The sequence below is a fragment of the Mesorhizobium atlanticum genome, assembly GCF_003289965.1.
In the GTDB taxonomy this organism is placed as follows: Bacteria; Pseudomonadota; Alphaproteobacteria; order Rhizobiales; family Rhizobiaceae; genus Mesorhizobium; species Mesorhizobium atlanticum.
Genome location: NZ_QMBQ01000003.1, coordinates 1 through 461,373, shown reverse-complemented (window position 1 = coordinate 461,373; position 461,373 = coordinate 1). Strand labels below are relative to the sequence as shown.

Sequence of the window (461,373 nt, the reverse complement as noted above, 5' to 3'; positions counted from 1 at the left end):
GTTCGGAGGCTAAGGGATGAAAAGCTCGACGACACCGCTTCGCCTCTTGACCTCGGCGCTGGCGACGCCGCTCTGCCTGGCGCCGGCGTGGACCCAGTCCGCGCCGGCCGCTGCCTCAGCTCCGGCTCTCAGTCTCGAGCTCAATGCCGCGCAGCCTTCGGAGAAAGGCTGCCGGCTGACCTTCGTCGTCAACAACGCGCTCGGCGCCGACCTGTCGAAGGTCGCGTTCGAGATCGCGTTGTTCAATGAGGCCGGCGTCGTCGACCGGCTCACCATGCTAGATTTCAAGGACCTGCCCGACGGCAAGACGAGGGTCACCCGCTTCGACCTTGCCGGCGCCGACTGCAGCAAGCTCGGCCGCGTGCTGATCAACAGCACGACCGCATGCGCCGGCAGTGGCGTCGAGCCCGCGGCCTGCATGCGCGCGTTGAAGATCTCGACCAGGACCGCCATCGCTTTCGGGACCTGACAAGCTGTGGGCTTCGAACTGGCACGCAACGCGTTTGCACAAGTCCCGGCCGGCATAGGCTTGGTGCTGCTTGCGGCAACCGATCTTGATTTGACAATGCCGGGTCGCTTGCCGCAGGTCTCCTCGCGAGCCATGCAGGACATCGACACCCTCCCCCACGCCGACAGCGAACCGGCGATCCCGCCGGCCGAGCCGCTCGCGCAGGATCGGCGGTCGGCGCAAGACCGCAAATGGCCGGTGGCGATTGTCGTCTCCGGCCTGCTCCATGCCGCCGCCGCGGCAGCGTTTTTCATCGCGCCCGCCGGAACCTTCGACTCCATGGACGCGATCCAGGCCGAGGGCAGTGACCAGTCAGGCGCCGAGGCCCAGGGCAGCGCCCTGAATGACGCGACGTCCGGCGCGGTGGATGTAACCTTGGTGGCGGATCCGAAGCCTGTGAAACGCCAGGCAGTCCGGCCCACTCCGCCGACCGAAGCGCCACAATCGGCCAGCCAACCTGTAACGCCCCGGCCTCCGGCTGAGGCCGCCCAGGAGCCCGCCTCCACGCCCGACATCCTGACGGCCGCCACGGCGCGCCAAGACGATCAGAGTGTGCCCATGGCCGGCGAATCGGCGCCTGCGATCGAGCCGCAAAGCGCCGAAGCGCCTCCCGCGGAGCCCGAGCAGACGTCAGCCCCGGCCGCCGCGTCGAGCACAGCAGCCGGATCGGCCGGGTCAGGCCAACCCATTGAAACGCGCGGCACTGAAACAGCAGATGGCGATGCACGCGACGCGCCGGCCGTCGCCAGCAAGGGCAAGGTTAAGGCCGCCGCCGGCAATGCCCTGGAATCCCGCTACAGCGGCGAAATTCAAAAGAAGCTTGCCCGCGCCAACCGCCGCGTTTCGAAATCGGTCCAGGCGAAGGCCCGCAACAACGCCAGGGTGGTGTTCGTGGTCATGGCCGACGGTAGCATCGGCGACCTGCAGCTCGCCGAAAGTTCAGGCTCCGACGAGCTCGATCAATTCGCCTTGAAGCTGGTTCGCCAGCAAGCTCCATTCCCTCCCATCCCGCCAGAGACCGGAAGGTCAAGTTGGGTGTTCAGAGCGCGGGTCGGCCCGTTCTGAAAATGATCCCGAACCGAAGGTCAGCGTAGCAAAAAGTGGAATCCGGTTTTCGGAAAAGATCATTTTCAAAAAAACATAGAGGCCTTCGCCAGGCATTAGAACCATCGTCTGACCTCAGAATTCATCCGTTTCGAAAGGAAGCCAATGTACATCGCCATGAACCGCTTCAAGGTCCAGAACGGCTCCGAGCAGGCATTCGAGGACGTCTGGAAGAACCGCGATTCCAGCCTCTCGGAAATGAAAGGCTTCAAGGAATTCCATTTGCTGCGCGGCCCGGTCAACGAGACCGAGGGCTATACGCTGTTTGCCTCGCACACGGTCTGGGCAAGCCAGGAGGATTTCGTCGCCTGGACGAAGTCCGAGAATTTCCGTGCCGCCCACCGCAACGCGGGCGGCTCTAAGGTGCACTATCTCGGCCATCCGCAGTTCGAGGGTTTTTCGGTCGTCGAAGGCGCCTGATACGCGCCTTCGAGTAGATCGTTTTTACCCTGCGCCTAAGCGGCTGCCAGCAAGCTGGCATTACCGCCTGCTGCCGTCGTATCGACGCACACCGCGCGCTCATGCGCGTAAGCAGCCGGGTTCAGCACCTCGCTGACCAGCGGCACGATGGGTCCGGCGCGGTCGGCGATCACCTTGCGCACGATGCGTGCCGCTTCCGGCGTGCCGGAGAAGGCGACGACATCGACGCGCAGCGAACGCGCCTCGACGGGGTCGGGCCGGCCGTCGATCGCGGCCAGCGGCAGGCCCTTGCCGGTCAGCGCCGACAGCGCCGCCGGCGCCCCTGGCGCCACCGCCAGCACCGCATTGCCAGCCGCGAGGGCCTGGATCGTCTGGGCAAGCAGCGTCTCGGTATCCGGACCGAGGCAAAGCACCCGGCCGCGCGGAGCCAGCGACAAAGTGTTGGCCTCGCCGGTCGGCCCGGGCAGGTCGACCTGGCCGAAATCGAGGCTGGCAGCCGCGGCGATTGCCGCGGCACCCTTGCCGCGCAGATGCTTGCGCAGGATCGCCACGCGATCCGGCCGCGTCGACCAGCCGCCCAGCGTCGGATCCGGCAGATTGTCGGCAAGCTCGGTCGCGGTCACCTTGTGGCCGTCGGCAACTTCCGTGCCGGCCTCCGGCCCCTTGCGGAAACGCCGCAGGTAATGCGGTCCGCCTGCCTTCGGGCCGGTGCCCGACAGCCCCTCGCCGCCGAAGGGCTGTGAGCCGACCACGGCGCCGATCTGGTTGCGGTTGACATAGATGTTGCCGGCATGGATGCCATCGACGAAATGCTGGACGCGGCCCTCGATACGCGTGTGCAGGCCGAAGGTGAGGCCGTAGCCCTTGCGGTTGATGGCGGCGATCACCTGGTCGATCTCGTCGGCATCGAAGCTCGCGACGTGCAGCACCGGGCCGAACACCTCGCGCTCCATCTCCTCGATGCCTTTGACGCGGAAGACATGCGGCGCGACGAAACGGCCGGTGGCCGGCGCTTCCAATTTCGCGATCAGCCGGCCTTCCAGCCCCTTCTTCTTGCAATAGTCACTGATCGAAGCCTGCGCCTCGTCGTCGATGACAGGCCCGACATCGGTCGAGATGGCCCAGGGATTGCCGATGTTGAGCGCTTCCATCGCGCCCTTCAGCATCTCCAGCATCTTCTTCTCGACATCCTTTTGGACGTAGAGCACGCGCAATGCCGAGCAGCGCTGTCCGGCGCTCTGGAAGGCGGAAGCGAGGATGTCGCGCACCGCCTGCTCCGGCAGCGCGGTCGAGTCGACGATCATCGCATTCAAGCCGCCGGTCTCGGCGATCAGCATCGCGTCGGGCGCGGCGGTCTCGGCCAGTTGCTTCTCGATCAGTTTTGCCACCTCGGTCGAGCCGGTGAAGCACACACCCGCGATGCGCGGATCGGCGGTGAGCGGCGCGCCGACCGAGGGCCCGTCGCCCGGCAGAAGCTGGATGACATCCTCCGGCACGCCGGCCTCACGCAGCATCTCGACGGCGCGGAAGGCGATCAGCGGCGTCTGCTCAGCGGGCTTGGCGATCACCGAATTGCCGGTGACCAGCGCCGCGGCGATCTGGCCGGTGAAGATCGCCAGCGGGAAGTTCCACGGCGAGATGCAGACGATCGCGCCGCGCGCTTCGGTGCCTGCCTCGGCATTGGCCGCCTCGGCCGCGTAATAGCGCAGGAAGTCGACGGCCTCGCGCACTTCCGCAACGCCGTCGGCCAGCGATTTGCCGGCCTCGCGGGTGGCGAGAGCGAAGAACTCGGCCGCATTGGCCTCGTAGAGGTCGGCGGCGCGGTTGAGGATCGCGGCGCGCTCGGCAACCGGGCGCTTCGCCCAGGCGGGCTGCGCGTCGACGGCGATGCGCACCGCGGTCGCCACCTGCTTGGCCGCCGCCTCATGCACGGTGCCGACCACCTCGTCCGGCTTGGCCGGATTGACGATCTGGCGCTGCTTGCCGTAGCCGGCGGCGCGCGTGACCGGCTTGGCGTGCCAGCGATCCGGCCCGGCAAATTCCGCCCTCGCCTTGTCGACGGCCGCGAGCGTCACCGGATCGGTGATGTCGAAGCCTTTCGAGTTGCGGCGTCCGGCGCCGAAGATCGCGGCTGGGCGCGCGATCGCCGGATTGGCCGCCGGCCCTTGCGTCTCGACCACCGCGAGCGGGTCGCGTGCGATCTCCTCGGGCTCGACTTCCTCGTCGGTCAACTGATGGACGAAGGAGGAGTTGGCGCCGTTTTCCAGCAGACGCCGGACCAGATAGGCAAGCAGGTCGGAATGCGCGCCGACGGGCGCATAGATGCGGCAGCGCGTGCCTTCGGCCTGCCGCACGGTTTCATGCAGCGCCTCGCCCATGCCGTGCAGGCGCTGGAACTCGAAGCTGTCGCGGTCCTTCGCCATCGACAGGATCGCCGCAACCGTGTGCGCGTTGTGCGTGGCAAACTGCGGATAGATGCGGTCGGTCATCGACAAAAGCTTCTTCGCGCAGGCCAGATAGGAAACGTCGGTGTTGGCCTTGCGGGTAAAGACCGGATAGCCGGACAGCCCAAGCGCCTGCGCCCGCTTGATCTCCGTGTCCCAGTAGGCGCCCTTGACCAGCCGCACCATGATCCGGCGGTCGTATTTCTTCGCCAGCGCGTAGAGCCAGTCGATGGCGAAGGCCGCGCGCGGGCCATAGGCTTGTACGACAACGCCGAAACCGTCCCAGCCGGCAAGCTCCGGTTCCGCCAGCACGCGTTCGATAACGTCGAGCGACAGGTCGAGGCGGTCGGCCTCCTCGGCATCGATGTTGAGGCCCATGCGCGAATGCCGGGCGGCAAGCGCCAGCGACAGAAGCCGCTCGGCCATGACCGGCAGCATGGTCTCGCGCTGCGCCACCTCGTAGCGCGGATGCAGCGCCGAGAGCTTGACCGAAATGCCGTGATTGTAGCGGATGTCGGGGCCGTTCGACCCGGCATCCAGCGACGAGATCGCATCCGCATAGGCGCGGTGGTAACGCAGCGCATCGGCCTCGGTGCGGGCCGCCTCGCCCAGCATGTCGAAGGAATAGAGGTAGCCTTTCTGCGTCATCGGCCGGCCGCGCTTGACGGCCTCGGCGATGGTGCGGCCGAGCACGAACTGTTCGCCCATCTCGCGCATCGCCGCGGCGACCGCCTTGCGGATCACCGGCTCGCCCAGCCTGCGCACCATGGCGCGCAGCGTGCCTTCGATGCCGCCCTCGCCTTCGTCGAGCACGCGGCCGGTCAGCATCAGCGCCCAGGTCGAGGCGTTGACGAAGATCGAGCTGGAACCGCCCGAATGCGCCGACCAGTCATGCGGCGCGATCTTGTCGGCGATGAGATCGTCCATCGTCTCGGTGTCGGGCACGCGCAGCAGCGCCTCGGCCAGGCACATCAACGCCACGCCTTCCTTGGTCGACAGGCCGTAGGCCGAGAGGAAAACCTCCATCAGCCTGGGATCGGTCGAGCCGCGCACCGCGCGCACCAGATCGGCGGCGCGGACCGAGATCGCCTTGCGCTCCTCGGCTGACAAGCCCGCCGCCGCCGACAGGCGCTTCACCGCCTCGTCTTCGTCGGGCAAATAATTGGCGCGGATCTGCTGGCGGATGGCGTCGAGCGACATATCGGGTCCATGAAAGCGAGCGTGAGCGAACAGTCCGGCGGCCACCGGACCGAATGGCGCAAGCTAGCACAGCTCCATATTTCTGTCGGTCCAAAGAAATCGACAAAATAGGTCAAATGAACTATCATAAGGGCCAAACCCCCATCATTATGACTGCCAAACCGATGATCGAAGACCAATTGGACCGCATCGACCGTAACATCCTCTCCGCGCTTGGGCGCGATGGCCGGCTTTCGATGTCGGAGCTGGCCGGCAAGGTCGGCCTGTCGAAGACGCCGGTGCAGGCGCGCGTGAAGCGGCTTGAGAAGGACGGCTACATAAGAGGCTACCGCGCCATCATCGATCGCGAGCGCATGGGCGAAGGCCATGTCGCCTTCGTCCAGGTGAAGCTGTCGGACACGCGCTCGGCGGCGCTCGACGCCTTCAACCGCGCGGTGCAGGGAGTGCCGGAGATCGAGCAATGCCACATGATGGCATCGAGCTTCGACTATCTGCTGAAGGTTCGCACCACCGACATCGCCGCCTATCGCCGTGTGCTCGGCGAGCGCATCTCGGCCCTGCCTCATGTCGCCCAGACGTCCACCTTTGTGGCGATGGAGACGGTGAAGGACAGATAGCTAGTCGGATAGCGTCTTGACGAACGCCACCAAGGCCGCCCGCTCGCGTTCGGACAGGTCGAGGGGGTGCACTTCCGATCCGCCTTCAACGCTGGGCGGCGCCTTCGAATAATGCGCCATCACTTCATCGAGCGTCGCGAACTGCCCGGCATGCATGTAAGGCGGGCGGTCCGCCGCGCCCCTGAGCGACGGCGTCTTGTAGGCGCGCATGATTTGCGGACCGTCCTTGACCATGAAGCGCAGCTCGCGGCAGGCGCTTTCGTCGCCGTCGCGGAACTTGCCGAAGCAGTTGAACGGGTCGGCCTGGACCTGCGCCACCGCATCGACCCGCCCGCGGTCCGGCGGCAGGCCGTCGGCGGGCGGCACACCGGTGTTGTGGAAGGCGTTGTCGGTGAAGCGCGGACCGTTGTGGCAGGACACGCAATTGGCCTTGCCGATGAACAGTTTCAGCCCGAGGATCTCTTCCGGCGAGAAAGCCGCGTCCCCTTCGGGTTTGGCGCCGGTCGCGAGATCGATGGCGAAGCGGTCGAAGCGCGTCTGCTGAGGTTCGATCGAGCGCTCGAAGGCGGCGATCGCCTTGCCGATATTGGCATAGACGCGGTTGACGTCATCTTGCTGAGCGGCGGACATCGCGTTCCACGCCGCCTTCTCGGCGTCGGTGCCGAGCGGGCTGGCATTGGCCGGCACGGTGGAAAGGTCGGGCAGCGGCCCAAAAATGCGCTCATAGCGCTCGCCGAACCGCTTCTCGATGTAATGCGCGAAAGCAGCCCGGTTTCCGGCCTGCTCCAGCGGGTTTTCCAGCGGCGTCAGCGCCTGCGCCCACAGGCTGTCGCGTCGCCCGTCCCAGAAGAACCACGGATTGCGCGCCACGCCCGCCAGCGGCATGGTGCGGCGGTTGGTGCGGCCGACGCCGACCGCCTGCGGCAGGTCGTCCTGGAACTGCCGGTCGATCTTGTGGCAGGTCGAGCAGGACACCGTGCCGTCACGGCTCATGCCGACATCGAAGAACAGTGTCGAGCCGAGCGCGGCGGCCGCCGGCGCATCCGCATACTGGTTCGTGGTGTCGGGTTTCAATGACGGCAGCGTGTTCAGCGCCAGTGATGCGATGGTCTTCTTCTCGGCGTCGTTGAACTGCGGCTCGCCGCAGCCGCCCAGCAAGGCGAGAGCAGCCAAAGCCAAGAGGCATGCAACGCTCGTCAGACGCCTCATCGCCCGCTCACAACACGATATTGAAGACGACGGAATCGGAACCCACCGCCGCCGAGATGGCGAAGCGCAATTGCCACCAGCCGCTCATGGTGAATTTTATACCGTCGATGCGGTAGCGCCCATCGCCCAGATAATCTGTCGCCTGCGGGCTGGTCGGCAGGCCGTGATCGTGCTGCGGCATGCCGCCGGAAACAGTGATGGCCGCGCCCTCCACCGGCGCGCCGGCGGCGGTCTTGAGCGTCAGCAGCCAGGACTGCAGCTCGCCCTGCCGGATGACGCCGCGCTCCGGCTCGAAGCTCGCCACGAACAGACCGTTCGCCGTGCTTTTCGAGCGCGAAATGTCTGGAGCAGGCGCCGGTTGCGGCAGCATCAGGTAGACGGCGGCCACGATGCCGACCAGCAACGCGGCCAGACCGAGACCCGCAAGGATGTAACGCCATATCGATGCCAAACCCGTTCCTCTTCGGCTGCTAACGTCGCGGGCCGCGCATCGCGTCCCGCCCTGCCTGTGGGAAATCGCTTCTGGCGCAAAATTCAGCCTTCGCCAAGCATGGCGCTGCCGGCCGCAAAAAGCTACAGCAACAAGACCTTAAGAAGGATAAGCTCCCATGGCCGCCAACGGAATCGCGTCGATCGGCGAGTGCATGATCGAACTGTCGGGACAGGCCGGCGCCAATTGGCGCATGGGCTTTGCCGGCGATACCTTCAACACGCTCTGGGCGTTGCATGCGCTGAGCCCGGATCGGCCGGCGATCTATGTCTCGGCCTTTGGCGACGACCCCTTCTCGCGCGACCAGATCGCCTTCTTCGGCCGGAACGGCATCGGCATCGGCAACAGTCCGGTCATTACCGGCGCGCGCCCCGGCCTTTACGCCATCACGCTCACCGGAGCCGAACGCGCCTTCACCTACTGGCGAAGCGATGCGGCCGCGCGCCAGCTCGCCTCCGATCCGGAAGCATTGGCGAAAAGCCTTGAAAACCAGGCGCTTGTCTATTTTTCCGGAATCACCCTGGCAATTCTGGACGAGGCCGCACGGAAGACCTTGCTGACGGCTATCGCGGCAGCCCGCGCGGCGGGTTCGCTCGTCGCCTTCGATCCGAACTACCGCCCGCGCCTGTGGCCAAGCCGCGAGGCAGCCCAGACCGCGATCCTGGATGCGCTTGCCGTGGCCGACATCGCGCTGCCGACCTTCCCGGACGAGCAGATGCTGTTCGGCGACGAGACACCGGAGATCACAGCCAAGCGTCTCGGTAAACTGACCGGCGAGGTGATCGTCAAGAATGGCGAGCAGCCGGCCTTGATTGCCGTGAGCGGCGCTTCACAAACCATCGACGCGGTTCCCGTCGCCACGCCGGTCGACACCACCGGCGCCGGGGACTCTTTCAACGGCGGCTATCTTGCCGCCCGGCTTGCCGGCCATGCACCCGCCAACGCGGCTCGCCGCGCGCACAAAGTCGCCGCCGCGGTTGTCCAGGTTCGCGGCGCGCTTGCTCCATTCGAGACGTTGAAAGCTGCCTTCGACAGTTGAGCGCCGTCGAAGCTTTAGCACACATTACTTCAATACCGAAAAACCTTAAGGCAACCGGAACCGGTATTCAGTCACCTGATGATAGATCTGCCCGGGCCACAGGGTGGCTTGCGGGAAATAGGGCCGGTTCGGCGCGTCCGGCCAGGTCTGCGCTTCCAGGCAGAGACCCGAAAACGCCTTGTAGCGGCGGCCGCCGAGGCCCGGCGACGTCGGCGCGACATACTGGCCGCTATAAAGTTGCAGGCCGGGCTCGGTGGTCCAGACTTCCATCTCGACGCCGGAACTGGCGCCTTGCACCCATGCCGCCTGGTGCAGCGGCCCGCGGCTGGAGGCGAGGCAGTAATTCAGGTCGTAGCGAAGCTGCTCGCCTTCCATTTCCATGCGCAGCGCCCGCGCCTGCCGGAAATCGAAAGGCGTGCCGTCGACCGGCTTCACCACGCCGGTCGGGATCATCTCGTCATCGACGGGCGTGTAGGCGCCGGCGTTGAGCATCAGCCGGTGGTCGAGGATGTCGCCGGCGCCGCCATCGTCGAGATTGAAATAGGAGTGCTGCGCCAGATTGCAGAGCGTCGGCTCCTCGCAAGTCGCGGTCAGCTCCATGCTGAGCGTGCCGGGGATCTTCAGCCGGTACGTGCAGGTGACGTCGAGCGCGCCTGGAAAACCCATCGCGCCGTCCGGATCGTGCAGCGTCAGCGTCACGAAATCACGGCCATGCAGCGAGACAGTCCATGGCCGGTGGAAATAGCCTTCCGAGCCGCCATGCAGGGTGTGCTTGCCGAGAAAATTCCGCTCCGTCTGGTAGCGGTTGCCGGCGATCGTGAAGCGGCCGCCGCCAATGCGGTTGGCGAAGCGGCCGACGACTGCACCGAAGAAGGCGCCGTCGGTCTCGTAAGGTTCGAAGCGGTCGTAGCCCAGCACCAGCGGCGCGTCGTGGCCGGAAAGACGCAGGTCCTGGACGATCGCCCCGAGCCCTATGATGTTGGCGGTGAGCCCGCCTCCCCGGATCGTGAACCGGCGCACGGCCTCGCCCGCCTGCGTCGTGCCGAAGACCTCGCCGTCTTTCATCGCCATGCCCGAAACATCATTGCCCGATCCCTGGATTTAGGCCGGCCACGCATCATCCGGCAAGGGCAGGCATAAGCAATTCCAGGAAAAGTGCGCGGCGGTCAGGCTCGGCGACTTTGCCGTAGCCCTCCGTCCGAATTGCGTCAAAACAAAGCGCTGGAGCAGTTCACCGCTTCCTGAAACGGTGAACTGCTCTAAGCGCCTGCCCTGTCCAGGGATCGATATCAGAGCCCGAGGCCGCCGAAGCAGGCATATTTGGTGTCGAGATAGTCCTCGATACCCTGATGCCCGCCTTCGCGGCCGAGACCCGATTCCTTGACGCCGCCGAACGGCGCCTCGGGTGTGGTGATCAGGCCTTCGTTGACGCCGACCATGCCGTATTTCAGGCCTTCCATGACCCGGAAGGCGCGGCCGAGATTGCCGGTGTAGAAATAAGCGGCGAGGCCGAACTCGGTGTCATTGGCCAAGGCCACCGCCTCTTCCTCGGTCTCGAACTTGAACACGGGCGCGATCGGCCCAAAGATCTCTTCCTTCATGAAGCGCATGTTCGGCGTGGCGCCGGAGATCACCGTCGGCTGGAAGAACGAGCCGCCCAGCGCATGGCGCTTGCCGCCGGCGACGACCTTGCCGCCCTTGGACGTCGCGTCGGCGATGAATTCCTCGACCTTTTCGACCGCCCTCTCGTCGATCAGCGGTCCCTGCTGCACGCCTTCCTCGAGGCCCGAGCCGACCTTGAGGTTGTTGCTGGCGGCGGCGAGCTTCTCGACGAACTGGTCATAGATGCCTGCCTGGACGAGGAAGCGGTTGGTGCACACGCAGGTCTGGCCGGAATTGCGGTACTTCGCAGTGATGGCGCCGGCCACCGCGCGGTCGACATCGGCGTCGTCGAAGACCAGGAACGGCGCGTTGCCGCCGAGTTCCATCGACACCTTCTTGACCGTCGTGGCGGACTTCTGGATCAGCAGCTTGCCGATTTCGGTCGAACCGGTGAAAGTGATCTTCTTGACCAGCGGATTGGTGCAGAGTTCGTCGCCAATCTCGCCTGCCGAACCGGTAACGACGTTGACGACGCCCTTCGGGAACCCGACTTCCTCGACGAGCGCACCCCAGGCGAGGCCCGAATAAGGGGTCTGCGAGGCAGGCTTCACCACCGCGGTGCAGCCGGCGGCCAAGGCCGGGCCGATCTTGCGGGCGAGCATCGAGGACGGGAAGTTCCACGGCGTGATGGCGGCGATGACGCCGACCGGCTCCTTGGTCACCAGGATGCGGCGGTCGCCCCATGGCGACGGTACGATGTCGCCATAGACGCGGCGGCCTTCCTCGGCGAACCACAGGATGTAGCTCGCGGCCGAGCCGATCTCGCCCTTGGATTCGGCGAGCGACTTGCCCTGCTCGATGGTCAGCAGCTCGGCCAGCACGTCCTGATTGTCCATCATCGCGTCATGCAGCTTGCGCAGCAGCTTCGAGCGCTCGAGCGCGGTGGTCTTGCGCCAGCTCTTGAAGGCCTCCTCGGCGGCCTCGATGGCGCGGCGGGTCTCGGCCTTGCCGGCCTTCGGCACGGTGCCGATCTTCAAACCCGTCGCCGGATTGTTGACGTCGATGGTCTGGCCGCTGTCGGCCTGAACCCATTCGCCATTGATGAGATTGGCCTGGCGCATGAAATGGCTGGTTTTCTGAAGCATGGTCTGGCCTCCGTTCGGCGCGCTGATCGCGCCGCTTTTTCTGAATATCCGTTGAAGCGTGCTTCAAGAGCCGCACGCCGGCGCATTGCTCTTACCGAGGGAAAGGCGGGCAAGCAATCACAAGATGGCATATAGGGGTTGGGCCAGGGAAAGCGAGCCGCGTATCAGCTTTCTGACGCCTATCCGAAAATATGCACGACCACCGTCAGCCAGAACGCCGTGGTTACCACCGCGCTTGCGGTGGCAAGCGTCATCTGGTTCGAGGCCAGCGCCTGGCCGGTGTTGAACTGGACGGCGATCAGGTAGGAATTGATACCCGAAGGGAGTGCTGCAACAACCACCGCGACCTTTGCCGTCAGCGGCGGCAGGCCAAGCAACCAGACGAAGGCCAGCACCAGCGCCGGCATCAGGAACAGCTTCAGCCCCGACAGTGCCAGCGCCGGCCGGATATTGCCGGAGATGCCGAAGCGGCGCAGGCTGAGCCCCATGGCGAAGAGAGCCACCGGGCCGGCCGTGGCGGCGAGCGTGTCGACGAGTCGTTCGACAAGGTCCGGCAGCGGCGCGCCGGTGATGCGCGAGGCCAGCCCCGCCAGGATGCCGATGATCAGCGGGTTGATGAACAGCCGCCTGAGAAAGCTTTTGATCACACGCAGCGGGTGGACCGTCTCGCCGCTGCCGCGTCCGAACATCTCGAACAGCACGATCGAGGCCATCATCATGATCGGCAGGTGGACCGACACCAGCAGCGACAGTACCTCGAAGCCGCTGGCGCCGAACACGCCGAGGATGAAAGGCGCGCCGAGCAGCACGACATTGGAATAGGCCGAAGACACGCCGCCGACGATGCCCGCGCGGGCATCCCGTCCGAACAGCCTTGTCGTCACCAGATGGCCCGCGGCCCAGGTGATGGCGACGGCGGCGAAATAAGCGCCCCACAGCGGCCACGGCGTGACGCCGTGGAAATCCGACTTGACCATGGTTTGGAACAGAAGCAGCGGCATCGCCACGTTGACCGCGAATTCGGAGATGCCCTCTCCGCTCGCCGGCCTCAGATAACCGGTCAGCCCGGCCAGATAGCCGAGCGCCACGAGGCTGAAGACGAAGAGGACGGTTTCGGTGAGCGGAGTCATTTTACGGGCGAAAACATTTTTCCCGTGATAGGCGAGCCCCGACCGCGGTGCAATCGGCGCGACGCTCCTGTCTCCGGCGCCTCTGCTTGTTTTCCGGACGGCTTTGCGGTCCCTATATGCCAATCACGGCCGTGGCCCGCCCGGGTCGCCATAAGGGACTTTCGATGCTGCGACTTGTTCTGGCGCTTTTTCTCCTGGCTGTTCCGAACCTTGCCCATGCGACCGACGCCGGCTGGGCGCTGCTGCGCGACGGCGGCCATGTCGTGCTGCTTCGCCACGCCTTCGTCACCGGTGCAACCGACCCGGCGAATTTCGACATTGGCAATTGCGCGACCCAGCTTAACCTGTCGGAGCGCGGCAAGCAGGAGGCGAGCCGCATCGGCGCGCTGTTCGCGGCGCGCGCAGCACCCATCGATCACGTACTTTCCAGCCGCTACTGCCGCTGCCTCGACACTGCCCGCATCGCCTTCGAATCCGAGCCGCAACCTTTCGCGCCGCTCGATCTGCTGAAAACCGACCCTGGCGAGAAAGCCGCGCAGATCGCCGCAATCATGAAGGAGATCCGCGGCTATTCAGGCTCCGACAATCTGGTGCTGGTCACGCATCTCGAAAACATCGAAGCGCTTACCGGCGTGGCGCCGCGCGAGGGCGAGGCCGTGGTCGTGGCGCCGGACGGCGACGGCCTCAAGGTGCTGGGACGCGTGACTTTCTGACGGCCGGTTATCCATTTTCAAGGGGCATTTGTTGCAGAAATGCAACCGGCGGCGACCGCGAACGCGATTCAGGAAGACCGGCGTATTGCTTTTGAATTGCGTTCCCAAAGCCGGCGCCCCATCTGCCCCCAGCGCATCAGGCCTTTTCCTGCCGGGAAAAACCGATTAGACAGCGCCCAAACAAGATGCGGACAGATTCCGCCCGCAACCCGAAGGAAGAGCCCTTGTCCACCACGTTCGAGAAAGTCGCCAAGATCATTGCCGACACCAGCGAGATCGATATCGACACCATCACGCCCGAGAGCCACACGATCGACGATCTCGGCATCGACAGCCTCGATTTCCTCGACATCGTCTTTGCCATCGACAAGGAATTCGGCATCAAAGTGCCGCTGGAGAAGTGGACGCAGGAGGTCAACGACGGCAAGGCTTCGACCGACGACTACTTCGTCATGAAGAACCTCTGCGCCAAGATCGACGCGCTGGTCGCGGCCAAGAACGCCTGAGGCGCTCGGGCGCGGTCTTGACGCGCCCAGCCTGCTGACCCAAAACAGCCGCCCATGAGCAGCCCGCACGACGTCGTTATCACCGGCATAGGCCTTGTCTCCTCGCTGGGAGAGGGTCCGGACGCGCATTGGCAAAAGCTTACGCAGCCTGGTTTCCAGCCGGTGCTCGATGCAGAGCGTTTCGCCCCCTATACCATTCATCCCCTGCCCGAGATCGACTGGAACCTGCAAATCGCCAAGCGCGGCGACCAGCGCCAGATGGAAACATGGCAGCGGCTCGGCACCTATGCCGCCGGGCTTGCGCTGGACGATGCCGGCATCAAGGGCAATGACGAGCTTTCCACGACCATGGACATGGTGGTGGCCGCCGGCGGTGGCGAGCGCGACGAAGCCGTCGACGCCGCGATCCTCGCCGCCTCCGAGAGCCGCAACGACCGCGACGTGCTGCTCAACGAGAAGCTGACGACGGAATTGCGGCCGACTTTATTTCTCGCCCAGCTTTCCAACCTCCTCGCCGGCAACATCTCGATCGTCCACAAGGTCACCGGTTCCTCCCGCACCTTCATGGGCGAGGAAGGCGCGGGTGTCTCGGCCGTCGAGACGGCTGCCGCGCGCATCCGCTCCGGGCAATCGACCCATGTTTTGGTCGGCGGCGCCTTCCAGACCGAGCATTCCGACATGCTGCTCGGCTATGAGCTTGCCGGCTACCTGCATCGCGGCCCGTGGAAGCCGGTCTGGCAACGCCAGGGTTCCGAAGGCGGCGGCGTGGTGACGGGCTCGGGTGGCGCTTTCCTGGTGCTGGAGCAGCGCGAGCACGCGAAAAGCCGCGGCCGAAGGATCTACGCCGAGCTCGGCCCCATCGTGTCCGGCCGTGCCAGACGCCGGCGCGGCGAGTTGAATTCAGAAATTGCCGCCCTGTTGGAGCAGGCCCACCTTCCCGATGGCGACCTGTTGACGATTTCCGCCGCCTCCGGCGCCCATGCCGCAACGGCCGCCGAAAAAACGGTGCTTGACGCCAACCCGGCTTTGGCCGTGCGCGCCTTCTCGACGCTGACCGGTCATATGAAGGAAGCGCAGTTCCCCTTCGCCGTGGCGCTCGCGGCCATGGCGATCGACCGCAAGGCCGGTTACCCCGTTTTCGACGCCACGGCCGAGAAGCCGTTTGACGGTGCGCCGGGGACAGTCCTTGCAACTGCGATCGGCTATCACCAATTCGAGGGCATGGGGCTGATCAAAGCGGCCTGAGGTACCATCGAGGCTGTCAGGACAAAACATGGCCAATCTCAAAGACCATATGGGCAGGCCGGTCGTGGCCGTCACCGGCATCGGCGTCGTGACGTCACTGGGCGTCGGCAAGACCGACAACTGGGCGGCGCTGACGTCCGGCAAATCCGGCATCCATCCGATCAGCCGTTTTCCGGTCGACCACCTCAACACCCGCATTTCCGGCATGGTCGACTTCCTGCCGTCGAGCTCGAAGGGCGCAAGCCACCTCACTTACGAACTGGCCGAGACCGTTGCCCAGGAAGCCGTGTCGGAAGCAGGCCTCGATTCCGGCGATTTCGGCGGCCCGCTGTTCCTGGCCTCGCCGCCGGTCGAGCTCGACTGGGCCGACCGTTTCTCGCTCTACAATTCCGACAAGAAGGATGGCGGTTCCGAGAGATTGCTGCGCGTCGCCCGCGCGTTGAAGGAGCTCGACATCTTCGAAACCACCCAGTTCGGCTCGATCGCCGACCGCCTGGCCGACCGCTTCGGCACGCGCGGCCTGCCGATCACGCTCTCGACCGCATGCGCTTCGGGAGCCACCGCCATCCAGCTCGGCGTCGAGGCGATCCGTCGCGGCGAATGCGACAAGGCGCTGTCGATCGGCGCCGACGGCTCGGCGACAGCCGAGGCGCTGATCCGCTTCTCGCTGCTCTCGGCGCTCTCCACTCACAACGACATCCCGGAAAAGGCCTCAAAGCCCTTCTCCAAGGACCGCGACGGCTTCGTGCTGGCCGAGGGGTCGGGGGCGCTGGTGCTGGAATCGCTGGAAGCCGCGCTGGCCCGCGGCGCGACGATCCTCGGCATCATGCGCGGCTGCGGCGAGAAGGCCGACGACTTCCACCGCACCCGCTCCAAGCCTGATGCGTCACCGGCGATCGCGGCGGTGCGCGCCGCCCTTGCCGATGCGGGCATGAGCGAGGACGAGATCGAGTATGTCAACGCGCACGGCACTTCGACGCCGGAAAACGACAAGATGGAGCATCTGTCGCTATCCACTGTCTTCGGCGAGCGTATCGGCTCGATGCCGGTCTCGTCGAACAAGTCGATGATCGGCCACACGCTGTCGGCCGCCGGTGCGGTCGAGGCCGCCTTCTCGCTGATGACCATGCGCGAAAGCGTCATCCCGCCGACCATCAATTACGACAATCCGGATCCGGCTATTGTCCTCGACGTCGTCCCGAACAAGAAGCGCAACGCCGAGGTCGGCACGGTCTTGTCGAACTCCTTTGGCTTCGGTGGTCAGAACACCTGCCTTGTCATGGCGCGGGAACCGGTCTAAGCGGACATTTTTCCGCTTTTGACGAACTGACAGGCTCAATGCGCGCATTGCAACTTATCGAGGACCGCCGTCTCGAAACGGTGGACCTGCCGCCTCCCCCGCCGCCTTCCTTGGGCGAAGTGACGCTCCGCATCAAGGCGGTGGCGCTCAACCATATCGATGTCTGGGGCTGGCGCGGCATGGCCTTTGCCAAGCGCAAGCTGCCGCTGGTCGTCGGCGCCGAAGCCGCCGGCGAGGTCGAAGCGGTCGGCCCTGGCGTCTCCAACCTCCAGCCCGGACAATTGGTCTCGATCTACGGCGCGCGCACCTGCGGCCTCTGTCGCGCCTGCCGCGAAGGCCGCGACAATCTCTGCGAGCATGTTTCCGGCGTCCACGGCTTCCATCTTGACGGCTTCGCCCAGGAAAAGATCAATCTGCCGGCGCGCCTGCTGGTACCCGCTCCTCCCGGCGTCACCGAGATCGGCGCGGCGGTCGCGCCCGTAACCTTCGGCACGGTCGAGCACATGCTGTTCGACAACGCGAAGCTGGAACCCGGCGAGACCATTCTCGTCCATGCCGGCGGCTCCGGTATCGGCACCGCCGCCATCCAGTTGGCCAAGAAGATGGGCTGCACGGTCATCACCACGGTCGGCTCGAACGACAAGATCGACAAGGCCAAGGCACTCGGCGCCGACCACGTCATCAACTACCGCGAGGACCGCTTCGAAGGCGTCGTGCGCAAGCTGACGAAGAAGAAGGGCGTCGACGTGGTGTTCGAACATGTCGGCGCGGATACATTTGCCGGCTCGATGCTCTCCTTGAAGCGCGGCGGGCGCCTCGTCACCTGCGGCTCGACCTCCGGCGTGTCGACGCAGGTCAATTTGATGCAGCTCTTCCAGCAGCAGCTGAAGCTGCTCGGCTCCTTCGGCTGCCGCATGGAGAACATGGCCAACGCCATGCAGAAGATGGCCGCCGGTCTTGTCGCCCCTGTCATCGATACCGAGGTGGGTTTCGACGACATCGATGCGGCGCTGAAGCGCATGGAAGGCCGCGACGTCTTCGGCAAGATCATCCTGCGCGTTTCCTAAAGCAGTTCCAGGAAAGGCGGATGGTCGGCAACGCGCTCAGGAAAGCCCGCCGGGACTTCATGTTCCGCTACGGCCGGCGGCTGCGCCAGATGGAGCACTGGCTGGTCGCCAGGCTCGCCATGGTGTTGCTCTCGCTGCTGCGCCTGTTGCCTCCGGACAACGCGCTCAACTTCGCCGACCGCGCCGCCCGCCGGGTCGGCCCGCTTGTCGGGCGCCATCGCGTCGCGGTCAACAATCTGCGCCTTGCCTATCCGCAGAAGAGCGACGCCGAAATCGAGGCCATCGCGCGCGACATGTGGGGCAACATGGCCCGCCTCGCGGCGGAATACATCTTCCTCGACGCGCTGTTCGACTTCGACCCGGACGCTGCGAAGCCTGGCCGGGTCGAGGTTCGCGGCATCGAGCATTTCGTCGAGATCGCCGGCGAGAAGAAACCTCACATCCTCTTCACCGGCCATCTCGGCAATTTCGAGCTGCTGCCGGTGGCCGCGGCCACGTTCGGCATGAACATCACGGCGCTGTTTCGCCCGCCGAACAACCCCTACCTCGCCGACTACATCCATTCGACGCGCCGCTCCTCTATGGGCGCGCTGCTGCCCTCCTCCACCGGCGCATCGTTCGCCCTCGCCGCCATTCTCGAGAAAGGCGGCAACATCGGCGTGCTGGTCGATCAGAAATTCTCGGGCGGCGTGGAGACGACCTTCTTCGGCCGCCTGTGCCAGACCAATCCGATGCTCGGCATGCTGGCCCGGCACTACGACTGCGATGTCTATCCCGCCCGCTGCGTCAGGCTGCCGGGCAACCGCTTTCGTCTTGAGATCGAGGACAAGCTGGACTTGCCGCGCACCGAGGACGGCAGCGTCGACGTCGACGCCACCACCCAGCTGCTCACCGATGTGGTCGAGCGCTGGGTGCGCGAGGATCCAGGACAGTGGATGTGGTTCCACAAGCGATGGGAAATCAGCGGCCGCCGCCGCAAGCGCAGACAGGCAAAACAAGCCAGCCTGGACGCTCAGTAGTCGAGACCTGGCGGAGCACGCCTGGACAATACCCGGCGCTTGCTGCCCAAAAGAAAGGCCGCGAAGATTGATCCTCGCGGCCTCGATATTGGCTTAACTGTCAGGCCTGCGCGGCAATTTCAGAAGAGCGGCAATGTGAAGTTCGGCCGATAAGTATCCATGGTAGCGCCGTTGCGGTCTTCGGAAAGCAAGGTATCTGCGCCAAAGCTTGCCCTGAGGCCGACGACATATTTGTGCACGTTCACGCTGCCCGAAGACCCGCTTGCCGTCAGGTGATCCAGTTGGTAGCGCCCGAACACCGACCAAGGCGTACCGGAAAACCGGTAGGTGGCCTGTAAGGCACCCGTGACAGTATCTAGATGTCCGCCATCGGCCGAAAGTCGCGAAAAGCCGAGCTCGCCATCGAACCGAAGGTTGTCTTGGGCGAAGAAGCGCACTACGCCGCGACCGCCCCAATTGTCGAAATGTTCGGATTCGCCGCTGGCTCGCAACTGACCATAATAAACCTGACCATAGACGGTCACATTGCCGAAATAGGCTTGAGCTTCAGGGCCGAAGCTGAAGCTATAGAGGTTCGCGTCACTGATGCCTTCGTCGCCGCCGTATCCCGTGATTGTGGCAAACCCGCCGAGCGCATAAGAGCTTGGGTCGCGCCAGTAGCCGTGGACCGCGCCGCCGTAGCTGTAGATATTCACGCCCTGGATCCAGATCGAGTCCACCACCGCGTCCGTCTGAATGTTCCAGCGGGCGTCGATCGGGAAGTTGACCCTAGCCGCGCCACCTGCAGCGGTGCCCGTGGCGTGGTCACCAGGGACCGACACATAGAGACCACCCACATAGAGTTCGCCGTAACCGGAAATGTGCGGCTGGGCGAGTTCCTGATCCAGAACAACCGGCGCATCTGCAGCGAAAGCAGCCGTTGCAGTAGCCGCGATCGCGGTGCCCAAAAGAAATCGATACATTACAGCCCCCCAGCAGCAGAACTAACACGTCGTACTTACCACTGTCGCCTCATGCAAACCAGCTTCGGCAATGCTACTGAATGCATAAGCCGTTGTTTTTCGGAGCATGTGAGGCATCGCTGCAACGCCGCGCTGACGAGCAGGCAGCAATGCTGCCCGCGACTGTCAGAGAAGCATTGTCATCCGGTTCAGTTGGTGACGACGATCCGCGTGTTGCCGAACCCGACTTCCTTGACCATCGAATAGAAGGTCGCGGCATTGGCCGGATGCAGGCGCACGCAGCCATGCGACGCCGGGCGTCCGAGATTTCTGACCGCCCCGGTGCCGTGAATGGCGAAGCCGCCGTGGAAGAACACCGAATAAGGCATCGGCGAGTTGTCATACTTGCGCGAATACCACATCCGGGCGGTCCATTGCGGCTGGTAGCTGCCGCGCGGCGTGAAATATCCAGGACGCGCCGTCGACACGCTCCAGCGGTAGAGCACTTGGCCATATTTGCTGACGGTCATGGTCTGCGACGACACGTCGATATTGGCGACCAGCGTGGCCGCCCGACTTGCGATAGACATGCCGAACAACGCGGTCGCCAGCACGGTTGCCATGAGAACGAAGTTTTTCATGCGATCAAACCCCTTTGATTGCCCCCTGCCATTGACGCGGTTTTTCCATCTTTTTGCCGGCAGATGCGTTAAGTACCACACACTCCTTGACGATTCCGCCAATCCAATGCGGTGAATTTGAACGATTTTCCCGGCATAGTTGCCGCTGCGACACGCACCCTCTTGAGTTTAAACACGGGCATTGGGCCATGCCCGGATCGTCGTGTGGCAATGAGCAACTGGTTGCTTGCAAAAGCGCTGCGTTCCTTCTTCAATCCGCCGGATGAATGAACGACTTCGCATGAATGAGCGACTTTTCGGGGCGGTCGAGGACCGGACAGACGAACTCGTTGCGCTGACCGCGGATCTGATCCGCTTCCCGACGGTCAATCCGCCAGGCGAGGCCTATCGGCCATGCGCCGAGTTCCTTGGCGCGCGTCTGAAGAAACTCGGCTTCGAAACCGAATTCATCCGTGCCGAGGGCGCGCCAGGCGACAGCGACCGCTATCCGCGAGTCAACGTGGTCGCGCGCTTCGACGGCCGCTCGCCCGGCCCCTGCGTGCATTTCAACTCGCATATCGACGTGGTCGAGGCGGGCGACGGCTGGACCGTCGATCCCTTTGCCGGCGTGGTGAAGGACGGCAGGGTCTATGGCCGCGGCGCTTGCGATATGAAGGGCGGCCTGGCGGCCTCCGTCATCGCCGCCGAAGCCTTCATGGCGACCTATCCCGACTTTCCAGGCGCGATCGAGATATCGGGCACGGCGGACGAGGAATCTGGCGGCTTCGGCGGCGTCGCCCATCTGGCGAGGCTCGGCTATTTCTCGAAGCCGAAGGTCGACCACGTCATCATCCCGGAGCCGCTGAACAAGGATCGCATCTGCCTTGGCCATCGCGGCGTCTGGTGGGCCGAGATCGAGACCAAGGGCGAGATCGCGCATGGCTCGATGCCGTTCCTCGGGGACAACGCGGTGCGCCATATGGGCGCCGTGCTGCAGGCTTTCGAGGAGGACTTGTTCCCGGCGCTCGACCGCAAGATGACGCGCATGCCGGTGGTGCCCGAGGGCGCCCGGCGCTCGACCATGAACATCAATTCCATCCATGGCGGCCAGACCGAGGATTTCCGGCCCGGACTTCCCTCGCCCAACGTGCCTGATTGGTGCCGGCTCACCATCGACCGGCGCTTCCTGCTCGAAGAGGACATCGCCACTGTGAAGGGCGAAGTCACCGGCATCCTCGAGCGGCTGAAGCGCGAGCGCAAGAAATTCGACTACGAGATCCGCGACCTGATGGAGGTGCTGCCGCTGATGACGGAGCGTGACGCGCCGGTGGTGAAGGCCGTCGCGAAAGGCATCATGGAGGTGTTCGATCGCGAACCCGACTATGTGATCTCGCCCGGCACCTACGACCAGAAGCACGTCGCGCGCCTCGGCCATCTCTATGACTGCATCGCCTACGGCCCGGGTATTCTCGACCTTGCGCATAGGCCGGACGAATGGGTCGGCATCGCCGACATGGTGGAATCGGCCAAGGTGATGGCGATCGGCCTCAATGTGCTCTTGCGCGGCACGACCGGATGACAGGTAAAAACATTCCACCTGGCGCCGCCCGGCAGCACGAAACGCAATTTACTCGCGCGCCAAATCACGCTTCTATCCGCCGGCTTGAGCAGGTTTGAGCAATGGGAGTTCAGCGATGAAACTGTGGAAGACCATTCTGGCCGCGGCTACCCTGTCGCTTGCCGCCGCCACGTCGGCCTTTGCCGCGCGCACCGACCTCACGCTCGGCATCGTGCTCGAGCCGCCGCATCTCGATCCGACCGCCGGCGCGGCCGCGGCCATCGGCGAAGTCACCTATGCCAATGTCTTTGAAGGGCTGACGCGCATCGACGACAATGGTCAGGTTCAACCCGCCCTCGCCGAGAGCTGGGCAGTCTCCGACGACGGCAAGGTCTACACGTTCAAGATGCATTCCGGCGTGAAGTTCCACGATGGCTCGGCCTTCAGCGCCGACGACGTGAAATTCTCGCTGGACCGGGCGCGTGCCAAGGATTCGCTCAATCCGCAAAAGCAGCTCTTTGCCCACATCACCGATGTCACGGCGGTCGATCCGGCGACCGTCAAGGTCACTCTCGACGGGCCGCAGGGCAGTTTCCTTTATGACATGGGCCAGGTTGCAGCGGTGATCGTGGCGAAGGGGTCGGCCGACGGCAACAAGGACAAGCCGATCGGCACCGGGCCGTTCAAGCTCGATCACTGGGCCAAGGGTTCCGAGATCACGCTCGTCAAGAACCCGGACTATTGGGGTACGCCCGCTGCGCTCGACAAGGCGACATTCCGTATCGTGCCCGACGCGGCCGCGGCCGTCCCCGCCTTGCTCTCGGGCGACATCCAGGCTTTCGCCAACATGCCCGCACAGGACGCGCTCGGGCAGGTCCAGTCCGATCCGCGCTTCAGCGTCGTGATCGGCTCGACCGAGGGCGAGACGATCCTGTCCATCAACAACAAGAAGCCACCCTTCGACAAGCTCGCGGTGCGGCAGGCGCTCGCCTCCGCGATCGATCGCAGCGCCATCATCGCAGCCGCCTCGAACGGTCTTGGAAAGCCGATCGGCTCTCATTTCTCGCCAGGCGACGCGGGCTATGTCGATCTCACCGGCGTCTATCCGCACGACATCGCCAAGGCCAAGGCGTATCTGAAGGAAGCGGGGCTGGAGAACGGCTTCTCGGCCACGATCAAGCTGCCACCCGTACCTTACGCACGCGACGGCGGCCAGGTGATTCAGTCCCAGCTGAAGGAGATCGGGGTCGATCTGCAGATCATCCCGGTCGAATGGGCGGAGTGGCTGAGCCAGGTCTTCACTAACAAGGATTACGACCTCACGATCGTTTCCCATGTCGAGCCTAACGACATCGATATCTATTCGCGGCCCGGCTACTATTTCCAGTATGACAACCCGAAGTTCAACGATGTCATCAAGCAGCTCGGCACCACGGTCGACAAGGACAAGAGGCTGGAACTGCTGGGTGAGGCGCAGAAGATTCTCGCCCACGACGTGCCCGCCGTCTATCTGTTCGAGCTGCCCAAGATTGGCGTTTGGGATGCCAAGCTGCAGGGCATGTGGACGAACTGGCCGATCGAGGCGGATGATCTGACCAAGGTGAAGTGGACGGATTGAGCCCGGCGCGATCGCCCGATCGCCTCCCATGACCGCCTATCTCCTCAAACGCCTCATCATCGCGGCCCTCACCCTGGTACTGGCCTCGATGGTGGTGTTCGCGGTCATGGAGGTCCTGCCCGGCGATCCGGCGCGCCTGATGCTGGGCCTCAACGCCAGCGCCGAGCAGGTCGAGGCGCTGCGCAACCAGATGGGGCTGAACGCCCCTCTGATGCTGCGCTACCTGCACTGGGTCGGCGGCCTGCTCAACCTCGATTTCGGCCGCTCCTACACCTATTCGGTTCCCGTCATCGACCTGGTGCGCGAACGCATCGCCGTTTCCCTGCCGCTGGCGCTGATCGCGCTAGCGCTTTCGACCATCATCGCTATTCCGGTCGGCGTGTTCTCGGCCAGCCGCCAGGGCCGCGCGGGCGATACGCTCGCCATGGGTGCCGCCCAACTCGGCGTCGCCGTGCCGAATTTCTGGTTCGCGCTGATGCTGATCTACCTGTTTGCCGTCTGGCTGCGGCTGGTGCCGGCCGGCGGCTTTCCGGGCTGGGGCGCCGGTATCTGGCCGGCACTGAAATCGCTGATCCTGCCGGCCATCGCGCTGGCGCTGCCGCAGGCGGCGATCCTGGGCCGCGTCGCCCGCTCGGCGCTGATCGAGGTGCTCAACGAGGATTATATCCGCACCGCGCGCGCCAAGGGCCTGCCCTACCGCGCCGTGCTCTGGCGCCATGCGCTGCGCAACGCCATGATCCCCGTGCTCACCATCCTCGGCCTGCAATTTGCCTTCCTGCTCGCCGGCACCATCATCATCGAGAATGTCTTCTACCTGCCTGGGCTGGGCCGGCTGATCTTCCAGGCCATCACCCAGCGCGACCTGATCGTGGTCGAAAGCATCGTCATGCTTCTGGTCGCCGCCGTGATCCTGATCAACCTCCTCGTCGATTTCTCCTACGCTATCGTCGACCCGCGCCTCAGAGGCCGGCAATGACCATGCGCATCGACCTGCCCGAGGAAACCATCGCCGGCGTGCTGGCCAAGGCCCTCGGCAACCGCTCCTTCCTGGTCGGGCTCATCATCACGCTGCTGATCGTTGCCGTCGCGCTCGTCTCCTTCGTCTGGACGCCTTACGACGTCACAAAGCTTGTAATCGCCGACAAGACTCAGCCGCCCTCTTGGGCACACTGGTTCGGCACCGACCATTTCGGCCGCGACATCCTGTCGATGATCATGGTCGGCGCCCGCAATTCGATCGCCGTGGCGCTGGTCGCGGTCGGCATCGGCATGGGCATCGGCGTGCCGCTCGGCGCCTTCGCCGCTGCGCGCGGCGGTCTGGCCGACGAGGCGCTGATGCGCGTCAACGACCTCGTCTTCGCCTTCCCGGCATTGCTCTCGGCAATCATGATCACCGCGATCTTCGGCCCGGGCGCCGTCAACGCCATCATTGCCATCGGCATCTTCAACATACCGGTTTTCGCGCGCGTCGCCCGCGCCGGCGCGCTGGCGATCTGGCCGCGCGAATTCATCCTCGCCGCGCGCGCCGCCGGCAAGGGCATGACGCGGATCACCGTCGAGCACATCCTGCCCAACATCGCGACGCTGCTTTTGGTCCAGGGCACGATCCAGTTCGCGCTGGGCATCCTCGCCGAAGCCGGGCTTTCCTATGTCGGCCTGGGCGCCCAGCCGCCGATGCCGAGCTGGGGCCGCATGCTGTTCGACGCGCAGACGCGCATGGTGACCGCGCCCTGGATGGCGATCTTCCCCGGCATGGCGATCGTCGTCACTGTGCTTGGGCTGAACCTGCTCGGCGACGGTCTCGCCGATATCCTCGATCCGAAATCGCGGCGGCGCCGATGAGCCTGCTCGAGATCGAAAACCTGTCGCTGACGATCGGCGCCACGCCGATCCTGAAAGGCGTCGAGCTGACGATCGCGCCTGGCGAGGTCGTCGGCCTGGTCGGTGAATCCGGCTCCGGAAAGTCGATGACGGCGCTGACCATCATGCAGCTCCTCCCCCACCTGGCGCGTGCCGAAGGCCGCGTCGCCTTCGACGGCATCGACATCCTCGGAGCCACCGAGGACCAGATGTGCGCCTTGCGCGGCGACGATATCGGCATGGTTTTCCAGGAGCCTATGACGGCGCTGAACCCGGTCAAGACGATCGGCGAACAGGTGGCCGAAGGCATTCGCTGGCACACCAAGGCGGGCCGCGCCGAGGCCGAAGAGCGCGCGCGAAAAATCCTCGACCGCGTCGGGCTGCCGGAAGCCAAATTCCCGCTGTCGCGCTATCCGCACGAACTGTCCGGCGGCCAGCGCCAGCGCGTCGTCATTGCCATTGCCTGCGCGCTGAAACCGAAGCTCCTGATCGCCGACGAGCCGACGACGGCGCTCGACGTGGTGCTGCAGGCGCAGATCCTCGACCTGTTGCGCGATCTGGTCCGCGAGAACCGCATGGGCCTGCTGCTGATCTCGCACGACCTCGCGGTGGTAACCGAGATGGCCGATCGCCTGACCATCCTGCGCCGTGGCGAGGTGACGGAAGCCGGCGACACGGCGCGCACGCTGTCGGAACAACAGCATCCCTACACACGCGAGTTGGCGCTGGCGTCGATGCATGTGCCGGCGCGGCCGAAACAGCACCTTGCCGGCTCGGCAATGCCCTTGCTCGAAGTCGAAGGCGTCGTCCGGGATTATCCGGGCCGGCGCAAATCCCTATTCCGGCCGGCGCAGCCGATCCGTGCCGTCGACGATGTCTCGCTCACCATCGAGCCGGCGCAGTCGGTGGCGCTGGTCGGCCGCTCGGGCTGCGGCAAGTCCACGCTTGCCCGCATGATCCTGGCATTGGACAAACCGACGGCGGGCACGATCCGCTTTCGCGGCGAGGCCATCATCGGAAAAGCGGAGGCCGAGCTGAAGCCGGCCAGGCGCGACATGCAGGTCGTTTTCCAGGATCCCTACGGCTCCTTCGACCCGCGCCAGAAGGTGGAGAAGCTGGTGGCCGAGCCGCTGCATCTTCTGGAAAAACAGCCGGCAAACGCCGAGCGCCGCGAGATGGTCGCGCATGCGCTCGATGAAGTCGGGCTTGGGCCACGCGACATGGACAAATACCCGCATGAATTCTCGGGCGGCCAGCGCCAACGCCTGTCGATCGCCCGCGCCATCATCACGCGCCCGAAGCTGGTGGTCGCCGACGAGCCGGTCTCAGCGCTCGATGTCTCGATCCGCGCCCAGATCCTCGACCTCTTCGCCGAGCTAAACCAGAAGCTCGGCATCGCCTATCTCTTCATCACCCATGACCTGACGGTCGCCCGCGCCATGGCGGACGAGGTGCTGGTCATGCATGAAGGCAAGATCGTCGAGCGCGGCAAGACCGGCGATGTGCTCGACCATCCGCGCTCCGAAGCCGCGCGAGCGCTGGTCGCGGCCGCCCCCGACCTTCACCGCGCCATCGCGCGACGCATGCAGGAACAGGGCTAAGCAGCCGGTATGGCCGGGCCGGCTATTCCTCCGGCTTCACCAAATCGACAGGGCTGATATCGAGCAGGTCGAGCGTGCGGCGCAGAAGCTTCACCTCGCTCTCCGCCAGCTTGGAATCGGCCTTGGCGATCTCGGCCATGTGGCGCGCGAGCAGTTTCCGGCGCTCGACATCGAGGTCGCGGAACAGCGCGATCGCCTGCGAGCCGTTGGTCTCGTAGCCATAGTCGTTGAGATATTCGATAACGCTGTCGATCGAGGTTTCGGGGATACCGAAGGCTTCCTTGCAGATGTGGCGGAAGACGACCATCTCGCTCTCCGAAACCGAACCGTCGGCCAGGATCATCCGAAACAGCATCAAAAGCTCCGCCGACAGCACCGGATCGTCCGCCACCTTGCGCACACCCGGGTCACCGTCGAAGATCGAACGTATCTGGTCGAGCAGCGCCATCGCCACCAAGCTCCCTTTCCGATTCCGTGAGATTGTTAGCTTGGAATCGCTCTTGCGCAAACGGGGCGAGCATGGTGGAAGCTGCGGTTTCCTTCCAGGCATCCCTCCCCGATGATCGATCTTACCCTGCAGACCGTCCTCATCCTGATTGCCGCGGCCTTTGCGGCCGGCTTCGTCGACTCGATCGCCGGCGGCGGCGGGCTGATCACGATCCCGGCGCTGCTGCTTGCCGGCTTTTCGCCGGTCGCAGCCCTCGGCACGAACAAACTGCAAGGCATGTTCGGTTCCGGCTCGGCCACCATTCATTACGCGGCGAACGGCCAGGTCGACCTGCGCCGTCAGTTGCCGTCGGCGCTGCTGGCGCTTGCCGGCGGCGCGGTCGGGGCGCTTTTGGCGACAGTCGTGCCCGGCGATTTCCTGCGCGCCCTGCTCCCGCTTCTCCTGGTCGCCATCGCGCTCTATTTCGCGCTGAAGCCGAACATGGACGACGTCGACCGTGCCGAACGGCTGTCGCCCTTCCTGTTCGGACTGATCATCCCGCCGCTGGTCGGCTTCTATGACGGTGTCTTCGGCCCCGGCGCCGGCTCCTTCTACATGCTCGCCTTCGTCACGCTCGCCGGCTATGGCGTGCTCAAGGCGACGGCGCACACCAAGCTGCTCAACTTCGCCTCCAACATCGGCGGCTTCATCGTCTTCGCCGCCGTCGGCGTCATCGACTGGAAGATCGGCCTGATGATGGGCGTGGCGCAGTTCATTGGCGCCCGTGTCGGCGCGAGCCTTGCCATCCGCATCGGCGCCAGGCTGATCAAGCCGCTGCTGGTGGTCGTCTGCCTGGCGCTCGCCGCGAAGCTGCTGGCCGACCCGGCCAATCCCTTGCGCCAGCTAATTGGTATGTGACCGCATCGCTGGTAGAATAAGCGCGCGCGAATCATGTTGGAGGGACGAGACATGAATCTCAGTGCGCCTACCCAAATCGTGTTCATTATCTCATTGGTCATCGCCATCATCGGCCTTCTCGCCGCGCTTGGCGTTCTTGCATTCATTCCGCTTGCTTCCGTTTGGATCATGCTCATCGCCTATATCGTGCTCGCCGCCGGCTGTTTGATGCGCGGCGCTTGAAATTCGCAGATCTCAGGCAACTCGGAGCGCCCGGCCCTGCCGGGCGCTTTTGATTCTTGCGAGCATGTTCTGATAGGCTCGCGCCATGTCCGACGAGACAGAGCGCCATCGACAGGACAACCGCTCTCCCGCCCTCCATTTCGAGATGGTCCGGCGCAAGCCGGCCGTGTCGCTCGCGGGCACCGTCACCGATATCTGCGGCTATCGCGAGACAAGGCCCGGCCATTTCCGCATCGTCGAATATGCCTCGCTGACCGTGCCGCTGGTGATCAGCTTTGCCGAAGCCTTCGCCATCGGGCTCGGCCACACGCCTGGCGACAACGACCGCTACGCCAGCTTCGCCGCCGGACTCTATGCCGGACCCGTGATGATCGAATCCTTCGGCGGCGCCTGCTGCATCCAGGTCAATTTCACGCCGCTCGGCGCCAGGCAATTCTTCGGCCTGCCGATGAGCGAACTGCGCGACCGCATGATCGGGTTGGACGACGCGCTGGGCTTCGACGGCATCGCGTTGCGCGAACAACTCGGCGAGGCATCGGACTGGGACACACGCTTCGACGTAGCAGAGAGCTTTATTACCCGCCGCCTCGCGGAGGCAAATGGGCTGTCGCCCGAAATCGCCTGGGCGTACAGGACGGTCGTCGCGTCGGGCGGCCGCACTCGCATTGCGGCGCTCGCCGGCGAGATCGGCTGGAGCCGCAAGCATCTGGCGGCGAAATTCACCGATGCGATCGGCATCGGCCCGAAGACATTGTCGCGCATCGTGCGCTTCAACCGCGCGCTTTCCCAGTCGAAGCGGCAGGGCGATGACTGGGCCGGCATCGCCGCTGATTGCGGCTATGCCGACCAGGCGCATCTGGTGCGCGAGTTCCGCCAGCTTGCCGGCGAGACGCCGACCGGGCTCGCAGCGCTGATGTAGCCTTAAGCCGAGGTAACATTTCTTCAAGACGCCGACCCGGCCATGATGGACATTGGCTCGATCGACGCGAACAAGGAGATCGTCATGCCCTCGTCAACCGAAGCACCCCGTATCTATCCCGCCCTGCGCTACAGGAACGCCGCCAAGATGATCGACTGGCTGGGCGAAGCCTTCGGCTTCGAGGTCCGCGCCCGCTATGGCGAAGGCGACGTCGTCCACCACGCCGAGCTGACCTTCGGCTCCTCGATGATCATGCTGGGCACGGCGCGCGACGACGATTACGGCAAGATTGTCGGTGATCCAAGCGGTGGCGGCGGCAAGTCGATCTACATCGCCGTGGATGACGCCGATGCCGCCTATGCGCGAGCCAAGAAGGCCGGCGCAAAAATCATCCAGGAACTGGTCGACCGCGACTATGGCAGCCGCGAGTTCATCTGCCTCGACCCGGAAGGCAATGTCTGGTCCTTCGGCACCTATTGGCCGAAGACCGGGGAGAAGGCGTAGGAAGTTCACCGACGTCACGGATCGGCGACAGCATTCCAACTTCGTCATCCACGGGCGAAGCGGGAGCCGAAGCGGACGCACAGACCCGAGAATGACGATGGGACGGGCGTTGCGGCCAAACGCCATGGCAGCGACTCCATCGATGCAGCAAAGTCGCCGTCAAGCCTTCAGCATCGGGCAGTCAGCGCGCCAGCCCAATGATCGTGTCGCAGTCGAGATGTCGCTCCAGCTCAGCCGCGACCTCGTCCAGCGCCTTCTCGACCTCGGCGCGATAATCGATGCCGCCGCCTTTGACACCGAGGCTCTCCAGATAGGCGGCGCGAAAAGCGTCGGCGGAAAACAGCCCGTGCAGGTAGGTGCCAATCACCTTGCCATCGGCCGAAACGGCGCCGTCCTCGGCGCCGTTGAGGATCGTCGACGGCCGCGCCGTATCCGGACCAGTGGTGCGGCCGAGATGGATCTCATAGCCTTCGAGCGGCAGGCCGAATTGTACCGATCGCGCGCTCGAATTGCGCACGGTCTTTTCCGGCTCCATCACCGTCTCGATGTCGAGCAGGCCGAGGCCCTCGGCCTCTCTCACACTGCCTTCGATGCCGTCGGGATCGCGCACCATGCGGCCGAGCATCTGGTAACCGCCGCAGATGCCAACGACATGGCCGCCGCGCTTGCGGTGGGCGAGAAGATCGCGATCCCAGCCGTTCTCGCGCAATTTGATGAGATCGCCGATCGTCGACTTCGAGCCGGGAATGACCACCAGCCCGGCATCCTCCGGCAACCTCTTGCCCGGCGGCACGAACACCACCTCGACCTGCGGCTCGGCTTTCAGCGGATCGAGGTCATCGAAATTGGCGATGCGCGCCAGCATTGGCACCGCCACCTTCAGCGCCCGTTTCCGGCCGGAAGCGAGGCGTTCGAGCACCACGGAATCCTCGGAGGGCAATCGGCCGGCTGCCTTCAGCCAAGGCACGACGCCGAAGCAGGGCCAGCCGGTGAATTTTTCGATTGCCTTGATGCCGTCGTCGAACAACGAGACATCGCCGCGGAACTTGTTGATGAGGTAGCCAACGATCATGCGCCGATCCTCCTCCGGGAGGATGAGATGCGTGCCAGCGACCGAAGCAATGACGCCGCCGCGATCGATGTCGCCGACCAGGATCACCGGCACATTGGCGCGCGTGGCGAAACCCATATTGGCGATGTCGCGGCTGCGTAGATTGATCTCGGCCGGCGAGCCCGCGCCCTCGACGATGACCAGATCGGCCCGCTTGCCGATCTTCGCCCAGGAATCGAGCACAGCGTCCATCAGTCCGGCTTTCATTGCCTGATAGTCGCGCGCCCGCGCCTCGCCATAGACCCTGCCCTGCACCACCACCTGCGAGCCGATATCGCTCTGCGGCTTGAGCAGCACCGGGTTCATGTGCACGGTCGGGCGAACCCCACAGGCCAGCGCCTGCAGCCATTGCCCACGGCCGATCTCGCCTTCGCCGGCCTCGCCGGGAATGTCTGCGACGGCGGCGTTGTTCGACATGTTCTGCGGCTTGAACGGCCGGACCTTCAGACCGCGATTCTTCGCGGCGCGGCAAAGCCCGGCCACCAGCACGGTCTTGCCGACATCGGAGCCCGTGCCCTGCAGCATGATCGCTTTTGCCATCAGGTCCTGCCTCTCAAGTCGATCATCGGGCCGATGGTCGATTTCTGCGCCAGCGGCCCACCGCGCCAGAGATAGAGCGCCATCAGCGGCTCCGTGCCCGTGCGCATGGCATGGCTGACGCTGGAGGCGTGGTGAATGACCTCGCCGGCATCGCGGGCATGAAAACGCCCCTCGCCCATCCGCCACTCCGTGCCGCCGGTCAGGGGGATATAGATCTCCTCGGCGATGTGGTGGTGGTCGGGATAGACGATGTCCGGTCCAAGGATCAGCAGGCCGCCCGCGACCTCGTCGTTGACGAAATGCCCGCGGGTGCCGAACACTTCCAGCCAGCCGTAATTGTCGATGAAGCTCGGCCCGAAATCGGCGGCCGTATAGGTCTGCCCCCAGCGCAGCTCGTCCCGATGGTCGGCAACGAAGCACGTCAGCGGCCTGGCGTCGGCCGGCGCAAGCTTGGCGATGCGATCGAGACGGCCAAGGCAGGCAAGGGCGCGCGGTTCGAGAGAACGGACAGGCATATCCCAGCCGATGCGCGCGACTTCGTCCGCGACCAGATCGTTGTCGACGCTGGCGAGATAGGCATGGAAGCGCTCCAGCAAATCATCGAAAATTGTCGGCACGCAAGAACTCCGTTAGTCATTCCATGCACAGCCGGTTCTCAACGGCCCGGGTTGCGCGGCGGCATCATTGGTCTAGATTGAACGGCGCGCAAAGCCAAAAACGACAGGCCAGAAGGCCTGAAACGACAGGGAGCACGCCATGGACGCGGCAGTCGATGCGGGCACTGGCCAATTCGAACTCAACGAGGAGCAGCGCGCCATCCAGGAGATGGCCCAGGCCTTCGCGGCGGACCGCGTGGCGCCCAACGCGCTCGACTGGGACAAAGCAAAGCACTTCCCCGCCGGCGTGATCCGCGAGACCGGCCCGCTCGGCCTGGGCGGCATCTATGTGCGCGACGATGTCGGCGGCTCGGCGCTTGGCCGGCTGGACGCGGTGCTGATCTTCGAGGCGCTTGCCCACGCCGATCCGGCCTTCTCCTCCTTCATCTCGATCCACAACATGGCGGCCTCGATGATCGACCGCTTCGGCTCGGACGAGCAGCGCCAGCGCTTCCTGCCGAAACTGACGTCGATGGAGTGGCTGGCAAGCTATTGCCTGACCGAGCCCGGCTCCGGCTCCGACGCCGCCGCGCTGAAGACGCGCGCCGTGAAGAGCGGCGACGATTATGTCCTCAACGGCGCCAAGCAGTTCATTTCCGGCGCCGGCGACAGCGATCTCTATGTCGTGATGGCGCGCACCGGCGGCGATGGCCCGAAGGGCATTTCCACCTTCGTCGTGCCCAAGGATGCGCCGGGCCTCTCCTTCGGCGCCAACGAGCACAAGATGGGCTGGCACATGCAATCGACCCGCCAGGTCATCTTCGAGGACTGCAAGGTGCCGGTCGAAAACCTGCTCGCCGCGGAAGGCGCCGGCTTCGGCATCGCCATGGCCGGGCTCGACGGCGGAAGGCTGAACATCGCCGCCTGTTCGCTGGGCGGCGCGCAGTCGGCGCTCGACAAGGCGCTCGCCTATACGGGCGAGCGCAAGGCCTTCGGCTCCAAGATCAACCAGTTCCAGGCGTTGCAGTTCAGGCTGGCCGACATGGAGACGGAGCTGCAGGCGGCCCGCATCTTCCTCTACGCCGCCGCTTCCAAGCTCGACCGCAAGGCGCCCGACGCCGGCAAATGGTCGGCGATGGCCAAGCGCTTCGTCACCGATATCGGCTTCGACATCGCCAACCAGGCGCTGCAGCTGCATGGCGGCTACGGCTATCTGCACGATTACGGCATCGAGAAGCTGGTGCGGGATCTGCGCGTCCACCAGATCCTCGAAGGCACCAACGAGATCATGCGCGTCATCATCGCGCGCTCGCTGATTGGTCGCTGACAGAAAATACGGGAGAAAAACGATGGCAACCATCGCCTTCATCGGCCTCGGCAACATGGGGAATCCCATGGCTGCCAATCTCGTAAAAGCTGGCCACGCTGTGCTGGGCTTCGACCTCATGCCCGAGAACCTTACAGTCGCGAAAGAGCATGGCGTGACAGTCATGGCGAACGCAGCCGCCGCGGTGAAGGACGCCGACGTGGTCATCACCATGTTGCCTGCCGGCAAGCATGTGCTGTCGGTTTACGAAGACATCGCGCCCAAGGCAAAGAAAGCCGCGCTGTTCATCGACTCCTCGACCATCGATGTCGAATCGGCGCGCAAGGCGCATGCGATTGCCGCCAAGCACGGCCTGCCCTCGATCGACGCCCCGGTCTCTGGCGGCACCGGTGGGGCCGCGGCCGGCACCCTGACCTTCATGGCCGGCGGTTCCGACGAGGCCTTCGCCATCGCCGAGCCGATCCTGAAGCCGATGGCCGGGCGCATCGTTCATTGCGGCGGCGACGGCGCCGGCCAGGCGGCCAAGATCTGCAACAACATGATTCTCGGCATCTCGATGATCGGCGTCGCTGAGGCCTTTGTGCTCGCCGAAAAGCTCGGCCTGTCGCACCAGGCGCTGTTCGACGTCGCCTCTACCTCTTCCGGCCAATGCTGGTCGCTGACCACCTATTGCCCGGTGCCCGGCCCGGTGCCGGCCTCGCCGGCCAACCGTGACTACAAGCCGGGCTTTGCCGCCGCGCTCATGCTGAAGGACTTGAAACTGTCGCAGGAAGCCGCGCAGAGCGCGGGCGCCGTGACCCCGCTCGGCGCCGAAGCCACGCAGCTTTATGCGCTGTTCAACGCGCAGGGGCATGCCGGTGTCGATTTTTCCGGCATCATAAATTTCCTGCGCGGCGATAAAAGCTAAGCGGCTGCTTTAGAACGGTTATTAGCGTATTTTTTCGACCAAAAGCCGGCAAATTTAGATTTGCTTAAGGTCTCGCTAACGCACCGGTAACGATGTGCCTTTAAAACGGATTGCGAGGCGGACATCGCGTCCGCCCGGCGCTCCGGATCAGGTCTCGCGTACCGGAGCCCGTAAGTTTCGCAAGTATTCTTGTCGCGAAACGCCATGCGTATCTGGCAGAGCCGCGTTCCCGTTGGGACGCGGTTTTTGCGTTTTGGAGACATCAGCAGCGTAGTCCCAGGGCGGACCAGGAGCGAAGCTCCGTCGCGGAGACCCTGGGATCCATTCCGTTGCCCCGGACGCTAGGCGCAGCGGGGCGAATTCTGCACTCCTGGCGGGGTGTCGATGTAACGGAATGGATCCTCGGGTCTGCGCTGCGTCGCTTCGCTCCTTGCTTCGCCCGTGGATGACGATGGAGCTTGGATGCCCGCTCAGCGCTTCCGCAAATCCGCATCCGCGAGATCGAGCGCCTTGGCGATCCGCTCACAGGCCATGTCGATGGTGTCGCGCGTCCAGATCAGCGGCGGCGAGAGAATCATCGTGTCGCCGGTGGCCCGCAGCATCATGCCGTTTCCGATCGCATGGTCGCGCACCACGACCGCCGCACTTCCCGACGGCAGATAACGCTCCTTGGTCGCCTTGTCCTTGACGATCTCGATCGCGCCCATCAGGCCGATCGAACGCACCTCGCCGACCAGCCTGTGCCCGGCGATCCGCTCCTGCAGCGCCTGCGCGAAATACGGCCCGGTGTCGTTCTTGACGCGCTCCACCAGCCCTTCCTTCTCGATGATCTCGAGGTTCTTGAGCGCCACCGCGCAGGCCACCGGATGACCGGAATAGGTATAGCCGTGATAGAACTCGCCGCCCTTCTCCACCAGCGTCCTGGCGATGCGGTCGCCGACCAGCAGCGCCGACAGCGGCTGGTAACCGGAGGTCAGCGCCTTGGCGGTCGTGATGGTGTCGGGCTCGATGCCGAAAGTCTGCGCCGCGAACCATTCGCCGGTGCGGCCATAGCCGGTGATGACCTCGTCCAGCATCAACAGCACATCGTATTTGCGGCAGATGCGCTCGACTTCCGGCCAGTAGCTCATCGGCGGGATTTTTACCCCGCCGGCGCCCATCACCGGTTCGCCGATGAAGGCGGCGACCTTATCGGCGCCGGCTTCCAGGATCGCGTCCTCGACCGCCTTGGCCGCACGGATGCCGAAATCATGGTCGCTCTCGCCGGGCAGCGCCAGCTCATAGGCATAAGGCATCATCACATGGACGATGTTGGGCACCGCGCCGCCGAGTTGCTTGTGCATCGGCTCCATGCCGCCGAGCGACGTGCCGGCGATCGTCGAGCCGTGATAGGCCGACTTGCGTGAGATGACGCGGTTCTTCTCGGGCTTGCCTTCGAGCGCCCAGTAGTGGCGCACGAGCCTGAGCGCCGTGTCGTTGGCTTCCGAGCCGGACGAGCCGTAAAAAACCTGGCTGACATGCTTGGGCGCCAGCTCGGCCAGCTTCTTCGACAACAGCACCGGTGTCGGCGTCGAGCATTTGAAGAAGGAATTGTAGTAGGGCAGCTCCTTCATCTGCGCGTAGGCCGCCTCGGCCAGCTCGTCGCGGCCGTAGCCGACATTGACGCACCAAAGGCCCGCCATGCCGTCGAGGATTTCGGTGCCGTCGGCGTCGTAGATGAACGGTCCCTTGGCATGGGTGATGATGCGGGAGCCGATCTCGCGCAGCTCCTTGTGGTCGGTGAACGGATGAAGGTGGTGCGCGGCGTCGATCTGCTGAAGCTGCTTCAGCGAATAGTTCTGATAGGTCATGGATTTGATCTTTCCTCTTGAATCAATCCGGCAACGGCCGGGGCGGATTCAGAGGAAGGCAGGCGGCGAATAGCCGATGCGGGCGCAAAGCCGCAACAGCTCGGCGCGAAGGGTCCGCGGTGACGGCGTCACCGCGACCCCGAAGGCGCCTGATGTACTGAAGCGGATCATGGCGGCAGCTTATGCCGCCTGAGGCCCAAAATTCAAGCCACCCCTGTCATGCAGGCTTACGGAGCGACCGCTGCAGAAAGATGTAGCGCATCGCCGTCTGCGCGGCCTGCGGCCGGCGGTCGCCGCGCCCGCCATGGCCGCCTTCGGTCTCCTCGAAGAACAGCGTCCTGTCGTGGCCGGCCTCCTTAAGCCGCGCCGCCATCTTGCGCGCATGTCCGGGGTGCACGCGGTCGTCGGCGGTCGAGGTCATTAGCAGCACCGGCGGATAGGCGACATTCGCCTCGACGTGCTGGTAGGGCGAATAGGCGGCGAGCCAAGCCGCCTCTTCCGGCTTCGACGGATCGCCATATTCGGCAATCCACGAAGCGCCGGGCGGCAATTCGGTGTAGCGCAGCATGTCGAGAAGCGGCACGTCGATGATAACGGCACCGAACAATTCCGGCCGCTGCGTCAGCGACGTGCCGGTAAGCAGGCCGCCATTGGAGCCGCCCTGGATGCCGAGCTGCGCCGCCGTCGTGATGCCGCGCCTCACCACATCCTCGGCTACCGCCGCGAAGTCGTCGAAGGCGTTCTGGCGCTTGCCCTTGAGCGCCGCCTGATGCCAGGCCGGACCGAATTCGCCGCCGCCGCGGATGTTGGCCTGGACATAGGCGTTGCCCTTGTCCAGCCAGAGCTTGCCTCGAATGCCCGCATAACCGGGTAGCAACGGCACCTCGAAGCCGCCATATCCATAGAGCAGCGCCGGCACCGGCCCGTTCTGGTCGCGTCGCCTGACCACGAAATAGGGGATCATCGTGCCGTCCTTCGAGCGGGCCTCGAACTGCTCCGAAACATAGGGCGAGGCATCGAAGCGGGCCGGCTGCGATTTGACTGTCTCAAGCGTCTCGCCATTGTCGTCCGACCAGATGATCGAGCTCGGCGTCAGGAAATCGGTGAAGGAGAAAGAGACGCTGGAGCCGAAATGCTCGGCATGGCTGATGCCGACATTGCCGTTGTCGGGTAGAGCCACCGGCTGGAGCGACCAGCCATTTGCCGCGCGGTCGCAGGCGATGACCTTGCCGCGCACATTGTCCATCAGGTTGATGAACAGTCGGTCCTGTGTCCTGGCCAGCCCAGCGATCGAAACGCGATGGGCCGGCGCGAGCACCGTCTCGAACGGACCGAACTCGCCCGTGTCGATCCAGCGATCGAAATCGAAGGAGTAAAGCCCGTCGGGCAGGCATTGCGTGCCGTCCGGCGCCGTCCACGGGCTGCGCACGCCGAAGATCAGCTGACCCTTGAAGATCGCCGTGTCGGTGGCGTCGTCGGGCAGCGGGATGCGCCTGTTTTCGCCCGAAGCCAGTCGCAGGAAACTGTGCGAGGTGAAGAAATCGAGCGTCTTACCGAGCAGCACATGCCGCCTTTCGCCGTCATATTCGACACCGCCGCCGACCGCGAGATGCTGTTTCTCGCCTTCGAAGATCGACGTTGCGTCCTCGAGCTTGGTGCCGCGCCGCCAAAGTTTTATGACGCGCGGATAGCCGGACTGTGTCTTGTCTTCCTCCTCGAACGCCGCCGAGACGAGCACCGTGTCCTTGTCCAGCCAGGAAAAGCCCGACTTGGACGCCGGAGCGCGAAACCCGTCCTCGACGAAGGATTTGGTCGCGATATCGAACTCGCGCATCTCGCTGGCGTCACCGCCGTCTGGCGACATGTAGAGCAGGCAGCGGTTGAAATCGGGATAGAGCCGGCTGGCGCCGCCGAACACCCATTTCACGCCTTCCTTCGCCGAGAGTTCATCGAAATCGATGATCGTCTCCCAATCCGGCTTCTCGGTCTTGTAGGAAGCGACGGGCGCGCGCCGCCACAGGCCCAGCGCATTGGTCTTGTCCTGCCAGAAATTATAGACGTGGCCGGCAAGTGCAGCCCCGACCGGCATATTGTCCTCGGCCGTCATCAGATCGAGCGCGGTCTCGAAGGTCGCCTGATAGGAAGGATCGCCCTGCAATTCGGCCACCGTCAGCGCATTCTGGCGATGAACCCAGTCCAGAGCTTCCTTGCCGTTGCGATCCTCCAGCCAGAGGAAGGAATCGTCGGTGCTATCGGCCGAAGCTGGCTGCGTCTGTGCGATGGACTGGCTCATGTGGTCTCCAAAATTCGTCACGCTCGGTGCCACAAACATCGGCATGGCGCTACCGACATTCAATTGCAGCCGGTAAAAAGGACGATCCGAAATCGTGCCATCGAGCGGGACACCTCGTGCAGCGGCTCTACATAGCGACGGAGAAGTTTGGCCCATCCGACGGTCCTCGTTGGGAGAGCTACGTCGCTTGGTCAGGTCTGACGCAACTGAGCGAGGTCGTCACACTCGACGGAATGCTCTGCCCGGCAGCGCTTGCAGAGATAAAGGACAGCTACTGGCCTCACGTCGTCAACGAAGACTTCATGCTTGGCTTCTTCATTGACCTCGATTTCCTCCTCTCGGAACTGCCGGATACGCGAGGCCTGAACATCCTTGGGGTGATCCGAAAACCATCGATCGATGTGCGCTCGCTCGAGTGGGACGGGTTTGCATTCCTCGGTTACGACCTGATGGACAAGAACGTTGGCAACAGCGCGTTGAGCAATTGCGGCGGCTTTCCCGACGTTTTCGCGGACACAGAACTCTCCGGTGTCGGGTTGTTGGAGAACTTCGACCGCGCGGTCGAAATTCGCGATCTGCTGCAGAGAACACATCCGGAAGAGCGGCACGCCGACTGCGATCTGTGGGCAATCTTCCGACGGCAAGAGCGCTGAGCCGCCTAGACGACCCGCCGGCGAAAAATGGTCGCCGCCGCCAGGGCCGCGCAGATCGCACCGAGCGTGATTGGAAGCCCGGCGGCGCCGACCACATCCATCACGCTGCCGGTGAGCGGCGGCACGACTATGCCGCCGAGGCCCCACATCAGCGAGAAGGCGGCATTGCCGGCAACCAGCGCCGAGCCGGTGAACCGTTCGCCGAGCTCGATGATCGACATCGTGTAGATGCCGTAGGACACCGCGCCCCACACGAAGACGCAAACCCAGATCAGCGGCGTCTCGATCAGCGCCGGCAAGAGCACGCAGCCGAGGATCGTCACCACGACGCAGCCGAAGCGAACCAGGCGCGCCGTCAGCCTTTCGGCGAGCAGGCCGAGCGGCACCTGCATGGCGATGTTGCCGGCGATCATCACCGACAGCAGCGCCGACATGCGCGCTTCGGGAATAGCGTAATGCGTTCCATAGACCGGTAGCAGCGCCAGGATCGCCTGCTCGAAACCGGCTGCGACGACAACCGACGACAAAAGCAGCCAGGCCAATGGTATGAAGCCCAGCACCGAAACCTTGTTCTCGGCCTCATCGACCTTGGGCAGGCGGCGCACCACCGCGGCCAGGCAGCCGCCGCAGAAGAGAAAGGCGCCGATGCCAACCAGAAAAGGCGGCCAACCTTCGGTGCCGACGGCGAGAAGACAGAGCGGCCCGGCCGCGAAGCCGGCCGAAATGATGGTAGAATAAATGCCCATGACGCGGCCGCGGCGCGCCGGCGGCGCCAGCGCGATCACCCAGATTTCGCTGAGCACATAAAGCGGGTTGGTCACCACGCCGATCAGGAAGCGCAGCGGAAACCACAGATAGACATTCTGCGTCCAGCCGACCAGCGCCAGCACCAGCGCCGAGAGCGCGGCGCAGGTGAGCGCGGTACGCCCTGCCCCGAACCGGCGCGCCAATGCCGGGATCAGCGGCGAGGACAGGACAAAGCCGACCGGCGTCATTGCCGCCGACAGCCCGATCATCGCCGGCGAGACGCCCTGCCGCTGCAGGATGAAGCTGAGCAGCGGATAGGAAAGCCCTTGCGCGATGGCGAACACCGAAACGGTCGCGATCACGCCTGCGATCGCGGCCCACTGCACGTTCTCGCCGGTCTCTGATTTCGCCAGAGCCATCATTCCTGCTCCAATCGTTCGGAGGCTTAGCCGTTGCGGCCGGTCGCCGTAAGGCCCACTGCCGGCGAAAGCGGATGCTCCAGCCAAACCCTGCCAGGAGCGCCGGCGCTGCAGGGAACGCTCGCGCAAGCTCCCCTTCCGGCATGTCGCTTCCCTCGCCCTAGGGGTCGCCGCCTCCTCACCGGCTGCATTGTCGCCGGTCCATTATGCCGGCCAATTTCGCATCCTCACGAGGCTTCTCATGACCGCCGCCCTTCATCCCGCCGAGCCGGCACCGGCTACCGATCGCGCCCGCCGTGGCGGCCGCGCGGGCAAGCGCGCCGGCGGCGCGGCCGCTTTCGAGCAGCCCGCCTTCCGGCAGTTGAAGAACCCGCTGATGCCGACCAAGTTCGTCTCCGACGACGAGTTGGAATCGATCCATCTCGCTTCGCTGCGGGTGCTGAAGGAGATCGGCGTCGATGTTCTGCATGAGGAAGCCCGCCGCATCATGAAGGCGCATGGCGCTGATGTGCGCGAAGGCTCGGAGCGCGTGCGCTTCGACAGCGACATGATCCTCGAGCTCGTCTCGCACTGCCCGTCGGAATTCACGTTGCACGCCCGCAACCCGGCGCACAATCTGCGCTTCGGCGGCAACAACGTCATTCTGTCGATGATGGCCTCGGCGCCGAACTGCTCCGACCTCGACCGCGGCCGCCGGCCCGGCAACCAGGCCGACTACCGCAACTTCCTGCGCCTGGCGCAGATGCACAACATCCTGAACTGCACCGGCGGCTATCCGGTCGAGCCGATCGATATCCATCCCTCGGTCCGGCACCTGGAATGCATCCGCGACCTCGCCATGCTGACCGACAAGGTCTTCCACATCTATTCGCTCGGCAAGGAGCGCAATGTCGACGGCATCGAGATCACCCGCATCGCCCGCGGCATCAGCCGCGAGCAGCTGATGCAGGAGCCCTCGGTCTTCACCATCATCAACACCAATTCGCCTCTCAAGCTCGACGTGCCGATGATGGAAGGCATCATCCAGATGTCGAGCATGGGCCAGGTCGTCATCGTCACGCCGTTCACGCTCTCGGGCGCCATGGCGCCCGTCACCGTGGCCGGCGCGCTGGTGCAGCAGAACGCCGAGGCGCTTTCCGGTATCGCCTTCGCGCAGATGGTGAAGAAGGGCGCGCCGGTCGGCTATGGCGGCTTCACCTCCAATGTCGACATGAAGTCCGGCGCGCCGGCCTTTGGCACGCCCGAATACATGAAGGCGCAGCTCGTCGGCGGCCAGCTCGCCCGCCGCTACAACATCCCCTATCGCACCTCCAACACCTGCGCCGCCAACACGGTCGACGCGCAGGCCGCCTATGAAAGCGTGTTCTCGCTGTGGGGCGCGATCCAGGGCGGCGGCAATCTGATGATGCACGGCGCCGGCTGGCTGGAAGGCGGCCTGCGCTGCTCCTACGAAAAGACCATCCTCGACATCGACCTTTTGCAGATGGTGGCCGAGTTCCTCACCCCGCTCGACCTCTCCGAGGATGCGCTCGGCTTCGATGCCATCCAGTCGGTCGGCCCGGGCGGCCATTTCTTCGGCACCCAGCATACGCAGGAACGCTACAAGACCGCCTTCTATTCGCCGATCGTCTCCGACTGGCGCAACTTCGAGACCTGGACCGAGGCCGGCTCACCGACGGCGATGGAGCGCACCAACAAGGTCTGGAAGGAGCGCCTCGCCTCCTATGAGGAGCCCTATATGGACCCGGCCATCCGCGAGGAACTCAACGACTTCGTCGAGAAGCGCCGCGCCGAAGGCGGCGCGCCGACGGATTTCTGATCTGCGGTCGGCCGAGCAACTGCCCGCCGCTCGCCTTCATTTCTGACTCCACATTGCGCAAAACGGACCTATCTACATGAAATCCCACGTAAAAGCGGTTGTCATCGGCGGCGGCGTCGTCGGCTGCTCGGTGCTCTATCATCTCGCCAAGGCCGGCTGGACCGACATCATGCTGATCGAGCGCTCGGAGCTGACCTCCGGCTCGTCATGGCATGCGGCGGGCGGCTTCCACACACTGAACGGCGACCCGAACGTCGCTAAGCTGCAGGCCTACACCGTCCAGCTCTACAAGGAGATCGAAGAACTCTCCGGCCAGTCCTGCTCGCTGCATTTGACCGGCGGCGTGATGATGGCCGATACGCCCGAGCGCATGGACTTCCTGCGGCTGGCCCACGCCAAGGGCCGTTATCTCGGCATGGACACCGAGTTGATCACGCCTTCGGAAGCCAAGGCGATGTTCCCGCTGATGGACGAGAAGAACTTCGTCGGAGCCATGTGGGATCCGGTCGAAGGCCATCTCGACCCATCCGGTACCACCATCGCCTATTCCAAGGCGGCGAAAAAGCTCGGCGCCGAGATCGTGCTGCGCAACCGCGTCGTCGATCTCACGCAGCAGCCGGACGGCACCTGGAACGTCGTCACCGAACAGGGCACGGTCCATGCCGAGCATGTCGTCAACTGCGGCGGCCTGTGGGCGCGCGAGATCGGCCGCATGGTCGGCATCGAGCTGCCGGTGCTGGCGATGGAGCATATGTACCTGCTCACTGAGCCGATGCCGGAGGTCGAGGAATTCAACAAGTCGACCGGCCGCGAGATGATCGGCGTGCTCGACTTCAAGGGCGAGATCTACACCCGCCAGGAGCGCAACGGCATCCTGCTCGGCACCTATGAGAAGGCCTGCAAGCCGTGGTCGCCGGTCAACACGCCCTGGGATTTCGGCCACGAGCTTCTGCAGCCCGACATCGACCGCATCGCGCCATCGCTGGAGATCGGCTTCAAGCATTTCCCCGGCATCGAGAAGGCCGGCATCAAGCAGATCATCAACGGCCCCTTCACCTTCGCGCTCGACGGCAATCCGCTGGTCGGCCCTGTGCAGGGCCTGACCAATTTCTGGTGCGCCTGCGCCGTCATGGCCGGCTTCAGCCAGGGCGGCGGCGTCGGCCTGGCGCTGTCCAACTGGATGGTGCATGGCGATCCTGGCTTCGACGTCTGGGGCATGGACGTCGCCCGCTTCGGTGAATGGGCGACGCTGCGCTACACCAACGCCAAGGTGCGCGAGAACTATTCGCGCCGCTTCTCGATCCGCTTCCCGAACGAGGAACTGCCGGCAGCCCGTCCGGCGCAGACCACGCCGCTCTACGACACTATGCTCGCCAACAACGCCGTCATGGGCGATAGCTGGGGCCTGGAAACGCCGCTCTGGTTCGCGCCGAAGGGCACGGAACCGAAGGACATCGTGTCCTTCCACCGCTCCAACGATTTCGGCCCGATTGGCGAGGAAGTGCGCGCCACGCGCGAGAAGGTCGGCGTCACCGAGATCGCCAACTTCGCCAAATACGAGGTCTCGGGATCGGGCGCCGAGGATTTCCTCAACCGGCTGATGACCAATCGCATGCCGAAGACCGGCCGCATCGTGCTGACCCCGATGGTCAACGAATTCGGTAAGCTGATCGGCGACTTCACCATCGCCAAGACCGGCGAGGACCGTTTCATGATCTGGGGCTCGTCGGCCGCGCAGAAATATCACATGCGCTGGTTCGAGAAGCACCTGCCGAAGGACAGATCGGTGCGCATCCACCGCTTCGACCAGACGCTGGTAGGCCTCTCGATCGCCGGGCCGAAATCGCGCGACCTGCTGCAGAAGCTGGTCGATGTCGACGTGTCGACCAAGGCCTTCCGTTTCATGGACTTCCGCGAGATGGCCGTCGGCGGCGCGCCTTGCATGGTCAACCGCATCACCTATACCGGCGACCTCGGCTACGAGATCTGGATGGCTCCGGCCTATCAGCGCCTCGTCTATAAGGCGATCAAGGAGGCGGGCGAGGAATTCGGCATTGTCGATTTCGGCATGCGCGCGCTGCTCTCCATGCGCCTGGAAAAGAACTTCCCGACCTGGTTCCGCGAGCTGCGGCCGATCTACGGCCCGTTCGAGGGCTCGATGGACCGCTTCATCAAGCTCGAGAAGAACGACTTCATCGGCCGTGAAGCGTCCGCCAAGGAGCATACCGAAGGGCCGAAGCTGCGCCGTGTTTCCTTCATTGTCGATGCCATCGATGCCGATGTGATGGGCGACGAACCGATCTGGGCCAAGGTCAGCAAGGACTTCGGCACGGTCGAGAAGCCGCATGGCTACGGCGCGCCGCGCTTCGACGAGGCGGGCAAGGAAGTGCGCGGCTCGAAAGCCGCCGAAGGCGCTTCCGCCGTGCGCGGCATCGTCGATGGCGAGTGGCGCGTCGTCGGCTGGGTGACATCGGGCGGCTATGCGCATTACGTCCAGAAGTCGATGGCGCAGGGCTATGTCCCGGCTGCCCTTGCCGAGGACGAAAGCGCCGGCTTGTTCGAGATCGAGATCCTCGGCCACCGCCGTCCGGCCCGCATCAATATCGAGCCGCCCTTCGATCCGAGCGGCGAAAAAATGCGGACCTGACGGGCGGCCCATGGACAGCGCGGCGCCAAAGAGAGGCTTCGGCCGCCACCGCAAGATCATGCCGTTCGAGCCCGGCTCGGTCGATGCGCTGCGCGAGGCCTCGCGCGAGAAGGCGGCCTCGTTCAACCAGCATGTGCTGGGCTACGGCGCGCAGGCCGAAGCCGAATGGGCGGCTGCAGGCGTTGCCGCTCCAAACCTGGTTGCCATGCGGAGCTACCGGCTCGAGCGCATCCGTGCCGAGCTGAAGCGCCGCGACTATGCCGGCGCCCTGCTCTACGACCCGGTCAACATCCGCTATGCGACGGACTCGACCAACATGCAGCTCTGGGTCGCGCACAACCCGACGCGCCACTGTTTCGTCGCCACCGAAGGCCCGGTGGTGCTGTTCGACTATTTCTCATGCGAGCACCTGTCCGACCATTCGGGCGTCGTCGACGAGGTGCGGCCGGCGGTATCGTGGATGTATCTCTACAGCGGCGAGTTGACCGATGAGAAGGTCCGCCGCTGGGGCGCCGGCATCGCTGAACTCGTTGCCGAGCATGGCGGCGGCAACCGGCGCATCGCCGTCGACCACATCAACCCGGAAGGCGTCGAGGAACTCGGCCGCCGCGGCATTTCTGTCGGCAATGGCGAGGCGGTGATGGAAAACGCGCGCCTCATCAAATCGCCGGACGAGATCCTCGCCATGCGGCGCTCGATCGTCGCCTGCGAGGCGGCGATGAGCGAGATGGAAGCAGCTTTGAAACCCGGCATCTCCGAGAACGAGCTATGGGCGGAACTGCATCGCGGCAACATTGCGCGCGGCGGCGAATGGATCGAGACGCGGCTGCTGTCGTCCGGCCCGCGCACCAATCCCTGGTTCCAGGAATGTTCCTCGCGCGTCATCGAGAATGGCGATCTCGTCGCCTTCGACACCGACCTCATCGGCCCCTACGGCTTCTGTGCCGATCTTTCGCGCACATGGCTCTGCGGCGACAGGCAACCGTCGAACGAGCAGCGCGATCTGTTCCGCATCGCTGCTGACCAGATCGCCCACAACACCGATCTGATGCGGCCGGGCATCACCTTCCGTGACCTTGTCGAGCGCTCGGCCGTGCCTCCGGGCGACTGTTTCCCGACCCGCTACGGCGTCCTCTACCATGGCGTCGGCCTGGCGGACGAATATCCGACACTGCCACACGCAAGCGACTGGACCGCCGACACGCCGGACGGCCTGCTTGAACCCGGCATGGTGCTTTGCGTCGAAAGTTATATCGGCAGGCTTGGCGGGCACGAAGGCGTCAAGATCGAGGAGCAGATCCTGATCACCGGGACCGGCAACGAGAAGCTGTCAGCCTACAAGCTGGACGAGCGGCTGCTCTGACGCGCCGCCTTCGACCGCCGCGACGGCCTCGCGCATCGCGGCAACGACCGAGGCCGGCGTGGTCCTCGCGGTGATATAGGGCAAGCCCTTGCGCCGCGCCGTCCAGCCGACGACTTTGACGCCCCGCGCAGCCGATTCGAAACGCTGCGCCAGCGCCCAGCTTTCGCAATCGATCGCCGCGATATCGGCCCTGCCCTCTGCGATGGCAACGATCGACAACCGGTGGCCTCCGCTCTCGCCGCGTGAGGCGAAGATGTCCAGGCTTTCGCCCATCGCCTCCAGGTCGCGCGTCAGCCCGATCAGCCCGGACATCGAATCGGGATTGTTGAAGATGAAGCGCTTGCCGCGCAGAAGATCGAGCGGGATGACGGCCTTGCCGTCCTGCGGCGAGGCAACCGGCGAACCGCCATCCGCGGCCATCACCAGCGCGCTGGAATAAAGTTCGCCCTGCCCGCCCTCGAATGCGTCGTAGTTCGGCTGCGCGATCACCTGGACATGCCGGGCAAGGCCGAGTTCCATCGGCCCCCAGCAGGTTTGCCCGAACAGAAGCGCCGGGCTCAGCCAGAGCTGGTGGAAATCAAGCTCGTCCGGGGGCAGTGTCGCCGGATCCGGCGCGATCACCTCGCCGGCGGCGTCAAGGATGCCGCCGGGCACCGGCGGCAGTTCGCGGTTGCTGCGCAGGACGGCCTCCGGCGCATCGATGCCTCTTTGCCGGAAGGCGTCGCGGAGAAGTGTCCATTGCGCGTCGACCTCGCCACGCGCTTCGGGCCAGTCATACATCGGCAGGGCCGCAACAAACTTGCTCATGTCGAATAGCTTTCAAAGGCAGGCGAGCTTCGGCGCCTGCGTTCCGCCGCGAAAAAGCGGTCGCGGAAAGCCGAGATTACTCCTTCGGCGGCTCCGCCGGAACCGGCGCTGTTCCAAGCCCGTTGACATTGCGCGCCCTGACGCGAGGCTTGAAGGCGCGGCCAGGTTCGGGCGAGCGGCGCAATACCGGATGGATGACCGGTTCCTTGGCCTTGAAGGCGAAGGATTTGATCAGGGCCAGATAGTTCGGATAGACATAGCCGTTGTTCATCCGCAGCCATTCCTCGCGGCGCTCGCGGAACAGCTTCGGCAATCTGTACCACGCAACCGTCGGGCTCTTGTGATGCACGAAATGCAGGTTGTTGTTGAGGAACAGGAACGACAGCGGCGAGCGTTCAACGATGATGGTGCGCCCTTCCGGATGTTCGGACCACTGGTGCTCGGCATAGGTGCGCACCGAAATCAGCGACTGTCCGAGCCAGACCGGCACCAGTACATAGAGCCAGAGCGGAATGCCGAAGCCGAAGGTGACGATCGGCGCAACCACGGCAATGCCGATGACATGCAGCAGCCATGCCTTGCGGATTGCCTTGTCGCCCGCTGCGATCTGCTTGACGTCATCGATGAAGAAGCCGACCGAGGACAGCCACGGGCCGAGGATCAAGCGGCCGACCATGGTGTTGTTGACCTTGAGCAGCAACTTCATCGTTGGAGGCAGTTCCTCGTGCATCCAGAGCGCCTGGTAGTAGCTCTCCGGGTCGTCGAGCGGATCGGTCAGCCGCTCGTCGGCATGGTGGCGAAGATGGATGGTCTTGAAACGCCGGAACGGCCAGACAAGTCCGATCGGCAGGAAGACGAAGGCTTCGTTGATGCGGGCGCTGCGGGTCGGGTGGCCGTGCAGCACTTCATGCATCAGCGAGGATTGCAGCGCCAGGATCAGCGCCAGGGCGATCAGTGCGATCAGCGGATGGGATGGCCAGAGGAGCAAGCCGGCGGCGAGCCATGCGCCGTAGCAGAAGAGTGCGAGAAATACAGTCGGCCATTCGATTGCCGGTGTGCTGCTGCGTCTCTTGTTCATGCCGGTATTCATGCCTGCCATGCTATCGACCACTGCCTTTCAGTCGCCGGAACCCCCTCGATTCCTGACAGCATTGTGTCAGGAGCCTACCGTGACATCAACGCGACAATGCGCACAAACTGTTGCGAGTGCGCATTTTCAGCCGCATATGTTATACATTGTAAACAAATATGGGGATTCATTTCCGCCTGAGCCACGTTCAATACGGTCCCGGCGCAAATTTTTCCTCTCCAAAGCGGGAGCAGCGTGATGGACAAGCGCGACCTGTCGACCCTCTTCCGGGAACGGTTGAAAATGCTCTTGACACGATCCGATCTTAACCAGTCGGCCTTCGCAGCCACCGTCGGCATCGATCGCTCGGCGTTGTCGCAGCTCCTGTCAGGCGCCTCGACCCGCCTGCCCCGTGCCGAGACGCTTCTCAACATCGCGGCCGAGTTCAAAGTGTCGCTCGACTGGCTGCTGGGCCTCTCCCAGGACGAGGGGGTCACCGGCGAAATCAGAGAGAGCCTCGAGATCGAGGAGGCGCCGGACGGTTTCGACCGCACGTTGCTCGCCAAGTGGCATGCCGAGGCGGCAGGCACGAAAATCCGTTACGTGCCGGCAGGCATCCCTGACCTTTTGCGCACCGAGGCGCTGGTCGAATATGAGGCCGGAATAACCAACAAGAGCCGTGAGGCGCAGGCCGGCGAAACGCAGTACCGCATCGACTACAACCGGCGGCCGGAGACCGACATGGAGGTCTGCATGCCGCGCCACACGCTGGAGATCTTCGCGCGCGGCCTCGGCGTCTGGGATCGCTTTCCCGAAGCCGACCGCCGCGCCCAGTTGCTGCACATGGCAGCACTCCTCGACGACCTTTACCCGACCTTCCGCCTGTTCCTCTATGACGGACGCATGCGCTATTCGATCCCTTATACGATCTTCGGCCCCTACCGCGCTGCCATCTATGTCGGTGACATGTATCTGGTGTTGAACGCGACCCAGCCGATCCGCACGCTCACCAGCCATTTCGACAATCTGATCCGTGCCGCCGACATCAACGCGCATGAGGCGGCGAGCTTCGCGCAGAAGCTGGCTTCAATGTCCTTCCCGTCAGGCTCTGGCTGAGCGCAGGCATCAATATCATTCTGGCCGCGGCTCACCGCTTCAGGGAAACCCATGCAACAACTGCGTCATATCGTTGTTCCTCCTCAATCGGGCCGTTCCATACGCGTCAGGCGCGGCGATCTGATCCGCATCATCGATCCCAAGGGCAAGCAGGTGTCCGACCTCTGGGCCTTCTCGACCGAAGGCCGGCTCGACTGGCTGAGCACGTCGCAGACCCGCGACATTACCGAGCGGCTGTTCCCGAAACCTGGCGACCATTTCTACAGCGCCGCCGGCAAGATCATGCTGACGCTGGTCGAGGACGCCTCGCCCGGGCCGCATGACATGCTCTACCCGGCCTGCGACAGCGCGCTCTACGAACGCGCCGGCCTGCCGAACCACCCGAACTGCCGCGACAATCTGATGAAGGCGCTCGGCGCGGAAGGCATCGACCTCCCCTTCGCGCCCGATCCGGTCGACCTGTTCCAGAACTCCTTGCCGCAGCCGGACGGAACCTTGGTGGTCGAGGCTTCCGTCAATCCGCCGGGCGGTTACGTGAGGTTGCGCGCCGAACAGGACCTCCTGCTTGTCGTCACCGCCTGCTCGGTCGATCACCACCCGACCAATGGCGATGCCTGCACCGAGATCGAGGTCGAGATCACCTCGGCCGCGTAAGGCCTTTGCGGCCGCAAGCTCGTTGACTGGACATAAAGACTTCTTTATATCGTTATTTGAATTCCAAATACGAAAGTTATGGCCATGACCGCGACCAACCCCATTCACGCACTGCTGGCCGAAAAGGGTGTGCTTCTGGCCGACGGCGCCACCGGCACCAATCTGTTCGCCATGGGCCTGCCAGCCGGCGAGGCGCCCGAACTCCTCAACGAGACGGCGCCCGAAACCATTGCCAGCCTGCATCAGAACTTCGTCGATGCCGGCGCCGACATCATCCTGACCAACTCTTTCGGCGGTACCCGCCACCGGCTCAAGCTGCATCATGCGCAGGAGCGCGTGCACGAGCTGAACAAACGCGCCGCCGAGATCGCCCGTTCCGTCGCCGACAAGGCCGGCCGCAAGGTGATCGTCGCCGGCTCCGTCGGCCCGACCGGCGAGCTGCTGGTGCCGCTCGGCGCCCTGACCTATGACGACGCCGTCGATGCCTTTGCCGAGCAGATTGAAGGCCTCAAGGCCGGCGGCGCCGAAGTCGCCTGGATCGAGACCATGTCGGCGCCCGACGAGATCCGCGCCGCGGCCGAAGCCGCCATCCGCGTCGGCCTGCCCTATACCTATACCGGTTCCTTCGACACCGCAGGCCGCACCATGATGGGCCTGCTGCCGAAGGACATCCACGCCGTCGCCGACGGGCTGTCGCAGGCTCCGCTCGGTGTCGGCGCCAATTGCGGCGTCGGCGCTTCCGATATCCTCGCTTCGCTGCTCGACATGACCGAGGCGAAGCCGGAGGCGACGGTGATCGTCAAGGGCAATTGCGGCATTCCGGAATTCCGCGGCAGCGAGATCCATTATTCCGGCACGCCGGAGCTGATGTCCGATTATGTGCGGCTGGCGGTCGATGCCGGCGCGAAGATCGTGGGCGGCTGCTGCGGCACCTCCTTCGCCCACCTCACCGCCATGCGCAAGGCGCTCGACGCGCACACCAAGGCGGAGCGCCCGACCGTGGCGACGATCATCGAGCGCATCGGCCCGATGCGCAACAAGATGGCAAGCGCTGGTGAAGCCGGCGAAGGCAGGCGGGAACGCAGGCGCAGCCGCGCCTGACGGGCCTGCTTATTTGCTGTTTTCGGCGTAGCGCGACAGCGCCGTATTGAAATCGACGACGTTCTCGGAATTCATCGTCGCCAGCGCACCCGACGCGCCTGGATCGGTGATCTGCTCCAGCATCACGCGAAACCGGTCGTTGTTGAGTGCCGAGAGCGCTGTGTTGCGGGCGGCATCGACATCGTTTCGGATGCGCGCCGATTCAGCCGAAGCCTCCGACGATCCCCGCACCGGCGCATTGGCCGCCGTGGTGTTCGCATTGCCGATTGTCGTGATATGCACTGCTGGTCCCCCAAAATTCCATGAGCACGAACTAACAAAAGTTAATTGCGACGAGGTTCCGGAAAAGCCGCGCAATTTAATGATCGACAAAAGGCCGGCGGGACAATGCATGTCGCCCAGAAGTGTGCAGCGGTTCTGGGGTAACGACATGCATCAAAAAAGGACTAAGCGCGTCGCACCGCGACGCGCCTCGTCCCGCCGGCGTTTCTTCAATTCGCAGTGCCCTATTTGTTGCCGTCCAGCGACGAGGCCAGGCGCACCAGCGACAGGAACTCCGCCCTGTAGCCGAACGGATCGGCGCCGCGCGCGGCATTGGCGATCTCGGCGATCCGGTCATAGCCGAAATTCGCCGTCTGATCCTCGTCGCGCAGCTTCTGCCCGAAGGCCGCGACGGCTACCGAGAAACGCTGGTCGGCGCCGGCTGTATCGAAGGACGAGACCTCGTTGGCGGCGGTCACCGGCGTGGTGATGAGCTTCGAGACATTCTCGTTCGGCAGCTTGTAGCGGATCTTGACGAACGCATATTCGTCGGCATTGGCGACGCCGCCATTGTCGACCTTGGCCTGACCGTAGCGCAGCGGGTCGACCTGCTCGCCGCCGCTGCCTTTCGGCGTGATTTCGTAGACCGCGGTCACGGAGTGACCGGAGCCGATATCACCGGCATCGACGCGATCATTGTTGAAATCCTCGCGTTTCAGGGCCCGGGTCTCATAACCGACGAGACGGTATTCGGAGACCTTGGCCGGATTGAACTCGACCTGGATTTTGACGTCCTTGGCGATGGTGAACAGCGTCGAGGAGGCATCCTCCACCAGCACCTTCTCGGCTTCGGCCAAAGTGTCGATATAGGCGGCCGTGCCGTTGCCGTTCTGGGCGATGGTCTGCATCATCTGGTCGTTCAGATTGCCGCGGCCGAAGCCGAATACCGACAGAAACACGCCGGTCTTGCGCTCGCTCTCGATCAGCCGCTTGAGATCCTCGTCATCGGTCTGGCCGACATTGAAGTCGCCGTCGGTGGCAAGCATCACGCGGTTGACGCCGTCCTTGACGAAGGATTGCTGCGCAAGCTTGTAGGCTTCACGAATGCCCTCCTCGCCCGCCGTCGATCCGCCGGGCTCGAGATTGTCGATGGCCGCAAGGATCTTCTGCTTTTCCGCCGCCTTGGTCGGCATCAGTACCGTGCCTGCATTGCCGGCATAGGTGACGATCGAGACGGTGTCGTCGGCCTTGAGCTTGCTGACCAGCAGGCGGAACGCGGATTTGAGCAGCGGCAGCTTGTCCGGTTCGTCCATCGAGCCCGACACATCGATCAGGAAGACGAGGTTGGCTTTGGGCTGCTCGGCCGGCTTCACGTCGAAACCCTTGATCGCGACATGCATGAGCTTGGTGTGCTCGTTCCACGGCGTCGGCATGACAGTGACGGTCGAGTTGAACGGCGTCGACGCCGAATCCGGCCCCTTCCAGTCATAGGGGAAGTAGTTGATCATCTCCTCGACGCGGACCGTGTCCGGATCAGGCAAGCTGCCTTCCTTCAGCGAGCGCCGCACGAAGGAATAGGAGGCAGTGTCGACATCGATCGAGAAGGTCGAGACAGGGTCCTGCGCGGTCTCATGGACCGGGTTGGTCTTGAAGGTCTCGATGCGGTCGCGGTTTTCCTCCCGCGGCTGCATCTGGTCGGACGGCATGGGCGCTGGCTGCACCATCAGCTTGGAAGCGGCGACCGCGCCAGCCGGCATCTGGGCAGACTGCATCGCGGTTGCCGGCGCCTGGGTATTCGCGCGCCCACCGGCAGCGAGTTGGTCAACCTCTGCCGGTGCCGGCGGCGTCGCAGGCACTGCCTTTGGCGCCAGTTCCTGCTTGGCGTAATCTTTCAACGTCCCGTCTTCGCGCCTTGCCAAGTCGTTTGATTGGCTCAGTTCAGCGGTCGGCTGCGCTGTCGGCGCAACCTTCGCCTCATCTTCAACGCGTCTTTCGCTGTCGGCGTCGGTCTTCTTCTCCTTGGCGGGCGCTCCTGCCAGCGGCTCGTTGATCGCTGGTTGTTCCTGCACAGGCTTTTGCGCAACCGGCTTGTCGGCCACCGTCTCGGTGACCGTGCCTTTGCCGCCGATGACCGGCGGCTGCTCCTTCAGCATCTCGAAAGCGGCATAGCCGGCGATAGGCAGCGCAACCAGCGCGGTGATGGCCGGCGTGGCAATGAGTTTCCGTTGCATGATGTCTCTCCAGAGCTTCTGTGCTCGCTCCGTGAGACGAAGGCCTGCGGGCGTTCCTTGGGGGGCCGTCGAATTTTTTTCATCGAGGTCGAACGCCTGCATTGCGGCGGCCAGCGCGCGCGCCTTCGCTTCCACGTCCGGTGCCGGTACCGCGATGTCGCGCAGCCTTTCGAGTTCGTTGTCGTCGACCATGGTCACACTTCCCCGGCTGAACGCATCAGCACCTTCAGCCGTTTCTTCGCTTCATGGATGTGCCAGGAAACCGTCGTCTCCGAGATCGCCATCACCGCCGCCGCCGCCGCATGGTTGAGACCTTCGCCATAGACGAGCAGCACAGCGTCGCGCTGCTTGTCGGGCAGCATCCGTACCGCGGCCCACAATACTTCGGCGGGATCGTCACTCTCCGCCTGCGCTTCGCCCGCGATCGACGCATAGGCGCCGTAGGCATCGGACTTGGCAGTGTCGCGGGCACGCTTGCGCATCATGTCGCGCGAAGCATTCAGCGTCATGGAATAGAGCCATGTCGTGAACGCGCCGCTGCCCTGATAGTCGCGGATCGCGCGGCCGAGCCGCACACAGACGTCCTGGGCGATGTCCTCGGCATCGGCCTTCCTGCCGCACCAGCGATAGGCGGCGCGATAGACGAAGCCATAGTGCCTTTCGACCAGTTTGCCGAAAGCCCCCCTGTCTCCGCCCCTCGCCCGCACGATCAAGTCGGCATCGGAGGCTTCGCTGTCGTCCAGCATCATCGCCGTCATTTGCCTGTTGGACGAAGGCTAATGACCAATCCTTGGGGCGATGAAAAGATTTTTCTGCGGCACCCGTTCCTTGTCCCCGTTCTACGGGGAGGTGAGAAGTGGTCCGCGTAGCGGACGAAAGCCAATTGCTTGGCTTTTCGAACGACGAACGCCCGAAGGGCGGATGAGGGGGCGGCGCTGCCGCCGCGATGACGGCTCAGCCCAGTGTTTCAGCAAAAAACGTCGTCAGCCGTTTCCAGTGCCTCTCAGCCCCCGCCTCGTCATACACGCTATGATCCGGCACGCACCAGCCGTGGCCGACCCCGACATAGTTCTCGATCGTATGGTCAACCTCGGCCACCCTCAACGCCTCCGCCAGCCGGGCCGACTGCTCAGGCGGGAAGCTGCGGTCGATGCCGGCGACGCCGACATAGACGCGGGCCTCGATCGAGGCCGCCTTGCGGTGCGGACTGTCGGGCGCGTCGCTGGCCAGGTTGCCGCCGTGGAAGCTTGCCGCGGCAGCAATGCGGTCGGGATAGGCCGCGGCCGCGTTGAGCGCCCGCGCGCCGCCCATGCAATAGCCGACGACGCCGATCGGCCCATCCACACCTTCGGCGGCGAGCGCGTCGAGGAAAGCCTCGCCGTCGCGGATGGTCATGCCCTGCGTCGTGCCGCCGCTCAACATCAACAGCAGGGCCTTGGTCTTTTCATCGGCGAAGGCGGTTTTGGGATCGAACGGACCATAGGGCGCATAGCGGTAGAAGAGATCGGGCACCAGCACGGCGTAGCCAAGCCCGGCGATGCGCTCTGCCATCTGGTCGAGCGCCGGACGCGGACCGAAAATATCCATGTACAGGATGATTCCGACCTTGGCCGGCGCGGCTGGACGAAACAGCCGAGCCTTCGCCTTGCCGTCCTGGGTCCTGATCTCAATATCCTGCTTCGTCATTGCGCGCTCCGCTTGTTGCCACGCGATAGATATCCGCGCCGCCCGCCGGGGCAAGCCACGACATCTCAATGGTGGTCAAGTTTCCGTGCGGCTCAGAAGAATGCCTACAGGCCGGCGAACGCCGCCATATGGAAAGCCTGCACGTCAGCCGGATAGCGATAGTTCGTGCCGTACGGACAGGCATTGCGGTCGAGGCAGCCGGCTGTTCTGCAGGTCGCCCCGTGCGGGCCGCGCACATGCCCGAGACAGATCTCATGGGCAAAGCCCTGCCCGGAATAGGCGTCGACCGGACAGGATTTCAGGCAGGGTTTTGCGACACATGTGTCGCAAAGATGAATCGCCGCGTGAGGTTCGGCGAGCCCAAGCCCGTTCTCGAACAGCAGCGCCCCGCGATAGGCATGCCAGAGTCCGTAGGTCGGATGCATGAGGATGCCGAGCGGCGACGGCTTCAGCCCTTCCGCCCGCATCGCCCATTGCTGGAACGGCAGATAGGGCCGATCCGAAGGCGACACGGCGCGGGCGCCGAATTCCTTCGCCACCGCGCCGATCACCTCGCGCGACCAGCTGTCGAGCGGATTGGCGATGTCCCTCGCCTGCCGTTCCCGCCAGCGCTGGAAATGCGGCCAGGGCGCCGGGCCGGCCTGCCCGATGAGCAGTATCGATCTTGCCGGAGCGCCGGAAAGTCCGGCTGGCGCCGCCTCATCCTCGCCCAAGCTGAAACCGCCGCGAAGCAAAAGGCCACTGGCCGCGAGCGCTCTCGCGACCTCCTCGACCGGATCGTGAGAAAAAGTCATCCCTTTCGGTCCGGGTCGGAGAACGCGCTCCGCCAGACTTCCTTGTGGATGATGTTGGCGACTTTAGCCCGGCCTGACTCGGGCTCCTTTCAAGTGAAGGCGTCGGGCATCGAGCCCTTCTTCTTGGCGATGAACTCCTTCAGCGCCTCGTCGATCGCCGGATCGAGATGCGGCGCTTCGTAGCTTTCCAGCCAGCGGCGGGCGAGCTCGTTGGCGCGCTGCGGCGCGGTCTTCTCGCCTTCGGCCAGCCACTGCTCGTAGGAATTGTTGTCGGCGATGTTTGAGCGGTAGAAGGCCGTCTGGAAATTCGCTTGGGTGTGATCGCAACCGAGATAATGGCTGCCCGGACCGACCTGGCGGATGGCGTCCATCGCCTGGCCGTTTTCCGACAGGTCGACGCCCTCGGCAAACTTCTGCTGCATGCCGAGCTGGTCGATATCCATCATGAACTTTTCGTAGCAGGAGGCGAGGCCGCCCTCGAGCCAGCCGGCCGAATGCAGCACGAAATTGGTGCCGGCGAGGATCGTCGAGTTGAGCGTGTTGGCACTCTCATAGGCCGCCTGCGCATCCGGGATCTTCGAGGCGCAGAGCGAGCCGCCGGTGCGGAATGGCAGGCCGAGCCGGCGCGCCAGCTGAGCAGCGCCATAGGAGACCAGCGACGGTTCCGGCGTGCCGAAGGTCGGGGCGCCCGACTGCATCGAAATCGACGAAGCGAAGGTGCCGAACAGCACCGGCGCGCCGGGCTTGATCAGCTGCGTGAACGAGGCGCCGGCGAGCACTTCTGCCAGCACCTGCGTCAGCGTGCCGGCAACCGTCACCGGGCTCATCGCGCCGGCCAGGATGAACGGCGTGACGATGCAGGCCTGGTTGTGCCGCGAATAGACTTTCAGGGCGCCGAGCATGGTCTCGTCGAACACCATAGGCGAGTTGGCGTTGATCAGGCTGGTCAGCACCGTGTTGTTCTCGACGAAGTCGTCGCCGAACACGAGCTTGGCCATCGCCACCGTGTCCTCGGCCCGCTCCGGCGCCGTCACCGAACCCATGAACGGCTTGTCCGAATAGCGGATGTGGCTGTAGACCATATCGAGATGGCGCTTGTTGACCGGCACGTCGACCGGCTCGCAGACCGTGCCGCCCGAATGGTGGATCGACGGCGCCATATAGGCGAGCTTCACGAAATTCTGGAAATCCTCAATCGTCGCGTAGCGGCGATTGCCGTCGAGGTCTCGCACGAAGGGTGGGCCGTAGACCGGCGCGAACACGGTCGCATTGCCGCCGATCTGCACCGAACGCTCCGGGTTGCGCGCATGCTGGGTGTAGATCGAAGGCGCGGTCTTCAAGAGCGAACGGCAAAGGCCCTTGGGGAAGTGCACGCGCTCGCCCTTGACGTCGGCCCCCGCTTCTTTCCACAGCGCCAGCGCCTCGGCGTCATCGCGGAAAATGATGCCGATCTCTTCCAGAACCGTGTCGGTGTTCTTCTCGATCAGCGCCAGGCCTTCCTCGTTGAGGACCTCGTAGACGTTGATCTTGCGCTTGATGTAGGTGAGCTGGGTGCCTGGACCGCCGCCCGAACGGGCTGCTCGGCGTGCCGCCGCGCCGCCACTGGCGCCGCGACCGCGCCGTCCGCTCGACGCTTCCTGCTCGACTGCCGCGTTATCGCTCATGATCGTTCTTCCTATAACTTGGCCTGAATTGGCTGGGGCGGCCCATCGTCGCCGCTTCTTGCCGGATCGTAGCCATGCACCCTATTGGAAACGGCCAGCCAGCGCCAACGCCTGTCGCAAAATCGACAAGAAAAGCGCCAACTTTTCAGTCGCTTTCCTTTTGCGGGAAGTCGCAAATCAGCTATGGCTAGCTTGCCCTCGCGGGTTAGGTATTGGCGCATCGATTTTTAGGCTGCCGCAGTCATTCCGAGCAGCAAGGAGCCCGAGAAAAAATGTCCGACGACGAGATCATCCTTTCCGAGCTTTCCGACGAGGAGCTTGTGCAGCAGATGCACGACGACCTCTATGACGGGCTGAAGGAAGAAATCGAGGAAGGCACGAACATCCTTCTGGAGCGCGGCTGGCAGCCCTATACGGTGCTGACCGAGGCGCTGGTCGAGGGCATGCGCATCGTCGGCGAAGATTTTCGCGACGGCATCCTCTTCGTGCCGGAAGTGCTGCTGTCGGCCAACGCCATGAAGGCCGGCATGGCGATCCTGCGTCCGCTGCTCGCCGCCACCGGCGCGCCGAAGCAGGGCAAGATGGTGATCGGCACCGTCAAGGGCGACATCCACGACATCGGCAAGAACCTCGTCGGCATGATGATGGAAGGCGCCGGCTTCGACGTCATCGACCTCGGCATCAACAACGCGGTCGAGAAATATCTGGACGCCATCGAGCAGCACCAGCCCGACATCATCGGCATGTCGGCGCTGCTCACCACCACCATGCCCTATATGAAGGTTGTCATCGACACGATGAAGGAAAAGGGCATCCGCGACGACTATGTCGTGCTGGTCGGCGGCGCGCCGCTCAATGAGGAATTCGGCAAGGCCGTCGGCGCCGATGCCTATTGCCGCGACGCGGCTGTGGCGGTCGAGACCGCCAAGGACTTCATGAAGCGCAAGCACAACGTTCGCGCTTCCGCCTGACCCAAGGCATCAGGATGGATCAAAAAAAGCCGCGCCTTGCAGCGCGGCTTTTTTGTCCCCAGATGATGGGAGAAGATCAGTTGACAGTGTCTTTGACCGCCCTTGCCGTCGATTTGACGTCCTTGCCGACGCCCCGGATGGTGTTGGCGCAGGCGGTGAGTGCAAGCGCGCAGGCCAGGATGGCGATCGGCGCGATGCGTAGCAGTTTCATGGACGGTGTCTCCCTCGACAAATATTAAGCCCCAGCGAAAGCCGGCCCGACTTGGTCAAGACGCAAAAAACGGAACCGAATCAAACAGACAGGCTGCTCGTCATCGCCTGCGGAATGATTGCGCGCGAAGTTTTGGCCGTCAAGCAACAGCTAAAGCTCGACCATCTCGAACTGACCTGCCTGCCGGCCGAGTTCCATTTCTATCCGGACCGCATCGCGCCGGCGATGGATAAGGCGATCGAGAAGGCCAAGGCGGAAGGCTACGATCACATCTTCGTCGGCTATGCCGATTGCGGCACGGGCGGCCTGCTCGACAATGTTATCGAGAAACACGGCGTCGAGCGCATGGCCGGACCGCATTGCTTTGCCTTCTACCAGGGCATGGACGCCTATGCGAAGGTGGCCGACGGCGACATGATGTCGTTCTACATGACCGACTTCCTCTGCCGTCAGTTCGAGGCCTTCTTCATCAAGCCGCTCGGCCTCGACCGGCATCCCGAGCTGATCAAGGACTATTTCGGCAACTACGAGAAGCTCATCTATCTCGCGCAGACCGACGATCCGGAGCTCGACAAGGTCGCCGAGAAAGCCGCAATTATGCTCGGGCTTACTTATGAGCGCCGATCGACCGGCTATGGTGATCTGACCAGCGAACTGGCGCGGGCGGCACGGGGCGCCGCCTGAGAAGGCCGATCTTCACGCCTCTGCCGCCAGCGCCGCAAGCACATCGGCGAAGCTGGTCTTACAGACGAAACCCAGCCGCTGCCTTGCCCGCGACGGATCGTAAACGCGGTCGATCGACGAGAACATTGTCCAACCCCTTTTGGCGTAGAGTCGCGCATAGTCGGGGAAATAGCGCGCGACGACCGACGGCGCGTCGGCGATCAGTTCCGCGCAATCCTGCGGCCTGAACGGCGTCGGCGCCGAGACGATGAAGACGTCGAAGCCGAGTTCCGGCGCCTTCTCCAGCGCCGCGACATGGGCCTCGGCCGCATCCTCCACCGTCAGCCGCCGAAACAGCAATTCGTTCGCCTTGGTGTTGGCATCCGATTGCTCGATGGCATGCGCCATGTCGTCCGCTTCGGGGAAGAAGCGCGCCGTGCGCAGCACCACCACCGGCAGCCCGTGCTCGATATGATAGAGACGGCACAGATGTTCGGCCGAAAGCTTCGTCACGCCATAGATGTTGCGCGGCTCCGGCGACATCTCCTCGGTCAGCCAGGCCGCCTTGCGCGCGTCGCCCTGGAAGCCTGCGCGGATCGCCTGCGAGATCATCAGCGACGTCGTCGAGGTGAAGACGAAGCGCTTCACACCATAGGCCACGGCCGCGTCGAGCAGGTTGAGCGTGCCTTGCACATTCGTCGCGACGAAGGCGCTGTTCTCATAGTGTTCGATGTTTGGCTTATGCAGCGCGCCGCTGTGCATGATCGCCTCTATGCGATTCTCGCGAACGGTCTTCAGGACAAGCTCGCGATCCGCGATCGAGCCAACTACCTGCGTAAGCGCCGACGTAACCGGATCAAGGCCGATGACGTGATGGCCGAGCGCCTCGAGCCGAGGCCCCAGCGCGCTGCCCAGCCAGCCGGACGATCCCGTGAGCAAGATCCGCATCGATCAACCGCCATTTTTCGAGCCCACGCTGTTAAGCACGGATGACAGGCGAGCGCGAACCGGTAAGTTGTGCGCCAGTGACGAAAAGAACTGTTCCAGCCATCGATTTGAGGAAACGATTTGATGACCCCTCGCCTGCTTTTTGCCGCTCTCGGCCTCATCGCCCTCACCTTGCCTGCCCGTGCCGACGGCGAGGTGCAGAAGCTGATCACCGCCGCGGACAAGACGCGACTGGAGAAATACGGCGAGACGCGCAAGGCGGCCCTCGAGGAGGCAAAGGCCGGCAATCCGTCGGAGGTCAAGCAACTGGATGACCTGCTCGCCAGGCCTCTCGTCGCCTTCTCCGACAAGGATCTCACCGGCAACTGGAAGTGCCGCACCATCAAGGCAGGAGGTATCAGCCCGCTCGTCATCTATGGCTGGTTCAAGTGCAAGGTGACAGACGACGGCTCCGGCTGGCGGCTTACGAAGATCACCGGCTCGCAACGCTCAACCGGCCGTTTCTTCGACGACAACGACAAGCGCGCCATCTATCTCGGCTCGTTCTCGGTCAATGACGACAAGCCCAAACCCTATGGCAGCGGCCCCGAAAGCGATCAGGTCGGCTACGCCTTCCGCAACAGCGCCAGCGAATGGCGGATCGAATTCCCCGCGCCCTATTACGAATCGAAGCTCGACATCATGGAATTCAAGCGCTGAGCCGGACCTTCCATGCCGGCTGAGACGCCTCCGGCACACCAAGGATTAACCCGCCCCGCATAGCATGCGCCCGGTCTTTGGAGCGGGTGTTTGCCGTGGCAGCGTCGGAATCGAGTACGCGACCGATCGTGGTCGTCACGGAAGGTGGCCCGCATATCTGGGCCATCGTCAACGCGATTACCGATCGGCTCGGTCCCGTCAGCGTCATCCTCGAAGCCCCTGAATCCAAAAAGCGCTTGCTCTTGGGCCGTGCACGGCGCCAGGGCTGGGTTTCAGCCATCGGCCAGCTGGGCACGATGGTGCTGACCAGGCTCGGCAAGCGCTTCCTTGCCGGTCACGCCGAGCGGCTGATTGCCGAGGAAAAGCTCGCGACCGAGCCGCGGCAGGGCCAAGCGATCATCCATGTGCCTTCGGCCAACGGGCCGGAATGCCTGAAGGAAATCGTCGGCATCAAGCCGGGCGTTGTCCTGCTCGCCGGCTGCAGGATGCTATCGAAGGACACGCTGGCGAAGATGCCTTGCCCAGTGCTCAACTATCACGCTGGCATCGCGCCAAAATATCGCGGCATGAATGGCGGCTACTGGGCGCTAGCCTCCGGCGATCAAGGGAATTTCGGCACCACGGTGCATCTGGTCGATGCCGGCGTCGACACCGGCGGTGTGCTGAAGCAGGTGCGCGGCAAGCCCGAGACGGGCGACACGATCGCCAGCTATGCGCTGCGCCAAGCCGCCTTTTCGCGCGATATCTGTGTCGAAGCTGTCGGCAACGCGTTGGCCGGCAGACTGGAAACTATCGATCCCGACCTGCCGTCGAAGCAGTGGTATCACCCGACGATCTGGTTCTATCTCTGGACCGGCCTGACCAAGCGCGTCTGGTGATCGGCAGGTAACGGATTCCAGCATTCGCTTTGCGCCATCGCCAGCGTCGCTTTTGAAGGGGCGCGCGTCGTCCCATAACAAGCGGCCCAACAGCGCATGCGGCAATGCTCCAGGGACTTCGAGGAGTTGAGAATTCATGGCCGATCTGATCGTCGTCTATTGGCGCGACATCCCCGCCCAGGTGATCGTCAGGAAGGGCCGGCAGAACGCCAAGCGCGAGCTGCCGCTGCGCTTCACCGAGGCGATCGACATGTGCGCCATGCGCACCGGCGCCGGCGGCACCGACGACTATCTGGCGGAATGGCGCAAGGCCGACCCGGTTCCGGTCGGCGACGACATCGAGGCCGAGGTCGAGAAGGCCTATCAGGAACTCGACGCGAAATATGACCGCGAGCGGCTGGTCGCTCTGGTCAAGGGTGGCGGGAAAGAAAATGTCTGAGAAGCAGCCGGCGGTTACCCAGGCCACATTGGTCAAGAAGGCGGCGCCGAAATCCGACTACAAGCCTGCCGACGTGTCGCCGCAGCGCCGCGTCCAGCGCACCTTCGCCGTGCGGCTGTGGTCGATCAGGCATTCGCGCTTGCTCGAATGGTTCTACAGCCGGTTCGCCGACGTCTTCCTGCTCCTGCATCCTCTGTGGAAAGGCATCGGCTACAGCCGCGTCGAGGCTCCGGTGAAATTCGTCGAGAAGCGCGTCAAGGGCTTCATGTTCGACTGCCGCATGTGCGGCCAGTGCGTGCTCTCTTCCACCGGCATGTCGTGCCCGATGAACTGCCCCAAGCAGCTGCGCAACGGCCCATGCGGTGGCGTGCGCGCCAACGGCAATTGCGAGGTCGAGCCGGACATGCCCTGCGTCTGGGTCAAGGCCTGGGAAGGCTCCCGCAACATGGTGCATGGCGACAAGATCCTGACCGTGCAGAAGCCGGTCGACCAGTCGCTGCGCGAAACCTCGGCATGGCTGCGGGTCACCGCGCAGGCCGCCGCCGCGCGTGAGACGAACCAGAATCCCGGAGCTTCGGCATGAACGCCCGCCAGCGCGACGAGAATCCGGCCGGCATCCATCTGCCGCTCGACCCCCTGCCCGGCCACACTTCGCGCGGCCGGCTGGAGCGCGTGCTGCGCCGCGGCGAGTTCGCGGTGACGACCGAGCTCAACCCGCCCGACAGCGCCGATCCGGAAGACGTCTACAACCGCGCCAAGATCTTTGACGGCTGGGTCGACGCCATCAACGCCGTCGACGCCTCGGGTGCCAACTGCCACATGTCCTCGGTCGGCATCTGCGCGCTGCTTACCCGCATGGGCTATGCGCCGATCATGCAGATCGCCTGCCGCGACAAGAACCGCATCGCCATCCAGGGCGACGTGCTGGGTGGCGCCGCCATGGGCGTCGCCAACATGCTGTGCCTCACCGGCGACGGGGTGCAGGCCGGCGACCAGCCGGGCGCCAAGCCGGTGTTCGACCTCGATTCCATGTCGCTGCTCGAAACCATCCGCATCATGCGCGACAACGGCAAGTTCCTGTCCGGCCGCAAGCTGACGACGCCGCCGCAGGTTTTCCTCGGTTGCGCAGTCAATCCTTTCGCGCCGCCTTACGACTTCCGCCCGATCCATCTCGGCAAGAAGATCGCCGCCGGCGCGCAGTTCGCGCAGACGCAGTACTGCTTCGACGTGCCGATGTTCAAAACCTTCATGCAGAAGGCGCGCGATCTCGGCCATACTGAAAAGCTCTTCCTGCTCTGCGGCGTGGGTCCGCTGGCTTCCGCCAAGACGGCGAAATGGATCCGCTCCAACGTGCCGGGCATCCACATCCCCGATGCGGTGATCAAGCGGCTGGAAGGCGCGCAGGATCAGAAGAAGGAAGGCAAGCAGCTCTGTATCGACATCATCAACGAGGTGAAGGAAATCCCCGGCGTCGCGGGCATCCATGTGATGGCCTACCGCCAGGAGGAATATGTCGCCGAGATCGTCGATGAATCGGGCGTGCTGAAAGGCCGCCAGCCCTGGAAGCGCGAGATCCGCCGCGATGACCAGCTGGTCGCTGAGCGGCTCGACCACATACTGCACGACGAGATTACCGAAACCCAGGTGGACATGGTGAAGACCGCGCATTGATGTATGTCGCCCAAAAGCGGGAACCGGTTTTGGGACAACGACATACATGAACTTAGAGTCCAAGGCGCTGCCGGCACCATTCACTTGAACCAAATCAGATAACGATATAAAGAACTCTTTATATCCCGACGGAGAGATCGCATGACCCGCACCATCGTCGCCTCGGCGACCCGAGAAATCGTCATCGGCTTCGATCAGCCCTTCTGCGTGATCGGCGAACGCATCAACCCGACCGGCCGCAAGAAGCTCGCGGCCGAGATGGTGGCCGGCAATTTCGAAACCGTCATCAAGGACGCGCTGGAACAGGCCGCCTGCGGCGCCACCATGCTTGACGTCAATGCCGGCGTCACCGCCGTCGACCCCAACGCGACTGAGCCGGCGCTGCTGGTGCAGACGCTGGAGATCGTGCAGGGGCTGGTCGATCTGCCGCTGTCGATCGACTCTTCGGTGACCGCCGCGATCGAGGCTGCGCTGAAGGTCGCCAAGGGCCGCCCGCTGGTCAACTCCGTCACGGGCGAGGAAGAAAAGCTCGAGGCCATCCTGCCGCTGGTCAAGAAATACAACGTCCCGGTCGTCGCCATCTCCAATGACGAGACCGGCATCTCGATGGACCCGGACGTCCGCTTCGCCGTCGCCAAGAAGATCGTCGAGCGCTGCGCCGACCACGGCATTCCTTCGCATGACGTCGTCGTCGACCCGCTGGTGATGCCGATCGGCGCGCTGGGCGATGCTGGCCGCCAGGTGTTCGCGCTGCTGCGCCGCCTGCGTGAGGAGCTCAAGGTCAACACCACCTGCGGCCTCTCCAACATCTCCTTCGGCCTGCCGCACCGACACGGCATCAACGCCGCCTTCATTCCGATGGTGATCGGCGCCGGCATGACCTCCGCAATCATGAACCCGGTCCGTCCGCAGGAAATGGAAGCCGTGCGCGGCGCCAATGTGCTCAACGGCACCGACGAGAACTGCACCAACTGGATCCGCACCTACAAGGACTATAAGCCGGCCGAAGGCGGCCATGCCGTTGCCGCTCCGGTCGCGGTCACCGCTCCCGGTGACGGCGCTGCCGCCGGCGGCCGCCGCCGCGGCGGCCGCGAAGCCCGCATGGCCAGGGGATAAGCGCGCAATCGTGAGCCGCACCGCAAACAAGGCTGGTCCGATCGCATCGTGGATGCGGTCGGACAGCTCTGCTTTGCGTTCAGGCCATACCCACTATGGCGTCGAACAGCGCCATGCCCGCCCACGATCCGAAAATGCCCGTGACGCCGCCGACGATGAAGTCATCGTCATAGGCGGGCCAGTAGGCGTGCAGCAGCAGCGCGCCGACGACCGCGCCGAGAATTCCGGTGGCAAGATATTGCGGATTGCGCAGCCAAGAGCCCTTGATCACGCGCACCATGGTGAAGGCGGTGAGGACGGCGGAGAGCAGCAGATCCGACATGGTTGGCCCCTGGACCAGCAGACTCTCCACCCAACAGTAAAACGATCCGTTAAACGGCATCGGCTATTGCCATCGAGACGCGTGCCAGCATGAATCCTCCGCCCAACATCACCGATCCGCTCGTGCTGTTCATGCCGTCAGGCAAGCGCGGCCGGTTCCCGGTCGGAACCCCGGTGCTCGATGCCGCGCGCCAGCTCGGCGTCTATGTCGAAAGCGTGTGCGGCGGCCGCGCCACCTGCGGGCGCTGCCAGATCGAGGTGCAGGAAGGCAATTTCGCCAAGCACAAGATCGTCTCGTCCAACGACCACATCTCGCCCAAGGGCGCCAAGGAAGAGCGCTACGAGCGCGTGCGCGGCCTGCCCGAGCGGCGCCGCCTGTCCTGCTCGGCGCAGATTCTCGGCGACCTCGTCATCGACGTGCCGCAGGACACGGTCATCAACGCCCAGACCATCCGCAAGGACGCCGACACCAGGGTGATCGCCCGCGATACGGCGATCCGCATGTGCTATGTCGAGATCGAAGAGCCCGACATGCACAAGCCGCTCGGCGACCTTGACCGGCTCAAGATCGCCCTGATGAAAGACTGGGGCCTCAAGAACCTCGAATTCGACTTCTACCTCATGCCGCAGGTGCAGGGCATCCTGCGCAAGGGCAACTGGACCGCGACCGCCGCCATCCACAAGGATGCCGATAGCGACATCGCGCGCGTCATCGCGCTGTGGCCCGGCCTGAAGAACGAAGCCTATGGCCTTGCCTGCGACATCGGCTCGACCACCATCGCCATGCATCTGGTGTCGCTGCTGTCGGGCCGCGTCGCCGCATCCTCGGGCACGTCCAACCCGCAGATCCGCTTCGGCGAGGATCTGATGAGCCGCGTCTCCTATGTGATGATGAATCCGGATGGACGCGAAGGCATGACAGTCGCCGTGCGCGAGGCCATCTCCAGCCTGGTCGACAAGGTCTGCGCGGAGGGCAACGTCCACCGTGCCGACATCCTGGATTCCGTCTTCGTCGGCAATCCGATCATGCATCATTTGTTCCTCGGCATCGATCCGACTGAGCTCGGCGGCGCGCCCTTCGCGCTCGCCGTCTCGGGCGCGGTGCGCATCAAGGCCTCCGACATCGGCTTGAAGCTCAACCAGGGCGCCCGCCTTTACATGCTGCCTTGCATTGCCGGCCATGTCGGCGCCGACGCTGCCGCCGTTACCTTGTCGGAAGGTCCGCACCGGCAGGACGAGATGATGCTGATCGTCGACGTCGGGACCAACGCCGAGATCGTGCTCGGCAACTCCACGCGCGTCGTCGCGGCTTCCTCGCCCACCGGCCCGGCCTTCGAGGGCGCGGAAATCTCCGGCGGCCAGCGCGCGGCACCCGGCGCCATCGAGCGCGTGCGCATCGATCCCGACACGCTCGAGCCGCGCTACCGCGTCATCGGCTCGGAACTGTGGTCCGATCAACCTGGCTTCGCCGAAAGCGTGCAGGCGACGGGCGTCACCGGTATCTGCGGCTCCGGCATCATCGAAGTGATCGCCGAGATGTACCTGTCGGGCATCATTTCCGAGGACGGCGTCGTCGACGGATCGCTCAGCATGCGTTCGCCGCGCATCGTGCCCAACGGCCGCACCTTCTCCTATGTGCTGAAGGAAGGCGAGCCGAAGATCACCATCACCCAGAACGACGTGCGCGCCATCCAGCTTGCCAAGGCGGCGCTCTATGCCGGCACCAAGTTGTTGATGGAAAAGCAGCACACCGATCATGTCGACCGCATCCATTTCGCCGGCGCCTTCGGCTCCTTCATCGATCCGAAATACGCCATGGTGCTCGGCCTGATCCCGGACTGCGATCTCGACAAGGTCTCGGCCGTCGGCAATGCCGCGGGCGCCGGCGCGCGCATGGCGCTGCTCAACCGCGGGTACCGGCGTGAGATCGAGGAGACGGTGAGCAGGATCGAGAAGATCGAGACCGCGCTGGAGCCCAAGTTCCAGGAGCACTTCGTCTACGCCATGGCGCTGCCGAACAAGGTCGACCCCTTCCCCAAGCTGGCCGCCGCGGTGAAGCTGCCGCCGCGCAAGGCGATGAGCGAGGACGGCGGCGCCGGCGACGCCACCCCGCGCCGGCGCTCACGCGAGGAGCGCGCCGCACGCCGCGGCCGCGATTAGAACAAGGCTTTAGCCGGCCTTGCCGCGGCTCCTGCGGCCGCGGCATTGCTTGCCTTGGCGGCGCCCTTGGGACCTTGCGGGTGCAGCAGCCCGATCAACGGCTTTTCGACAATCAGATAGAGCATCGCCGAGAGTGCAAGCGTGGCGACCAGGATCGTCGCCGGCTGCAAAGCCGCGGGAATTCCGATCCTCAGCACGACACCCGTCGCCAGCACGCCAACCGCGACGTGCCACAGATAGATCGAATAGGACGCGTCGCCGAGAAAAGTGGGCAAGGCAGTCGGCTTGAACGGCCTCACCCGCTCGGCAAAAGCCGCGCCTGCCACGATCAATGCGGCCGGAAGCCCCCAGAGCAAGGCGCGAGGCAAATCGGCATCGAACGGCGTGCCAGCCGCAAGCAGAAGGAGTCCCGCGCCAGACACCGCCAGCGCGGCCCCGAGCGACAGCCTGGCGCCCTGGAGCCACAAACGCCCCACGACGACGCCGGCCGCGAACTCGATCACGACAGGATCGGTGAAGGCATGCGCATATCCCGCGGGAAGGACGAAATGCAGCGCGACGATGGCGACAAGTGCGCCTACGAGAACGACGAACCGCCAGCGCTCGCCAACGAACAGGACCAGGGTGAAGACGAGATAGAACATCATCTCATAGCAAAGCGTCCAACCCTGTATGACGATGGGATGCAGCGCATCGTCCTGCAGGACCGGCAGGAAGAATAGCGAGCCAACGAAATTCGCCACACTGAGGAAATGGTCGTAGAAGAACTGCGGCTTGAGCAGGATGCCCGTCGCGGTCAAGAGCGTGACGATCCAGTAGAGAGGCACGATGCGGGTGATGCGGCGGCTCATGAAGCGCCAGGGATCAGCTGGTCTGCCCGCCGTCGTCACCCACATGATGAAGCCGCTGATGACGAAGAAGACGTCGACGCCGGCCGCTCCGACGTTGAACGGACCGCCGAACTGCTCGCTGACATGGAAGCAAACGACCGCGCACGCGGCAAGGCCGCGCAGATATTGGATGCTATGTATGCTTGTCACGATGCCCTGACCCGTCTCGCATCATGCTGCGGTGCACACACCCCACGCCGCATTGCACAATAACTAGGCAGCCACTCTTCTGTGTCAACCACCATTGGCGGCTATTCGGACAGGAACCGGCATGCCGGTCCGCCTGATTCATTTGCATGCAAATGTTTCCGAATCCGCGCGATCCCGAAACCGAAACGCTGTTCTCGCGAAATCGACCCGATACATGCGTGACGCATTTAGCGGCCATCGCATGGCGGCAGCGACAATTGTCGGCCGCCATCGCTCTTCAAGGGAGATGAAAATGTCGATGTTCGGAAATCTCAGCCGCTTCGGTGTCACCATCAGGCAGGCGCATGCCAGGAACAAGGCGATCCGCGCGCTCAACGATCTGCCGGCGCATGTCCGGAAGGATATCGGTTGGCCGGCCTCGCCGCCGAGCGACCCGCAGGCAGCACTGCACAAGCTGCTTCTGGGCACGCCGCGCTGATGACCTTCGCCGACAAATGCAAGCTGCTTGGCAAGCGCCGGGGTCGCAATGCGGCTCCGGCGACCGGCGACAACAAACTGCGCGCCGCGCTGCTGCCGAAGCGGCGCTAAGCAATTCCAGGAAAAGTGTGCGGCGGTCAGGCCTGGCCACTCGCCGTAGCCTTCTGGAATTGCCCAAACAAAGAACCGGCACCACGAGATCACGCCGATGTGCCGGGGCGAATCCTTGACATTTTTAACGGCGGTACGATCTTCAAAAAGCGGGGGGAATTCTCTTAGTCGGCTCTGCCGAGATCCGTTTATCCGCATGCCCAGTTTGAAAAGCCATCTCGTTTCGTTCGTTCTGCGGCACAGCCGCAAGAAGGCCTTTTCCAGTCCCGAGAACCTGCAGCGCTGGATCGCCTACGCCCGCAAGACGGAGGATCATCATCCGCCTGCCTTGCTCAAGGCGCGGTTGGACATCGCCGAGACCGAGATCGACGGCTTTCCCGTCTATGAGATCGCCCCGAAAGCGGGCGAGCGCCGGCGCATCCTTTACATGCATGGCGGCGCCTATGTCTTTCAGATCACGTCCTACCACTGGGGGCTGATCGCCGAGATGGCCGAGCGTCTCGGTTTCGGCATCACAGTGCCGATCTACCCCATCGCGCCCGAGCACGATTTCCACGACATGTTCGGCATGGTCGGCGACGTCTACCGGCGCATGCTCGAAGAGACGGAGGCCGAGGACATCACCTTCATGGGCGATTCCGCCGGCGGCAACATGGCGGTCGTGCTCACCATGATGGCGGCCGAGGAGGGCCTGCCTTCGCCATCGCGTCACGTGCTGATCTCGCCCGGCCTCGACGTTTCGCTTGCAAATCCTGAAGTCTTCGAGGCCGAACGGCAGGATCCGTGGCTGGGTATTCCGGGTGGGCTGGAAGCGGTGCGGCTCTACAGCGCCGGTTTCGACCGCAAGGACTGGCACATCAGCCCGCTTTACGGCGACTTGTCCGTGCTGCCGAAGACGCTGCTGCTGACGGGCTCACGCGACATGCTGACCCCAGATAATCTCATCTTCGCTGAAAGGGCGCGGGCTGCCGGCGTCGAGGTCGACGTGGTCTATGAAGAAGGCATGTTCCATGTCTGGCCGCTGATCGAAATGCCGGAAGCGCGCCGCGCGCGCGACAGCATCGTCGCATTCCTCAACGGCGCTCCAGCAGTGAGCCGGGCGCAGGTACGCAACAGGACGAAAGCCGCTTTCGCAGAGCGCCCCGCGCCGGCGGCCGAATAGCTCAGAACTTGCCGGTTTCGCGGAACAATTCGAACGTCGCGCGGATATGGTCGGCAACAGCCTTCACCGGCGCGCTGGCGTCGGGCGCCACCACCATGGCGAGATTGTAGGTGCCGATCTCCGGCATGCCGTCCTTGGCCCCCAGCGAGACCATCTCGTCGCCGAGGAAGGACTTCGGCAGCGGCGCGACCGCGAGGTCGGCCATGATCGCGGCGCGCTGGCCGGCCGTGTGGGCGCTCATATAGGCGATGCGGTAATTGCGGCCTTCGCGTCCAAGCGCTTCCAACGCCCCTGCCCGCCATGCGCAGCCTTCCTCCCATAGCGACACCGGCAACGGCTCGCGCAGATGCGCACAGCCGCCCTTGGCTCCGGCCCACACGATCGGTTCGGTCAAAAGCACCTCGGCGCCGATCGCGCTGGTCTTGTAGGAATTGGTGAGCAGCGTGATGTCGAGCGCGCGGTCATCCATGCGCCGGCGCAGATTGATGCTCTGGTCGATGGTGACGTCGACGGCAATCGAGGGATGCGACTGCGCGAAGCGCTTCAGCACATGCGGCAGCACGCGCTCGCCATAGTCGTCCGGGGAACCAAGCCGCACCACGCCGACAATGTCGGGGATGATGAACTTCGACACCACCTCGCGGTTGATCGACAGAAGCCGGCGCGCATAGCCGAGCAGCATCTCGCCATCCGTGGTCAGCGTCACGGAACGCGCGTCACGCGCGAAGACGGAACGGCCGAGGATATCCTCCAGCTTCTTGATCTGCATGGATACGGCCGACGGCGTGCGGAACACCGCGTTGGCGGCGGTGGTGAATGAGCCGGTCTCCGCGATCGCCACGAAGGTGCGCAGCACATCGAGGTCAAGCAGCGGCAAGGGATGATTGAGCGGGGCATTCATGGGAGCGTGCCTTCAATTTTTCTGATGCAATCCATCATTCCATTTCGTTTGATTGAACATCACTCCAGGCGCATAGTCAACTCGATCGATGCAGGATGCCTGCCAAAAGCAGCCATAAAACGACCCTGACACAGTCCTGCAATCGACATGAAGTGAAGCTGAAACAGACCTGAATTAACGCAATGACGGGCGCCTCCCTGCCCGCATAGAGGAGAAGGAAATGTCTATCCTGTCGTCTATCGGTCGACTTGCGACCGAATTCAGCGCTGCCCGCGCCCGCTATCAGACCGAGCGCGCCATCCATGCGCTGCCGATCGAACTGCAGAAGGATATCGGCTGGCCTGAAGCGGCCGACGTCAAGACCGGCTTGCGCCACGGTGTCGGAAGCTGGGCCGGAGCGAAGTAATCACGTGTGTATGGAGTTCTGAAGGCCTGCCGCGTCAGCTCGGCAGGCCTTTTGTTTTTTATGCCTTTTTGTTTGCATTCAAACGACTTTTCCAGCCATGCGACTGCTGCATGACGCATATGAACCACCCGCATAGCGGGTTAACGGATCAGCTAAAGCGCTGTAAACAATAGGAAATTATGGGCACATTGCCCAAAAATGTCGCAAATCATGTCGCTTTTCATATCAAGCGCTTCGCTTTTGCGATTTAGTTTTTGCCGAAGCGAGCCTATATCAGCGCCAGCAAAAACGAGCTGCCCCACTCCATCAAGCGAAGGCGACCCGTCTGAGCAACCAAATGGAGATGATGATGAAGCTTTTTGCCCGCCTTTTCGCCCGCCGCGAAACGAACCTGACGACCGCTCTGGAGCGTCAGCGCCTTGCCAACACCATGCCCGGCCAGACCGGCGCAGTGGCTGCTGCCCGTCTCGGCTTTGTTGCCTGAGACGATCCAGCACCGATAAGCTGAATTCAACGCCGCCCGGCTTGCCGAGGCGGCGTTTTCATTTGGGCCCGGCGGCTGTCGACCGCGCAATGACGTCCTGCGGTTGCACCTATTGCCCATTTGCGACCCGTGTCGCAAATTTAATCTTCACTTAGCCGCCTACCCGATTGACAGGAATGGTTTTTCCTGTTGTCGCTATGCTGTTCGCGACATCCTGTTCGCGCCATGGCTGCGTGAGGTTTTCCTGTGAATGCCGTAAAGCACCCGATCAAGAGATCGTTTGTATTCTTCCTCATTCCCGATTTCACGATGATCGCCTTCGCGACAGCGCTCGATCCGCTGCGCTCGGCCAACCGCATGCTCGGCTACGAGGCCTACAGCTGGCGCCTGGCAAGCATCGACGGCAAGCCGGTTCGCGCCTCGAACGGCGTCGAGTGTGCCGTCAACACCTCGCTCGAGGAGGAGCGCAGGAAGATGGCCGGGCCGGACCGGCCAAACATGGCGATCGTCTGCAGCGGCATCAATGTCGAGCGCTACCACAACAAATCGGCCTTCGCCTGGCTGCGCGAGGAGTATAATCGCGGGGTCGCCGTGGGCGGCCTGTGCACCGGCGCGCATATCCTGGCCGCCGCGGGGCTGCTGTCCAACAAGCGCTGCGCCATTCATTGGGAGAACCTGCCGGGCTTCTCCGAGGCCTTCCCGAAAGCCAATGTCTTTGCCGACCTTTTTGAAGTCGACCAGAACGTCTACACCTGCGCCGGCGGCACAGCCGCGCTCGACATGATGCTGAAGCTGATCGGCGATGATTTCGACGAGAGCCTCGTCAACCGGGTCTGCGAGCAGGTGCTGACCGACCGCGTGCGCAGCCCGACGGACCGCCAGCGCCTGCCTCTGCGCGCCCGCCTCGGCGTCCAGAATTCCAAGGTGCTCACCATCATCGAGCTGATGGAGGCGAACCTCTCCGAGCCGCTGTCGCTGATCGAAATCGCCGACCATGTCGATCTTTCCCGCCGGCAGATCGAGCGCCTGTTCCGCACCGAGATGGGCCGCTCCCCTGCCCGCTACTATCTGGAGATCCGGCTCGACCGGGCCAGGCACCTGCTCATCCAGTCGTCGATGCCGGTGGTCGAAGTGGCGGTGGCCTGCGGCTTCGTCTCCGCCTCGCATTTCTCCAAATGCTACCGCGAGCTCTACGCCCGCTCGCCACAGCAGGAACGCGTCGACCGCAAGCAGCTCTTGGCGGCGTAATCTGGGATAAACGCAGCCGACTAGGCGGACTGCGTCTGCGCCGTCCGCATCGCCTCGATGCGGATGTCTTCGGTGAGCTGTGCCTTGAGCGCGGAGAATTCCGGGCTGGTCTTCAGCGTGTAGTGGCGCGGATGCGGCAGGTCGACCGGCACGTCCGATTTGATGCGGCCGGGCCGGGCGCTCATCACGATCACCCGCGACGCCATGAAGATCGCCTCTTCGATGTCGTGGGTGACGAACAGCACCGTCTTCTTGCGCCGCTCCCATATGCCGAGCAGCAATTCCTGCATCAGACCGCGCGTCTGGTTGTCCAGCGCGCCGAACGGCTCGTCGAGCAGAAGGATTTCGGGATCGTTGGCCAGCGCCCGCGCGATCGCCGTGCGCTGCTGCATGCCGCCCGACAACTGCTTCGGCCAATGGTTCTCGAAACCCTTGAGCCCGACCAGATCGACATAGGAGGCGACGATCTCGTTGCGCTCGCGCTCGGGCTTGCCTTGCTCGCGCAGGCCAAAGCCGATGTTTTCGGCGACCGTCAGCCAGGGAAACAGCGTGTAGGACTGGAACACCATGCCGCGGTCCGGTCCCGGCCTTGTGACCGCCTTGCCGTCGAGCAGCACGCGGCCCGTGCTCGGCGCTTCCAGTCCGGCGACGATCCTGAGCAAAGTCGACTTGCCGCAGCCGGACGGCCCGAGGATGGTGATGAAGTCATTTGCCGCGACCGCGAGGTCTACCGGCTGCAGCGCCCGCACGGGCTGCCCACCCCCGACCCCGGCAAATATCCGTGAAACGCCTTCGATCAGAAGCTTGCTCACGCCAGGCTCCATGGAAAGAGCCAGCGGTTGAGCGCCTTGAAGGCGAAGTCGGACAGAAGTCCGATCAGCCCGATGACGATGATGCCGAAAATGATCTGTCCGGTCGCCAGCCGCGACTGGCTGTTGATGATCATGTAGCCGATGCCTGACGATGAGCCGATCAATTCGGCGACGATGACATAGGTCCACGCCCAGCCGAGCACCAGCCGCAGCGTTTCGGCGATCTCCGGCGCATTGGCCGGCATGATCACGCGCTTGACGATGCCGTTGTCGGTCGCCCCCAACGTATAGGCGGCTTCGACCAGGTCGCGGCGCGTAGCGCCGACCTTGACCGCGACGATCAGGATGATCTGGAACACCGAGCCGACGAAGATCACCAGGAGCTTTTCAAATTCACCAATGCCGGCCCACAGGATGAGCAGCGGGATGAAGGCCGATGCCGGCAGGTAACGCGCAAAGGACACGAACGGCTCGAGGAAGGCTTCAACCGGCTTCCAGGCGCCCATGGCGATGCCGATCGGCACCGCCACGATCGACGCCAGAACGAAGCCGCCGAAGACGCGCCAGATGGTGATCAGGATGTCGAGCCAGAACCGGTCTTCGACGAGCAGCCGCCAGCCGTCCTTGAGCATCGACAGCGGGTCGGCGAGGAAGATCCGGTTCACATGGCCGCCGAGCGTGATCCATGCCCAGAACCCGACGAACAGCACGAAGAAGGCGATGCCGAGCACGGTTCGCGTGCCCGGCTGAACGGGGTGCAAGGGACGCAGCATCAGGCCCTGTCCTTAAAGCATGGCTCCCGAAAGTGGAAACCGGTTTCGGGTAAGACATACGTAAAATCAAAGAGCTAAAGCGCGAGGAGCGTATCTGAAGGATCGCGACGCGCTTTAGCGGGAAGGGATCGGCGGCCTTGCGCCGCCGATCGCCTGATGCGCGATCAGTTGGCCACTGCGCTGGTATCGGCAAGCGTCGTCACATCCGGGACTTCCTTGATCAGCCCCATCTGCAGCAAAAGCTCGGCCGCCGTCTTGGAGAAATCCTGGAATTCCTTGGTGAAGAACTGCTTGTTCTCTTCCCTGTCGGCCCATTTCAGGTACTTGGCCGAATCCTCGAACTCCTTGGCCGACTGCTTCACATCGGCGCCCATGATCTCGTAGGATTTCTGTGGATCCTTCTTGATCAGGTCGAGCGCGTCGAAATAGCTGTCGGCGAGCGCCTTGGCGACGTCGGGATTGGCTTTGAGGAAGTCCGGCGTGCAGCCGACGGTGTCCAGGACCATCGGGTAGTCGAGCGTGGTCGCCAGGATGTGGCCCTGGTCGGCCTTGTCGCGGACCGCCGAGATGAACGGCTCATAGGTGACGGCGGCATCGTTCTGGCCGGCCAGGAAGGCCTGCGCCGCCGCGTCCGGCTCCAGATTGACGACGGTGACGTCCTTGGTCGACATGCCGTTCTTGTTGAGCACCCAGGCGAGCAGGAAATAGGGCGACGTGCCGGGTGCGGACGAGGCGACATTCTTGCCCTTGAGGTCGGCGACGGTCTTGATGTCGTTGCGCACGACGATGCCGTCGGCGCCATAGGATTTGTCGAGCTGGAATATCTGCTTGGTTGTGACGCCGCTGGCGTTCCACACCATCCAGGTCTCAACCGTGGTCGCCGCGCATTGCAGGTCGCCGCTGGCAATCGCCAACGGGCGGCTCGCCTGCGGCACCTTCTTCAACGTCACGTCCAGCCCGTGCTTTTCGAAAAGCCCGGCCTGCTTGGCCAAGGTCAGCGGCGCGAAGCCGGTCCAGCCGCTGATGCCGATGGTGAGCGAGGTGGCGGCCATCGCCGGTGCGCCGAGCACGGCCGCCGCCGCCAGCGCCGCCGCGAAAATGGTGGTCCTGTTCATTGTGGTTCCCCTTTTTGTGGTGAGCCCGAATTGTCTCACAGACGCCAAAAGGCTTGTCAATGAAGCGACGTTTCAACGAAACGTCATCCTAATCGGGTGTAGGCTCAAGTCAGCTTCTCCAACGCTCACGGCATGCCCCAGCCGCGGTTGCGCCACATCTTCTCGCCGACTTGGCAGTCGGCGGCCGGCCTGTCGTCGGCGAGCACGACCGGCGGGTGAGCGGCCTCGTCCGCCGCCCATTGCGGCGAAGCGGGACCGGCAAGCTCGAGCACCAGCTTGCGGCGGATCGCTTCGGGAAACTGGGTCCAGTCATTGACCGGGATCATGAAGGCGCCAGGCCCGCCGATGACGCAGTCGCTGTAATAGCGGTCGAGATTGCCGACGTCGAAGGCGCCGCTGAAGCCGCCACGCGTCATCAGCGGCAGGCCGTTGATGGTGATGCCTTGCCTGACCACCTCGTCGCGGGTGAGGTCGACCGGCGCGCCCTGGTTATTGGGCCCATCGCCGGAAACGTCGATGACACGCTTCGTCCCTTGGAATCCGCTCTCGGCGAACAGATCGCTGCCGAAGCTCAGTGCTCCGGAGATGGAGGTACGCCGGGCGCTGTCCGGCGGCTTGGCGTCGAGCTGCGCGACGAACCCCTCTGCGTCGGCGCGATTGGCGATCACCGTCCACGGCACGATGACGCGCTGCCAGGTCGTGCCGGCCCATTCGACATAGGTCACGGCGATCTTGCCATAGGCGCCGTCGGCGATGGCCTTAAGGACATTGTCATGCGTGAGCGCCGCGGCGTAGCCGTGACGCTGGATTTCCAGCTCGGCCGGCGACATGGAGAGCGAGACATCGACCGCCAGCACCAGCTCGACATCGACGGGTTCGGCGGGAGAAGCCGCTTGCGTCAGCCAAAGCGCCAGCGCCAGCGCGGCGCCGCCTGGAAAGACATGCCTTGCGCGGGCATAAGCAGACATGACGGAAGGTTAGGCGAAAATCGCCGCGCGCAAAAGCCGGGAATCCGGAGCATCGGATCCCGCCGGCCTGAATCTCTTAGAAATACCGCGAGAGGTTCGAACGGATACGCTCCAGCACCGTATTGCCCGAAAGGTCGGGCACGAATTTCGCGCCAGTGATCGCTTCATAGGCCTGGATATAGACCGCCGAGGCCTGGTTGATGATCTCGTCGGGAATTGGGGGGATCGGGTCCTTGTAGGGATCGCACCGCGCCGACACCCAGGACCGGACGAAATCCTTGTCGAAGCTCTGCGGCCGCCCGCCGCTCGCGAACGCCTCGTCATAGCTCGCAGCGATCCAATAACGGCTGCTGTCGGGCGTGTGGATTTCGTCCGCCAGCACGATGGTGCCGTCCGGCGCGGTGCCGAATTCATATTTGGTGTCGGCCAGGATCAGGCCGCGTTCGGCGGCGCGCTGCTGGCCGCGGGCGAACAGCTGCAGCGCATAGCGCGATACGGTATCCCACTGTTCCTGCGTGAGCAGCCGCTGGCCGATGATCTCGGCTTCCGACAGCGGCTCGTCATGGCCGCCATGGGCGGCCTTGCTGGTCGGCGTGATGATCGCTTGCGGCAGCTTTTCATTGTCGCGCAGCCCGTCGGGAAAGCTGTGACCGTAGAAGCTCCGCTCGCCTTTCCGGTACTTGGTCAGGATCGAGGTGCTGGTCGTCCCTGCCAGATAGCCACGCACGACCATCTCGACCGGCAGCATGTCGAGCCGTGTTCCGACGACGACGTTGGGGTCGGGATATTCCAGCACGTGGTTGGGACAGATGTCGGCGGTCTCCTCGAACCAGTAGCGCGCCGTCTGGGTGAGGACTTCGCCCTTGAACGGGATCGAGGCCAGGATGATGTCGAACGCGCTCAAACGGTCGGTGGCGATGATGATGCGGCGCCCGTCCGGCAGATCGTAATTTTCGCGCACCTTGCCGTGATAGTGATTGGGAAGTTCGCGAATGAAGGCGTCGGACAGGATGCGCATGGGGCGTAGGCTTTCGCAGGCTTCTGATCTGGCCACATAAGCCGCTGGCCTCCTGCACATCAAGCCGGATGCTGCGGAACGGGCTTCTTATTGCCGGCAGCGCGAAACGCCCGCCAGTTCGGCCTGAAGGAAGGCGGAAACCACAACAGAATTCCGGCCATGGCGGCTGGCACGATGATCGCGAAGCGCAGGATCGAAAGCAGGACGCCGCAGAAGCCGACGATCCGCACGGCGGTGTCCGCGCCGAAACGCGGCGCAAGCAGGTGCCGGGCGATCGCCCCGCCATCGAGCGGAAAGGCCGGGAGCAGGTTGAGAACGGCCAAAACCGCATTCACCAGGGCGCCAAACCAAAGTGTCCACTCCAAAAGTGTGTCGGGTCTCGGCGGCGGCGAACTGAAAAGACCGTCCGGATCGACTGCCAACAAGGGCCGGGCAAAAAGATAGTAGGCAGCCGCAAAGCCCGCCGCCAGAACGATGTTCACCAGCGGCCCGGCGAAGGCGATCCACGCCCAGCCAGAGGGCGAAGCTACGCCCGGCTTGAACCAGGCAATTCCGCCGAACAGGTACAGGTCTATCCGTTGGGTGCCGATGCCGCGCCGTCGCGCTGCCCAGACATGGGCAAGTTCATGCAGAAACACCGACAGGAACAGGAGCGCGGCGAATATGGCGGTGTGGATCAGGGCGACCTGGGGATGCCTCGACCACTCATGCAGGAACGGCAAGGCGGCGGGAATGGCAAAGGTCCAACTGACATGAACGGGAATATTCCCCTTCATCGTGAAGACGAATGCGTCGTTCTTCCTGTCCCAGCCGAACCGTTGCAAACCTGCTTGCTCCGCCCGGCGTAACGCTAGAGTAATTCTAGGAAAAGTGTGAGCGGTTTTCCGTCCGGAATTGCGTCAAAACAGAGAGCTGGAGCGGTTCGCCGTTTCCTTCAACGGTGAACCGCTCCAGGTGAGAATCACGGCTCGCACAAAAGCAAAAGCCCGACCGGAGCCGGGCTTTGCATGTTTCTGCCTCCGATCCTCAGCTCCTCGGCTTGAGGTTCTCCGGGTCGTAGAGCGGCTTATAACCCACTCCCGCAACCTCGACCGGATAGGTCTCGCCGAAATACTCGACCTGCAGCTTGCGGCCTTCTTGGGCATAGGCCCAGGGGAGATAGGCGAGCGCGATGTTCTTGCCGATCGTCGGACCGTAGGCGACCGAGGTGGTGAAGGAACGCCGGCCGAGTTCGTCGACCAGCGTCTCGCCCCTCGCCGGATCCATCACCGGCATGGTGCCGACCGGATAGCGCGCGACACCCTTGGAATCGATGTTATCGGTCATCACCAGCGTGCACAGCATCGCGGGCTGGTGCTCGCGGGCGCGGTACTCCAGGTGCTTGGCCTTGCCACAGAAGTCGTTCTCCTTGACCTTCGGACGGGCAAGGTCGGCTTCGAGCAGATTGTATTCGGTCAAAAGGTCGGCGTTCTGGAGGCGCAGGCTCTTTTCCATGCGGCGCGTGTTGGCATAGGTCTCGACGCCGAACGGCATGACCCCGGTGGAGCGCAGCGCGTCCCAGACGGCTAGGCCGTCCTCGTAGCGCATATGCAGTTCCCAGCCCTGCTCGCCGACATAGGAGATGCGGAAGGCCGTCACATCCTTGCCGCCGATCTTGATCGGCTTGATTGCCGCGAAGGGGAAATTCTCCGGCGTCAGGCCCTCGGGGTTCTCGACCACCTTCTGCAAGGTCGTGCGGGCATTCGGCCCCCAGATACCGATGGTGACATATTTCTCGGTCACGTCGGTGACGGTGACATCGAAGCCTTTGTCCTGCGCCGTGCGCTGCATGTAACGGAAGTCGCGCGGGCCGGCGTCGGCGCCGTCGATCACCCGACAGCGGTCGGCCATGCGGATGACGGTGAAGTCGGCGCGCACCATGCCTTCCTCGTCGAGGAAGTGCGTATAGATGCCCTTGCCGATATTGTTGTCGCCGCCGATCTTGGCCGCGCACAGCCATTCGAGCAGCGCGACATGGTCTGGACCTTCGACGTCATACATCGAGAAGTGCGACAGGTTGACGATGCCGCAATCCTCGCTCATCGCCAGATGCTCGGCATTGGAGACGCGCCAGAAATGGCGGTTGTCCCATTCGTTCTCGCGTACCGGCACCCGGTTGCCGTATTTTTCAAGCAGATGCTCGTTGGCGGCATAGCCGTGGGCGCGCTCCCAGCCGCCGAGTTCCATGAAATAGCCGCCGAGTTCCTTCTCGCGCTCCCAGAAGGGCGAGCGGCGGATGTTGCGGCCTTTGGAGAAGGGCTCGCGCGGATGCACCGCCGGATTGTAGACCTTCATCGCCGTCTCGGTGCAGCGATCCCAGATGAACTGCTCCTGCGTCTGGTGCGGATAGAAGCGCGAATAGTCGATCTGGTGATGGTCGATCGCGGTGCGGCCGTCGGTCATCCAGTCGGCGATGAGCTTGCCCATGCCCGGGCCGTCCTTGACCCAGATGGCGACGGCATACCACAGCCCCCTCACCTTCTGGCTCTCGCCCATCGACGGGCCGCCGTCGGTGGTCACCTGCAGCAGGCCATTGAAGGAATGGCCCTCATTGTAGCCGAGCTCGCCCAGGATCGGCGTCAGTTCCATGGCGCGCTCCAGCGGCGCCAGGATCTGCTCCATGTCGAGGTCGCGCTGAGATGGCGACAGCCGCGCCTCATGCTTTTCGAGCAGATCGCGCGGGTGGCAGAGACGCGGATTGGTCTCCTCGTAATAGCCCCATTCGATCTGCCCGCCCTCGGCGGTCTTCGGATCGCCTGTGTCGCGCATATAGGCCGAATTGCCCTGGTCGCGCAGCAGCGGCCAGCCGATCTCCTTGCCGGTGCCGGCGAACTCGTTATAGGGGCCGAAGAAGGTCAGCGGATGGTCGATCGGCATGACCGGCAGGTCCTCGCCGACCAGCGCTGCGGTCAACCGCCCCCAGATGCCGGTGCAGACCACGACATAGTCGGCCTCGATCGTGCCGCGCTCGGTCACCACGCCCTTGATGCGGCCGTTTTCGACGATCAGTTCCTTGGCCGAGGTGTTGGCGAAAGCCTGCAGCTTGCCGGAAGCAACGCCCTGGTCGACCAGCTTGCCGGCCACCGTCTGCGAGCGCGGAATGACGAGACCGGCATCCGGGTCCCACAGGCCGCCCTGCACCAGATGTTCCTCGATCAGCGGGAATTTTTCCTTGATCTCTGCCGGCTCGATCAGCCGCGCACGGGTGCCGAACGCCTTGGCGGAGGCGATCTTGCGCTTGATCTCGTCCATGCGGGCATCGTCGCCAACGCGGGCAACCTCGAGGCCACCGACGCGCGCGTAGTGGCCCATCTTCTCGTAGAAATCGATGGAATAGAGCGTCGTCCAGCAAGACAGGAAATCGTGGCTGGTCGTGTAGCAGAAGTCCGAGGCATGCGCGGTCGACCCGATATCGGTCGGGATGCCCGACTTGTCGATGCCGACGATGTCGTCCCAGCCCCGCTCGATCAGATGATGCGCGACCGACGCGCCGACGATACCGCCCAGACCGACGATGACGACCTTCGCCTTTTTCGGAAACTCTGCCATTGCCCGCGACTCCAAAGGGATAGACGGGCGCGTTTGCGCGCCCTTCGAATGGCGCACAATATGCAGAGGACGGGGATCGGGCTACCGCCTGTTTGCGACACGTCGCAGGTGCGCCGCGACCCCGCGTCCGGACTCGGTCCGGAATGGAATTCCGCTCAGGCGAAGGCCCAAATGTCCTCAGCCTGGAAGCCGACATGGTAGCCGGCCGTCTTCAGCTTGACCACGACCTGGCCGACCTCGGCGGCAGGCAGCGCGCCGACCTCGATCTTGATCATGCCGGGGCGATAGCGATCCAGGTCAAGCTGGTCGAACACCATCCAATCCGCGCCTTCGCAATCGACGAGGAATGCGTCGATGTGGGTGATGCCGTTGCGGTCGAGCAGCGTCCGCAAGGTTTCCGACGGCACCTCGATGTCCTTCAGATGCGGCGCGAACTTGTTGAAGTTGGCGTCCGCCTCGCCCCAGGCGTTCTTGCCCGACATCAGATTGGTGTCGGTGACCGAAGAGCAGCCGATGAACTCGATCGGCAGCGTACCGGCTTCAAGCGCGGCGGCATCGAAGGTGTGGACGGTGATCGTGCCCTTGCTCCTGGTAACGGCCACCGGCTCGATGACGAAGCGCGTCGCATCCGGATAATTGGCCCGCAGCCGCTTTTGATTGTAGGGAATCGGTTCGACCAGCATGGCGCGCGCGCCGGGGATCCGGTGCAGCCAGGGCGTCACGTCGTCGAACAGCGCGCCGTCGCAGGCGCCGACATTCACCATCTGGAACGGCCGGCCACCGCCGAAACGGGCCTTCAAGGCAGCTTTGGCGAGGAATTTCGTGCCGTGCAGCGCCGGGCCGCGATCGAGCAGGCCTGCCGGGAGAACGAGCGACAGCAGGATGCGCGCGAGGCTGGACAGCGAGCTCATGACTTGTCTCCGGAAATGACCTGCAGCGCCGCGCGGCCCCCGCCTTGGCTTGCGGCCGCCCAAAGGGCCATCAACGGCGAGGCCAGCAGCAGGAAGGGCGGCAGGAGATTGGGGAAATAGATGCGGGTGTCGTGGATCGGGAAGACGGCGAACTTCGCCAGCACGCCGAGCACCAGCGCCGCAAGCAGGATGCCGGCGCGACGTTCCAGCCGGAAGCCCGCGCGCTGAAGCCCATACGAGCCGGCCAAAGCCAGGACGGACACACCGACCCAGCTGTTGATGGCAACGGCGCGAACCACCGAGGCAGCGAATGCCTTCAGATAGGCGGCTATCGAGAACGGCGGCTCGAACCCGTCCATGTTGTAATGCTGTTCGATGCTTGAAAACCAAAGATGCGGCCACCAGCCGGGATGTTGCGCCCAGTGCGAAATGGCGAAATAGGCGACAAAGGAAGCAACGAAACCGGCCAGCACGCCCCATGCCTTCTCACGGAAAGCGACGAGCAGCACAGCGAAGATTGCGAGGAAGACGATGTTGTCGGGCCTGGCCATGAAAGCGAGGAAAAGCAGGATCGCCGTCGCCGCCTCGCGCCTGCGCATATGGGCGAAGAGCCCGCCGAGGAACAGCGCCGAGCACAGTAGGTCTGGCGTCGAAGCGCGCGCCGCATCGCCGAAATCGGCCATGATCAGGATCGCGCCGACGACCGGCGCCAGCGGCAACGCGCCTTCCGCACGCAGCCAGGCGAGCGTGATGGCGCCGAACAGCAGCACCGAAACCACCTGCACCAGCCGCATGGCCTCGACCGGCGAGACGACATGGCTCAGACTCGACAGGATCTCCGCATAGAGGAACTTGATCCGGTACATGCCGAGCAGCGAATGGAAGTCGGTGGCATTCTGCGCCATGTGGCTCCGGAACCCGCCGCCGTCATCGGTCAATGTCTTGTAGTCGCCGGCGGACACGCCGGCCTTGACCGTGCCGTAGGTATAATCATGCAGCGCCTGCGGATCGGGATAGGCGCCCTCCTCGGCGATCGCCAGATAAGGCAGCATGTCCCAGTTGGCGTCGGGCATGAACCACGCAGTCGCCGCAGTCAGCAGGATGTAAAGCGAAAACGCTATCGCACCGATCGATGCCGCCCATTTCGCGTAAGTCCCCTCGCCCAACGCCAGGCCGGCGCCGGTCAGCCGTTCCAGCGGATTGGTCGGAGCGGAGGGCCTGGTCAGCATGCTCGGCGGCCTCTTATTTACCGACCTGGCTTTTCACGAAATCCTTCACGATCGCCACGATGCCGCGCGACAACAGGCTGTCGAAGGCGTCGACGAAGCGGTCGACATGCTCGGGCCCGCAGATCAGCGGCGGCTCGAGCCGGATGACGTTGCGGTTGTATTCGGTGAAGGCGACGAGCACGTCGTAGTCGCGCAGCAAAAGCGAGCCGACGAAGCCGGACAGCGAGCCCTTCAGCTTGTCGTCGAGCACGCTCACCACCGGGCGCAGCACCATCGGCAGGGTCTGCGAGAAATCGTGGAACTCGAGCCCGATCATGAAGCCCTTGCCGCGCACGTCCTTGATGATCTTGGGGTATTTTTCCTTCAGCACCTGCAGGCGCTGCAGAAGGTACTCGCCGGTCGAGGCGGCGTTGTCGATCAACCCTTCGTCATACAGGACATTGATGCCCTCGATCGCGGTGACGCAAGCCTCGCCCATGCCGCCGAAGGTCGCCATGGCGTGGATCATCGCCGTCTTCGGCGTGCCATAGGCCTTCATGTAGACATCGCGCCTGGCGATCATGGCGCCGACCGCCGCTTTGCCGGCGCCCAGCGATTTTGCCAGCGCGGTCACATCCGGCACCACGCCGTAATGCTCGAAGGCGTAGAAGCGGCCGGAGCGGCCGTAACCGCATTGCACCTCGTCGGCCACCCACAGAACGCCGTAGCGGTCGCACAGCGCGCGCAGCTTCTGCCAGTATTCGGCGGGCGCCTGGATGATGCCGCCGCCGCCCTGGATGGTTTCCAGCACGATGACACCGATCTCGGGATTGCTCTTGAACAGCCGCTCGACGGCATCGATGTCGCCGAAAGGAACCCGCACGACATTGTCGGCGACCTTGAAGTCGGCGCGGTAGAGCTGGCCGTCGGTGATCGCCAGCACGCCCTTGGTCTTGCCGTGGAAGGAATTCTCCGCATAGACGATCTTCGGCCGCTTCGGGCCTGCCGCGCGCTCGGCGAGCTTCACCGCCGCTTCCATGGCTTCAGAGCCCGACGAGCCTAGGAACACCATGTCGAGGTCGCCCGGCGAACAATTGGCGATGTTATGCGCGAGCGCCGCCGCATATTGCGACATGAAGGCGATCGCGATCTCCTGGCGCTTTTCCTCCTGGAATTTTCTCCGCGCTTCCAGGATGCGCGGATGGTTGTGACCGAAGGCCAGCGAGCCGAAGCCGCCGAAGAAGTCGAGGATCTTGCGGCCGTTCTGGTCGATGTAGAACATGCCCTCGGCGCGCTCGATCTTGACCTTGTGGAAGCCGAGCAGCTTCATGAAATGCAGCTGTCCGGGATTGAGATGCGCCTTGAACAGGTCGGTGATGCGGGCGACGTCCATCGCCTTGGCCTCTTCGACGCTGATCAGGTCGGGCTTGGGGATCGAAGTGGGCGAAAGCGCCGGCGCCTCGACCAGCGTGCGCGTGCCTGTCTGTTCCGGCTTGGCCATGACGGTCATCTCGAAATTCTCCCCTCGTCGCCTTACTCGGCAGGCACATGTCTGGTGGCGACGGCGTGGCCGTCCTTCTTGGCGCGGTATTCGCTGTAGGCGGCGATCAACATGTCCTCGTCACGATATTGCGGCACCCAGCCGAGCTGGCGCTCGGCCTTGGACACGTCGAGCACGCATTCCTCGTCGGCGATCAGATACTGTTCCGGGTCCATGATCGGCATGTTGAGCAAATCGAGCAGGTCGAGCGTGCGCTTGACCGCCCAGCCGGGCGTCGGCAGCAGGATCGACTTCGAGCCGGCATGGCGGATGAGATCGCCGAGCAATTTTTTGACCGGCGGCGGATTGAGCGAGCCGAGATTGTAGGCCTCGTTCGGCACGCCGGCCTTCCAGGCCGCGCGGGCGGCTTCGGCGCAGTCGAACACCGAGATGAACTGGTAGGGATTCCTGCCCGAGCCGATCATCGGCACCGGCAAATTCCAGTCGATCAGCTTGAACAGTTTTTCGAGGATGCCGAGCCGGCCGGGACCGATGATGAGGCGCGGCCTGAACAGCGAGATCGACATGCCGCGCTTGCGCCATTCGGCAGCCAATTCCTCGGTCTTGAGCTTCGACAGACCATATTCGCCGAGCGGCGCGACCGGGTGGTCCTCGGTCATCGGCAGCACCACCGTGTGGCCGTAGATCATGTCGGTCGTGTAGTGGACGAGCTTCGAGGCGCCGGCCTTGTCCATCGCCTGGATGATATTCTCGGTGCCGTGGAAATTCACCGGAAAGAAGAAATCATGCCGCTTGGCGCGCACCTGGATCGGCGAGAGCATCTTGGCCGACAGATTGTAGACCATGTCGTCCGCCCTGAGCCCGACCGCCGCGACCGAGGCCGGATCGGTGACATCGCATGTGATGAAGCGCATCGAGCGGTAATGCGGTAAGTCGCTCTTGACGATGTCGGCGACAACGACAGCCTCGCCGTCGGCCACGAGCTTGGGGGCAAGGTGACGGCCGACGAAGCCGTCGCCGCCGAAAATCACATGTCTCATCGAACGATCTCGCTTGTGCCGATCTTGTCGGGATTGATGGATGCGGTCTGCTCCTCGTGTCCGCGCCCACCCATTTCACTGCCACTTTGGGCGATCAGGATCGTGCCGACGCAGATGCAGGCGATGCCGGCGATGCGCCAGCCATTGAGATCCTCGCGGAAGACGAAATAGGCAAAGATCGCCACCGCGACATAAGCCAGGCTGAGGAACGGATAGGCGAAGCTGAGCTCGACCTTGGACAGCACATAGAGATGCGATGCCATCGAGATGACGAAGGTGCACAGGCCAAGGAACACCCAGGGGCTGAACACGATCTGCAGCAGCTTGACGAGCGGATTGACGCCGTCGAAGGAAATCGGCCCCATCGACATCATGCCCTGCTTCAGCATCAGCTGTGCCGCGGCATTAGTCATGACCGTGAAGAGAATAAAGATTATGTATTTCATTGTTGCCACCCCGCCCCTCGGGCGGTCCTATTACAAACCTGCAAATATTTCGTGAAGTCGCGACCTTATTTTGATTAAAGCATGGCGTAACACTTTATTTACCATGATCTATTCGATTTTTATCTATTCCGCCGCTTCAGCTACCCCTTGTCCGATCTCCAATCTCATGGCGGTACGCGCCCAGAAGCTTGATAGGAAAGCCGGGTCGCGAAGCGCCTCCAGCCGCTGCCATTGCAGGAACGACGCAGCGAATGTCTCAGGCCCCATCCTGGCGTCCTTGTAGGGGTTGACCGCCCCGCCCGCCTCGACCGTGATGCGATCGAGCTGGGCGAGCAGCCGCAACGTCCTTTCGCCCCTGTTGGGGAAATCGAGCGTCAGCGTGTAGCCAGGGCGCGGGAACGACAGCAGCGCCGGCGAGCGGACATCGCCGAAGCGCTTGAGCACCGTCAGGAACGATCCCTGCCCTGCCCGCCGAGCCGCCTCGAGCAGCGCAGGCACGATGCGGCGCGCGTTGGCCTGCGGCACCACGCTCTGATGCTGAAAAAGCCCGCGCGGCCCGTAGAGCCGGTTCCAGTCGCGGACGCCGTCGAGCGGAAAGAAGAAGCCCTGATACCCCGTTTGGCGCGGAACCAGGGACTTGCCCTTTCTCCAACGGTAGGCCGCGTTGAAGATAGTGAGGAACGGCCGATTGAGGACATTGAACGGCGGCTGCACCGGCACCGAAAGCCGGCTGCCGGCATTCGCGGCGGCGTGCGAGCCGTGCTCGGCATGATTGCCGGTGAACAAGAGGCCGCGCCCGCGCCCGTGCCCGCCGGCAAGCTGGTCGATCCACGCGACGGCATATTCGTTGACCTGGTCGGCCGCCTCGGCGAGATCGAAGAATTCGCCGAGATCGCGAAACCGCGTGGCGCTCTCCATGATGTCGAGCGACGGCACCCGCATCAGCTTGATGGACGCCGACAGGATCAGCCCGGTCAGCCCCATGCCGCCGATCGTCGCCCCGAACAGGCCGACATTGTCGGTTTGCGAGCAGCGATAGGTCCGGCCGTCCGACCGAAGCAGCGTCAAGGCCTCGACATGGCTGCCGAAGGTGCCGCGCCGATGATGGTTCTTGCCATGGACGTCGTTGGCGATCGCGCCGCCCAGCGTCACGAACTGCGTGCCTGGAACAACGGCCGGAAAGAAGCCGTAGGGCGCGACATAGGCGATGATGTCGCAAAGCAGCGTGCCGGCATCGGCTTCGAGCACACCGGTCTCGGCGTTGAAGGAGCGGATGCGGTTGAGCGGCCGCATATCGACCACCATGCCGGCATCGTTCTGGCAGCTGTCGCCATAGGAGCGGCCATTGCCGTAGCCGAGCAGCGATCCGGCTTTCCCCTCGCCGCGCTTCAGCAAGGCGATCGCCTCGTCCGCCGGGATCGCCTTGCGCGTCGGCGGCGTCGCCAGTCCGAAGCTGCCGAAGCGACTGTCCCCCATCACCAGCCTCCCGCGACGAGAAAGACCGCGCCGATGGCGACGACGATCTGGCTGCGCCAGTCGCGGATGATGAAGACGACCGGATCGTCATGCATCTCATCGCGCCGGGCGAGGATCCAGACGCGCATCGTCAGGTAGAGCACGATCGGCGCCAGCGGCCATATCAGCCAGGGGTGCGGGTAAAGCTCGCGCACCGCCGGGCTGTCCATATAAAGCGCCAGGACCAGCGCCGAGGAGAAGGCCGACGCCATGCCGGCCTGGGCGACGATCTCCTGGTCCTCGGTGCGGTAGCCGCGGCCGGCGATGCGCTCGCCCGGCGGAATGGCGGTGGTGCGCAATTCGACGAAGCGCTTCACCAGCGCCAGCGACAGGAAGAAGAAGATCGAGAAGGCAAGCAGCCAGAAGGAAACGTCCACGCCGGTGGCGGCCGCGCCGGCAAGCACGCGGATCGTGTAGAGACCCGCAAGCGTCAGCACGTCGATCAGAAGCATGCGCTTGAATGACAGCGAATAGGCGGTGGTGACGACCAGATAGCCTAAAAGCACGCCGAGGAATTCGATCGGAAGGAAGAGGCCCGCCGCGATGCCGATCGCAAGCAGCGCCGCGATCGCGCCCATGCCGAACGGAATGGATAATGCGCCGCTGGCGAAAGGCCGGTTGCGCTTGGTCGGATGCTTGCGGTCGAGGGCCAGGTCGAAGAAATCATTGAGGATGTAGATGGCGGATGCCACGGCGCTGAAGGACACGAACGCCAGCAGGCATTCCCAGATCATGTTCGGGTTGAAATACTCGTGCGACAGCACCATCGGCACGGCGATCAGCGCGTTCTTCAGCCACTGATGCATGCGCAGCATCTTGACGTAGGTCCTGAGCATCGGCTTCGGCGCCGGCATCGCCTCGGCCCGATGCGCTGCCTGCCAGCGCCGGGCGCTGCGGTCGGGCGCCACCACGAGCGCGTTGCGCGCGGCGTCGAAGACATCGAGGTCGTGGCGGCTGTTGCCGGCATAATCGAAGCCCGCGTCGCCGTAGGCGGCGACCAGAGCGGCGCACTTGCGGCCCGAGGTCATGTTATGCGGGCCGTCGGTCGCCAGCACGCGATCGAAAATGCCGAGATGCGCCGCGATCGCCTCGGCGAATTTGCGCGGCGTTCCCGTCGCGAGCACGATCTTGCGGCCCTCCCGATGCTCGGCGCGCAAACGGTCGATCAATTCCTGTCGGTAAGGCAGCGAGGCCGGGTCGATGTCGACGCGCCGGGATATTTCCTGCTTGAGCCGCGCCGGACCGCCGGTCAGCCAGAGCGGCAGCAGAAGGAGATAGAGCGGGTTCTTCTTGAGGAGGATGAACAGGCCTTCCCACAGGAGGTCCGTTGCAACCAGCGTACCGTCGAGATCGACCGCAAGCGGAATTGCGTTCCTGTCCGACCTCGCGTCCATTGTCCTGCCCCGATCGAGCGCAGGATCCCGGAACTCCGCTCCCGGAAGGGATCACGCGCCAATTCAACCCACGCCGTGTGCCGGCGTCCTCGGGGTCAGATATAGCCGGGGATGACGCAGCGAACGTTAAAACGTCCGGTTGCAGGGCATGGTCATGCCGGTTTTTCGGCCGTCATCGTTAAGCGTCGGCTACCGGGAACGATAAAAGGCCGGACATCGGTCCGGCCTTTGCCAACCTACCGCGCCGATCCGTGACGCGTTACTTGATACGGGCGGTCCCGCCCGAAATTTCCACCGTCTCCGAACCGGTCAGCGCTTCGAGGTCACCATTGGGGAGGGTGACGAAGCAGCCGTTCGAGCAGAACTCCACCGTCTCGCCGGCACCGAGCGTCAGCTCGCTCTTGGCGCCGCCTTCGGTCACGACCAGGGTCCGCGTCTGAGCGTCCCTGTTGATCGCGCTGGCGGCGAAAGCCGAACCGCCCAAGGCCAAGAAAGCGATGGCGGCAACGACAGACTTCCACATTGCAATTCCGGTGTTTCACACACCGCCTCTGTTCAAATCTGCAAGGCATTCTCGCCCTTTGCATCGGAGCTTATATGAGATGTTACCTGAACCGCAACTGAATGCCGCATTCATGCCACAATCGGTTTCGGTTGCGCAGGGAACACCCACCGACGGTCAGGCCCTGCCGAAAATGGTGATCTCTGAGAATCGGCCTACGACGACCTAGCTTTCCTAGGGCGGAAACATCTATGAGGCTTCGGCCGGCGAAGGCCGGAAGCGCAGGAAACCGTCATTTGCAGGCCGGCCTCACCCGAATATCGATGCACCTTAGCCCGGATCTGGCTTGCGGCCCCTGCGCTTCATCTTGGCCAGCCGCTCCCGCTCGGCCGCGGCTTCGGCCTCCAGCCGCTGGCGCTCGGCGAATTCGGCCTCGATCTTGTCGTCGTCGATCGGCCACGCTTCGTGCTTGTTCGTCTCGACGACGGCGCGCGGCGTCGACGGGATTTCGATCCTCTCCTCCTCGAAGATATCGAAGATGGCGAAACGGATATCGTTCTGCACGACGCTGCTGTTCATGATGTCGGCAATGAAGACGCGAATTTCGAACTCGAGCGCGGCAGCGCCGAAATTGGCGAAGAGGACGAACGGCTCCGGATTCTTCAGCACCATCGGATGGGCGCGGGCAATATCCGTCAGGATCGCATGGACACGCTTGACGTCGCTGCCATAGGCGACGCCGACCTTGATTTCGACCCGCCCCAGCTTGTTGCGATGCGTCCAGTTGCCGACCGCGTTGTTGATGAGGTTCGAATTGGGCAGGATCACCGACTGCCGCTGGAAGGTCTCGATCTCGGTGGCGCGCACGCTGATCTTGCGCACCGTGCCGCTGACATCGCCGGCGACGATCCAGTCGCCGACCTTGAACGGCCGCTCGGCAAGCAGGATAAGGCCCGAAACGAAATTCGACACGACATTCTGCAGGCCGAAGCCGATACCCAGCGAAAGGGCGCCGGCAACCAGCGCCAGATTGGAAAGATCGATGCCGGCCGCCGAGATGCCGACCAGGCCGGCAATCGCCACGCCGGCATAGCCGACACCGAGCCGGATCGAGTTGCGCACGCCGGCATCGACCTTGCCGCGCGCCATCACCGAGCCGTCCAGCCAGCCCTGGAACCAGCGCGTCAGGAAATAGCCGATGATGAAGACGACGATACCGCTGAGGATGCCGAGGAAAGAGATGGTCACCGAACCGATCGAGACGCCGGTTGCCAGCTTGTAGGCCCAGGCCTCGATATCGCCGGGCTGGAATCCCCACATCAAAAGGATCAGCGGCAGGAACACCACGACGATCATCAGGTTGATGGCGATGCTGACGACCAGCCCGAGCTGGTCGAGGGCGGTATCCTCGTAGCTGGAATTGGCTGACAGCCAGCGCCCGACCGAAGTATCGGCGAAGCCGCCCTCCTCGCCGATCGCGCGCGCCGAAAGGAAGCCGATATAGGCCGTCACCAGGACGGTGCCGGTCACCACGACCTGGAACGAGACGAAAAGCGCAAGACCAATATAGCCGAGCAGTGCCGCGGCAATGGTGAACAGGCCGAGGGCGATGGCAAGGAAACGAAGCCAGGCCGGCCAGGGACGCCATGAGCCATCCTCCGCCTTGAACGGCTTCAACCACCCCATCAGGATCAGGATGACGCCGATGATGATGGTGGCGATAAAGCTCCTGGCGATCGTCAGCGAAAGCGGCGAGCCCATCTTCTCGTTGACGACCGACAGGAAGTAATTCAAGCCGAGCACCAGGGCCATCGCGGTCGCCAGCCCGACGAGCCAGCGCGCCCGCCCCGTCGCGACCGGGATCAGGCGCCAGTTGGGCAGGCGTGGCTCGAGCGCAGCATTGGTCAGCCGGTTGACGCAGAAAACCATGCCGATCACCGTCAGCAGGGCATTGAGGAACGTGCCGATGTCGCCGCGCAGCACATTGTAATAGTTGAAGAAGAACACGGCCGACGCGAAGAAGACGCCGAGCGCCAGGGTCGGCAGCAAGGTCGACCAGAAGGCGACCGACAGCCGGCTGAGATAGGACGGCTCCTCGACGGTTGGGTCGGCTTCGAAGATGCGGCCGAAGAGCCGCCTGCCGCCGATCAAGAGCACGGCCGCCAGCGCCAGCGCCATCAGCGTCGCGGCAAGGATCGCCTGGAACTTGAATTTGAGGGCGAAGCTCAGCCAGGACGACACGGCCTTGTAGAGGCCCGAGAACTGCTCATGCGCGTCGGAAAAGGCCTGCGGGCTCAGCGCGTCGTTAAGATCATAATGCTTGGTGATGACGCTGCGAAAAAGTTCGCTGCGCATGACGGCGATCTTGTCGACCAGCCCGTTGACGCGGATCGACAGATTCTGCGCGCTGGCGACGACCGCGTTGATCTCGGCCTTCTCCGAGGCGAGCGCACTGCGTTCATTGCTGACGATCGCCGGCTCGGGTGGCTGCCCCTGTGCCGGAGGCGGTCCAAGCACTTCGACACGGGCGTTGATGTCGTTGAGGCGCTGGCGGAATGCCAGCGCGCTGGTCAGCGCCGCCCGCGAAATATCCTCGAGTTGCAGGCGGATATCGACAAGCCCCGCATCGTCCTCGTCGGAATCGCTCAGTTTCTTTTCGAGCCCGTCCGTCCTGGTCGTAAGGTCCTGGATGACCTTCGTCTGGTCGGCGATGAGCTGCGACGAGCCGTGGCCGATCGCCTGCGCCGACGCCTCGAACGCCGGCTGACCGAAGACAGCAGCGATGACGACCAAGATCAGGCGTAGCAGTCGGAAAAACATGGCGTTGTGGCGACTCGCGGCCGAAAAATCCTCGAAATTTCCGCCCTTGATAAAGACCGGCCTATCGGGCGGCAAGCCATCCCGGTCGTGCCGGGCGGAGTCGGCCTGTCGAAAAGCGATGGCGCAATCTTGGCTTTGCGCTTCCCGCCTGCTCTATAGTCTCCCGCCTCGCATCATAAGGACGATAGGAAGAATGGCGGAATATTCAGCCTTTTCGCTGCTCAAGAATGCGCTGGCCGGCAACAAGGATTGGAAGCCCGCCTGGCGCAAGCCCGACCCCAAGGCTTCCTACGATGTGATCGTCATCGGCGGTGGCGGCCACGGCCTATCAACCGCCTATTACCTTGCCAAGGAACACGGCATCACCAATGTCGCGGTGCTGGAAAAAGGCTGGCTGGGCTCCGGCAATGTCGGCCGCAACACGACCGCCGTGCGCTCCAACTATCTTTTGCCGCAGAACACCCGCTTCTACGAACATTCGATGAAGCTGTGGGAGAACCTTTCGCACGACCTCAACTACAATGTCATGTTCTCGCAGCGCGGCTGCCTGAATCTCGCGCATACGCCTGCCCAGCTCGACGATTATGCGAGGCGCGGCAACGCCATGCGCCATCTCGGCGTCGACGCCGAACTGATGAGCGTCGACCAGATCAAGCGGCTCGTGCCGGCGCTGGACGTCTCGGGTTCGGCGCGCTTTCCCGTCCTTGGCGGGCTGATGCAGCCGCGGGCCGGCACGGCCCGCCACGACGCGGTCGCCTGGGGCTATGCGCGCGGCGCGGACCGGCGCGGCGTCGACATCATCGAGAATTGCGAGGTCACGGGCTTCCTGCGCGACGGCGGCCGCATCACCGGCGTTTCGACGACGCGCGGCGAAATCCGCGCCAAGAAGGTCGCGCTTGCTGTTGCCGGCAGTACCGGCCACGTCATGCAGCTTGCCGGCATTTCGCACATGCCGATCGAAAGCCATGTGCTGCAGGCCTTCGTCTCGGAATCGCTGAAGCCCATCGTCGACACCGTTCTCACTTTCGGCATGGGTCATTTCTACATCTCGCAGTCCGACAAGGGCGGCCTCGTCTATGGCGGCGACCTCGACGGCTACAACAGCTACGCCCAGCGCGGCAGCCTGCCGATCGTCGATGAGGTGATGAGCGAGATGCTGGCGCTGTTCCCGGGTCTCGCTCGGGTGCGCATGCTGCGCTCCTGGGGCGGGCTGTGCGACATGACGATGGACGGCTCGCCGATCGTCACCACCGGCCCGCTGCCGGGCATGTATCTCAATTGCGGCTGGTGCTACGGCGGCTTCAAGGCGACGCCCGCCTCCGGCTGGTGCTTTGCCTACACCATCGCCAAGGACGAGCCGCACGAGTTCAACGCGCCCTTCACGCTCGACCGCTTCTATCGTGGCCTCATCATCGACGACAAAGGCCAGGGCGCGAACCCGCGGCTGCATTAGGGAACCATGATCCCAAAAGTGGGAACCGGGTTTTGGAACAGATCATGGTCGAACAAGAAGATACAAGACAATGCTGATCACCTGTCCCTATTGCGGGCCGCGCGACGTCATCGAATTCACCTATCAGGGAGACGGCAACCGCGAACGGCCGCAGCCGGCCTCGCAGGATCTCGACGCCTGGAACGCCTATGTCTACGACCGGCTGAATCCGGCCGGCGACCACAACGAGATCTGGCAGCATTCCGGCGGTTGCCGCGCGCATCTGAGGGTCGTGCGCAACACCATCACGCACGAGATCCTGAGCACGGCCTTCGCCCGTGGCGGCCACAAATCTGCCGACAACAAGGCGGAGAGCCGCTCGTGAGCCCGCGTCGCACCGAGACCGGCGGCCGCATCGACCGGCTGCGCACCATCCGTTTCACTTTCGACGGCGCGGCTTACACCGGCCATGCCGGCGACACGCTGGCCTCGGCCCTGCTCGCCAGCGGCGTGACGTTGTTCGGCCGCTCCTTCAAATACCATCGCCCGCGCGGCCTGCTTTCCGCCGGCGTCGAGGAGCCCAACGCGCTGGTGACGGTGCTGCGCGGCGAAGTGCGCGAGCCGAACATTCCGGCCACCATGGTCGAGATCTATGACGGGCTCGTCGCCGTCAGCCAGAACCGCACGCCTTCGCTCGCCTGGGACATCGGCGCCATCAACCAGCTTGGCGGCAAGATCCTGTCGGCCGGCTTCTACTACAAGACCTTCATGGGACCGGTGATCGGTCCGCTGAAGGGCACGCGCTTCTGGATGTTCTGCGAGCATTTCATCCGCCGCGCCGCCGGTCTCGGCAAGGCGGGCGCCGCCCCCGACCCGGCGCGCTACGAGCGCATGAACGCGTTTTGCGACGTGCTGGTGGTCGGCTCCGGCCCGGCCGGCCTGATGGCGGCAAAGGCCGCCGCCGACCAGGGCGCCCGCGTCATCCTCGCCGATCTCGAAGCCCATTTCGGCGGCTCCGCCAACTGGTCGGGCGAAACCATCGACGGCATGCCCGCCGCCGACTGGGCCCAGCGTATGGCTGTGCAGCTTGCAGGCAACGACAATGTGCGGCTTTTGCCGCGCACCACGGTTTGGGGCTATTACGACGGCAACACGCTTGCCGCGCTGGAACGGGTGACCGACCACAAGGAAGCGGCCGCCAAGGGCGAGCCGCGCCAGCGCTACTGGGCGATCCGCGCAGGCACGGTGATTCTTGCCACCGGCTCCTTCGAGAGGCCGCTGGTATTCCCGGGCAACGACCGTCCCGGCGTCATGCTGGCGCATGCGGCGGAGCGCTACGCGGTTGAATATGGCGTGCTGCCTGGACAGCGCATCGCCCTCTTCACCAACAACGACAGCGCCTACCGCTCGGCCGTCGCCTTGAAGAAGGCAGGCGCCGCCATCGTTGCCATCATCGATGTCCGCGGCGACATCTCGAACGAGATGCGCCGGCTGGCGAGCGATGCGGAGGCCGAACTGCTTGCCAGTCACGCCGTGATTGCCACTGAAGGCGGCAAGGCCGTCACCGGCCTCAAGGTGCAGCGCTTCGACGCCATGAGCGGGGCGCTGACCGGCGACGAGCGCAGCATCCATGCCGACAGCCTTCTGATGTCGGGCGGCTGGTCGCCGACCATCCACCTCGCCAGCCAGGCCGGCGCGAAAGCCGGATGGGATCCGGCCAGGCAGGCGTTCCTGCCGCCGAAGCCGACGCAGCGCTGGATCGGCGCCGGCGCCTTCACCGGCAGTTTTTCAACAGCCGAAGCGATTGCCGAAGGCCGCGCTGCCGGTCTTCAGGCTGCCGGCGGCGCAGCATCATCCGCGCCGCTGCCGGTCGTCGAAACCCTCCCGGGCGATCCCGATCCCGCGCCGGTCTTCGAGATCAAGGCCAAGGGCAAGAGCTTCGTCGACTTCCAGCACGACGTGACCGCCGAGGACGTGCGGCTGGCGCATCGCGAAGGCTTCGTCTCGGTCGAGCATCTGAAGCGCTACACCACGCTCGGCATGGCGACGGACCAAGGCAAGAACTCCAACGTGCCGGGCCTCGCCATCATGGCCGAGGCGCTCGGCAAGCCGATCCCCGAAGTCGGCACGACGCGCTTCCGCCCGCCCTACACGGCGGTGTCGATCGGCTCGCTGGCGGCCGAGCGCTTCGGCGATCTCAAGCCCGAGCGGCTGACCCCGATGCATGACTGGCACATCGCGAATGGCGCAAGGATGTATTCGGCAGGCCTCTGGTACCGGCCGATGATCTACGGCCTCCCCGGCGAGACGGTCGAGCAGGCCTACGTCCGGGAAGCCAGGGCGACGCGCGAAAGCGCCGGCATCGTCGACGTCTCGACGCTGGGCAAAATAGCGGTGCAGGGACCGGACGCGGCCGAATTCCTCGATCGCGTCTACACCAACATGTTTTCCACTTTGGCCGTCGGCAAGGCCCGTTACGGCCTGATGCTGCGCGAGGATGGCCTTGCCTTCGATGACGGCACCACCTGGCGGCTTGGCGAGCAGGAATTCCTGATGACCACCACCACCGCCAATGCCGGCAAGGTGATGCAGCATCTGGAATATTTCCTCGATGTCATCTGGCCGGAGTTGAAGGTCACCGTCACTTCGGTCACCGACGAATGGGCGGGTGCCGCGATCGGCGGCCCGAACGCGCGGGCAATCCTTGCTTCCTGCGTCACAGGCACCGCCGTCGACAACGCCACCCTGCCCTTCATGGGCATCGTTCATGGCCGGATCGCCGGCGTGCCGGTGATGATCTGCCGCCTGTCCTTCTCCGGCGAGATGGCGTTCGAGGTCTATTCCGGCGCCGGCTACGGCACCCGCGTCTGGGAAGCGTTGATCGAGGCCGGTAAACCTTTCGGCCTTGTCACCTACGGGCTGGAGGCGCTGGGCACGATGCGCATCGAGAAGGGCCATGTTACCGGCGCCGAGATCGACGGCCGCACCACGGCGCGCGACCTCCATCTCGACTGGATGCTGTCGAAGAAGAAGCCCTTCATCGGCTCGGCCATGATGGATCGGGAAGGCCTGATCGCCCCCGACCGGCTCGAGCTGGTCGGGCTGATCGCCCTCGACAACCGGGCGCTCAATGGCGGCGGCCATATTGTCGAGGAGTTGGACGAGGCCAATCCGCACGACTCGCTCGGACACATCACCGCCTGCTGCTATTCGCCCGCGCTCGGCAAATATATCGCGCTGGCCTTGGTCAAGGGTGGCAAGGCGCGCCACGGAACCCGCGCCTTCGTCTCGGATCCGCTGCGCAACCGGTTCGGGCCGGTCGAGATCGTCTCCAACCATTTCTACGATCCGGACGGGAGCCGCATGCATGGCTGAGCCGCATTTGCCCGAACGCCAGTCGCCGCTCGAGCCGGAGTACAACCCGGGCTCGCACGGCAATTTCGAACATGGCGTCGATGTCATCCTGTCCGAGACGCGGCTGGGCTCGATCCTGCAGCTTGCCGCCTGGCCGGGCGAGGAGAAGCGGCTGATCGAGGTTATCCGCAAGGTCACCGGCCTGGCCCTGCCTGATGGCGCCGGCGGCGGCGTGAACAACGGCGCCCGCGCCGTTTTCGGCTTCGCGCCGGGGAAATTCACCGTGGTGGATGAGGCTGAAGGCCTGGCTCAAGCCTTTGCCGGATTGATCACGCCGGCCATCGGCACTCTCACCGACCTGTCGCATGGCCGTACCGCGATCCGCATCGCCGGCCCGAAGGCCGAATGGGTGATGGCGAAGTTCTTCGCCATCGACTTCGCCCTGCCGGCCTTCCCGCTCGGCGCCGGCCGCTCGACCAATCATCACGACATCTTCGCCCAGATCCAGCGCAGCGGCGCCGACCAGTTCGACATCTACGTGTTCCGTTCTTTCGCGCGCTCGTTCTGGAAGGCGCTGTGCCACGCCAGCGAGGAAGTCGGCTACGAGGTCCAGTAGAGCATTTAAGGTGTGTTGACTCCAGGTCAGGCCAACGCCGGCCCCACCTGAAAATCAACGCATCTTTGGTCCAGCCGCTATCTGGCACTATGGACGACCACAACTGCTGCTTGAGGCTTGGGCCAGCAGGCGCGATAGGTAAGGAATCACGGGCGTTTGCCAAGGCAAACGTCCGCACAGGTAACCAGTTCGACCATACCCTTCCATGACTGTTGAGACTTCGGCGACGGCCACGACCCGCTTTGCTCCGGCGGAAGGTCCGTCGATGCTGTTGCCGGCAACCGTCGCTTGCGGCGTTTTCATGACCAGCCTGGACCAGAACGTCGTGGTCACGGCTCTGCCCGGCATCGGCGAGAGCCTGGATCGTCCGCCAAGCCAGCTTGGCCTTTTGATCACCGTCTATGTCGCGAGCCTCATTGTCACCATGCCGCTCGGCGGCTGGCTCGCCGACCGCTTCGGCCTGCGCAACGTCTATTGCTTCGCGCTGCTCGTCTTCGCCAGCGCCTCGGCCTTGTGCGGCCTTTCGGAAAACTTCTGGATGCTGGTCGGCTCGCGCGCCTTGCAGGGTTGCGGCGGCGCGCTGATGGGCACGCTCGGCCAGGTCGTGATCCTGTCGAGCTTCCCGCGCGACCGCACGCTCAAGATCAACATGTATATCTCGCTCGCCGGGCAATCGGGACCGCTGGTTGGGCCGCTCGTCGGCGGCGCGCTTACCACTTACGTCTCGTGGCGCTGGATCTTCTATATCAACATTCCGATCGCGCTGACCGCGGCGCTGCTGGCCGCCTCGCTCTTTCCGTCAACGACCAAGCCGGTGCGCACGCCATTCGACTTTCCGGGCTTCCTGCTCGTCGGCAGCGGCATGGCCCTGCTGGTCTTCGGCATGGATTCGCTCGCCGCAAAGGGCGCCGCGGGCAGCCTGATCGGCATCGAACTTGGCCTCGCGATCGTCATCCTAGCGGTTGCCTCCTTCTACTGCCTGCGCGCCCGCAACCCGCTGCTCGACCTCAACCTGCTGCGCATCCGCACCTTTCGCATCTCCTTCCTCACCGGCGGTAGCCTCGACACGATCGGCCTCAGCTCCGTGGTCTTCCTCCTGCCGCTGATGTTCCAGCTCGGCTTCGGCATGAGCGCCGTGCAGGCCGGCTCGCTAACCTTCGTCGCCGCGATCGGGTCCCTGATCATGCGCTTCTTCATGCCGCGGCTTCTGAACCGCTTCGGTTTCAGGCGCGTGCTGGTCACCAACACGCCGATCGTGGCTTCTCTGGTCGCCGGCTTTGCCCTGATGCAGGCGAGCACGCCAGCCTGGATCGTTCTGGCCTACATCTTCACTTTCGGCATCTTCCGCTCGGTGCAATGGGCCTCGACCGGCAATCTTTCCTATTCGGACATCGCGCCGGAGCAGCTCGCCCGCTTCAGCGCGCTTTATTACATCCTGTGGCAGCTTGCGGTGGCGATCAGTGTTGGCCTCGCGGCCGCGCTGCTGTCGCTGCTTGCCGGCGGCGGCAAGGCCAGCGTCGACGACTATCGCATCCTGTTCGTCGTCGAGGGGCTGATCACGCTTTGCGCGCTGTCGGCATATCTGCGGCTGACGCCGCGCGACGGCGCCCATGTCAGCGGCCACGGCGCGCAAATGAGCACCGACTGAAAGGCCGAGCTGTGGCCTGCACCGGCATTATTCCGCAAAGGTAACCCAGTCCTCGATTGGCGCGCGGTCGGTGCGGAACTCATTTTCGGGCTTGGACGTGTCCTCGTAGCCGAGCGCCATGCCGCACACCACGATCTCTTCGTCCGGAATGCTGAGCACCGGCCTGATCTGCCGGTGATAAGGCGCGAAGGCGGCCTGCGGGCAAGTATGCAGCCCCCTGCCCCGTGCCGCGACCATGATGTTCTGCAGGAACATGCCGTAGTCGATCCACGAGCCCTGGTTCAGCCGCCGGTCGATGGTGAAGATCATGCCGACCGGCGCATCGAAGAAGACGAAGTTGCGGTCGTGCTGCGCGCGCATCTTGTCGACCTCGCGCCGGCCGATGCCCAGCGCGCCGTAAAGGCCGAAGCCATTGGCGCGCCGGCGCGTCAGATATGGCTCGAAGAACTGGTCGGGATAATAGCGGTACTCGTCCCACTCCGCCTTTTCGGCGCGGATGCCGGAGTTGAGGATCGCGTCACTGATGCGCTGCTTGACCTCGCCCTTGGTCACGTAGACGCGCCAGGGCTGCATATTGGTGCCGGACGGCGCACGCGAGGCGACCGCCAGGATCGCCCGGATCGTGTCGTCATCGACCATATCCGGCAGGAAAGCGCGCACCGACCGGCGCGAGGTGATCGCCTCATCGACGATCTCCGCATCCGACGCGATCCGGATGTTCTTCTCAAGCATGGGTCGTCCCTTTCGGCATGGCCAGAAACCCGCAACCCGGTTTCCTTGACGACCATCCGCAGACTATAAACTAGAACTGGTCTCCGACCGGGCGCCCCACTCGCCGCTCGTGCGCGAGCCTTTGCATCAACAGCCGAAAACGCGCAAGCAAATCTTGTGGCCTATGAAAATCTCCTTGATTTTTTCATGGTTTTACCCTCTCATGAAATTTATCCGGATTTTTTCACGAGAAGCCTTTGAGCTCGACCACGGCCAGATCGGAGCAGGACAATGGCGACCGGCTGCTGGCCGGCGACATCCGCGCGCTACGAAAGGCACGCGGCCTCACGCTGAGTGAAATTGCGCTCAAGTTGGGCCGTTCGGTCGGCTGGGTCAGTCAGGTCGAGCGCGGCCTCTCGGTGCCTTCGGTCGGGGACTTGCGGGCCTTCGCCGACCTCTTCGATGTACCGATCAGCCTGTTCTTCAGTCATGACGTGCCGGCCGAGGAAGAGCGTGGCGTGATCGTGCGCGCCGGCCGCCGCCGCGTGCTTGGCACAAGCGAATCGGGTCTGGTGGAAGAGCTTCTGTCGCCCGATCTCGGCGGTAGTTTCGAGGTGGTGCGCTCGGTGTTCGCGCCCGGCGCAGAGATGAAGGTCGCGGCACTTCGGCCGACCGAGGAGGCCGGATACATCGTCTCCGGACTGTTCGACATCGAGATAGCGGGCGTCTGGCATCGGCTTGGCGAAGGCGACTCATTTCGCTTCGAGGGCAAGCCCTATCGCTGGCGCAATCCGGGCGCCGAGCCGGCGGTCGTCATCTGGGTGGTTTCACCGCCGGTATATTGATTTATTTTGGAGGGAAAAATGGCCGGTTTACCGACCACGGCACGCGTGGTGATCATTGGAGGCGGTGTCGTCGGCTGCTCATCGCTCTATCATCTCTGCAAGGCGGGCTGGACCGACTGCGTGCTTCTGGAAAAGAACGAGCTGACCTCCGGCTCGACCTGGCATGCCGCCGGCAATGTGCCGACCTTCTCATCGTCCTGGTCGCTGATGAACATGCAGCGCTATTCCACCGAGCTTTACCGGGGTCTGGCCGAAGCGGTCGACTATCCGATGAACTACCATGTCACCGGCTCGCTCCGGCTCGCCCATACGAAGGAGCGCATGCAGGAATTCCAGCGCGCCAAGGGCATGGGCCGCTACCAGGGCATGGATATCGACGTCGTCGGCCTCGACGAGATCAAGCGCCGTTACCCTTTCATCGAGACGCATGATCTGAAGGGCGCGCTCTACGATCCGAGCGACGGCGACATCGACCCGGCGCAGCTGACACAGGCCTTAGCCAAGGGCGCGCGCGACATGGGCGCGAAAATCATCCGCTTCTGCCCGGTCACCGGCGTTCGCCGCGAGAATGGCGAATGGGTGGTCGCTACCCCGCAGGGCGAAATTCGCTGTGAGATCGTCGTCAACGCCGCCGGCTACCGCGCCGCCGAGGTTGGAAAAATGTTCGGCCGCGACGTGCCGATGATGGTGATGAGCCATCAGTACATATTGTTCGAGGAGATTCCCGAGCTCGCCGCCTGGACGAAGGAGCAGGGCCATAAGCTGCCGCTGCTGCGCGACGTCGATACGTCCTATTACCTGCGCCAGGAAAAGAGCGGCATGAATCTCGGCCCCTATGAGCGCAATTGCCGCGCGCATTGGGCGACCCACAACGATCCGATGCCGGAGGATTTTTCCTTCCAGCTTTTCCCCGACGATCTCGACCGTCTCGAGCACTATCTCGCCGACGCCGTTGCCCGCGTGCCGATCCTCGGCACCGCCGGCCTGTCCAAGGTGATCAACGGTCCGATCCCCTACGCGCCCGACGGCAACCCGCTGATCGGGCCGATGCCCGGCGTGCCGAACGCCTTCGAGGCCTGCGTCTTCACCTTCGGCATTGCCCAGGGCGGCGGCGCCGGCAAGGTGCTGGCCGAATGGGTGACCGAAGGCCAGACCGAATGGGACATGTGGTCTTGCGATCCGCGCCGTTTCACCAGCTTCGCCTCGGCGCCCGATTATTGCGTCGCCAAGGGCATGGAGATCTACGGCAACGAATACGCCATCCAGTTCCCGCGCCATGCCTGGCCGGAGGGGCGCAATCGCAAGCTGTCGCCGCTGCATGAGCGCATCAAGGCGCTAGGCGGCCAGTTCGACGCCTATAATGGCTGGGAACGCGCCACCTGGTATGCGAGGCCGGGCGACGATACCTCCGAAGAAGCGACGCTCACTTTCCGACGCGAAGGGCCGTGGCACCCGGCCGTGCGGGAGGAATGCCTCGCCGTACGCGATGCCGCCGGCATCCTTGACCTGCCCGGCTTCTCACGCTTCAACCTCGAAGGCCCGGGCGCCGCCGAATGGCTGGCCTTACAGGTCACCGGCCTCGTGCCGAAGCCCGGCCGCATCGGCCTCGTCTATTTCTCGGACGACAAGGGCCGCATCGTCACCGAAATGTCGGTGGTGCGCCATGGCGAGGACCAGATGACGCTGATCACCGCGGCGGTGGCACAGTGGCACGATTTCGAATGGCTGAAGTCGCGCATGCCCGCCGACGCCGCCTTCACGCTGACCGATCGGACGGAGGAGTACTCGACGCAAATCCTCGCCGGCCCGAATTCGCGAAAAATCCTGGCCGAGGTTTGTGACGCCGACTTGACCCTGCCCTGGCTGACGCATCAGGAAACGACCATCGCAGGACGCTGGGCAAAGCTGGTGCGCGTCTCCTTCGCCGGCGAGCTCGGCTGGGAAATCCACACTAAGGTTGCCGACACGACGGCTGTCTTCGACACCGTCTGGGCAGCCGGCCAGAAGCACGGCCTGAAACCCTTCGGCATGTATGCGCTGGATTCGCTGCGGCTCGAAAAAGGCTACCGCGCCTGGAAGGGCGATCTGTCGACCGACTATTCGATCCTGCAGGGCGGGCTGGAGCGCTTCGTCAAATGGGACAAGCCCGATTTCCGCGGCAAGGCGGCTTTGCTCAACGAGAAGCAGCAGGGCGTGAAGAAGCGCTTTGTCACTCTGGTCGTCGAGAACCCAGACGACTGCGACGCGCCCTACATGTCGACGCTCTGGCATGACGGCAAGATAGTCGGCGAGACGACGTCTGGTGGCTGGGGCCACCGTGTCGACAAGTCGATCGCGCTCGGCATGCTGCGCGCCGATCTCACGGAGCCGGGCACGGCGGTCGAGGTCGAGATTTTTGGCGATCGCTTCAAGGCGGTCGTGCAAAATGACGAGCCGCTTTGGGATCCGAAGAATGAGAGGTTGAGAGCCTGATGCCGAAACCGTCGAAGCGCATTACCGGCATCGTGCCTTCCGGCAAGGACGGCTGGGAAGTCCACTCGGCCGCCTGGGCGCGCCAGCAGGCCGGCGAGGACATCATCATGCTGTCGGTGGGCGACCACGACTTCGACACGCCTTCGGAAACGATCGAAGCCTGCGTCAATGCCGTGCGCGGCAGCAACCATCATTATACGCCGCTGCCCGGCCTGCCGCGCCTGCGCAAGGCGATGGCGGCGGCGTCCACCGCTTGCACCGGCATCGAGACGGAACCTGACGAGATCATCGCCACGCAAGGCGGCCAGGCTGCGCTCTATGCCGCCGTGCAGACCGTGCTCGATCCGGGCGACCACGCCATCGTGGTTGCGCCCTACTACGCCACCTATCCCAACACCTTCAGCGCTGCGGGGGCGACATTCACTGTGGTCGAGACGCCTGCGGAAAACGGTTTTCAACCCCGCGCCGACATGATCCGCGCCGCGCTGAAGCCCCACACCCGCGCTATCCTGATCAACACGCCGAACAACCCGACCGGTGCGGTCTATTCGCGCGAGCGGCTCGAGGAATTGGCCGATATCTGCAAGGAGCACGATCTCTGGCTGCTGTCCGACGAGGTCTACTGGACGCTCGGCGGCGGCGAGCACATCTCGCCGCGCTCGCTGCCGGGCATGGCCGAGCGTACGCTGGTCATCAACTCAATGTCGAAAAGCCATGGCATGACCGGATGGCGCATGGGCTGGCTGACCGGCCCGACAGAGATGATCCGGCTGCTCACCGACCTCAACCTGGTGACGACCTACGGCCTGCCCGCCTTCATCTCGATCGCCTGCGCCGAAGCGCTCGAGAACCACTATGGCGTCAAGGAAATCGCCGAGCGTTATGCGGCGCGCCGCGCCCTGATGCTGGAGGCCGTGCGCGGCATGAACGATGTCACCGTGCACGGCTCGCAAGGCGGCATGTATGTCATGCTGGACATTTCCGCCATCGAGCCCGACGATGAGAAATTCGCCTGGGGCCTGCTCGATAAAGAGAAGGTTGGCGTCATGCCGGGGTCGAGCTTCGGCGAGGCCGCCGCCGGCCATATCCGCATCAGTCTCTGCCAGCCCGAGCCCGTTCTCAAGGAAGCAGCACTTCGCCTGCGCCGCTTTGCTTCCAACTACCGCCGCGAGGCCGCATGACCAAGACTGTTCCCACCAAAGCCCGTGCCGTGATCATCGGCGGCGGCGTCTCCGGCTGCTCGGTTGCCTATCACCTGGCCAAGCTCGGCTGGACCGACATCGTGCTGCTCGAACGCAAGCAACTCACCTCCGGCACCACCTGGCATGCGGCCGGCCTGATCGGCCAATTGCGCGGCTCGCAGAACATGACGCGGCTGGCAAAATACTCGGCCGACCTCTACGTCAAGCTCGAGGCCGAGACCGATGTCGGCACCGGCATGCGCCAGGTCGGCTCGATCACCGTCGCGCTGACCGAGGAGCGCAAGCACGAGATCTACCGGCAGGCATCGCTCGCCCGCGCCTTCGATGTCGACGTGCGCGAGATTTCGCCGGGCGAGGTCAAGGAGATGTATCCGCATCTCAATGTCTCGGATGTGGTCGGCGCCGTGCATCTGCCGCTCGACGGCCAGTGCGATCCGGCCAACATCGCCATGGCGCTGGCCAAGGGCGCGCGCCAGCGCGGCGCGACCATCATCGAGAACGTCAAGGTCACCAAGGTCCACACCAGGAACGGTCGCGTCTCCGGCGTCTCCTGGGCGCAGGACGAGGAAGAAGGCACGATCGAGACCGACATCGTCGTCAACTGCGCCGGCATGTGGGCGCGCGAGCTTGGGCGGCAGAATGGCGTCACCATCCCACTGCACGCCTGCGAGCATTTCTATCTCGTCACCGAACCGATCCCGGGCCTCTCTCGTCTACCGGTGCTGCGCGTCCCGGACGAATGCGCCTACTACAAGGAGGACGCCGGCAAGATGATGCTGGGGGCCTTCGAGCCGGTCGCAAAACCCTGGGGCATGGACGGCATCCGCGAGGATTTTTGCTTCGACCAGTTGCCCGAGGACATGGACCATTTCGAGCCGATCCTCGAAATGGGTGTCAACCGCATGCCGATGCTGGGCACCGCCGGCATCCATACCTTCTTCAATGGCCCCGAAAGCTTTACCCCCGACGACCGCTACTATCTCGGCGAGGCGCCGGAACTCGCCGGCTACTGGATGGCGACCGGCTACAATTCGATCGGCATCGTCTCCTCTGGAGGCGCCGGCATGGCGCTGGCGCAGTGGATCAATGACGGCGAGGCGCCCTTCGACCTCTGGGAAGTCGACATCCGCCGCGCCCAGCCTTTCCAGAAGAACCGCCGCTACCTCAAGGAGCGCGTCTCGGAAACGCTCGGCCTGCTCTATGCCGACCATTTCCCCTACCGCCAGATGGCGACCTCACGCGGCGTGCGCCGCTCGCCCTTGCACGAGCATCTCAAGGCACGCGGCGCCGTCTTCGGCGAGGTGGCGGGCTGGGAGCGCGCCAACTGGTTCGCCCGCGAAGGCCAGGAGCGCGAATACCGCTATTCCTGGAAGCGGCAGAACTGGTTCGACAACCAGCGCGACGAGCATCTCGCCGTGCGCAACGGCGTCGGCCTGTTCGACATGACCTCCTTCGGCAAGATCCGCGTCGAGGGCCGCGATGCCTGCGCCTTCCTGCAGCGGCTCTGCGCCAACGACATGGACGTCGCGCCAGGCAAGATCGTCTACACCCAGATGCTCAACCAGCGCGGCGGCATCGAGAGTGACCTCACCGTGACGCGGCTTTCGGAGACGGCCTATTTCCTCGTCGTGCCGGGCGCCACGCTGCAGCGCGATCTCGCCTGGCTGAGAAAGCATGTCGCGGACGAGTTCGTCGTCATCACCGACGTGACCGCGGCCGAAGCCGTCATCTGCCTGATGGGACCGGAAGCGCGAAAACTGATCCAGAAGGTCAGCCCGAACGATTTTTCCAACGAGGCCAATCCGTTCGGCACGTTTCAGGAGATCGAGATCGGCATGGGGCTGGCCCGCGCCCATCGCGTCACCTATGTCGGCGAGCTTGGCTGGGAACTCTATGTCTCGACCGAGCAGGCGGCCCATGTCTTCGAAGCGATCATGGAAGCCGGCGCCGATGTCGGCCTGAAGCTCTGCGGCCTGCATACGCTGGATTCCTGCCGCATCGAAAAGGCTTTCCGCCATTTCGGCCACGACATCACCGACGAGGACAATGTGCTGGAGGCCGGCCTGGGCTTCGCGGTGAAAACGAGCAAGGCCGGTTTCATCGGACGGGACGCGGTGCTCAGGAAAAAGGAAGCCGGCCTGTCGCGCCGGCTGGTGCAGTTCCGCCTGAAAGACCCCCAGCCCCTGCTCTTCCACAACGAAGCGATCCTGCGCGACGACCGGATTGTCGGCCCGATCACATCAGGCAATTACGGCCACCACCTCGGTGGCGCGATCGGGCTTGGCTATGTCCCCTGCCAGGGCGAGAGCGAGGCGGATGTGCTTGGCTCATCCTACGAGGTGGAGATCGCCGGCGAACGGTTTGCCGCGGAGGCTTCGCTGAAGCCGATGTATGATCCCAAGGCGGAGAGGGTGAGGATGTGATCTCTTCCTTCTCCCCGTTCCGCGGGGAGAAGGTGCCCGAAGGGCGGATGAGGGGCAGCGCCAGCCTCTCGTAAGTTCGCGCCGCCCCTCATCTGGCTGCCGCCATCTTCTCCCCGTAGAACGGGGAGAAGAAAGCTAACCTCAAAACCGCTCCAGCTTCGCCCTCACCTTCCCCAAAAACGCCGCTCTCGTCTTCGGCGTGGACGAATCCATCAGATAGTGCGCCAGGAAGAACGTCTTGCAGCGCGTGGCGCACAGCGCACGCATGCCGCGCAGGATCGTCTTGCGGCCCGGCTGGCCGACGACGACGCTCCACCAGGTCGGAGCGCCGCAGGTGGTGATGACGCCGACCTTGGTCACATGCCGCATCAGCGACGTGATACGCCCCTTCCCGGCCGGCAGCTTAAACGCGATGTCGGTCGCCCAGACCCGGTCGAACCAGCCCTTCAGCATCGCCGGCAATCCGTACCACCAGGTCGGATAGATGAAGAGGATCGCCTCGGCCCACATAAGAAGGTCGAAGTGCGGCTTGAGCGCCGGATCCTCAGGCGCGCGGTCGTTGTAGAAACGCCGTTCCTCGCAGCTCATCACCGGATCGAAATTCTCTGCATAGAGGTCCAGCAAACGCACATCCCAGCCTCTTCGCGTCAGCACCTCGATCGCCGTGTCGCGGATCGCCGCGCAGTAGCTTTCCGGCACCGGATGGCAATAGACCACCAGCACGCGCATCAGAAGGCGTCCATTGTCGCCGCGACCTTTGCCATGAAGGCCTTGCGCGTCTCATCGGTCGAAAGATTCATCGAATAGTGCGCGAGATAGGAAACGGGAGCGCCGGGCCTGATGGTCGCTCGCAGCATGCGCTTGACGATCTTGCGTGGCGGGTCGCCCATCAGCATGGCGCGGAAGCGGCTGCCGCCGTAGGTGGTGATGGCCGCCATCTTGCGGATATTGTGCAGTGTCGGCCGCACCTTGCCGTCGACCAGCTTGAACGACACGCCGGGCAGGAAGACGCGATCGAAGAAGCCTTTCAGGATCGCCGGATAGCCGTAGTTCCAGACCGGGAAGGACAGCACCAGCGCTTCGGCATTGCGCAGCCTTCCGACATAGCCGGCGACAGCATCGGCAGGACTGCGCTGGTCGTGATAGCCAAGCCGCTCAGTCCGCGTCAGCCGCGGATCGAAATTCTCGGCATAGAGATCGCAGTCATCAATCGTATGACCCGCCGCGGTCAGGCGCTCGACGATCGTCCGGTGCAGGCCGGCGTTGAAGCTGGTCTCCACCGGATGCGCGTAGAGCACGAGGATGTTCATCAGCCCGCCTTTTGCAGGCCCTTGAACAGGAAGGGCTTGCCCGAGCGATAATCGTAGGCGGGGTTTTCCCAGGCTATCATCTTGCCGGGGTTGAGCAGCCCTTGTGGATCGGTCTGGCGCTTGAAGGCAAGCTGCACATCGTCCGTTCGCTTCATGCCTCCCTCCTCCAGCGTGTAGCGATGCGGGTTGAAGATCCAGCAGCCATTGTCCTCGTGGATGCGAATGATCTCGTTGAGCCGCTCTTCCGTGGTGTAGCGCACCAGCGGCAGGCCGGCGGCGCCGATCGCGCCGTCGAAGCGGATGAACTCGAGATGCGCCGGCACCTCGTCACCAAACCGCTCGACCATCGCCTTGACATGGGCGAGATGATCCGGCGACGGGTAGCGTGCCTGCAGATAGGTGATCGTCGGATCGACCCGGATAGCGCGCAGCGTCGTGTGGTTCCAGGTGAGCTCATAGGCCGGCGGGAGCCCTTTGAGGTCGGTCTCCCGGTCGGCCCGGAACACGATCTCGCCCCTGGTGCTGCGCACGAAGGCGATAAAGGCGTCCATCGCATGCGGCGCGATCATGCACACGACGATGCTCTGCTCGCGCCGGAAGAATTTCTGGTGCCGCTTGAAATAGTCGTAAGGGATAGGCGCGGCGATCGGCGTGATCAGCTTGGCCAAGATGCCGTCCTGCACGGCGAGATCGTTGCCGAACCCGGCCGCGTCCATGAAATCGTCGAAACCGACAATGACGTCGATCCAGTCATAGGAGGCCGTCAGCGGCATTTCGACCTCGGTGATGATGCCGTTGGTGCCGTAGGCGTGCATCACCTTGAGCACCTCTTCGCCGGTGAGCTCCATGACGCGCGGCTCGGCTTCCATGGTCACGGTCCGCAGGCGAATGACATTGCCGAGGTCGCGCAACCCGCCCCAGCGGATCGAGCCAACGCCGCCCGAGCCGCCGGCGACGAAGCCGCCGATCGAGGCGGTGTTGTAGGTCGAGGGAGACATGCGCAGTTCCTGGCTGGAATGCGCCCGCGTCGCCTTGTCGATCTCGGCGAGCACCGCGCCCGGTCCGGTCACCACGCGCCCAGGCGCGATCGACTTGATCGCGTTCATCTCGGCGAGGTTGAGCACCACGCCTCCCGACAACGGCATCGCCTGCCCGTAATTGCCGGTGCCGCTGCCGCGCGGCGTCACCGGCACGCCGTGCTTGTGACAGGCGGCAAGCACGCGGATGACCTCGTCCTCGTCCTTCGGTGTTACTATGAGATCGCCTTTCACATGATCGAGCTGTGCCTTCAGCACCGGGCTGTACCAGTAGAAGTCGCGGCTCTTCTGCTGGACGATGGCCGGGTGGTCGTCGATCTTGATCCCGTCGAGGTCGCGCTTCAGCGCTGCGATATCCATCATCCCACCATCAATTCGTCGAGTTCGGCATAGTCGGGCAGTTGGCGTTCGATCGCCCTGCCCTCGCGCACGACGATGCGATCCGATTCGGGCCGCGACAGCAATTCGGTCCAGCTGCGTCCCTTGAAGACGATGAAGTCGGCGCTGCCGCCGGCAGCAAGCTTCCCGGCATCGTCGAGCCGCATCACCTCGGCCGGCGTCGCCGCCACCGCCTTCGGCCAGTCGCCGACCGGATGGTCGAAGTGCAGGATGCGTGTCGCCATGCGATAGACTTCCAGCATGTCGAGATCGCCATAGGCGTAGAATGGATCGCGCGTGTTGTCGGAGGCGACCGCCACCTTGATGCCGCGCGCCTTCATCTCGTGCAGCAGCGTCACGCCGCGCCAGCGCGGGGTGGTGTGATTGTTGCGCCGGTCCTGCAGATAGAGATTGCACATCGGCAGCGACACCACGGCGAGCCGGGCCTTCGCCACCTTGTCCAGCGTGTCGAGAACCTCGAGGTCCGGTTGCCGCGCCAGCGAGCAGCAATGGCCGACCAGGATGTTGCCCTCAAAGCCGCTCCACAGCGACGCCTCGGCGATCTTCTTCAGCGAGATCGCCGCGACGTCGTCGGTCTCGTCGGCATGGAAGTCGAGATCGAGCCCATGCCTGATCGCTTCAGCGAAAACCTGGTCGAGCAGTTCCTCGAGATCGGACACCATATAGGTGACGACGCCGAGCACACCCTTGGCCGCCGCGACGCGTTTGGCCAGCTTGTCGAACCAGCCCTTGTCGCGCACGCCTTCGATGCCGAGCAGGCAGGCGGCTTGCAGATCGATCCTGCCGCGCCATTTTTCCCGCATCATCTCGAACACCGGCCAGGAGATCTCTTCTTGCGGTCGCACGCTGTCGAGGTGGGTGCGCAAGGCCTTGGTGCCATGCGCGTAGGCCGAGCGCAGCGAGAAATCCATGCGCCGCGCGACATCTTCCGCGCTCCACCGCGCGGTGCGGTCGGCACCTGTGGCGTTGAGCGCGCCCATGAAGGTGCCGTCGGGATTGGGCTTTCGCGGCCAGATATGGCCCTTGTCGATATGGGTATGACAGTCGACGAAACACGGCAGCACGATCCGGCCGGCAAGATCGATTGCGTCGGCTGGCGTCTTCGATCTCCCACGCGCCGCAATGCTCGAAATCTTGCCGCCGGTAACGGCCATGTCGGCAAGCGCGAAACCATCAGCGTCGTAACTTGCGGCAAGCCCGGGCGTCAGCGAACGGTGAACGCGAGCATTGGCAAGCAGGTACGAACCAGAGGCAGGTATCAAGATCTGGTCCTCTTCGCGATTTCCTCTGGGGCTCCCACCACTCTAGCGCTCCTGCTTGAGCGCACTCTCGTGCCAGCGGCGCAGGATCAGATGCGACACCAGCGACAGCACCAGGAAAATCAGGATGCCGGTGAGCGAGATCAGGATCAGCGCCGCGAACAGGCGTGGCGCGTTGAGCCGGTAGCCGGCCTCGATGATACGCGAGGCAAGCCCCGACGACTGCCCCTGCGCGCCGGCGACGAATTCGGCGACCACGGCGCCGATCAGCGACAGGCCGCCAGCGATTTTCAGTCCGCCGAGGAAATAGGGCATCGCCGCCGGCAGGCGCAGATAGCGCAATTGCTGCCAGCGTGTCGCGCCGTTGAGCTTGAACAGGTCGCGCAGGTTCCTGTCGACGGAGTTCAGCCCGAGCGTGGTGTTGGAGAGGATCGGGAAGAAGGCGACGATCCAGGCGCAGAGCAGCAGTTTGACGGTCTGGTTGTTCACATAGATGTTGATCAGCGGGAAGATGGCCACGATCGGCGTCACCTGCAGCACGATGGCGAAAGGGAAGAACGACATCTCCACCCATTTCGACTGCGCGAACAGCACCGCCAGCCCGACGCCGCCGATGACCGCGAGCAACAGGCTGAGGAAGGTGATCCTGAGCGTCACCAGCAGCGAGGAGAACAACAGCCGGGCATCATTGTGCAGCGTCTGCAGCACCACGCCCGGCCGCGGCAGGATATATTGCGGGATCTCGTTCCAGACGCAGATCCGATCCCACAGCCAGATCGCCAGCACCATGATCGCCAGCGGCAGCACCCATTTGCCGATACGTTCCAGCCGCTCCTGGCGCACGCGCCGCGCCTCTTCGGGATCCAGCTTCAACGTGGCGTCTTCAATGGCCGTCATGGTGTGGTCCGGCGGTTGAGTTGATGGCGTCGACCAGCACGTCCGAAGCCTGGCGGCAAAGCGCGGCGTAGTCCGGTGAGGTCCGGAATACCTCGTCGCGCGGATAAGGCGCGCTGATGGGGAGCTCGCCGAAAACGCGGCCGGGCCGCGCGGCCATGACGACGACGCGGCTGGACAGGAACACGCTTTCGAAGACGCTGTGGGTGACGAAGACCACAGTGAAACGCTCGTCCTGCCACAGTTCCAGAAGGTCGTTGTTGAGCTTGAAGCGGGTGATCTCATCCAGCGCCGCGAACGGCTCGTCCATCAGGAGGATGCGCGGCTTGGTCACCATGGCCCGTGCGATCGAAACGCGCATCTTCATGCCGCCGGAAAGCTCGCGCGGCACGGAATTCTCGAAACCGTTGAGGTGGACGCGCGCCAGCATCTCCATGACGGCGGGTTCGGCCTTTGCCCGCGACACGCCCTTGAGCCGCAGCGGCAGCCAGACATTGTCGAAGACGCTCGCCCAAGGCAGCAGCGTCGGCTCCTGGAAGACGAAGCCGATGTTCGAGCGGTCGATCGAGCCGCGCCAGTCGAGCTGCCCGGAGGTCGGCGTCGACAGGCCGGCGATCAACCTGAGCGCCGTCGACTTGCCGCAGCCGGACGGGCCGAGCAGGCTGAGGAAATCGCCCTCGCGGATGGCGAGGTCGACCTTGCTCAGCGCCGTCACGCCGTTGGAAAAGATCTTGCCGACATTGCGCAGCGACAACAGCATCGGGCCCTCGCCCGATGCTGTTTTCTGCGCCACTTTCTCCTGGATCATCTCAGGCAGGCCGCCTTACTTCTTCAACTCCAGCCCGACCCCCTTGTTGACGAAGGCCAGCGTGTAGGCCTTCTTGATGTCGATACCCGGCTGCGCGACCTTGGCCTTGACCATCTTGTCGTAGAAGCTCTGGATGCGGGCGTCGGTCATGGCGCCGATGCCAAGCTTCTCCGAATCGCCGGAATCGACCACGCCGAACTTCTTCAGCTGCTCGATCGAGAAGGCGATCTGCTCATCCGTCATGTCCGGATTGTCCTTCTTGATCATGTCGTTGGCGGCTTTGTTGTCGCCGTAGAGATAATTATACCAGCCCTTGGCCGAGCCATCGACGAAGCACTGTACGACCTCCGGCCGCTTGTCGATCGTGTCCTGCATCACCTCGACGGTCGTCGCATAGGTATCCCAGCCATAGTCGGCGAGCAGGAACTGGTTCGGCACGAAGCCGCCGGCCTTCTGCACCGCGAACGGCTCGGACGTGACATAGCCCTGCTGGATCGACTTCTTGTTGGCGATGAAGGGCGCCGGATTGAAGGTGTAGGGCACGCGCTTGGCGGGATCGAAGCCGAGCTCGGTCACCATCCACTGGAAGAAGGTCTGCGCGCCCTCGTCCCCGAGGATGTACTGGTCGGCGTTCTTGAGGTCTTCCCATTTGTCCAGCCCCTGCCCCGGCTGGGACATGATGACCTGCGGGTCCTTCTGGAAGTCGGCGGCGACGACGCGCATCGGGATGCCCTGCTGCACGGCGTCGAAGGCCGACAGCAGATTGCCGCCCATGTAGAAATCGATCTTGCCGGCAAGCAGCATCGGCCGGCCGCTGACCTGCGGGCCACCCTGCATGATGGTGACGTCGAGGCCGCAGGCGGCATAGGTGCCGTCGGCAACGGCCTGGTAGTAGCCGCCATGCTCCGGCTCGGCCAGCCAGTTGGTGCCGAACGTCACCTTCTCGTTCGCGGCAGCAGCCAGCGTGCCCGCCACCAGCAAGGCGATCGAGCCCGCCAGGATCTTACCATTTCCGATCATAAACTCACCCTCTCTTGGCTCCGGCGCGCAGCGCGCTGGGCTCGACACCATTGGTTCAAGAAGCAAGACACATGCCACCGCCCGGGCCGCCCGCTTGCGCGGCAGTCATTGCCGAGACCGGAAGGGTCATGCTGTGCGCGAGGCATCGTGCCTATTTTTTGGACGCCTGTCCATAATCGCTCGGGCGGCATGCACCGCATCTTGAAGGTTTCATGAATCGAGCCTTAGTCTGCAGGCGCACAGGAGAATGCCATGCTGAAATACCTCGCCCCCAAGACCATCAAGCCGCCCTTCGCCCGTTACAGCCACGGCGTTGAAATACCTGCCGGAAAGCGGCTTGTGCTGTGCTCCGGTCAACTGGGCATCGGCGCTGACGACCATGTTCCCGAGGACGCAGGCGCGCAGGCCGAGCTTTGCTTCAAGAATATCGCCGCGATCCTGAGCGAGGCCGGGCTGACCTTGAACGACACCGTGCGCATCAACGCCTTCGTCACCGATCGTGCCCATCTGCAGCCTTATATGGACGTTCGCAACCGGCTCTTTTCCGATCCCGCGCCGGCATCGACACTGATGATCGTTTCCGGCTTCGCCCGTCCGGAGTTCAAGGTCGAGGTGGAGGTCTTGGCGGCGGGATAGCGTTGCCCGTAGCCAACAAGCGCATTACACCGAACGGAGCGGACGGCAGAGCAATCGGAGACCAGAGTGGCCAAAAAACGTGTGTGGTGGGGCGACTACCGGACGACAGAATATGCCTCGATCGACGCCGAAGCGACCATTGCCGTGCTTCCGGTGGCGGCGATCGAGCAGCATGGCCCGCATCTGCCGGTCTCGACCGACACCTCGATCATGACGGGCATGCTGGAGACGGTGATCGCGCGCCTGCCCGACGACCTCGACATCCGCATCCTGCCGGTACAGGCGGTCGGCAAGTCGAACGAGCACCTGCATGCACCCGGCACCCTCACCCTGCCGGCGACCACGCTGGTGGATGCCTGGACCGAGCTTGGCCTGTCGATTGCGCGCGCCGGGGTCAGAAAGCTGATCATCGTCAATTCGCATGGCGGCAATGAAGAGATCATGGGCATCGTTTCGCGCGAATTGCGTGTGCGCGCCAAAATGCTGTCGGTGAAGACGAGCTGGCAGCGTTTCGGCCGCCCGGCCGGCATGTATACCGAGCTCGAAGACCGTCACGGCATCCATGGCGGTGATGTCGAGACCTCGCTGATGCTGCATTTCCGGCCCGATCTCGTCGACATGGGCAAGGCGGACAATTTTGTCTCCAATGTCGGCCGCGCCGAAAAGGAATTCGCCCTGCTGCGCCACACCGGAACGCACGCCTTCGCCTGGATCGCCAGCGACCTAAACCCCAACGGCGTGGTCGGCGATGCCTCGATCGCCACGCCCGAGAAGGGCCGGCTCACCGCCGAGCATCAGGCAGACGGATTTATCAATCTGGTCAAGGATGTGCGTAAGGCGAAGCTGACCGACTGGCTGTCGTAGCGCTGCGTCCGCTGTGATCTAAGCTTCGATCCCCAATTCGAAGGGGACTCCTTCGAACGCGTCGGCACCGCGCCCGATCGCCTCGATCGCCGTAATCATGCGGCCATCGCGCTGAAGCAGCATGTCGGCGACGGCGATCAATCGTGGATTGGGCGTTGCGGTCGGCGAGAGAAAACGCAGCGTCTTGGCGAGTTCCATCTCGTCACGCTTCGGCGCCAGCGCCGCCGCAATGATATAGGCCGAGGCGGTCGAGCGGCTCACGCCGGCATAGCAATGCACGACCAGCGGCTTCACGCGATCCCAACGGTAGGCGAAATCGAGCAAGGCGCGGACGTGCTCCTCACCTGGCATCGTCATGCCTTCCTGCGCCACAGCGATATCGTGCATGACGAGGTGCAGATGGTTTTCCGCCAGGATCGAGGCCGGGCGCGTCACTTCCGTGCCCGCGGCAAGCAGCGAAAGCAGCCGCTGCGCACCGGTCCTTGCCACGGTCTCGTCGACCTTCGACAGCGAACAGACATGGATCATTGTGCGAACTCCTTCGGCGCATCCTTGCGCCTAGAGCATGATGCCGAAAAGTGTGAAGCGGTTTCGGGCGACATCATGCTCTTTCTCTTTGATTTTGGGCCCAGGCGGCAAGCGCGCCTTCAAGGCGCAGCCATTCCGCCTCGCTGCCCGGCAGGCCGACACGCAGCACTCCAGGCCGCTCGGCGAAATGGCGGACGAGCACGCCACTTGAACCAAGCGCCGAAAACAGGCTCTGTGCCTCGGGAAACGACAAATAGCGGAATAGGCTGGTGCCGCCGGCGACCGGCACATCGAATCGGCCAAGCAGGACGTCGAGCCGCCCGGCATCTTGCGCCAGGCGTTGCCGCATATCGGCCTGCCATCCCGCATCCGACAGGGCGCGGATGCCATATTCGAGCGCCGGACCAGCCACCGCCCAGGGCCCGAGCTGCGCATCCAGCCGTTCGGCCGTCAACGGATCCGCCAACGCGAAGCCGAGCCGAACACCCGCCAGGCCGAAGAACTTGCCGAACGAGCGCAGCACGACAATGCCGCCCTCCTCGACATCGCCGGCCAGGCTTTGCTCGACCGGTCCGACATCCATGAAGGCCTCGTCGACGACGAGCAGCCCGCCCTTGGCGCGAAGCAGCGCCGCGAGTTCAAGCAGGCGCGGCTTTTCGATCACCCGACCGTCCGGATTGTTGGGATTGACCAGCACCGCAAGATCCGCGTCCGCCAGCGCGTCGAAATCGCTGACCTCCGCAACCGCATGGCCGGCTATCGCAGCAGCCCGGGCGTGTTCGGCATAGGTCGGGCCGAGCACCAGCGCCTTGCCGGGCCGCAGCAGCGAAGCCACACGCGGCAGCAGAATCTGCGTGCCGGGCGCCGCCGCCACATGCGCCACAGATGGCGCGCCATAGGCCGCAGCCGCAATTTCGGCCAATTCGCGCAGTTGTCCTGCCTCCGGCAATCGGGTCAGGGCGGTGGCGGGCAGTTCGAAAAGCGGATAGGAGTGCGGGTTGATACCTGTCGAGAGGTCCACGAAAGGTTGTGGCGCATGAGGAAAAAGCGCGCTTGCCCGGCCAAGGCTGCCGCCATGATCAACCGCCGCGATCGCGCCGCTTAGAAGCTTCATGTCTGTCCTGATCGCTTTCCTGTCACTCGCCGTCGAACGGGTCCTCGGCTATCCGGACTGGCTGTTCAACGCTATCGGCCATCCGGTCACCTGGATCGGCAGGCTGATATCCTTTCTCGATCGCCGGCTCAACCGCGCCACAGATTCCGACGAAATCCGTCGCCGCCAGGGTGTGCGGGCGTTGCTCATTATTTTGCTGGTGCCTGGCCTCATCGGCCTTGCGCTGCATGTCCTGCTCTGGCTGATGTTCCCGACAGGTCTGATCATTGCCGCCATCCTCGGTTCCTCGCTGCTGTCGCAGAAAAGCCTCGCGGAGCATGTCGAGGAGGTTGCCGACGCGCTGGAGACCGGCGGCCTGACGCTTGGCCGCATCGCCGTCTCACGCATCGTCGGCCGCGATCCTGAAAAGTTGGACAAGGCAGGTGTCGCCCGCGCGGCGATCGAAAGCCTGGCCGAGAATTTTTCGGATGGCATCGTCGCACCGGCCTTCTGGACCGGGATCGGCGGCCTTGCCGGAGGTGCCGCCTACAAGGCAGCCAACACTGCCGATTCGATGATCGGCCACCGCACGCCGAAACACGAAGCCTTTGGCCGTGCAGCCGCCCGCTTCGACGATCTGATAAACCTGCCGGCATCCAGGCTCACCGGCCTGCTCATCGTGCTGGCGGCCTTTCTGGTCCCGGGCGCCGATCCACGCGCCGCCTGGCACGTCATGCGCCGCGATGCCAGGAAACACCGCTCGCCCAATGCAGGCTGGCCGGAAGCCGCGATGGCCGGCGCGCTGGGGCTGTCGCTCGCCGGACCGCGCAGCTATGGCGGCGAGGTCGTCGAGGACGCCTTCATGGGCGAAGGCGGTCGCCGCGAGGCCGAAAGCACCGACATCCGCCAGGCGCTGAAACTTTATCGCGTCGCGGATTGGCTGCTGCTCGGCCTATTCGCGGTGCTGTCGGCGATCGTGATCTATCTGACCATCCAAATCAGCGGCCAAGGCGCCAACGCGCTTTAGAACTCAATTCCTTGCTGCGCTTTCACGCCGGCGGAGAAATGGTGCTTCGTCAGGCCCATCTCAGTGACCAGATCGGCCGCCTCGACAAGCAGCGGCTTGGCGTTTCGGCCGGTGACGATCACATGCAGATCGTCCCGGCGCGCCTTCAATGCCGCGACCACCTTTTCCAGGTCGAGATAATCGTAGCGCAGCGCGATGTTGAGCTCGTCGAGCACCACGAGGCTGATCGACGGATCGGCCATTAGTTCCAGCGCCTTGACCCAGGCCGCTTCAGCGGCGGCGATGTCGCGTTTGAGATCCTGGGTCTCCCACGTGAACCCCTCGCCCATCGCATGCCAGACGACGCGGTCGCCGAAGGCGGCAAAGGCGTCCTTTTCGCCGGTATGCCATTTGCCCTTGATGAATTGGACGACGCCGACGCGCTTGCCGTAGCCCAGCATCCTCAGCGCCAGGCCGAACGCGGCCGTGGTCTTGCCCTTGCCTGGACCGGTGTTGACGATCAGGAGGCCTTTCTCGATCGTCTTGCCGGCGACCTCGGCATCCTGCACCGCCTTGCGCTTCGCCATCTTGGCGCGATGGCGCTCGGCGTCCTTTTCCTCGATTTCGGCCATGTCACTTCACCTTGAGCGGCAGCCCCGCCACCATCATCAGCACATTGTCGGCAGTGGCCGCGACCTGCTGGTTGAGTCGGCCCGCTGCATCGCGGAACCGGCGCGCCAGCGCATTGTCGGGCACGATGCCGAGCCCGACCTCGTTCGAAACCACGAACCACGGCCCGCGCGGCCGCGACAGCACATTCGCCAGTTGCCGGCATTCGGCCTCGACATCATGCTCGGCCAACATATGGTTGGTGAGCCACAGCGTCAGGCAATCGATCAGCACAGGTTCGTGATTCGGCAAAGCCTCGATTGCGCCAACCAGGTCGAGCGGCGCGTCGACGGTGACCCAGCCTTCGCCGCGCCGCGACCGATGCAGCGCAATGCGCTCGCGCATCTCCTCGTCATAGGCCTGTGCCGTGGCGATGTAGGTCCAGGGCGACGGGTTAGCGGTCGTCAGCTTCTCGGCATAAGAGCTCTTGCCCGAGCGCGCCCCGCCCAGGATGAATGTCAGTTTCCGACTGGAAGCTCTATTGCCGCTCGCGGCTGTCGCGCCGGTCATTCCTGCCTTGGTCCTCGGATGAATTCTTGCGGCAGCCAATGGGCTGACAGGGCGCGACTTTAGGCAGAAGCGCTCAGACCGGCAAACCAAATTCCGCCACCGCTCGGCGCGATTGCGGCACGGCTTACGACTGCTTCGAGCCGGCGATCCGAGTAGCGACGAGCTGCTGCAACCGCCACAGATGCGTATCGTGGATTCCGCGCTGCTCCAGGTTCTTCACCGTGTTGTAGAGATAATCGGCGCCCGAGCCCCAATGGCCGCAGGAGGTCGCCAGCCTTTCGACAACCGCCTCCTCGCTCAACGGACCGGCATAGGTGGTACCGTGGCGATTGATGACGAAGGCCAGCGCCCGCAACGGACCGGCATCGCTCGTCATGTTGATCAGGCGCGGATGATAGCTGGTCGGCTTCAGCGTCACCTCGCGCCGCAGGATCTTGTCGAGTTGCTCGCGCCGGTCGCCATCGCCAAGTCGAAAGGCGACGCCCTTGCACTGTCCGCCCCGGTCCAGCGCCATCATCAGGCCCGGGCTTTCCTTGGTGCCGCGCCAACGCGTCATCTTCATGCAGAAGGATCTGTGCCAGCCGCGCAGCAGGGCCACCCGCTCCTCGACATGCTCGATCTCGGGCTTCCAGATCAGGGAGCCGTAGCCAAACAGCCAAAGCGGTTCGTTGGCGGGAAGCTGAGCCTCCAGCTTGCGCGTCATCGCGTCATAGTCCGCGTCATCCAGATGCGCAGCATCAGGATCGGGCCCGCTATCCTCGACAACGCGAAAGCAGCGCGCGACCAGCTCCTCGGTAAGCGACATGGTTCTTGGCAGCATGCGCGCGACCATAAGGTTCCTGCGCGACTGAAACAATGCGTCCGCCTCGCGATTGACAACTCCTTGGCCCGGGTGTCGGCTGTCGTCACCCGGGAGAAGCCGATGCAGCCCAATGCGAGCGAACGCGATCCTTACAACGGCCTGACCAGCCTCCACCCGACCTTGCCGCCGGCGGCCTATTGGGATGCCGAAGCATACCGGCGCGATCTGGACGCCATCTGGTATCGAAGCTGGCTGATGGTCTGCCGCGAGTCCGACATCGCCGAGCCGCTTGCCTTCCGAACGGTGCGCATCGCCAGCCAGGAGATCGTCGTGCTGCGCGACGAGACCGGCGCCTTGCGCGCCTTCCACAACACCTGCCGGCATCGCGGCTCGCAGCTTTTCCAGGAAAGTGCCGGGCGCCTGAAGGCCAGGCTGCTCACCTGCCCCTACCACGCATGGTCCTATTCGCTGCGCGGCGATCTCGTGCGCGTGCCGTCGAAATCGCTGCCCGAAGGCTTCGACAAGGCCGATTATCCGCTCTACCGCGTCGCGCTCTCGCTCTGGCGCGGCTTCGTCTTCATCAACCTCGCCGAGGAACCCGAGGACTCGGCGGAAAGCTCGTTCGATCGCGGCTCCGGCGACCTTTCCAACTGGCCGCTGGAAACGCTCGTCACCGGCCATCGGCTCACCAAGGTGATGAACTGCAACTGGAAGATTTTCTGGGAAAACTTCAACGAGTGCCTGCACTGCCCGGGCGTGCACAAGGATCTGTCGCGGCTGGTGCCGATCTACGGCCGCGGGCTAATGGCAAGGCATGACGATCCCGAATGGGCGCGCCACGCCGACAATGACGCTCCGGAATTTTCCGGCCGCCTGCGCGTCGGCGCAGAGACGTGGTCGAAGGACGGCCACGTCCACGGCCCAGTCTTTCCAGGCTTGACCCCCGCCGAGCGCGCCGCCGGCCAGACCTATGCCACGTCGCTGCCCTCGATGTTCATCGTCGGCCATGTCGACTACATGCGCACGGTGCGGCTCGCCCCGCTCGGCCCCGAGCAGACCGAGCTCACCGCCGAATGGCTGTTCGCTCCCGATGCATTGGGAAAGACCGATATCGACAACATCGTCGCCTTCGGCACCCAGGTGCTTGAGGAAGACGCCGCGATCTGCGAGGTCAACCAGAAGGGCCTGCGCTCGATGCGCCATGAGGCCGGCGTGCTGATGCCCGAGGAATACGACCTGCGCCGCTTTCACGATTGGGTGCGCGAGCGCCACGCGGCGCTCAAAACGCCTTCGGCAGATAGCGCCAGGTGACGAAGCCGCAGAAGGCGGCCAGCATGCCGAGCGTGACGAACACCGATCCCAGGCCGAAGAAGGTGAGCACAACCGAACAGACCAGCGGCGGCGTCAGCTCGGAGAAATCGAGATAGGTGCGGTAGACCGCCGCCATCTGCGCCTTCTCGTAGGAACGGACCGAGCGCATGAAGGCGGTCGAGCCGAGCGCGTCGAGGGCGATGGTGAAGAGTGCGCCGCAGAGCAGCAGCGCGGCCGTGAGCAGCGGCGCGGCCTCGCCGATGCCGCCCGCAGCGAACAGCATGGCAGCCATGGCGAAATAGGCGAAGGTCATGACCCGCCTTCCGCCGAAGCGCTTGCCGGCCCTGCCCCAGAAGATCGCCACGAACAGAAGCGCGTTGCCGGCCGAGACAAGCAGGCCGCCGGCAAGCTTGCCCTCGCCGGTGATCACCATGAACAGCGGGCCATAGACGAAGAACGTCGTCCAGAAGCAGGAGCGGCCGAAGGCGATCAGCCAGGCAAGTCTCAGCCTCGGCTGCTTCACGAAGCGGCCGATATTGGCGAGCGGATTGGCCGGACGCGACTTGCCGGGCCGGATCGACTGGTTGTCGCTCAACCGGTAGAACCAGAACAGGCAAAGCAGCGCGAACGCAAAGACCACGACCGCGCCATGCGCGGCATAGATGCCGAAATGTGTGTAGAGGAAGATGCCGAGCGTCGGCCCGCCGGTCCAGGCGAACATCGACCAGGCCATGCGCAGCGACTCCGCCTGCATGAAGTCGGTCTTGCGGATGTGGTCCATGATGTAGAGGTTGAGCGTGATCGACAGCGCGCTCGCCCCCATGACGCGGCACAGCATGCCTGCAATCTGTCCGGGCAGCGTGTGGGTGACGAAGAAGGCCGAGCCGATCGCCAGCAGCACGCAGCCGGCCGTGTAGACCCAGCGCCGTGCGAAACGGCGGATGAGCATCGGCATGAACAGCGTGACCGAAAGGCCCATCAGCGACACGATGGTGTAGAGGATCGAGACGATCCGCTCATTGTGCAGGATCTCGTAGGCCTGGATCGGGATCACGCTGGAGATCGTCGCGCGGGCGAAGGATTCCACGGCATAGAGCGAGGCGAAGGTGCGCGCGTCCGCCGGCCGCAGGGCCGGAAGCCAGATCGGATGGCGCACATGGGTGGACATCGGCCCTCCGGGACGTGAATCGCTTTGCCAAAATCTGGCCGGACCGGCCGCCGGCCAGTAGCAGGAAACCGACCCCCGGGGGCCGAAAAGCGAAGCCTGTCAAAGGCTTTCCGCCGCTGGCCTAAAGCGAAATTTCATGGCTGCCATGAAACGCATTGATGGCCGCCGGCTTCTGTCGCCCGCTTGAACCGTGATAGTCGTTTGGCACGACTGAATCGGATTGCCAGACGATGAGCCTTCAAACGACGAGCGAACCCGTTCAGGACGCGCCCAAGCAGGGCCGCATCGCCGCCTTCGACATCCTGCGCGGCGTCGCGCTGATCGCTATGGCGAGCTACCATTTCACCTGGGATCTCGAGAATTTCGGCTATACCGCTCCCGGCCTCACCGCCTTCGGCTGGTGGAAGTTCTATGCGCGCTGCATCGCCTCGACTTTCCTGTTCCTGGTCGGCGTCAGCCTGTTCCTCGCCCATGGCCGCCAGATCCGCTGGCCAGGCTTCTGGAAGCGCTTCGCCATGGTCGCGGCGGCGGCGATCGCCATTTCGGCGGTGACTTATCTTGTCACGCCGGACGGTTTCATCTTCTTCGGCATCCTGCACGAGATCGCGCTGGCCAGCCTGCTCGGCCTCGCCTTTCTCACGCTGCCTTGGCTGCTGACGGCAGTCATTGCCGCTGCCGTCACCGCAGCCCCCTACTATCTGCGGTCGGAATTCTTCGATCATCCGGCGCTGTGGTGGGTCGGCCTTTCCGCCATCAACCCGCGTTCCAACGACTATGTGCCGCTCTTTCCCTGGTTCGGCGCCGTGCTTGCGGGCATAGCCGCGGTCAAGCTGGCTTCCGCCACGGGCCTGCTTGCCCGGCTGGGAACGTGGGCGCCCGGCCGCTGGTCGAAGCCGCTGACCTTCATCGGCCGCCACAGCCTCGCCTTCTACCTCATCCACCAGCCGCTTCTGTTCGGCTCGGTCTGGATGTTCTCGCAGGTCATGCCCGCTGCCCCCCAGGACAAGGAAGCCGGCTTCCTGCCGGCCTGCCAGGCGCAGTGCGAACAGCAGCGCGACAGCAAGTTCTGTACAAGCTATTGTGGCTGCATGCTGGACACGCTGAAGGGCGAAGGGTCTTTCGACAAGCTCTACGCCAACGACCAGTCCAGCGTCTGGAAATCGCATCTGGCCGACCTTGCGGAAACCTGCACCGCAGCGACCGAAGACCAGATGGAGGGAGGGCAGCAATGACGGGCATCGCAAAGCCCAGACACGGGATCATTCCCTGGCCGCCGGTTATCTATGTGGTGGCGATCGCGGCGAGCATCGTGCTCGGCATGCTCTACCCGCTGCCCTGGATCGGCGACATTTTTGGCGACCTCATGTTCGGCGTCGGCTGGGTGGCGCTGTTCGGCGTAGCCATGCTCTGGATCACCGCCATTCGCGCCATGTTCAAGGCCAGGACGACGCTCGACCCCAATGCCGAGCCCGACCACCTGGTGACGTCAGGTCCCTTCGGCATCACCCGCAACCCGATGTATCTCGCCAACACGCTGCTTTTGATCGGCGTCGCCTTCATCACCGGCATCGCCTGGTTCCTGATCTTCGCCTTCCTCGCCGCCTTCGCCACGCAGAAGCTTGCGATCGAGAAGGAGGAAAAGATCCTGACGGCGAAGTTCGGCAAGAAATATCGCGACTATGCCAAAAGGGTTCGGCGCTGGATCTGAGCGGGTTTAGGTATTCACGCCGAGTTCAGCCAGCCGCTCCACGCAGGACTCCTCGGCCTGGTCGAGCTCGGCCAGTGTCTCCTCCAGGTCGCGCCGCTTCTGGCGCAGGTCCTCGCGCTTTTCCTCGATGCGCCGAATCATCAGCTTGAGCTGGCCGACCTCGCCGGGCGGCTCCTTGTACATCTGGATGATCTCGCGGATCTCGTTGATCGAGAAGCCGAGCCTTTTTCCCCGCATGATCTGACGGATGAGATGCCGGTCGGATGGGCGAAACAGCCGCGTGCGGCCGCGTCTCACCGGCTGCACGAGCCCTTCGTCCTCATAAAAACGTAACGTCCGCGTCGACACGTCGAACTCGCGTGTCAGCTCGGTGATCGTATAATATTCCCGCATTCCCACTCCCAAGCCCGAGCGTCGCCGCCGTAAGCGTCGCCCTTCCCTCAGATGATACCCATCCAGCGCCGGAATCGGCACATGACCCCGCGGCAGCCTCGCACGGCATTTACGTAAAAGTCAATTAACGCCACCGTGTTGATTTAGGGCACTCTAAACCACCACGTCGCGAGCCCAAGGAAGGCGAAGAAGCCGACACAGTCGGTGACGGTGGTGACGAAAACGGCGGAAGCCACCGCCGGATCGATGTTGAAACGGTCGAGCACGAGCGGGATGAGGATTCCGGCAAGTGCCGCGGCAAACATGTTGATGATCATCGCCGCCGCGATGATGCCGCCCAGATTGGGGTCGCGGAACCAGAAGCCGGCGACCATCCCGATCAGCACCGCAAAGACCACGCCGTTGACGAAGCCGACGCCGAGCTCGCGGCGGATGATGCGAGCGGCGTTGTAGATGTCGAGGTCCCTGGTCGCCAGCGCGCGTACGGTGACCGTCATGGTCTGCGAGCCGGCATTGCCGCCCATGCCGGCCACGATTGGCATCAGCACCGCCAGCGCCACGATATGCTCGATCGTGCGGTCGAACAGGCCTATCACCGAAGCGGCAAGGAAGGCGGTCCCAAGATTGACCAACAGCCAGGGCACGCGCGAGCGCGAGGTGGCGAGCACGCTGTCGGACAATTCCTCATCGCCGACGCCGCCCATGCGCAGAAGGTCCTCTTCCGCCTCTTCCTGGATGACGTCGACCACGTCGTCGATAGTCAGCACGCCGACCAGTCGCCCGTTCTCGTCGACCACCGCGGCGGAGAGCAGATTGTACTGCTCGAACTCGCGGGCCGCCTCTTCCTGGTCCATAGTGGCCGGGATTGCATGCAGTGTCTCATGCATGATCTCCTCAACCTTGACCGCGCGCTTGGTGCGCAGGATTTGGTCGAGGTCGATGGCGCCGAGCAGCTTGAAGCTCGGGTCGATGACGAAGATCTGGCTGAAGCGATCGGGAAGGTTCTTGTCCTCGCGCATGTAGTCGATGGTCTGGCCGATCGTCCAGAATGGCGGCACGGCGACGAACTCGGTCTGCATGCGCCGGCCGGCGGTCTCTTCCGGATAGTCCAGCGCGCGCCGCAGCCTGATGCGCTCGGTGAACGGCAGCTGCGACAGGATCTCGTCCTGGTCTTCCTTCTCGAGGTCCTCGAGAATGTAGACGGCGTCGTCGGAATCGAGCTCCTGCACCGCCTGCGCGATCTGCGCGTTGGGCAAATTGTCGACGATGTCGAGACGGATCGCCTCGTCGACTTCGGTCAGCGAGGAGAAGTCGAAATCGGAGCCGAGCAACTCCACCAGCGCGCGGCGCTGTTCGGGATGGAGCGCCTCCAGCACGTCGCCGAGTTCCGACTGGTGCAGGTCGTCGACTTCGCGCTTGAGGGTGATCGTGTCGCGGTCGGCGATCGCCGCGCCGATCTGGGCAAGGAAGGAGGCACGCACGGCGCCGTCCTCGCCATAGATGTCGGCGTGGTGCTCCTCGGCGGGCGCGACGTCGATCGTCTGTCTGTCCTGGCCTTCCACCAGCGCCTCCGCCAACAGGAATCCCGAAGAGTGTCAAATCAGGTCTAAAGCAATTCCAGGAAAAGTGTGAAACGGTTTTCCGTCCCGGAATTGCGTCAAAACAAAGAGATGGAGCGGTTCGCCGTTTCGGTGAAACGGCGAACCGCTCCGGCGCATGGCCCCGCAAACCGGAAACCGCTTTCGGAGAAATCCCAGACCTTTGCGACAGATAGCGCGGCATCAGGATTCGTCTTGGGAAGATGTCACGCTAGAGCCCGGAATAGCCGAAGAAATATCGCGGCGATCTTGTCCACGGAGTCGTTGACTTACTCCATGTCGCGGCTGTGACAATCCCTCCAGCCGACGCGACAGCGCATGTCGCTGGGGAAAGAGCACCCCTTCCCCATTGAGGCAGAATTGTCATGATGTGCACGATCCGGCAGGATCTGCGTATCCCCTAACCGATCGAGGACAAGCGCTGCCCTTGAACATCAAGTCCGCAAAGACGAACGAGGCAAATACCGAGCGGCGCGTTCGGGTGGTCGTTGCCGAACGCAATCCTTTCGTCATATCGGCGCTCCGCGAAATGCTGGAATGCGACGGCCGTTTCGATTTGCTCAGCGCGGTGCATAGCGGCGCGCAATTTCTGGAACTGGCCGCCGCCACGAAGTTCGATGTCGGCGTCATCGGCTGGAAGCTCGCCGACATGGATGGCGCCGATGTGCTCACGGAAGTTCAGAGCCGCGAGCTTGGCGTGCGCATCACGATCTTTTCCAACGACCACGACATCGGCATTCTGAAGCAATGCGTGCGCCTCGGCGCTCAAGGGTATTGCTTTCAGTTCGACGATCCGCCGGTGATCTTCGAGACGATCCTGGCGGTCGCGCATGGCCGCATCTGCATCCCCTATATCGACATCAACAAGGTCAACGACACGCCTTTGTCCCGGCTTACCGTGCGCGAGCGCGAATTGCTGGCGGTGCTGTCAGACGGCTGGACCAATCTGCAGATCGCCACGCGTACAGGGATTTCCGAGAACACGGTGAAGTATCACCTGAAGAACCTCTACGATAAGCTCGACGTGCGCAACCGCGCGATGGCCGTGGCGCTCTATTCCAGCGAGAAGCGCCGCACATCCAAGTCGCCTATCGGGTAGGCCGCCCCGGTCGCCAAACGGGTAGGATCACCCCACCCGCAAGGGCCAACAACTTACCCGGCAAGGTGTTGTTGGCGAGCCTCGCCAATACGAAACTTCCTCCACACCAAAAACGATCGGAGGAGTTTCGCGCATGGCTGGGTTCACGCATCTTTTCATCCCGGGGCCCACCAACATTCCCGAGCAGGTCCGGCAGGCCATGAACCTGCCGATGGAGGATATGCGCGCCGCCTCCTTCCCCAACCTGACGCTGCCGCTGTTCGAGGACATCAAGAAGGTCTTCAAGAACGAGACCGGCCGCGTCTTCATCTATCCCTCTTCCGGCACGGGCGCCTGGGAAGCGGCAATGACCAATGTGCTCAGCCCCGGCGACAAGGTGCTGATGTCGCGCTTCGGCCAGTTCTCGCACCTGTGGGTCGACATGGCCGAGCGGCTCGGATTCGAGGTCGACGTCATTGACTGCGAGTGGGGCACCGGCGTTCCGCTCGACCTCTATGCCGAGAAACTTCGCGCCGACAAGGCGCACCGTATCAAGGCCGTCTTCTGCACCCAGAACGAGACCGCGACCGGCGTCACCAGCGATGTCGCCGGCTGCCGCGCCGCTCTCGATGCCGCGAACCACCCGGCCCTCCTCTTCGTCGACGGTGTCTCCTCGATCGGCTCCATCGACTTCCGTCAGGAGGAATGGGGCGTCGACTGCGCCGTCAGCGGTTCGCAGAAGGGCTTCATGCTGCCGGCAGGTCTCGGCTTCCTGTCGGTCAGCCAGAAGGCGCTTGCCGCTTCGCGGGTCGCGACGCACCGGCATTGCTACTTCTCCTTCGAGGACATGATCCGCACCAACGACACCGGCTATTTCCCCTACACCCCGGCGACGCAGCTGCTGCGCGGCCTGCGCGCTTCGCTCGACCTCATCGCTGAGGAAGGGTTGGAAAACATCTTCGCCCGCCACCATCGCCTCGCCGAAGGCGTGCGCAAGGCAGTTGACGCCTGGGGCCTGAAGCTTTGTGCCAAGACGCCGCAATGGCACTCCGACACGGTCAGCGCCATCCTGGTGCCGGAAGGCATCGACAGCGCAACTGTCGTCAAGCGCGCCTACAGCGCCTACCAGACTTCGCTTGGCGGCGGCCTCAACAAGGTAGCCGGCAAGGTCTTCCGCATCGGCCATCTCGGCTGGCTGAACGAGGTGATGGTGCTGGCCTCGCTGTCTGCAGCCGAAATGACGTTGCTCGATTGCGGCGTGCGCCTGGCGCCGGGCTCAGGCGTCGCGGCGGCGATCGAGCATTTCCGCCGCACGGCCGACGTGCCTGTCGCCAAGGCGGCGTGAGGAGCGGACCATGAGTCACACCATCAACCACCTGAAGAAACTGCGGCTCCAGCGCAGCGAACTGGCCGTTCCAGGCTCCAGCCCGGAGATGATCGACAAGGCGGCGAACAGCGCCGCCGACTTCGTCTTCCTCGACATCGAGGATGCGGTCGCGCCGCCCGACAAGGAGCGCGCCCGCAAGAACATCATCCAGGCGCTGAACGACATCGACTGGCGCGCCAAGGGCAAGACCGTCTCGGTGCGCATCAACGGCCTCGACACGCATTACATGTACCGCGACGTCGTCGACGTCATGGAACAGGCCGGCGACAAGCTGGACACGTTCCTGGTGCCGAAGGTCGGGGTGCCGGCCGACCTCTACATGGTCGAAGCCATGGTCAACCAGATCGAGATGGCCAAGGGTTTCAAGACCCGCGTCGGCCTGGAAGCGCTGATCGAGACGGCGCTCGGCATGGCCAATGTCGAGGCGATCGCGGCCACGCCCGGCCGGCTGGAGGCGATGCATTTCGGCGTCGCCGATTATGCCGCCAGCAACAAGGCGCGTACGGTCAACATCGGCGGGTTGAACCCCGATTATCCCGGCGATCAGTGGCATTTCGCGCTGTCGCGCATGACGGTCGCCTGCCGCGCCTATGGCCTGCGCGCCATCGACGGGCCGTTCGGCGATTTCTCCGATCCGGAGGGCTACAAGGCGGCCGCAAGGCGCGCCGCGGCGCTCGGCATCGAAGGCAAATGGGCGATCCATCCCTCGCAGATCGCGTTGGCCAACGACGTGTTCTCGCCGCCGGAAAAGGAGGTCACCCGCGCCCGCCGCATCCTCGAAGTGCTGAAGGAAGCGGAAGCGGCCGGCAAGGGCGCCGCGGCGCTCGACGGCAAGATGATCGACGCCGCGTCGGAACGCATGGCGCGCAACGTGCTGGTGGTGAACGAGGCGATCGAGCGCGCCAGCCAGGCTCACGCCGCCGCGCAGTAAAAGAAAATACGGGAGGACAAGATGGACATCCACGAATACCAGGCCAAGGAACTGCTTGCTCGCCACGGCGTGCATGTGCCGCGCGGCGGCCTCGCCTACAGTCCCGAACAGGCGACCTACCGTGCCCGCGAGATCGGCGGCTCGAAATGGGTGCTGAAGGCGCAGGTCCATTCCGGCGCGCGCGGCAAGGCCGGCGGCATCAAGCTCTGCTCGAACGACGAGGAGATTTCCAACGCGGCGGAAGCCATGCTCGGCCGCAAGCTGGTGACCCACCAGACCGGCCCGCGCGGCAAGCTGATCTCGCGCCTCTATCTCGAGGAAGCCGTCGACATCGCGCAGGAGCTCTATCTCGGCTTCGTGCTCGACCGTAAGGAAGAGCGCGTCATGATCGTGGCGTCGGCCGCCGGCGGCATGGAGATCGAGGATATCTCCGAGAAGCAACCGGATTCGATCATCCGCGCCACCGTCGACCCCGGCGTCGGTATGCAGGGTTTTCAGGCCCGCGAGATCGCCTTCGGCCTGGGCCTTGAAAGCAACCTGATCGGCAAGGCCACCGAAACCATCCTCGGCTGCTACCAGGTGTTCCGCGACTACGACGCCTCGATGCTGGAGATCAATCCGCTGGTTGTCACCCGCGACGGCAGCCTGGTCGCGCTCGACGCGAAGATGTCGTTCGACGAGAACGCGCTGTTCCGCCGCCCGGAAATCTCCGAGCTGCGCGACAAGAGCCAGGAAGACCCGCGCGAGACCTTCGCCAGCGACCGTGGCCTCTCCTATGTCGGGCTGGATGGCAATATCGGCTGCATCATCAATGGCGCCGGCCTCGCCATGGCGACGATGGACATGATCAAGATCGCCGGCGGCGAGCCGGCCAACTTCCTCGACATCGGCGGCGGCGCCTCGCCCGAGCGCGTGGCGAAGTCCTTCCGCGCCGTGCTCGGCGACAAGAATGTCGAGACGATCCTGGTCAACATCTTCGCCGGCATCAACCGCTGCGACTGGGTGGCCGAAGGCGTCATCAAGGCGATCCGCGAGGTCGGCGTCGACGTGCCGCTGGTGGTGCGTCTTTCCGGCACCAAGGTCGAGGAAGGACGCAAGATCCTCGCCGATTCCGGCGAGGCGGTGATCGTCGCCGACACGCTGGCCGAAGCCGCCGAAAAGGCCGTCGCCGCCTGGCGCGAAGCCACCAAGAACAAAAAAGCAGCCTGAGGGAGGTCGAGAAAATGGCAATCCTGCTCAACCGCAGCACGCGCGTTATCGTGCAAGGCTTCACCGGCAAGATCGGCAGCTTCCATGCCGAGGACATGAAACGCTACGGCACCAAGTTGGTCGGCGGCGTCACCCCCGGCAAGGGCGGCCAGACGCATCTCGGCCTGCCGGTCTTCAACACCGTCAAGGGCGCGGTGCGCGAGACCCGCGCCGAGGCAAGCATCGTCTTCGTGCCGCCGCCCTTCGCTGCCGATTCGATCATGGAGGCGGCGGATGCCGGCATCAAGCTGTGCGTCTGCATCACAGACGGCATCCCCTCGCAGGACATGATGCAGGTCAAGCGCTACATGCGCCGCTACCGCTTCGAGGACCGCATGCGCCTGGTCGGCCCGAACTGCGCCGGCGTCATCACGCCCGGACAGGCGCTGATGGGCATCATGCCGGGCAGCATCTATCTGCCGGGACGCGTCGGCATTGTCGGCCGCTCCGGCACGCTGGGCTATGAAGCCGCCTCGCAGATGAAGGCGCTGGGCATAGGTGTGTCGACCAGCGTCGGTATCGGCGGCGATCCGATCAACGGCTCGTCCTTCAAGGACATACTGCAGCTCTTCGAGCGCGACGACGACACCGACGCCGTGGTGATGATCGGCGAGATCGGCGGCCCGCAGGAAGCCGAAGCCGCGATCTGGGCGCGCGACAACATGCGCAAGCCCCTGATCGCTTACATTGCCGGCCTTTCCGCCCCGAAAGGCCGTCGCATGGGCCATGCCGGCGCCATCATCTCCGCCTTCGGCGAGTCGGCTCAGGAAAAGGTAGAGATCCTCAAGGAAGCCGGCGTCGTCATCGTGCCGACCCCCGCCTCCTTCGGCGAAGTTGTGGCGGATACGCTGGCGCGGACGAAGCAGGCGGCGTGACGGCCGGCCAGGCGAAGGTTGCGGAAAGCGGAATGTGAAGCCGGCCGGCGATCTTCGCGATCGCCGGCACCCGATCGGCTCGCCTTGCGGCAATTCAAGGCAAGGCGAGCAGCAATTTCTATCCGGACAGCGGCTTTGGAACAGAGCAAGCGCATAAAATTTCGTGAGGACGAGCGCAGCCTGCTGTTGCGCCTGCTGCTCCAGGTCGCAAGCGCGCGCGAGCCCGAGATCGCCGCGGTCCTGAGCGGACGCAGGTCGCTTGTCTCCCTTGCCCCCGAGCAGCGCATCCCGGCGCTTCAGGCGAGCGGCGTCTGGTTCCAGTTGCTGACGATTGCCGATGAACTGACGGCCATGCGGGCGCGGCGCGAACTCGAACAGGGCGCGGGTGCCGACGACCTACCCGGGTCCTTCGCCAGCGTCGTCGCTGAGATGGCTGCCAACGGCCACTCGGCGGCGGAGGCCCAGGCGGCGCTCGACCAGCTTTGCATCGGCCCGACCATGACCGCGCATCCGACCGAGGCCAAGCGCGTCACCGTGCTGGAGATCCATCGCCGCATCTATCGCAAGCTGACCGAGCTCGACCAGCCGCGCTGGGCGCCGCGCGAACGCGACCTTCTGGTCGCCGATCTGGAGAGCGAGATCGAGCTTCTATGGATGACCGGCGAGCTGCGGCTGGAGCGCCCGACGGTCGAGCGCGAGATCGCCTGGGGCCTGCATTTCTTCCGCGAAGTCATCTTCGAGGCGACCCCGCAGCTCTATGGCAAGCTCCAGGGCGCCTTCGAACGCCACTATCCGGGCGAGCCGATCAAGATTCCCTCCTTCATGCGCTATGCGTCGTGGATCGGCGGCGACCGCGACGGCAACCCCAATGTGACGGCCGAGGTCACCGGTCACGCCATGGCCGAATACCGCGACACCGCCATCGGCTGGTACCTGGCGCAGGTGCAGCGGCTGGTGTCGGTGCTCAGCGCCAGCTCGAACGTCATCGAGCTGCCGGCGAGCTTCAAGCCGGTGCTGCAAACCGCGCTTGAGAAGAGCGGCGAGGCGCAAGCGATTGCCACGCGCAACCCCGACGAACCGCTGCGCCAGTTCGCCTCGGCCCTGCTTGCCCGGCTGGTCGCCACGCGCGACGGCGGCAAGGCGGCGTACCTCTCGGCGGAGGCGTTTCGGGCCGATCTGAGCGCCCTGTCCTCGGTTCTTGAAGCGATCGGCGGACGCGCGGTGGCCAGGCGCTTCGTCCAGCCGCTGCTTTGGCAGGTCGGAAGTTTTGGTTTCCGCACTGTATCGCTCGACATCCGGCAGAACTCCACGGTCGTCAACCGGGTGCTGGCCGAGCTGTTCGCGCTGATGGACCCGGCCGAGCCCGTCGCCCCCGGCACGCTGCAATGGTCGGCGAGCATTCGTGCTGCGCTCACTCAGGGTGAGCGGCTGGAGATCGACGAAGGGCGGCTCTCGCCGGAAGCAGCCGAACTGCTGTCGACATTTTCGGTTATCGCCAGGCAGATCTCGGGCTCCGATCCCGACGCGATCGGCTCCTTCGTGCTCAGCATGACCCGTTCGGCCGACGATCTGCTCGCGGTCTACCTGCTGGCGCAGTATTGCGGCCTATCGACCGCGCCCGGCAGTGGCGGCACGATCAGGCTGCGGATCGTGCCGTTGTTCGAGACCATCGCCGACCTGCAGGCCGCCCCTGCCATCCTGAGCGAACTGCTCGGCGTTTCGCTGGTGCGGCGCACGGTGCGCGATTTCGGCGCGCGCCAGGAAATCATGCTTGGCTATTCCGATTCCAACAAGGATGGCGGCTTCCTGGCCTCCAATTGGGAACTGGCAAAGGCGCAGAAGCGCCTCGCCGCCATCGGCCGCAAGCACAACACCAGGATCAGTTTCTTCCACGGCCGCGGCGGCTCCGTCAGCCGTGGCGGCGCGCCGACCGGCCGCGCGATCGCGGCGCAGCCGCAAGGCACCGTAGCCGGGACCATGCGGGTGACCGAGCAGGGCGAGGTCGTGTCTTCGAAATTCGCCAATCGCGGCACCGGCCTCAACCAGCTCGAGGTTCTCGCGGCAGCAGTGCTGGCGCACGGTGTCCGATCGGCCGGCGACGCCGGGGCGAAGGAATCGCCGGAGTTCGACGAGGCGCTGGAAGCGCTGGCCGGCATGTCGCAGGCATCCTATGCCGGATTGATGGCCGAGCCCGGCTTCCTCGATTATTTCAACCAGGCGAGCCCGGTCGCCGAACTGGCGCTCTTGAAAATGGGTTCGCGGCCGGACCGACGTTTCGGCGCCGGCGGCATTGCCGACCTGCGCGCCATTCCATGGGTTTTCGCCTGGAGCCAGAACCGTCACCTGCTGACCGGTTGGTACGGTATCGGCAGCGCGCTGAGCGCCTTCGTCACGGTGCGCGGCGAGGCCGGACGCGAGCTTCTCGCCCGCATGTTCGAGCACTCGCGCTTCTTCCGCCTCATCGTCGACGAGGCCGAAAAGATGCTCTATCAGTCCGACATGGAGATCGCCGGGCTCTATGCCGGCCTGGTATCCGACAAAGATGCGGCCAGCCGAATCCACGCCCGCATCACCGCCGAATATGAGCTGACGCGCCGCCTTATCGGCGACCTCACGGGCGGCGACCTTTCCGCGCGCTTCCCGATGTTCAAGCGGCGTTTCGACAATCTGCGCCGGCAGATGGACGATATCCACCGCCTGCAGGTCGACCTGCTGGGTGAGGTCCGGGCAAACACTGGCCCGACCGATCGGAAGCGGGCGACCGACGCCTTGCTCGTCTCGATCAACTGCATCTCGGCAGGACTGGGGTGGACGGGCTAGGGCTCGGCCTTTTTGCTCAGTGACTGACTGGAAAACTCTAAGCAGCGGCGCGGTCCTCAGGGCTTGGCGCCGCTTCTGTTTTGGTCCGCAGGACACAGTCGACGCGCCAACCGCCCGCCCGCGTGCGAGGTCATCCAAGTAACATCTTTGGAGGAGAATGGTGCGGTCGAGAAGACTCGAACTTCCACGGGTTGCCCCACAGCGACCTCAACGCTGCGCGTCTACCAATTCCGCCACGACCGCACGTGGTAGGAGCCGGAACCGTCCGGCCCGGGGCCTGTAGCAAATCGTTTCCGGCGAAACAAGTGCGCTGAGCGGAATATTCGTCGCTCATTTGCACAACCTTCTGCGGCCTGGCTTCATACCGGTGAAACTGGACGTTTTGGCCGATTGCCGCCATATGAGAGGAACATAGAGAAAGTTCCATGACAGAACGCAGCCAGATCGCCACGTCGTTCCTGCCCCTCCCCGGTTCGGCGCCGGTGGAATGGGTGATCGAACCCGGCCTCACCTCCTATCCGGACGCGCTTGCCTTCATGGAAGCGCGGGCCGAGGCGATCCGCAGCGGTGCTGCCGGCGAGATGGTCTGGCTGGTCGAGCATCCGCCGCTCTACACCGCCGGAACCAGCGCGCGAATCGAAGACCTGATCGATCCCGACCGCTTTCCCGTCTTTGCCGCGGGCCGCGGCGGCGAATACACCTATCACGGTCCGGGACAGCGCGTGGCCTACGTCATGCTCGACCTGAAGCGGCGGCGCGAGGACGTGCGCGCCTTCGTCGCGGCGCTGGAGCAATGGATCATCGCCACGCTCGCCGCCTTCAATGTGCGCGGCGAGCGGCGCGAGGACCGCGTCGGCGTCTGGGTGGTGCGGCCGGATCGCCCTGCCCTGCCGGATGGCACGCCGGCCGAGGACAAGGTCGCGGCGATAGGCATCCGGCTGCGCCGCTGGGTGAGCTTTCATGGCATCGCCATCAATGTCGAGCCGGACCTCGGCCATTTCAGCGGCATCGTGCCCTGCGGCGTCTCGGACCACGGCGTGACCAGCCTTGTCGATCTCGGCCTGCCCGTCACCATGGCCGATCTCGACCTGGCGCTGAAAGCCGCTTTCGAGGATGTATTTGGTCCGGCAGCGGTGCCTGCCGCCGAGCCTGCTCGAAAGGTCGGCTGAACTGTCTCCGGCCCAGGGTGTGTTGAGATTCAGGTCAGGCCGAGTCGAAAACCCTGGGTTCCGAGAACCGGAGCGCAGCGTACTTAAGTACGTGAGCACCGGAAGCGCAGGAAGCCAGTGTTTGCAGGCCGGCCTCACCTGAATATCGACACACCCTTACATCAGCTGCGCAGCGGCCCACAGCATGCCGTAGCCGTGGATGGCAAAGACGGCGAGAAGCGCGCCGGCCATGGCGAGCCGGTCGAAGGTCTTGATCGGCTTCAGCTCGTGACGCGGCTTCACGCCGCTGCCCATGGTGATGAGGCTGAGGATAGAGAACACCGCGCCGGCGATCAGCAGGAAGCCAGGCGAGAAACCGGCGCGCCAGCCGAGCGCGAGAAGCGCCGACAAGAGCAGGAAGGACGCCAGCGCGAGTGCCGCCGGGCCGGGGCAGATCTGGCGCAGCACCTGCCCGCCGTCGAATTTCCACACCGGCACCAGATTGGCGATGTTGAACAGCGATGCGCAGCCGGCAAGCGTGGCCAAAAGCGTCGCGGCCAGACGATGTCCTTCGCTGCCGGCGAGGCCGCTGGCGGCGATCAGCACCGGCACCAGGAAGGCTGAGAAGCCGGCGCCCATCAACGCGACGAACGCCACCTCGAAGCGGCTGTCATAGGGCCTGCCGCCGACGGCAACGCCGCCAAGCAGCGGAATGAAGATCATCCGCGCCCGGCGATGCCCCGTCAGCCGGAAGGCGGCCATATGGCCAAGCTCGTGCAGGGCGACCACCGAGGTCAGGATCGCGGCCAGGGCCAGGCCGCCGATATTGAGGCCGAAGAACGGCCACAGGATCAGGGCCGAGAGCACGGCGAAGCCGATCTGGCTCAGCGGATGCTCGAACCAGCCGCCCTTGCGGTAGGTGCCGGTCGCCGCCCAGACGTCGAGCTTGCGCAATTCGCGGCGCATGGCGAAGAAGCGGAAGACCAGGAAGGCAACCCCGCGATAGCGATCGGTCTGGGTAAGCGTCACCCGCGTTGCGTCGCCCTCGGGCACGAGCGCGACGGTCTCGCGATAGTTCGCCCAGAACGACGGGTCGAGCGCCGTGTCCTCGATGACGGTCATCGAGAAGCGGCTGCCCTCGCCGACGTCCTCGAACCGCGCCTTGCGTTCGATCGGCCGGCCGTCCCGGCCGTCCCAGGACAATCTGATCAGCGCCGCTCCCTCTTGGTCCAGCGGCTCGGCGGAAATGATTTCGCCGGACCATCCGGCGTCGCTGCCGAACGGACACAGCGCCTGCCAGAGGCGGTTGCGGTCGGCCTTGATCACGCGGCTGACCGTCACCGTGCGCAGCCCGAGCGGCACGGTCATCAAAAGAAAGATCAGTCCGAGATTGCAGGCCACGAGGGTGACCGTGACGATGACCGACACTGAAGCCGCTCCCTAACTTGAGGGAGGAGCCTAACGGTGCGTGGCCAAAAAAGATTTAACAGTAATGGGCGGGCTCTTGCCCGTCCCAGGCGGGCTCTTGCCCGTCACAGCAGGCCTTTGCCGGTCTCAAACGGGCGGGTCTTCCCCGGCCCGCAAAGGGCGGGCCCTTGCCCGCCAGAACAGCGACAGCGCCTGATCACATGGCGCCAATCCAGATCGCCATCGAAACGAGAAAGGTGCTCATGCAAACCAGCGAGACGACATCCTGAACCAGATCAGACATAACTCTCTCCGTTGTTAGTATGTTCGTAATTTGTTCTAATTTTGTTCGAATGTCAACGACCGTCGGAGCGTAGCGGCGGCGAGAGAATTCTGCACAGTAAATGAAAGGTTAACTGCCTGGGAGGCGGGGCCTGAGGGTGCGGCGGCGACTGGAAGCCGTGGATGACTTCAGCTTAAAAAATGCGATTGGCTACCGGGCGGGCCATTGTCTTCGCCAGAGGAGAACCGCGAACCTATGATTGCGGGCAGCCACATGTTTCTCGATTGAAGCCTTGGACGCACCGGTACGACCCGCCGTGCGGACAACCGAAAAGCAGGGAGTAGATGGTCGACAAGGCGACCACCAGGAACAACAGCGCGACAATCCCGAGAATGACCTTTTTCACGACGGCCTCCGACCGGCGGGCGGTCGCATCTTATCACATCCGCAGCCGATGCATGATCGGCTGCCATGACATCGTCATCGGCTGCGGGGCCTGGCTCGTGTCCCGTTTAAGTTGATTGTCGGCCAGCCTCAGAGAGGCACGACTTTCCCTTCGGCCAGCGTCACCCGCCGGTCCATGCGCGAGGCCAGCTCGTGGTTGTGCGTGACGATCAGCGCCGCCAGCCCCGATTGCCGGACCAGCGCTTCGAGTGCGTCGAAGACATAGGAGGCGGTCGTCGGATCGAGGTTGCCGGTCGGCTCGTCGGCCAGGAGCACCAGCGGTGCATTGGCGACCGCGCGGGCGATGGCGACACGCTGCTGCTCGCCGCCGGAAAGCTCGGCCGGCCGGTGCTGCGCGCGCTTGCCGATCTGCATGTAGTCGAGAAGCTGTGCCGCCCGCTCCGACGCCTCCTTGGGAGGAAGTCCCTTGATCAGCTGCGGCATCATGATGTTCTCGAGCGCCGAAAACTCCGGCAGCAGATGGTGGAACTGGTAGACGAAGCCGATATCGTTGCGCCGGATCGCGGTCCGCTCTTCGTCGGAGAGCCGGCCACAGGCGCGGCCGCCAAGGATCACGTCGCCCGCGTCGGGCCGCTCCAGCAGTCCCGCCGTGTGCAGCAAGGTCGACTTGCCGGTGCCCGATGGCGCCACCAGCGCCACCATCTCGCCGCGCCTGAGCGAAAAGTCGGCGCCGTTCAGAATGGTGAGCTTGCGCGGCCCCTGGATATAGTGCCGCTCGACGCCCTTCAGCTCGATAATGGCTTCGGCCATCACTCGTACCTCAAGGCTTCGACCGGATCGAGCCGGGCGGCTCGCCACGCTGGAAACACGGTCGCGAGGAACGACAGGGCCAGCGCCATGATCACCACATAGGTCGTCTCGCGCGGGTCCATCTTCGCCGGCAGCTGGCTGAGGAAATAGAGCTCCGGGTTGAACAGGATCCGGCCGGTCATCCAGGAGAAGAACTGGCGGATCGATTCGATGTTGATGCAGATGACGACGCCGAGCAGCACGCCGGCGATCGTGCCGGTGACGCCGATCGCCGCCCCCGTCATCAGGAAGATGCGCAGGATCGCGCCGCGCGAGGCGCCCATCGTGCGCAGGATGGCGATGTCGTGGCCCTTGTCCTTCACCAGCATGATGAGGCCGGAAATGATGTTGAGCGCCGCCACCAGCACGATCAGCGTGAGAATCATGAACATGACGTTGCGCTCAACCTGCAGCGCCGAGAAGAAGGTCTCGTTGCGCTGGCGCCAGTCGACGAGGTCGACCGGCCGCTGCGCCGCCTGCTCGACCAGCGGCTTCAGCGCGTCGACATTGTCGGGATTGTCGACATAGATCTCGATAGTCTGCGCGCGGCCGTCCATGTTGAAATAGAGCTGCGCTTCCGAGAACGGCATATAGACGATCGAGCTGTCATATTCCGACATGCCGACCTCGAAGATCGCCGCCACCTTGTAACCCTTCATGCGCGGCGTCGTGCCAAGCGGCGTCACGTCGCCGTCCGGCGAGATCAGCGTGATGGTGTCGCCGAGCACCAGCCCGAGGCTTTCCGCCATGCGCTTGCCGATCGCCACGCCCTCGCCGGCGTCGAAACCGTCGAGCGTGCCCTGCTTGATGTTGCTGGCGACGATCTGGATCTTGCCAAGGTCCTCGCCGCGGATGCCGCGCACCAGGGCGCCCGTGCCGCCGCCGACATTGCCTTGCGCCAGCACCTGGCCGTCGATCAGCGGGATCGCGTATTTGACACCCGCGACGCCGTTGATGCGGCTCGCCACCTGGGCGTAATCCTCCAGCGGCGAATCAAGCGGCTGCACGATGAGATGGCCGTTGACGCCGAGGATCCGCGTCAGCAGCTCGGCGCGGAAACCGTTCATCACCGCCATGACGACGATCAGCGTTGCGACGCCGAGCATGATGCCAAGGAAGGAGATCGAGGCGATGACGGAAATCACCGTTTCCTTGCGCCGCGAGCGCAGATAGCGCCAAGCCACCATGCGCTCGAAGCCGGAAAAGGCGCCCGCCCCTGACCTGGCCGCTGTCGCCGCCTCGCTCATGCGGCGATACCCAGGCGCTTCTTGGCCTCGGCGATCGGCAGCGTCTCGCGCTCGCCCGACTTGCGGTTCTTGATCTCGACCTCGCCCGCCGCCACGCCGCGCGGGCCGACGATCACCTGCCACGGCAGGCCGATCAGGTCGGCGGTGGCGAACTTGCCGCCCGGCCGCTGGTCGGTATCGTCATAAAGCACGTCCTTGCCGGCCGAAGTCAACGCAGCATAGAGATCGTCGCAGACGCGGTCGCATTCACCGTCGCCGACCTTCATGTTGATCAGGCCGATGTCGAAAGGCGCCACCGCTTCCGGCCAGACGATGCCGTTCTCGTCATGGCTCGCCTCGATGATCGCCGCGACCAGGCGCGACGGGCCGATGCCGTAGGAACCGCCGGAGGCATAATGGTCCTTGCCGTCGGGACCGGTCACCTTGGCGTTCATCGGCTTGGAGTACTTCTCACCGAAATGGAAGATGTGGCCGACCTCGATGCCGCGCGCCGAGAGCCGATCGCCTTCGGCGACTTTCTCCCAGGCTGCCTCATCATGCATTTCGTCGGTGGCCGCGTAAGGCGTCGTCCATTTCTGCACGATGCCGCCGATTTCGGCATCGTCGGAGAAGTTGGTGTTCGCGCCAGGCACGTCGAGCGAGAGATAGGCGCGGTCGCAGAACACCTGGCTCTCGCCGGTCTCGGCCAGGATGATGAACTCGTGGCTGAGGTCGCCGCCGATCGGGCCGGTGTCGGCGCGCATCGGGATGGCCTGCAGGCCCATGCGCGTGAAGGTCCTGAGATAGGAGACGAACATGCGGTTGTAGGCGGCCCTGGCGCCCTCGAAATCGAGGTCGAAGGAATAGGCGTCCTTCATCAGGAACTCTCTGCTGCGCATGACGCCGAAGCGCGGGCGCACCTCGTCGCGGAACTTCCACTGGATGTGGTAGAGGTTGAGCGGTAGGTCCTTGTAGGACTTGACGTAAGCGCGGAAAATCTCGGTGACCATCTCTTCGTTGGTCGGGCCGTAGAGCATGTCGCGATCTTGGCGATCCTTGATGCGCAGCATCTCCTTGCCGTAGTCGTTGTAGCGGCCGCTTTCGCGCCACAGATCCGCCGACTGGATGGTCGGCATCAGGATTTCCAGCGCGCCGGCGCGGTTCTGCTCCTCGCGGATGATCTGGCAGACCTTGTCCAGCACGCGCTTGCCCAATGGCAGCCACGAAAAGCTGCCCTGCCCCTGCTGGCGGATCATGCCCGCGCGCAGCATCAGCCGGTGCGAGACGATCTCGGCCTCGCGGGGATTTTCTTTGAGAATGGGCAGGAAGTAGCGCGACAAACGCATGGACTGGTCCGTGAATGAAAAATGACGCGCCGGAATCGGTGCGAAGGGGCTGCTTGCCCCGGCTTCATAGCCATTTCATGGCGGAATGGGAACCCGAGCGCCCCAAAGTATCGGGGCCTTCTGGACCTTACCAAAAAGCCGATTTTGGCGGCAAAGTGCCTCAAATGGCTATTTGATCGATTCACAAGCAAGCCCTGCCGCAGTATTGTGCAGTGCAGCACGATATTGCCCGTTTCCGGGCAAAATTCTTCGTGACATTTTCACCTGCCTTGGTCTAGTGTGCGCCGATAACCGAGAGGGCGGAGAAAAATCTGCCCTCCTACGCGGTCAAAGTCTTGGGAGGATGCGATCTAGGCGCGGTAACTCGCTGCCGCCGGACACCGGAAACGGATCGGACGCGTTTAAATTGCAAGGCCTCGTGCCTTGCATTTTTTTTGTGCAATCATCTGCTTAGCCCAGCCCTCTGCCAAACAGCTTGACCATCCTGCGCTCGCGAAAATCGGAAGCCGGCTTCCGATTTCAACCCTTGCGCGCGGATGCTTCGCAATACTTGCGGAAACTGTATCTTCAGCGTCAGTGACTGGCGTCCGGCGTGAAGTCCGGCATGATCCGCATGATGTCGTCGAAGCTGAACCCCAGCCCCGCCGTCAGGCCGTAGAAAGTGCCCATCACGACCACCGTCACGACCGTCGCGCGCAGGAAGGCGCGCCGCATATGCGGCCCGCGCGGCGCGCTGGAAACCGTGCCAAGCGTGACATCCTTGTCGTCGTCCTGCGTGCGCAGGCTGAACGGCAGAACGATGAACAGCGCCAGCCACCAGGTGACGAAGAACAGCGCGACGAGCAGCACCCAGTTCATGCCTGCTCCAGCTCGACCAGCGTGCCGAAGAAATCCTTGGGATGCAGGAACAGCACCGGCTTGCCATGCGCGCCGGTCTTCGGGTTGCCGTCGCCCAGCACGCGCGCGCCGCTCGCCTTCAGATGGTCGCGAGCAGCCAGGATATCGTCGACCTCATAGCAGACATGATGCATGCCGCCCGAAGGGTTCTTCTCAAGAAACGCTGCGATCGGCGAGGCATCGCCCAGCGGCTCCAGCAACTCGATCTTTGTGTTGCCGACATCGACGAAGACCACGGTCACGCCGTGCTCCGGTAGCGCCTGCGGCTCGCTCAATCGCGCGCCAAGCATATCGCGATAGGCGGCTGTCGCCGCGGCGAGATCCGGCACGGCAAGCGCGACATGGTTCAGGCGTCCAAGCATAAAGCGCTCCGCTTCTAGAGCAATTCCAGGAAAAGTGTGAGCGGTTTTCCGTCAGGAATTGCGTCAAAACAAAGGGTTAGAGCGGTTCGCCGTTTCCGTGAAACGGTGAACCGCTCTAGGGAGTAAGGGAGTAGGGCGGTAAGGAAGTAGGAAAAAACAAGGCACGAGAAAGTAACCGCTTGTCCTTCCCTACTCCCATACTGCCTTACTCCCCTATTCCCTTATTCGTCACCGCGTGACGAATACCGTCACCAGCGGCTTCTTGCCCCAGGCTTCGTTGGCGGCGGCGCGCACGGCGCGGCGCACTGCCTCCTGCACCAGGTCGAGGTCTTTTCGGCGCTGGCGCGGAATGGAGTCCACGGCGCCGATTGCCGCATCGAGCATCAGGTCCTCCAGCGTCTCGCCGCTGGCATCCGCCTCGGCAACGCCGATCGCCACCAGGTCGGGGTCGCCGGCAAGCTCATATTTGTCGTCGAGCACGACATTGACCGCGACATGACCGGCGAAGGAGAGCTTGCGGCGGTCGCGTATGCCCATCGCCTGGTCGGTGCCGATCAAGAACCCGTCCTTGTACAGCCGGCCGAACGGCAGCTGGTCGATGATCGTCGCCGGGCCGGGCCAGAGTCTCAGCATGTCGCCGTCGCGCACCTGCGCCACCTGGCCGATGCCCGACATCGACATCAGCGAGCCCTGCGCCACCAGATGCGCCGCCTCGCCATGCACGGGAACGCCGATCTGCGGCCGCACCCATTCATACATCTTGCGCAATTCGCTGCGGCGCGGATGGCCCGACACATGCACCAGCGCGTCGCCGTCCTCGATGATCTTCATGCCGAGATCGATCAGCCGGTTCTTGATTTCCAGGATCGCCCTCTCGTTGCCGGGAATGGTACGCGAAGAAAACACCACCGTGTCGCCGGCCGTCAGCGCCACCGACTTCATCTCGTCGCGCGACAGCTTTGCAAGCGCGGCGAGCGGCTCGCCCTGGCTGCCGGTGCAGATGATCACCAGGTTCTCGCGCGGGATATAGCCATAGTCTTCCTCGGAGATGAACTCCGGCAGGCCATCCATATAGCCGAGCTCGCCCGCCACATCGATGACGCGCTTTAGCGAGCGGCCGAGCACCAGGCACTGCCGGCCGGCATCGCGCGCCGCGCGCGCTATCGAGACGATGCGCCCGACATTGGAGGAGAAAGTTGTGACCGCCACGCGGCCCTTGGCCTTCTCGATGACGCCCTTGAGGCCTTCGCCCACCGCCACTTCCGACGGCGACTCCCCTTCCCTCAACGCGTTGGTGGAATCGCAGATCAGCGCCAGCACGCCCTTGTCGCCATAGGCGCGGAACCGCGCCTCGTCGGTCTTCGGCCCGATCGTCGGCTCGGGGTCGATTTTCCAGTCGCCGGTGTGGATGACGGTGCCGGCAGGCGTGGTGATCGCCAACGACATTGGCTCGGGAATCGAGTGCGCCACCGGAATGGCCTCGATCTCGAAAGGTCCGATGGTGAATTTCTCGCCGGCCCGGTAGATCGACGCCGGAATCTTCGGAGCGTTCTGCTCGCCCTGCCGCTTGGCTTCGAGCAGGCCCGCGGTGAACGGCGTCATCCAGACCGGCGCCTTGAGCCTCGGCCAGATATCGAGCAGCGCGCCGTAATGGTCCTCATGCGCGTGGGTGATGACGATGCCGCGCAAGCCGTCGATGTTCTCCTCGATGAAGCGCGTATCGGGCAGGATGAGATCGACGCCCGGATGTGCCGAGTCCGGAAAGGTGACGCCAACATCGACGACGATCCATTCGCGCGCGTCCGCCGGCCCATAACCATAAAGGGCGAAGTTCATGCCGATCTCGCCGACGCCGCCCAGCGGCGCGAAAACGAGTTCCGCGTTTTCCTTATTCGCCATGAATCCTTTCCTTCCTGGCCGCTTCGGCCAAGCCATTAGAGCAATTCCAGGAAAAGCGTGTCAGGATTTTCCGTCCGGAACTGCGCAAGAACAAAACTATGCCCGGGCCGAGGCGACTGCGCCGAAATGCACGTCGCCGGCCGCGATCGTCAAAACCGATCCTTCATCGTCGCGGATCACGAAACGGCAGTCCTCGTCAATGGTCTCGAAGACGCCGCGCACCACATTGCCGTCAATTCTGACAGCAACCTCGCCGCCAAGCCCCGCCGCACGGGCAAGCCAGCGCTTCCGGATGGCATCGAGCCCGCGCCCGTCATCCCACACCCGGGCATTCTCGCTCCAGGCGTCCGAAAGCGCCAGGAACAGCGTTTCGGCGTCGCACTCGGCACCCAGCGCCTGCAGCGATGTCGCCGGATAAGGCAAATCCCGCGGATGGGCCACGACATTGACGCCGATGCCTATGGCAACCGCGAAGCGGCCGCCTTCCAGCATCGCCGATTCCAGCAGGATGCCGGCAAGCTTGGCGCCCGAAGCCAGCACGTCGTTTGGCCATTTCAGCTCGAAGCGGTTGCGCCCCTGACTCGCGCCATCCAAGGCGACGGCGATCCGGCCCTTCGGCACGACGGCATCGAGCGCGTCGGCCAGCGCCAGCCCCGCGACGAAGCCAAGGGTTGCTGCCAGCCGAAGCTCGCCGCCCGGAACCAGGAGCAGTGTCGCCGCAAGATTGCCTTCCGGCGTCTCCCAGGCGCGGCCACGCCGGCCGCGACCGCTCTCCTGCTTCTTCGACACGACCCAGAGTTTTCCCGGATCGCCGGCGCGCGCGTGTTCCAACGCCAGCGCGTTGGTGGAGCCGACGCTGTCATGCGCCTCGAGCCGGAACCCCTCCGACGCCGCGGTTGGAGCCAGCCGAAACGCCATCCCGTCAGAAGAAGGTCTTCGCGGCGGCTTCGGCATAGCTGCCGATCGGTCCGCCGATCAGCACGTAGAACAGCACGAAGGCGCCGCTGACGCCGAGCACGAGGCGCAGCTCGCTGGCCATCGGCACGAAGCCGCCGACAGGCTCGTCGAACCACATGATCTTGATGATGCGCAGGTAATAGTAGGCGCCCACCACGGAGGCCAGCACGCCGATGATCGCCAGCGCGTAAAGATGCGCGTTGATGGCGGCGAGGAACACGTACCATTTTCCCCAGAAGCCCGCGAGCGGCGGAATGCCCGCCAGCGAGAACATCAGGATGGTGAGGATGGTGGCCATCACCGGGTTGGTCGAGGCAAGGCCGGAAAGATCGCTGATCTGCTCGACATTGCCTTCCTTGCGCCGCATGGCAAGGATGAAGGCGAAAGTGCCGAGCGTCATCACCAGGTAGATCAGCATGTAGATGGCAACGCCGCGCACGCCGGCCTGGCTGTTGGCGGCAAGGCCGACCAGCGCGTAGCCCATATGGCCGATCGAGGAATAGGCCATCAGGCGCTTGATGTTGGTCTGTCCGATGGCCGCAAAAGCGCCGAGCGCCATCGAGGCGATCGAAATGAAGACCACGATCTGCTGCCAGTCCGAAGCGATCGGCTTGAAGGCGCCCATGGTGACGCGCACGATCAGCGCCATCGCCGCCATCTTCGGAGCCGCCGCCAGGAATGCGGTGATTGGGGTCGGCGCGCCTTCATAGACGTCCGGCGTCCACATGTGGAACGGGACGGCCGAGATCTTGAAGGCGAGGCCGGCGAGCACGAACACCAGTCCGAAGACAAGGCCGAGCTGGCGCTCGCCGCTGCCCAGAGCCGTCGCAATCTCCTGGAAGCCGGTGTTGCCGGTATACCCGTAGACGAGGCTGATGCCGTAGAGCAGCATGCCCGAGGACAGCGCCCCGAGGACGAAATATTTCAGGCCCGCTTCGGTCGAGCGCAGGTTGTCGCGGTTGATCGCCGCCAGCACATAGATCGCCAGCGATTGCAGCTCGAGCCCGAGATAAAGCCCGATCATGCCGTTGGCCGAGATCATCAGAAGCATGCCGAGCGTGCAGAGCAGCACCAGGACCGGGAATTCGAACTTGTCGAAATGTTCCTGACGCGCAAAGCGCATCGACATGACCAGGGTCACCGCCGAGCCGATCAGCGCCAGCATCTTCATGAAGCTGCCGAAGGCATCCTGCACGAAGGCGCCGCCATAGGCAGCGCCCTGCCCGCCGGAGAAAGCGAGCCAGAGTCCGGCCACCACCAGCACGAGGACGGCCAGGCCGGTCACGGTCATGGTGTTGCTTGAGCGCGAATAGGCTCCGATCATCAGGAGCACCAGCGCGCCGACCGCGAGGATCAGTTCCGGCGTCGAGAGCGAAAGGCTGGAGAGAAGGTCCGGCGTCATGGTCTATTCCCCAGTCAGTTCGCCGCCGCGGTCTGCGCGGAATTGATGGATGCGGTGACGTTGGTGACGAGCGACTTGACCGATTGGGCCGTCGCGTCGAACACCGGCGCCGGGTAGACGCCGAAGAAGATGACCAGCACCACAAGCGGGTAGATGATCGCCTTCTCGCGCGGCGACAGATCCAGCAGGTTCTTCAGGCTGTCCTTGGTCAGCGCGCCGAAGATCACCCGGCGATAGAGCCAGAGCGCATAGGCTGCCGACAGGATGACGCCGGTCGCGGCGAAGAACGCCACCCAGGTGTTGACCTTGAACACGCCGAGCATGGTCAGGAACTCGCCGATGAAGCCGCTGGTGCCCGGCAGGCCGACATTGGCCATGGTGAAGATCATGAACACGGTCGCGTATTTCGGCATGTTGTTGACCAGGCCGCCATAGGCGTCGATCTCGCGCGTATGCATGCGGTCGTAGATGACGCCGACGCACAGGAACAGCGCGCCGGAGACCAGGCCGTGGCTGAGCATCTGGAAGATCGCGCCCTGCACGCCTTCCTGGTTCATGGCGAAGATGCCCATGGTGACGAAGCCCATATGGGCGACGGACGAATAGGCGATCAGCTTCTTCATGTCCTCCTGCATCAGCGCCACCAGCGAGGTGTAGATGATGGCGACGACGGAGAGCGTGAACACCAGCGGCGCGAACATCGCCGACGCTTCCGGGAACATCGGCAGCGAGAAGCGCAGGAAGCCGTACCCGCCCATCTTCAGCAGGATGGCTGCCAGGATGACCGAGCCTGCCGTCGGCGCCTCGACGTGGGCATCGGGCAGCCAGGTGTGCACCGGCCACATCGGCATCTTCACCGCGAAGGAAGCGAAGAAGGCCAGCCACAGCCAGGTCTGCATGTTGGCCGGGAACTGATGCGTCAGAAGTGTCGGGATATCCGTGGTGCCCGACTGGAAGAACATCGCCATGATGGCGAGCAGCATCAGCACCGAGCCCGCGAGCGTGTAGAGGAAGAACTTGAACGAGGCATAGACGCGCCGCTTGCCGCCCCACACGCCGATGATGATGAACATCGGGATCAGGCCGGCCTCGAAGAAAACGTAGAACAGCACGATGTCGAGCGCGCAGAACACGCCGATCATCAACGTCTCGAGAATCAGGAAGGCGATCATATAGGCCTTGACCCGCTTCTCGATCGCTTCCCAGGAGGCGAGGATGGAAAGCGGCATCAGGAAGGTCGTCAGGATGACGAAAAGCATCGAGATGCCGTCGACGCCCATGTGGTAGGAAATGCCCGAATCCAGCCAAGCGTGCTTCTCGACGAACTGGAAGCCGGCCTGCGAATTGTCGAAACCCTTCCAGATGAACAGTGAGACGACGAAGGTGAACGCCGTCGTGATGAAGGCGATCGCACGGATGTTACGGCGCGCGTTTTCGCTGTCGTCGCTGATGAACAGGATGAGCAGAACACCAACCAGCGGCAGGAAGGTGACCAGCGAGAGGATTGGCCAGTCGGTCATCAGAGCATCATCCAGGTGACGAGAGCGGCCACGCCGATCAGCATGGCGAAGGCATAATGGTAGAGATAGCCGGTCTGCAGCTTGACGACCCGGTTGGTGACGTCGACGACGCGCGCCGAGACACCGTCAGGCCCGAGGCCGTCGATGATCGTGCCGTCACCGGTCTTCCACAGGAACCTGCCGAGGCGCTTGGCCGGCTGCACGAACAGGAAGTCGTAGAGCTCGTCGAAATACCACTTGTTGAGCAGGAAGCCGTAGAGCAGGCGGTGGTTGGCGGCAACGCTGCGAGGCAGTTCCGGCGAGCGGATATAGAACTTCCAGGCGACCAGCAGGCCAATCACCATGGCGACGAACGGCGCCAGTTCCACCCACAGCGGCAGCTCATGGATCTCGTGCAGGATGTGGTTGTCCGGCAGCGTGAACAGCGACGCCTTCCAGAACTCGGCATAGCCCTCGCCGATGAAGGCGCCATGGAAGATGACGCCCGCAAACAGCGCGCCGGCGGCCAGAACATAGAGCGGCACCAGCATCACTGGCGGCGATTCATGGACATGGTGCATGACCTCATGGCTGGCGCGCGGCTCGCCATGGAAGGTCATGAAGATCAGCCGCCAGGAATAGAAGCTGGTGAAGCAGGCGGCGATCACGAGCAGGATGAACGCGAAGCCCGCGACCGCATTGTGGCTGGCGAAGGACGTCTCGATGATGGCGTCCTTCGAGAAGAAGCCGGCGGTGCCGATCACGGTTGCCGGGATGCCGACGCCGGTCAGCGCCAGCGTGCCGATCACCATCATCCAGTAGGTCTTCGGGATGAGTGTCCTCAGCCCGCCCATCTTGCGCATGTCCTGCTCGTCGGACACGGCGTGGATGACAGAGCCGGATCCGAGGAACAGCAGAGCCTTGAAGAAGGCGTGCGTGAATAGATGGAAGATCGCCGCGCCATAGGCGCCGACGCCGAGCGCCACGAACATGTAGCCGAGCTGCGAGCAGGTCGAATAGGCGATGACGCGCTTGATGTCGTTCTGGACGAGGCCGACGGTCGCCGCGAAGAAGGCGGTGAAGGCGCCGATGAAGGTGACGACGGTCAGCGCCGAGTGCGACAGCTCGAACAGCGGCGAGAGCCTCGCCAGCATGAACACGCCGGCGGTCACCATGGTCGCGGCATGGATGAGCGCGGAGACCGGGGTCGGGCCTTCCATGGCGTCGGGCAGCCAGGTGTGCAGCGGCACCTGCGCCGATTTGCCCATCGCGCCCATGAAGAGCAGCAGGCAGACCACCGTCAGCGCCGTCTGCTTATCGAGCGCATGGCCGAGGAAGGTGAGCACGGCGGCACCCGCCGGCGCGCCTTCGGCCGGCAGGAACGAGGCGGCATTGGCAAACACGGTGCTCAGATTGACCGATCCGAACAGCACGAACACGCCGAAGATGCCGAGCGCGAAGCCGAAGTCGCCGACGCGGTTGACGACGAAGGCCTTGATGGCGGCGGCGTTGGCCGACGGCTTCTTGTACCAGAAGCCGATCAGCAGATAGGAGGCGAGACCGACGCCTTCCCAGCCGAAGAACATCTGGATGAGGTTGTCGGCGGTCACCAGCATCAGCATGGCGAAGGTGAAAAGCGACAGATAGGCGAAGAAGCGCGGCCGGTTCGGATCGTGGTGCATGTAGCCGATCGAATAGATATGAACCAGCGCCGACACCGTGTTGACGACGACCAGCATCACCACCGTCAGCGTGTCGATCCTGAGCGCCCAGGAGGCGTCGATGCCGCCTGACTGGATCCAGCGCAGCACCGGCACGGTGAACACCTCGCCATGGCCGAAGCCGACGGTGAAGAAGGCGATCCACGACAGGATAGCCGCTATCACCAGGAAGCCGGAGGTGATGTATTCGGAAGCCTTGGCGCCGAGTGAATTGCCGAACAGGCCGACGATCAGGAAGCCAAGCAGCGGAAGGAAGACGATAGCCTGATACATGGTGGTTCCCGTCAACCCTTCATCGCGCTCACGTCTTCGACCGCGATGGAGCCGCGGTTGCGGAAGAAGACGACAAGAATGGCAAGACCGATCGCGGCTTCAGCGGCTGCGACCGTCAGCACGAACAAGGCGAAGACCTGTCCGACGAGATCATGCAACGCCGCCGAGAAAGCGACGAAATTGATGTTGACCGCAAGCAGGATGAGCTCGATCGACATCAGGATGACGATGATGTTGCGGCGGTTCAGGAAGATGCCGAACACGCCGAGCGTGAACAGGATCGCCGATACGGTCAGGTAATGTGCAATGCCGACGACCATCTCAGATGCCCTCGCCCGATTTGACCTTGCGGATTTCCATGCCCGTCGCCGGCGTGCGGGCGACCTGCGCGGCGATCGACTGCCGCTTGACGCCTGGCTTGTGGCGCAGCGTCAGCACGATGGCGCCGATCATGGCGACCAGCAGCACCAGGCCGGAAATCTGGAAATAATAGAGGTAGTCCGTATAGAGGATGTCGCCGAGCGCAGCCGTATTGGACCGCGTAGCGAGATCCGGCGTTGCCTTGGCGACCGTCGAGGCAAGCTGCGGCGCGAATGTGTAGCCCCCGAGCACGACAATCAGCTCCGCCGCCAGGATCAACCCAACCATCGCGCCGATCGGCGCATATTGCAGAGCGCCCTGCTTCATCTCGGCGAAGTCGACGTCCAGCATCATGACGACGAACAGGAACAGCACCATCACCGCGCCGACATAGACCACGAGCAGGATCATCGCCAGGAACTCGGCCCCGGTCAGCATGAACAGGCCGGCGGCATTGAAGAAGGTGAGGATCAGGAACAGCACGGAATGCACGGGGTTGCGCGACGAAATGACCATGAAGGCCGACGCCACGGCGATAAAGGCGAAGAGGTAGAAAAAGGCCGCCTCTAATCCAGTCAGCATGGGTTCCCCCGGGTTCAAAATTCCGACTCCGACCCGCCTCCGGTTCGAAACCGCGTGTTCCTTAGACGGACGACGTTGCGCCGTCCACTTTCTTGTTCCTTCTCCCCGTTTACGCGGAGAAGGTGGCCCGAAGGGCCGGATGAGGGGTAACGCCAAGTTTCCAGAAGCTGGCGCCGCCCCTCATCTGCCTGCCGGCATCTTCTCCCCGTAAACGGGGAGAAGCACGCTAATCACCTATACGGCGAGTCGAGCGCGATGTTGCGCGCCAGCTCCCGCTCCCAACGATCGCCGTTCGCGAGCAGCTTTTCCTTGTTGTAGTAGAGCTCCTCGCGCGTCTCGGTGGCGAATTCGAAATTCGGCCCTTCGACGATGGCATCGACCGGGCAGGCTTCCTGGCAGAAGCCGCAATAGATGCACTTCACCATGTCGATGTCGTAGCGCACGGTGCGGCGCGTGCCGTCATTGCGGCGCGGGCCGGCCTCGATCGTGATCGCCTGCGCCGGGCAGATCGCTTCGCAGAGCTTGCAGGCGATGCAGCGTTCCTCGCCGTTGGGATAGCGGCGCAGCGCATGCTCGCCACGGAAGCGCGGGCTGGTAGGCCCCTTCTCGTGCGGATAGTTGATGGTTTCCTTCGGCGCGAAGAATTGGCGCATCGACAGGAAAAAGGCGCTGACGAAATCCTTCAGCAGCAGCGACTTTGCGGCCTGAGCCAGAGCGGACATCACGCAAACCCCGTGATCTTGAGGAAGGCCGCGGTGGCCACGACCATGAACAGCGACAGCGGCAGGAACACTTTCCAGCCCAGCCGCATCAGCTGGTCGTAGCGGTAACGCGGCACGAAAGCCTTCACCATGGAGATGCCGAAAAACACAAAGCAGACCTTCAGCACGAACCAGATGACACCGGGCACCCAGGTGAAGGGTGCGAAATCGAATGGAGGCAGCCAGCCGCCGAGGAACAGGATGGTCGCCAGAGCGCACATCAGCACGATCGCCACATACTCGCCGAGGAAGAACAGCAGGAAAGGCGTCGACGAGTATTCGACCATGTGTCCCGCGACCAGCTCCGATTCGGCCTCCACCAGATCGAAAGGCGGACGGTTCGTCTCGGCCAGCGCCGAAATGAAGAAGACCACGAACATCGGGAACAGCGCCAGCCAGTTCCAGTCGAGGAAAGAGTTGGGCAGACCGAGCCGCGTGCCAAGCCCATCATGCTGCGAGAGCACGATGTCGGAGAGGTTGAGCGAGCCGGCGGTGAGCAGCACGGTCACGATGACGAAGCCGATCGAGACTTCGTAGGAGACCATCTGCGCGGCCGACCGCAGCGCGCCGAGGAACGGATATTTGGAATTGGACGCCCAGCCGCCCATGATCACGCCGTAGACCTCGAGCGAGGAGATGGCGAAGACGTAAAGGATGCCGACATTGATGTTGGCGACCGCCCAGCCTTCGTTGACCGGAATGACGGCCCAGGCCGAAATCGCCAGCACGGCCGACACCAGCGGCGCCAGAAGGAACACGCCCTTGTTGGCGCCGGACGGGATCACCGGTTCCTTGAACACGAATTTCAGAAGGTCGGCGAAGGCCTGAAGCGTGCCCCATGGCCCAACGACGTTCGGGCCGCGGCGCAGTTGCACCGCCGCCCAGATCTTACGGTCGGCGTAGAGAATATAGGCCACGAAGACCAGAAGCACGACGATCAGCACGACCGACTTCAGAAGGATCAGCAGCGCCGGCAGCACGTAGAAGGAGAAGAAGGTGTCCATGCTTATTCCGCCGCCTGCTTGAAGCCGCTCTTGGCCAGTGCCGAGCATTCAGCCATCACGGCCGACGCCCGCGCGATCGGGTTGGTCAGATAGAAGTCCTTCACCGACGAGGTGAAGGTGCCCTTGTTCAAACGGCCGCCGAGCTTCGCCACCTTGGCGATATCGTCGCCGCTGCCGGCCTGCACCTGATCGATGCGGGCGAGATGCGGGAATTCGCCATAAAGCTTGGCGCGCAGCTGCGCCAGCGAATCGAAGGGCAGCTTCTTGCCGAGCACATCCGACAGCGCCCGCAGGATCGCCCAGTCCTCACGCGCCTCGCCTGGAGCGAAGCCGGCGCGATTGGTCTGCTGCACACGGCCTTCCGTGTTCACATAGGTGCCGGACTTTTCGGTATAGGCGGCGGCCGGCAGGATAACGTTGGCGCGATGCGCGCCGGCATCGCCATGCGTGCCGATATAGACGACGAAGGCGCCGCCGGTCCTGGCCATGTCGATCTCGTCGGCGCCGAGCAGGAAGAGCACGTCGGTGTCGCCCAGCATGCCGGCGACGTTCTTGCCCCCCTCGCCCGGCACGAAGCCGACATCGAGGCCGCCGACACGCGCAGCGGCGTTATGCAGCACCGCAAAGCCGTTCCATTCGGCGGTAACCGCGTTGACGGCGGTGGCGAGCTTTGCCGCCTGGCCGAGCACCGCCGCTCCGTCCGCGCGCGCCAGCGCGCCCTGGCCGACGATGATCAGCGGATGCGTGGCCTTGCTCAGCACCTCGAAGAACTTGCCGTTGCCGTCGGCGAGATCCTTCAGCGATTCCGGGCCGGCGCCGATTAGCTCGTAGTCGTAACGCGTGTCGCCGATCTCGCCGATCACGCCGACCGGCAGATTGCCGACGCGCCAGCGCTTGCGGATGCGGGCGTTGAGCACCGAGGCCTCGAAGCGCGGATTGGCGCCGATGATCAGCACCGCATCGGCCTGCTCGATGCCTTCGATGGTCGGATTGAAGATGTAGCTGGCGCGGCCGAGCGACGGATCGAGCGCGGCGCCATCCTGGCGGCAGTCGATGTTCTTCGAGCCGAGCGCGTTCATCAGAAGCTTAAGCGCATAGATCTCCTCGACAGCCGCGAGGTCGCCGGCGATCGCGCCGATCCGCTCGGGCGCAGTCTTCGACACCTCGTCCCTGATCGCCGCGAAAGCTTCCGCCCAGCTTGCCGGAGCGAGCCTGCCGTTCTTGCGCACATAGGGGCGGTCGAGGCGCTGCGTGCGCAGGCCGTCCCAGATGAAGCGGGTCTTGTCGGAGATCCACTCCTCGTTCACCGCCTCGTTGACGCGCGGCAGGATGCGCATCACTTCACGACCTCTGGAGTCGACGCGGATCGCCGAGCCGACGGCGTCCATGACGTCGATCGATTCCGTCTTGGTCAGCTCCCACGGCCGCGCCTGGAAGGCGAATGGCTTGGAGGTCAGCGCGCCGACCGGGCACAGATCGATGACATTGCCCTGCAGCTCCGACGTCATCGCCTGTTCGAGATAGGTGGTGATCTCGGCATCCTCGCCGCGGCCGATCAGGCCGAGCTCGGAAATGCCGGCGACTTCGGTGGTGAAGCGGACGCAACGCGTGCAGTGGATGCAGCGGTTCATCACCGTCTTGACCAGCGGGCCGATATACTTGTCTTCGACTGCGCGCTTGTTCTCGTGATAGCGCGAGGAATCGACGCCGAAGGCCATCGCCTGGTCCTGCAGGTCGCATTCGCCACCCTGGTCGCAGATCGGGCAATCGAGCGGATGGTTGATCAGCAGGAACTCCATCACGCCTTCACGGGCCTTCTTGACCATCGGCGTGTTGGTGAAGATTTCCGGCGGCTCGCCATTCGGGCCGGGGCGCAGGTCGCGCACGCCCATGGCGCAGGACGCCTGCGGCTTGGGCGGGCCGCCCTTCACCTCGATCAGGCACATGCGGCAATTGCCGGCGATCGACAGCCGCTCATGGAAGCAGAAGCGCGGCACTTCCGCGCCGGCGTCCTCGGCCGCCTGCAGCAGCGTGTAATGGTCGGGTACCGTGATCTCTTTCCCGTCGACCTTTAGCTTTGCCATTCGCCTCAAACCTCTGCGGATGTCCGCAATCTATCTTCCGGGCGCGGTTTGCACCGCGCCCAGCTTTTCAAATCACTTCGCGGCGAGCGCCGCCGCCTGCCCAGTCCAGTCGTCGCGGCCTATGCGGCCGGCAAGCGACAGATAATCTTCCAACCAGGCGATCTCTTGCGACGTCCAGGCCGCGATCTGCTCGTAGGTCCAGATGCCGAGGCCGTTGAGCACCTTCTCAAGTTTCGGCCCGATACCCGAAATCGCCTTCAGGTCCGACGGCTTCGCCGGCTTGTCGACGGCCTTCGGTTGCCTGAAATCCTCGGGCATCAACCCGGTCGCTGCCGGTTGGGCGACAATATCGGCCCCGGTCGCGTCGAGCGCCTTTTCGGTCGCGTTCGCCGCGATGTCGGTCACGTCCCGGGCAAAGGTCTGCGCCTCGGCGATCAGCGTCTCGGTCGCCTTGCGCGCCTTGGACGCGTTGGCGGCCGCTTCGCTCTGCGCCTCAAGATCGTCGAGGAAGGGCTGGAACATGCGCTGCGAAGCTTCCAGCGCGCCGGTGAAGGCGCCCATCCACATGCCGACGGCATGGTTGGCAAACCCGATGCCGAGCGCCGACATCGCCGCCGCGCCCGCGACCGGATGCGCCAGAAGGTTGACGGCGCTGGCCATCTCCTTCGGCATCATCTTGGTCAGGTCCTGGTTCATCTTCTCGAGCTGGTCCAAATCAGGCATGAACGGATAGGGTATCGAATACGGCGCCATAGGAATCTCCTGGTCGTTTCTTCGTATGCCCCGCCCCTGTTTTCCGTCTCGGGCTTGCGCCCGTATTTCGAAGTCTTATTCCGCCGCCACCATCACCGGCTCGACCCGGTGCGCGTTGCGCGAAAACTCGTCGATGCGGCGTTCCACCTCGCCGCGGAAATGCCGCATCAGGCCCTGGATCGGCCAGGCCGCCGCGTCGCCCAGCGCGCAGATCGTGTGCCCCTCGACCTGCTTGGTGACGTCGAGCAGCATGTCGATCTCGCGCTTCTGCGCTTCGCCGCGCACCAGCCGCTCCATCACCCGCCACATCCAGCCGGTGCCTTCGCGGCACGGCGTGCACTGGCCGCAGCTTTCATGCTTGTAGAAGTAGGAGAGCCTTGCGATCGCCTTCACGACATCCGTCGACTTGTCCATCACGATGACGGCCGCCGTGCCGAGGCCGGATTTGAGGTCGCGCAGCGCGTCGAAATCCATCGGCGCGTCCATGATCTGCTCGGCCGGCACCAGCGGCACGGAAGCGCCGCCCGGAATGACCGCGAGCAGATTGTCCCAGCCGCCGCGGATACCGCCGCAATGCGTCTCGATCAGTTCCCGGAACGGGATCGACATCGCCTCTTCGAAGGTGCACGGATTGTTGACGTGGCCGGAGACGCAGAACAGCTTGGTGCCGGCATTGTTCGGCCGGCCGAAGGACGAGAACCAGGCCGCGCCCCGGCGCAGGATGGTCGGCGCCACGGCGATCGATTCGACATTGTTGACCGTGGTCGGGCAGCCATAGAGGCCGACATTGGCCGGGAACGGCGGCTTCAGCCGCGGCTGGCCCTTCTTGCCTTCAAGGCTTTCGAGCAGCGCCGTCTCCTCACCGCAGATATAGGCGCCGGCGCCATGATGCATATAGACGTCGAAGTCGTAGCCCGAGGTGTTGCCCTTGCCGATCAGCTTGGCCGCGTAAGCCTCGTCGATGGCGCGCTGCAGCGCCTCGCGCTCGCGGATGAACTCGCCGCGCACATAGATGTAGGCCGCGACCGCGCCCATGGCGAAGCCTGCGACCAGCGCACCCTCGACCAGCGTGTGCGGGTCGTTGCGCAGGATGTCGCGGTCCTTGCAGGTGCCGGGCTCCGATTCGTCGGCATTGATGACGAGATAGCTCGGACGGCCGTCGCTCTGCTTGGGCATGAACGACCATTTCAGTCCGGTCGGGAAGCCGGCGCCGCCGCGGCCGCGCAGGCCGGACGCCTTCATCTCGTTGACGATCCAGTCGCGCCCCTTGGCGATGAGGCCGGGGGTATCGTCCCAGATGCCGCGCGACTGCGCGCCGGCCAGCGACTTGTCGAACAGGCCGTAGATGTTGGTGAAGATGCGGTCTTTGTCCTGAAGCATTTGTCGTCCCTCAGACCGGCTTCTTGCCGAAGACGCGGATGTATTCGGCGACACCGCCCTTGGCGAGCGCCTTGGCCTGCTTCACCCAGTCGTCGCGCTCGATGCGGCCCCGGAAATTGAGATAGCCGTCGGCCCATTCGCGCTCGGCCTTCTTCCAGGAGGCGACCTGCGCGAAGGTGTAGATGCCCAGCGAATGCAGGGTCGCTTCGATCTTCGGCCCGACGCCGGAGATCAGCTTGAGATCGTCGACCGTCGCCGGACGCTCAATGCCGGCCGGCCGGTTCTTGTCGTCCAGCGATGGTTTTGGCGTCTTGGCGACCGGCTGCTTGGTTTCCGGCGCCTTGAAAGCGCTGGCCGGTTCGGCCTTGTTCTTGGGCCCGCTGCGCGGCTTGGAAACCGCCTCGACTTCCGGGGAAGCCTGATTGGCATTGGCGGCCGAATGGCGCGGCGCCCTGACGCTGGCCGCCTTCTCGGTGGCCGGAGCGACCTTGACCGGCGACGGCGTCGCCAAGGCCGGGCTGGTCTCCGGCGCATCGGTCTTCGGCTTCCCGGACTTGGACGGTGCAACCGGTCCAGAAGCGGCCGGAGCAGCAGGTGCCGGGGCTGCGGCAGGCGCCGCCTGCGAGACGACGGCGGCAGGAGCAGCAGCCGGCGCCGCGGCAGCGGCATCCTTGGCAGCCTTCGCGGCAGCTTTTGCTTCCTTGTCGCGCGTCGACTTCAGGATCGCCTTTTCGCTGGTCAGCGTCGTCAGCCCGGTTGCCGGCTCGGAGCCGTGGCGCCCGTTCTGCGGTCCCGGCTTGACCTCGGCGCCCTTGCCCGCGTCGTAGAGATCGATGATCTTGGCCAGCCGCTCGGGTGTCAGGTCCTCAAAAGTGTCCTTGAAAATCATGACCATCGGCGCGTTGACGCAGGCGCCGAGGCATTCGACCTCCTCCCACGACAGCGTGCCTTTGTCGTTGGTGTGGAACTGGTCGTGATGGATCTTCGAGCGGCACACATCCATCAGCGCTTCCGAGCCGCGCAACATGCAGGGCGTGGTGCCGCAGACCTGAATATGCGCGCGGGTGCCGACCGGATTGAGCTGGTACTGCGTGTAGAAGGTCGCGACCTCCAGGCCGCGGATACGCGGCATGCCGAGCATGTCCGAAATCGTCTCGATCGCCGCCTTCGTGACCCAGCCTTCCTGCTCCTGCGCGATCATCAGCAACGGGATGATGGCCGACTGCTCGCGCCCCTTCGGGTATTTGGCAATCCACTGCTGGGCGGCCGCCGCGTTCGCCTCGTTGAAGGCGAAGGAGGCTGGTTGGACGCTAGCATCTGCAAGACGACGAACTGACATTTAGCGATCGACCTCACCAAACACGATGTCGAGGGAGCCAAGCACGGCGGTGACGTCGGCCAGCATGTGGCCGCGGCACAGGAAGTCCATGGCTTGCAGATGCGCGAAACCAGGCGCTCGCAGCTTGCAGCGGTAGGGCTTGTTGGTGCCGTCGGAGACGAGATAGACGCCGAACTCGCCCTTGGGCGCCTCGACGGCCGCATAGACCTCGCCGGCCGGCACGCGATAGCCCTCGGTGTAGAGCTTGAAGTGATGGATGAGCGCTTCCATCGAGCGCTTCATCGCCGCGCGCTTCGGCGGCACCACCTTGCCGTCGAGGTTCGACACCGGTCCAGTGCTTTCCTTGCCGAGCAGCAGATCGACGCACTGGCGCATGATCTTCGCCGACTGGCGCATCTCTTCCATGCGCACCAGGTAACGGTCGTAGCAGTCGCCGTTCTTGCCGATCGGGATGTCGAAATCCATCTCGGAATAGCATTCGTAGGGCTGCGCCTTGCGCAGGTCCCAGGCGGCGCCCGAGCCGCGCACCATCACGCCCGAAAAACCCCAGGCCCAGGCATCTGCCAGCGACACGGTGCCGATATCGACATTGCGCTGCTTGAAGATGCGGTTGGGCGTGAGCAGCGCGTCGAGATCGTCGATCGACTTCAGGAACGGGTCGATCCACTTGCCGATGTCCTCGACAAGCTTCTGCGGGAGGTCCTGGTGCACGCCGCCCGGCCGGAAATAGGCCGCATGCATGCGCGAGCCGCTCGCGCGCTCGTAGAACACCATCAGCTTTTCGCGTTCGACGAAGCCCCACAGCGGCGGCGTCAGCGCGCCGACATCCATCGCCTGCGTCGTCACATTCAAGATGTGCGACATGATGCGGCCCATCTCGGAATAGAGCACGCGGATCAGCTGGCCGCGCTTCGGCACCTCGATGCCGAGCAACCGCTCGGCCGCAAGCGCGAAGGCATGCTCCTGGTTCATCGGCGCGCAATAGTCGAGCCGGTCGAGATAAGGCACGGCCTGCAGGTAGGTCTTTGCCTCGATCAGCTTCTCGGTGCCGCGGTGAAGCAGGCCGATATGCGGATCGACGCGGTCGACCACCTCGCCGTCCAGCTCCAGCACCAGGCGCAAAACGCCATGCGCCGCAGGATGCTGCGGTCCGAAGTTGATGTTGAAGTTACGGACGGAGGTTTCAGCCATGGGTCGCCCTTGGCGAATAGTGAATGGTGAATGGTGAATGGTGAATGGTCATTCGCGTTCTGCCTCGAGCGATCGAACGAATGAAACCAGTCTTTTGCCCAGCCTGGTATAACTTGGCTCCAGACTTGCAGCCTGCTCCCTGGTCAGCAGCCCAACGCGCCCGCAGAGCATTGGATGTGTTTCCAACTCCTTCAAAGAGCCTTGCGCGATACGAAGGAATTGAATGAACGGTCGCCGCTGAGCTCGGCCGAACCCTTCCGCAATATTCGCCGGTATAGAAGCCGAGCATCGCCGCATCTGAGCTGCCATTCCATACATTTCCTCGCGCGGAAACCCGCGCGTGACGACGTAAATAGCCTCGGCGATATCCATCGCCTCCTGCCAGACGATGAGATCGCGATAGTCGCGTATCTTTTCCGGCGTCTCGTCCATTTACCATTCACTATTCACCATTCACTGCTTCGCCTTCTCATCCCCCGGCAGGACGTAATCCGTCCCTTCCCAAGGAGAAAGAAAATCGAAATTGCGGAATTCCTGCTTGAGCTCGACCGGCTCGTAGATGACCCGCTTGGCTTCGTCGTCATAGCGAACCTCGACGAAGCCGGTCAGCGGGAAATCCTTGCGGAGCGGGTGCCCGTCGAAACCGTAATCGGTGAGGATGCGGCGCAGATCCGGATGGCCGCTGAACAGGACGCCGTAGAGATCGTAGGTCTCACGTTCGTACCAGTCGGCGCCGGGATAGACGGCGGTAAGCGACGGCACCAGCGTCTCCTCGTCGGCCTGGACCTTGAGGCGGATGCGCACATTCTGCTTAGGCGACAGAAGGTGATAGACGACGTCGAAGCGCCTGGCGCGCGACGGGTAGTCGGCGCCACAAATGTCGATGATCGAGATGAACTGGCAGCGCGGGTCGTCGCGTAGGAAGGTGGCCACCTCGATCAGATTGCCCGGCTCAACGGGAACCGTCAACTCGCCATACGCAAGCACGGCTTCGCCGATGCGGCCGGAGAGCTTCTCGCCGAGATAGGTGGAGAGTTCGTTCAACGCCAAGGTCATCGGCTCACCGTTCGATCGTGCCGGTGCGGCGGATCTTCTTCTGCAGAAGGAGAATGCCGTAGAGCAGCGCTTCGGCGCTCGGCGGGCAGCCGGGCACATAGATGTCGACCGGCACGACGCGGTCGCAGCCGCGCACCACCGAGTAGGAATAGTGGTAGTAGCCGCCGCCATTGGCGCAGGAGCCCATCGAGATGACGTAGCGCGGCTCCGGCATCTGGTCGTAGACCTTGCGCAGCGCCGGCGCCATCTTGTTGGTCAGCGTGCCGGCGACGATCATGATGTCGGACTGGCGCGGCGACGCGCGCGGCGCGACGCCGAAACGCTCGGAGTCATAACGCGGCATCGAGGTGTGGATCATCTCGACCGCGCAACAAGCAAGGCCGAAGGTCATGAACATCAGCGAGCCGCTGCGCGCCCAGGTGATCAGCGCTTCGGTCGAGGTGACAAGGAAGCCCTTGTCGGCCAGTTCATTGTTGATTTCGAGGAAGAAGGGATCGTCCTCCCCCACCGGCCTGCCGGTGTTGGGGTCGATGATGCCCTTGGGCTTCGGCGCGACGAGGGTGCCTGAACTGTCGTTCAATCCCATTCCAGCGCTCCTTTTTTCCATTCATAGGCAAAGCCGATGGTCAGCACCGCCAAAAACACCATCATCGACCAGAAGCCGAGCATGCCGAGCTTGGAGAAGGACACCGCCCACGGGAACAGGAAGGCGACCTCGAGATCGAAGATGATGAACAGGATCGACACCAAATAGAAGCGGATGTCGAACTTCATGCGGGCGTCATCGAACGAGTTGAACCCGCATTCATAGGCGGAAAGCTTTTCCGGATCGGGATTGCGATACGCCACCAGGAAGGGGGCTATGATGAGCGCCAAACCCACGACCATCGCAACGGCGATGAACAGGACGATGGGCAGATATGAACTCAGGAGTGCGCTCATGCGGCGGCTTTCCTTCGGCGGGGCAGTTCACTTTGATTACAGCAACGAACTCTAATGCGGAAGCGTGACAGTTTAACCGCTGAATCGTTTTAAGAGGCCCATGCTGCAACGCGGCGAGGGTTAGCGCAGCGGTTTCGGTGACGCAAGTCAAACCTTGTTCAAATCGCGACCCTGGACGCCTTATCGGAAGAAACTGGTCCGATCCGCTCCTGTTTGATTTCCTTCACTTTTTACTCCACTTTTCTCTCCTGACATATCTCCCGCCATTTGCCTGCTAGCATGGCCGGAATCACCGGCTAAAAATCCAACGGACGATCGGGGCAAGGACAGCTTGATGAAGGAGAAAATCTCGCTCGCCATGGCGAGGCGCATCGCGCTTGGATCACAGGGGTTCAACGACCCTCGTCCCGGAGGGGTTCCGGATCGCCGGCACCTTGCGCGTGTGCTTTCGCGGACCGGCCTGTTGCAGATCGATTCCGTGAGCGCCGTGGTGCGCGCCCATTATATGCCGCTCTATTCGCGCCTCGGCCCCTACCCGCTGTCGCTGCTCGACAACGCGGCGGTCACCCGCAAGCGCGCCGTCTTTGAATATTGGGCGCATGAGGCGTCGTTCCTGCCCGTCGAGACCTACCCCCTGCTGCGCTGGCGCATGCAGCGCGCCGAGCAGGGCGACGAGATGTATCTCGGCCTGGCCAAATGGGGCCGCGAGCGCAAGGAAATGATCGACGAGATCTATAGAGAGGTCGCCGATCGCGGGCCGATCGCCGCCTCCGATATCGAAGGCCACAAGGGCAATGGCGGCTGGTGGGGCTGGAGCGAGGCCAAGCATGCCTTCGAATGGCTGTTCTGGGCCGGTCGCATCACCACCGCCTACCGGCGCGGCTTCGAACGCTACTACGACCTGCCCGAGCGCGTTTTGCCGCAGGCCGTGCTCGACCTGCCCGTGCCCTCGGTCGAGGACGCGCATCGCGAATTGCTGCGCATTTCGGCCCGCGCCCACGGCATCGCCACCTATGGCGACCTTCGCGACTATTTCCGGCTGGCCCCCGGCGACACGAAGGACCGCATCGAGGAACTGGTCGAAGCGGGCGAATTGCTGCCGGTGAAGGTCGAAGGCTGGGACAAGCCCGCCTATCTCCACAAGGACGCGCGGATCCCGCGCCGGATTGAGGCGCGCGCCCTGCTCGCCCCGTTCGATCCCGTGGTTTTCGAACGCACGCGCACAGAAAAGCTCTTCAATTTCCGCTATCGGATCGAGATCTACACGCCAGCCGAAAAGCGCCAGTACGGCTACTATGTGCTGCCCTTCCTGCTCGGCGACCGCATCGTCGCTCGTGTCGATCTGCGCGCCGACCGGCCGGCCGGCATCTTGCGCGTTTACGCGGCCTATGGCGAGGCCGGTGCTCCCGCTGAAACCGCCGCCCAGCTTTTCGACGAGTTGAAGCAGATGCAGGGCTGGCTTGACCTGGAGGCGATCGAAGTGACGCCGGCCGGCGACCTCGGACCGGCGCTGGCCGACATCGCGGTGTCGTAGCCGCGCGTTGACAGGCGCCTAGCCGTAAGCCTAAATCCTGACCCAGACGGTCTTCTCCCGGCAAAGGGAGGAGCCAAGAGGGAATGCGGTGCGGAGTTGAAAAATTCCAAATCCGCGGCTGTCCCCGCAACTGTAAGCGACGAGCCCCGGCCGAAAACCACTGGGATGTTCCCGGGAAGGCGGCATTCAAGGCGACGACCCGCGAGCCAGGAGACCTGCCGTCTGAGACTTTAAGTATCCGAATGTCCGGCGGGTTTTCCGGGCAAGGAGCCTGGTTTTGGATCGCAACGGCAGTTTCCCGGCAAATATCGCGGACATTTCGTCCGAGCCCCACGCGCTGGCCGGCGTGACCGTGATCGTCTGCTCGTCCTGCCGCGATGAGACCGGGTCCGACGCACATCCGCGCGCCGGCGCCCTGCTTGCCGAAGACACGCGCCGCGCCGTATCGGGCGAGAACATCCGCATCCGTACCGTCGAATGCCTCGGCAACTGCAAGCGCCGCCTGAGCGCGGCGTTGCTTCGCGACGGCTGCTGGAGCTATGTCTTCGGCGATCTGGACACGACCAGCGGCGCCGATCTCGTCGCCGGCGCAAAGCTCTTCGCCACCTCGACCGACGGGCTCATCCCCTGGCGCGGCCGGCCCGATTCCCTCAAGCGCGGCCTGGTTGCCCGCATCCCTCCCCTCGACATGCTGAAGGACTGACCATGAACGCTTCCGTTTCCCGCGTGCCCTGCACCGTCGTCACCGGCTTCCTCGGCGCCGGCAAGACGACGCTGATCCGCAACCTGCTCGAAAATGCCAAGGGCAAGCGGCTGGCGATCATCGTCAACGAGTTCGGCGATGTCGGCATCGACGGTGAGATCCTGAAAGGCTGCGGCGTCGACACCTGTCCGGAAGAAAACATCGTCGAGCTCGCCAATGGCTGCATCTGCTGCACCGTCGCCGACGATTTCGTGCCGGCGCTCGACCAGATCCTGTCGCGCACGCCGAGGGTCGACCACATCCTGATCGAGACCTCCGGCCTCGCTCTGCCGAAGCCGCTTGTCCAGGCCTTTCAGTGGCCGACGGTGAAGAGCCGCGTCACCGTCGACGGCGTCGTCGCCGTGGTCGACGGCCCGGCGCTGGCCGACGGCCGCGTGGCCTCCGACATGGATGCGCTGCAGGCGCAGCGCGCCGCGGACGTGACGCTCGACCATGACGATCCGGTCGAGGAAGTGTTCGAGGACCAGATCGCCTGCGCCGACCTGATCATCCTTTCGAAGAGCGATCTGATGGACGCGGCCGGTTCGGAGCGCGCCAACGCCGTTATCGGCGAGCATGTGGCGCGCGCCGTGAAAGTCGTGCCGACCGCGCAGGGCAAGGTCGATCCGTCGGTGCTGCTCGGCCTCGGCCTCGCCGTCGAGGACGATATCGAGAACCGCAAGACCCATCACGACGACGAGCTCGACCATGAGCACGACGATTTCGATTCCTTCGTCATCGACATCCCGTCGATCGCCAATCCGGACGAGCTGGCAAAGCGCGTCGCGCTTGCCGCCGAGCAGGAAAACGTGTTGCGCGTCAAAGGGTTCGTGGAGGTCGGCGGCAAGCCGATGCGGCTCCTGCTCCAGGCTGTCGGCCCGCGCGTCAACCACTATTACGACCGCGCCTGGACCGCCGAGGACGATCGCCGCTCGCGGCTCGTCGTCATCGGCCTCAAGGGGCTGAACCGCCCGGCGATCGAGCGTATCCTCGCCGGCTGAGGCAAAATCCAGACCGCGATGCATATCCTCGCCACCACATCCGCTTCGCTCGACGATCTCGCCGAGCCGGTCGACCTCAGGCAGACGCCTGCGGATGTCGTGGCCCTATCCTTCACCGACAGCGATCTCGCCGGCGTGGCCGCCGCCTGGAAGGCCGATGCGGAGCGGCTGCCCTCGATGCGGCTTGCGGCCCTGCGCGACCTGCGCCATCCGATGTCGGTCGATCTCTGGATCGACAGCGTGGCCCGCCACGCCAAGGTCGTCCTCGTCCGCATCCTCGGCGGTTACGACTGGTGGCGCTACGGCTGCGACCAGCTGGCAGCGATGGCGCGCGAGCGCGGCATAAAGCTGGCGCTGCTGCCCGGCGAAAGCCATGACGAGGACCCGCGGCTGATTGAAGCCTCGACCCTGCCGCGCGCTGAGCTGGATGCGCTGCTGGGCTATTTCCGCGAAGGCGGCCCGGCGAACATGGCGGCGCTGGTGCAAAGGCTGGCAAGGCTTGCGGGGTCGGATGCGGCAGTTGCCGAACCGGTCGGCGTGCCGAAGGCTGGATATTATGAGCCTGGGCTGGGAGTTGTCGAAAAGCCTGTCTTATCGAGCGTTGGCGACGCCGACAACGTCGGCTCCCCCATCATTCCCATCCTCTTCTACCGCTCGATGCTGCTGGCCGCCGACGTCGCGCCCATTGATGCGCTCGTCGCCGCCTTGCGTGCGCAAGGCTTGGCACCCGTGCCGATCTTCGTGTCCAGCATCAAGGACCCGGCATCCCTGGCCTTCGTCGAAGCCGCCCTCGCCTCACTGAACCCCGCCGCTATCGTCACCGCCACGGCCTTTGCCTCGGGCGCCGAACCCGGCGCCGAAACCCTGTTCGACCGTGCCGGCGTGCCGGTGTTCCAGGTCATCGTCGCCACGACGCGACGCGATGTCTGGGAGAAGAACCAGCGCGGCCTGGCGCCCGCCGATCTCGCCATGCATGTCGTCCTGCCCGAGCTCGACGGCCGCATCCTGGCCGGCGCTATTTCCTTCAAGGGCGAAGTCGAGACAGACCCGGCGCTGGCTTTTCGCGCTTTCGCCAACCGGCCGGAGGCGGATCGAGTCGCGCAGGTCGCCAGGCGGATCGCGGCGTTCATTCGCCTGCAGCGGACGGATCGGGCAAAGCGCAAGCTTGCCATCCTGATCCCGGATTATCCGAGCGCGCCTGGACGGACCGGCTACGCCGTTGGGCTGGACGTGCCGTCGAGCGTGCTCGCCATGCTGCATGACCTGAAAGAACAGGGCTATCCGGTTGATGGGATTCCACAATCGCCTCGGGAATTGCTGTATGCGTTGGAGGTGGGCGGGCACGGGTTGAGTTCAGAAGACTACCTGCGCATGTCCACGGAACTGCCGGAAGGCGCGCATGACGCAGTCAGGGCTGCCTGGGGGAGCGCGGAAGGCCGGATAGGGTTGCGCGAGGCCCCCCTCTCTGTCCTGCCGGACATCTCCCCCGCAGGGGGGGAGATCAATTTGTCGCCACCGCTTTCGCCAATCGCCAGCGTTGCAGGAATGGCGCCGTCGGCGGAACTGCCAATCTCCCCCCTTGCGGGGGAGATGTCCGGCAGGACAGAGAGGGGTGTTCAGGCGCCAACCTTAGCGCACTTCCCCTTCCGCGCCGCGACCTTTGGCAACATCACCGTGGCCCTCGCCCCCGACCGCGGTCGTTCCGCCGACCGGCGCGCCGACTACCACGACCCGACGCTCCCCCCGCGCCACGAGCTGATCGCCTTCGGCCTCTGGCTGCGGAAATCGCTCGGCGTCCATGCCATCGTCCATGTCGGCGCGCATGGCACGCTGGAATGGCTGCCGGGCAAGACCGTCGCGCTCTCCGACACCTGCTTCCCCGAGATCGTCACCGGCTCGCTGCCGGTCATCTATCCCTTCATCGTCTCCAATCCTGGCGAGGCGGCGCAGGCCAAGCGCCGCATTTCGGCCGTGACCCTCGGCCATCTGCCTCCGCCGCTGACCGGCGCCGGCCTCGATGAGGCCCAACAGAAGCTGGAGCGGCTGGTCGACGAGTATGCCCAGGCCGACGGTCTCGACCGTCGCCGCCGTGACCGCCTTGCAAAGCTGATCGTCGAGACGGCGCGAAAGACCGGACTTGCCTCGGAAGCCGGCGTCGCCAAGACCGATCAACCCGACGAGGCGCTGCGCCGCATCGATGCCTGGCTCTGTGACCTCAAGGATTTCGCCGTCAAGGACGGGCTGCATGTCTACGGCCGCGCGCCGGAAGGCGAGACAGATCCTCTGCGCCGGCAAAGCGCGGCAGCCGAAAAAGCGAACCTGCTTGGCGCGCTCGACGGCCGCCACATCAAGGCGGGTCCCGCCGGCGCGCCGGCGCGCGGCCGTTCCGACGTGCTGCCCACCGGCCGCAACCTCTTCACCTCCGATCCGCGCACCATGCCGACACCGACTGCCTACGATCTCGGCCAGGCGGCAGCGGAAGAGGTGGTGCGCAGCTATATGCAAAGCCATGGCGACTGGCCGCGCTCGCTGGTCATCGACCTCTGGGGCTCGGCCTCGCTGCGCACCGGCGGCGAGGAGATCGCCCAAGGCCTGGCGCTGATGGGCTGCCGGCCGCAGTGGGATGCCGCAACGGGGCGCGTCACCGGCATCGAGGTGCTGCCGCCGGCCGCGCTCGGCCGCCCGCGCGTCGACGTTACATGGCGCATCTCCGGCCTGTTCCGCGACATGTTCCCGACTCAGATTGCGCTGATCGACGCCGCCGCCACCGCGGTCGCCAGCCGCGACGAGGAAGACTCGGAAAATCCGCTAGCCGCTGCGACCCGCGCGCAGGGCAAGGTCAGCCCGCGCATTTTCGGCACCTCGCCCGGCACCTATGGCGCCGGCGTCGAGGATCTGCTGTCGCGCGGCGAATGGGGCGCGCGCGAGGAGATCGGCCGCGCCTATCTCGACGCCACCTCGCACGCCTATGGCGGCGCCGACGGCGAGGCGATCGCGGCGCCCGGCGCTTTCGAGGGACGCATTGCCGAGGCCGACCTCCTCGTCCACACCGGCGACGACCCTGGCCGCGACATCCTCGAAGGCTCGGCCGACGTCGCCTTCATCGGCGGGTTTTCGGCGGCGCTTGCCGCACTTGGCCGGAATGCCGACGTCATCGTCCTCGACACGACCGATCCGAAGAAGCCGAAGCCGCGCTCGGTCAGCGAAGCGGTTTCGCGCGTGGTCCGCGCCCGCGCCGTCAACCCGCGCTTCATCGCCGGCCAGATGCGCCACGGTCCGCGCGGCGCCTCGGAATTCGCCGAGACGGTCGACCGTCTCGTCGGCTTCGCCGAAACCACGCATGCCATATCGGGAACGCTGATCGAGGCGGTGCACGACGCCTATGTCGGTAACCCGGATGTCCGCGCCTTCCTGTTGCGCGAGAACCCGGCAGCCGCAAAAGTCATCGCCGAACGGTTCCTGTCGGCGCGCCGGCGCGGCCTCTGGCATCCGCTCAGAAATTCCATCGACGACGATCTCGCGGCCTTGATCGCCGAGGCCGAGGCAAGCGGGGTGGCGGCATGAACGCCTTCTCACGCCGCGGCGCCTGCCCTGCCTTGAGCGCTCCGATGCAGACCGGCGACGGGCTTTTGGTGCGGCTCAATCCTGTTGATGGAGGACTTTCGCCCAAGTCGCTGATCGGACTGGGCGAATCCGCCCTGCGCCACGGCAACGGCATCATGGAAGTGACCGCGCGCGGCAGCCTGCAGATCCGCGGGCTGAGCGCGGAAAGCGCAAGGCTGCTCGCGGCAGAGGTGGATGCTATGGGCATTGCGGTGCGCAGCGGCGTGCCGGTCGAGACCGGGCCGCTGGCGGGTGTCGATCCGCAGGAGATTGCCGATCCGCGCCCGCTGGCTGAGCGGATCAGGGTGGCGATTGAAGAGGCTGGGGTGACGGCACGGCTCGGGCCGAAAGTGTCGGTGGTTGTCGACGGCGGTGGGCAACTCACGCTGGATGCGGTGGGAGCCGATGTGCGGCTCAAGGCGGTGCGGACCGGCGAGCATGTTTGTTGGGACGTGTCGGTTGCGGGTGACGCACGCACTGCAAGACCGCTCGCGACGGTCAACGCGGATGCTGCGCGCGACATTGCTGTGGCCGCACTCAGGATGGTTGCCGAGAGAGGCAGAGAGGCTCACACACGGGATTTGTCGGAGCGACAGTTGGCCTCTCTCGCAGCTTGGCACTCTGTTGCCCCCCTCTCTGTCCTGCCGGACATCTCCCCCTCAAGGGGGGAGATTGGCAGTTCCCGCGACAGCTCTCCACCTCCAGCGTTGGAGATTGGCGAAAGCCGCGGTGACAAGGCAATCTCCCCCCTTGAGGGGGAGATGTCCGGCAGGACAGAGAGGGGGGTGCAGGAACGCCAGCCTGCGGGAGGTCCCATTGGCACCTTCAAACTCAACACCGGCCACGCCCTCGGCATCGCCCTACCTTTCGGCAGCATGCCGGCCCAAAATCTCATCGACCTCGCAAGCCAAGCCTCAACCCTTGGCACCACCGAAATCCGCCTCTCCCCCGGCCGTGCCTTGCTTGTCCTCGGCCTCTCCCCCACCACCAGCGCCTCGCTCCGCGCCTCCGCCACCCCCCTCGGCTTCGTCACCTCCCCCACCGACCCGCGCACCCGCATCGCTGCCTGTCCCGGCACGCCGGCCTGTGCTTCCGGCCGCATCGCCACGCGCGCCATGGCCGAGACAATCGCAACTGAAAGCCCCGAACTGTTCGACACCTCGCTGACGCTGCACATTTCCGGCTGCGCCAAGGGCTGCGCGCATCCGGGCACCGCGGCGCTGACATTGGTCGGCGACGAAAACGGAGCCGGTCTTGTCGTGGACGGGACGGCAAAGGCCCTTCCTGCCGGATACAGGCCAGGCTATGACGCCGCGCGCGGGGTCGCCGCCATTGCGGCGGCGGTCCGCCGAGAACGACATCAAGGCGAAACCGCCGCCGTTTGCCTCACAAGGCTTGGCGCTGTCGGCATCGCCGAACTCTATCGACGGAACCATTGAATGGCCGCCTACGACTATATCCACGACGGGATGGCGATCTACGAGCGCTCTTTCGCCATCATCCGAGCCGAGGCTGACCTCAAGCGCTTCTCCGAGGCCGAAGCCGATGTCGCGATCCGCATGATCCATGCTTGCGGCCAGGTCGAAGCCGCCAGCCATTTTGTGTTCTCGAACGGTTTCGTCGCCGCGGCGCGCGCCGCATTGGCCGCCGGCGCGCCGATCTTCTGCGATGCCGAGATGGTGGCGCATGGCGTCACGCGCGCCCGGCTGCCGGCCGGCAATGAGGTGATCTGCACGCTGCGCGATCCGCGCACGCATGACATCGCCAAGGAAATCGGCAACACCCGCTCGGCCGCGGCGATCGACCTCTGGGGCGAGCGCATGGCAGGTTCGGTCGTCGCCATCGGCAACGCGCCGACCGCGCTCTTCTATCTGCTCGAAAAACTGCGCGACGGCGCGCCGAAGCCGGCGGCGATCATCGGCATGCCGGTTGGCTTCGTGGGTGCTGCAGAATCGAAAGATGCGCTGGCCGATAATTCCTATGGCGTGCCCTACGCCATCGTGCGCGGCAGGCTGGGCGGCAGCGCCATGACCGCCGCCGCGCTCAATTCCTTGGCGAGGCCCGGCCTGTGAACGCGATCATGAAAGGCCGTCTTGTCGGCGTCGGCACCGGCCCCGGCGACCCGGAGTTGCTCACGCTGAAGGCCGCGCGGGCGTTGGCCGAAGCCGATATCGTCGCCTATTTCGCCAAGCGCGGCAACAACAGCAATGCGCGCGCCATCGTCGAGGCCCGTTTCCGCCCGGACATGATCGAGCTGCCGCTGCTCTATCCGGTGACGACCGAGATCGACAAGGATCACGACGACTACCGCGCGCAGATCAGCGATTTCTATGAGCAGTCGGCCGAGCAGGTCGCCGAGCATCTCGGCGCCGGCAGGATGGTGGCGGTGCTGTCGGAGGGCGATCCGCTCTTCTACGGCTCCTACATGCATCTGCATGTGCGCCTGGCGCACCGTTTCCCGACCGAAGTCATCCCCGGCATCACCGCCATGTCCGGCTGCTGGTCGCAGACCGGTCTGCCGATCGTCCAGGGCGACGACGTGCTGACCGTGCTGCCGGGCACGATGAGCGAGTTCGAGCTGACCCGCCGCCTCGCCGACACAGATGCCGCCGTCATCATGAAGGTCGGCCGCAACCTGCCGAAGATCAGGCGCGCGCTGGAGGCAACCGGCAAGCTGGCCAAGGCCGTCTATGTCGAGCGCGGCACCATGCCGGGCAGCGTCTCGATGCGGCTCGCCGACAAGCCGGACGACAAGGCGCCCTACTTCGCCATCGTGCTGGTCGCCGGCTGGTCGGGCCGGCCCGGAGCCAAAGCATGAGCGGACGCCTTACCGTCATCGGTCTCGGACCCGGTAATGCCGACCAGGTTACGCCGCAGGCTGCCAATGCCGTCGCCGAGGCTTCCTTCTTCTATGGCTACAAGCCCTATCTCGACCGGCTGGACCTGCGGCCGGACCAGACGCGCATCGCCTCTGACAACCGCGAGGAGCTTGCTCGCTCGAACGAGGCACTGACCAAGGCTGCCGAGGGCCACAACGTCGCCGTCGTCTCCGGCGGCGATCCCGGCGTCTTCGCCATGGCGGCTGCCGTCTGCGAGGCGATCGAGGCTGGCCCCGTGGAATGGCGCGCCATCGACCTCTCGGTCGTCCCCGGCATTACCGCCATGCTTGCGGTCGCGGCCCGCATCGGTGCGCCGCTCGGCCACGATTTCTGCGCCATCTCGCTCTCCGACAATCTGAAGCCGTGGGAACTGATCGAGTTGCGCCTGCTGGCGGCAGCCGGAGCCGGCTTCGTCATCGCGCTCTACAACCCGATCAGCAAGGCCCGCCCATGGCAGCTTGGCCGCGCCTTCGAATGCCTGAAGGCGATCCTGCCCGGCACCACGCCGGTGATCTTCGGTCGCGCCGCCGGCCGGCCGGACGAGCGCATCGAGGTTTTCCTGCTCGCGGACGCCGATGCGGCAAAAGCCGATATGTCGACCTGCATCATCATCGGCTCGCCCGAAACCCGGATCATCAAGCGGGGCGAAAAACCCGCGCTGGTCTACACGCCGCGTTCGGCAACGGGGTCGAAAAGATGATCGACCTTTGCCGCCAGCGCATCGACGGTTTCAGCCGAGGGCACGTCCGGCAAAGGCGGTCGGCGGATGATGACCACCTCGATACCGAGCGCCCGCGCGGCGGCGATCTTGCCATAGGTCGCCTCGCCGCCGCTGTTCTTGGAAACGATAACGTCGACGTCGTATTTTTCGAGCAACGCTCGTTCATCCGCCTGCGGGAAGGGCCCGCGCGCCAGCAGGTAGAGCGCATCGGGCACGGCAAGCTTCGGCTCGACCGGATCGACGCTGCGGATCAGGTAGCAGTGGTGCGGCGCGGCCTCGAAGGCGCCGGCCTCCTGCCGGCCGATCGCGAGGAAAACGCGGCGCGGCGCCGTGCCGAGCGCACTTGCCGCCTCGGCGACACTGTCGACCACCGTCCAACGATCGCCCGCGACAGGCTCCCAGCCGGGCCGTCTCAAGGCAAGGATCGGCACGCCGGCTCGCTCGGCGGCCTCGGTGGCATTGGCGGAAATACGAGCAGCGTATGGATGCGTGGCGTCGATCAGCAGATCGACTTGTTCGTCGCGAAGATAGGCGGCCAATCCCTCCGCGCCGCCAAAACCGCCGACGCGCACCGGCACGCCTTGCGCGACCGGACTTTCGGTGCGGCCGGCGAGCGACAGCGTGACGGAAAAATCCTTGCGACGAGCCAGCATCCCGGCCAGTTGCCGGGCTTCCGTGGTTCCGCCGAGGATCAGAATGCGGTGGGTCATCATGCCTGCTAAGGGTCCGCGCGCCAAGCCCGCCTCAAAATGGCTCACCATCGTCGGCATCGGCGAGGACGGTGTAGCGGGTCTCGGCGACGAGGCCAAGCAGCGCATCGCGCAGGCTGAGGTGGTATTCGGCGGCAAGCGGCATCTCGCCCTCGTCTCGTCCCTGGCCAACGGCGAAACCCGCTCATGGCCGACGCCCTTCGATGCCGAAATGCGCGACGTGCTGGCGCTCAAGGGCAAAGAAATCTGCGTGCTCGCGTCCGGCGACCCGTTCTTTCACGGCGTCGGCGTCACGCTCGCGCGCAAGGTGAAGCCGGATGAGATGCTCGTTCTCCCAGCGCCGTCGTCGCTCTCGCTGGCCGCCTCCCGTCTCGGCTGGGCGTTGCAGGACGTCGAGACCATCTCGCTGCACGGCCATTCGATCGACCTGATCCGGCCACTGCTCCATCCGGGCGCGCGTATCCTGGCGCTGACCTCCGACAGCGAGGCACCGGAGGCCATCGCCGGACTGCTCGACGAACTCGGCTTCGGCCCGTCGCGGCTGACGGTGCTCGAAGCGCTCGGCGGCCCCGATGAGGCGCACCGCGTCGCTCGCGCAGATGCTTTCGATCTCAAAAATATCAACCCGCTCAACGTGCTGGCGCTTGAAATTGAAACGACGCCGGATGCGCGCATCCTGCCTCTGACCGTCGGCCTCGCCGACCATCTGTTCGAGCATGACGGGCAGATCACCAAGCGCGAGATCCGCGCCATCACGCTGTCGGCGCTGGCGCCACGGCGCGGCGAGCTGCTGTGGGACATCGGCGCAGGCTCCGGCTCGATCGGCATCGAATGGATGCTGGCGCATCCCTCGCTGCGCGCCATGGCCATCGAAGCCAACGGCGAGCGCGCCGCCCGCATCGCCCGCAATGCCACGCATTGCGGCGTGCCCGGCCTTGTCGTGGTCGAAGGCACAGCACCCAAGGCCTTTGCCAAACTGGAGACGCCGGATGCGATCTTAATCGGCGGCGGCGGCAGCGATGCCGGCGTGCTGGAGAAGGCGATCAAGGCGCTCCGTCCCGGCGGTCGGCTGGTCGCCAATGCGGTGACGCTGGAGATGGAGGCGCTGCTGCTCGACCAGCACAACAGGCGCGGCGGCGACCTCACCCGCATCGCCCTGTCGCGCGCCGCACCAGTCGGCTCCATGCAGGGCTGGCGCCCGGCCATGCCAGTCACCCAGTGGAGCTGGACAAAACCATGATGGTCGCGGGCATCGGCAGCCGCAAAGGCGTGAGCGTCGAAGAAGTTTTGGCGGCGATTGAGACCGCGCTTGAGGCGCATGGCCTCGCGATGACGGCGCTTTCGGCGCTGGCGACCGCCCCGCTCAAGAAGGATGAGGCGGCGATCTCCGCCGCCGGCCGCGCGCTCAACCTGCCGGTGGTCATCGCCGATGACAGGGTCCTGCAGCTGGCCTCGCCTGGCGCTCGCAGCCGTTGCGATCTCTCGCAGAGCCGCGCCGGCACGCCGTCGGTTTCGGAGGCGTCCGCCCTCGCCGTTGCCGGAGCCGGTGCAAGACTGCTCGGACCTCGCACGGTGCTTGGTCCGGTCACCTGCGCGATCGCCATCAGCGGAGACGCGCCATGACCGTCCATTTCATCGGCGCGGGTCCAGGAGCGGCCGACCTCATCACGCTTCGCGGCGCGCGGCTGCTGGCCAGTTGCCCGGTCTGCCTCCATGCGGGCTCGATCGTCGCGCCGGAGCTGCTCGAACATTGCACACCCGGCACCAAGTTGATTGACACCGCGCCGATGTCGCTCGACGAGATCGAGGCTGAATATGTCGCCGCCCACAAGGCCGGCCAGGATGTTGCGCGCCTGCATTCCGGCGACCTCTCCGTTTGGAGCGCGGTAGCCGAACAGATCAGGCGGCTGGAAAAGCACGGCATCCCCTATACGCTCACCCCAGGCGTGCCGTCCTTCGCGGCGGCGGCGGCGGCACTGCGCCGCGAGCTCACCATTCCCGAGCTCGCGCAAAGCCTGGTGCTGACCCGCGTTTCCGGCCGCGCCTCGAAAATGCCGCCAGGCGAGACGCTGGCCGGCTTCGGCCGCACCGGCGCGACGCTTGCCATCCATCTTGCCATCCATGCCATCGACCGCATCGTCGCCGATCTCACGCCGCTTTACGGCGCCGAGTGTCCGGTCGCGGTCGTCTTCCGCGCCTCCTGGCCGGACGAGCGCATCCTGACCGGCACGCTCGGCACCATCGAAGCGCAATTGGCGGAAAACCCGATGGAGCGCACGGCGATCATCTTCGTCGGCAGCGCGCTCGCGGCGCAGGATTTCGGCGAAAGCTCACTCTACGACGCCCACTACCAGCGGCGTTTTCGCGGACGGGACGGATTGTGAACGGCAGCGCCAACATGAACGGACGGGCTACGGTTGAGCAGGCGTTGGCGCGGCTGAACTTCAAGCCGCGTGAGCTGGAACCCGGCCATGTCTGGCTGGCCGGCGCCGGCCCCGGCGACCCCGGCTGCCTGACGCTGGAAGTGCTGGCCGCGCTCGGACAATGCGACGCGCTGGTCTACGACGCGCTGGTCTCGCCCGAAGTCGTGGCGGTAGCCCAGGGCGCCGAGCTCTTCTACGCCGGAAAGCGCGGCGGCCAGCCCTCGATGAAACAGGACGACATCAACGCCCTGCTGGTGCGGCTGGCGCGCCAAGGTCGCCGCGTCGTGCGGCTTAAGGGCGGCGATCCCTATATTTTCGGCCGCGGCGGCGAAGAGGCCTTGGCGCTCGCAGGAGAAAAAATTCCGTTCCGGGTGCTTTCCGGCCTGACCTCGGGCCTCAGTGCATTGGCCGCCACCGGCATTCCCGCCACCATGCGAGGCATCAACAAGGCCGTCATCCTGGCGACCGGCCACGCCGCAGGCACCGATGATGACATCGATTGGGCAGCCATCGCCCGCACCGGACAGCCGGTCGTCGTTTATATGGGCATGGCCAATCTGCCGGTGATCGCGGCAAAGCTGCTCGAGGGCGGTCTCGCGCCATCGACACCCGCCGCGGTGATTGTCGCTGCGACCACCCCACAGGAGCGGATCGTTGTCGCCACACTCGCCACCATAGCGGACGAAGCCGCAGCGGCCGGACTCGCCTCCCCGGCGCTGATCGTGGTCGGCGGCATCGTCGCCATGCGCGCGGCATTGGCGGGCGAAGAATGACGGCGCGCGCGATCATCATCGGTGCGCCGCGCTCCGGCTCGGGCAAGACCAGCGTCACCATCGGCCTGCTTCGCGCGCTCGCCCGGCGCGGCCTGAAAGTGCGCGGCGCGAAGTCCGGACCGGACTATATCGACCCCGGCTTCCACACCGCCGCCACCGGCTTGTCCGGCGTCAATCTCGACAGCTGGGCGATGTCGCCTCCCCTCCTCAACGCGCTGGCGGCCCAGGCCGCGCACGACGCCGAATATGTCATCCTCGAAAGCGCCATGGGCCTGTTCGACGGCATTCCCGCGCCGCAAGGCCGCTCGGGATCGGCCGCCGATCTTGCGCGGCTCTACGGCCTGCCGGTGCTGCTGGTGCTCGACGTTTCCGGACAGTCGACCACAGCGGCCGCCGTCGCCAAGGGTTTTGCCACCTACGATCCGGATGTGCGCATGGCCGGCGTCGTGCTCAACCGCCTCGGCAGCGAACGCCACCGCCGGCTGTCCGGCGACGCGATCGAAGCTATCGGCCTGCCGGTGGTTGGCGCCATCCTGCGCGATCCGACGCTCAACCTGCCGGAGCGGCATCTAGGCCTCGTCCAGGCCGGCGAATACGAGAACCTGATGGCGCATCTCGACCGGCTGGCCGATATGGTGGAAAAGTCGCTCGACATCGACGCTATCCTGGCGCTGGCGACACCGCTCGAACCGGCGGCCGGCGACTTCGGTGACGCGCTGCAGCCGCCCGGGCAGCGCATCGCGCTGGCCGAGGACGCCGCCTTCACCTTCCTCTATCCGCATGTCGCCACGCATTGGGGCAAGGCCGGCGCCGAGATCGTGCCTTTCTCGCCGCTTGCCGACGAAGGGCCTTCGCAGGACTGCGAGGTCTGCTGGCTGCCTGGCGGCTATCCCGAGTTGCATGCAGGCAAGCTTGCCGCCGCGACGAACTTCCAGGCGGCAATGGCGCGCTTTGCGGCGACGAAGCCTGTTCATGGCGAGTGCGGCGGCTTCATGGTGCTGGGCGAAGTGCTGGAGGACGCGGAGGGGACAAGCCACAGGATGCTCGGCCTGCTTGGCCATTCGACCAGCTTCGCCAGGCGCAAGATGAACCTTGGCTATCGCGAGGCGCGGCTGCGTGCCGACTGCCCGTTAGGGCCGCAGGGCACGTTGATCCGCGGCCATGAATTCCACTATGCGCAGATGACCGCCACCGGCAATGACGAGCCCTTGGCCGACCTTGCCGATGGCCAGGGCAACCCGCTCGGCGCTTCAGGCTACCGGCGCGGCCATGTCAGCGGGACCTTCTTCCACGCCATTGCGAGGGGCGCATGAGCGGCCCTTCCGCACCAAGGCAATTGCTTGACGATATTGGCCTCAGCCTCGTCTTCTTCACCCGGCTAAGGCTGCCCTCGAGCGATTTCGGCGGCCGCAACCTGGCGGATGCGATCTGGGCGGCGCCCTTCGCCGGTCTCGCCGTGGCGATCACCGGCGCGCTCGTCTACGCCATCGCCTACAGTCTGGGTCTTGCCGGCGGCCCGGCGGCGGCGCTCACCCTCGCCGCGACGATGCTCGCTACCGGCTGCCTGCACGAGGACGGGCTTTCCGACATCGCCGACGGCTTTTGGGGTGGCAAGACGCGCGACAGGAAACTGGAGATCATGCGCGACAGCCGCATCGGCGCCTACGGCGCCGCCGCGCTTGGGCTGTCGCTGCTCATCCGCTGGAGCGCGCTGTCCGAACTCGCCGGTCCGAGCCACATCTTCCTGGCGCTGCTTGCCGCGCATGCGGCCTCGCGCGGCCTGTTCGGCGTCTTCATGCATCTTCTGCCGCCGGCCCGAGCCGATGGCCTATCCGCCAATGCGGGCTCCGTGACCACCGAGACCGCCGTCATCGGTGCCGCGCTCGGCGCGGTGGCGCTGCTGGCGCTCGGCCTCGGCGGCGCGATCGCGGCGCTCATCTTGCTCGGCTTGCTGTTTGCCGCCTTCCGCTCGCTCTGCCTTAGCCAGATCGGCGGCCAGACCGGTGACACCATAGGCGCACTGCAGCAGCTCGGCGAGATCGCGGTGCTGCTTGTCGCTTCCGTTTGCCTTTCCTGATTCTCTTTCGGAGACCTTGCCCCCATGTCCTCCCAATCAACGTCCTTCAAATCACTCGAAGACCTTCGCGCCGCCTGCCTCGATCTCTCCGCCGGCAGCGACACCTCTGCCGGCGCCGTCGCCCGCCGCCAGGACACACTGACCAAGCCGCCGGGCAGCCTTGGCAGGCTGGAGACGATCGCCGCCTGGCTGGGCCGCTGGCAAGGCCGCGACATGCCGAAGCTCGATCATGTGAAGGTCTTCGTCTTTGCCGGCAATCACGGCGTCACCGCTCAGGGCGTCTCGGCCTATCCCTCCGAAGTCACAGTCCAGATGGTGGCGAATTTCGCCGGCGGCGGCGCGGCCATCAACCAGTTGGCCCGCATCGCCGGCGCCAAGCTGGACGTCATCCCGCTCGACCTCGACCATCCGACCGGCGATTTCACGCAGGTTCCGGCGATGGACGAAAAGGCGTTCCTCGCCGCCGTCTCAGCCGGCTACGACGCCGTGACCAAGGACCTCGACCTCGTCTGCTTCGGTGAGATGGGCATTGGCAATACCACCCCGGCGGCCGCGATCTCGACGGCGTTGTTCGGCGGCGGTGCGGAAAAATGGACCGGACGCGGCACCGGCGTCGACGATGCGGGCATGAAGCGCAAGGTGGTCGCTATCGAGGCGGGCCTCAAGCGCCACGCCGATTCGCTCTCCGACCCGCTGAAGATTGCCGCTGCCCTTGGCGGACGCGAGCTCGCCGCCATTCTCGGCGCCACGCTCGCCGCGCGCAAGAACAACGTGCCGGTGCTGCTCGACGGTTTTGTGTGCACCGCAGCCGCGGCACCCCTGGCACGGCTGCATCCGACCGGCCTCGCCCACACCATCGCCGCCCATGTCTCGGCCGAAGCTGGCCACCGCCGCCTGCTCGAAGCGCTCGGCCTGCCGCCGCTGCTCGATCTCGGCATGCGGCTCGGTGAAGGTTCCGGCGCCTGCCTTGCCGTCAACATCGTTCGCTCGGCGCTGGAATGCCACGCGAAGATGGCGAGCTTCGCCGAGGCCGGTGTTTCGGAGAAGTAGACGACGACGCCCGGATCGGGCTCGGCGCTTTCGCCGCGGCCTTCCATCCGGCAATGCGCAAGACAGAGGGCGTTTCGCCTTTCCGTGAAACGGCGAAACGCCCTAGTCAGTTTCCGAAGGATCGAAGGTGCAATGCCGCCCGGTTGCTATCCAGGCGGCCGAAGGACATCCTCATTGCGACGAGGCAGTGAACCCGCATTGCTTCTGTTCCATCTCGATCTGCTTGGTGATGCGGATGGCGTTTTGCGCGTAGGCCTCCGTCACGGAGCCGCTGTTGACGGTCTTGTCCTTCAGCGGGCTCACGGCTGCGCAGAGATGGAAAACATGCGGCTCCGACGACTTCGCGGCCCCGTTTTCCGGCGCGATCCAGTAAACGACATCCTGACCGGCGGGGTGACTCGCGTCCTTCGTCGCCGCTGTCACCGCTGAGGTATCCGCGGCGATTTCCTGAGCCTGGGCGGCGACGTCGGGCGAACAGGCGGTGGTCGGCTGCCCGGCCCTGATCTGGGCCGCGCACGCATTCATGTCCTGGGTGTACTGCTCGACCGATGGGGGCTTGAAGCTGACACCCATTACCGTCGCAAGCACGGCCAGTGCAGCACCGACTCCGCCGGCTACCTTCTTGGTCTGCGGATCCATGTTCTTGTCGGTGAGGATAAGGAAGATCAACGGGAGGAAGGCGATCAGCGTGATGATCGCGCCGAGCTGGTTCTGGAAGAAGAACCTGGCCGTGTCGGATGCCCGGGCCGGGTCGTGCCGGTTGGCTGCCTTCCACAGCAGGTTGCCGGCGATCGCGAATATCGCGATTCCGACCAGAATGCCGATCAGCAGCGGCAGGTTTCCCTGATCGAACTTATGCTTGTAGAACAAAACGATCCCGGCAATCTCGCCGCCGATGGCGATAATCCACGAGAGCGCGGCGAAAAGGCGGAGGCGCGTCGCGGCGGACTTTTGGCCCTGCGTTGCTTGCCAATCTTTGGTGACGTCTGCGGCCGGTTTGTTGTCGGTCATGACCAGTTCCCCTGAAATCGACACTTTTGCAGGGCGGCGTCAATCAAAAGGCCTACTCGCCCGGCGCAGCGTCATTGAACGAAAGTCTCGTCGTCTGCCTTCGCGACGCAGCGAAAATCTCAGCGCCACCGCAGGCCACATCCCATCCATATTGCGCACGAGCGAAGGCGTCCATACCCACGAGGTCTCCAATATGGCGATGGCTTTGCTCTTCTTATCCCGGCTCCAGGCCGATGTTAGGATCCGGAAAGACGATGCCTTTTCGGCAGGCGTAAAGGGCTTGGAACAGGGAAACGCTCCGAGCTTTTCCAACGGAGGACGCCCGACGGTGAAATGATCCTAAGGATCCACTTCCCGACGGTGCTCTTGCGACAACGGAAAGGCTCCTGGTGACACGCGGCTTTGTCACTCCGACCGCAGCGGCGAACTATTGCGCCCAGTTCGTCGACACTATCTTCAGCGTCCAAAGCCCTACTGCATCCGATCCGCCCCACGGATGGCACTCGGCCAGAAGACAGTTTGTCCGACCAAGTGTGGACAGGCTGTCCAAGGTCGCAGAATGGTGCCTAATAAGTACTTGATAATATTACCATTTGAACTGGCACGCCTGTTGCTTTGTCCGTGTCGTCAATGGTCGAGGGCTGTATCTGCCTTGAAAACACCAAGGCGAGCGACCGTCACAGAACGGCCAATGCAACGGGGAGGAACATTGTGACAACCGACGCTAAAATTGAGTTGGATTTTCCGATGCAGGCCGGCCTGCTCGACCGGGCGAGGATCGTGGCCAGGCCCGGGTTCAACCGGTGGCTGGTGCCGCCTGCAGCGCTGGCGATACATCTGTGCATCGGCATGGCTTACGGCTTCAGCGTCTTCTGGCTGCCCTTGTCACAAGTCCTCGATGCGCAACAGCCGGCCGCGTGCGCCGACCTGAACCTTCTTTCCGCGCTGTTCACGACAAGCTGTAACTGGCGCATATCCGACCTTGGCTGGATCTACACGCTCTTTTTCGTGTTGCTCGGCTGCTCCGCAGCGATCTGGGGCGGCTGGCTCGAGAGGGTCGGGCCGCGCAAGGCCGCCGTGGTGGCGGCGTGCTGCTGGTGCGGTGGAATGCTGATAGCGGCCAGCGGGATCGTCGTGCACCAGCTCTGGCTGATGTGGCTTGGCGCAGGCGTGATCGGCGGCATCGGTCTCGGCCTCGGCTACATCTCGCCGGTGTCGACGCTCATAAAATGGTTCCCAGATCGGCGCGGGATGGCGACCGGCATGGCGATCATGGGATTCGGCGGCGGCGCGATGATTGGCGCGCCGCTCGCCAATCTGTTGATCAGCCACTTCAAGACCGTGGATTCCGCCGGCGTCTGGCAGACCTTCGTCGTGATGGCCGCGATCTACTTCACCTTCATGATCGCCGGTGCGTTCGGCTACCGGATCCCCCCGGCCGGATGGCGCCTCGAAGGCTGGGCGCCTCCATCCGCGACAAAGACGTCCATGATAACCACCCGCAACGTGCATCTGCGCGACGCGCACAAAACAAAGCAGTTCTGGATGATCTGGCTTGTCCTTTGCCTCAACGTATCGGCCGGCATCGGCGTTATCGGCATGGCTTCGCCGATGCTCCAGGAAATCTTTGGCGGTCGCCTGCTTGGCCAGCCGGAGTTGGCCTTCAATGACCTGTCGGCCGAGCAAAAGGCAGCGATCGCGGCGATCGCGGCCGGATTTGCGGGATTGCTTTCACTGTTCAACATCGGCGGGCGTTTCTTCTGGGCGACGTTCTCGGACAAGATCGGGCGCAAGAATACCTATTACACCTTCTTCATCCTCGGCATCGCGCTCTATGCGTTGGCTCCAACCGCCGCGCATATGGGCAACCAGGTGCTGTTCGTGGCGATCTTCTGCATCATCCTGTCCATGTATGGCGGCGGCTTCGCCACGATACCCGCCTACTTGGCGGATATTTTCGGAACCCAGTTCGTCGGTGCCATCCACGGGCGATTGCTGACGGCCTGGGCCACGGCCGGCATCCTGGGTCCAGTCATCGTGAACTACATCCGCGAGTTTCAGCTCGCGGCGGGCGTGCCGCGCGCGCAGGTGTACGATTTCACCATGTACATCCTGGCCGGCATCCTGCTGCTCGGCCTTATCGCCAACACGTTCGTGAGACCGCTCAGCGACAAATGGTACATGTCGGATGAGGAGGTCGCCGCCCTGCAAGCCAAATCCGCGGTATCGCAGCCCGGCCCCAGCGGCGGCTTCGGCATCGGCAAGGGTGGGCTCGACGGCAAGGCGCTGCTTGCCTGGACTGCGGTCGGGTTCCCGGTCCTCTGGGGCGTCTGGAACACGCTGAAGAGCACCGCCGCTTTGTTTTGACATCTCGCGGGCGCTGCATCCGTGATGGATGCCATGCCGCCCCGGCAATTACCAGGATGAAGCATGATCGTTCGCGAAACGCCCGGCCTCCTGACCCTCTTCCTGGAGATTCGAGGCTCCGTCATCAGGCGGATCTACCCCAGGGTGCTGATCGTCATGGCGCTGTCGGCGCTCGTCGTCTGGGGACATAGCCGCGAGCCGCAGTTTATACCGCTGGTGGACGGTGCGCCTTTCTCGCTGGTCGGGATCGCGTTGTCCATCTTCCTGGGCTTCCGCAACAACGCCTGTTATGACCGCTGGTGGGAAGGCCGCAAGCTCTGGGGCCGTCTGCTTGCCGCCAGTCGAGATCTCGCCCGCCAGACCATGGTACTGGCCAGGCAGGGCGGAATTGCCACCGGCACGCGTTCCCGCCTTGTTCATTTGAATATAGTATTCGTTGATGAGCTGGTACGTCATTTGCGCTACCATGACCGTCTCAATCAGACTGCGGAAGCAACGCTCTCGCCTGAGGAAAAGGAATTACTTTCGACAACCCGCAATCCACCTGATTACATTTTGCAACTGATGGGAGAAACGTTTGCGCAATTGCGCTGCACGGGAAGCATCACGGACATAGAGTTCTCGCTCTTCGATCGAACCTTGGGTGAAATGAACGGCGTGCTCGCCGGCTGCGAGCGCCTGCGCAACACCCCCGTGCCTTTCGGCTACACGCTCCTGCTCCACCGCACGGCGTATCTGTTCTGCTTCATGCTGCCCTTCGGTCTTGCCGACGTTCTCGGTGCTCTTACGCCCATCGCTGCCGGCGTAGTCGCATACACATTCTTCGGGCTGGACGCACTTGGCGATGAACTGGAGGCGCCGTTTGGAACATTGCCGAACGACCTGCCGATAGCCGCCATCGCCAAATCGATCGAAATCAGCCTGCGACAAGCCTTGGGTGAAGCCGATTTGCCGGAAGTGCCAAAGCCGGTGGATACGATCTTACTTTAGTCTCGCAAATCTTCGCTGTCGGGCCTGCAGCCCGGCACTCGATATTCTAGCGCCGGGTTACAAAAAACGATGCAAAAAGCGACAGGGTTGCTTGCCATTCTTGGTGATAGCATCGAGGCAATAAAGAGCTATCTCGCCACCATAGACCAACAAGAGCTGGAAAACCTCCTTGGTGTGTTGCCGTCACGGTCGCCTGCCGGCAGCGCCGAAATGGTGATGCGTATCCTTGTCTATCGAGAGATCGAAAAGCGCGAAAGCGACGATCCGCCGCGCGAGTTGCACTAGCTGTTTTCTGGGCTTTGGGGGCTCGACACTTCCCTGGCGGGTGCGAGCCTCTCTTTTTTTGGCAAATTTCAACCCTCGACCGAAAAAATTCCATTTACGCGATAGATTTTCTGTAGGGCCGCGCGCGGTCGGCTTTGCGACTTGCCGCGCCTGCATCGGCGCAACGGTGTCTGCGATCTTCCAAAGCTTGTCGATCACGCCAGCGGCCATGGTCGGCGTAATTGCAAAGCGACCGCATTGACCTAGACCCCACCCTCCTTGACAAGCCCATTGGTCAGGCGAGCCAAGCGGCGCAGGTGCATCCGCATGGTAGGTTCTGACGCTCAAGCTGACTCACCACCTGCTGCCCGACAGCACAATCTTGTCACTGCCGGACTGCAGGAAATCCCGGTCGTTCAGCAGATCCTCGACAGTGTCGAGAAGAAGATCGGCACCGCCGAAGTCGTCGTCTGCACTGTAGATGCTCGGTGTTACGACAGTGCGCAGGCCGACTTCTTTCGCTGCGAGCAGGCCGTTGCGCGAGTCCTCGAAGGCAAGGCATTCGCCCGCCTCGAGACCGAGATCGGCCAGGACGAGGCGATAGACCTCGGGATCGGGCTTCTTGGCCTCGACGTCCTCGCCGGTCCTGATGCTTGCGAACCAGCCGCTGGAGCCAGGGCCGAGCGTCGCCTCCAGCAGGGCTGTTACATTCGGACGGCTGGTCGTGGTCGCTATGGCCAGCGCCAGATCGTTGCCACGGGCATGGTCGATGAGAGCGGCAACGCCTGGCCGCAGCGTGATCGAACCTGCCTGGATCCGCTCGTTGTAGATCTCTGTCTTGCGTCGATGAATGGCCACAGCATCAACATGGGCGCCGACGCGCCGCGCATATTCCAGGATGCGTTCGCGGCCGCCGGTGATGCGCAGCAGGTCGCGATAGAGATCGCGGTCCCACTTCCAGCCAAGGCCACGTTCCATGAAGGCGGTGTTGAAGGCTCCGCGATGGAGCTCCTCGGTTTCGGCCAATGTCCCATCGACGTCGAAGAGGAGTGCCCGGATCGTCATGGGCTCGCCTCCTCCGTCAGGCCGAGCACCGCCGGCAGCGCGTTGAGATCGGCGATCACGAGGTCGGCGCCGAGCTCGTCCACCGGCCGGTCGCAATAGCCGCCGCGAACCAGGATGCAGGCGATCCCTGCCGCCCGCGCCGAGGCGAGGTCGGCACCGCTGTCGCCAACGAGAACCGTTTCGCCGGGCGGCACACCTAGGCGATCGCACGCGGCAAGGAGCATGTCGGGTGCCGGCTTTTTCGGATAGCCGCTGTCGCCGCCGACAACGGTTTCGATGTCGGGCAAGAGGTCGAAATGAGCAAGGATCGTGTAGGAAAATGCCTCCGGCTTGTTGGTGACGACGGCGCAACCGATGCCGTCGGCGCGCACGGCGCGTACCGCCTCCGCCGAGCCGGGACGCAGGGTTGTCAGATCAGTGAGATGACGAGCATAAACTTTGTTCATCGCGGCATGCCGTCCAGCAAGCGCTTGCGACGAAAGCGTCACGCTGCGGGCTTCGAATGCGCGCTCGACCAGCTTCTCCAGTCCGTGGCCGATCATCTTGCGCACCGCCGAGACCGGATGAGGCTCGATCCCGTCTTGCGTCAGAAGTTCATTCACGGCCGCCGCGATATCGGGCGCGGAATCAACCAGCGTCCCGTCGAGGTCGAAAAGGACAGCAGCGGGCTGGATACGCCGCCAGGCCTTGGACGGTTCGCTCATGCCGCGCGCGCCCCCGCGCTGTGGTCGGCTGCCTCCCTGATGGCCTTGATGTTCCTGGCGTAGGCTTCCTCGGCCGCTCCCTTGAACACCGCGGATCCCGCCACCAGGACGTTCGCGCCGGCGCCGGTCACCAGAGGAGCCGTTTCCGGGGTGACGCCGCCGTCGATCTCGATATCGATCGGCCGATCGCCGATCAGGGCCTTCACGCGCCTTATCTTCTCCACCACCGCCGGGATGAAGGCCTGGCCGCCGAAGCCTGGATTGACCGTCATCAGAAGCACGAGATCCAACCTGTCGAGCACATATTCGATGACATTTTCGGCCGTCGAGGGATTGAGCGACACGCCGGCCTTCTTGCCGAGATTGCGGATCGCCTGCAGCGAGCGGTCGAGATGCGGACCAGCTTCGGCATGGACGGTGATGTAGTCGCAGCCAGCGTCGGCGAAAGCGGCGAGATAGGGATCGGCCGGCGCGATCATCAGATGGCAGTCGAACACTTTGTCCGTGCGGTTGCGCAGCGCCTTGATGACAGGCGGCCCGAAGGTGATGTTCGGCACGAAGTGACCGTCCATCACATCGAGATGGACCCAGTCCGCGCCGGCGCGCACGACGCTCTCCACTTCCTCGCCGAGTTTCGAAAAGTCCGCTGAAAGAATTGACGGGGCTATGATGGTCTTGCTCATTTGTCGGCCCTCCCTGGGCTCGCGGCCTTGTTTCCGGGCATGGTGAACACCCGGCTCACGCTTATGTCCTCGGCCGAAATCGTCGACAGGGCCACTGCATCGAGCGGACCTGTCGAAGTCTCGAAGAGGCGGTTGGCTTGCCTGAGCCGCGCCCGGTCGAGCGCGTTGCGAATCGAGCGCGCATTGGCAAAATGCGGTTGCTGGCGCCGCAGTTCGATGTAGCGCGCCATCAGTTCGTGCGCCTTCTCGTCGAACCGGTAGTTCTGCTGGGCAAGCATGCCATCGGCAATCTCGAGCAACTCGTCGTCCGAATAATCGGGAAAATCGATATGGTGGGCGATGCGCGAGCGGAAGCCCGGATTGCTCTCGAAGAACTTGTCCATGCGGTCGGCATAGCCCGCCATGATGACTACAAGGTCCTCGCGGTTGTTCTCCATCACCTGCAGCAGGATCTCGATGGCTTCCTGGCCGTAATCGCGTTCATTGTCCGGCCGATAGAGGTAATAAGCCTCGTCGATAAAAAGCACCCCGCCCATGGCGCGCTTGAGCACTTCCTTGGTCTTCGGCGCCGTGTGGCCGATATATTGCCCGACGAGATCGTCGCGCGTCACAGAGACGAGATGGCCCTTTCGCACATAGCCCAATCGATGCAGGATGTTGGCCATCCGCATGGCCACCGTGGTCTTGCCGGTGCCGGGATTGCCCGCGAAGTTCATGTGCAGCGTCGGTGTGTCGTGGGTCAAGCCCAGCGATTTGCGCGCTCGCTCGACCACGAGCATCGCGGCGATCTCGCGGATGCGTTGCTTGACCGGCTTGAGCCCGATCAGTTCGCGGTCGAGCTCGTCGAGCACCTCGGCAACGCCCGATTTTTCATATTCGGCCTTAAGGTCGACAACCTTCGGCGACCCGTCATTGTCGATCGCGGCCTGAGTTTCGGCGCTCATGATCTGCGGCTCCCTGTTGTCTGCTGTTCCTTGTTCACCCACCCTGGCCGAGGCCGCCATCTCGGCCTTGGGCACGCCCACTGAAACAAAGCCAGGGGAATGCCTTGCCAGGGTGGCCGTCGATCACATCACGCGACCTTCCAGGAGTAGCGCTGGCTCCGACCCCGGATGTCGGTCCGGGTCAGCTCGATCTTCGGCTCGACCTTCGGCCGGTTGACGATGAAGGACATCGTCACCGTCTCGAAGCCGCGCGTCGAATCGAAGGCGTTGAGCCGGATGTAGCTGTCGCCATGGGCCTTGCGGGCCTCAGCGAGCTCCATCATCACGCCCTTCGCGTCCTTCAGGTCGAACATGGGATGCCCCCACATTTCCCAATAGGTGTTCCGCGGATGCGGACTGTCGGTGTACTCGATGCCGATAGCCCAGTTGCGTCCGAGGCAGTACTCGACCTGAGCAGTGACCTGCTCGTCGGTCAGATCGGGCAGGAAGGAAAAGCAGCCCTGAGTGATACGCATCTCGTTGTCCTCCTGTTGCTGGGATCACATGGCAACCGACGGCGTCGGAACGAAGTCCGAGGTGTCCGTCGATGCATAGTTGAAGGTGATGTTGCCCCAGGTATCGAGCGCGGATTCAAGCGGTTTGCACCACTTGGCGGCCTTGCGCAGAATCTCGGGACCTTCGTTCTTGATGTCGCGGCCCTCGTTGCGGGCCAGGACCATGGCTTCCAGGGCGACGCGGTTGGCCTGAGCGCCGGCCTGGATACCCATCGGATGGCCGATCGTGCCACCACCGAACTGCAGGACGACATCGTCGCCGAACATGTCGAGCAACTGGTGCATCTGGCCAGCATGAATGCCGCCCGAGGCAACAGGCATGACCTTGGCAAGGTCGGCCCACGGCTGCTCGAAGAATAGCCCGCGCTGCAGGTCGACCTCGTTCTTGCCTTCGCGGCAGATGTTATAGAAGCCCTGGACGGTCATAGGGTCGCCTTCCAGCTTGCCGACAGATGTGCCGGTATGCAGGTGGTCGACCCCTGCCAGGCGCAGCCACTTGCTGATCACCCGGAAGGAGATGCCGTGGTTCTTCTGCCTCGTGTAGGTGCCATGCCCGGCGCGGTGCATGTGCAGGATCATGTCGTGCTGACGGCACCATTCCGAGATGGATTGGATTGCCGTCCAGCCGACGATCAGGTCGACCATGACGATGACCGAACCGAGTTCGTGGGCGAATTCGGCGCGCCGGTACATCTCTTCCATCGTGCCGGCAGTGATGTTGAGGTAGTGGCCCTTTACCTCGCCGGTTTCCGCCGTGGCCTTGTTGACGGCCTCCATGCAGTAAAGGAAGCGGTCGCGCCAATGCATGAAGAGCTGCGAGTTGATGTTCTCGTCGTCCTTCATGAAGTCGAGACCGCCCTTGAGGCCTTCGTAGACCACGCGGCCGTAGTTCTTGCCCGACAGGCCGAGCTTCGGCTTGGTCGTGGCGCCGAGCAGTGGCTTGCCGAACTTGTCGAGCCGCTCGCGTTCGACGACGATGCCGGTCGGCGGCCCTTTGTAGGTTGTCACATAGGCGGTCGGCAAGCGCATGTCCTCAAGGCGCGCGGCCTTGAGCGGCTTGAAGGAGAACACGTTGCCGATGATCGAGGCCGTCAGGTTGGCGATCGAGCCCGGCTCGAACAGGATGAGGTCGTAGGCGACCCAGCAGAAAAACTGCCCCGGCTGGCCGGGAACCGGTTCAACCCGGTAGGCCTTGGCGCGGTACTGGTCGGACGCCGTCAGACGATCCGTCCACACCACGGTCCAGGTCGCCGTCGAACTTTCGCCGGCCACCGCGGCAGCTGCCTCGATCTCATCGACGCCGTCCTGCGGCGTAATGCGGAACAGCGCCAGCAGGTCGGTGTCCTTCGGCACGTAGTCGCCGTTCCAGTAGCCCATCTGGGCATATTTCAGGACACCTGCCTTGTATCGTTCCTTGCCCTTGATCTCAGTCTTGGCATCACTTGTCATGTCACTTCCTCCTTGTCGTGGTCGTGCGAGCGGGTTCATGCCGCCTTGGCGGCTGCGATGCGCGGATCAAGCTTTCCTGCGGCGTAGCGTCTGGCCATCTCGTCGAGCGGGACGACCCTGATTTTCGAGGCGTTGCCGGCTGTGCCGAACTGCTCGAAACGCTCACGGCAGAGGTCGCGCATGGCATCCATTGCCGGCTTGAGGAACTTGCGCGGATCGAACTCCTGCGGGTTCTCGGACGCGATCCTGCGGAACTGTCCGGTCATCGCCATGCGGCAATCCGTGTCGATGTTGACCTTGCGCACGCCGTGCTTGATGCCGCGCACGATCTCTTCCACCGGCACGCCGTAGGTTTGCGGCATCTCGCCGCCAAATCTGTTGATCACATCCTGCAATTCCTGCGGCACCGAAGAGGAGCCGTGCATCACGAGATGCGTGTTCGGCAGCTTGCGGTGGATCTCCTCGATCACGTTCATCGCCAGGATGTCGCCGTCCGGTTTGCGCGAGAACTTGTAGGCGCCGTGCGAGGTGCCCATGGCGATGGCAAGCGCGTCGACCTTGGTGCGGGCGACGAAATCGACGGCTTGGTCGGGATCGGTCAGCAACTGGTCGTGCGACAGCGCGCCTTCGGCGCCGTGCCCGTCCTCGGCCTCGGCTTGGCCGCTCTCCAGCGAACCCAGCACGCCGAGCTCGCCCTCCACCGACGCACCGACCCAATGGGCCATGCGCGAGACGCGCTCGGTTATCTCCACGTTGTAGTCATAGTCGGCCGGGGTCTTGGCGTCGGCCTTGAGCGAGCCGTCCATCATCACCGAGGTAAAGCCGTAGCGGATCGCCGACAGGCAGGTCGGTTCGCTGTTGCCGTGGTCCTGATGGATGCAGAGCGGGATGTCGGGATAGATTTCCGACAGCGCTTCCATCATCTTGGCCAGCATGATGTCGTTGGCATAGGAGCGTGCGCCGCGGCTGGCCTGGATGATGACCGGCGCGTCGACGGACTTGGCGGCGTCCATGATGGCAAGCCCCTGCTCCATGTTGTTGATGTTGAAAGCAGGCACGCCGTAGCCATGTTCGGCGGCATGATCGAGCAGTTGTCGAAGTGTGATCTTAGCCATGGTCAAGCGTCCTCCAGTCGTTTGGTGTTGGTGCGCAATATCTCGATGCCGGGCAGCGCGCGGCCTTCGAGCCATTCCAGGAAGGCGCCGCCGGCAGTCGACAGATAGCTGATGCGATCCGCGACGCCGGCGGCTGCGAGGGCGGCCGCGGTATCGCCTCCCCCCGCAATGGTGGTGAGCTTGCCCGCCTCGGTCAGTTCCGCCGCCTTGTTTGCCACCGCGAAGGTGGCTTCGCCGAACGGCCGGGTCTCGAAAGCCCCGAGCGGTCCGTTCCACAGGAGCGTGCGGCACGTGCCAAGCACGGCCTCGATGCGGGCCACGGTTCGTGGCCCCACGTCGAGCGCCATCATATCGGGCGGGATCTCTCCCACGCCCACCACGCTTGACGGTTCGTCCTCCGCGAATTTGCGGGCGACGACGACATCGTCCGGCAGAAGGATATGGCAGTTGCTGGCTGCCGCGACGGCCAGGATGTCGAGCGCGATCGGAATGCAATCGGCCTCATGGAGCGAGCGGCCAACATCGTGCCCTTGCGCGGCAAGGAAGGTGTTGGCCATGCCGCCGCCGATGATCAGGTGGTCCATTCGTGTCGCCAGGTTCTTCAGAATGGAAATCTTCGACGAGACCTTGGCGCCGCCGACGAGAGCTGCGACCGGACGCACCGGTTTGTCCAGAGCCGCCGTCAGCGCGGCGACCTCCTCCAGCAGGGACGGCCCTGCAAAGGACGGCATCAACTGGGCGATGGCGTGCGTGGAGGCATGCGCGCGGTGGGCGCATGAGAAGGCATCGTTGACGTAGATGTCGCCATTGACCGAAAGCCTGAGCGCAAAGTTGCGGCTGTTCTCTTCCTCGCCCTTGTGGAAACGCAGGTTCTCCAGAAGCAGCACTTCGCCCTGCCGGAATTGCCCGAGATGTCCGGCAGCCCGTTCCGCCACCGCTCCAACGCAGTCCGGGACGAAGATGACGTCGTGGCCGATCTCCCTTGCCAACGCCTCGGCGACCGGCTCGACCGAATAGGCCGGATGAAACTCGCCGCCGGGGCGGCCGAGATGCGTCATCACCACCACCGCAGCGCCGCGCTGAAGCAGATCGCGCACCGTGGGCGCGAAGCGCTGGATGCGCGTGGCGTCGGAAACCTTGCCGTTCTTCAGCGGAACGTTGAGGTCGGCCCGCACCAGGACCGTGCGGCCATTGACGTCGGCGTCGCGGATGTCGGGAAGCGCGCTCATAGCACCCTCCCCATGGCAACGGCGGTGTCGGCCATGCGGCTGGAGAAGCCCCACTCGTTGTCGTACCAGGACATGACGCGCACGAGCTGACCGTCGATCACCTTGGTCTGGTCGAGCGCGAAGGTCGACGAATGCGGATCGTGGTTGAGGTCGGACGAAACCAGCTTGTCGTTCGTGTAGGCGAGGATGCCCTTCAGCGGGCCATCGGCTGCCGCCACCAGCGCCGCGTTGACATCTTCCGCGGTCACCTTGCGCTTCGGCACGAACTTGAAGTCGACCACCGAGACGTTCGGGGTGGGTACCCGGATCGCCACGCCGTCGAGCTTGCCTTTCAGCTCCGGCAGCACCAGACCCACCGCCTTGGCCGCGCCCGTCGAAGTCGGGATCATGGATAGGGCGGCGGCGCGGGCGCGATAGAGGTCCTTGTGCATGGTGTCCAGCGTCGGCTGGTCGCCGGTATAGGAATGTACCGTCGTCATGAAGCCGCGTTCGATGCCGAAGGCGTCGTTGAGAACCTTGGCCACCGGCGCAAGGCAGTTGGTCGTGCACGACGCGTTCGAGACGACGATGTCGTTGCTGGTGATTTTGTCGTGGTTGACGCCGAAGACGACGGTAAGGTCGGCGCCGTCGGCCGGCGCGGAGACCAGCACCCGCTTGGCGCCGGCGGTCAGATGCGCGGAAGCCTTCTCCTTCGAGGTGAAGATACCGGTGCATTCGAGCACGACATCGACGCCGAGATCGCGCCAGCGCAGGTTTGCCGGGTCGCGCTCGGCGAACACCTTGAAGGTATCTGACCCGACCGTGATCGTATCGCCCTCGACCTTGACCTCGGATGGGAAGCGCCCGTGGACGCTGTCGTAACGTAGCAGATGCGCGTTGAACTCGACCGGCCCGAGATCATTGATCGCGACCACGTCGATGTCCTTGCGGCCGCTCTCGTAGATGGCGCGGACGACGTTGCGGCCGATGCGGCCGAATCCATTGATGGCGACGCGGACCATGTGAATTATTCCTTCCCGGTGAGCTGGAGCGCCGCGTCGACCACGGCCTCTGGTGTGATGCCGAAATGGCGGTAAAGATCCGGAGCAGGCGCGCTGGCGCCGAAGCCGGTCATGCCGATGAAGGCGCCGTTGTCGCCGATCCAGCGATCCCAGCCGAGGCGGGCGGCGGCCTCCACGGCCACGCGCGGCGCGGAGCCCAGCACCTTGGCGCGGTAGGCGGAGTCCTGTTCCTCGAACAGTTCCCAGCACGGCATGGAGACGACCGCCGCGGCCAGGCCGTGCTCGGTCTTGAGCTTTTCGGCGGCGGACACCGCGATCTCGACCTCTGAGCCGGTGGCGATCAGCGTCACGTCGCGCCGGCCGGCGGGCTCGCGCAGGACATAGGCGCCGCGCGCCGAAAGATTGTCGACCGTGTAGGCCTGCCGCAGCATCGGCAGGTTCTGGCGCGACAGGACCAGGACGCTCGGGCGGTCCCGCTCCTGCAAGGCAAGCTCCCAGCATTCCGCCGTCTCAATGATATCGGCCGGGCGGAAGACGTTGAGGTTCGGCGTGGCGCGCAGCATTGCCAGATGCTCGATCGGCTGGTGCGTGGGACCGTCCTCGCCGAGACCGATGGAATCGTGCGTCATCACATAGATGACGCGCTGCCCCATCAGTGCCGAGAGCCGCATGGCGCCGCGCGCATAGTCGGCGAAACAGAGGAACGTGCCGCCATAGGGGACGAAGCCGCCGTGCAGCGCGATGCCATTCATGGCGGCTGCCATGCCGTGCTCGCGAATGCCGTAGTGCACGTAATCGCCGGCATAGTCGCCGGGCAGGATGCGCTCCATGCCTTTGGTGATCGTCAGGTTGGAATGGGTGAGATCGGCCGAGCCGCCGATGGTCAGATCGGTGGCCTCGTTGATGACCCCCAGCGCCATTTCCGACGCCTTGCGAGTGGCGACCTTGGTGGCAGCCTCGATATGCGCCTTCCGGAACGCCGCGAGCGCGTCGAAGACGCCGTCCGGCAGCCGGCCGGCGATGGCGGCCTCGAACGACTGGCGCTGCGGCGAGGCGGCCAGTCGCTTTTCCCAGGCCAAGCGGTCGACCCGTCCCCGTTCGGCAATGTCGCGCCAGGCAACGAGGATGTCGGGCGGCACTTCAAAGGGCTTGTAGGGCCAACCAATGTTTTCACGCGTGGCGGCGATTTCCGCTTCGCCCAAAGGGGCGCCATGCGTCTTTTCCGAGCCGCCGAGATTGGGAGCTCCCTTGCCGATCACGGTCTTGCAGGCGATCAGCGACGGCTTGTCGGAGCGGCGGGCCTTTTCGATCGCGTCCGCTACTGCCTCCATGTCGTGGCCGTCGACGCGGGTGACGCTCCAGCCGGCGGCGGCAAAGCGCGCCAGCTGATCCGTCGAGGTCGAGAGCGTCGTCGGGCCGTCAATCGAGATTGCATTGTCGTCCCAAAGGACGATCAGCCGGTTCAGCCTGAGATGGCCGGCGAGGTCGATCGCCTCGTGCGAAATGCCTTCCTGCAGGCACCCGTCGCCGGCGATCACATAGGTGTAGTGGTCGACGAGATCGGCGCCGAAGCGGGTCGCCATCATGCGCTCGGCGAGCGCCATGCCGACGGCGGTCGAGATGCCCTGGCCGAGCGGGCCGGTAGTGGTCTCGATGCCCTTGGCATGGCCGTATTCCGGATGGCCGGCGGTGCGGCTGCCAAGCTGGCGGAACCGCATCAGCTGCTCGATCGGCATGTCGTCATAGCCGATGAGGTAATGCAGTGCGTATTGCAGCATCGAGCCATGACCGGCGGAGAGCACGAAGCGGTCGCGGTCGGGCCAGTCCGGCTTCGACGGATCGAGCTTGATGAACCTGTCGAAAAGCACAGTTGCGGCGTCGGCCATGCCCATAGGCATGCCGGGGTGGCCGGAATTGGCCTTCTGCACCGCATCCATCGCCAGCGCCCGGATGGCGTTGGCCATATCGCGTTCGGAGACGACTGCCGTTCCCGCGTCCTTGACTGCTGCGTCCTTGACTGCTGCTTGTCTGCTCATGGCTTCCTCCCTCACGATGTGCGCCGCTTGCGCTCGATCAGCTGCATGATGAGCGGCGTTAAAATGAGCTGCATGGCCAGGTCGAGCTTGTTGCCCGGCACGACGATGGAATTGGCCCGCGACATGAAGCTGTCGTGGATCATCGACAGCAGGTACGGGAAGTCGATGCCGCGCGGATTGGCGAAACGGATCACCAGCATCGATTCATCCGGCGTCGGGATCCAGCGGGCGATGAACGGATTTGACGTGTCGACGATCGGCACGCGCTGGAAGTTGATGTTGGTCTGCGAGAACTGCGGCACGATGTAGCGCGTGTAGTCGGGCATCCGCCGCAGGATCACGTCCATGACGGCCTCGGTGGAGTAGCCGCGCGTCGCCCGGTCGCGATGGATCTTCTGGATCCATTCGAGATTGATCACCGGCACGACCCCAATCTTGAGATCGGCATACTTTGCCAGGTTGATCTTCTCGGTCACCACGCAGCCATGCAGGCCCTCGTAAAACAGCAGGTCGCTGGGCTCGAATTCGCGCCAGGCGGTGAAGGTGCCGGGCGGGTTGCCGTAGAGCTTCTCCTCCTCTGCGTCGTGGACGTAGGTGCGCGTCCTGCCGGTGCCTGTGCGGCCGTACTCTTCGAAGATCTCCTGCAGCGTCTCCAGCTCGTTCGCTTCGACGTGGAAGTGGGTGTAGTTCGGATTCCCCCGCTTCTCCTCCTCGGCGACCTTCTTCTTCATCGCCTCGCGGTCGTAGCGGTGGAAAGCGTCGCCCTCGATGAAGGCGGCCTTGATCTCCTCGCGGCGGAAGATCAGCTCGAAGATGCGCTTCACGGAGGTGGTCCCTGCTCCGGACGATCCCGTGATCGAAATGACTGGGTGCTTGGCCGACATGACGAATCCTCAAGCTTGGCGCAGGCGGCGATGGTCGGCGAGCGACATGCGCCCGGCGATGTTCGACCGTTCGAAGCGGCCAAGGACCGACAAGGCCTTGGCTATTGGCGCGGTTGCGAGTGTCCGCTTGCAGACAAGCAGGACGTCGTGAGGCAGCGTGCTCATCGTTTATTTCTCCTCCCATCGAGGAGCTCGGGCAGTGCCGGGTCCTCGTGCTCAGGAGTAAGCACCGACGAGCGAGCAAAGTAAAATTTAATTACTTTACCTATCCAGTAAAAATATCTTACTATGCGGCATGAAGAACATTACTCTGCGCCAGCTCAGGGCCCTGACAGCGATCCAGGAACACGGCAAAATCGTAAGCGCCGCCAAGGCGTTGCGGCTCACCGCTCCGGCCGTGACGCTGCAGCTCAAGCAAGTCGAGGACGAGGCCGGCGTCGCTCTGTTCGACCGCACGTCGGAAGGCATGCGGCCGACCGCCGCAGGCCTCGCCTTCATCGACGCGGCACAAACGATCGAGGAAAGGCTGCGCGTGCTTGCCGACGACATTGCCGCCATCAGGGGCGTACGCAAGGGCAGCCTGGTCGTCGGCGCCGTCTCGACGGCCAAGTACTTTGCCTCAAGGCTCTTTGCCGGCTTCATGCACGACTATCCCGGCGTCGACATGAAGCTCATCATCGGCAACCGGGCCGAAACCATAGACAGCCTGAAGAACCACCGCGCCGATGTGGTCCTGATGGGCCGGCCGCCGCGCGATCTGCCGGTGCGGTCGACGCTGTTCGGCGATCATCCGCTGGTCGTCGTCGCCGCTCCCGACCATCCCCTCGCCGGCAAGCGCGACATCTCGAAGGAGGAAATCGCGCGCGAGCACTTCATCGTCCGGGAGCGAGGCTCCGGCACGCGCATTTCCTTCGAGCATTTCCTGGCAGAGATTCCGGGCCGGCTTGATGATCCAGGCACGGAAATGGACTCCAACGAGACCATCAAGCAAGCCGTGATGGCGGGGCTCGGCGTTGCCTTCATTTCCGCCCACACGGTTTCCTGGGAAGTCGACGCCGGCCGACTCGCGCTGCTTGACGTCGTCGGATTGCCGATCCGCCGCCAATGGTTTGCCGTCAGCCGCGCCGACCGCGCAGTGACGCCGGCCATGGTTGCCTTCGAAGAGTTCCTTGGCCGAAAGGGTGCGGGTTACCTTCCGCTCGTCAGGCAGCTCTATTCCGCCGACTGACGCAAACGCGTGCACATCCGATAAGATTTTTTTACTGAGAGCATAACTTAATTAAAGTTTACTTTGCCATCCGCGCTCTGCTTACTCACCACAGGTCCGATGCGATGTCGGCGCCGCGCAAGGGAGGAGCGGACACATGAGCCTGTCGACCCTGGATGAATTCCTTTCCGCTTACGACAAGACGGGAGATGACCGGTCTCGAGCGGTCGCCGAGACCGTGCGGACGCTGGCCGCCGCCGCGCTGAAGATCCAAAGCCAGATCTGTTTTGCCGCGGCGGGCGATCTCGCCTCGAAGGGCGATACCAATGCCGGCGGCGACGTCCAGCGTGCCCTCGACGTCTTTGCCGACAACGCCTTTTTGGAAGCGGCGCGCCTTGCGCCTGTGGCGCTCTACGCCTCCGAGGAACAGGATGCGCCGATCCGCCTGAAGGCCTCTGCCCCGCTGGCGCTGGCTATCGACCCGCTGGACGGTTCGTCCAACATCGATGCCAACGTCTCGATCGGCACAATATTCTCTATCCTCCCGGCGATCACCGGACCGGACGCCGATCTGGCCGCGTCGTTCCTGCAGCCAGGCAGCAGGCAGATTGCCGCCGGCTTCTTCATCTATGGGCCGCAGTTCGCGCTGGTGCTGACGCTCGGCAATGGCACGCAGGGCTTCGTCTTCTCACCCGCGGCGCGAACGTTCTTCCAGGTCTACGAAAACTTCAGTGTCGAGACCGAGGTACGGGAGTTCGCCATCAACGCCTCCAACTATCGCCACTGGAACGATGCGGTCCGGGTGTATGTCGACGACTGCCTCAAGGGCACGGATGGTCCTCGCGGCAGGGACTTCAACATGCGCTGGGTCGCGTCGCTGGTGGCAGAGACCTGGAGAATTCTGGTTCGCGGCGGCGTCTTCCTCTATCCAGGCGACAAGCGGACCGGTTACGCGAAGGGCCGCCTGCGCCTCGTCTACGAGGCCAATCCGATCGCAATCCTGCTGGAGCAGGCCGGCGGCAGCGCAACAGACGCGGTGGACCGCATTCTGGATATAGAGCCGGAGGACCTGCATCAGCGCGTGCCGTTGGTGTTTGGCGCTGCCGACGAGGTCGCGCGCATTGCCCGCTACCATACCGAGCCCGGCAGCATCGCTGAGCGCTCGCCGCTGTTCGGCAATCGCGGGCTGTTCAGGACATGACGGGCGGCAGTGCACAAGCCAGGGGCGGCAGATGCGCCGCCGGATTGGCTGGGCACGGATAATTTGTCCGGGGCTGTCAGGACAGTTTGTCCGGATACCGACGGAAGTCGACCCGTAACCCTTTGATTTTTTTGCAAGGTCGAATTTGGCACATCCGTTGCAAGCTAACCTCCACAAGGAGGAGACACCAGGAGGACAAGCGAAGAATGGTGGGACCGGGTTTTTCTCGTCGCGCCGGTGCAAGCGATCCGCCTGAGCGGCGCTTGAAGTCACAAGACGTGCCTGGTCGGAGCGTACCGGCCGGTGCCCCGGCGGCAGCGGAGAATTCGGTTCGGCGTGGACGCTGCAGTGGGCGAGTGTTATCGTTCGAACAATCGAGGCGGCGCGGGCAGCGCCGCAACAAGACGACGCACACCAATGGGAGAGCGCTCTTGTTAGACGATCATCTCTCACCGACGCGGTTGGCATTTGACGGATCGTACCCGGTTAGCGCCGGACACGATCTCTTTTGAACGGTCTGGGAGGCAAGGCAATGAACGTGAATCGTCGAGGTTTCATCAAGCTGACGGCCGCTGGGCTGGCGGCCTCCGGGATGGGCGCGCTGGGCTTCGGCCATGTGGGCGAAGCACTAGCCTCGTCCGTGCGTGCCTTCAAGCTGGCCGCGGCCAAGGAAACCCGCAACACCTGCACCTATTGCTCCGTTGCCTGCGGCATCCTGATCTACAGCATGGGAGATCGTGCCAAGAATGCGCATTCGAACATCATCCATATCGAAGGCGACCCGGACCATCCGGTCAATCGCGGCACGCTGTGCCCGAAGGGGTCGGCACTGCTGGACATCGTCCACGCGCCGACTCGCCTGACCGCACCGCGCTATCGAGCAGCAGGGGCCGGTGAGTTCAAGGAAGTCAGCTGGGATTTCGCGCTGGACCGCATTGCCCGGTTGATGAAGGACGACCGAGACAAGAATTTCATCGCCAAAAACAAGGAGGGGGTGACCGTCAACCGCTGGACAAGCGTCGGCATGCTGGCAGCATCGGCGTCCTCCAGCGAAACCGCCTTTCTGACCTGGAAGGTGGCCCGCTCTCTCGGCATGGTGGTGTTCGACAACCAGGCGCGTGTCTGACACGGACCGACGGTGGCCAGTCTGGCTCCAACATTCGGTCGCGGCGCAATGACAAACACCTGGCAGGATATCAAGAATGCCAACGTGGTGATCGTGATGGGTGGCAATGCCGCCGAAGCGCATCCGTGCGGCTTCAAATGGGTCATCGAAGCCAAGATCGAGAACGGCGCCAAGCTCGTCGTGGTCGACCCGCGCTTCACGCGCACCGCATCGGTCGCGGATCTCTATGCGCCAATCCGCCCCGGCACCGACATTGCCTTCCTGAGCGGCCTCATCCGCTATCTGCTGGAGAAGGACAAGATCCAGCACGACTACGTGCGCGCCTTCACCAATGCCGGCCTGATCGCGAAGGAGGAGTTCGGGTTCCAGGACGGCCTGTTCACCGGCTATAACGAGGAAACGCACAGCTACGACAAATCGAGTTGGGACTACGAACTGGACGACCAGGGCTTTGCCAAGGTGGACGACACCTGGCAGCATCCGCGCTGCGTGATCAATCTGCTGCGCAAGCATGTCGATCGCTACACGCCGGAGATGGTCTCCCGCATCACCGGCACACCTCAGGACAAATTCCTGCAGGTCTGCGAACTGCTGGCAACGACCTCGGAGCCGGACAAGGCGCTCACGTCGCTGTTTGCGCTGGGCTGGACGCAGCACTCGATTGGAGCTCAGAACATCCGCACCATGGCCATGGTTCAGCTCCTGCTCGGCAACATCGGCGTTGCCGGCGGCGGCATGAACGCACTGCGCGGCCATTCCAACATCCAGGGCCTTACGGATATCGGCCTGCTGTCCAACCAGATGCCCGGCTACATGACGCTGCCGAGCGACAAGGAAGCGACGTTCAACGATTACATGAAGACGCGGCAGTTTACCCCGCTGCGACCCGGGCAGATCAGCTACTGGCAGAATTATCGGAAATTCTTCGTCAGTTTCCAGAAGTCGATCTACGGCAAGGCGGCGAGCGCCGAAAACAACTGGGCTTACGACTGGCTGCCTAAGCTGGATCTGCCGATGTACGACATCATCCGGGCCTTCGAGATGATGAACAAGGGCGAGATCAACGGCTACATCTGCCAGGGCTTCAATCCGCTCCAGGCCTTCCCCGACCGGGGCAAGATCCGACGCGGCCTGCGCAAGCTCAAGTTCCTGGTGACGATGGACCCGCTGGACACCGAAACCTCCCGGTTCTGGGAGGATTTCGGACCGCAGAATCCGTCCGATGCGGCCGCGATCCAGACCGAGGTGTTCCAGCTTCCGACCAACTGCTTCGCAGAGGAGAACGGCTCCCTGGTGAATTCCGCGCGCTGGCTGCAATGGCACTGGAAAGCCGCCGAACCGCCGGGCCAAGCCCGATCCGACATCTGGATCATGGCCGGTATTTTCCGCCGCTTGAAGGAACTCTACCAGAAGGAGGGCGGCGCGTTCTCGGACGCACTGATGAACCTGTCCTGGAACTATGCCGATCCGGCCTCGCCCGACCCCGAGGAACTGGCCAAGGAGATGAACGGGCGCACGCTCGCCGACATCACCGATCCGACGACTGGCGCGGCGACGCTCAAGGCGGGGCAGTTGCTCGACAGCTTCGCGCAGCTCAAGGATGACGGGACCACCGTGTCCGGCTGCTGGATCTTCACCGGCTGCTTTACCGAAAAGGGCAACCAGATGGCGCGGCGGGAAACCACCGACCCCCGCGATCAGGGCATTGCCCCGGGCTGGGCCTGGGCGTGGCCCGCCAATCGGCGCATCCTCTATAACCGGGCGAGTGCGGATCTCGCCGGCAAGGCCTGGAACCCGAAGAAGCCGATCATCGAATGGAACGGCGAGCGTTGGGTCGGCATCGACGTCCCGGATATGCCGCCAACGGCGGCGCCTTCAGCGGGCGTCGGGCCGTTCATCATGAACGCCGAAGGCCTTGGACGGCTGTTTGCCCGCGCCACGATGGCTGAAGGACCCTTCCCCGAGCATTACGAACCGCTCGAATCGCCCGCCGAGAATGTGCTGCACCCCAAGGTCCGGTCCAATCCGGCAGCACGCGTTTTTGCGGACGACCGCGAGAGTTTCGGCGCGGCATCCGACTTCCCCTATGTTGCCACGACCTACCGGCTGACCGAGCACTTCCACTACTGGACCAAGCATGCGCTGATCAACGCCATCCTCCAGCCGGAGGAATTCGTCGAGATCGGCGAGGAGCTCGCGAAGGAAAAGGGCATCGCACAGGCCGATTGGGTGAAGGTATCGTCCAAACGCGGTGACGTCGTCTGCAAAGCGTACGTGACCAAACGCATCAAGCCTTTGATGGTCGACGGGAAGCCGACGCATGTGATCGGGTGCCCCATCCATTGGGGCTTCACCGGACAGGCACGCAAGGGCTACGGCGCCAACACGCTGACTCCGTCAGTTGGGGACGCCAATACACAAACGCCGGAATTCAAGGCGTTCCTCGTGAACGTCGCGAAGTCCAACGGTCCAGAAGTCTAAGGGGACGGCCATGAGCGATCTTCAAGCACAGGACTTCATCCGCATCTCGGCCACGACGCTGACCCCGCCGACCGCTCGCAATCACGAGCAGGAAGTCGCGAAGCTGATCGACGTGTCGCGCTGCATCGGCTGCAAGGCCTGTCAATCGGCATGCATGGAATGGAACAATCTGCGTCCTGAAGTCGGGCACTTCGAAGGCAGCTACGACAATCCGATGGATCTTGAGCCGAGCGTCTGGACGCTGATGCGGTTTGCCGAATGGGAAAATGAAAAGGGCGATCTCGAATGGCTGATCCGCAAGGACGGCTGCATGCATTGCGAGGATCCGGGTTGCCTCAAGGCCTGCCCGGCTCCGGGCGCCATTGTGCAGTACGCCAACGGCATTGTCGACTTCATCAGCGAGAACTGCATCGGCTGCGGCTATTGCGAAAAGGGATGCCCATTCAACATCCCGCGCGTCAGCAAGGTCGACCACAAATCGTATAAATGCACCTTGTGCTCGGATCGCGTGACGGTCGGCCTCGAGCCTGCTTGCGTGAAAGCCTGCCCGACCGGCGCGATCATGTTCGGCTCGAAGGCCGACATGACCGAATGGGCGGGCGAACGCGTGGATGAATTGAAGTCCCGCGGCTTCGAAAACGCCGGCCTTTATGATCCGCCGGGGGTCGGCGGCACGCATGTGATGTATGTCCTGCAGCACGCCGACAAGCCGGCCATCTACGCGGGCCTGCCAGAAGACCCGCATATCAGCGAGTTCGTAGGTTTCTGGAAGGGCCTCATCAAGCCGGTCGCGCTGGCGGGCATGGCGTTCACGGCGGCGGCCGCATTTCTCCACTGGATCACGGTCGGTCCCAACACGGTCGACGCGGAAGACGACCATCATGCCGAGGAACTGATCCGTTCGGCGAAGGAGAAGTCCGCATGACCTATCCGAAGGGAACGATCGTTCGGGCCAGCGCGCTGACGCGCATCAACCATTGGCTGACCGCAGGATGTTTCGTCCTGCTCGTCCTGTCGGGGCTGGCGATGTTCCATCCCTTGCTGTTCTGGCTGTCGAACCTGTTCGGCGGCGGCCAATGGACCAGGGCGGTTCACCCATGGATCGGCTGCGTGCTGTTCGTGAGCTATCTCGGCCTCATCATCCAATTCTGGCGCGACAACCTGCCAGGCATGGGCGACGTCAGATGGCTGGCGAAGATCAACCGCGTCATCGTCAACGATGAGGAAGATGTTCCCGAGGTCAGCCGCTTCAACGCCGGCCAGAAACTCGTGTTCTGGGGCATGGCCTTCCTGGTGCCGGTGCTGTTCTTCACCGGCCTGACCGTCTGGGAGGTGTATTTCGGCGCCTATACCTCGATCGAAACGCAGCGCGTCACGCTGCTCATCCACAGCCTTTGCGCTATCGGCGCGATCATTCTGTGGATGATCCACGTCTATGCCGCGATCTGGGTGAGCGGATCGATGCGCGCCATGACGCAGGGCTATGTGACGCCTGGCTGGGCATGGCGGCATCACCGGTTGTGGCTGCGCCGGCTGGTCGAGACAAATTCGCGCGGGCCGACCCCGGGCGCCAACCACGACCTCGGCAGGTAGGAGTTTCCTTGAAGCAAGGCGGCGCCCCAAGCACCGGGAAATGGCAGGGATCCGCGACCGGCGGCGTAACGTCGCCCGACGCCGTGGTCCTGCCGGATCCCCGCGCACGCTTTGCCGCAACCGCCGCACGGCTCGCATCGCTTGCGCCCGGCAATCCGATGGAGGACTGGCTGTCGTTCATGGCGCGCCTGGCCTTGGCGCAGCAACAGGCGGTCGAAGCCGTTTGGGATATCCTGGGCGCAACGCCGGCGACCGTCGACCAGGCCATCGATGCGCGCATGCCGCCGCTTGCCGCCGACGGGCATCGCCGCGATCCGGCCTGGCGAATGGCGCTCGTCAGGATCCTTTATGAAATCGAGGCCGGCCCCTTGCCGGCGCGGGCGCGCGCCGTCACCGCGGAGCTCCGCGCCGCCGGACCGGCTGCGATCGAAGCCCTCGCCGAGCACTTCCTCCGCGGCGATGTCGGGATCGAGGAAGCCGGCCCGGCACTTTACGTGGCCGCGGCGCTCCAGGTCTATTTCACGACGCTCGCCGCCAAGCTGCCCGCGGGCAAGCTGCGCCCTCTCGAGCAGCCCGGCCTTTGCCCCTGTTGCGGCTCGACGCCGAGCGCCGGCCTGGTCACCGCTACCGGCAAAACCCCCGGTATCCGCTATCTTCATTGTTCGCTGTGCTCGACGGCCTGGGTGCATGTTCGAGCAACCTGCATAACCTGCGAGGACACGCGCTCCGTCGCGCTCGAAGGCATCGAAGGCGACACTGGCCTGGTAAAGGCCGAGACCTGCAATGCCTGCCACACCTATTCGAAGGTAATCTACCAAAAGCAGGACATGAAGGCCGATCCGTACGCGGACGATCTCGCAAGCCTTGGCATCGATATCCTGGTTGCCGAGGCGGGGTGGTCGCGCCACGCGCCAAATCCGTTGCTACTGGTTGCCTAGAGCACGACAGGAGGTCAGCCAAATGACAAGCCAGGTCGCGAGATCCGAGAGCGATCCCCTGATGCCGGCCTCGGCCGTTCGCCTGACCGATCTCGCCCATGGCGGCGGCTGCGGCTGCAAGCTGGCGCCGTCGGTGCTTCAGAAGCTTCTGGCTGGACAGCCTGGATCCGCTCCATTCGCCCAGCTCCTTGTTGGTACAGAGACCGGCGACGACGCCGCGGTCTGGCAGATCGACAACGAAACCTGCGTGATCGCGACGACCGATTTCTTCATGCCCGTCGTCGACGATCCGCGTGATTTTGGCCGCATCGCCGCGACCAATGCGATCTCCGATATCTACGCCATGGGCGGAAAGCCGATCATGGCACTGGCCCTTCTCGGCATGCCGATCGGCAAGTTACCGATCGAGACAGTCCGCGCCATCATGGAAGGCGGCGCGTCGATCTGCTCCGAGGCGGGCATTCCCGTCGCGGGTGGCCACTCGATCGATTCCATCGAACCTATCTATGGGCTGGCGGTCATCGGTCTCGGCAGCCCGCGCGCCATTCGTAGGAACTCCGGCGCCCGACCAGGAGACGCGCTCATCCTGACCAAGGGGATTGGCGTCGGTGTCTACTCCGCGGCGTTCAAGAAGATGCAACTGACCGAAGCCGCCTATGCCGAAATGATCGCGTCGACGACCTTGCTGAACAGGATCGGCAGCGACCTCGCGCAGGATGACGATGTGCATGGTATCACCGACGTCACGGGCTTTGGTCTGCTGGGCCACGCCCTGGAGCTTGCGCGGGGAAGCAATGTGCGCGTGACCATCGAGAGCGCTCATATCCCATATCTCGCCGAGGCTGAGGCGCTTGCCAAGGCGGGCTTCATCACCGGGGCGTCCAGCAGGAACTGGGCGAGCTACGGGAATGAAGTTGCGCTGCCGCCCGATACGCCGCAATGGCTGCGTGCCCTGTTCACCGATCCCCAGACATCCGGCGGCCTGCTGGTGGCCTGCGCGGCCGAGCGCGCGCAAGTGCTTCGCGCCAAAATAATGGCGGCGGGTTATCCGCGCGCCAGCATCATCGGCACGGTGTCGGCCGGCGAAGGCACGGTCGTTGTGATTTGATGGCCTGTCCTCAAGCCGGCGCGGAGGCGTCCTTTGCGGCAACCGCCGCGTGGATCTCTTCCGTCAGCTTGTTGTTGATCTGGATCAGCCGCTGCAATTCGTCCTGTATTCTCAAAAGCGCTTGGGCGTCCCTGTAGGTCTGCAGCGCCTGTTTGTCGGAGGCCGCGGCTGCAACCTTCTGCCCCACCATGATCACCGAAAGCAGTACCAGCTGCAGGAATGTCTGGGCGACCCAGGCGATCAGCGTCGCCACCCCGCCCTGGATCGCCGAAGGCAGGCTGATGAGGGCAATTCCTCCAAAGGCGTAAGCGCACCACATCGTGCCGACGATGTTGGTGATGGCTACGGCTATCCGACCATTGAGGCCCACGCTTTCGTGCTTGGTAAGGTGTGGCCCCGTCTTCTTGCGTTCCTCAATTCGCGGGTCCGGCGTATGTTCGACATTCGTCATCTCGTCCTCATTGCGAAGTCGGCTGCCCTCCTCACGCGCGGGCGACATTGAGGAGGCGATTTTGTTGTTGCGGGACATCTAATAGAGCACGACATCTGTTTGAAATACATGGACAACTTGTCCATTGAGCTGGACAACATTTCCAGCCGCACGGAAGATGACATCGGGATCTGGCCGCGACAGACAGCTTCCAGGATGAGGGTGTGGCGGAAGAGAGCGGGAGTCGAACCCACCAAAGACAGTCTCGCTGCCTCACTCGGATTTGAAGTCCGAACGCCCCACCGGGGACGATTCTCTTCCAGGATCACTCCGATCATGACGTTGTGGAGACGTCAACGGCCCGAACAAGTCCAGCCGATGCTTGTTCATGCGGCGCTGGTCGCCTCGGCTGAGGGTGACGCCATGCCGATCGAAAAATTCCAGAATCTGGATCGCGACCTTGCGGCCGTTGTCCAATCGATCGCGAAACTGGGCAGCTGTGAAAGTGCCGTTCTCCCAGTTGTCGGCAAGGTCGGCAGCGATGGCGACCATCTGACGAACTGTGCTGCGCAGAAAGAAGTGGTCGATCGCCACCTCGTCGACGAAACCGAGCCGGCCGACCAGCTTCAGGAGTCGCCGGATATCGCGCTCCCCCTGCCCCGTCAGTGCCGCAATGTCGCGCACGCGTGGCGGCCTGTATTCGGCCGCGCCGCCGAGCAACGACTCGACGGCATGCCAGAGCGCTTCATCCTTCGGGGTGAGCCGAACCGTATGCGTCGCCAGCCGGATGAACGCGCCATCCAGCGCGACGGCATGGTCGCGCGCCACCTTCTGCAATGCGGCGGCAAATACGGCGGCGGGCAGGCGCGGCTGCAATAACAGGCGGAGCTTTTCACGGCCGATGCCTTGCAGGTCCGGGTATTGCGCGTGGAAGGCGGCAAGCGCGCTGAGCAGCGCCGATGTGTAGGCATTCCACCGCGAGCGCGAGACGGCGATCCGGTTCGCATCGACGGGCAGGATGATCGCATCTACCGCGGCCGGTAGGCTCTCCCGCTCAGCCAGTGCCAGCGCGCGATCGCGGGCGAAGTCGCCCGCATCATGGAAATAGGGGGTCGTTTCGAGCAACGCGGCGAACGCGTGTCGGGGATCGCTCAAGGACAGCGCGGCACGCAATGCCCGGCGCTCGGGCGTTCGCCGCCGCCGCGCCGGCGGCCTCAGGTCGAGGAATTGTCCGCCGCCCATGGTCCTGCGGGCCGACGTGTCCCGGATCACGAACCGATCGAGCGCCGCCGCCGCGATCGGACGCTCCAGAACCAGTTGCACATCCGCGCTCGTGCCGGGATCGAGTGCCGCCTCGCCCAAGAGGACGACGTGGGCGCCGACCTCGGCCGAGGCATGATGCAGGCGCACCGGGAACCATTGCCGCAGCCCCTTGCTCTCACTCGGCAGCAGCTTCAACTTGGCGTCGATCCGGTCCGTCGGCGCATGGAGTCCCGGATCAAGCACCATGTCGCCACGGTGGACGGCCCCCTTGGAAATTTCCTCGCCCTGCAGGTTGAGCGCGCAACGGTCGCCGGCATGCCCAGACTCCGCCTGCTCGTTCTGCACATGCAACGACCGCACCCGTGCGGCCAGGCCGGATGGGCTTATGCGCACCCGGTCGCCAACTCCCACCGTTCCGGTCAGAACTGTTCCGGTTGCGACCACGCCGATCCCCGCGAGCGTGAAGACGCGGTCGATGGCCAAACGGAAACGCCGGTCGGCGCCGGAACGGGGCGTCACCCCGGCGGCCGCCGCAAGCCGGTTGCGCAGATGATCGACGCCTTGGCCAGTTATAACGGACACCGGCAGCACATCGGCGCCTTCCAGGGAGGTCTCCGCAACCATGGCGCGGATTTCGGCGCCCACCTGCGCAAGCCGCTCTGGCGACGCAATATCCGATTTGGTCAGGGCGACGATGCCTCGCCGGATTCCAAGCAGGTCGATGATTGCCAAATGTTCGCGTGTTTGCGGCATGATGCCGTCATCGGCCGCCACAACCAGCAGCGCGAAGTCGATGCCGGTTGCTCCGGCGAGCATCGTGTGGACAAAGCGCTCATGCCCCGGAACATCGATGAAGCCGAGCCGTCGGCCGCCCGCGACCGGAAGATAGGCGAAACCGAGGTCGATGGTGATGCCGCGCGCCTTCTCTTCCTTCAGCCGATCGCCCTCGACCCCTGTGAGAGCTTTGACCAGGGCGGTCTTGCCGTGGTCGATATGTCCGGCGGTGCCGATGATCATGGATGCCGCCGAGCGTCGGCCGGCCCCCTCGCCGCCAATTCGGACAGTGTCGAGACGAACATGTCCTCGTCGGTGAGGCAGCGAAGATCGACAACCAGGCCGCCATCGGCGGCGCGGCCGATGATCGGCCTGGTCAAGCCGCGCAGCGCCGCAGCCAGGCGGTTCAGCGCGCCGCTGCCCGATCGCGGCCGAACCACAAGCCCGGCACTTGCTATCGTATCCAGCGGCAAGGCACCCGATCCGATCTGGCTGTCGCACGCGCACAGCGAGACCTCGAACTCGTTGCCCACCGCTTGCGCCAGCACAGGCTGCAGGCGGCGCGCCTGTGCCTCGATGTCCTCCCTCGGGCGGGCGAGCAGCCTGAGTGTCGGCAGGCGCTCCGCCAGCCGGTCAGGATCGAGATAGAGTTTCAAGGTGGCCTCGATCGCCGCAAGCCTGATCTTGTCAACGCGCAGCGCCCGCTTCATTGGATTGCGGTTCACCGCCTCTATCAGATCCGCGCGTCCGACGATGAAGCCTGCCTGCGGGCCGCCGAGAAGCTTGTCGCCGGAAAAGGTCACGATCCCTGCCCCCTGCTCCACGGCCCCGCGAACGGTCGGCTCGTCGCGCATCCCGTAGCGTGACAGATCGATGAGCGAGCCCGATCCAAGATCGTTGATAAGGGGGACGCCGGCGGCATCGCCTATGGCTGCAAGCTCGGCAGCGCCGACTTCGGCAGTGAAGCCCTGGATGCGGTAATTCGACGTATGAACCTTGAGGATAGCTCCTGTCCGCTCGCCGAGCGCGGCGCGATAGTCCCGGGCATGGGTACGATTGGTCGTTCCCACCTCGATCATCAGCGCGCCGGCGCGGGTCATGATGTCGGGCATGCGAAAAGCCCCGCCGATCTCGATCAGTTCGCCGCGCGAGACGATCGCCTCGCGGCCTTGCGACAGCGTGTTGAGCGCAAGCAGGACCGCGGCGGCATTGTTGTTGACGACGGTTGCGTCTTCCGCGCCGGTCAGCTCGAGCAAGAGTCCGCGCACATGCTCGTCGCGCTCGCCGCGCTGGCCGGTCTCGAGATCGAATTCCAGCGCCACGGCGTCGCGCATCGCCGCCGTTGCCGCCTCGATCGCCGCTTCGGCAAGCAAGGTGCGTCCGAGATTGGTATGCAGCACGGTGCCGGTCAGGTTGAACAGCGGCCGAAGGTCTGAACTGAATTTCTGCTCCAGGCTGACGAGCGAGTTGATCATGATATCTTCCGCCGACGGAACAGGTGCGCCGGCTATGATCTGCTTTCGCGCGGTATCGACCGCGTCGCGGATCGCATCCGTCACGGCCGTTCGCCCAAACTGGTGGAACAAATCCGGCGGCGTCCGCTCGAGAAGCGTCGCGACAGAGGGCAGCTTGCGCATTCCCGCCATGGTTTCGGTCATGGACGCCTCAGGCGATCGCGGATTTCCTTCAATATCGACTTCATCGTTCTCGCATGTCGAGCTTTGCCCCACGATACCACGTTGAGCCAGCCCATTTCATTCTGCTTTAGGGGCCGCAGGCGACTGCCGCGGATTGGGTGCGCTCTTCCTTGCCCTGCCTTGTGTGATCAGGCGGGCGCTGCGATGGCCGCTGAAATGAATCCAGACCCAGTTCAGCGCGACGGCAAGTCGGTTCCGTAGTCCAATGAGGAAGAAGATGTGGGCGACGCCCCAGAGCCACCAGGCCAGCCGGCCCTTGAGCTTGATCCAGCCGAAGTCGACGATGGCGGCTCGCTTCCCGATTGTAGCGAGATTGCCGGCGTTCTTGTAGGCAAAGCGCGGTGGCGTGTAGTCGCCCCGCAGACGCGCCTTGATCACGTCGGCAACGTAGCGTCCCTCCTGCTTGGCGGCCGGAGCCACGCCCGGGACCTGCTTTCCGTCCGCGGTTTCGACATGGGCCGTATCGCCGACGGCAAAGATATCCGGATGTTCCGGCACGGTCAGGTCCGGCAGCACGAGGATCCGGCCGGCGCGGTCAGCCCGCACATTGAGCCAATCGGCGGCAGGCGAGGCGGCAACGCCCGCCGCCCACAGGATGGTTTTTGCGGGAAGAAACTGTCCGCCGAGTTCGACGCCGTCCTCCCCGCATTGGGAGACGGCGTGTCCCAGCTTGATCTCGACGCCCAGGCGGGTGAGCGCACGCTCGGCGTAGGCGGACAGATCCTCGGTGAAACCAGAAAGGATGCGGGGCCCTGCTTCGATGAGGACGACGCGCACGCTGCGCGTATCGAAATTGCGAAAGTCGTTGCGCAGCGTGTCCCGGGCAAGCTCCGCGATCGTGCCCGCCAGTTCCACGCCTGTCGGACCGGCACCGACGACCACGAATGTCAGATACGCTGCCCGCTCGGCTTCGTTCTTTTCCCACTCCGCCTGCTCGAACGCAGCCAGTATCCGCCGTCTGATGGTGGTGGCATCCTCGAGCGTCTTCAGGCCCGGTGCGTACGGTTCCCATTCGTCGCGACCGAAATAGGCGTGGCGAGCTCCGGTCGCCAAAATCAACGTATCGAAGGAGATCGGCTCCTCGTCCTCCAAAAGAACCTTCTTGTTCTGCGCATCGATGCCGATGACCGTACCGAGCAACGTCGTGACGTTCCTATGGTTGCTGAGAAGGGAGCGGATCGGCCAGGCGATCTCGGAGGTTGCGAGCGAAGCGGTCGCGACCTGGTAGAGCAAGGGCTGGAAGAGGTGATGGTTGCGTCTATCGATCATCGTCACGCGCACTGGAGCGCTTGCAAGTCCGCGAGCGGCCTCCAAGCCGCCGAAGCCGGCTCCGACGATCACGATATGATGAGGCTGATCTGTCACCATTCCAGGATCAACGACGACGATGTTCGGATGGCGTCTAACAATCCTATGGTCATGCTTGGTCCCGATTATCGGCGATGACCTTATCGATTAACCCTTCATTGCGGCGGATGAACTCGTCCCGGGTCATCTTGGAAGCATGCCATGCGGCCTGAAGGCCGGCGTCCCGGCCAAGCCATTCGTTGCGCGTCTGATGATCGAGCTTGTGGCGCCGCGCGTCCTGTGACCCGTGCGATGCTCTGTCATGATCCTTGGACATCACGTTCCTCCTACCTGTCGGCGCTCCAGCTGTAGCAAAGCCCTCTATCCCGCCTCAAATCTGTAGCAACAGACGTGCCAATTCGAATTGCAGCGATATCAATGCGTTACACGACAAAATCTTGATGATTCCGGACAATTTGTCAGTGCCCGCCCGGACATGTTGTCCACGGCGCAGACGATGCCCCGGCACTGGCTGCTGAAGCAATTCCAAGGAAAGCGTCACCCGTTCGCCGGGAATGCACAAGACAAACAGGGCCGCGTTTCGCCGATCTGAGAAACGATGGAACGCACCATACCAAAGCAACGCGGGCTGATTTCGTTCCGCTCCGACAAGGGCTCGGATTGCTCGTCGGCTATTTCTCCATTTTCTCGGGATCGAGGACCACGGAGGCCTCGGTCGTCAGAAGTCTGAACGTGAAGCTCAGGAAGAAATACAGCTCCACGCTCGTGGCCGAATGGCTCGAATAGCCGATCGAAAAATCCTGTCCGATATCGAGCTCGAAATCGCCGCCCCGGGTCGTGAGCAGGAAGGCGCCGGCAATGGCAGGCGCCCAGATCACGCCGCCGTCGACCACGCGCTCGATATGGTGGAAGACCGGATAGCCGTCATCGCTTCCTCCGCTTGCCGCCGTGTATGCATCGGCGCCGAGCACAAGCGCATAGGGGCCATTGCAGCCGGCAAGCTTCAGCTCGCCCACCGCTTGCGCGACGGCGCCCGGATAGGACTTCACGTTCGACGGCAGTGCCAAGTGGGCGTTGCTGCTGCCGTCGCGAATGCCCTGAATGCCGGCCGCCGCATATCCGTCGAACACGGCGCGGTCCTCGGCAAAGGCGATCTTGCGCGCGGCCTCCTTGACGGGAGACCAGTCCGAATCCGTGGCGCCGCGCTCCACGTCGTCGATCGCCTGGCGCGAAAGCTCGAACGGAACGCGCAGCTCGACCAGGGGTTTGGCTTCCCGCAATAGCGTCTGAATTCCTTCGCCCGATCCCGGAATTTGCCTGGCGTGGCCAGTCCCGGCTGCCGAGAAGTCGAGCCCTTTCGGCCCGACGACATCAACGACGCGGCGCGCCGCCAGATGACGTTTCAAGGTGCGGGACGCCTCCTCCTCAATTTGCTCCCAAGCCGCGGTGGAGATCGGAGCCAGTTCCCGATGGAGATTGTTCATGTCCGCCTCATTTCTTGAGAGATCCGATACCGAGTGAACCGTCGCCGGGAGAAGCGCCTCGCCCGAGCGCTTCAGGCGCCGATGCAACGTTCAGGCCGGTGGCGGGGTCAGGCCCCGCCTCGGGGTCGACATTGTCCAGGAAGGTCGCCGTCGGCACGAAGAACAGCGTGCCTGTCACCGCGCGGCTGAAATCCAGCAGATGGTCGTAAGTGCCTGGCGGGTTGCCGATGAACATGTTCTCCAGCATCCTCTCGATGCGGTGCGGAGAACGGGCATAGCCGATGAAATATGTGCCGAATTCAGCCTTCCCTACCTCGCCGAACGGCATGTTGTCGCGCACGATCTGAAGCTGCTCGCCATCCTCTTCGATGTTGGTCAGGACATTGTGGGCATAGGGCTTCTTCACGGAATTGAGCTGCTCGATATCGGAGAGCTTGTGCCTTCCGATGATGTTTTCCTGTTCCTCGACAGGCACCTTGTTCCAGCGCTCCACGTCGTGGAGGTATTTCTGCACGATGACGTAGCTGCCGCCGGCAAAGGCAGGGTCTTCGTCGCCGACAAGGGTAGCCGCCTCGGCCGCCTGCCCTACTGGATTTTCGGTTCCGTCGACGAAGCCGATCAGGTCGCGGTCGTCGAAGAACTTGAAGCCGTGCACCTCGTCTTCGGTCGAGACCGCGCCAGCGAGCCGCGACATGACATGCGTTGCCAACTCGAAGCACAGGTCCATGCTCGCCGCACGGATGTGGAACAGGATGTCGCCTGGCGTCGAGACGGCGTGATGCACGCCGCGAATTTCACGAAAGGGATGCAGGTCCGCCGGCCTGGGCTCTCCAAACAGCCTGTCCCATGCGTCGGAGCCGAAGCCCATGATGCAGGACAGCTGTCCATTGAGATTGCGGAAACCGACGCCACGCAGCAGGCTGGACAGGTCGGCGCACAGGCCGCGCACCGTCTCCTCGGCCGCCGATCCGGGATTGATCGTCACGACCAGGAATATCGCCGCCCGGGTGAGCCTGGCAGAGACGGATTGGGAGACGGGAGGCGGTAGGCTCGAGACCATATTCGCTCTGTCAGGACGTTTGCGGGGGCGACAGCTGCATCAAAGCCAAGCTTCGAGCTCAGTGCAACCTGATCGACTTCAGTTCTACGATCCGCAGCACCCTAGTCCATGTCCCGGAACGCGTGCCCGTCGGCGGCAACGCCTTCCACGACGCTCGGCGGCAACAAGTCCTGCGCGGCGGTGCCGTCGAAAACCCATTCCTTCGGATCGGCGAAATCGGGAAGACCGGCGCCCTTACGCACGTAGAGACCTATCCCCGGCTTCTTGACGTTGATGTAGAGATCATATTCTGGCATCGACAAAACTCTCGTTAGCTCACACTTCGGCACGAACGAGCGGTTCCAGCCGTTGCTCATTCCTGGCCCTCTGAACGAGCAACACACGTGCCAGTTCGGAACGGCAACAATATCAGTTGTTTGAGCTTTTATTTCTGATGCCGTCGGACAATATGTCCAAACTTGGCGGACATATAGTCCGCCAGGCCTGTTCAGTCGAAAGCGGTGTAGACAACTGCAATACAGCCAACCGCCGCCAGTGCCAAACATCCCAGTCGCACGGCCATAAGCACCAGCGGCTTCCTGGCGGAATGAACGTAATCGTCCACGACGACCTGAAAGCCGAGGGCGATGTGATAGAACAATGCGGCCAGCAACAGGACCATCAAGACCATGGATAATGGGTTGGTGAGCCAGGCGACGAACTCGCCGTAGCCACTGCTGCTATGCGCGATGATCGAGGCAAGAAACCATATTGTCAGGGGTATGAGCGCGAGCGCGGTCGCGCGTTCCCAAAGCCAATGTCTGGCACCGTCCTTCATATGAATGCACCTCTCACACGGTGCGGACCGATACAATCGGAGCCCTGATGCGGCCGCATCGACATCAACTCCGCATAACAAGGGAAACAAGCCAACTGAGGGCGGTCAACAGCGCGCTTGCTGCAACGACGGCCCAACCGGATCGGTAGATCGCAGCAAGGTCGAAGCCCAATCCCGCATCCCAGGCAAGATGGCGCAGCCCGCCGCACAGATGAAAGAAAAAGGCAAACACGAACAGGAGAAGCCCAATTTGTCCGGGCGAGGATGCAAGCAGCAATTGGGTGTAGGTATAGGCTTCAGGCCCATTGGCGGCCGCAACCAGCCAAAACACCAGCCCGACGGCGCCTAGGCTGAGCACGATGCCGCTGGCCCGGTTGGCGATCGACAGAACTGACGTAAGCTGAGGCCGATAAATCTGGATGTTAGGCGAATTCGGCCGCTGTTTCCCATTTGCTCGGCTCTGCATGGCTACCCTCCGACGTTCTGGTCTTTTTCGGCCTGGCGTTCGACGATCATCTTCTTGATCTCGGCAATTGCCTTTCCCGGATTGAGCCCTTTCGGACATGTGCGGGTGCAATTGAGGATCGTGTGGCAACGATACAATCGAAACGGATCGTCAAGCCGATCCAGCCTTTCGGCCGCGGCCTCGTCGCGACTGTCGGCAAGCCATCGCCACGCCTGCAAAAGGGCGGCGGGCCCCAGAAAGCGGTCTCCGTTCCACCAGTAGCTCGGGCAGCCCGAGGAGCAACAGAAACACAGGATGCACTCGTAGAGCCCGTCGAGTTGCTGGCGTTCTTCGATGGATTGGATCCGTTCGGCCTCGGGCTCCGGCGATTTCGCGCTGAGCCAGGGCTGGACCGCTTCGTGCTGCGCGTAGAGGTGCGTCAGATCGGGCACCAGGTCCTTGATGATTTGCAGGCCCGGCAACGGATAGATCGGGCACAGGTCGTCGGTCTCGGAGATGAATCGCGTGCAGGCAAGCCAATTCGTGCCATCGATATTCATGGCACAGGACCCGCAGATGCCCTCTCTGCAGGACCGGCGAAACGCCAACGTGGGATCGATCTTGTCCTTGATCCAGATAAGCGCGTCGAGAACCATTGGGCCGCAATCGTCGAGATCGACCTCAAATCGATCGAGCGACGGATTACGGCCCGAGTCAGGATTGTATCGGTAGACATCGAAGACCTTGATGTGGCGTGCCCCGCTCGGGGCCGGCCAGGTACGACCGCCTTCAATGCGCGAGGTGGCAGGCAGGCCGAAGTTTTTCGGGACCGGAAACCGCTTCAGAAAGGTGTACTGTGGAAGCTGGTTCGAAGATCGAATGATCACCGCGTGCCCCTCCATCCATCGTGGGCTGGTCGGATGAAAGATCGCGCGGCGATCCGTAATGCCATTGCCGCGCAAGCCGAAATCATGGATTGAGCGGGCCCGCGGCCGGCTAGCGGAGCATCCTGAGCAACGCCTCGGCAGCCGGCTCTGACGACGCCGGGTTCTGGCCCGTGATCAACAATCCGTCGCTTGTGGTGAACGGCGCCCAATCCGGGCCGCGTTCGAAATGTGCGCCCTTTGCCTTCAGCATGTCCTCGACGAGAAACGGCACGACCTCCGTCAGCCCGACCGCGGCCTCCTCGCTGTCGGTGAAGCCCGTCGCGCGCTTGCCCCGCACGATCGGCTCGTCGGTCCGCGGATCCCGCACGTGGCGCAACACGCCCGGCGCGTGACAGACCGCCGCGACCGGCTTGCCGGCCGCCAGCGCGTGCTCGATCAGCTCTATCGAATGCTTATCCTCGGCAAGATCCCACAGCGGGCCATGACCGCCCGGATAGAACACCGCGTCATAGTCGTCGATCGACACGTCGGCGAGCTTGCGGGTCGCGGCAAGCGCGGCCTTCGCGGTTTCGTCGGCGCTGAAGCGGCGCGTGGCGTCGGTCTGCCCGGACGGATCGCTGCTCTTCGGGTCAAGCGGCGGCTGCCCGCCCTTTGGCGAAGCCAGCGTCAGCTCTGCGCCCGCATCTTTGAACACATAATAGGGCGCGGCCAATTCCTCGAGCCAGAAACCGGTCTTCTTGCCGGTGTCGCCGAGCTTGTCGTGCGACGTCAGGACCATAAGGATCTTCATAGTCGGATATCTCCTTCGAAGGTTGCGCGGCAATGCCCACGGCGAGCCTGGGGCAAGTACACGGCACCTCGTGCCGCGCGGCGGCGCGCCTCGTCACAACGGGACGGGTCGCCCGGACGGCTCCTCCTCCAAGGTCACGGCAATGTCGGCATTCGCGGAGAGGCGAACCTTGTTGCCTTCGACGCCGGCCACAAAGCCGATCTCTATGTAATGGTGATGGCCCTTGTGGGCGCCGAAGCTGTCGCTCTTCCGCAGCTTGATGCGGCCACCCTCCAGGCGATCGACCGTGCCGACATGCACGCCGTCGGCCCCGATTATTTCCATGCCTTCCCTGATCTTGTCCGTCATCGCTATTTGCTCCTCTTTCAACTTCTTGTTGCTAGAACTGCGTCACGCTGTGGTGACGTCGGTCAGACGCGCCGCCATCTGACGATGAGGCTCTCGACGGCGTTCAAAGCGGATCCAACTCATCCTCGTCCACGATCACCGGCTTCTTGCCATTGAACGTCAGCCCGTCCCTGCCCGCGGAGATTTTCACTGCCGATCCGTCGCGCACGTCGCCGGCCAGTATCATCTCGGCCAACGGATCCTGGACGTAGCGCTGGATGACGCGCTTCAGCGGGCGCGCGCCATAGGCCGGATCCCATCCTTTGTCGGCAAGCCAGCTTCGTCCCTTCGCATCGAGTGTGACCTCGATCTTACGGTCGTCCAGGATTTTCCGAAGGCGCGCGAACTGGATTTCGACGATCCGTCCCATCTCGCTCTTCTGCAGCCGGTGGAAGAGGATGATGGCGTCGATGCGGTTGAGGAATTCGGGACGGAAATGCGACCGCACCATCGCCATCACCTGCTCGCGCACGGCACTGGTCTTTTCGCCTTCCGGCTGGTTCACGAGATACTCGGCGCCGATGTTCGACGTCATGATAATGAGCGTGTTGCGGAAATCGACCGTGCGACCCTGACCGTCGGTCAGCCGACCGTCGTCGAGCACCTGAAGCAGCACATTGAAGACGTCCGGATTGGCCTTCTCGATTTCGTCGAACAGCACGACCTGATAGGGCCGGCGCCGCACGGCTTCGGTCAGCACGCCACCCTCGTCGTAGCCGACATAGCCCGGAGGCGCGCCGATCAGCCGGGCGACCGAATGTTTTTCCATGAACTCCGACATGTCGATGCGGACCATCGCCGTCTCGTCGTCGAACATGAATTCGGCCAGCGCCTTTGCCAATTCCGTCTTGCCGACGCCGGTCGGTCCCAGGAACATGAAGGAGCCGATCGGCCGGTTGGGATCCTGCAGGCCGGCACGCGCGCGACGCACGGCCGTCGACACGGCCCGCACCGCCTGCGCCTGTCCGACGACACGATTGCCGAGCACCTCCTCCATGTGGAGGAGCTTCTCCTTCTCGCCCTCGAGCATCTTGTCGACCGGCACACCGGTCCAGCGTGAAACAACCTGGGCTATGTTGTCCGCGGTCACAGTTTCGCTGATCGAGGTGTTCTCGCTGGCCTCGACGGCGGCGAGCTTTCGCTCGAGCTCGGGGATGACGCTATAGGCAAGCTCGCCTGCCCGCTGGTATTCGCCCTTGCGCTGCGCATTGGCGAGCTCGGTGCGGAACTGCTCGAGGTCGCTTCGCATCTTCTGCGCGTCGGACAGCTTGCCTTTCTCGGCCTGCCATTTCGACGTCATGTCGGCCGACTTCTTTTCGAGTTCGACCAATTCCTTGTCCAATGCCTGGAGACGGCTTTTGGACCCGGCGTCCTTTTCCTTCTTCAGTGCCTCCTGCTCGATCTTGAGGCGAACGATCTCGCGGTCGAGGGAGTCCAGTTCCTCCGGCTTGGAATCGACCTGCATCTTGAGCCGTGCGGCCGCTTCATCGACCAAATCGATGGCCTTGTCCGGAAGGAAGCGATCGGTGATGTAGCGGTTCGAGAGCGTCGCGGCCGCCACCAGCGCCGAATCCGCGATCCGCACTCCATGGTGAAGCTCGTATTTCTCCTTCAGTCCGCGCAGGATCGAGATCGTGTCCTCGACCGTCGGCTGTGCGACGAACACCGGCTGGAAACGCCGCGCGAGTGCCGCGTCCTTCTCGACGTGCTTGCGATATTCGTCGAGCGTGGTGGCGCCGATGCAGTGCAGCTCGCCACGCGCCAGCGCCGGCTTGAGCAGGTTTGATGCATCCATCGCGCCGTCCGTCTTTCCGGCGCCGATCAGCGTGTGCATCTCGTCGATGAACAGGATGATGCCACCGGCGGCGGATGTGACTTCGTTGAGCACGGCCTTCAACCGCTCCTCGAACTCGCCGCGATACTTCGCACCCGCGATCAGCGCCCCGAGGTCGAGCGCGAGCAGGTGTTTGTGCTTCAGGCTCTCCGGCACATCGCCATTGATGATCCTCAGCGCCAGCCCCTCAACGATTGCCGTCTTGCCGACACCGGGTTCGCCGATCAGCACCGGATTGTTCTTCGTGCGCCGTGACAGAACCTGGATCGTACGGCGGATTTCCTCGTCACGGCCGATGACCGGATCGAGCTTGCCCTCGCGGGCCGCGGCGGTGAGATCACGGGCGTATTTTTTCAGCGCGTCATAGGCGTTCTCAGCCGAAGCGCTGTCGGCGGTGCGGCCCTTGCGAAGCGCATTGATAGCCGCATTGAGGTTCTGGGGCGTGACACCGCCCTGAGCGAGCAGCTTGCCCGCCTCGCTATGCTTGTCTGCGTCCAGGGCCTGCAACAGCCGCTCGACGCTGACGAAACTGTCGCCGGCCTTCTCGGCCGCCTGTTCCGCGGCGGTGAAGAGACGCGCGGTCTCCGGCGCCAGATAAACCTGACCTGCGCCAGAGCCGGTCACCTTCGGCAGTTTCGCCAGCGCTTCCTCGGTCGCCTTCAGGATTGAACGTGAATTGCCGCCTGAGCGATCGATCAGCCCTGCAGCAAGGCCCTCATTGTCATCGAGGAGCACTTTCAGGATATGAGTGGGCGTGAACTGCTGGTTTCGCTCCCGCGCCGCCAGCGATTGCGCCGACTGGATGAAACCCCTTGCGCGATCGGTGTATTTCTCTGCGTCCATTGCGCAACCTTTCAAGGCAACAAGTCAGTTCCGAACAGGCCCTGGTCGAGTGCTGGCAGGCCCGGTCGAGCATCGGCGCCTCAGCGGCAGGCGATGCCGATAGCGGCGGGAACCTACGACGATGCCGCTGCTTCCTCGGCAGGCTTGTCGGCCACCATGGCTTCGGTGGTGATCATCAAGCCGGCGACCGACGCCGCGTTCTGCAACGCGCTGCGGACCACCTTCAACGGATCGATGATGCCTTCCTGGTACAGATTTCCGAACGTGTCGGTCTGGGCATTCCAGCCATAGCCGAAATCGCCCGTTCCTCTCACCTTACCGACAATGACCGATCCCTCGTCGCCGGCATTTTCCGCGATCTGGCGAATGGGCGCCTCAAGGGCCCGCCTTACGATTTGAATGCCATGACGTTGATCGTCATTATCGACATGGATGCTATCAACGGCCTTGGCCGATTTCAGCAAGGCGACGCCGCCGCCCGGAAGAATGCCCTCTTCCACCGCGGCGCGGGTCGCGTGCAACGCATCGTCGACGCGATCCTTCTTTTCCTTCACTTCCACCTCTGTCGTGCCGCCGACGCGGATCACCGCGACGCCGCCGGCAAGCTTGGCCACGCGCTCCTCCAGCTTCTCGCGGTCGTAGTCGGACGCGGTGTCTTCGATCTGCTGCTTGATCTGGGTCACGCGGCTTTGTATGGCCGCCTTCTCGCCGGCGCCGCCGACAATGGTGGTGTTTTCCTTCTCGATGCGAACGTTCTTGGCTCTGCCAAGCGTGGTTAGCTCGACGTTTTCGAGCTTCATGCCGAGATCGTCCGAAACCACCTGGCCACCGGTGAGGATTGCAATATCTTCAAGCATCGCCTTGCGGCGGTCGCCGAAGCCGGGAGCCTTGACCGCAGCGATCTTCAGGCCGCCGCGCAGCTTGTTGACGACGAGCGCCGCGAGCGCTTCCCCCTCGACGTCCTCGGCGATGACGAGCAACGGCTTGCCGGATTGGACCACCGCTTCCAGCAAGGGCACCATGGCCTGAAGATTGGAGAGCTTCTTCTCGAACAACAAGATATAAGCATCCTCGAGTTCGACGACCATTTTGTCGGGGTTGGTGACAAAATAAGGCGAGAGGTAGCCGCGGTCGAACTGCATGCCTTCGACGACTTCCAGCTCGGTATCGGCGGTCTTGGCCTCCTCGACGGTGATGACGCCGTCATTACCGACCCTTTCCATGGCCTCGGCCAGGTAGCGGCCTATCTCGGCGTCGCCATTGGCCGATATGGTTCCGATCTGGGCTATTTCGTCGTTTTTGACGATCTTGCGCGCGTTCTGCTTCAGCTCGTCGACGACAGCGTCGACCGCCTTGTCGATGCCGCGCTTGAGATCCATGGGATTCGCGCCCGTGGCGACAGCCTTTGCGCCTTCCCGTACGATCGCCTGCGCCAACACGGTGGCCGTCGTCGTGCCATCGCCTGCGATGCTGGCGGTTTTGGCGGCAACCTGGCTGACCATCTGCGCGCCCATGTTCGCGAACTTGTCCTCCAACTCTACGGCCTTGGCAACGGTCGCACCGTCCTTGGTGACGCGAGGGGCACCGTAGGCGCGCTCAATGATGACATTGCGACCCTTGGGGCCTAGAGTTACCTTTACTGCGTCGGCAAGCACATCGACTCCGCGTAACATCTTGTCGCGCGCATCGGTGTCGAAAATCACATCTTTTACTGCCACGGTGCTCTCCCTGACCAATTGTTCGATGGTTGGAAAATTCGATCACGCCGCTTGAATTTCACCGGCGTGCGATTGGCGCTTTGCCACTATCGAGCTTCGATGATGCCAAGGACGTCGGGTTCCTTCATGATGAGAAGTTCCTCTGCGCCGAGGACAATCTCTGTCCCAGACCATTTGCCGAAGAGAATGCGATCACCGACTTTGACGTCCGGCTTGATCCGCTTGCCGGCTTCGTCGCGCGCTCCGGGACCCACCGCGATCACCTCGCCTTCCATCGGCTTCTCCTTGACGGTGTCGGGTATGAGGATGCCGCCGGCTGTCCTTTCGTCCGCGACGATGCGACGAACAAGGATGCGATCATGCAATGGATGGAATGCCACGGCGCTCTCCTCGACCAACGAACCCTGTCGAGATACATGGAGCAACGCGCGTGCCAATTTGGGGTGCGCAACAAAATCAAGCGGATATTGCGGATGACCCGGCGGAGACGGGACAAGATGTCGGAAATGAATCGGACAAAATGTCTTTGTCCGAATGATGATCAGCTTGCTTCGGGCAACCAGACCGTGAACGTGGTTCCCTTGCCGAGCTCACTCTCGACCGCGATGTTGCCGCCTTGCCGCGTTGTAAGCATCTGGCTGATCGAGAGGCCGAGCCCCGTTCCTTCGCGCGACTTGGTGGTGAAGAAGGGATCGAAGACCTTCTGCATCACTTCGAAGGTCATGCCGGCGCCTGTGTCCGTAACCTCGATTGCCACGCCCTTGCGTTGATCGAAATCGCTATCGAATGTTCGCAATGTGAGCCGCCCGCCTTGCGGCATGGCATGGATCGCATTCACAATCAGGTTGACCAGCACCTGTTGAAGTTCCGTGCGGTTCATCATGATCGGCCGCGAGGCGCGGTCCTCACGCTCGACCAGTATCGTCTTCTTCCTGAGCAGATGCTGGACCAAAGGCAGCGTGTCAGTGATGATGTTGGCCGCCACGTATTGTTCTGTGTAGCCTGCATATTCCTGCGGTTTCGCGAACCGCAGCAACTTGGTCACCATCTGGCTGATGCGATTCATCTGCTCGTCGATCAGCTTGAACTCCGTCCTTGCGCTCTCGGCATTCGGTCCCATCAGATCGCGGATCACTTCGAGGTTGCCCTGCATGACGGCGATCGGGTTGTTGATCTCGTGGGCGACACCTGCGGTTATCTCGCCGATCGCGGCAAGCTTTTCCGACATGACCAGTTGCTTGGTGGTCGTCTCCAGTTGGGTGGTAGCCTGCTGAAGCTTGAGCGCACGCTCCTCAACCCGCTGATTGAGCTCCTCATTCCATCCGCGCAACTCCGCGTCGCGCTCCTGGACCAGATCGAGCAAATGGTCGAGATGAAGCGCCACCTGGCCGATCTCGTCCTGGTTTTTGATCGGCCCTGTCCGAGCGGCAAGATCGCCGCTTTCGACCTTGGCGATCGTGCCTGTCATGCGCTCGAGAGGTTTGAAGATGCTTCTTGCCCAGGTCAGGAACAAGGGAACGGTCGCGGCCACCGCTAGCACGAACGCGCCCGCGATCGTCAGCAAAGTCTCGAATTTGGCATCGGTGAAAGGTTTCTGGAGAAATCCCACGTAAAGCATGCCGACACGCCGATCGAAGCTGTCATGGATCGGCTCGTAAGCAGAGATATACCAGTCATCGACGACGAACGCGCTGCCGAGCCATGTATGCCCCTCGTCAAGGACGGCGTCCTTGACCGCCTCCGAGACCTGCGTTCCGATCGCTCTCTTGCCCTCGAACAGGCGCACATTGGTGCTGATGCGGATGTCGCCCAGGAACAGGGTTGCGGTTCCTCTGCTGCCATCCGGCAGGCCAGCCCCTCGAAAGGTTAGATCGTTGATCGTGTCGACGAAGGCAAGGTTCTCGTTCAAAAGGACACCGCCTATCAAGGCGGCCTTGCGGCCATCGGGCAATGTCAATGGGCCAGCGGATTGGAGGACCAGCCCGCGCGCTTCCACCGTGCGATCTGTGTCGGCACTGCCAGCGGTCTTGACGATGTCGATGCGTGCCCGTTGCGCGAGTTCGGGAGATATGGCCGCGAGCTGCGCCTGTTCGAACACATCGATGGCCGTCTGCGGTTGACCCCGAAGGGCGGATCCGACGACCGGCCAGTCCCAGCGGATCGAGGTCGCCGCCATCGGGTATTCGCTGACCACGAGACGCCCGCCGTCGTCGACGACATAGAGAAAATCGAAAGCGCGCTTCCGCGCCGTGTCCTTCAGAAGCTGTGCAAGATCGCCATCGGCGTAGTCGCCTTTCAGGAGCAGGCCTTGAAATCGGGCCGACTCGGCCACCGCCACGAGTTGGTCTTCCGTATTCTGGAGGATGCGTGCCAGATATTGATGCGCGATCGTAAGATCGTCATTGACCTTCGACACCGCGATCGCGTCGAACTTGGCGTTCCAGCGATAGATGCTGATGCCGAGCAGGAGCGGCAGGATGACGATCATCGGCACCAGCGCGATCGCCAACAGACGAGCGCGCACCGACAGTCGCCTCCAGCTGGCTAGTTTTGCACCGTCAGACATTCCAGCTTGCGCATTTTCGGTCGATCGTCTTGCGCGAAATACCTAGCCGTCGGGCTGCTTCCTCGCGATCGCCGCCAACCTCATCCAGGACCGAAAGGATATGCCTGCGCTCGACGCTGGCCAAGCTCTCGTTCGCGCGCCCGCGGTCTTCCTCGTCATCGACGTGCCCGGCGATGTCGTGCGGGAAAGCGCCGAGGATCACCGCCCTTTCAATCAGGTTTCGCAGTTCCCGAATATTGCCCGGCCAATCATAGCGCAACAGCGCAGCCCGCGCACCGGCATCGATCGGCACGGCTGGCATGCCAAGCTGCGAAACAAACGAGCGCATGAAATACTCCGCCAATTCCAGCACATCGTGACCGCGGTCCTTCAGACGCGGCAAGTGGACCTGGATGACGTTGATCCGGAAAAAGAGGTCGGCCCTGAAACTACCCGCGTCAACGCGCTTGGCAAGGTTGGCGTTGGTGGCAAAGATGAACCTCGCGTCGAATGGAACTTCGCGTTCCGAGCCGACCGGCCGAACGCGACGATCCTCGAGAACACGAAGCAATTTCGTCTGAAGAACCAACGGAAGCTCGCCGATCTCGTCGAGGAACACTGTGCCGCCATGCGCATGCATGAACAGGCCTTCACGCGCCCTGCCCGCGCTGGTGAACGCACCCTTCAAATGACCGAACAGCTCGCTTTCGATCATGTCTGCGGGGATTGCCCCGCAGTTGATCGGCACGAAAAGCTTGTCGGATCGATCGGAAAGGGAGTGCAGAGAGCGGGCGGCAACCTCCTTACCCGTCCCCGACATGCCGGTCAAAAGGACCGAGGTCGGCAACGGGGCAACACGCGCAATCGTCTCGCGCACATGCTCGATCGCCTTTGAGCTGCCGAGCAGCCTGTCGCGCAGCAGGATCTCGTGCGGCGGTGACCTCAATTCGTGACGCAGGACGTCATTCTCGCGCTGCAGCCGGATGCGATCCAGACACCGCGCAACTGCGTTCAGCAACTGATTTGAGCGGAACGGTTTCAAGATGAAATCGACAACGCCGGCGCGCAATGCTTCGATCGCCGCGTCCAGATCGGCATAGGCCGTCATCAGGATCACATCGGCGAAGAATCCGATCGCACGCTGTTGTGCCAGCCAGTCAAGGCCGTTCTGCTCGGGCATGATGTTGTCGAGAATGACGACATCGAAATGTTGACTATCAACCTTGCGGGACGCTTCCTTCGCGTCTTGCGCCTCCTCGATCACCTTGCACCGCGGCGCAAGGATCTTGACCAGGAAGTTACGAATGCCGGGTTCGTCGTCGACGACCAGGATGGAAGCCTGAGCCAGCCAGGGTCCAAATTCCGGATCGGAGATAGGTTCAGCGATGTCTTGGGCACGGTCCTGCGACATTCAAACTCCTTCCGGAGCCGCCATTGGCCAGTCAGTCTAACAGTTGGCCACGCGACCCTCCACCTGCTGCTCAATCACTCACTCTCGGGGACGCGGCCACCGGTCTCGCCTTGGTTATGCTGCGGGGGCGTCGTCGTTAGAATGAACGCCCCTTTATATCCTCACGCAGTTGTGCCAGCGCGCGACGCAACTCGTGAAGCTGATCCATAAGGTGAAGGATCACGTCGACGCCCTCATCATTGGCACCGAAATCATTCTTCAACTCGTGGATGAGCCGCGCGCGAGCGATATCGATATCCGTGAACCGGATTCCCTTCGAGGTCTGCTCCGGAATGAGCCATTGCTGTTCGAGCCAAAGCTCCAGCGTTTGAACCCGCAGGTCCGAAGACTTGAGAAACTCCTTTTTGTTCATCTTCATATCCTGTCTTCGCGCGGATTGAATTCCTTGCCTTTGCTCCAGTTCATTACGAAGGCATCGAGCTCAGGGTCCGACTTCGGCAGCACCACCTTCAGCTTGACCAACTCATCACCGTGACCGCCGCCGCGGCGTGGAGCGCCCTTGCCTTTCAGCCGCAAGGTCGTGCCGGTGTTCGCCCCCTTCGGGACCGTTACGGTCACATCTCCGGTTGGCGTAGCAACGCGGATACGCCCCCCGAGAACCGCTTCGGTAAGCGAGATCGGCACTTCCAGGGAAATGTCGTCGCCGTCTCGGGTGAACCGCCTGTCCGGCAGAACCTCGACTTCGATCAGGGCATCGCCGGCGCCGCCCTTGCCAGCTCCGGGTGCTCCTTTGCCCTTAAGGCGCAAAGTCTGTCCATCCACAAGGCCGGGCGGGATCTTCACGTCCAGCGTGCTTCCGTCCGGGAGCGTCAGACGCTTGTTCGCGCCGGTGATCGACTCGACAAAATCGATCGGCAGACGATAGTGCATGTCCTGCCCACGGCGGTTCGCCCTTGCCCTCTGGCCACGTCTGAGAAGTTCGGCGAACGCATCGTCCGTGTCCATGAAGTCGGCGAAGCCGGACGTATCGGCATAGGGGTGTCCCTGATCCGACGAGGCATAGTCCCGATAGAAGTTATGCTGCGGCCGCTCGGCTCCGGAGGCGTCGATTTCGCCACTGTCGAAGCGCTTGCGCTTCTCGGCGTCGCTGAGCAGGTCATAGGCACCCGCGACCTCCTTGAATTTTTCCTCCGCGGCCTTGTCGCCGGGATTGAGATCCGGATGCAGCTTCTTGGCGAGCTTGCGATACGCGCTTTGTATTTCGGCGGCGGAAGCCGTGGCGGCGACACCGAGAACTTCGTAGGGATTTCTCACGATTTGCTCCGGAAGGCTCTGTCGATTGCAGGACCTGCGACCACAATTCCACCCGACGGCGCCAACATGCACATTCTATTTCGCCTGAAACTTGATTGCAGCATGGGTACCATCGCAGAAAGGCTTGTTCCTGGATCCGCCGCAACGGCATAGCGTCATTCGATTGCGCACTTCGTATTCCTCGCCATCGGCCGAAACTACAGCGATTCCGCCACGCAACCAGAGCGGACCGCTACAGCCTTCCGCCGGATCTTCAACGAGACCTATCGAGGGCGCAAGCTCCGGCTCAATGGCAGCGCCGCGGCTCTTGTCCCAGACGACCAAGCGCCCGGACGGGCAGTTCTGGACCTGTCGGATGAAGGTGGCGCGCACCCGAGGGTCGTCGGTGTGGGAAGCCTGACTCCAGACTTGGCCGTTGGGATCGCAGAACCGTGCGAACGCGCACAGGCTCTCCACGTCCAGCAAAGCCAGGGATGGACCGTCGAAGGCCTCCGCTCGTTGGAGATATGGCGTCCGATCCGCGACCTCCGTACCGTCAAAGGCGACCTTGGCGTGGGAGCCGTCACAAAACGGCTTCTTCCTGGAATGCCCGCATCGACACAAGAAGAATTTCGGCCCCGCTGGGGGAAGCTCTTTCTCGATCCAATTTTCCGATGCCCCATCGGAGTCTGCTACGATGGTCTGCTCGGAAAGTCCCACCTTCCCGCTGACCATGTACGGACCATTGCGCGTGACGGTTATACGCACAGTGCTGTCCGATTTCTTCATGGCCGACTTTCCTTCGCCAACAGGAGTTGAGGACCAGCATCGCACCCCTGGCACGGGGCGCGATGCGCCTGAATACCGGCGCCCCATCGCATGGTCCGGGGCCACCGGGGTACCAAGTTTGCTTCCTGGCCGCGACGCCTATTTCTTGTCGTCGTCCTCGACTTCCGTGAATTCAGCGTCGACAACGCCATCGTCGTTGCCTGCATGGGCCGAGCCTGAATCCGCCGACGCCTGCGACGCGGACTGAGCGGCCTCGGCCAGTTTCATGGCACGCTGCTGCAAGACACCGGCCTTCGCGGTTATCATCGGCCCCTCGTCGGCCTTCACCGCTTCGCGAAGGTTGGCCATGGCTTTCTCGATCTCGCCGCGATCGGGTTCGGAGAGTTTGGAGCCGTGCTCAGCCAAGGCTTTCTCGGTTTCGTGTATGAGCGCCTCGGCGGAATTCTTCGCTTCGACTGTCTCCTTGCGTTTCTTGTCTTCCGCCGCATGTGCCTCGGCGTCCTTGACCATCCTCTCGATATCCGCCTCCGTGAGGCCGCCGGAGGCCTGGATCTGGATACGCTGCTCCTTGCCGCTGCCCTTGTCCTTGGCGGAGACGTTGACGATGCCGTTGGCATCGATGTCGAAGGTCACCTCGATCTGCGGCATGCCGCGCGGGGCTGGCGGGATCCCCATGAGATCGAACTGCCCGAGCATCTTGTTGTCGGCCGCCATTTCGCGCTCGCCCTGGAAAACGCGGATGGTGACTGCGCTCTGATTGTCCTCAGCCGTCGAGAAAACCTGGCTCTTTTTTGCGGGCACCGTCGTGTTGCGATCAATGAGACGCGTGAACACGCCACCCAATGTTTCGATGCCGAGCGACAACGGGGTTACGTCGAGAAGCAGGACGTCCTTGATGTCGCCCTGAAGCACGCCGGCCTGGATGGCCGCGCCGACTGCGACCACCTCGTCTGGGTTGACGCCCTTGTGCGGTTCCTTGCCGAAGATTTTGACTACGACATCCTGGACCTTCGGCATTCTGGTCATCCCGCCGACCAGCACCACCTCGTCGATGTCATGCGCTGCAATGTCGGCGTCCTTCAACGCGGTGAGGCATGGCTCAATGGTTCGCTGAATAAGATCCTCGACCAGCGATTCGAACTTTGCCCGGGTTATCTTGATCTGGAGATGCTTGGGCCCTGCCGCATCAGCCGTGATGAACGGCAGGTTGACTTCGGTCTGAGTGGAGGTCGAGAGTTCGATCTTTGCTTTCTCTGCCGCCTCTTTTAACCTTTGCAGCGCGAGCTTGTCCTTTTTCAGATCGATCCCTGCTTCCTTCTGGAACTCGTCCGCCAAATAGTTGAGCAGACGCATATCGAAATCCTCGCCGCCAAGGAACGTGTCTCCGTTGGTGGATTTGACCTCGAACACGCCGTCTCCAATATCGAGGATGGAAATGTCGAAAGTGCCGCCGCCGAGATCATATACCGCGATCTTGGCCAGTTTCTTCTTGTCGAGGCCATAGGCCAGCGCCGCCGCGGTCGGCTCGTTGATGATGCGCAGAACTTCGAGGCCGGCAATCTTGCCGGCGTCCTTCGTCGCCTGACGCTGGGCATCATTGAAGTAAGCCGGGACGGTAATGACTGCTTGGGTTACCTTCTCGCCGAGATTGGCCTCTGCCGTTTCCTTCATCTTCTGCAGGATGAACGCCGATACTTGCGACGGCGAATACGTCTTGCCCTCGGCCTCGATCCAGGCGTCGCCGTTCGCGGCCTTGACGATCTTGTAGGGGACGAGCGCCTTGTCTTTTTCGACGACCGGATCGTCAAAGCGGCGGCCGATCAGTCGCTTTACCGCGAAGATCGTGTTGGTCGGATTGGTTACGGCCTGTCTGCGAGCCGGTTGACCGACGAGACGTTCGCCGCTGCTCGTGAAGGCTACGACGGAAGGCGTCGTACGTGCCCCTTCGGAGTTCTCGACAATACGGGCGTTCTTGCCCTCCATGACGGCAACACAGGAATTCGTCGTTCCCAGATCGATTCCGATGACTTTGGACACCACTGCGCTCCTTGTTTGCTTTATTCGTTTGCTAGGTTCTGACTGTCCTCACCAATCCGACAGCAACTGACATGCCAATTTCGACATGCGGCGAATTCAATGGTTTACGGTTCGAACACGTACCGCCCTGGACAAAATGTCATCTTCGAGCCGGACAATGTGTCCGTCGCCGAGAAGGCGAAAAAGCACACCCGCGTCTTCAGGAAATGCCGATGATCCCGCCTTCGTGCGTCTTGCTCGGGGCGATGTCGAAGAATTCCGTTCCGGTCGCCTTGCCGAATTGGTTGGGCCGCGTTGCTATTCGAATGCTGAACGGAGGCGAGCTGAAGGGCACGGCCAGGATTGCGGTCCATTGGCCATTGCCGGTGCATTCATCATAATTTGTTTCGCAGTTCATGCCCGTTTGCGGGATTCGAACCATTTGCCGTAATTCCCGTCCGGGCCTGCCACGGATGCGAATGAATAGACCTCGTTGGTTATATTGACCAAGCCGAGCGTCCATTTTTCGCCAGGCCTGCCGCGTCCCTTGAGAGGATCGAACGTCTTGTCGATGTCGCCGTCTCGAATGGTGAAATCGGTGTAAGCGCCCTTGGTCTGGATTTTCTTGTAAGACATGACCTCCTCCTCGCTCGTCAAACGAACAATGCGCGGACCTCTTGCCGGTCAGCGCCTATTTTGGGGTTGTTCCCGATTGCCGGAGAGCGGCACGCCCTGCGAGGGAGCCCCCGTCGCAATCCCAACTTTGGCTGGGCGCAACGGCCGCGACCCGATGGAATATCCAGGCTCTACGATCTTGGCGATGGTGCCAGGTGGCACGGAGGGGTCGGGCAACTCGAACAACGCCTCGTGGAAGTTTGGATCGAAGCGCTCTCCCAGTGGTACGAGCTTCTTGACGCCATGCTTCTCCAACGCCTGAAGCATTCCTTTTTCGGTAAGCTCCACGCCCTGGATCAGTGTCTTGAGCGCCCCGTCGACTTTACGGGCTTCGTCAGGCACGCTGGCGATGGCGCGCTCCATGTTGTCGGCGACGCCAAGCATGTCGCCGGCGAACTTCGTGATCGCGTACTGGCGCACGTCGTTGAAGTCGCGCTCGGCGCGGCGGCGCACGTTCTCCACCTCCGCCAAGGCCCGCAGCAAGCGGTCTTTCAGCTCGGTATTCTCAGCTTCGAGCCGTGCGAGCTCAGACTGCGCGTCATGACCAGCCTGCGGATTCTTGCCAGCAGGATCGGATCGATCGGCATCGGCCCCGGTGTCACTGTTTACTGCCGGTTCGCGCGCCGGCGTCTTGCGGGCTCCGGGATCACTGCCATCATGTTTGTGGTTCTTGGTCATATCATTAAGCCCGGCTTTGACTTGATCTTCGCGGTCCGCTCGATCATCCGAGGACGAGAAACCAACCGCACCTTGCGCGCGCTTCGGCGAACGCTTGTGGCAAGATGGAAGTCTGATAGGCATTCGTCATGGAGGCCTCCTCTTCCGTGCCCGGGTCTTCGCGCCGGGCACTCTGCAGTCACACAGGACGGCCCACCGGTTTCAGACATTTCATAGCGACGACCCGTTGGGCAGCCGCTCGCTTGCGGGGTTCGCGGGTTCTTTCTTTCGGTGGCGACCGCAATGATTGATAAGCAATGCACGTGCCAATTTTGAACAGCAGCGATATCAACCGGTTGCCGGCGCTGTCGTGGCGAGCCTGATCAAATTGTCCGTGCCGCAGCGGACAATCTGTCCAGACGGTTCACCACATTCCGGACATGCGAAATGCCGGCGAAAACTCATCCACCTGGCTGATATGCGGGCACGACGTAACGCGCGGTCTCTATTGCCGACGCCCGTCCTCGAAGCAGCAAACCCAGGGGCAGGAATGCTATTCGTCCCCTGTCTTGTCGCCGAAGAGTATCCACTCGGGCGAGTTGTCTCCGCCCGGCAGCTTTGGCTGCTTCATGTTGGCTAGCTTCAGGATGTCCTTGGGTGGTTTGTTGCCCGCCGCATCTATCGAAACCTGATTGTTCGGATCATCCGGCGCGCGGGTTACCGTCGTCATCGCCGGGTCCGTCCAACGATATTTCTCAGCCATCTCTGTACCTCCTGTTTCAACGGAGCTTCACGGCTCCTGGGCCCGAAGCTAGATTCTTATCTCGGTCCCGATTTCGACGAGTTGCCCGGACGGGATACCGAACGAAGTGCCGGTTGTTGCCGAGTTGCGCTGCATCCACATGAAAATGGCTTCCCGCCAGCGCCACATGCCTGGAACATCGGCATCGGGAATTACCGTCTCGCGGCCGATGTAGTAGCTGGTCTGCAACAGTTCGTGCGGAGAAACGCACACCCGCGCCCTGGCCAGTCCGCCCGGTATGTCGGGCATCTCCATGAATCCGAAGCTGAGGACGACGCGCTCGAAACCGGACGTCAATTCGGAGACCACCGCGCGGTCGTCGGCGTCCACCGCCGGGATTTCTTCGACAACCACCGATACGAGCAGGACGCGCTCCTGGAGAGCCTTGTTGTGCTTCAAGTGGATCGAGAGCGACAGCGGGATACCTGTCCTCGAGGCGGAAAGAAAAGCGGCGGTGCCGGGCACCCGACAGACCGCCTTATCCTCAAGGGCGGCTATGAAGCGTTTTTCATCGAGACGCCGCTCGGCGCGCGCAGCCTCGAGGAGTTCGAGGCCGCTGCGCCATGTCAGCATGAGAAAGGCGATGGTCCCGGCGATGAGCAGCGGGAACCACCCGCCTTCGAACAGCTTAAGGGCGTTGGCCAAAAGGAAGACGAGATCGACCACCATGAACATGCCGTTCAACAGCACGACCAGTGTCGGATTGTATCCCCATCTGATTGCCACCAGCGCCGCCAGGAAGGTCGAGATCACCATCAGGCCCGATACGGCGATGCCGTACGCCCCGGCCAAGGCGTCGGACGACTTGAAGATCAGCACCGCTGCCAGCGTCGCCGCCGCAAGCAGCCAATTTGCCACCGGAATGTAAATCTGCCCGTGCTCCTCCCGGGCTGTGTGGAGGATGCGGAGGCGTGGGAGGAACCCGAGTTGCACCGCCTGCTGCGTAAGTGAAAACACGCCGGAGATAATCGCTTGCGATGCGATCACGGTTGCCAAAGTCGCAAATATCACCAGCGGATAATGCGCCCAACCAGGCGCAAGTCCGTAGAACGGCCCGCCCGCGGCCCGAGGATCAGCCGAGACCAGGGCGGCTTGCCCGAGGTAATTGAGGACCAGCGCCGGCAGCGCCACGAAGAACCACGCGGCGCGGATGGCGCTGCGGCCAAAATGTCCCATGTCGGCATACATCGCCTCACCACCGGTGACCGCCAGGAACGCGGCGCCCAGAACGCCGAAGTTGACGGCGAGCGGCGCATGCGCCACGAACCCGACCGCCGCGGACGGCAGCAGCGCCTTGAGAACTTGCGGATCTCTGACGATGCCGATCAGCCCTAGCACGCCGATCGCGACAAACCAGCACAACATTATCGGGCCAAAAATCCGCCCGATGAATCCCGTTCCCCTGGACTGCGCCATGAAAAGGGCAATCAGAATCGCGAGTGTTATCGGGATCACCGCATCCTCAAGGCCAGGCGCATCGAGCTTAAGCCCTTCAACCGCGCTCAATACGGAGATCGAGGGCGTTATTGCGCCGTCACCATAGAGCAGCGCGGCGCCGATCAGGCCCAACACGAGCAGGGCGCCACGTCCACTGCCTCGTTGCGTACTACGAGAGCCCAGCAAGGCAAGCATGGCCATCACCCCGCCTTCGCCGTGATTGTCGGCGCGAAGGATCAGCAACGCATATTTGACCGAAACGATCAGGATGAGGCACCAGATCACCAGCGAGGCTATTCCGACCGCCGCGTCGCCCATATCCTGGCCGCGTTGCGCGGCCGCCTGCAGGGCGATCTTGAAGGCGTAGAGGGGACTGGTGCCGATGTCCCCATAGACAACGCCAAGCGCTGCTAGCGAGAGCCCGGCCAAGCCACTCGGCTTGAAAGTCGGCTGATCGCGTCGATCAGGAGGATGGTTGCTCGACCACGTCAATCGTTATCCCCTGTTCGGCCAACTCTCCCGGAGTCACGGCGGCGCGGGCGGAAGTGCGTAATCACCGAACCGTCGCTTTCGCGCGCTTTCGAATTGCTCCAGGGTTTGAGGCTTGACGAAGAGCGCCACGACGTCGGGATGAGCGAGTTGCACGCGCTTTTCGATCGCAGCGACGCAAGCCTCGATCTCCTCCGCGCCAAGCGACTTGTCGAACTCGACGCTGAGCGCAACCATGGCCTGATCCGGCGCAAGCTGTGCAGTCAAGGCGCTGTTGGCGTGCGTCACGCCAGGCTGCTCCTGGGCAATCCGGCAGATGGCCGTGACAAGGGCCGGCGGAGCGCGCTCGCCGATCAGCAGGCTTTTGCTTTCGATCGCGAGCAGCAGAGCCGTGACCGCAAGCACAAGCCCGATCAGGATCGAAGCAACGCCATCCAGGATCGGCATGTCGAGCACATCGGCAGCCATGATTCCGGCAGCGGCAATCGCGATGCCGACTAGCGCCGCGCTGTCCTCGAACAGCACCATGAACGCCGGCGGATCCTTGCTTTGACGAAAAGCCGTCCAGAAGCCGAGGTCGCCCCTCACCTTCGCGAACGCCCGCCATGCGACAACCCAGGATGCGCTTTCGAACAGAAAGGAAAGGCCTAGCACCACATAGCTGACCACGACCTGCTCCAGAGGCCGCGGGGCAATGACGTGCTGGACGCCCTGGTATAGCGAGACGCCGGCCCCGAGCCCGAACAGCAGCAGCGCGACGATAAAGCTCCAGAAATAGAGTTCCCTGCCGAAACCCAGCGGATGAACCAGATCCGGCCGCCGCGCAGCGCGGCGATAGCCGTAGAGAAGCAAGCCCTCATTGCCGGAATCGACCACGGAATGAACCGCCTCGCTCGCCATCGCGGCACTGCCCGTGACGAAGGCCGCCGCGAGCTTGGTCGCAGCGACAGCAATGTTGCCGGCCAGCGCGGCATGAACGACAAGGCGCGCCGCCGGCCGTCGATGCAGTTTTGGATCGGTCAGCACGGCGCTCACGGCACCGCGCCCCAGCACCCGGAACTAGGACATTCCACATCGGCTAAAAACCAGGTGCCGCGGATCATGGATCCGCAAGCCATCGGCCGTGCCACAGTTGATGTGTTACTTTGCCTGTCGGGATACGGCATCGGATTTGTCGCCATTGTGCGTGATTGGTTGGGAGGCCTGCGGTGTCGGGTCGGGCCGGGCCGCGGACGGCGGCTCTTGCAGCGGAAAGACCTCGGTGCCGGCGGGCATGGTCTCGATGTAGACGGCCGAGTTCGGAGAGGCGAACCCCACTCCGGTCTTTGCGACGACATCCTTGAGAGCGTAAGCCAGTGCTTCCTTGATCTTGAGCCACTCACCCCAATCGGTTGTGCGGGTGAAGCAATAAACCATGATGTCGATGGAAGAGTTGCTGAAGCTTGCGATACGCACGAAGGCCGGAGCCTCCGGAGGCTGGGCGAATCCTCCATCACCCAGGATGTAGCTTTCGATGCCGTCGCGGACCTGCCGAAGCTGGTCGACCGTGGTGTTGTAGTCCAGGCCGATGATCCAGGAGATGCGCCTAAACGTCATCTGCGAAAAATTGGTCAGCGCGTTGTCCGCCAATTTTGAATTGGGGACGAAAACGGGCGCCATGTCGAAGCGCCGCACCTTGGTCGTTCGAAGGCCGATGAATTCGATCGTGCCGTCGACAACGCCGTCCACCGAAATCCAGTCACCGGTTTGGAAACGCTGCTCGCCGATGATGAAGATGCCGGCGATCAGGTTCTTGAAGAGGTCCTGCGCGCCAAGCGCCACGGCTGCGCCAACGAGCCCAAGTCCCGCCAGAAAGGGCCCGACGTGGATGCCCCAGATTTCGAGGATGACTGCGCCGCCCAGGGATACGAGGAGAATCTTGACCACTCGTACCACCCAGCCAACTATCGCCTGACCGAAAGCGGCCGAGTGCCCTTCGAGCAGCGAGCAGGCTGGGCCGACGATCACCAACAGTGCCCAGAAGATCGTGAAAGCGATGAGAGAACGATTGATCTGGCCAAAGATCTCCTTCACGTGCGGTGGCACGGCAAGGAATGCCGAGATCGCAAAGATGGCTACAATGACAGGAATGAAGCGGACGGGCGGTGACAGTGCCTCGACGATGGCATTGTCGATTGAGCCATTCGCGTGCTTCGACCAGAAACGGATTTGTCCCAGCATCACGTAGCCGAAGAGCCTGCGTAGCGCCACGGCCACGGCAAGTACGAGCACGGCCAAAGCCAACTGCCCGACGGTGACCCCGAGGAAACCGTAATCCCGGATGCCGGCTACCGCTGCCCGGAAGGCCGCAAAGCTCCAGCTTGTCGTATTTGGGTCCATACATTGGCCCTTGAGAACGCTGATAGCCTTCGTCACTGTTCAACTGGAATGGCCGCCTGACCTTTACGGCGCATGGCACCACTCCCGTCAGCCGGACAGCCAAACCCGCATTGCGCCGGTCACGATCCCGAGCGCCACCACGCTCGCTGCCCAGATCACGGCCATCCATGCAAGTCGCTTCCAGAAGGGAACGTGCGAAACCATCAGTGATAGCCGTGAATGCCTGCCTTGCCGCGGAACACCCAATAGGCCCAGCCGGTATAGGCGAGGATCAAGGGGATGATGACGAGAGCCCCGGCCAGCATGAAGGACTGGCTTTCAGGCGGTGCAGCCGCCTCCCAGATCGTCACCGCGCGCGGCACCATGTATGGATAGATGCTGATCCCCAACCCGACGAAGCCCAGCAGGAACAAGGCGAGCGCCATAAGGAACGGCACGCGCTCGAATTCGCGCCGCAAGGCCCAGAAGAACGTCGCCGAGCAGATGATCACGAGCAGCGGCACCTGGGCCGTCAACACCACGCCCGGCATGGCGAACCAGCGCCGCCAGTAATCATAACTCAGGAACGGCGTCGCCGCGCTGACGGCCGCAAGCGCAAGCAACGTCGCCACGCCAAGCCGCAGCGCCATCTTGCGCGCGTGGCGTTGGCTCGACCCTTCGGTTTTCCAGATCAGCCAGGTTGCGCCGAGAAGCGCGTAGCCGACCACCACGGAGACCCCGGTGAGCAAGCTGAACGGGCTCAGCCAATCGAGCCAACCACCCGCGTAAGCGTCGTTCTCGACATGAATGCCCTGCAGGATCGCGCCGAGCGTGATGCCTTGCGCCAATGCCGCGACGAACGAGCCGAGTGAAAAGGCGATGTCCCAGAGCTGGCGATGGCTGGGCTCGCGCCAGCGGAATTCGAAGGCAACGCCGCGGAAGACGAGGCCGAGCAGCATCGCGATCATCAGTGGATAGGTGGCCGGCAGGACGATCGAATAGGCGAGTGGGAACGCGGCGAAGAGGCCGCCACCGCCCATGACCAGCCAAGTCTCGTTGCCGTCCCAGACCGGCGCAATCGAATTCATCGCCTGGTCGCGCTCATCTCCGACCGCGAAGGTCGGAAACAGGATGCCGATGCCAAGATCGAAACCGTCCATCACGACGTAAGCCATGATGGCAAAGCCGATGATCGCGGCCCACACGATTGTGAGATCCATGCCAGCCATGAGCATCACCCCTTTACCGCCGGGGACGCTGCGACACCGGACGCCGGCGTGATACCTGCCGCGCGCTGCGGCACGCCGGGCGGCTCCGATTCTCCCCGCTCGGGAGGCTTGGACATCAGGCGCAGCAGATAATAGGTGCCCGCCCCGAAGGCGCTGAAATAGACGAGCACGAACGCGAGGAGCGATGCAGCCACCGCCGGCGCCGCGAGCGGCGAATGCGATTCCGCGGTCCGCAGCAGCCCGTAGACCGTGAAAGGCTGCCGCCCGACCTCGGTCGTCACCCAACCAGCGAGCACCGCCACGAAGCCCGCCGGCCCCATCGCAACGGATGCGCGGTGCAGCCACGACCATTCATAGAGCTTGCCGCGATAGCGGGCGAGCAGGCTCCACAGGCCGATCCCCAGCATGGCGAAGCCGAGGCCGACCATGACCCGGAACGACCAGAAGACAATGTGCGCCGGAGGCCATTGATCGCGCGGGAAATCGGTGAGGCCGGGCAACGGCGCAAAAGGATCGTGCTTCAGTATCAGGGAACCAAGATGAGGTATCGACACCTCATAGCGAACGCGCGCCTCCTCGTTGCTGGGCAGCCCGAACAGGATCAGCGGCGCGCCGTCGGGACTCGGCTGGTAGTCACCTTCCATGGCCAGGACCTTTGCCGGCTGATGCTCCAGTGTGTTGAGCCCGTGGGCATCGCCGACGAATATCTGGATCGGAGCCACGATCGCCGCCATCCACATCGCCATGGAGAACATCTTGCGCGCGCCTGGATTGGCACGGTCCTTGAGAAGATGCCAGGCGCCGACGCCCCCCACCACGAAAGCTGTAGTGAGGTAGGCAGCGATCACTGTGTGGACGAGGCGGAAGGGGAAGCTGGCGGTGAAGATGATAGGCCACCACGAGCCGGCCGGAACGAACTGGCCCTTGGCGTTGAGGGCGAACCCCGCGGGCGTCTGCATCCAGCTGTTGACGGCGATGATCCATGTCGCCGAGATCAGCGTGCCGAGTGCCACCATGCAGGTGGCGAAAAAGTGCAGTTCCTTGCCGACCTTGCTCATGCCGAAAAGCATCACGCCGAGGAAGCCGGCCTCGAGAAAGAATGCTGTGAGCACTTCATAGGCCATGAGCGGGCCGATGACGGGCCCCGCCTTTGTCGAGAACACCGACCAGTTGGTGCCGAACTGGTAGGACATGACCAGCCCCGACACCACGCCCATGCCGAACGCGACCGCGAAGATCTTGAGCCAGTAACGGTAGAGATTGGCGTAGACGCCCTGCCCGGTTTTCAACCAGAGCGCTTCGAGCACCATTAGGTAGCTTGCGATCCCGATCGAAAACGCTGGGAAGATAAAATGGAAGGAGACCGTGAAGGCGAATTGCGCCCGGGCCAAAGTCACCGCATCGAGCTGTCCCAGCAACGTCCTTCCCTCCTAGTTACTGCAACTGAAGGCCAGTTGCGCTTACGCCGCAACGACACGAATGGGTATCGACTTGGCCGCCGGCGTGCCGCTGATCCTGTCGTAGTAGTCGAGCGGCAGCAGCGGATTGAGTTCGGGATAGTACCCGGCCACGGCACCGCGCGGCATGGGGTAGTCCAGCACCGTCAGGCCATCGACCCTTCGCTTGAGGCCATCGTCGCTGATCGTCTCGAGCGCGACCCGGGAGCCCGCGTCGATGCCGCGTTGGGCTCGGTCCTCCGCATTCATGAACAGAACCATACGGTCGTTGTAAACCCCGCGATAGCGATCATTGTAGCTGTAGATCGTGGTGTTGAACTGATCGTGCGAACGCACGGTCGCCAGTCGCAGCATCGCGGGGTCGGAAACCGGGTCATTCACCTCGAGACCGGGAAGGAGGAGAAAATTCGCCTTCCCATTCGGCGTCGGCCAAACCAGGCGGCGCGGCGGCACGTCGAGGTGAAACCCTTTTGGATCTTTGATGCGTTTCGAAAAGTCGCGATAGATATCAGGATAGACTGCGGCGATCTTGTCGCGGATGAGGTGGTAGTCGTGAATGTAGCTCTCCCACGGCACCTTGCTGTCGGGCAGCGTCGCAAGCGCCATCCGGCATACGATTTCCACTTCCGGAAGCAGATGAGGGCTGGCAGGCGCCAGGACGCCGCGTGAGGCGGAAACATTCGACATGGAGTCTTCGATGGTGACGAATTGTTCGCCGGCCGAAGTGCGGATCCATTCGGAACGCGAGATGACGGGCAGGATGAGCGCATCACGACCATGCACGAGATGGCCCCGATTGAGTTTCGTGGCAATTCCGACCGTCAATGCCAGCTTCCGCATCGCCGCATAGGACCTGTCGGTGTCGGGGATAGCGCGGACGAAGTTGCCGCCCATGCCGATAAAGACCTTGGCGGTGCCGTTTTCCATCGCCTCGACGGATTCCACAGTATGGTGACCATGCTCGCGCGGCGGCTCGAACCCGAAAACGTCGCGCACGCGATCAAGATAGTCCTGCGTCGGCTTTTCATCGATGCCGACCGTACGGTCGCCCTGAACGTTCGAATGGCCGCGAATGGGCGAGATACCGGCGCCGGGCTTGCCGAAATTCCCGCGAAGCAGCAACAGATTGACGACCTGTTGCAGAAGCCGCGACCCCTGCTGGTGCTGCGTAAGGCCCATCCCGTAGCAAATCATCGTCGCGCGCGAACGGATGTAGATTTCAGCGCAGCGGCGGATCTGGGCCTCGTCCAGTCCGGAAACCCTGACGATCTCCGGCCATTCCTGAGCCATGACGTCTTCGCGGACCGCGTCCAGCCCGACCGTGTGCTTGCTGATGAAGTCGGTGTCGATGACCTTTTCGCCCTGAGCCTCGCGTTCGAAGATCACCTTCATCATGCCCTTGATCAGCGCGAGATCGCCGCCGATCCGGATATGAACGAACTCGCTCGCGATCGGCGTCGACCCAAACGTCGCCATCTGCAGAATGTCCTGCGGCTCGGTGAAGCGGATGAGCGCGCGCTCGGGCATGGGATTGACGGCCACGATCGGGACGCCGCGCTTTCGCGCCTCGACCAGATTGGTCATCATGCGCGGCGAGTTCGTGCCGGTGTTCTGTCCGATGACAAAGATAGCCTCCGCATGCTCGAAATCCTCGAGAACCACGGTTCCCTTGCCGACGCCGATCGCGGGAGGCAGGCCGCGGCTCGTCGGCTCGTGGCACATGTTCGAGCAATCGGGAAAGTTGTTGGTCCCGAATTCCCGGATGAATATCGAATAGAGAAACGCCGCCTCGTTCGGCGTGCGGCCCGACGTGTAGAACTCGGCATGATGGGGGCTTTCGAGCGCACGCAGATGATCGCCGATTATTGCGAACGCCGTGTCCCAGTCGCAAGGCACATACCGGTCGGACGCCGCGTCGTAGCGCATCGGCTCCGTCAGGCGCCCTTGCATCTCCAGCCAGTAGTCCGATTGCTCCATGAGCTCGGACACGGTGTGTTGTTGGAAGAACTCTCGGGTGACGCGTCGCTTCGTGGCCTCGAAGGCGAGTGCCTTGGCGCCGTTCTCGCAGAATTCGAGCGTCTTCTTGCAATCCGCGTCGGGAAAGGCGCAGCTCGGGCACTTGAAGCCGCCCGGCTGATTCATCGCAAGCAGCGCCCGCGAACCCTTGGTGACGACACTTTGCTCAAGCAGCACCTTCGCTGTCGCCGCCGCAGCCCCCCAACCGCCCGCCGGATGGTGATAAGTCTTGTACAGCGGCTTGCCGTCGGCCATGTCGCGAAACGCTCCGTGGAACTATAGAAGCCGCAGTTAAACATGTTATCCCATTGAAATCTATAGACAATTTGTCTTGCACAATTGGACAAAATGTCCTCGGGATGAAATCGAACAAGCCTAAACCTTTGATATTCCACGCCGTGAAGAACTGGCACGAATGATGCTTCGAGCCGGCCTCCGAAGAGGTGCCTGTCATCCTGCCCGGCAGCGTCGACCTCAGACCGGACAAGCCTTCCCGAGGCGGCGTTTTCCTGCCCGGCAAGCCGCCTGGCATCCTCGGCTTGAGGGCGGATGCGAGGCAACTATCGTTCGAATTTCGCCGAGACGGGCGGCTCGGATGGCAAGGCTGCAACCGGGCGATTGTCGCCGGCAAGCCCAGCGCGCTAGCTTGCCGACGGAGTAGTCACAACGGAGGGGCGTGATGGTGTCGTTGTCAGGCGCGGTTCACATGGGCATGCAGGGCCTGTCTGGCCTGCCGCTGTTCGTCGTGCACCTGATCGCGGTGGCGCGCGCGATCACCCGCGCCAACCGCACGCCTGCCGCCCGGGTAGCGTGGGTGGCTGTCATCATGCTGCTGCCACTGCTTGGCGTCATTGCCTACCTGTTCCTCGGCGAGACCAGCATCGGACGCAGACGGACTCGGCGGCTGAGGAAGGCGGAGGACCGAACCGTCCGGCCCGACGATGCGGCCTATGCACCGGTGACCATCGAGCCGGAAGCGGTGGCTCAATTCGAGCTTTGCCGAACGATCAATGGGCTGCGCCCGGTGGCAGGCAACCGCATCTTGCTTCTGGGCGATCCCGATGCATCGAGCGACCAGCCGACGCTCGATTCCGACAGCGCGATCGAGACACTGGCAAGGGATATCGAACAGGCGACCGAGCATGTGCACATCGGCTTCTACATCTGGCTCGACGACAACAACGGCGGCAAGATCGCCGACGCCGTCGCCGATGCGGCACGGCGCGGCGTGCGTTGCCGGGTGATGGTGGACGCCCTGGGCTCGCGAGCCTTCATCCGCGGTCCGCGCTGGCGGCAATTACGCGAAGCCGGCGTAGCGCTCGTTGCCACGTTGAACGACATCCCGCGCCTGGGACATCTGGCCGTGGGCCGCGTTGACCTGCGCAACCACCGCAAGATCGTCATCATCGACAATCGCATCGCCTATTGCGGCAGCCAGAACTGCGCGGATCCGGCATTCCGGATAAAGGCGAAATATGCGCCCTGGGTGGACATCTTCCTGCGTTGCGAAGGGCCGGTGGCGCGCCAGGCGCAATACCTGTTCCTATGCACATGGATCGCCGAAACCGGCGAGCCCCTGGAGGGCCTTGCCACGGCAAAGCCCGAGCCCGAGCGCTTCGAGCCGGGAAGCGTAGCGCAGATGTACGGCACAGGACCGACCACGCCCGGCAACGCCATGTCGGAGTCCTTCGTCGGCGCGATCTATTCCGCGCGCAAGGAACTCTTGATCACGACGCCTTACTTCGTGCCCGATGAAGCGGTCCTGCGCGCTTTGTGTGCCGCTCCACGCCGAGGAGTGGAGACGACGATTATCTTCCCCGAACGGAACGATTCATGGCTGGTGGAAAACACCAGCCGCAGTTGCTATGCGGACCTGATTTCCAATGGCGTGGGCGTCCACGAATATCCGCTGGGGCTGCTGCACACCAAATCGATGACCATCGACGGCAAGATCGCGCTGGTCGGGTCGGCCAATATGGATCGGCGCAGCATGCAGCTGAATTTCGAGAACAACCTGCTGGTGGCGGACGAGGACGTCACCGCTGAGGTGCGCGCGCGCCAGCAGGGTTATCTCGCCGTATCGCGGCCGGTCGCGCTCGACACCGTCAGGGCGTGGCCGTTCCACAGGCGCCTGGTGCAGAACGCCGTGGGCATGATGGCGCCTGTGCTCTAAGAACTACAGGAAAGTGTGACCGGTCAGGCTCGGCGCCCTGGTCGTCGCCTGTCGCAATCAAAAAGAGAGAGGCGGTTCGCCGTTTCCATGAAACGGTGAACCACCCCGGAGGCATAGGCTCGGGAGGAAAAACGAAGGTCAGGCCGCGAGGATCGTGGCGATCAGGCTGTCATAGCTGCCGTAGAGCGCGTTCGAGCTGATGAGACGCGGCGTTCCGCTGCGGATCACGGCGAGCGCCGGTGTACCCCCGGCGTGCAATCGCTGGAACAGCTCGCGGCCGCGGCCGACCAGGTCGCGATGCGCCACCAGGAATTCTTCTGTGGGCGCCATCATAAGCCTCGCTGCATCCACCATGTCGGCGTCTTCCAGAACCACGGCCACGCCGCGTTTGGTCACGATGTCGCGGCCATCGACATAGCGGGCATTCTGGATCGCCTTCAGCGCCGGCAGCCGGCGCTGCGGATCCTTGAAGCCGGCAGCACTGATGCCAAGCGTGGCGGCGGCGGAATCGAGCAGCGTGCCTCGCGCGCTCAGAACATTGTCCCGATAGGCCTGGCTGAAAGGCTGACCGCTCAGCTGCCTGATACGCTGGTCGCTGGCCCAGGCATGAGCGGCGAAACCGGCATCCAGCGGTCGGGCGCCGGCCCCAGAGAAGAGGCCGGTCGGCAGCGCGTCGATCGCAACGCCGCCTGCCGCGAGCCTGTCAAGCATCGGCGCGGCGCCATAGCACCAGCCGCAAAGCGGATCGAAGAGATACGTTACCGTGGCCTTTTTCATGGTCGTCGTCTTGTCGCGTCGGATATACGGCTTCACTTCACCCGACGGCCGTGAAAGAAGCCGGCATTTGTCGTGTTCTGTCGGATATTGCCTGTCTCGCCCTGTTCCGACGGGTTGTCGATCTTCTTTTTGGAAGGCGTGTCCTTGTTGATCTTCGGAGTCCCTCCCGTCCCTTTCGGGCTACGGCTGGCGGGCGGAACAGGCGGCATTTCGTTGTGTCGCGACATGATGACAACTCCTTGGACGAAGGGCCGGTACCGAGAAACTCAGAGCAACGCGCATGCCAGTTGGCGTGCGCCGCAATATCAAGGACTTGCAGCCAGCGGTCGGGTAATTTTTGGACAACGTGTCCGCATGGGAAGACACGTTGTCCATATCGCCCGACAAGTGCTTCGTCGTTTCACGTGACGCTGGTCACCATGACCTTCGTCAGATGTTTCGGCCACTCGAGCACAGTAGGAAGCCATATGCGCTACTGTGTCGACTACCATCGGCGCAGGTCCGGGCATCGCTCTCTGGTCCGAGCGGCCCAGTTGCCGTGACCCCTTATCAAGAGCGTCTGGCTGCGATCCTCGATGGCCAAGGTCAGCCGATGATCCGCGTCGTTGCAGGCGAGAGCGCTGCCTGGAATTCGCTCTCGAAAATTCTATGGGCCGGCGGGGTACTGTCAAAGGGAACGTGCCATGCAGGACTTACCCAGGAGTATCGATGCCGACGTCGTCATCGAGATTGGCCGCATATTCGACGACGCGCCCGCAGAAGCCGGGATTTCCGTATCCGATACGATCGCCGAATGTCGCAGGAATATCGCGACGAAAATGACCGACGAAGAACTCGAGACACTGATCGTGCGGATGAGCGGCCCGCGTGGCCGCGCCGTGATCTTTGACGGCCGAGCCGACTAAGTTGCCGCCGCTCTGCCTTGATTTTCAGGGAAGATCGGCGAACAGGCCGCCGGGTGCGCCGCCGAAAAGAGAAATCGAACCCGCGCCAGCGATGGCCAGCGCGAAGAATCCGCCGGCCATGGTCGCGTTTTTCAGCAATTCGGTGATGTTGCCGCGATGGGCGTCATAGCCGGTAACGAGGCACCAGAGGCCGAGCAGGACACTTGCCGTGCTTAACGGATAACCGAGGACAACCGCCACTCCGCCGACGAATTCGCAAAGCCCGATCAGATAGGCGAAGCCCACGGCGTCGGGCAGTCCCAAGGCTTGCAGACCAGGCACCAGCTTGGCCTCGCCGCCGCGCAGCTTCAGTACGCCCCACACAATGAACGGTATGCCGAGGAACAGCCGCGCGATCAAAAGGGCTTCATTGTGCATTTCGGCTCCCCTCGCCTGTTTGCCGTCCGTCCGTTTGCATTTATTACGAGACCTTTCTCGGCAGCACCTGGAGCACCCTGGCGATGAACATGCCGAATTCCGTCATGTAGTTGCGCAGGAATTCCTGGGTGGATTCAACCGTGACCTCGCCGGCATCGGTGATCAAGCCGGGCGTGAATTGGATGTATGCCTCAGGAGCGTTCATCTGCGGTGAGTTGCAGAAGCTGAGCACACTGCGCAGGCCCTGTTGGGCGATCGCGGTCCCGATCGCGCCCGGTGACGTGCCGATAACCGCGGACGGCTTGCGCGCGAAGGAATTCTTGCCATAGGGACGGCTTGCCCAATCGATGGCGTTTTTCAGACCGCCCGGGATGGAACGGTTGTATTCCGGCGTAACGAAGAGAATGGCGTCGACTGCGGCGATCGCATCCTTGAAAGCGCGCGCGACGGGCGGAAAGTTCGCGTCGTAATCGTAACTGTAAAGCGGCAAGTCCTTGAAGGAGATTTCCGACATCTCGAGTTGCGGCGGCGCAAGCCGCGCCAGCGCCTTCGCGAGCTTGCGGTTGATGGATTCGCGCGCGAGGCTGCCGATAAGATAACCGACTTTATGCTTGGTCATTTGTACCTCCCTGCCTTTGACCGGGAATGTGCCGATGATCACTGCAATTCATGCCAGTCCAACACCGGCGCGAAGTTCGGGCGCCGTCGCTTGATTTCATCGGCAGGCACTGAGCATCGATCGTGCCAGTTCTCTTTATCACGCGATATCAATGATTTAGGTTTTGACCGATGCTCGCGCTTGGACAGTTTGATCGGCGACCGGAAGACAAATTGTCCATAGGAACAAGCTCACGAAATCGGTCGCGCTGCGACTGCTCTTCAGCAAGCGCTCTCCGGCGGCGCGCGGACAATGCCCTATCCTCGCAGCTTGGCCGCCACCTCGGCAACGCGCTTGCCGAGCAGACGCGCCGTTTCGAGGTCGCCCTGCCGTGGAGCTTCGTCAGGCGAGGCATCGGAAGGCGAAATCGCCAGCGCACCCGCAAAGCCTGCCGTCCAGTTCACGTCGTCGGGTCCCGCCTCCTTGCTGTTGGCCGGCATCAGGCCGGTGCCAACCCAGATCTGGCCGTGTTGTTGTGAAAAGGTGAAGAAGAACAGCATGGTGGAGGACTTGTCGCCGTTCACCGACGCGGAGTTGGTGAAGCCGGCCGCTACCTTGTCCTTGAGCGCCTGCGTGAACCAGGGCTTGGAACTGGCATCGGCAAACTTGATGAATTGCCAAGCCGGTCCGCCCATATAGGTCGGAGAGCCGTAAACTATCGCGTCTTGCGCGGCCAACGTTTCGAAGGTGATCTCCGGCAGGTCTCCGTTTGCGTCGATCCGGAACATCGTCACCTCCGCGCCTGCGGCGGCCGCGCCGTGCTGCACGGCTTCCGCCTGCTTGGCTGTGTGGCCATATCCGCTGAAATAGACGATCGCTATCTTGGTCATGAACTGCCCTCATATCGCCGGCTGAACGGGATGACGAATTGCACAGATGAATTTGGTCAGATGATTTCTTCAATTTTCACGGTGTGGCCGCCAAACTCGGAAGTGTCGGATTTCTCCAATCCCTCGATCGCCTGATAGAACGGTGCGAGTGGTGAGAGGCCTATGAGATCGATCCCCTCGCAGGTGAAGTGGTCCATGGAGACGCCGATGACGAAGTGGCGGCCGCTGGCAGTTACGATCGCTCCTGGCTCGACGAATTTCTTCGGGCCGAAGTCGAGCGCATCCAACGTCGCGACCTTGGCTTCGGCGGCGCGCAGCATCTTCTCAAGGTCTTCCGCGAGCTCCGCTTGCGACCAGGCCTGAGCTTGATCGTCGACCACGGTCGCTTGATCCTCGACCGGCTTGCTCGCCTGAAGGTGCTCGGCATAGGCAGCCTTCGCGCCATCAAGTTCGGCTGCTGCCAGCTCAATCAACCTGCTGCGCACATTGTCCTTGTTCATTTGCCGGATATCCATCTTGTACGATCGCATTCAGTTTGAGCTAGATCCTGTCGGAAAACTTCACTGAGGTACGCATACCGTCGCTAAACTCTTGCTCTTAGACAGGTCACGTCGAAACAGCATGACCGCGATTGCAGATTTCGTCAGTCCAGGCGGTCGCCATTCGAGTTCGACCAGATCGAGTTGGTCTCTCCACGAGTTGACATCGATCGTCTGGTCGAGGGACCCATCGCGGCAAGCGATCTTTTCGGAGACGCAACCTCTTCCGTCGAATGGAAATTTACCGTCGCCCAGCAAGTCTGCTGACAAGCCTCGCTCCGTGCGGTGCTAGTGATCTTCCCGATCTCGATCAGGCTTGGCGGCGATTGCCCTGTCGATCAATTCTTCATTGTGCCTGATGAACTCCTCTCTTGTCATGCTGGAGGCGCGCCACTTTGCTTCAAGGGCCGCGTCTCTATCGAGCCATTGATCGCGCGTCGCATGATCGAACTTATGGCGCCTGGCGTCCTGTGATCCTCGTGAGGCTTGGTAATCCTTGGTCATCTTATTTCCCTTCAACAACATCATCGCCGGCCCGCCCGAAAGACTGCGCACGCCTGCTTTGGATAGCTGACACGGCGACACGCAGATGAGTAACTGCTCAGCAAGGGACTTTGGTCGCCACGTGAACTGGCCCGGCGAACCGATCCAAGCACCTTGGCGCGGCATCGATGTCGATCCGGGCCATCGCGTTGGACGGCGCCTCGGCCAACACTATTCGAAGGACGATCAAGGAAGACTCAGTTCCAATTGGCCTCCCTCGCCCACGATCCCAGTTCATATTCGCCTCCCTCACTTTTTCGTCCGTCAGAGATGTGATGCTCGGCATGCCGAGCATCACATGGCCGAACATCGGTAGATGGAAGCGCAACAAACATGCCAGTCTGGTGATGCAATCAAATCAATCCGTTGGCAGGAGCCTGTTGGAATGCGACGGACAACTTGTCGAAATGGCTATGGTCAAATTGTCCTCGGCGCCCCCAGCCCGGTAGCGCCATGCCGGTTGCCTCTTGCAAGCCGAGCTCGCCGGTCTCCTGTTGCACGCCGCGCACCAAAGGTTCGATGATGTCTCGCAGCGCACGGCGACGCTCCGCCGATCGAGACCGCCGTGAGCCCGCGATCGGACCAGCGATCGAGGCGATCTAGCTCGGCTATGCATCCCGAACTTTCGAAGAGCTGGGATTGCCAGCGATGACCGAGAGGCAAGGAGAAGGGCCCATGACAACGACGACAACGAAGATCCTCGTCATCCGCCACGCGGAAAGCCTGACAATCACGGAGTGAATGGGATTGGGTTGAATGGGCAGCCGGACCCCAAATCACTGATGCCGCACAGTAGCGACGCGCCGGTCGCTTCGATATGGTCTGGTTCTTACAAGCGTTTGTTTCGGCTGTCAGAGCTTCCGAATTCGTGGGCCGACCAGCGCACGCTGCTTGGCTTCTGACACACCGTCGAAATTCGCCCCGCCACTTCCATCAGCGCGCCATCGTCGTGCATCTACCAGGAAATGCGCGGGACCCGACAGAGCGTCGACAGAGACCGAAGGCACATATCGCCGCAATTATCTCGGCTTTGGCCGTCTCAGCGCCCGCACTTCCGAGCAACGGCCTGCTAAGTCCCCGAAAAGACGGAGTCTTTTCGGTAGGGATAAAAAACTAGCAAAAACAAGGGACTAGATGGTGGGTGTGCACAGGATCGAACTGTGGACCCGCTGATTAAGAGTCAGCTGCTCTACCAACTGAGCTACACACCCACACCGCCGGGAAAACCAGCGTCGGCGGCGCATATAGCCGCCGGTTTCGGGGATGTCTAGCCCTGCCGGATCATTTCCCGACAAATCGCCGAATTGCCGCACCCGTCACACAAAGAGCTTGCCTTCCGCCACCTTGACGGCATGGCCGCCGATGCGCGCGGTGGCCAGTTTTCCGCCATCGACATTGAGCTCGAGGCGGATACGCGAGGGCCGGCCCATTTCAAGCCCCTGCTCGATCCAGAGCTGCGATATGCCGTCGGTCGGGGCGTCGAAATGCATGATGGCGCCAGCAAAGGCCGCGGCAGCCGAACCGGTCGCCGGGTCTTCATAGGACGGGGTGCCGGGCACGATCATGCGTACGTGGAAGCCGCTGTCATGATGCACCGTCTCGCGGCAATAGACATACGGGCTGGCGAAGGCCCATTCGCTCTTGCGCGGCGCCAATTCCGACCATGCCTGATTATCGAGCCTGATCTTGGCCGCTTCCTCCAAACCGGCAACGGGAATCGTCACATAGGGCACGCCGGCCGACCAGAACGCGACGCGGTGATTCTCGAAGCCGATCTCATGCGGGGCAAGGCCGAGCGCCGCGCCGATCGCCTCCGGCTCGGCCTTGAGCTCCAGCGGTTCTGGCAGTTTCGCCAGGTCGAACTCGGCGAAGGTCGAGCCGTCATGCTTGCTCACCGCGCATCGCACCGGCCCGATATTCTCCTCCAGGACGAAAATGCCGGCCTCCTCCTCGGCAAGTTCGGACAGCGCGATCGCCGAGCCGACCGTCGGATGTCCGGCAAAGGGCATTTCATAGTCGGGGGTGAAGATGCGGATGCGGTTGCGATGCTTTGGGTTGTCCGGCGGCAGCACGAACACCGTCTCGGAAAGATTGAACTCGCGCGCGATCGCCTGCATGCCGGCAGTGTCGAGCCCGTCGCTGTCGAGCACCACCGCAAGCGGATTTCCGGCCAGCCTATCGGTGGTAAACACATCGTAAAGCAAGTAATTGCGCGCCATGGAGAAAACCTTTCGCCCCGCCTCGAATTTCTGCCCCAATCCCAACATGAGGGAAATTTAATTTGAAATTCGATCCTTAAGGCCTGATCTGTGCACGGATAGGGACATCACTTTCCAGCATAGGGGTCCGGGGTGGACCAGGTTGTCAATCCGCCAAAGGCGGAATCCGGTACTTCCATAGAGGCCGCGCTCGGGCTCGATCGCAAGGGCGTGAGCCGCAAGCGTCGCCGCTTCTGGCTTTACGCCCTGCTGGCGATAGCGGTCGTCGCGGCCGGCATTGCCCTTTATCAGTGGTACGCCGCGGCGCCGCCCAGGATTGAATACACCACCGTGCCGGCGGCGCACGCCGACCTCACCGTCGAGGTCTCTGCCACCGGCACGCTGCAGCCCCTCACCCAGGTCGACATCTCCAGCGAGCTTTCCGGCATCATCCGCTCGGTCGCGGTCAACGAGAACCAGCAGGTCAAGAAGGGCGACGTGCTGGCGACCCTCGATACCGCCAAGCTGCAGGTCCAGATCGAGCGCGCCACCGCCTCCGCCAAGGCGGCTGCAGCTGCCGTCGAGGACGCCAAGGTGACCTTGCAGGAAAACGAGAACGCGGTTGTGCGCGCGAGCGCGTTGACCAGGCGCGGCATGGCGACCGACCAGTCGCTCGAAGCGGCGACCGCGACGCGTGACCGCTCCAAGGCGGCGCTCGACAGCGCCGAGGCCAATCTCGCCATCGCCCGGGCCGACCTCAAGGCACAGCAGACAGACCTTGCGAAAAGCACCATCTATGCGCCGATCGACGGCATCGTCCTGACGCGTTCGGTCGATCCTGGACAGACGGTCGCTTCCTCGCTGCAGGCGCCGGTGCTCTTCGTCATCGCCGCCGACCTTCGCAACATGGAATTGCAGGCTGCGGTGGACGAAGCCGATATCGGCGCGGTGAAACCCGGCCAGCACGCCCGCTTCACCGTCGACGCTTTCCCCGACCGTCCCTTCGACGCCGAGATCCGCGACATCTCCTACGCCTCGGTCACCACGGACGGCGTCGTCACCTACAAGGCCCGGCTCGAGGTCGACAATGGCGAGCTTCTCTTGCGGCCCGGCATGACGGCGACGGTCTCGGTCGTCACCCGTCAGGCCAAGGGCGTGCTTACCGTTCCCTCGACCGCCTTCCGCTATCGCCCGGCGCAGCAGCAGGCACGCGGCTGGAGCCTGAGCGACCTCTTCACCGGCCGCATGGGCCGCCCCAATCGGCAGCGCGAGGCGACGAAGGCGCCGACCGACGGCTCACGCACGCTCTATGTGCTGGAGAATGGAAGGCCGCATCCGGTCAACGTCAAGATCGGCTCGACCGACGGCGAGCTGACCGAGATCACGTCCGGCCTCGACGAGGGCGCTCAGGTCGTCACCGGCGCGCAGCAACGGAGCTGACAACATGTCGGCTCCCCTCCTCATCACCTTCGACAAGGTCTGGAAGAGCTATGGCGAGGGCGAGGCCCGCGTGCATGCGCTGGCCGGCGTCGATCTCGCCATCCGGCGTGGTGAGTTCGTCGCCATCATGGGCCCCTCTGGCTCGGGCAAGTCGACGGCGATGAACATCATCGGCTGCCTCGACACGCCGACGGCTGGAACCTACTCCTTCATGGGCGTCGATGCCGGCCGGCTCGACCGCAACCGCCGCGCGCTTTTGCGCAACCTGTATGTCGGCTTCGTCTTCCAGGGCTACAATCTGTTGCCGCGCACCACGGCGGCGGAAAATGTCGAGCTGCCGCTGATCTATCGCGGCGTCGCCGCGCGCGAGCGCCGGGATCTCGCCATGCAGGCGCTGGCGGCGGTCGGGCTTGTCGGGCGCGAACACCACACTCCGGCTGAGCTGTCGGGCGGCCAGCAGCAGCGCGTGGCGATCGCCCGCGCCATCGTCACCAGGCCGACGCTGCTCGTCGCCGACGAGCCGACCGGCAATCTCGACACCGCGCGCACGCATGAGATCATGGAGCTGCTGACAAGGCTCAACGCCGAACTCGGGCTCTCCATCGTCATGGTCACGCATGAAGCCGATGTCGCGGACTATGCCGGCCGCACCATCCGCTTCCTCGACGGCCATGTCGCCTCCGATACCTTGAAAACGGAGGAAGCGGCATGATCTGGGAGACCGTCCGCCTTTCGCTGCGCTCGATCCGCCGCAACGTGCTGCGCTCTTTCCTGACGCTGCTTGGCATTGTCATCGGCGTCGCCGCCGTCATCGCCATGCTAACCATCGGCTCCGGCACGACGGAGAAGGTCAAGGCCGATATTTCGAAGCTCGGCAGCAACTTGCTTGTCGTCCGCGCCGGCCGGCCGGCGGGACCCGGAGGGCCGGGAGGTCTCGACCAGGCGGCGCGGCCGCTGGCCGAAAAGGATGTCACCGCGCTCGTCGCGCATCTGAGCGGCGCGCGCGCGATTTCGCCTGCCTCGCAAAAACAGGTCCGCGTCATCTTCGGCACCGAAAGCCTGACCTCGGGCGTGACCGGCACGGACAGCGCCTATCTCGACGCACGCGACTGGAAGCTGGTGTCGGGGCGGCCGTTCAGCGATTCCGAAACGCGCGCCGGCACCGGTGTCTGCCTGATCGGCGAAACGGTGCGCCAGCAATTCTTCGGCGCCGGCGATCCGGAGGGCGAGATTATCCGCGTCAACCGCACCTCCTGCAAGATCATCGGCCTGCTCGAGCCCAAGGGCTATACCGGCTTTGGCCAGGACCAGGACAATGTCGTGCTGATGCCGCTGCACGCCTATCAGCGGCGCGTCGCCGGCAACCGCGACATCGACAACATCTACATCGCCGCCGACGACCGCACGCCGACCAGCGAGCTGCAGCCGCGCGTCGAGGACATTTTGCGCGACACGCGCCGCATCACGCCGGATCGCGATCCCGATTTCGCCATCCGTGACATGACCCAGATCGCCGACGCGATGACCAGCGCCACGACCACCATGACCGGCATGCTGGGCGCGGTCGCCGGCGTCAGCCTCCTGGTCGGGGGCATCGGCATCATGAACATCATGCTGGTCTCGGTCACCGAACGCACGCGCGAGATCGGCATCAGGCTGGCGATCGGCGCGCACGAAAAACACATCCTCATCCAGTTCCTGGTCGAGGCGACGGTGCTGTCGCTGCTTGGCGGCATCATCGGCATCCTGATCGGGCTTTCATTGGCTGGCCTCACGTCGATGGCGCTGACGATACCTTTCGCGCCAAGCCCCGCCGTCATCCTGCTCGCCGTCGGCTTCTCGGCGCTGATCGGCATGGTGTTCGGCTTCTTCCCCGCGCTGCGCGGCGCCCGCCTCGACCCGATCGACGCGCTGCGGCACGAATAGAGCGGCCTTTGGCGCGCCCTCCGCCATTGCGGGACCGTCAGAACGGCAGCCGCGCGTTCTCCTTGACCTCCTTCATGACGAAGAACGTCCGGGTCTGCCGAACGCCGGGCAGCGCGATCAGCTTCTGGCCGTGCAGCTTGTTGAAATCCGCCATGTCGCGCACCCGTATCTTCAGAAGATAGTCGAAGTCGCCGGCCACGAGATTGCAGTCCAGAACCTCCTTGAGCTTCAGCACCGCCTCCTCGAAAGCGCCGAAGCTTTCGGGCGTCGAGCGGTCGAGCACGACCCCGACCATGACCAGCGCGCCGAGCCCCACCGCGGCGGGCGCGATCTCCGCCCTCACTCCGGTGATGTAGCCCTCTTCGAACAAGCGTTGCGTGCGCCGGTGGCAGGTGGCCGCACTGACATTCACCCGAGCCGCCAACTCGGCATTGGTCAACCGCCCCTCGGCCTGCAGGGCCCGCAGGATCTTGACGTCGATGCGGTCGAAAGCCGAACTGGAAGATTCTTCCATTTTCGTAACCTGAATAGCTATTTTATCCAACTCTAGCACGATCTGTCGCGGTTATACAAAAATCTTGAAGGCAAGTTCGAGAACACTTTTCACGCATTTCGGCCTATCCTGAGCGTGTTGAAAAACGACCATGGCGGAGGGCAGGTCAATGTCGCTTCTCGAGAAATTTGAACGCTATCCGCTGACCTTCGGACCGACACCGATCGAGCATCTGCCGCGTCTCAGCGCGGCGCTCGGCGGCAAGGTGCGGGTCTATGCAAAGCGTGACGACTGCAATTCCGGGCTGGCCATGGGCGGCAACAAGCTGCGCAAGCTCGAATACATCGTGCCCGATGCCATCGCGTCGGGCGCCGACACGCTGGTGTCGATCGGCGGAGTCCAGTCGAACCACACGCGCATGGTCGCCGCGACGGCCGCCAAGATCGGCATGAAATGCGTGGTGATCCAGGAGAAATGGGTGCCGCACTATGATGCGGTCTACGACCGGGTCGGCAATATCCTGCTGACGCGCCTGATGGGCGCCGACAGCCGGCTCGTCGACGACGGCTTCGACATCGGCATCCGCAAGAGCTGGCAGGATGCGATCCAGTCGGTGAAGGACGCTGGCGGCAGGCCCTACCCTATCCCCGCCGGCGCCTCGGTGCACAAGTTCGGCGGTCTCGGCTATGTAGGCTTTGCCGAGGAGGTCGCCAGGCAGGAGAGCGAGCTCGGCTTTGCCTTCGACTACGTCATCGTCTGCGTCGTGACCGGCTCGACCCAGGCCGGCATGATCGTCGGCTTCGCCGCGCAAAACCGCGCCGAGCGGGTGATCGGCATCGATGCCTCCGGCACGCTCGACCGGACCCGCGCGCAGGTTCGCCGCATCGTCGACGACACCGCCGCTCTCGTCGGGCTGGGCCGCGCCGTGCGCGAGGACGAAATCGTCATCAATCCCGACTATGCCTATCCGGCCTATGGCGTTCCATCGAACGAAACGAACGATGCAATCCGGCTGGCGGCCCGCACCGAGGCGATGATCACCGATCCGGTCTATGAGGGAAAGTCGATGCAGGGGCTGATCGACCTGACCAGGAAAGGCTTCTTCCCCAAAGGCTCGAGAATCCTCTATGCGCATCTTGGCGGCGCGCCGGCCATCAACGGCTACAGCTATTACTACAAGGACGACGACGCCCCTTGGAAAAGCGCGCCGCATGACGACACGCTGCCGCCGCTCTTTCCATAGGACGCTCACGCCAGCGCGGATGCCGCCGGGAGATCAGGAAACGGTGCCGCCGAAATGCCACTCGATCAGCGGCTTCATGTGCGGCATCAAGCCGTCGGGCAGGTCGGTGGCATTGCGGATGATGATCGGCCCCTCGATCTCCGGCTCGGCCTCGGCGGCGACGAAGGCGCTGATGCGCCGCGCCAGCTCGTCGGCCGTTTCGGCCACCCGGTAGCGGCGGAAGATCACCGTGCCACTCGCCGTCGACAGCGCGTGATAGCGCTGTCCGCGCTCAGCCTGCGACAGGTCGAGCCCTGTCTCCTCCCCCACCTCTCGGATCATGTTGAAATCGACGTCGACCATGCCGTCGCGGAAATCGATCGGCTCAAACGAGCCGGCGGCGAAATAAACTCGGCCGGCATTGACCGTATGCGACCCCATGCGGATCGCCACCAGCGCATTGTCGCCGGCGACCAGCATGGCGTGCGCATAGGCGTGCTCGGCGCCGGAATTCTCGCGTCGCTTGCGCCACAGCATGAAGGTCGAATAGTTGACCGCGTGGCAGCGGCCGACGAGGCGGCCATCCCGGTAGGCAAGCCCGGAAAGCAGCACCACCGTGCCATCGAACAGCGCCGGGTTGGTCGCCATTTCCTGCCGCCAGTTCTCGGCGATCGCCTCCGCATTGCTCAGCGCGAAGGGATGCGGCCCGGGATCGAGGCGGACGTCGATCGCGTCGACCGGCAGGATGACGTTGCGGGGCAGATCGAAACTCAAAGGGTCACGCCATGTCCAATGTGATCGCCACGGGGCAATGGTCCGATGCTTTCGGCCTGTCCCAGCCGGCGCGCGGGAAACGCTCGACTTCCTGGCCGGCCGGGAAGATGGTGCGCCAGGGCTGGCCGTTGCGGATGATGTCGGGCACGGCGGTCGCGTTCTTCGCCGCCAGGGCTTTCGAAAGGAGGATGTAATCGAGCTGGCAGAGATGCCGCTCGTCCGGGCCGCGCGTGTGGTAGAAGCTCCAGCGGTCCATTTCCGGCCGCCGCTCGACGACATTCTCGCAGAAGCCGCCGGCGGTCAGCACGTTGATCGAGGACTGGGCTTCATCGACAACCTCGAAGCGATAGCCGTCGAAGCTGTCGCCCTCGATCTTCACACGCTGCCGGTAATCGTTCATGTCGCCGCAGATCGCCCAGCGCTTGTCGGCGGCATGGTCCTTGCCGAAACGCTCCTCGATGATGCGGCGCACGGCCTGCGCTTCGGCCATGCGCAGCGGCATTGTCGCCTCGCGGCCGTCCAGCCCGTTGCGCGGCGAGCCCATCGACTTGAAATGCACGAGATAGAGTGTCAGCGGCACGCCGCCGACAATGAGGTCGACCTCCAGGCAGTCCCGGCGAAAGATGCGATCGCTGGCCACATGCCCGAGCGCCGCAAGCTCCGGCGTGAAGAGGCCGAACCGCTCGAACGTGACGTAGGCGTGGCTCGTCATGCGCACGAATTCGATCGGCTGGCCCTGCATGGTCTCGTTGCGCATCATCACCGCGACATCGATGCCGCGGGAGTCGTTGCCGGCCGTGGTGTATTTCTGCCGGTAGCCCTGCCCGATCATCTTGAACAGATAGCCGTACTCGAACGCCTTCAGCGCTTCGATATTGTCGACCTCCTGCATGCAGATGATATCCGCGCGGGTGGCCGCGATGGCGAGCGCCGTCAACTGGCGGGTGTCGTCGGACTGGGCGATCGCGCGGGCCTGTTCGAGAACCCGGTATTCGGCCTCGCTCTGGATGTCGAACAGCGCCAGCGTGCGGTCTTCATTGAGCTGGTTGCGATAGCCCGAGAAATCGAACCTGTTCATCAGGTTCTCGACATTGAAGGTGGCGAGCCGCAGCGACATGGCCGTGACCTTTGCCTGCAAGCGAGGGCGAAGACAAGAGCCAGGCTCGATGCTCGTTATGGTTGATGGAACCTTTCCGTTCATCTTCCGTTCAGACGGAAAGTTCCAACAATAACCCCATTTCCGGGTGCTCTGGGCGTGGGGCCTTTACTCCTTGGAGAGTGAAATGAAACCGCTCTTTTCTTCCTTCAGATCCGGGCTTTTGGCCCTAGGCCTCGTTGCCGGCGTGACTGCGCCGTCGGTCGCCGGCCCGATCCTGCAACCCGATCTTGGCGTCGCGACGAATTCCGCCGCCCCGACGATCATTCCCGTGCGCGACAGCTGGGCCGGCGGCAACAACAACGGCAACTTCCAGGATTGGCGTTGGCGTTATCGCGGCGGCGACTCTAGATGGCGCGGCGATCGGCACTTCTACCGCAACTGGGACGGCGGCAATTGGAATGGCGATGGCGACTGGCGCTGGCGGCATCGCCACCACCGGCACTTCCGTAGCGGCGACGCGGCACTGCTTGGGTTGGGTCTCGGCCTGGGCCTGGGCAGCTTGGCCTACAACAATTACTATGATCCCTACTACTACGACCCCTATCCGCGTTACGTTCAGCCGCGGCGCATCTACCGGACCGAGCGGCTTTCCAGGGCCCATGTCCAATGGTGCTATGACCGCTACCGGTCCTACCGGGCCTGGGACAACACGTTCCAGCCCAACTACGGCCCTCGCCGGCAGTGCATTTCGCCCTATATGTGAGCAGCCTGCTGGCTCAGAAACGGCGCCCTTCGCGGGCGCCGTTTTATTTTAGCGCAACCCTGTGCCGCCGCCGTGATAACCCTAAATTTATCGGCGACGCCTATTCATCCATGCCGGTGCTACACATGCCGATTCGCGGCGACAAATTCGCCAGAACGAACCCTGCAATGGCCGAAAACGAACTCAGAATCCAACGCCGCCAACGCGTCCTGAAGGGCGCGGCGATCCTGACCGGCATCAACAATTCCGAGGTGACGTGCACGGTCCGCAACATGCATTCGAACGGTGCGGAGTTGAAAGTGTCGATCGACGCGCGCGTGCCGGACGAATTCCTGCTCTATGTGCCGGTCGACGGCATCGGCTACAGGGCCGTGGTGCGCTGGCGTCGCGAGGACCGCATCGGCGTCGAGTTCACCGGCACCGAGCCCAAGCCACACTGGCACTACGGCTGAAGGGCTGATCGCGCCTTCTCAGGCGACGAATTGAACGCCGACCAGCCTCGCCGAGCGCCAGCGCACAAGCGCGGCACGCGCAGCGCCATTGACCACCAGTTCGAAGCCCTGCGGCACGCCGGTCGCATCGCCGAAGATCAGTTGCGCGCCGTGTTCGGACTCGTTGCGCACCAATCCTTCCACCGCTCCGAAGCCGCCGTTGAACCGCAAGGTCGCGCCCCTCAGCACGCGCCTGCGCCGCTCCATCCGGCGTTCGCCGGCAAATGCGGCGCCATTGTCCGTCGTTTCCATCGCCAGTCTCCCACCACGTTATGGGCCATGCGAAGCGAATCGCGTGCCAGCGTAGTCGTACCGGAATGAAACAGCCGGACGAAAAAAAGCCGGCGGATCGCTCCACCGGCTTGCAGCTTCGCGGCTGGAAGCTTGATGACAATTCGCCCTGCCGAGTCAGCTGGTGCGGGTTTCGAGAACCGGAGCGGAGCGGACATAAAGTCCGTGAGCACCGGAAGCGCAGAAACCTGCGGCAGATGGCCGGCAGGGTAGAATTGGCGCGAGCTTCCTAGTTCTTCGCCTTGTCGACCAGCGCGACCGCAGGGCAAAGCCCGAGGACGCGCCGGCAAAAGACGTGGATCGCCTTAGTTCTTGGCCTTGTCGACCAGCTTGTTCTTGGCGATCCACGGCATCATGGCGCGCAGCTTGGCGCCGACTTCCTCGATCTGGTGGCTGTCATTATTGCGGCGGATGCCCTTGAAGCGCGCCAGGCCGGCGCGGTATTCCTGCATCCACTCCGAGGTGAACTTGCCGGTCTGGATGTCCTTCAGAACGCGCTTCATCTCAGCCTTGGTGTCGGCGGTGATGATGCGCGGGCCCGAGACATACTCGCCCCATTCGGCGGTGTTCGAGATCGAGTAGTTCATGTTGGCGATACCGCCCTCATAGATCAGGTCGACGATCAGCTTCACTTCGTGCAGGCACTCGAAATAGGCCATTTCCGGCGCGTAGCCGGCTTCCACCAGCGTCTCGAAGCCGGCACGGATCAGTTCGACCAGGCCGCCGCACAGCACAACCTGCTCGCCGAACAGGTCGGTCTCGCATTCCTCGCGGAAATTGGTCTCGATGATGCCGGAGCGACCGCCGCCGACGCCGCAGGCATAGGAGAGCGCGAGGTCGAGCGCGTTGCCCGAAGCGTCCTGGTTGACGGCGACGAGGCACGGCACGCCGCCGCCCTTCTGGTATTCGCCGCGCACCGTGTGGCCCGGGCCCTTCGGCGCGATCATGACGACGTCAACCGAAGCCTTCGGCTCGATCAGGCCGAAATGCACGTTGAGGCCGTGCGCGAAGGCGATCGCGGCGCCGTCGCGGATGTTCGGCGCGATCTCTGATCTGTAGATGTCAGCCTGCAATTCGTCGGGCGTCGCCATCATCATCAGGTCGGCCCATTTGGCGGCGTCCGCCACGCTCATCACCTTGAGCCCGTCCGCCTCGACCTTCTTTGCGGTCGCCGAGCCGGCCTTCAGGCCGATGGCGATCTCCTTGACGCCGGAATCCTTGAGGTTGAGCGCATGCGCCCGGCCCTGGCTGCCATAGCCGATGATGGCGACCTTCTTGCCCTTGATGAGATTGAGATCGGCGTCACGATCGTAATAGACACGCATTTGGTGTTCCTTCCCTTTTGAAGATCAGAGGCTTTTAAGCCGGTTGTTTGCTCCGAAGAGAGCGAGAAACTGTTGCGTCGCGCGGCGGGCATCGCCGCCGATCGTCGCCTCAGTCAATTCCACCCGGTCGCCGAGCAGCAGACGGATCTGCACGTCGCGGCCGACCAGGCCGAAAAAGGTCCGGAACGCCGTCTCGGCGTCCTCGAAATCAAGCAGGCCCGCCTGCCGGCCGGCCTCAAGCACCGGCTTCAGCCGGCTGGCGAGCGCGAAGCGGCCATTCTGCAGCACGATGGCGCCGAGGTCATCCTTGCCGGAGCCGGCATGGCCGACCGCCACGCGGTTGAGCGCGATCGACGTATCGCTGGAGATCACCTTGAGCCAGTCAGAGGCGAAGCGTTGGAGGCTTGCCGTCAGTGACGCGAGGTCGAGACCCTTCCGATCGACCGGTGTCACGCGCACCTTGGAGGCCTGCCACTGCACCGTAGCATTGAGCAGTCCGTCGCGATCGCCGAACCATTTGTAGAGCGTTTCCTTGGAACAGCTGGCCCGCCGCGCCACCGCGGTCATGGTGAGGTTGTCACCCTCCTCGACCAGCAGGCGGAGCGCCGCATCCAGAACGGCCTGCTGGCGCTCCGTCGGCGTTTCGCTTCTGTCGATGTCGGCGCCTGCCTGCAGCACGATCTTTCCCATTCTTCCGGTCGCCCAGGGGCGTACCGTACGTTACGGTTCGGCTTATTGCGCATTCCGGTTTCCGATGCAAGGGGCAGCCGCGAAAAATGACCGGCGGAACAGCGAAGGGCTTGCCAGCTAATCGCTGGCCGGCGGGTCGCGCAGCCGTCCGAGCAGGCTGGCCAATGTCCTCAGGTCCTGGGCTGAAAGCCTGTCGCCCATCCGGTCGGCAATGCAAGCGCCATAGACCGCCCAGATGCGGCGGCGCATCTCCCGGCCGCTTGCCGTGATGCGAACGGTCTGCCCGCGGCCATCGTCGGCAACGGGCAGCTTTTCGACCAGGCCATCCGCCTCCAGCCGGGCCAGCAGCCGTGAGACGCCGTATTGCGCCAACAGCACGCGATCGATCAGCTCGAACGGCCTGAGCCCGCCCTCGCCCGCTTCGGCAAGCTCGTGCAGCACGTCATACCAAGCGAGCGGCGGCAGGCCGTTTGCTTTCAGCGCATCCTCGGTCCTTTCGATCAGTTGGCGCGAGACGCGCACGAGGCGCGCCCAGGCTGTGATGGCTTCTGGCGATGGCGATTTCTTCGTCATCGGCGCAGCCTAGTGGGTAGATGCAATTGCATCAAGCTTGACGATCAATGCATTTGCATCCATATAGATGCAATTGCATCAACAAGGAGTTCTCCGATGAAACATGAAATCTGCAAGATCGCCGATATCCCCCAGACCGGCAGCCTGATCGCGCCCTTTTTCGGCCGTGAGGTCCATGTCTGGCGCAGCGGCGAGCGCATCCGCGCCGCGGCCAATGTCTGCCTCCATTTCGGCGGACCGCTGGACTGCAAGGACGGCACGCTCGTCTGCCAATGGCATGGAGCGAAATTCGACATGGAAAGCGGCGAGCGTCTCGAAGGACCGGCGCCGAAAGGCTCGCGCCTGATGTTCCTGTCGACCCGCGTCGAGGATGACGCGCTCAACTATGTCTGGGGAGAGTGAGATGACCGCAAGACTGACCCTCGTCAGCCATCATTTGTGCCCCTATGTCCAGCGCGCCGCGATTGCGCTCGCCGAAAAAGGCGTGGCGTTCGAGCGGGTCAATGTCGACCTTGCCGACAAGCCGGATTGGTTCAGAGCCATCTCGCCGCTCGGCAAGGTGCCTCTGCTCCACGTCCGGCATGGCCACTCGGAGGAGGTGATTTTCGAATCCGCCGTCATCCTCGAATTCCTAGAGGAGACCGAGGCCAATCCCTTGCACCCTGCCGATCCGCTGGCGCGAGCCAGGCATCGCGCCTGGATCGAATTCGGCTCGGCCATCCTCAATGCCATAGGCCGCTTCTATTCCGCCGCCGACGAAGCCGCTTTCCTCCATGAAAGCAGGGGTTTGTCCGAGATGTTCGCGCGCCTGGAGGCCGAACTTGCCGCAAGGCAAAGCGGCCCGTGGTTCGCCGGCGAGCGTTTCTCGCTGGTCGATGCCGTCTATGGGCCGATCTTCCGCTATTTCGACAACTTCGACCGCATCGACGATTTCGGCATGCTCGACGGCAAGCCGCTCGTCCAGGCCTGGCGCGCGGCCTTGAGCAGGCGGCAATCGGTCAAGGAGGCGGTCGGCGCGGACTACCCGCGGCGGCTGCATGCCTTCCTCCGGGCCAAGGGATCCTATCTGTCCGGAATCATCCGGCTGCAGGCCACTGAAACTCCGCAAGTCCGATCCGCCTGAACGGGTCGATCACCGTTCCGGCGACCATGGCGGCGAGGAATTGCGGCCCCGGCGGAATCTTCGCCAGCGTCGCCACCATGCGGTCGCGGACAAAGGGCAACGCCGCGGAGTCCGACTGGTAGAACGGCGTCAGCGACAGTGACAGCGCCTGGAACACCCGCACATGCCAACGGCGGGCGCTGGCATAAGTCGCCAGCGCATCGTCGACGCTGTCCGCCCGCGCCAGCGCATGGCTGAGCGCGGCGGCGTCGAGCAGCGCCATGTTCGCGCCTTGCCCGAGCTGCGGACTGGTCGAATGCGCCGCATCGCCGATGACGGCAAGTCTTCGGCCGGCCGGCAGCCCCATCGTGTGGTGGCCGTAACGGGCGAGCGAGAGCTGCTCGAAACTGTCGATCTGGCTGGTGAATGCCTCGCATTCAGGCCACACCGAAACCACCCTCGCCTTCCATGCTTCGAGCCCCTCGGCCTTGATCCGCTCGGCATCGGTCGGCTTGAGGCTCCAGAAGAATGCCGCCATGTCTTGCGCGCCAGGCTCCGGCCGGCCGATCGGCAGCACGCCGACCATGATGCTTGCCTTGTCGTAGCGCTGCAGCAGCGCGCTTCTGTCAAAGCCGTTCCGCCAGCCGAGCGACGCCCAGAATGCGCCATAGGCGAGCGGGCGCGGCATGGCGGCATCGCCGAGATAGTGCCGCAGTTGCGAGCGCGCCCCGCTGGCATCGACGATCAGGTCGAACGGTCCGAGCCGCGTGCCATTGCCGCAGACCAGCGTCGCGCGCTCGGCCGTCTCCAGCGTCTCGACCGCGACATCGGTCTCGATGGCGATTTCCTCGCGCAAGGCGGCGCGGAAAAGCACGCCGAACAGCGCCGCCCGGTGGACCGCGAGGCCGAAGCGGCGGCCGCGCCGGGCATCGTAGCGGACTTCAAGCACCGTGCGTCCGCTCCTGGCATCGGTGCCGTGCAGCCGTTCGATGCGGCTGCCAAGCGAAAGAATCTCGTCGAGCAGGCCGAGGTCGGCGAGCACCGTCAGCCCGGTCGGCTGCAGGATGAGGCCGGAGCCGACGGGCTTCGGCGCATCGAAGCGCTCGAAGATGGTGACCTTGTGCCCCGCCCGCTTGAGATAGAGCGCCGCGGCCAATCCGGCCGGCCCGGCGCCGGCAATCGCGATGTCGTAGGATCTGCTCATTGCCCGCCCAAGCCAAGCCGGCCGGACAATCTCCCAACACAGCAGTCAAATCAAGCTGGCGCTTTGACGCCCGTCAGGCTTGAGCCGCATCGAAAGCGGCACGTGCCGCACGCACGGCGTCATGGTTGAGCTCGGCCCATTGGACCAGCATCTGCAGGGGCGCAAACATCGAGCGCCCGAGATCGGTCAGGCTGTATTCCACACTCGGCGGCTTGGTCGGGAACACCTCGCGATGCACGTAGCCGTCGCGCTGCAGATCGTAGAGCGTTTGCGTCAGCATGCGCTGCGAAATGTCGGGAACCAACCGGCGCAGCTCGCCGAAGCGATAAGGCTTCTCGGCCAGCGCCATGACCAGCAGCGAGCTCCATTTGCCGCTGATGCCCTGGATGACGTCGCGAACCGGGCAGTCGGCGAAATTGCCGCCGTTGGTCATCGCCTTATAGACCTCGAGCTTGGCTTTCAGATTGAAGATCTTGCTGTCCATCGCGACATCCGCTGATCGAAACTGAAGCATGTCTCCCGAAAGTGGGGACCGGTTCCGGGAGACATGCGTAAAAATCAAAAACCTAAAGCGCATGGAGCGAATTCGAAAGATCGCGACCCGCTTTAGGCCGGCCGGGTGGTTCCTTTGCCGTGCCTACCTCCCGAAAAACTGCCTTCTTTACGGCTTGAGGTCAATTCCTATTTTAGTGCTGGTCTCTTTTTGAGACCACCACTTGATCCGCCTCCGACACAATTTTAGGGACCCCTCCCATGACCGAAACCCTCCTCGTCACCGGCGCCTCCGGCCAACTCGGCCGCGCCGTAATCAACCACTTGCTGGACGCGCAAAAGGTGGCGCCCTCAAGCATCATCGCCGCCACCCGCAACCCCGAGAACCTTGCCGACCTTGCAGCGCGCGGCATTGCCGTCAGGGCCGCCGACTTCAATGACAGCGCCTCGCTGGAGAAGGCGTTCGCAGGCGCCGACCGGGTGCTGATCATCTCGACCAGTGACCTCGACCTCAAGACAGGCCGGCGTTTGAAACAGCATGAGACAGCAGTTGCTGCGGCCAAGGCAGTGGGCGTTTCGCATCTGCTTTACACCTCGATGCCCAATCCCGAGCCCGGCTCGCCCGTGCTCTTTGCCGGCGATCACTACGGCACCGAGCAGGCGATCAAGGCGAGCGGCATCCCCTACACCATCTTCCGCAACGGCTGGTATCAGGAGAACCTGTTCATGTCGCTGCCGCACGCCATTTCGTCGGGCAAGTGGTACACGTCGGCTGCCGACGGGCGCGTCGCCCACGGCGCGCGCGACGACATGGCGGCCGCCATCGCCGCCGGCCTTGCGTCCGGCTCCAAGGAAAGCCACATCTACACGCTGACTGGCCCGCAGGCCTACACCACGAAAGAGATCGCGGCGCTGGTAAGCGAGGTGACCGGCAAGCCGCTGGAGGTCATCCAACTGCCCGACCAGGCGTTGACCGAGGGCGTCAAGGCGGCAGGCGTTCCCGAAGACTTCGCCCGCATCATCGTCTCTTTCGATGTGAACACCCGCGCCGGCCGCATAGGCGAGGTGACCGATGCCGTCGAAAAACTCTCGGGCCGCACGCCGCGCACGCTGAAGCAGTTCCTCGAAGCGAACAAGGCTGCCCTGCTCGGCTGAAAACCGCCGCGCCTGAGAGGGCCTCTCAGGCGCGCTTCACTTCGATTTCTTCAGCAATCCAAGCTGGACCAGGCTTTGACCGGTCGCGACCAGCGCATCCTCGCGCGACCGCGGCGTCCAGCCAAGCAGGCGCATGGCCTTGGCGCTCGTCGCGTTCCTGGCTTTGCCCAGTTCCGTCACGATCTGCGCCGCCTGCCCGTCGAACAGCCCGACGATCCGGACCAGCCAATCCGGCAGCACTCTGGTCGTGATGCGCGATCCTGCGTTGCCGAGCCGCGCCTTCAGCGTCCGCGCAATCTCCAGCATCGTCATGAAATCGCCGCTGATGGCCAGGAATCGCTCGCCTTTGGCGGCAGGATTGGCCATGGCGCGCAGATGGAGGTCGGCGACGTCGCGCGCATCGACCACGCCGAACACCATGCGCGGCAGGCCAGGCATCTCGCCATCCATCAGGCGCCTGATGAAATCGGTCGACGTCGAATGATCCGGCCCCAGGACCGGTCCGAAGATGCCGACCGGATTGACCACGGCCAGTTCCAGTGCGCCGCCTTGGGTGGCAATGAAATCCCACGCCGCCCGCTCGGCCAGCGTCTTCGATTTCACATAGGCGCTCACCTTCTCGTTCAGATCGGTCCAGTTCTCCTCCGTGAACGGATGGCCGGGAATCGGCGCTTGGCCATAGCCGACAGCGGCAAAGGACGAGGTGAGCACGACACGTTCGACGCCGGCGTCGCGCGCGGCGCGCAGCACCCGCAACGCCCCTTCCCTGGCCGGGACGATCAGGTCGTCCTCACGCTTCGGCACGCCCGGCGGAAAAGGCGAAGCAACGTGAAGGACGTACCGGCATCCGGCGACCGCTTCGGGCCAGCCCGTGTCGCTCATGAGGTCGGCATGGGCGAAGGAAAGCGCATCGCCCGGTTCGGCGCCGCCGACTTTCAGCATCGCAAGAACATCGGCCTCGCGCCTGCCCGAGCGCACCGTGGTGCGCACGCGGTAGCCAGCGTTCAGAAGGGCGAGGATGCAGTGAGCACCAAGAAAGCCGGACCCGCCGGTCACAAGCACCAACTCGCCGCTCATGCCCCGCCCCTTTCGAGAGCAATCCCTGGAAAACTGCGTCTTCCGTCCGGAATTTCGTGACGTCAGCCTGTGCGGCGCAGTCTGTCAGATCGCGACCTGCGTGCCAATCTCCACCACGCGTCCGGTCGGGATTTGGAAATACTCCGTCGCGTCCGCCGCCGTTTTGGCCAGGCCGATGAAGAGCCGGTCCTGCCAGATCGGCATGCCGGAATTGGGTGAGGCCTTCAGCGAGCGCCGCGACAGGAAGAAAGAAGTCGTCATGATGTCGAACTTCCAGCCCTGCTTGCGGCAGATGGCCAGCGCCCGCGGAATGTTGGGCTGCTCCATGTAGCCGAAGGTCAGCGTCACGCGCATGAACAGCTCGTTGACCGTCTCCAGCTTGACGCGCTCGCTGTCCGGCACGACCGGCTGCGGCGCCGTCACCACCGAGAGGATGACGTTTTTCTCGTGCAGCACCTTGTAGTGTTTCAAGCTGTGCATCAGCGCCGTCGGCGCGCTCAGCGGGTCGCTGGTCAGGAACACGGCGGTGCCTGAGACCAGCTGCGGCTTCTTCTTCAACAGGTTCGCCGCCAGGAAATCGAGCGGGATCTCGTTGCGACGCGTCTTGTCGAACAGGTAACGGCTGCCGCGCACCCAGGTCCACATGCCCAGGATGATGGCGAAGGCGACCGCGAGCGAGGCCCAGCCGCCCTCGAACACCTTGACGATGTTGGAGGCAAAGAAGCCGATATCGATCAGCGCGAACATCGCCGTCAGGGCCGCCGCCAGCCAGATGTTCCATTTCCAGATGCGCGTCATGACGATGAACAGCAGCGTCGTCGTCACCAGCATGTTGCCGGTGACCGAGATGCCGTAAGCCGAGGCGAGCTTGCTGGATTCACCGAAACCGACCACCAGCAGCATCACCACCAGCGCGATCAGCATGTTGACGCGGGGCATGTAGACCTGGCCGGACTGCTTTTCGGACGTATGGAGGATTTCGAGCCGCGGCAGCATGTTGAGCTGCACGGCCTGCCGGGTCAGCGAATAGGCGCCGGAGATCACCGCCTGGCTGGCGATGACTGTCGCCGCCGCCGCCAGCACCACCATCGGGATCAGCGCCCAGCCCTCGTTCATCTCGAAAAACGGGTGACCGACCGTGCCGCCCTTGGCGAGCACATACGCGCCCTGCCCGGCATAGTTCAAAAGCAGGCAGGGAAACACGATCGCAAGCCAGGCCAGGACGATCGGCTTGCGGCCGAAATGGCCGAGGTCGGCGTAGAGCGCTTCGGCGCCGGTGACGGCCAGAAACACCGCGCCGACAGTGACAAAAGACACGTCAGGCGAATTGATGAAGAAGGCCACGATGTAATGTGGGCTTATCGCCCACAGGATTTCCGGATCCGCGATGATGTGCTTCAGCCCGGAAAGGCCGATGGCGAGAAACCAGACTGCCGTCACCGGGCCGAAAACGAGGCCCACGCCGCCGGTACCGAAGCGCTGGACCGCAAACAGCATCGCAAGGATCAAGAGCGTCAGCGGCACGACATAGGGCTGGAAGGCAGGCGTGACGACATTCATGCCTTCGACCGCCGAAAGCACGGAAATGGCGGGCGTGATGACCGCGTCGCCGAAGAACAGCGATGCGCCGACGATGCCGATGCCGAGCACGATCGCCGAGCGTGTCGGGAAAGTTCCGCGCGCCAGCGCCATCAGGGACAGCACGCCGCCCTCGCCGCGGTTGTCGGCGCGCAGCACGAACATGATGTACTTTACGGTGACCGTTATGGTCAGCGACCAGACGATCAGCGACAGCACGCCCAGAATGTCGGCGCGATTGGCGACGTCGCCGCCCGAGGAGGCATGCAGCGCCTCGCGAAACGCGTAGATCGGGCTGGTGCCGATGTCGCCGTAGACGACGCCGAGCGCTCCCAGCATCAGCACCTTAGTGCTATGCTGCGCGATTTCCGCGTGGCTCGATTGGTCGGCGGGTTCTGCGTCTGCACCACCACCATTGGCAAGGGCCATGGACGACACTCCGATAAAACGCGCGGTGCTCTACGCTTGCTGCAGTGCAATATCAAGTGCCCTGACGTGAGGGCTCCCATGCCGCCGGTGCACGGGTTTCGGTGTACGGAACGGCCGGACCTCTTCATCCAGCAGCAAATCGGTTTCGTCAGATCGCAACCTGCGTGCCGATCTCGACCACGCGTCCGGTGGGAATCTGGAAATACTCCGTGGCATCCGCAGCCGAGCGCGCCAGGCTGATGAACAGCCGGTCCTGCCAGACCGGCATGCCGGAGTTGGGTGAAGCCTTTAGCGAGCGCCGCGACAGAAAGAAGGACGTCGTCATGATGTCGAACTTCCAGCCCTGCTTGCGGCAGATGGCCAGCGCACGCGGAATGTTGGGCTGCTCCATATAGCCGAAGGTCAGCGTCACGCGCATGAACAGCTCGTTGACCGTCTCCAGCTTGACGCGCTCGCTGTCGGGCACCACCGGCTGAGGAGCCGTCACCACGGAGAGGATGACGTTCTTCTCGTGCAGCACCTTGTAGTGTTTCAAGCTGTGCATCAGCGCCGTCGGCGCGCTCAGCGGGTCGCTGGTCAGGAACACGGCGGTGCCTGAGACGAGCTGCGGCTTCTTCTTCAACAGGTTCGCCGCCAGGAAATCGAGCGGGATCTCGTTTCGACGCGTCTTGTCGAACAGGTAACGGCTGCCGCGGATCCAGGTCCACATGGCCAGCCCCATGATCGAGGCCACCGTGATCGACACCCAGCCGCCCTCGACGATCTTGACGACATTGGCCGAGAAGAAGCCGAGATCGATGACGCCGAACAGCATCGCCAGCGCCAGTGCCAGCGCCAGCTGCCATTTCCAGAGCCAACGCATGACGACGAACAGAAGCACCGTCGTCATCAGCATCTCGCCCGTCACCGAAATGCCGTAAGCGGAGGCAAGCGCGCTTGAGCTGCCGAAGCCGACGACCAGAAGCATCACGCCGAGCGCGACCAAAAGATTGACCCTTGGCATATAGATCTGGCCGCTCTGCATCTCGGACGTATGCTGCACTTCGATGCGGGGCAGCAGGTTGAGCTGCACGGCTTGCCTGGTCAGCGAGAAGGCGCCGGAGATCACCGCCTGGCTGGCGATGACCGTGGCGGCTGTCGCCAGACCCACCATCGGCATCAGCGCCCATTCGGGCAGCATCTGGAAGAACGGGTTGGTGGGCTTGCCGCCATGCGAGAGCACGAAGGCGCCCTGCCCGAAATAATTCAGGAGCAGGCAAGGGAAGACGATTGCGAACCAGGCCATCACGATCGGCTTGCGGCCGAAATGGCCGAGGTCGACATAGAGCGCCTCGGCGCCGGTCACCGCCAGGAACACGGCGCCGACGGTGACGAAGGCGCCTGTCGGCGTGGTGGCGAGATAGTAGATCGCGTAGTACGGATTGATCGCCAGAAAGACGGATGGATCGTCGACGATGTGGTAGACGCCGGCCGCGCCGATCGCCGCGAACCATGTCGCCGTCACCGGCCCGAACACCGCCGCCACCTTGCCGGTGCCGAAGCGCTGCACGGCGAAGAGCACCGCAAGGATGATCAGCGTGATCGGCACCACGAAGGCATCGAGCGCCGGCGTGACGACTTCCAGGCCTTCGACCGCCGACAGCACCGATATCGCCGGGGTGATGATTGAATCGCCGAAGAACAGCGACGCGCCGCAAAGGCCGATCACCAGGATGAGCTTGGAACCCGGCGGGTAGGCGCTGCGCGCCAGCGCCATCAGCGACAGCGTGCCGCCCTCGCCCTTGTTGTCGGCCCTGAGCACGAAGGCGACATATTTGATCGTGACGATGATGGTGAGCGCCCAGACGATCAGCGACAGCACGCCCAGCACATCGTGGCGGGCGACAGAGCTCGATGAGGCATGCAGCGCCTCGCGAAAGGCGTAGATCGGGCTCGTGCCGATGTCGCCATAGACGACGCCCAGCGCGCCAAGCATGAGCACCTTGGTGCTGTGCTGACGATCGGTTTCGGCATGGCCCGAGCGTTCGAGGGACTCCGTTTCGCTGGCGTTGGCTAGCACCATGAACCCCGCTTCACCGGATACATCACGCTCCGAGGTCGCCGCGACGCGCGAGACGCACCAAGATTGCCGAAACTACCCAAAGTCCCCTACCATCCGCAGGCCTTCAAGAACCGCCCGACAGTGCCTGCCATGCCATACTCCAGCGCATCCGCTGTCAACCCATGTCCGATCGACACTTCGGCCAATGCCGGGATGCGTTTGGCCAGTGCCGGCAGGTTCTCTACAGTCAGATCGTGGCCGGCGTTGACGCCAAGCCCGGCCGCGAATGCGGCATCCGCGGTTTTTCCCAGTCTTTCCAGTTCCTTCGCCGCCTTTTCGGAATCGGAATGAAAGCCGCCATAGGGACCGGTATAGAGTTCGATGCGGTCGGCGCCTGTATCGCGAGCCGCATTGACCCCGTCCGGATCCGCATCGGAAAACAGCGACACGCGGAAGCCGCCCTTCTTCAATCGCTTGACGATCGGAGTGAGGAACGCCGCCTGGGCGACGAAGTTCCAGCCGTGGTCGGAGGTTGCCTGCGCCGGGTCGTCCGGTACCAGCGTCACCTGTTCGGGCTGGTTCTTCTCGACAAGGGCCAGGAAATCCTCGGTCGGATAGCCCTCGATGTTGAATTCCGCCTTGGGGAATTCGTCGTCGATCAGCGCCCTGATCTCCGGCAGGTCGGAATGCCTTGTGTGCCGCTCGTCGGGCCTGGGATGCACCGTCAGCCCGTGCGCGCCGGCGGCAAGGGCGATGCGGCCAAGTCCGGTGACGCTCGGCCACGGCAGGTCGCGGCGGTTGCGCAGCATGGCGACGGCGTTGAGATTGACCGAAAGCTTGGCGGGCATGAGCTGGGGTCCAGTGGGTCGGCGGGCATCTATACCGCCTTTGACGGGAACAGATAGGGGGTTTCGCGTGTTCCAGGGGATAGTTGGAGGCTAAGATGAGGATTTGCCAGTGAATTTCCTCGAGGCGGTGCCGGCGATCCGACGCATCGAGACCAACCGCGACGCGCTTTTCGCCATCGATGTCGTCGGCGATGTCTCGCCGGCCGATGCGGAAAACCTGTTCGGACTGCTGGAAGCCGCCTACGCGCTGCATCCGAGGATCGACGTGCTGATCAGGCTGACCGACTCGGAAAGCGTCGACTGGGCCAATATCAAGCAAGACACGCTCCGGCAGGGCATGGCCGACGCGATGGAACATGTCGTGCGCTGCGCCGTCATCGGCGAGCCGAGTTGGGCCTCCCTTGTCGCCGGCGTCTTCCCGAAAACGCTGCCTTTCGAAGTCAGACGCTTCGATCTCGACGATGAGGAAGCCGCCTGGCAGTGGCTTGGCGCAAGACCGACGGATTAGGGCTGTTGAGATTCAGGTCAGGCCGAGTCGAAAATGGTGGTTTCCGAGAACCGGAGCGGAGCGTACATGAAGTACGTGAGCACCGGAAGCGCGGGAAACCGCCATTTGCAGGCCGGCCTCACCTGAATCTCAACAGCCCTAGCGAACGATCGTCAGCCGTTCGGCGGCACGGGTGATCGCCGTATAGAGCCAGCGCTGCCTTGTTTCCTTGAAGGCCCAGCTCTCGTCGAACAGCACGACCTCGTTCCACTGCGAGCCCTGCGCCTTGTGGACGGTCAGCGCATAGCCATAATCGAAATCGTCGAAGCGCTTCTTCTGCTGCCAGGGGATCTCGGCATCCGGATCCTCGAAGGCCGCCTTGAGCAGCTTGATCTTGGCGACGCCGCGGTCGGGATCGTCCTCTTCCGGTGAGACCAGAAGGTTGATGCCGGGCTTCACCGTCTCGCGCGAGGAGGTCATCACCTTCCACAGCGAGCCGTTGAGCAGCCCCTTGGCCGGGTCGTTGCGCAGGCAGACCAGCTTGTCGCCGGCCTGCGGAAAGTCGGCGTTGAAACCCTTCAGCTCGCGCAGCCTTTGATTGTAGCGACGGCGCGTGCGGTTGGTGCCGACCAGGACCTGGTCGGCCTTGAGCACCAGATCCTGGTTGACGCCGTCCCTGCCGATCACCTGCGCCGTGCCATAATCACCATGCATGAATTCCCGGCCCTCGCGCACGTCGAGCGCCAGCCGGATGATCGGGTTGTCGCGCGCCTGGCGGTGGATTTCGGTCAAAAGCACATCAGGCTCATGCTCGGTGAAGAAGCCGCCACCCGAGATCGGCGGCAGCTGCGCCGGATCGCCCAGCACCAGGATCGGCGTGCCGAAGCTCTGCAGGTCGCGGCCGAGCTGCTCGTCGACCATCGAGCATTCGTCGATGACGACGAGCTTGGCGCGCGCGATCGGGCTTTGCCGATTGAGCGAAAAGGTCGGCGACATCGAGGTCTTCCCCGTCACCTCGTCCTCGACCGATTCCTCGCCCTTGGGCCTATAGATCAGCGAATGGATGGTGCGGGCGTTGGTCGCGCCCTTCGAGCGCAGCACCTGCGCCGCCTTGCCGGTGAAGGCGGCGAACTGCACCTGGCCGTCGACATGCTCGGCAAAATAGCGCGCCAGCGTCGTCTTGCCGGTGCCGGCATAGCCGAACAGCCGGAAGACCTGCGGCCGGCCCTCCTTGAGCCAGCGGCCAACCGCCTTCAAAGCCTCGTCCTGTTGGGGAGAAAATTCCATCAGTGCGACAGACCGGATTCGCAAGCGAAAGACAAGATTGGCCGCCATACCGACCGTGTCAGTGGCAATCACAAGCGCCTCCGACAAGTCAGGCTATCAGCCGCAAACTAGAACGTAAAGAGAACAAGACAACCTATCGCCTTGCGCGCGGATCATTCTCCAGCAGGATCGGCTTGCCATGAGGCGTGGCGTGCGCGGCGCGTTCCCAGGCGGCGGCGAGTTCATCGACCTCGCACTTGCCGGCGATCCCCTTCCGGGACAAAAGCGTTTCCAGCGCCGCCAGCCAATGCTCGTAGTAATCGTGGCCATCGCTCGCCGCGCCAGGCTTCTTCACTTCGGCCGCGAGAGCCTCCGCCCACTCGCTCCAGGAAAACAGGCCCTTGTCGTGCAGTGCCACCGTCAGCGCGAAGGCTTCGGCCTGCCACGGCTCGGCGAAGACGGGCTCGTCGAATCCTGCCGGCAAGGCGCCATCATGCCGGCTCAAGATAGCTCTCCCAGGCGTCGATCGAGACAGTCAGCGTCGGGTCGGCGCCCTCGCCCCAGATTTCGGCGCCGTCGAACACCACGGTGTAGACCCATTGCGGGTTCTCGCCCCGGCCGTGCGCATTGCTGTCGGGGAAGACAAAACCATCCCGCACCGCCTCGATCGTGCCGTTCTTGCCGCGGGCATAGCGTGGCAGGCGCGTATGGCCGGTCGGGTTGAAATTCTTGGTCCGCACCCGGTCGCCCGCGCGAAAGCGCGCCGGCGTGGCGACCGGCCGGTCGCACGGACCGCCCTTGGCAAGCACGGCCGGCACGTCGGCAGCCTTCAGCACTCTCTTCGGCGTCGCGGCCGCATCGACCGCCTTGCCGGCGGCAAGGTCGCGCTCCGTGACGAAGCCGTGGCGTTTCAGGAGCGTTTCCAGCGCCTTGATCCAGATCTGGTAGTAGCTCGACGAATAATAGTCGGCGGGATGCAGCGATTCCCGCGCATGCCGGCTTTCGTCGATATTCCAGGCGCCCATGCCGCCGGCGGTGAGCGTCACGCCAAGCGCCCGCTTTTCCCATGCGGCGTGGAAATAGGGCTCGTCCTTCTCGGGCGCGACAGGCCCGAAACCCATCTGCCCACCGAGATCCTGCGGCCCGTTCATGCCGGCTCCCCTTGCGGCTCTCTGGCCAGCGCCGTGCCGATCATCGCGTCCCGGCTGACCAGTTCGGCGAGCTGCTCCTCGCTCCAGCCCTCGGTGCCGTTCGGCCGCATCGGCACCACGAGATAGCGAAGCTCGGCGGTGGAATCCCACACGCGGATCTTCTTATCCTTAGGCAGCGTCAGCCCGAACTCCTCGAGCACGCCGCGCGGATCGATCACCGCCCGCGAGCGGTAAGGCGGCGCCTTGTACCAGACCGGCGGCAGGCCGAGCACCGACCATGGATAGCAGGAGCAGAGCGTGCAGACGACGAGGTTGTGCGTCTCCTCGGTGTTGAACACCGCCTGCATATGCTCGCCCTGGCGGCCGGTATAGGAGAGCGATTCGATCGCGGCGGTGGCGTCGCGCTTCAGCCAGTCGGCATAGGCCGGATCGTTCCAGGCCTTCGCCACCACACGCGCGCCGTTGCGCGGGCCGATCTTCGTCTCGTAGGTATCGACGATGACGTCGATCGCGGCCGGATCGATCAGGCCTTTCTGGGTCAGGATCGTTTCCAGAGCGCGCACGCGCGCCGCGAACGGATCGAGCTCGTTGTCGTGGTCATGATCGTGGGTCATGACGGCAGACTAGGATCGGCTGCCTTTGGCCGCAAGCGCGGCGCCTTGGGCCAGTGGAACTGGAGCGAAACTGAGGCTTCGCTCCAGGTTTGTTTTCTGAGGCATGATCTTGTCCGAAAAGTCTGCAACTTTTCGGGATCGTGCTCCTACTCGGCCGCCACCTTCTTCGGCTCTGCCTCGCCGTCGAACAGCGAGCCCTGCTCGCCGCTTTCCACCACACGCAGCGCCGGCTGGTTTCGTCTCGAGGAGAAGCCGAGCAGCCAGCCGGAGAAATTCTCGAAATAGACGTAGATCACCGGTGTGACGAACAACGTCAGCGCCTGCGAGGCGAGCAGGCCGCCGACCACCGCGACGCCGAGCGGCTGGCGCAATTCGGCGCTGGCGCCGGTGCCGAGCGCGATCGGGAACGTGCCCATGAGCGCGGCCAGCGTCGTCATCATGATCGGCCGGAAACGCATCAGGCAGGCCTTGTGGATGGACTCCTTCGCCGACATGCCCTGTCGCCTGAGCTCCAGCGCGACGTCGACCATCATGATGCCGTTCTTCTTGACGATGCCGATCAGCATCAGGATGCCGATCACCGCGATCACCGAAAGATCCATGCCGGCAAAGCGCAAGGCCACCACCGCGCCCAGCACCGCCGACGGCAGACCGGTGAGGATGGTGAGCGGATGGATGAAGCTCTCATAGAGCATGCCGAGCACGATGTAGATCGTCAGGATGGCGCCGCCGATCAGCAAGCCCTGGTTGGCCAGCGAATCCTGGAAGGTCTTGGCTGTACCGGCAAAGCTCGTCGCGATCGCTGTCGGCACGCCGATCTGTTCCTTAAGCTGGTCGATGCGGGTCACCGTGTCGCCGAGCGACACGCCCTGCGGCAAATTGTAGGAGATCGTCACCGCCGGCAGCTGTCCAAGCTGGTTGACCGTCAAGGCACCGGCCGTGCGGTCGACACGGGCGAAGGCGCCAAGCGGCACCAGGCTGCCGCTCGCCGTCCTCACCTGGATGGCCAGCATGTGTTCGGGCGACCACTCGATCTTGGGATCGAGCTCGGTGATGACTTGATAGCTGTCGGCCGAACCGAAGATCGTCGAGACCTGGTCGGTGCCGAAGCCGCCATAGAGGGCCGAACGCAGCGTGCTGGTGTCGATGCCGAGCTGGGCTGCCTTGTCGCGGTCGACCACCAGCGACGCCTGCAAGGCGTTGTTCTGCAAATCGCTGGTGACGTCGGCGAAGTTCGTATGGTCAGCCGCCATCGCGTCGTTCAGCTTCTGCGCCCAGATATCGGTCTGGCGGGTATCGAGGCCCTGGACCACAAGCTGATAGGCGCTGGCCGACGAACGCGAGCCCAGTCGCAGGTTTTGGACCGGCTGCATATAGGTCTCGATACCCGCCACGCCGGCGAGCTGGCGCCTCAGATCCGCAAGCACCTTCTCGATGTTGGGACGCTGGTCCTTGCCCTTGAGCTGGACGAAGAGCTGCCCCTGGTTGAGCGCGTTGTTGCCGCTGCCCGCCGACCACGCCACATGGTCGACATAGGGCGACTTCGAGAACACGCTGGCCACTTGGCCCTGCAGCTTCGCCATGGCGTCGAACGAGATGTCCTGGCGCGCGATGGTGGTCACCGAGATCTGGCCGATGTCCTCCTGCGGGAAGAAGCCCTTCGGAGACACCTGGATCACCCACACCGACGCCGCGGCAGTGGTGATGAAGACCAGGAAGATCAGGAAGGTGTGGCGCAGGCAGAAGCTCAAGAGCCAGTCATAGGCGCGGGTGACCATGTCATGCCTGCCGGCGCCATGCGCCTCGCGATCCGCCTTCGTCACCGACAACAGGCGCGAGCAAAGCATCGGCGTCAGCGTCAGCGAAACGAACATCGAGGCCAGGATGGCGACGGTCACCACGACGGCGAATTCGTTGAAGATGCGGCCGATGACGCCGCCCATCAAAAGCACGGGAATGAACACCGCCACCAGCGAGATCGAGATCGAGATGATGGTGAAGCCGATCTCGCGCGCGCCCTTCAGCGAGGCGTCGAAGGCCGATAGCCCGTCCTCCTCCATGTGGCGGAAGATGTTTTCGAGCATGACGATGGCATCGTCGACGACGAGGCCGACGGCCAAGGTCAGTCCCATCAGCGAGATGTTGTCGATGGAAAAGCCGAACAGGAACATCGCGCCGAGCGTGGCGATCAGCGAGATCGGCACGGCCACCGCCGGAATGACCGTCGCCGTCACCCTGCGCAGGAACACGAAGATCACCATCACGACGAGCGCGATGGTCAACAGCAGCGTGAACTGAACGTCGTCGACGGCTTGGCGGATCGAGGTCGAGCGGTCGTTGAGCAGCTTGATCTGGGCGGCGGCCGGCATCTGGTCCTGGAAGGACGGCAGCATCGCCTTGACCTTGTCGACGACGTCGACGGTGTTGGCGTCGGGCTGACGCTGCACGGCCATGATGATCGCGCGCGTGCCGTCGTACCAGCTCGCCGTCGTGGTGGTCTGCACGGAATCGACGACGCGCGTCACCTCGCCCAGCCGCACCGGGTGGCCGTTCTTGGTGGCGATGATGAGGTTGGAGAAACCGGCGGCGTCGGTAAGCTGCGTGTTGGCGGTGATCGTCAGCTGCTGCTTGTTGTTCTGCAGCACGCCGAGCGGGGTGTTGCTGTTGGCGGAGGCGACGGCCGCCTGCAGTTGGTCGATGGAGATGCCGCGCGCGGCAAGCGCCGTCGGATCGATCTGGATGCGCACCGCGTATTTCTGCTGGCCGAAGATCGACACCTGGGCCACGCCGTCGATGGTCGACAGCGAAGGCGAGATGACGTTCTCGGCGAAGGCGTCGAGATCGGTCAGCGGGACCGTGTCGCTGACCAGCGACATCAGGAGGATCGGCGCATCGGCGGGATTGACCTTGCGATAGCTTGGCGGCGAGGTCATTTCCGGTGGCAGCGATCTTTGCGTGCGCGCGATCGCCGCCTGCACGTCGGCGGCCGCCGCATCGATATCGCGGTTCAGCACGAACTGGATGGCGATCGAGGTCTGGCCGAGCGAATTGGTGGTCGAGATCGAATCGATGCCGGCGATCGTCGCGAATTGCTTGATCAGCGGTGTGGCCACCGATGTCGCCATCGTCTCCGGCGACGCGCCGGGCAGGTTGGCCGAAACATTGACCACCGGAAATTCGGCGCTGGGCAGCGCCGCCACCGGCAGGAACTTATAGGCAAAAATACCGCCCAGAATGAGGGCGAACGACATCAGCAGCGTGGCGACGGGCCTGCGAATGCAGAATTCGGAGATCATTGGGCAGCCCCGCCGGCCTTGTCTGCCTCAGCGACCTTGGCTGATGCCTGATCACCGGATCCGGCAGCCTTGCCTTCATGCACCGCCGCGCCGTTTTTCAATCGCGTCTGGCCTTCGACGACGACCTTCTCGCCGCTCTTGAGACCATCGCTGATGGCGCTGTTTTGCCCCTCCGTCAGCGCCACCTGCACCGGACGCATCTCTACCGTGTTGTCCGGCTTGACGACATAGACGAAGGGCCCCTTCTGGCTGGGCTGCACCGCGACCGTCGGAACCGACGTCATGTGCGGCATCGTGCCGGCATCGAGCACCACATTCACATATTGCCCCGGCCATAGCGAAAGATCCGGGTTCGGGATGCTGGCCCGCGTGGCGATGGTGCCGGAAGCGGTATCGACGCTGGAATCGACGAAGTCGAGCGTGCCCTTGCCGATGGGCGTGGGGTCGCCGTTCTTGGTCAGCGTCACGTCGCCTTGCTGCGGGTCGGCGAGCGCCTTGTGCAACAGGGCAAGGTTGCTTTCCGGCAGCGTGAAATTCACCTGCAGCGGGTCCATCTGCGTGATGGTGACAAGCGGTGTCGAGTTGCCCGAGTTGCCGTTGCTGGTGGTCACGAGATCGCCCACCGATACGTTGACGGCGCCCAGCCGGCCCGAGATCGGCGCCGTGATCGTTGCATAGCTCAATTGCACGGTATCGGCTTCGATCGTCGCCTTGTCGGCATCGATCGTCGCGGCCGCGGCTTTCTGTGCCGCCAGCGCCTGGTCGTAGGTCTGCTGGGTGCCGGCCTGCTTGGCGACCAGGTCCTTGGCGCGCTGCAGGTCGGCTTGGGCGCTCACCAGCATCGCCTGGTCCTTGGTGAGCTGCGCCTGATCCTTGGCGAGTTGCGCCTTCAGCGCGCGGTCGTCGAGCTGGAATAACACGTCGCCAGGCTTGACCATCTGACCGTCCTTGACGTCGATGGAAACGATCTGGCTGGAAACCCGGGCATTGATGTTTACCACCGATGGGGATGAGACAAAGCCGATGGCATAGCGACGTATCGGGAAATCGGCGGTGGTCGCGACGGCGGAGACGATCGAGGCGGAACGCGGCCCGCCGCCTTTCGCATCGTCGCCTTTCGCATTGTCCGAGGCGCCGGCCGCCTTGTCGCCCCTCGCCGTCTTGTCCGCGGCGGTCACGTCAGCCTGCTTGCCCGAAATCAGCTGCTGGACCTTGGTCAACGTCGTCGGCGAATAGTAGAGCCCGGCGCCTGCCAGACAGGCGGCCGCCACAACTGCAAAGGCGATTTTTCCGCGCATCGACAAACAGGCCCTCTATCCGACACGCCGATCCCGGTGGTCCATCCTAGCTCGATCCACGGTCTTTCGCCGCGAATTTCGCCGAATAGATAGGACACGGCTTTGGCGGAAAAGGGCCAAAACGCGGCATTACGAAGATTTAATGTGCACTGCACAAAAGCTGGGCAGCCGGCTAACACGGCTGTTAGCAGCTCCTTGGGCGATCCGAAAAGCTGCCCACATGTGTTGAGATTCAGGTCAGGCCGAGGCGATTGGTCCACCCGCGAGCAGCCGAAACGCTGCCGTTGGCAATCTAGTGGCCGCTTTCCATGTAAGATTTGGCGTATTGGCAGGCTACGAAGCTGGCATCGATCTCGCAGGCCTTCTTGAACGCCATAGTGGCCGCGTCTTTGTCTTTCGCTACACCCTCGCCGTTTTGAAGCGCTGCGCCGTACATGGTGCATCCCCACGCATCGCCTTCGCTGCAGCTCAACTTGAAGGTCTCATAAGTGCAGTGGTTTGCCGCTTTCTCGTTTCCGCGCAAACTGTCCGGCAATCTACCTAGGCGCATGCCGGCGCCACGATTTGTGCAGCCGGCCGCGCTGCCGGTGGCGCAGGCTTGGGCGAACATCGCCTCAGCTTTCAATTGCTGGTCCTCGCCACCATTGTCCTGGATGACCCTGGCGGTCTCGAAACATGCTTCGGGGTTGTGCCCATCGAAGCAGAGCCTGGCGCAGGCCAGCGCGTCCCGCTCACAACGGTCGTAGTTCATTTCCGGCAGCACGACATTGCTGCGCGGCACCAACTTGCGCCAGACGTCTGTCGGGCACTGCTGGAAATACGCATTGGGCGTGCCCCTACGGTCGACCTCCCTCAGCAATTTCGACATCACTCGGGGATCGAACGTCGGCTCGTCGCCGAGCGCTGCCGTCGCGGTGGCGACGACGGCCGCGATGGCCGCCAGAATTGCCGCCCCCCGCGTCATCGTTACATGCCCTGCGGACCGCGGTTCATCGCAGCGACGCCGGTGCGGCAGATCTCGACCAGGCCGAGCGGCTTCATGATGGCGATGAACTGGTCGAGCTTGGATCCCTTGCCGGTGATCTCGAAGATGAAATGCTCGGTGTTGGCGTCAATGACCGAGGCGCGGAAAGCATCCGCGAGCCGAAGCGCCTCGACGCGGGCATCGCCCGTGCCGGCGACCTTGACCAGCGCGAGTTCGCGCTCCAGCGGCCGCTCCTGCCCAAGCTCGTGCGAGCGCACGGTCAGGTCGACCACCCGGTGCACCGGCACGATGCGCTCGAGCTGATGCTTGATCTGCTCCATCACATGCGGCGTGCCGCGAGTCACGATGGTGATGCGCGACAGATGCTTCTCGTGCTCGGTCTCGGAAACGGTCAGGCTTTCGATGTTGTAGCCGCGGCCCGAGAAAAGGCCGATGACGCGGGCGAGCACGCCCGGTTCGTTGTCGACCAGCACGGAAAGCGTATGGGATTCCGGCTTCTCGGTTTCCTTGGCGATGAAGTAAGCCGAACCGGTCGGCTGAAGCTGTGCGTTCATGACGTGAATCTCTATTTCAGACTTTTGAGCTAATTCTCTGTTTGCGCACGGCTTTCCCGCGACAGCCCCGCCTTGTGTGGGTGGTGTTATGGATGGAGCATGATGTTGCCCGAAAACCGCTTCACACTTTTCGGCATCATGCTCTAGACCAATTCCCTGCCCTTGGCGTCGATGGCGTTGGCCACCGCTTCGTCGGTCGCCTCGTCGGGCAAAAGCATCTCGTTGTGCGCCTTGCCCGACGGGATCATCGGGAAGCAGTTGGCCAAGGTTGCCACGCGGCAGTCGAACAGAACCGGCTTCTTGACCGAGATCATCTCGCGGATCGCGTCGTCGAGCTCGTCCGGCTTGTCGCAGCGAATGCCGTGGCCGCCATAGGCCTCCGCCAGCTTGACGAAGTCGGGCATCGCCTCGGTGTAGGAATGCGACAGCCGGTTGCCGTGCAGCAGCTGCTGCCACTGGCGCACCATGCCCATATACTGGTTGTTGAGGATGAAGATCTTGATCGGCGCCTCGTACTGCACCGCCGAGCTCATCTCCTGCATGGTCATCTGCACGGAGGCGTCGCCTGCGATGTCGATGACCAGCGCGTCCGGATGCGCGATCTGCACGCCGAGCGCCGCCGGCAGGCCATAGCCCATGGTGCCCAGGCCGCCTGACGTCATCCAGCGGTTCGGCTTGTCGAAATGATAATGCTGCGCCGCCCACATCTGGTGCTGGCCGACCTCGGTGGTGATGTAGGTGTCCATGTCCTTCGTCAGCGCATAGAGCCGCTGGATCGCATATTGCGGCATGATGACGTCGCTGTTCATCTTGTAGGCGAGCGAGTCGCGCGCCCGCCATTTCGCGATCTGCTCCCACCACGGATAGAGCGCCTTCTTGTCGGTCTTGGCGGTCGCCCGCCACAGACGCACCAGATCCTCCAGCACGCGGCCGACATCGCCCAAGATCCCGATATCGGCATGCACGTTCTTGTTGATCGAGGATGGGTCGATGTCGATGTGGATCTTCTTCGAATTCGGCGAGAAGGCGTTGAGACGGCCGGTGATGCGGTCATCGAAGCGCGCGCCGATGCAAATCATCACGTCGCAGTCATGCATGGCCATGTTGGCCTCGTAGGTGCCGTGCATGCCGAGCATGCCGACCCAATTCTTGCCGGATGCCGGATAGGCGCCGAGCCCCATCAGCGTCGAGGTGATCGGGAAGCCGGTGAGGTCGACCAGCTCGCGCAGCAGGTGGCTGGCCTCCGGGCCGGAATTGATGACGCCGCCGCCCGAATAGATGATCGGCTTCTTCGCGCCGGCCATCAGCTCGACGGCAGCCTTCACCTTTTCCAGGTCGCCCTGGACTTTCGGCTGATAGCTGGTCCGCGGCGCCGTCTGCGGCGGCACGTAGATGCCCTTGGCGAACTGCACGTCCTTCGGGATATCGACCACGACCGGGCCGGGGCGGCCGGTCGTCGCCACATGGAACGCCTCATGGATGGTGGCGGCGAGATCGTTGACGTCCTTCACCAGCCAGTTGTGCTTGGTGCAGGGCCGCGTGATACCCACCGTGTCGCATTCCTGGAAGGCGTCGGAGCCGATCAGCGAGGTCGGCACCTGGCCCGTGAGGCAGACCAGCGGAATGGAATCCATCAACGCGTCCTGCAGCGGCGTCACGGCATTGGTGGCGCCGGGGCCGGACGTCACCAAAAGCACGCCGGCCTTGCCGGTCGAGCGCGCATAGCCTTCGGCCGCATGACCGGCGCCTTGCTCGTGCCGGACCAGGATGTGCTCGACCTCATCCTGCTGGAAAATCTCGTCATAGATCGGGAGGACCGCGCCGCCCGGATAGCCGAAGACATGCTTGACGCCGTTGTCCTTCAGCGCCTGCACCACCATTTCGGCACCCGTCATTTCGCGCCGCTCGTTCTGTCCGTTGGTCATCGGTCTGGTCCCGTACTGTCGCCGTTTGGGCGTTGCTGGTCGTTTAGTTGGATTTCAGGCAATAAAAAAGGCCCCCGAGGGAGCCTGTGGGATGCGCATGGGAGGTTTTCGCCCGGCGGTTACACCGCCTTGCCCACGCGCCAGCCTACGAGAATGAGTGCCGTTTTCATGGGCGCGGACAATAAGGGCGAAAACGCGGGCTCGTCAATGGGGTCCGGCGCGAATTCACCCGCCTGTGAGAAACCGCGCTGTCTCGCGCTACCATAGTACAGTTGAGCGCCCGCCGCCGAGGCACCAGTATGTGCCGATGCATGTCGCCCGGAAGGGGTAGAGCGGTTTGGGGACGCGACATGCGCAATGGTGTGACGTTGGCTGCGAGGAGGACGCATGGCTGGCGAACGGGAGCATATACGCGAGATCGAAGAGGTGCTGTCCGGCGCGCGATCGGTCCGCGACGATATCGTGGTTCAATCCTGGCTGCGCTGCATCGATACGCATCGGCTCGACCCGGCGCGTCCGACGGAAGCCTACATCGTGCCTGATACCCAGTTGCGCGAGCATCGCGAGCAGTCCGAAAGGCTGATCGCCATAGCCCGTAGCGGGCTGGAGACATTGTTCAAGCAGGTGGCCGGCCAGAACTACGTCCTGCTGCTGGCCGACGCGAAAGGCGTCACCGTCGACTTCCTCGGCGACCCGCTGTTCATGGACCAGTTGCGCACGGCCGGTCTCTACCTCGGCTCGGAATGGTCCGAAAGCCGCACCGGAACCTGCGGCGTCGGCTCCTGCATCGTCACCGGCGAGGCGATGACCATTCACCAGACCGACCATTTCGACACCACCCACACGCCGCTTTCCTGCACCGCCGCACCGATCTTCGACACCAACGGCGAACTGACCGCCGTGCTTGACATATCGCTGCTGCGCTCGCCGCAGCCGAAAGTCAGCCAGAACCTTGCCCTTCACCTTGTGACGGCGTCTGCCCGGCGCATAGAGCTCGCCAATTTGATGGCGCAGATGCATTCGGAATGGGTGCTGCGCTTCTCACGCTCGCCCGAATTCCTCGATGTCGATCCGGAGGCAGCCGTCGCGCTCGATGCCTCGGGCCGCATCCTCGGCACCACGCGCGGCGGGGCCCTGCTTCTGGCGCAGGCCGGAGGCGTCGACTGGAGGCTCTCCTCGCCGATCGGTCAGCCGATCTCGCGTTACCTCGACATGGACATCGACGACTTGCCGAATTTGACGCGCGGGCGCCCGACCGAGGAGCGACTGGTGTTCGGCCGCAACGGCAGCGCGCTGTTCGCGCATGCCATCGAGCCGCAGCCGCCGAGCGGACGCCGCGCACCTGTCGAGGCGCTGCCGAAACCGATCGCCGAGCTTTCGGGCGGCGATCCGGCCATGGCGACCATGCAGACGCGGGCCGCCAAGCTGGCGCGCACCACCATCCCGATCCTGATCCATGGCGAGACCGGTTCCGGCAAGGAATATCTAGCCCGCGCGCTGCATGACAGCTCGGGGCGCTCCGGCCCGTTCGTGGCCATCAATTGCGCGGCCATTCCTGAACATCTGATCGAGAGCGAGCTGTTCGGGCACGCCGCCGGCGCCTTTACCGGCGCCACGGCCAAGGGACGCAAGGGCCTCATCGAGAGCGCCGACGGCGGCACGCTTTTTCTCGACGAGATCGGCGACATGCCCTACGCGCTGCAATCGCGTCTGCTGCGGGTGATCGCCGAGCGCGAATTGATCCCGGTCGGCGGTATTGCACCCCGGCCTGTCGACATCAAGATCATCTCCGCCTCGCATCACGACTTGCGCCAGCTAGTTGCCGAGGGCCGTTTCCGTGAGGACCTGTTCTATAGGCTGAACGCCGCATCGCTGACATTGCCGCCACTGCGCGAGCGCACCGATTTCGAATGGCTGCTGGAACGGCTGGTCGGCGAGCGCGCGCGCCTGGCCGGGCGGCCGGCAAAACTGTCGCCGGCGGCACGGCTGGCACTGATCCGCCATGGCTGGCCCGGCAACATCCGCGAGCTCGTCAACGCCGTGGACCTGGCGGTGGCCCTTTGCGACGACGAGACGATCCAGCCTTCCGACCTGCCCGATTTCGCCACGGTCCGCGTGGCGGCGTCTGCTCCGTCCGCCGCAATGGTGGCGCTTCGCGCTCCCTCGCCCGAGGAAGAGCGCGCAGCCCTGCTGGCCATGCTGGCGGCGACCGGCTGGAACATTTCCGAAGCCGCGCGGCGTCTCGGCGTCGACCGCACCACGGTGCATCGCCGGATGAAGCGCCTGCGGCTGGAAGCACCAAACTGATATTGCAAGACTGCGGCGCGCCGCAGCGCCGCAACAGCAAATGCAACAGGCAAGGCGACGGAAGATCGCTCTAACAGGTTAATTCCATTGCAATCCATGGTGAGCGCTACGGTTGGCACGCCGCTTGCTGCTCATGGCGCACTCTAGCAAGTGGAGGAGAACAAATGCTCGAGAGAACACCCACCACCAAGGCGCAGGCACTGCTCGACAAATTCGGCAAGGCGCTGGAAGCCGGCGACATCGACAGCGCCGTCAACTGCTTCCAGGCCGACTGCTACTGGCGCGACCTGGTCACTTTCACCTGGAACCTGAAGACGATGGAGGGACAGGACCAAGTTCGCGACATGCTGCAGGCAACGCTGGCCAACACCAAGCCGACCGGCTGGGCGGTGGCCAAGGGCGAGGAAGCAAGTGAGGACGGCGGCATCATCACCGCCTGGATCACCTTCGAGACCAGCGTCGCGCGCGGCTTCGGCCTCGTGCGGTTCAAGGGCGACCTGATCTGGACCCTGCTCACCACGATGGCCGAGCTGAAAGGGCATGAGGAGAAAGCTGGCTTCACCCGTCCGCTCGGCGCCAAGCACGGACACGGCAAGGACCGCAAGACCTGGCGCGAGGAGCGCGAGGACGAAATCGCCTCGCTCGGCCATACCAAGCAACCCTATGTCGTCATCATCGGCGGCGGTCAGGGCGGTATCGCGCTCGGTGCGAGGCTGAAGCAGCTCGGCGTGCCGGCCATCATCATCGAGAAGAACGAGCGTCCCGGAGACTCCTGGCGCAAGCGCTACAAGTCGCTCTGCCTGCATGACCCGGTCTGGTACGATCACCTGCCCTATATCGACTTCCCGAAGAACTGGCCGATCTTCGCGCCGAAGGACAAAATCGGCGACTGGCTGGAGATGTACACCAAGGTGATGGAGCTGAACTACTGGTCCTCCACCACTGCGAAGTCCGCCAGATACGATGAGAAGACGAAGGAATGGACCGTGGTCGTCGAACGCGACGGCAAGGAGATCGTGCTCAAGCCCAAGCAGTTGGTGCTGGCGACCGGTATGTCGGGCAAGGCGAACTGGCCGAAATACAAAGGCCAGGACATCTTTAAGGGCGAGCAGCAGCATTCCTCGACCCATCCCGGCCCGGATAAATACCGGGGCAAGAAGGTGGTGGTCATCGGCTCCAACAACTCGGCGCACGACATCTGCGCGGCACTATGGGAAGGCGGCGCCGACGTGACAATGGTGCAGCGCTCGTCCACCCACATCGTCAAGTCGGACACGCTGATGGATATAGGGCTTGGCGCGCTCTACTCCGAGCAGGCGGTGGAGAACGGCATGACGACGCGCAAGGCCGACATGATCTTCGCCTCGCTACCCTACCGCATCCTGCACGAGTTCCAGATTCCGCTCTACGAACAGATGAAGGAGCGCGACGCGAAATTCTACGAAGACCTGGAAAAGGCGGGCTTCATGCTCGACTGGGGCGACGACGGGTCGGGCCTGTTCATGAAATACCTGCGCCGTGGCTCAGGCTATTACATCGATGTCGGCGCCTGCGACCTCGTCATCGACGGCTCGATCAAATTGAAGAGCGGACCGGGTGCGGCGGTGCAGGAGCTCACCGAAACCGGCGTCAAATTCGTCGACGGCACCGAATTGCCGGCCGACCTGGTGATCTATGCCACCGGCTACGGCTCGATGAACGGCTGGGCCGCGGACTTGATCTCGCAGGAGGTGGCCGACAAGGTCGGCAAGGTCTGGGGCCTCGGCTCCGCCACCACCAAGGATCCGGGTCCCTGGGAAGGCGAACAGCGCAACATGTGGAAGCCGACGCAGCAGGAGGCGCTGTGGTTCCATGGCGGCAACCTGCACCAGTCGCGGCACTACTCGCAGTATCTTGCGCTGCAGCTGAAGGCCAGGCAGGTCGGGTTACCTACCCCGGTCTATGGGTTGCAGGAGGTCTACCACAAGAGCTGACGCACAACGCTCTCGCAGATGGCGGAAGCCCGGCCAGCCGGGCTTCCGCGTCTAGGCCGCCTTTTCCGCCTCGAACTTTTTCACCACGCGCTCGAGCAGCGGCACGTAATCGCGAAAGGCGCGCGTCTTCATGTTGGCGACCTTGCCGCCCTCGTCCCAGATGCGCACGCGCACCGCTTCGTCATGGAAGGGATTGCTGCGGAACTCGGCCACTTCCTCTGCACTCATCGGCCCGCCCTGCAGCGACAGCGTATGCACCGAGGCCGGTGACAGCTTGCTGAAGTAGGTAGGGTCGGTGGCACAGAGATAGCGCTTGGCCGAGACATGCAGCCTGACGCATTCGACGATGACGGGCGGAAAGAAAGGCGCGAGCACCTCGCCGCCCGCCTCGTCATGGTGCTTGTCCTCCACGTCCTCGGGCGAATAGGTGCCGAACTCGCTGGTATAGTGGCCGATGTCGTGAAGCAGCGCCGCCGCCACCAGTTCCTCCGGCGCGCCGTCCTGCTCGGCGAGCCACGCGCCCTGCAGCATATGCTCGGACATCGTGACCGGCTCGCCGAGGTAGGATTCCGCACCACGGCGCTCGAAAATATCGGCGATGAATTCGACGATGTTGCCGGCGTTCAATTCATTCGGCTTCATTCCGCCGCCTCCCTGAAATCATGCTCGATCGCGGCAAGCGTCGACAGCAGGCCGTCCTTGTCGGCGTAGCAGCCTTGCAGCCAGCGCTTGCCGCTGCCGGAAAACGCCTTGCGCGCATGCAAGACGCGCGTGTTGTCGACGATGAAGGACTCTCCCGCCCCGAGCTTGAAGGTCACCTCGAAGGCAGTATCCTCGATCAGTTCGGCGAACCGGCGATAGGCCGCGTAGTACTTCTCCATCTCGGCGAAAGGCACATCGACGACCGGCGCCAGCGAGCGGTTGTTGAAGCGGATGCAGATCAGCTCACCATCGGGCCCGAGCTCGATCATCGGCCGCTTGGACTGCAGCCGGACGCCCGACGAGCCGGCATATTCGAAGCGCGCCGGATAGGACGAAAGCAGCCGGAAGCCCTCCGGGTTTTCGGCCTGCAACGCGGCAGCTACGGCGAAACCGTCGACGACGCTGGATTCGCCGCCTTCGACCGTGTTCTCGATGCAGGCGAGAATCTGCAGCGTCGGCACCGGGTCGCGGTAGGGATTGTCAGTATGCGCCTGCAGGCCGAGATTGGTGTAGGCGAGATTGTTCGGATTGACCTCGGCCCGCACCTCGAACCAACGCCCGTAATTGGTCTCCCGGATGTACCCGAAGAGGTCGGCCACCTTGCACAGCGCGCCGGATTCCGTGGGTAGGCCGTCCATGACGGCGAAGCCGTAGCTGCGCACCGCGGCCAGCCATTGCCGCAGCACATTGCCGTCGCGGCTGGCATCCGCATAGGTCGCGCGCGGCACGGAGTTCTGCATCGTGGCTTTCGTCCAGCGCCTTATGTCGCCTCCGGTCCAGCCAGGCTCGCGAGCCTCGCCACGATCGTAGGCATGAGCGCGGAGCCAGCCCGCGGGAAAGCCGACGGTCTTGCCTTCAGGGACGAATGTGACCTCGAGCACCTCGCCCTTGATCGAGGCCGCGCCGATCCGCGTTTCGGCCGGAATGTCGAGGATGGTGATCAGCCGCTGGCCGTTGCCGGCGCCGCGCGTCTTGTCGTCCAGCGCATTGTCGCGCAGCCACATGGCATGGAAGCGGTTGCGCGCCCCGTCTTTCCAGCCAAGCTCGATCGTTCGTCCCTCGTCGCCCAGCGTCGCTGTCGTCAGCATGTCCCAGAAGCTCCATCTTTACCCGCGGCTGCGGGCACGGATTGCATGATGACGTCCAAAGAGACATAATTCAAATTATCGTTTTTCGGGTAATGGTCGTAAATTTCTGATGGCTGCAAAAGCTCTCGACACGATGCCTCCGCTCGACTGGCTGCGCAGTTTCGAGGCTGCCGCCCGCCTGTCGAACTTCACCGCCGCAGCCGCCGAGCTCGGCCTCACCCAAGCCGCCGTCAGCCAGCACATCCGCTTCCTGGAAGAGCGGCTCAAGACGCGGTTGTTCGCGCGCCTGGCGCGCGGCGTGACGCTGTCGCCGGAGGGCGCGGCCTACCTCCCGCACATCCAGTCGGCATTCGCGACCATCGGCAACAGCACCAACGAGCTGTTCGAGCCCCGCGCTGTGCAGACGGTCTCGATCCGGGTTCCGATCTCCTTTGCCCTTCTGATGCTCATCCCGGCCCTGCCCGACCTGGCGAAGTCGCTGCCGCAGATCCGGCTCGATCTTGTGACCATCCATCGGCCGACCGACTACGACCAGCCCGGCTCGGCGCTCGACATACGCTTCGGCAACGGGTCCTTTCCCGGGCGCGAAGCCGACCGGCTGACGGTCGAGCGGCTTGTCCCGGTCGCGGCGCCAACGCTCGCGCGAGATGACGATTGGACGTCATTGCCGCTTCTCCTGGTCGCCGGCGCGCGCGAAATGTGGGCGGAATGGTTTGCCGCCGCGGGGCTTTCCGGACCGCCCCGGCGCTCGCATCGCTTCGACAGTTTCGTCGCCGCCATGGAAGCGGCGAAGGCCGGCGCCGGCGCGCTGCTGGGGTCCCGGCCGCTGATCGAAACAGCACTCAAGGAGAAGGCTCTCGTCAGGCTTTCGGATTTCGAGCTGTCGAGCCCATCGGGCCACTTTTTGACGAGACCGTCGTCGTCGCGGCTGTCCGGCGCCGAACAGGATTTTCGCCGCTGGCTTCTGTCGCGTATCGCCGGAAGGTCAGGATAGCGTACGGGCCCCTGCTCCTATCCGCTTCCAGTAGATCAGCGTCCCGGTCAGTCCGCCATGCGGCTTCAGCGCAAAGTCCGGGATCTCGCCGGTCAGCGTGAAGCCGAGCTTCTCATAAAGGCCCGCCGCGCCCTCTTCGCGCGCCGTGTCCAGCACAAGCAACGTGCGGCCTTTCTCGACGGCGAATTTCTCGGCTTCCTGCATCAGGCGCGTCGCGATACCCCTGCCGCGATAGCCCCGGTCGGTCATCAGCTTGGCGATCTCGGCGCGGTGCGGCTGGTTGGGCGGAAAGTCGAGCAGCAGCGTGACGGTGCCTGCAAGCACCCCGCCCTGCCATGCGCCCAGCACCGCCCTTTCGCCGCGCGCCGCCGCTGCAAGCGACTTGCGCCAGAAATCCCGCGCAACCTCCGCCGGCAACGGATGCATGAAGCTCACCGATCCGCCGGCGGCGACGGTCTCGATCAACAGATCGGCGAGCATCGCGACGGTCGCCGCATCTTCGGTCAAGGCCCGGATTTCAAGTGTGTTCATGCCGGTGTTCTCCAAGGCTATGCGGCATCAGGAAAAGGTCATTCGAAATGGCTGATCCGCCTGCGCCGGCGCGCCCGCCGGATTTCAGCGATCCGGCCGGCGTCGTCCTCGCTGAGATGGCGGCCGCGCTCCAGGATCTCGAGCGTGTATTCCTCATAGGTCAGCCCGAGCCGCTCGGCTCTCTCCAGCCGCATCAGCATGACGGCTTGGCTCGGCGCCTTCCACGCCTTGTCGTGAGCGGCGCGCCAGGCGAGGAAAATGTAGGCGTCATCCTTGCCCCAGGGCGGTCCTTCATAGTCGTCGAGCGGCGGCCCGCCATTGTGCGAGCGTTTTGGTCGTCGAGGCATCTAGATCAGTCCCTGACCAGCGCCACGAGATACTCCGCCGCAGCCGGTCCGGGAGCATGAAAGACGCAGTCCGCCGGCGCTCCCAGCGCCAGGCAGTCGCCGGGCTCGAGCCGGTGCACCACATCGCCCTCGGTGAAATCCAGCCTTCCATCGATCAGCCAGATCTGCTGCTTGATGAAAGCGTAGGAGGCGGCCGGAAGGCTGACCCTGGCGCCCGCCGGCAGGCTGACCCTGATCAGTTCGAGCGGCATCTGCGATGCCGGCGACAGATGCCGCCGGATGTAACCGGTTGCCGGATCCTGCCACACCGGCTGGTCGTCCCTGCGCGAAACGCCGCCGCCTTGCAGTTCGGCCCGTGCGATCAGCGTCGACAGCGTCATGCCGAAGGCGGCCGCGATACGCACCAGGAGTGCCGCGGTCGGACTGGTCGCGCCGCGCTCGATGGCGCTCAGCATCGCTTTGGACACGTCCGAGCGCCTCGCAAGCTCGGCCAGCGACCAGTCTCTCACCGTCCTTTCGGAACGGATTCGCCTCCCGATCGTGGCCGTGATGTCATTCGATATATCGTCCATTCGTTCAATATATCGGAATTGCGAAATCTGGGAAGAGGCCATTCGATCGAATTGTCGCGGCCGCCTTAACACCGTCTACACCATTCGACCTCACCTCAATTTAACCCCGCCTGGATAGGGTCGATGCTCCAGGGAATGGGACCAGGTCAGTCATGTTTGTCGAACGCGAAGCCTCCGTTGGCGAACCGATTTCGCAGGAGCGCCGCAACGCCCTGCAAAGCGACAAACGCATTCTCGGCAATGTCGTGCAATGCGACGGCGCGCGCGCCACCATCAGCGCCTACGCCGAGGATGCCGACGGCACGGTCACCGGCCAGTGGACGGTCGGCAAGATGATCTCCATCAATCTCGGCACGACGCGCACGGTCGGCCTCGTCTATGAGATCGGCAAATCGGACCGCGCCTGGAGCAATGAAGGCCAGAACCCGATCGAGGTCAGCATCGAATTGATCGGCGAAGTGCGCGACGGCGCGGAGCCCGGCGCCAAGCCGATCTTCGACCGCGGGATCACCGCCTATCCGCATATCGGCGCCATCGCTCACCGTATCCGCAGCCGCGACCTGCAGGCGGTCTACGATCTGGCCGGACGCCATTCGGTCACCATCGGCACGCTGTCGCAGGATGAATCGATCGATGCCAACATCGCTATCGACGACACGCTGGCGCGCCATTTCGCCATCGTCGGCACCACCGGCGTCGGCAAGTCCACGGCGGTCTCGCTGCTCTTGCGCAAATCGATCGAGGCGCGGCCGGACCTGCGCGTGCTCATCCTCGACCCGCATAACGAGTTCGCGGCCTCGCTGCCGGAATATTGCGTCAAGGTCGATTCCAAGACGCTTGACCTGCCATTCTGGATGTTCAGGCTGGAGGAATTCGCCGAAGTGCTGTTTCGCGGCCGCGAAACGCTACCCGAGGAAGTGGATGTCCTGCGCGACCTGATCCCGGCGGCCAAGAACCTCTACCGCAACCCCAGTTCCGGCACCTATGTCAGGCGCGGCAGCGATGCGCTGACGGCGGATACGCCGGTGCCTTACCGCATCGCCGATCTCATCAAGCAGATCGACGAGCGCATGGGCCTGCTCGAAAGCAAGAACGATCGCCCGATCCTGAAGTCGCTGAAGACGCGCATCGAATCGGCGGCCGCCGATCCGCGTTACCGCTTCATGTTCAATTCCCGCCTGATCGAGGACACGATCCACGAGACGATCGGCAATATCTTCCGTGTTCCCAATCACGGCCGCCCGGTCACCTGCTTCGAGATGGCGGGCATGCCTTCGGAAGTGGTCAACTCGGTCTGCTCGGTGCTGGCGCGCCTGGCCTTCGACCTGGCCTTGTGGAGCGAGGGCCGGCTGAGGCTGCTCCTGCTTTGCGAGGAAGCGCACCGCTACATGCCGGCTGATCCGCGCCTCGGCTTCGCGCCGACCAGGCATGCGCTGTCGCGCATCGCCAAGGAAGGCCGCAAATATGGCTGCTATCTGGGTGTCGTCACCCAGCGCCCGGGCGAGCTCGATCCGACCATCCTGTCGCAGTGCTCGACCTTCTTCGCCATGCGCCTTGCCAACGAGCAGGACCAGGCAATCATCCGGTCGGCGATCGCCGACTCCTCGGCCTCGACGCTGGCGTTCCTGTCGTCGATGGGGCAGCGCGAAGCCATTGCCTTCGGCGAAGGCGTCGCGACCACCATGCGGTTGAAATTCGAGAAGCTGGCGCAGGAGTTCATCCCCGGAACCGCGAAAAGGGAGCAGGTCGAGCCCTCCGTGGACGGCAGCGACGTCGATCTGGCCATGATCGTCGAGCGGCTCCGCAACGTGCCGAAGCCACAGCAGGCCATGGCCTTCGCCGAGGCCGTGGACTCGGCTCGGCAGGCCGGCGACCCGGACTACAAGAAGCCGGCCACCGCAGCCCCCCGTCCCCAGCCGGACGACGACTTCGACACCCGCTACGGCCTGAAACCCTCGACCTTCGGCATGCGCCAGTTCAACGACTAACCACCCGACGCCGGACGGTGAGCAAATTCCGATAGGGAATTCGTCAGGCCGAGTCGGATGGTGTCGTTTGCGGGAACCGGAGCGGAGCGGACATCAAGTCCGTGAGCACCGGAAGCGCAGAAAACGGCGGCATACGGCCGGCCTCACGAATTCATCTTCGGAATTTTAGGCGCAGACGCGGTTGCGGCCCTGCTTCTTCGCCTCGTAGAGCTGGCGGTCGGCGCGTCGGTAGAAATCCTCGGCGCTCTCCTTGTGGTCCCAGACGGCGAGGCCGACGCTGGTGGTGACCTTGAGCCGCACATTGCCCGACAGGATCGACAGGTTGGCGATCGCCTTGCGGATGCGCTCGGCGAACCTGGCAAGCAGTTCGACATCCATATTGGGCGTGACGACGGCAAACTCCTCGCCGCCCAGCCGCGCCACCACATCGTGATAGCGCGTCATGCCTCTCAGGCAGGTGGCGACGGCCCTCAACACTTCGTCGCCGACATCATGACCATGCGTGTCGTTGACCTGCTTGAAATGATCGAGATCGAGGATCATCAGTCCGACAGGCCTGTCGATGCGGCGAAACTCGTGGAGATATTCGCGTAGCGCATCGTCGAAATAGCGGCGGTTCTGCATGCCCGTCAGACCGTCGGTGAGCGCGGCCTGTTCGAGCGTCTGCGAACGGGCGCTGAGCGAGACCGTCATGGCCCTGAGCTTGCCCTCTTCCCGCACCTGGCCACGAATCAGCGGGTAGATGAAGAAGGTCCCGAAGAACAGCGCGGTCGCCAGCAGCGCCCCGGTGACGAACAGCAACTTGTTGAGATAGACGATTTTGTCGACGCGCGACGCGGCATCGAGGTCCGAGGCGATGTCCTGCAACTGACCATAGGCATGGAAAGTCACCAGGCCAGCGGCCAGGATCACGAAAATAAAAACGAAAAATGCCGATTCCGCCTTGTGGAAACGCATCTACTCCCCGCGCCACTGTAACCCTCGAGCTTATGCCATAGCGGGCCTTACGGACCGTTAACCCGGACAACCATCGCGGGAATTAGAACAAAGGATTTTAAGGCGCTGATTGAAAAAGGCTTTTGGTCAGTCGTGAACTGCCGCTTCATCGCCCGGCCGCAGCCTGCGCCACTCCGCGCCAAGCTGGTGCCTGAACCAGGTCGACTGGCGCTTGGCATACTGCCGCGTCGCGATCTTGGCCCGCTCGATCGCCTCGGGAAAGCCGGACTGTCCGGCCATCGCCGCCTGCAGCTCGCGCACCCCGATCGCTTTCATCGCCGGCAGGTCCGGGTCGAGGCCGAGCGCCGTAAGCTGCCGTACTTCGTCCAGCGCGCCCTTGTCGAGCATCTGGTCGAAACGCGCCTCTATGCGCCGGACCAGTTGCTCCCGATCCGGCTCGATGACCAGGAAACGGGCGCTGTCGCGGTCGATCAGCGGGCGGCCGCGCGCCGCCTGCCACTCCAGGATGGAACGTCCCGAAGCATCGAGCACTTCGAGCGCCCGCACGATTCGCTGACCGTCCGTCGGCCTGAGTTGCATGGCCATGGCGGAATCCTCGTGCATCAGCAGGCGATGCAGCCTTTCGGCTCCTTGCTCCTTGAGCTCGTACCGCCAGCGCTCACGCACCGCCGGTGGAATGTCCGGCATATCCGAGATGCCCTCGGCCAGGGCGCGGAAATAGAGACCGGTGCCGCCGACGAAAACAACCGGACGGCCCGACAGGGAGCCGTTCTCGATCAGCTTCGTCACATCGCGCAGCCAGGCGCCGGTGGAATAGGCGGTGGAGGGATGCACATGCCCGTACAGGAAATGCGGCACGCGCGCCGTTTCGGCGGCGGTCGGCCGCGCGGTCAAGACGTCGAGCACCGAATAGCCCTGCATGGAATCGGTGTTGACGATGACCCCCCCACCGCGTGCGGCAAGATCGAGCGCCAGCGCCGACTTGCCGCTGGCTGTCGGCCCGGCTATCAGGATCGCGTTCTTGACGCGGCCTTCGCCCGCCTGCCTGCCGGAATGTTCGATGCCGCTGATCGCCACTTTAGTGTCCCGTCCAGAAGCCCGCGCCGTGCCGGCCTCGCTTGCGAATATGGCCTTGCGGGCCACCGGCGCAAGCGCCGTCCGTTGGCTGGCTGAAGACGTCGCCTGCGATCTCGTTTTGCCGCAGACGCCGGATATCGGCGAAATGACCGCCAATCTGCGCGCCGCACTGGCTTCCGAGCCGGTCGATATCGTTGTCCAGCCCGCCGAAGGCAGGCGAAAGAAGATCCTGCTCGCCGACATGGATTCGACCATGATCGACCAGGAATGCATCGACGAGCTCGCCGACGAGATCGGCGTCAAGGACCATGTCGCCGCGATCACCGCGCGCTCGATGAATGGCGAGATCGCCTTCGAGCCCGCATTGCGCGAGCGCGTCGCCCTGCTGAAGGGCCTCGACACCGCCGTGGTCGACCGCATCATCGCCAACCGGCTGACGCTCGCCGCCGGCGGCCGCGCCTTGGTGCAGACGATGCGCGCCAACGGCGCCTGGACGGCGCTGGTCTCGGGCGGCTTCGATGTCTTCACCAGCCGCATCGCCGCCATGCTGGGATTCCAGGAAAACCGGGCCAATCGCCTGATCGAGGAAGACGGCGCATTCACCGGCAAGGTGGCCGAGCCGATCCTCGGCCGCGCCGCCAAGGCCGAAGCGCTGCTGGACATCGCGAAGAGGCACGGGCTGACGACGGAGGACGCCATCGCGGTCGGTGACGGCGCCAACGATCTCGACATGATCCGTCTTGCCGGCACAGGCGTGGCGCTCCACGCCAAGCCGGCGGTGGCCGAGCAGGCCCGGATCCGCATCGACCACGGCGACTTGACCGCGCTGCTCTATCTCCAGGGTTACCGCCAGGACGAGTTTGTAGAGTGAGACCTCTTCAGAATTCGCTCCGGCGAGACATGTGGTGTGGCTGTCGAGAACCGGAGCGGAGCGGACATTTGAGTCCGTGAGCACCGGAAGCGCAGAAAGCCGCGTCAGATGTCCGCCGGAGTAGAATTATCAAGAGGTCTCCCATGACGCCGATCCGCACCGAGCGCCTCATCCTGCGCAACTGGGAGGATCGCGACCGCAAGCTTTTCCACCGCATCAACTCCGATGAACGCGTGATGGAATTTTTCCCGTTCCGCCGCGACCGTGCCGCTGCCGACGCCAAGATGGACGAGGTCCGCGCCTGGATCGAAGAGGACGGCTACGGCTTCGCCGCGGCCGAGATTGCCGCGACCCGCGAATGCATCGGCTTCGTCGGCTTGTCCGGAACGGAAGACATAGATGTGTTGGCGCCCGGCACGATCGAGATCGGCTGGCGGCTGGCGCCCGAATTCTGGGGCAATGGCTATGTCACCGAGGCGGCGGAAGCCTGGCTCGCCTTCGGTTTCGAAACGCTTGGCGTCGACGAGATCGTATCGTTCGCGGTCGCGGATAACCATCGTTCGATCGCCGTCATGAAGCGGCTCGGCATGCGCGCCGATCCGGACGCCGACTTCGACCATCCAAGTGTCCCCGACAGCCACCCGCATCTCAAGCGGCATGTCATTTACAGGCTGTCGCGCGAGGGCTGGCAGGCACGAAAAAGGGCGGCTCGCTAGCCGCCCTATTCATTGAAACATCAATCGGTTGCTGAACGTTTCGGACTCAATCCATCCGGATCGTCACGAAACGCAGTTCGCCGGTCTTCGAGGCCAGCATCAAGAGCGCGTTCTTGCGGCCCTGTTCCTTCAGCGCGCCGATCCGGTCCATCACATCCTTCGGCGTGCCGACCGATTCCTGCGCGATCTCGGTAATCACCTCGCCGGGCTGGATGCCGCGCTCGGCCGCGGGCGAATCCTTGGCGACATCGGTGATGACCACGCCGGACACGTCGGCCGCGATGCCGAACTTCTGCCGCGTCTGGTCGTTGAGCTCGCCGACCGTCATGCCGAGCACGGAGGCCGTCGATACCGGAGGCGTCGCCTTGTCGCCCTTGTCCTGGTCGGTGTTGCCGTTCTCGCCGCTGGCCAGCTTCTCGCCGTCCTCAAGCCGTCCGAGCGTCACCTTGACGGTCTGCTCGACGCCCTTGCGCACGATGACGACATCGACCGCCTTGCCGACCGGGCTTTCCGCCACGACGCGCGGCAGGTCGCGCATTTCATGAATATCCTTGCCGTCGAACTTGATGATGACGTCGCCGGCCTGGATCGTGCCATTGTCGACCGGCCCGCCCTTGATGACGCCGGCCACCAGCGCGCCCTTGGCGGTCGCCATGCCGAGGCTTTCGGCGATGTCGTCCGTCACCGGCTGGATGCGCACGCCAAGCCAGCCGCGCCGCGTCTCGCCATACTGGCGGAGCTGATCGACGACGCCGGCGGCAAGCTGCGAGGGGATGGAGAAACCGATGCCGATCGAGCCGCCCGACGGCGAGATGATCGCCGTGTTGATGCCGATGACCTCGCCGGCGGCGTTGAACAAAGGACCGCCGGAATTGCCGCGGTTGATGGCGGCGTCGGTCTGGATGAAGTCGTCATAGGGACCAGAGTTGATGTCTCGGTTGCGCGCCGAGACGATGCCGACCGTGACCGTGCCGCCCAGGCCGAACGGATTGCCGATCGCCATCACCCAGTCCCCGACGCGCATCTTGGTGGAATCGCCGAATTTCACCGCGGTCAGCTTGTGGCCTTTCGGATCAACCTTCAGCACCGCGACATCGGTCTTGGTGTCGGTGCCGACAAGCGTTGCCTTCAGCGTGACGCCGTCGGAGAAATTCACCTCGATATCGTCGGCGTCGGCGATGACGTGGTTGTTGGTCACCACGATGCCCTGCTCGGCGTCGATGACGAAACCGGAGCCGAGCGACTGCACCTTCTGCGCAGCTCCCCCCTTGTCGCCGCCGCGGTTCTTGAAGAAATCGTCGAAGAAATCCTGGAAAGGCGAGCCCTCGGGCAATTGCGGCATCGGCACCGCACCCGGTCCTTCCGTGCCCTTGACCGTCTGCGAGGTCGAGATGTTGACCACCGCGCCGAGCAGGCGCTCGGCGAGATCGGCGACCGAAGGCGGTCCGTCGGAGGCGATCGTCGGCGTGACGAAGGACGGAACGGCGACAACGCCGACCGCGAATGCCGTGGCACCGGCGAAGACCATACGCCGCGCCGCGCGCAACAGGGTGTCGGATATCATCATGGCCTCCCGGTGGTTCTGAAAAAGGAAAAGCGCATCCGCAAAGGCGCCTGTCCGGTTCATGTTGGCAAGAAATACGGCACGTTTGCGGCCGTAGCTATTGGCGAAGGATAAACCGTCAATTGCCGCGGCACCAAGGAATTTTCATTCGAGCAATTCCAGGAAAAGTGCGCAGCGGTTTTCTGTCCGGAATTGCGTAAAAACAAAAAACTAGCCGCGCACCAGCCAGACAACGGCGACACCGACGGCGATCGCCGCAAGGCCCCCGATCCGCAGCGCATTCTCGGGCATCGACAGCACTTCCGTCGCCAGCTTCCGGGCCAATCCCGGAAACCCGCCATAGACCAGGCCCTCAATCACGAGGACCAGGCCGATCGCCGCGACAAAGTCCTGCACCGCCGCTACTGGGCGGTGCCGGGTTGCGTAGCCGGTGCCGCAGGCGCGGTGGGCGCGGGCAGCGTCGGTTGCCCGGGCTGAGGCTTGCTGCCCGGATCGCGGAAGTAGCGGAAGAACTCGGACTCGGGCGAGAGCACCATCGTCGTTCCCGTGTTGTCCAGCGCCGTGCCGTAGGCGTTCATCGAGCGGTAGAAATCGAAGAAGGCGGGATCGCGCTTATAGGCATCCGCGAAGGTCGCGCTGCGTTGCGCCTCGCCCTCACCGCGCAGGATTTCCGATTCCTTCTGCGCTTCGGCGACGATCTCGACGACCTCGCGGTCGGCCCGCGCCCTGATGCGCTGCGCCGCCTCGTTGCCGCGCGCCCTCAGACGCTCGGCTTCCGCCAGGCGCTCGGCCTTCATGCGGTCATAGGTCTGCTGCGAGACCTCCGCCGTCAGATCGGTCCGGCGGATACGCACGTCCTCGATGTCGAGGCCGAGCGAGGTCGCGTCGGGGCGAAGCTGATCGCGCACCTCGCGCATCATGTTGCCGCGCTCCTCGGAGAGCGCGGCCTCGAAGTCGCGCAAGCCGTAAACGCGGCGCAGCGCCGCGTCGAGACGCGTCCTCAGCCGGGCTTCGGCCAGTTCAACCTGACCGGACACAGCCGCGCGGAACGTACGCGGATCCGAGATCCGGTAGGCGATGAAGGCATCGACCTCATAGAACTTGCCGCCCGAGACCTGGACGCGGATGTTGTCGAGGTCGAAGCGCATCACGCGCTTCTCGACCATCTGCACGCTGTCGGCATCGAAGAAGGCGAAAGGCGCCTTGAAGTAGATGCCGGGCTCGTTCTTGACGTCGATGATCTCGCCGAACCGCAGGACGATCGCCTGCTGGCCGGCATTGACCACGAACACCGAGGAATAGAGCAGGAACAGGAGGACCGCCGCGATGACGGCGATGATGGGAAGACGGTTGGCCATCACTGGTTACCTCCCGTCGTGACGCCCAGGGGCGACGGCGGCGCTTTCGGCTGCAAAGCCGGCAGCGGCAGGTAAGGCAGCACGCCCTGACCGTTGCCCGGCTCGACGACGACCTTGTTCGAGTCCTTCAGGATCCTCTCCATGGTTTCGAGATAAAGGCGCTTGCGCGTGACGTCGGGCGCTTTGGCGTATTCGTTGTAGACGGAGATGAAGCGCTGCGCCTCGCCTTCCGCCTCCTGAACGACCCGGTTCTTGTAGGCGGCCGCGTCTTCGCGGATCTGCGCCGCTTCGCCGCGCGCCTGTCCGAGCTTCTGGTTGGAATACTGGTTGGCCTGCTCGACGAATTTGTCTTCGTCCTGCTCGGCGCGCTGCACTTCATCGAATGCGTCGGCCACCTCGCGCGGCGGCGCCGCATCCTCGATCGAGACCGCGTTGACCTGGAGACCGGTCTTGTAGCCGTCGAGCGTGCCCTGGATGATCTCGCGCACCGCGGTGGCGATGCCCTGGCGATCGTCGCGGAAAATATCCTGGGCCGGGCGCCGGCCGACGACTTCGCGCATCGCGCTCTCGGCGACCTGCGCCAGCATGCCGTCGGGATCGGAGACGTCGAACAGGTAAGCTTTGGGATCCGAGACCTGGTAGGCCACCGAGAACTGAACGTTGACGATGTTCTGGTCGCCGGAGAGCATCAGCCCGGAGCCGCTGCTCGCGCCGCCGCCGATGCTGACCAGTTGCTCGGAGATCTTGGCCGACTCGACCGTTTCGATCGGCCACCAGTGGAAATGCAGGCCAGGTTGCGAAAGCTCGGTCTTAGGCTGGCCGAAGCGCAACTCGACGGCGACCTCGTCTGGCTGCACGGTATAGATCGCCTTGAAGGCCCACAGCACGACGAGCGCCAGAGCGATGAGCCCGAGCACCGCCGGGCTGGCGCCGCCGCCGCCCGGAAGCGCGCGCCGCAACCTGTCCTGGCCTCGGCGGATGATGTCCTCGAGATCGGGCGGGGAACCCTGCGGTCCGCTTGGCCCTTTCGGTCCCTGGCCCCAGGGTCCCTGATTGCCGCCGCCGCCCCATGGGCCGCCGCCGCCGCTCTTGTCGTTCCAGGGCATGAATGTCCTTTCGCTTCGGTTCCCTCAGGCCTTGCGGCGCAATCCTAACGCAAGACCCCGAAAACCCATATCGGTTTTCGAAAAGGAATCATGCGCCAAAATCAAAGTATTACGGCGACCTCTTGTGCGTCCGGTTGGACGCGGGCCGCTGCAACACCGTTCTTCTATAGGGACGCCTTGACCCGCTTTCAACGCGATGGGCCATCGTCCCCGTGCGATTTGGATCGGTAGCGACCCTTTGTCGTCGTCAACGATCGTCGCGGCGGCGCTCGTAAACCGTATAACGCGTGGCGTGGCTGTCCTTCTCGCCGGCGGGGAAATCCTCGGCGCTGACGACTTGCCAGGTGCTCGGGTCGATCGGCGGGAAATGCGCGTCGCCATCGACGCTGGCCAGCACATGCGTCACATGCAGCCGGTCGGCCAGCGGCAAGGCCTGGGCATAGATCTCGCCGCCACCAACCACGCAGATCTCCTCGGCGCCCGCCATGCAGCGGCCGCGCACCCTGGCCAGCGCGATCGCGTCATCCAGCGAGTGGGCCACCTCGATGCCTTCGGCGCGCCAGGCCTTGTCGCGCGTCACCACGATGTTGAGCCGGCCGGGCAGCGGCCGGCCGATGCCCTCATAGGTCTTGCGGCCCATGATGATCGGTTTGCCCATCGTGTCGGCCTTGAAGCGCTTGAGATCGGTGGAAAGCCGCCATGGCAGGCCGCCCTCGCGGCCGATCACGCCGTTTTCGGCGATGGCGACATAGATCGCGATGTCCATCAGCCGCCGTTCCCGCCATTGTCGGACGGCTCGAGCAGCAGGATGTCGATGTCGCGCTCGGGATAGAAATCCTTCGCGGTGATCTCGAATGTCGTCGGTCCGACCTTTTTGACATTGTCGCCGCAGAAGGAGACGAGGTTCTTGGGGCTGCTCTTGTCGATCGTCAGCTTGAAATTGCCGATAGTGCCGGAAGCCCAGTTGCCGCCCGTGGTGAGGATATAGGCGATCCGGCTCTCATAATATTTCGGGTAGCCGTCGGGATTTTCCCTCGCGGCCTTGCGCACCGCGTTCTCGAACGCGCCGTCCATGCAATAGCGCGTCTTGTAGGCGCTGTATTGCGGATCCCGGAACTGGCCCTCGGAGAAGAAGCTGACCGAGGAGGTGCCGCCGACGCTGGGCTTGTAGCGATGCGAGACATGAACTTCCTTGTTGGCCGGGAAGGTCGAACGCCACCAATAGGTCGAGCGCAATTGCCAGAAGGGCACATAGGCGGTCTGCATGCCTGAACCGTCATCGGCCGTATCCTCGATGATGATGCCGCGGTCTTCCCAATCCTTGGTGACATCCTTGGGCAGCTTCGCCAGCGCCGCCTTGGCGGCATCGCCGAACGGATAGAGCGGCACGTTCTGCGCCTTGAGGTCGGCAGTGATGTCGATGCCCAGCGCAAACGCCCTCTGTTCGAGTTGAGGTTTCGCGTCGACGCCATCGATCGTCACCTCGAAGCCGAGGAAGTTGTCGCTCTGCGCCTCCGGGATCGCCGGCATCTCGTTGGGATCGCCCTCGATGTCCGGCATCGGGAAGGCGACGATGGAACTCACATCCTTGTCGGTGTTGTTGCGGAAGACATAGTCGACCGTCACCTTCTCCGGCGAGATGAAAAGATCCTCGCTCTGCATGGCGACGGCATCGCTGCGCGACAGGATCAGGCCGCCGGTGCCGAGCTCGGCGACGGAATCATTGGCGAAGGCCGGGGCGGCCATGATCGCCAGCGCTGCGGTCAGTACGGTGCGTAACATGGCCCCCTCCTCTGTGCCGCGATACCGGACCAGCCGGATGCGGCTTCCATCTAGCCGTTTCGAGACGACGTTTCAAAGCCTTCATCATCGACTACGGGTACTTCTGGACACCGCGCCGCCGATCAGGCAGGAGATCGCCATGCGCAAGCTTCTCGTCATCGGCATCGGCGCCGGCAATCCCGACCACGTGACGGTCCAGGCCATCGACGGCCTGAACCGCGCCGACGTGCTGTTCATCCCCGACAAGGGGGCGAAGAAGAACGATCTCGCCGATCTGCGCCGGCTGATCTGCGACCGCTTCGTCACTAACCCGAAATCGCGCCGCGTTGAGTTCGATGTGCCGGTCCGGGCCGAGCCGACATCGTCCTACAGGACAACCGTCGACGACTGGCACGAGGCGATCGCCGAAATCCACGAGACCCTGATCCGCGACGAGCTTGCCGAAGACGGTTGCGGCGCCTTCCTGATCTGGGGCGATCCGTCGCTCTATGACAGCGCGCTGCGCATCCTCGAGCGCGTCCGGCTGAGGGGCAATGTCGGCTTCGAGCTCGAAGTCATCCCCGGCATCACCGCGATCCAGGCGTTGGCCGCTGCCCATGCGACCGCGCTCAACCGCATCGGCGATTCGATCCTGGTGACGACCGGCCGACGGCTGACCGAAGAAGGACTACCGGCCAATGCCGGCTCGACCATAGTCATGCTCGACGGCAAATGCGCCTTCAACACGCTTGCCGACAAGGACGTCCTCATCCAGTGGGGCGCCTATCTCGGCACGCCGGATGAGATCGTCATTTCCGGACGCTTGGGCGATGTCGGCGCCGAGATCGAGAAGGTGCGCGAGGAAGCCCGGCGGAAAAAGGGCTGGATCATGGACACTTATCTGCTGCGCAAGCCCGGGGAGCCGAAGGAGTAGACCTCCAAAGGGTACAGTCACCCCGCATCGATCTCAGCCTGTAGCGCCTGCATATGGACGGCGGCGGCCGATGAAGCGGCGCGCTCTATGGCCCGGAAGCGGCTGACCACCGCCAGACCCACCGATGTCAGTTGCGCGCCGCCGCCCTTCTTGCCGCCGGTCTGCGCGGCGACCAGCGGCTTGCCGAAGACGCGGTTCATGTCCTCGACCAGATCCCAGGCATGTTTGTAGGACATCTCCATGCCGCGCGCCGCGGCCGAGATCGAGCCGAAGGCGGCGATCTGTTCCAGCAATTCGATCTTGCCCGGGCCGATCCGGCCGTCGGGGTCGAGGTTTATCCGCAAGCTCAGCGATGGCATGACTTGTCCTCCGCGGTCATGTCGAGACTAACCCTTCTGCTGCCATATCGCTATTCCAAATCAACATAGCGATATGGCGCTTTCGTCAACCGTCGGCCTCGGCCGGCAGCCCGGCTCCGGTCGTCGCGCTGTCGAAGCTCACCGTCTTGATCACCGCGAAGACCTGCTGGCCGAGCGCCAGACGAAGGGTGTGTTTGGACTGTTCGGTGATCCGCGCCAGCACGATCGCGCCATTGCAGTCGATGGCGATTTCCACCGTCGGCCCGATGCCTGGCCTGACGGCGGTGATCGTTCCCGCCAGAATGTTGAGCGCGCTGAGACCTGCCGGCCGCTCGGTCGCGATCATGACATCGCGGGCGCGGATGCGAATGCGCACCGGAGCGCCCGCTGCCATCGCCAGTTTCGGCACCCGGATTTCTCCGGCCGGCGAGCTCAGCACCGTCATGCCGAAGGCCTCGTCGTGGCGCAGAACCTTGGTGTCGAGCACTGCCCCGCCCTCACCGCGCTCCTCCGCCGGCAACAGGTCGAGCCGCTGCATGATCGACTCGGTCGGGCCGGCCGCCGCCACCTTGCCTTGCGAAAGCACCACGACGTCACTGGCCAGCCGCGCCACCTCGGCGACGGAATGGCTGACATAGACGACAGGTATCTTCGTTTCGTCGCGCAGCCGCTCGATATAGGGCAGGATCTCGGCCTTGCGCGCCTCGTCCAGCGAGGCGAGCGGCTCGTCCATCAGAAGCAGTTTCGGGCTTGCAAGCAGCGCGCGGCCGATGGCGACGCGCTGCTTTTCGCCGCCTGACAGTTTCGCCGGCCGCCGGTCGAGCAGATGACCGATGCCGAGCAGGTCGACCACCGCGTCCATCTTGGCGTAGCGCTCGGAAGCCGGCGTGAACCAGCGGCCGTAGCGCAGATTGCCGGCGACGCTCATATGCGGGAATAGCCGCGCATCCTGGAACACCATGCCGATCCGCCGCTTGTGCAGCGGCACGAAGGTCCGCGCTTCGGTATCGACCAGCATGCGTCCGTCGACGGCGATGCGGCCCTTGTCCGGGCGGATCAGCCCCGCGATCAAGTTGATCAGCGTCGACTTGCCCGAACCGGAAGGCCCAAACAGCGCCGTCAGCCGGCCGGCGCTGGCGAATTTGGCTTCAACGGCGAAGTCTCCGAGCCGATGGTTGATATCGACCGAGAGCGTCATTCGATATCCATCCTGTGGCCGACGCGCCGCGCCAGGACTTCCGAGGCCACCAGCGCAACCATCGATATGACAATCGAAATCAGTGTCAGCCGCAGCGCTCCGGCATCACCGCCGGGCACCTGCGTGAAGGTATAGATCGCCGAAGGCAACGTCTGCGTTTCGTTGGGGATGTTGGAGACGAAGGTGATGGTGGCGCCGAATTCGCCCATCGCCTTGGCGAAGGAAAGGATCGCGCCGGCGATCAGGCCGGGCAGGATCAGCGGCAGCGTGATGGTGACGAACACCCAGAAAGGATTGGCGCCGAGCGTGCCGGCGGCCGCCTCGATTCTGCGGTCGACAGCCTCGATCGACAGCCGGATCGCCCGCACCATCAAAGGGAAGCCCATGACCCCGCAGGCCAGTGCCGCGCCGGTCCAGCGGAAGGAAAAGATGATGCCGAAATGCTCGGCCAGGAAGGCGCCGGCCGGCCCACGCCGGCCGAAGGTGAGGAGCAGCAGATAGCCGGTCACCACCGGCGGCAGGATCAGGGGCAGATGCACCAGCCCGTTGAGCAGGGTCTTGCCCCAGAAACGCCCGCGCGCGAGCAGCAGCGCAAGCAGGATGCCGGGCGGCAGGCTGGCGATCATCGCGACCGTCGCCACCTTGATCGACAGCCTGACCGCATTCCATTCATCGGGAGTGAGGTCCAGCAGCCAGTTCATGTCAGCGTTTGCGCGGTCTTTTTCAGTTGCTCGGCGCGAGCACCGTAAAACCCTGCTCCTTGAAAAGTTCGGCGGCCTTGGCCGACTCGACGCATTTCAGGAAGGCAGCCGTATCCTTGTCCTTCGAATCCGCGGTCTGAGCAATCGGGTAGATGATCGGCGGATGCGAATCTTCCGGGAAGGTGCCGACCACCTTGACGCCCTTCTCCGCATACGCGTCCGTGGCGTAGACGATGCCCAGCGCCGCTTCGCCCGTCGACACCAGCTTCAGGGCTGCACGTACATTCTCGGCCTGCGCGACCTTGCCCTCGACGGACGACCAGACGCCCAGCGACTCCAGCGCCGCCTTGCCGTATTTGCCGGCAGGCACGGCCTTGAAATCACCCATGGCAAGCTTGCCGTCGCCGGTCAGCTTTGCGAGGTCGAAGCCTTTCTCGACTTTTGTCTCGACTGTGGAATCCTTCGGCGCCACCAGCACGATCTGGTTGCCGAGCAGCTTCACCTCGGTGTCCGGCTTGGTCAGCTTCTTGTCCGAGAGATATTTCATCCAGTCGAGGTCGGCCGACACGAACACGTCCGCCGGCGCGCCGCCTTCGATCTGCTTGGCTAGCGCCGAGCTCGCCGCATAGGAGATGGTAGCGGCTTCGCCGACTTCCGGCTCGCAGGCCTTGTTGACGGCGTCGAGCGCGTCCTTGAGGCTCGCCGCGGCAAACACGACCACCTTGTCCTCGGCATGGGCCGCCGGCGCCGCGGCCATGATCATCGCCGTCAGACCGCAAATGGCGGCCGCCTTCAATCCAGAACCCTTGCCCGTCATAAGGTCTCTCCCTGGTTTCAAATCCGTACGGCCCAAAGCCTTTGACCGATATATCCGGATGAACATAACAAGGGAAGGCTTTTCGCCAGTCGCGGCATTGTGCGCCGGCGTTGCCTCGGCTTACGATGGATGCGAAACGGCGAAGCGCAAAGGAGAGGCTCATGAAGATCAGCGCCCGCAATATCCTCAAGGGTGAGGTGACCGAGATCATCAAGGGAGCGACCACCTCGCATGTCAGGATCGACATCGGCGGCGGCGTGGTCGTCACCGCATCGATCACCAATGAGGCGGTCGCCGATCTCGCACTCGATAAGGGCAAGCAGGCCTATGCGGTGATCAAGGCCTCTGATGTCATGGTCGGCATCGACTGACGCCGGTATCCGGCTTGCTTACACCGCAATCGGCGCCTTGATATTCGCGTCGGCGAAATAATTCTCGAGGCGGAAATCCTCGAAGCGGAAGGCGAACAGGTCCTTCACCTCCGGATTGATCCACATCGTCGGCAGAGCCTTCGGCGTGCGCCGCATCTGCTCGCGCGCCTGCTCGAAATGGTTCGAGTAAAGATGCGCGTCGCCCAGCGTGTGGACGAAGTCGCCGGGCTTCAGCCCGGTCACCTGCGCCACCATCATGGTGAGCAAGGCATAGGAAGCGATGTTGAACGGCACGCCGAGGAAGATATCGCCCGAGCGCTGGTAAAGCTGGCAGGAAAGCCGGCCTTCCGAGACATAGAACTGGAACAGGCAATGGCAGGGCGGCAGCGCCATCGCCTCCACTTCGGCCGGGTTCCAGGCCGAGACGATCAGCCGGCGCGAGTTGGGATTGCGGCGTATCTCCTTCAAAAGGCCTGCGATCTGGTCGATCTCGCCGCCATGTCCGTCCGGCCATGAGCGCCACTGCTTGCCGTAGACGGGACCGAGATCGCCGTTCTCGTCGGCCCACTCGTCCCAGATGCTGACGCCATGATCGTTGAGATATTTGATGTTGGTGTCGCCGGCCAGGAACCACAGAAGCTCGTGGATGATGGACTTCAGATGCAGCTTCTTGGTGGTCGTGACCGGAAAGCCGCGCGAAAGGTCGAAGCGCATCTGGTAGCCGAACACCGAGCGCGTGCCGGTGCCCGTACGGTCGCCACGGTCGGTGCCGTTCTCCAGCACATGTTTCAACAGATCAAGATATTGGCGCATCGGCTCTGCCTTGATTCGGATAACGAGCCATCATACCCGACCGGCAGCCGGTCGAACACCGCAAAGCAGGATACGGATTTGGATCGCGCCCAAAAACCCACGGAGCCGGCACGGTTTCGTGCCGGCCGCAGTACGTACGGCCTCAGAGCGAGCCGAGTTTGCCGAGATCCTTGGCAACCAGATAATAGAAGGTCACGCGGCTCTTGGTGTTGTCGGCTTGCATCGCCTTGCAGGTCTTCTCGATCGAGGCGTTGGCTTTTGCGGCATCTGCGATGCCGAGCTTTTTGCCGATCCAGTTCTCCCGCACTCGGTCGAGTTCCTTCGGGTCCGTGCAGGACACCAGCGAGGAATCTCGGTTCCTCAGCGCAATGCCCAGATGCTTGACGATCTTATCGACCGCGTCGGCGCTGGCGCCGGCGTCGTATTTCTTCACATCCGCAAGATAGTCGGCCATCAAACTTCCCCTCGTCGGCGCCACGGATCCGGTCGATGAGGGTTGTGGCGCGCCGCGCAACCTTTGCGCTAGGTCAGAGACTCCTCACCGGGAGCGAGATTTGATTGACTGGGCGCGCAAGTCAACCCTTGGCTGCACAGTTTGGCATAACCGGATAAGCGTCGGTTTGGCCTTTATTTTTCCCTCATCGCTCCCTATATTCGCTTCGTCGGCTTGACCGACTATGGCGATAAACAGGCGATGAAATAAGCCGTTCGGACCCGGGGGCGGTACCCGGCGCCTCCACCAAAAACCGCTCTGGCTGACGGAGCGGCTTTTGCTGGGGGCGAAATAGGATCGACGAAGGTGTAAAGATCGTACTTTCGCCCGGCATTGTACCACCGTCATCGGGCTAAACTTATAGTTGCCAACGACAACTATGCGGAAGCTCGTCTCGCTGCTTAATGCGGCGCGAACGCTTCAAATCAAGTCCTAGCGGTTCGCACTTCTAGGCGGGGTTCGGAGGTACCTGGCAACAGAAACCTCCACCTTTCCTCTCCTTTTGCTTCTTCCCAACCAACCGACGGTCAAGGCTTGTCCGACGCGCGGCGCGCAGCCTTGGCGCGCAGCCTTGCTGCCCATCACCCATGGACAAACGATGCAAAACGTTTGCGACCGATTCTTCGTGCTGACCGGCGGTCCGGGTTCCGGCAAGACCACTTTGATAGAGGCGCTGCAGGCCAAGGGTTTCGCGACCGCGCCCGAAGCCGGACGTGGCATCATCCGCGACCAGATGGCCATCGGCGGCCCTGCCCTTCCATGGCAGGATCGCGCGCTCTTTGCCGAGCTGATGCTGTCGTGGGAGCTACGCTCCTGGCACGCCGCTCATGCCGAGCCCGGCGGCCCGGCCTTCTTCGACCGCGGCGCACCCGACACGATCGGCTATCTCAGGCTCTGCGGCCTGCCGGTGCCGGATCACATCAAGCGCGCGGCTGAAAAATTCCGCTACGCGCGCCGCGTCTTCGCCGCGCAGCCATGGCCTGAAATCTTCACCCAGGACGAAGAGCGCAAGCAGACGCTCGACGAAGCCGAGCGCACATTCCGCTCGGTGACCGGTGTCTATACGGAGCTCGGCTACGAACTGGTGCTTTTACCTCTTGCTTCGGTCGAAGAGCGGGTGCGCTTCGTCATCGATCAGGCGGGTTTGCGATAGACATGAAAAAGGCCGGGCAAGCCCGGCCTTTTGGTTGTTTCGAGGCCCCTACTCCGCCGGCGCTTCGACCGCCCCGCGAGCGCGGCCGAGCGTCAATTTGGCCAGCGTGAACGAGATCACCGCGCAGAGCGAGATGCCCGCCACCATCGGCAGCGGCGTGCCGTCGAAGAAGATGCCGGCGACTCCCATCGCCAAGGCACCGATGGCGAAATGCAGCGTACCCATCAGCGCCGAGGCGGTGCCGGCGATCTCGCCATGCTCTTCCATCGCCAGCACCGACGTTGTCGGGATGACGAGACCGAGGAAGCCGTAGCCGACGAAGAGCAGCGCCGCCATCACGTCGAGCCGGTCGACGCCCGAAGCCATGATGGCGAACAGCGCCACCATCACCGTGGCATAGCCGGTGACCGCCACCCAGACGACGCGCTTCAACCCGAAGCGGTCGGCCAAGAGCCCCGTCAGCTGCGACATGCCAATGAAGGCGACCGCGTTGATCGAGAAGAACACGCTGTAGACCGACGGCGACAGGCCGTAATGGTCGATCAGGATGAAGGACGAGCTCGACAGATAGACGAAGAAGCTCGCAATGCCGAAGCCTGCGATCGCCACAAGGCCGAGGAAATTGCGGTCGCCCATCAGATAGCGGTAGCCGGCAAGCGCCGTGCCGAAGGACGACCCGGCGCGCTCCTCGACCGGCCGCGTTTCCTTGAGCGAGGTGGCAAGCAGGATGGTGGCCAGGGCAGCCGCGCCCGTGACGGTCCAGAACACGGCGCGCCAGCCGAAACTTTCGATGATCTGGCTGCCGGTGAGCGGCGCCAGGATCGGCGACACCGAGAACACCAGCATCAGAAGCGACATAAGCTTGGCGGCCTCGTTGCCGGTGTGCAGGTCGCGCACGATAGCGCGCGGCACCGCCATGCCGGCGCTGGCGCCGAGGCCCTGCAGGAAGCGGAAGGCGATCAGCCACTCGATGTTGGGCGCCATCGCCGAGCCGACGCCGCCGACCATGAACAGCGCGAGGCCGGCATAAAGCGGCACCTTGCGGCCGACCATGTCGGAGATCGGCCCGACGATGATCTGCCCGAAGCCCATCGACAGGAAGAAGATCAGAAGGCTCATCTGCACGGCGGCGGTGCCGGCATGGAGGTCCTGGCCGATCGAAGGCAGCGCGGGAAGATACATATCGATCGCGAAGGGGCCGATCGCGGACAACAAGCCGAGCACGACCGCGACGCGGAGGAATTTGGGACTCATGATAAGGCTCTTTTCGGATCTGGTTGCCGCCGCGAAATTCCGGCGTCTGAACCCAGGACGTTCCATCCCGCAGAAGCCCGACATCTGAGAACGAGTTTGTTCGTCTCATAAGAAACGAACACATCCGTTTCCGCAGCGCGGACTTCCCTTTGTTGTGTCCACAAATTTAGACAGTCTTGTCCAATTCGTCAATCACCGCTATATAGATTTTCATGAAGCACGGCGTTTCTCCTGACACTTTCCCGCCACGCAGCCATGAGGCTAAGCGCGTGTCGGTGGTGGATGCCGCCGCTTCTGTTTTTTGTCGGGAAGGCTATGCCGGCGCCAATATCGACCTGATCGCGGCCGAAGCCGGCGTTTCACGCCAGACCGTCTACAACCATCACGGCGACAAGGAAAAGCTCTTCGTCGCCGTCGTGCGTGACCTGACGGAGCGCTGCAATGCCGGTATCTTCGCCACCATCGCCAGCTTCCCCGACCAACCTGGGGATCTGGAGGCCGATCTGATCGCTTTTGCGGTGCGCATGAACCGCAATTGCATCTGCAACCGCGATGGCCGGTTCCTGCGCAAGCTGATCCAGGCCGAAGGCGAGCGTTATCCGGAACTTTTTGCCGAATGGCGCGAACAGGGGCCTGGCCGCACCTGGTCGGCGCTTGCCGCCCGCTTCGCCCGGCTTGCCTTCGCCGGGCATCTCTCGATCGGCGACCCCGACGTCGCGGCGCGTCAGTTCCTCGCCCTCGTCAACGCCGAGCTTCAGATCACCTTCATGCTGGGCGGCACGCCGACCGAGGAAGAGGTGCTGCGCTCCGCCACCAACGGCGTGCGGACCTTCCTCAGCGCCTTCGCCAGGAAGAAGTCGCCAGCCGGCAAACAGGCGGCGCTCGTTCACGCCTGAGCAATCAAATCGTCGACACCCCTCTTGGCCGCACGGCTTTGCGCCTATATGCGGTTTACGCCGCGCTCAAGCTTGATTACAGCTATGCGGACGATTCAACGGAACCCGACCATCACATGGCCGACGACCACATCCGCTACGACATTCTGGCCCAGGAGGCTCTGCGCGGCGTCATGCGCAAGGTCCTGGCCGAGGTCGCGCGCACTGGCCTTCCGGGCAATCATCATTTCTTCATCACCTTCCTGACCGGCGCGCCGGGCGTGCGCATCTCGTCGAGGCTGCGCGAGCGCTATCCGGAGCAGATGACCATCGTCATCCAGTTCCAGTATTGGGACCTCAAGGTGACGGATGCCGGCTTCGAGGTCGGGCTCTCCTTCTCCGACGTGCCGGAAAAGCTCGAGATCCCCTTCTCGGCCGTGCGCGGCTTCTACGATCCGTCCGTCAATTTCGAGCTCGAATTCGACGTCAAGACGGAGGGCGTCGAAGACGAGGCCGCCGCTCCGGCGCCCGAGCCGATCGCCGTCGTTCCGGAGAAGAAGGCGGAAACGAAGAAGAAGGCCGCCGAGAGCGAAAAGAAGCCGGCGGTCGCCGATACCGGCGGCAAGGGCGCCGACGTGGTCTCGCTCGACGCCTTCCGCAAGAAGTAGTCCGGCGCCATGGGCGAGGTCGTCAATCTCCGCCAGGTCCGCAAGCAGAAAGCGCGCACCGAGAAGGAACGCCTGGCGAGCGAGAACCGGGCACTGCACGGCCGCTCGAAGGCGGAGCGCGAGCGTGACCGGCTGACGTCGGAGAAGGCCGAGAAATTCGTGGCCGGCCATCGCCGTGAAAAGCCCGACGATCCGGGCAAGCGCTGAGCACCTGCGATGGCCGCGGTCGAAAAGCGTTCGGTAACGATCCGCGGTCACCGCACCAGCTTTTCCCTGGAGCAACCCTTCTACGACGACCTCATCGCCATCGCCGCGGAGCGCTCGCTGTCGCTCGCGGCCCTGGTCGCCGAGATCGACGAGACGCGCACCCGCGACGCCAACCTGTCATCCGCGCTGAGGCTCTATGTTCTGGCCTGGGCGAAACGCGGCGCCGCATCCTGAGGGTTGCTTTCAAGCTGGATCGCCGGGGATTGCTTTGAAGCCGCCCCGACGACGATCGCGATGAGCGTTTCGGCCAATCTCCAATCCATGCCACCTGCCAACGCAAACAGAGCCGACTGGTCAAATCCGTGTGCTGGGAATTAGCTCCAGCATGCCTGCGGCGTAAAGCTCAACCGCCGTCGAGCGACTTCAACAGATTGTCGATCGTGAACGGATTGGCCTTGGGCTTCGCCGGCACAGGGGTCGAACCGTCATTGACGCCGGGCAGCGATCCGTCGACCTTTCGCGTCTGCTCGGCCGCCTTGCGTGCCGCTTCCAGCTTCGCCTGCTCCGCCTTCTTGCGATCGGCCTCTGCCTGCGCCTTGGCCGCTTCGTCCGCGGCCCGCTGCTCGGCCTCGGCCTTTGCCTGCTGATCGGCCTTCGCCTTCGCGTCCGCTTCGGCCTGCGCCTTGGCGTCGGCTTCCGCCTTGGCCTTCGCCTCTTCGTCGGCCTTGGCTTTTGCCTCGGCTTCCGCCTGTGCCTGCGCTTCCGCTTCGGCTTTCGCCCTGGCTTCCGCCTCCGCCTTCTGCCGCGCCTCTTCCTCTTGCCGGCGCAACTCCTCGGCCGCCCTGTCGCGCTCCGTCTGCAGCGCCGCGTAATAGCGCACTTCGCGCCGCAGCCGCTGCTTTTCAAGCAGCGCCGCTTGCATCGCCTCGACCCGCTGCTGCTCCTTCTCCAGCGCGCGCTGCGTCAGGAATTGCGCCAGCGGACCGCTGTCGAACTGAAGCGCGGACGCTCCGAGCGGGCCGGCCAGGCTGAAATTCACGGCAGGCTCCGAGCCGACCAAAGCCTCGTCGCCGGGACGATAGGTCAGCACCCCCTTTGCCGTGACGGTGCTCGCATTGAGATCGGCGGTCACGTCGGCGGACAAGGTCGCGCCGGGACTGTCGAGGCTGATCGGCGGCGCCCGCAGCGTGCCGTTGGCGACGGTGAAGGCCACATCCGCGTCGCCGGCGGCGAAGCTGCCCTGCCCGGCGATCTCCGGCGCGAAGTCGGCCGTCTTGGCCGCGTCGATGTCGCGCCCGATCGCATCGGCCTTGGCGATGATGGCGGCGAAGCCGTCCGGATTGATGCCGTCCACCTTCAATCCCTTCAGCGCCGCGGTGCCGGATCCGGACAGAGCGGCAATCATGGCGTCGACCGACTTGCCGCTGGTCGACAGCGCCGCCGATAGGTCGCCGCTGCCGCCGATGCCAGCGCCTGGCAGCACGGCGGAAAGATCGCCGCCAGCAAGCCTCATCTGGCCGGAGAACAGGCCGGTACCTTCCGTGTTCTTGAGGTCGAACAGGCCGGTCAGATCGCCGCCATAGAGCTTCGCCTTGAGATCGGAGACGTGGATGCCTTCGCGATCGAGCTTCAGCGAGAATGAGGCGTCATGCGCCGTCGCGAATGGCCCGACGGCCAGCGCCGAGGTGTTGAGATCGAGGTCCGCGTTGAAAGGCAGCGTCGACTTCTGGCTGAACGGCGTCGTCGGCCATCCGCCCTTGGCGGGCGCGAAGGACTGGTCGCCGAACAGCGAGACCGCCAGCGGATCGAGGTCGAGCTCGTCGAGCGCCAGCGCGCCGGCGAGATGCGGCAGCCCATCCTTGGCATCGATGTTGATGTCGCCGGACACCGCCGCCTTGTTGATCGATCCGGTGAGGCCGCTCAGCACCAAAAGCCCGTTGCCGAAATCGGCATCGGCGGCAAGCGATGTCGACGTCCCGGTTCCCATGCCGGGCAGGCCTACGCCCGTCGTCATCAGCCACGGCTCGATATCGGCGGCGTCGAGATTGACCTTGCCCTTGGCTGTAGGGCCTTGCGCCGTATCGGCGACCGTTCCGTCGAAGCTCGCCCTGAAATCGTCGGCAGTCAGGTTGAAGCTGGTCGCGAGACCGCCGGCGATCGAGCCCTTCGCCGAGACGTCTGTGTTGGCATGGCCGAGCATGCCGAGCGGCAGCGCCGGCAGGCCGTAAAGCGCCAGCAGCGTGGTGGCGTTGTCGTTGCGGGCGTTGAAGGTGATCGACACCGGAGCCTGGGAGAGCTTGTCCGCCGTTCCCTTGCCGGAAAGCGAAGCCGAAAAGGCCGAACCGCCGGCATTGCCCTGGGCTGAAAGGGCCAGGCCCGTGCTGCCGTCGCCATTGTCGGCGGCACTGGTCAACAGATCGATGCGTGCATCCTGGAACAGTTCTGGATAGGCCGCCGCGCGGCCGGCCAGGCCTTTGAGCACGACATTGTCGGGGTAATGCTCGGCCGCGACATCGATCAGCGGCTTCAGGTCCACCGCAACGATGGAGGCGTTGAGCTTGCCGGTCGGGCTTTCAGGAAAATCCTTGACCCGGCCCGTGGCGCTGATCGAGGCGCCGGCGAGACCGCCGATCGACAGCCTATCGATTTCGAGCAGGCCCTCGCGCAGCCGCAGCGCCGTGTCGACCGTATCGGCGCTGAGCCCGACGGCGCTGACCGGCCCTGCCTTGATCTGGAAATCGAGATCGCGATCCGAAAAACGGTTGGCGCCTTTGTCGCTGATGAAGATCGAGGCGAAGGCCGCGAGCCCGTCGAGATCCATCTCACCGCCGGTGAGCCGCATCAGCACCGATGGCCGGGCGCCGTCCGGCTGGCTGGAATCGATACTGCCGGAAAATTTCGCCTTGCCGAGGATGAGCTCGAGATCGCTGAAGGACTGCCGGTTCTCGCTGAGATCGACCTTGGCCTTGAAGCCTGCCGCGGGCAGCCGGCGGATCGCCTCGTCGACATCCTTCGACAGCCAGGCGGCAAAGCCGGAAGGCTGGCCGACGGCGAGCAGCAGCGAGCCGGTGAAGCCGAAATGGTCCTCGACGCTCAGCATGCCGTCGGCTTCGAGCGTCGTGCGGCCGGGCAGCGTCGCGGCAAGCGACTTGACCGACCAGCCACCCTCGACCGGCTCGGCCGACAGCCGCACGTCGCGCACTGTCGTGTCGCCCGCCACCACCGCCGGCAGCCGCACCTCGAGCGTGCCCGGGATGGTCGGCTTCGGCATGTGCTGCAGCGTCTGCTCGAAGGCTGCGATGCGCTGGTCGAGCGTGAAACCCGAACCGGCGGCTCCGCCGACGGCCTCGTCGAACTGCACCTGCGCGCCGCTCGCCTCGACCGCGAAATGCGGCTTCAGGCCGAGATCGACAGAGGCCTTGCCGTCGGCGGTATAGGGATTGTCGAGGGGCCCGGTCTCGAAACGGAACTCGTCGACATTGAGCTTCTGGTGGTCGAGCGCGAACTTGCCATTCAGCCGGAAGCCCGGGTCGGGCTTGCCGGTGCTGATCTTGACCGGTTCGCCGTCCGTGCCACGCAGCTCGGCCGAGTTCTTGTCCGCGCCCGAGATCTTGAACTGGCCGGTGTAGACCCCCGCGCCCTTGACGATGCCGGCATTGCCATCGGCTTCGATGATCAGGGGATAGGCATCGGGATCGGCTTTCAGCCTGAGCCGCATCTGGCCGTCCGGCTCCACCTTCCCGGTCGAAGCCGAAACGTCGGTGCGCAGGCCGTCGAAGCGCAGCGTTCCGTCCATGCGCCATGGACCGGTGAGCGCCTTCGCCGAAATGGTCGAGTTGATCTCCGAGATCAGATGGCTGCGTCCGCCGGCGGCGTGGCGCAGCTCGATTTGCCCCTCGGTTACCGACAATTTCTCGATGGCGATCTGGCCGGGATTGAACGGCGTCGACGGCCGGATCGCCCAGTCGACGGTGCCGTCGCCGGCGACATTTATGATGGCCCTGGGATGCACCAGCCGCATGTCGAAGATCAGCACCTCGCCGCGCAGGAATGGCGCAAGCTCCGCATCCATGGAGAAGGTCTCCATCGTCATCGCCGGCTGGCCGCCCGGACCGCCCGCGACCTCGACATTGGAGAAGGTCACCGAGGGAAACGGCAACAGCCGCGCCGTCGCGTCGCCCTTCACCGTCACCTTGCGGCCGAGGATGGCGCTCGCCTCGCGCTCGAAATCGCCACGGTAACCCGTCCAGTCGATGAAATACGGCACCACCAGCGCCGCGCACAGCACCAGCACGAACAGGCCACCGAAGATCACGAACAGGCGGGCGAGCATCTGTTTCCCGGGTTTAAAGTCAGCCGCACTCTACCCGCATCCGCGTGTCGATAAAGAGGCAATTCAGCGTGCGACAGCGGCCAACGTCTCCAGTTGCGCGACCGCTCGCCGTCGGGATATCTCTTTTGCCGATCCCCTGCCCTTCCGGCCATGTCCCCTGGCCGCACAAACCTGAACCCAACATGGAGCGTTCCCGATGTCAGGCAAGAACTGGGATAGAGTGCCGATCGACGCGCAGAGCGTCGACGCTCCACTTTCGACGGCTGCGATTTTCCTCATCGTCACGGTAGGCGGCGACCGGGCCGCGCTTTCGACCGCCGCCTCGGTGCTCAGCGAGCTGGACGATCTCGTCAAGAATGTCGGCTTTCGCGACCTGTCGGGCCGGCTGTCCTGCATCGCCGGCATCGGCGCCGGGCTCTGGAACCGTCTGTCACCGAACCGGCGGCCGCGCGAGCTGAAACCCTTCGCGCCGATCGAGGGCGCAGCCCATTCGGCGCCTTCGACCCCGGGCGATCTGCTCTTCCACATCCGCGCCGAGCGGCCCGACATGTGCTTCGAGCTCGAGCGCATCCTGCTCAACAGCCTGGGTGGCAGCGTGACGGTCGTCGACGAGGTATCCGGCTTTCGCTATTTCGACGCGCGCGACCTGCTCGGCTTCGTCGACGGCACCGCCAATCCGACCGGCCTCGACCTGCCCGCCTCCGCCTTGGTCGGCGACGAGGACGGCGACTTTGCCGGCGGCAGCTACGTCGTGGTGCAGAAATACCTGCACGACATGGCCGCCTGGAAAGAGACGCCGACGCATGTCCAGGAAGAGATCATCGGCCGCACCAAGATCGACAACATCGAGATCGATGACGACGACAAGCCGCGCAAGTCGCACAAGTCACTGGCGACGATCGAGGACGATGCCGGCAACGAGTTCGACATCCTGCGTGACAACATGCCGTTCGGCCGCCCCGGGCAGAACGAGTTCGGCACCTATTTCATCGGCTACACGCGCTATCTGTGGGTGATCGAGAAGATGCTGCAGCGCATGTATGTCGGCGAGCCGCCCGGCGCCTACGACCGGCTGCTCGACTTCTCCACCCCGCACACCGGCACGACCTTCTTCGCGCCGACGCGGCCGATGCTGCAGAAGCTGGCGGACGGCGTGGCGGAATAGACCTGGGCGGCGCCTTACCCCGCCGCCGGCAGAATCTTGCCCGGGTTCATGATGTTGAGCGGATCGAGCGCCTGCTTGATCGTGCGCATGACATCGACGCCATGGCCGAGCTCATGGCGCAGGAAGCCGACCTTGCCCTGGCCGATGCCGTGCTCGCCGGTGCAGGTTCCTTCCATGGCGATGGCGCGCATGTTGAGCCTGGCAACGAATTTTTCCGCAAGCGCGATCTCGGCCGGGTTGTCGACATCCATCAGCACCAGCACATGGAAATTGCCGTCACCGGCATGGCCGACGATCGGCGCGATGAGGCCCATCTCGGCGATGTCGGCCTCGGTTTCGGTGACGCATTCGGCAAGCCGCGAGATCGGCACGCAGACATCCGTCGACAGGCCCTTGGCGCCGGGGCGCAGTGTCAGCGACGACCAGTACGCGTCGTGCCGCGCCTTCCAGAGCTTCGTCCGCTCCTCGGCGACGCTGGTCCACAGGAACGGCCCGCCGCCATTCTCCTCGGCGATCATGCCGAAGGTCTCGGCCTGTTCGGCCACACCCGCGTCGCTGCCATGGAATTCGACGAACAGGCACGGGCTTTCCGGATAGTCGAGCTTGGAATAGTTCTTCATCGCCCGCATCTGCAGCGCGTTGACCAGTTCGATGCGGGCCACCGGAATGCCCATCTGGATGGTCGCGATCACCGTGTTGCAGGCCGCCTCCAGGCTCGGAAACGGACAGACGCCACCGGAGATCGCCTGCGGAATGCCCTGCAGCCTCAGCGTCAGCGAGGTGATGATGCCGAGCGTGCCTTCCGAGCCGACCAAGAGCCGGGTCAGGTCGTAGCCGGCCGAGCTTTTCTTCGCCCGCTTGCCGGTCGTCACCGTCTCGCCGTCGGCCATGACGGCGGTGAGCGACAGCACGTTCTCGCGCATCGTGCCGTAGCGCACCGCGTTGGTGCCGGACGCCCTGGTCGCCGCCATGCCGCCCAGCGAGGCATTGGCGCCCGGATCGATCGGAAAGAACAGGCCGGTGTCGCGCAGATGCCGGTTGAGATCCTCGCGGGTCACGCCGGGCTCGACGGTGCAATCGAGGTCCTGCGGATTGACGGCGAGGATCCGATTCATGCGCGACGTATCGATGGAAATGCCGCCGCCCGGCGCATTGGTATGGCCCTCGAGCGAGGAGCCGACGCCGAAGGCGATGACCGGCACGCGGTGGGCGGCGCAGGCGCGCACGATCTCCTGTACCTCCTCGGTCGTCTCGACGAAAGCGACGCCGTCAGGCGCCTGGGTCGGGATATAGGTGGTGGTGTGCGCGTGCTGGCCGCGTATCGCCTCGCCTGTCTGGAAACGTTCGCCGAGGCGCTGCTTGAGGATGCCGAGCACCGTGGCAATGCCTTCCTCGTTGCGTTCGACGGGATTGAGGTCGCTCAAAGCCATGAATTCCTCCGCGAATGGACCAGCGGCCACTCTTGATATGCAGCTATGGATGATGCCTAAAGCAATTCCAGGAAAAGTGTGAAGCGGATTTCCGTCCGGAATTGCGGCGGAACAAAGAGAACCTCACCCACCACGCCCTGTCCAGCGATGATCAAGGAAAATCAGATGACCATCCCCGCCCCCTTCATCTCCGACCCGATGGCCATCGAGAAGGACTGGATCGACTATAACGGCCATCTCAACATGGCCTATTACAACGTGCTGTTCGACCGCTGCTCCGACGTCGCCTTCGAGATGATGGGCATGGGGCCGAACTACGCAAGGGATCGCCGCCTCACCATCTACACGGCGGAAGTCCATGTCTGCTACGTGCAGGAGCTGCATCTCGACCACAAGGTGAAGGTCTCGTTTCAACTCATCGACCACGACGAGAAACGCCTGCGCGCCTATCAGGAAATCCGCCATGTCGACGGCTGGTTGGCCGCCACATCCGAGCAGCTTGCGCTGCATGTCGACATGGCCGGACCGAGGGTCGCGCCCTTCCCCGCCGACGTGATGGCCAAGGTGGACGCTATGCGCGCCGCCCATGCCGCGCTGCCGATGCCGGAGCGGGCCGGCCGCTCGATCGGCATCAAACGCAAGAGCGCTTGAAGCACCTCACCGCCGGCGTTAACCTTACCAAGGTTTTAACGTGAACAAGTCACTTGAGTCCGTTGAACGACTCAGTGGCGCGTTTGAAAACCGCCGTACCGGGTTTGCGCGCGGGCGGCTGGCGGAATGCGGTGCGAGGACAGTGCATGAAAACCGACATCAAGGTCGAGGTGGAGCGCTTGGCGGCCGATCCACGCATCACCGACTATGATTTCTGGCGATCGCTGAAGAACGTGAACAACGAGATCTTCCATATCGCCAACAACAACGAGCCGATCCCGTTCGATATGATCCGCTGGCGCGCGATTCTGACCCAGGCGCGCATGCGGCGCGGCCACGCCTGAGCGATTGTTCTTTCGCAATTCCCGACGGAACCCTGCGAGGCGCTTTTGCTCTCGCTGCCACGTCACTTCTGCCTGAATCCACCCAGCGGCGAGCGCGGCTCGACGGGTGACGACTGGATGATGGCCGTGTTGGTCATCGCATAGGGAATGATCCGGTCGATCACCCGCTCGAGTTCGCCCACCGAGCTGACATGCGCCAGCGCGATGAAGCAATCCTCGCCGGTCACCCGGTCGCATTGGGCGATTTCCGGCAGGTCGCGAATGATGTCGGCCACCACGGAAAGCTGTCCCGGGACCGGCCTGATCCTCAGCCAAGCCGACAGTTTGAGCCCGAGGGCGGCCGGATTGATCCTGACCGTATAGGCCTCGATCACGCCGTTCTCCTGCAGCTTGCGGATGCGCTCCGCCACGCTCGGCGCCGACAACCCGACGGCACGCGCCAGTTCCGCCGTGCTGGTGCGCGCGTCCTTTTCCAGGAGCCGCAGGATCTTCAGGTCCACGGCGTCCAGTTCGGCATTTTCATTTCGAAGGTTTTTCAATTTTTTCATCTTCCATTGGAAGCTAGAAAATCAAACAGGCCGCTGATCGCACATGTAAGTCGCGCATTTCGCCTGCGATAATGCGCGCATGCCCAGCCAAACGCAAACTCCAGCTGCAAACCAAGCCACCGGCAGGACCGACGCCCCGCGTCCTATCCTTGCCCTCGGCGGATTGGCCAATGCGCTGCCGCCGCATGTCTGGTTCTGCGTCAGTGCCGTGTTCCACTATCTCGGGCCGGCTTTCGCGGTGCTGCTTTTCGATCAGGTCGGCGTGCTCGGCATGGCCTGGCTGCGCATCGCGACCGCCGCTCTCATCTTCGCCCCTTTGACCAGGCCCTGGCGCGTCTTCGCGCGCGCCGACCGCGCTCAGCGACTGCTGTTGCTGGCCTTCGGCGCCTGCCTTGCGGTGATGAACTGCTCGTTCTATCTGGCGCTCGACCGCCTGCCGATCTCTCTGGTGGCGGCGATCGAGTTCGTCGGCACGATCGGGGTCGCGCTGGTCGGCCTGCGCAACCCGCGCAACTTTGCCGCGCTGGCTGTCGCCGTGATCGGCACTTTGCTGCTCATCGACGTCAAATGGTCGAGCGATCCGCTTGGCCTGTTCTGGGCTTTTCTCAACGGCGCCCTGTTCGTCGGCTATATCGTGATCGGCCACCGCATTGCCCAGACCGGCATCGGCATTGCCGGCCTCGGCACCGCCATGGCGGTCGCATTCCTCATCGTGTTGCCGGTCGGCTTCCGCGAGGCGCTGCCCGCCTTCTCATCGCCGCAACTGCTTGTCGCGGCGATCGGCGTCGGCGTCTGCTCCTCGGTCATCCCCTACATCTGCGACCAGCTCGCCATGGCGAGGCTGCCGCGCGCGAGCTTCGCGCTGATGCTGTCGCTGCTTCCGCTGACAGCAACATTGATCGGCGTCATCGTGTTGCGCCAGCTGCCGAGCGCCACCGACTGCATCGGCATTGCGCTGGTCATCGTCGGCGTCGCTTTCCACAAGCCGGCACTGGAGTGATCCATCGACGTTGCCATTGAGGCGTGTCGTTTGCAGGCCTGCCTCATATCGGCATGCCTCAGGCCAGCTTTTCCTTCAGGAAAGCAACCGTCCGGCTCCAGGCGAGATCGGCGGCTTTCTTGTCATAGCGCGCGGCCGAGGTGTCGTTGTTGAAGGCGTGGTTGGCGCCCTCATAGACATAGACCTTATATTCGACATGCGCGGCGTCGAGCGCTTTCTTGTAGGCATCGATGCCGGCATTGGTCCGGCTGTCGAGACCGGCATAGTGAAGGAGCAGCGGCGCCTTGATCTTCGCAGCATCCTCCGCCTTTGGCTGCATGCCGTAATAGGCGACGCCGGCGCTGAGATCGGGAGCATGGACGGCGAGCTGGTTCACTGCGCCGCCGCCCCAGCAGAAACCGAGCGCACCGACCTTGCCGTTACCGGCCTTGAGGCTCTTGAGGTAGGCGACCGTCGCCACGCCGTCCGCCGCGACCTGGGCGGCATCGAGCTTGGAGAACATGTCGCGCGCCTTGTCCTCGTCGGATGGCGTGCCGCCAAGCGGCGATAGGAAGTCCGGCGCGAGCGCCACGAACCCTTCCAGCGCCACGCGTCGGGCGACATCGCGGATATGCAGGTTGAGGCCCCTGTTCTCATGGATGACGATGACGGTGCCGACCTTGCCCTGCTGATCGGCCGGCTTGACCAGATAGGCTTTCATCTCGCCGCTCGAGCCGGGATAGGTGATGTCCTCGCCCTTAACGCGGCTGTCGTTCTCGGCGACGATCGCCGCCTTGGCGGAGTTGGCCGCCAGCATCGGCGCGATCGCGGCCGCCGCGGCGCCCGAGCCCGCCAGCCTCGTCAACTGCTCCATGAAGCGGCGGCGATCGAGCGTCAGATGCGTGTATTCGTCATAGGCATCGATCATCATCTGGGTGATGACGGGCTTGGCGACGGGTTCGGTCATGGCTGTCCTCGACGTAGTGCATGTCGCCCAAAAGTGCGCAGCGGTTTTGCGACAACGACATGCAATCAAGCAAAGACCTAAAGTGCGACACGGGAATCCATTTCCGACGTGGCGCGCTTTAGGCGGGTGATCCGCAAGATAGGGTCGAGAGTTGCATGGTCCAGTCACGCCGGGGTGACGATCCTGCGAGGGAGTCGTGACGGAGCAGTGCGCCGACAAGCCAGCTTGATTCATCACATTTTGGTCATTTCCGAAAGGCCTGATGGTGCTGTCACATTAGGGCGCGAAGTTGCCGCAGCCGCGTCACCGATACGAATGACGAAAAGGGGAGTGCCATGAACGTCCAGGATATCATCAACACCGTTTCCTCGAAGGCCGGCCTCGACGAGCCCACCTCCGAGAAGGTTGTCGGCACCATCTTCTCCGTGCTCGAGCACGAGGCGGAAGGTACCAGCGTTTCGTCTTTCTTCGCCCAGATCCCCGGCGCCGACGCGCTGGCCCAGAAATATGACGTGATGGCCGCCGGTGCGGCCAATTCGGGCGGCGGCCTCCTTTCGTCGCTGCAAGGGGCGCTTGGCGGCGTGCTCGGCGAAAAGGCCGGCGCGCTGATCAACGGCATCGCGGCGCTTAAAGCGTCCGGCCTCGACATGGCGCAGATCCGTCAGGCCGGGGAGACCTTGATCAAGCAAGCCGAGGCCGCCGCCGGCCCCGATCTCACCAACCAAGTGCTGGACCAGGTGCCCAGCCTGCGGGGCCATCTCGGACTTTGAGGCCCGACGCCTCCCTCACTTCGGCAGCGCGTAGGCCATCACATAATCACCCGGCTTGGTGCCGACCGAGCCGTGGCCGCCGGCAACGATGACGACGAACTGGCGGCCGTCGGCCACCGTGTAGGTCATCGGCGTCGCCTGCCCGCCCGCCGGAAGCCGCGCCTGCCAGAGCTGCCTGCCGGTGGTGAGGTCATAGGCGCGCAGATAGTCGTCGACCGCCGCGCCCAGGAAGGCGACGCCGCCGGCCGTGATCATCGGCCCGCCGATGCCTGGAACGCCGACCTTGAGCGGCAGCGGCAGCGGCGTCATGTCGTAGACGGTGCCGTTGCGGTGCTTGTAGGCGATGTTTCCCGTCTTCAGGTCGACGCCGGCGACATAGCCCCAGGGCGGCGCCTGGCAGGGAATGCCGAGCGGCGACAGGAACGGCCCCATCACCACCGCGTAAGGCGCGCCTTCGTTGCGGTTCAGCCCCTGCTCGCTGCCCTTGGTGTCGCTCGGCGGCGGCACGTCCGCGCGGGGAATGAGCTTGGAGGTGAACGCCAGGTAGGTCGGCATGCCGAACATCACCTGCCGCACCGGATCGACCGCGACGCCGCCCCAGTTGAAGACGCCGAAATTGCCGGGATAGATCAGTGAGCCCTGCAGCGAGGGCGGCGTGTAACGGCCTTCATAACGCAGCTTCTTCAATTCGATCCGGCACGCCAGCTGGTCGAACATGGTGATGCCCCACATGTCGGCGCCGGTCAGCGGCTTGGGATTGAAGGACAGGTCGGAGGCCGGCTGCGTCGGCGAGGCGTGATCGCCATCGATCGCCCCGCCAGGCGCGGGCACTTCCTTCACCGGAATGATCGGCTCGCCGGTGCGCCGGTCGAGCACGAAGAGGTCGCCTTGCTTGGTCGGCCCGACCAGCGCCGGCACCACGCCGCTCTGCGTTGTGATGTCGACCAGCGTCGGCTGCGCCGGCACGTCCATGTCCCACAGATCGTGATGCACGGTCTGTCGCACCCAGCGTAATTGCCCGGTGTTGAGGTCGAGCGCGGTGATAGAGGAGGAGAATTTTTCGACATTGGCGCTGCGGCCCATGCCGAGCTGGTCCGGCGTCTGGTTGCCGAGCGGCAGGTAGAGGAGCCCCAGCCTCTCATCGGCACTGGCGGTCGACCACATGTTGGGTGAGTTGTGGGTGTAGGTTTGCCCGGCGGGCAGCGGCGTCGTCACGTCCGGATTGCCGGAATCCCAGTTCCACAGCAGCGCGCCCGTGTCGGCGTCAAAGGCACGGATGACACCCGACGGCTCCTCGGTCGAGTAATTGTCGTTGACCGCGCCGCCGACGATGATCTTGCCGGCCACGATCAGCGGCGCCGAGGTCGAATAGTAATAGCCCGACTTCGGGTAAGGCATGCTGGCCATCAGGTTCAGCGTGCCGCCCTCGGCGAAGGACGGACATACCTGGCCGGTGGTGGCATCGAGCGCGATCAGGCGAGCGTCCGACGTCGGCAGGTAGACGCGCTGCGCGCAAGGCTGGCCTGCCGCGATCTTGGCATCGGCGTAATAGGACACACCACGGCAGGTCTGGTGCTGGCGGTTGTTGTCGAGCTTGATCTTGGGATCGTAGCGCCACTTTTCCTTGCCGCTCGCGGCATCGATGGCGATGGCGAAATTGTGCGGCGTGCAGATGAACAGCGTGTCGCCCACTTTCAGCGGCGTCACCTGATAGGTCGTCTCGCCGATATCGTCGGGGCCCTTCACGTCGCCGGTGCGGTAGGTCCAGGCCGGCTGCAGCTTGGCGACATTGTCGGGCGTGATCTGGTCGAGCGGCGAATAGCGCTGGCCGAAAGGCGTGCGGCCATAGTAGTGCCACTCGCCGGCCGGCATGTCGCCACCGAGATTGGCGGCCGTCGCCACCTTTTCAGCGCCGAGCGTGCCGCCGATGTCGTGAGGATCGGCGGTCATCGAATAACCGGCGACCGCGAGCGAGGCGAGCACAGCCAGGATCAGCGGCGCGCGACCGTCGGGACCACGCAGGCCGCGCCTTGCCCACGGCGTCAAAAGCCACAGAGCGATGAGCACGATGACGCCGCCGCGCGGGCCGAGCTGCCACCAGTCGAAGCCGATTTCCCACACCGCCCAGCATAAAGTCGCGAGCACGAACAGCCCGTAGAGCCAGAGCGAGCTCGAGCTGCGCCTGACAAGCAACCAGGCGGTGATCAGGAAGGCCAGGCCGGCGATCAGATAGTACCAACTGCCCCCCAGCACCGCGAGCCAGATGCCGCCGCCGCCGAGAATGAGACCGATGAGGAAGAGGACGAGGGAGGTGATGGTGACAGCCAAGACGGTGCTCCTTCGACTGTTGCGCGCATCAAGCAATTCCAGGAAAAGTGTGAAGCGGTTTTCCGTCCGGAATTGCGTCAATCAAGATAGAGCCGCCAGGCGACGTCATGCCGTCCCTGCCCTGCCGTCACAGCTTTCCCCTGCCCGCTACGGCTGTCAAGTTGATCCGGGACACGCGAAACTAGAACAAAACGTAGACAGTTCTGGTCTTTCGCTGCCGAATCACTACATTCGGGGGCGATGTCGGGCTTTTCCGAAGACATGCCTTTTTTCGATGAACCGAATGCGCGGCCCGCGGCGGCCCCGTCCGGCATAGCCGCGCGCGCGATGGCCGCCCGCAGCGGCCAGAACAGCGCGCCCGATTACCTGAGGGGCCTGAACCCGGAGCAACGGCTCGCCATCGAAACCACCGAAGGCCCGGTCCTGGTGCTGGCCGGCGCCGGCACGGGCAAGACGCGCGTGCTCACCACCCGCATCGCCCATATCCTCGCCACAGGCAGGGCTTTCCCGTCGCAGATCCTGGCCGTCACCTTCACCAACAAGGCCGCGCGCGAGATGAAGCAGCGCATCGGCCACCTGATCGGCGAAGGCAATGTCGAAGGCATGCCCTGGCTCGGAACCTTCCATTCGATCGGGGTGAAGCTGCTGCGCCGCCACGCCGAGCTTGCCGGGCTGAAATCCGACTTCACCATCCTCGACACAGACGACGTGGTGCGGCTGATCAAGCAGCTGATCCAGGCCGAGGGGCTGGACGACAAGCGCTGGCCGGCCAAGACCTTCGCCCAGATGCTCGACAACTGGAAGAACAAGGGTCTCGGCCCCGACGAGATTGCCGAAGGCGACGCGCGCAGCTTCGGCAACGGCAAGGGCCGCCAGCTCTATAAGGCCTATCAGGAACGGCTGCAGACGCTGAATTCCTGCGACTTCGGCGACCTGCTCTATCACCCGATCCGCATCTTCCGCGCCTATCCGGACGTGCTGAAGGAATACCACCGCAAGTTCAAATACATCCTGGTCGACGAGTACCAGGACACCAACACCGCGCAGTACATGTGGCTGCGGCTTTTGGCGCAGCGACCACAAGCCGGGCGCTCACCATCGGCCGAAGGCCGCAAGCCCGACCGGGCGTCGGCCGGTCAGGCCGCTCCCGCGGAGGCCAGCGAGCGGAGCGAGCGCGCGGCCGTGAGCGAAACCAAAGTCAACATCTGCTGCGTCGGCGACGACGACCAGTCGATCTATGGCTGGCGCGGCGCCGAGGTCGACAACATCCTGCGCTTCGACAAGGATTTCCCGGGCGCAACCATCATCCGGCTGGAGCGCAACTACCGCTCCACCGCGCATATCCTCGGCGCCGCCTCGCATCTCATCGCCCACAATGAGGGCCGCTTCGGCAAGACGCTGTTCACCGACCGCGACGACCCCGAGGACGACAAGGTGCATGTCCATGCCGCCTGGGACTCGGAGGAAGAGGCCAGGGCCATTGGCGACGCCATCGAGGCCTATCAGCGCCAGAAGCACAATCTGAACGACATGGCGATTCTCGTCCGCGCGTCTTTCCAGATGCGCGCCTTCGAAGATCGCTTCATCACGCTGGGCCTCAATTACCGCGTCATAGGCGGTCCACGCTTCTATGAGCGGCTGGAAATCCGCGACGCGCTGGCCTTCTTCCGCGTCGTCGCCAATGGCGGCGACGACCTCGCCTTCGAGCGCATCGTCAACGTGCCGAAACGGGGGCTCGGCGAAGCCACCATCCGCCAGATCCACGACACCGCCCGCGCGATGCGCATTCCGATGCTGGAGGCCGCCGCCACGCTCGCTGAAAGCGACGAGCTGAAGCCGAAGCCGCGCGCAGCACTGCGCGAGGTGGCGGCCAATTTCGAGCGCTGGCAGAAAGCGCTGGAAACGAAGCCGCACACCGAGCTCGCCGAGACCATTCTCGAGGAGAGCGGCTACACCGACATGTGGAAGAACGACCGTTCGGCGGAAGCGCCCGGGCGATTGGAAAACCTCAAAGAATTGATCCGCTCCATGGAGGAGTACGAGTCGCTGCGCGCCTTCCTCGAGCATGTGGCGCTGGTCATGGAGGCTGAGCAGGGCGAGTCGCAGGATGCTGTGAGCATCATGACGCTGCATTCGGCCAAGGGCCTGGAATTCGAAACGGTGTTCCTCCCCGGCTGGGAAGAAGGCCTGTTCCCGCATCAGCGCGCGCTGGATGAAGGCGGCCGCTCCGGCCTCGAGGAAGAACGCCGGCTTGCTTATGTCGGCCTGACGCGGGCGAAAAAGAACCTGCACATCTGGTTCGTCTCCAACCGCCTCATCCACGGCCTGTGGCAATCGACGATCCCCTCGCGCTTCCTCGACGAACTGCCGGAAACCCATGTCGACGTAGCCGATGGCGGCAACTCGTACGGCGGCTACGGCAACCCCTATGGCGGCGGCGCCTTCGCGTCAGGACGTGCTGGCGGCCGGCAAAATCCCTATGGCGCCTCACGCTTCGACAATATCGGCGCCAACGATCAGGGCAGCTTCTCCAACACCTATGCCACGCCCGGCTGGCAGCGCGCCCAAGCCAACCGCACCGAGGCGACAGACCGCAACTGGGGCACGCGCTCCGGCCACCAGGTCGAGCGCATCGGCTACGGCGAGACCGACAGTGGATATGGCGCGGGGCGCACAAGCGTGAAAGGCCGCACCATCGAAGGCGAGCTGATCGCCAAATCCGTCGCCGATACGCCGTCCGCCTTCAATGTCGGCGACCGCGTCTTCCACCAGAAATTCGGCAACGGCAACATCGCGGCCATCGACGGCAACAAGCTCACCATCGACTTCGACAAGGCCGGCCAGAAACGCGTGCTGGACGGGTTCGTTGCGCCGGTGTGACCGGCCCCCTCACCTATACCTTGCCTGGTTCCACTTATGGCCGAGCAGCGACAGGATGATGATCAGCCCGTTGAAGAACTGCACGTAAAAGCCGCTGAGGCCCGCCGCCACGACGCCGGTCTGGATGAACGACACCGTGACCGCGCCTATAGCGCCGCCGACGACGGTGCCGATGCCGCCCCAAGTCGGCGTGCCGCCGACGAATACCGAGGCGAGTACCGGCAAGAGATAGCCGTCGCCCGCCGTTGGCCACCAGGTGAAGTTGATCATCACCGAGAAGGTGCCGGCGATCGCGGCGCCTATACCGGTGAAGACGAACACTTTCACCCGCACGAGCTTGACGTCGATGCCCATCTGCTTGGCGCTGTCGGGATTGTCGCCGACGACCTTCACCTGCGCGCCGAAGCGGTGCCGGTTGAAGAGCAGCGCCGAGAACACGACGAAGGCGATCGCCCAGAAGATCTGCACCGGGATGCCCCAGACCTGGCTGGAGAAGATTTTGTAGGCCGCGCTGTCGGCCAGATTGGTCAGCGCCGTCGACTTGCCCTCGTTGATGATCTGGATCAGGCCGCGCAGCAGGAAGTTCATGCCGAGCGTGGCGATCAGCGACGACAGCCCGCCATAGACGACCAGCGACCCGACCAGGAAGCCCAGCAGCGTGCCGGTGACGAGCGCCGCGGCAATGCCGAGGAACGGATCGTAGCCTGCCTGCACCACCAGCGCGAAGACCCAGGAGGCGAAGCCCATCGTCGCCGGGAAGGAAAGATCGATCTCGCCGCAAGTGACGACGAAGACCAGCGGCACCACCACGAACAGCGCGACGGGCAGTGTCGTCAGCACCGAGCTGTAGAGATACCAGGTGGTGAAGACGGTCGGGTTGGCGAGCATGAACACCGCCATCATGACGATGAACACCGCGAGCGTGCCGAGCGAAGCGCGGTTGTCGAGCACGAAGCCACGCAGCCAATTGTCGGAGGGATGGCTCCATTCCTTGGCGGCCTTGCCGCCTGCCCTTCCCAGAGGAGATTGCAGATCGGGTTCCATGGCCTTGCTCATCACGCTCTCTGCTCCGCTTCGCCGGCCTCATGCAGCCCCGGCAAGCCGTCGGGATGCGCCACATCTTCCATGAAGTTGATCAGGTCCTCGGCCGACTTCACCTCGGTACGGTCGGCCGTCAGCGCCACCTTGCCGCGATCGAGCACGACGAAACGGTCCGCAATGTCGAAGACATGATGGATGTTGTGGCCGATGAAAAGGATCGAGCGGCCGCTCGCCCGCACCTGGCGCACGAAGTGGAAAACCTTTGCCGTCTCGGTCAGTGACAGCGCCGTCGTCGGCTCGTCGAGGATGATCAGCTCCGCCTGCTTGTAGATGGCGCGCGCGATCGCCACGCCTTGCCGCTCGCCGCCCGAAAGCTGGCCGACGATCGACTGGGGCGTGAACACTTTCGAGGTAAAGCCGATCTCGCGCATCAGCCGGCTCGCTTCCGCGACTTCCTTGTTGACCTTCAGCCAGCCCATGAAGCCGGTAAGTTCCCGGCCCATGAAGATGTTGCGCACGATGGTCTGCTGCACGGCCAGGGCGCGGTCCTGGAACACGGTCTCGATGCCGGCGTCGCGCGAGCGCGCCGCACTCCATCCGCTGACCGGCTTGCCGCGCACGAGGATCTCGCCGCTGGTCGGCTTGACGACGCCGGACAGGATCTTGATCAGCGTCGACTTGCCGGCTCCGTTGTCGCCGATCAGGCCGACCACCTCGCCGCGATCGACGCTGAGGTTGACGCCGCCCAGCGCATAGACCTGGCCGTAGGATTTCTTGATGTCGCGCAGTTCGATGATGCGTTCGCCCATGCGATCCTCGCTTGAATTGTCCGTTTTGCCGGCCTCGTCTGCCGGCGGTCCCGCCGGCCGGGTTGGATCCGGCCGGCGGCCTGGGAGGTCAGCGCAGCGCCTGCTTGGCGAGCTCTGAGACGATCTCGTAGTTCTGCGGCGTGACGAAGCCAGCGCCGGTGTCGACATTCATGGGCGCAAGACCGAGCACCACCTGCTGGCAAAGGCTGAGGATCGGCAGGTAGCCCTGCATGAACGGCTGCTGGTCGGCGGTCAGCTGCACCCAGCCGCCCTTGAAGGCCTCGACGATCTGTGGGCTGGTGTCGAAGCCGAAATTGAAGATGTCGCCAGGCTTCCTGCCCGCCGCCTGCATATAGGTGGCGACATTTCCGAGCATCTGCCCGCCGGGATAACCGACCGCCTTGACGCCGGGATTGTTGAGCAGCGCGGCAGTGATCGGCGGGATCGCGAGATTGGGATCGGCTGCCCATTCGGTCTGCGAATTGATCTGAACGACATCGACACCGGCCTCCTTCAGCGCGGCGACCGTCCCGCGCTCGCGCGCGCCGCGGCTCTCATTCTCGAACGGGCCGATCATGATCGCCTTGTCGCCGGCCTTCAGCCCGGCCAGCTTGAACGCCTCGGCGCCGAGCGCGCGCCCCTGCTGCTCCTGCTGCGCGCCGACATAACCGCCGCCGAACGCAGCCACCACGGTCGGCACCGGAACGTTCTGGTACATCATCTTGATGCCGTCCTTATGCGCCTGTTCGGCCAGCGGCATGATCGCCGCGTCGCCCGGATGGCCCATCATGGCGATGCCCTGAGGCTTGACTGCGACTGCCTCGCGCAATTGCTGCACCATCTTTTCGACGTCCCAACCGGAAAAGATGTAGTCGACCTTCGGCCCGAGATCGGCCGCTGCCTGCTTGGCGCCATTATAAACGATGGTGCCGAAGGCGTCGCCCTCGGCGCCGCCGACGAAGAAGCGGATGTGGACGTCCTTGCACCATTGGGCGTCAAGCGCCTGTGCCGGCAAGGTGGAAATCGAGGCGCAGAGCGCCGCGGCGGTCGCCACGACGGTCGAGCGCAGAACAGTTCTTCTGGTCGTGATGCTCATGCACGTTCCTCCCTTTTGGTCCCTCGCAGGCGAGGGTTTTCGACAATGATTTGGATCGGCCGGCTCCTCCCGCCGGCCGGTACTCAAGCCGGATTGGGCAGGTAGCTGTTCCCTCCCCGGCATTGCTTCAGATATTCGAGCGCGCGCACTTGGCCGGTGATCTCCAGGTCGCCGCGATAGACAGGGTCGTGCCAGCCCTCGATGTCGATGGCGCCCTTGTAGCCGGCCAGCCGCAACTCGCTGATCACCCGCGTCCAGTCGCTGTCGCCGAAGCCCGGCGTGCGCATCTGCACGAAAGGCAGGCGGCCGAACACGCCATGCTCGCGGATCACGTCCCAACGCACCGTCGCATCCTTGCCATGGACATGGAAGATGCGCGGCGCCCATTTGCGGATCTGCGGGAGCGGGTCGATGAGATAGACGAGTTGGTGGCAGGGCTCCCATTCAAGGCCGAGATTGTCGTTGGGCAACTCGTTGAACATCAGCTCCCAGGCGTCCGGGTTGTGGGCGATGTTCCAGTCGCCGCTCGCCCAGTTGCCGTCCATGGCGCAGTTCTCGAAGGCGATGCGCACGCCCTTGTCGGCGGCGCGCCTGGCCAGCGGTCCCCACACCTCGCGGAAACGCGGCAGGCTGTCGGTCAGCTTCTTGCCGCGCAGGCGGCCGGTGAAGCCACAGACCATCGAAGTGCCGAACAGATGCGCGTTGTCGATTACCGTCTCCCAGGCTTGGAGCACACCGCGATCGACTTCGCCGCTTTCGAGCGGATTGCCGAACACGCCGATCGACGACACGGTCACATCGGCATCGCCGATCGCCTCCCTTATCTGGCCGGCCAGCCTGGGCAGGTCCTTGCCGCCCAGCGTCTGCCAGAAGAAGGGCTGGATGCTCTCGAAGCCAAGCGGCAGGATCTCCCTGACATAGGCGGCCGGATCGTCGAGATTGGCCCGCACCATGGTGCCGATCCTGATATCGAGAAGCGGGTTCGGCATCGTTATCCTTCCTGGGTCGCGATCGCCACGCGCCGTCCGGTCTCCGCGCTTTCGATCGCGCCGAACACCATGGCGAGGCTTTTGATGTTGTCGGCGCCGCGGGTCTCCGGCTCGGTGCCGGTCTCGATCGCGCGCATGAAATCCTGGATGATGCCGAGATGTCCGCCGACGCGGTCGGCCGGGTCGAGCGCCGGCACCTCGATGGCTTCCGTCTTGTCGATGATACCGTCGCGGCCGGACGCAACCACCTCGGCCTTCAACCCGTCATGGCCGTCCCACAACAGGCTGCCGCGCTCGGCGACGATGCGCCAGCTGCCTTCCCAACTGGTGCGAAAACCGTCGGCGCACCAGGAGCCGGCATAGGTGAAGGCCTTGCCGCCGCCGAAATCGAAGACGGCGCTCGCCGACGAGCCCTGCCGGTACCAGGAACTGGCCGGCTCCCACTCCTGGCAATAGACGCTGGCCGGCTCGCCGGCGACCATGTAGCGCGCGGCGTCGAAGGTGTGGATCGCCATGTCGAGCAAGAGCACGTGGCGCATCTCTTCGCGAAAGCCGCCGAAATGCGGCGCGATGAAGAAGTCGGCATGGATGCTGGTCGGCCTGCCGATGGCGCCGGAGTCCAAGAAGCGCCGGATCCGCCTGACATTGGCGACGTAGCGCCGGTTCTGCACGACGGCATGGACGCGCCCGGCCTGGCGCGCCGCCGCGATGATGGCCCGCGCATTCTCTGGGCTGTCGGCCAGCGGCTTTTCGGTGAGCAGGTGGCAATGATGGGCAAAGGCAGAAAGCGCCACCTCGCGGCGGGCCGCCGGAACAACGACATCGAACACGGCGTCGGGCTTCGTCTCGTCGAGGACGGCGTCGAGGCTGGTGCCGACGACTGCGTTGGTGAGGTCGAATTCGCGCGCCCTCGCCTGAGCCCGCTCAGCGTCGAGATCGACAAGGCCGGCAACGGCGAGCCCGTCGATCTGCCTTGCGGCGTCGAGCCACTGCTTGCTCATGGCTCCGCACCCGACCAGGACGACCTTCATCATCCAGCGCTCCTCCTCCGCTCGGCCCCTCCAGTCCGAGTGTCACGGCATTTCCGGCATCACCGTAAACGTTTTTCCGTAAACGTTTACGAGAACACACCCGATGGCGTAGAATGTCAATCACCCGCTCGCGAAAAATCGACATCCACTGCTTGGCCTGAAGGGCGGCCGGTGCTAGCGAAGACGGGGGGAGAACCGGCCTTGGCGTCCAGCATCCACGATCTCGCGCGTCACCTGAACATTTCGATCGGCACCGTGTCGCGCGCGCTGAACGGCCGCGCCGATGTCAATGCGGAGACGCGCCAGCGCGTGCTCGAGGCGGCCAGGAAGCTGAACTATTCGCCCAATCAGTCGGGCCGCAGCCTGCGCCAGGGCGCCACCCGGTCGATCGCCTTCATGCTGCAACCGCATCCCGGCGACCAGCAATATGGCGAGCCGTTCTTCATCCCGTTCCTGACCGGGCTGCAGGCGCAACTCGCCGAGCATGACCTGGATTTGATGGTCGTCATGGGCGAGCCCGGTCAATATCAGCCGGAGAGGCTGCGCCGCGTGGTTGAGACGCGCCGAGCCGACGCGGTCGTGTTGGCCAATACACGGCGGGAAGACGACCGGATCGACTATCTCAGCAAGGCCGGCTTTCCCTTCGCCACGCTTGGCCGAAGTCAATCCGGCGGCGACACCTATCCCTCGCTCGATATCGATTTCGAGAGGGCGGGTGAGGAAGCCGTCGACCGGCTGGTCGCGCGCGGCCACCGCCGCATTGCCGCCATCCGCCCCTCGCTTGATCTCAACTTCGGCTACCTGTTCCTCGACGGCTACCGCAAGGCGCTCAGGCGGCACGGCATCGAGGTCGATCCCGGCCTGATCGCCGACGGTTTCATCAACGAGACCGGCGGCTACCAGGTAACGCCGCGCGTGATGCTCTCCAAGGACCGGCCGACAGCCATCATCTTCAACAACGACGCCATGGCGCTCGGCGGCTGCAAGGCACTGGCCGAGATGGGCATCAGGCCCGGCCACGACATCGCCGTGATCGTCATCGTCGACACGCCGCTTTGCCGCTACTTCTCGCCGGCGCTGACCGCCTTCCGACCGTCGCTGGAGCCCATGGGCCGGCGGCTGGCCGAGATGCTGCTCGCCTCCCTTCCCGCCTTCGCCGGTCCCGAAGGCACACGCATCATCCGCGAGGTCTGGCCGCTGGAGCTGGTCGCAAGGGAGAGCGATTAAGCACCTTTTCCTTCGCCCCTTGTGGGGAAGGAGAGTCCCGCCTGTCATGCAACCATCACGTTCAAGCCCTAGACCGCTCGACGGGAGGGGCCGGCGGCGACCTTGATGCGCCCCCTTCCAGCTACCGGCACGCTCGTCACGAAGGGGATATCCATGAAACATCTCAACCGAACCGTCGCGCTCGGCGCGGCGCTTGCCCTGTTCAGCGCCCTCACTCCGGCGCTCGCCGACGGCGTCGCCTATGTCAACAAGGGGCTCGTCGGCGTCGGCCGCATTCCGGCCAGCCAGAAGGACAAGTTCGGCGAGACGTTTGGTTCGGGTTCCGGCATGGCGATCGACGCAAAGGGCTGGGCGCGCGACGGCGCCGGCTACAAGGGCTCGCTCTGGCTGCTGCCGGACCGCGGCTACAATGTCTTCGGCACCACCGATTACCGCCCGCGCCTCAACACCATCTCGATCGAGCTGACCCCGACCGCTCCTGGTGCTGCGCCCGCCGCCGGACAGGAACAGGCCGGCGTCAAGGCGGCGCTCGCCGACACGATGCTGTTGACCGACGACAAGGGCGCCGACGCCACCGGCCTCGATCCGCTGAACGGCGTGCGCCCGGCCTCTGGCGACATGCCGATCCTGCCGCAGGCGGACAACGGCAAGCTGGCGCTGGACGACGAAGCGATCGTGCGCCTGCCCGACGGTACCATGTTCATCTCCGACGAATACGGCCCCAACATCTATCGCTTCTCGGCCGAAGGCCGCTTGATGTCGGCGACGCAGCCGCCCGCGGCGCTGGTGCCGATGCGCCACGGCAAGCCGAACTTCGCTTCCGACAATCCTGGCCCGGGCGCGGCCGGGCCCGATCCGAAGGATCCCGAGACCGGCCGTCAGAACAACCAGGGCCTCGAAGGCATGTCGATGACGCCGGACGGCAAGTTCCTGATCGCCGTGCTGCAGTCGGCGGCCCGCCAGGACGGCGGCGATTCCGGCTCGACGCGCCAGAACACCCGCGCGCTGGTCTATGACGCTTCCGACCTCGCCCACCTCAAGCTGGCGCATGAATATGTCGTGCCGCTGCCGGTCTTCAAGGACGCCAAGGGCAAGACCAAGGTCGCCGCGCAAAGCGAGATCGTCGCGCTTTCCGACAAGAGCTTCCTTATGCTGGCGCGCGACTCGGGCAACGGCCAGGGCCTGAAGGGCGACGAATCGCTCTACCGCAAGATCGAGATCGTCGACCTTTCCGCAGCCACCGACATCGCCAACGGTCCGTTCGACGCGGCCGACAAGCCGGTGGCGCCGAAAGGCGTGCTTGACCCATTGGTAATGCCGGCCAAGCTGACGCCGTTCATCGACATCAACGATAAGGGCGAGCTCGGCCGCTTCGGCCTGCATAATGGCGCGCCGAACAGGAACAACCTCTCGGAGAAGTGGGAAGCGATGTCGCTGGCGCCCGTCCTAGAGCCGAAGCTTCCCGACGACTATTTCCTGTTCGTCGCCAACGACAACGACTTCCTCACCCAGGACGGCTTCCAGGTCGGCGCGCCCTACAAGGCCGAGGACGGCGCCGATGTCGACACCACCTTCCTGGTCTATCAGGTCACGCTGCCCGGCCTTTCCAGCAACACACAGTAAGTCAATTGGTCATCTGGCTCGCCCGGAAAAGGGTGCATGTGTCTCGGGCCTGCGATAGCATCACGGGCCTGATTCATTTCCGGTGCCTGCCATGGATGACAAAAAGCCTGCCCGCCCGCGCGTCGGCGACCTGACCAGCGGGCCGATCCCGCGCACGCTGCTTTTGTTCGCGCTGCCGGTACTGGGCTCCAACGTGCTGCAGTCACTCAACGGCTCGATCAACGCGGTCTGGGTCGGCCGCTTCCTCGGCGAGGCGGCGCTGACCGCCACCTCCAATGCCAATCTGGTGCTGTTCCTGATCCTCGGCACGGTGTTCGGCATCGGCATGGCGGCGACCATCCTGGTGGCGCAATCGGTCGGCGCCCGCGATCTGCCCGAAGCGAAGCGCATCGTCGGCACCAGCGCTACCTTCTTCTTCCTCGTCTCGGTCCTGTTCGCCGTCTGCGGCTGGATCTGGGTCGATGCCATCCTGAGCGGGCTCGGCACGCCGGCGGATGCCTTGCCTCTGGCGCGCAGCTACTTGCGCATCATCTTCGTCGCCGTGCCTATGATGAATCTCTTGTCCTTCGTCATGACCGTGCTGCGCGGCGCCGGCGATTCGCGAACCCCGTTTATCTTCATGGCGCTGGCGGTCGTTCTTGACGTCGTGCTCAATCCGCTGCTGATCCGTGGCATCGGCCCCTTCCCCGAGCTCGGCATCGCCGGCTCGGCGACCTCGACGCTGATCGGCCAGACGGTGAGCGTCATCGCCATCCTGATCGTGCTTTATGTCCGCAAGCACCCGCTGCGGTTGGCCGGCGCCGATCTCGCTCTGCTGCGGCCCGACCCGGCGCTGCTGCGCATCGTCGTCTTCAAGGGCATTCCGATGGGCCTGCAGATGATCGTCATCTCGGCAGCGGCATTGACCGTGATGGGCATCGTCAACTCCTACGGCTCGCAGGTCGCCGCCGCCTATGGCATCGCGGCCCAACTCTGGACCTATATCCAGATGCCGGCGCTGGCGATCGGGGCAGCGGTCTCCTCGATGGCGGCGCAGAATGTCGGCGCCGGGCGCTGGGATCGCATCGGCAGGGTCGCGGCCTCGGGTATCGGCTTCAACCTGGTGCTGACCGGCGCGCTGGTGGCGCTGCTCTTCGTCTTCGATCGCCCGGTGCTCAGCCTTTTCCTCAGCAACGACAATGCCGCGATCGACATTGCCGCTCATATCAACAGGGTGGCGTCCTGGTCGTTCATCCTCTTCGGCATCACGATCGTGCTCTTCGCCACGGTGCGCGCCACCGGCGCCGTCATGCCGCCGCTCATCATCCTGATCATCTCGGTGTTGTTCATTCGCACCGGCTTTGCCTATTCCATGCGCAGCGTCATCGGCCAGGAGGCGCTGTGGTGGAGCTTTCCGGCCGGCTCGATCGCCTCGCTCGCGCTCGCCGCGGCGTATTATCGCTTCGGCCGCTGGCGCACGATGCATATGATCGAGGTCCGGCCGGCGGCGGGCGAACCGCCCGACACCGGCCTCGGCGTGCCGCGCCAGCGTGCCAATCTTGCGCCTGAGACACCGGCCGGCTGAAGGTGCCGCTGGTTGTTGCGGGCCACCCGGCGTAGCGCGCCGAACCGTCCAGTATACCGAACGCCCTCCTGCCAATTCTGGCAGTATGGCCTTGTGCGAAATCCTCCCGTAACGTCTGTCGACCGATCATCACGGAGGAACCATGGGCAAGGGAAGGGTCGAGGCGTTCACCGATGGCGTCGTTGCCATCATCATCACCATCATGGTGCTGGACCTGAAAGTGCCGCATGGCGAGGATTTCTCCGCGCTTTTGCCGCAGTGGCCGATCTTCTTCTGTTACGTGCTCTCCTTCACCAATGTCGGCATCTACTGGAACAATCTGCATAACATGTTCCACACCGTGCAGCGGGTGGACGGCCGCGTGCTGTGGGCGAACCTGCACTTGCTGTTCTGGCTGTCGCTGATGCCGGTGACGACGGCCTTCATGGGCGAAAACCACTTCGCGCCGGCTCCGGTCGCCGTCTATGGCGTCGACCTTGCGCTCTGCGCGGCGGCCTATTTCATCCTCGTGACCGCGCTGCGCCGGCTGCACGGCAGCGACACGACCTTTGCCAAGGCGGTGGGCCACGACAACAAGGGCAAGATTTCGCTGGCGATCTACATCGCAGCCGTGCTGCTCAGCTTTGTCAGCCAGTGGTTCGGCGTCGCGCTCTATGTGGTGGTGGCGATGGTCTGGCTGGTGCCCGACAGGCGGTTCGAGAGGCTCATCGAGAAATAGGCACTGCTACTTTCGCATCGCCTTCAGTTTTTCGGCGACTGATGCCGCAAGGTCGGCATAGCGCTCCTCCAGCCGCTCGGCCGCCTTGATGATCGGGATGTCATGGCCGAACTTCTCCAGCGCCAGCCGCAGCTTCTCGGCGAAATCCGCCTGCTTCTCCAGTGCCGCGAACAGCGTTTTCACCTGCGTCTCGCTGATATCGGGATTGGCGAGCATCTTGGGTACCTCGCGGCCCATCTGGTCGCCATTGGCGGTCTGCTCTTTGAGGATTCCGATCCAATCGGTCAAAATGCCGGGCTCCTTTTTCAGGACAGCATGCGCGGCAAGCGCAGCGATGGTCAACCCGTTGCGACCATAAGTCGTCAACCCGTTGCGACCATAAGTCGTCAACCCGTTGTGACTGTAAGTCGTCAATCGGTTGCCGCTCTTGCGGTCAACCAGTTGCCGCTCTTGCGGTCTTGGTCGGGCCTGACCGGCCTTGCCTCGGCGGCGGCGAGCGTTAAGTTCGGCGCGACCCGAACAAGGATGGAAACCATGACCAGCGACGACAAGATCCAGACCGCCCTGCCCGCTTTCGCGTCCGGCAACGTCGCCGTCATCACCGGCGGCGCCAGCGGCATCGGCCTTGCCGCCGCGAAACGGTTCGCGGCGATGGGCATGAAGACGGTGCTCGCCGATATAGGCGGCGTACGCCTCGATCAAGCCAGGCAAGCAGTCGCCGCGATCGCCGGCGACGATGCCGTGCTTCCGGTTCCCACCGACGTTTCCAAGGCCGAAGAGGTCGACCGTTTGGCGGACCTCGCCTACGGCGCCTTCGGTGCGGTGTCGGTGCTGATGAACAATGCCGGCGTCGGCAACAATCCGGGCAAGCCCTGGGAGAACCGCGACGCCTGGAAGCGGTTGCTCGACATCAATTTCTGGGGCGTCGTGCATGGCGTCGAGGCCTTTGCGCCGCGTATTCTCGCAGCCGGTAAACCGGGACTCATCATCAACACCGGCTCCAAGCAGGGCATCACCACGCCGCCCGGCAATCTCGCCTACAACGTCTCCAAGGCGGGCGTGAAGACGTTTACCGAAGGGCTGGCGCACGCGCTGCGCAACGAGCCGGGCGCAAAGGTTTCGGCGCATCTGCTGATCCCCGGCTTCACTTATACGGGCCTGACCGAGGGCGCGACGGAAAAGCCTGCCGGCGCCTGGACCGGCGAGCAGGTGATAGACTTCATGCTGGCATCGCTTATCGACGGCGATTTCTACATCCTGTGCCCCGACAACGAGGTGGCTCGACCGACGGATGAAAAGCGCATGGCCTGGGCGATCGGCGACATCATCGAGAACCGCCCTGCCCTGTCGCGCTGGCATCCCGATCACAAGGACGCGTTTACCGCCTTCATGAACCGCTGACGCGCACTCAAGCGGCGGCTTTCTTCTTGGCGCCGGTCTTGCCCGAGACGGCCTTCTTGGCCGTTTCCGCGATCTTGCGGTCGTGCCGCTTCGCAGCCGCCTCGCATTTGGCGCGGATCTCCTCGACCTCGGATTCCGTCAGGTGCTCGATGCCGATGAAATGATTGTGGGCGCGGCTGACCCTGATCAGTTCGTCGAGCTTGGCCTGGATCGCCGCGCCGTCGCGATTCTGGGTGTTCTGGATGAGGAACACCATCAGGAAGGTGACGATGGTGGTGCCGGTATTGATCACGAGTTGCCACGTATCCGAAAACCCGAAGATCGGGCCACTTGCCGCCCATGCAACCACGATCAGCAGGCAGATGGCGAAGGTCGGCGGCAGGCCGGCCAGATGCGCCACCCGGTTGGCCATCCAGGTAAAAGCCTTCTCGATCATTCAAATTCCTCAAAACCGTGGACGCGCAGGCATTTGCGAAGAAACAAGCAGCCACCGCCTCGGGTTCCAAAGGGTCGAATTTTCGTGACGGGACGGGCTGCAATCAGGCACACGCCAGAAGCGCAGGCGCGTGAAAAAACACCTTATCGGTTTGCTTGCGATAGTGGCGGTGCAGGCAAGAGAGTCTGTTCCTTCCGCTTCACAGCGGTTTACCTCCAGCCCCTTCCGCTGCGCCACCCCCGCATGGCGGAAGGGGCAACCACTCCCGACAGCAAAGCCTGGCACCCGGATGGCGCCGGCATGCTTCCTGACGGCGCTCTCTCTATGTATCAGTGCGTATTGCCTTCCCAGCGATCGAGGAAGGCTTCGATCGGCATGGCCTGCATGTCGGGGATTGCGCTCGCCAGTTTCTGCGGCGCCCAGTCCCACCAGTCCAGGGCCTCGATACGCGCCGCGACGGCGGCCGGGAACCGCCGGCGCAACGGCTTTGCCGGAACGCCGGCGACAATCGTGTAGGGCGCAACATCGTGCGTCACCACGGCATTGGCGCCGATGACAGCGCCGTTGCCGATCGCAACGCCCGGCATGACGACCGCGCCATGGCCGATCCAAACATCATGACCGACACTGACCGATTTTGCCTGCCGGCGCGCACGGAATTCGGTGTCGACGCCGAGCCAGCGAAAATATTCGTTCGGCCGGTAGCTGACCTTGTGCTGTGTCAGCCGCTCGATCGGATGCTCGAGCGCGTTGATGCGGCTGTTTGCGGCGATCGAGCAGAACTTGCCGATCGTCGTGTAGATCGCCTCGGAATGGCGCTCGAAATAGGAAAAGTCGCCGACGCTCACCTCGCGCAGGATCACCCGCTCGCCGATCGAGGCATAGCGGCCGAGCTTGCACGCCTTCAGCTCCGCGGTGGGATGGATGCGCGGCTCGGGATCTTTCAGGACAAGGTTATCGGAGCGGTCCATGCTCGGGCTTTACGCCCGAGCGATTGCCCTCGCAAGCGGGACAGAGAATCCGCTCGAATCTATTGCGGCTTGCCCTTGGTCCACACCACGTTCTGCCCGTAGAGCGGCACCGTCGTGACCGACATCTTCGCCGAGCCGTTCTGCACTTGGCGCGAATGCGACAGGTAGATCAGCGTCTCGTTCTTCCTGTCGTAGATACGGTTCACCACCTGCTTCTTCCAGATCAGGCTGAGGCCTTGCTTGAACACTTCCTCGCCGCCCTCGCTCATATCGATGTCGCCGATGGTGATCGGCCCGGTCTGGCGGCAGGAGATCGAGGAATCGGAAGGATCCTCGAACCAGTTGCCCTTATGCAGCCGGTCGATGATGCTGCGGTCGAAATAGGCGACGTGGCAGGTGACGCCGTCGACTTTCGGATCCTTGATCGCGTCGATCATGATGTCGTTGCCGACCCAGTCGACTCCCACTTTGCCCACCTCGTCGGCCATGGCCGCGCCGGCGCTGAGAGCAAGACATGCGGCGAACAAGCCGATCAGTTTTCGCAAAGGTAGCCTCCTGGGTTCGCGTTTGCCGATGTCAGGTGGGACAGGATCGTGGCGTTTGCAAGCCGCCCGATAGGGGTTTGTACTCCCGCCCGGATCTCTGCTTGCGGCAACGCGACATCTTTGCGTGCCCGGCGCCGACCCGTTAAGACTGTTGCCAAACTTGCCCCAAGGCAATCACGACGGACATTCACTGATGATGCGTTCAATCCTGGTCGGCATTCTCGTCCTGATGGCGGCGGGTATCGGCTGGCTGACATTCGACTGGTACCGCGGCCATTATGGCGGCGAGCCCTTCGGCGCGCCCTTCACCCTGGTCGACCAGAAAGGCGCGCCGATCACCGAAGCGGCCTTCAGGGGCCACCCGAGCGTCGTGTTCTTCGGCTTCACCCATTGCCCGGAAGTCTGCCCGACGACCCTGTTCGAGCTGGCCGGCTGGCTGAAGACGATTGGCGACAGCGGCAAGAACATCAACGCCTATTTCGTCACCGTCGATCCGGAGCGCGACACGGCGGAAACGATGAACACCTATGTCAGCAATTTCTCCGACCGCATCACCGGCATCACCGGCGATCCGGACAAGGTGCACGCCATGGCCAAGGCCTTCGGCATCTATTGGAAGAAGGTCGACACCGGCGACGGCGACTACACGATGGACCACACGGCCTCGGTGCTGCTGCTCAACGCCAAGGGCGATTTCGCCGGCACCATCGCCTATGGCGAGAGCGCCGACACCGCCGTCGCCAAGCTGAAGCGGCTGGCTGCCGGCGGGCAAAGCTGATGGGCCAGACCAGGCTCCACCTCACCGCCAACAAGATCGAGGCCGACCGCATCTTCGCGGCGCTCGACACCGCCTTCGAGGACGACGGACTGCCGATCGCAGTGCTGGAGCTCGACGAGGAAAAAGACATCCATGAAGTGTCGCTTTATGCCGACGGCGACATCGATCCCGTCGAGGCGCGGGTCAGGGATATCCTCGCCGGTCTCGGCCTGCCGAAGGCCGTCGAGCGCGAGGTTCTCCCCGACGTGGACTGGGTGTCGCGCTCGCTGGAAGGATTGAAACCGGTCCGCGCGGGCCGCTTCCTTGTCCACGGCTCGCACGACCGCGCCAAGCGCCACGCCGGCGATCTTGCCATCGAGATCGAGGCAGGCCTCGCCTTCGGCACCGGCCATCACGGCACCACCGCCGGCTGCCTCGAAATGCTGGAGCAGGTGGTGCTGCGCGAACGGCCGCGCAACGCGCTCGACCTCGGCACGGGAAGCGCGGTGCTCGCGATCGCGCTCGCCAAGCTCGCGCACATTCCCGTGCTGGCGACCGACATCGATCCAGTCGCCGTCCGCGTCGCCGCCGCCAACGCCCGCTTGAACCATGTCAAGGCGCTGGTCGAAACGGTTACGGCGCCGGGCTTCCACAACCCGATCTTCGCCAGGCGCGCGCCTTTCGACCTCATCGTCGCCAACATCCTGGCCCGGCCGCTGATGCGGCTGGCGCCCGAAATGGCAAAGCACATCAGGCTCGGCGGCTCGCTGGTGCTTTCCGGTATCCTCGACCGGCAGCGCGACGCGGTGATCTCGGCCTATGTCGGCCAGAGTTTTCGTCATGTGCGCACGCTGCATCGCGAGGGCTGGGTGACCATTCACCTCAAGCGCTGAGCAATTCCGGGAAAGAGCAAGGCGGTTAGGCTCGGTGCCTTCCGTAGCCCTTCGGCTGGAATTGCATGGAGGAGGGAAACGGATCGGTTCGACATTTCCGTAAAACGGTGAAACGCTCTCAGACCGGCCGTCCTGCCGACGATGCTTGGTATCTGCCAGTCCAGTATAGTGACCAACGGCCACCATCGATAATTTTGATTCCCTATATTGCTGGGGCTTTCGACAATCGGTGTCGGAATAGCGAGGATTGTCGCACTTCTACAACACACCGATTGATTCCAATCGTGCATGAACCTTGCAGGCAACCGGCGATTGCAATGTCAACACGCCACGCCTAGCGTTAGCGAGGGGCGACTGGGGCGACTTTGGCATGTTCTTTCGGAAAAATTCGCTGATGTCGGGGCGACGGCTCGCCCCGGCGCTTCTGGCTCTTGGCATTTGGCATCCATCCGGCGCGGCTGCCGCCGAGGACTGGCCGATCGGGACTATGATTGGATTGGAAGGTGGTGGCGTTCCTGGTGGCGCGGCAAACGCGACAAGTGCGAACGGAAGCGTGATTGTCGGCACCATATTGGTTCCGACGGATGAAGTGGGCTTCTTCGACTTCCACGCCGCCTACTGGAGCAATGGATCCGTCACGGCACACGATCTTGCCTCGGCTTCGGGTCTTGGATCCAGCTATGCAGTCGCGGTGAGCGGCGACGGCTCAGTTATTGTGGGAAATGCGTTCGTCTCCAGTCCAGATGGGCCTACACAGCATGGCGTCGCTTGGATCGGCGCGTCAAACACCTTTGTGGACCTTGGCGCTTTGGGCGGGTCCTACAGTCAAGCCAGGGCCATCAGCACAGATGGATCAACAATTGTGGGGTCGAGTTCGATCGTCCCGAATACCACTGACGGCCACGCCGCGGTCTGGCGAAATGGCGCGACGGCGCCAACCGATTTGGGAGCGCTGGCTGGCTACGACTACAGTGACGCCCTGGCGATCAGTGCCGACGGCACGGTCATCGTTGGCCAATCCAGCGATTACGTGAACGGAATCTTTCACGCGACATCCTGGACGAATGGCGCGACATTGCCCGTCGATCTGGGAACGCTCGGCGGTAATTACAGCACTGCCAGTGCCATTAGCGGCGACGGCTCAGTGATCATCGGGCAATCGAATACCATCGGCGGCTCATATTTTGCGGTCTCATGGCGGAATGGCGCCACGACACCGATGGCCCTTGAAACGCTGGGGGGGTCTTTCAACTATGCTCGTGCCGTCAACGAGGATGGTTCGGTTATCGTGGGATCGAGCGATGTCGCTGGCAACGTCGCGACGCACGCCGCAGCTTGGCTAGGTGGATCGACCACGCCAACCGATCTCGGCCTGCTGGGCGGGCACAATGCCGAGGCGATCGCTGTCAGCGCCGACGGCACTGTCATCGCAGGCAATAGCGAGACCTCTGACAACAGCGTACATGCTGTCGTTTGGACAGGCGGCGCCACGACACCAACCGATCTTGGCACGCTTGGGGGCTCTATCAGCCAAGCTACGGCGCTCAGTGCGGATGGTACCGTCGTCGTTGGGAGATCGAACATCGTTGGTGACTCCCAGTTCCGTCTTTTCGTTCTGCGGCTGGCTGCGTCCCCCGACATGCAGGATCTCGGCAACCTTGCAGCGTCATTTGTGCTTCTCGCCAATGACACCGCGCTTGCAATCGAGCGTCAGACCAGGATCGCCGATAGCGTGATGGATAGCGGATGCACAGTCAAAACCGGCGGTCGCTGGTGCGCCAGCATCTCGGGAGTCGGGCAATTCGACGACGGGCGATCCGATACCGGTGTCGGTGTCCTTTCACTTGGCTGGGCGCTCACCGATCGGTTTACCGCTGGCGTTTCGCTCGCAGGCGGATCCAGCGGGCACATGGATAGTGGCGCCGTCGACACGGGATTGAGCTGGTTCGGCGGCGCTTGGCTGAACTATAGTGCAGATCAGGCTACCCATACGGGCTGGCAGGCAGCTGCAGGCATTGCCTACGGCGAAGCGTCAGGAACAGCCGTGCGCGGCCTTGGACTCGACAATGTCGAACTCGCGCCCGGCGACTTCGATCTCGGCACGCTCGGCGCCAGAGTGACCGCTGGCTATGGATTTGCGGTGGACGATTGGGTGCTTACCCCTAGCGTCGGTTTTGAGGTATTCCATTCAAAGCGATCATCCTATGACGAAGCCGCCGATATCGATTTTCCCGCTAGCTTCAAATCCCTGCAAACGACGTCTTCCACCGCCACCCTGGCGGTTGCCGCAGGCCACTCCGCAGGTGCTCACGGTCGCGTCGAGTTGCAGGGCGGAGCCGTAGCGGATCTCGACTACGATGATCCGACTGTCATCGCCACATCAACCATCCCGGGGCTGGAATCGGTTTCGCAGAAGCAGGCGCTCGATCGCAATGGCATTCGCCCCTTCTTCGGCGCGACCTATACGTTCCAGCCCGAAGCGAACTGGAGCGTCACGCTCGATTCGAGGCTAGAACGCGCCGAATTCGGGGGCAGCTTGAACCTCAGCACAGCGGCGCGGCTCGGGGTTTCGTTCTGAGGCAGGCATAGACCTTGGGCGGCGCGACGCTGGTCACCGACCCACCGCCCGATCAAACCCAGCAACGCCGGGACAAATAGCTCGCCTGGCCGATAGGGCACATTCGCAAAAGATATTCCGCGATGACTTTTTCTGTTTGCAATCAATACGTTAGAATAATCTAAAGTGCCCGCAGAGGCCCTTGCCGTCACCCGGGCCTGGACCAACCGCCGCAGGTTGAAAACCGGTCGGCCCCATTGCAGTTTGCCAGTTCGTCGCAGCCGGAAATCGATTCCGATTTTCCGGAGCATCGGCTACGGTCAGCCATGCGGTGGCGCGAGAGGAGCCAGAAATGTTCCAGACCTTTGATTCCGCTGGCGATCCGGCCGTCGGCAAGCCGCGCGTGGCGCTGCTGCGGCAATGGTTGGCCGACAATGGCCTGGATGGCTTCATCGTTCCCCGCGCGGACGAGCACCAGGGCGAATATGTCGCCGACCGCTCGGCGCGGCTGAAATGGCTGACCGGCTTTTCCGGTTCGGCCGGCGTCGCGATCGTGCTGCGCGACCGCGCCTTCATCTTCGTCGATGGCCGCTACACGCTGCAGGTACGCAACGAAGTTGATCTCGGCATCTTCACCGTCGAAAGCCTCATCGACAATCCGCCGGCCAGCTGGATCAAGGACAATCTCGGCAAGGGCGCAAGGCTCGGCTTCGACCCCTGGCTGCATACGATCGGCGAGGTCAAGGCGCTGAAGGCGTCGGCCGAGCAATCCGGCGCGACCTTGGTGCCGCTCGACAGGAACCCGATCGACATCATCTGGAAAGACCAGCCTGAGCCGCCGCGGGCGCCGGTGGAGTTGCAAGAGCTCAATTTTGCCGGTGAACTCGCCAAGGACAAGCTTGTGCGGCTGGCAAGCGCCATCCAGAAGGACGGCGCTACCCATGCGGTGCTGACCGATCCCTCTTCCATCGCCTGGAGCTTCAACATCCGTGGCGGCGACGTGCCGCATACACCCCTTGCGCTCGGCTTTGCCATCCTCGCCGCCGACGGCAAGCATCAGCTGTTCATGGACCAGCGCAAATTCCCGCGCCAGGTCGCGGCCTATCTCACCCAGCTTACCGATCTGCATGATCCGGGCGAGTTCGAAGCGGCGGTCGTCGATCTGGCAAAGGGCGGAGCCAAAATCGCGCTCGATCCGGTGCTGGCGGCGGACAAGCTGAGAATGCTGACCGAGGACAATGGCGGTACGGTCGTGCTGGCCGCCGATCCGGCCCGCATCCCACGTGCGACGAAAAACCAGGCCGAGATCGCCGGCAGCCGCGCCGCGCATCGCCGTGATGGCGCGGCGATCGCCAAGCTGCTTTGCTGGCTCGACCGCCAGAAGCCGGGCACGCTCGACGAAATCGCCGTCGTCACCAAGCTGGAGGAAGTGCGCCGCCAGACCGGCGAGGAAACCCAGATGCCGCTGCGCGACGTCTCCTTCGACACGATCTCCGGCGCCGGCCCGAACGGTGCCATCATGCACTATCGCGTCTCGCGCGCCACCAGCCGCAAGTTGGAAAGCGGCGAGCTGTTCCTGCTCGATTCCGGCGGCCAGTATCAGGACGGCACCACCGACATCACCCGCACCGTTCCGATCGGTGAGCCCACCGAGGAGATGCGCGAGCGCTTCACCCTTGTGCTGAAGGGCATGATCGGCATCTCGACGCTGCGTTTCCCCGCCGGCACGCGCGGCTTGGAAATCGACGCGATTGCCCGCTTGGCGCTGTGGAAGCGTGGCTGCGACTTCGCCCATGGCACCGGCCACGGCGTCGGCTCCTACCTTGCCGTGCATGAAGGCCCGCAACGGATCGCCCGCACCGGCACCGAAAAACTGCTGGCCGGCATGATGCTGTCCAACGAGCCGGGCTACTACAAGGAAGGCGCCTACGGCATCCGCATCGAGAACTTGATCCTGGTGACACCGGCGGAACAGATCGAAGGCGGCGACATCGCCATGCATGGCTTCGAGACGCTGACGCTGGCGCCGATCGACAAGCGGCTCATCCGCAGCGATCTTCTGACGCGCGACGAGTTGCACTGGCTCGACCAGTATCATGCATGGGTGCTGGCCGAGATTGGTCCGATGGTCGATGGCGAGACGCTCGCCTGGCTGGAGAAGGCGACCGCGCCGCTGCCGCACGACGCAAAGATCTGAGATTGGCTTCTTTCTCCCCCGTTTACGCAAACGCTGGCGCCTTTCCTCTACCCCGTCGAGCGGGGGAGAGGTGGCTCGGCGAAGCCGAGACGGAGTGGGGGTCGACCAGCACAGCATAAGACAATGCATGCGCCAAGCTGCCATGCGCGCTATCGCCAAAAACCAGCCGCTTGGAAATGTGCGCGTGCCGTCTGGCGGCTTCCTACCCGACGAACTGCCGCGCGATGATCAGCACCGCCGCACCCGCCAGGAACATCGGCATCAACCCGCCGCGCAGCGAGACCAAAGCGGTGACCACCAGCGCCGCCCATTCGGCAGGCCCGGCGCCAAGGACCGCCGGCGCGACCAGCGTCGTCAGCACCGCGGCCGGCACGGCGTTCAGCCCCGCCTCGACGCGCGGATGGATATTCTCGAAGCGCGAGATGACGAGGTGGCCGCCGACCCGCGTCAGATAGGTGGCGATCGCGCCGGCGAGGATGATCCAGAAGGTCGTGCTCACGGCCGCTCCCCTATTCCGCTGTGATGCGGAGGCAGGATCACCGCCAGCAGCACGCCGGCGATTGCGCCGATCGAGACATGCCAGGGAGACCCGACCGTCTTGTAGGCGATGATCGATGCGGCCGCGCTTGCGGCGACGACGGGTAGCCAGAGCGGCCGCTTGCGGAAACCGAGGACGAGGCCGAGGAAATAGATCGGCAGCAGGAAATCGATGCCCAGCGCATGGGTATCAGGAATGAGCTTGCCGAACACCGCGCCCAACCCGCTTTCGATTACCCAGAACACGTAGACCGGCAGGCCAAGCCCAAGATACCAGACGAACCCGACCGGCTTGCCCGACACGGCCCTCGCCTCCGCCACGGCAAATTGCGGGTCGGTCAGGATGAAGTAGCCCAGCGCCTGCTGCAGCAGCGGCCAATGCGCGATGCGCCGGCCGATGCCGGCCGAATAGAGCACGTGCCGAAAATTCACCGCGAAGATGGACAGCACGATCAGCCATGGCGCGACATGCTGACCGAACAATTCGATGCCGACCATCTGGCTGGCGCCGCCAAAGATCAGCGCGCTCATCAGGAAGGCCTCAAGCACCGAGAAACCATTGTCGACGGCGATCGCGCCGAACAGGATCGCGAATGGGGCGGAGGCGACGACGACTGGCATCGACAGCCGCACGCCGTCCCAGAAGTCGCTCCCAGTCCTGCCCTCAGAGATTGCTTCCGCCGTCATCAGCCGCTCCTAATGCATGACGCCCCTGAAGTGCGCAGCGGTTCTGGGATATGCATCAAAACAAAAACTTGAGGCGCCTTGCCTGAGTCGATTCCAGCGCAACGCGCTTCAAGTGCGGCCTGATGTAGGGAGCGTCGCGGTCAATGTCACACCAATTCGCTTGACCCGACGATCAGCGGAACTGATCGCCCCCGCGCCGTGGCCAATGACAAACAGGCAAGCGTTCGAAACGCCTGCCCAAGGGTGTGACCGAATGATGGATTTTCCACCCGCCCCTATTGTCGAGCGATCAAACCAAGTGCCAAGATCGGGACAAAAGAGGGGTAATGAATGGTCGTCTTTGATTTCACCGGCAGGCATGCGGTCGTCACCGGAGCGGGCGGTGGCATGGGCGAAGCGATCGCGCTGGGGCTGCTCGATGCAGGCGCCTCCGTCACCGCCATAGACATCAAGCCGCGCCCGGCATCGCTTGCCTCCTATGACGACCGACTGACTTTCGCCCAAGGCGATTTGACCGACGCCGCCTTTGTCGAACGGACCATCGGTGCGGCTGGGCGCGAGCGCCCCGGCATCGACTATCTCGCCAATGTTGCCGGCGTGCTGTGGTTCGGCCGCGACAAATCGGCTCTGGAGATGGATCTCGATGTCTGGGACCAAGTCTTCAATATCAATTTGAAATCCTTCGTGCACACCGCACGGGCGGTTGTTCCGCATATGCGCGCCGGCGGCCGCGGAGGCGCGATGGTGCATTTCTCGACCATCCAATGGTACCGCGGCGATCCGAAGCCGCAGGACGCGTATCAGGCATCGAAGGCAGGCGTCTGTGCTCTCTCCAAGTCGCTGGCCATGCAGCTTGCCGGCGACGGCATCCGCTCCAACGCCATCTGCCCCGGCATGGCGCTGACGCCGCTGCAGGCGCGTTGGGACACCGAGGAGAAGCGCGCCGCCGTGGCGAACTACACGCCGCTCGGCCGCATCGGCACGCCGCAGGACATGGCGAACGCCGCGCTGTTCCTGCTCTCGGATGCCGCGAGCTACATCACCGGCATCGAACTCCCCGTCGACGGCGGCCTGCTGATGCGGATGTAGGCGACCGGCCTGATCCGCGGCGGCGTCAGGCCGCCACGGCTGTGCCCTGGATCGCCCTGCCCCAGTCGAGCAACGGCTTGGCGCCAACCGTGAAGTCGACGAGATCGTCGACCAGCGCCGGCGAATGGATCGTCGCCGGATCGATGTCGTGCCGGACCACGAAATGCCGGCTCCGCACCGCCTGGGCGAGATCCTCGTCGGCGACGTCCTCGAAGCCGCGCGGCGCCCGCTTCAGGCGATCTTCGGCATCGAGTTCCAGCCCGGCCTTCTTGAGCGACGAGACCATGGCGCGGAACGCGGCCGGCTTGGCCACGATCGCCTTGCGCATGGCCTGCAGCAGTTCGGGTGCCGGCTGCCACCAGGCGACGCCGGCAAAGCAGCGCTCGAGCCCGATATGCACGTAGAAGACGCCCTGCTCCATCTTGGTGCAGTCAGGCGACAGGATCGCCGACAGGTGCCGGTTGTAGGGCCGCTTGTCCTTCGAGAAGCGCACGTCGCGATTGATCCGGAACAGCGATTTCTTGCGATCGCCACGCAAGCCTAGTTTCGCCGACTCGAAGCGCTCGCTGAGCGTCTCGACGAGATCGCAGAACGGCCCGTGCAGCTCGCTGTCGAAGAGGTCGCGGTTCTCCTGGAACCATTCCCGGCTCTGGTGGAAATCGAGCGCCTTGAGGAACGGGATGGCCTTCTGTCCGAAACCCTTGAACGCGCCGGCCATCAGCCGCTCCTGCCGATGCGTTGCAGCCAGGTATCCTCGTCGATGACCTCGATGCCGAGATCGCTCGCGACTTTCAGCTTCGAGCCGGCGCCGGGACCTGCCACCACCAGATCGGTCTTGGCCGAAACCGAGCCCGCCACCTTGGCGCCGAGCCGCTCGGCCATCGCCTTGGCTTCCGAGCGCGTCATCTTTTCCAGCGAGCCGGTGAACACCACCGTCTTGCCGGAGACTTCGCTGCCGGCCGAGATTTCCATGACATAGGGTTTCGGGTGGACCTGCGCGAGCAACGCATCCAGCACGTCGTCATTGCGCTCATTGCCGAAGAAGTCGCGCAGCGCATTGATCACCGTGTCGCCGATGCCGTTGATCGATGGGAAGACGCTGTGCGGATCCTCCGCCTTTGCCGTCTCCTTGCCCACGCGGATCAGTTCCTCGATGGTCGAGAACTGACGGGCAAGCACGGCCGCCGTCGTTTCGCCGATATGACGGATGCCGAGCGCGAAGATGAAGCGGTCGAGCTCCGGCTCGCGCCGCGCGTCGATCGCTGCGAAGAGCTTGTCGAGTCCTTCATAGTTGCGCTCCTCGACGCTGCGCACATTCTTGCGTGTCTTGCCCGAGGCTTCCTCGCGCAGCCGCGCCTGCTCCTCGCGCCGCTCGGCCAGCGCCCTGGTGACGGCCGGGCGGCGATCCTTCAGCGTAAAGATGTCGGCCGCGGTCTTCACCAGCCCCGCATTGAAGAAGAGGTCGATATTTTCCGCGCCCAGCCCTTCGATATCCATCGCGCCCCGCGACACGAAATGGCGCAGTCTTTCCACCGCCTGGGCGGCGCAGATCAGCTCGCCGGTACAGCGCCGGCGCGAATCCTCCTTGCCCGTCTTCTCGTTGATCTCGCGCGTCGCCGGCGAACCGCAGACCGGGCAGGTATGCGGGAATTCGTAAGGCACGGCATTGGCCGGCCGCTTGTCGATGACGACGCTGACGATCTGCGGGATGACATCCCCTGCCCGCTGGATCACCACCGTGTCGCCGATGCGCACGTCGATGCCGTCGCGGATTGGCTGGCCGTTGCTGTCGAAGCCCTTGATATAGTCCTCGTTGTGCAGCGTGACGTTCTCGACCACCACGCCGCCGACCGTGACCGGCGCCAGCCGCGCCACCGGCGCCAGCGTGCCGGTGCGCCCGACCTGGATGTCGATCTTCTCGACCGTGGTCATCGCCTGCTCGGCCGGGAACTTGTGCGCGACCGCCCAGCGCGGCTCGCCGGTGACGAAACCCCAGCGGCGCTGCAGCTCAAGCTGGTCGACCTTGTAGACCACGCCGTCTATGTCGTAACCGAGCGAGGAACGCTGCTCCTCGATCCGGTGGTAGTGCGCGATGAGTTCGTCTTTGGACTTCGCCCGCACCATCAGCGGGCTGACCTTGAAGCCCCACTCCTTGAACTTCTGCACGGAATCGTACTGGGTCGGAGCCGGATCGGCGGTGGTGTAGCCCCAGGCATAGGCGAAGAATTTCAGATTGCGGCTTGCGGTGACCGACGGGTCCTTCTGGCGCAGCGATCCGGCCGCCGTGTTGCGCGGATTGACGTAATCCTGGCCGCCTGTAGCCGCCGAGCGCTGCTTCAGCGCCTCGAATTCGGCATAGGTCATATAGACCTCGCCGCGGATCTCGATGACCTCCGGCCAGCCCGAGCCCTGCAGCTTCTTCGGGATGTCGGCAATGGTCTTCAGATTGGCGGTGATGTCCTCGCCGATGGCGCCGTCGCCGCGCGTCGCGCCCTGCACGAACACGCCGTTCTCGTAGCGCAGCGAGGCCGACAGGCCGTCGATCTTCGGCTCAGCGGTGAAGGCGATGTCGAGATCCTTGTCGCGGTCGAAGAAGCGCCTTCCGCGTTCGATGAAATCGGCGACATCCTGGTCGGTATAGGCCTTGGCGAGGCTGAGCATCGGCACCGCGTGCCGCACCTTCGCAAAGCCTTCGGCCGGCGGCGCGCCGACCCGGCGCGACGGCGAATCCTCGCGAACGAGATCGGGGAAACGCTCTTCGATGGCAAGGTTGCGCCGTGCCAGCGCGTCATATTCGGCGTCGGAGATCGTCGGCGCGTCCTCGGTGTGATAACGCCGGTCGTGCTCGGCGATCTCCGCCGCGAGCCGCTTGAGCTCCTCCGCGGCCTCGCCTTCGCTCAGCGATTCGACTGGTTTTTCCGACATGAAACGCGGTCCTCGAATTATGGCGGGCCACTATAAATCAGGATTCGCCGGCATGGAGTCGCCTTACGCAAAAATCATTCCCGAACAGCAAGATGCAGCCATCTGCTGACTCAACCTGCCAGCGACCAGGAATCTTAGGCGGCGGCCGTGTTCTCGCGCAGCAACCGTTCGGCAGCGGCGCGCGCCTCGTCGGTGATGACGGCGCCCGCCAGCATGCGCGCGATCTCTTCCTGGCGCGCGGCGCGGTCCATTTCGGCAATGCCGGTGGCGACACGGTCCTTGCCGCCGGATTTGGAGATCAGGAAATGCGTGGCCGCCCGCGCGGCCACCTGCGGCGCATGCGTGACAGAAAGCACCTGCACGCGCTTCGACAACCGCGCCAGCCGCTGGCCGATGGCGTCGGCCACGGCGCCGCCGACGCCGGTGTCGATTTCGTCGAAAACCAGGGTCGGCGCCGAGCCGCGATCGGCAAGCGCCACCTTCAAAGCCAGCAGGAAGCGCGACAGCTCACCGCCGGAAGCGACCTTCATCATCGGCCCCGGCCTGGTGCCCGGATTGGTCCGCACCCAGAATTCGACCTGGTCGATGCCTTCTTCCATGCGGCTTTCGGCATCGCTTCCCATCTCGACGATGAACTCGGCCCGCTCGAGCTTCAGCGCCGGCAATTCGGCCATCACGGCCTTGGTCAGGCCCGTCGCCGCGGCATGACGCAGCGAGGAAAGCTGCGCCGCGGAAATATCGTAGGCCTCGCGCCCCGCGGCCGCCTGCTTCTCCAGCGCATGCAGCCGCTCCTCGCCGGCATCGAGATCGGCAAGATCGGCCACCATCGTGTCGCGCAGCTGCGCCAGGTCGTCCACTGCGACATTGTGCTTGCGCGAAGCGGCGCGCAGCGCAAACAAGCGCTCCTCCGCTTTCTCCAGGCGTTGCGGATCATATTCGGTCGCGCGAAGCGCAGTTTCCACGCCGGACTGCGCCGCATCGAGCGAGATCATCGCCTCGTCCAGCGACTTCACCACATCGTCGAGCAGGCCCGGCGCCTCGCCCGACTTGCGCTGCAGCCGGCGCAACAGGCTGGCGAGTTGCGGCAAGGGCGAGGATGGCCCCGACAGCACATCCTGCGCGTCATGGATTTCAGCGGCGATCTTCTCGACGCGCATCATCTGCGCGCGCAGTTCGGCAAGCTCAGTCTCCTCGCCCGGCTGCGGATCGAGCTTGGTAAGCTCGGCGGCGGAAGCGCGCAGATAATCGGCCTCGCGCGCCGCCGCCTCGACCTTGGCGCGATGCCGGGAAAGCTCCTGCTCGCAGTTTCGCCAGTAACGCCAGGCTTCGCCCGTGCCGCGCACCGCGCCCAGATGGCCGCCGAAACTGTCGAGCAATTCGCGATGCGCGCCGGGATCGACCAGGGCACGCTCGTCATGCTGGCCATGGATCTCGACCAGCGCGCGGCCGACATCGCGCATCAGCGTGACGCTGGAAGGCTGGTCGTTGACGAAGACGCGGGTGCGGCCGTCGGCCGTCTGCACACGGCGCAGGATGATGTCGCCATCGTCCTCGATGTCGTTTTCGGCGAGCAGCGCGCGGGCCGGATGGTTGCGCGGCACGTCGAACACCGCGATGACCTGGCCCTGCGCCGCGCCATGGCGCACGAGCGAGGCGTCGCCGCGCGCGCCGAGCGCCAGCGACAAGGCATCGAGCAGGATGGATTTGCCGGCGCCGGTTTCGCCAGTCAGCACCGAAAGCCCGGGCAGGAAGTCGATGTCCAGCTTCTCGATCAGGACGATATCGCGGATCGACAGTCTGGACAGCATCGCAAGCTTCAGGCGCCGGTGATCAACTTCCCGGCCTTGGAGATCCACGATCCGGCATTCTCGCGCGGCTCAAGCCCGTTGCTCTGCAGGAGCTTGTAGGAATCCTTGTACCACTGGCTGTCCGGATAGTTGGTGCCGAGCACCGCCGCGGCCGTCTGCGCTTCCGAGGTCAGGCCCATGGCATAATAGGACTCGGTCAGGCGCGCGAGCGCCTCTTCGACATGGCGGGTGTTGGAATAATTCTCGACCACGGTGCGGAAGCGCTTCACGGCGGCGATGTATTCACGGCGCTCGAGATAGTAGCGGCCAACCTGCATCTCCTTGCCGGCAAGCTGGTCGTTGGCGAAGCGGATCTTGTCCTTGGCGTCGGCGACATATTCGGAGTTCGGCCAGCGCGTCACCAGATCCTGCATGGTCTGGATGGTCTGGCGCGCTTCCTTCTGATCCTGGGTGACGTCCTTGATCTGCCGATAGTAGCTCAAACCGATGATGTATTGCGCGTAAGCCGCATCGTCGGTCGAGGGATAAAGCGTCAGATAGCGCTTCGCGGTGCCGATCGCCTCGTCGTAATTGCCGGCGCGATAATCGGCGAAAGCGCCCATCACCATCGATTTGCGGGCGAACTCCGAATAGGGATGCTGGCGGTCGACCGCGTCGAATTTCTTGCTCGCCTCGTCGAGGCGCCCGGCATTCATGTTGGCCAGGCCCTGGTTGTAGAGGACGTCGGCCGGCTCGGTCTGATCGACATAGGTCGCCAGGTTGACGTCCTTCTCGGAGGACATGCAGGCCGACAGCACGAGCGCGGGAGCAACCACCGACAGCGCCAGCAAAACACCCCGACGCGGCGTTACCGATTGACCAACTCGCGAAAAAAACATGTTTGGATTCCGCCCCTTCGGCGTCGTTTCGGTCCGGGCCGAAGCCATAAACCATTATCCCCTTGCCCGGCAACGCTATGTCCGGCCAATCGCACATTTTTGTGGCGGCCCGGCGCTATGATCGAGGTTGTGCAATTTCAGCGATTCGTGATGCAATCGCGCAACACAGCCTGACTACAAAGCCAGAAAACGGTTAAAAATCAGATCACCCAGGGTGCGTAGACCGGCCGGCTGACGGCAATCATCTCGGCCACGCGGCCACGCTCGCGGCGCCGGGTCTCGACGATCTCGAAGGCCGAGTGGTCGGAAAGCAGCCTGCGCAACGCGGACGCGTTCATCCGGTGACCGCCGCGATAGGAGCGGAAGCAGCCGATGAAGCGCGCGCCGGCCAGCGCCAGATCGCCCATGGCATCGAGCGTCTTGTGGCGGGCGAACTCATTGGGATAGCGCAACCCGCCGACATTGATGACGCGGTTGTCGTCGCCGATGACCAGGGAGTTTTCCAGCGACGAGCCGAGCGCGTAGCCGGCAGCCCAAAGCCTCTCGACGTCCTTCATGAAGCCAAAGGTGCGGGCACGCGCGATGTCGCGGCGGAAGATATCGGGGTTGATGTCGGAAGCGAATTGCTGGCGGCCGATCGCCGGGCTCTCGAAATCGATCTCGACCTCGAACCGCGTGCCGTCATAGGGACGGAATTCCGCCCAGGATGCGCCGGCTTCCACGCGCACCGGCTTGACCACACGGATATAGCGGCGCTTGACCGCCAGTGTCTCGATACCCGCCTGGTCGAAGGCTTCGACGAACGCCATGGCGCTACCGTCGAGAATGGGCACTTCCGAGCCGTCGATCTCGATGATGAGATTGTCGATGCCGAGGCCGAACACCGTGGCCATCAGATGCTCGACGGTGCCGATATGCGCGCCGGCCGGATCGCCGAGCATGGTGCAAAGATCGGTGGCGCCGACTTCCGCGACCAGGGCGCGGAGCTCACGGGTTTCGCTACCGTTCGAAAGATGGAAGACAATACCCGTATCGGCGTCGGCCGGCAGGAAATGAACGGTGACGGTCTTGCCGCTATGGACGCCGATGCCAGCCAGCGTCGCGCGCGATTTCACTGTCGTCTGATAGTCGTGCAAGAGTAACCCCATAGCCCCAAATGCCTGCGTCCGCTCATCGGCCTTGGGTATCTTGCAGCCAGATGAACGGTCTGGCGCTTCGCATGGAATGCGGCAAAATAAGCAAGAGCATGCGGCTCTGTGTGATCGGCAGGCAGGGCTACTCCCCGAATCCCGGCAAACCGACTTTAGTCCGTGGCGAAGATAATGGCCCGCCCAGGAGACTCCAAATCACGGTTTCTTACCCCGTGTAACCACCGGATTGCGTCAAAAATAAATCGTAAGCCATTGTTTTTGAAAGACTTTGCAAAACCAACAGGCAGACGATTTCTCGTCTGCCTGTTAACAAGCGTTATATATCGTTAACGATTGGCGGTCCGCCGTATCATGATCGGCGGTCCGCCGTATCGGTCAGTTGGCCTGGCGGCGCAGGAAGGCCGGAATCTCCAGCTGGTCGTCTTCCTGGACCGTGCGGGCCTGCGGAGTCAGCCGGCCCTGGTCGTCGAGCTGGCCGCGGCGCGGCGCGTAGAGCTGCGGATCCTGGCTGGCGAGACGGCGCATTTCGGGCGCGGCCTGGCGCAGCTTCGGTTCGCGCGGCTGCGCCGGCTGGAGCCGGGCCGGCTCTTCCTCGCGGCGGGTCAGGCCGTTGGTCAGCCGCTTGATCAGCCCCATCGGACCGCTGTTCTCATGGTCCGCCGGGCGGGTCTTGGCTTCGACCTCAGCCCTCACCACCGGCGGAAAATCCTCCACGCGCGGCATGCGCTGCGGAGCGGCGGCCACTGGCTGCGGCATCTCGCGCTGCGGCGCGGGCTGCTGCATGACCTGCGGCTGCATCACCGGCTGCGGCTGCGGTTGCGGCTGGGCCGGCGGAGCCTGGAAGATCTTGCTCTGCGGCCGGAAGTCGTCGACCGGCGCGGGGCGCGGCTGCGCCATGGCGGCTGCGTTTGCCTCGGCAAGCTGGATCGCCTCGGCGACCGGGTCGACCGCGCGCGGCTCGTAGGCCTGCGGCTGAACCGGAGCGGGGCGGATTTCAGCGACCGGAGCCGCCGCCGGGCGGGCGGCCGGCTTCTGCGGCGCGCGGATCGAGATCGGCGCCGCGGCGATTTCGGCGGCCGACTTGTCGATGCCGGTGGCGACGACCGACACGCGGATCACGCCCTCCAGTTCCTCGTCGAAGGTAGCGCCCAGGATGATGTTGGCGTCCTGGTCGACCTCCTCGCGGATGCGGGTCGCGGCCTCGTCCACCTCGAACAGCGTGAGGTCGCGGCCGCCGGTGATCGAGATCAGCAGGCCCTTGGCGCCCTTCATCGAGGTCTCGTCGAGCAGCGGGTTGGCGATCGCGGCTTCCGCGGCGGCCATCGCGCGACCCTCGCCCGAAGCTTCGCCGGTGCCCATCATCGCCTTGCCCATCTCGCGCATAACCGAGCGCACGTCGGCGAAGTCGAGATTGATCAGGCCTTCCTTGACCATCAGGTCGGTGATGCAGGCGACGCCCGAATAGAGCACCTGGTCGGCCATGGCGAAGGCATCGGCGAAGGTGGTCTTGTCATTGGCCAGCCGGAACAGGTTCTGGTTGGGGATGACGATCAGGGTGTCGACGCATTTCTGCAGTTCCTCGATGCCCATGTCGGCCGTCTTCATGCGGCGCTGGCCCTCGAAGTGGAACGGCTTGGTGACGACGCCAACGGTGAGGATGCCCTTCTCGCGCGCCGCGCGGGCAACGACCGGAGCGGCGCCCGTGCCGGTGCCGCCGCCCATGCCGGCGGTGACGAAGCACATATGGGTGTTGGACAGATGATCGATGATCTCGTCGATGCACTCTTCCGCCGCCGCGCGACCGACTTCCGGCTGAGAGCCGGCGCCGAGGCCTTCGGTGACATGCGCGCCGAGCTGGATCAACCGCTCGGCCTTCGACATGGTCAGCGCCTGGGCGTCCGTATTGGCCACCACGAACTCGACGCCGCGCAGCCCGGCTGTGATCATGTTGTTGACCGCATTGCCGCCGCCGCCGCCGACACCGAAGACGGTGATGCGTGGCTTAAGCTCGGTGATGTCCGGCTTTTGCAGATTGATGGTCATTGTCTCCGTCCTTTGCCTTTCCCGCCGCTTCGCCGCTGCGGCCGCCTATGGGGCTGTCCCCGTCAAATTAAAAACTGTCTCTCAACCACTGACTCATGCGATGCAGTCTTCCGCCCGTTCCGGTCATCCTGAAACCGGAAAGTCCTTTCGCCGAATGGCTCTCGAAGCTCGCCATCTGCGGGTAGATCATCAATCCGACCGGGGTCGAGAACGCTGGTCCCTTGGCCGCCTCCGGCAGGCCCGCTACGCCGAGCGGACGGCCGATGCGCACATTGCGCCCGAGAATGCGGCGCGCCGCTTCCGGCAGGCCGGCGAGTTGGCTGGCGCCTCCGGTAAGCACGACGCGCTTTCCCACGGCATTGCCGTAGCCGGACTTGTTCAGCCGGTCGCGCAAAAGCTCGAGCGTTTCGTCGATGCGCGCACGGATGATGCGCGTCATCACCGAGCGCGGTATCTGCGACGGCACATCGCCTTCCTCGCCGATCGGCTGGATCGAGACGAGGTCGCGGTCGTCGGCGCTGCCGGGCAGCGCCGAGCCATGCATCACCTTCAGCCGCTCCGCCGCATCGAGCGAAGTCGACAGGCCCTTGGCCATGTCGAGCGTCACATGGTTGCCGCCGATGGCAATGGCGTCGCCATGGATGAACTTGCCTTCCGAGAAGACCGAGATGGTCGTCGTGCCGCCGCCCATGTCGATGCAGGCGGCCCCCATTTCGAGTTCGTCGTCGACCAGCGAGGCAAGCCCGCTGGCATAGGGCGTCGCCACCATGCGCTCGACCGACAGATGCGAGCGGTTGATGCAAAGCTCGAGATTGCGCATCGGCGCCGCGTCGCCCGTCAGCACATGCATGTCGACACCAAGCGCATCGCCCACCATGCCGCGCGGGTCGCGCATGCCGCGCTCACCGTCGAGCGAGAAGCCGACGGGCAGCGAATGGATCACCTCGCGCTCGGCTCTCAGCGCCTGCTTGGCGCCGGCGGCGAGCACGCGCTTGATATCGACTTCCTCGACCTGATGACCGCCGAGATTGATGGTCGCCGAGAAGGCCTCGCTCTTCAGCCGGCCCGCCGTCATGTTGACGATGAGGGAATCGACCGTGAGCCCGGCCATACGCTCGGCCGCGTCGACGGCAAGCCTGATGGCATGCTCGGCGCGATCGAGATCCACCACCACGCCGGATTTCACGCCCTGCGACTTCTGGTGGCCGATGCCGATCACCTGGATACGATGCGATCGCCCGCGCAGCAGCTTGCCGTCCTCGTTGGGCTTCAGCTTCGCCACAACGCAGCAAACCTTGCTGGAGCCGACGTCGAGCACCGTGAGCGTGCCCGACCGGCGCGAAGATTGATCACCGCCGCCGCCAAGCCAGCTCATATCTTCGTCTCCGCCTTGCGCTTGGCCAGGTTCTTCGGCTTGTCGCTGAGCGCGGCTTCGCGCTGCGTGGCCGCCTCCGGCGAAAGCTCCACGACCAGCCGGTCGGGGAGCCGCATGTCGACGGCGGCGATGTCGCGCGTCAAAAGCCCGTTGTCATGGTCGATCTTGACGAGCTCGGCGATCGCTTGGTCCTCGTCGTCTTCGGGCAGCTTGATCGTGATGCCGTTCTCAAGCCTCAGGTCCCAGCGGCGCTCGCCGACACGGATATAACCTTTGATCCGCGCCGCAAGCTCGGGATAGCGCTCGATCTTGGCGAGGAAGGCCGGCGCCATCGCCGGCGCGCCCGCGCCGATGATCAGAGGGAGCAGCGCCTGCTTGCCGCCCGAGAACGGCGCGATCACCTCGCCGGACCGCTCGATCACTGAAACCGATGTGCCCTGCTGCCAGAGCGCGAAGGGCTCGCGCTCCTCGATTCGCACTTCCAGCGTATGAGGGTAGATCTTGCGCACCGCCGCGCCCTCGACCCAGGGCAGCGTCGCGATGCGCTCGCGCGCGGCCTCGGCATCGAAGCCGATCAGCGAGGTCCAGCCGTCGAGGCCGAGCCGGTCGAGCACGTCGATTTCGGACGTCTGACGGTTGCCGACCACTTTGATCTGGTCGACGGCAAAGCCGGTGCGGGCCGTGATGCCCTGCACGACGCTGTCGGAGTAGCCGCCGAGAAAAGCGCCATAGGCGCTGCTCGACGCGATGAGCGCAGCGGAAAGGATCGTCGCCGAAAAGCGCGGCGCCTCGTACTCGCCGCCACACAGGCGCGCCAGCACACGCACCGGCCGGCGAAGCTGACGCGGCAAGACGAAACGGTCGAATGACAGCGGCACGCCGAACAGCGCGGGACCAGCCGCATTGCCGCCATTACCCTGTCCCCACCTCAACGCAGACACGAAGCGTCCTCCACCATCCAACTCAACAAATCGCCGAACGAGTGCCCCGCTTGCGCGGCGATTTCGGGCACCAGAGACGTCGGCGTCATGCCCGGCTGAGTGTTGACCTCGAGCCAGACAACCTCGCCGTTTTCGGAGTGACGGTCGTCGTAACGGAAGTCCGATCGGGAGACGCCCCGGCAACCAATGGCAAGATGAGCCTTGAGGGCCAGTGTCTGTATTTTTTGGTAAATATTCGGTGAAATTTTAGCAGGGATTTCGTGTTTTGATCCGCCAGGCACGTATTTTGAGTCGTAGTCGTAGAAGGAATGCCCGGTCGGAATGATCTCGCAGACGCCGAGCGCCACATCGCCCATCACCGCGCAGGTCAATTCGCGTCCATGGACGTAGCGCTCGACCATGACGGTCTCGCCATATTGCCACTCAGTTGAGCCGATCACCTGCGGCGGATGCGACTGCCCCTCATGCACAATGACGACGCCGAAGCTCGACCCCTCATTGACCGGCTTGACCACATAAGGCGGCTTCATCGGGTGCACATCCTTGACGGCGAAGCGATTGACCACCTTGGATTCCGCGACCGGAATGCCGGCCGCCTTGGCGACTTTCTTGGCCTGCTCCTTGTTCATGGCCAGCGCCGAAGCGAGCACGCCCGAGTGGGTGTAGGGGATTGCGAGATATTCGAGAATTCCCTGGATGGTGCCGTCCTCGCCAAACGGGCCATGCAGCGCATTGAAGGCAACATCGGGCTTGAGCTCGGCAAGCACAGACCCGACATCGCGCGAAACATCGACGCGGGTGACCTGATAGCCTTCAGTCTCGAGCGCATCCGCACACGCCTTCCCCGAGGACAGAGACACGGGCCGCTCCGAGGAAAATCCCCCCAGGAGAACAGCCACATGCTTCTTCTTCATTCCCGTCACCCCTCTCACGCCGGGCCTGCAACCGATATTCCCGCACCACATTCCCGAGCATTGAGTCCGAGTCTTCCGGCAGGTTGCCCCCCCAGACGGAAAACGCGACTGAACGCGTCGAACGACTCAAATCAGGAAACGCTTCAGGGCAGAGAATCAGAGAGTTGATTCGCTGGCAAGTGCCTATGATTCCGAGAGATTCACTTTCCGCGAAAACAGTCGAGAAAATGTGTTGTTGAGTCTTCGCAGCAACGGTTGACGCCGCCGCGAGGCGCGGAAGTTCAAGCATCACATGAACTTCAACAGGCGCTAGAGGAGCTGCCCGAGGAACTCCTGCACCTCATGTCCGGGCCGGAAATTGCCGAGACGCTTGATCTCCCAGTGCAGCCGGATGCCGGAATTCTCGAGCACGCGCGCGCGCACCGTCTCGCCAAGATATTCGAGGTCATAGCCGGTCGCGGTGCCGGTGTTGATCATGAAGTTGCAATGCATCGGCGACATCTGCGCGCCGCCGATCATCAGCCCGCGGCAGCCGGCCTTGTCGATTTCCTTCCAGGCCGAGGTGCCTTCCGGATTCTTGAAGGTCGAGCCGCCGGTTTTCTCGCGGATCGGCTGCACCGTCTCGCGATGGTTCTGCACGGCATCCATCGCCGCCTTGATCGCCGCCTTGTCTTCCGGAAACCCTTCGAAGATGGCTGAAGTGAAGATCAACCCGGCAGGCGCGGACGAGTGGCGGTAGGCATAACCCATATCGGCATTGCTGAGCGTGTAGAGATTGCCCTTGCGGTCCAGCGCCGTCACCTCGACGACCCGCTCCCGGGTCTCGACGCCGTTGGCGCCCGCATTCATCCGCAGCGCGCCGCCAATGGCGCCGGGGATGCCGTGGTAGAAATGGAAGCCGCCGATGCCGGCTTCATGCGCCACGGCGGCGACACGTTTGTCAGGTGTTGCAGCACCTGCTTTGATCGTCGTCGGTCCGGTGGCCTCGGCCTCGCCAAAACCCTTGGCCGAGAGCCTGATGACGAAACCGGCAATGCCGCCGTCACGCACCAGGAGGTTCGAGCCGACGCCGACCACCATGACCGGCACCTCTTCCGGCACCGCGCGCAGGAAGGCGGCAAGGTCTTCCTCGTCGGCCGGCTGGAATAGCGCCTCCGCCAGGCCGCCGGCGCGGAACCAGGTGATCTTGTCCATCTCGGCGTTCGGCGTGATGCGGCCGCGCAGGCCCGAAAGCTTGTCGCCGAGCTTGTTGATGAGATCCTGGCCGCGCATCATGAGGGCGTCCCGCCAAGTTCCTTGGGCAGCGCGTAAGCCCATTGCGTGATGTTGCCGGCGCCAAGGAAGACGATGAAATCGCCGGGCTTGGCAAGCTCGCGAATGGCCGGCGCGATGGCCGCCGGGCCATCGATATAGCGCGCGTCGCGATGGCCGCCGGAACGGATGCGCGCAACCAGCGCATCAGAGGTCACGCCTTCGATAGGCTCCTCGCCGGCCGCATAGACCGGCGCCACCATCACCGTATCCGCGTCGTTGAAGCAGACGGAGAATTCGTTGAACAGGTCGTGCAGCCGGGTGAAGCGATGCGGTTGCGCGATGGCAATCACGCGCCCTTTGGTGGCGCTGCGCGCGGCCTTGAGCACCGCCGCGATCTCCACCGGGTGGTGGCCGTAATCGTCGAACACCTCGACACCGTTCCACGAGCCGGTGTGTGTGAAGCGCCGCTTGACGCCGGCGAAGGACGACAGACCCTTCTTGATCGCGTCATCCGACAAGCCGAGTTCGTGCGCGACCGCGATCGCCGCCGTCGCGTTGGAGACGTTATGCTTGCCCGGCATGGGCAGGCGCAGGCCGGTTATCGTCGCGGTGCCGCGCCCCTTGCGGTCGCGGATCACCACGTCGAATTCCGAGGTCGCGCCCAGCATGCGATGGTTGGTGAAGCGAACATCGGCCTGCGCGTTCTCGCCATAAGTGATGACGCGCCGGTCCTCGATACGGCCGACCAGCGCCTGCACTTCCGGATGGTCGGTGCACATCACGCCGAAGCCGTAGAACGGCACGTTCTCCACGAACTGGCGAAAAGCTTCGCGCACCTTGTCGAAGCTGCCATAGTGGTCGAGATGCTCGGGATCGATATTGGTGACGACGGCAATGTCTGCCGGCAGTTTCAGGAAGGTGCCGTCGCTTTCGTCTGCTTCGACCACCATCCACTCGCCATCACCCATGCGCGCATTGGTGCCATAGGCGTTGATGATGCCGCCATTGATGACGGTTGGGTCGAGCCCGCCGGCCTCGAGCAGCGTTGCCACCATCGAGGTGGTCGTCGTCTTGCCATGTGTGCCGCCGATGGCGACCGCCTGGCGGAAGCGCATCAGTTCGGCCAGCATCTCGGCCCGGCGCACGATGGGAAGCAACTTCTCCCGCGCGGCCTTCAGTTCCGGGTTGGATTTCTTGATCGCGGTCGAAACGACGACGACTTCGGCATCGCCGAGATTCTCGGCCTTGTGGCCGACGAAGCATTCGATGCCCTTGTCGCGCAGCCGCTGCACATTGGCGCCGTCGGCCTGGTCGGACCCCTGCACCTTGTAGCCGAGATTGTGCAGCACCTCGGCGATGCCGCTCATGCCGATGCCGCCGATGCCGATGAAATGCACAAGGCCGATCGTCTGCGGCATCTTCATGCGCGCGTCCTCCTGTAGTCCGAAACCGTTTTGCCGGACGCAATAGCCTCTGTCAGATCGGCGAGCAACCGCGCCGCGTTCGGTTTCCCTGCCGAACGAGCCGCGGCGGCCATGGCCATCAGCCGATCCGGATCCTGCATCAGCCCGCCGACCAGTTGCGCAATCCGTTCGGCCGACAGCGTCGACTGCGGATGGAGCTCGGCGCCGCCGGCGGCTGCAAGGGCCGCTGCATTCGCCGCCTGGTCGTGGTCGAGCGCGTGCGGATAAGGAACCAGCAGCGCCGGCCGGCCGATGACCGCGATCTCCGAAACCGTGGAGGCGCCGGAGCGCGACATCACCAGATGCGACGCCGCCATGCGCGCCGCCATGTCGGTAAAGAAGGGCGAGACCTGGACGTCGACGCCGAGTTCGGCATAAGCCGCCTTCACCCGCGCCACATCCTCCGCGCGCGCCTGCTGCGTGATCACCAGCCGCTTGCGCAGGTCTTGCGGCAGCAGCGCGACCGCCGCGGGAACCGCATCGGAAAAGAACTGCGCGCCCTGGCTGCCGCCGAACACCAGCAAGCGCAACGGCTCGCCCTCTTTCGACGCTGCATAGGGTGTCTTCGCTGCCTCGAGCACCTGCGGCCTGACCGGATTGCCGGTGGTCACCGTCTTTGCACCGTCGGCGCTCGCGCCTTCCGGCAGGAAGCCGCCGGCAATCGCGTCGACGCGGCCGGCAAGCGCCTTGTTGGCGCGGCCCATGACGGCGTTCTGCTCGTGGATCAGCGTGGGCACCTTGCGCCTTGTCGCCGCATAGAGCGGCGGCAGCGTCGGATAGCCGCCGAAGCCGACGACCGCCTCCGGTTTGATCCGGGCGATGATCCGGCTTGCTTCGCGCACGCCCTGCCAGATCTTCCAGAACGCCGAGATCACGGCGACCGGATTTTTCGAGCCCAGCGTCGCCGACGGGATCGCGTGGATGTCGGCGGCGGGAAACTGTCCGGAATAGCGCTCGGCGCGCCGGTCGGTGGCAAGATGCACCTTCCAGCCGCGTTCGATCAGCTCATGCGCGAGCGCCTCGGCCGGAAACAGGTGTCCGCCCGTTCCGCCGGCTGCAAGCAGGATGACACCCTTCGCCATCCCGCCTCATTCCGCCGGGATTGCGCGCTGCGCGAGGACGAAGCCCATCTGCTTGCGCTTTTCCGGACGCTTGCGCGTCAATGCCAGCACCATGCCCATCGAGACGGCGATGGCGATCTGCGAGGAGCCGCCGTAGGAGATGAAGGGCAGCGTCATGCCCTTGGCGGGCATCAGTTGCAGGTTCACGCACATGTTGATGGCCGACTGCAAGCCGAAGATGGTGACGAGACCGCCCACCGCGTACCGGGTGAAATCGTCGTGCTCCTTGAGCGCGATGCTCAAGCCGCGCAGCACGATGAAGGCGAAGATCGACATAATGAAGAAGCACATGATCAGGCCGAACTCCTCGCCCGCGACCGAGAACACGAAGTCGGTATGAGCATCCGGAACAATGCGCTTGACGGTTCCCTCGCCCGGCCCAACGCCGAACCAGCTGCCGTTGATCAGTGCCTCGCGCCCCATATCGACCTGAAACGTATCGCCCTCGCCGGTCAGGAACTTGTTGATGCGCAGGGCAACGTGCGGGAACACCGTATAAGCGGCGAACAGGCCAGTCGCGCCAGTGATGCCGAGGGCCATGATCCACAGCCACGGCAGGCCGGCCATGAAGAACATAACGCCCCAGGTGCCGGTGACCAGCATGGTCTGGCCAAGATCGGGCTGGGCGACCAGAAGAGAAACCACAAGGACCAGAAGCAGGAGGGCGAATAGATTGCCGGGGATGTCGAGCTGGCGCTTGTGCTCGGCAAACAGCCACGCGCAGATGATGACGAAGGCCGGCTTGAGGAACTCGGACGGCTGGATGGACAGGCCGGCAAGCGACACCCAGCGGCGCGCGCCCTTCACCTCGACGCCAACGTAGAGCACCGCCACCATCAGCACCAGCATGACACAGATCAGCACCAGCGACATGCGCCTTATCTGCCTTGCCTGCAGAAAAGAGACCGCCAGCATCACGACAAGCGCCGGGATGGTGAAAATGATCTGCCTGGTGGCGAAGTGAAAGCTGCTGAGGCCGATGCGTTCGGCCACCGCGGGGCTGGCGGCAAAGGACAACACGATGCCCAGTCCCATCAGCGACAGGAACGCCGCCAGGAACCAGCGATCGATGGTCCACCACCAGGTGGCGACAGGACTTTTGTCGAGACGGCTTTGCATCAACGTGGCCCTCCGATGGGTTTCACACCATCAATAGCAGTCGCAGCTTGCCTGAAGGCTTCGCCGCGAACTTCGAAATTCTTGAACTGGTCGAAACTGGCGCAAGCCGGCGAAAGCAGCACCACTGCCTCGCCGCCGGCGTCGTTTGCCGCGTCGCGGGCGGCGTGCTCGACCGCCGCCGCCAGCGTTCCTGATATCTCGTAGGGCACGGCCTCGCCGAGCGTCGCCGCAAAGGCGGGCGCCGCCTCGCCGATCAGATAGGCCTTGGCGATGCGCGGGAAGAAGCCGCGCAACGGCTCGATGCCGCCTTCCTTGGGCAGGCCGCCGGCGATCCAGTAGATACGGTTGGCAAAGCTCGACAGCGCGGGAGCAGCCGCGTCGGCATTGGTCGCCTTGGAATCGTTGACGAACAGCACATGACCCTTGCGGCCGACCTGTTCCATGCGGTGCGCCAGTCCGGGGAAGCTCTCGAGCCCGGCCTGGATCTCGCCGAGCTCGAGCCCGACCTTGAGGCAGGCGGCGACGGCGGCCAGCGCGTTCTGGGCATTGTGCTGGCCACGCAGCGAGCCGATGCCCTCGAGGAAGGCGACGCGGCTGTAGCGGCCGTGCACGGCTTCCATCAGATTGGTGCCGTCGGCGAAATAGCCGTCGGTAAGCGGCAGGCGCTTGGAAATGCGGATGACCTGCCGCCCTGCCCGCTCGAGCCGGTCGGCGATCTGGGCGCCCCAGGAATCGTCGACGCCGACGATCGCGGTGTCCGAGCCGGCGACCAGCCTTTCCTTGATCGAGGCGTAATGCGCCATCGTGCCGTGCCGGTCCAGATGATCGGGCGTCAGGTTGAGCAGGATGCCGGCGGTCGGGTTGATCGAGGGCGCAAGATCGATCTGGTAGGACGAGCACTCCACCACATAGTGCCGCTTCGGTTCGGGCGGATCGAGCGTCATGATTGCGCGGCCGATATTGCCGCCCATCTGCGTGTCGCGTCCCGCCGACTTCAATATATGCGCCGTCAGCGCCGTGGTCGTCGACTTGCCGTTGGTACCGGTGATCGCGATGAAGGGTGCTTCCGGCGCGTGGGCGATCCGCTCGCGGCAGAACAGCTCGATATCGCCGATCACCTCGACGCCGGCGCCGCGCGCGAGCTCCACCGTCCAATGCGGCTTCGGATGCGTCAGCGGCACCCCCGGCGACAGCACGAAAGCGGCGAAGCGCGGCCAGTCGGCGGCGCGCAGGTCACCTGTCGCAATGCCCGCGGCCGCTGCCCTGGCGACACTTTCAGGATTGTCGTCCCAGGCCAGCACCTCGGCGCCGCCCGCGATCAGCGCATGCGCGGTGGCGATTCCGGAGCCGCCAAGCCCGAAGAGCGAAACGCGTTTGCCTGAAAAGGAAGCGGCGGGAATCAAGCGGGCATCCTATCTGAGCTTGAGGGTGGAGAGGCCGACCAGCGCCAGGATGACGGCAATGATCCAGAAGCGGATCACCACCTGGCTTTCGGTCCAGCCGAGCTTTTCGAAATGGTGGTGGATCGGCGCCATCAGGAAGACGCGCTTGCCGGTCATCTTGAAATAGCCGACCTGAATGATGACCGAGAAGATTTCGACCACGAACAGGCCGCCGACGATGACCAGCACGATCTCGTGCTTGGTTGCGACGGCGATGGTGCCGATCAGGCCGCCCATCGCCAGCGAGCCGGTGTCGCCCATGAAGATCGCGGCCGGCGGGGCGTTGAACCAGAGGAAGCCGAGGCCGGCGCCGATCACCGCGCCGAGCACAACGGCAAGCTCACCGGTGCCGGGGACGAAATGGATCTGCAGATATTCGGCGAAGACCGCGTTGCCCGAGAGATAGGCGATGACGCCGAAGGACGCGGCCGCGATCATGATCGGCACGATGGCGAGGCCGTCGAGGCCGTCGGTCAGGTTCACCGCATTGCCGGCGCCGACGATGACGAAGCAGGAGAACGGGACGAAGAACCAGCCAAGGTTGATCAGGAATTCCTTGGCGAAGGGGAAGGTCAGCGACGACGAGAACGGCGCCTGGCCGTTATGCATGATCACCCACGCGGCGATGGCCGCGATGACGAATTCGATCGCCAGCCTCGCCTTGCCGGAGAAGCCCAGATGCGACTGCTTGGTGACCTTGAGATAGTCGTCGTAAAAGCCGATCGAACCGAAGCCGACGGTGACCAGCAGCACGACCCAGACATAGATCGAGGAAAGGTTCGCCCATAGGAGCGACGAACCGATGATGCCGGACAGGATCATCAACCCGCCCATGGTCGGCGTTCCAGCCTTCTTGAAATGCGTCTGCGGGCCATCGGCGCGGATCGGTTGGCCCTTGCCTTGCCGCAGGCGCAGCGAATTGATGATCGTCGGCCCGAAGATGAAGACGATCAGCGCCGAGGTGATCAGCGCGCCGCCGGTGCGAAAAGTGATGTAGCGGAAGACGTTGAAGAACGAGATCTTGTCCGCGAAATCGACGAGCAGTGTGAACATGGTCCTTCCGTCCCCCGGAGCCGACCTCAAGTCGGTTCAATGTTTGTGGCTTCCGCCGGAAATTTGCCGAGCAACGCCTCGACCAGCTTTGAAAACCCGATGCCTTTCGACGATTTGACCATCACCACGTCGCCGGGCCTGAGTGCTGCGATCACGATCGGCTTCAGTTCCTCGACGCCTGCCCGATACTCGGTCTGGACATCGGCCGGCAAAACCCCGGCCAGCGCCTGCATTTCCGGCCCACCGAGAAAGACGTTGCGCGTGCCTGTGCCGACGATCAGTTCAGCCAGTGCCGCATGGAGCTTCGCCGAATGGCTGCCAAGCTCCAGCATGTCGCCAAGCACCGCGATGCGCCGGCCCTCGCCCGAGACGGGCGTGGCGTTGAGAAGCGCCATCGCCGCCGCCATGGACGCCGGATTGGCGTTGTAGCTCTCGTCGATCAGCGTGATCGGCCCGTTTGGATGGTGCAGGACATGGCGCCGGCCGCGCCCCCGTTCGGCCGACAGGTCGGCAAGCGCCGCCGCAACCTTGTCGAGATCGGCGCCGACCAGTTGCGCGGCGCCGAGCACCGCCAGCACGTTCTGGACGATATGGCGGCCGGGCGCCCCGACACGGGCGGTCAGGTCCTTCTTGCCGATCTTGACGACGATGTCGGAATGGTCGGCATGAAGCTCGCAGCCGACAAGTCGGAAGGCCGAGCGGACATTTTCGCCGAAGCCGAAGACATGCTCGACGCCCGCCTCTTTCGCCATTTTCCCGAGCAGCTTCCAGCGCGGGTCGTCGCGGTTGAGCAGCGCGGCGCCGCCGGGCTCGATCCCCTCGAAAACCTCGGCCTTGGCCATGGCGATCTCGTCGAGATTCTTGAAGAAACCGAGATGGGCGGCAGCAATGATAGTCACGATGGCGACATGCGGCCTGACCATCTTGACCAGCGGCCTGATCTCGCCGGGATGGTTCATGCCGATCTCGAAGACCGCGTAGTCGCAGTCCTGCGGCATGCGGGCGAGCGTCAGCGGCACGCCCCAATGATTGTTGAATGACTGCGCCGAGGCGTGCACCTTGCCGACCGCCGACAACACATGGCGCAGCGCTTCCTTGGTGGTCGTCTTGCCGGCGGAACCGGTGACCGCGATGATCCCGGCCTTCGAGCGCGCGCGGGCCGCAACGCCGAGCTTCTCGAGGGCCGCAAGCACGTCCTGCACGACGATCATCGGCGCCGTCAGCCGGCCGAGCGAGGGCAGCTTGCTCTCGGCGACGACCAGCACGGCCGCTCCGGCCTTGACCGCGGCGGTCGCGAAATCATGGCCGTCCATCGCCTCGCCCTTGATGGCGAAGAAGGCGTTTCCCGGCTCCAGGCTGCGGCTGTCGATCGAAATACCGGTGATGCCTTCCGGCAACGAGCCGATTGGCCTGCCGCCCATGGCCTCGACCAGCGCTTCCGACGTCCACAGCAGGCTCATGCGGCGCGCTCCTTCAGCGCATCGCGCACTTCCTCGTGGTCGGAGAAGTGGAAGGTCTGGACGCCGACGGTCTGGCCTTCCTCATGCCCCTTGCCGGCGACGATGAGCGTATCGCCGGCGCGCAGCATCGCCACCGCCTCATGGATCGCCTTGCGGCGATCGCCGATCTCGATGGCGCCGGGCGCTGCGGCGAGAATGGCCGCGCGGATGGTCTCCGGCACTTCCGTGCGTGGATTGTCGTCGGTGACGATGACGATATCGGCGAGCCGCGTCGCGATCTCGCCCATGATCGGCCTTTTCCCCCGGTCGCGGTCGCCGCCGCAGCCGAACACCACGACGACGCGACCCGTGGTGAAAGGCCGGACCGAGGTCAGCACGTTTTCCAGAGCATCGGGCTTGTGGGCATAGTCGACATAGACAGGGGCGCCGGCGGCGGTGGTGCCGACAAGATCGAGCCGGCCCGGCGCGCCTTTCAATTTCTCCAATGCCGTCAGGGCCTTGGCCGCAGGCGTTCCGGTCGCGATGGCAAGCCCGGCCGAGACCAGCGCGTTGGCGATCTGGAAATCGCCTGCCAAGGGCAGGTCGACCTCGTGCAGCATGCCGTCCGCCACAATCTCGGCACGCTGGCGATGGCGCTCATGCTCGACCCGCTTGAGCGTCAGGAAATCGCCATGGCGACCGACGGTCAGGACCTTGAGGCCCGCCGCCTTTGCAGCTTTGATGGTCGGCTCCGACCAGGGATCGTCGGCAAAGACGATCGCGGGGGCGCCCTTCGGCAGCAGCGTGTCGAACAGACGCAGCTTGGCGCGGTGATAATCCTCGACGGTCGGATGGTAGTCCATGTGGTCGCGGCCGAGATTGGTGAAGGCGCCGGCCGCGAGCTTCACGCCGTCGAGACGACGCTGGTCGAGGCCGTGGCTCGAGGCTTCCATCGAGGCGTGGGTGACGCCCGCATCCGCCAGTTCCTTGAGCAACCGGTGCAACGCCACCGGATCGGGCGTCGTCAATGAGCCATATTCGTTGCGGCCGGGCGCAACCACACCGGTCGTGCCGATCGAGGCGGCGGCAAAGCCCGCCTGCTCCCAGATCTGGCGGGTGAAAGCAGCGACGGATGTCTTGCCGGCGGTGCCAGTGACGGCGACCATGGTCTCAGGCTGGCGGCCGAAGAAGCGCGCGGCGGCGAGCGCCAGTGCATGGCGCGGATCATCGACAACAAGAACCGGGATAGACAGGCCGGAAACCGCCGCGCCCTTGCCCGCAACGACGGCGGCGGCACCCCGGCTGGCGGCATCGGCGGCATAGGCCGAGCCATCGGCCTTGCTGCCGGCTAGCGCGAAGAAGACCACGCCGGCCTTGACCGAGCGGGAATCGGAGGAAAGTCCGGTAACCTCCAGATCGCGGGAAGCTGTTCCCTCGACAGGCAGGATACCGGCTAGATCTTTTAGATGCATTGAGTCCCGTTCACCGCAACAAAATAGCGCGCAGTTGCCGGCGCGCCCCAAGAATCACTGATAGGAAACCAGCGTTGCACCATTTTCATGGCTGAAATCTGGCTTCACGCCAAGCATGGCCGCCGAGCGCCTGATGATATTGCCGGCGATAACCCCCGCATTGTTGGCGGCGACGTCCGTCATCCCGGGCTTTTCCGGATGCGGAGCGTCGGCGATGGTGAATACCAGAAATTGCGGATCGTCCATCGGGAAGGCGGCGACGAAGGTATTGAAGTTCAAATCCTTCGAATAGCGGCCGTTGATGACCTTCTCGGCCGTTCCGGTCTTGCCGCCGACGCGGTAGCCGGGGGCCCTGGCGTTTCTGGCCGAGCCCTTTTCGGCGTTGAGCGTGTAAAGGTAACGCATGCCTTCGACCGTCTTGTCGCTGACCACCCTCTTGGCCACCGCCATGGCCTCCTCTTCGCTGCGGACCAGGAATGTCGGCTGGATCAGAAAGCCCTGCATCAGCGCCGCGCAGCCGACAGCGGCCTGCAGCGGCGTCGTCGACACGCCATGACCGAAGGCGATGGTGAACGAATTGACCTGTTTCCAGACCTTAGGCTCGGTCGGGCGCGCGACCTCCGGCAGTTCGGTCTGCATCCTGTCGAGAATGCCGAGGCGGTGCAGGAATTCGCGGTGCCCCTCGATGCCGACGAGCTCGGCCTCCCTGGCCGAGCCGATGTTGGACGAATAGAGGAACACCTCCGGCAGCGACAGCACGCGGTTCTTGCCGTGGAAATCGTGGATGGCCTGATGGCCGACCCGGATCGGATGCGACGCGTCGAAGCGGCTGTTCATCGTCGCCTTGCCGGAATCGAGCGCCATCGCCGAGGTGAAGCTCTTGAAGGTCGAGCCCATCTCGTAGAGGCCCGCCGACATGCGGTTCAGCCGGTCTTTATCCTGGGCATTGTAGGGATTGTTCGGGTCGAAGTCCGGCACCGAGGCCATCGCCATCACTTCGCCCGTCTTGATGTTCAGCACGACAGCGCCGGCGCCCATGGCGCGATAGCGCTCCAGGCCGGCGGCGATCTCGTCGCGCACCACATGCTGGACGCGCAGATCGATCGAAAGCCTGACAGGCTTGAGGTCCTTGGCAATGGCGAGGCCCGACGCCTGCAGGTCGCTCAGCCCCTGCTCGTCGATATACTTCTCCATGCCGGAGATGCCTTGGTTGTCGATATTGGTCAGGCCGACGACATAGGACGAGGTCTCGCCGCTCGGATAGAAGCGGCGCTTTTCGGTGCGGAAGCCGAGGCCGGGAACGCCCAGCGCCATGATGTCGGCCTGCTGCTTCGGCGTCAGCTGGCGCTGCAGCCAGACGAAGCCGGCGCCGCTCTTGAGCTTGCGATAGGTCTGCTCATAGTCGATCTCCGGCAGCACGGTCGACAATTTCTCGATCGCTTCGTCCGCATCGACGATGCGGCGCGGCTCGGCAAACAGCGACGCGGTCTTGATGTCGGTCGCCAGCACTTCGCCGTTACGGTCGACGATATCCGGACGCGACGCGGTGACCCGGCTCTGCGGGCCGTCCGACAGGTCCGGATTCTGCAGCCCGAGATAGACAAGCCTGCCGGCAATCGTCGAATAGATGGTGAAGAACACCGCCATCGTCATGACGATGCGGGTCCTGGCCTTGCCGCCCGTCGCCTTGCGCGCCGCGTCGACGACGATCGAGCCGTCCTCGGCGGTCTTCTTCCGACGCTTCAGCAGGTCACCGATCCTTGGAAGCCTGCCGATCATTGCACAGTGCTCCCCGTGACGACCGGATCCTTGTCGCCCGCAGGTCCATTGCCGGAATTGTCGGCCATGCCGCCAAGCCGCTGCGAGGAGAGGTCCTCGATGGTCACCGGTTTCACCGGAATGTCGTCAAGACCGCCGATCTGGCGGGCGCCAACCGGTTCGAGCCCGAGCTGGCTCTTGTAGACGTCGGCAAGCTTCTGCAGCCGCGACGGCTGGGTAAGCAGGCTCCAATCCGCCTTGAGGAGATCGATCGTGTCTTCCTCGTAGCGGATCTGCGCCTGGATCTTCTGCACGGCCGCCAGTTGCTCCTCGGCCTCGCGCTTGGTCTTGTAGGTCAGGGCCGCGGCCGAGACCATGACGGCGATCAGGACTATGTCGCTGGTACGAAACACGTGCTCACCTCTCTCCCGGCCGTTCGACGGCGGGAAGCTTTGGAAGGCCTAAAATCGAAAAATCGCCCGCGCGCGCCGGCGCTTCGGTCCGTGTCGCCGCACGCAGCCTAGCCGAGCGCGCTCGCGGGTTGGCCGCTATCTCGGCCTCCCCCGGCGTCACGCCGCCGCCAGCTTTACGAAAAGTCGCGGCGCGCTGGGGCGCGTCTGGCATGTGTCGCGAGCCGCTGGCGGCTTCGGACCGGTCGGCGATGAAGCGCTTGACGATGCGGTCTTCCAGGGAGTGGAAGGTCACCACGGCAAGCCGGCCACCGGGCTTCAGCGCCCGCTCGGCCGCCAGCAGCGCCCTTGCAAGCTCGCCAAGCTCGTCATTGACGAAGATGCGCAACGCCTGGAAGACGCGCGTGGCCGGATGGATCTTGTCCTTCGGGCCTCGTCCGATATGCGTTTCAATGGCGTCGGCTAGATCGAGCGTGCGCTCGAAAGGTCTCTTCTCGCGCCGGCTCTCGATCATGCGCGCGATGCGGCCGGCATGGCGCTCCTCGCCGAGAAAGCCGAAGATGCGGGCGAGGTCGCCGGCCTTGAAGGTGTTGACGACGTCGGCGGCGGAAAGCCCCGACTGCGCCATGCGCATGTCGAGCGGCCCATCGGCGCGGAAGGAAAAGCCGCGCTCCGCCTGGTCGAGCTGCATGGAGGAAACGCCGATGTCGAGCACCACGCCGTCGGCGCGTTCGACATATTCGTCCAGCGTCGAGAACGGCGCCTGGACAAGTCTCAGCCGGCCTCCCGCCTGCCGCTCCAGTGCCCTGCCCGCCGTGATCGCGTCCGGGTCGCGGTCGATGGCAACGACGGAGGCGCCGCGATCGAGGATCGCGCTGGTGTAGCCGCCGGCGCCGAATGTCCCGTCGACGATCGTCTCGCCGGCCTTCGGCGCAAGCGCGTCGAGCACCTCGGCAAGGAGGACCGGAATGTGGCGGGCCGGTCCGCCAACGGCGTGATGGTCATCGCCGTGGCCAGCCATCATTCCGATCGCTCCCCGGGCTTCGTCCCCTGCCGAAGCTGCAAAAGCCTGGCGCGCGCCTGCGCCCCATAGGCGGAAAGCCGTCCCGGCTCCCAGATCTGAAAGAAATTGCCGCGGCCGACAAAGGCCACCTCGTTCGAGATGCCCGTATGCTCGCGGATGAAATCGGTCATGGTGATGCGGCCGTCCTGATCGAGCTTCAGGAACGTCCCGTCGCCATGGCAGAAGAACGACATGTCGTCCGCCGTCTGCAGAAAGGGATCCTCCAGCGCGATCCGCTGCTCGTAGCGGTCGAGCAGATCGAGTCCGCCGACATCCATGGCCGGCAGGTCCAGGCAGCGCAGCGCGTAAAGCTCCGAATAGCCGCGTTTCTGAACCACCGCACGGAAATGCGCCGGAACGGAGACCCGCCCCTTCGCATCGATCCTGTTCACCGCGTTTGACAGAAATCGGTCCAATGAACGCTACAGCCGCTTCCGCCGCCGCACCCCTTCCCATGTTGTTCTCCGCGCCCTCGCCGCGCGCGCGGCAAATCGCTTCATCCACCGGGGCGAAAACCGGCAAACGCGCAGCCGCCGCGGCTGCCCGATTGGCGTACGCTTCACCCTGACGCGGAACGAAAGCTTGATGATGTGAACGGGATATCATGGGGTACTATGGGCGTCAACGGGAACAGGCATCACAAACACGCGCATCACAACCAGAAAGCGCAGGCTGAAGGCACGTCTCGTCTTTATCCTCCATTAAGCCTAACGAAGCGTTTAGAGCCCTCTGGCCCAAAAGGACGCAGCTTGCCGCGAACCGCCGCCACGCATAGCGTCGCGGCAACTGCCATTCAGCCGGAGGGATGAAGCCTGATGTCCGAAACAGCGAAGTCCCGCGCCGCGGCGCTTGCCCATTTGCGCAGCAGCGATTTCGCCAAGGGCGACCCGATCCCTCTGCCGCTGACCATGGCATCGATCTTCCACACGCCGGGCGCGGAGGCCGGCTTCGATCAGTATGGCCGCTACGACAATCCGACCTGGCGCGCCGTCGAGCACGCGCTCGGCCACCTCGAAGACGCGCAATGCGTCGCCTTCCCGTCCGGAATGGGCGCGATCTCGTCGGTGTTTTTCGCACTGCTGAAATCAGGCGACCGCGTGCTTCTGCCGTCAGACGGCTATCACGCCACGCGCGCCATGGCCGAGCGCTTCCTCAGCCCCCTCGGCATTGCCTGCGACACCAGGCCGACGCCAAGTTTCCTCGACGGCGGCTTCGATGGTTACCAGCTGGTTTTTGCCGAGACGCCATCCAATCCCCGGCTGGACATCTGCGATATCGCGGCGGTGGCCGAAGCCATCCACAGGCGTGATGGGCTGCTGGTCGTCGACAACACGACGATGACGCCCTTCGGCCAGCGTCCGCTCGACCTCGGCGCCGACATCGTCGTCTCCGCCGACACCAAGGCGGTGAACGGTCATTCCGATGTGCTCTTCGGCCATGTCGCGAGCCGCGATGGCGACCTCATCGCCAAGGTGACCGACTGGCGCGGCCTGGTCGGCGGCATCCCGGGCCCCTTCGAGGCCTGGCTTGTGCATCGCGGGCTGGAAACGCTGGAGGTGCGTTTCGACCGGATGTGTTCCACGGCCGAAACGATCGCGCGCCGGCTGAAGGATCACCGCACGGTCAGCGGCCTGCGCTATCCCGGGCTCGAGGGCGACGCCTCGCACAATCTGGCTCGCGCCCAGATGGATCGCTTCGGCTTCCTGATCTCGTTCGAACTGGCCTCGGAACAGAAGGCCGAGGCGTTCATCGACAATTGCGCGCTGATTGAATCGGCGACTTCCTTCGGCGGCGTGCACACGTCGGCCGAGCGGCGCTCGAAACGCGGCGACGTCGTGCCGCCCGGCTTCGTGCGCCTGTCGGTGGGTTGCGAGCCGGTCGAGGAGCTTTGGCAGGCGATCGAGGCGTCGTTGGACAAAGTCGGCAGTTGAACGAATCTATGCCCGCACTCGGAGCCGGGCTACGGACGCTGAATCCAAAGCTGCGCCTTCCGGTGCAACCTTTTGATTTATATCGCTATCGCCGTAGGGAGAAAAATGCCAGCTGGCCTGTAAGCCGGGTTCTGTATGGCCCTCGCCTTGCGGCGAGAACGTGGCGGCCATTCATCTTGGGCGCATGTTGCCACGCGCCTCACGCAACCTACCCGGACGGTGGGCCGGAAACAGCCCTCGAGGGTTTCCCCTCGCACCGCCCCTATTCGGTTTTGCTCCCGGTGGGGTTTGCCCTGCCGCTCCTGTTGCCAGTCGCGCGGTGGGCTCTTACCCCACCCTTTCACCCTTGCCGCGGCAATGCCGCGGCGGTTTGCTTTCTGTGGCACTTTCCCTGGGGTCGCCCCCGCCGGCCGTTAGCCGGCACCGTGTCTCCATGGAGCCCGGACTTTCCTCACCCGCAACCTTTCGGTTCTCGCGGGCGCGGCCGCCCAGCCAGCTGGCAAGCGCGTATAAAGGGATTCCCGCCTGAAAACGCAAACGAAAAAGCGCATCGTCCCAACGCGCGGCGGCTTGGGGCAACGACGCGCATAAAGCGCGCGCGTTGGCCAAATCCGCCACGTTAGCATCAGGCCGGCGAGCCCAGCGCCACCATCTGCACCTTCACCTTGCTGCAATAGGCAGCGGAGACAGGGTTCATCCGCGTCGCGCCATGACCCGCATTGTATTTGAGGATCGTGCCGCAGGTGGTGCCGCCGCCGAGGTCCCGCGCCATGGCGAGGTATTTCATGCCATATTTGATGTTGGTGTCGGGATCGAACAATCCCTTGGCCGAACCGGTATAACCCATCATGCGCGCCGTCGCCGGCTTGATCTGCATCAGGCCGATCTCGCCTGCGCCGCCGACCATATTCGGCCGATAGTTGCTTTCGATCTTGATGACGGCCTTGGCCAGCGACACCGGCACGCCATAGCTCGCGGCATAGCGGGCAATGATCGCCGAATATTGGCCGTCGCCCGTCGTTGAGGACGACAACGCCGGCTTCTCAGGGTGGATGGAAGCTGTCGCGGTCAGGTCGATAGTCTGCCTGTTGCGCTTCGAATTGCGCCTTGCCGTTCTTTTCGCCGCTTTGGCTGCGGCAACCTTCTCCACTTTGGTCGGGGTGGTTCTCTCGACCCTTGAACCCTTGGCGGTCGGGCTTGCCTTCGGTGCCGCGGGCGCGGCGGCGAAGCCGTTGTCTGCCCGCAAGCTCAGAGGGGCACTGTTCGCTGGATTGAAGGCAAGAGTCATCACTCCGGCAGCAACGGCTGCCGCTACAACGGTCAATCTTTGCATGTAGTCCTGTTCTGTTAGAGCCGCGCGAAGAACTTCGCGCAGTTGGGTCAACTCAACATCGGGTGTCTTGGGGGGATAGACGCCCGACAACTTGCGGGAGGGGCATTTGCAGGCGGAATTGGCGGCAATGAAGGCGGCGCAATTCACTTTGAGTGACAGATTGTAATTTAAGGACCCCAGCGCGACTATTTGACGGTGGTTGCCTCTACGGAAGCCAGGAGCCGTTCCAGCGTGCGGATCGTCGAATTGTCCGCCACGCCATCCACCAATCGCCGCCGGAAATGTCGCTGGAACGCCGCCACCACGATTTCCGTCTGCTTGTCGTATTCGCCCGATATCTCGGCGCCATAGCCGTAAAGCGCCAGCATCGACTGCAGTGCTTCAACGTCGGCGCCGGTATCCCCGGCCTTCAGCGCAGCGCCTGCCTTTATCGGCGCCGCCGGCACGAGATGACCGACGCCGGCCGCGAACAGTGCCTTCCAGGGGAATTTCTCGCCCGGATCGACCTTGCGGCCCGGCGCCACGTCCGAATGTGCGAGCACCCTTGCCGAGGGAATGGAATGGCGCCCCACGATACCCGCGCACAGCTCGATCACGGCGCCGATCTGCCGCCGTGGGAAGGCCTTGTAGCCCAGCGTGTGCCCGGGATTGACGATCTCGATGCCGACCGAGCAGGAGTTGATGTCGGTTCGCCCGAGCCAGGAACTCTTGCCGGCATGCCAGGCGCGATCGCTCTCGCGCACCATTTGCACGATACGGCCGTCCTCGTGAACGAGGTAGTGCGAGGACACCTCGCTCGCCGGATCGCATAGCCACGCCTCGGCGCCGGCGCCGCTCGCCATGCCGGTATAGTGCAGCACGATCATGTCGGGCCGGAGCGCCTCGCGGCGCGGGCCGAAATTCGGCGAGACCCGGACCTCCGCACCTGGCTGGTCGGGCAGGAAACCGCTCATGCGTGCCTGAGGCCCCGCTCGATCATCTCATAGGCGGCATTGATCGCGGCGACCCTGGTCGTGGCGATCTTGATGAATTCCTGCGGCAGGCCGCGCGCGATCAACCTGTCCGGGTGATTGTCGGAGATCAGCTTGCGATAGCGTTTCCTGATCTCTTCGAACGGCTTGCCGCGTTCGATGCCCAGAACAACGTAAGGATCGGCGGCGCCGAGATTGACATGCCGCGACAGGATCGCCTCGTAATGCGCCTCGTCGATGCGAAAAATCTCGGCGATCCGATGCAGGAACTGGCCTTCCCGCTCATGGATGAGCCCGTCCGCCTTGGCGATGTGGAACAGGCCGTCGAGTATGTCTTCCAGCATCATGCAGTTGGCATGGCCGGAGCCGCAGAGCTGGGCCATGCGGTGGGCATAGGTCTCGAAGCCGGCAACGTCCTGCTTGGCGATGTCGTAAAGCCGTGCCACGTTGCGCGTCTCGCTTGGCGGAACTTCGAAAATTTCCTGGAAGGCGCGCACCTCGTCCTGGGTGACGATACCGTCGGCCTTGGCCATCTTGGCCGACAGCGCGATCATCGCCACCGAGAAGGCCACACGCCGGCGCAGGTCCGGATCACCGGAAAACACGGTGCGCACGGCTTCGACGACATCCGCGACGCCCGAGGACGCCGACGACGAAACACGAGCGATGAAGTCGCCAAGGCGGTCCCAAATCGACATGCCGGCTTCATAGAGCGAACCGGGCGGTTCTATCAAGTCTGGACAATGCCGCAGGTGATCGGGAGCTTCGGAATCGATGGGGCAAAACGAAGGCCGGCAATGCCGGCCTTCCTTGAATCTATCGATCAGCCCTTACTGCGCAGGCGCGGCAGGAGCCGGTTTTGTTGCCGGAGCCGGTTCAGCGGGCTTCGAAGCGTCGGGCGAGGCCGGCTTCATCGGCTGCTCGTTGGCCGGCGGATTGGTGCTCTGGGTAGTGGTCTTATCGGTGCCACTGTCGCTACAAGCCGCGACCCCCAACAGGGCAAGCGCCGACAAAGACGCCAGAATGAGCTTCTTCATGGTATCTCTCCTTCAACAGACGCTCACATTTCGGTGAGCGGTCGCAGGGGAAATGCATCAGCAGGCTCGCCGGTTTCGTAACGTTGCATTTCGATGTGTAACATCAACTTGCAATTGCTGGCGGGGAAATCCCAAACTAACAGAACATACGCTCGAAGACATGATGGGTAGAGAGAATGCCGGCAGTCGCGGAAACGCAGAAATGGGATTTTTGGATCGACCGCGGCGGCACTTTCACCGATATCATCGGCCGTGATCCGCAAGGCCGGCTGCACCCACGAAAACTCCTGTCCGAGAATCCCGAGGCTTATGCGGACGCCGCCATCCAGGGCATCCGCGACCTGTTGGGCTTGAAAGCCGGCGCCGCTATTTCCGCCGACGCGATCGGCGACGTCAAAATGGGCACGACCGTTGCCACCAATGCGCTGCTCGAGCGCAAGGGCGACCGAGTGCTGCTGCTGATCAGCAAGGGTTTTCGCGACGCATTGCGCATCGCCTATCAGGCGAGACCCGACATCTTCGCCAAGGAAATCATCCTGCCTGAGCAACTCTACGAGCGGGTGATCGAAGTCGATGAACGCGTGCGCGCCGACGGCTGCGTCGAGCGTCTGCTCGACATCGCGGCCTGCCGCCCGGCAATCGAGCAAGCCAGGGCCGATGGCATCGACGCGGTCGCCATCGTTTTCATGCATGCCTGGAAATACCCGGACCACGAAAAAGCCGTGGCAAAAGTCTGCCGCAAGATCGGCTTCAGCCAGATCTCCGTCAGCCACGAGGTCTCGCCGCTGATCAAGCTGGTCGGCCGCGGCGACACCACCGTGGTCGACGCCTACCTGTCGCCGATCCTGTCGCGCTATGTGCAGCGTGTGGCCGGCGAACTGGGCGCCGGGCCGCGGCTGATGTTCATGATGTCGTCGGGCGGCCTCACCGCCGCCGACATGTTCCAGGGCAAGGATGCTCTGCTGTCCGGCCCGGCCGGCGGCGTCGTCGGCATGGTCGAGACGGCGAAGCTCGCCGGCTTCGACAAGGTCATCGGCTTCGACATGGGCGGCACCTCGACCGACGTCGCCCATTATGACGGCGAATATGAGCGCGCCTTCGACACGGAGGTCGCCGGCGTGCGCATCCGCGCGCCGATGATGCGCATCCACACGGTCGCCGCCGGCGGAGGCTCGATCCTGCATTACGAGGCCGGCCGCTTCCGCGTCGGCCCGGATTCCGCCGGCGCCAATCCCGGCCCGGCCGCCTATCGGCGCGGCGGCCCGCTCGCCGTCACCGACGCCAATGTCATGCTCGGAAAATTGCAGCCCGATTTCTTCCCGGCGATTTTCGGCGCCGGCCAGGACCAGCCACTCGACGCCGGCACGGTTCGCGAGAAGTTCGCGGCGCTTGCCGCCCAGATCGGCGACGGCCGCTCGCCCGAGGCGGTCGCCGAAGGCTTTGTCACCATCGCCGTCGAGAACATGGCCAACGCCATCAAGAAGATCTCGGTGCAGCGCGGCTACGATGTCACGGAATATCTGCTCAACTGTTTCGGCGGCGCCGGCGGCCAGCACGCCTGCCTGGTCGCCGACGCGCTCGGCATGGAAGCCGTGCTTATCCATCCCTTTTCCGGCCTGCTTTCCGCTTACGGCATCGGCCTCTCGTCGGTCTTCGCCTCGCGCCAGCAGGGCCTGCTACAGCCGCTTGCCGACGAGTCCCGAGCGGCGATCGAGGCGCTCATCGCGACGTTGCGCGGCGACGTCGTCGCCGAACTCGGCGAGCAAGGCATTGCCGAGGACGTCGTTTCAACGAGGCCTGTCCTGCATATCCGCTATGACGGCACCGATACGGCACTGCCGGTGAGTTTCGAACACGGCTCGATCTTCCGCGCCAGGAGCGACTTCGAGGCCGCGCACAAGGCGCAGTTCGGATTCGTCTATGAAGACAAGCCGATCGTCGTCGAGACCGTCGCCGTAGAAGGCATGGAAACCGCTCGACGGGACAAGGCTGAAGCCTCCGCCCCTGCCGGACTGGCAGGAGTCGAGCCTAAGTCTTCGGAAAGCCGGCGCATCTATACCGAGGGCCGCTGGCACGAGGCCGGCGTCTACCGCCGTGAAAACCTGCGGCCATCCAACACGGTCGCCGGACCCGCGCTGATCATCGAGCCGAACCAGACCATCGTCGTCGAGCCCGGCTGGCGCGCCGAAATCACCAGTCTCGACCACGTCGTGATCCGCCGCACGGAACGGAAAGCGCGTGCCGCGGCACTCGGCACCGAGGCCGATCCGGTGATGCTGGAGGTCTTCAACAACCTCTTCATGTCGATCGCCGAACAGATGGGCGTGACGCTGCAGAACACCGCTTATTCGGTCAACATCAAGGAGCGGCTCGATTTTTCCTGCGCCGTGTTCGACCGCCATGGCGCGCTGGTCGCCAACGCGCCGCACATGCCGGTGCATCTGGGCTCCATGGACCGTTCCGTCGAAACCATCATCCGCCTGAATTCCGGCGATATCCATCCGGGCGACGTCTTCGCGCTCAATGCCCCTTATAATGGCGGCACGCATCTGCCCGACATCACGGTGGTGACACCTGTCTTCGACGATGCGCTGAAGGAGATCCTGTTCTGGGCGGCCTCGCGCGGCCATCACGCCGATGTCGGCGGCACCGCGCCCGGCTCGATGACGCCGCTTGCGACGACGGTCGATGAGGAAGGCGTGCTGTTCGACAATTTCCGCATCGTCGACCGCGGCCGCTTCCGCGAGAAGGAGCTGGAGACGCTGCTTACCGACCATCCTTATCCCGCGCGCAACCCAACTCAGAACATCGCCGACCTCAAGGCGCAGATCGCCGCCAACGAAAAGGGCGTGGCGGAACTGCGCAAGATGGTCGCGCATTTCGGCCTCGATGTCGTCGAGGCCTATATGGGCCATGTCCAGGACAACGCCGCCGAGAGCGTGCGCCGCGTCATCGAGCGGCTTCCCGACAGCGCGGCGTATGAATACCCGACCGACACCGGCCAGGTGATCAGGGTGAAGATCACCGTCGACCGGCAAAGGCGCGAGGCAACCGTCGACTTCACCGGCACCTCGCCTGTCATGAAGAACAATTTCAACGCACCGGAGCCGGTGGCCCGCGCCGCGGTGCTTTATGCTTTCCGCGTCATGGTGGAGGACATGATCCCGATGAATGCCGGGTGCCTCAGGCCGATCAACATCATCATCCCCGACGGCTCGATGCTGAAGCCCGCCTACCCTGCCGCCGTCGTCGCTGGCAATGTCGAGACCTCGCAGCACGTCACCAACGCGCTGTTCGGCGCGATGGGCGCCATGGCCAATGCGCAAGGCACCATGAACAACCTCACCTTCGGCAACAGGAAATACCAGTATTACGAGACGATCTGCTCCGGCTCGCCGGCCGGCCGGATGAATTCGGGACGCGGTTTTGCCGGCACCTCCGGCGTTCACACCCACATGACCAATTCGCGCCTCACCGACCCCGAGGTGCTGGAACTGCGCTTCCCTGTTGTGCTGGAAGATTTCCACATCCGCGAGGGTTCCGGCGGCAAGGGCAAGTGGAATGCCGGCGACGGCACCAGGCGGACCATCCGCTTCCTCGAAACGATGGAATGCGCGATCCTCTCCTCGCACCGCAATCGCCCACCCCAGGGCCTCGAAGGCGGCGGCGACGGCGAGTCGGGCTCGACCAAGGTCAGGCGCAATGACGGCTCGGTCGATGTGCTGAAGGCCTGCGACCAGACCACGCTCGATGCTGGCGAAGACGTCATCGTCACCACGCCGACGCCCGGAGCGTTCGGAAAGGCGTAAGAATTCGTGACGGCCTCCCGTCAACAGGCTGTCACCTGCCTGTCATGACGCTGCGCTACCCGCTTGCGCCAACGCAAACGGGGAATCACCTTTCCATGTCGGACGTATCCGGAGAACTCGTTTATCGTCGAGGCAAGGAAGTCGGAAAGGCCGTCTACCAGAACCGGGCATTGTCGAAGGACGGCATTTCCGAGCGGCTCTTTGCCTTCCTGTTCTCCGGTCTGGTCTATCCGCAGATCTGGGAAGACCCGGATGTCGACATGGAGGCAATGCAGCTCGGCGCCGGTCACCGCGTCGTCACGATCGCCTCGGGCGGCTGCAACATTCTGGCTTATCTGACCCGCTCGCCGGCCAGGATTGACGCGGTCGATCTCAACGCCGCGCATATCGCGCTCAACCGCATGAAGCTGGAAGCGGTGCGCCACCTGCCGTCGCACGGCGACCTGTTCCGCTTCTTCGGTGCCACCGACACCAGCCACAATTCCGATGCCTATGATCGCTTCATCGCGCCGCATCTCGATCCGGTGAGCCGCCACTACTGGGAGCGCCGCAACTGGCGCGGCCGCCGCCGCATCTCGGTCTTCGACCGCAATTTCTACCAGACCGGCCTGCTCGGCCTGTTCATCGCCATGGGCCATCGCGTGGGCAAGCTGTTCGGCGTCGACCCGGCCGGCATCATGAAGGCCGAGAACATCGGCGAGCAGCGCCGCTTCTTCAACGAGGAACTGGCTCCGGTCTTCGACAAGAAGCTGCTGCGCTGGGCGACCTCGCGCAAGGCTTCGCTGTTCGGCCTCGGCATCCCGCCGGCGCAGTACGACTCGCTGATCACCTCCGGCGACGGCTCGATGGCGAGCGTCTTGAAGGCGCGGCTGGAAAAGCTCGCTTGCGACTTCCCGCTCAAGAACAATTATTTCGCCTGGCAGGCCTTCGCCCGCCGCTATCCGCAGCCCGGCGAGGCAGCACTCCCCGCCTATCTGGAACAGCGCAATTACAAGACGATCCGCGACAACATCGACCGCGTCGCCATCCACCATGCCAACCTGATCAAGTTCCTGGCGGCCAAGGAGGCGGGCACGGTCGACCGCTTCGTCCTGCTCGACGCACAGGACTGGATGACCGACGACCTGCTCAACGCGCTCTGGACCGAGATCACCCGCACGGCTTCCGTGGGTGCTCGCGTCATCTTCCGCACCGCGGCCGAGCCCAGCCTGTTGCCCGGCCGCGTTTCCAGCTCGCTGCTTGACCAGTGGGCGTATGAGGCCGATGCCTCGCGCGAATTCTCCGCAAAGGACCGCTCGGCGATCTATGGCGGCTTCCACCTTTACGTGAAGCGCGCCGCATGAGCACGACGGAGCTGCCGGCCAGCCATGCCGAACTGATGGACGGCGTCTACCGTTGGCAGCGCCACATCTACGACCTGACCCGCAAATACTACCTGCTTGGCCGCGACCGGCTGATCGACGGGTTGGACGTGCCGCAAGGCGGCACCGTGCTGGAGCTCGGCTGCGGCACCGGCCGCAACATCGTGCTTGCCGCCCGCCGCTATCCAAACGCCCGCTTCTTCGGCCTCGATATCTCGGCCGAGATGTTGGAGACGGCCAATGCGGCCATCGCTCGCGAAGGTTTCTCCGGCAAGGTCAAACTGGCGCGCGGCGACGCCACCGATTTCGACGCCAAGGAGTTGTTCGGCGTCGAGCATTTCGACCGCGTCTTCGTGTCCTATTCGCTGTCGATGATCCCCGGCTGGGAAAACACCGTCTCGGCGGCGCTGGCCGCGCTTGCGCCGGGCGGCTCGCTGCACGTGGTCGATTTCGGCCAGCAGGAGGGCCTTCCGCGCTGGTTCCGGGCGATGCTGCGCGGCTGGCTTCGGAAATTCCACGTCACACCGCGCGCCTCGCTGCGCGACGTGCTTGAATCGGAATCGCAGCGCACCGGCGCAACCTTCCGTTTCAGAACGCTTTATTGCGGCTATGCATATCTGGGCTTGATTGGACCCCCCAAATAGCAAAGCGCTACCTACTGCAGCGCCTTGACCAGCGCACCGACCATCGCTTGCGGACGATAGCCGAGCTTGGCCGGCGTCAGCCCAAGCCGCACCACCACCAGCTGCTCCGAGGGAATGATTGCCACCGTCTGGCCGTCATGGCCTTCCATCCAGTAGGTGTCCTTGGGCAGGCCGGCGGCAGCGCCCGCGCCGGGCTTTTCCTCGTCGCCCGGTCCCTCGATCCAGAGCTGGCCTTTGCCATACACTTTCGAGGCCGGCGCCGGCTCGCGCATCCAGTCAACGAAACCGGCGGGCAGGATCTGGTTGCCGTTCCAGACGCCGCCCTGCAGCAGGAACTGGCCGAAGCGCGCCCAGTCACGAGCCGTGGCATAGAGATAGGACGAGCCGACGAAAGTGCCCTGCTCGTCGGTCTCTAGCACCGCGCTATGCATGCCGAGCGGCTCGAACAACGCCGTGCGCGGCCAGGCCAGCGCTTTGGTCTTGTCGCCGATCGCATCCTGCCACAGGCGCGACAGCATCACCGCCGTGCCGCTCGAATAGGAAAACACCTTGCCGACCTCGCCGCTCAGCGGCTTGGCCTCGGCGAAACCAGCCATGTCCGGCTCGAGATAGAGCATGCGCGTCACGTCGGCGACATCGCCATAATCCTCGTTGAACTCCAGCCCGCTCGACATCGCCATCATATCGGCAAGGCTGATGGCGGCGCGGCCATCGGCCTTCCACGCCTTGAACAGACCCTTGTTGCCGATGGCGATCTTGCCGTCCTTGACCAGAGTGCCGACGATCGCGGCATTCACCGTCTTGGTCATCGACCAGCCGAGCAACGGCGTCTTCGCCGAGAAGCCGTCGCCATAACGCTCCGCGACGACGCGGCCGTTCTTCACCACCACGATGGCGCGCATGCCGGTTCCGGCCATGGCCGCGTCGTCGACGATTTTCGACACGTCGGGGTTCTGCGAAGTGTCCACCCGCTCGCCATACGGCCAGAGCTCATCTGGTTGCGCCGCGGCGGGCGGCACCGCACGCAACGAGGTCTGCCTGGCTTTGCCGGTATCGCCGTCGGGAACCGATGCGCAGCCGACCCCGAAGCGCTCTACGGCAACGCTCTTGCCCAGCACCCAGAGCAGCCCGGCCGAAACCATCCCCCTTTCTCTGTCGACCGACACTTTCATCAGCCTAAGCAGCGGATGGCCAGGCGCCTGCACGTCGACCGCCAGCACCTGGTTCGGGTCGCGGCCGGCGATGAAGACGTTCGAGCAGACGATCTTGGCCGAATAGCTGGAGCCGACGCGGATCAGTTCCGGCGGCGCGAGATAGAGCCAGGCGAAGAGCGCGACCACCGCCAGGATCACAAGGCCAAGCAGCCATTTGATGAACTTCACGACAGCCCGCATCTTTTCCGCCCTTCGGATTCGCCGGCACGATTTATGTCATCGATTTGCCGCCATTGCTTTCGCAAAATCATCGGCGTCGTCGAGCACCGTCAATGGATTATCAACCATGTTCGGCGATCAACTTGTCCATGTCGCCCAAAAGTGCGCAGCGGTTTTGGGGCAACGACATGGACAGACAAAAGAGGCGGATGATCTCGTGGGGCGATCATCCGGCAGGGGGCGCCAGATTAGCGACCACCATCAGTAAAGGACCCATCAGCGGCCGGCTGAACCCGGCCTGGGGAACGCCATGCGCCGTCTCGCGGCCATCCTGATGCTGACGCTGCTGAGCGCCTGCTCGACCGTGGACGATCTTTCGCCGCTGGCGCCGTCCGCGCAAACGGTTGCGGTGCGCGCGCCCAAATTCGAGGACTCCAAGCCGCATGAATGGGACAGCGGCGCGCCGTGGACCTACGCCATCCACGGCACGGATGTCTCCAAATACCAGACCTCGGTCGACTGGCCGACGGCGAGAGCCAGCGGCATCTCCTTCGCTTTCATCAAGGCGACCGAAGGCGGCGACCGTTTCGACGAAAATTTCAACGAGCACTGGGCACGCACCAGGGCCGCGGGAATTCCGCGCGCGGCCTATCATTTCTTCTATTTCTGCACGCCGGCGGAAGCCCAGGCGCGCTGGTTCATCGCCAATGTCCCCAATGACCCTTCGGCCATGCCGCCGGTGCTCGACATGGAATGGAACCCGAAATCGCCGACCTGCAGGCTGCGCCCCGATCCGGCCACCGTGCGCAGTGAAATGACCGTCTTTCTGCAAATGGTCGAGCGTCACTACGGCAAGAAGCCGATCATCTACACCTCGGTCGACTTCTTCGACGACAACCAATTGGCGACGTTCCGCGGCTACCCCTACTGGCTGCGCTCGGTCGCAGGGCACCCGCGTGAGAAATACGGCAGCCATCCCTTCACCTTCTGGCAGTACACCGGCACCGGCATCGTGCCCGGCATGACCGGCAAGTCCGACATCAACGTCTTCAATGGCTCGGAAGCCGCCTGGAAGAAGTGGCTGCGGCAGAACACCCGTTGACATCGGCCCTCCCGCCTGCTTTTCGACACGGCGGGCGGCGAAACATGCAACCGCTGGTAATCCGGAGCGGCGTGCTCGCGCGAGTGCCTGGCGCGGCTCCTGAGCTTTGAAATCCTCGCATGCGCCTGTGCGGTCCCGATCCGGGATCACGATCAGGTCATGCGCCGGTCTCGAAAGGAAAGCGATGCGATTGCGCGTTGAAATCCTGGCGGCGCTGCTTGTCGGCGCGTTCGCACTGCCCGCGGCGGCGCAAGAATGTGGCGGCGATTTCGAGGCCTGGAAACAGGGCGTGGCGGCCGAGGCCAAGGCGGCCGGCGTCGGCGCCGTCGGCCTCGATGCGCTGGAGGACGCCACCATCGACGAGCGCGCGTTGGCGCGCGACCGGGCCCAGGGCGTCTTCACCCAGACTTTCACCGAATTCTCCAACCGGATGATCTCGGCCTACCGCCTGAAGCAGGGCGCGGCCAATCTGAAGAAATATGCCGAAATCTTCGACCGCGCCGACAAGCAGTTCGGCGTTCAGCCAGCCGTCATCACCGCCTTCTGGGGGCTGGAGACCGACTTCGGCGCCGTGCAGGGCGACTTCCATACGCTGAATGCGCTGGTCACGCTTTCGCATGACTGCCGTCGGCCTCAGCTCTTCCGCCAGCAATTGGTGCCGCTGTTGACGCTCATCGATCGCGGCGTGCTGCCGGCCGACGTCAAGGGGGCCTGGGCCGGCGAGATCGGCCAGACGCAGATCCTGCCGACCGATTATCTGGCGCACGGTGTCGACGGCGACGGCGACGGCAAGGTCGACCTCAGGAACAGCGTGCCGGACGTTATCATGACGACCGCCAGCAAGATCCAGTCGCGCGGCTGGAAGCGCGACCAGCCCTGGGTCCAGGAAGTGCGCGTCCCCGATGAGATGCCATGGGACCAGACCGGTCGCACCAACAAGCTGCCGCTGGCGCAGTGGGCTGAGTGGGGCGTCACCGAGCCCAACGGCAACCCGCTCATCGACAACGGGCTGAAGGCCGGCCTGGCGCTGCCGATGGGCCACAAGGGTCCCGCCTTCCTGACCTATGACAATTTCGACGTTTATCTGGAATGGAACCAGTCCTTCACCTATGCGCTGACCGCGGCCGTCATGGCGACGCGGTTTGCCGGCGCGCCGCAATTCGACCCGCGCACGCCCGAGCAGGGCTTGAGCGGCGACCAGATGAAGGCGCTGCAGACCAAGCTCGAAGCCAAGGGCTATGACGTCGGCACGGTCGACGGGATCCTGGGCACCAACACGCGCGAAGCGATCCGCAAGGAGCAGATGCGGCTTGGCCTGCCGGTGGATGGCTGGCCAACGCCGGAATTGTTGGCCAAGCTGTAGCACTTTCTCCTTCTCCCCTTGTTGTGGGAGAAGGGAGAACTCAATCCGCCATCGTCTCCAGACTCGCGAACCCTTGCGGCGCGTCGCCTTCGTCGAACGGCGTCGTCACCTCCACGAAGGTGTCGGGGAAGAAGCCGTTGAAGCGGGTCCTCAGCGACAGCGAGTAGGCGCCGATATGGCCGATCTCGATCCAGTCGCCGGTGTCGACCGTTTCCGGCAGCCAGAACGGACGCGACAGGATGTCGACGGAATCGCAGGTCGCGCCGCAGACCTTGAACGGCACGATGTTTTTTTCCGCGCCGTTACGCGTGCGGATCGCCGGATCGGGGATGAAGCGAGCCGGCAGCGTGATCTTGCCGGTCCATGAATCCGACAGCGAGGCCCAGATGCCGTCATTGATGTAGAGCCGCTTGCCCTTGCGCAAGAGCACGCGCACGATCAGCGAAAGGCAGCGCGCCACGATCACGCGGCCGGGCTCGGCCACCAGCGGCATCTGGTCGAACTGGTATTCCTTCAGGTCGCCGGCGAGCCGCGACATCAGCTGGCCGAGCGACGGCATCTCGACCAGCTTACGGTTGGGATCGTGGCCGTATTCGGCGGGGAAGCCACCGCCGACATCGAGCCCGGCAATGTCGAAGGTCAGGCGGTTGCGCACCCAGTCGGCCGAGGCCAGCGCCCGTTCATAGGTGTCGGGATCCTCGATCTGGCTGCCGACATGGAAGCAGAGCCCCACTTTGTAGCCGGTGCGGTTCAGCCGCTCGGCAAGCTCGACCGCGTTGGCCGGCCCTGCGCCGAATTTCTTCGACAATTCGTAAGCCGCATGGCCCTTGGTCTGGATGCGCACGAAGACGGTGATGGCGCCCGGGTCGATATCGAGCGCCCGCACCACGCGCGTCAGCTTGGTGATCTCGTCCTCATGGTCGAGCGAGATCACTCGGATGCCGTATTTCTCCAGCGCCAGCTTGATGTCCGACTGTGCCTTGACCGGGTGCATGTAGAGCATCTCGGCATCCGGCGAGACCGCGCGCACGGCAGCGAACTCTCCCGGCGAGGCGACGTCGAAAGTGCCGACGCCGGCTTCCACCAGCGTCTTCAGCACGATCTGCTCGCCATTGGTTTTCACCGCATAGGCGGTCTTGCCGGGAAACATGCCCATGAACTGCAGCGCATCCGCCTTCAGCACCTGCGGGCGAAAACAATAGACCGGATCGTCGGGACGAAGCGCCAGTGCCGCGTCACGGGCATTTTCGAATCGCTGCATGGACGAATCCTCAGGTCTGGAGCGCGCACAATTAATCCTAGCTAGCCGCCAAAGAAAACAGTTCTGTGTCTGTCGACCCGGCGCGGCCGGCTGCACATTTTGCCAACGCTAAACCACCGGTCAGGTTTCGGGTGGCCCTTGCCTGCGAACGCGATATCGGTTGGTGAGGTGCAACGGCCGAGATTGCGATCGGCCTGGGGAGGACATGACATGTCCACTATGACCGCCGCCGCGCCCACGCGCGGACCGATGACGCTCAAGGATTGGGCGCAGCTTCTCCTGCTCGGCGCGATCTGGGGCGGATCGTTCTTCTTTGCCCGCATTGCCGTATCCGAGATCCATCCGCTGGCGCTGGTGCTGTTCCGCGTCGCCGTCGCAGCGATCGCACTTCAGCTTTATCTGGCGGTCCGCGGCCCGTCGTTCCGGCTCGCCTTCCCGCATGCCGGCCTGTTCTTCCTGCTGGCGCTCACCAACAACGTCGTGCCCTTCTCGCTGATCTTCGCCGGCCAGACGCAGCTCGGCGCCGGCGTCGCCTCGGTGCTCAACGCCACGACGCCGTTCTGGACACTGGTGCTTGCCAATGCGCTCACAACCGACGAGAGGCTGTCCTGGAACAAGCTGGCCGGCATCGCGCTCGGCGTAGCCGGGACCGCGGTGATGATCGGCCCGGGTCTTGTTGCCGGCCTCGGCGGGCCGGTCTGGGCCAAGTTCGCGCTGATCGGCGCCTCGGTGTCCTATGCGATCGCCTTGATGATCGCGCGCCGCTTCAAGGGTGTGCCCTCGCCGGTGATTGCCACCGGGCAACTGACCGCCTCGACCATCATCATGACCCCCATCGTGCTCATTGCCTATGGGCCGACGGGCTTGTTCTCAGCCTCGCCGCCGGTCTGGGCCGCGGTGTTGGGACTGGCGCTGCTGTCCACCGCCTTCGCCTATATCCTCTATTTCAACCTCGTCGCCTCGGCCGGCGCCACCAATGCCTCGCTGGTCACCTTGATCGTGCCGGTCAGCGCGGTTCTGCTCGGCTTTCTCTTCCTCGGCGAGCGGTTGGCGCTGTTCGAAATCGGCGGCATGACGCTGATTGGACTCGGCTTGATCACCATCGACGGGCGGTTGTTCGGCAAATGGTAGCGGTGTCATGCCACACCGCCGCCACAATTTATTCACAACCGCGAAGCCGGCTTTTGCCGAAGAGTTTCAACGACTAACGGCCAATTTGTAGTCGCAAATTCCACAATCATGTCGCAATGCAGCACGTTTTCCGCTTGCCTGTGGCCCAAATGACCCTAGACTCCTGCCATAGCTCTGAAGAGGAGGCTATGACATGGGACTGACGAGGCCAATCAACGCTTTGATGATTTGTGCCGCATTCGCATTCATCGGTGCCCTTATCATAGGCGTTCTTCCCTGACCCGCCAAAGCCGGGAAGACCAGGCACCGAGAATAGTCCAACAGTTCGAAAAGGCCGGGTTTCCACCCGGCCTTTTCCATTGCAGACCCTGACTTCAGGCACAGCCTTGGTTCAGGCCGCGGCCGACCCGGTCGCCTCCGCCTCATGCGAGCGGATGCCGATCATGTGGCAGACGGCAAAGACGAGGTCGGCGCGGTTCATCGTGTAGAAATGGAAGTCGCCGACGCCGCGCTCGACGAGGTCGAGCACCTGCTCGGCCGCCACGGCCGAGGCCACAAGCGCATGTGTCTGCGGATCGTTCTCCAGCCCCTCGAAACGCTCGGCCAGCCATGCCGGCACCAGCGCCCCGCAGCGCGACGAGAAATTGGCGACCTGCGTGAAATTATGCACCGGCAGGATGCCGGGCACGATCGGGATATAGATGCCGGCGCGCCGTGCCCGCTCGACGTAGCGTTCGTAGAGATCGTTGTCGAAGAAGAACTGGGTGATCGCCCGCGTCGCGCCGTTGTCGACCTTGCGCTTCAGCATGTCGATGTCGGTGGCGAAGTCCGGGCTTTCCGGATGCTTTTCCGGATAGGCCGAGACCGAGATGTCGAAATCGCCGACGCTCTTCAGCGCGCCGACCAGTTCGGCGCCGTTGGCGTAGCCGTCGGGATGCGGGCGATAAGCGGTTCCGACGCCTGCGGCCGGATCGCCGCGCAGCGCGACGAAACGGGTGACGCCGAAGTCGACGAATTCGCGGATGACCGTGTCGACCTGGTCACGCGCCGCGTCGACGCAGGTCATATGCGCCGCTGGCGTCAGCGTCGTCTCGTTGAGGATGCGTTTGACCGTGCGCGCCGTGCGCTCGCGGGTCGAGCCGCCGGCGCCGTAGGTCACCGAGACGAATTTTGGCTTCAGCGGCTCCAGCCTTGTGACCGTGTCCCAGAGCCTTGCTTCCATCTCGTCATTCTTCGGCGGGAAGAATTCGAACGAGACCCTGACCTTGTCGCCGATGTCGGGGCGGCGGGAAAAGCGGAACTGGTTCATCAGGCTGTTTCCCTTACTGGCAAGGAATCGTTGGACGGATCGGCGATCTGCAGGCGGCGGTCGCGGCCGAGCCAGAGCTTGACGGTGAGCCTTGCCTCGTTGCCGCCGCGCGGCTCGAACTCCTGGCTGTCCTCCAGGTCGAGCCCAGCCTCCGCGAACCAGTCGGACATCTGCCGGTCGGAGAAGCCGAGCCGCATATGGGCGTGCTGGTCGCGCAGGAATTCCAGATTATGCGGCGCGAAGTCGACGACGATCAGCCGACCCGAGGGGCGCAGCAGCCGCGCCGCTTCGGCGATGGCGCGGGCGGGATCGTCGAGATAGTGCAGCACCTGGTGGATGGTGACGAGATCGAAGGCGTTGCGCTCGACCGGCGGTGAGAAAATGTCGCCCTGGCGAACCTGCGCATTGGCGATGCCGGCCTTGTCGAGATTGGCGCGCGCCACCGTCAGCATCTCGCGCGACATGTCGATGCCGACGCCGCGCCGGTAGAGCGGCGCGAAGATTTCGAGCAGCCGGCCCGTGCCGGTGCCGAGGTCGAGCATCGACTGGAACGGCCGCTTGCCGACGAGCTTGATGAGTGCCGCCTCCACCGCGCGGTCCGGCACATGCAGCGAGCGGATATGATCCCAGCTCGCGGCGTTCTCGGAGAAATATTCGGCGGCCCGATCCTGCCGCTTACGCTTCACCGCCGCCAGCCGCTCGAGATCGCGCACCACCTGCGGGTCGCCTTCGCTGATGCCGGAGACCAGGCGCTGCACGAAATCGCGCGAATTGTCCGTATCGGTCAGCCTGAAGAAGGCCCAGGACCCTTCCTGGTAGCGGCCAATCAGCCCGGCATCGAGCAGCAGCTTCAGATGGCGCGAGACGCGCGGCTGCGACTGGCCGAGGATCTCAGTGAGGTCGGAGACAGTGAGATCGCCACGCGAAAGCAGCACCAGGATGCGCAGCCGGCTGGATTCGGCCGCCGCCTTCAATGTATCTACCATTGTGTCGAGCGAGACATGCATGAGCGGGCTCTCGTTGAAAGATATAAAGATATGTTTATGTCGATTTTGAAACCCTGGCAAGCGCAATGTCGTTTCCGGACAAGAAAATGGCGCAGCCGTGACCCGCGCCGGGCGAGCGGCTCCTCCGGAGGGTGAACAGGATGTTTGAGACGCGCGACGGTGAAACGCTGCTTGCAGCCGATCCGGCGGGGTTGCGGCCGGACGGCCATGTCGTCTTCATCGGCCGCATCGTCTCGCCCTGGACGAGCCGCGAGGATTGCCCCAAGAACATGCGCGCCGCCCGTGAATCAGGGCGAACCGCGACAGTCCTGATCGACGAGCCCTATCGCCCGGGATTGCAAAACCTGGAACGGGCCAGTCACGTCGTCATCCTGTCCTGGCTGCATCACGCGCCGCGCAATCTGATTGTGCAGAAACCGCGCCACGCGGCTGAACCGAAAGGCGTTTTCTCGCTGCGCTCCCCTGCCCGGCCGAACCCTGTCGGCCTGCATGTGGCGAAGCTCGTCGCGCTCGACATCGAGGCCGGACGGATCGAGATCGACGCCATTGATGTGCTCGACGCCACGCCGGTCATCGACATCAAGCCCTACTACGCTTCGGTCGACGCCTTCCCGGAAGCGACCATCGCCGGACGCGACGACAAATGAGCGCCCCCACCGGCCGCCGCCGCGCCATCGCCAAGGCGCTGACCGCGCTTCTTCCCTTGGCGCCCTATGCCGACATGGAAAAGATCCGCGCCGACGCCGGTTCCGTGCACATGAAGACTCTGCCGCCGACGATCGCGGTGTGGCTGGCAACCATCGCCCATGTCCGTCACGCCCATACCGACTATGAAAAGCTGCTCGCCGAAGGCTACGACCGGGATTCGGCGCGTTTCTTCGTCATTGATGAGACCAATGCGGTGCTCACCCGCTGGCGCGCCACGCGGCTGCTGGAGGAAGACGACGAGGACGAATGAGGCCAAGCAGCGCAACCTGCCTGGCTCTACTGCATCCGCAGCCGGACGCTAGCCTGCCTCATTGGAACGCCCGAGGAGGAATGAAATGAGCCAGGCCGCCGCCACGCCAGCCAATTTCCCCTTTCTCTCCGATCGCCATCTCGACCCGCACGCCTATCCCGACGGCGTGGTCTTCCTCGACGGGCAGTATCTGCCAATGTCTCAGGCCGAGATCTCGGTGCTGGATTGGGGCTTTCTGCATTCGGACGCCACCTATGACACCGTGCATGTCTGGGACGGCCGCTTCTTCCGCCTCGACCTCCATCTCGACCGGTTCTTCGGCGGGCTGGAGAAGTTGCGCATGACGATCCCTTTCGATCGTGATGGCGTTGCCGATATTCTCCACAATTGCGTCGCGCTCTCCGGCCACCGCGCGGCTTACGTCGAAATGCTGTGCACGCGCGGTGCCTCGCCGACCTTCAGCCGCGACCCGCGCCAGGCGGTCAACCGCTTCATGGCTTTCGCTGTTCCCTTCGGCTCAATCGCCAATGCCGAACAGCTGCGGCGCGGCCTGCATGTCGCGATCAGCGACAAGGTGCGCATCCCGCCGGCTTCGATCGATCCCTCGATCAAGAACTACCACTGGCTCGATCTCGTCCGCGGCCTCTACGATGCCTATGACCGTGGCGCCGACACCGCGCTGATCCTCGACTTCAACGGCAATGTCGCCGAAGGTCCGGGCTTCAACGTCTTCTGCGTCAAGGACGACAAATTATCGACGCCTGCCGTCGGCGTGCTGCCCGGGATCACGCGCCGCACGGTGTTCGACCTATGTGCCGAGGCCGGCCTTTCTGCGGTCGCGACCGATGTCGGCGTGACCGCGCTGAAGGCAGCGGACGAGGTCTTCATCACCTCGACCGCCGGCGGCGTCATGCCGGTCACGACGATCGACGGCGCGCCTGTCGCCGACGGCAAGGTCGGCCCGATCACCGAGCGGCTGATGGCGCTCTATTGGAAAAGGCATGAGGACCCGGCCTGGTCGAGCGCGGTGCGCTATCCCTGACGGGCCAGCCAAATAAATCCGGCGGCGCCTCTGGAAAAAAGCCGAAAGCGCCGTACATGCAGCAAGCGGAGTAACCTCCGCTTATATCCGGAATACATCGCCCCTAAGGCAATCCCAGGAAAGGCGCATAGCTGTTTTCCGCCCGGAATTGCGCAAAAACACACACTTGGAGTGCCCGGCGATCCTGAGAGGCGCTGCACTGCTCCAAGGGCAAGGATCACAGATCATGACTGATAAGGTTTGGTTCATCACCGGATCGTCGAAGGGCTTTGGCCGCGTCTGGGCCGAGGCTGCGCTCGCCCGCGGCGATAGCGTCGCCGCTACCGCCCGCGATGCCGCCACGCTCGTCGATCTCGTCGAGAAATACGGCGACAGGATCGCGGCCATAAAGCTCGGCGTCACCGACAAAAAGGCCGTCGACGCCGCGATCGCCGAGGCGCACAAGCGGTTCGGCCGGATCGACGTCGTCATCAACAATGCCGGCTACGGCCATTTCGGCGCCATCGAGGAAGTCACCGAGCAGGAAGCGCGCGACCAGATCGAGACCAACGTCTTCGGCGCGCTTTGGGTGACGCAGGCGGCGCTGCCCATCATGCGGGCGCAGCGCTCCGGCCACATCATCCAGATCTCCTCGATCGGCGGCGTCAACGCCTTCGCCTCGCTCGGCCTCTACCACGCCTCGAAATGGGCGCTGGAAGCCTTCAGCCAGTCGCTCAGCCTGGAAGTCGCACCGTTCGGTATTCACGTGACCCTGGTCGAGCCGGGCGGTTTTTCCACGGACTGGGCGGGACCTTCGGCCAAGGTCTCCAAGCCGATCGACGCCTATGAGCCGGCACGCGCGGCCATGGCGGAGCGTCGCAGCCGAGCCGTGGCGGGCGACCCCGAGGCGACCGGCCCGGCGATGCTCGCCATCGTCGACGCTGCCGAGCCGCCGCTCAGGGTCTTCTTCGGCGACGGCGGCCTGCCGATGATCAAGCAGGAATACGCCAATCGCATAGCCACCTGGGAAAAGTGGGACGATGTTTCGGTGATGGCGCAGGGCGCCAACAAGAACCGCAAAGCCTGAAACTCTTTCGGCCGGACCTAAACCAGCCGAGGTATGCTGAGATTCAGGTCAGGGCGAGTCGAGAACGGTGGGTTCCGAGAACCGGAGCGGAGCGTACTTTTGGGTACGTGAGCACCGGAAGCACAGGAACCCGCCGTTCGCAGGCCGACCTCACCTGAATATCGGCATACTTCAGCGATAGATCCACTGCTCCGGCACCCGTACGGAAATCTCTTCGCCGACGGTGATCGTGCCGGGCTTCTCGACCCACGCGACAAGGCCGCGCAGCCGTTTCGCCTCCTTGGGAAAGAGCAGTGCGGTGGCACTGATATCCGCGGCGCCGACATGCTCGGCGATCGACTGTCCGGCAAAGCGGCAGGGCTTGTTCTGGCCGTCGACCTTGAGCGTCACGCCGCCCTTGAAGAACATCAGCGAGCCGGCCGGCAGCATCGACAGATGCGGCACGCCTTCGACCACAAGATTGGCGCCGATCCACTCCGGCCTGACCTCCGCGAGGCCCATGCGCTGCGCGACAATGGCAAGTTCATCGGCGGCGACCAGCGACAATTGCCGCTCGTTGCGCATCTCTGTGCCGCGCGGATACCAGGGCTCACGTCCGCCGGAACGCCGCGTTGTTCCGCCATGGAAGTCGCCGGCGATACCGTCGAAGCCAAGATGCAATTCCTCGACCGCCCGCGTCTCGAAATGATCGTGCGGGGCGGCATAGAGCGCCGCCGCCCTGGCCGTCAGCTTGCGACCCGGCACGATATCGACGGCGGATTCAGCAGTGGGAAAAAGTTCGAGGTTCGCTTCCTGCATGCCGTTGGTCTAAAGGTGCCGAAGAATGCGGTCCAGTCGAAAGCGTTGATGATCCGATCACACCGTTTGATGGCGATCACGATCTTCTTACCGCAAATCTCTTTCGTCGGCCGCGGCGAGCCGCAATGCTGCCGTGCCGGCGGCATAGACGATCGCGCGCAATCGGGAGAAGGCTCGATCATGCAGGCTGGACAAGCTGTCGCCGCCCTCTGGCTGTTGTGGCTGATATCCTGGCTACTTGCCGCGTCCTGGGCCGATCCGGCGCAAAAGCGCGCGGACTTCAAGTCGGAGGCACGCTACCGCGTCTTTTGGCTGGCCGGCACGGTGCTGATGTTCGTGCCGGCGCACGGCTATGTCGGCCGGCTGCGACTCTGGACGCCGACGCTCGCCGAGGCCTGGATCTGCGTTGCCCTGATCGCCATCGGCATCGCCTTCGCCTGGTGGGCGCGTCTGCATCTCGGTCGCTTGTGGTCGGCCAACGTCACCGCCAAGGCCGATCATCGCGTGGTCGATACCGGCCCTTATGGTCTCGTCCGGCACCCCATCTACACCGGCCTGCTGCTGTCGATCCTCGCCACCATGGCCGTCAAGGGCACGGTCTGGGGCATCGCCGGCGCCGCGCTGCTCCTCGTCGGTGTCGTCGTCAAGGCAAGACTGGAAGAGAGCTTCCTGCGCGGTGAGCTCGGCCCGGCCTATGACGACTATGCCAGGCGCGTACCGATGCTGGTGCCGTTCACGCCGGCCTGATCGCAGGCTACAACATTCTGAGCAGCGCGCCGCCGATCGAATAGCCGGCACCGAAGGCGCAGATCAGGCCGAAATCGCCGGCCTTCATGTCGGCATGGTTTTCCGACAGCGCCACGATCGCGCCGGCGCCGGCGGTGTTGCCGAGCCGCTCCAGCACCATGGGCGCGCGGTCGTGATCGACGTCGTGGCCGAAGGACAGTTTCAGGATCATCGCATTCATGCGCGCATTGGCCTGATGCAGCCAGAAGCGGCGGATTCCTTGCGGCGTCAGCCCGTGCTCGGCCAGGAACTCGACGATAAATTTCTGGCCGGCAACGGTGACTTCCTTGAACACCTTGTTGCCGACCTGCTTGATGAGATTGCCTTCCAGGTTGATCATGTAGGGATCGTCCTGGGCGGTGCGCGTGTGATAGCCGAGATTGGTGCGTATGTTGTTCGACATCTGCGTCCAGGTGCGCGTGTCGAGCACCTCGAAACGTCCCGGCCGCTTCTCGCCTTGCGCCAGTCCCTCGACGACCATGGCGACCGAGGCATCGCCGAAGATGAAATGCGTCTGCCGGTCGCGGAAGTTGAGATGGCCGGTGATGATTTCCGGCGTCGACACCAGGATGCGCTTGTGCGCACCCGACCTGACCAGATTGACGGCGACATGCAGCGCGGCTGCCGCCGAAGAGCAGCCCAATCCCATGTCGAAGCCGGCGCCCTTGGCGCCGAGCGCCTCCTGCATCTCGATGGCGATGGCCGGATAGGGCCGCTGATGGTGCGAAGCCGAGCAGATCACCAGGTCGACGTCCGATCCGTCGATCCCGGCATGGGCAAGCGCCTTCCTGGCAGAAGCAATGCCGAACTCCGCCTCCAGCGACAGCGCGTCGTCCGGCCGTGCCGGAATGCGCGGCGACATGCGGGTCGGATCGAGGATGCCCTCGCGCTCGATGACATGGCGGCTCTTGACCCCCGAGGCATGCACGATGAAGTCGCTGTCCGATTTCTGCAGCAGCGTTTCGCCACGGGTGGCGCGGCGCGCATTCTCGGTGTCGACCCAGCTGTTGAAGCTGGCGACCAGCTCTTCATTGGTGATGACGGGTTCAGGGATTTCGGCGCCGATGCCGCTGATGATGACGCGATGCATGTCCGATCCGTCTAGAGCAATTCCAGGAAAAGTGGGAACCGGTTTTCCGTTCGGAATTGCGTTGAACAAATGGCCCGGCCGTAACGGGCTCTGATGTGGGCGCGGAAATGGCCCTGTGCAACCCTTGTCGCATTCGGCCGGTTTATGCCAGCTTAAATCGACAACCCTCGCTGGCGTCGCGGCGAAACGCGCATTGCCGGAATTTGCTCACGCTCGCTTGGCGACGATGAAAATCCGCGGGAAGCGCAGCAGCACCTTGCCGTTCGCGGTTTTCGGATAGGCCTTGGCGATCTTGGCGGTGTAGCTGTCGAGGAACATCTTCTTCTCATCCGCGTCGAGCGGATCGAGGAACGGCTTCAGGCCGGTCGACTTGACCCATTCGACAACCGCTTCGGCATCGGCCAGCGGATGGTTGTAGATCGTGTGCCAGATATCCAGCCGGTCGGCAAGCGGTGACAGAAGGTCGTAGTAGAAGGACACCGGCGGCAGCGGCCCGCGCGCGGCGCCCTTGAGCTTGATCGCAAACGGCACTTCCGCCGCGGTCTCGCGCATCAGCTGATGCGAGGGCTCACCGAGATTGTCGGGCATCTGCACGGCCAGCGCGCCACCCGGCGCCAAAAGCCCCATCAGGCGCTGGAACACCGCCGGATGTTCCGGCAGCCACTGGAAGACGGCGTTGGCGAAGATGACGTCGACGGGATGCTCGGGCTGCCAGCTGGCAGCGTCCGCCAGCTCGAAATTGACATTGGGCAGCCGCGCCCTCGCCTTCTCGATCATGTCGGGCGAGGTGTCGAAGCCGCTGACCTGGGCATCCGGCCAGCGCTCGACCAGAAGCTCGGTCGAGTTGCCGGGACCGCAGCCGATATCGACGACGCGGCGCGGGAAATCGACCGGCACCTGTGCCACGAGATCGCGCGCGGGCCGCGTGCGCTCATCCTCGAACTTCAGATATTGGGCAGCGGACCAGTCAGCCATTTGAGAACCTCGCTGTTGTTCGCCGCCCTTTCTAACTGATTACCTAGTCAGCCGCTTGTGCGTCATGCGGTGCGGGGCGGCCGCCTCGGCGCCGAGGCGGCGCAGCTTGTCCTTTTCGTATTCCTCGAAATTGCCCTCGAACCATTCGACATGTGCGTCGCCCTCGAAGGCGAGCATGTGGGTTGCCATGCGGTCGAGGAACATGCGGTCGTGGCTGATGATCACGGCACAGCCGGCATAGGCTTCCAGCGCATCTTCCAGCGCGGCCAGCGTTTCGGTGTCGAGGTCGTTGGTCGGTTCGTCGAGCAGAAGCACATTGCCGCCGCCCTTCAGCATCTTGGCCAGATGCACGCGGTTGCGCTGGCCGCCCGACAGGCTGCCGACCTTCTGCTGCTGGTCGCCGCCGCGGAAGTTGAAGGACGAGCAGTAGGCGCGGCTGTTGACCTCGTGCTTGCCGAGCTTGATGACCTCGGCGCCGCCGGAAATTTCTTCCCAAACCGTCTTGTTCGGATCGAGCGCGTCGCGGCTCTGGTCGACATAGCCGAGCTTGACCGTCTCGCCGATGCGGATCGAGCCGGCATCAGGTTTTTCCTGCCCTGTTACCATCTTGAACAGCGTCGTCTTGCCGGCGCCGTTCGGGCCGATGACGCCGACGATGCCGCCCGGCGGCAGCTTGAACGACAGGTTTTCGATCAGGAGTTCGTCGCCAAAACCCTTGTTGAGGCCTTCCACCTCGATGACGACATTGCCGAGGCGCTCGCTCGCCGGGATGACGATCTGCGTGTCGGTCGGCTTGCGGTTCTGCGACTGCTCGACCAATTCCTCATAGGCCTTGATGCGCGCCTTCGACTTGGTCTGGCGCGCCTTGGGCGAGGATTGGATCCACTCGCGCTCGCGCCAGATCGACTTCTGGCGGGCGTCGTCCTCGCGGCCTTCCTGAATCAGGCGCTTGGCCTTGGCATCGAGATATTTGGTGTAGTTGCCCTCGTAAGGAATGCCGCGGCCGCGATCGAGCTCGAGGATCCAGCCGGTGACGTTGTCGAGGAAGTAGCGGTCGTGGGTGATGATCAGCACCGAGCCCGGATAGTCGCGCAGATGCTTTTCCAGCCATTGCGTGGTCTCGGCGTCGAGATGGTTGGTCGGTTCGTCGAGCAGCAGGAGGTCGGGCTGTTCGAGCAGCAGCCGGCACAGCGCCACGCGGCGGCGCTCACCGCCCGACAGGTTGGTCACCTCGGATTCCGGCGGCGGACACTGCAGCGCGTCCATCGCCATCTCGACCTGCTGTTCGAGATCCCAAAGGTTGAGGCGGTCCATCTCGTCCTGGAGCTTGGCCGACTCGTCGGCCGTCTCGTCGGAATAGTTCATCATCAGCTCGTTGTAGCGCTCGATGATGGCGGTCTTCCTGGCAACGCCGTCCATGACGTTTTCGCGCACGGTCTTCGAGTTGTCGAGCTGCGGTTCCTGCGCGAGGTAGCCGACGGTGGCGCCCTCGGCCAGCCAGGCCTCGCCCTGGAACTCCTTGTCGAGCCCGGCCATGATGCGCAGGATCGTCGACTTGCCCGAGCCGTTGGGGCCAAGGATGCCGATCTTGGCATCCGGATAGAAGGACAGATGAACGTTATCGAGCACCTTCTTAGTGCCATAGGCCTTCGACAGGCCTGACATGTGATAGATGAACTGGCGAGCCACGCGCGCTTTCCCTGGAAACTGAAGTGTCAAGGTGGATGGGGGTTGCGCGCTATGTAGGCGATGAAGCGCCGCACGGCAATCGCTTTCGGCACGCCGGCGGCCAAACGGGGCGCATTCTGCGCTTTGCGCCGCCAGTTCGTCGATCCAGGTCCGTCAACAGCTTTTCGTGGCTCCGCGATCGCGCGAAAGAAGCGGTTAACCATTCGCCCTCAAAACGACGCCAGATTGGGAAATCGCGGCCAAGCCGCGATTTCGGGGAAGAACGGCCGATCAAAGAACTCCCGTCTACTGGAATCCGATCGCGTCGACCGTGCCCTTCGGGCAACCTGCCTTGGCCGTCGGCGCGGACGCCATCAGCAAATCGGCGAGCCTGCTGTCAGGGCCGATCGGGCCTGACAGGCCGAGCGTGATCTCGCCGATCAGGCGCCGGCCGCTCGACGGGTCGACCAGGCAGGAGACGCGCACGCGGTCCCCGGCGCCGGCGCCGAAGGCCGCGTTGAAGGCGCTGCGGATCTCGTCCGAGGTCAGCTGCTTGCCGATGTTCTTGGTGAAGAGATCGCGCACCGCCGAGGCGTTCACCGCCCGCATCAGATTGAGAGCGTCTGAGAAATACTCCTGCTGGCTCTTGCCGTAGCAGGTACCGTGCTTGATCCATTCATGCCGCTCCAGCTTGGAGGCGGTGCCCGGCATCACCTGGTCGAGCTCGGCCCGCGTGTTCGCATCGAGCTTTACCGGCGGCAAATCTCCCCAATGCGCCGGATTGTCATTGGCCTTGTCGGACGCCGGCACCTGGCAATAGAAATTGCCGTTCGGCTGCGGCCACAGCCCATGCAGCGTGAAATGCGAGGCATCGAACTCGGTGGGGTTCTGCGCCTTGCATTCGGGCTTGCTTGCCTTGGTCTCGCAGAATGCCGGCTGCCAGCTTAGCGCAAAGACATATTCAGGTTTTCCGGAGGCTGACGACGGCTTGGCCTGACCGGCAGGCGCCGGGGTCGTCGCCGCGCTGCCGCCGGTGACATGGCCGCAGTTGATCTTCACCCAGCGCCGCTCGGGGTCGGCGCCCGGCACCTGGATGAGGTAGTGGGTGGGCTCGTCCTTGTTGCCGGCAAGTAGCTCATAGCTCTTGCCCGTCTCGGTCGAGATGTTGCCGGGGTTCTTGCCGCTCTTGATGGCCTGCGTCGCCGGACAGGCGCTGTCGGCCACGAAAGTACCGCTCATCTTGACGTCGGCATTAGCCGCGCCGGCGCCGGCGAGAGCCAGCACCATCGAACCCCACAATACCCAAACCCGCATCCCGCTCTCCCGGCGATCATTGAACCGTATTGGATTCGTCACACTAGAACAGGCGACGTGTCAGAATTGCGATCTTTTTCATCGTGCGAAAGAACAATCCCCAACTGAGCGCACATCCGCGTGGTCGCAAGCCCGCTCGTCCACTTGACGCCGGCAAAGCCCTCGCCCAACAGTCGCCGAGGGAGCGAGACATGCCATTCGATAAACAGACCAGGCTGGCCTCACCGACCGGGGCCGAGCTCAACCTCTATGTGAAACACGCGCAGGCGAAGCCACGCGCCGTGGTCCAGATAAATCACGGCCTGGCCGAGCATGCGGCGCGCTATGCCCGCTTCGCCGACTACCTCGCGCCGCGCGGCTTCCAGGTCTACGCCCATGACCATCGCGGCCATGGCGCGACGAAGGCACCCGACGCGCCGCTCGGCAAGTTCGCCGACAGCGGCGGCATCGCCAAGGTGATCGCCGATGTCGACGCGGTGCACGACCTGATCGCGGCCGAGCATCCGGGCTTGCCGGTGATCGTTTTTGGACATTCGCTCGGCGCCTCGATAGCGCTCAACTTCGTGCTGCGCCATTCGCAACGCGTCCATGCCGCCGCGATCTGGAACGGCAATTTCTCGCAAGGGCTTCTCGGCCAATTGGCGCAGCTCATCCTGGGTTGGGAACGGATGCGGCTGGGCTCCGATGTGCCGTCGCGCCTTCTGCCCAAGCTCACCTTCCAGGCCTGGGGCAAGGCGGTGCCCAACCACCGCACCCTGTTCGACTGGCTGTCGCGTGATCCGGTCGAGGTCGACAAATATGTCGCCGACCCGCTCTGCGGCTGGGATGCCTCCATCTCGATGTGGCGCGATGTCGTCACTATGGCGCAGCACGCCGGCAAGGATTCGAGTTTTGCGACCGTACGCCGCGACCTGCCCGTCAACCTCATCGGTGGCGAGAAGGATCCCGCATCCGATTACGGCAAGGCGGTCCATCATCTCGCAAAGCGCATGCGGGCGATGGGCTTTTCGAATCTGGTTTCAAAGGTTTACCCCGACACCCGCCATGAAAGCCTGAACGAGATCAATCGCGACGCCGTCATGAACGATTTTGCCGCCTGGGCGGACAGCGTGTTGAAATCCTGACGCGGTGGCCTATCGCATGGGTCGTGACACAGGCCGCCCCGATTGCTAGAGGCTGCGCTTTGTTTAACCACGGTGATCCATGGCCGAACCTCCGCTGAAAGGCATCCGCGTTATTGAACTCGCCCGCATCCTGGCCGGCCCCTGGGCCGGGCAGTTGCTGGCCGATCTCGGCGCCGATGTCATCAAGGTCGAAAGCCCGGACGGCGGCGACGACACCCGCAAATGGGGCCCGCCCTTCGTCGTGAGCCATGACGGCGAGAACCTCTCGGCCGCCTATTACCATTCCTGCAATCGCGGCAAGCGGTCCATCGCCATCGACTTCTCCAAGCCCGAGGGTGCCGAGACGCTGCGCAAGCTGGTCGCCACCGCCGACGTGCTGATCGAGAACTTCAAGCTCGGCGGCCTCAAGAAATACGGCCTCGATTATGAAAGCCTGAAGGCGATCAATCCGCGCCTCGTCTATTGCTCGATCACCGGCTTCGGCCAGGACGGTCCCTATGCGCCCCGCGCCGGCTACGATTTCATCATCCAGGCCATGGCCGGCATGATGTCGATCACCGGCGAGCCCGGCCGCGAGCCGCAGAAGGCGGGCGTCGCTATCTCCGACCTCTTCACCGGCCTTTATTCGGTGATCGCCATCCAGGCAGCACTTCGCCATGCCGAAAAGACCGGCGAGGGCCAGCACATCGATATGGCGCTCTACGACAGCCAGATCTCGGCGCTCGGCAACCAGAACCTCAACTATCTGGTCTCCGGCAAGTCGCCGGTGCAGATGGGCAACGCGCATATGAACATCGCCCCTTATGAGGTCCTGCCGGTCAGGGACGGCCACATCATCCTGGCGGTCGGCAATGACGGACAGTTCGGCAAGTTCTGCGCCGTGGTCGGGCTCACCGACCTGCCCGCCGATCCGGATTTCGCCACCAACCCCGCGCGGGTCGCCAACCGCGTGAAGCTGCGGGAGCGGATCATCGAGACGCTGAGCACGTGGGACCGCGATCCGCTGCTGGCGAAGCTGGAAGCCGCCGGCGTGCCGGCAAGTCCGATCAACACGATCGGCCAGATGTTCGCCGACCCGCAGACCATCGCGCGCGGCATGCGGCTCGACCTCGACGACGGCCATGGCAACCGCCTGCCCTCGGTGCGCGCGCCGATGGTGATGTCGGGCACGCCGCTCGTCTATGAGCGCCCCTCGCCGCGTCTCGGCGAGCACACGCAAGAAATCCTTGCCGAACTGGAGAGAGCAAAATGAAGACCGGCGGACAACTGATCGTCGAGGCGCTCGAGGCGAACGGCACCGACCGCATCTTCTGCGTTCCGGGCGAATCCTATCTTGCGGTGCTCGACGCGCTGCATGACTCTTCGATCCGCACCATCGTCTGCCGCCAGGAGGGGGGCGCCGCGATGATGGCCGACTGCCAGGGCCGGCTGACCGGCAAACCCGGCATCTGCTTCGTCACCCGCGGTCCCGGCGCCACCAACGCCTCGGCCGGCGTCCATATCGCCATGCAGGATTCGGTGCCGATGATCCTGTTCATCGGCCAGGTCGCCAGCCACGCCAAGGAGCGCGAGGCCTTCCAGGAAGTCGACTACAAACGCTTCTTCGGCGATATCGCCAAATGGGTGGTCGAGATCGACGATGCCGCGCGCATTCCGGAATTCGTCACCCGCGCCTTCGCGGTGGCGACCTCCGGCCGCCCCGGCCCGGTGGTCATCTCGCTGCCGGAAGACATGCTGACCAGCGAGGTGGAGGCTCCGGCAGCCCTTCCCCACACGCCGGTCGAGACGCGTCCTGGCGAAGTCGAGCTCGACGCGCTGCAGATGCTGCTCGCCAGCGCCAAGCGGCCGTTCGTCATCCTCGGCGGCACGCGCTGGAACGAGGAAGCCGTGGCGCATATGCGCGCGATCGCCGAGACGTGGTCGCTGCCGGTCGGCTGTTCCTTCCGCCGCCAGATGCTGTTCGACCATCTGCATCCCAATTACGCCGGCGATGTCGGCATCGGCATCAATCCAAAGCTCGCGGAGCGGATCAAGCAGGCTGACGTGGTGCTTTTGATCGGCGGCCGCCTGGGCGAGATGCCATCTTCCGACTACACGCTGCTGAAGAGCCCGTACCCCGACCAGGCGCTGGTGCATGTCCATGCCGATGCCGGCGAGCTCGGCCGCGTCTACCGGCCGACGATAGCCATCAATGCCTCGCCCGCCGCCTTCGTCGAGGCCTTCGCCAAACGCAAGCCCGCCGCTAGCCCTGCCTGGGCGGTCGAGGCGGAAAAGGCGCACGCCGCCTATCTCGCATGGTCGACGCCGCCGCAGACCGGCCCGGGCGCCGTCCAGATGGGTCCGATCATCGAATATCTGGGAAAGGTCCTGCCGGAGGACGCCATCCTCACCAACGGCGCCGGCAACTACGCCACCTGGGTGCATCGTTTCTACCGCAACCGCCGCTTCGGCACACAGGCGGCGCCTACCTCCGGCTCGATGGGCTACGGCACGCCGGCCGCCGTCGCCGCCAAATCACTGTTCCCGGATCGCACCGTGGTCGCCTTCGCCGGCGATGGCTGCTTCATGATGAACGGCCAGGAATTCGCGACGGCTGTCCAGTATGACCTGCCGATCATCGTGATCGTCGTCAACAATGGCATTTACGGCACGATCCGCATGCATCAGGAGCGGGAGTATCCGAGCCGCGTCGTCGCCACCGAGCTCAAGAACCCGGACTTCGCAGCGCTCGCCCGCGCCTATGGAGGCCATGGCGAGACGGTGGAAAAGACCGCCGACTTCGCGCCGGCCTTCGAACGCGCGCTGGCCAGCGGCAAGCCGGCGATCGTCGAGATCAAGCTCGATCCCGAAGCGATCACGCCGACCCGCACGCTGACGCAGATCCGCAACAAGAGCTAAGGCGAAAGGCGTCGCCTTTCTGCCGGCTGCACCACAAAAGGGGCGGCTTGACGCCCCTTTCCTCGTTTACATCGCCTTCTCGATCTGGCCGCGGATCTCGCCGTCCTTGTTCTTGGCTGTGTGGATGTTGACGTAATATTTGCCGGCCTCCAGATCGGATGCCTGCGCGTCGGTCAACGTCGCCGATCCCTTGATCGGGCTCTTCAGCTTCTTGAACGGGATGACCGGATCCGCATTCGCGCCCATATCCGCCGGACCGTGGATGTGGGCGCCCACGGCCGGTCCGCTTAGACCAGAATATTTGACGTTCCAGCTGAGCTTCTTGCTTGTCGTATCGAAGGTGAGAGTGGCGGTTCCCTTGCCCTTGGTGGTCACGGGCGGGCTCTGCTGGCTGCCGTCGAGCGTCGCCTTGAACTTCATCGTTTCGGCCATGGCCGGCGATGCGAGAAGGAAGGCGGTCGAGACGGCTAAGGCCGAAAGCATCGGCACGGATAGGATGCGCATGAAGAACCTCCGTTGATTGCAGCATCCTTCGCGGCTCCCCGACGCGCGGATGCATCAATGCAACGGCTGAACGGCGCGATGTATCCCTGCGCACGTTTATTTTACCACAGCCAACGAAAAAGGGGCGGGCGCCCGCCCCTTTCGGATTCATGAAAGGCTATGATCAGACGGTGGCCAGCGCCTGCGCCAGATCGGCGATCAGATCGTCCGCATGCTCGACGCCGATGGACAGCCTGACCGTGGTCTCGAGCACGCCGATCCGCTGACGCACCTCGAAGGGAATACCGGAATGGGTCATCGCCGCCGGATGGCTGGCCAGCGATTCCGTTCCGCCGAGACTTACCGCCAGCTTGAAGATCTGCAGGCTGTTGAGAAAGGCGAAGGCCGCCTTCTGCCCGCCGCGTATGTCGAAGGAGAATGTCGAGCCGGCGCCGCTGCATTGCGCCCGGTAGGTGCGGCCCGCCGGCGTATCCTCGCCCAGGAACGGCAGATAGTGCACCCTTTCGACTTTGGGGTGATCGCGCAGGAATTCAGCGACGAGGCGTGCGTTGTCGTTCGCTCGTTCCATGCGGATCGAAAGCGTCTCCAGCGAACGACCGAGCATCCAGCAGGAATGCGGGTCGAGCTGCGTACCGATTGCGCCGCGCAGCGCCTTGATTGGCTTGGTGACCGCCTTGCCGCCCAGGGCGGCGCCAGCGATCAGGTCGGAGTGCCCGCCGACATATTTGGTCAGCGAATAGACCGAAACATCGGCGCCGTGTTCGATGGGCCGCTGGAACACCGGGCCAAGCAGCGTGTTGTCGCAAACAATGATCGGCTTCGTCCCTTGCCGGACACCGATCTCGTCGGCGATCCGGCGCATCAGCCCGATGTCGACAAGGCTGTTGGTTGGGTTTGACGGCGTCTCGATCAGGATGACCGAGACACGGCCCTTGGCCTGGGCAGCGTCGGCGGCCGCGCGTACGGTCGCGTCGTTGACGCCGTCCGCGAAGCCGACTGCGTCGATGCCGAAACCGGCGAGCGTGCGGGTCAGAAGCGTCTCGGTGCCGCCATAGAGAGGCTGCGAATGCAGGACCACGTCGCCCGGCCGGGCATAGGCGAGCAGCGTGGTCGCGATCGCCGACATGCCGGACGAAAACAGGATACAGGCCTCCGTCCCCTCATAGATCGCCAGCCTGTCCTCGACGATCTCGCTGTTCGGATGGTTGAAGCGCGAATAGACCAGGCCGGAAGCCGTGCCGCTTGGAGGTTCCTTGCGGCCAGAGGTGTAATCGAAGAAGTCGCGTCCCTCTTCCGCGGATTTGAACACGAAGGTCGAAGTCAGGAACACCGGCGGCTTGACGGCGCCTTCCGACAGCTGCGGATCGAAACCGTAGCTCAGCATCAGTGTCTCCGGATGGAGCTTGTGGTTGCCGATATGGGTTTTCGACGGGCGCGGCGCGGTCATGGCTTTTCCTTGTTTTTCGCGTGATACCGCCAGCAATTTATGCGATCCGCCTCACGCAGTCCTTGCTATTTTCGGCCTCGCATGGCTGCATTTTCGCAACAAATTGCCGAAGGATATCAAAAGTGCAGCAGAAGATAGCTGACGATTTCGACCGCAAGATTTTACGCGAACTGCAATCCGACGCCCGCATCACCAACAACGAGCTCGCCGAACGGATCGGCCTGTCGCCATCGCCGTGCCTGAGGCGCGTGCGGCGGCTGGAGGAGACGGGCATGATCAGAGGCTACACCGCTCTGGTCGATCCGGCCGCCTTCGGCTGGGGCATGGTCGCCATCGCAACCATACGCCTCAGCCGCCAGAACGAGGACGAGATCGTCATGTTCGAGGAAGCGATCCGCGGTTGGGACGAGGTGCTGGAATGCCACCTCGTCACCGGCTCGCGCGACTATGTGCTGAAGGTGGTGACCGGAAACCTGGAACAGTATGAGCGCTTCATCAAGGAGAAGATCGCGCGGCTGAAATGCGTCGCCTCGATCGAGACCAGCTTCGTCATGAACACCATAAAGGAACGGCGCCTTTGAATGCACGTCGCCCAAAAGTGCGCAGCGGTTTTGGGGTAACGACATACATCAAACAAAGAAAAAGAGCGGCTCTTTCGAACCGCTCTTCCAGACGCTGTCCTCCAGATCGGAATTGTCTAAGCAGGCTTATTTGATCGCCTTGTCGGTGATCGCGGTCGTGTAGGCGCCGCTCGCCTCCTTGCTGATGATCTTCTGGTCGAGCAGCGCCTTGGCGGTGCGCTCGTAAGCGGCCGGGATCAGCTTGCCGTCGGCATTGTCGATAAGCTTTGCCACTTCCTTCATCATGAACTTCTGGTGGTTCTCGTCCTGGCCGCCGGCGTCCACGACGATTTCGGCAGCCTCGTCGGTGTTTTCGGTGGCGTATTTCCAGCCCTTCATCGAGGCGCGCACGAAGCGCACCATCTTGTCCTCGAAGGCCGGATCCTTGAGCTTGTCCTCGAGCGTGTAGAGCCCGTCTTCCAACAGGTCGTTGCCCATGGCCGAGTAGTTGAAGACGATCAGGTCTTCCGGCTTGTAGCCGGCATCCAGCACCTGGCCGTATTCGTTGTAGGTCATGACCGAGATGCAGTCGGCCTGCTTCTGGATCAGCGGCTGCACGTCAAAGCTCTGCTTGAGCACGGTAACGCCGTCCGGGCCGCCATCGGTCTTGAGACCGATCTTGTTCATCCAGGCGTAGAAGGGATATTCGTTACCGAAGAACCAGACGCCGAGTGTATGGCCCTTGAAGTCGGCTTCGGTCTTGATCGGCCCGGCCTTGGGGCAGACCAGTTCCATGCCGGCCTTCTTGAACGGCTGGGCGATGTTGACGAGCCCCACGCCCTTATCGCGAGCCGCCAGCGCACCGCCCATCCAGTCGACGATGACATCGGCGCCGCCACCGGCGATGACCTGCTCGGGCGCGATGTCCGGGCCGCCCGGCTTGATATCGACGTCGAGGCCTTCGGCGTCATAGAAGCCCTTGGCCTTGGCGACATAGTAGCCGGCGAACTGGGCCTGGGTGACCCACTTCAATTGCAGTGTCACCTTGTCGGCGGCCATCGCCTGGAAGGCGGCCAGCGACATGGCGCCGGCCAACGCGGAAATCAGCAGTCTTTTCATGTTTTTACCCTCTGAAGTTAGTGCCCAAACCCACCGCCCCTATCCACCTCGGACAGAGGGATGCCAAAACGTGACGGCTCTCTCGATGAGAGCGACCACGCCATAAAAGACCGAACCCGCCAGGGCTGCAACTGCGATTTCGGCCCACACCATGTCGATGTTCATCCGCCCGACTTCCGTCGAGATGCGGAATCCCATGCCCACGACAGGCGTGCCGAAGAACTCGGCGACGATGGCGCCGATCAGGGCCAGCGTCGAGTTGATCTTCAGCGCATTGAAGATGAACGGCATTGCCGCCGGCAGCCTGAGCTTGAGCAGCGTCGGCCAGTAGCCGGAGGCATAGGTGCGCATCAGGTCGCGTTCCATATGCCCGGAGGCGGCCAGCCCCGCGACCGTGTTCACCAGCACCGGGAAGAAGGTCATGATGATGACGACCGCGGCCTTGGACGGCCAGTCGAAGCCGAACCACATGACCATGATGGGCGCCACGCCGATGATCGGCAGCGCCGAGACCATATTGCCGATCGGTAAGAGCCCGCGCCTCAGGAACGGCACGCGGTCCGCGAGGATGGCGACGACGAAGCCGGCGAGGTTGCCGACGACATAGCCGATGAGCACCGCCTTGAAGATCGTCTGCCGCACATCTGAGCCCAGGATCGGCAGCGAGTTGGCGATGCGCGCGCCGATGGCGCTGGGCGGCGGCAAAAGGATGAACGGGATGCCAGCGCCCCGCGTCACCGCTTCCCAGATGATCAGGATCCAGGCGCCGAAGATCGCCGGGATGACTAGGCGCAATGCGTTCCTTGCGGCGCTTTCGCTCGGACGCAAGGAGGAGAGCAAGGTAACGCAGCGCCAGGCAAGCAGCCAGGCCGCGGCGAGCAGCAGGAAATACGGCGCCAACGCCGTGCCTTCGAAACCGGCTATGCCCTTGATCAGAAGCCAGGCTGCGGCATGGGCGCCGACGAAGAGCACGATCGCCTCAACGATCGGCGTGAGCTTCACCACCGAGACAAGCGCCGCGATCAGCAGCAGCCCGATGATCAGGCCTTTTGCGCCCATATAGGGATAGGCAATTGTCGCCGTCGGCTGCGCCAGAGCCGCGACTTCCGGTTTCGACATCGCGCCCAGCGCCAAGGCGGCCAGGCAAAGAAGGAAGGCAAGCGCCGCCTGCCAGGAGGGCTTCAGCCAGGTCATGCCGGCCTCCCGCCCATGGCGCGGTCGACGAGGCGTCCGGCGATGCCCACCGCCATCACCAGAAGCGCCGCGACGATGGAGCCTGCGACCAGCGCCGACCAGATATCAATGGTCTGGCTGTAATAGGCGCCCGCGAGCAGCTTGGCGCCGATGCCGGCGACTGCGCCCGTCGGCAACTCGCCGACGATGGCGCCGACCAGGCTTGCCGCCACAGCCACCTTCATCGAGGTGAACAGGAACGGCACCGAGGCCGGCACGCGCAGCTTCCAGAAGGTCTGCGAGGCGCTGGCATTGTAGGTATGCATCAAATCGAGATGCATGAGCTCGGGCGAGCGCAGGCCTTTCACCATGCCGACGGCGACGGGGAAGAACGACAGGTACGTCGAGATCAGCGCCTTGGGGATCAGGCCGGTAATGCCGATCGCCGCCAGCACCACGATGATCATCGGCGCCACCGCCAGGATCGGAATGGTCTGCGAGGCGATGATCCACGGCATCAGGCTGCGGTCAAGTGTCGCCACATGCACGATGCCCACCGCGATGACGATGCCGAGCGCGGTGCCGAAGCCAAAGCCGAGCAGCGTCGAGGACAGCGTCACCCAGGCGTTGTAGACGAGGCTGCGGCTCGAAGTGACGGAGCGCAGGAAGGTGTTTTCGAAGAAATTCACCGCCACCTGATGCGGTGCCGGCAGCGTCGGCTTCGGCTGCGACAGCGTCTTGCCGATGAACTCGACCGCGCCGGGCGTTTCGTTGCCTCGCTGATCGAGGTCGCGCTGGAACGGCGCGTTGAGGATGACGGCAAAGACATACCAGAGCACCACCACGCCGGCGAGGATAGTGGTGACGGGGATGATCTTCGAGCGGAAGCTATCCATGGCGTTGCCCTCGCGGGCCGTGCGCCTTCGTCATCCTAGGGCGAAGCAGGAGCGTAGCAGCCTGCGCGACTGGAGCCGCCCACCGTGATCTCGTCATCCTAGGGCGGAGCAAGGAGCGTAGCGACGCAGCGCAGACCCTAGGATCCATGCCGTTACTTCTCCGCTCCGCAGCGGTGCAGAACAGGGCTTTTTGTGCCGAGCCCCGGGCGGATATTCTCGACCGCTTACGCCCTTCGACCAGCGTCACGGCATGGATCCTAGGGTCTGCGCTCCGCTTCGCGTCGCTCCGCCCTAGGATAACGAAATCGCGGTCGCCGGCTCCCTTCACGCGCGCGTTGGCGCCTCTGCTCCGCCCTAGGATGACGAAGGCGCGGGGGGACGTCCCCTCACCCGGCCTCCGCTTCGCTCCGGCCACCCTCTCCCCGGTGGGGAGAGGAGGGAGCGTATCCTCGTCCGCCTCAATCATCATAGCTGTGCCCTGCCCGCAGGCCGTCCCGCACGCGCGCGGCGATCGCCAAAAACTCCGGCGTCTCGCGGATGTCGAGCGGCCGCTCCTTCGGCAGCGTCGATTCGATGATGTCGGTGACGCGGCCCGGCCGCGGCGACATCACCACGATGCGGGTCGACAGATACACCGCCTCGGGAATCGAATGGGTGACGAAGCAGATCGTCTTGTTGGTCCGCGCCCAGAGATCGAGAAGCTGTTCGTTCAGATGGTCGCGCACGATCTCGTCCAGCGCGCCGAATGGCTCGTCCATCAACAAAAGGTCCGCGTCGAATGCCAAGGCGCGCGCGATCGAGGCGCGCTGCTGCATGCCGCCGGAGAGCTGCCAGGGATATTTCTTCTCGAAGCCCGCGAGGTTGACCAGCGCCAGCGTGCGCTTGATGCGCTCGGCCTGCTCGGCCTGGCTGAGCCCGATGATCTCCAGCGGCAATGCCACATTGCGCTCGATGGTGCGCCACGGGAACAGGGCCGCTGCCTGGAAGACATAGCCGTAGGCACGCTTCTCGCGCGCCTGCTCGGGCGTCATGCCGTTGACGGAGATTGTCCCGGATGTCGCTCTTTCCAGATCGGCGATGACGCGCAGCAAGGTCGTCTTGCCGCATCCGGACGGACCGATGAAGGAAACGAACTCTCCCTTGCCGATGGTGAGGTCGACATTGGACAGCGCCTGCACCGGACCGTCATTGGTCTGGAAGGTGAGGCCGAGCTTGCTTGCCGAAACGACGGCTGGCGGCTGTTCGCTCATTGGCTGGAGCCCGCCTTTCGCAGCCGCTGCCGCGTCGTCCGCAATCCGGTTGATTTTATGATAGCGTTGCTTTCCACTCGTCCTGTCCCACCCGATCGACGCCGCCCGGATCCTTGCCGATGTCGCCTAAACCCACCTGTCACCTCGTTCGCCCCGAAAGCACCTATCAGGGCAAGCAGGGGCTGAGCTATTTCGCCGGCATCGCCGCCGAGACCGTCGGCTCGTCCGGCATCTGCATGCATCTTCTCACCATGCCGCCCGGTGCCCGCGCCAAGGCGCATATGCATGAAAGCCACGAGACGGCCATCTACGTGCTCTCGGGCGAAGTCCACACCTGGTACGGCGACCGGCTCGAGCACCACATCGTCGTCAAGGCCGGCGACCTCTTCTACATTCCGGCCGGGGTGCCGCATCTGCCCGCCAATCTGAGCGGAGCGCCGTCCTCGGCGGTCATCGCCCGCACCGATCCCAACGAACAGGAAAGCGTCGTCCTGCTGCCGGAACTGGATGGGCTCGTCGCTTGACCCCGACGGGGTCGCCGTCATTTGCATCGCGCGACTTCGCCCATCACATTGCCGCCCTCGTCGGCCACCACCAGCTTCTTCGCGTTCTTGGCGCTGCGCTTGATGGTGAACTTGGTCGGCGCCTGTCCCTCTTCGCCCTCCGCCTCGCATTTTGCCGTCACCACCAGCGAGCCGTCGGCCTGGGACTGCTTGTCGCTGAAGGTGCAGGCGCTGGCCGCTGTGATCAGTTCCTTGTCGGTCAAAAGCAGCATCTTGTCGGCGGCGACCTCCTGGCCGTTCCGGTTGATGCAGCCATATTTGTCGCCATAAGGCTTGCTGAGGTCGATGCCGGCGGCGAGAGCCTGGCCGGCAGCCAGCATAGCGGTCGCCGCGATAGCAAGTTGAAGAGCCCGCATGGTCAGACCCCGGTTGCCGGGATGCCGGTACGCTCCACCTTGCGCGGCGCGGAAATCTCCTTCCAGGTCGACAGCGCCCGGTTGACCGCGGCGTTCGGCTCACGCGCCACGAACTCGCCATGGCCGACCTTGGCCTTGACGTCCGCTTCCTCGATCGACAATTCGCCGCGCGAGAAGACGAAGCGCGGTAGGCCGGTCACCTCGAAACCTTCGAAGACGTTATAGTCGATCACCGACTGCTGCTTCTTGGCCGAGATCGTCTTCTTGCGCTTCGGGTCCCAGACGATGATGTCGGCGTCAGCGCCTTCGACGATCGCCCCCTTCTTCGGATACATATTGAGGATCTTTGCGATGTTGGTCGAGGTCACCGCGACGAACTCGTTCATCGTCAGGCGGCCGGTGTTGACGCCGGTCGTCCACAGGACCGGCAAGCGGTCCTCGAGCCCTCCGGTGCCGTTCGGGATCTTGGTGAAGTCGCCGACACCGTTGCGCTTCTGCTTGGTGGTGAAGGAGCAGTGGTCGGTCGCAACCACTTGCAGCGAGCCTGCCTGCAGGCCGGCCCACAGCGAATCCTGGTGCCACTTGCTGCGGAAGGGCGGGCTCATCACCCGGCGCGCCGCATGGTCCCAGTCCTTGTTGAAATACTCGGTCTCGTCGAGCGTCAGATGCTGGATCAGCGGCTCGCCGAACACCCGCATGCCCTTCTGCCGGGCGCGGCGGATCGCTTCATGGCTCTGCTCGCAGGAGACATGCACGACATAGAGCGGCACGCCGGCCATGTCGGCGATCATGATGGCGCGGTTTGTCGCCTCGCCTTCCACCTCCGGCGGGCGCGAATAGGCATGGCCTTCCGGGCCATTGTTGCCGGCGGCGAGCAGCTTCTGCGAAAGTGCTGCGACCACGTCGCCATTCTCGGCATGCACCAGCGGCAGCGCGCCCAAGTCGGCGCAGCGCTGGAACGACGCATACATCTCGTCGTCGTCCACCATCAGCGCGCCCTTATAGGCCATGAAATGCTTGAACGAGGTGATGCCCCTGTCGACCACCGTCGCCATCTCGTCGAACACCTGCTTGCCCCACCAGGTGATGGCCATGTGGAAGGAATAGTCGCAGGACGCCTTCGAGGTCTTGTTGTCCCACATCTGCAGGGCCTCCAGCAGCGACTGCTGCGGCGCCGGCAGGCAGAAATCGACCACCATCGTTGTGCCGCCGGAGAGTGCCGCGCGCGTGCCGGATTCGAAATCGTCGGCCGAATAGGTGCCCATGAAGGGCATTTCGAGATGGGTATGCGGGTCGATGCCGCCCGGCATGACATAGCAGCCCGTCGCGTCGAACTCATGATCGCCATGCAGGTTGGAGCCGATGGCGACGATCTTGCCGTGCTGGATCAGCACGTCGGCCTTCCACGTGCGGTCGGCCGTCACGATGGTGCCGTTGCGAATGACTTTGGTCATATCTGTTCCCCTGTTCTTTCGCGCTTCTTTGCGAGCGGCGTTGCGAGGTGATTGGTCCGGAGCAATTTCAGGAAAAGTGTGAAGCGGTTTTCCGTCCGAAATTGCGTTAAAACAAAGATACTAGAGCATTCCACCGTTTCCGTGAAACGGTGGAATGCTCTAGTCGGTCATTCGACGATTCCCGCCGTTTCGACCACCGCGTGGAACAGCACGTCGGCGCCCGCCGCGGCCCATTCCTTGGAGATTTCCTCGGCCTCGTTGTGGCTGAGACCGCCCACGCAAGGGCACATGACCATCGTTGCCGGCGCGACCTTGGCCGCCCAGCAGGCATCGTGGCCGGCGCCCGAGATGATGTTCATGTGGCTGTAGCCCAGCTTTTCGGCGGCGGTGCGCACGCGGCCGACCAGCGTCGGATCGAAGGTCACCGGATCGAAATGGCCGACCGCCTCGACCGAGCATTTGACGCCGAGCCCCTCGCAGATCTTCGGCGCTTCCTTCTCGATGCGGGCGCGCATGCCGTCGAGCTTCGCCTGGTCTGGCGAGCGGATGTCGACGGTAAAGATCACCGTACCAGGCAGAACGTTGCGCGAATTGGGCGAAAACTTCACCTGTCCGACGCCGCCGACGGCGCCGGGTTGGTTCTCCATGGCCACCGTCTGCACCATCTCCAGGATACGGGCCATGGCGAGGCCGGCATTGACGCGCATGTTCATCGGCGTCGAGCCGGTATGCGCCTCCCTGCCCGTCAGCGTGAATTCCAACCACCACAGGCCCTGGCAATGCGTCACCACGCCGATCTGCTTGTTCTCGGCCTCCAGGATCGGTCCCTGCTCGATGTGATACTCGAAATAGGCGTGCATCTTGCGCGCGCCGACCTTCTCGTCGCCGACCCAGCCGATCCGCTTCAGCTCGTCGCCGAAGGTCAGGCCGTCCAGATCCTTGCGGCCATAGGCGTAGTCCTGCGTATGCACCCCGGCGAACACGCCGGAGGCAAGCATGGCCGGGGCGAAACGCGCGCCCTCTTCATTCGTCCAGTTGGTGACAACGATCGGGTGCTTCGTCTTGATGCCGAGATCGTTGAGCGAACGCACGACCTCGAGACCCGAGAGCACGCCGAGCACACCGTCATACTTGCCGCCGGTCGGCTGGGTATCGAGGTGGGAACCGACATAGACCGGCAACGCATCCGGATCGGTGCCGGCGCGCGTCATGAACATGGTGCCCATCTGGTCGACGCCCATCGAGAGCCCGGCCGCATCGCACCAGGACTTGAAAAGCGCGCGGCCCTCTTTGTCGGAATCGGTTAGCGTCTGGCGATTGTTGCCGCCGGCGATACCGGGGCCGATCTTCGCCATCTCCATCAGGGAGTCCCACAAACGGTCCGAATTGATTCGCAGATTCTCGCCGGGTGCGGCCATTTTGCGGTTCCCATTTTCACTAGGGGTCTTGTCGCCCCTTGAGTGGTTTGCATCCTGACCGTATGGTCAGCTTTGAGAGTACACAAGCTGACCAAGCGGTCAACGAGAATCTTGGGGGAGACATGACCGAATCCACCCGTCCGATGCGGCGCCAGGACATAAGACGGGAGAATGAAAAGGCCATTCTGCTCGCCGCCGAAAAGGTGTTCGCGGAAGCCGGGTTCGGCGGCGCCACCATGCAGCTGATTGCCGATCTGGCGGGGCTGCCAAAGGCAAATCTCCACTACTATTTCGCCACCAAGGAAGAGCTTTACCGGTCCGTCGTCCAGAACATTTTCGAAATCTGGCTGCAGGCGGCCAATTGCTTCGATGCCGCGCGCGGGCCGATAGACGGTATCAGCGCCTATATCGACGCCAAGATGGAAATATCGCGCCGCCACCCCGATGGCTCGAAGGTCTGGGCCTCGGAGGTGATGCACGGCGCGCCGGTGCTTCAGGACTATATGGAATCGACGCTTCGCGAATGGACCGACGGTCGCGTCGAGATCATCAGGCGCTGGATCGACGAGGGCAAGATGGACCCGGTCGACCCGCGGCATCTGCTCTACATGCTCTGGGCCACGACCCAGCATTACGCCGATTTCGGCCACCAGATCGAGACGCTGAACGGCGGCAAGTCCCTGTCCGACCGGCAATGGCGCGAGGCCAAGGAAAACATCAAGCGCGTGATCCTGACCGGCATCGGCGCGCAGCCTGCCTGAATCGCACCACTGTCGAGGTCGGCACATCTTAGCCGACCTCGCCCAGCCGATTCACGGACACCCTTCCCTCGACGGGAAGGATGTCCGCCCGGCTTATCAGTCGATCGACCTCAGAACATCCCGCACATGGTCGATCAATTCATTGATCTGGCCTTTGGTGATGATCAGCGGCGGCGACAGCGCGATGATGTCGCCGGTGGTGCGGATCAGCGCGCCGCGCTCGAAGGCCTTGACGAAGGCCGAGAACGCCCGCTTGGTCGGGCTGCCGGCGATCGGCGCCAGCTCGATCGCGCCGATCAGGCCGATGTTGCGGACGTCGATGACATGCGGCTCGCCCTTGAGCGAATGCAGCGCGTCTTCCCAGTACGGCGCCAGCTCCTCGCCGCGCGTCAGAAGGCCCTCTTCCTTGTAGGTGTCCAGCGTGCCGAGCGCCGCGGCGCAGGCGATCGGATTGCCCGAGTAAGTGTAGCCGTGGAAGAACTCGATCATGTGCTCGGGGCCGGTCATGAAGGCGTCGTGGATCTCCTTCTTGACGAACACCGCACCCATCGGGATGACGCCGTTGGAAACGCCCTTGGCGGTGGTCATGATATCCGGCGTGACGCCGAAATAGTCGGCCGCGAACGGCGCGCCGAGGCGGCCGAAGCCGGTGATCACTTCATCGAAAATCAACAATATGCCGTGTTTCGTGCAGATTTCCCGAAGCTTCTGCAGATAGCCCTTCGGCGGCAGGATGACGCCGGTGGAGCCGGCAACCGGCTCGACGATGACGGCCGCGATGGTCGAAGCGTCATGCAGCGCAATCAGCCGCTCGAGATCGTTCGCGAGCTCCGCGCCATGCTCCGGCACGCCCTTCGAGAAGGCGTTCTTCTCCGGCAGATGCGTGTGCGGCAGATGGTCGACGCCGCCGAGCAGCGTGCCGAACATCTTGCGGTTGGAAACAATGCCGCCGACCGAGATGCCGCCGAAATTGACACCATGGTAGCCGCGCTCGCGGCCGATCAGGCGGGTGCGCGAGCCCTCGCCTCTGACACGGTGATAGGCGATCGCCATCTTGAGCGCGGTCTCGACCGATTCCGAACCGGAATTGGTGAAGAAGACATGGTCCATACCCTTCGGCGCGATGTCGACGAGCCGGTTCGCCAGCTCGAACACGATCGGGTGGCCCATCTGGAAGGCGGGCGCGTAATCAAGTTCGGCGGCCTGGTTCTGGATCGCCTCGGTGATCTTCGGCCGGCAGTGACCGGCGTTCACGCACCAGAGGCCCGCGGTGCCGTCGAGCACCTTGCGGCCGTCGCTGGTCGTGTAGTGCATGTCCTTGGCGGACACGAACATGCGCGGCGCCTGCTTGAACTGACGGTTTGCCGTGAACGGCATCCAGAATGCGCTGAGATCGTTCGGCGTGACTTTCAGCCGGTTGGACATAGCCAAGACTTCCCCTTGTAACCTGTTTCGGTGCGGCCAACGCTTGGTCTTTGCTGCGTTTTCGTGCTACGCAAATTTTTGACCGGTTGGACAAACGTTAGCGCCGCCTGTCGGCGGTCAGGGGATTACTAGCGGAAATGCGGCATAAAAAGCGCGCTCCACAGCCCAAGGAAAAACTGGTCCAGACAATTGGTCCAGATAGTCACCGCGGCGGCCTGCAAGGATGACGGACACGATGGAAGGCTCCGCTCCCCGCCGCACCCGGATCCAACAGGAAAAGCGCGAGCTGATCCTCGAAGCCGCGCTCGAAGTCTTCTCCGCAAACGGCTTTCGCGGCTCGACCATCGACCAGATCGCCGAAGCCGCCGGCATGTCGAAGCCGAACCTTCTCTATTACTTCCGCCGCAAGGAAGACATTCACGAGACATTGATGCAGCGCCTGCTCGACACCTGGCTGGCGCCGCTGCGCGAGCTGGACGACATCGGCGACCCGCTGACGGAGCTCAGAAGCTATATCCGCAGGAAGCTGGAGATGGCGCGCGACTTCCCGCGCGAAAGCCGGCTCTTCGCCAACGAGATCCTGCAGGGCGCGCCGCGCATCAAGCCAATGCTGGAGGGCGAGTTGAAGACCTTGGTCGACGAGAAAGCCGCCGTCATCAAGGGCTGGATGCGCGCCGGCAAGATCGCCCGCACCGATCCCTGGCATCTGATCTTCTCGATCTGGGCGACGACGCAGCATTATGCCGATTTCGATGTCCAGGTGCGCGCCGTGCTCGGCGCCGACCGCGGCGGCGACGGCCGCTTCGAGGACGCGGCGCGGTTTCTGGAGCAGTTGTTCCTCGATGGGCTGAAGCCGAAGGGCTGACCCTGCCCTGATCGCTCAGGCGCTGCGCCGCTCGGTTGGAAGCTCGTCCAGCAGCTTCTTCAGCTTGGCGACCGAGTTGTGCTCGGCGAGCGGCGTGTAGACGATCAATCGCATGTCCGAACCGTCGTCGATCGACAGGCTCATATGCTCGAAGGTCATCGCGCCGGCGATCGGATGCCGCAGACGCTTCATGCCAGACAGACGATGAACGACATCGCGCTGCGGCCACCACTCGCGAAACTCGGGGCTCGAGCGCATCATCAGCGCGATCAGCCGCTCGAAATCCGGATCGCCGGTGTATTTCGCGCTCTCGGCACGGAACGCGGCAAGGGTCGCGCGCGCCAGCTGCTCCCAGTCCACCAAAAGATGCCGCCGGTGCGGATCGGTGAACACCCCGTGGATGATGTTGCGTGCGTCGCCCTCCAGCAGGCCATAATCGCCGAAAATGGCGACGGCCGCGTCGTTCCAGGCCAGCACGTCCCAGCGCGGGCCGACCACATAGGCTGGCTGCAGCACCAGGCTCTGCAGCATGTGCAGCAAGGGTCCTTCGACCTTTGTCTGCACGATGCGCCGCCGCTCCGGCTGCTGGCGGCCCGCGAGTGTGAACAAATGCCGCTGCTCGGCGCCGTCTAGCCGCAGCGCCTGGCAGAGCGCTGACAGCACCTCGACCGAGGGCCGCACGTCCCTGCCCTGCTCCAGCCAGGTGTACCAGGTGGTGCCGACGCCGGCGATCATCGCCACTTCCTCGCGCCGCAGCCCGGGCGTGCGCCGCCGGGCGCCGCAAGCGATGCCGGCGACATCGGGCGAAAGCCTCTCGCGGCGCGAACGCAGGAAGGCGCCGAGCTCGCGCCGGCGGTGATCTTCGGGGGAATGAGCGACGGCATCCATGCGTCTATTATAGCAGTACCGATACCAGGATAAAGTTTGAACTGTTTGGGACGCGCGCCGTGTCCCATCTTTCCGTTCAGAGCAGCTCAAGGAGGCTCTGAACATGGAACCCAAGGACAAAACCATTCTCGTCACCGGCTCGACCGACGGCGTCGGCCGTGTGGTCGCCGAAAGGCTCGGCGCCGCCGGCGCCCGCGTGCTGGTGCATGGTCGCGACGCAGGCCGCGGCAAAGCGACAGTCGCCGCGATCGAGGCCAAGGGCGGCAAGGCGGAATTTCTCGGCGCCGACCTCGCTTCGCTTGCCGAAGTACGCCGCCTCGCCGAAGCCGTGCGCGCAAGGACCGATCGGCTCGATATCCTGATCAACAATGCCGGCGTCGGCACCGGCGGCCAGGGCGCGAAGCGGCAGGTCAGCGCCGACGGCTACGAGCTGCGCTTCGCCGTCAACTATCTCGCCGGCTTCCTGCTGACGTCGGAGCTTTTGCCTTTGCTCAAGGCAAGCGCGCCGGCGCGCATCGTCAACGTCGCCTCGGCCGGCCAGCAGGCAATCGACTTCGACGACATCATGCTGACGCATGGCTATAGCGGCGTGCGCGCCTACTGCCAGAGCAAGCTGGCGCAGATCCTGTTCACCGTCGATCTGGCGGAACAGCTCGAAGGCACCGGCATCACCGTCAACGCCTTGCATCCGGCAAGCTACATGGACACCACGATGGTCCGGCAGGCCGGCGTCACGCCATGGAGCTCGGTCGAAACCGGCGCCGACGCCATCCTCAACCTCGCGACATCGCCGGCACTCGAAGGGCGCAGCGGCCGCTATTTCGACGGCCAGCGGGAATCGCGCGCCGATGCACAGGCCTATGACGAAAAGGCCCGCCGCCGATTGCGGGCCTTGAGCCTCGAACTGATCGGTCACCCATCACCAACATCCAGGGAACAGCACTCATGAGCGAGACCATCCAACATTGCGTCATCATCGGCGGCTCGTCCGGCATCGGACTCGCCACGGCCAGGCGGCTTGTCGGCCCCGGCATGAAAGTCACGATCACCGGCCGCAACGAAGACAAGCTGAAAAGCGCCTGGAAGAGCCTCGACGGCACCGTCGGCAAAGCTGCCTTCGACGCCACCAAGCCGGATGAAGTCCGGCAGTTCTTCGAGCGCCTCGGGCCGTTCGATCACCTGGTTCTCGCCGCAAGCGGCGGCAAGGGGCTGGGACCGTTCGCGACGCTCGACCTCGCCGATATCGCCAGCGGCGTCGACGAAAAGATCCGGCCGCAATTGTCCTGCCTGCAGGCCGCTTTGCCGACCCTGAACAAGGCCGGATCGGTCACTTTCATCTCGGCCGTGTCGGCTCAAATTGCCGCGCCCGGTGTCGCCGGCATCGGCGCCATCAACGGCATGCTCTTGACCGTCGCGCCGATCCTGGCGGTCGAGCTGAAGCCGCTGCGCGTCAATGTCGTGGCGCCCGGCGTCATCGACACGCCCTGGTGGGATTTTCTTCCCGATGAGCAGCGGCAGGCGGTGTTTGCCGAATATGCCGGCAAGACACCGGTCGGCCGCATCGGCCGCGCCGAAGATGTTGCCGAGGCGATTGCCTTCCTGGTCTCCAACGGTTTCATGACCGGGCAGGTGCTGACCTGCGACGGCGGCTTGAGGTTCGCGGCCTAGCCCGGACGCCCGCGGCCGCGACAGCGCGGCCGTCTATATGCCCTTCGCGATCAGCGCCAGGAACCCGCCAGCCAAAGCAACATTGCTGACGACGCCGTTTATGCGGGACGTGCGATCCGCGCCCTGACGATCCCAGAAATTGTGAAACATCGGCGTCGCGACGATCAGGAACAGGATGAGAGCTGCCGCCGCAGGCGCGGTCCAAAGGCCGGCGATAACCAGCGCCCCGGCAACGACCTGCAAGACGATGCCCAGCCACAGAGCGAGCGTCGCCTGCGGCACGCCGCGCGCGGCCATCAGCGAGGCGACCAGCTTTCTGTTCTGGATGTTGCGCAGACCGGCAAAGAGGAAGGCGCCGCCAAGCAGCAGCCGGGAGATGATTAGAATCTCGTTCTGAAAATTCTCGAACATGTCGTTGTTCTTTCGCCGAAAAAAGACGTGGGCCGCTCAGCCGGCCCACGTCGCGGCCGCAAGATCAGGCGGCCTTTGCCTTTTCGACCGGGTGGACGGAGCGGAACGGTATGGCGAGGCGATTCCACACATTGATCATGCCAACCAGCACGGTCAGCTTCACAAGTTCCTCCTCGGAAAAATGCTCCAGCGTGGCGGCATAGAGATCGTCCGGAACGCCGTTGCCGGAAATGTTGGTCACCGCCTCGGTCCAGGCAAATGCCGCCCTCTCGCGCTCGGAAAACAGCGGCGATTCCTTCCAAGCCGCGACCAGATAGAGGCGCTGCTCGGTCTCGCCGTCGCGCCTTGCCTCACGGCTGTGCATGTCGACGCAGTAGGAGCAGCCATTGATCTGCGAAGCCCTGAGCTTTACCAGATGGATCAGGCTGGCCTCCAGCCCGCTCTCCTCGACAGCCGTGTTGAGCTCGGTCACTGCCTTCATGAGAGCCGGCGCCTTGGCATAAAATTGAAGTCTCTGTTTCATCGTCTTTGCCTTTCCACATTGTCTGGCGGGTTAAGTCTGTTTGGATGAAGCGGGTTTCTGCGGCCGCTGGTGGCGCTCGACGAAGGCGCAGCTCGCGGCATAGGATCGCGGATCGCCTTCGGCCGCATACTCCGCCACGATGTCGGACAGCTTCACTTCGGCAAGCGCCGCCCGATAGGCGCGCTCCGCCTTGAGCATCGCGGCATTGATGCCGCAGGGTTTGACATAAGCCGACGCATCGATCTTGACCGGGCCGCGCTGGCGAATTTCGCCGCATCGGAACGCAGGCTCCCTGCCCTCGACGGCCAGCACGATATCCAGCAGCGTGATCAGCTCCGCCGCTCGCGCCAGCCGGTAGCCGCCCGCCGGTCCCGGCACCGATTCAAGAATCCGCGCCGCCGTGAGCTGGTTGAGATGCTTCAAAAGATAACTCGGCGACAGCCCAAAACACTCCGCGAGCGCCGCGCCCGGCATGGTGCTGTTGCCATCCACGCTGGCCAACGTCGCTGCGCAGTGAATGGCCGCTTCGACGCCATCGCCTAGCTTCATAGCCTCGGTCTCCAATTCATAGATATCTTTTATCCTGGATAGCCTTTATCCGCAATAGGGAAATGAAAATTCCCGACCATTCGCAACGGCAATGTGAGGAAGAACGGCGCCTTCGCAGGACTTGGGTTCCTCGCACCCCGCAAAGCGGGGGGAGAGGTGGCCCGGCGAAGCCGGGACGGAGAGGGGGACGCCCTCTGCGAAGCCAAAACCGGTCAGGGACTAGGCGCAAGAAAGATACAGACAGTATGGGGCCTCAGCGGTGTCCAGCCGCCGGGTGGCCCCTCTCCGGCCCGGCTTTTGCCGGGCCACCTCTCCCACTCTCGTGGGGCGAGGAACCCAAGCTTATTCCGCCGCCACCTTGGCCATCGGATTGTTGGGGTGCGTCGTCCAGTTGGCGTAGATCGGCGACACCGGCTTGCCGGTGCGCTGGTCCACGACGCCGGCCGCCAGCGGCTCCATGGTGATACAGCCTTCGACCGGGCAGACATTGACGCAGAGATTGCAGCCGACGCATTCGGCCTCGATCACCTCGAAATGCCGAACGCCGTCGACCATGTTGGTGATCGCCTGGTGCGAGGTGTCCTCGCAGGCGATGTGGCAACGGCCGCATTTGATGCAGGCGTCCTGGTCGATATGCGCCTTGGCGACGTAGTTGAGGTTGAGATACTGCCAGTCGGTGACGTTGGGCGTGGCGCGGCCGATGATGTCGGAGAGCGAGGCGTGGCCCTTCTCGTCCATCCAGTTTTCCAGGCCGGCGATCATCTCCTGCACGATCTTGAAGCCATAGGTCATGGCCGCCGTGCAGACCTGCACATTCCCGGCGCCGAGCGCCATGAATTCCGCAGCGTCGCGCCAGGTGGTGATGCCGCCGATGCCGGAGATCGGCAGGCCGTGCGTTTCGGGATCACGGGCGATCTCGGCCACCATGTTCATGGCGATCGGCTTCACCGCCGGGCCGCAATAGCCGCCATGCGAGCCCTTGCCGTCGATGGTCGGCTGCGGCGCGAAACTGTCGAGATCGACGCCGGTGATCGAGTTGATGGTGTTGATCAGCGACACCGCGTCGGTGCCGCCGGCCTTGGCCGCGCGGGCAGGCTTGCGGATGTCGGTGATGTTGGGCGTCAGCTTGGTGATGACGGGCATGCGCGTATACTGCTTGCACCACCGCACCACCATCTCGATATATTCCGGCACCTGGCCGACCGCCGAGCCCATGCCGCGCTCGCTCATGCCGTGCGGGCAGCCGAAATTGAGCTCGATGCCGTCGGCGCCGGTCTCCTCGACCAGCGGCAGGATCGCCTTCCAGCTTTCCTCCACGCAAGGCACCATGATCGAGGCGATCAGCGCCCGATCCGGCCAGTTCATCTTCACCTGCTTCATCTCGCGCAGATTGGTCTGCAGGTCGCGGTCGGTGATCAGCTCGATGTTGTTCAGGCCAAGCAGCCTGCGGTCGGCGCCCCAGATCGCGCCGTAGCGCGGGCCGTTGACGTTGACGACCGGCGGGCCCTCTTCGCCCAGCGTCTTCCATACCACGCCGCCCCAGCCGGCCTTGAAGGCGCGCTCGACATTGTAGGCCTTGTCGGTCGGCGGCGCCGAGGCCAGCCAGAACGGATTTGGCGACTTGATGCCGATGAAATTGTTGCGGATGTCTGCCATGCTCATGCCCTCCCGTTAGAGGTCAGTGCCCGGTGGATGCTCTCGGCGGCGTCGCGCCCCTGCGCTACCGCCGAGACAGTCAAATCGTCACCCCCGAAGATGCAATCGCCGCCCGCCCAGACTTTTGCCAGCGAGGTGCGGCCTTCGGCATCGACCTTGATGCGGCCGCCTTCGAGCTCGATCGCCTCCGCGCTGCCGTTGAGATGCGCCGGCACAAAGCTCTGGCCGATCGCCTTGAACACCTGGTCGGCGACGAGCGTGAGCCGTTCGCCGGTGCCGGCCAGCTTGTCGCCGCTCATCGCGGTGTATTCGAGCTCGATCCCGGAGACCTTGCCGTTCTCGGCAATCACGCGCTTCGGCTGCAGCCAGTGGCGGATGGTGACGCCGTTGGCGGCGGCCAGATCCTGCTCGAAGCCGGAGGCGTTCATGTGCTCCTGACCGCGCCGGTAGCAGATCGTCACTTCTTCCGCGCCGAGCAGCTTCGACTGCACCGCGGCATCGATCGCCGTCATGCCGCCGCCGATGACGACGACGCGCCGGCCGACCGGCAGGCTGGAGAGGTCACTAGCCTGGCGAAGCTCGGCGATGAATTCGACCGCATTGGCGACACCGTCGGCGTCTTCGCCGTCGGCGCGCAGTGCGTTGACACCGCCAAGGCCGAGGCCAAGAAAGACCGCATCGTAGTTGCGCATCAGGTCGGCCAGTTGGAAGTCGCGGCCGAGCGCCTTACCGTTCTGGATGTCGATGCCGCCGATCGCGGTGACGTAGTCGACCTCGGCCTGGGCGAAATCGTCGACGCTCTTATAGGCGGCGATGCCATATTCGTTGAGGCCGCCGGCCTTCGGCCGCGCCTCCAGGATCGTCACCTCATGGCCGTGACGGGCAAGGCGATGCGCCGCCGCCAGCCCTGCCGGCCCGGCGCCGACCACGGCAATGCTCTTGCCCGTCGCTTCGGCGCGCTTGTAGAACTGCTTGCCCTCGCTCATCGCCACATCGGTGGCGTAGCGCTGCAGCCGGCCGATCTGCACCGGCTTGCCTTCGGCCACCTCGCGCACGCAGACCTCTTCGCACAGCGTCTCGGTCGGGCAAACGCGGGCGCACATGCCGCCGAGGATGTTCTGGTCGAAGATGGTCTTGGCCGAGCCCAGCGGATTGCCGGTGGCGATCTGGCGGATGAACAGCGGGATGTCGATCGAGGTCGGGCACGCATTCATGCACGGCGCGTCGTAGCAGAAATAGCAGCGATCGGATTCGACCAGCGCCTCGTGGTGATCGAGCGGCGGATGCAGGTCGGAAAAATTGTCGGCATATTGCTCGGAAGACAGCCGGCCGCCGGCAATGCCTTCGATGAAATGACCAGTCGCCATTCCAGTTCCCCTTGTTGTCGTTTTGGGGAAGGCTAGCACGTTTTATTTTTTTATCAATTGGTCAATTTTCGGCCAAGCCGCTGAAATGGTTGAGCAAAAACATGACAAATGAAGTCATGTTATGGCCACCTCGATAAGCTCTGCGGTGTCGTGGCCTGTGACCCTGTGGCTGTGGATCGACCGTATCTCGTCCGCCACCAATTCCTGCAGCCGCCACAGATTGCGGTCATGGATGCCGAAGGTCTCGAGATGGCTGACGGTGTTGTAGAGATATTCCGCACCCGAGCCGACATGGCCGCAGGCGCGCGCCAGCACCCAAGCCACCTTCTCCAGCGGCTGCCCGAGCGACGTCCCCCTGCCTTTTACGCCGACCCAGAAGCCCAGCGCCCGCACCCGACCTCGCGCCGTCCGCACCGGAACCCATCTGACGGAAGCGACGCTCTCGTGATCGTCGATCTCGCGTCGCAGCAGCCTCTCGATCTGGGCCGGCTTTTCGCCGTCCGGCAGGCGGTAGATGACGCCGTCGCAACGCCCGCCGCGTTCCAGAGCCATCATCAGCCCCGGCTGCGCGGCGCTGCCCCGCCAGCGCACCATGTCGAGACAGAAGGAGCGATGCCAGCCATGCGCCGAGGCGCGCTGCTGCTCGACGGACTCGAAGGCCGGTTTCCAGATCAGCGAGCCATAGGCGAACACCCACAGTGGCCCTTCGTCGGCCTCGCCGGCGAGACGCGCAGCGAGCGCGCCGAAATCGTCGTCGCTGAGCTGGGTCCACTCCCCGCTCGGACCGGGATCGATCTCGTCTCGATGGCAGAGCGCGACAAGCTCAGGCGTGAGCGACATTCGACGCATGGAAAGCAAGCCCCTCTTTGACGGCAGCAAAGTCGAAAAGCGCTGGCTATGCAAGATCAGCGGAGCGCGGCGCCTTGCCTCCCGAGATTTTCGGCCCATGTCGGATTTCTGTCGCCAGGATCGTCCTAGGATGGATCGAACCGCGATCGCTGCCTGAACCGGTGAGGAGACCGACCATGCCGAAATCCCCGCAACCTTTCTTCTGGTACGAACTGATGACCACCGACCTCGACGCCGCCGAGGCTTTCTACACGGCCGTGGTCGGCTGGAAGGCCGAGCCTTTCGACAAGGCGCCCGGCATGCCCCGCTACATCGTGGTCAATTCCGCCGTGCGCGGTGTCGGCGGATTGATGACCATGCCGGAAGAACCCGCCAAGATGGGCATGCCGCCGGCCTGGATGGGCTATATCTACACCCAGGATGTAGACGCCTCGACGCAGGCGCTCAAGGACGCCGGCGGTGCGGTGCACCGCGCGCCCGACGACATTCCGGGCGTCGGCCGCTTCGCCGTCGTTGCCGACCCGCAAGGCGCGGCCTTCATGTTCCTGCAGCCCAACCAGCCCGACCAGCCGCCTGTGCCGGCAACCACGCTTGGCCATGTCGGCTGGCATGAGCTCTATACGTCGGACTGGAAAGCCGCCTTCGATTTCTACTCCACCCAATTCGGTTGGACGAGCGCCGGCGAGTTCGACATGGGCGAGATGGGTATCTACAAAACCTTCGGCGCCGGCCCTGAATCCGGCGGCGGCATCATGAACAAACCGCCGCAGATTCCGGTTCCGGTCTGGCAGTTCTATTTCAACGTCGACGCCATCGACGCCGCCGCCAGGCGCGTCACCGACAATGGCGGCAAGGTCATCATGGGACCGATGGACGTGCCGAGCGGCCAGTGGATCATCCAGTGCCAGGATCCGCAAGGCGCGCATTTCGCCTTGCTGGCACCGGCGCGGTAGAAGCTGCCAATCTCCCCCCTTGTGGGGGAGATGTCCGGCAGGACAGAGGGGGGCGCTGTCCCGCCAGCGTTATCCATTTGGCGTCACTCCGGCGTCAGCACCGCCAGCTTCAGATCGGCCTTTTTCGCGCCGCTGACCTGGATGATCGCGGCGCCGCCCGCGAGCTTGAAGCGCACGCTCTTGCGGATGCCCGGGCAGGTCTTGACGCCGCTGAAAGCGGCCGATTTCACGGTCTTGCCGTCCTGCACGACATCGACCCAGGCCTCATCGGACAGGCTGAGCTGCAGATCGCCTTCCGGCGGCACGGTCACGTTTGCAGTCGCGCCGAAGGTGCCGGCTGCCGGCGCACGCTGCGGCGGCACCTGAAAGGGGACCGTATCGACCGCCGCGAGCGTGAGATCCACCGCTTCCCCGACCGTCAGCGTGGCGCCCGACTGCGCGGCGGGGGCCTCCGGAAACAGCGCCTGCTCGCGTTCAACCGGCCATTTGAAGGCATCGCAGCCGGTGTCGGCGGCCATGGCGAAGCTGGTGCCAGCAAGGATTGCGAAGAGGCCGATAACGACTTTTCTCATGACTAATTTTCTCATGACTAAGGAGACTCGCTTGGTTTGATCCGTCATGCCCTTAATACAACCATAAGGATACATATGCAACCAATGCGAGAAGAAATATCGGGGATTGAAACCATTTCGGCTCACCGATTGTTGATGGCAGGCCAAGGGAAGTGAGTGGTCCGTTGGCGGGCGGTAATTTAAGGCCGGCACCGGGGGCAAATGGAGTTTTGCATGAAGCTTTTCGAAAGCCTTGCCCAGTACCGGCCCCAGGCGTTGGGTGTGCTGCGCATCATGACGGCGCTGCAGTTCATCGAGCTCACGGGACCCAGAAACTGTTCAATTTTCCTCCCGGCGCCCATGCCGAGGCCCTGACAGGGATTGCGCTGACGTCCGGGATCCTTGAGTTTGCCGGCGGCGTGCTACTCGCGCTGGGGCTCTTCACGCGCCCGGTGGCGTTTCTGCTCTGCGGCGAGATGGCGGTCGCCTATTTCATGGCGCATTTCCCGCGCGACTTCTTCCCGGCCAACAACGGCGGCGACGCAGCCATACTGTTCTGCTTCGTCTTCCTCTATCTGTTCTTTGCCGGTCCGGGCGCCTTCGCGGTGGACAATCGTGAGAGCGCCAGGGCCTGATGGCGAGGAGCGCGTCAGGAGGCATTTTGTTTTGACGCAATTCCGGACGGAAAAACGCTTCGCACTTTTCCTGGAATTGCTCCAAAGCATGTCTCCCGAAAGTGGGAACCGGTTTCGGGATAAAGACATGCGTAAGATCAAAACCTAAAGCGCATGGAGCGAGTCGGAAGGATCGCGACGCGCTTTAGCCGCGCATCCGCTCGAAATTGGCGTCGAACAGCGGCGCCGCCTGGATGCGCGCCGCATGGCGCTTGCCGAGGATCTCGATCTCGAAACCGTCCGGTCTGTCGGCGATCTCCTTCGGCACATAGCCCATGGCGACCGACATCTTCGAATTGTGCGCATAACCGCCGGACGTGACCCAGCCGCGCACGGCGCCATCATGCCAGATCGCCTCGTCGCCGATGACGTCGGCATCGCTGGCGTCGACGATGAAGCTGCGCAGCCGAAGCTTGCCGCCCTCCCTGCGCTCCGCGAGCGCGGCCTCCTTGCCGATGAAATCGGCATCCTTGCCATAGGCGACGAAGCGGTCGAGCCCGGCCTCTAGCGGGCCATAGATCGGCCGGTATTCGCGCGCCCATGAGCCGTAGTTCTTCTCGAGCCTGAGCGCATTCAGCGCGCGCGAGCCGAACAGGCCGATGCCAAACTCTCCTCCGGCCGCCGTCAGCGCCTGGTAGGCGGCGCGCTGGTATTCCGGCGCCACCCAGATCTCGTAGCCAAGATCGCCCGTATAGCTCACGCGTCCGACAAGGCACGGCGCCATGCCGATGTCCATCCTGGCGATTGCCATGAAGGGGAACGCCGCGTTGGAAACATCAGCGCGGGTGACCTTGGCCAGCACCTCCCTCGCCTTCGGCCCGGCAATCGCGAGACCGGAAAGCTTCTGTCCCAGCGCCTCGATCCGCACCGAACCATCCTTGGGCAGATGCGCCTCGAACCAGCGCATGTGGTATTGCTCGGCGATGCCTGAGCCGGCGATGAACCACTCGCTGTCGTCGATATTGGCTAAAGTGAAATCGCCGATCAGTCTGCCGTCATCCTTCAGCATCGGCGCCAGCGTCATGCGGCCGCGCCTTGGCAGCTTGCAGGCGAACATGCGGTCGAGCCATCCAGCCGCGTCCTCGCCCGTCACCTTGTATTTGGCGAAGTTCGAGATTTCCGACAGGCCGACGCCGTCGCGCACCGCCGCGACTTCCTTGGCGACATGGTCGAAGTCGGTAGAGCGCCGCCAGGAGAACTCATCCTTGACGCCTTCCGGCGCATACCAGAGCGGCACTTCGAGCCCATAGGATATGCCCCATTGCGCGCCCCTGACGGCTAGCGTGTCGTAGAGAGGCGTCGTCTTGAGCGGACGCCCTGCCGGCAGCTCCTCGTTCGGGAAGCGGATCGAGAAACGCCGCGAATAATTCTCGCGCACCTTGGCGTTGGTGTAGGCCATCGTCGCCCAGTCGCCATAGCGCGCCACGTCCATCGCCCAGATGTCGGCGCCGGGATCGCCCTCGATCATCCAGTTGGAGAGCGCGAGGCCGACGCCGCCACCCTGGCTGAAGCCGGCCATGACGCCGCAGGCGACCCAGAAGCCCGGCAGGCCACGCACAGGGCCGACCAGCGGATTGCCGTCGGGCGCGAAGGTGAAGGGACCGTTGATGATCTGCTTGATGCCGGTCTTCTGGAAGGCCGGGAAGTGACGAAAGCCGACTTCCAGCGACGGCGCGATGCGGTCGATGTCCGGCTCCAGCAGCTCATGGCCGAAGTTCCAAGGTGTGGTGAACTCCGACCACACCTTGTTGGCCTTCTCATAGGTGCCCATCAGCATGCCGCCGCGCTCCTGGCGCAGATAGAGCTCGCCGTCGAAGTCGACGGCGTGGATGATCTCGGTGCCAGTCTTCTTGTTCCAGTCGGCGACCTCCGGCATGTCCTCGGTGATCAGGTACATGTGCTCCATCGCCAGCACCGGCAGCTCTAGCCCGACCATGCGGCCGACCTCGCGCGCCCACAGGCCACCGGCATTAACGACATGCTCGGCGATGATATCGCCCTTGTTGGTGATGACGCGCCACAACCCATCGGGGCGGCGCACGATGTCCTCGACCTTGGTAAAGCGTTCCACTTCCGCACCAAGTTTCCGCGCAGCCTTGGCATACGCATGCGTGACACCGGACGGGTCGAGATGGCCGTCCTCCTTGTTGCGCACCGCGCCGACGAACTGGCTGGGATCGATGAGCGGCATCAATTCCGCCGCTTCCCTCGCCGAGATCACTTCGAGGTCGATGCCGAGATAGCGGCCCTTCGACACCACGCCGCGCAGCCAGTCGAGCCGCGCCTCGGTCGCGGCCAGAAGCACACCGCCCGTGAGATGCACGCCGGTCGCTTGGCCGGAAAGCTCCTCGATCTCCTTGTAGAGCGAGATCGTGTATTTCTGCAGCTTGGCGACGTTGGGATCGCCATTGATCGTGTGCATGCCGCCGGCGGCATGCCAGGTCGAACCGGAAGTCAGCTCGTCGCGCTCCAGAAGCACGACGTCGGTCCAGCCGTGGCGGGCGAGATGGAACAGCACCGAGCATCCGACGACACCGCCGCCGATGACCACCACCTTTGCATGCGACTTCATGGGTTTTTCTCGTTGGTTCAGTGAGTTGAGAGATTGAAATGATTCAGGATGGGAAGCCGTTCCCTCACGGCTCGCCTGGCCCGATCGCTTCCTTGCGGCGCGCCATATAGGCTTCGAGCGCCTCGCGCACGGCTGGGTCCATGGCCGGCTGGACATATTCCTCCAGCGCCTTCTTCCACAGCCGCGTCGCGCGCGCAGTCGTGTCGAGCGCCCCGGCTTCCTGCCAGGCCTCGTAGTTCTGCCAGTTGGAAAGCATCGGCTGGTAGAAGGCGGTGGCGTAACGCTCCAGCGTGTGCGGCTCGCCGAAGAAATGGCCCCCTGTCGGCACCGCGCCCAGCGCCTCGACCGCGAGTTCCGCCTCGTCGACAACGATTGGCCGCAGGAATTCCATCATGTGCTGGATCATCTCGACATCGATGATGAGTTTTTCGAACGAAGCCGTCAGTCCGCCCTCCTGCCAGCCGGCGGCATGATAGACAAGATTGCCGTGGCCGAGCACCGCGCCCCACAGCGCCATCATCGTCTCATAGGCGCCCTGCGCATCGGCTGCATTGGAGGCCGAGCCCGGCGTGGTGCGGTAGGGCAAGTTGTAGCGCCGCGCCAACTGCCCGGAAGCGATATTGGCCTTGGTGTTTTCCGGCGTGCCGAAGGCCGGCGCGCCCGACTTCATGTCGACATTGGAGGTGAAGGCGCCATACATCACCGGCGCGCCGGGACGCACCAATTGCGTCAGCACGATGCCGAACAGCGCCTCGGCATTCTGCTGCGCCAAAGCACCTGCAAGTGTCACCGGGCTCATCGCGCCCATCAGCGTGAACGGCGTCACCGCTACCGATTGGCCGTATTCGGCCATCGTCATCAGCCCCTCCGCCATCATCTCGTCGAAGCGGCGCGGCGAGTTGACCGAGATGATGGTGGTGACGCCGGGGTCCTGCGCCATCTCATGCAGCGTCAGCCCGCGCGCGATGGCCATCATCTCGATGCCGTCCAGCGCCCTGCCCCGCCCGATCGCCGAGACATGGAAGCATTTGTCGGTCAGCGTCAGATTGGCGAAATAAGTGTCCATATGCCTTGTGTTTGCCGGCAGCTCGATCGGCGCGCAGACCTGGTTGCCGAGCATATGGATGCAGTTGAAATGCTGGGCGAGCCGCACGAGGTCCGAATAGTCGGCGAGGTTGCCGGCGCGGCGGCCCCGCTCCATGTCGTGCACATTGGGCGGGCCGGCCACCAGCGTGAAGTTGATCGTGCTGCCGCCGAGATGGATGGCTCGAGCGGGATTGCGCGGAGTAAGCGTGTAGTTGCTGCGCGTCGACGTCAACGCGTCCTCGACCATGCTCCGGTCGATGCGCACATTCATCGACCCGTGATCGACCTTGGCGCCGGCGCGCTCGAACAGCGACAGCGCCCGAGGGCTCATCACCTCGATGCCGAAATTCTCCAGGATGTGCATCGAGGCCTGGTGGATGGCCTCGATCTGGTCGGCCGACAGCAGCGCCATCGGCGGATAAGGATTCTCCACTCGCCGCAGGGGGAGTTGCGGAATGGCGGCCGGTCCCCGATTGCTGGTGCGCTCGGCGCCGCGCTTGCGTCTTGGTTCGCTCATGCGCGCATCAGAGCGCCGGCATCCCATGCGAGCTGTCAGGAATTCGCCATTTGCCGGCGTGATTTTAGCCTAGGCGGCATTTTTCAAAATCGATGAAAACAATAGCGACGCAGATGGTCGGAATATCGATACTGGATTTTCGCGCCTCCCTCATCAGCGTTAAGGAAGACGGCAAGACTCCTTTTATGATTTCGGCCTATTCGTCTCCCGATGCGTAGGTCGAGTTTTAGTAAAATTGTCGCTGTTTCCGTGCTGCTGGCGCTGTCGGCCTGCGCGACGGCGCCCAGCCACATCAACAATGTCTGCGCCGTCTTCGACCAGAATGACGGCTGGTTCGACAACTGGCAGTCCGCCGCCGAGCGCACGGAGCAGAAATACGGCATTCCCGTTCCCGTGCTGATGGCGACGGTGCGCAAGGAATCCGGCTTCAAGAGCAATGCCCGCCCGCCGCGCACAAAGCTGCTCGGCTTCATCCCGTGGACGCATGTCTCGAGCGCCACAGGCTACTCGCAGGCGCTCGACGGTACCTGGTCGCAATATCAAAGCGAGACCGGCAACTGGGCGGCGCGCCGCACGCGCTTCGCCGACGCCATCGATTTCGTCGGCTGGTACCACTCCAAGACCGCCGACACGTTTGGTGTCGCCCGCAACGACACTTACAATCTCTATCTGGCCTATTATCTCGGCTGGACCGCCTATGGCCGCGGCAATCGCGGCGACGCCGGTGTTCAAAGTTACGCACGCGCCACCGACCAGATGGCCCGCGACTACGCAGCGCAGCTAAGGCAATGCGGCAGTTGAGACCCGCCCTGGGTTAGTGCCGCCTTGTCGTGTCCTTCGGCCTTGCGACACCCGTTTCCGAATCCTCGTCGCGCACTTCATGGCGACGGGCCTTGAGCACCGCGTCGTTCTCTTCGACGCCGTCTCCGGTCGCGTCGGCTTCCGCACTGGCATTTTTGCCGTCCGGACGCTGCGGCGGTGAACCGGCAAAACCCGGCCCCTTGCCGTGCGGCGCATCATCCGGCACGCCTTCATGCGCGGCGTGCTCCTTGTCGAACTTGATGACCGGCTCCATCTTGGCGAGCACGTCGTCCGAAAGCCAGCACAGGCTCGTGTGGCCGCCGCCGAGATTCTTCACCGGCGGCACCTTCGTCTCGCACAGATTGTCCGGCACCAGCTTCTTGTAGCCGCAGCGCGTCTGGAACGGACAACCGGTCGGCGGGTTCATGGCCGACGGGATGTCGCCCTCGAGCACGATGTGCTTCTTGACCACGCTGGTATCGGCGATCGGGATCGCCGACAGCAGCGCCTCGGTATAGGGGTGGTAGGGCGGCGAGAAGATCTGGTCGGTCGTGCCCTGCTCGACGATATAGCCGAGATACATGACGACGACGCGGTCGGCGATGTAACGCACCACCGACAGATCGTGGCTGATGAAGAGCATCGTCGTCTTGTTTTTGCGCTGAATGTCCATCAGCAGTTCGGTCACCGCCGCCTGCACGGAGACGTCCAGCGCCGAGACCGGCTCGTCGGCCACCACCACCTTGGCGTCGCCGGCGAAGGCGCGCGCGACACCGATGCGCTGCTTCTGGCCGCCCGAAAGCTGGCGCGGCTTGCGGGTTTCGAACGCCCGCGGCAGCTTCACCAGATCGAGCAGTTCCAGCATGCGCTGGCGCCGTTCGGCAACATTCTTGCCGACATTGAACTTTTCCAGCGTGCGGATGATCTGCGAGCCGACGCTGTGGCTGGGATTCAGCGTATCGAACGGGTTCTGGAACACCATCTGGATCGACGACACGGTGTCGACGCCGCGGCTCTCGATACCCGTCGATTGGATTTCCTTGTTGGCCAAAGTCACGGTGCCGGAGCTGGCGGTCTCGAGGCCGAGCAGGACCTTGGCCAGCGTCGACTTTCCGCAACCGGACTCGCCGACGATCGCCACCGTCTCGGATTCGCGCGCGGTGAACGAGATGGTCTCATTGGCCTTGACGACGCGGCCTTCGCTGGAGCCGAACACCTCGCTGCCGCCAACCTTGTAGTATTTCTTGAGGTCCTGGATCTTCAGCACCGGCGCGCCTGGCTCGACCTTCTCGTTGACCTTCTTGGCGCCGGGCGGCAGCGCCTCCCAGTCGATCTCGTTGAAGCGCACGCAGCGCGAGAAATGCCCCTCATGGCCCTCGACCGGGACCATCGGGATTTCCGCCGCGTTGCAGACGCCCTCGACGAAATGGTGGCAGCGCGGCCCGAAATTGCATCCCTTCGGCCGTTCATGCGGCAGCGGCAACTGTCCAGGAATCGAGATCAGCGGCCGCGAGTTCTTGTCGGCGCCGGGCAGCGGGATCGAGCGGAACAGCCCCTGCGTATAGGGATGGCGCATCCGGTCGAACACGTCCTCGATCTTGCCGGTCTCGACCGCCTCGCCGGAATACATCACCGTGATCTTGTCGCAGGTTTCCAGAATGAGGCCGAGATTGTGCGACACGAAAATCATCGAGGTGCCGAACTTCTCGCCCAGGCCCTTGACCAGCTCGACGATGCCGGCTTCGACGGTGACGTCGAGCGCGGTGGTCGGCTCGTCAAGCAGCAAGAGCGCCGGCTTCGACAGCAGCGCCATGGCGATGACGATGCGCTGCTGCTGGCCGCCCGACAGCTGGTGCGGATAGGAGCGCATCATGCGCTCGGGATCGGGCAGCTTCACCGCCCGCACCATCTCCAGCGCCCTGTTGTAGGCCTCCTCCTTCGACACCTTGTCGTGGATCAGCGGCACTTCCATCAGCTGCTGTCCGATCTTCATCGCCGGATTGAGGCTCGCCATCGGCTCCTGGTAGATCATGGCGATCTTGTTGCCGCGGATGGCGCGCAATTCCTCGTCGGACATCTCGCCCATGTCCCTGCCCTGGAACTTGATGCGTCCGCCGACGATCTTCCCGATGTTGGAGAGGTCGCGCATGATGCCGAGCGACACGGTCGACTTGCCGCAGCCGGACTCGCCGACGATGCCCATCGCCTCCCCGGGCATCACCGTGCAGGAAAAATCCATCACGGCCGGGATCTCGCCCTTGCGGGTGAAGAAGGAGATCGAGAGGTTCTCGATCTCGATGATTGGTTGAGCCGGATTTCGAACTGCCTCGTTCATGGGTCGCTCCAATCCTAAATTGTTCCAGCAGCTAGGGCCTGAACCCTCGCCATCAATCCTTCATCGACTGTTCGCGCAGCGAGTCCGCCAAAAGGTTCAGCCCCAGCACGAACGACATCAGGGCGATCGTCGGCGGCAGCGCCGGATGGATGAAGGAACGCAAAAGCCGGCTGGCGTCCTTGATCGCCGTGCCCCAGTCGGGGCTTTCCGGCGCCAGGCCCAGGCCGAAATAGCCGAGCGTTCCGAGCAGGATCGTCGTGTAGCCGATGCGCAGGCAGGCATCGACGATCAGCGGACCGCGCGCATTGGGCAGGATCTCCCACAGCATGATGTACCAGGGTGATTCACCGCGCGTCTGCGCCGCCGCCACATAGTCGCGCGTCTTGATGTCCATGGTCAGCCCGCGCACGATGCGGAACACGCCCGGGCTGGAGGCGAACACCACCGCCACGAAGATGTTGAGCTGGTTCGGATCGATGTGGACGATGTGCAGCGGGTCCTTGTCGAAGACCAGGCCGACATAGATCCAGCCGCCGAGGACAAGCGTGATGCCGAGCAGGATATAGAGCCGGTCCGGCCGGTTCTTGAACCGCGTCCAGAACAGGACGCTGAAGAAGATGATCGGGAACAGGAAGAACAGCCCCGCCATCGCATAGGGGATCGGCGTGTCCATGATGCCCGGTGTCACCAAGAGGTAGAACAACAGGATCACCGGGAAAGCCAGCACCAGATTGGCGAGGAAGGACAGCAGCGTGTCGATCCTGCCGCCATAGTAACCGGCCGGCAGGCCGAGCGTGATGCCGACCATCAGCGCGAAGCCGGTGGCGGCCGGCGCGATGATCAGCACGATCTGGCTGCCATAGACCATGCGCGAGAACACGTCGCGGGCGAGCTTGTCGCCGCCGAAATAATAGATCAGCTTGGACGTCGGCTCGACCGCGCCGGGCAGCGCGTCCTTCATGATCGAGACCTGCGCCAGTGGATCGAAAGGCGAGATCGTCGAGGCGAAGATCGCCGTGAACAGCCAGAACAGGCAGATGAAGACGCCGGCGATGCCGACGCCGCTGTCGAAGAGCTGGCCGTAAAGGCCAAGCCGCTTCTTATAGGCAAAGCTGACGCCCATCACCAGGATCAACGCGATCCATACCGGCCAGAAACGCCAAAGCACGCCGACAACGATGTCGAAGGCATTGATATACTCGGTCTGCATCGGCCCTGCCCCTTATTGAACCCTGATGCGCGGATTGAGGAACGCGTAGCCGACATCGGAGATGAGCTGGGTGATCAAGACGATGAACACCGAAACCAGCGAGCAGCCGAGCAGAAGGTCGATGTCGTTGTTGCCGGCAGCCTCGACCAGCGTGTAGCCGAACCCCTGGTACCGGAACATCACCTCGACGATGACGACGCCGGTGAGCAGCCAGGGAAACTGCAGCATGATGACGGTAAACGGCGCGATCAAAGCGTTGCGCAGCGCATGCTTGACGACCACGCTGCCGAAGGACAGACCCTTGAGGCGGGCAGTGCGGATATATTGCTGCGTCATCACCTCCACCATCGAGGCGCGCGTCATGCGCGCGATATAGCCGATGCCGTAGATGGCCAGCGTCATCACCGGCAGGGTGAAATTGTAGAAGGTGAGGCCCTGGCTCGCCGAGGCCGCCGAGCCGTTCAGCCAGCCCAGCCAAGATGCGAAGATGACGGTGAAGATGACGCCAGACACATATTCGGGCGTCGCCGTCGAGGCGATCGAGGCGACAGACAGCGTGCGGTCGGTGCGCGAGCCCTCGCGCATGCCGGCAAGGATGCCGATCAGCAGCGAGATCGGCACCATCACCGCCAGAACCCAGAACATCAACAAGCCTGTGGCGCCGAGCGCCGGAAAGAGCTTCGCCGCGACGGTCGTCTTGAACTTTGTCGAGCAGCCGAAGTCGCCCTGCAACACGCCGGAGAATTTCGGCTCCGTCGGATCGTTGCAGAAGGAGAAGCGCTGCGCCGGCTTTCCGGTCGCCGGGTCGGTGATCGGCTGCTTGGGGAGAACCCCTAACCATTGGCCATAGCGCACGAAGAAGTTCTGGCGGTAGCCATGGTTGACCAGCCAGCTTTCCAGCTGTTCGGCGGAGGTGTGCATTTCGGTCTGGCTGATCGCCAGCTTCTTCAGATTGGGACCGAGATTAATCAGGAAGAAAACGATCAAGGTCAGGCACAGCATCGTCAGCGCCATGGTGCCGAGACGTCTCAGGATGAAAGAAAGCATGGCGGACCCCTGCCGATGGGTTGGGGAACCTGATTGCGCGACCACGCCGCCCGCGATGCGGAGCAAGCCGGCAAACAGACCTTCGAATGCAATCAACCTAGTTTATTGCATGACCACCTTCGACGAGTCCGCAAATTTTTCGCTGCAGCGGCTCTCCGGTCCCGGGTCACGCGAGGAAGGGGACAAAGGGGCCGAGCGCCCCTTTGTCCGTTCGTTCCGATCAGGCCTGTTCCAGCCAGACCTTGCCGTAGTCATGCTCGTAGGTCGGATGCATCTTGTAGTTCTGCACCGCCTTGGTGGAGTGGCTGTAGAGCTTGCGCCAGTATGGCTGGATGATGATGCCGGCATCCTGCAGGATCTGCTCGATGTCCTTCATCATCTCCTTGCGCTTGGCCGCGTCGGCGACGGCAAGCGCGGCGTTGAGCTTGGTATCCCAGTCGGGATTCGACCAGGCGGTCTCGTTCCAGGCTTCACCGGTGCGGTAGCCGATCGCAAGAACCTGCACGCCGAGCGGCCGCATGTTCCAGTTGGTCATCGACAGCGGATATTTCGTCCAGTCGTTCCAGAAGGTCGAGCCAGGCAGAACCGTGCGCTTGACCTTGATGCCGGCGTCGCGCAGCTGAGCGGCGATCGCATCGCCGGTGTTCTTGTGCCAGTCCTCGTCGACCGTGATCAGCTCGTGCTCGAAATCGGCCTGGCCGGCTTCCGCCATCAGGGCCTTGGCCTTGGCGGCGTCGCGCTTGATCTTCGGCAGTTCGAAATACTCCGGATGGATCGGGCTGACGTGATGGTTCTCGGCCGGCGTGCCGGCATTGCCGTAACCGAGCTGCAGGACGACGGCGTTGTCGACGCCGAGCTGCAGAGCCTGACGAACCTTCTGGTTGTCGTAGGGCTTGTTGTTGACATTGGTGCGGCAGACAATGGTGGCGGCCGTCACCACCTCGGATTTGACCAAGTCCATGCCGTCAAGGATCGAGACATAGTCGGCCGAGGTCTCGAAATTGGTGTGCACTTCACCAGCCTCGAAGGCGCTGACCATGGCGCCCGGATCGGTGCCGTAGTCGATGAACTCGATGCCGTCGAGGAACACCTCGCCGTCCCACCACTTGTTGTCTGCGCGGCGCTTGTAGACGACCTTCTGGCCGACGTCGTAGGACACCAGCTCGAACGGGCCGGTGCCGATCGGGCAGGCTTTGAAATCGCCGCCCTTCTCGTCGAAGCTCTTGTGAACGATCAGGGCCGGATAGTCGCACATGTTGGGGATCAGCGCGATGTCCGGCTTGCCGAGTTTTAGCTTGACGGTCATGTCGTCGACCTTGGTCACGGCGCTCTCGTCGAGCTTGTCGTCCTTGACCAGCGTGCCGAGGCGGCCGGGCATCGAGTTGCCTTCGGCCTTCTTGTCGCCCCAGCGCTTGAGGTTGAAGATCACGTCGTCGGCAGTGAAAGCATCGCCGTTCGACCAGGTCACGCCCTTGCGTACGTGCAGCGTGTACTCGGTCGCGTCATCGTTGACGTCCCAGCTTTCCAGGAGATAGGGGCGGAACGTGTAGTCGGTGGTGTACTTGACCAGCGGCTCGAGCGCCTGGCGCTCGGCATTGGCGATTTCCGACCAGTCGGCCTTGCGCGGATCCTTCGGATCCTTGACCCACTGCGCGACCTTCAGTGTGCCGCCCTTCTTGCCCTGCACGTCGTCAGCTCTTGCCGGGGTCGGATCGGCCAGACCGATCAGCCCGTAGGCCATCGCCGTGGACGCTCCGAAAACGCTGGCGAGCGCCAGGAATTCGCGACGATCCACCTTTCCCGCCTTGGCTTCTTCGGCCATTTTCAGGATGTGATCCGGAACGCGATCACCGTTGCTTGTATAGATTGCCATGACTTACTCCCATTGTTGGCTTTCCGCCTTGTAACATTCCGCATCCAGACCGTGATGTCAAAACACGGTGTGAAGTGGGAACATGTTAGGGAATGTGCATCTTTGAGTGCAACCCGGTTCGCGCGATAGCGACAGTCTTGACGCAAATTTGTTAGCGCGATGCGGATTCCCGAAAAAATCGCCGCGGGCGATTAAATCAATACATTTGATAAGGATAGGAGCCCCGCGCCGACGGCCGATGCCCGGTTCGCCAGGCCCGGGGAGGCCGGCGCAACCTCAATATTCGCGTTCGTAAAAGACGCCACCCTTTGCTTCGCCGGCGTCGTTGGCCTCGCCGCGCAGCTTAACCCCCTTCCCGACATTGAGGTCGATCGTCGCCTTGCCGGAGCCAGGCTTGTCGCCCTTCTGTATGGTCACATAAGTGCGGTCGTTGAGGTACTTGCCGGCCGAAACCGCGGTACCACCCTTCTCGTCCGTCGTCACGTCGAGATCGTCGACGCCGATGGCGCTTTGCAGGTTCTCGAGCAGCGAGGTCGAACCGCCGACGCCTGCCAGTTGCGCGGCGGCGCTCGCAAGTTGCGCGATCTGCAGCGGCGACAGCTTGGACATGGATTGACCGAAGATGAGCTGTGCCAGGATCTCGTCCTGGGGCAGCGCCGGCACGGAGGAGAAGGTGAACTTCGGATTGGTTGCCTCCCCCGAGACGGCGACCGTGACCGTGGCGGTGCTCGTCGTCGTGGTCGCCGTCATGTTCAGATAGGGCACCAGTGAACCCTGGAACCCGATCGTGCCCTCGGTGAAGGTGAGGCGCTTGGAAAGGATGATCAGCCGTCCGCGCTGCAGGGTGAAGGTGCCGATCGCCCGCGGCGCCGAAGCCGGGCCTGTCAGCTTCAGCGAGCCGCCGAGTTCGGCATCGACGCCCCTGCCCTGGATGAAAATCTGGTTCGGCGCGTTCACCGTCACGTCGAGCGTCAGGCCGCTGCCGCTGTTGCTGCCGCCGCCGGACGTCGCCGGGCGCAGCGCCTTGTCCTGCGCCCGCACGGACGCCGGCGCGTTCTTGTGCTTCACATCCAGCGCCGAGAGCGACCCCGGCAGCTTTTCCGGGACGGTGATGACCGTCCTCGCCAGGTTGATTGTGCCGGCGATCACCGGCGCCGAGACCAGCGGCCCCTTGACGGTCAGGTCGCCGCCGAGATTGGCGGTCACCACCCGGCCGTCAGTATAGCGGCCGTCGGTGAGCTTGATCGACAGATCGGCCGGGAAGCCCTGCGCCGGCGTGATGCCCACGGTGCCGCTCGCCGACAGGCTGCCGCGCGTCGACAGCGTTCCGGTCAGGCGGTTGATCCTGGCAACGCCGCCGCCGATCGAGACGTCGGCGGCGACATCGTTCACCGCCAGGCCGGAGCGCGCATCGATGAGCCGCGCGCCGGATGTCGTGACTTTGCCGCTGATAACCGGCGCGGATGCAGGACCACGCACCTGCACATCGACATTGGCGGTGCCGTTGAGCGCCAGCCCTTGCGCGGCGAGCTTTGCAGCCAGGAAGGAGAACGGCACCTTGCCGCTAAAGTCGAGCGCCAAGGTTGGCGAGCCTGCCGTCGTCACCGAGCCGCCACCCTTGAGGCCGAGGCCGGCGCCGTCGCTGATGTTGGCGTCGAAGGCGAGCTTGTTGCCGGCAAAAGTGCCGGATGACGACACATTCATGCCGCCAAGCCCGGCGCCGCGCGTTTGCGAGGTCTGCACACCGGAAGCATCCATCTTGAAGGCCACCGACGGGCTGGCCGGCGCGCCGGTGACCTTGACCGTGCCCGAAATCGAGCCGGCCGCGGCGAGGCCCGGCGAGAAACTGTTGGCGAGCGAGATCGGCACCCTCGCGAGATTGGCGTTGATGTCGAGCGCCTGCGCGACCTTGCCCGTGACCGTCGCCGTGCCGCCGCCGAGGTTGAGCACCAGCCGGTCGAGCGTCGTCACGCCATTGGCGATGGTCACGGTCGAGGCCTGGGCGATCGCGGCCTTGATGCCTTGCACCGTCGCCTGGCCCGAGGCGAGCTCAATGGTCGTCGTGCCGTTCGCCACTTTCACGCGACCGGCCGCCTTGGCCGGAATGTTCTTGACGGTGGCGCCGCCGGAAAAACCGGTCCAGTCACCGTCGCGCTTGAGATCGACATCGATGCCGGTGATGGCGGTGCCGCCAGAAGTCACGCTCTCGGCCCGCACCGTGCCTTGAATGACCGGCGCCGCCATATAGTTCGCAATCTGCGCATCGATGGCGACGTTCTTCGCGGAGAGATCGCCGCGCTTGATCTGCGAGGTGTTCGCCTTGACCGCGACATTCGGCCCGCTGGCCGGTTTGGTAAAGGCGATCGTGCCGCGCACATTGCCCTCGGCCTTTTCCAGCGCGAGCGCGGCCAGTGGCCCGATATCGGGCAGGTCGAGTGAAACCGTGCCGACCGGCACGAAGGCGTCGTCGAGCACGAGATCGCCGGAGATCTTGTTCGGGCCGAGCGACAGCAGAAGCCCGTTGATCGCGCGGCTGCCATTGGTCGTGGCGAGCACCGCGCTGCCTTGCAAATTCTGCCCGGCGACATTGCCGGTGAGCTGCACATTGGCCGCCGGATTGGCCGCATCGGCCTTGCCGCTGGCCGCCAGCTTCAAGCCGGTAATCTCGCGCGCCGCCACGAGGAGACGGTCGCTGTCCACCGTTATCGACAGGTCGGGCGCGGTGACCGGGCCTTGCGCGTTGAGGGCAAAAGCGATGGCGCCCTTGGCGTCTTTCGAGAGTCCCGAAACGTCGCTCAATGCGCCGCGGATCCCGGCGGCCAGCTTGCCGTCGGCAAGGCTCGCCTGCCCATCGGCGCTGAGCGCCCCCGAATTGAGCTTCAGCCCTTCGACATTGACATTGCCATTGGCATCGCGTTTCAGCGCACCGCTCAACTGCGCGGTCTCGCCAAGCATGCCGCGCACCGCCGCCGGCAAGGCGGAAGAAACGACATCGGCCTTCATATTGAGGTCGACGGCGCCGTCGCCCAGCGATATCCGGCCGGCGACCTGGCTATTGAGCGCATCGCTGGTCAGCGAACCGCTGTTGACGGCGACGGCATCGGGAGCCAGTCGGCCGTTGACCTTCGCTGTGACCTTGCCGGCAATCAGCGGCGCGATCATCGGATTGTCGAGGCCAATCCTGTCCACCGAGACCGTGCCGGAAACCGTACCCGCCCGCCCCTTGAGGTCGAAGGCATCCGAATGCAGCGCCAGGGTGAGACCGTCCACCTTCGCCTGGCTGGCGGCGATGGAAGGCAGGATTGCGGACACATCGAGCCGCGCTTGCGTGCTTTCGCCCGCCATCTTTGCCGACAAGGACTGAACCGCGATCTTGACCGGGCTTTCGGCGCTGCCGACCGTCAAAGGCAGGCTGGCCCCCGACGAGGTAAGATCGAGGGAGAAGTCGCTGGCTCCATTGGGATTGAGGGTGCCGGCAGCCTTGCCTGAAATCCCTTCGCCCGACAGCGTGGCGTGGTCCAGGGCGACGCCGCCCGCCAGCGTGTAGCTGCCGGCAGCGTCCAGATCCAGCGGCCCGAGCCCCGCCTGCCGGGTCTGGCTGGTCTCGGCGCCCGCCACCTTCGCGTTGAACTGCACGTCGGGGTTGGACGATGGACCCGTGACATGTGCCGTGCCCTCCACCGTTCCGGCTCCGTCGAGGCCAGGCACGAAATCATTGGCGAGCGCCGCCGGGAGGTTGGCGAGGCTTGCCGTCAGGTCCAAGGTCTGGCCGGCGCTGCCGGAAACCGTCGCTGAGCCGCCGCCGAGATTGAGCGCGAGCTTCTCGATTGCAGTCACGCCATTGGCGATGGAGAGGCTGGAAGGCTCGGCGATGGCCGCCTTGATGCCGCGCACCGTCGCCTCGCCGGACGTGATTTCCACGCTCGTCGTGCCGTTGGCGATCTTCACCCGCCCGGTGGCGGTGGCCGGAATGCCGGACGCCGTGGCGCCGCCGGCAAAGTTCGTCCAGTCGCCGTCGCGCTTCAAATCGATGCCGATGCCGCTGATGACCGTGCTGCCGGAGGTCATATTGTCGGCCTTGATCGTGCCCGAGATCGCCGGCCCTTTCAGGTAGTTGGCGATCAGCGCGTTGACGGTGATGGCTTTCGCCGCCAGATCGCCCCGCGCGATCGACGTGCTGGCCGCGTCGATGGTAACGGTCGGCGCCTCGCCCTCCTTGGAGAAGGCGATCGTGCCGTTGATGTCGCCGGTGGCAGTCTGGTTTGCCAGCGCCGCCAGCGGGCCGATGTCGGGCACGGCAAGCGTCAGCGTGCCGAGCGGTAGGAACTTGTCGTCGAGCGCGAGATCGCCCGACACCTTGTTGTCGCCGAGCGCCAGGCTGAGCCCCTTGATCGAGCGCTTGCCGTCGGCGGTCACCAGCGAAGCCTCGATGTCGAGCGCCTGCCCCTCGGCATTGCCGGTCAACGAGAGGTCGGCTGTGGGATTGGCGACATCGGCCTTGCCCTTGGCCGAGAGCTTGATGTCCTTCACCGTGCGGCCCGCCGCCGTCAGGCTGGCGCTGTCGGCCGACACCGTGAAATCCGGCGCAAGGCGCGGTCCGCTTGCGCTCAGCGCGAAATTGATTCCACCGGCGAGCGGCGTGCCGGCGAGCGACGACAGCGGCGAGACGTCGCCCAGCGTACCCTTGACGCTGGCCTGGAGGTCCGTTCCCTGCATGCTGCCGGTGCCGCTGGCGCTGAGCGAGCCGGAGCTGATCTCCAGCGAGTTGGCGGCGAACGCGCCTTGCGGATCGCGCGTGGCGGTGGCCGAGAATTTCACGCGCTCGCCGAGCAGCGAGCCGATCTGCGGCGGCAACGCCTTGGAGACGGCATCGGCATTCATCTTCAGCGTCATCGACAGATCGGCCAGCGCCACATTTGCCGTCAGCCCGGCATTGAGCGCATCGCTGCGCAAGGTGCCCTTGTCGATGGCGACGGTCTCGCGGCTGATCGTGCCGGAAAGATCCGCCGCGAGCTTGCCGGTCACCAGCGGCGCCAATGTGGCGACGTCTGTCTTCAGCCCGGCGGCGGCGAGCTTGATGCTGACCGGTCCGCTGCGGTTTTCGATGTCGAAGCCGTCGGAATGGATCTCGCCCGTAATGTTGTTGAGCTGGGTGCCGCCGACGGCGACCGAGGTGAGCGACGTGCCGATATCGACCATCGGCGCCTTGCCGTCGCCGAAGGCCCGCACCGTGGCCTTTTCGACCGCGACCAGGATCGGAACGGCGCTGTTGCCGACATCGACGGTGACGGGCTTGTCCTTGGCGGAGAGCTCCACCGCCAGGTCGCTGGCGCCCTTCGGATCGACATTGCCGGTCGCGGCGCCGTGCACCGAGTCGCTCTCGATGGTGGCCTGCTCGATATCGATCCCACCCGATGCGGTCGCGGTGCCGGCGAGGTCGAAGCTAGTCTTGCCGGCAAACAGCGCCTTTATCTTCTCCGGCAGGAACCCTTCGAACTCGCCATCGCCCTTGGCCTCGATGCGGTGGCCCTTGTCGGTCAGCTGGTGCCGGCCGGTCAGCTGGCTGACGATCCGGCCGTCGACCATGAAGGTACCGACGCCGCTCCAGTTGGCCAAAGGCCCGCTGCCGGAAACGACGATGTTGACGGATGGCGCATCCGGCAGCTTGAGCAGATTGGCGATGATGCCGCCGGACGGCTCCGACGCCTTGAGATCGAGGTCGAGCTTGTTGTCGGCCGGCGCAAAATGGATCTTGGCGTCGACATTGCCTTGCTTGCCGTCATGGCGGGAGACATTGAGCACGCTCTCGATCGCCAGCGGCGACGGATCGGCCTTAAATGAGCCCTTGGCGGCCAGTTCGGCGATCCCGCTGCCGGCAAGCTCCTGGCCCAGCGCGATCTCCGGCAGGTCGATCTGCTTCACCTCGATCGACACCGGCAGGCTGGACGAGCCGCCCTGCGACGGCTGCTGGCTCGGCTGCGGCAGCCGCGCCAGCTCGATCCGCTCGGCGGCGAAGCGGTCGGCATTGAAATTCCGGGAGAGCAGCGCCGTCGGCGACCAGTCGAGCGCCACCCTGCGCGCCACCATCCAGGGGCCCGCGCGATCTTCCAGCACGACATGGTCGACCCTGAGCGCGCCCGACCAGATGCCTTCGATGCCGGCGACCGTCACCTTGCGGTCCTCGCTCGAAGCCAGCTTCGAGATCAGGCCGGCGAGGTTCTGGCGGCCGCCTTCGGTGCCGGTCAGGACGACCAGCGCGCCGATCGCCACCACCAGCAGGATGAGCAGCGCGTAGATAACAATGCGAAGGATGCGCCAGAAAATCTTCATCGTCAGAAAGCCTGGCCGATGCCGGCATAGATGCCGAAACGCGGATCGCCCGGATCGCGGTTGAGCGGCACGGCCGCGTCGATACGCAGCGGACCAAACGGTGTGATGTAGCGCAGGCCGACGCCGGCGCCTACCTTCACATTCGAGAAATCGGGGAAGGATTTGGTCGAGACCGTGCCGGCATCGACGAAGGGCACGATGCCGATCGTGTCGGTGATGCCGATACGCATCTCCACCGAGGTCTCGAAGAAGGAGAGGCCGCCGATCGGCTGGCCATTTATGTCCTTCGGGCCGATGCCCTGGTAGGAATAGCCGCGCACCGAGCCGCCGCCGCCGGAATAGAAGCGCCGGTCGGCGGGCACGTTCTGCAGCCCTGTGCCGACGATCGAGCCGAGCGTCGCGCGTTCGGCGAGCACGAACCTGCTCGCCGTGTCGAGCGACTGATAGGTGTAGCCCTCGCCCTTCAGCTTCAGGAAGGTCGCACCGTTCAAAATGTCGTAGCTCGGCTCGGCATAGGCGAGGAAGCGGAATCCCCTGGTCGGGTTCAGCTTGTTGTCGCGGCTGTCATAGACATATTGCAGCGGCACGCTGGCGATCAGATAGGAATGCTTGCCGAAGGCGTCGGTGATCCTCGAATAATCGAGGTCGAATTCGGCCGAGACCCTCTGCTTCTTGTCGAGGTCGTAGGAAACGCCCACGTCGCCCTTCACCGAGAAATGGTCGTAGGCATCGGGGTGTTCGAACACCGTCTTGATGCCGGTGAAGAATTTTGACGTCGGCCCGAGCACGCCCGGCTTCTCGAACATGACGCCGGCATTGTAGTTGAGCGCCGAAATGCTGTTGCTGCCGATGCCGCTGATCGACCCGTCTATGCGCAGCTTCTCGGCCTGGCCGAACAGGTTGCGGTGTCCCCAATAGCCTTCGAGCCCCAGCCCTTCGGTATTCGAAAACGTGCCGCCGAGGCCGAAAAAGCGCGGCTTGCGCTCGCTCACCTGAACGTCGATCGGGATATTGCCGTTGGCGTCGAGGCGGTCGCCCTCCTTGATGGTCACGCTGTTGAAGACTTCAAGCCCGAGCAGCCGGTCGCGGGCATCGTCGATTTCCTGGGGCGAATATTGCTGGCCGCGTTTCAGCCCGGTCATGTATTCCGTGAAGTTGCGATCGACCTTTTCCGTGCCCTCGACCGTCGTGTCGCCATAACCGGCGACCGGGCCGGCCGCCACCGTCAGCGTCACGTCCAGCGTCGAGCTGGAGTGCTCGGCGACGATCTCGCGATCCGTGACCTTGGCAAGCGGCCTGCCCTCTTCCTTCAGAGCCCGCACGATCAGCGCTTCGGCCTTGAGCACCGCGCCGGATCCGGCATCTCCTCCGGCGATCAGCCCGAAATCGGCGCTCGCCAGCCCGGCGGCATCGCCCTTCAGCCGGATATTGCCCAGTGTGAATTTCGCCCCGGGCGCGACGCTGACGACGACCGGAATGGGCTGCGGCCCTTTGAATTCGGCGTCCGGCGGCAACTCGTCGATCGACTTGCCTGCGATCGTTATGGTGACCACGCCTTCATAGCGGGCATCGGCGTAGAGCGCGGCGACCAGTTGTTCGCGGTCGCTGCGCGCCTTGGCCATCAGGCCGAGCGATCCCGACACCGGATGATCCTCGTCGTTTTTCAGCGCCGAGGCGTTTTCGAGCTTTTTGACCAGGTCCTTGTCGGCATCCGGCGCATCGATGGTCACCGAATAACGCAGCGGATCGACGATGTCGGCGTCCTCGTCCTTGGATGAGCCCCAAAGCTTGATGCCGAAAATCTCGAAAGCCGCCGCAGGCCGCATCTCGCCGGCCAACACGGTCGAGCAGACAAGCGCGAAAAGCAGGGCGCGCGGAAGCCCGCGCCCTGGCGCGAACCCTCCTGACATCTGCGTTTCATGCGCCGGCATTAAGACAACCTAGTCGACAAACCTAAAATTGGAATGAAGTTCCGAAACGTTCGTAAAGGGGCCACAATCCAATTGTCTGAAATAGACCGGGCTTGGAATTCACACCTTTTGCATTTTCGCAAGAAAGTGTGATCCGTCTCACAGAGGTTCTGTCGAAATACCGGCCTTTGGCCGGCTTGGAAACCGTTCGCGGGTGAATAACCCGCGGCGCTCCGGCGTTGACAAGCCTGCACGAAGCTTGATCATGCCCGGACGCTGGCGATGTCGGGAGGGTGGTATGGCAATGCGCGCGGCTCGTGGTCTCTCTTTCCTTCTTCTCATCTTTTTCGCCCTGGGCGGGGCGGCATTTGCGGCCGAAGCCCGGCGAATCGTCACGACCGACAATTCCGACTATTTCGGCTTCGACCTGAGGTCGGAGCAGAATGTCAGCCTCGACCAGTGCAAGACCACATGCCTCGGCGATACCGCCTGCCGCGCCTTCACCTACAACACCAAGGCGAAGTGGTGCTTTCTCAAATCCGACTATAACCAGTTGAAATCCTTCACCGGCGCCGTCGCCGGCAAGGTCGCGAATGTCGATGGCGACCCCGATATCGGCGCTCCGCCGGCCTTGGCCTTCTTTCCGAACTGGATGGCCGACCAGGCCCAGCAGTTTCGCAACAAGCTGACCGATCCAGCCTATGACAAGCCGACCGAGGGCCTTGCTGCCCTGCAGGCCGCCGCCGAGCAGGCTTCGCTGACCGGCGACCATCGCCTTGCCATGCAGAAATATCAGGCCGCGATCTCCGTTCTGCCCGATGACGGCGCGCTCTGGCTGGCGCTGGCGCGCGAGATACTGTCCGTTGAGCCGGCGTCGAACACCACCGAGCCCGCGACGTTCCCGATGAACGCCACCTCGGCGGCCTTCAACGCCTACAAGCTGGTGCGTACGGCAAAGACCCGCGCCGAGGCGCTGGCGCTGCTTGCCGCCGGCCTCGACAAGCGCGACCTCTACCGGCCTTCGCTTCAGGCCTATGAAGCAAGCCTTGCGCTGGTGAGCTCGCCGGCTGTCCAAGCCGACTATGCCGACCTCAAGGCGCGCAAGGGTTTCCGCGTCGTCGAGCATACCGTCGATGCCGACTCCTCCTCGCCGCGCATCTGCGCCCAGTTCTCTGAGGAACTGGTCAAGACCGGCGTCGACTATGCGCAGTTCGTGACCGTCGACAATGCCGCGCGCAAAGCCGTCGAGGCCAAGGACAAGCAGATTTGCGTCGAGGGTTTGGAACATGGCCAGCACTATGACGTGACCTTCCGCGCCGGCCTGCCGGCCGCGGTCGGCGAGACGATCGCCGCGCCCGTCGTGCTGTCGATCTACGTCCAGGACCGTGCACCGTCCGCCCGCTTTACCGGCGACAGTTTCGTGCTGCCGGCCGGCGCGCGCCGCGGCATTCCGGTCGTCACCGTCAACATGAACGCCGCCAAGATGACGCTCTACCGCATCGGCGATCGTTCGCTGGCGCAGCTTCTGTCCGGCTATCAGTTCCTGCATCAGCTCGACGGCTACGACATTTCCACCATTTCCGACCAGATGGGCGCGCCGGTCTGGTCCGGCACGTTGGAAATCGCCAATGATCTCAACAAGGAAGTGACCACCTCTTTCCCGGTGGATGAAGCGATCCCGCAGCGCAAGCCGGGCGTCTATGTGCTGACCGCGCAGCCCGTCGACGACAAGAGCGACGACTATGGCTCGCGCGCCACACAGTGGTTCGTCGTCTCCGACATCGGCCTTTCCACCTATACCGGCCAGGACGGGCTCAACGTCTTTGCCCGTTCGCTGGGCTCGGCCAAGCCGATTTCCGGCGCTGAACTGACATTGCTTGCCAAGAATAACGAAATCCTCGGCGCCGCGACCACCGACGCCGAGGGCCACGCCGTCTTCAATCCGGGCCTTACCCGCGGCGAAAACGGCATGGTGCCGGCGGTGCTGATGGCCAAGCAGGGCGACAACGACTTCGTCTTCCTCGACATGAGCAAAGCCGGCTTCGACCTGTCGGATCGCGGCGTCGAGGGGCGCGCCTCGCCTGGCGCGCTCGACGTCTATGCCTGGACGGAGCGCGGCATCTACCGCGCCGGCGAGGACGTGCATGTCGCCGCCCTTGCCCGCGACGGCGCCGCCAAGGCAGTCGAGAACCTGCCGCTGACCTTCATCTTCACCCGGCCCGACGGCGTCGAGAACCGCCGCATCGTCAGCAACGGCGAGTCCGCCGGCGGCCATGCCGTCGACCTGCCGCTCGAGGCCAACGCCATGCGCGGCACCTGGACGGTGTCGATCTACACCGATCCCAAGCAGTCGCCGGTCGCCAGCCAGATGTTCCTGGTCGAGGACTTCGTGCCGGATCGCATTGAATTCGACCTGACCGCCGACAAGAAGGAGATCGCCCAGGGCGAGACCGCCAACGCCACCGTCGACGGCCGCTTCCTCTACGGTGCGCCGGCCGCGGGCCTTGCGCTCGAAGGCGAGATGACGCTGTCGACCACCAGCAAATGGGACAGCTTCAAGGACTTCACCTTCGGCCTCGCCGACGAGCAGTCGAGTGAGCCGACCGTGACGCCTCTCGCCAATCTTCCGGTCGTCGGCGACGACGGCAAGGCGACCTTCCCGATCACCATCGACCAGTTGCCGTCGACCACCAAGCTGGTCAACGCCAAGGTCACCGTACGCATGCGCGAAGCCGGCGGCCGCGCCGTCGAGCGCTCGCTCGACATCGGCGTTCGCCCGCAGCGCGACGTCATCGGCATCCGTCCCGATTTCGCGGATGATGAGGTACCGCAAGGCGGCACTGCCAAGTTCAGCATCATCGCCGTCGATCCGAACGGCAAGCGCGAGGACCTGAAGGGCGCCCAGTGGTCGCTGGTCAAGGTCGAGCGCAATTATCAGTGGTACCGTTCCAACAATTCATGGAACTACGAGGCGGTGAACCTCACCAAGGCCGTCGCCAACGGCGCGGTCGACCTGAAGGCCGATGGCGAGGCGACGGTGTCGCTGCCCGTCGACTGGGGCCGCTACCGGCTCGAGGTCGAGACCGCAGACCCCGATGGTCCGGCGTCCAGCTATGAGTTCGACGCCGGCTGGTATGTCGCCTCCACCACCACCGAGACTCCCGACGGCCTGGAGATCGCCCTCGACAAGGACAGCTACGCCGCCGGCGAAGTCGCCAAGCTGAAGGTCTCGCCGCATTTTGCCGGCGAACTTCTGGTCACCATCGGCGCCGAGAAGCTGTTGAAGACGGTCACCGCTTCAGTGCCGGCCGGCGGCAGCAGCGTCGACATCCCGGTCGGCGACGACTGGGGCGCCGGCGCCTATGTCACGGCGACCTTGTTCCGGCCGGGCGACGCACAGGAATCGCGCATGCCAGCCCGCGCCATCGGCGTCAAATGGCTGGCGGTGGATCCGGGCTCGAAGAAGCTGGCGGTCACGCTGACGCCGCCCGAAAAGACGATGCCGCGCCAGCAGCTGTCGATCCCTGTTGCGGTGAATGGCGCTCAGCCGGGCACAAACGCCTATGTGATGGTGGCTGCCGTCGATGTCGGCATCCTCAACCTCACCAACTACAAGGCGCCCGATCCTGAGAACTGGTTCTTCGGCCAGCGCATGCTGGGGCTGGAGATCCGCGACCTCTATGGCCGCCTGATCGACGGCTCGCTCGGCACGATGGGCAAGATACGGACCGGCGGCGACGGCGCCAACATGCAGGCGCAAGGCAGCCCGCCGACCGAAAAGCTGGTCGCCTTCTTCTCCGGCCCGGTCGAGCTCGATGCCAACGGCAAGGCGCGGATCGACTTCGACATCCCGCAGTTCAACGGCACCGTGCGTGTCATGGCGGTCGCCTGGACCAAGGAAGCCGTTGGCCATGCCCAGACCGACGTCATCGTGCGCGATCCGGTGGTAATCACCGCCGGCCTGCCGCGCTTCCTGGCGCCGGGCGACGCCGCGACCATGCGGCTCGACATCGCCGACACTGACGGCCCGGCCGGCGACTATGCGCTGTCGGTCACCACCACCGGCGACCTTTCGACCGGCGACAAGCCGCTGCCCGAGAAGCTGACGCTCGCCCAGGGCAAGCGCCAGTCGCTCACCTTCCCGCTGGTCGCCAGGACCGTGGGCGACGCTTCGGTCACCGTCAAGCTCGCGCATGCCGACGGCACGCAGGTCGAGCAGACGCTCTATCTGCCGGTGCGGCCGGCGCAGCTTCCGGTCACCAACCGCATGGTTGTCGACCTGAAGCCGCATGGCGGCTCGCTGCGGGTCGACAAGGAGCTGCTTGCCGCCAGCGTGCTGGACGGCGCTTCGGTCAGCGTCGGCGTTTCGCAGTCGTCCGCGCTCGACGTGCCGTCGCTTTTGATGTCGCTCGACCGCTATCCCTATGGCTGCGCCGAGCAGACCACCAGCCGCGCCATGCCGCTGCTCTATGTCAACGACATGGCCAAGAGCATCGGCATGGAGAGCGACCCGGACCTGCATCAACGCATCCAGGACGCCATCTACAAGGTGCTGTCCTATCAGTCGTCGAGCGGCAGCTTCGGCCTGTGGGGGCCGGGTTCGGGCGACCTGTGGCTCGACGCCTATGTCAGCGAGTTCCTGACCCGGGCGCGCGAGGAGAAGTATGATGTGCCGGCGCTGGCGATGAACCAGGCGCTGAACAACCTGCAGAACTCGCTGGGCTACGACCAGGATGTCCAGGACAAGGGCAGCGATATCGCCTATGCGCTCTATGTGCTTGCCCGCAACAAGAAGGCCTCGATCGGCGACCTGCGCTACTACGCCGACACGCAGCTCGAAGCTTTCTCCAGCCCGATGGCGGTCGCACAACTGGCGGCGAGCCTGGCGCTCTACGGCGACACGCAGCGCTCGGAATCGACCTTCCAGACGGCGCTCAGGCTGGCGCAGTCGGAAACCGACTATGACTGGTACCGCTCGGACTATGGCTCGCGGCTGCGTGACGGCGCGGCGATGCTGGCGCTGGCGGCGGAATCGAAGCCGGTGCCGAGCATCATGCCGCAACTGATCAAGCTGGTGGGCGTGGCACGCGCCGATGCCCGCTGGACGAGCACGCAGGACGAATCCTGGATGCTGCTTGCCGCGCGGGCGCTGAAGGAGGGCAACGATTCCATCACGCTTTCCGTCAACGGCGCGCCGCATTCGGGCGGCTATTCCGACCAGGTCGCCGGCAGCGACCTCGTCGACAGCCCGCTCACCATCGCCAACACCGGCGCGACGCCGCTGCAGGCGGTGGTGACCGCGGTCGCCGCGCCGGTCGATCCGCTGCCCGCCGGCGGCGACGGCTTCACTATCGATCGCACCTATTACAAGCTCGACGGTACCGAAGCCAATGTCACGGAGGCCGAGCAGAACGAGCGCTATGTGGTCGTGCTCAAGGTCTATGAGCAGAACAAATGGCCGTCGCGGCTCTTGATCACCGATCTGTTGCCGGCCGGCTTCGAGATCGACAATCCGAGCCTGGTGTCCAGCGCGCAATTGTCGAACTTCTCCTGGCTGGCGCAGACCGACGCCGCGCATCTGGAGTTCCGCGACGATCGCTTCGTCGCCGCCTTCAATCCGAACGAAGGCGACGGCGGCCGCAACATCACGCTGGCCTATGTCGTGCGTGCCGTGACGCCAGGCACCTATGCCCATCCGGCGGCGACGGTGGAGGACATGTACCGGCCGCAATATTCGGCCCGCACCGCCACCGGCGTGATGGAGGTGAAGGCGGAGTAAGCGGCTTGATAGACATAGCGATGACGCTGCCCCTCATTGTCCTGCCGGACATTTCTCCCCGTATAGTGACGGGGAGAAAGGGGCTTGCGCCGACGCTTTCGCCACTCGGCAACGTCGCAAGACAGAAGCCGACATCGCAGCCAGCCCTCTTCTCCCCGTCACTATACGGGGAGAAGGTGCCGGCAGGCGGATGAGGGGCAGCGCCATGCCCTCCAAGAAATTTCTCCGTCGAACAGGCATCGCCGCAGCTTCACTCGCGGGGTTTGCGGCGATCGCCGCAGCCACCCTCTGGGAACTCGACCGCGCCTTCCCGCCGCCGCTGCCGGCAAAGCTGACGGTCTCCACCGAGGTCCAGGATCGCGACGGCCAGCTTCTGCGCGCCTTCGCCACGCCGGACGGCTACTGGCGGCTCGAGACCCGCCTCGACCAGGTCGACAAGCAGTTCGTCGACATGCTGGTGACCTATGAAGACAAGCGCTTCTGGGATCACCGCGGCGTCGACGTCCTGGCGCTCTGCCGCGCCGCCGGCCAGCTCCTCACCAGCGGCCACATCGTGTCGGGCGGCTCGACCTTGTCGATGCAGCTTGCCCGGCTGATCGAGCCGCGCGACAGCCGCAGCCTCGGCTCCAAGATCAAGCAGATGCTGCGCGCCATCCAGATCGAACGGCGGCTGTCCAAGCAGGAAATCCTCGAGCGCTATCTGACGCTCGCGCCCTATGGCGGCAATCTCGAAGGCGTGCGCGCCGCCTCACTTGCCTATTTCGGCAAGGAGCCGAAGCGGCTGACCGTCTCGGAAGCCGCCCTCCTCGTCGCGCTGCCGCAGCTGCCGGAAAAGCGCCGGCCCGACCGCAACCTCGGCATAGCGCACGCCGCGCGCGACCGGGTTCTGACCCGCATGGTCTCGGCCGGCCTGCTCGGCGAGCGCGAAGCGCAGCGCGCGGCGCTGGACGACGTCTCCGGCCTGCGCAGAAAACTGCCGGCGCTGGCCGCGCACGCCTCCTACGCCATGCTGCCGAGGGCCGTGCCCGGCAAGCCGCTCCAACTCACCATCCGCCGGAGTGTGCAGCAAGGGCTGGAGCAGGTCGCAAGGGATGCCGCCAGGAAGCTCGGCCCGAAACTTTCCGTCGCCATGGTGCTGGCCGACGCCCGCACCGGCGACATCCTCGGCGAGGTCGGCTCGGCCGATTTCTTCGACGCCAGCCGCTCCGGCTGGATCGACATGACCAGGGTGGTGCGCTCCCCCGGTTCGACGCTCAAGCCGTTCATCTACGGGCTCGCCTTCGAGCAAGGGCTGGTGGCGCAGGAGATGATCATCGAGGACAGTCCGGCCGATTTCGGCGGCTACCGGCCGAAGAATTTCGACATGGGCTACCAAGGCGATGTCTCGATCCGCCAGGCGCTGCAATTGTCGCTCAACGTGCCGGCGATCCGCGTGCTCGACGCGGTCGGTCCGGCGCGGCTGACGGCGCGATTCCGCCAGGCCGGCGTCAACCCGATCCTGCCGGTCAACGAGGCGCCGGGCCTGGCGATCGGGCTTGGCGGCGTCGGCGTGACCTTGCGCGACCTGGTGCAGCTCTACACGGGGCTCGCCAATGGCGGCAAGATGCATACGCTGCATGACGGCACCGAGCCGGCCAATGCCGAGCGCACCACAGCCACCATCCTCGACGACCAGGCGGCCTGGCAGATCAACGACATCCTGTCAGGCGTGAAGCCGCCGGAAGGCGCCATGCAGCGCGGCATCGCCTACAAGACCGGCACCTCCTACGGCTATCGCGATGCCTGGTCCGTCGGCTTCGACGGCCGCTACGTCCTGGGTGTGTGGGTCGGCCGCGCCGATGCGAGCCCTGTCCCGGGCCTGTCGGGCTATGTCTCGGCGGCACCCATCCTGTTCGAAGGCTTCGTCCGCTCCGGCCTTGCCAGCGTGCCGCTGCCCGGCCGGCCGCCGGGTGTCTTCAACCCCAAGCGCGAGGAATTGCCGGTGACGCTGGCCCGTTTCGGCGCCGGGTCGGACGGGCTGGTGCAGGCCACCGCCACCGAGCCCGCGCCGACCATCATCTTCCCGCCCAACGGCGCCAGTGTCGATCTTGGCACCAACTCCGCCGACGCCACACCGCTGGTGCTGAAGCTTCAGGGCGGCCGCGCGCCGTTCCGCTGGCTCGCCAACGGCAAGCCGCTCGCCGGCATCGACCGCCGCCGCACCGCGACCTGGCAGCCCGACGGCACCGGCTATTCGACGCTGACGGTAATCGACGCCGCCGGCCGCGCGGCGAGCGTGAAGGTTTTCGTTGAATAGGGTGAGGCAAGCGATTCTGCGGAGTGCGCTTTTTCGTCTGAGGTCCGGCGCGAGCCCCCCCTCGCGCCATACCTTTCCATTAGGAGCTGCTCTAGCCGCAACGCTGGCCCTCCTATCCGCAACCCCCACCCCGGCCC

413 protein-coding genes, 3 tRNA genes, 2 other RNA genes, 1 pseudogene and 1 riboswitch (1 of these 420 only partly in view) are annotated in these 461,373 nt (G+C 63.9%); of the genes and pseudogenes, 160 read left to right on the top strand and 259 right to left on the bottom strand.

The features are described from left to right. From DPM35_RS11920 to hmuQ, 4 genes are all read left to right on the top strand, one after another. On the top strand, positions 1-13 hold the 3' portion of the coding sequence (locus tag DPM35_RS11920) for a TonB-dependent hemoglobin/transferrin/lactoferrin family receptor (RefSeq protein WP_112127463.1). 2,186 nt of this gene lie to the left of the window's left edge; the window shows 13 of its 2,199 coding nt (coding positions 2,187-2,199); its start codon lies beyond the left edge, outside the window; the stop codon is at positions 11-13. Positions 14-16: 3 nt separating this feature from the next. Then, positions 17-469 (top strand): hypothetical protein, encoded by a 453-nt coding sequence (locus DPM35_RS11915; RefSeq protein WP_112127462.1) that lies wholly within the window; start codon positions 17-19, stop codon positions 467-469. A 6-nt stretch (positions 470-475) separates the two neighbouring features. After that, positions 476-1,573, top strand: a complete 1,098-nt coding sequence (locus DPM35_RS11910; protein ID WP_245431506.1) for a TonB family protein — start codon at positions 476-478, stop codon at positions 1,571-1,573. A gap of 144 nt (positions 1,574-1,717) precedes the next feature. Next, positions 1,718-2,032, top strand: coding sequence for a heme-degrading protein HmuQ (hmuQ, locus tag DPM35_RS11905; RefSeq protein ID WP_112127461.1), 315 nt, complete (start codon positions 1,718-1,720; stop codon positions 2,030-2,032). Between the two features lie 35 nt (positions 2,033-2,067). Here hmuQ and putA read toward each other — a convergent pair whose 3' ends face one another. Beyond that, the gene (gene putA / locus DPM35_RS11900; RefSeq protein WP_112127460.1) at positions 2,068-5,676 is read right to left on the bottom strand and encodes a bifunctional proline dehydrogenase/L-glutamate gamma-semialdehyde dehydrogenase PutA; all 3,609 of its coding nucleotides are present in this window, start codon (positions 5,674-5,676) and stop codon (positions 2,068-2,070) included. 164 nt (positions 5,677-5,840) lie between these two features. Between putA and DPM35_RS11895 the strand changes: the two genes are divergently transcribed. Further along, positions 5,841-6,293 (top strand): Lrp/AsnC family transcriptional regulator, encoded by a 453-nt coding sequence (locus DPM35_RS11895; RefSeq protein WP_112127795.1) that lies wholly within the window; start codon positions 5,841-5,843, stop codon positions 6,291-6,293. On the opposite strand, the gene DPM35_RS11890 is transcribed toward DPM35_RS11895, so the two are convergent. Both DPM35_RS11890 and DPM35_RS11885 read right to left on the bottom strand, forming a co-directional pair. After that, positions 6,294-7,502, bottom strand: a complete 1,209-nt coding sequence (locus DPM35_RS11890) for a cytochrome-c peroxidase (RefSeq protein WP_112127459.1) — start codon at positions 7,500-7,502, stop codon at positions 6,294-6,296. A 7-nt stretch (positions 7,503-7,509) separates the two neighbouring features. Beyond that, the gene (locus DPM35_RS11885; RefSeq protein WP_112127458.1) at positions 7,510-7,953 is read right to left on the bottom strand and encodes a FixH family protein; all 444 of its coding nucleotides are present in this window, start codon (positions 7,951-7,953) and stop codon (positions 7,510-7,512) included. Between the two features lie 157 nt (positions 7,954-8,110). Between DPM35_RS11885 and DPM35_RS11880 the strand changes: the two genes are divergently transcribed. Next, positions 8,111-9,031, top strand: coding sequence for a sugar kinase (locus DPM35_RS11880; protein ID WP_112127457.1), 921 nt, complete (start codon positions 8,111-8,113; stop codon positions 9,029-9,031). 45 nt (positions 9,032-9,076) lie between these two features. On the opposite strand, the gene DPM35_RS11875 is transcribed toward DPM35_RS11880, so the two are convergent. The 3 genes from DPM35_RS11875 to DPM35_RS11865 form a co-directional block, all read right to left on the bottom strand. Next, positions 9,077-10,102: an aldose epimerase family protein gene (locus tag DPM35_RS11875; protein WP_112127456.1), complete on the bottom strand. Its 1,026-nt coding sequence runs from the start codon at positions 10,100-10,102 to the stop codon at positions 9,077-9,079. Between the two features lie 218 nt (positions 10,103-10,320). Beyond that, entirely contained in the window at positions 10,321-11,778 is a 1,458-nt protein-coding gene (locus tag DPM35_RS11870; protein WP_112127455.1) for an NAD-dependent succinate-semialdehyde dehydrogenase, read from the bottom strand. Between the two features lie 179 nt (positions 11,779-11,957). Continuing rightward, positions 11,958-12,908, bottom strand: coding sequence for an AEC family transporter (locus DPM35_RS11865; RefSeq protein ID WP_112127454.1), 951 nt, complete (start codon positions 12,906-12,908; stop codon positions 11,958-11,960). Positions 12,909-13,072: 164 nt separating this feature from the next. On the opposite strand from DPM35_RS11865, the gene DPM35_RS11860 reads away from it, so the two are divergent. The 6 genes from DPM35_RS11860 to DPM35_RS11835 all read left to right on the top strand — a co-directional run bounded on the left by DPM35_RS11860 (position 13,073) and on the right by DPM35_RS11835 (position 18,758). Continuing rightward, positions 13,073-13,621 (top strand): histidine phosphatase family protein, encoded by a 549-nt coding sequence (locus tag DPM35_RS11860; RefSeq protein ID WP_112127453.1) that lies wholly within the window; start codon positions 13,073-13,075, stop codon positions 13,619-13,621. Positions 13,622-13,845: 224 nt separating this feature from the next. Next, a complete protein-coding gene (locus tag DPM35_RS11855) occupies positions 13,846-14,127 on the top strand; it encodes an acyl carrier protein (RefSeq protein WP_040981809.1) in 282 nt (93 codons plus the stop codon). 54 nt (positions 14,128-14,181) lie between these two features. Then, positions 14,182-15,372 carry a beta-ketoacyl-ACP synthase gene (locus DPM35_RS11850; RefSeq protein ID WP_112127452.1) on the top strand — a complete coding sequence of 397 codons (1,191 nt, stop codon included), beginning with the start codon at positions 14,182-14,184 and terminating at the stop codon, positions 15,370-15,372. A 28-nt stretch (positions 15,373-15,400) separates the two neighbouring features. Beyond that, complete coding sequence (locus DPM35_RS11845) at positions 15,401-16,672, top strand: beta-ketoacyl-ACP synthase (protein ID WP_112127451.1); 1,272 nt, start codon at positions 15,401-15,403, stop codon at positions 16,670-16,672. 38 nt (positions 16,673-16,710) lie between these two features. Further along, positions 16,711-17,739: a zinc-binding dehydrogenase gene (locus DPM35_RS11840; protein WP_112127450.1), complete on the top strand. Its 1,029-nt coding sequence runs from the start codon at positions 16,711-16,713 to the stop codon at positions 17,737-17,739. Between the two features lie 20 nt (positions 17,740-17,759). Next, on the top strand, positions 17,760-18,758 hold the full coding sequence (locus tag DPM35_RS11835) for a lipid A biosynthesis lauroyl acyltransferase (RefSeq protein ID WP_112127449.1): 999 nt from the start codon (positions 17,760-17,762) through the stop codon (positions 18,756-18,758). A gap of 119 nt (positions 18,759-18,877) precedes the next feature. Here DPM35_RS11835 and DPM35_RS11830 read toward each other — a convergent pair whose 3' ends face one another. Both DPM35_RS11830 and DPM35_RS11825 read right to left on the bottom strand, forming a co-directional pair. Beyond that, positions 18,878-19,720 carry a hypothetical protein gene (locus DPM35_RS11830; RefSeq protein ID WP_146767937.1) on the bottom strand — a complete coding sequence of 281 codons (843 nt, stop codon included), beginning with the start codon at positions 19,718-19,720 and terminating at the stop codon, positions 18,878-18,880. 188 nt (positions 19,721-19,908) lie between these two features. After that, positions 19,909-20,340, bottom strand: coding sequence for a L,D-transpeptidase (locus DPM35_RS11825; protein ID WP_112127447.1), 432 nt, complete (start codon positions 20,338-20,340; stop codon positions 19,909-19,911). A gap of 280 nt (positions 20,341-20,620) precedes the next feature. Between DPM35_RS11825 and DPM35_RS11820 the strand changes: the two genes are divergently transcribed. The 5 genes from DPM35_RS11820 to DPM35_RS11800 all read left to right on the top strand — a co-directional run bounded on the left by DPM35_RS11820 (position 20,621) and on the right by DPM35_RS11800 (position 26,956). After that, positions 20,621-21,898: an acetylornithine deacetylase/succinyl-diaminopimelate desuccinylase family protein gene (locus DPM35_RS11820; protein ID WP_112127446.1), complete on the top strand. Its 1,278-nt coding sequence runs from the start codon at positions 20,621-20,623 to the stop codon at positions 21,896-21,898. A 115-nt stretch (positions 21,899-22,013) separates the two neighbouring features. After that, the gene (locus tag DPM35_RS11815) at positions 22,014-23,495 is read left to right on the top strand and encodes an ABC transporter substrate-binding protein (RefSeq protein WP_112127445.1); all 1,482 of its coding nucleotides are present in this window, start codon (positions 22,014-22,016) and stop codon (positions 23,493-23,495) included. A gap of 28 nt (positions 23,496-23,523) precedes the next feature. Further along, positions 23,524-24,471 (top strand): ABC transporter permease, encoded by a 948-nt coding sequence (locus DPM35_RS11810; RefSeq protein WP_112127444.1) that lies wholly within the window; start codon positions 23,524-23,526, stop codon positions 24,469-24,471. Then, positions 24,468-25,337 (top strand): ABC transporter permease, encoded by an 870-nt coding sequence (locus DPM35_RS11805; protein ID WP_112127443.1) that lies wholly within the window; start codon positions 24,468-24,470, stop codon positions 25,335-25,337. The genes DPM35_RS11810 and DPM35_RS11805 overlap by 4 nt, the downstream gene beginning before the upstream one ends. Then, the gene (locus DPM35_RS11800; protein WP_112127442.1) at positions 25,334-26,956 is read left to right on the top strand and encodes an ABC transporter ATP-binding protein; all 1,623 of its coding nucleotides are present in this window, start codon (positions 25,334-25,336) and stop codon (positions 26,954-26,956) included. Before DPM35_RS11805 ends, DPM35_RS11800 begins: the two co-directional genes overlap by 4 nt. A 22-nt stretch (positions 26,957-26,978) precedes the next feature. Here the strand turns inward: DPM35_RS11800 and DPM35_RS11795 are convergent, their stop codons facing one another. Then, positions 26,979-27,410, bottom strand: a complete 432-nt coding sequence (locus DPM35_RS11795; RefSeq protein WP_112127794.1) for a TerB family tellurite resistance protein — start codon at positions 27,408-27,410, stop codon at positions 26,979-26,981. 105 nt (positions 27,411-27,515) lie between these two features. Here DPM35_RS11795 and DPM35_RS11790 point away from each other — a divergent pair, with 105 nt between their 5' ends. The 4 genes from DPM35_RS11790 to DPM35_RS11775 all read left to right on the top strand — a co-directional run bounded on the left by DPM35_RS11790 (position 27,516) and on the right by DPM35_RS11775 (position 29,946). Beyond that, positions 27,516-28,301, top strand: coding sequence for a TSUP family transporter (locus DPM35_RS11790; RefSeq protein WP_112127441.1), 786 nt, complete (start codon positions 27,516-27,518; stop codon positions 28,299-28,301). 51 nt (positions 28,302-28,352) lie between these two features. Further along, complete coding sequence (locus DPM35_RS11785; protein ID WP_112127440.1) at positions 28,353-28,523, top strand: hypothetical protein; 171 nt, start codon at positions 28,353-28,355, stop codon at positions 28,521-28,523. Positions 28,524-28,608: 85 nt separating this feature from the next. After that, a complete protein-coding gene (locus DPM35_RS11780; RefSeq protein ID WP_112127439.1) occupies positions 28,609-29,442 on the top strand; it encodes a helix-turn-helix domain-containing protein in 834 nt (277 codons plus the stop codon). 84 nt (positions 29,443-29,526) lie between these two features. Continuing rightward, entirely contained in the window at positions 29,527-29,946 is a 420-nt protein-coding gene (locus DPM35_RS11775; RefSeq protein ID WP_112127793.1) for a VOC family protein, read from the top strand. 181 nt (positions 29,947-30,127) lie between these two features. Here DPM35_RS11775 and DPM35_RS11770 read toward each other — a convergent pair whose 3' ends face one another. Both DPM35_RS11770 and DPM35_RS11765 read right to left on the bottom strand, forming a co-directional pair. Continuing rightward, positions 30,128-31,597: a cobyric acid synthase gene (locus DPM35_RS11770; RefSeq protein ID WP_112127438.1), complete on the bottom strand. Its 1,470-nt coding sequence runs from the start codon at positions 31,595-31,597 to the stop codon at positions 30,128-30,130. Beyond that, the gene (locus DPM35_RS11765) at positions 31,597-32,214 is read right to left on the bottom strand and encodes a dimethylsulfonioproprionate lyase family protein (protein WP_112127437.1); all 618 of its coding nucleotides are present in this window, start codon (positions 32,212-32,214) and stop codon (positions 31,597-31,599) included. Before DPM35_RS11765 ends, DPM35_RS11770 begins: the two co-directional genes overlap by 1 nt. A gap of 139 nt (positions 32,215-32,353) precedes the next feature. On the opposite strand from DPM35_RS11765, the gene DPM35_RS11760 reads away from it, so the two are divergent. Continuing rightward, on the top strand, positions 32,354-33,520 hold the full coding sequence (locus DPM35_RS11760; protein ID WP_112127436.1) for an isobutyryl-CoA dehydrogenase: 1,167 nt from the start codon (positions 32,354-32,356) through the stop codon (positions 33,518-33,520). 22 nt (positions 33,521-33,542) lie between these two features. Then, positions 33,543-34,427 carry a 3-hydroxyisobutyrate dehydrogenase gene (mmsB, locus tag DPM35_RS11755; RefSeq protein WP_112127435.1) on the top strand — a complete coding sequence of 295 codons (885 nt, stop codon included), beginning with the start codon at positions 33,543-33,545 and terminating at the stop codon, positions 34,425-34,427. Positions 34,428-34,897: 470 nt separating this feature from the next. Here mmsB and DPM35_RS11745 read toward each other — a convergent pair whose 3' ends face one another. Beyond that, positions 34,898-36,277, bottom strand: a complete 1,380-nt coding sequence (locus DPM35_RS11745; RefSeq protein ID WP_112127433.1) for an aspartate aminotransferase family protein — start codon at positions 36,275-36,277, stop codon at positions 34,898-34,900. A 217-nt stretch (positions 36,278-36,494) separates the two neighbouring features. Then, positions 36,495-38,570 carry a prolyl oligopeptidase family serine peptidase gene (locus DPM35_RS11735; RefSeq protein ID WP_112127432.1) on the bottom strand — a complete coding sequence of 692 codons (2,076 nt, stop codon included), beginning with the start codon at positions 38,568-38,570 and terminating at the stop codon, positions 36,495-36,497. Positions 38,571-38,686: 116 nt separating this feature from the next. On the opposite strand from DPM35_RS11735, the gene DPM35_RS11730 reads away from it, so the two are divergent. Continuing rightward, positions 38,687-39,223, top strand: a complete 537-nt coding sequence (locus DPM35_RS11730) for a hypothetical protein (RefSeq protein ID WP_112127431.1) — start codon at positions 38,687-38,689, stop codon at positions 39,221-39,223. A 5-nt stretch (positions 39,224-39,228) separates the two neighbouring features. Here DPM35_RS11730 and DPM35_RS11725 read toward each other — a convergent pair whose 3' ends face one another. Beyond that, positions 39,229-40,389: an MFS transporter gene (locus DPM35_RS11725; protein WP_112127792.1), complete on the bottom strand. Its 1,161-nt coding sequence runs from the start codon at positions 40,387-40,389 to the stop codon at positions 39,229-39,231. Between the two features lie 241 nt (positions 40,390-40,630). Here DPM35_RS11725 and DPM35_RS11720 point away from each other — a divergent pair, with 241 nt between their 5' ends. From DPM35_RS11720 to DPM35_RS11710, 3 genes are all read left to right on the top strand, one after another. Next, positions 40,631-42,208, top strand: coding sequence for a trimethylamine methyltransferase family protein (locus tag DPM35_RS11720; RefSeq protein ID WP_112127430.1), 1,578 nt, complete (start codon positions 40,631-40,633; stop codon positions 42,206-42,208). A gap of 76 nt (positions 42,209-42,284) precedes the next feature. Beyond that, positions 42,285-44,855 (top strand): GcvT family protein, encoded by a 2,571-nt coding sequence (locus tag DPM35_RS11715; protein WP_112127429.1) that lies wholly within the window; start codon positions 42,285-42,287, stop codon positions 44,853-44,855. Positions 44,856-44,865: 10 nt separating this feature from the next. Then, complete coding sequence (locus DPM35_RS11710) at positions 44,866-46,218, top strand: M24 family metallopeptidase (protein WP_112127428.1); 1,353 nt, start codon at positions 44,866-44,868, stop codon at positions 46,216-46,218. Here DPM35_RS11710 and DPM35_RS11705 read toward each other — a convergent pair. Then, the gene (locus DPM35_RS11705; protein WP_112127427.1) at positions 46,186-47,025 is read right to left on the bottom strand and encodes a phosphate/phosphite/phosphonate ABC transporter substrate-binding protein; all 840 of its coding nucleotides are present in this window, start codon (positions 47,023-47,025) and stop codon (positions 46,186-46,188) included. The genes DPM35_RS11710 and DPM35_RS11705 overlap by 33 nt on opposite strands. 76 nt (positions 47,026-47,101) lie before the next feature. Then, positions 47,102-48,103 carry a fatty acid desaturase gene (locus tag DPM35_RS11700; RefSeq protein WP_181591992.1) on the bottom strand — a complete coding sequence of 334 codons (1,002 nt, stop codon included), beginning with the start codon at positions 48,101-48,103 and terminating at the stop codon, positions 47,102-47,104. Positions 48,104-48,352: 249 nt separating this feature from the next. On the opposite strand from DPM35_RS11700, the gene DPM35_RS11695 reads away from it, so the two are divergent. The 3 genes from DPM35_RS11695 to bmt all read left to right on the top strand — a co-directional run bounded on the left by DPM35_RS11695 (position 48,353) and on the right by bmt (position 50,965). Continuing rightward, positions 48,353-49,210, top strand: a complete 858-nt coding sequence (locus DPM35_RS11695) for a helix-turn-helix domain-containing protein (RefSeq protein ID WP_112127426.1) — start codon at positions 48,353-48,355, stop codon at positions 49,208-49,210. Between the two features lie 51 nt (positions 49,211-49,261). Continuing rightward, the gene (locus tag DPM35_RS11690; protein ID WP_245431505.1) at positions 49,262-49,864 is read left to right on the top strand and encodes a DUF1989 domain-containing protein; all 603 of its coding nucleotides are present in this window, start codon (positions 49,262-49,264) and stop codon (positions 49,862-49,864) included. 84 nt (positions 49,865-49,948) lie between these two features. After that, positions 49,949-50,965, top strand: coding sequence for a betaine--homocysteine S-methyltransferase (gene bmt, locus DPM35_RS11685; protein ID WP_112127789.1), 1,017 nt, complete (start codon positions 49,949-49,951; stop codon positions 50,963-50,965). 9 nt (positions 50,966-50,974) lie between these two features. On the opposite strand, the gene DPM35_RS11680 is transcribed toward bmt, so the two are convergent. From DPM35_RS11680 to DPM35_RS11655, 6 genes are all read right to left on the bottom strand, one after another. Beyond that, entirely contained in the window at positions 50,975-51,247 is a 273-nt protein-coding gene (locus DPM35_RS11680) for a hypothetical protein (RefSeq protein ID WP_245431504.1), read from the bottom strand. 224 nt (positions 51,248-51,471) lie between these two features. Further along, positions 51,472-53,649, bottom strand: coding sequence for a vWA domain-containing protein (locus tag DPM35_RS11675; protein WP_112127425.1), 2,178 nt, complete (start codon positions 53,647-53,649; stop codon positions 51,472-51,474). A gap of 2 nt (positions 53,650-53,651) precedes the next feature. Further along, a complete protein-coding gene (locus tag DPM35_RS11670; protein WP_112127424.1) occupies positions 53,652-54,215 on the bottom strand; it encodes an RNA polymerase sigma factor in 564 nt (187 codons plus the stop codon). Between the two features lie 196 nt (positions 54,216-54,411). Then, positions 54,412-55,143, bottom strand: a complete 732-nt coding sequence (locus tag DPM35_RS11665) for a dienelactone hydrolase family protein (RefSeq protein ID WP_112127423.1) — start codon at positions 55,141-55,143, stop codon at positions 54,412-54,414. Between the two features lie 104 nt (positions 55,144-55,247). After that, complete coding sequence (locus DPM35_RS11660; RefSeq protein WP_112127422.1) at positions 55,248-55,937, bottom strand: 4Fe-4S dicluster domain-containing protein; 690 nt, start codon at positions 55,935-55,937, stop codon at positions 55,248-55,250. Positions 55,938-56,026: 89 nt separating this feature from the next. Further along, positions 56,027-57,601: a trimethylamine methyltransferase family protein gene (locus DPM35_RS11655; protein ID WP_112127421.1), complete on the bottom strand. Its 1,575-nt coding sequence runs from the start codon at positions 57,599-57,601 to the stop codon at positions 56,027-56,029. 272 nt (positions 57,602-57,873) lie between these two features. Here DPM35_RS11655 and DPM35_RS11645 point away from each other — a divergent pair, with 272 nt between their 5' ends. Next, positions 57,874-58,572: a corrinoid protein gene (locus DPM35_RS11645; protein ID WP_040969813.1), complete on the top strand. Its 699-nt coding sequence runs from the start codon at positions 57,874-57,876 to the stop codon at positions 58,570-58,572. A 76-nt stretch (positions 58,573-58,648) separates the two neighbouring features. Here DPM35_RS11645 and DPM35_RS11640 read toward each other — a convergent pair whose 3' ends face one another. Then, on the bottom strand, positions 58,649-58,783 hold the full coding sequence (locus DPM35_RS11640) for an entericidin A/B family lipoprotein (RefSeq protein ID WP_041003961.1): 135 nt from the start codon (positions 58,781-58,783) through the stop codon (positions 58,649-58,651). 51 nt (positions 58,784-58,834) lie between these two features. On the opposite strand from DPM35_RS11640, the gene DPM35_RS11635 reads away from it, so the two are divergent. Continuing rightward, complete coding sequence (locus tag DPM35_RS11635; RefSeq protein ID WP_112127420.1) at positions 58,835-59,467, top strand: DUF1638 domain-containing protein; 633 nt, start codon at positions 58,835-58,837, stop codon at positions 59,465-59,467. 12 nt (positions 59,468-59,479) lie between these two features. On the opposite strand, the gene DPM35_RS11630 is transcribed toward DPM35_RS11635, so the two are convergent. Continuing rightward, positions 59,480-60,394 carry an NAD-dependent epimerase/dehydratase family protein gene (locus DPM35_RS11630; RefSeq protein ID WP_112127419.1) on the bottom strand — a complete coding sequence of 305 codons (915 nt, stop codon included), beginning with the start codon at positions 60,392-60,394 and terminating at the stop codon, positions 59,480-59,482. Positions 60,395-60,517: 123 nt separating this feature from the next. Here DPM35_RS11630 and DPM35_RS11625 point away from each other — a divergent pair, with 123 nt between their 5' ends. The 6 genes from DPM35_RS11625 (at position 60,518) to DPM35_RS11600 (ending at position 65,197) form a co-directional block, all read left to right on the top strand. Then, a complete protein-coding gene (locus DPM35_RS11625; protein ID WP_112127418.1) occupies positions 60,518-61,093 on the top strand; it encodes a DUF4893 domain-containing protein in 576 nt (191 codons plus the stop codon). Between the two features lie 95 nt (positions 61,094-61,188). Beyond that, a complete protein-coding gene (locus tag DPM35_RS11620) occupies positions 61,189-61,971 on the top strand; it encodes a formyl transferase (RefSeq protein ID WP_112127787.1) in 783 nt (260 codons plus the stop codon). 136 nt (positions 61,972-62,107) lie between these two features. Beyond that, positions 62,108-62,410 carry a virulence factor gene (locus DPM35_RS11615; protein WP_112127417.1) on the top strand — a complete coding sequence of 101 codons (303 nt, stop codon included), beginning with the start codon at positions 62,108-62,110 and terminating at the stop codon, positions 62,408-62,410. Continuing rightward, positions 62,403-62,993: a methylenetetrahydrofolate reductase C-terminal domain-containing protein gene (locus DPM35_RS11610; protein WP_112127416.1), complete on the top strand. Its 591-nt coding sequence runs from the start codon at positions 62,403-62,405 to the stop codon at positions 62,991-62,993. Before DPM35_RS11615 ends, DPM35_RS11610 begins: the two co-directional genes overlap by 8 nt. Beyond that, entirely contained in the window at positions 62,990-64,081 is a 1,092-nt protein-coding gene (locus DPM35_RS11605; RefSeq protein ID WP_112127415.1) for a methylenetetrahydrofolate reductase, read from the top strand. Before DPM35_RS11610 ends, DPM35_RS11605 begins: the two co-directional genes overlap by 4 nt. Positions 64,082-64,222: 141 nt before the next feature. Then, positions 64,223-65,197, top strand: coding sequence for a methyltetrahydrofolate cobalamin methyltransferase (locus DPM35_RS11600; RefSeq protein ID WP_112127414.1), 975 nt, complete (start codon positions 64,223-64,225; stop codon positions 65,195-65,197). A gap of 79 nt (positions 65,198-65,276) precedes the next feature. Here DPM35_RS11600 and DPM35_RS11595 read toward each other — a convergent pair whose 3' ends face one another. Then, a complete protein-coding gene (locus DPM35_RS11595) occupies positions 65,277-65,519 on the bottom strand; it encodes a hypothetical protein (protein WP_245431503.1) in 243 nt (80 codons plus the stop codon). Between the two features lie 89 nt (positions 65,520-65,608). Between DPM35_RS11595 and DPM35_RS11590 the strand changes: the two genes are divergently transcribed. After that, positions 65,609-67,678 carry an ASKHA domain-containing protein gene (locus DPM35_RS11590; RefSeq protein WP_112127413.1) on the top strand — a complete coding sequence of 690 codons (2,070 nt, stop codon included), beginning with the start codon at positions 65,609-65,611 and terminating at the stop codon, positions 67,676-67,678. Here the strand turns inward: DPM35_RS11590 and DPM35_RS11585 are convergent. Next, positions 67,675-68,718 carry an acyltransferase family protein gene (locus DPM35_RS11585; RefSeq protein ID WP_245431502.1) on the bottom strand — a complete coding sequence of 348 codons (1,044 nt, stop codon included), beginning with the start codon at positions 68,716-68,718 and terminating at the stop codon, positions 67,675-67,677. The genes DPM35_RS11590 and DPM35_RS11585 overlap by 4 nt on opposite strands. Positions 68,719-69,010: 292 nt before the next feature. Between DPM35_RS11585 and DPM35_RS32400 the strand changes: the two genes are divergently transcribed. Together DPM35_RS32400 and DPM35_RS11575 are read left to right on the top strand one after the other, a co-directional pair. Beyond that, positions 69,011-69,196, top strand: a complete 186-nt coding sequence (locus DPM35_RS32400; RefSeq protein ID WP_127227013.1) for a hypothetical protein — start codon at positions 69,011-69,013, stop codon at positions 69,194-69,196. A 306-nt stretch (positions 69,197-69,502) separates the two neighbouring features. Next, entirely contained in the window at positions 69,503-70,468 is a 966-nt protein-coding gene (locus DPM35_RS11575; protein WP_112127412.1) for an alpha/beta hydrolase, read from the top strand. 1 nt (position 70,469) lies between these two features. Here DPM35_RS11575 and DPM35_RS11570 read toward each other — a convergent pair whose 3' ends face one another. After that, on the bottom strand, positions 70,470-71,369 hold the full coding sequence (locus DPM35_RS11570; RefSeq protein WP_040981895.1) for a LysR substrate-binding domain-containing protein: 900 nt from the start codon (positions 71,367-71,369) through the stop codon (positions 70,470-70,472). A 220-nt stretch (positions 71,370-71,589) separates the two neighbouring features. Between DPM35_RS11570 and DPM35_RS11565 the strand changes: the two genes are divergently transcribed. The 3 genes from DPM35_RS11565 to DPM35_RS11555 all read left to right on the top strand — a co-directional run bounded on the left by DPM35_RS11565 (position 71,590) and on the right by DPM35_RS11555 (position 73,507). Next, complete coding sequence (locus tag DPM35_RS11565) at positions 71,590-71,775, top strand: hypothetical protein (protein ID WP_042645026.1); 186 nt, start codon at positions 71,590-71,592, stop codon at positions 71,773-71,775. Positions 71,776-72,112: 337 nt separating this feature from the next. Further along, positions 72,113-72,259, top strand: a complete 147-nt coding sequence (locus DPM35_RS11560) for a hypothetical protein (protein WP_181592012.1) — start codon at positions 72,113-72,115, stop codon at positions 72,257-72,259. Positions 72,260-72,568: 309 nt separating this feature from the next. Next, complete coding sequence (locus DPM35_RS11555; protein WP_348628162.1) at positions 72,569-73,507, top strand: GlxA family transcriptional regulator; 939 nt, start codon at positions 72,569-72,571, stop codon at positions 73,505-73,507. Between the two features lie 20 nt (positions 73,508-73,527). Here DPM35_RS11555 and DPM35_RS11550 read toward each other — a convergent pair whose 3' ends face one another. The 16 genes from DPM35_RS11550 to DPM35_RS11475 form a co-directional block, all read right to left on the bottom strand. Beyond that, positions 73,528-74,319: an ABC transporter ATP-binding protein gene (locus tag DPM35_RS11550; protein ID WP_112127783.1), complete on the bottom strand. Its 792-nt coding sequence runs from the start codon at positions 74,317-74,319 to the stop codon at positions 73,528-73,530. Continuing rightward, a complete protein-coding gene (locus DPM35_RS11545) occupies positions 74,316-75,092 on the bottom strand; it encodes an ABC transporter permease (protein WP_198419716.1) in 777 nt (258 codons plus the stop codon). Before DPM35_RS11545 ends, DPM35_RS11550 begins: the two co-directional genes overlap by 4 nt. Before the next feature lie 164 nt (positions 75,093-75,256). Continuing rightward, entirely contained in the window at positions 75,257-76,207 is a 951-nt protein-coding gene (locus DPM35_RS11540; RefSeq protein ID WP_112127410.1) for an ABC transporter substrate-binding protein, read from the bottom strand. Between the two features lie 125 nt (positions 76,208-76,332). Next, positions 76,333-77,175 (bottom strand): DUF1194 domain-containing protein, encoded by an 843-nt coding sequence (locus DPM35_RS11535; protein ID WP_112127409.1) that lies wholly within the window; start codon positions 77,173-77,175, stop codon positions 76,333-76,335. A gap of 76 nt (positions 77,176-77,251) precedes the next feature. Next, a complete protein-coding gene (locus DPM35_RS11530) occupies positions 77,252-78,193 on the bottom strand; it encodes a phosphoribosylaminoimidazolesuccinocarboxamide synthase (RefSeq protein ID WP_112127408.1) in 942 nt (313 codons plus the stop codon). A 59-nt stretch (positions 78,194-78,252) separates the two neighbouring features. Further along, a complete protein-coding gene (locus DPM35_RS11525; protein ID WP_112127407.1) occupies positions 78,253-79,017 on the bottom strand; it encodes a site-2 protease family protein in 765 nt (254 codons plus the stop codon). A gap of 202 nt (positions 79,018-79,219) precedes the next feature. Next, complete coding sequence (locus DPM35_RS11520) at positions 79,220-81,781, bottom strand: GcvT family protein (protein ID WP_112127406.1); 2,562 nt, start codon at positions 81,779-81,781, stop codon at positions 79,220-79,222. Between the two features lie 155 nt (positions 81,782-81,936). Further along, a complete protein-coding gene (locus DPM35_RS11515) occupies positions 81,937-82,692 on the bottom strand; it encodes an FkbM family methyltransferase (RefSeq protein WP_112127405.1) in 756 nt (251 codons plus the stop codon). Further along, positions 82,689-83,921, bottom strand: coding sequence for a hypothetical protein (locus DPM35_RS11510; protein WP_112127404.1), 1,233 nt, complete (start codon positions 83,919-83,921; stop codon positions 82,689-82,691). The genes DPM35_RS11515 and DPM35_RS11510 overlap by 4 nt, the downstream gene beginning before the upstream one ends. A gap of 13 nt (positions 83,922-83,934) precedes the next feature. Next, positions 83,935-85,410: an aspartate aminotransferase family protein gene (locus DPM35_RS11505; protein ID WP_112127403.1), complete on the bottom strand. Its 1,476-nt coding sequence runs from the start codon at positions 85,408-85,410 to the stop codon at positions 83,935-83,937. A 23-nt stretch (positions 85,411-85,433) separates the two neighbouring features. Next, positions 85,434-86,441 (bottom strand): NAD-dependent epimerase/dehydratase family protein, encoded by a 1,008-nt coding sequence (locus DPM35_RS11500; RefSeq protein WP_112127402.1) that lies wholly within the window; start codon positions 86,439-86,441, stop codon positions 85,434-85,436. Continuing rightward, positions 86,438-86,887 carry an EamA family transporter gene (locus DPM35_RS11495; RefSeq protein ID WP_112127401.1) on the bottom strand — a complete coding sequence of 150 codons (450 nt, stop codon included), beginning with the start codon at positions 86,885-86,887 and terminating at the stop codon, positions 86,438-86,440. Before DPM35_RS11495 ends, DPM35_RS11500 begins: the two co-directional genes overlap by 4 nt. A 123-nt stretch (positions 86,888-87,010) precedes the next feature. Continuing rightward, positions 87,011-88,363: an FAD-binding oxidoreductase gene (locus DPM35_RS11490; RefSeq protein WP_112127400.1), complete on the bottom strand. Its 1,353-nt coding sequence runs from the start codon at positions 88,361-88,363 to the stop codon at positions 87,011-87,013. After that, positions 88,363-89,796, bottom strand: a complete 1,434-nt coding sequence (locus DPM35_RS11485) for a UbiA family prenyltransferase (RefSeq protein ID WP_112127399.1) — start codon at positions 89,794-89,796, stop codon at positions 88,363-88,365. The genes DPM35_RS11490 and DPM35_RS11485 overlap by 1 nt, the downstream gene beginning before the upstream one ends. Positions 89,797-90,055: 259 nt before the next feature. Beyond that, on the bottom strand, positions 90,056-90,319 hold the full coding sequence (locus DPM35_RS11480) for a hypothetical protein (protein ID WP_112127398.1): 264 nt from the start codon (positions 90,317-90,319) through the stop codon (positions 90,056-90,058). A gap of 309 nt (positions 90,320-90,628) precedes the next feature. Further along, complete coding sequence (locus DPM35_RS11475; RefSeq protein WP_112127781.1) at positions 90,629-93,118, bottom strand: mechanosensitive ion channel family protein; 2,490 nt, start codon at positions 93,116-93,118, stop codon at positions 90,629-90,631. 193 nt (positions 93,119-93,311) lie between these two features. On the opposite strand from DPM35_RS11475, the gene DPM35_RS11470 reads away from it, so the two are divergent. From DPM35_RS11470 to DPM35_RS11450, 5 genes are all read left to right on the top strand, one after another. Next, positions 93,312-94,571, top strand: coding sequence for a sarcosine oxidase subunit beta (locus DPM35_RS11470; RefSeq protein ID WP_112127397.1), 1,260 nt, complete (start codon positions 93,312-93,314; stop codon positions 94,569-94,571). Between the two features lie 70 nt (positions 94,572-94,641). Next, on the top strand, positions 94,642-94,935 hold the full coding sequence (locus tag DPM35_RS11465) for a sarcosine oxidase subunit delta (RefSeq protein ID WP_112127396.1): 294 nt from the start codon (positions 94,642-94,644) through the stop codon (positions 94,933-94,935). Beyond that, positions 94,932-97,925: a sarcosine oxidase subunit alpha gene (locus DPM35_RS11460; protein WP_112127395.1), complete on the top strand. Its 2,994-nt coding sequence runs from the start codon at positions 94,932-94,934 to the stop codon at positions 97,923-97,925. Before DPM35_RS11465 ends, DPM35_RS11460 begins: the two co-directional genes overlap by 4 nt. Before the next feature lie 7 nt (positions 97,926-97,932). After that, positions 97,933-98,520, top strand: a complete 588-nt coding sequence (soxG, locus tag DPM35_RS11455; RefSeq protein ID WP_112127780.1) for a sarcosine oxidase subunit gamma family protein — start codon at positions 97,933-97,935, stop codon at positions 98,518-98,520. Positions 98,521-98,725: 205 nt separating this feature from the next. Further along, a complete protein-coding gene (locus DPM35_RS11450) occupies positions 98,726-100,168 on the top strand; it encodes an MFS transporter (protein ID WP_112127394.1) in 1,443 nt (480 codons plus the stop codon). Positions 100,169-100,195: 27 nt separating this feature from the next. On the opposite strand, the gene DPM35_RS11445 is transcribed toward DPM35_RS11450, so the two are convergent. After that, positions 100,196-100,900: a nitroreductase gene (locus DPM35_RS11445; RefSeq protein WP_112127393.1), complete on the bottom strand. Its 705-nt coding sequence runs from the start codon at positions 100,898-100,900 to the stop codon at positions 100,196-100,198. A gap of 236 nt (positions 100,901-101,136) precedes the next feature. Between DPM35_RS11445 and DPM35_RS11440 the strand changes: the two genes are divergently transcribed. Genes DPM35_RS11440 through DPM35_RS11425 form a run of 4 tightly spaced genes read left to right on the top strand, consistent with a single transcriptional unit; the run spans position 101,137 to position 107,821 of the window. Next, positions 101,137-101,724: a helix-turn-helix domain-containing protein gene (locus DPM35_RS11440; RefSeq protein ID WP_245431500.1), complete on the top strand. Its 588-nt coding sequence runs from the start codon at positions 101,137-101,139 to the stop codon at positions 101,722-101,724. 18 nt (positions 101,725-101,742) lie between these two features. Continuing rightward, complete coding sequence (locus DPM35_RS11435) at positions 101,743-104,196, top strand: GcvT family protein (RefSeq protein WP_112127392.1); 2,454 nt, start codon at positions 101,743-101,745, stop codon at positions 104,194-104,196. After that, positions 104,196-105,377 (top strand): pyridoxal phosphate-dependent aminotransferase, encoded by a 1,182-nt coding sequence (locus DPM35_RS11430; protein WP_112127391.1) that lies wholly within the window; start codon positions 104,196-104,198, stop codon positions 105,375-105,377. The genes DPM35_RS11435 and DPM35_RS11430 overlap by 1 nt, the downstream gene beginning before the upstream one ends. Further along, on the top strand, positions 105,374-107,821 hold the full coding sequence (locus DPM35_RS11425; RefSeq protein WP_112127390.1) for a GcvT family protein: 2,448 nt from the start codon (positions 105,374-105,376) through the stop codon (positions 107,819-107,821). The genes DPM35_RS11430 and DPM35_RS11425 overlap by 4 nt, the downstream gene beginning before the upstream one ends. Positions 107,822-107,962: 141 nt before the next feature. On the opposite strand, the gene DPM35_RS11420 is transcribed toward DPM35_RS11425, so the two are convergent. Genes DPM35_RS11420 through DPM35_RS11390 form a run of 7 tightly spaced genes read right to left on the bottom strand, consistent with a single transcriptional unit; the run spans position 107,963 to position 114,548 of the window. Then, positions 107,963-108,550 carry an NAD(P)H-dependent oxidoreductase gene (locus tag DPM35_RS11420; RefSeq protein ID WP_112127389.1) on the bottom strand — a complete coding sequence of 196 codons (588 nt, stop codon included), beginning with the start codon at positions 108,548-108,550 and terminating at the stop codon, positions 107,963-107,965. Then, positions 108,550-109,131, bottom strand: coding sequence for an NAD(P)H-dependent oxidoreductase (locus DPM35_RS11415; protein WP_181591991.1), 582 nt, complete (start codon positions 109,129-109,131; stop codon positions 108,550-108,552). Before DPM35_RS11415 ends, DPM35_RS11420 begins: the two co-directional genes overlap by 1 nt. Then, a complete protein-coding gene (locus DPM35_RS11410; protein WP_112127387.1) occupies positions 109,131-110,528 on the bottom strand; it encodes an FAD-binding oxidoreductase in 1,398 nt (465 codons plus the stop codon). The genes DPM35_RS11415 and DPM35_RS11410 overlap by 1 nt, the downstream gene beginning before the upstream one ends. Beyond that, positions 110,528-111,829 (bottom strand): cytosine deaminase, encoded by a 1,302-nt coding sequence (locus tag DPM35_RS11405; protein ID WP_112127386.1) that lies wholly within the window; start codon positions 111,827-111,829, stop codon positions 110,528-110,530. The genes DPM35_RS11410 and DPM35_RS11405 overlap by 1 nt, the downstream gene beginning before the upstream one ends. 42 nt (positions 111,830-111,871) lie before the next feature. Next, entirely contained in the window at positions 111,872-112,723 is an 852-nt protein-coding gene (locus tag DPM35_RS11400) for an ABC transporter permease (protein ID WP_112127385.1), read from the bottom strand. Then, positions 112,710-113,528: an ABC transporter ATP-binding protein gene (locus DPM35_RS11395; protein ID WP_112127384.1), complete on the bottom strand. Its 819-nt coding sequence runs from the start codon at positions 113,526-113,528 to the stop codon at positions 112,710-112,712. The genes DPM35_RS11400 and DPM35_RS11395 overlap by 14 nt, the downstream gene beginning before the upstream one ends. Before the next feature lie 15 nt (positions 113,529-113,543). Beyond that, positions 113,544-114,548, bottom strand: coding sequence for an ABC transporter substrate-binding protein (locus DPM35_RS11390; protein WP_112127383.1), 1,005 nt, complete (start codon positions 114,546-114,548; stop codon positions 113,544-113,546). Positions 114,549-114,800: 252 nt separating this feature from the next. On the opposite strand from DPM35_RS11390, the gene DPM35_RS11385 reads away from it, so the two are divergent. Both DPM35_RS11385 and DPM35_RS11380 read left to right on the top strand, forming a co-directional pair. Then, on the top strand, positions 114,801-115,184 hold the full coding sequence (locus tag DPM35_RS11385) for a RidA family protein (protein WP_112127382.1): 384 nt from the start codon (positions 114,801-114,803) through the stop codon (positions 115,182-115,184). Between the two features lie 66 nt (positions 115,185-115,250). Further along, positions 115,251-116,048: a creatininase family protein gene (locus tag DPM35_RS11380; RefSeq protein WP_112127381.1), complete on the top strand. Its 798-nt coding sequence runs from the start codon at positions 115,251-115,253 to the stop codon at positions 116,046-116,048. An 18-nt stretch (positions 116,049-116,066) separates the two neighbouring features. On the opposite strand, the gene DPM35_RS11375 is transcribed toward DPM35_RS11380, so the two are convergent. Next, positions 116,067-116,576, bottom strand: a complete 510-nt coding sequence (locus tag DPM35_RS11375) for a tyrosine phosphatase family protein (protein WP_112127380.1) — start codon at positions 116,574-116,576, stop codon at positions 116,067-116,069. Between the two features lie 73 nt (positions 116,577-116,649). Further along, entirely contained in the window at positions 116,650-117,690 is a 1,041-nt protein-coding gene (gene cobD / locus DPM35_RS11370; protein WP_112127379.1) for a threonine-phosphate decarboxylase CobD, read from the bottom strand. Here cobD and cbiB point away from each other — a divergent pair. Next, positions 117,689-118,696: an adenosylcobinamide-phosphate synthase CbiB gene (cbiB, locus tag DPM35_RS11365; protein ID WP_112127378.1), complete on the top strand. Its 1,008-nt coding sequence runs from the start codon at positions 117,689-117,691 to the stop codon at positions 118,694-118,696. The two genes, cobD and cbiB, sit on opposite strands and share 2 nt — an antisense overlap. On the opposite strand, the gene cobO is transcribed toward cbiB, so the two are convergent. The 3 genes from cobO to DPM35_RS11350 form a co-directional block, all read right to left on the bottom strand. Further along, the gene (gene cobO / locus DPM35_RS11360) at positions 118,693-119,307 is read right to left on the bottom strand and encodes a cob(I)yrinic acid a,c-diamide adenosyltransferase (RefSeq protein ID WP_112127377.1); all 615 of its coding nucleotides are present in this window, start codon (positions 119,305-119,307) and stop codon (positions 118,693-118,695) included. The genes cbiB and cobO overlap by 4 nt on opposite strands. Before the next feature lies 1 nt (position 119,308). After that, positions 119,309-119,854, bottom strand: coding sequence for a bifunctional adenosylcobinamide kinase/adenosylcobinamide-phosphate guanylyltransferase (gene cobU, locus DPM35_RS11355; protein WP_112127376.1), 546 nt, complete (start codon positions 119,852-119,854; stop codon positions 119,309-119,311). A gap of 124 nt (positions 119,855-119,978) precedes the next feature. After that, positions 119,979-120,674 (bottom strand): gamma-glutamylcyclotransferase, encoded by a 696-nt coding sequence (locus tag DPM35_RS11350; RefSeq protein WP_112127778.1) that lies wholly within the window; start codon positions 120,672-120,674, stop codon positions 119,979-119,981. A gap of 102 nt (positions 120,675-120,776) precedes the next feature. On the opposite strand from DPM35_RS11350, the gene DPM35_RS11345 reads away from it, so the two are divergent. Continuing rightward, positions 120,777-121,967, top strand: a complete 1,191-nt coding sequence (locus DPM35_RS11345; RefSeq protein ID WP_112127777.1) for an aromatic ring-hydroxylating oxygenase subunit alpha — start codon at positions 120,777-120,779, stop codon at positions 121,965-121,967. Here DPM35_RS11345 and DPM35_RS11340 read toward each other — a convergent pair. Further along, positions 121,936-123,135 (bottom strand): MFS transporter, encoded by a 1,200-nt coding sequence (locus tag DPM35_RS11340; RefSeq protein ID WP_112127375.1) that lies wholly within the window; start codon positions 123,133-123,135, stop codon positions 121,936-121,938. The genes DPM35_RS11345 and DPM35_RS11340 overlap by 32 nt on opposite strands. A gap of 230 nt (positions 123,136-123,365) precedes the next feature. Between DPM35_RS11340 and DPM35_RS11335 the strand changes: the two genes are divergently transcribed. After that, the gene (locus DPM35_RS11335) at positions 123,366-124,367 is read left to right on the top strand and encodes a heparan-alpha-glucosaminide N-acetyltransferase (RefSeq protein ID WP_112127374.1); all 1,002 of its coding nucleotides are present in this window, start codon (positions 123,366-123,368) and stop codon (positions 124,365-124,367) included. Then, positions 124,364-124,843 (top strand): methyltransferase family protein, encoded by a 480-nt coding sequence (locus tag DPM35_RS11330; protein WP_112127373.1) that lies wholly within the window; start codon positions 124,364-124,366, stop codon positions 124,841-124,843. The genes DPM35_RS11335 and DPM35_RS11330 overlap by 4 nt, the downstream gene beginning before the upstream one ends. 6 nt (positions 124,844-124,849) lie before the next feature. Here the strand turns inward: DPM35_RS11330 and DPM35_RS11325 are convergent, their stop codons facing one another. Together DPM35_RS11325 and mgtE are read right to left on the bottom strand one after the other, a co-directional pair. Beyond that, entirely contained in the window at positions 124,850-125,236 is a 387-nt protein-coding gene (locus DPM35_RS11325) for a MerR family transcriptional regulator (RefSeq protein WP_095815511.1), read from the bottom strand. 143 nt (positions 125,237-125,379) lie between these two features. Beyond that, positions 125,380-126,798, bottom strand: a complete 1,419-nt coding sequence (gene mgtE, locus DPM35_RS11320) for a magnesium transporter (RefSeq protein ID WP_112127776.1) — start codon at positions 126,796-126,798, stop codon at positions 125,380-125,382. Between the two features lie 463 nt (positions 126,799-127,261). Here mgtE and DPM35_RS11315 point away from each other — a divergent pair, with 463 nt between their 5' ends. The 6 genes from DPM35_RS11315 (at position 127,262) to DPM35_RS11290 (ending at position 135,173) form a co-directional block, all read left to right on the top strand. Next, complete coding sequence (locus DPM35_RS11315; protein ID WP_112127372.1) at positions 127,262-127,933, top strand: response regulator transcription factor; 672 nt, start codon at positions 127,262-127,264, stop codon at positions 127,931-127,933. A 133-nt stretch (positions 127,934-128,066) separates the two neighbouring features. After that, positions 128,067-129,257, top strand: a complete 1,191-nt coding sequence (locus DPM35_RS11310) for an aminotransferase class V-fold PLP-dependent enzyme (protein WP_112127371.1) — start codon at positions 128,067-128,069, stop codon at positions 129,255-129,257. Between the two features lie 10 nt (positions 129,258-129,267). Continuing rightward, a complete protein-coding gene (locus DPM35_RS11305) occupies positions 129,268-130,230 on the top strand; it encodes an HpcH/HpaI aldolase/citrate lyase family protein (protein WP_112127370.1) in 963 nt (320 codons plus the stop codon). Between the two features lie 21 nt (positions 130,231-130,251). Continuing rightward, positions 130,252-131,439 (top strand): malate--CoA ligase subunit beta, encoded by a 1,188-nt coding sequence (locus DPM35_RS11300; protein ID WP_112127369.1) that lies wholly within the window; start codon positions 130,252-130,254, stop codon positions 131,437-131,439. 14 nt (positions 131,440-131,453) lie between these two features. Next, positions 131,454-132,353, top strand: a complete 900-nt coding sequence (sucD, locus tag DPM35_RS11295; RefSeq protein ID WP_112127368.1) for a succinate--CoA ligase subunit alpha — start codon at positions 131,454-131,456, stop codon at positions 132,351-132,353. 135 nt (positions 132,354-132,488) lie between these two features. Next, positions 132,489-135,173 (top strand): phosphoenolpyruvate carboxylase, encoded by a 2,685-nt coding sequence (locus DPM35_RS11290; RefSeq protein WP_112127367.1) that lies wholly within the window; start codon positions 132,489-132,491, stop codon positions 135,171-135,173. Positions 135,174-135,331: 158 nt separating this feature from the next. Here DPM35_RS11290 and DPM35_RS11285 read toward each other — a convergent pair. Then, positions 135,332-135,416 (bottom strand) — tRNA-Leu (locus DPM35_RS11285). Positions 135,417-135,598: 182 nt separating this feature from the next. Between DPM35_RS11285 and lipB the strand changes: the two genes are divergently transcribed. Next, a complete protein-coding gene (gene lipB, locus DPM35_RS11280) occupies positions 135,599-136,342 on the top strand; it encodes a lipoyl(octanoyl) transferase LipB (protein ID WP_112127366.1) in 744 nt (247 codons plus the stop codon). A 156-nt stretch (positions 136,343-136,498) separates the two neighbouring features. On the opposite strand, the gene DPM35_RS11275 is transcribed toward lipB, so the two are convergent. Further along, positions 136,499-137,749 carry an SRPBCC family protein gene (locus tag DPM35_RS11275; protein WP_112127365.1) on the bottom strand — a complete coding sequence of 417 codons (1,251 nt, stop codon included), beginning with the start codon at positions 137,747-137,749 and terminating at the stop codon, positions 136,499-136,501. 606 nt (positions 137,750-138,355) lie between these two features. On the opposite strand from DPM35_RS11275, the gene DPM35_RS32395 reads away from it, so the two are divergent. Then, entirely contained in the window at positions 138,356-138,532 is a 177-nt protein-coding gene (locus DPM35_RS32395; RefSeq protein ID WP_181591990.1) for a hypothetical protein, read from the top strand. Positions 138,533-138,545: 13 nt separating this feature from the next. Here the strand turns inward: DPM35_RS32395 and DPM35_RS11270 are convergent, their stop codons facing one another. The 23 genes from DPM35_RS11270 to DPM35_RS11160 all read right to left on the bottom strand — a co-directional run bounded on the left by DPM35_RS11270 (position 138,546) and on the right by DPM35_RS11160 (position 162,299). Continuing rightward, a complete protein-coding gene (locus DPM35_RS11270; protein ID WP_181591989.1) occupies positions 138,546-139,229 on the bottom strand; it encodes an ABC transporter ATP-binding protein in 684 nt (227 codons plus the stop codon). Further along, on the bottom strand, positions 139,226-140,512 hold the full coding sequence (locus DPM35_RS11265; RefSeq protein WP_112127363.1) for a lipoprotein-releasing ABC transporter permease subunit: 1,287 nt from the start codon (positions 140,510-140,512) through the stop codon (positions 139,226-139,228). The genes DPM35_RS11270 and DPM35_RS11265 overlap by 4 nt, the downstream gene beginning before the upstream one ends. Then, entirely contained in the window at positions 140,509-141,837 is a 1,329-nt protein-coding gene (gene proS, locus DPM35_RS11260; protein WP_112127362.1) for a proline--tRNA ligase, read from the bottom strand. Before proS ends, DPM35_RS11265 begins: the two co-directional genes overlap by 4 nt. Positions 141,838-142,410: 573 nt before the next feature. Next, a complete protein-coding gene (locus DPM35_RS11255) occupies positions 142,411-142,695 on the bottom strand; it encodes a DUF1467 family protein (protein ID WP_112127361.1) in 285 nt (94 codons plus the stop codon). Next, a complete protein-coding gene (gene mce, locus DPM35_RS11250; protein WP_112127360.1) occupies positions 142,692-143,096 on the bottom strand; it encodes a methylmalonyl-CoA epimerase in 405 nt (134 codons plus the stop codon). Before mce ends, DPM35_RS11255 begins: the two co-directional genes overlap by 4 nt. A gap of 228 nt (positions 143,097-143,324) precedes the next feature. Then, the gene (locus DPM35_RS11245; RefSeq protein WP_112127359.1) at positions 143,325-144,995 is read right to left on the bottom strand and encodes a ribonuclease J; all 1,671 of its coding nucleotides are present in this window, start codon (positions 144,993-144,995) and stop codon (positions 143,325-143,327) included. A gap of 96 nt (positions 144,996-145,091) precedes the next feature. Continuing rightward, the gene (locus tag DPM35_RS11240) at positions 145,092-145,913 is read right to left on the bottom strand and encodes a biotin--[acetyl-CoA-carboxylase] ligase (RefSeq protein ID WP_112127358.1); all 822 of its coding nucleotides are present in this window, start codon (positions 145,911-145,913) and stop codon (positions 145,092-145,094) included. Positions 145,914-145,917: 4 nt separating this feature from the next. After that, positions 145,918-147,354: an NADH-quinone oxidoreductase subunit NuoN gene (gene nuoN, locus DPM35_RS11235; protein WP_112127357.1), complete on the bottom strand. Its 1,437-nt coding sequence runs from the start codon at positions 147,352-147,354 to the stop codon at positions 145,918-145,920. A 14-nt stretch (positions 147,355-147,368) separates the two neighbouring features. Next, positions 147,369-148,874: an NADH-quinone oxidoreductase subunit M gene (locus DPM35_RS11230; protein ID WP_112127356.1), complete on the bottom strand. Its 1,506-nt coding sequence runs from the start codon at positions 148,872-148,874 to the stop codon at positions 147,369-147,371. Continuing rightward, positions 148,874-150,847, bottom strand: coding sequence for an NADH-quinone oxidoreductase subunit L (gene nuoL, locus DPM35_RS11225; protein WP_112127355.1), 1,974 nt, complete (start codon positions 150,845-150,847; stop codon positions 148,874-148,876). The genes DPM35_RS11230 and nuoL overlap by 1 nt, the downstream gene beginning before the upstream one ends. A gap of 11 nt (positions 150,848-150,858) precedes the next feature. Then, positions 150,859-151,167 (bottom strand): NADH-quinone oxidoreductase subunit NuoK, encoded by a 309-nt coding sequence (gene nuoK, locus DPM35_RS11220; RefSeq protein WP_027168992.1) that lies wholly within the window; start codon positions 151,165-151,167, stop codon positions 150,859-150,861. Position 151,168: 1 nt separating this feature from the next. Further along, the gene (locus DPM35_RS11215) at positions 151,169-151,789 is read right to left on the bottom strand and encodes an NADH-quinone oxidoreductase subunit J (RefSeq protein ID WP_112127354.1); all 621 of its coding nucleotides are present in this window, start codon (positions 151,787-151,789) and stop codon (positions 151,169-151,171) included. A 230-nt stretch (positions 151,790-152,019) separates the two neighbouring features. Continuing rightward, positions 152,020-152,511, bottom strand: coding sequence for an NADH-quinone oxidoreductase subunit NuoI (nuoI, locus tag DPM35_RS11210; protein ID WP_042643165.1), 492 nt, complete (start codon positions 152,509-152,511; stop codon positions 152,020-152,022). Then, the gene (nuoH, locus tag DPM35_RS11205) at positions 152,511-153,554 is read right to left on the bottom strand and encodes an NADH-quinone oxidoreductase subunit NuoH (RefSeq protein WP_112127353.1); all 1,044 of its coding nucleotides are present in this window, start codon (positions 153,552-153,554) and stop codon (positions 152,511-152,513) included. Before nuoH ends, nuoI begins: the two co-directional genes overlap by 1 nt. A gap of 2 nt (positions 153,555-153,556) precedes the next feature. After that, the gene (nuoG, locus tag DPM35_RS11200; protein ID WP_112127352.1) at positions 153,557-155,638 is read right to left on the bottom strand and encodes an NADH-quinone oxidoreductase subunit NuoG; all 2,082 of its coding nucleotides are present in this window, start codon (positions 155,636-155,638) and stop codon (positions 153,557-153,559) included. 72 nt (positions 155,639-155,710) lie between these two features. Next, positions 155,711-156,391: an NADH-quinone oxidoreductase subunit E gene (locus DPM35_RS11195; protein WP_112127351.1), complete on the bottom strand. Its 681-nt coding sequence runs from the start codon at positions 156,389-156,391 to the stop codon at positions 155,711-155,713. A gap of 75 nt (positions 156,392-156,466) precedes the next feature. Beyond that, complete coding sequence (nuoF, locus tag DPM35_RS11190; protein WP_112127350.1) at positions 156,467-157,771, bottom strand: NADH-quinone oxidoreductase subunit NuoF; 1,305 nt, start codon at positions 157,769-157,771, stop codon at positions 156,467-156,469. 10 nt (positions 157,772-157,781) lie between these two features. Then, complete coding sequence (locus DPM35_RS11185; RefSeq protein ID WP_112127349.1) at positions 157,782-159,110, bottom strand: NADH-quinone oxidoreductase subunit E; 1,329 nt, start codon at positions 159,108-159,110, stop codon at positions 157,782-157,784. After that, positions 159,111-160,301: an NADH-quinone oxidoreductase subunit D gene (locus DPM35_RS11180; protein WP_112127348.1), complete on the bottom strand. Its 1,191-nt coding sequence runs from the start codon at positions 160,299-160,301 to the stop codon at positions 159,111-159,113. A 48-nt stretch (positions 160,302-160,349) separates the two neighbouring features. After that, positions 160,350-160,733, bottom strand: a complete 384-nt coding sequence (locus DPM35_RS11175; protein ID WP_112127347.1) for a four helix bundle protein — start codon at positions 160,731-160,733, stop codon at positions 160,350-160,352. A 21-nt stretch (positions 160,734-160,754) separates the two neighbouring features. Continuing rightward, the gene (locus DPM35_RS11170; RefSeq protein WP_112127346.1) at positions 160,755-161,357 is read right to left on the bottom strand and encodes an NADH-quinone oxidoreductase subunit C; all 603 of its coding nucleotides are present in this window, start codon (positions 161,355-161,357) and stop codon (positions 160,755-160,757) included. A gap of 4 nt (positions 161,358-161,361) precedes the next feature. Continuing rightward, positions 161,362-161,943 carry a NuoB/complex I 20 kDa subunit family protein gene (locus DPM35_RS11165; protein WP_015317338.1) on the bottom strand — a complete coding sequence of 194 codons (582 nt, stop codon included), beginning with the start codon at positions 161,941-161,943 and terminating at the stop codon, positions 161,362-161,364. Further along, a complete protein-coding gene (locus DPM35_RS11160; RefSeq protein ID WP_112127345.1) occupies positions 161,934-162,299 on the bottom strand; it encodes an NADH-quinone oxidoreductase subunit A in 366 nt (121 codons plus the stop codon). Before DPM35_RS11160 ends, DPM35_RS11165 begins: the two co-directional genes overlap by 10 nt. 334 nt (positions 162,300-162,633) lie before the next feature. On the opposite strand from DPM35_RS11160, the gene DPM35_RS11155 reads away from it, so the two are divergent. The 8 genes from DPM35_RS11155 to DPM35_RS11120 all read left to right on the top strand — a co-directional run bounded on the left by DPM35_RS11155 (position 162,634) and on the right by DPM35_RS11120 (position 172,758). After that, on the top strand, positions 162,634-163,833 hold the full coding sequence (locus tag DPM35_RS11155) for a winged helix-turn-helix domain-containing protein (protein ID WP_112127344.1): 1,200 nt from the start codon (positions 162,634-162,636) through the stop codon (positions 163,831-163,833). Between the two features lie 30 nt (positions 163,834-163,863). Continuing rightward, positions 163,864-164,070, top strand: a riboswitch (cobalamin riboswitch). 40 nt (positions 164,071-164,110) lie between these two features. Next, positions 164,111-164,536, top strand: coding sequence for a DUF1636 family protein (locus tag DPM35_RS11150; RefSeq protein ID WP_112127343.1), 426 nt, complete (start codon positions 164,111-164,113; stop codon positions 164,534-164,536). A 2-nt stretch (positions 164,537-164,538) separates the two neighbouring features. Beyond that, positions 164,539-165,576, top strand: a complete 1,038-nt coding sequence (gene cobW / locus DPM35_RS11145) for a cobalamin biosynthesis protein CobW (protein WP_112127342.1) — start codon at positions 164,539-164,541, stop codon at positions 165,574-165,576. Between the two features lie 18 nt (positions 165,577-165,594). Then, positions 165,595-169,140 carry a cobaltochelatase subunit CobN gene (gene cobN, locus DPM35_RS11140; protein ID WP_112127341.1) on the top strand — a complete coding sequence of 1,182 codons (3,546 nt, stop codon included), beginning with the start codon at positions 165,595-165,597 and terminating at the stop codon, positions 169,138-169,140. Continuing rightward, complete coding sequence (gene cobG / locus DPM35_RS11135; RefSeq protein ID WP_112127340.1) at positions 169,137-170,618, top strand: precorrin-3B synthase; 1,482 nt, start codon at positions 169,137-169,139, stop codon at positions 170,616-170,618. The genes cobN and cobG overlap by 4 nt, the downstream gene beginning before the upstream one ends. Continuing rightward, positions 170,619-171,251, top strand: coding sequence for a precorrin-8X methylmutase (locus DPM35_RS11130; RefSeq protein ID WP_112127339.1), 633 nt, complete (start codon positions 170,619-170,621; stop codon positions 171,249-171,251). It begins immediately after the preceding gene. An 8-nt stretch (positions 171,252-171,259) separates the two neighbouring features. Continuing rightward, complete coding sequence (locus tag DPM35_RS11125) at positions 171,260-171,997, top strand: precorrin-2 C(20)-methyltransferase (RefSeq protein ID WP_425373353.1); 738 nt, start codon at positions 171,260-171,262, stop codon at positions 171,995-171,997. Further along, positions 171,994-172,758 (top strand): precorrin-3B C(17)-methyltransferase, encoded by a 765-nt coding sequence (locus DPM35_RS11120; protein WP_112127337.1) that lies wholly within the window; start codon positions 171,994-171,996, stop codon positions 172,756-172,758. Before DPM35_RS11125 ends, DPM35_RS11120 begins: the two co-directional genes overlap by 4 nt. Here the strand turns inward: DPM35_RS11120 and DPM35_RS11115 are convergent. Beyond that, positions 172,722-173,489: a cobalt-precorrin-6A reductase gene (locus tag DPM35_RS11115; RefSeq protein ID WP_112127775.1), complete on the bottom strand. Its 768-nt coding sequence runs from the start codon at positions 173,487-173,489 to the stop codon at positions 172,722-172,724. The genes DPM35_RS11120 and DPM35_RS11115 overlap by 37 nt on opposite strands. A 1-nt stretch (position 173,490) precedes the next feature. Here DPM35_RS11115 and cbiE point away from each other — a divergent pair, with 1 nt between their 5' ends. The 7 genes from cbiE to cobT are packed head-to-tail and all read left to right on the top strand — an operon-like array spanning position 173,491 to position 179,812. After that, positions 173,491-174,729: a precorrin-6y C5,15-methyltransferase (decarboxylating) subunit CbiE gene (gene cbiE, locus DPM35_RS11110; RefSeq protein WP_112127774.1), complete on the top strand. Its 1,239-nt coding sequence runs from the start codon at positions 173,491-173,493 to the stop codon at positions 174,727-174,729. Next, on the top strand, positions 174,726-175,112 hold the full coding sequence (locus DPM35_RS11105; RefSeq protein ID WP_112127336.1) for a cobalamin biosynthesis protein: 387 nt from the start codon (positions 174,726-174,728) through the stop codon (positions 175,110-175,112). Before cbiE ends, DPM35_RS11105 begins: the two co-directional genes overlap by 4 nt. After that, positions 175,109-175,873 (top strand): precorrin-4 C(11)-methyltransferase, encoded by a 765-nt coding sequence (cobM, locus tag DPM35_RS11100; protein WP_112127335.1) that lies wholly within the window; start codon positions 175,109-175,111, stop codon positions 175,871-175,873. The genes DPM35_RS11105 and cobM overlap by 4 nt, the downstream gene beginning before the upstream one ends. 14 nt (positions 175,874-175,887) lie before the next feature. Beyond that, on the top strand, positions 175,888-176,685 hold the full coding sequence (gene cobA, locus DPM35_RS11095) for a uroporphyrinogen-III C-methyltransferase (RefSeq protein WP_112127773.1): 798 nt from the start codon (positions 175,888-175,890) through the stop codon (positions 176,683-176,685). Next, the gene (locus DPM35_RS11090; RefSeq protein WP_112127334.1) at positions 176,682-177,998 is read left to right on the top strand and encodes a cobyrinic acid a,c-diamide synthase CobB; all 1,317 of its coding nucleotides are present in this window, start codon (positions 176,682-176,684) and stop codon (positions 177,996-177,998) included. The genes cobA and DPM35_RS11090 overlap by 4 nt, the downstream gene beginning before the upstream one ends. Next, positions 177,995-178,762, top strand: coding sequence for an adenosylcobinamide-GDP ribazoletransferase (locus tag DPM35_RS11085; RefSeq protein WP_112127333.1), 768 nt, complete (start codon positions 177,995-177,997; stop codon positions 178,760-178,762). Before DPM35_RS11090 ends, DPM35_RS11085 begins: the two co-directional genes overlap by 4 nt. A gap of 24 nt (positions 178,763-178,786) precedes the next feature. Further along, positions 178,787-179,812, top strand: coding sequence for a nicotinate-nucleotide--dimethylbenzimidazole phosphoribosyltransferase (gene cobT / locus DPM35_RS11080; protein ID WP_112127332.1), 1,026 nt, complete (start codon positions 178,787-178,789; stop codon positions 179,810-179,812). Between the two features lie 171 nt (positions 179,813-179,983). Here cobT and DPM35_RS11075 read toward each other — a convergent pair whose 3' ends face one another. Then, positions 179,984-180,823: a hypothetical protein gene (locus DPM35_RS11075; protein WP_112127331.1), complete on the bottom strand. Its 840-nt coding sequence runs from the start codon at positions 180,821-180,823 to the stop codon at positions 179,984-179,986. Positions 180,824-181,570: 747 nt separating this feature from the next. Between DPM35_RS11075 and DPM35_RS11065 the strand changes: the two genes are divergently transcribed. The 3 genes from DPM35_RS11065 (at position 181,571) to DPM35_RS11055 (ending at position 184,465) form a co-directional block, all read left to right on the top strand. Further along, positions 181,571-183,190, top strand: a complete 1,620-nt coding sequence (locus DPM35_RS11065) for an OFA family MFS transporter (protein ID WP_112127772.1) — start codon at positions 181,571-181,573, stop codon at positions 183,188-183,190. Positions 183,191-183,253: 63 nt separating this feature from the next. Continuing rightward, a complete protein-coding gene (locus DPM35_RS11060) occupies positions 183,254-184,180 on the top strand; it encodes a bestrophin family protein (protein WP_112127329.1) in 927 nt (308 codons plus the stop codon). Positions 184,181-184,249: 69 nt separating this feature from the next. Beyond that, entirely contained in the window at positions 184,250-184,465 is a 216-nt protein-coding gene (locus DPM35_RS11055; RefSeq protein WP_112127328.1) for a hypothetical protein, read from the top strand. Positions 184,466-184,798: 333 nt separating this feature from the next. Here DPM35_RS11055 and DPM35_RS11050 read toward each other — a convergent pair whose 3' ends face one another. The 12 genes from DPM35_RS11050 to DPM35_RS32390 all read right to left on the bottom strand — a co-directional run bounded on the left by DPM35_RS11050 (position 184,799) and on the right by DPM35_RS32390 (position 196,273). Continuing rightward, positions 184,799-185,509: an HAD-IA family hydrolase gene (locus tag DPM35_RS11050; RefSeq protein WP_112127327.1), complete on the bottom strand. Its 711-nt coding sequence runs from the start codon at positions 185,507-185,509 to the stop codon at positions 184,799-184,801. After that, entirely contained in the window at positions 185,506-186,213 is a 708-nt protein-coding gene (gph, locus tag DPM35_RS11045; RefSeq protein WP_112127326.1) for a phosphoglycolate phosphatase, read from the bottom strand. Before gph ends, DPM35_RS11050 begins: the two co-directional genes overlap by 4 nt. Next, positions 186,210-186,896, bottom strand: coding sequence for a ribulose-phosphate 3-epimerase (gene rpe / locus DPM35_RS11040; protein ID WP_112127325.1), 687 nt, complete (start codon positions 186,894-186,896; stop codon positions 186,210-186,212). The genes gph and rpe overlap by 4 nt, the downstream gene beginning before the upstream one ends. Then, a complete protein-coding gene (gene cbbX / locus DPM35_RS11035; RefSeq protein ID WP_112127771.1) occupies positions 186,893-187,840 on the bottom strand; it encodes a CbbX protein in 948 nt (315 codons plus the stop codon). Before cbbX ends, rpe begins: the two co-directional genes overlap by 4 nt. Positions 187,841-187,968: 128 nt before the next feature. Beyond that, positions 187,969-188,355 (bottom strand): ribulose bisphosphate carboxylase small subunit, encoded by a 387-nt coding sequence (locus DPM35_RS11030; protein ID WP_112127324.1) that lies wholly within the window; start codon positions 188,353-188,355, stop codon positions 187,969-187,971. Positions 188,356-188,379: 24 nt separating this feature from the next. Further along, on the bottom strand, positions 188,380-189,843 hold the full coding sequence (locus DPM35_RS11025) for a form I ribulose bisphosphate carboxylase large subunit (RefSeq protein ID WP_112127323.1): 1,464 nt from the start codon (positions 189,841-189,843) through the stop codon (positions 188,380-188,382). 35 nt (positions 189,844-189,878) lie between these two features. Further along, positions 189,879-190,958, bottom strand: a complete 1,080-nt coding sequence (fba, locus tag DPM35_RS11020) for a class II fructose-bisphosphate aldolase (protein ID WP_112127770.1) — start codon at positions 190,956-190,958, stop codon at positions 189,879-189,881. 2 nt (positions 190,959-190,960) lie between these two features. Continuing rightward, positions 190,961-192,187: a phosphoglycerate kinase gene (locus DPM35_RS11015; RefSeq protein ID WP_112127322.1), complete on the bottom strand. Its 1,227-nt coding sequence runs from the start codon at positions 192,185-192,187 to the stop codon at positions 190,961-190,963. Beyond that, positions 192,184-193,188, bottom strand: coding sequence for a type I glyceraldehyde-3-phosphate dehydrogenase (gene gap / locus DPM35_RS11010; RefSeq protein WP_112127321.1), 1,005 nt, complete (start codon positions 193,186-193,188; stop codon positions 192,184-192,186). Before gap ends, DPM35_RS11015 begins: the two co-directional genes overlap by 4 nt. A 5-nt stretch (positions 193,189-193,193) precedes the next feature. Next, entirely contained in the window at positions 193,194-195,224 is a 2,031-nt protein-coding gene (tkt, locus tag DPM35_RS11005; RefSeq protein ID WP_112127320.1) for a transketolase, read from the bottom strand. A gap of 11 nt (positions 195,225-195,235) precedes the next feature. Beyond that, on the bottom strand, positions 195,236-196,108 hold the full coding sequence (locus DPM35_RS11000) for a phosphoribulokinase (RefSeq protein WP_112127319.1): 873 nt from the start codon (positions 196,106-196,108) through the stop codon (positions 195,236-195,238). Between the two features lie 9 nt (positions 196,109-196,117). After that, a complete protein-coding gene (locus DPM35_RS32390; RefSeq protein ID WP_181591988.1) occupies positions 196,118-196,273 on the bottom strand; it encodes a hypothetical protein in 156 nt (51 codons plus the stop codon). Between the two features lie 130 nt (positions 196,274-196,403). Here DPM35_RS32390 and DPM35_RS10995 point away from each other — a divergent pair, with 130 nt between their 5' ends. The 7 genes from DPM35_RS10995 to selD all read left to right on the top strand — a co-directional run bounded on the left by DPM35_RS10995 (position 196,404) and on the right by selD (position 205,762). Next, positions 196,404-197,336: a LysR family transcriptional regulator gene (locus DPM35_RS10995; RefSeq protein WP_112127318.1), complete on the top strand. Its 933-nt coding sequence runs from the start codon at positions 196,404-196,406 to the stop codon at positions 197,334-197,336. 136 nt (positions 197,337-197,472) lie between these two features. Then, on the top strand, positions 197,473-198,516 hold the full coding sequence (locus tag DPM35_RS10990) for a class 1 fructose-bisphosphatase (RefSeq protein ID WP_112127317.1): 1,044 nt from the start codon (positions 197,473-197,475) through the stop codon (positions 198,514-198,516). Between the two features lie 532 nt (positions 198,517-199,048). Beyond that, positions 199,049-202,123 (top strand): formate dehydrogenase-N subunit alpha, encoded by a 3,075-nt coding sequence (gene fdnG, locus DPM35_RS10985; RefSeq protein ID WP_112127316.1) that lies wholly within the window; start codon positions 199,049-199,051, stop codon positions 202,121-202,123. A gap of 10 nt (positions 202,124-202,133) precedes the next feature. Next, positions 202,134-203,048: a formate dehydrogenase subunit beta gene (gene fdxH, locus DPM35_RS10980; protein WP_112127315.1), complete on the top strand. Its 915-nt coding sequence runs from the start codon at positions 202,134-202,136 to the stop codon at positions 203,046-203,048. Further along, positions 203,045-203,716: a formate dehydrogenase subunit gamma gene (locus tag DPM35_RS10975; protein ID WP_112127314.1), complete on the top strand. Its 672-nt coding sequence runs from the start codon at positions 203,045-203,047 to the stop codon at positions 203,714-203,716. Before fdxH ends, DPM35_RS10975 begins: the two co-directional genes overlap by 4 nt. A gap of 8 nt (positions 203,717-203,724) precedes the next feature. After that, the gene (gene fdhE, locus DPM35_RS10970) at positions 203,725-204,654 is read left to right on the top strand and encodes a formate dehydrogenase accessory protein FdhE (protein WP_245431498.1); all 930 of its coding nucleotides are present in this window, start codon (positions 203,725-203,727) and stop codon (positions 204,652-204,654) included. A gap of 61 nt (positions 204,655-204,715) precedes the next feature. Then, a complete protein-coding gene (gene selD, locus DPM35_RS10965; protein ID WP_112127312.1) occupies positions 204,716-205,762 on the top strand; it encodes a selenide, water dikinase SelD in 1,047 nt (348 codons plus the stop codon). Positions 205,763-205,772: 10 nt separating this feature from the next. Here selD and DPM35_RS10960 read toward each other — a convergent pair whose 3' ends face one another. The 33 genes from DPM35_RS10960 to DPM35_RS10810 all read right to left on the bottom strand — a co-directional run bounded on the left by DPM35_RS10960 (position 205,773) and on the right by DPM35_RS10810 (position 240,928). After that, positions 205,773-206,213 carry a hypothetical protein gene (locus tag DPM35_RS10960; RefSeq protein WP_146767936.1) on the bottom strand — a complete coding sequence of 147 codons (441 nt, stop codon included), beginning with the start codon at positions 206,211-206,213 and terminating at the stop codon, positions 205,773-205,775. A 204-nt stretch (positions 206,214-206,417) separates the two neighbouring features. Continuing rightward, positions 206,418-206,513 (bottom strand) — tRNA-Sec (locus DPM35_RS32385). Next, on the bottom strand, positions 206,466-208,472 hold the full coding sequence (gene selB, locus DPM35_RS10955) for a selenocysteine-specific translation elongation factor (protein WP_112127310.1): 2,007 nt from the start codon (positions 208,470-208,472) through the stop codon (positions 206,466-206,468). The genes DPM35_RS32385 and selB overlap by 48 nt, the downstream gene beginning before the upstream one ends. Then, the gene (gene selA, locus DPM35_RS10950; RefSeq protein ID WP_112127309.1) at positions 208,469-209,887 is read right to left on the bottom strand and encodes an L-seryl-tRNA(Sec) selenium transferase; all 1,419 of its coding nucleotides are present in this window, start codon (positions 209,885-209,887) and stop codon (positions 208,469-208,471) included. Before selA ends, selB begins: the two co-directional genes overlap by 4 nt. Positions 209,888-209,983: 96 nt before the next feature. After that, entirely contained in the window at positions 209,984-211,294 is a 1,311-nt protein-coding gene (locus DPM35_RS10945; protein ID WP_112127308.1) for an NAD(P)/FAD-dependent oxidoreductase, read from the bottom strand. Positions 211,295-211,343: 49 nt separating this feature from the next. Continuing rightward, complete coding sequence (locus tag DPM35_RS32180) at positions 211,344-211,550, bottom strand: hypothetical protein (RefSeq protein ID WP_146767935.1); 207 nt, start codon at positions 211,548-211,550, stop codon at positions 211,344-211,346. Positions 211,551-211,905: 355 nt separating this feature from the next. Continuing rightward, on the bottom strand, positions 211,906-212,718 hold the full coding sequence (locus DPM35_RS10940; protein ID WP_112127307.1) for a family 1 encapsulin nanocompartment shell protein: 813 nt from the start codon (positions 212,716-212,718) through the stop codon (positions 211,906-211,908). Positions 212,719-212,725: 7 nt separating this feature from the next. Further along, positions 212,726-213,778, bottom strand: coding sequence for a Dyp-type peroxidase (locus DPM35_RS10935; RefSeq protein WP_112127306.1), 1,053 nt, complete (start codon positions 213,776-213,778; stop codon positions 212,726-212,728). Between the two features lie 101 nt (positions 213,779-213,879). After that, entirely contained in the window at positions 213,880-214,074 is a 195-nt protein-coding gene (locus tag DPM35_RS10930; protein WP_112127305.1) for a hypothetical protein, read from the bottom strand. A gap of 191 nt (positions 214,075-214,265) precedes the next feature. Next, entirely contained in the window at positions 214,266-214,595 is a 330-nt protein-coding gene (gene sdhD / locus DPM35_RS10925) for a succinate dehydrogenase, hydrophobic membrane anchor protein (RefSeq protein WP_112127304.1), read from the bottom strand. Positions 214,596-214,659: 64 nt separating this feature from the next. Continuing rightward, positions 214,660-215,061 carry a succinate dehydrogenase, cytochrome b556 subunit gene (gene sdhC / locus DPM35_RS10920; protein ID WP_112127303.1) on the bottom strand — a complete coding sequence of 134 codons (402 nt, stop codon included), beginning with the start codon at positions 215,059-215,061 and terminating at the stop codon, positions 214,660-214,662. 2 nt (positions 215,062-215,063) lie between these two features. Further along, positions 215,064-216,002: a succinate dehydrogenase iron-sulfur subunit gene (locus DPM35_RS10915; protein WP_281004593.1), complete on the bottom strand. Its 939-nt coding sequence runs from the start codon at positions 216,000-216,002 to the stop codon at positions 215,064-215,066. 34 nt (positions 216,003-216,036) lie between these two features. Continuing rightward, positions 216,037-216,717 (bottom strand): type 1 glutamine amidotransferase domain-containing protein, encoded by a 681-nt coding sequence (locus tag DPM35_RS10910; RefSeq protein WP_112127301.1) that lies wholly within the window; start codon positions 216,715-216,717, stop codon positions 216,037-216,039. A 93-nt stretch (positions 216,718-216,810) separates the two neighbouring features. Continuing rightward, complete coding sequence (locus tag DPM35_RS10905; RefSeq protein WP_112127300.1) at positions 216,811-217,065, bottom strand: DUF2171 domain-containing protein; 255 nt, start codon at positions 217,063-217,065, stop codon at positions 216,811-216,813. A gap of 103 nt (positions 217,066-217,168) precedes the next feature. After that, a complete protein-coding gene (gene clpB, locus DPM35_RS10900) occupies positions 217,169-219,781 on the bottom strand; it encodes an ATP-dependent chaperone ClpB (protein WP_112127299.1) in 2,613 nt (870 codons plus the stop codon). A 113-nt stretch (positions 219,782-219,894) separates the two neighbouring features. Beyond that, positions 219,895-221,499 carry a chaperonin GroEL gene (gene groL, locus DPM35_RS10895; protein ID WP_112127769.1) on the bottom strand — a complete coding sequence of 535 codons (1,605 nt, stop codon included), beginning with the start codon at positions 221,497-221,499 and terminating at the stop codon, positions 219,895-219,897. Between the two features lie 86 nt (positions 221,500-221,585). Then, complete coding sequence (locus DPM35_RS10890) at positions 221,586-221,879, bottom strand: co-chaperone GroES (RefSeq protein WP_112127768.1); 294 nt, start codon at positions 221,877-221,879, stop codon at positions 221,586-221,588. A 161-nt stretch (positions 221,880-222,040) separates the two neighbouring features. After that, positions 222,041-224,065 carry a sensor histidine kinase gene (locus DPM35_RS10885; RefSeq protein ID WP_112127298.1) on the bottom strand — a complete coding sequence of 675 codons (2,025 nt, stop codon included), beginning with the start codon at positions 224,063-224,065 and terminating at the stop codon, positions 222,041-222,043. Next, a complete protein-coding gene (locus tag DPM35_RS10880; RefSeq protein WP_112127297.1) occupies positions 224,058-225,455 on the bottom strand; it encodes a sigma-54-dependent transcriptional regulator in 1,398 nt (465 codons plus the stop codon). Before DPM35_RS10880 ends, DPM35_RS10885 begins: the two co-directional genes overlap by 8 nt. Before the next feature lie 136 nt (positions 225,456-225,591). Further along, positions 225,592-225,867, bottom strand: coding sequence for a chaperone modulator CbpM (locus DPM35_RS10875; protein ID WP_112127767.1), 276 nt, complete (start codon positions 225,865-225,867; stop codon positions 225,592-225,594). A 2-nt stretch (positions 225,868-225,869) separates the two neighbouring features. After that, complete coding sequence (locus DPM35_RS10870) at positions 225,870-226,769, bottom strand: DnaJ C-terminal domain-containing protein (RefSeq protein ID WP_112127296.1); 900 nt, start codon at positions 226,767-226,769, stop codon at positions 225,870-225,872. 75 nt (positions 226,770-226,844) lie between these two features. Continuing rightward, the gene (locus DPM35_RS10865; protein WP_112127295.1) at positions 226,845-227,537 is read right to left on the bottom strand and encodes a CDGSH iron-sulfur domain-containing protein; all 693 of its coding nucleotides are present in this window, start codon (positions 227,535-227,537) and stop codon (positions 226,845-226,847) included. Between the two features lie 138 nt (positions 227,538-227,675). Then, positions 227,676-229,574 carry a molecular chaperone DnaK gene (dnaK, locus tag DPM35_RS10860; RefSeq protein ID WP_112127766.1) on the bottom strand — a complete coding sequence of 633 codons (1,899 nt, stop codon included), beginning with the start codon at positions 229,572-229,574 and terminating at the stop codon, positions 227,676-227,678. Between the two features lie 393 nt (positions 229,575-229,967). Then, positions 229,968-230,189 (bottom strand): hypothetical protein, encoded by a 222-nt coding sequence (locus DPM35_RS10850; protein WP_146767934.1) that lies wholly within the window; start codon positions 230,187-230,189, stop codon positions 229,968-229,970. A gap of 48 nt (positions 230,190-230,237) precedes the next feature. Further along, complete coding sequence (gene grpE / locus DPM35_RS10845; protein WP_245431497.1) at positions 230,238-231,029, bottom strand: nucleotide exchange factor GrpE; 792 nt, start codon at positions 231,027-231,029, stop codon at positions 230,238-230,240. 409 nt (positions 231,030-231,438) lie between these two features. Next, the gene (locus DPM35_RS32175; protein WP_146767933.1) at positions 231,439-231,648 is read right to left on the bottom strand and encodes a hypothetical protein; all 210 of its coding nucleotides are present in this window, start codon (positions 231,646-231,648) and stop codon (positions 231,439-231,441) included. A gap of 48 nt (positions 231,649-231,696) precedes the next feature. Further along, complete coding sequence (locus DPM35_RS10840) at positions 231,697-233,553, bottom strand: potassium transporter Kup (protein WP_112127291.1); 1,857 nt, start codon at positions 233,551-233,553, stop codon at positions 231,697-231,699. Positions 233,554-233,649: 96 nt separating this feature from the next. Beyond that, positions 233,650-234,648: a cation diffusion facilitator family transporter gene (locus DPM35_RS10835; RefSeq protein ID WP_112127290.1), complete on the bottom strand. Its 999-nt coding sequence runs from the start codon at positions 234,646-234,648 to the stop codon at positions 233,650-233,652. A 105-nt stretch (positions 234,649-234,753) separates the two neighbouring features. Then, positions 234,754-235,992, bottom strand: a complete 1,239-nt coding sequence (locus DPM35_RS10830; RefSeq protein ID WP_112127289.1) for a mechanosensitive ion channel family protein — start codon at positions 235,990-235,992, stop codon at positions 234,754-234,756. 87 nt (positions 235,993-236,079) lie between these two features. Beyond that, on the bottom strand, positions 236,080-236,196 hold the full coding sequence (locus DPM35_RS10825) for a DUF2474 family protein (protein WP_112127288.1): 117 nt from the start codon (positions 236,194-236,196) through the stop codon (positions 236,080-236,082). Beyond that, complete coding sequence (cydB, locus tag DPM35_RS10820; RefSeq protein ID WP_112127765.1) at positions 236,196-237,200, bottom strand: cytochrome d ubiquinol oxidase subunit II; 1,005 nt, start codon at positions 237,198-237,200, stop codon at positions 236,196-236,198. Before cydB ends, DPM35_RS10825 begins: the two co-directional genes overlap by 1 nt. Before the next feature lie 5 nt (positions 237,201-237,205). Next, positions 237,206-238,618, bottom strand: coding sequence for a cytochrome ubiquinol oxidase subunit I (locus DPM35_RS10815; RefSeq protein ID WP_112127287.1), 1,413 nt, complete (start codon positions 238,616-238,618; stop codon positions 237,206-237,208). 42 nt (positions 238,619-238,660) lie between these two features. Beyond that, positions 238,661-240,928, bottom strand: a complete 2,268-nt coding sequence (locus DPM35_RS10810) for an FdhF/YdeP family oxidoreductase (RefSeq protein ID WP_112127286.1) — start codon at positions 240,926-240,928, stop codon at positions 238,661-238,663. Positions 240,929-241,352: 424 nt separating this feature from the next. Here DPM35_RS10810 and cls point away from each other — a divergent pair, with 424 nt between their 5' ends. Beyond that, positions 241,353-242,846, top strand: coding sequence for a cardiolipin synthase (cls, locus tag DPM35_RS10805; protein WP_245431496.1), 1,494 nt, complete (start codon positions 241,353-241,355; stop codon positions 242,844-242,846). Positions 242,847-242,984: 138 nt separating this feature from the next. On the opposite strand, the gene DPM35_RS10800 is transcribed toward cls, so the two are convergent. Further along, positions 242,985-243,623, bottom strand: a complete 639-nt coding sequence (locus DPM35_RS10800; protein WP_112127763.1) for a DsbA family protein — start codon at positions 243,621-243,623, stop codon at positions 242,985-242,987. Between the two features lie 32 nt (positions 243,624-243,655). After that, positions 243,656-243,850, bottom strand: coding sequence for a hypothetical protein (locus DPM35_RS32170; protein ID WP_146767932.1), 195 nt, complete (start codon positions 243,848-243,850; stop codon positions 243,656-243,658). A gap of 456 nt (positions 243,851-244,306) precedes the next feature. On the opposite strand from DPM35_RS32170, the gene DPM35_RS10795 reads away from it, so the two are divergent. Further along, the gene (locus DPM35_RS10795) at positions 244,307-244,528 is read left to right on the top strand and encodes a hypothetical protein (RefSeq protein WP_112127285.1); all 222 of its coding nucleotides are present in this window, start codon (positions 244,307-244,309) and stop codon (positions 244,526-244,528) included. Between the two features lie 24 nt (positions 244,529-244,552). Here the strand turns inward: DPM35_RS10795 and DPM35_RS10790 are convergent, their stop codons facing one another. From DPM35_RS10790 to DPM35_RS10755, 7 genes are all read right to left on the bottom strand, one after another. Further along, positions 244,553-244,945 (bottom strand): DoxX family protein, encoded by a 393-nt coding sequence (locus DPM35_RS10790; RefSeq protein ID WP_112127284.1) that lies wholly within the window; start codon positions 244,943-244,945, stop codon positions 244,553-244,555. Positions 244,946-244,988: 43 nt separating this feature from the next. Beyond that, a complete protein-coding gene (locus tag DPM35_RS10785) occupies positions 244,989-245,564 on the bottom strand; it encodes an NADPH-dependent FMN reductase (RefSeq protein WP_112127762.1) in 576 nt (191 codons plus the stop codon). A gap of 296 nt (positions 245,565-245,860) precedes the next feature. Next, positions 245,861-246,433, bottom strand: a complete 573-nt coding sequence (locus tag DPM35_RS10780; RefSeq protein ID WP_112127283.1) for a flavodoxin family protein — start codon at positions 246,431-246,433, stop codon at positions 245,861-245,863. Between the two features lie 56 nt (positions 246,434-246,489). After that, a complete protein-coding gene (locus DPM35_RS10775; RefSeq protein ID WP_112127282.1) occupies positions 246,490-246,933 on the bottom strand; it encodes a hypothetical protein in 444 nt (147 codons plus the stop codon). A gap of 327 nt (positions 246,934-247,260) precedes the next feature. Further along, positions 247,261-247,641 (bottom strand): hypothetical protein, encoded by a 381-nt coding sequence (locus DPM35_RS32165; RefSeq protein ID WP_146767931.1) that lies wholly within the window; start codon positions 247,639-247,641, stop codon positions 247,261-247,263. Between the two features lie 1,009 nt (positions 247,642-248,650). Beyond that, positions 248,651-248,726, bottom strand: a tRNA-Lys gene (locus tag DPM35_RS10760). A gap of 105 nt (positions 248,727-248,831) precedes the next feature. Beyond that, a complete protein-coding gene (locus DPM35_RS10755) occupies positions 248,832-249,734 on the bottom strand; it encodes a PhzF family phenazine biosynthesis protein (protein WP_112127761.1) in 903 nt (300 codons plus the stop codon). 132 nt (positions 249,735-249,866) lie between these two features. Here DPM35_RS10755 and DPM35_RS10750 point away from each other — a divergent pair, with 132 nt between their 5' ends. From DPM35_RS10750 to DPM35_RS10740, 3 genes are read left to right on the top strand one after another with little or no spacing between them, the layout of a single operon-like run. Then, positions 249,867-251,153 carry an efflux RND transporter periplasmic adaptor subunit gene (locus tag DPM35_RS10750; protein ID WP_112127279.1) on the top strand — a complete coding sequence of 429 codons (1,287 nt, stop codon included), beginning with the start codon at positions 249,867-249,869 and terminating at the stop codon, positions 251,151-251,153. A gap of 4 nt (positions 251,154-251,157) precedes the next feature. Continuing rightward, positions 251,158-251,865 carry an ABC transporter ATP-binding protein gene (locus DPM35_RS10745; protein ID WP_112127278.1) on the top strand — a complete coding sequence of 236 codons (708 nt, stop codon included), beginning with the start codon at positions 251,158-251,160 and terminating at the stop codon, positions 251,863-251,865. After that, on the top strand, positions 251,862-253,079 hold the full coding sequence (locus DPM35_RS10740) for an ABC transporter permease (RefSeq protein WP_112127277.1): 1,218 nt from the start codon (positions 251,862-251,864) through the stop codon (positions 253,077-253,079). The genes DPM35_RS10745 and DPM35_RS10740 overlap by 4 nt, the downstream gene beginning before the upstream one ends. Positions 253,080-253,116: 37 nt before the next feature. Here the strand turns inward: DPM35_RS10740 and DPM35_RS10735 are convergent, their stop codons facing one another. Continuing rightward, positions 253,117-253,593 carry an Lrp/AsnC family transcriptional regulator gene (locus DPM35_RS10735; RefSeq protein ID WP_112127276.1) on the bottom strand — a complete coding sequence of 159 codons (477 nt, stop codon included), beginning with the start codon at positions 253,591-253,593 and terminating at the stop codon, positions 253,117-253,119. Positions 253,594-253,741: 148 nt separating this feature from the next. Between DPM35_RS10735 and DPM35_RS10730 the strand changes: the two genes are divergently transcribed. Further along, on the top strand, positions 253,742-254,815 hold the full coding sequence (locus DPM35_RS10730; RefSeq protein WP_112127760.1) for a 1-aminocyclopropane-1-carboxylate deaminase: 1,074 nt from the start codon (positions 253,742-253,744) through the stop codon (positions 254,813-254,815). Between the two features lie 33 nt (positions 254,816-254,848). Here the strand turns inward: DPM35_RS10730 and DPM35_RS10725 are convergent, their stop codons facing one another. Further along, positions 254,849-255,568 (bottom strand): hypothetical protein, encoded by a 720-nt coding sequence (locus DPM35_RS10725; RefSeq protein ID WP_112127275.1) that lies wholly within the window; start codon positions 255,566-255,568, stop codon positions 254,849-254,851. A 4-nt stretch (positions 255,569-255,572) separates the two neighbouring features. Further along, the gene (locus DPM35_RS10720; RefSeq protein WP_112127759.1) at positions 255,573-256,685 is read right to left on the bottom strand and encodes an endonuclease/exonuclease/phosphatase family protein; all 1,113 of its coding nucleotides are present in this window, start codon (positions 256,683-256,685) and stop codon (positions 255,573-255,575) included. A 166-nt stretch (positions 256,686-256,851) separates the two neighbouring features. On the opposite strand from DPM35_RS10720, the gene DPM35_RS10715 reads away from it, so the two are divergent. Together DPM35_RS10715 and DPM35_RS10710 are read left to right on the top strand one after the other, a co-directional pair. Then, entirely contained in the window at positions 256,852-257,430 is a 579-nt protein-coding gene (locus DPM35_RS10715) for a BA14K family protein (protein ID WP_112127274.1), read from the top strand. A gap of 167 nt (positions 257,431-257,597) precedes the next feature. Continuing rightward, positions 257,598-257,882, top strand: coding sequence for a PilZ domain-containing protein (locus DPM35_RS10710; protein WP_112127758.1), 285 nt, complete (start codon positions 257,598-257,600; stop codon positions 257,880-257,882). Between the two features lie 18 nt (positions 257,883-257,900). On the opposite strand, the gene DPM35_RS10705 is transcribed toward DPM35_RS10710, so the two are convergent. The 4 genes from DPM35_RS10705 to DPM35_RS10690 form a co-directional block, all read right to left on the bottom strand. Then, the gene (locus DPM35_RS10705) at positions 257,901-258,173 is read right to left on the bottom strand and encodes a hypothetical protein (protein ID WP_112127273.1); all 273 of its coding nucleotides are present in this window, start codon (positions 258,171-258,173) and stop codon (positions 257,901-257,903) included. 344 nt (positions 258,174-258,517) lie between these two features. Further along, positions 258,518-259,537, bottom strand: coding sequence for a ketol-acid reductoisomerase (gene ilvC, locus DPM35_RS10700; protein ID WP_112127272.1), 1,020 nt, complete (start codon positions 259,535-259,537; stop codon positions 258,518-258,520). A 24-nt stretch (positions 259,538-259,561) separates the two neighbouring features. Then, entirely contained in the window at positions 259,562-260,227 is a 666-nt protein-coding gene (locus tag DPM35_RS10695) for a TetR/AcrR family transcriptional regulator (RefSeq protein WP_245431495.1), read from the bottom strand. Positions 260,228-260,344: 117 nt separating this feature from the next. After that, positions 260,345-260,800 carry a MarR family winged helix-turn-helix transcriptional regulator gene (locus DPM35_RS10690; protein ID WP_112127271.1) on the bottom strand — a complete coding sequence of 152 codons (456 nt, stop codon included), beginning with the start codon at positions 260,798-260,800 and terminating at the stop codon, positions 260,345-260,347. 96 nt (positions 260,801-260,896) lie between these two features. Between DPM35_RS10690 and DPM35_RS10685 the strand changes: the two genes are divergently transcribed. Together DPM35_RS10685 and DPM35_RS10680 are read left to right on the top strand one after the other, a co-directional pair. Then, positions 260,897-261,202: a Rieske (2Fe-2S) protein gene (locus tag DPM35_RS10685; protein ID WP_112127270.1), complete on the top strand. Its 306-nt coding sequence runs from the start codon at positions 260,897-260,899 to the stop codon at positions 261,200-261,202. Between the two features lies 1 nt (position 261,203). After that, positions 261,204-261,923: a glutathione S-transferase family protein gene (locus tag DPM35_RS10680; protein WP_181591987.1), complete on the top strand. Its 720-nt coding sequence runs from the start codon at positions 261,204-261,206 to the stop codon at positions 261,921-261,923. Here the strand turns inward: DPM35_RS10680 and DPM35_RS10675 are convergent. Both DPM35_RS10675 and DPM35_RS10670 read right to left on the bottom strand, forming a co-directional pair. After that, positions 261,877-263,106: an FAD-dependent oxidoreductase gene (locus tag DPM35_RS10675; RefSeq protein WP_112127268.1), complete on the bottom strand. Its 1,230-nt coding sequence runs from the start codon at positions 263,104-263,106 to the stop codon at positions 261,877-261,879. The two genes, DPM35_RS10680 and DPM35_RS10675, sit on opposite strands and share 47 nt — an antisense overlap. 73 nt (positions 263,107-263,179) lie before the next feature. Continuing rightward, a complete protein-coding gene (locus DPM35_RS10670; protein ID WP_112127267.1) occupies positions 263,180-263,590 on the bottom strand; it encodes a winged helix-turn-helix transcriptional regulator in 411 nt (136 codons plus the stop codon). A gap of 269 nt (positions 263,591-263,859) precedes the next feature. Between DPM35_RS10670 and DPM35_RS10665 the strand changes: the two genes are divergently transcribed. Continuing rightward, positions 263,860-264,753 (top strand): SDR family oxidoreductase, encoded by an 894-nt coding sequence (locus tag DPM35_RS10665; protein ID WP_112127266.1) that lies wholly within the window; start codon positions 263,860-263,862, stop codon positions 264,751-264,753. A gap of 36 nt (positions 264,754-264,789) precedes the next feature. Here DPM35_RS10665 and DPM35_RS10660 read toward each other — a convergent pair whose 3' ends face one another. The 4 genes from DPM35_RS10660 to DPM35_RS10645 all read right to left on the bottom strand — a co-directional run bounded on the left by DPM35_RS10660 (position 264,790) and on the right by DPM35_RS10645 (position 270,726). Then, entirely contained in the window at positions 264,790-265,830 is a 1,041-nt protein-coding gene (locus tag DPM35_RS10660; RefSeq protein ID WP_112127265.1) for an SDR family oxidoreductase, read from the bottom strand. Positions 265,831-265,914: 84 nt separating this feature from the next. Then, positions 265,915-267,837, bottom strand: coding sequence for a potassium transporter Kup (locus DPM35_RS10655; RefSeq protein WP_112127264.1), 1,923 nt, complete (start codon positions 267,835-267,837; stop codon positions 265,915-265,917). A 148-nt stretch (positions 267,838-267,985) separates the two neighbouring features. Then, on the bottom strand, positions 267,986-269,899 hold the full coding sequence (locus DPM35_RS10650; RefSeq protein ID WP_112127263.1) for a potassium transporter Kup: 1,914 nt from the start codon (positions 269,897-269,899) through the stop codon (positions 267,986-267,988). 86 nt (positions 269,900-269,985) lie between these two features. Beyond that, on the bottom strand, positions 269,986-270,726 hold the full coding sequence (locus DPM35_RS10645; RefSeq protein WP_112127262.1) for a pyridoxine 5'-phosphate synthase: 741 nt from the start codon (positions 270,724-270,726) through the stop codon (positions 269,986-269,988). 109 nt (positions 270,727-270,835) lie between these two features. Between DPM35_RS10645 and DPM35_RS10640 the strand changes: the two genes are divergently transcribed. Then, on the top strand, positions 270,836-271,234 hold the full coding sequence (locus DPM35_RS10640; RefSeq protein ID WP_112127261.1) for a SpoIIAA family protein: 399 nt from the start codon (positions 270,836-270,838) through the stop codon (positions 271,232-271,234). Positions 271,235-271,372: 138 nt separating this feature from the next. Here the strand turns inward: DPM35_RS10640 and DPM35_RS10635 are convergent, their stop codons facing one another. The 9 genes from DPM35_RS10635 to DPM35_RS10595 form a co-directional block, all read right to left on the bottom strand. Then, the gene (locus DPM35_RS10635) at positions 271,373-272,500 is read right to left on the bottom strand and encodes an ATP-dependent DNA helicase (protein ID WP_112127756.1); all 1,128 of its coding nucleotides are present in this window, start codon (positions 272,498-272,500) and stop codon (positions 271,373-271,375) included. A gap of 133 nt (positions 272,501-272,633) precedes the next feature. Continuing rightward, a complete protein-coding gene (locus DPM35_RS10630; RefSeq protein ID WP_112127260.1) occupies positions 272,634-272,984 on the bottom strand; it encodes a nitrile hydratase accessory protein in 351 nt (116 codons plus the stop codon). Then, on the bottom strand, positions 272,971-273,630 hold the full coding sequence (gene nthB / locus DPM35_RS10625; protein WP_112127259.1) for a nitrile hydratase subunit beta: 660 nt from the start codon (positions 273,628-273,630) through the stop codon (positions 272,971-272,973). The genes DPM35_RS10630 and nthB overlap by 14 nt, the downstream gene beginning before the upstream one ends. Continuing rightward, on the bottom strand, positions 273,627-274,244 hold the full coding sequence (nthA, locus tag DPM35_RS10620; protein WP_112127258.1) for a nitrile hydratase subunit alpha: 618 nt from the start codon (positions 274,242-274,244) through the stop codon (positions 273,627-273,629). Before nthA ends, nthB begins: the two co-directional genes overlap by 4 nt. A 146-nt stretch (positions 274,245-274,390) precedes the next feature. Next, positions 274,391-277,540 (bottom strand): efflux RND transporter permease subunit, encoded by a 3,150-nt coding sequence (locus tag DPM35_RS10615; protein ID WP_112127257.1) that lies wholly within the window; start codon positions 277,538-277,540, stop codon positions 274,391-274,393. After that, positions 277,537-278,838, bottom strand: a complete 1,302-nt coding sequence (locus tag DPM35_RS10610) for an efflux RND transporter periplasmic adaptor subunit (protein WP_112127256.1) — start codon at positions 278,836-278,838, stop codon at positions 277,537-277,539. The genes DPM35_RS10615 and DPM35_RS10610 overlap by 4 nt, the downstream gene beginning before the upstream one ends. A 292-nt stretch (positions 278,839-279,130) precedes the next feature. Further along, positions 279,131-279,802, bottom strand: coding sequence for an SEL1-like repeat protein (locus tag DPM35_RS10605; protein WP_112127255.1), 672 nt, complete (start codon positions 279,800-279,802; stop codon positions 279,131-279,133). Between the two features lie 2 nt (positions 279,803-279,804). Next, the gene (gene ilvN / locus DPM35_RS10600; protein WP_112127254.1) at positions 279,805-280,377 is read right to left on the bottom strand and encodes an acetolactate synthase small subunit; all 573 of its coding nucleotides are present in this window, start codon (positions 280,375-280,377) and stop codon (positions 279,805-279,807) included. Between the two features lie 143 nt (positions 280,378-280,520). Then, a complete protein-coding gene (locus DPM35_RS10595) occupies positions 280,521-282,302 on the bottom strand; it encodes an acetolactate synthase 3 large subunit (protein ID WP_112127253.1) in 1,782 nt (593 codons plus the stop codon). A 387-nt stretch (positions 282,303-282,689) separates the two neighbouring features. Between DPM35_RS10595 and DPM35_RS10590 the strand changes: the two genes are divergently transcribed. Then, on the top strand, positions 282,690-284,609 hold the full coding sequence (locus DPM35_RS10590) for a sigma-54-dependent Fis family transcriptional regulator (RefSeq protein ID WP_112127252.1): 1,920 nt from the start codon (positions 282,690-282,692) through the stop codon (positions 284,607-284,609). Positions 284,610-284,773: 164 nt separating this feature from the next. Beyond that, positions 284,774-286,582, top strand: coding sequence for an NAD(P)/FAD-dependent oxidoreductase (locus DPM35_RS10585; protein ID WP_112127251.1), 1,809 nt, complete (start codon positions 284,774-284,776; stop codon positions 286,580-286,582). A gap of 51 nt (positions 286,583-286,633) precedes the next feature. Here the strand turns inward: DPM35_RS10585 and tmpB are convergent, their stop codons facing one another. Both tmpB and tmpA read right to left on the bottom strand, forming a co-directional pair. Beyond that, a complete protein-coding gene (gene tmpB / locus DPM35_RS10580; protein WP_112127250.1) occupies positions 286,634-287,224 on the bottom strand; it encodes a (R)-1-hydroxy-2-trimethylaminoethylphosphonate oxygenase in 591 nt (196 codons plus the stop codon). Next, a complete protein-coding gene (gene tmpA / locus DPM35_RS10575; RefSeq protein ID WP_112127249.1) occupies positions 287,221-288,372 on the bottom strand; it encodes a 2-trimethylaminoethylphosphonate dioxygenase in 1,152 nt (383 codons plus the stop codon). Before tmpA ends, tmpB begins: the two co-directional genes overlap by 4 nt. 109 nt (positions 288,373-288,481) lie before the next feature. Here tmpA and DPM35_RS10570 point away from each other — a divergent pair, with 109 nt between their 5' ends. Continuing rightward, positions 288,482-289,366, top strand: coding sequence for a LysR family transcriptional regulator (locus DPM35_RS10570; RefSeq protein ID WP_181591986.1), 885 nt, complete (start codon positions 288,482-288,484; stop codon positions 289,364-289,366). On the opposite strand, the gene DPM35_RS10565 is transcribed toward DPM35_RS10570, so the two are convergent. Genes DPM35_RS10565 through DPM35_RS10555 form a run of 3 tightly spaced genes read right to left on the bottom strand, consistent with a single transcriptional unit; the run spans position 289,358 to position 290,816 of the window. Continuing rightward, entirely contained in the window at positions 289,358-289,897 is a 540-nt protein-coding gene (locus DPM35_RS10565; RefSeq protein ID WP_112127754.1) for a GNAT family N-acetyltransferase, read from the bottom strand. The genes DPM35_RS10570 and DPM35_RS10565 overlap by 9 nt on opposite strands. 38 nt (positions 289,898-289,935) lie before the next feature. After that, positions 289,936-290,244, bottom strand: a complete 309-nt coding sequence (locus tag DPM35_RS10560) for a hypothetical protein (RefSeq protein ID WP_112127248.1) — start codon at positions 290,242-290,244, stop codon at positions 289,936-289,938. Between the two features lie 5 nt (positions 290,245-290,249). Further along, complete coding sequence (locus DPM35_RS10555; protein WP_112127247.1) at positions 290,250-290,816, bottom strand: helix-turn-helix domain-containing protein; 567 nt, start codon at positions 290,814-290,816, stop codon at positions 290,250-290,252. A gap of 152 nt (positions 290,817-290,968) precedes the next feature. On the opposite strand from DPM35_RS10555, the gene DPM35_RS10550 reads away from it, so the two are divergent. After that, positions 290,969-292,804 (top strand): ATP-binding protein, encoded by a 1,836-nt coding sequence (locus DPM35_RS10550; RefSeq protein ID WP_112127246.1) that lies wholly within the window; start codon positions 290,969-290,971, stop codon positions 292,802-292,804. 165 nt (positions 292,805-292,969) lie between these two features. Here the strand turns inward: DPM35_RS10550 and DPM35_RS10545 are convergent, their stop codons facing one another. Next, entirely contained in the window at positions 292,970-293,761 is a 792-nt protein-coding gene (locus tag DPM35_RS10545; protein WP_095815595.1) for a GGDEF domain-containing protein, read from the bottom strand. Between the two features lie 126 nt (positions 293,762-293,887). Beyond that, a complete protein-coding gene (gene miaA, locus DPM35_RS10540) occupies positions 293,888-294,832 on the bottom strand; it encodes a tRNA (adenosine(37)-N6)-dimethylallyltransferase MiaA (RefSeq protein WP_112127753.1) in 945 nt (314 codons plus the stop codon). Between miaA and serB the strand changes: the two genes are divergently transcribed. After that, complete coding sequence (gene serB, locus DPM35_RS10535) at positions 294,822-295,709, top strand: phosphoserine phosphatase SerB (RefSeq protein ID WP_112127752.1); 888 nt, start codon at positions 294,822-294,824, stop codon at positions 295,707-295,709. The two genes, miaA and serB, sit on opposite strands and share 11 nt — an antisense overlap. Before the next feature lie 143 nt (positions 295,710-295,852). Next, positions 295,853-296,425: a GNAT family N-acetyltransferase gene (locus DPM35_RS10530; RefSeq protein WP_112127245.1), complete on the top strand. Its 573-nt coding sequence runs from the start codon at positions 295,853-295,855 to the stop codon at positions 296,423-296,425. Positions 296,426-296,471: 46 nt separating this feature from the next. On the opposite strand, the gene DPM35_RS10525 is transcribed toward DPM35_RS10530, so the two are convergent. From DPM35_RS10525 to DPM35_RS10500, 6 genes are all read right to left on the bottom strand, one after another. Beyond that, complete coding sequence (locus tag DPM35_RS10525; protein ID WP_112127751.1) at positions 296,472-297,989, bottom strand: DegQ family serine endoprotease; 1,518 nt, start codon at positions 297,987-297,989, stop codon at positions 296,472-296,474. A gap of 210 nt (positions 297,990-298,199) precedes the next feature. After that, the gene (locus DPM35_RS10520) at positions 298,200-298,385 is read right to left on the bottom strand and encodes a DUF2065 domain-containing protein (protein ID WP_112127244.1); all 186 of its coding nucleotides are present in this window, start codon (positions 298,383-298,385) and stop codon (positions 298,200-298,202) included. Between the two features lie 5 nt (positions 298,386-298,390). Beyond that, a complete protein-coding gene (hflC, locus tag DPM35_RS10515; protein ID WP_112127243.1) occupies positions 298,391-299,347 on the bottom strand; it encodes a protease modulator HflC in 957 nt (318 codons plus the stop codon). Further along, positions 299,347-300,453 carry an FtsH protease activity modulator HflK gene (gene hflK, locus DPM35_RS10510; RefSeq protein ID WP_112127242.1) on the bottom strand — a complete coding sequence of 369 codons (1,107 nt, stop codon included), beginning with the start codon at positions 300,451-300,453 and terminating at the stop codon, positions 299,347-299,349. Before hflK ends, hflC begins: the two co-directional genes overlap by 1 nt. A gap of 247 nt (positions 300,454-300,700) precedes the next feature. Further along, positions 300,701-301,219 carry a dihydrofolate reductase gene (locus tag DPM35_RS10505; RefSeq protein WP_112127241.1) on the bottom strand — a complete coding sequence of 173 codons (519 nt, stop codon included), beginning with the start codon at positions 301,217-301,219 and terminating at the stop codon, positions 300,701-300,703. Next, on the bottom strand, positions 301,219-302,235 hold the full coding sequence (locus tag DPM35_RS10500; RefSeq protein ID WP_112127240.1) for a DUF4424 domain-containing protein: 1,017 nt from the start codon (positions 302,233-302,235) through the stop codon (positions 301,219-301,221). Before DPM35_RS10500 ends, DPM35_RS10505 begins: the two co-directional genes overlap by 1 nt. A gap of 139 nt (positions 302,236-302,374) precedes the next feature. Here DPM35_RS10500 and cobF point away from each other — a divergent pair, with 139 nt between their 5' ends. Continuing rightward, positions 302,375-303,148 (top strand): precorrin-6A synthase (deacetylating), encoded by a 774-nt coding sequence (gene cobF / locus DPM35_RS10495; RefSeq protein WP_112127239.1) that lies wholly within the window; start codon positions 302,375-302,377, stop codon positions 303,146-303,148. A 17-nt stretch (positions 303,149-303,165) separates the two neighbouring features. Here the strand turns inward: cobF and DPM35_RS10490 are convergent, their stop codons facing one another. From DPM35_RS10490 to modA, 4 genes are all read right to left on the bottom strand, one after another. Further along, positions 303,166-303,507 carry a winged helix-turn-helix domain-containing protein gene (locus DPM35_RS10490; protein WP_042644082.1) on the bottom strand — a complete coding sequence of 114 codons (342 nt, stop codon included), beginning with the start codon at positions 303,505-303,507 and terminating at the stop codon, positions 303,166-303,168. Between the two features lie 85 nt (positions 303,508-303,592). Next, the gene (modC, locus tag DPM35_RS10485; RefSeq protein WP_112127238.1) at positions 303,593-304,705 is read right to left on the bottom strand and encodes a molybdenum ABC transporter ATP-binding protein; all 1,113 of its coding nucleotides are present in this window, start codon (positions 304,703-304,705) and stop codon (positions 303,593-303,595) included. Continuing rightward, positions 304,702-305,406 (bottom strand): molybdate ABC transporter permease subunit, encoded by a 705-nt coding sequence (modB, locus tag DPM35_RS10480; protein ID WP_112127237.1) that lies wholly within the window; start codon positions 305,404-305,406, stop codon positions 304,702-304,704. Before modB ends, modC begins: the two co-directional genes overlap by 4 nt. A gap of 22 nt (positions 305,407-305,428) precedes the next feature. Beyond that, positions 305,429-306,223: a molybdate ABC transporter substrate-binding protein gene (gene modA / locus DPM35_RS10475; RefSeq protein WP_112127236.1), complete on the bottom strand. Its 795-nt coding sequence runs from the start codon at positions 306,221-306,223 to the stop codon at positions 305,429-305,431. A 161-nt stretch (positions 306,224-306,384) separates the two neighbouring features. On the opposite strand from modA, the gene DPM35_RS10470 reads away from it, so the two are divergent. Next, positions 306,385-306,594, top strand: coding sequence for a TOBE domain-containing protein (locus DPM35_RS10470; protein ID WP_112127750.1), 210 nt, complete (start codon positions 306,385-306,387; stop codon positions 306,592-306,594). 18 nt (positions 306,595-306,612) lie between these two features. On the opposite strand, the gene DPM35_RS10465 is transcribed toward DPM35_RS10470, so the two are convergent. Both DPM35_RS10465 and DPM35_RS10460 read right to left on the bottom strand, forming a co-directional pair. Next, on the bottom strand, positions 306,613-307,407 hold the full coding sequence (locus tag DPM35_RS10465) for a thymidylate synthase (RefSeq protein ID WP_112127235.1): 795 nt from the start codon (positions 307,405-307,407) through the stop codon (positions 306,613-306,615). A 142-nt stretch (positions 307,408-307,549) separates the two neighbouring features. Then, positions 307,550-307,861: a DUF2853 family protein gene (locus tag DPM35_RS10460; RefSeq protein WP_042644091.1), complete on the bottom strand. Its 312-nt coding sequence runs from the start codon at positions 307,859-307,861 to the stop codon at positions 307,550-307,552. Positions 307,862-308,029: 168 nt separating this feature from the next. Between DPM35_RS10460 and ssrA the strand changes: the two genes are divergently transcribed. Together ssrA and DPM35_RS10450 are read left to right on the top strand one after the other, a co-directional pair. Continuing rightward, positions 308,030-308,390, top strand: a transfer-messenger RNA (tmRNA) gene (gene ssrA / locus DPM35_RS10455). 108 nt (positions 308,391-308,498) lie between these two features. Further along, positions 308,499-309,053 (top strand): AAA family ATPase, encoded by a 555-nt coding sequence (locus DPM35_RS10450; RefSeq protein ID WP_112127749.1) that lies wholly within the window; start codon positions 308,499-308,501, stop codon positions 309,051-309,053. A 48-nt stretch (positions 309,054-309,101) separates the two neighbouring features. On the opposite strand, the gene DPM35_RS10445 is transcribed toward DPM35_RS10450, so the two are convergent. Beyond that, positions 309,102-310,307 (bottom strand): multidrug effflux MFS transporter, encoded by a 1,206-nt coding sequence (locus DPM35_RS10445; RefSeq protein ID WP_112127234.1) that lies wholly within the window; start codon positions 310,305-310,307, stop codon positions 309,102-309,104. A 212-nt stretch (positions 310,308-310,519) separates the two neighbouring features. On the opposite strand from DPM35_RS10445, the gene DPM35_RS10440 reads away from it, so the two are divergent. The 4 genes from DPM35_RS10440 to DPM35_RS10425 all read left to right on the top strand — a co-directional run bounded on the left by DPM35_RS10440 (position 310,520) and on the right by DPM35_RS10425 (position 312,291). Further along, the gene (locus DPM35_RS10440) at positions 310,520-311,203 is read left to right on the top strand and encodes a TetR/AcrR family transcriptional regulator (protein ID WP_112127233.1); all 684 of its coding nucleotides are present in this window, start codon (positions 310,520-310,522) and stop codon (positions 311,201-311,203) included. A gap of 116 nt (positions 311,204-311,319) precedes the next feature. Continuing rightward, the gene (locus DPM35_RS10435) at positions 311,320-311,850 is read left to right on the top strand and encodes an SspB family protein (protein ID WP_112127748.1); all 531 of its coding nucleotides are present in this window, start codon (positions 311,320-311,322) and stop codon (positions 311,848-311,850) included. Between the two features lie 9 nt (positions 311,851-311,859). After that, positions 311,860-312,057: a DUF4169 family protein gene (locus DPM35_RS10430; protein ID WP_112127232.1), complete on the top strand. Its 198-nt coding sequence runs from the start codon at positions 311,860-311,862 to the stop codon at positions 312,055-312,057. A 9-nt stretch (positions 312,058-312,066) separates the two neighbouring features. Continuing rightward, entirely contained in the window at positions 312,067-312,291 is a 225-nt protein-coding gene (locus DPM35_RS10425; RefSeq protein WP_112127231.1) for a ribbon-helix-helix domain-containing protein, read from the top strand. Positions 312,292-312,460: 169 nt separating this feature from the next. Here the strand turns inward: DPM35_RS10425 and DPM35_RS10420 are convergent, their stop codons facing one another. Next, on the bottom strand, positions 312,461-316,390 hold the full coding sequence (locus DPM35_RS10420) for an AsmA family protein (protein WP_112127230.1): 3,930 nt from the start codon (positions 316,388-316,390) through the stop codon (positions 312,461-312,463). 196 nt (positions 316,391-316,586) lie between these two features. On the opposite strand from DPM35_RS10420, the gene DPM35_RS10415 reads away from it, so the two are divergent. Next, positions 316,587-317,555: a Dyp-type peroxidase gene (locus DPM35_RS10415; protein ID WP_112127229.1), complete on the top strand. Its 969-nt coding sequence runs from the start codon at positions 316,587-316,589 to the stop codon at positions 317,553-317,555. A gap of 14 nt (positions 317,556-317,569) precedes the next feature. Here the strand turns inward: DPM35_RS10415 and DPM35_RS10410 are convergent, their stop codons facing one another. Further along, positions 317,570-318,985: an FAD-binding oxidoreductase gene (locus DPM35_RS10410; protein WP_112127746.1), complete on the bottom strand. Its 1,416-nt coding sequence runs from the start codon at positions 318,983-318,985 to the stop codon at positions 317,570-317,572. A 165-nt stretch (positions 318,986-319,150) separates the two neighbouring features. Between DPM35_RS10410 and DPM35_RS10405 the strand changes: the two genes are divergently transcribed. Both DPM35_RS10405 and DPM35_RS10400 read left to right on the top strand, forming a co-directional pair. After that, positions 319,151-319,636, top strand: coding sequence for a thioesterase family protein (locus DPM35_RS10405; RefSeq protein WP_112127747.1), 486 nt, complete (start codon positions 319,151-319,153; stop codon positions 319,634-319,636). 146 nt (positions 319,637-319,782) lie between these two features. Then, on the top strand, positions 319,783-319,980 hold the full coding sequence (locus DPM35_RS10400; protein WP_095815615.1) for a hypothetical protein: 198 nt from the start codon (positions 319,783-319,785) through the stop codon (positions 319,978-319,980). 62 nt (positions 319,981-320,042) lie between these two features. Here DPM35_RS10400 and DPM35_RS10395 read toward each other — a convergent pair whose 3' ends face one another. After that, positions 320,043-320,519 carry an Lrp/AsnC family transcriptional regulator gene (locus tag DPM35_RS10395; protein WP_112127745.1) on the bottom strand — a complete coding sequence of 159 codons (477 nt, stop codon included), beginning with the start codon at positions 320,517-320,519 and terminating at the stop codon, positions 320,043-320,045. An 88-nt stretch (positions 320,520-320,607) separates the two neighbouring features. Between DPM35_RS10395 and DPM35_RS10390 the strand changes: the two genes are divergently transcribed. Continuing rightward, positions 320,608-321,528 carry an EamA family transporter gene (locus DPM35_RS10390; protein WP_112127228.1) on the top strand — a complete coding sequence of 307 codons (921 nt, stop codon included), beginning with the start codon at positions 320,608-320,610 and terminating at the stop codon, positions 321,526-321,528. A 58-nt stretch (positions 321,529-321,586) separates the two neighbouring features. Here the strand turns inward: DPM35_RS10390 and DPM35_RS10385 are convergent, their stop codons facing one another. Further along, positions 321,587-322,474, bottom strand: a complete 888-nt coding sequence (locus tag DPM35_RS10385; protein WP_112127227.1) for a dienelactone hydrolase family protein — start codon at positions 322,472-322,474, stop codon at positions 321,587-321,589. A 335-nt stretch (positions 322,475-322,809) separates the two neighbouring features. Here DPM35_RS10385 and DPM35_RS10380 point away from each other — a divergent pair, with 335 nt between their 5' ends. Next, complete coding sequence (locus tag DPM35_RS10380; protein WP_112127226.1) at positions 322,810-323,244, top strand: hypothetical protein; 435 nt, start codon at positions 322,810-322,812, stop codon at positions 323,242-323,244. A gap of 15 nt (positions 323,245-323,259) precedes the next feature. Here DPM35_RS10380 and DPM35_RS10375 read toward each other — a convergent pair whose 3' ends face one another. Continuing rightward, positions 323,260-325,572: a glucose/quinate/shikimate family membrane-bound PQQ-dependent dehydrogenase gene (locus DPM35_RS10375; protein ID WP_112127225.1), complete on the bottom strand. Its 2,313-nt coding sequence runs from the start codon at positions 325,570-325,572 to the stop codon at positions 323,260-323,262. A 240-nt stretch (positions 325,573-325,812) separates the two neighbouring features. Here DPM35_RS10375 and DPM35_RS10370 point away from each other — a divergent pair, with 240 nt between their 5' ends. Next, positions 325,813-328,452 (top strand): ATP-dependent helicase, encoded by a 2,640-nt coding sequence (locus tag DPM35_RS10370; RefSeq protein WP_112127224.1) that lies wholly within the window; start codon positions 325,813-325,815, stop codon positions 328,450-328,452. Positions 328,453-328,461: 9 nt separating this feature from the next. On the opposite strand, the gene DPM35_RS10365 is transcribed toward DPM35_RS10370, so the two are convergent. The 5 genes from DPM35_RS10365 to DPM35_RS10345 all read right to left on the bottom strand — a co-directional run bounded on the left by DPM35_RS10365 (position 328,462) and on the right by DPM35_RS10345 (position 333,421). Continuing rightward, a complete protein-coding gene (locus DPM35_RS10365) occupies positions 328,462-329,508 on the bottom strand; it encodes an ABC transporter permease (protein ID WP_112127223.1) in 1,047 nt (348 codons plus the stop codon). After that, positions 329,508-330,302 (bottom strand): ATP-binding cassette domain-containing protein, encoded by a 795-nt coding sequence (locus tag DPM35_RS10360; protein WP_112127222.1) that lies wholly within the window; start codon positions 330,300-330,302, stop codon positions 329,508-329,510. Before DPM35_RS10360 ends, DPM35_RS10365 begins: the two co-directional genes overlap by 1 nt. Positions 330,303-330,390: 88 nt before the next feature. Then, positions 330,391-331,398 carry a substrate-binding domain-containing protein gene (locus tag DPM35_RS10355; RefSeq protein WP_112127221.1) on the bottom strand — a complete coding sequence of 336 codons (1,008 nt, stop codon included), beginning with the start codon at positions 331,396-331,398 and terminating at the stop codon, positions 330,391-330,393. Positions 331,399-331,481: 83 nt separating this feature from the next. Continuing rightward, positions 331,482-332,387, bottom strand: coding sequence for a sugar phosphate isomerase/epimerase family protein (locus DPM35_RS10350; protein WP_112127220.1), 906 nt, complete (start codon positions 332,385-332,387; stop codon positions 331,482-331,484). 2 nt (positions 332,388-332,389) lie between these two features. Then, the gene (locus tag DPM35_RS10345; protein WP_112127219.1) at positions 332,390-333,421 is read right to left on the bottom strand and encodes a Gfo/Idh/MocA family protein; all 1,032 of its coding nucleotides are present in this window, start codon (positions 333,419-333,421) and stop codon (positions 332,390-332,392) included. A 198-nt stretch (positions 333,422-333,619) separates the two neighbouring features. Here DPM35_RS10345 and DPM35_RS10340 point away from each other — a divergent pair, with 198 nt between their 5' ends. The 4 genes from DPM35_RS10340 to DPM35_RS10325 all read left to right on the top strand — a co-directional run bounded on the left by DPM35_RS10340 (position 333,620) and on the right by DPM35_RS10325 (position 338,550). Further along, positions 333,620-334,645, top strand: coding sequence for a LacI family DNA-binding transcriptional regulator (locus DPM35_RS10340; RefSeq protein ID WP_112127218.1), 1,026 nt, complete (start codon positions 333,620-333,622; stop codon positions 334,643-334,645). A gap of 153 nt (positions 334,646-334,798) precedes the next feature. Further along, positions 334,799-336,268 carry an esterase-like activity of phytase family protein gene (locus DPM35_RS10335; RefSeq protein ID WP_112127217.1) on the top strand — a complete coding sequence of 490 codons (1,470 nt, stop codon included), beginning with the start codon at positions 334,799-334,801 and terminating at the stop codon, positions 336,266-336,268. Positions 336,269-336,359: 91 nt separating this feature from the next. Continuing rightward, the gene (locus DPM35_RS10330) at positions 336,360-337,832 is read left to right on the top strand and encodes an MATE family efflux transporter (protein WP_112127216.1); all 1,473 of its coding nucleotides are present in this window, start codon (positions 336,360-336,362) and stop codon (positions 337,830-337,832) included. A gap of 142 nt (positions 337,833-337,974) precedes the next feature. Next, on the top strand, positions 337,975-338,550 hold the full coding sequence (locus DPM35_RS10325) for a TMEM175 family protein (protein WP_112127215.1): 576 nt from the start codon (positions 337,975-337,977) through the stop codon (positions 338,548-338,550). A 6-nt stretch (positions 338,551-338,556) separates the two neighbouring features. On the opposite strand, the gene DPM35_RS10320 is transcribed toward DPM35_RS10325, so the two are convergent. Continuing rightward, positions 338,557-338,838 (bottom strand): hypothetical protein, encoded by a 282-nt coding sequence (locus DPM35_RS10320; RefSeq protein WP_112127744.1) that lies wholly within the window; start codon positions 338,836-338,838, stop codon positions 338,557-338,559. A gap of 246 nt (positions 338,839-339,084) precedes the next feature. Here DPM35_RS10320 and DPM35_RS10315 point away from each other — a divergent pair, with 246 nt between their 5' ends. Further along, positions 339,085-339,951, top strand: coding sequence for an SDR family NAD(P)-dependent oxidoreductase (locus DPM35_RS10315; RefSeq protein ID WP_112127743.1), 867 nt, complete (start codon positions 339,085-339,087; stop codon positions 339,949-339,951). Positions 339,952-339,958: 7 nt separating this feature from the next. On the opposite strand, the gene DPM35_RS10310 is transcribed toward DPM35_RS10315, so the two are convergent. From DPM35_RS10310 to DPM35_RS10300, 3 genes are all read right to left on the bottom strand, one after another. Beyond that, positions 339,959-340,387 carry a low affinity iron permease family protein gene (locus tag DPM35_RS10310; protein ID WP_181591985.1) on the bottom strand — a complete coding sequence of 143 codons (429 nt, stop codon included), beginning with the start codon at positions 340,385-340,387 and terminating at the stop codon, positions 339,959-339,961. A gap of 329 nt (positions 340,388-340,716) precedes the next feature. After that, on the bottom strand, positions 340,717-341,358 hold the full coding sequence (locus DPM35_RS10305; RefSeq protein WP_112127214.1) for a DapH/DapD/GlmU-related protein: 642 nt from the start codon (positions 341,356-341,358) through the stop codon (positions 340,717-340,719). Positions 341,359-341,417: 59 nt separating this feature from the next. Continuing rightward, positions 341,418-341,846: a CreA family protein gene (locus DPM35_RS10300; protein WP_112127741.1), complete on the bottom strand. Its 429-nt coding sequence runs from the start codon at positions 341,844-341,846 to the stop codon at positions 341,418-341,420. A 250-nt stretch (positions 341,847-342,096) separates the two neighbouring features. On the opposite strand from DPM35_RS10300, the gene DPM35_RS10295 reads away from it, so the two are divergent. The 4 genes from DPM35_RS10295 (at position 342,097) to DPM35_RS10280 (ending at position 348,307) form a co-directional block, all read left to right on the top strand. Then, the gene (locus DPM35_RS10295) at positions 342,097-342,681 is read left to right on the top strand and encodes an SCO family protein (RefSeq protein WP_112127213.1); all 585 of its coding nucleotides are present in this window, start codon (positions 342,097-342,099) and stop codon (positions 342,679-342,681) included. After that, positions 342,681-343,553 carry a 50S ribosomal protein L11 methyltransferase gene (locus DPM35_RS10290; RefSeq protein ID WP_112127212.1) on the top strand — a complete coding sequence of 291 codons (873 nt, stop codon included), beginning with the start codon at positions 342,681-342,683 and terminating at the stop codon, positions 343,551-343,553. Before DPM35_RS10295 ends, DPM35_RS10290 begins: the two co-directional genes overlap by 1 nt. A 370-nt stretch (positions 343,554-343,923) precedes the next feature. Further along, complete coding sequence (locus tag DPM35_RS10285; protein WP_112127211.1) at positions 343,924-346,131, top strand: hypothetical protein; 2,208 nt, start codon at positions 343,924-343,926, stop codon at positions 346,129-346,131. 331 nt (positions 346,132-346,462) lie between these two features. Next, complete coding sequence (locus tag DPM35_RS10280; RefSeq protein WP_112127210.1) at positions 346,463-348,307, top strand: aminopeptidase P family protein; 1,845 nt, start codon at positions 346,463-346,465, stop codon at positions 348,305-348,307. Between the two features lie 202 nt (positions 348,308-348,509). Here the strand turns inward: DPM35_RS10280 and DPM35_RS10275 are convergent, their stop codons facing one another. Then, complete coding sequence (locus DPM35_RS10275) at positions 348,510-348,806, bottom strand: AzlD family protein (RefSeq protein WP_112127209.1); 297 nt, start codon at positions 348,804-348,806, stop codon at positions 348,510-348,512. Then, entirely contained in the window at positions 348,803-349,531 is a 729-nt protein-coding gene (locus DPM35_RS10270; RefSeq protein WP_112127208.1) for an AzlC family ABC transporter permease, read from the bottom strand. Before DPM35_RS10270 ends, DPM35_RS10275 begins: the two co-directional genes overlap by 4 nt. A 330-nt stretch (positions 349,532-349,861) precedes the next feature. On the opposite strand from DPM35_RS10270, the gene DPM35_RS10265 reads away from it, so the two are divergent. Continuing rightward, complete coding sequence (locus DPM35_RS10265) at positions 349,862-350,620, top strand: SDR family NAD(P)-dependent oxidoreductase (protein ID WP_112127207.1); 759 nt, start codon at positions 349,862-349,864, stop codon at positions 350,618-350,620. A 25-nt stretch (positions 350,621-350,645) separates the two neighbouring features. Here DPM35_RS10265 and DPM35_RS10260 read toward each other — a convergent pair whose 3' ends face one another. The 21 genes from DPM35_RS10260 to mraZ form a co-directional block, all read right to left on the bottom strand. Further along, positions 350,646-351,338 (bottom strand): DUF2461 domain-containing protein, encoded by a 693-nt coding sequence (locus tag DPM35_RS10260; RefSeq protein WP_112127206.1) that lies wholly within the window; start codon positions 351,336-351,338, stop codon positions 350,646-350,648. Beyond that, complete coding sequence (ligA, locus tag DPM35_RS10255; RefSeq protein ID WP_112127205.1) at positions 351,338-353,545, bottom strand: NAD-dependent DNA ligase LigA; 2,208 nt, start codon at positions 353,543-353,545, stop codon at positions 351,338-351,340. The genes DPM35_RS10260 and ligA overlap by 1 nt, the downstream gene beginning before the upstream one ends. Positions 353,546-353,679: 134 nt before the next feature. Next, on the bottom strand, positions 353,680-355,353 hold the full coding sequence (gene recN, locus DPM35_RS10250; protein WP_112127204.1) for a DNA repair protein RecN: 1,674 nt from the start codon (positions 355,351-355,353) through the stop codon (positions 353,680-353,682). Between the two features lie 8 nt (positions 355,354-355,361). After that, positions 355,362-356,231 (bottom strand): outer membrane protein assembly factor BamD, encoded by an 870-nt coding sequence (locus tag DPM35_RS10245; protein ID WP_112127203.1) that lies wholly within the window; start codon positions 356,229-356,231, stop codon positions 355,362-355,364. Positions 356,232-356,431: 200 nt separating this feature from the next. Continuing rightward, positions 356,432-357,379, bottom strand: coding sequence for a UDP-3-O-acyl-N-acetylglucosamine deacetylase (gene lpxC / locus DPM35_RS10240; protein WP_112127202.1), 948 nt, complete (start codon positions 357,377-357,379; stop codon positions 356,432-356,434). A 378-nt stretch (positions 357,380-357,757) separates the two neighbouring features. Further along, complete coding sequence (ftsZ, locus tag DPM35_RS10235; RefSeq protein ID WP_095815643.1) at positions 357,758-359,425, bottom strand: cell division protein FtsZ; 1,668 nt, start codon at positions 359,423-359,425, stop codon at positions 357,758-357,760. A gap of 67 nt (positions 359,426-359,492) precedes the next feature. Next, a complete protein-coding gene (ftsA, locus tag DPM35_RS10230; protein ID WP_112127201.1) occupies positions 359,493-360,800 on the bottom strand; it encodes a cell division protein FtsA in 1,308 nt (435 codons plus the stop codon). Continuing rightward, the gene (locus tag DPM35_RS10225; protein ID WP_112127200.1) at positions 360,797-361,741 is read right to left on the bottom strand and encodes a cell division protein FtsQ/DivIB; all 945 of its coding nucleotides are present in this window, start codon (positions 361,739-361,741) and stop codon (positions 360,797-360,799) included. The genes ftsA and DPM35_RS10225 overlap by 4 nt, the downstream gene beginning before the upstream one ends. Further along, on the bottom strand, positions 361,729-362,655 hold the full coding sequence (locus DPM35_RS10220) for a D-alanine--D-alanine ligase (RefSeq protein ID WP_112127199.1): 927 nt from the start codon (positions 362,653-362,655) through the stop codon (positions 361,729-361,731). The genes DPM35_RS10225 and DPM35_RS10220 overlap by 13 nt, the downstream gene beginning before the upstream one ends. A 309-nt stretch (positions 362,656-362,964) precedes the next feature. Then, positions 362,965-363,930, bottom strand: a complete 966-nt coding sequence (gene murB / locus DPM35_RS10215) for a UDP-N-acetylmuramate dehydrogenase (protein WP_112127198.1) — start codon at positions 363,928-363,930, stop codon at positions 362,965-362,967. Next, on the bottom strand, positions 363,927-365,333 hold the full coding sequence (gene murC / locus DPM35_RS10210; RefSeq protein ID WP_112127197.1) for a UDP-N-acetylmuramate--L-alanine ligase: 1,407 nt from the start codon (positions 365,331-365,333) through the stop codon (positions 363,927-363,929). Before murC ends, murB begins: the two co-directional genes overlap by 4 nt. Then, positions 365,330-366,454, bottom strand: a complete 1,125-nt coding sequence (gene murG, locus DPM35_RS10205; protein WP_112127196.1) for an undecaprenyldiphospho-muramoylpentapeptide beta-N-acetylglucosaminyltransferase — start codon at positions 366,452-366,454, stop codon at positions 365,330-365,332. Before murG ends, murC begins: the two co-directional genes overlap by 4 nt. A gap of 6 nt (positions 366,455-366,460) precedes the next feature. Further along, the gene (ftsW, locus tag DPM35_RS10200) at positions 366,461-367,612 is read right to left on the bottom strand and encodes a putative lipid II flippase FtsW (protein WP_112127195.1); all 1,152 of its coding nucleotides are present in this window, start codon (positions 367,610-367,612) and stop codon (positions 366,461-366,463) included. Then, on the bottom strand, positions 367,612-369,015 hold the full coding sequence (gene murD, locus DPM35_RS10195) for a UDP-N-acetylmuramoyl-L-alanine--D-glutamate ligase (protein WP_112127194.1): 1,404 nt from the start codon (positions 369,013-369,015) through the stop codon (positions 367,612-367,614). The genes ftsW and murD overlap by 1 nt, the downstream gene beginning before the upstream one ends. A 9-nt stretch (positions 369,016-369,024) precedes the next feature. After that, positions 369,025-370,107, bottom strand: a complete 1,083-nt coding sequence (gene mraY / locus DPM35_RS10190; protein WP_042637735.1) for a phospho-N-acetylmuramoyl-pentapeptide-transferase — start codon at positions 370,105-370,107, stop codon at positions 369,025-369,027. Between the two features lie 26 nt (positions 370,108-370,133). Further along, the gene (locus tag DPM35_RS10185; protein ID WP_112127193.1) at positions 370,134-371,567 is read right to left on the bottom strand and encodes a UDP-N-acetylmuramoylalanyl-D-glutamyl-2,6-diaminopimelate--D-alanyl-D-alanine ligase; all 1,434 of its coding nucleotides are present in this window, start codon (positions 371,565-371,567) and stop codon (positions 370,134-370,136) included. Next, the gene (locus DPM35_RS10180) at positions 371,564-373,018 is read right to left on the bottom strand and encodes a UDP-N-acetylmuramoyl-L-alanyl-D-glutamate--2,6-diaminopimelate ligase (RefSeq protein ID WP_112127192.1); all 1,455 of its coding nucleotides are present in this window, start codon (positions 373,016-373,018) and stop codon (positions 371,564-371,566) included. The genes DPM35_RS10185 and DPM35_RS10180 overlap by 4 nt, the downstream gene beginning before the upstream one ends. A 54-nt stretch (positions 373,019-373,072) precedes the next feature. Next, positions 373,073-374,797 (bottom strand): peptidoglycan D,D-transpeptidase FtsI family protein, encoded by a 1,725-nt coding sequence (locus tag DPM35_RS10175; RefSeq protein ID WP_112127191.1) that lies wholly within the window; start codon positions 374,795-374,797, stop codon positions 373,073-373,075. Then, positions 374,794-375,189: a cell division protein FtsL gene (ftsL, locus tag DPM35_RS10170; RefSeq protein WP_112127190.1), complete on the bottom strand. Its 396-nt coding sequence runs from the start codon at positions 375,187-375,189 to the stop codon at positions 374,794-374,796. The genes DPM35_RS10175 and ftsL overlap by 4 nt, the downstream gene beginning before the upstream one ends. 4 nt (positions 375,190-375,193) lie before the next feature. Further along, the gene (rsmH, locus tag DPM35_RS10165) at positions 375,194-376,210 is read right to left on the bottom strand and encodes a 16S rRNA (cytosine(1402)-N(4))-methyltransferase RsmH (RefSeq protein WP_112127189.1); all 1,017 of its coding nucleotides are present in this window, start codon (positions 376,208-376,210) and stop codon (positions 375,194-375,196) included. Beyond that, a complete protein-coding gene (mraZ, locus tag DPM35_RS10160; RefSeq protein WP_095815658.1) occupies positions 376,207-376,665 on the bottom strand; it encodes a division/cell wall cluster transcriptional repressor MraZ in 459 nt (152 codons plus the stop codon). The genes rsmH and mraZ overlap by 4 nt, the downstream gene beginning before the upstream one ends. 399 nt (positions 376,666-377,064) lie before the next feature. Between mraZ and DPM35_RS10155 the strand changes: the two genes are divergently transcribed. After that, the gene (locus DPM35_RS10155; RefSeq protein WP_112127188.1) at positions 377,065-378,180 is read left to right on the top strand and encodes a cystathionine gamma-lyase; all 1,116 of its coding nucleotides are present in this window, start codon (positions 377,065-377,067) and stop codon (positions 378,178-378,180) included. 104 nt (positions 378,181-378,284) lie between these two features. On the opposite strand, the gene rnpB is transcribed toward DPM35_RS10155, so the two are convergent. From rnpB to DPM35_RS10130, 5 genes are all read right to left on the bottom strand, one after another. Beyond that, positions 378,285-378,680: RNase P RNA component class A (gene rnpB, locus DPM35_RS10150), an RNA gene on the bottom strand. 125 nt (positions 378,681-378,805) lie between these two features. Continuing rightward, positions 378,806-379,513: a lytic transglycosylase domain-containing protein gene (locus DPM35_RS10145; protein WP_112127187.1), complete on the bottom strand. Its 708-nt coding sequence runs from the start codon at positions 379,511-379,513 to the stop codon at positions 378,806-378,808. A 185-nt stretch (positions 379,514-379,698) separates the two neighbouring features. After that, on the bottom strand, positions 379,699-380,466 hold the full coding sequence (locus tag DPM35_RS10140) for an N-acetylmuramoyl-L-alanine amidase (RefSeq protein WP_112127186.1): 768 nt from the start codon (positions 380,464-380,466) through the stop codon (positions 379,699-379,701). Next, positions 380,463-381,182, bottom strand: coding sequence for a J domain-containing protein (locus DPM35_RS10135; protein ID WP_112127740.1), 720 nt, complete (start codon positions 381,180-381,182; stop codon positions 380,463-380,465). The genes DPM35_RS10140 and DPM35_RS10135 overlap by 4 nt, the downstream gene beginning before the upstream one ends. A gap of 132 nt (positions 381,183-381,314) precedes the next feature. Beyond that, on the bottom strand, positions 381,315-381,521 hold the full coding sequence (locus DPM35_RS10130; protein WP_112127185.1) for a hypothetical protein: 207 nt from the start codon (positions 381,519-381,521) through the stop codon (positions 381,315-381,317). Between the two features lie 176 nt (positions 381,522-381,697). Here DPM35_RS10130 and DPM35_RS10125 point away from each other — a divergent pair, with 176 nt between their 5' ends. The 3 genes from DPM35_RS10125 to DPM35_RS10115 are packed head-to-tail and all read left to right on the top strand — an operon-like array spanning position 381,698 to position 387,335. After that, positions 381,698-385,330 carry a hydantoinase B/oxoprolinase family protein gene (locus DPM35_RS10125; protein WP_112127184.1) on the top strand — a complete coding sequence of 1,211 codons (3,633 nt, stop codon included), beginning with the start codon at positions 381,698-381,700 and terminating at the stop codon, positions 385,328-385,330. A gap of 44 nt (positions 385,331-385,374) precedes the next feature. Beyond that, a complete protein-coding gene (locus tag DPM35_RS10120) occupies positions 385,375-386,673 on the top strand; it encodes a BtaA family protein (RefSeq protein ID WP_112127183.1) in 1,299 nt (432 codons plus the stop codon). Next, entirely contained in the window at positions 386,670-387,335 is a 666-nt protein-coding gene (locus DPM35_RS10115; RefSeq protein WP_112127182.1) for a class I SAM-dependent methyltransferase, read from the top strand. Before DPM35_RS10120 ends, DPM35_RS10115 begins: the two co-directional genes overlap by 4 nt. A gap of 11 nt (positions 387,336-387,346) precedes the next feature. On the opposite strand, the gene DPM35_RS10110 is transcribed toward DPM35_RS10115, so the two are convergent. Then, positions 387,347-388,729: a serine hydrolase domain-containing protein gene (locus DPM35_RS10110; protein ID WP_112127181.1), complete on the bottom strand. Its 1,383-nt coding sequence runs from the start codon at positions 388,727-388,729 to the stop codon at positions 387,347-387,349. Positions 388,730-389,018: 289 nt separating this feature from the next. Between DPM35_RS10110 and DPM35_RS10105 the strand changes: the two genes are divergently transcribed. Next, a complete protein-coding gene (locus DPM35_RS10105; protein WP_112127180.1) occupies positions 389,019-389,810 on the top strand; it encodes a glycoside hydrolase family 25 protein in 792 nt (263 codons plus the stop codon). A 184-nt stretch (positions 389,811-389,994) separates the two neighbouring features. Continuing rightward, positions 389,995-391,173, top strand: a complete 1,179-nt coding sequence (locus DPM35_RS10100) for a lytic murein transglycosylase (RefSeq protein WP_112127179.1) — start codon at positions 389,995-389,997, stop codon at positions 391,171-391,173. A 40-nt stretch (positions 391,174-391,213) separates the two neighbouring features. Here DPM35_RS10100 and DPM35_RS10095 read toward each other — a convergent pair whose 3' ends face one another. Continuing rightward, complete coding sequence (locus DPM35_RS10095; RefSeq protein WP_112127178.1) at positions 391,214-392,434, bottom strand: alanine racemase; 1,221 nt, start codon at positions 392,432-392,434, stop codon at positions 391,214-391,216. 210 nt (positions 392,435-392,644) lie between these two features. On the opposite strand from DPM35_RS10095, the gene DPM35_RS10090 reads away from it, so the two are divergent. After that, on the top strand, positions 392,645-393,565 hold the full coding sequence (locus DPM35_RS10090; protein ID WP_181591984.1) for a DMT family transporter: 921 nt from the start codon (positions 392,645-392,647) through the stop codon (positions 393,563-393,565). A gap of 391 nt (positions 393,566-393,956) precedes the next feature. Here the strand turns inward: DPM35_RS10090 and metF are convergent, their stop codons facing one another. Together metF and DPM35_RS10080 are read right to left on the bottom strand one after the other, a co-directional pair. Further along, positions 393,957-394,874 (bottom strand): methylenetetrahydrofolate reductase [NAD(P)H], encoded by a 918-nt coding sequence (gene metF, locus DPM35_RS10085; protein ID WP_112127176.1) that lies wholly within the window; start codon positions 394,872-394,874, stop codon positions 393,957-393,959. Then, positions 394,874-395,881, bottom strand: coding sequence for an ArsR/SmtB family transcription factor (locus DPM35_RS10080; protein WP_112127175.1), 1,008 nt, complete (start codon positions 395,879-395,881; stop codon positions 394,874-394,876). The genes metF and DPM35_RS10080 overlap by 1 nt, the downstream gene beginning before the upstream one ends. 140 nt (positions 395,882-396,021) lie before the next feature. Between DPM35_RS10080 and tsaA the strand changes: the two genes are divergently transcribed. The 4 genes from tsaA to DPM35_RS10060 all read left to right on the top strand — a co-directional run bounded on the left by tsaA (position 396,022) and on the right by DPM35_RS10060 (position 398,947). Beyond that, complete coding sequence (gene tsaA, locus DPM35_RS10075) at positions 396,022-396,528, top strand: tRNA (N6-threonylcarbamoyladenosine(37)-N6)-methyltransferase TrmO (RefSeq protein ID WP_112127174.1); 507 nt, start codon at positions 396,022-396,024, stop codon at positions 396,526-396,528. After that, a complete protein-coding gene (locus tag DPM35_RS10070; protein ID WP_042637658.1) occupies positions 396,525-396,839 on the top strand; it encodes a DUF2293 domain-containing protein in 315 nt (104 codons plus the stop codon). Before tsaA ends, DPM35_RS10070 begins: the two co-directional genes overlap by 4 nt. An 85-nt stretch (positions 396,840-396,924) precedes the next feature. Then, complete coding sequence (locus tag DPM35_RS10065; RefSeq protein WP_112127173.1) at positions 396,925-397,881, top strand: D-amino acid aminotransferase; 957 nt, start codon at positions 396,925-396,927, stop codon at positions 397,879-397,881. A 226-nt stretch (positions 397,882-398,107) separates the two neighbouring features. Beyond that, positions 398,108-398,947 carry an SDR family oxidoreductase gene (locus tag DPM35_RS10060; RefSeq protein WP_112127172.1) on the top strand — a complete coding sequence of 280 codons (840 nt, stop codon included), beginning with the start codon at positions 398,108-398,110 and terminating at the stop codon, positions 398,945-398,947. A 171-nt stretch (positions 398,948-399,118) separates the two neighbouring features. On the opposite strand, the gene DPM35_RS10055 is transcribed toward DPM35_RS10060, so the two are convergent. After that, the gene (locus tag DPM35_RS10055) at positions 399,119-399,745 is read right to left on the bottom strand and encodes an MOSC domain-containing protein (protein WP_112127171.1); all 627 of its coding nucleotides are present in this window, start codon (positions 399,743-399,745) and stop codon (positions 399,119-399,121) included. 48 nt (positions 399,746-399,793) lie between these two features. Here DPM35_RS10055 and DPM35_RS10050 point away from each other — a divergent pair, with 48 nt between their 5' ends. After that, positions 399,794-400,492: a methyltransferase family protein gene (locus tag DPM35_RS10050; protein ID WP_245431494.1), complete on the top strand. Its 699-nt coding sequence runs from the start codon at positions 399,794-399,796 to the stop codon at positions 400,490-400,492. Positions 400,493-400,499: 7 nt separating this feature from the next. On the opposite strand, the gene DPM35_RS10045 is transcribed toward DPM35_RS10050, so the two are convergent. The 4 genes from DPM35_RS10045 to DPM35_RS10030 all read right to left on the bottom strand — a co-directional run bounded on the left by DPM35_RS10045 (position 400,500) and on the right by DPM35_RS10030 (position 405,578). Next, on the bottom strand, positions 400,500-401,621 hold the full coding sequence (locus DPM35_RS10045; protein WP_112127170.1) for a beta-ketoacyl-ACP synthase III: 1,122 nt from the start codon (positions 401,619-401,621) through the stop codon (positions 400,500-400,502). A gap of 207 nt (positions 401,622-401,828) precedes the next feature. Then, positions 401,829-402,596 carry a trans-aconitate 2-methyltransferase gene (gene tam / locus DPM35_RS10040; RefSeq protein WP_112127169.1) on the bottom strand — a complete coding sequence of 256 codons (768 nt, stop codon included), beginning with the start codon at positions 402,594-402,596 and terminating at the stop codon, positions 401,829-401,831. Positions 402,597-402,635: 39 nt separating this feature from the next. Further along, on the bottom strand, positions 402,636-404,285 hold the full coding sequence (ettA, locus tag DPM35_RS10035; RefSeq protein ID WP_112127168.1) for an energy-dependent translational throttle protein EttA: 1,650 nt from the start codon (positions 404,283-404,285) through the stop codon (positions 402,636-402,638). Positions 404,286-404,570: 285 nt separating this feature from the next. Continuing rightward, positions 404,571-405,578 carry a ribonuclease T2 family protein gene (locus DPM35_RS10030; RefSeq protein WP_112127167.1) on the bottom strand — a complete coding sequence of 336 codons (1,008 nt, stop codon included), beginning with the start codon at positions 405,576-405,578 and terminating at the stop codon, positions 404,571-404,573. A 191-nt stretch (positions 405,579-405,769) separates the two neighbouring features. On the opposite strand from DPM35_RS10030, the gene DPM35_RS10025 reads away from it, so the two are divergent. From DPM35_RS10025 to DPM35_RS10015, 3 genes are all read left to right on the top strand, one after another. Further along, positions 405,770-406,702, top strand: coding sequence for an alpha/beta fold hydrolase (locus DPM35_RS10025; protein ID WP_112127166.1), 933 nt, complete (start codon positions 405,770-405,772; stop codon positions 406,700-406,702). Positions 406,703-406,781: 79 nt separating this feature from the next. Next, positions 406,782-407,954: a CaiB/BaiF CoA transferase family protein gene (locus DPM35_RS10020; RefSeq protein ID WP_112127165.1), complete on the top strand. Its 1,173-nt coding sequence runs from the start codon at positions 406,782-406,784 to the stop codon at positions 407,952-407,954. Further along, on the top strand, positions 407,951-409,600 hold the full coding sequence (locus DPM35_RS10015) for a thiamine pyrophosphate-binding protein (RefSeq protein ID WP_112127164.1): 1,650 nt from the start codon (positions 407,951-407,953) through the stop codon (positions 409,598-409,600). Before DPM35_RS10020 ends, DPM35_RS10015 begins: the two co-directional genes overlap by 4 nt. 66 nt (positions 409,601-409,666) lie before the next feature. Here DPM35_RS10015 and DPM35_RS10010 read toward each other — a convergent pair whose 3' ends face one another. Both DPM35_RS10010 and DPM35_RS10005 read right to left on the bottom strand, forming a co-directional pair. Next, positions 409,667-410,104 (bottom strand): CHRD domain-containing protein, encoded by a 438-nt coding sequence (locus DPM35_RS10010; protein ID WP_112127163.1) that lies wholly within the window; start codon positions 410,102-410,104, stop codon positions 409,667-409,669. A gap of 163 nt (positions 410,105-410,267) precedes the next feature. Then, positions 410,268-411,551, bottom strand: coding sequence for a cystathionine gamma-synthase family protein (locus DPM35_RS10005; protein ID WP_112127162.1), 1,284 nt, complete (start codon positions 411,549-411,551; stop codon positions 410,268-410,270). 122 nt (positions 411,552-411,673) lie between these two features. Between DPM35_RS10005 and DPM35_RS10000 the strand changes: the two genes are divergently transcribed. Beyond that, positions 411,674-412,132 (top strand): Lrp/AsnC family transcriptional regulator, encoded by a 459-nt coding sequence (locus DPM35_RS10000; protein ID WP_112127161.1) that lies wholly within the window; start codon positions 411,674-411,676, stop codon positions 412,130-412,132. A gap of 126 nt (positions 412,133-412,258) precedes the next feature. Here DPM35_RS10000 and DPM35_RS09995 read toward each other — a convergent pair whose 3' ends face one another. The 4 genes from DPM35_RS09995 to DPM35_RS09980 all read right to left on the bottom strand — a co-directional run bounded on the left by DPM35_RS09995 (position 412,259) and on the right by DPM35_RS09980 (position 416,549). Further along, positions 412,259-413,230 (bottom strand): ABC transporter substrate-binding protein, encoded by a 972-nt coding sequence (locus tag DPM35_RS09995; protein ID WP_112127160.1) that lies wholly within the window; start codon positions 413,228-413,230, stop codon positions 412,259-412,261. A 39-nt stretch (positions 413,231-413,269) separates the two neighbouring features. After that, positions 413,270-414,424, bottom strand: a complete 1,155-nt coding sequence (locus tag DPM35_RS09990) for an ABC transporter permease (RefSeq protein ID WP_112127159.1) — start codon at positions 414,422-414,424, stop codon at positions 413,270-413,272. After that, entirely contained in the window at positions 414,421-415,299 is an 879-nt protein-coding gene (locus DPM35_RS09985) for an ABC transporter permease (protein WP_112127158.1), read from the bottom strand. The genes DPM35_RS09990 and DPM35_RS09985 overlap by 4 nt, the downstream gene beginning before the upstream one ends. A gap of 458 nt (positions 415,300-415,757) precedes the next feature. Further along, entirely contained in the window at positions 415,758-416,549 is a 792-nt protein-coding gene (locus tag DPM35_RS09980) for an ABC transporter ATP-binding protein (RefSeq protein WP_112127157.1), read from the bottom strand. Between the two features lie 119 nt (positions 416,550-416,668). Here DPM35_RS09980 and DPM35_RS09975 point away from each other — a divergent pair, with 119 nt between their 5' ends. Beyond that, positions 416,669-417,073 (top strand): cupin domain-containing protein, encoded by a 405-nt coding sequence (locus DPM35_RS09975; protein ID WP_095815694.1) that lies wholly within the window; start codon positions 416,669-416,671, stop codon positions 417,071-417,073. Positions 417,074-417,090: 17 nt separating this feature from the next. On the opposite strand, the gene DPM35_RS09970 is transcribed toward DPM35_RS09975, so the two are convergent. The 3 genes from DPM35_RS09970 to DPM35_RS09960 all read right to left on the bottom strand — a co-directional run bounded on the left by DPM35_RS09970 (position 417,091) and on the right by DPM35_RS09960 (position 420,340). Beyond that, on the bottom strand, positions 417,091-417,468 hold the full coding sequence (locus DPM35_RS09970; protein ID WP_112127156.1) for a hypothetical protein: 378 nt from the start codon (positions 417,466-417,468) through the stop codon (positions 417,091-417,093). Positions 417,469-417,470: 2 nt separating this feature from the next. Then, positions 417,471-418,922, bottom strand: a complete 1,452-nt coding sequence (gene hydA / locus DPM35_RS09965) for a dihydropyrimidinase (RefSeq protein WP_112127155.1) — start codon at positions 418,920-418,922, stop codon at positions 417,471-417,473. Positions 418,923-419,089: 167 nt separating this feature from the next. Further along, positions 419,090-420,340 carry a Zn-dependent hydrolase gene (locus tag DPM35_RS09960; RefSeq protein ID WP_112127154.1) on the bottom strand — a complete coding sequence of 417 codons (1,251 nt, stop codon included), beginning with the start codon at positions 420,338-420,340 and terminating at the stop codon, positions 419,090-419,092. A 122-nt stretch (positions 420,341-420,462) separates the two neighbouring features. Here DPM35_RS09960 and DPM35_RS09955 point away from each other — a divergent pair, with 122 nt between their 5' ends. After that, a complete protein-coding gene (locus tag DPM35_RS09955; RefSeq protein ID WP_112127153.1) occupies positions 420,463-421,101 on the top strand; it encodes a TetR/AcrR family transcriptional regulator in 639 nt (212 codons plus the stop codon). Positions 421,102-421,197: 96 nt separating this feature from the next. Here the strand turns inward: DPM35_RS09955 and aptA are convergent, their stop codons facing one another. Continuing rightward, the gene (aptA, locus tag DPM35_RS09950) at positions 421,198-422,526 is read right to left on the bottom strand and encodes an omega-aminotransferase AptA (protein WP_112127152.1); all 1,329 of its coding nucleotides are present in this window, start codon (positions 422,524-422,526) and stop codon (positions 421,198-421,200) included. Positions 422,527-422,761: 235 nt separating this feature from the next. On the opposite strand from aptA, the gene DPM35_RS09945 reads away from it, so the two are divergent. Then, a complete protein-coding gene (locus DPM35_RS09945; RefSeq protein WP_095769027.1) occupies positions 422,762-423,391 on the top strand; it encodes a TetR family transcriptional regulator C-terminal domain-containing protein in 630 nt (209 codons plus the stop codon). A 15-nt stretch (positions 423,392-423,406) separates the two neighbouring features. On the opposite strand, the gene DPM35_RS09940 is transcribed toward DPM35_RS09945, so the two are convergent. Further along, positions 423,407-424,279 carry a helix-turn-helix transcriptional regulator gene (locus DPM35_RS09940; protein WP_112127151.1) on the bottom strand — a complete coding sequence of 291 codons (873 nt, stop codon included), beginning with the start codon at positions 424,277-424,279 and terminating at the stop codon, positions 423,407-423,409. 103 nt (positions 424,280-424,382) lie between these two features. Between DPM35_RS09940 and DPM35_RS09935 the strand changes: the two genes are divergently transcribed. Both DPM35_RS09935 and DPM35_RS09930 read left to right on the top strand, forming a co-directional pair. Next, positions 424,383-425,228: an SDR family oxidoreductase gene (locus DPM35_RS09935; protein WP_112127150.1), complete on the top strand. Its 846-nt coding sequence runs from the start codon at positions 424,383-424,385 to the stop codon at positions 425,226-425,228. Continuing rightward, positions 425,225-425,947: an SDR family oxidoreductase gene (locus DPM35_RS09930; RefSeq protein ID WP_112127149.1), complete on the top strand. Its 723-nt coding sequence runs from the start codon at positions 425,225-425,227 to the stop codon at positions 425,945-425,947. The genes DPM35_RS09935 and DPM35_RS09930 overlap by 4 nt, the downstream gene beginning before the upstream one ends. 33 nt (positions 425,948-425,980) lie before the next feature. On the opposite strand, the gene DPM35_RS09925 is transcribed toward DPM35_RS09930, so the two are convergent. The 6 genes from DPM35_RS09925 to DPM35_RS09900 form a co-directional block, all read right to left on the bottom strand. Beyond that, positions 425,981-426,358: a DoxX family protein gene (locus DPM35_RS09925; protein ID WP_112127148.1), complete on the bottom strand. Its 378-nt coding sequence runs from the start codon at positions 426,356-426,358 to the stop codon at positions 425,981-425,983. A gap of 64 nt (positions 426,359-426,422) precedes the next feature. Next, positions 426,423-426,881, bottom strand: coding sequence for a carboxymuconolactone decarboxylase family protein (locus tag DPM35_RS09920; RefSeq protein ID WP_112127147.1), 459 nt, complete (start codon positions 426,879-426,881; stop codon positions 426,423-426,425). 30 nt (positions 426,882-426,911) lie between these two features. Beyond that, positions 426,912-427,430 carry an RrF2 family transcriptional regulator gene (locus tag DPM35_RS09915; RefSeq protein WP_112127146.1) on the bottom strand — a complete coding sequence of 173 codons (519 nt, stop codon included), beginning with the start codon at positions 427,428-427,430 and terminating at the stop codon, positions 426,912-426,914. A 342-nt stretch (positions 427,431-427,772) separates the two neighbouring features. Continuing rightward, positions 427,773-429,086 (bottom strand): NAD-dependent dihydropyrimidine dehydrogenase subunit PreA, encoded by a 1,314-nt coding sequence (preA, locus tag DPM35_RS09910; RefSeq protein ID WP_112127145.1) that lies wholly within the window; start codon positions 429,084-429,086, stop codon positions 427,773-427,775. Between the two features lie 2 nt (positions 429,087-429,088). Beyond that, the gene (locus DPM35_RS09905; RefSeq protein WP_112127144.1) at positions 429,089-430,453 is read right to left on the bottom strand and encodes an NAD(P)-dependent oxidoreductase; all 1,365 of its coding nucleotides are present in this window, start codon (positions 430,451-430,453) and stop codon (positions 429,089-429,091) included. Positions 430,454-430,567: 114 nt separating this feature from the next. Then, positions 430,568-431,302, bottom strand: coding sequence for a gamma-glutamylcyclotransferase (locus DPM35_RS09900; RefSeq protein WP_112127143.1), 735 nt, complete (start codon positions 431,300-431,302; stop codon positions 430,568-430,570). A 176-nt stretch (positions 431,303-431,478) separates the two neighbouring features. On the opposite strand from DPM35_RS09900, the gene DPM35_RS09895 reads away from it, so the two are divergent. Continuing rightward, complete coding sequence (locus DPM35_RS09895) at positions 431,479-432,255, top strand: VOC family protein (protein ID WP_112127142.1); 777 nt, start codon at positions 431,479-431,481, stop codon at positions 432,253-432,255. An 83-nt stretch (positions 432,256-432,338) separates the two neighbouring features. On the opposite strand, the gene DPM35_RS09890 is transcribed toward DPM35_RS09895, so the two are convergent. After that, positions 432,339-432,842, bottom strand: coding sequence for a hypothetical protein (locus DPM35_RS09890; RefSeq protein WP_181592005.1), 504 nt, complete (start codon positions 432,840-432,842; stop codon positions 432,339-432,341). A gap of 198 nt (positions 432,843-433,040) precedes the next feature. Between DPM35_RS09890 and DPM35_RS09885 the strand changes: the two are divergent. Further along, positions 433,041-433,441 (top strand): annotated as a pseudogene (locus tag DPM35_RS09885) (DoxX family protein). A 184-nt stretch (positions 433,442-433,625) separates the two neighbouring features. Here DPM35_RS09885 and DPM35_RS09880 read toward each other — a convergent pair. Then, positions 433,626-436,052, bottom strand: coding sequence for a GcvT family protein (locus DPM35_RS09880; protein ID WP_112127140.1), 2,427 nt, complete (start codon positions 436,050-436,052; stop codon positions 433,626-433,628). 64 nt (positions 436,053-436,116) lie between these two features. Next, positions 436,117-437,655 carry a trimethylamine methyltransferase family protein gene (locus DPM35_RS09875; protein WP_112127139.1) on the bottom strand — a complete coding sequence of 513 codons (1,539 nt, stop codon included), beginning with the start codon at positions 437,653-437,655 and terminating at the stop codon, positions 436,117-436,119. Positions 437,656-437,865: 210 nt separating this feature from the next. Here DPM35_RS09875 and DPM35_RS09870 point away from each other — a divergent pair, with 210 nt between their 5' ends. Next, complete coding sequence (locus DPM35_RS09870) at positions 437,866-438,456, top strand: transglycosylase SLT domain-containing protein (RefSeq protein ID WP_041012174.1); 591 nt, start codon at positions 437,866-437,868, stop codon at positions 438,454-438,456. Positions 438,457-438,469: 13 nt separating this feature from the next. Here the strand turns inward: DPM35_RS09870 and DPM35_RS09865 are convergent, their stop codons facing one another. From DPM35_RS09865 to DPM35_RS09840, 6 genes are all read right to left on the bottom strand, one after another. Beyond that, positions 438,470-440,791, bottom strand: a complete 2,322-nt coding sequence (locus DPM35_RS09865) for a dipeptide ABC transporter ATP-binding protein (protein WP_112127138.1) — start codon at positions 440,789-440,791, stop codon at positions 438,470-438,472. A 52-nt stretch (positions 440,792-440,843) separates the two neighbouring features. Continuing rightward, positions 440,844-442,001: an ABC transporter permease gene (locus tag DPM35_RS09860; protein WP_112127137.1), complete on the bottom strand. Its 1,158-nt coding sequence runs from the start codon at positions 441,999-442,001 to the stop codon at positions 440,844-440,846. 12 nt (positions 442,002-442,013) lie between these two features. Then, the gene (locus DPM35_RS09855) at positions 442,014-443,048 is read right to left on the bottom strand and encodes an ABC transporter permease (RefSeq protein WP_112127136.1); all 1,035 of its coding nucleotides are present in this window, start codon (positions 443,046-443,048) and stop codon (positions 442,014-442,016) included. Positions 443,049-443,268: 220 nt separating this feature from the next. After that, entirely contained in the window at positions 443,269-444,921 is a 1,653-nt protein-coding gene (locus DPM35_RS09850; protein ID WP_112127135.1) for an ABC transporter substrate-binding protein, read from the bottom strand. A gap of 276 nt (positions 444,922-445,197) precedes the next feature. Further along, complete coding sequence (locus DPM35_RS09845) at positions 445,198-451,251, bottom strand: translocation/assembly module TamB domain-containing protein (RefSeq protein ID WP_112127134.1); 6,054 nt, start codon at positions 451,249-451,251, stop codon at positions 445,198-445,200. A gap of 2 nt (positions 451,252-451,253) precedes the next feature. Next, positions 451,254-453,182: an autotransporter assembly complex protein TamA gene (locus DPM35_RS09840; protein WP_112127133.1), complete on the bottom strand. Its 1,929-nt coding sequence runs from the start codon at positions 453,180-453,182 to the stop codon at positions 451,254-451,256. Between the two features lie 277 nt (positions 453,183-453,459). Between DPM35_RS09840 and DPM35_RS09835 the strand changes: the two genes are divergently transcribed. Both DPM35_RS09835 and pbpC read left to right on the top strand, forming a co-directional pair. Continuing rightward, positions 453,460-458,940, top strand: a complete 5,481-nt coding sequence (locus DPM35_RS09835) for an alpha-2-macroglobulin family protein (RefSeq protein ID WP_112127132.1) — start codon at positions 453,460-453,462, stop codon at positions 458,938-458,940. Between the two features lie 205 nt (positions 458,941-459,145). Beyond that, positions 459,146-461,236, top strand: a complete 2,091-nt coding sequence (gene pbpC, locus DPM35_RS09830) for a penicillin-binding protein 1C (protein ID WP_245431493.1) — start codon at positions 459,146-459,148, stop codon at positions 461,234-461,236. Positions 461,237-461,373: the final 137 nt, after the last annotated feature.

Coding starts and splice junctions, on each gene's coding strand:
- DPM35_RS11430 (WP_112127391.1), top strand. CDS start 104,196: ATGCCGAAACCGTCGAAGCGCATTACCGGCATCGTGCCTTCCGGCAAG.
- cobF (WP_112127239.1), top strand. CDS start 302,375: ATGCGCAAGCTTCTCGTCATCGGCATCGGCGCCGGCAATCCCGACCAC.
- selD (WP_112127312.1), top strand. CDS start 204,716: ATGCCGGCCTCGGCCGTTCGCCTGACCGATCTCGCCCATGGCGGCGGC.
- DPM35_RS10945 (WP_112127308.1), bottom strand. CDS start 211,294: ATGGTGACAGATCAGCCTCATCATATCGTGATCGTCGGAGCCGGCTTC.
- DPM35_RS10120 (WP_112127183.1), top strand. CDS start 385,375: ATGACGCTGCGCTACCCGCTTGCGCCAACGCAAACGGGGAATCACCTT.
- DPM35_RS10445 (WP_112127234.1), bottom strand. CDS start 310,307: ATGAGTCCCAAATTCCTCCGCGTCGCGGTCGTGCTCGGCTTGTTGTCC.
- DPM35_RS10050 (WP_245431494.1), top strand. CDS start 399,794: ATGATCCGATCACACCGTTTGATGGCGATCACGATCTTCTTACCGCAA.
- DPM35_RS11775 (WP_112127793.1), top strand. CDS start 29,527: ATGCCCTCGTCAACCGAAGCACCCCGTATCTATCCCGCCCTGCGCTAC.
- aptA (WP_112127152.1), bottom strand. CDS start 422,526: ATGTCCAACCGGCTGAAAGTCACGCCGAACGATCTCAGCGCATTCTGG.
- DPM35_RS10360 (WP_112127222.1), bottom strand. CDS start 330,302: ATGGGCGAACGCATCATCGAACTGCGCGACATCAAGAAATCCTACGGC.
- DPM35_RS10420 (WP_112127230.1), bottom strand. CDS start 316,390: ATGCTCGCCCGCCTGTTCGTGATCTTCGGTGGCCTGTTCGTGCTGGTG.
- DPM35_RS10780 (WP_112127283.1), bottom strand. CDS start 246,433: ATGACCAAGATAGCGATCGTCTATTTCAGCGGATATGGCCACACAGCC.
- DPM35_RS11175 (WP_112127347.1), bottom strand. CDS start 160,733: ATGGACGAGACGCCGGAAAAGATACGCGACTATCGCGATCTCATCGTC.
- DPM35_RS10500 (WP_112127240.1), bottom strand. CDS start 302,235: ATGTTACGCACCGTACTGACCGCAGCGCTGGCGATCATGGCCGCCCCG.
- DPM35_RS09945 (WP_095769027.1), top strand. CDS start 422,762: ATGGAAGGCTCCGCTCCCCGCCGCACCCGGATCCAACAGGAAAAGCGC.
- DPM35_RS10830 (WP_112127289.1), bottom strand. CDS start 235,992: ATGGACCCAAATACGACAAGCTGGAGCTTTGCGGCCTTCCGGGCAGCG.
- DPM35_RS09930 (WP_112127149.1), top strand. CDS start 425,225: ATGAGCGAGACCATCCAACATTGCGTCATCATCGGCGGCTCGTCCGGC.
- DPM35_RS11425 (WP_112127390.1), top strand. CDS start 105,374: ATGACCAAGACTGTTCCCACCAAAGCCCGTGCCGTGATCATCGGCGGC.
- DPM35_RS10325 (WP_112127215.1), top strand. CDS start 337,975: ATGGGCAAGGGAAGGGTCGAGGCGTTCACCGATGGCGTCGTTGCCATC.
- DPM35_RS11540 (WP_112127410.1), bottom strand. CDS start 76,207: ATGAACAGGACCACCATTTTCGCGGCGGCGCTGGCGGCGGCGGCCGTG.
- DPM35_RS11645 (WP_040969813.1), top strand. CDS start 57,874: ATGTCCGACGACGAGATCATCCTTTCCGAGCTTTCCGACGAGGAGCTT.
- DPM35_RS11690 (WP_245431505.1), top strand. CDS start 49,262: ATGCAACAACTGCGTCATATCGTTGTTCCTCCTCAATCGGGCCGTTCC.
- DPM35_RS10910 (WP_112127301.1), bottom strand. CDS start 216,717: ATGAAGATCCTTATGGTCCTGACGTCGCACGACAAGCTCGGCGACACC.
- DPM35_RS11845 (WP_112127451.1), top strand. CDS start 15,401: ATGGCCAATCTCAAAGACCATATGGGCAGGCCGGTCGTGGCCGTCACC.
- DPM35_RS10570 (WP_181591986.1), top strand. CDS start 288,482: ATGGCTGCAAAAGCTCTCGACACGATGCCTCCGCTCGACTGGCTGCGC.
- DPM35_RS11305 (WP_112127370.1), top strand. CDS start 129,268: ATGAGTCACACCATCAACCACCTGAAGAAACTGCGGCTCCAGCGCAGC.
- gap (WP_112127321.1), bottom strand. CDS start 193,188: ATGGTCCGCGTCGCCATCAATGGATTCGGCCGCATCGGCCGCAACGTC.
- DPM35_RS10460 (WP_042644091.1), bottom strand. CDS start 307,861: ATGGCCGACTATCTTGCGGATGTGAAGAAATACGACGCCGGCGCCAGC.
- DPM35_RS10730 (WP_112127760.1), top strand. CDS start 253,742: ATGTCGCTTCTCGAGAAATTTGAACGCTATCCGCTGACCTTCGGACCG.
- DPM35_RS10410 (WP_112127746.1), bottom strand. CDS start 318,985: ATGGCTTTGAGCGACCTCAATCCCGTCGAACGCAACGAGGAAGGCATT.
- DPM35_RS11895 (WP_112127795.1), top strand. CDS start 5,841: ATGATCGAAGACCAATTGGACCGCATCGACCGTAACATCCTCTCCGCG.
- DPM35_RS11715 (WP_112127429.1), top strand. CDS start 42,285: ATGAAATCCCACGTAAAAGCGGTTGTCATCGGCGGCGGCGTCGTCGGC.
- DPM35_RS10435 (WP_112127748.1), top strand. CDS start 311,320: ATGGCCGACGACCACATCCGCTACGACATTCTGGCCCAGGAGGCTCTG.
- DPM35_RS10935 (WP_112127306.1), bottom strand. CDS start 213,778: ATGGTCTCGAGCCTACCGCCTCCCGTCTCCCAATCCGTCTCTGCCAGG.
- cobM (WP_112127335.1), top strand. CDS start 175,109: ATGACCGTCCATTTCATCGGCGCGGGTCCAGGAGCGGCCGACCTCATC.
- rsmH (WP_112127189.1), bottom strand. CDS start 376,210: ATGATGGCTGGCCACGGCGATGACCATCACGCCGTTGGCGGACCGGCC.
- DPM35_RS11820 (WP_112127446.1), top strand. CDS start 20,621: ATGAATGAGCGACTTTTCGGGGCGGTCGAGGACCGGACAGACGAACTC.
- DPM35_RS32395 (WP_181591990.1), top strand. CDS start 138,356: ATGGTCGACAAGGCGACCACCAGGAACAACAGCGCGACAATCCCGAGA.
- DPM35_RS11915 (WP_112127462.1), top strand. CDS start 17: ATGAAAAGCTCGACGACACCGCTTCGCCTCTTGACCTCGGCGCTGGCG.
- DPM35_RS10615 (WP_112127257.1), bottom strand. CDS start 277,540: ATGATCTCCGAATTCTGCATTCGCAGGCCCGTCGCCACGCTGCTGATG.
- DPM35_RS09880 (WP_112127140.1), bottom strand. CDS start 436,052: ATGAAGTCGCATGCAAAGGTGGTGGTCATCGGCGGCGGTGTCGTCGGA.
- DPM35_RS10285 (WP_112127211.1), top strand. CDS start 343,924: ATGTTCTTTCGGAAAAATTCGCTGATGTCGGGGCGACGGCTCGCCCCG.
- DPM35_RS11880 (WP_112127457.1), top strand. CDS start 8,111: ATGGCCGCCAACGGAATCGCGTCGATCGGCGAGTGCATGATCGAACTG.
- DPM35_RS10025 (WP_112127166.1), top strand. CDS start 405,770: ATGCCATTCGATAAACAGACCAGGCTGGCCTCACCGACCGGGGCCGAG.
- DPM35_RS10505 (WP_112127241.1), bottom strand. CDS start 301,219: ATGGACATCGCGATCTATGTCGCCATCGCCGAAAACGGCGTGATCGGC.
- bmt (WP_112127789.1), top strand. CDS start 49,949: ATGACCGCGACCAACCCCATTCACGCACTGCTGGCCGAAAAGGGTGTG.
- DPM35_RS10010 (WP_112127163.1), bottom strand. CDS start 410,104: ATGCGCATCCTATCCGTGCCGATGCTTTCGGCCTTAGCCGTCTCGACC.
- DPM35_RS11120 (WP_112127337.1), top strand. CDS start 171,994: ATGAGCGGACGCCTTACCGTCATCGGTCTCGGACCCGGTAATGCCGAC.
- DPM35_RS09925 (WP_112127148.1), bottom strand. CDS start 426,358: ATGTTCGAGAATTTTCAGAACGAGATTCTAATCATCTCCCGGCTGCTG.
- DPM35_RS11065 (WP_112127772.1), top strand. CDS start 181,571: ATGCAGGCCGGCCTGCTCGACCGGGCGAGGATCGTGGCCAGGCCCGGG.
- DPM35_RS11420 (WP_112127389.1), bottom strand. CDS start 108,550: ATGCGCGTGCTGGTGGTCTATTGCCATCCGGTGCCGGAAAGCTACTGC.
- DPM35_RS11385 (WP_112127382.1), top strand. CDS start 114,801: ATGCTGAAATACCTCGCCCCCAAGACCATCAAGCCGCCCTTCGCCCGT.
- DPM35_RS11675 (WP_112127425.1), bottom strand. CDS start 53,649: ATGGTCGACGACAACGAACTCGAAAGGCTGCGCGACATCGCGGTACCG.
- DPM35_RS11450 (WP_112127394.1), top strand. CDS start 98,726: ATGACTGTTGAGACTTCGGCGACGGCCACGACCCGCTTTGCTCCGGCG.
- DPM35_RS11500 (WP_112127402.1), bottom strand. CDS start 86,441: ATGAGACATGTGATTTTCGGCGGCGACGGCTTCGTCGGCCGTCACCTT.
- DPM35_RS09955 (WP_112127153.1), top strand. CDS start 420,463: ATGACCGAATCCACCCGTCCGATGCGGCGCCAGGACATAAGACGGGAG.
- DPM35_RS11310 (WP_112127371.1), top strand. CDS start 128,067: ATGGCTGGGTTCACGCATCTTTTCATCCCGGGGCCCACCAACATTCCC.
- DPM35_RS11815 (WP_112127445.1), top strand. CDS start 22,014: ATGAAACTGTGGAAGACCATTCTGGCCGCGGCTACCCTGTCGCTTGCC.
- DPM35_RS11435 (WP_112127392.1), top strand. CDS start 101,743: ATGGCCGGTTTACCGACCACGGCACGCGTGGTGATCATTGGAGGCGGT.
- DPM35_RS10875 (WP_112127767.1), bottom strand. CDS start 225,867: ATGAACAAAAAGGAGTTTCTCAAGTCTTCGGACCTGCGGGTTCAAACG.
- DPM35_RS10710 (WP_112127758.1), top strand. CDS start 257,598: ATGGCCGAAAACGAACTCAGAATCCAACGCCGCCAACGCGTCCTGAAG.
- DPM35_RS10650 (WP_112127263.1), bottom strand. CDS start 269,899: ATGGTGCTAGCCAACGCCAGCGAAACGGAGTCCCTCGAACGCTCGGGC.
- nuoL (WP_112127355.1), bottom strand. CDS start 150,847: ATGTATCAGGCTATCGTCTTCCTTCCGCTGCTTGGCTTCCTGATCGTC.
- DPM35_RS11745 (WP_112127433.1), bottom strand. CDS start 36,277: ATGACCTATCAGAACTATTCGCTGAAGCAGCTTCAGCAGATCGACGCC.
- modC (WP_112127238.1), bottom strand. CDS start 304,705: ATGACGCTCTCGGTCGATATCAACCATCGGCTCGGAGACTTCGCCGTT.
- DPM35_RS10720 (WP_112127759.1), bottom strand. CDS start 256,685: ATGTCGCTGCGGCTCGCCACCTTCAATGTCGAGAACCTGATGAACAGG.
- DPM35_RS11805 (WP_112127443.1), top strand. CDS start 24,468: ATGACCATGCGCATCGACCTGCCCGAGGAAACCATCGCCGGCGTGCTG.
- DPM35_RS11485 (WP_112127399.1), bottom strand. CDS start 89,796: ATGGACGCGAGGTCGGACAGGAACGCAATTCCGCTTGCGGTCGATCTC.
- DPM35_RS10660 (WP_112127265.1), bottom strand. CDS start 265,830: ATGAGCGGCGAGTTGGTGCTTGTGACCGGCGGGTCCGGCTTTCTTGGT.
- DPM35_RS10590 (WP_112127252.1), top strand. CDS start 282,690: ATGGCTGGCGAACGGGAGCATATACGCGAGATCGAAGAGGTGCTGTCC.
- sdhC (WP_112127303.1), bottom strand. CDS start 215,061: ATGCAGAGCCGAGCAAATGGGAAACAGCGGCCGAATTCGCCTAACATC.
- cbiE (WP_112127774.1), top strand. CDS start 173,491: ATGCCTGCTAAGGGTCCGCGCGCCAAGCCCGCCTCAAAATGGCTCACC.
- DPM35_RS11825 (WP_112127447.1), bottom strand. CDS start 20,340: ATGAAAAACTTCGTTCTCATGGCAACCGTGCTGGCGACCGCGTTGTTC.
- DPM35_RS09985 (WP_112127158.1), bottom strand. CDS start 415,299: ATGGATAGCTTCCGCTCGAAGATCATCCCCGTCACCACTATCCTCGCC.
- DPM35_RS10940 (WP_112127307.1), bottom strand. CDS start 212,718: ATGAACAATCTCCATCGGGAACTGGCTCCGATCTCCACCGCGGCTTGG.
- DPM35_RS11530 (WP_112127408.1), bottom strand. CDS start 78,193: ATGCGCATCCTGTCCGACGCCTTCATTCGCGAACTTCCCAATCACTAT.
- cobN (WP_112127341.1), top strand. CDS start 165,595: ATGCATATCCTCGCCACCACATCCGCTTCGCTCGACGATCTCGCCGAG.
- DPM35_RS11345 (WP_112127777.1), top strand. CDS start 120,777: ATGCAGCCCAATGCGAGCGAACGCGATCCTTACAACGGCCTGACCAGC.
- nuoK (WP_027168992.1), bottom strand. CDS start 151,167: ATGGTCGTCGGCATTGCACATTACCTGACCGTATCGGCGATCCTGTTC.
- DPM35_RS11640 (WP_041003961.1), bottom strand. CDS start 58,783: ATGAAACTGCTACGCATCGCGCCGATCGCCATCCTGGCCTGCGCGCTT.
- DPM35_RS11085 (WP_112127333.1), top strand. CDS start 177,995: ATGAGCGGCCCTTCCGCACCAAGGCAATTGCTTGACGATATTGGCCTC.
- hydA (WP_112127155.1), bottom strand. CDS start 418,922: ATGACCAAAGTCATTCGCAACGGCACCATCGTGACGGCCGACCGCACG.
- DPM35_RS10005 (WP_112127162.1), bottom strand. CDS start 411,551: ATGACCGCGCCGCGCCCGTCGAAAACCCATATCGGCAACCACAAGCTC.
- DPM35_RS10155 (WP_112127188.1), top strand. CDS start 377,065: ATGTCCGAAACAGCGAAGTCCCGCGCCGCGGCGCTTGCCCATTTGCGC.
- pbpC (WP_245431493.1), top strand. CDS start 459,146: ATGCCCTCCAAGAAATTTCTCCGTCGAACAGGCATCGCCGCAGCTTCA.
- DPM35_RS10015 (WP_112127164.1), top strand. CDS start 407,951: ATGAAGACCGGCGGACAACTGATCGTCGAGGCGCTCGAGGCGAACGGC.
- ftsA (WP_112127201.1), bottom strand. CDS start 360,800: ATGAGCTGGCTTGGCGGCGGCGGTGATCAATCTTCGCGCCGGTCGGGC.
- DPM35_RS11700 (WP_181591992.1), bottom strand. CDS start 48,103: ATGAACAAGAGACGCAGCAGCACACCGGCAATCGAATGGCCGACTGTA.
- DPM35_RS10355 (WP_112127221.1), bottom strand. CDS start 331,398: ATGAGCATCACGACCAGAAGAACTGTTCTGCGCTCGACCGTCGTGGCG.
- DPM35_RS11105 (WP_112127336.1), top strand. CDS start 174,726: ATGATGGTCGCGGGCATCGGCAGCCGCAAAGGCGTGAGCGTCGAAGAA.
- DPM35_RS10175 (WP_112127191.1), bottom strand. CDS start 374,797: ATGATCGGCAGGCTTCCAAGGATCGGTGACCTGCTGAAGCGTCGGAAG.
- DPM35_RS11025 (WP_112127323.1), bottom strand. CDS start 189,843: ATGACAAGTGATGCCAAGACTGAGATCAAGGGCAAGGAACGATACAAG.
- DPM35_RS11555 (WP_348628162.1), top strand. CDS start 72,569: ATGATCGCCTTCGCGACAGCGCTCGATCCGCTGCGCTCGGCCAACCGC.
- DPM35_RS10885 (WP_112127298.1), bottom strand. CDS start 224,065: ATGTCTGACGGTGCAAAACTAGCCAGCTGGAGGCGACTGTCGGTGCGC.
- nuoF (WP_112127350.1), bottom strand. CDS start 157,771: ATGCTTCAGGACAAAGACCGCATCTTCACCAACATCTACGGCCTGTTC.
- hflC (WP_112127243.1), bottom strand. CDS start 299,347: ATGGCCAACCGTCTTCCCATCATCGCCGTCATCGCGGCGGTCCTCCTG.
- DPM35_RS11180 (WP_112127348.1), bottom strand. CDS start 160,301: ATGGCTGAAACCTCCGTCCGTAACTTCAACATCAACTTCGGACCGCAG.
- DPM35_RS11195 (WP_112127351.1), bottom strand. CDS start 156,391: ATGGCGCCGTATTCGATACCCTATCCGTTCATGCCTGATTTGGACCAG.
- DPM35_RS09970 (WP_112127156.1), bottom strand. CDS start 417,468: ATGCGGGCTCTTCAACTTGCTATCGCGGCGACCGCTATGCTGGCTGCC.
- DPM35_RS32400 (WP_127227013.1), top strand. CDS start 69,011: ATGTCGATGTTCGGAAATCTCAGCCGCTTCGGTGTCACCATCAGGCAG.
- DPM35_RS11565 (WP_042645026.1), top strand. CDS start 71,590: ATGTCTATCCTGTCGTCTATCGGTCGACTTGCGACCGAATTCAGCGCT.
- DPM35_RS10685 (WP_112127270.1), top strand. CDS start 260,897: ATGAAACATGAAATCTGCAAGATCGCCGATATCCCCCAGACCGGCAGC.
- serB (WP_112127752.1), top strand. CDS start 294,822: ATGCCGCTGATCGCCACTTTAGTGTCCCGTCCAGAAGCCCGCGCCGTG.
- DPM35_RS11595 (WP_245431503.1), bottom strand. CDS start 65,519: ATGTCGGATCTGCTGCTCTCCGCCGTCCTCACCGCCTTCACCATGGTG.
- mce (WP_112127360.1), bottom strand. CDS start 143,096: ATGCTTGGACGCCTGAACCATGTCGCGCTTGCCGTGCCGGATCTCGCC.
- hflK (WP_112127242.1), bottom strand. CDS start 300,453: ATGCCCTGGAACGACAAGAGCGGCGGCGGCGGCCCATGGGGCGGCGGC.
- cydB (WP_112127765.1), bottom strand. CDS start 237,200: ATGGCTGGCATGGATCTCACAATCGTGTGGGCCGCGATCATCGGCTTT.
- ilvN (WP_112127254.1), bottom strand. CDS start 280,377: ATGAACGCACAGCTTCAGCCGACCGGTTCGGCTTACTTCATCGCCAAG.
- DPM35_RS11480 (WP_112127398.1), bottom strand. CDS start 90,319: ATGTGGAAGTCTGTCGTTGCCGCCATCGCTTTCTTGGCCTTGGGCGGT.
- modB (WP_112127237.1), bottom strand. CDS start 305,406: ATGAACTGGCTGCTGGACCTCACTCCCGATGAATGGAATGCGGTCAGG.
- DPM35_RS10045 (WP_112127170.1), bottom strand. CDS start 401,621: ATGCATCGCGTCATCATCAGCGGCATCGGCGCCGAAATCCCTGAACCC.
- nuoH (WP_112127353.1), bottom strand. CDS start 153,554: ATGGACACCTTCTTCTCCTTCTACGTGCTGCCGGCGCTGCTGATCCTT.
- DPM35_RS11265 (WP_112127363.1), bottom strand. CDS start 140,512: ATGAGCGAGGCGGCGACAGCGGCCAGGTCAGGGGCGGGCGCCTTTTCC.
- DPM35_RS10675 (WP_112127268.1), bottom strand. CDS start 263,106: ATGAGCAGATCCTACGACATCGCGATTGCCGGCGCCGGGCCGGCCGGA.
- DPM35_RS10775 (WP_112127282.1), bottom strand. CDS start 246,933: ATGAACAAGGACAATGTGCGCAGCAGGTTGATTGAGCTGGCAGCAGCC.
- DPM35_RS11050 (WP_112127327.1), bottom strand. CDS start 185,509: ATGACGATCCGGGCACTCCTCTTCGACGTCGATGGGACATTGGCCGAA.
- DPM35_RS09840 (WP_112127133.1), bottom strand. CDS start 453,182: ATGCCGGCGCATGAAACGCAGATGTCAGGAGGGTTCGCGCCAGGGCGC.
- DPM35_RS10130 (WP_112127185.1), bottom strand. CDS start 381,521: ATGAAGAAGCTCATTCTGGCGTCTTTGTCGGCGCTTGCCCTGTTGGGG.
- DPM35_RS11465 (WP_112127396.1), top strand. CDS start 94,642: ATGCTGATCACCTGTCCCTATTGCGGGCCGCGCGACGTCATCGAATTC.
- DPM35_RS10425 (WP_112127231.1), top strand. CDS start 312,067: ATGGCCGCGGTCGAAAAGCGTTCGGTAACGATCCGCGGTCACCGCACC.
- DPM35_RS11030 (WP_112127324.1), bottom strand. CDS start 188,355: ATGCGTATCACTCAGGGCTGCTTTTCCTTCCTGCCCGATCTGACCGAC.
- DPM35_RS11890 (WP_112127459.1), bottom strand. CDS start 7,502: ATGAGGCGTCTGACGAGCGTTGCATGCCTCTTGGCTTTGGCTGCTCTC.
- DPM35_RS10065 (WP_112127173.1), top strand. CDS start 396,925: ATGAGCCAGGCCGCCGCCACGCCAGCCAATTTCCCCTTTCTCTCCGAT.
- DPM35_RS09850 (WP_112127135.1), bottom strand. CDS start 444,921: ATGGCAATCTATACAAGCAACGGTGATCGCGTTCCGGATCACATCCTG.
- DPM35_RS11510 (WP_112127404.1), bottom strand. CDS start 83,921: ATGCTGACCAGGCCCTCCGCTCCGACCAATCCGCTGGAACGGCTGACC.
- DPM35_RS10995 (WP_112127318.1), top strand. CDS start 196,404: ATGAAGAACATTACTCTGCGCCAGCTCAGGGCCCTGACAGCGATCCAG.
- tsaA (WP_112127174.1), top strand. CDS start 396,022: ATGTTTGAGACGCGCGACGGTGAAACGCTGCTTGCAGCCGATCCGGCG.
- DPM35_RS11665 (WP_112127423.1), bottom strand. CDS start 55,143: ATGACGAAGCAGGATATTGAGATCAGGACCCAGGACGGCAAGGCGAAG.
- DPM35_RS10530 (WP_112127245.1), top strand. CDS start 295,853: ATGACGCCGATCCGCACCGAGCGCCTCATCCTGCGCAACTGGGAGGAT.
- mmsB (WP_112127435.1), top strand. CDS start 33,543: ATGGCAACCATCGCCTTCATCGGCCTCGGCAACATGGGGAATCCCATG.
- DPM35_RS11215 (WP_112127354.1), bottom strand. CDS start 151,789: ATGCTGACTGGATTAGAGGCGGCCTTTTTCTACCTCTTCGCCTTTATC.
- DPM35_RS10595 (WP_112127253.1), bottom strand. CDS start 282,302: ATGACCAACGGACAGAACGAGCGGCGCGAAATGACGGGTGCCGAAATG.
- DPM35_RS10490 (WP_042644082.1), bottom strand. CDS start 303,507: ATGCCATCGCTGAGCTTGCGGATAAACCTCGACCCCGACGGCCGGATC.
- nuoG (WP_112127352.1), bottom strand. CDS start 155,638: ATGGCAAAGCTAAAGGTCGACGGGAAAGAGATCACGGTACCCGACCAT.
- DPM35_RS11490 (WP_112127400.1), bottom strand. CDS start 88,363: ATGGGGGACAGTCGCTTCGGCAGCTTCGGACTGGCGACGCCGCCGACG.
- DPM35_RS11155 (WP_112127344.1), top strand. CDS start 162,634: ATGAAGGAGAAAATCTCGCTCGCCATGGCGAGGCGCATCGCGCTTGGA.
- tkt (WP_112127320.1), bottom strand. CDS start 195,224: ATGAGCAGACAAGCAGCAGTCAAGGACGCAGCAGTCAAGGACGCGGGA.
- DPM35_RS10825 (WP_112127288.1), bottom strand. CDS start 236,196: ATGGTTTCGCACGTTCCCTTCTGGAAGCGACTTGCATGGATGGCCGTG.
- DPM35_RS11375 (WP_112127380.1), bottom strand. CDS start 116,576: ATGATCCATGTCTGTTCGCTGTCGAAGGTCGACGAGACCGTGGCAAGG.
- DPM35_RS11705 (WP_112127427.1), bottom strand. CDS start 47,025: ATGAGCAAGTTTGTTGCGGCCCTGCCGATGTATGACTGGCCCGAAGCG.
- DPM35_RS10605 (WP_112127255.1), bottom strand. CDS start 279,802: ATGACGCGGGGGGCGGCAATTCTGGCGGCCATCGCGGCCGTCGTCGCC.
- DPM35_RS11015 (WP_112127322.1), bottom strand. CDS start 192,187: ATGAGCGCGCTTCCCGACATCCGCGACGCCGACGTCAATGGCCGCACG.
- DPM35_RS10440 (WP_112127233.1), top strand. CDS start 310,520: ATGAAGCACGGCGTTTCTCCTGACACTTTCCCGCCACGCAGCCATGAG.
- murC (WP_112127197.1), bottom strand. CDS start 365,333: ATGAAGATGCCGCAGACGATCGGCCTTGTGCATTTCATCGGCATCGGC.
- DPM35_RS11560 (WP_181592012.1), top strand. CDS start 72,113: ATGGAGATGATGATGAAGCTTTTTGCCCGCCTTTTCGCCCGCCGCGAA.
- DPM35_RS10345 (WP_112127219.1), bottom strand. CDS start 333,421: ATGATGAAGGTCGTCCTGGTCGGGTGCGGAGCCATGAGCAAGCAGTGG.
- DPM35_RS10030 (WP_112127167.1), bottom strand. CDS start 405,578: ATGCGGGTTTGGGTATTGTGGGGTTCGATGGTGCTGGCTCTCGCCGGC.
- cobT (WP_112127332.1), top strand. CDS start 178,787: ATGTCCTCCCAATCAACGTCCTTCAAATCACTCGAAGACCTTCGCGCC.
- DPM35_RS11415 (WP_181591991.1), bottom strand. CDS start 109,131: ATGAACATCCTCGTGCTCTACGCGCATCCGGTGGAGACCAGCTTCAAC.
- DPM35_RS11610 (WP_112127416.1), top strand. CDS start 62,403: ATGTCTGAGAAGCAGCCGGCGGTTACCCAGGCCACATTGGTCAAGAAG.
- DPM35_RS11655 (WP_112127421.1), bottom strand. CDS start 57,601: ATGAGCGATAACGCGGCAGTCGAGCAGGAAGCGTCGAGCGGACGGCGC.
- DPM35_RS10450 (WP_112127749.1), top strand. CDS start 308,499: ATGCAAAACGTTTGCGACCGATTCTTCGTGCTGACCGGCGGTCCGGGT.
- DPM35_RS11350 (WP_112127778.1), bottom strand. CDS start 120,674: ATGCTGCCAAGAACCATGTCGCTTACCGAGGAGCTGGTCGCGCGCTGC.
- DPM35_RS10740 (WP_112127277.1), top strand. CDS start 251,862: ATGATCTGGGAGACCGTCCGCCTTTCGCTGCGCTCGATCCGCCGCAAC.
- DPM35_RS09940 (WP_112127151.1), bottom strand. CDS start 424,279: ATGGATGCCGTCGCTCATTCCCCCGAAGATCACCGCCGGCGCGAGCTC.
- murB (WP_112127198.1), bottom strand. CDS start 363,930: ATGATGCGCGGCCAGGATCTCATCAACAAGCTCGGCGACAAGCTTTCG.
- DPM35_RS10695 (WP_245431495.1), bottom strand. CDS start 260,227: ATGGGAAAGATCGTGCTGCAGGCAGGCGCCGACATCGACAGAAGCGAA.
- DPM35_RS11130 (WP_112127339.1), top strand. CDS start 170,619: ATGGCCGCCTACGACTATATCCACGACGGGATGGCGATCTACGAGCGC.
- DPM35_RS10680 (WP_181591987.1), top strand. CDS start 261,204: ATGACCGCAAGACTGACCCTCGTCAGCCATCATTTGTGCCCCTATGTC.
- DPM35_RS09980 (WP_112127157.1), bottom strand. CDS start 416,549: ATGAGCGAACAGCCGCCAGCCGTCGTTTCGGCAAGCAAGCTCGGCCTC.
- DPM35_RS09990 (WP_112127159.1), bottom strand. CDS start 414,424: ATGACCTGGCTGAAGCCCTCCTGGCAGGCGGCGCTTGCCTTCCTTCTT.
- putA (WP_112127460.1), bottom strand. CDS start 5,676: ATGTCGCTCGACGCCATCCGCCAGCAGATCCGCGCCAATTATTTGCCC.
- fba (WP_112127770.1), bottom strand. CDS start 190,958: ATGGCTAAGATCACACTTCGACAACTGCTCGATCATGCCGCCGAACAT.
- ftsW (WP_112127195.1), bottom strand. CDS start 367,612: ATGCAAAGCCGTCTCGACAAAAGTCCTGTCGCCACCTGGTGGTGGACC.
- preA (WP_112127145.1), bottom strand. CDS start 429,086: ATGGCAGACATCCGCAACAATTTCATCGGCATCAAGTCGCCAAATCCG.
- DPM35_RS10665 (WP_112127266.1), top strand. CDS start 263,860: ATGACCGAAACCCTCCTCGTCACCGGCGCCTCCGGCCAACTCGGCCGC.
- DPM35_RS10670 (WP_112127267.1), bottom strand. CDS start 263,590: ATGGACAGCAAGATCTTCAATCTGAAAGCCAAGCTCGAGGTCTATAAG.
- DPM35_RS09865 (WP_112127138.1), bottom strand. CDS start 440,791: ATGAACGAGGCAGTTCGAAATCCGGCTCAACCAATCATCGAGATCGAG.
- DPM35_RS10305 (WP_112127214.1), bottom strand. CDS start 341,358: ATGGACCGCTCCGATAACCTTGTCCTGAAAGATCCCGAGCCGCGCATC.
- DPM35_RS11445 (WP_112127393.1), bottom strand. CDS start 100,900: ATGCTTGAGAAGAACATCCGGATCGCGTCGGATGCGGAGATCGTCGAT.
- DPM35_RS11785 (WP_112127440.1), top strand. CDS start 28,353: ATGAATCTCAGTGCGCCTACCCAAATCGTGTTCATTATCTCATTGGTC.
- DPM35_RS10800 (WP_112127763.1), bottom strand. CDS start 243,623: ATGAAAAAGGCCACGGTAACGTATCTCTTCGATCCGCTTTGCGGCTGG.
- DPM35_RS11495 (WP_112127401.1), bottom strand. CDS start 86,887: ATGAAATACATAATCTTTATTCTCTTCACGGTCATGACTAATGCCGCG.
- DPM35_RS10610 (WP_112127256.1), bottom strand. CDS start 278,838: ATGCGCGGAAAAATCGCCTTTGCAGTTGTGGCGGCCGCCTGTCTGGCA.
- DPM35_RS11000 (WP_112127319.1), bottom strand. CDS start 196,108: ATGTCGGCCAAGCACCCAGTCATTTCGATCACGGGATCGTCCGGAGCA.
- DPM35_RS10585 (WP_112127251.1), top strand. CDS start 284,774: ATGCTCGAGAGAACACCCACCACCAAGGCGCAGGCACTGCTCGACAAA.
- DPM35_RS11835 (WP_112127449.1), top strand. CDS start 17,760: ATGGTCGGCAACGCGCTCAGGAAAGCCCGCCGGGACTTCATGTTCCGC.
- clpB (WP_112127299.1), bottom strand. CDS start 219,781: ATGGACGCAGAGAAATACACCGATCGCGCAAGGGGTTTCATCCAGTCG.
- DPM35_RS10795 (WP_112127285.1), top strand. CDS start 244,307: ATGCAGGACTTACCCAGGAGTATCGATGCCGACGTCGTCATCGAGATT.
- DPM35_RS10990 (WP_112127317.1), top strand. CDS start 197,473: ATGAGCCTGTCGACCCTGGATGAATTCCTTTCCGCTTACGACAAGACG.
- DPM35_RS09900 (WP_112127143.1), bottom strand. CDS start 431,302: ATGCGTCGAATGTCGCTCACGCCTGAGCTTGTCGCGCTCTGCCATCGA.
- DPM35_RS11400 (WP_112127385.1), bottom strand. CDS start 112,723: ATGACGGCCATTGAAGACGCCACGTTGAAGCTGGATCCCGAAGAGGCG.
- DPM35_RS09845 (WP_112127134.1), bottom strand. CDS start 451,251: ATGAAGATTTTCTGGCGCATCCTTCGCATTGTTATCTACGCGCTGCTC.
- selB (WP_112127310.1), bottom strand. CDS start 208,472: ATGATCATCGGCACCGCCGGACATATCGACCACGGCAAGACCGCCCTG.
- DPM35_RS11075 (WP_112127331.1), bottom strand. CDS start 180,823: ATGACCGACAACAAACCGGCCGCAGACGTCACCAAAGATTGGCAAGCA.
- cobG (WP_112127340.1), top strand. CDS start 169,137: ATGAACGCCTTCTCACGCCGCGGCGCCTGCCCTGCCTTGAGCGCTCCG.
- DPM35_RS11605 (WP_112127415.1), top strand. CDS start 62,990: ATGAACGCCCGCCAGCGCGACGAGAATCCGGCCGGCATCCATCTGCCG.
- DPM35_RS11125 (WP_425373353.1), top strand. CDS start 171,260: ATGAAAGGCCGTCTTGTCGGCGTCGGCACCGGCCCCGGCGACCCGGAG.
- DPM35_RS11185 (WP_112127349.1), bottom strand. CDS start 159,110: ATGTCAGTTCGTCGTCTTGCAGATGCTAGCGTCCAACCAGCCTCCTTC.
- DPM35_RS10110 (WP_112127181.1), bottom strand. CDS start 388,729: ATGCGGGCTGTCGTGAAGTTCATCAAATGGCTGCTTGGCCTTGTGATC.
- DPM35_RS09835 (WP_112127132.1), top strand. CDS start 453,460: ATGGCAATGCGCGCGGCTCGTGGTCTCTCTTTCCTTCTTCTCATCTTT.
- selA (WP_112127309.1), bottom strand. CDS start 209,887: ATGACCGAAACCATGGCGGGAATGCGCAAGCTGCCCTCTGTCGCGACG.
- nthA (WP_112127258.1), bottom strand. CDS start 274,244: ATGACCCACGATCATGACCACGACAACGAGCTCGATCCGTTCGCGGCG.
- DPM35_RS11165 (WP_015317338.1), bottom strand. CDS start 161,943: ATGGGATTGAACGACAGTTCAGGCACCCTCGTCGCGCCGAAGCCCAAG.
- DPM35_RS09905 (WP_112127144.1), bottom strand. CDS start 430,453: ATGGCGACTGGTCATTTCATCGAAGGCATTGCCGGCGGCCGGCTGTCT.
- DPM35_RS32175 (WP_146767933.1), bottom strand. CDS start 231,648: ATGGCTGAGAAATATCGTTGGACGGACCCGGCGATGACGACGGTAACC.
- DPM35_RS32165 (WP_146767931.1), bottom strand. CDS start 247,641: ATGCCGCGCCAAGGTGCTTGGATCGGTTCGCCGGGCCAGTTCACGTGG.
- DPM35_RS10145 (WP_112127187.1), bottom strand. CDS start 379,513: ATGCAAAGATTGACCGTTGTAGCGGCAGCCGTTGCTGCCGGAGTGATG.
- tmpB (WP_112127250.1), bottom strand. CDS start 287,224: ATGAAGCCGAATGAATTGAACGCCGGCAACATCGTCGAATTCATCGCC.
- DPM35_RS11245 (WP_112127359.1), bottom strand. CDS start 144,995: ATGGCGAATAAGGAAAACGCGGAACTCGTTTTCGCGCCGCTGGGCGGC.
- DPM35_RS10310 (WP_181591985.1), bottom strand. CDS start 340,387: ATGATCGAGAAGGCTTTTACCTGGATGGCCAACCGGGTGGCGCATCTG.
- DPM35_RS11670 (WP_112127424.1), bottom strand. CDS start 54,215: ATGACGGCGATGATGCTGGACGACAGCGAAGCCTCCGATGCCGACTTG.
- DPM35_RS11505 (WP_112127403.1), bottom strand. CDS start 85,410: ATGACCGTCATGGCCAAGCCGGAACAGACAGGCACGCGCACGCTGGTC.
- cbbX (WP_112127771.1), bottom strand. CDS start 187,840: ATGAGCGCCGAAACTCAGGCCGCGATCGACAATGACGGGTCGCCGAAG.
- murG (WP_112127196.1), bottom strand. CDS start 366,454: ATGGCGAAGGGTGTCATCCTGCTTGCAGCCGGCGGAACGGGCGGACAC.
- DPM35_RS11760 (WP_112127436.1), top strand. CDS start 32,354: ATGGACGCGGCAGTCGATGCGGGCACTGGCCAATTCGAACTCAACGAG.
- DPM35_RS11515 (WP_112127405.1), bottom strand. CDS start 82,692: ATGAGCTCGCTGTCCAGCCTCGCGCGCATCCTGCTGTCGCTCGTTCTC.
- DPM35_RS10470 (WP_112127750.1), top strand. CDS start 306,385: ATGAAGATCAGCGCCCGCAATATCCTCAAGGGTGAGGTGACCGAGATC.
- cobA (WP_112127773.1), top strand. CDS start 175,888: ATGAACGGACGGGCTACGGTTGAGCAGGCGTTGGCGCGGCTGAACTTC.
- DPM35_RS09960 (WP_112127154.1), bottom strand. CDS start 420,340: ATGGCCGCACCCGGCGAGAATCTGCGAATCAATTCGGACCGTTTGTGG.
- DPM35_RS10525 (WP_112127751.1), bottom strand. CDS start 297,989: ATGATATCCGACACCCTGTTGCGCGCGGCGCGGCGTATGGTCTTCGCC.
- DPM35_RS10390 (WP_112127228.1), top strand. CDS start 320,608: ATGCCCAGCCAAACGCAAACTCCAGCTGCAAACCAAGCCACCGGCAGG.
- DPM35_RS11300 (WP_112127369.1), top strand. CDS start 130,252: ATGGACATCCACGAATACCAGGCCAAGGAACTGCTTGCTCGCCACGGC.
- DPM35_RS09870 (WP_041012174.1), top strand. CDS start 437,866: ATGCGTAGGTCGAGTTTTAGTAAAATTGTCGCTGTTTCCGTGCTGCTG.
- DPM35_RS11410 (WP_112127387.1), bottom strand. CDS start 110,528: ATGGATATCGCAGCGCTGAAGCGCGACCTCGACGGGATCAAGATCGAC.
- DPM35_RS10715 (WP_112127274.1), top strand. CDS start 256,852: ATGAAACCGCTCTTTTCTTCCTTCAGATCCGGGCTTTTGGCCCTAGGC.
- DPM35_RS10055 (WP_112127171.1), bottom strand. CDS start 399,745: ATGCAGGAAGCGAACCTCGAACTTTTTCCCACTGCTGAATCCGCCGTC.
- DPM35_RS10880 (WP_112127297.1), bottom strand. CDS start 225,455: ATGTCGCAGGACCGTGCCCAAGACATCGCTGAACCTATCTCCGATCCG.
- DPM35_RS11615 (WP_112127417.1), top strand. CDS start 62,108: ATGGCCGATCTGATCGTCGTCTATTGGCGCGACATCCCCGCCCAGGTG.
- DPM35_RS10245 (WP_112127203.1), bottom strand. CDS start 356,231: ATGTTTTTTTCGCGAGTTGGTCAATCGGTAACGCCGCGTCGGGGTGTT.
- DPM35_RS11710 (WP_112127428.1), top strand. CDS start 44,866: ATGGACAGCGCGGCGCCAAAGAGAGGCTTCGGCCGCCACCGCAAGATC.
- DPM35_RS11590 (WP_112127413.1), top strand. CDS start 65,609: ATGAATCCTCCGCCCAACATCACCGATCCGCTCGTGCTGTTCATGCCG.
- DPM35_RS32180 (WP_146767935.1), bottom strand. CDS start 211,550: ATGTCCAAGGATCATGACAGAGCATCGCACGGGTCACAGGACGCGCGG.
- DPM35_RS11735 (WP_112127432.1), bottom strand. CDS start 38,570: ATGAGCCAGTCCATCGCACAGACGCAGCCAGCTTCGGCCGATAGCACC.
- ilvC (WP_112127272.1), bottom strand. CDS start 259,537: ATGCGTGTCTATTACGATCGTGACGCCGATCTCAATCTCATCAAGGGC.
- DPM35_RS11720 (WP_112127430.1), top strand. CDS start 40,631: ATGACCGCCGCCCTTCATCCCGCCGAGCCGGCACCGGCTACCGATCGC.
- DPM35_RS10380 (WP_112127226.1), top strand. CDS start 322,810: ATGAACGTCCAGGATATCATCAACACCGTTTCCTCGAAGGCCGGCCTC.
- nuoI (WP_042643165.1), bottom strand. CDS start 152,511: ATGTCCGCTCTGGCTCAGGCCGCAAAGTCGCTGCTGCTGAAGGATTTC.
- DPM35_RS10090 (WP_181591984.1), top strand. CDS start 392,645: ATGTCCACTATGACCGCCGCCGCGCCCACGCGCGGACCGATGACGCTC.
- DPM35_RS10100 (WP_112127179.1), top strand. CDS start 389,995: ATGCGATTGCGCGTTGAAATCCTGGCGGCGCTGCTTGTCGGCGCGTTC.
- modA (WP_112127236.1), bottom strand. CDS start 306,223: ATGACGGGCAAGGGTTCTGGATTGAAGGCGGCCGCCATTTGCGGTCTG.
- DPM35_RS10960 (WP_146767936.1), bottom strand. CDS start 206,213: ATGACGAATGTCGAACATACGCCGGACCCGCGAATTGAGGAACGCAAG.
- DPM35_RS10080 (WP_112127175.1), bottom strand. CDS start 395,881: ATGCATGTCTCGCTCGACACAATGGTAGATACATTGAAGGCGGCGGCC.
- DPM35_RS11520 (WP_112127406.1), bottom strand. CDS start 81,781: ATGGCAGAGTTTCCGAAAAAGGCGAAGGTCGTCATCGTCGGTCTGGGC.
- DPM35_RS10745 (WP_112127278.1), top strand. CDS start 251,158: ATGTCGGCTCCCCTCCTCATCACCTTCGACAAGGTCTGGAAGAGCTAT.
- DPM35_RS11725 (WP_112127792.1), bottom strand. CDS start 40,389: ATGGCTCTGGCGAAATCAGAGACCGGCGAGAACGTGCAGTGGGCCGCG.
- DPM35_RS11630 (WP_112127419.1), bottom strand. CDS start 60,394: ATGCGGATCTTGCTCACGGGATCGTCCGGCTGGCTGGGCAGCGCGCTG.
- DPM35_RS11875 (WP_112127456.1), bottom strand. CDS start 10,102: ATGGCGATGAAAGACGGCGAGGTCTTCGGCACGACGCAGGCGGGCGAG.
- DPM35_RS10690 (WP_112127271.1), bottom strand. CDS start 260,800: ATGACGAAGAAATCGCCATCGCCAGAAGCCATCACAGCCTGGGCGCGC.
- DPM35_RS11470 (WP_112127397.1), top strand. CDS start 93,312: ATGGCGGAATATTCAGCCTTTTCGCTGCTCAAGAATGCGCTGGCCGGC.
- DPM35_RS11840 (WP_112127450.1), top strand. CDS start 16,711: ATGCGCGCATTGCAACTTATCGAGGACCGCCGTCTCGAAACGGTGGAC.
- DPM35_RS11575 (WP_112127412.1), top strand. CDS start 69,503: ATGCCCAGTTTGAAAAGCCATCTCGTTTCGTTCGTTCTGCGGCACAGC.
- DPM35_RS10810 (WP_112127286.1), bottom strand. CDS start 240,928: ATGGCCGACGGCAAGCCGCTGTACAAGACTTATCACCATCCGGCGGGC.
- DPM35_RS10135 (WP_112127740.1), bottom strand. CDS start 381,182: ATGTCGATTTGGGACCGCCTTGGCGACTTCATCGCTCGTGTTTCGTCG.
- DPM35_RS11790 (WP_112127441.1), top strand. CDS start 27,516: ATGATCGATCTTACCCTGCAGACCGTCCTCATCCTGATTGCCGCGGCC.
- DPM35_RS10095 (WP_112127178.1), bottom strand. CDS start 392,434: ATGCAGCGATTCGAAAATGCCCGTGACGCGGCACTGGCGCTTCGTCCC.
- DPM35_RS11695 (WP_112127426.1), top strand. CDS start 48,353: ATGGACAAGCGCGACCTGTCGACCCTCTTCCGGGAACGGTTGAAAATG.
- DPM35_RS10400 (WP_095815615.1), top strand. CDS start 319,783: ATGAAAACCGACATCAAGGTCGAGGTGGAGCGCTTGGCGGCCGATCCA.
- recN (WP_112127204.1), bottom strand. CDS start 355,353: ATGCTGTCCAGACTGTCGATCCGCGATATCGTCCTGATCGAGAAGCTG.
- DPM35_RS10125 (WP_112127184.1), top strand. CDS start 381,698: ATGCCGGCAGTCGCGGAAACGCAGAAATGGGATTTTTGGATCGACCGC.
- DPM35_RS11625 (WP_112127418.1), top strand. CDS start 60,518: ATGACCCCTCGCCTGCTTTTTGCCGCTCTCGGCCTCATCGCCCTCACC.
- DPM35_RS09890 (WP_181592005.1), bottom strand. CDS start 432,842: ATGAGAAAATTAGTCATGAGAAAAGTCGTTATCGGCCTCTTCGCAATC.
- cbiB (WP_112127378.1), top strand. CDS start 117,689: ATGTCTGTCCTGATCGCTTTCCTGTCACTCGCCGTCGAACGGGTCCTC.
- DPM35_RS11780 (WP_112127439.1), top strand. CDS start 28,609: ATGTCCGACGAGACAGAGCGCCATCGACAGGACAACCGCTCTCCCGCC.
- DPM35_RS32390 (WP_181591988.1), bottom strand. CDS start 196,273: ATGAGCACGCTGCCTCACGACGTCCTGCTTGTCTGCAAGCGGACACTC.
- DPM35_RS10550 (WP_112127246.1), top strand. CDS start 290,969: ATGTTTGTCGAACGCGAAGCCTCCGTTGGCGAACCGATTTCGCAGGAG.
- DPM35_RS11090 (WP_112127334.1), top strand. CDS start 176,682: ATGACGGCGCGCGCGATCATCATCGGTGCGCCGCGCTCCGGCTCGGGC.
- DPM35_RS11810 (WP_112127444.1), top strand. CDS start 23,524: ATGACCGCCTATCTCCTCAAACGCCTCATCATCGCGGCCCTCACCCTG.
- ligA (WP_112127205.1), bottom strand. CDS start 353,545: ATGTCGGAAAAACCAGTCGAATCGCTGAGCGAAGGCGAGGCCGCGGAG.
- DPM35_RS11170 (WP_112127346.1), bottom strand. CDS start 161,357: ATGACCTTGGCGTTGAACGAACTCTCCACCTATCTCGGCGAGAAGCTC.
- DPM35_RS10415 (WP_112127229.1), top strand. CDS start 316,587: ATGTCAGGCAAGAACTGGGATAGAGTGCCGATCGACGCGCAGAGCGTC.
- DPM35_RS10300 (WP_112127741.1), bottom strand. CDS start 341,846: ATGGCCGACGAGGTGGGCAAAGTGGGAGTCGACTGGGTCGGCAACGAC.
- DPM35_RS10565 (WP_112127754.1), bottom strand. CDS start 289,897: ATGAACACACTTGAAATCCGGGCCTTGACCGAAGATGCGGCGACCGTC.
- DPM35_RS10975 (WP_112127314.1), top strand. CDS start 203,045: ATGACCTATCCGAAGGGAACGATCGTTCGGGCCAGCGCGCTGACGCGC.
- mraY (WP_042637735.1), bottom strand. CDS start 370,107: ATGTTCACACTGCTCGTCGATTTCGCGGACAAGATCTCGTTCTTCAAC.
- DPM35_RS11325 (WP_095815511.1), bottom strand. CDS start 125,236: ATGCGGGAATATTATACGATCACCGAGCTGACACGCGAGTTCGACGTG.
- DPM35_RS11390 (WP_112127383.1), bottom strand. CDS start 114,548: ATGATCGGAAATGGTAAGATCCTGGCGGGCTCGATCGCCTTGCTGGTG.
- DPM35_RS10790 (WP_112127284.1), bottom strand. CDS start 244,945: ATGCACAATGAAGCCCTTTTGATCGCGCGGCTGTTCCTCGGCATACCG.
- DPM35_RS10735 (WP_112127276.1), bottom strand. CDS start 253,593: ATGGAAGAATCTTCCAGTTCGGCTTTCGACCGCATCGACGTCAAGATC.
- DPM35_RS10020 (WP_112127165.1), top strand. CDS start 406,782: ATGGCCGAACCTCCGCTGAAAGGCATCCGCGTTATTGAACTCGCCCGC.
- DPM35_RS11060 (WP_112127329.1), top strand. CDS start 183,254: ATGATCGTTCGCGAAACGCCCGGCCTCCTGACCCTCTTCCTGGAGATT.
- DPM35_RS10060 (WP_112127172.1), top strand. CDS start 398,108: ATGACTGATAAGGTTTGGTTCATCACCGGATCGTCGAAGGGCTTTGGC.
- DPM35_RS10655 (WP_112127264.1), bottom strand. CDS start 267,837: ATGGCCCTTGCCAATGGTGGTGGTGCAGACGCAGAACCCGCCGACCAA.
- DPM35_RS11800 (WP_112127442.1), top strand. CDS start 25,334: ATGAGCCTGCTCGAGATCGAAAACCTGTCGCTGACGATCGGCGCCACG.
- DPM35_RS32170 (WP_146767932.1), bottom strand. CDS start 243,850: ATGTCGCGACACAACGAAATGCCGCCTGTTCCGCCCGCCAGCCGTAGC.
- DPM35_RS11240 (WP_112127358.1), bottom strand. CDS start 145,913: ATGGCGTTTCGGCTGGCTCCAACCGCGGCGTCGGAGGGGTTCCGGCTC.
- lpxC (WP_112127202.1), bottom strand. CDS start 357,379: ATGGGGTTACTCTTGCACGACTATCAGACGACAGTGAAATCGCGCGCG.
- DPM35_RS10785 (WP_112127762.1), bottom strand. CDS start 245,564: ATGACCAAGCATAAAGTCGGTTATCTTATCGGCAGCCTCGCGCGCGAA.
- DPM35_RS10635 (WP_112127756.1), bottom strand. CDS start 272,500: ATGGAATTTTCTCCCCAACAGGACGAGGCTTTGAAGGCGGTTGGCCGC.
- DPM35_RS09935 (WP_112127150.1), top strand. CDS start 424,383: ATGGAACCCAAGGACAAAACCATTCTCGTCACCGGCTCGACCGACGGC.
- DPM35_RS10265 (WP_112127207.1), top strand. CDS start 349,862: ATGGTCGTCTTTGATTTCACCGGCAGGCATGCGGTCGTCACCGGAGCG.
- gph (WP_112127326.1), bottom strand. CDS start 186,213: ATGAGCGAACCGTCCAAGGCCTGGCGGCGTATCCAGCCCGCTGCTGTC.
- hmuQ (WP_112127461.1), top strand. CDS start 1,718: ATGTACATCGCCATGAACCGCTTCAAGGTCCAGAACGGCTCCGAGCAG.
- DPM35_RS09860 (WP_112127137.1), bottom strand. CDS start 442,001: ATGCAGACCGAGTATATCAATGCCTTCGACATCGTTGTCGGCGTGCTT.
- DPM35_RS10140 (WP_112127186.1), bottom strand. CDS start 380,466: ATGAGCGGTTTCCTGCCCGACCAGCCAGGTGCGGAGGTCCGGGTCTCG.
- DPM35_RS10315 (WP_112127743.1), top strand. CDS start 339,085: ATGACCAGCGACGACAAGATCCAGACCGCCCTGCCCGCTTTCGCGTCC.
- tam (WP_112127169.1), bottom strand. CDS start 402,596: ATGGCTGACTGGTCCGCTGCCCAATATCTGAAGTTCGAGGATGAGCGC.
- DPM35_RS10705 (WP_112127273.1), bottom strand. CDS start 258,173: ATGGAAACGACGGACAATGGCGCCGCATTTGCCGGCGAACGCCGGATG.
- DPM35_RS10865 (WP_112127295.1), bottom strand. CDS start 227,537: ATGAAGAAATCGGACAGCACTGTGCGTATAACCGTCACGCGCAATGGT.
- DPM35_RS10465 (WP_112127235.1), bottom strand. CDS start 307,407: ATGCGCCAATATCTTGATCTGTTGAAACATGTGCTGGAGAACGGCACC.
- DPM35_RS10430 (WP_112127232.1), top strand. CDS start 311,860: ATGGGCGAGGTCGTCAATCTCCGCCAGGTCCGCAAGCAGAAAGCGCGC.
- DPM35_RS11230 (WP_112127356.1), bottom strand. CDS start 148,874: ATGACCGACTGGCCAATCCTCTCGCTGGTCACCTTCCTGCCGCTGGTT.
- DPM35_RS09975 (WP_095815694.1), top strand. CDS start 416,669: ATGTCGCCTAAACCCACCTGTCACCTCGTTCGCCCCGAAAGCACCTAT.
- DPM35_RS10270 (WP_112127208.1), bottom strand. CDS start 349,531: ATGACGGCGGAAGCAATCTCTGAGGGCAGGACTGGGAGCGACTTCTGG.
- DPM35_RS11850 (WP_112127452.1), top strand. CDS start 14,182: ATGAGCAGCCCGCACGACGTCGTTATCACCGGCATAGGCCTTGTCTCC.
- DPM35_RS09855 (WP_112127136.1), bottom strand. CDS start 443,048: ATGCTTTCTTTCATCCTGAGACGTCTCGGCACCATGGCGCTGACGATG.
- DPM35_RS09875 (WP_112127139.1), bottom strand. CDS start 437,655: ATGAGCGAACCAAGACGCAAGCGCGGCGCCGAGCGCACCAGCAATCGG.
- DPM35_RS11860 (WP_112127453.1), top strand. CDS start 13,073: ATGCTGCGACTTGTTCTGGCGCTTTTTCTCCTGGCTGTTCCGAACCTT.
- DPM35_RS11475 (WP_112127781.1), bottom strand. CDS start 93,118: ATGTTTTTCCGACTGCTACGCCTGATCTTGGTCGTCATCGCTGCTGTC.
- lipB (WP_112127366.1), top strand. CDS start 135,599: ATGACAGAACGCAGCCAGATCGCCACGTCGTTCCTGCCCCTCCCCGGT.
- DPM35_RS10180 (WP_112127192.1), bottom strand. CDS start 373,018: ATGCATCTAAAAGATCTAGCCGGTATCCTGCCTGTCGAGGGAACAGCT.
- DPM35_RS10335 (WP_112127217.1), top strand. CDS start 334,799: ATGAAACATCTCAACCGAACCGTCGCGCTCGGCGCGGCGCTTGCCCTG.
- DPM35_RS10365 (WP_112127223.1), bottom strand. CDS start 329,508: ATGAGCAAGGCCATGGAACCCGATCTGCAATCTCCTCTGGGAAGGGCA.
- grpE (WP_245431497.1), bottom strand. CDS start 231,029: ATGCCTATCAGACTTCCATCTTGCCACAAGCGTTCGCCGAAGCGCGCG.
- nuoN (WP_112127357.1), bottom strand. CDS start 147,354: ATGACGCCGGACCTTCTCTCCAGCCTTTCGCTCTCGACGCCGGAACTG.
- DPM35_RS11340 (WP_112127375.1), bottom strand. CDS start 123,135: ATGTCCACCCATGTGCGCCATCCGATCTGGCTTCCGGCCCTGCGGCCG.
- DPM35_RS11870 (WP_112127455.1), bottom strand. CDS start 11,778: ATGCTTCAGAAAACCAGCCATTTCATGCGCCAGGCCAATCTCATCAAT.
- DPM35_RS11335 (WP_112127374.1), top strand. CDS start 123,366: ATGAGCCTTCAAACGACGAGCGAACCCGTTCAGGACGCGCCCAAGCAG.
- nthB (WP_112127259.1), bottom strand. CDS start 273,630: ATGAACGGGCCGCAGGATCTCGGTGGGCAGATGGGTTTCGGGCCTGTC.
- DPM35_RS11770 (WP_112127438.1), bottom strand. CDS start 31,597: ATGGCAAAAGCGATCATGCTGCAGGGCACGGGCTCCGATGTCGGCAAG.
- DPM35_RS09895 (WP_112127142.1), top strand. CDS start 431,479: ATGCCGAAATCCCCGCAACCTTTCTTCTGGTACGAACTGATGACCACC.
- fdxH (WP_112127315.1), top strand. CDS start 202,134: ATGAGCGATCTTCAAGCACAGGACTTCATCCGCATCTCGGCCACGACG.
- DPM35_RS10645 (WP_112127262.1), bottom strand. CDS start 270,726: ATGCCCGCCAAGCTTTCGGTCAATCTCAACGCCGTCGCCATGCTGCGC.
- DPM35_RS11255 (WP_112127361.1), bottom strand. CDS start 142,695: ATGAACTGGGTGCTGCTCGTCGCGCTGTTCTTCGTCACCTGGTGGCTG.
- DPM35_RS11660 (WP_112127422.1), bottom strand. CDS start 55,937: ATGACTTTTTCTCACGATCCGGTCGAGGAGGTCGCGAGAGCGCTCGCG.
- DPM35_RS10555 (WP_112127247.1), bottom strand. CDS start 290,816: ATGGACGATATATCGAATGACATCACGGCCACGATCGGGAGGCGAATC.
- DPM35_RS10385 (WP_112127227.1), bottom strand. CDS start 322,474: ATGACCGAACCCGTCGCCAAGCCCGTCATCACCCAGATGATGATCGAT.
- DPM35_RS10070 (WP_042637658.1), top strand. CDS start 396,525: ATGAGCGCCCCCACCGGCCGCCGCCGCGCCATCGCCAAGGCGCTGACC.
- DPM35_RS10115 (WP_112127182.1), top strand. CDS start 386,670: ATGAGCACGACGGAGCTGCCGGCCAGCCATGCCGAACTGATGGACGGC.
- DPM35_RS10405 (WP_112127747.1), top strand. CDS start 319,151: ATGACCATCCCCGCCCCCTTCATCTCCGACCCGATGGCCATCGAGAAG.
- DPM35_RS10280 (WP_112127210.1), top strand. CDS start 346,463: ATGTTCCAGACCTTTGATTCCGCTGGCGATCCGGCCGTCGGCAAGCCG.
- DPM35_RS10905 (WP_112127300.1), bottom strand. CDS start 217,065: ATGACGGACAAGATCAGGGAAGGCATGGAAATAATCGGGGCCGACGGC.
- DPM35_RS10560 (WP_112127248.1), bottom strand. CDS start 290,244: ATGCCTCGACGACCAAAACGCTCGCACAATGGCGGGCCGCCGCTCGAC.
- DPM35_RS11330 (WP_112127373.1), top strand. CDS start 124,364: ATGACGGGCATCGCAAAGCCCAGACACGGGATCATTCCCTGGCCGCCG.
- cobO (WP_112127377.1), bottom strand. CDS start 119,307: ATGGCCGAAATCGAGGAAAAGGACGCCGAGCGCCATCGCGCCAAGATG.
- DPM35_RS11865 (WP_112127454.1), bottom strand. CDS start 12,908: ATGACTCCGCTCACCGAAACCGTCCTCTTCGTCTTCAGCCTCGTGGCG.
- DPM35_RS11535 (WP_112127409.1), bottom strand. CDS start 77,175: ATGTCTGCTTATGCCCGCGCAAGGCATGTCTTTCCAGGCGGCGCCGCG.
- DPM35_RS09995 (WP_112127160.1), bottom strand. CDS start 413,230: ATGAAAAGACTGCTGATTTCCGCGTTGGCCGGCGCCATGTCGCTGGCC.
- DPM35_RS09915 (WP_112127146.1), bottom strand. CDS start 427,430: ATGAAGCTAGGCGATGGCGTCGAAGCGGCCATTCACTGCGCAGCGACG.
- metF (WP_112127176.1), bottom strand. CDS start 394,874: ATGAACCAGTTCCGCTTTTCCCGCCGCCCCGACATCGGCGACAAGGTC.
- DPM35_RS10545 (WP_095815595.1), bottom strand. CDS start 293,761: ATGCGTTTCCACAAGGCGGAATCGGCATTTTTCGTTTTTATTTTCGTG.
- cobU (WP_112127376.1), bottom strand. CDS start 119,854: ATGACCGGCGCGACAGCCGCGAGCGGCAATAGAGCTTCCAGTCGGAAA.
- cobD (WP_112127379.1), bottom strand. CDS start 117,690: ATGAAGCTTCTAAGCGGCGCGATCGCGGCGGTTGATCATGGCGGCAGC.
- DPM35_RS11115 (WP_112127775.1), bottom strand. CDS start 173,489: ATGACCCACCGCATTCTGATCCTCGGCGGAACCACGGAAGCCCGGCAA.
- DPM35_RS10295 (WP_112127213.1), top strand. CDS start 342,097: ATGATGCGTTCAATCCTGGTCGGCATTCTCGTCCTGATGGCGGCGGGT.
- DPM35_RS11160 (WP_112127345.1), bottom strand. CDS start 162,299: ATGAGCGCACTCCTGAGTTCATATCTGCCCATCGTCCTGTTCATCGCC.
- sdhD (WP_112127304.1), bottom strand. CDS start 214,595: ATGAAGGACGGTGCCAGACATTGGCTTTGGGAACGCGCGACCGCGCTC.
- DPM35_RS11570 (WP_040981895.1), bottom strand. CDS start 71,369: ATGAATGCCCCGCTCAATCATCCCTTGCCGCTGCTTGACCTCGATGTG.
- DPM35_RS11545 (WP_198419716.1), bottom strand. CDS start 75,092: ATGCTGCGTCCCTTGCACCCCGTTCAGCCGGGCACGCGAACCGTGCTC.
- cls (WP_245431496.1), top strand. CDS start 241,353: ATGGTGTCGTTGTCAGGCGCGGTTCACATGGGCATGCAGGGCCTGTCT.
- DPM35_RS10850 (WP_146767934.1), bottom strand. CDS start 230,189: ATGTCTTACAAGAAAATCCAGACCAAGGGCGCTTACACCGATTTCACC.
- DPM35_RS10290 (WP_112127212.1), top strand. CDS start 342,681: ATGGGCCAGACCAGGCTCCACCTCACCGCCAACAAGATCGAGGCCGAC.
- DPM35_RS10350 (WP_112127220.1), bottom strand. CDS start 332,387: ATGCCGAACCCGCTTCTCGATATCAGGATCGGCACCATGGTGCGGGCC.
- cobW (WP_112127342.1), top strand. CDS start 164,539: ATGAACGCTTCCGTTTCCCGCGTGCCCTGCACCGTCGTCACCGGCTTC.
- DPM35_RS11055 (WP_112127328.1), top strand. CDS start 184,250: ATGCAAAAAGCGACAGGGTTGCTTGCCATTCTTGGTGATAGCATCGAG.
- DPM35_RS10185 (WP_112127193.1), bottom strand. CDS start 371,567: ATGAGCCTGCTGTGGACGTCGGAAGCGCTGGTCGAGGCCATGGGCGGC.
- DPM35_RS10755 (WP_112127761.1), bottom strand. CDS start 249,734: ATGGCGCGCAATTACTTGCTTTACGATGTGTTTACCACCGATAGGCTG.
- DPM35_RS10220 (WP_112127199.1), bottom strand. CDS start 362,655: ATGAAGAAGAAGCATGTGGCTGTTCTCCTGGGGGGATTTTCCTCGGAG.
- DPM35_RS10105 (WP_112127180.1), top strand. CDS start 389,019: ATGCGCCGTCTCGCGGCCATCCTGATGCTGACGCTGCTGAGCGCCTGC.
- DPM35_RS11395 (WP_112127384.1), bottom strand. CDS start 113,528: ATGATCCAGGAGAAAGTGGCGCAGAAAACAGCATCGGGCGAGGGCCCG.
- proS (WP_112127362.1), bottom strand. CDS start 141,837: ATGCGTTTGTCGCGCTACTTCCTGCCCATTCTCAAAGAAAATCCCCGC.
- DPM35_RS11600 (WP_112127414.1), top strand. CDS start 64,223: ATGACCCGCACCATCGTCGCCTCGGCGACCCGAGAAATCGTCATCGGC.
- rpe (WP_112127325.1), bottom strand. CDS start 186,896: ATGAGCAAGACCATCATAGCCCCGTCAATTCTTTCAGCGGACTTTTCG.
- ftsZ (WP_095815643.1), bottom strand. CDS start 359,425: ATGACCATCAATCTGCAAAAGCCGGACATCACCGAGCTTAAGCCACGC.
- DPM35_RS10330 (WP_112127216.1), top strand. CDS start 336,360: ATGGATGACAAAAAGCCTGCCCGCCCGCGCGTCGGCGACCTGACCAGC.
- DPM35_RS10260 (WP_112127206.1), bottom strand. CDS start 351,338: ATGGCCGGCGCGTTCAAGGGTTTCGGACAGAAGGCCATCCCGTTCCTC.
- DPM35_RS10370 (WP_112127224.1), top strand. CDS start 325,813: ATGTCGGGCTTTTCCGAAGACATGCCTTTTTTCGATGAACCGAATGCG.
- DPM35_RS11830 (WP_146767937.1), bottom strand. CDS start 19,720: ATGTATCGATTTCTTTTGGGCACCGCGATCGCGGCTACTGCAACGGCT.
- DPM35_RS09920 (WP_112127147.1), bottom strand. CDS start 426,881: ATGAAACAGAGACTTCAATTTTATGCCAAGGCGCCGGCTCTCATGAAG.
- tmpA (WP_112127249.1), bottom strand. CDS start 288,372: ATGCTGACGACAGCGACGCTGGGCGACGAGGGACGAACGATCGAGCTT.
- DPM35_RS10930 (WP_112127305.1), bottom strand. CDS start 214,074: ATGCCAGAATATGATCTCTACATCAACGTCAAGAAGCCGGGGATAGGT.
- sucD (WP_112127368.1), top strand. CDS start 131,454: ATGGCAATCCTGCTCAACCGCAGCACGCGCGTTATCGTGCAAGGCTTC.